At 72.8% G+C, this 461,373-nt stretch carries 353 protein-coding genes, 5 tRNA genes and 2 pseudogenes (1 of these 360 only partly in view); 160 read left to right on the top strand and 200 right to left on the bottom strand.

All coding sequences use genetic code 11. From position 1 onward, the window contains the following. The first annotated feature begins 79 nt into the window (after window positions 1-79). A complete protein-coding gene (locus WME96_RS19535; RefSeq protein WP_437291614.1) occupies window positions 80-1,135 on the top strand; it encodes a hypothetical protein in 1,056 nt (351 codons plus the stop codon). A 31-nt stretch (window positions 1,136-1,166) separates the two neighbouring features. Here WME96_RS19535 and WME96_RS19530 read toward each other — a convergent pair whose 3' ends face one another. Continuing rightward, window positions 1,167-1,748, bottom strand: a complete 582-nt coding sequence (locus WME96_RS19530) for a hypothetical protein (RefSeq protein ID WP_437291613.1) — start codon at window positions 1,746-1,748, stop codon at window positions 1,167-1,169. A 128-nt stretch (window positions 1,749-1,876) separates the two neighbouring features. On the opposite strand from WME96_RS19530, the gene WME96_RS19525 reads away from it, so the two are divergent. Together WME96_RS19525 and WME96_RS19520 are read left to right on the top strand one after the other, a co-directional pair. Beyond that, window positions 1,877-2,998 carry a M48 family metalloprotease gene (locus tag WME96_RS19525; RefSeq protein WP_437291612.1) on the top strand — a complete coding sequence of 374 codons (1,122 nt, stop codon included), beginning with the start codon at window positions 1,877-1,879 and terminating at the stop codon, window positions 2,996-2,998. A gap of 115 nt (window positions 2,999-3,113) precedes the next feature. Continuing rightward, window positions 3,114-3,443, top strand: a complete 330-nt coding sequence (locus tag WME96_RS19520) for an FKBP-type peptidyl-prolyl cis-trans isomerase (protein WP_437291611.1) — start codon at window positions 3,114-3,116, stop codon at window positions 3,441-3,443. A 99-nt stretch (window positions 3,444-3,542) separates the two neighbouring features. Here the strand turns inward: WME96_RS19520 and WME96_RS19515 are convergent, their stop codons facing one another. Then, window positions 3,543-4,766 carry a Stp1/IreP family PP2C-type Ser/Thr phosphatase gene (locus WME96_RS19515; RefSeq protein WP_437291610.1) on the bottom strand — a complete coding sequence of 408 codons (1,224 nt, stop codon included), beginning with the start codon at window positions 4,764-4,766 and terminating at the stop codon, window positions 3,543-3,545. 101 nt (window positions 4,767-4,867) lie between these two features. After that, window positions 4,868-5,683, bottom strand: a complete 816-nt coding sequence (locus tag WME96_RS19510) for a hypothetical protein (protein WP_437291609.1) — start codon at window positions 5,681-5,683, stop codon at window positions 4,868-4,870. Window positions 5,684-5,816: 133 nt separating this feature from the next. Here WME96_RS19510 and WME96_RS19505 point away from each other — a divergent pair, with 133 nt between their 5' ends. Further along, the gene (locus tag WME96_RS19505; RefSeq protein WP_437291608.1) at window positions 5,817-7,247 is read left to right on the top strand and encodes a sigma 54-interacting transcriptional regulator; all 1,431 of its coding nucleotides are present in this window, start codon (window positions 5,817-5,819) and stop codon (window positions 7,245-7,247) included. Window positions 7,248-7,289: 42 nt separating this feature from the next. On the opposite strand, the gene WME96_RS19500 is transcribed toward WME96_RS19505, so the two are convergent. The 3 genes from WME96_RS19500 to WME96_RS19490 all read right to left on the bottom strand — a co-directional run bounded on the left by WME96_RS19500 (window position 7,290) and on the right by WME96_RS19490 (window position 10,674). Further along, window positions 7,290-8,684 (bottom strand): tetratricopeptide repeat protein, encoded by a 1,395-nt coding sequence (locus WME96_RS19500; protein ID WP_437291607.1) that lies wholly within the window; start codon window positions 8,682-8,684, stop codon window positions 7,290-7,292. Between the two features lie 90 nt (window positions 8,685-8,774). Further along, complete coding sequence (locus WME96_RS19495; protein WP_437291606.1) at window positions 8,775-9,317, bottom strand: hypothetical protein; 543 nt, start codon at window positions 9,315-9,317, stop codon at window positions 8,775-8,777. Window positions 9,318-10,257: 940 nt separating this feature from the next. Then, window positions 10,258-10,674, bottom strand: a complete 417-nt coding sequence (locus WME96_RS19490; protein WP_437291605.1) for a YbjN domain-containing protein — start codon at window positions 10,672-10,674, stop codon at window positions 10,258-10,260. Between the two features lie 219 nt (window positions 10,675-10,893). On the opposite strand from WME96_RS19490, the gene WME96_RS19485 reads away from it, so the two are divergent. Beyond that, entirely contained in the window at window positions 10,894-12,711 is a 1,818-nt protein-coding gene (locus WME96_RS19485) for an N-acetylmuramoyl-L-alanine amidase (RefSeq protein WP_437291604.1), read from the top strand. Between the two features lie 25 nt (window positions 12,712-12,736). On the opposite strand, the gene WME96_RS19480 is transcribed toward WME96_RS19485, so the two are convergent. Together WME96_RS19480 and WME96_RS19475 are read right to left on the bottom strand one after the other, a co-directional pair. After that, window positions 12,737-13,324 carry a response regulator gene (locus WME96_RS19480; protein WP_061609761.1) on the bottom strand — a complete coding sequence of 196 codons (588 nt, stop codon included), beginning with the start codon at window positions 13,322-13,324 and terminating at the stop codon, window positions 12,737-12,739. 16 nt (window positions 13,325-13,340) lie between these two features. Next, entirely contained in the window at window positions 13,341-14,321 is a 981-nt protein-coding gene (locus WME96_RS19475) for an NUDIX hydrolase (protein ID WP_437291603.1), read from the bottom strand. A gap of 435 nt (window positions 14,322-14,756) precedes the next feature. Here WME96_RS19475 and WME96_RS19470 point away from each other — a divergent pair, with 435 nt between their 5' ends. Then, entirely contained in the window at window positions 14,757-15,119 is a 363-nt protein-coding gene (locus tag WME96_RS19470; RefSeq protein ID WP_433937002.1) for a TraR/DksA family transcriptional regulator, read from the top strand. Between the two features lie 129 nt (window positions 15,120-15,248). Here WME96_RS19470 and uvrA read toward each other — a convergent pair whose 3' ends face one another. Further along, window positions 15,249-18,203: an excinuclease ABC subunit UvrA gene (gene uvrA / locus WME96_RS19465; RefSeq protein ID WP_437291602.1), complete on the bottom strand. Its 2,955-nt coding sequence runs from the start codon at window positions 18,201-18,203 to the stop codon at window positions 15,249-15,251. A 243-nt stretch (window positions 18,204-18,446) separates the two neighbouring features. Between uvrA and WME96_RS19460 the strand changes: the two genes are divergently transcribed. The 10 genes from WME96_RS19460 to WME96_RS19415 all read left to right on the top strand — a co-directional run bounded on the left by WME96_RS19460 (window position 18,447) and on the right by WME96_RS19415 (window position 28,483). Beyond that, the gene (locus WME96_RS19460; RefSeq protein ID WP_437291601.1) at window positions 18,447-19,505 is read left to right on the top strand and encodes a formylglycine-generating enzyme family protein; all 1,059 of its coding nucleotides are present in this window, start codon (window positions 18,447-18,449) and stop codon (window positions 19,503-19,505) included. Window position 19,506: 1 nt separating this feature from the next. Further along, window positions 19,507-20,487: a formylglycine-generating enzyme family protein gene (locus WME96_RS19455; RefSeq protein ID WP_437291600.1), complete on the top strand. Its 981-nt coding sequence runs from the start codon at window positions 19,507-19,509 to the stop codon at window positions 20,485-20,487. Window positions 20,488-20,742: 255 nt separating this feature from the next. Further along, a tRNA-Ile gene (locus WME96_RS19450) sits at window positions 20,743-20,816 on the top strand. Between the two features lie 35 nt (window positions 20,817-20,851). Then, window positions 20,852-21,607, top strand: a complete 756-nt coding sequence (locus tag WME96_RS19445) for a zinc ribbon domain-containing protein (RefSeq protein ID WP_061618622.1) — start codon at window positions 20,852-20,854, stop codon at window positions 21,605-21,607. 12 nt (window positions 21,608-21,619) lie between these two features. Beyond that, window positions 21,620-22,912, top strand: coding sequence for a serine/threonine-protein kinase (locus tag WME96_RS19440; protein ID WP_437291599.1), 1,293 nt, complete (start codon window positions 21,620-21,622; stop codon window positions 22,910-22,912). Window positions 22,913-23,271: 359 nt separating this feature from the next. Continuing rightward, window positions 23,272-23,598 carry a hypothetical protein gene (locus tag WME96_RS19435; protein ID WP_437291598.1) on the top strand — a complete coding sequence of 109 codons (327 nt, stop codon included), beginning with the start codon at window positions 23,272-23,274 and terminating at the stop codon, window positions 23,596-23,598. Window positions 23,599-23,622: 24 nt separating this feature from the next. Further along, window positions 23,623-26,025 (top strand): PrkA family serine protein kinase, encoded by a 2,403-nt coding sequence (locus tag WME96_RS19430; RefSeq protein ID WP_437291597.1) that lies wholly within the window; start codon window positions 23,623-23,625, stop codon window positions 26,023-26,025. 8 nt (window positions 26,026-26,033) lie between these two features. Continuing rightward, on the top strand, window positions 26,034-26,855 hold the full coding sequence (locus WME96_RS19425; RefSeq protein ID WP_437291596.1) for a TatD family hydrolase: 822 nt from the start codon (window positions 26,034-26,036) through the stop codon (window positions 26,853-26,855). Window positions 26,856-26,922: 67 nt separating this feature from the next. Continuing rightward, window positions 26,923-28,314: an energy transducer TonB gene (locus tag WME96_RS19420; protein WP_437291595.1), complete on the top strand. Its 1,392-nt coding sequence runs from the start codon at window positions 26,923-26,925 to the stop codon at window positions 28,312-28,314. Between the two features lie 92 nt (window positions 28,315-28,406). Further along, window positions 28,407-28,483 (top strand) — tRNA-Met (locus WME96_RS19415). Between the two features lie 66 nt (window positions 28,484-28,549). Here the strand turns inward: WME96_RS19415 and WME96_RS19410 are convergent. Next, window positions 28,550-30,250 (bottom strand): L,D-transpeptidase family protein, encoded by a 1,701-nt coding sequence (locus WME96_RS19410; protein WP_437291594.1) that lies wholly within the window; start codon window positions 30,248-30,250, stop codon window positions 28,550-28,552. Between the two features lie 152 nt (window positions 30,251-30,402). Here WME96_RS19410 and WME96_RS19405 point away from each other — a divergent pair, with 152 nt between their 5' ends. After that, complete coding sequence (locus tag WME96_RS19405) at window positions 30,403-31,017, top strand: protein-tyrosine phosphatase family protein (RefSeq protein WP_437291593.1); 615 nt, start codon at window positions 30,403-30,405, stop codon at window positions 31,015-31,017. Here WME96_RS19405 and murJ read toward each other — a convergent pair. Continuing rightward, the gene (gene murJ / locus WME96_RS19400; protein ID WP_437291592.1) at window positions 30,986-32,641 is read right to left on the bottom strand and encodes a murein biosynthesis integral membrane protein MurJ; all 1,656 of its coding nucleotides are present in this window, start codon (window positions 32,639-32,641) and stop codon (window positions 30,986-30,988) included. The two genes, WME96_RS19405 and murJ, sit on opposite strands and share 32 nt — an antisense overlap. A gap of 67 nt (window positions 32,642-32,708) precedes the next feature. Further along, window positions 32,709-34,244, bottom strand: a complete 1,536-nt coding sequence (locus WME96_RS19395; protein ID WP_437291591.1) for an alkaline phosphatase family protein — start codon at window positions 34,242-34,244, stop codon at window positions 32,709-32,711. A 242-nt stretch (window positions 34,245-34,486) separates the two neighbouring features. On the opposite strand from WME96_RS19395, the gene WME96_RS19390 reads away from it, so the two are divergent. Both WME96_RS19390 and WME96_RS19385 read left to right on the top strand, forming a co-directional pair. Continuing rightward, window positions 34,487-35,479 (top strand): hypothetical protein, encoded by a 993-nt coding sequence (locus WME96_RS19390; RefSeq protein ID WP_437291590.1) that lies wholly within the window; start codon window positions 34,487-34,489, stop codon window positions 35,477-35,479. A 350-nt stretch (window positions 35,480-35,829) separates the two neighbouring features. Next, entirely contained in the window at window positions 35,830-37,440 is a 1,611-nt protein-coding gene (locus WME96_RS19385; RefSeq protein ID WP_437291589.1) for a sigma 54-interacting transcriptional regulator, read from the top strand. A 56-nt stretch (window positions 37,441-37,496) separates the two neighbouring features. Here the strand turns inward: WME96_RS19385 and WME96_RS19380 are convergent, their stop codons facing one another. After that, entirely contained in the window at window positions 37,497-39,011 is a 1,515-nt protein-coding gene (locus tag WME96_RS19380; RefSeq protein WP_437291588.1) for a phytoene desaturase family protein, read from the bottom strand. Window positions 39,012-39,027: 16 nt separating this feature from the next. After that, on the bottom strand, window positions 39,028-39,924 hold the full coding sequence (locus WME96_RS19375; RefSeq protein ID WP_437291587.1) for an isoaspartyl peptidase/L-asparaginase: 897 nt from the start codon (window positions 39,922-39,924) through the stop codon (window positions 39,028-39,030). A gap of 300 nt (window positions 39,925-40,224) precedes the next feature. On the opposite strand from WME96_RS19375, the gene proS reads away from it, so the two are divergent. Then, window positions 40,225-41,781, top strand: a complete 1,557-nt coding sequence (proS, locus tag WME96_RS19370) for a proline--tRNA ligase (protein ID WP_437291586.1) — start codon at window positions 40,225-40,227, stop codon at window positions 41,779-41,781. 17 nt (window positions 41,782-41,798) lie between these two features. Here proS and WME96_RS19365 read toward each other — a convergent pair whose 3' ends face one another. The 10 genes from WME96_RS19365 to WME96_RS19320 all read right to left on the bottom strand — a co-directional run bounded on the left by WME96_RS19365 (window position 41,799) and on the right by WME96_RS19320 (window position 50,985). Beyond that, window positions 41,799-42,827 (bottom strand): hypothetical protein, encoded by a 1,029-nt coding sequence (locus WME96_RS19365; RefSeq protein WP_437291585.1) that lies wholly within the window; start codon window positions 42,825-42,827, stop codon window positions 41,799-41,801. Continuing rightward, window positions 42,824-44,470 (bottom strand): serine/threonine protein kinase, encoded by a 1,647-nt coding sequence (locus WME96_RS19360; protein ID WP_437291584.1) that lies wholly within the window; start codon window positions 44,468-44,470, stop codon window positions 42,824-42,826. Before WME96_RS19360 ends, WME96_RS19365 begins: the two co-directional genes overlap by 4 nt. 140 nt (window positions 44,471-44,610) lie before the next feature. After that, window positions 44,611-45,276, bottom strand: coding sequence for a hypothetical protein (locus WME96_RS19355; protein ID WP_437291583.1), 666 nt, complete (start codon window positions 45,274-45,276; stop codon window positions 44,611-44,613). An 81-nt stretch (window positions 45,277-45,357) separates the two neighbouring features. After that, window positions 45,358-46,284, bottom strand: coding sequence for a PfkB family carbohydrate kinase (locus WME96_RS19350; RefSeq protein ID WP_437291582.1), 927 nt, complete (start codon window positions 46,282-46,284; stop codon window positions 45,358-45,360). 163 nt (window positions 46,285-46,447) lie between these two features. Continuing rightward, entirely contained in the window at window positions 46,448-47,335 is an 888-nt protein-coding gene (mtnP, locus tag WME96_RS19345; protein WP_437291581.1) for an S-methyl-5'-thioadenosine phosphorylase, read from the bottom strand. Continuing rightward, the gene (gene gmk, locus WME96_RS19340) at window positions 47,332-47,970 is read right to left on the bottom strand and encodes a guanylate kinase (protein WP_061619274.1); all 639 of its coding nucleotides are present in this window, start codon (window positions 47,968-47,970) and stop codon (window positions 47,332-47,334) included. Before gmk ends, mtnP begins: the two co-directional genes overlap by 4 nt. A 9-nt stretch (window positions 47,971-47,979) precedes the next feature. After that, a complete protein-coding gene (locus tag WME96_RS19335) occupies window positions 47,980-48,849 on the bottom strand; it encodes a YicC/YloC family endoribonuclease (RefSeq protein WP_437292332.1) in 870 nt (289 codons plus the stop codon). Between the two features lie 25 nt (window positions 48,850-48,874). Continuing rightward, complete coding sequence (locus tag WME96_RS19330; protein ID WP_437291580.1) at window positions 48,875-49,921, bottom strand: SDR family oxidoreductase; 1,047 nt, start codon at window positions 49,919-49,921, stop codon at window positions 48,875-48,877. A 23-nt stretch (window positions 49,922-49,944) separates the two neighbouring features. Beyond that, entirely contained in the window at window positions 49,945-50,262 is a 318-nt protein-coding gene (locus WME96_RS19325; protein WP_012236389.1) for a hypothetical protein, read from the bottom strand. Between the two features lie 210 nt (window positions 50,263-50,472). Further along, complete coding sequence (locus WME96_RS19320) at window positions 50,473-50,985, bottom strand: DUF507 family protein (RefSeq protein WP_061619830.1); 513 nt, start codon at window positions 50,983-50,985, stop codon at window positions 50,473-50,475. A gap of 41 nt (window positions 50,986-51,026) precedes the next feature. Here WME96_RS19320 and WME96_RS19315 point away from each other — a divergent pair, with 41 nt between their 5' ends. Next, entirely contained in the window at window positions 51,027-51,959 is a 933-nt protein-coding gene (locus tag WME96_RS19315; protein ID WP_433936978.1) for a Crp/Fnr family transcriptional regulator, read from the top strand. A 219-nt stretch (window positions 51,960-52,178) separates the two neighbouring features. Here the strand turns inward: WME96_RS19315 and WME96_RS19310 are convergent, their stop codons facing one another. From WME96_RS19310 to WME96_RS19285, 6 genes are all read right to left on the bottom strand, one after another. Further along, window positions 52,179-53,270 carry a TIGR04552 family protein gene (locus tag WME96_RS19310; protein WP_437291579.1) on the bottom strand — a complete coding sequence of 364 codons (1,092 nt, stop codon included), beginning with the start codon at window positions 53,268-53,270 and terminating at the stop codon, window positions 52,179-52,181. A 93-nt stretch (window positions 53,271-53,363) separates the two neighbouring features. After that, on the bottom strand, window positions 53,364-53,543 hold the full coding sequence (locus tag WME96_RS19305) for a hypothetical protein (protein ID WP_061607000.1): 180 nt from the start codon (window positions 53,541-53,543) through the stop codon (window positions 53,364-53,366). Window positions 53,544-53,985: 442 nt separating this feature from the next. Then, on the bottom strand, window positions 53,986-54,447 hold the full coding sequence (locus WME96_RS19300) for a hypothetical protein (RefSeq protein ID WP_437291578.1): 462 nt from the start codon (window positions 54,445-54,447) through the stop codon (window positions 53,986-53,988). Window positions 54,448-54,452: 5 nt separating this feature from the next. Then, window positions 54,453-54,899 carry a c-type cytochrome gene (locus WME96_RS19295; protein WP_437291577.1) on the bottom strand — a complete coding sequence of 149 codons (447 nt, stop codon included), beginning with the start codon at window positions 54,897-54,899 and terminating at the stop codon, window positions 54,453-54,455. Between the two features lie 203 nt (window positions 54,900-55,102). Continuing rightward, window positions 55,103-55,693, bottom strand: coding sequence for an OmpA family protein (locus tag WME96_RS19290; RefSeq protein ID WP_437291576.1), 591 nt, complete (start codon window positions 55,691-55,693; stop codon window positions 55,103-55,105). Window positions 55,694-56,275: 582 nt separating this feature from the next. Then, window positions 56,276-57,469: a hypothetical protein gene (locus tag WME96_RS19285; RefSeq protein ID WP_437291575.1), complete on the bottom strand. Its 1,194-nt coding sequence runs from the start codon at window positions 57,467-57,469 to the stop codon at window positions 56,276-56,278. Between the two features lie 243 nt (window positions 57,470-57,712). Here WME96_RS19285 and dnaE point away from each other — a divergent pair, with 243 nt between their 5' ends. Then, window positions 57,713-61,351, top strand: a complete 3,639-nt coding sequence (gene dnaE, locus WME96_RS19280; RefSeq protein WP_437291574.1) for a DNA polymerase III subunit alpha — start codon at window positions 57,713-57,715, stop codon at window positions 61,349-61,351. Here dnaE and WME96_RS19275 read toward each other — a convergent pair. Then, complete coding sequence (locus WME96_RS19275) at window positions 61,344-62,345, bottom strand: AAA family ATPase (RefSeq protein WP_437291573.1); 1,002 nt, start codon at window positions 62,343-62,345, stop codon at window positions 61,344-61,346. The genes dnaE and WME96_RS19275 overlap by 8 nt on opposite strands. 98 nt (window positions 62,346-62,443) lie before the next feature. On the opposite strand from WME96_RS19275, the gene WME96_RS19270 reads away from it, so the two are divergent. Further along, window positions 62,444-63,745, top strand: coding sequence for a DUF4388 domain-containing protein (locus tag WME96_RS19270; protein WP_437291572.1), 1,302 nt, complete (start codon window positions 62,444-62,446; stop codon window positions 63,743-63,745). Here the strand turns inward: WME96_RS19270 and WME96_RS19265 are convergent, their stop codons facing one another. The 4 genes from WME96_RS19265 to WME96_RS19250 form a co-directional block, all read right to left on the bottom strand. After that, window positions 63,746-64,357 carry an HAD-IIIA family hydrolase gene (locus WME96_RS19265; RefSeq protein WP_437291571.1) on the bottom strand — a complete coding sequence of 204 codons (612 nt, stop codon included), beginning with the start codon at window positions 64,355-64,357 and terminating at the stop codon, window positions 63,746-63,748. A 7-nt stretch (window positions 64,358-64,364) separates the two neighbouring features. After that, window positions 64,365-64,985, bottom strand: a complete 621-nt coding sequence (locus WME96_RS19260; RefSeq protein WP_437291570.1) for a D-sedoheptulose-7-phosphate isomerase — start codon at window positions 64,983-64,985, stop codon at window positions 64,365-64,367. 61 nt (window positions 64,986-65,046) lie between these two features. Further along, on the bottom strand, window positions 65,047-66,042 hold the full coding sequence (locus tag WME96_RS19255; RefSeq protein WP_437291569.1) for a GHMP family kinase ATP-binding protein: 996 nt from the start codon (window positions 66,040-66,042) through the stop codon (window positions 65,047-65,049). Then, window positions 66,039-66,779 (bottom strand): nucleotidyltransferase family protein, encoded by a 741-nt coding sequence (locus WME96_RS19250; RefSeq protein WP_437291568.1) that lies wholly within the window; start codon window positions 66,777-66,779, stop codon window positions 66,039-66,041. The genes WME96_RS19255 and WME96_RS19250 overlap by 4 nt, the downstream gene beginning before the upstream one ends. Before the next feature lie 122 nt (window positions 66,780-66,901). Here WME96_RS19250 and WME96_RS19245 point away from each other — a divergent pair, with 122 nt between their 5' ends. The 6 genes from WME96_RS19245 (at window position 66,902) to WME96_RS19220 (ending at window position 72,049) form a co-directional block, all read left to right on the top strand. Beyond that, a complete protein-coding gene (locus WME96_RS19245; protein WP_437291567.1) occupies window positions 66,902-67,174 on the top strand; it encodes a hypothetical protein in 273 nt (90 codons plus the stop codon). A gap of 367 nt (window positions 67,175-67,541) precedes the next feature. Then, a complete protein-coding gene (locus WME96_RS19240; RefSeq protein WP_437291566.1) occupies window positions 67,542-68,141 on the top strand; it encodes a hypothetical protein in 600 nt (199 codons plus the stop codon). A 509-nt stretch (window positions 68,142-68,650) separates the two neighbouring features. Beyond that, the gene (locus WME96_RS19235; protein WP_437291565.1) at window positions 68,651-69,226 is read left to right on the top strand and encodes an ATP-binding protein; all 576 of its coding nucleotides are present in this window, start codon (window positions 68,651-68,653) and stop codon (window positions 69,224-69,226) included. After that, a complete protein-coding gene (locus WME96_RS19230; protein WP_437291564.1) occupies window positions 69,223-69,789 on the top strand; it encodes a SpoIIE family protein phosphatase in 567 nt (188 codons plus the stop codon). Before WME96_RS19235 ends, WME96_RS19230 begins: the two co-directional genes overlap by 4 nt. 7 nt (window positions 69,790-69,796) lie before the next feature. Next, a complete protein-coding gene (locus WME96_RS19225; protein WP_437291563.1) occupies window positions 69,797-70,360 on the top strand; it encodes an STAS domain-containing protein in 564 nt (187 codons plus the stop codon). A gap of 183 nt (window positions 70,361-70,543) precedes the next feature. Further along, the gene (locus tag WME96_RS19220; RefSeq protein ID WP_437292331.1) at window positions 70,544-72,049 is read left to right on the top strand and encodes an HAD-IG family 5'-nucleotidase; all 1,506 of its coding nucleotides are present in this window, start codon (window positions 70,544-70,546) and stop codon (window positions 72,047-72,049) included. A gap of 6 nt (window positions 72,050-72,055) precedes the next feature. On the opposite strand, the gene dusB is transcribed toward WME96_RS19220, so the two are convergent. Beyond that, a complete protein-coding gene (gene dusB / locus WME96_RS19215) occupies window positions 72,056-73,042 on the bottom strand; it encodes a tRNA dihydrouridine synthase DusB (protein ID WP_437291562.1) in 987 nt (328 codons plus the stop codon). Between the two features lie 275 nt (window positions 73,043-73,317). Between dusB and WME96_RS19210 the strand changes: the two genes are divergently transcribed. Beyond that, window positions 73,318-74,973, top strand: coding sequence for a serine/threonine-protein kinase (locus WME96_RS19210; RefSeq protein ID WP_437291561.1), 1,656 nt, complete (start codon window positions 73,318-73,320; stop codon window positions 74,971-74,973). 230 nt (window positions 74,974-75,203) lie between these two features. Then, window positions 75,204-76,580, top strand: coding sequence for an MFS transporter (locus tag WME96_RS19205; protein ID WP_437291560.1), 1,377 nt, complete (start codon window positions 75,204-75,206; stop codon window positions 76,578-76,580). Between the two features lie 130 nt (window positions 76,581-76,710). On the opposite strand, the gene WME96_RS19200 is transcribed toward WME96_RS19205, so the two are convergent. After that, on the bottom strand, window positions 76,711-77,223 hold the full coding sequence (locus WME96_RS19200) for a hypothetical protein (RefSeq protein WP_437291559.1): 513 nt from the start codon (window positions 77,221-77,223) through the stop codon (window positions 76,711-76,713). A 494-nt stretch (window positions 77,224-77,717) separates the two neighbouring features. Between WME96_RS19200 and WME96_RS19195 the strand changes: the two genes are divergently transcribed. Both WME96_RS19195 and WME96_RS19190 read left to right on the top strand, forming a co-directional pair. After that, complete coding sequence (locus WME96_RS19195) at window positions 77,718-78,182, top strand: DUF7793 family protein (RefSeq protein WP_437291558.1); 465 nt, start codon at window positions 77,718-77,720, stop codon at window positions 78,180-78,182. Further along, on the top strand, window positions 78,179-78,379 hold the full coding sequence (locus tag WME96_RS19190; protein ID WP_437291557.1) for a hypothetical protein: 201 nt from the start codon (window positions 78,179-78,181) through the stop codon (window positions 78,377-78,379). Before WME96_RS19195 ends, WME96_RS19190 begins: the two co-directional genes overlap by 4 nt. On the opposite strand, the gene WME96_RS19185 is transcribed toward WME96_RS19190, so the two are convergent. The 9 genes from WME96_RS19185 to WME96_RS19145 form a co-directional block, all read right to left on the bottom strand. Further along, the gene (locus WME96_RS19185) at window positions 78,355-78,642 is read right to left on the bottom strand and encodes an antibiotic biosynthesis monooxygenase family protein (RefSeq protein ID WP_437291556.1); all 288 of its coding nucleotides are present in this window, start codon (window positions 78,640-78,642) and stop codon (window positions 78,355-78,357) included. The two genes, WME96_RS19190 and WME96_RS19185, sit on opposite strands and share 25 nt — an antisense overlap. 85 nt (window positions 78,643-78,727) lie before the next feature. Further along, window positions 78,728-79,792 carry a 3-isopropylmalate dehydrogenase gene (leuB, locus tag WME96_RS19180; protein ID WP_437291555.1) on the bottom strand — a complete coding sequence of 355 codons (1,065 nt, stop codon included), beginning with the start codon at window positions 79,790-79,792 and terminating at the stop codon, window positions 78,728-78,730. Continuing rightward, complete coding sequence (gene cimA / locus WME96_RS19175; RefSeq protein WP_437291554.1) at window positions 79,789-81,435, bottom strand: citramalate synthase; 1,647 nt, start codon at window positions 81,433-81,435, stop codon at window positions 79,789-79,791. Before cimA ends, leuB begins: the two co-directional genes overlap by 4 nt. 84 nt (window positions 81,436-81,519) lie before the next feature. Then, window positions 81,520-83,214 carry a 2-isopropylmalate synthase gene (locus WME96_RS19170; RefSeq protein WP_437291553.1) on the bottom strand — a complete coding sequence of 565 codons (1,695 nt, stop codon included), beginning with the start codon at window positions 83,212-83,214 and terminating at the stop codon, window positions 81,520-81,522. A 34-nt stretch (window positions 83,215-83,248) separates the two neighbouring features. Then, a complete protein-coding gene (ilvC, locus tag WME96_RS19165; protein ID WP_061617959.1) occupies window positions 83,249-84,262 on the bottom strand; it encodes a ketol-acid reductoisomerase in 1,014 nt (337 codons plus the stop codon). 60 nt (window positions 84,263-84,322) lie between these two features. Then, window positions 84,323-84,874 (bottom strand): acetolactate synthase small subunit, encoded by a 552-nt coding sequence (gene ilvN, locus WME96_RS19160; RefSeq protein WP_061607027.1) that lies wholly within the window; start codon window positions 84,872-84,874, stop codon window positions 84,323-84,325. Between the two features lie 137 nt (window positions 84,875-85,011). Continuing rightward, complete coding sequence (gene ilvB, locus WME96_RS19155; RefSeq protein ID WP_433936950.1) at window positions 85,012-86,721, bottom strand: biosynthetic-type acetolactate synthase large subunit; 1,710 nt, start codon at window positions 86,719-86,721, stop codon at window positions 85,012-85,014. 102 nt (window positions 86,722-86,823) lie between these two features. Beyond that, window positions 86,824-87,258: a hypothetical protein gene (locus WME96_RS19150; protein ID WP_437291552.1), complete on the bottom strand. Its 435-nt coding sequence runs from the start codon at window positions 87,256-87,258 to the stop codon at window positions 86,824-86,826. A 103-nt stretch (window positions 87,259-87,361) separates the two neighbouring features. Next, window positions 87,362-87,574, bottom strand: a complete 213-nt coding sequence (locus WME96_RS19145; RefSeq protein ID WP_437291551.1) for a hypothetical protein — start codon at window positions 87,572-87,574, stop codon at window positions 87,362-87,364. A 553-nt stretch (window positions 87,575-88,127) separates the two neighbouring features. On the opposite strand from WME96_RS19145, the gene WME96_RS19140 reads away from it, so the two are divergent. The 5 genes from WME96_RS19140 (at window position 88,128) to WME96_RS19120 (ending at window position 95,558) form a co-directional block, all read left to right on the top strand. Then, complete coding sequence (locus tag WME96_RS19140; protein WP_437291550.1) at window positions 88,128-89,129, top strand: hypothetical protein; 1,002 nt, start codon at window positions 88,128-88,130, stop codon at window positions 89,127-89,129. A 160-nt stretch (window positions 89,130-89,289) separates the two neighbouring features. Beyond that, entirely contained in the window at window positions 89,290-90,750 is a 1,461-nt protein-coding gene (locus tag WME96_RS19135; RefSeq protein ID WP_437291549.1) for an amidase, read from the top strand. Window positions 90,751-90,787: 37 nt separating this feature from the next. Further along, complete coding sequence (locus WME96_RS19130) at window positions 90,788-91,987, top strand: saccharopine dehydrogenase family protein (RefSeq protein ID WP_437291548.1); 1,200 nt, start codon at window positions 90,788-90,790, stop codon at window positions 91,985-91,987. Window positions 91,988-92,239: 252 nt separating this feature from the next. Beyond that, entirely contained in the window at window positions 92,240-94,870 is a 2,631-nt protein-coding gene (locus tag WME96_RS19125; protein WP_437291547.1) for an nSTAND1 domain-containing NTPase, read from the top strand. A 76-nt stretch (window positions 94,871-94,946) separates the two neighbouring features. Continuing rightward, complete coding sequence (locus WME96_RS19120) at window positions 94,947-95,558, top strand: gamma-glutamylcyclotransferase (RefSeq protein WP_437291546.1); 612 nt, start codon at window positions 94,947-94,949, stop codon at window positions 95,556-95,558. 100 nt (window positions 95,559-95,658) lie between these two features. Here WME96_RS19120 and gyrA read toward each other — a convergent pair whose 3' ends face one another. From gyrA to WME96_RS19105, 3 genes are all read right to left on the bottom strand, one after another. Further along, a complete protein-coding gene (gene gyrA, locus WME96_RS19115) occupies window positions 95,659-98,301 on the bottom strand; it encodes a DNA gyrase subunit A (RefSeq protein ID WP_433936943.1) in 2,643 nt (880 codons plus the stop codon). A 317-nt stretch (window positions 98,302-98,618) separates the two neighbouring features. Next, window positions 98,619-99,824 (bottom strand): hypothetical protein, encoded by a 1,206-nt coding sequence (locus WME96_RS19110; RefSeq protein WP_437291545.1) that lies wholly within the window; start codon window positions 99,822-99,824, stop codon window positions 98,619-98,621. A gap of 768 nt (window positions 99,825-100,592) precedes the next feature. Continuing rightward, complete coding sequence (locus WME96_RS19105; protein WP_437291544.1) at window positions 100,593-101,273, bottom strand: hypothetical protein; 681 nt, start codon at window positions 101,271-101,273, stop codon at window positions 100,593-100,595. Between the two features lie 289 nt (window positions 101,274-101,562). Between WME96_RS19105 and WME96_RS19100 the strand changes: the two genes are divergently transcribed. From WME96_RS19100 to WME96_RS19090, 3 genes are all read left to right on the top strand, one after another. Next, window positions 101,563-103,101, top strand: a complete 1,539-nt coding sequence (locus WME96_RS19100; protein ID WP_437291543.1) for a protein kinase domain-containing protein — start codon at window positions 101,563-101,565, stop codon at window positions 103,099-103,101. Window positions 103,102-103,215: 114 nt separating this feature from the next. Continuing rightward, window positions 103,216-104,112 carry a nucleotidyltransferase family protein gene (locus tag WME96_RS19095; protein ID WP_437291542.1) on the top strand — a complete coding sequence of 299 codons (897 nt, stop codon included), beginning with the start codon at window positions 103,216-103,218 and terminating at the stop codon, window positions 104,110-104,112. A 316-nt stretch (window positions 104,113-104,428) separates the two neighbouring features. Beyond that, on the top strand, window positions 104,429-104,722 hold the full coding sequence (locus WME96_RS19090; protein WP_437291541.1) for a hypothetical protein: 294 nt from the start codon (window positions 104,429-104,431) through the stop codon (window positions 104,720-104,722). Window positions 104,723-104,767: 45 nt separating this feature from the next. On the opposite strand, the gene WME96_RS19085 is transcribed toward WME96_RS19090, so the two are convergent. Further along, window positions 104,768-106,333 carry a phytoene desaturase family protein gene (locus tag WME96_RS19085; RefSeq protein WP_437291540.1) on the bottom strand — a complete coding sequence of 522 codons (1,566 nt, stop codon included), beginning with the start codon at window positions 106,331-106,333 and terminating at the stop codon, window positions 104,768-104,770. A 225-nt stretch (window positions 106,334-106,558) separates the two neighbouring features. Further along, window positions 106,559-107,614 carry a DUF72 domain-containing protein gene (locus WME96_RS19080; RefSeq protein ID WP_437291539.1) on the bottom strand — a complete coding sequence of 352 codons (1,056 nt, stop codon included), beginning with the start codon at window positions 107,612-107,614 and terminating at the stop codon, window positions 106,559-106,561. A 139-nt stretch (window positions 107,615-107,753) separates the two neighbouring features. Here WME96_RS19080 and WME96_RS19075 point away from each other — a divergent pair, with 139 nt between their 5' ends. Beyond that, window positions 107,754-109,070, top strand: coding sequence for a hypothetical protein (locus WME96_RS19075; protein WP_437291538.1), 1,317 nt, complete (start codon window positions 107,754-107,756; stop codon window positions 109,068-109,070). Then, entirely contained in the window at window positions 109,070-109,759 is a 690-nt protein-coding gene (locus WME96_RS19070) for an ATP-binding cassette domain-containing protein (RefSeq protein ID WP_437291537.1), read from the top strand. The genes WME96_RS19075 and WME96_RS19070 overlap by 1 nt, the downstream gene beginning before the upstream one ends. A gap of 21 nt (window positions 109,760-109,780) precedes the next feature. Here WME96_RS19070 and WME96_RS19065 read toward each other — a convergent pair whose 3' ends face one another. From WME96_RS19065 to folD, 4 genes are all read right to left on the bottom strand, one after another. Then, the gene (locus WME96_RS19065; RefSeq protein WP_437291536.1) at window positions 109,781-110,212 is read right to left on the bottom strand and encodes a hypothetical protein; all 432 of its coding nucleotides are present in this window, start codon (window positions 110,210-110,212) and stop codon (window positions 109,781-109,783) included. 330 nt (window positions 110,213-110,542) lie between these two features. Next, on the bottom strand, window positions 110,543-111,295 hold the full coding sequence (locus WME96_RS19060; protein WP_437291535.1) for a class I SAM-dependent methyltransferase: 753 nt from the start codon (window positions 111,293-111,295) through the stop codon (window positions 110,543-110,545). Next, window positions 111,292-112,566: an alpha/beta hydrolase gene (locus WME96_RS19055; RefSeq protein ID WP_437291534.1), complete on the bottom strand. Its 1,275-nt coding sequence runs from the start codon at window positions 112,564-112,566 to the stop codon at window positions 111,292-111,294. Before WME96_RS19055 ends, WME96_RS19060 begins: the two co-directional genes overlap by 4 nt. Window positions 112,567-112,568: 2 nt before the next feature. Next, window positions 112,569-113,432, bottom strand: a complete 864-nt coding sequence (folD, locus tag WME96_RS19050; RefSeq protein WP_437291533.1) for a bifunctional methylenetetrahydrofolate dehydrogenase/methenyltetrahydrofolate cyclohydrolase FolD — start codon at window positions 113,430-113,432, stop codon at window positions 112,569-112,571. Between the two features lie 123 nt (window positions 113,433-113,555). Between folD and WME96_RS19045 the strand changes: the two genes are divergently transcribed. Both WME96_RS19045 and WME96_RS19040 read left to right on the top strand, forming a co-directional pair. Continuing rightward, window positions 113,556-114,932 carry a nicotinate phosphoribosyltransferase gene (locus tag WME96_RS19045; protein ID WP_437291532.1) on the top strand — a complete coding sequence of 459 codons (1,377 nt, stop codon included), beginning with the start codon at window positions 113,556-113,558 and terminating at the stop codon, window positions 114,930-114,932. Window positions 114,933-114,988: 56 nt separating this feature from the next. Further along, the gene (locus tag WME96_RS19040) at window positions 114,989-115,672 is read left to right on the top strand and encodes a cysteine hydrolase family protein (RefSeq protein ID WP_437291531.1); all 684 of its coding nucleotides are present in this window, start codon (window positions 114,989-114,991) and stop codon (window positions 115,670-115,672) included. A gap of 46 nt (window positions 115,673-115,718) precedes the next feature. On the opposite strand, the gene WME96_RS19035 is transcribed toward WME96_RS19040, so the two are convergent. Then, window positions 115,719-117,716: an EAL domain-containing protein gene (locus tag WME96_RS19035; RefSeq protein WP_437291530.1), complete on the bottom strand. Its 1,998-nt coding sequence runs from the start codon at window positions 117,714-117,716 to the stop codon at window positions 115,719-115,721. A gap of 322 nt (window positions 117,717-118,038) precedes the next feature. Between WME96_RS19035 and coaE the strand changes: the two genes are divergently transcribed. The 4 genes from coaE to WME96_RS19015 all read left to right on the top strand — a co-directional run bounded on the left by coaE (window position 118,039) and on the right by WME96_RS19015 (window position 121,570). Continuing rightward, the gene (gene coaE / locus WME96_RS19030) at window positions 118,039-118,689 is read left to right on the top strand and encodes a dephospho-CoA kinase (RefSeq protein ID WP_437291529.1); all 651 of its coding nucleotides are present in this window, start codon (window positions 118,039-118,041) and stop codon (window positions 118,687-118,689) included. 64 nt (window positions 118,690-118,753) lie between these two features. Continuing rightward, a complete protein-coding gene (locus WME96_RS19025; protein WP_437291528.1) occupies window positions 118,754-120,352 on the top strand; it encodes a ribonuclease H-like domain-containing protein in 1,599 nt (532 codons plus the stop codon). A 240-nt stretch (window positions 120,353-120,592) separates the two neighbouring features. Then, window positions 120,593-121,243, top strand: coding sequence for a DUF72 domain-containing protein (locus WME96_RS19020; RefSeq protein WP_061615964.1), 651 nt, complete (start codon window positions 120,593-120,595; stop codon window positions 121,241-121,243). Between the two features lie 99 nt (window positions 121,244-121,342). Beyond that, window positions 121,343-121,570, top strand: coding sequence for an addiction module protein (locus WME96_RS19015; protein ID WP_437291527.1), 228 nt, complete (start codon window positions 121,343-121,345; stop codon window positions 121,568-121,570). 182 nt (window positions 121,571-121,752) lie between these two features. On the opposite strand, the gene lnt is transcribed toward WME96_RS19015, so the two are convergent. Beyond that, window positions 121,753-123,486, bottom strand: coding sequence for an apolipoprotein N-acyltransferase (gene lnt, locus WME96_RS19010; RefSeq protein ID WP_437291526.1), 1,734 nt, complete (start codon window positions 123,484-123,486; stop codon window positions 121,753-121,755). Here lnt and WME96_RS19005 point away from each other — a divergent pair. From WME96_RS19005 to WME96_RS18995, 3 genes are all read left to right on the top strand, one after another. Next, complete coding sequence (locus WME96_RS19005) at window positions 123,472-123,624, top strand: hypothetical protein (RefSeq protein ID WP_437291525.1); 153 nt, start codon at window positions 123,472-123,474, stop codon at window positions 123,622-123,624. The two genes, lnt and WME96_RS19005, sit on opposite strands and share 15 nt — an antisense overlap. Window positions 123,625-123,864: 240 nt before the next feature. Then, window positions 123,865-125,133 (top strand): hybrid sensor histidine kinase/response regulator, encoded by a 1,269-nt coding sequence (locus WME96_RS19000; RefSeq protein WP_437291524.1) that lies wholly within the window; start codon window positions 123,865-123,867, stop codon window positions 125,131-125,133. Beyond that, window positions 125,133-126,341: a cysteine desulfurase family protein gene (locus WME96_RS18995; RefSeq protein ID WP_437291523.1), complete on the top strand. Its 1,209-nt coding sequence runs from the start codon at window positions 125,133-125,135 to the stop codon at window positions 126,339-126,341. The genes WME96_RS19000 and WME96_RS18995 overlap by 1 nt, the downstream gene beginning before the upstream one ends. A 643-nt stretch (window positions 126,342-126,984) precedes the next feature. Here the strand turns inward: WME96_RS18995 and WME96_RS18990 are convergent. The 3 genes from WME96_RS18990 to WME96_RS18980 are packed head-to-tail and all read right to left on the bottom strand — an operon-like array spanning window position 126,985 to window position 129,289. After that, the gene (locus tag WME96_RS18990; protein WP_437291522.1) at window positions 126,985-127,731 is read right to left on the bottom strand and encodes a TrmH family RNA methyltransferase; all 747 of its coding nucleotides are present in this window, start codon (window positions 127,729-127,731) and stop codon (window positions 126,985-126,987) included. A 1-nt stretch (window position 127,732) separates the two neighbouring features. Further along, entirely contained in the window at window positions 127,733-128,506 is a 774-nt protein-coding gene (pyrF, locus tag WME96_RS18985) for an orotidine-5'-phosphate decarboxylase (RefSeq protein ID WP_437291521.1), read from the bottom strand. An 18-nt stretch (window positions 128,507-128,524) separates the two neighbouring features. Continuing rightward, window positions 128,525-129,289, bottom strand: coding sequence for a hypothetical protein (locus WME96_RS18980; RefSeq protein ID WP_061616324.1), 765 nt, complete (start codon window positions 129,287-129,289; stop codon window positions 128,525-128,527). Window positions 129,290-129,752: 463 nt separating this feature from the next. Between WME96_RS18980 and WME96_RS18975 the strand changes: the two genes are divergently transcribed. Further along, window positions 129,753-129,968 carry an acetyl-CoA carboxylase biotin carboxyl carrier protein subunit gene (locus WME96_RS18975; RefSeq protein WP_437291520.1) on the top strand — a complete coding sequence of 72 codons (216 nt, stop codon included), beginning with the start codon at window positions 129,753-129,755 and terminating at the stop codon, window positions 129,966-129,968. A gap of 81 nt (window positions 129,969-130,049) precedes the next feature. Here the strand turns inward: WME96_RS18975 and WME96_RS18970 are convergent, their stop codons facing one another. Continuing rightward, on the bottom strand, window positions 130,050-131,072 hold the full coding sequence (locus tag WME96_RS18970) for an MlaD family protein (RefSeq protein ID WP_437291519.1): 1,023 nt from the start codon (window positions 131,070-131,072) through the stop codon (window positions 130,050-130,052). Window positions 131,073-131,281: 209 nt separating this feature from the next. Here WME96_RS18970 and WME96_RS18965 point away from each other — a divergent pair, with 209 nt between their 5' ends. Continuing rightward, window positions 131,282-132,022 carry an ABC transporter ATP-binding protein gene (locus tag WME96_RS18965; protein WP_437291518.1) on the top strand — a complete coding sequence of 247 codons (741 nt, stop codon included), beginning with the start codon at window positions 131,282-131,284 and terminating at the stop codon, window positions 132,020-132,022. A gap of 14 nt (window positions 132,023-132,036) precedes the next feature. Here WME96_RS18965 and WME96_RS18960 read toward each other — a convergent pair whose 3' ends face one another. Together WME96_RS18960 and WME96_RS18955 are read right to left on the bottom strand one after the other, a co-directional pair. Further along, window positions 132,037-132,894 (bottom strand): MlaE family ABC transporter permease, encoded by an 858-nt coding sequence (locus tag WME96_RS18960; protein ID WP_437291517.1) that lies wholly within the window; start codon window positions 132,892-132,894, stop codon window positions 132,037-132,039. Between the two features lie 15 nt (window positions 132,895-132,909). Next, a complete protein-coding gene (locus tag WME96_RS18955; RefSeq protein ID WP_437291516.1) occupies window positions 132,910-133,785 on the bottom strand; it encodes an MlaE family ABC transporter permease in 876 nt (291 codons plus the stop codon). Window positions 133,786-134,108: 323 nt separating this feature from the next. Here WME96_RS18955 and WME96_RS18950 point away from each other — a divergent pair, with 323 nt between their 5' ends. After that, entirely contained in the window at window positions 134,109-135,047 is a 939-nt protein-coding gene (locus WME96_RS18950) for a DMT family transporter (protein WP_437291515.1), read from the top strand. Window positions 135,048-135,053: 6 nt separating this feature from the next. Here the strand turns inward: WME96_RS18950 and WME96_RS18945 are convergent, their stop codons facing one another. From WME96_RS18945 to WME96_RS18930, 4 genes are all read right to left on the bottom strand, one after another. Next, a complete protein-coding gene (locus WME96_RS18945; RefSeq protein WP_437291514.1) occupies window positions 135,054-136,793 on the bottom strand; it encodes a cation:proton antiporter in 1,740 nt (579 codons plus the stop codon). Window positions 136,794-136,919: 126 nt separating this feature from the next. Further along, complete coding sequence (locus WME96_RS18940; protein WP_437291513.1) at window positions 136,920-137,594, bottom strand: glutathione S-transferase N-terminal domain-containing protein; 675 nt, start codon at window positions 137,592-137,594, stop codon at window positions 136,920-136,922. Between the two features lie 49 nt (window positions 137,595-137,643). Then, window positions 137,644-138,606, bottom strand: coding sequence for an NAD-dependent epimerase/dehydratase family protein (locus tag WME96_RS18935; protein ID WP_433936910.1), 963 nt, complete (start codon window positions 138,604-138,606; stop codon window positions 137,644-137,646). Then, entirely contained in the window at window positions 138,603-139,244 is a 642-nt protein-coding gene (locus WME96_RS18930) for a class I SAM-dependent methyltransferase (protein WP_437291512.1), read from the bottom strand. Before WME96_RS18930 ends, WME96_RS18935 begins: the two co-directional genes overlap by 4 nt. 464 nt (window positions 139,245-139,708) lie before the next feature. Between WME96_RS18930 and WME96_RS18925 the strand changes: the two genes are divergently transcribed. Beyond that, complete coding sequence (locus WME96_RS18925; RefSeq protein WP_437291511.1) at window positions 139,709-142,318, top strand: S8 family serine peptidase; 2,610 nt, start codon at window positions 139,709-139,711, stop codon at window positions 142,316-142,318. Window positions 142,319-142,327: 9 nt separating this feature from the next. On the opposite strand, the gene WME96_RS18920 is transcribed toward WME96_RS18925, so the two are convergent. From WME96_RS18920 to guaA, 10 genes are all read right to left on the bottom strand, one after another. Next, window positions 142,328-143,455 (bottom strand): RtcB family protein, encoded by a 1,128-nt coding sequence (locus WME96_RS18920; protein WP_437291510.1) that lies wholly within the window; start codon window positions 143,453-143,455, stop codon window positions 142,328-142,330. Further along, complete coding sequence (locus WME96_RS18915) at window positions 143,452-143,775, bottom strand: ribosome-binding factor A (protein ID WP_437291509.1); 324 nt, start codon at window positions 143,773-143,775, stop codon at window positions 143,452-143,454. Before WME96_RS18915 ends, WME96_RS18920 begins: the two co-directional genes overlap by 4 nt. Window positions 143,776-144,099: 324 nt before the next feature. Next, the gene (locus tag WME96_RS18910) at window positions 144,100-144,810 is read right to left on the bottom strand and encodes a hypothetical protein (RefSeq protein WP_437291508.1); all 711 of its coding nucleotides are present in this window, start codon (window positions 144,808-144,810) and stop codon (window positions 144,100-144,102) included. A 292-nt stretch (window positions 144,811-145,102) separates the two neighbouring features. Continuing rightward, window positions 145,103-146,476: a 3-deoxy-7-phosphoheptulonate synthase class II gene (locus tag WME96_RS18905; RefSeq protein ID WP_437291507.1), complete on the bottom strand. Its 1,374-nt coding sequence runs from the start codon at window positions 146,474-146,476 to the stop codon at window positions 145,103-145,105. Window positions 146,477-146,549: 73 nt separating this feature from the next. Next, the gene (locus WME96_RS18900; RefSeq protein WP_437291506.1) at window positions 146,550-147,533 is read right to left on the bottom strand and encodes a hypothetical protein; all 984 of its coding nucleotides are present in this window, start codon (window positions 147,531-147,533) and stop codon (window positions 146,550-146,552) included. Window positions 147,534-147,603: 70 nt separating this feature from the next. Then, complete coding sequence (locus WME96_RS18895; RefSeq protein WP_437291505.1) at window positions 147,604-149,307, bottom strand: serine/threonine-protein kinase; 1,704 nt, start codon at window positions 149,305-149,307, stop codon at window positions 147,604-147,606. Window positions 149,308-149,728: 421 nt separating this feature from the next. Further along, window positions 149,729-150,673, bottom strand: a complete 945-nt coding sequence (locus tag WME96_RS18890) for an RNA polymerase sigma factor (RefSeq protein ID WP_437291504.1) — start codon at window positions 150,671-150,673, stop codon at window positions 149,729-149,731. After that, entirely contained in the window at window positions 150,670-151,101 is a 432-nt protein-coding gene (locus WME96_RS18885; protein WP_437291503.1) for a hypothetical protein, read from the bottom strand. The genes WME96_RS18890 and WME96_RS18885 overlap by 4 nt, the downstream gene beginning before the upstream one ends. 171 nt (window positions 151,102-151,272) lie before the next feature. After that, window positions 151,273-151,620 (bottom strand): PEGA domain-containing protein, encoded by a 348-nt coding sequence (locus WME96_RS18880; protein ID WP_437291502.1) that lies wholly within the window; start codon window positions 151,618-151,620, stop codon window positions 151,273-151,275. 2 nt (window positions 151,621-151,622) lie between these two features. Further along, window positions 151,623-153,182 carry a glutamine-hydrolyzing GMP synthase gene (guaA, locus tag WME96_RS18875; protein WP_437291501.1) on the bottom strand — a complete coding sequence of 520 codons (1,560 nt, stop codon included), beginning with the start codon at window positions 153,180-153,182 and terminating at the stop codon, window positions 151,623-151,625. Window positions 153,183-153,445: 263 nt separating this feature from the next. On the opposite strand from guaA, the gene WME96_RS18870 reads away from it, so the two are divergent. From WME96_RS18870 to WME96_RS18840, 7 genes are all read left to right on the top strand, one after another. Beyond that, entirely contained in the window at window positions 153,446-154,009 is a 564-nt protein-coding gene (locus tag WME96_RS18870) for a hypothetical protein (RefSeq protein ID WP_437291500.1), read from the top strand. 208 nt (window positions 154,010-154,217) lie between these two features. Beyond that, entirely contained in the window at window positions 154,218-154,766 is a 549-nt protein-coding gene (locus tag WME96_RS18865) for a hypothetical protein (protein ID WP_437291499.1), read from the top strand. After that, window positions 154,741-156,009, top strand: a complete 1,269-nt coding sequence (locus tag WME96_RS18860) for a tyrosinase family protein (protein ID WP_437291498.1) — start codon at window positions 154,741-154,743, stop codon at window positions 156,007-156,009. The genes WME96_RS18865 and WME96_RS18860 overlap by 26 nt, the downstream gene beginning before the upstream one ends. A gap of 16 nt (window positions 156,010-156,025) precedes the next feature. Continuing rightward, the gene (locus WME96_RS18855; RefSeq protein WP_437291497.1) at window positions 156,026-159,502 is read left to right on the top strand and encodes a DUF6603 domain-containing protein; all 3,477 of its coding nucleotides are present in this window, start codon (window positions 156,026-156,028) and stop codon (window positions 159,500-159,502) included. Beyond that, on the top strand, window positions 159,499-162,630 hold the full coding sequence (locus WME96_RS18850; protein WP_437291496.1) for a hypothetical protein: 3,132 nt from the start codon (window positions 159,499-159,501) through the stop codon (window positions 162,628-162,630). The genes WME96_RS18855 and WME96_RS18850 overlap by 4 nt, the downstream gene beginning before the upstream one ends. An 11-nt stretch (window positions 162,631-162,641) precedes the next feature. Further along, a complete protein-coding gene (locus tag WME96_RS18845) occupies window positions 162,642-168,206 on the top strand; it encodes a hypothetical protein (RefSeq protein WP_437291495.1) in 5,565 nt (1,854 codons plus the stop codon). Beyond that, window positions 168,199-170,064 carry a hypothetical protein gene (locus WME96_RS18840; RefSeq protein WP_437291494.1) on the top strand — a complete coding sequence of 622 codons (1,866 nt, stop codon included), beginning with the start codon at window positions 168,199-168,201 and terminating at the stop codon, window positions 170,062-170,064. Before WME96_RS18845 ends, WME96_RS18840 begins: the two co-directional genes overlap by 8 nt. Window positions 170,065-170,121: 57 nt before the next feature. Here the strand turns inward: WME96_RS18840 and WME96_RS18835 are convergent, their stop codons facing one another. Both WME96_RS18835 and WME96_RS18830 read right to left on the bottom strand, forming a co-directional pair. After that, window positions 170,122-170,424: a hypothetical protein gene (locus WME96_RS18835; RefSeq protein ID WP_437291493.1), complete on the bottom strand. Its 303-nt coding sequence runs from the start codon at window positions 170,422-170,424 to the stop codon at window positions 170,122-170,124. Continuing rightward, window positions 170,421-170,774, bottom strand: a complete 354-nt coding sequence (locus tag WME96_RS18830; protein ID WP_437291492.1) for a hypothetical protein — start codon at window positions 170,772-170,774, stop codon at window positions 170,421-170,423. The genes WME96_RS18835 and WME96_RS18830 overlap by 4 nt, the downstream gene beginning before the upstream one ends. Window positions 170,775-170,844: 70 nt before the next feature. Here WME96_RS18830 and WME96_RS18825 point away from each other — a divergent pair, with 70 nt between their 5' ends. From WME96_RS18825 to WME96_RS18815, 3 genes are read left to right on the top strand one after another with little or no spacing between them, the layout of a single operon-like run. Continuing rightward, window positions 170,845-172,125, top strand: coding sequence for a glutamate-5-semialdehyde dehydrogenase (locus tag WME96_RS18825; RefSeq protein ID WP_437291491.1), 1,281 nt, complete (start codon window positions 170,845-170,847; stop codon window positions 172,123-172,125). A 59-nt stretch (window positions 172,126-172,184) separates the two neighbouring features. Continuing rightward, complete coding sequence (gene rsfS, locus WME96_RS18820) at window positions 172,185-173,075, top strand: ribosome silencing factor (protein WP_437291490.1); 891 nt, start codon at window positions 172,185-172,187, stop codon at window positions 173,073-173,075. An 8-nt stretch (window positions 173,076-173,083) separates the two neighbouring features. Continuing rightward, window positions 173,084-173,521, top strand: coding sequence for a 23S rRNA (pseudouridine(1915)-N(3))-methyltransferase RlmH (locus tag WME96_RS18815; RefSeq protein WP_437291489.1), 438 nt, complete (start codon window positions 173,084-173,086; stop codon window positions 173,519-173,521). Between the two features lie 12 nt (window positions 173,522-173,533). Here WME96_RS18815 and WME96_RS18810 read toward each other — a convergent pair whose 3' ends face one another. Continuing rightward, window positions 173,534-174,487, bottom strand: coding sequence for an SDR family oxidoreductase (locus WME96_RS18810; RefSeq protein ID WP_437291488.1), 954 nt, complete (start codon window positions 174,485-174,487; stop codon window positions 173,534-173,536). Between the two features lie 210 nt (window positions 174,488-174,697). Here WME96_RS18810 and WME96_RS18805 point away from each other — a divergent pair, with 210 nt between their 5' ends. Together WME96_RS18805 and WME96_RS18800 are read left to right on the top strand one after the other, a co-directional pair. Further along, window positions 174,698-176,485, top strand: coding sequence for a WYL domain-containing protein (locus WME96_RS18805; RefSeq protein WP_437291487.1), 1,788 nt, complete (start codon window positions 174,698-174,700; stop codon window positions 176,483-176,485). A 107-nt stretch (window positions 176,486-176,592) separates the two neighbouring features. Beyond that, window positions 176,593-176,982, top strand: coding sequence for a hypothetical protein (locus WME96_RS18800; RefSeq protein ID WP_437291486.1), 390 nt, complete (start codon window positions 176,593-176,595; stop codon window positions 176,980-176,982). An 82-nt stretch (window positions 176,983-177,064) separates the two neighbouring features. On the opposite strand, the gene WME96_RS18795 is transcribed toward WME96_RS18800, so the two are convergent. From WME96_RS18795 to WME96_RS18775, 5 genes are all read right to left on the bottom strand, one after another. Beyond that, on the bottom strand, window positions 177,065-177,493 hold the full coding sequence (locus WME96_RS18795; protein ID WP_437291485.1) for a hemerythrin domain-containing protein: 429 nt from the start codon (window positions 177,491-177,493) through the stop codon (window positions 177,065-177,067). Then, window positions 177,490-177,615, bottom strand: a complete 126-nt coding sequence (locus WME96_RS18790) for a hypothetical protein (RefSeq protein WP_437291484.1) — start codon at window positions 177,613-177,615, stop codon at window positions 177,490-177,492. Before WME96_RS18790 ends, WME96_RS18795 begins: the two co-directional genes overlap by 4 nt. Before the next feature lie 55 nt (window positions 177,616-177,670). Next, window positions 177,671-177,976, bottom strand: a complete 306-nt coding sequence (locus tag WME96_RS18785; protein ID WP_437291483.1) for a helix-turn-helix domain-containing protein — start codon at window positions 177,974-177,976, stop codon at window positions 177,671-177,673. Beyond that, window positions 177,973-179,031 (bottom strand): formylglycine-generating enzyme family protein, encoded by a 1,059-nt coding sequence (locus WME96_RS18780; RefSeq protein WP_437291482.1) that lies wholly within the window; start codon window positions 179,029-179,031, stop codon window positions 177,973-177,975. The genes WME96_RS18785 and WME96_RS18780 overlap by 4 nt, the downstream gene beginning before the upstream one ends. A 186-nt stretch (window positions 179,032-179,217) precedes the next feature. Continuing rightward, window positions 179,218-181,044 (bottom strand): discoidin domain-containing protein, encoded by a 1,827-nt coding sequence (locus tag WME96_RS18775; protein ID WP_437291481.1) that lies wholly within the window; start codon window positions 181,042-181,044, stop codon window positions 179,218-179,220. 451 nt (window positions 181,045-181,495) lie between these two features. Between WME96_RS18775 and WME96_RS18770 the strand changes: the two genes are divergently transcribed. Next, window positions 181,496-183,142, top strand: coding sequence for a cell wall anchor protein (locus WME96_RS18770; RefSeq protein WP_437291480.1), 1,647 nt, complete (start codon window positions 181,496-181,498; stop codon window positions 183,140-183,142). A gap of 149 nt (window positions 183,143-183,291) precedes the next feature. Here the strand turns inward: WME96_RS18770 and WME96_RS18765 are convergent, their stop codons facing one another. Together WME96_RS18765 and WME96_RS18760 are read right to left on the bottom strand one after the other, a co-directional pair. After that, on the bottom strand, window positions 183,292-183,924 hold the full coding sequence (locus tag WME96_RS18765; protein ID WP_437291479.1) for a DUF6151 family protein: 633 nt from the start codon (window positions 183,922-183,924) through the stop codon (window positions 183,292-183,294). 63 nt (window positions 183,925-183,987) lie between these two features. After that, complete coding sequence (locus tag WME96_RS18760; RefSeq protein ID WP_437291478.1) at window positions 183,988-185,406, bottom strand: hypothetical protein; 1,419 nt, start codon at window positions 185,404-185,406, stop codon at window positions 183,988-183,990. A gap of 255 nt (window positions 185,407-185,661) precedes the next feature. Between WME96_RS18760 and WME96_RS18755 the strand changes: the two genes are divergently transcribed. Beyond that, on the top strand, window positions 185,662-186,489 hold the full coding sequence (locus tag WME96_RS18755; protein WP_437291477.1) for an SPOR domain-containing protein: 828 nt from the start codon (window positions 185,662-185,664) through the stop codon (window positions 186,487-186,489). 178 nt (window positions 186,490-186,667) lie between these two features. On the opposite strand, the gene nikR is transcribed toward WME96_RS18755, so the two are convergent. From nikR to WME96_RS18740, 3 genes are read right to left on the bottom strand one after another with little or no spacing between them, the layout of a single operon-like run. After that, on the bottom strand, window positions 186,668-187,111 hold the full coding sequence (nikR, locus tag WME96_RS18750) for a nickel-responsive transcriptional regulator NikR (protein WP_437291476.1): 444 nt from the start codon (window positions 187,109-187,111) through the stop codon (window positions 186,668-186,670). Further along, window positions 187,108-187,251, bottom strand: coding sequence for a hypothetical protein (locus WME96_RS18745; protein WP_437291475.1), 144 nt, complete (start codon window positions 187,249-187,251; stop codon window positions 187,108-187,110). Before WME96_RS18745 ends, nikR begins: the two co-directional genes overlap by 4 nt. Window positions 187,252-187,275: 24 nt before the next feature. Beyond that, window positions 187,276-188,394, bottom strand: coding sequence for a hypothetical protein (locus WME96_RS18740; protein WP_437291474.1), 1,119 nt, complete (start codon window positions 188,392-188,394; stop codon window positions 187,276-187,278). Window positions 188,395-188,731: 337 nt separating this feature from the next. Between WME96_RS18740 and WME96_RS18735 the strand changes: the two genes are divergently transcribed. The 3 genes from WME96_RS18735 (at window position 188,732) to WME96_RS18725 (ending at window position 195,214) form a co-directional block, all read left to right on the top strand. Further along, window positions 188,732-189,931: an SPFH domain-containing protein gene (locus WME96_RS18735; RefSeq protein WP_061617507.1), complete on the top strand. Its 1,200-nt coding sequence runs from the start codon at window positions 188,732-188,734 to the stop codon at window positions 189,929-189,931. A 139-nt stretch (window positions 189,932-190,070) separates the two neighbouring features. After that, window positions 190,071-191,891 carry a protein kinase domain-containing protein gene (locus WME96_RS18730; RefSeq protein ID WP_437291473.1) on the top strand — a complete coding sequence of 607 codons (1,821 nt, stop codon included), beginning with the start codon at window positions 190,071-190,073 and terminating at the stop codon, window positions 191,889-191,891. Window positions 191,892-192,073: 182 nt separating this feature from the next. Next, window positions 192,074-195,214: a response regulator gene (locus WME96_RS18725; RefSeq protein ID WP_437291472.1), complete on the top strand. Its 3,141-nt coding sequence runs from the start codon at window positions 192,074-192,076 to the stop codon at window positions 195,212-195,214. Between the two features lie 46 nt (window positions 195,215-195,260). Here WME96_RS18725 and WME96_RS18720 read toward each other — a convergent pair whose 3' ends face one another. Genes WME96_RS18720 through WME96_RS18710 form a run of 3 tightly spaced genes read right to left on the bottom strand, consistent with a single transcriptional unit; the run spans window position 195,261 to window position 199,962 of the window. Continuing rightward, complete coding sequence (locus tag WME96_RS18720; protein WP_437291471.1) at window positions 195,261-196,361, bottom strand: ABC transporter permease; 1,101 nt, start codon at window positions 196,359-196,361, stop codon at window positions 195,261-195,263. Further along, complete coding sequence (locus WME96_RS18715; RefSeq protein ID WP_437291470.1) at window positions 196,358-199,069, bottom strand: ABC transporter substrate-binding protein; 2,712 nt, start codon at window positions 199,067-199,069, stop codon at window positions 196,358-196,360. The genes WME96_RS18720 and WME96_RS18715 overlap by 4 nt, the downstream gene beginning before the upstream one ends. Further along, window positions 199,069-199,962, bottom strand: coding sequence for an alpha/beta fold hydrolase (locus WME96_RS18710; RefSeq protein WP_061619022.1), 894 nt, complete (start codon window positions 199,960-199,962; stop codon window positions 199,069-199,071). Before WME96_RS18710 ends, WME96_RS18715 begins: the two co-directional genes overlap by 1 nt. 353 nt (window positions 199,963-200,315) lie before the next feature. Between WME96_RS18710 and WME96_RS18705 the strand changes: the two genes are divergently transcribed. Both WME96_RS18705 and WME96_RS18700 read left to right on the top strand, forming a co-directional pair. Further along, the gene (locus WME96_RS18705) at window positions 200,316-200,834 is read left to right on the top strand and encodes a MerR family transcriptional regulator (protein WP_437291469.1); all 519 of its coding nucleotides are present in this window, start codon (window positions 200,316-200,318) and stop codon (window positions 200,832-200,834) included. A gap of 241 nt (window positions 200,835-201,075) precedes the next feature. After that, window positions 201,076-201,852, top strand: a complete 777-nt coding sequence (locus WME96_RS18700) for a sigma factor-like helix-turn-helix DNA-binding protein (RefSeq protein WP_437291468.1) — start codon at window positions 201,076-201,078, stop codon at window positions 201,850-201,852. Here WME96_RS18700 and WME96_RS18695 read toward each other — a convergent pair whose 3' ends face one another. The 4 genes from WME96_RS18695 to WME96_RS18680 form a co-directional block, all read right to left on the bottom strand. Further along, a complete protein-coding gene (locus tag WME96_RS18695; RefSeq protein ID WP_437291467.1) occupies window positions 201,853-204,375 on the bottom strand; it encodes a hypothetical protein in 2,523 nt (840 codons plus the stop codon). Then, entirely contained in the window at window positions 204,363-205,241 is an 879-nt protein-coding gene (locus tag WME96_RS18690) for a hypothetical protein (RefSeq protein WP_437291466.1), read from the bottom strand. The genes WME96_RS18695 and WME96_RS18690 overlap by 13 nt, the downstream gene beginning before the upstream one ends. 68 nt (window positions 205,242-205,309) lie before the next feature. After that, on the bottom strand, window positions 205,310-205,951 hold the full coding sequence (locus WME96_RS18685) for an RNA polymerase sigma factor (RefSeq protein ID WP_061612599.1): 642 nt from the start codon (window positions 205,949-205,951) through the stop codon (window positions 205,310-205,312). Window positions 205,952-206,154: 203 nt separating this feature from the next. Continuing rightward, on the bottom strand, window positions 206,155-206,349 hold the full coding sequence (locus tag WME96_RS18680; protein ID WP_437291465.1) for a hypothetical protein: 195 nt from the start codon (window positions 206,347-206,349) through the stop codon (window positions 206,155-206,157). Window positions 206,350-206,807: 458 nt separating this feature from the next. Between WME96_RS18680 and WME96_RS18675 the strand changes: the two genes are divergently transcribed. Both WME96_RS18675 and WME96_RS18670 read left to right on the top strand, forming a co-directional pair. After that, complete coding sequence (locus WME96_RS18675) at window positions 206,808-207,353, top strand: hypothetical protein (RefSeq protein WP_437291464.1); 546 nt, start codon at window positions 206,808-206,810, stop codon at window positions 207,351-207,353. Further along, window positions 207,353-207,907 (top strand): septal ring lytic transglycosylase RlpA family protein, encoded by a 555-nt coding sequence (locus WME96_RS18670; RefSeq protein ID WP_437291463.1) that lies wholly within the window; start codon window positions 207,353-207,355, stop codon window positions 207,905-207,907. The genes WME96_RS18675 and WME96_RS18670 overlap by 1 nt, the downstream gene beginning before the upstream one ends. Before the next feature lie 57 nt (window positions 207,908-207,964). Here the strand turns inward: WME96_RS18670 and WME96_RS18665 are convergent, their stop codons facing one another. Beyond that, entirely contained in the window at window positions 207,965-210,391 is a 2,427-nt protein-coding gene (locus tag WME96_RS18665) for a PQQ-binding-like beta-propeller repeat protein (RefSeq protein WP_437291462.1), read from the bottom strand. 233 nt (window positions 210,392-210,624) lie between these two features. Here WME96_RS18665 and WME96_RS18660 point away from each other — a divergent pair, with 233 nt between their 5' ends. The 3 genes and pseudogenes from WME96_RS18660 (at window position 210,625) to WME96_RS18650 (ending at window position 213,131) form a co-directional block, all read left to right on the top strand. Continuing rightward, window positions 210,625-211,251: a CDP-alcohol phosphatidyltransferase family protein gene (locus tag WME96_RS18660; protein ID WP_061617996.1), complete on the top strand. Its 627-nt coding sequence runs from the start codon at window positions 210,625-210,627 to the stop codon at window positions 211,249-211,251. A 112-nt stretch (window positions 211,252-211,363) separates the two neighbouring features. Further along, a pseudogene (locus WME96_RS18655) lies at window positions 211,364-211,842 on the top strand (Uma2 family endonuclease). A 146-nt stretch (window positions 211,843-211,988) separates the two neighbouring features. Continuing rightward, window positions 211,989-213,131 carry an outer membrane protein assembly factor BamB family protein gene (locus WME96_RS18650; RefSeq protein ID WP_437291461.1) on the top strand — a complete coding sequence of 381 codons (1,143 nt, stop codon included), beginning with the start codon at window positions 211,989-211,991 and terminating at the stop codon, window positions 213,129-213,131. 117 nt (window positions 213,132-213,248) lie between these two features. On the opposite strand, the gene WME96_RS18645 is transcribed toward WME96_RS18650, so the two are convergent. Further along, window positions 213,249-213,992 (bottom strand): hypothetical protein, encoded by a 744-nt coding sequence (locus WME96_RS18645; protein ID WP_061617999.1) that lies wholly within the window; start codon window positions 213,990-213,992, stop codon window positions 213,249-213,251. Between the two features lie 429 nt (window positions 213,993-214,421). Here WME96_RS18645 and WME96_RS18640 point away from each other — a divergent pair, with 429 nt between their 5' ends. The 4 genes from WME96_RS18640 (at window position 214,422) to WME96_RS18625 (ending at window position 223,154) form a co-directional block, all read left to right on the top strand. Continuing rightward, window positions 214,422-215,927, top strand: a complete 1,506-nt coding sequence (locus WME96_RS18640) for a hypothetical protein (protein WP_437291460.1) — start codon at window positions 214,422-214,424, stop codon at window positions 215,925-215,927. Window positions 215,928-216,157: 230 nt separating this feature from the next. Continuing rightward, window positions 216,158-220,057, top strand: a complete 3,900-nt coding sequence (locus WME96_RS18635) for a serine/threonine-protein kinase (RefSeq protein WP_437291459.1) — start codon at window positions 216,158-216,160, stop codon at window positions 220,055-220,057. Window positions 220,058-220,283: 226 nt separating this feature from the next. Beyond that, complete coding sequence (locus WME96_RS18630) at window positions 220,284-221,300, top strand: hypothetical protein (protein WP_437291458.1); 1,017 nt, start codon at window positions 220,284-220,286, stop codon at window positions 221,298-221,300. A 99-nt stretch (window positions 221,301-221,399) separates the two neighbouring features. Then, on the top strand, window positions 221,400-223,154 hold the full coding sequence (locus WME96_RS18625; RefSeq protein ID WP_437291457.1) for a hypothetical protein: 1,755 nt from the start codon (window positions 221,400-221,402) through the stop codon (window positions 223,152-223,154). Window positions 223,155-223,182: 28 nt separating this feature from the next. Here the strand turns inward: WME96_RS18625 and WME96_RS18620 are convergent, their stop codons facing one another. From WME96_RS18620 to WME96_RS18595, 6 genes are all read right to left on the bottom strand, one after another. After that, window positions 223,183-226,935 (bottom strand): outer membrane protein assembly factor BamB family protein, encoded by a 3,753-nt coding sequence (locus tag WME96_RS18620; protein WP_437291456.1) that lies wholly within the window; start codon window positions 226,933-226,935, stop codon window positions 223,183-223,185. A 153-nt stretch (window positions 226,936-227,088) separates the two neighbouring features. Beyond that, window positions 227,089-228,153 (bottom strand): hypothetical protein, encoded by a 1,065-nt coding sequence (locus WME96_RS18615; RefSeq protein WP_437291455.1) that lies wholly within the window; start codon window positions 228,151-228,153, stop codon window positions 227,089-227,091. Between the two features lie 345 nt (window positions 228,154-228,498). After that, entirely contained in the window at window positions 228,499-229,041 is a 543-nt protein-coding gene (locus WME96_RS18610) for a DoxX family protein (RefSeq protein ID WP_437291454.1), read from the bottom strand. A 24-nt stretch (window positions 229,042-229,065) separates the two neighbouring features. Then, window positions 229,066-229,860 (bottom strand): helix-turn-helix domain-containing protein, encoded by a 795-nt coding sequence (locus WME96_RS18605; protein ID WP_437291453.1) that lies wholly within the window; start codon window positions 229,858-229,860, stop codon window positions 229,066-229,068. 137 nt (window positions 229,861-229,997) lie between these two features. Beyond that, a complete protein-coding gene (locus WME96_RS18600) occupies window positions 229,998-230,438 on the bottom strand; it encodes a hypothetical protein (protein ID WP_437291452.1) in 441 nt (146 codons plus the stop codon). An 81-nt stretch (window positions 230,439-230,519) separates the two neighbouring features. Then, window positions 230,520-235,688, bottom strand: a complete 5,169-nt coding sequence (locus WME96_RS18595) for a pentapeptide repeat-containing protein (protein WP_437291451.1) — start codon at window positions 235,686-235,688, stop codon at window positions 230,520-230,522. Between the two features lie 86 nt (window positions 235,689-235,774). Here WME96_RS18595 and WME96_RS18590 point away from each other — a divergent pair, with 86 nt between their 5' ends. After that, entirely contained in the window at window positions 235,775-238,435 is a 2,661-nt protein-coding gene (locus WME96_RS18590; RefSeq protein ID WP_437291450.1) for a dynamin family protein, read from the top strand. A gap of 39 nt (window positions 238,436-238,474) precedes the next feature. Here the strand turns inward: WME96_RS18590 and WME96_RS18585 are convergent, their stop codons facing one another. From WME96_RS18585 to WME96_RS18575, 3 genes are all read right to left on the bottom strand, one after another. Continuing rightward, the gene (locus WME96_RS18585) at window positions 238,475-240,001 is read right to left on the bottom strand and encodes a protein kinase domain-containing protein (RefSeq protein ID WP_437291449.1); all 1,527 of its coding nucleotides are present in this window, start codon (window positions 239,999-240,001) and stop codon (window positions 238,475-238,477) included. 53 nt (window positions 240,002-240,054) lie between these two features. Continuing rightward, the gene (locus tag WME96_RS18580) at window positions 240,055-241,644 is read right to left on the bottom strand and encodes a 3,4-dehydroadipyl-CoA semialdehyde dehydrogenase (protein WP_437291448.1); all 1,590 of its coding nucleotides are present in this window, start codon (window positions 241,642-241,644) and stop codon (window positions 240,055-240,057) included. 155 nt (window positions 241,645-241,799) lie between these two features. Next, window positions 241,800-243,302, bottom strand: a complete 1,503-nt coding sequence (locus WME96_RS18575; RefSeq protein WP_437291447.1) for a TolC family protein — start codon at window positions 243,300-243,302, stop codon at window positions 241,800-241,802. Window positions 243,303-243,568: 266 nt separating this feature from the next. Between WME96_RS18575 and WME96_RS18570 the strand changes: the two genes are divergently transcribed. Further along, window positions 243,569-244,507 carry a hypothetical protein gene (locus WME96_RS18570; protein WP_437291446.1) on the top strand — a complete coding sequence of 313 codons (939 nt, stop codon included), beginning with the start codon at window positions 243,569-243,571 and terminating at the stop codon, window positions 244,505-244,507. Window positions 244,508-244,562: 55 nt separating this feature from the next. Here WME96_RS18570 and WME96_RS18565 read toward each other — a convergent pair whose 3' ends face one another. Next, entirely contained in the window at window positions 244,563-246,035 is a 1,473-nt protein-coding gene (locus tag WME96_RS18565) for a hypothetical protein (protein WP_437291445.1), read from the bottom strand. Between the two features lie 198 nt (window positions 246,036-246,233). On the opposite strand from WME96_RS18565, the gene WME96_RS18560 reads away from it, so the two are divergent. From WME96_RS18560 to WME96_RS18525, 8 genes are all read left to right on the top strand, one after another. Then, entirely contained in the window at window positions 246,234-246,761 is a 528-nt protein-coding gene (locus tag WME96_RS18560; protein WP_437291444.1) for a hypothetical protein, read from the top strand. A 39-nt stretch (window positions 246,762-246,800) separates the two neighbouring features. Next, the gene (locus WME96_RS18555; RefSeq protein WP_437291443.1) at window positions 246,801-249,281 is read left to right on the top strand and encodes a DEAD/DEAH box helicase; all 2,481 of its coding nucleotides are present in this window, start codon (window positions 246,801-246,803) and stop codon (window positions 249,279-249,281) included. A 278-nt stretch (window positions 249,282-249,559) separates the two neighbouring features. Next, window positions 249,560-250,249 (top strand): tetratricopeptide repeat protein, encoded by a 690-nt coding sequence (locus WME96_RS18550; RefSeq protein WP_061619779.1) that lies wholly within the window; start codon window positions 249,560-249,562, stop codon window positions 250,247-250,249. Between the two features lie 579 nt (window positions 250,250-250,828). Further along, window positions 250,829-252,175, top strand: coding sequence for an STAS domain-containing protein (locus tag WME96_RS18545; protein ID WP_437291442.1), 1,347 nt, complete (start codon window positions 250,829-250,831; stop codon window positions 252,173-252,175). A gap of 23 nt (window positions 252,176-252,198) precedes the next feature. Then, on the top strand, window positions 252,199-252,594 hold the full coding sequence (locus tag WME96_RS18540; RefSeq protein ID WP_433936837.1) for an STAS domain-containing protein: 396 nt from the start codon (window positions 252,199-252,201) through the stop codon (window positions 252,592-252,594). Further along, window positions 252,575-253,360, top strand: coding sequence for an anti-sigma regulatory factor (locus WME96_RS18535; protein ID WP_233562579.1), 786 nt, complete (start codon window positions 252,575-252,577; stop codon window positions 253,358-253,360). Before WME96_RS18540 ends, WME96_RS18535 begins: the two co-directional genes overlap by 20 nt. Then, entirely contained in the window at window positions 253,357-253,944 is a 588-nt protein-coding gene (locus WME96_RS18530) for a SpoIIE family protein phosphatase (protein ID WP_437291441.1), read from the top strand. Before WME96_RS18535 ends, WME96_RS18530 begins: the two co-directional genes overlap by 4 nt. Beyond that, the gene (locus WME96_RS18525; RefSeq protein ID WP_437291440.1) at window positions 253,941-254,420 is read left to right on the top strand and encodes an ATP-binding protein; all 480 of its coding nucleotides are present in this window, start codon (window positions 253,941-253,943) and stop codon (window positions 254,418-254,420) included. The genes WME96_RS18530 and WME96_RS18525 overlap by 4 nt, the downstream gene beginning before the upstream one ends. 156 nt (window positions 254,421-254,576) lie before the next feature. On the opposite strand, the gene WME96_RS18520 is transcribed toward WME96_RS18525, so the two are convergent. After that, window positions 254,577-255,602, bottom strand: coding sequence for a tetratricopeptide repeat protein (locus WME96_RS18520; RefSeq protein WP_061612651.1), 1,026 nt, complete (start codon window positions 255,600-255,602; stop codon window positions 254,577-254,579). A 209-nt stretch (window positions 255,603-255,811) separates the two neighbouring features. Next, complete coding sequence (locus WME96_RS18515; RefSeq protein WP_437291439.1) at window positions 255,812-257,743, bottom strand: L,D-transpeptidase; 1,932 nt, start codon at window positions 257,741-257,743, stop codon at window positions 255,812-255,814. Between the two features lie 274 nt (window positions 257,744-258,017). Between WME96_RS18515 and WME96_RS18510 the strand changes: the two genes are divergently transcribed. From WME96_RS18510 to WME96_RS18500, 3 genes are all read left to right on the top strand, one after another. Continuing rightward, window positions 258,018-259,385, top strand: coding sequence for a hypothetical protein (locus tag WME96_RS18510; RefSeq protein ID WP_437291438.1), 1,368 nt, complete (start codon window positions 258,018-258,020; stop codon window positions 259,383-259,385). 118 nt (window positions 259,386-259,503) lie between these two features. Continuing rightward, window positions 259,504-260,763, top strand: coding sequence for a hypothetical protein (locus WME96_RS18505; RefSeq protein WP_437291437.1), 1,260 nt, complete (start codon window positions 259,504-259,506; stop codon window positions 260,761-260,763). A 53-nt stretch (window positions 260,764-260,816) separates the two neighbouring features. Next, complete coding sequence (locus WME96_RS18500; RefSeq protein ID WP_437291436.1) at window positions 260,817-261,065, top strand: hypothetical protein; 249 nt, start codon at window positions 260,817-260,819, stop codon at window positions 261,063-261,065. Window positions 261,066-261,082: 17 nt separating this feature from the next. On the opposite strand, the gene WME96_RS18495 is transcribed toward WME96_RS18500, so the two are convergent. The 5 genes from WME96_RS18495 to WME96_RS18475 form a co-directional block, all read right to left on the bottom strand. After that, window positions 261,083-262,792 carry a hypothetical protein gene (locus WME96_RS18495; protein ID WP_437291435.1) on the bottom strand — a complete coding sequence of 570 codons (1,710 nt, stop codon included), beginning with the start codon at window positions 262,790-262,792 and terminating at the stop codon, window positions 261,083-261,085. 188 nt (window positions 262,793-262,980) lie between these two features. Continuing rightward, window positions 262,981-267,135, bottom strand: coding sequence for a hypothetical protein (locus WME96_RS18490; protein ID WP_437291434.1), 4,155 nt, complete (start codon window positions 267,133-267,135; stop codon window positions 262,981-262,983). 104 nt (window positions 267,136-267,239) lie between these two features. Then, entirely contained in the window at window positions 267,240-268,208 is a 969-nt protein-coding gene (locus WME96_RS18485; protein ID WP_437291433.1) for a hypothetical protein, read from the bottom strand. A 189-nt stretch (window positions 268,209-268,397) separates the two neighbouring features. After that, on the bottom strand, window positions 268,398-269,948 hold the full coding sequence (locus WME96_RS18480) for a methyltransferase domain-containing protein (protein ID WP_437291432.1): 1,551 nt from the start codon (window positions 269,946-269,948) through the stop codon (window positions 268,398-268,400). Between the two features lie 6 nt (window positions 269,949-269,954). Further along, entirely contained in the window at window positions 269,955-270,605 is a 651-nt protein-coding gene (locus WME96_RS18475; RefSeq protein WP_437291431.1) for a transaldolase family protein, read from the bottom strand. Window positions 270,606-270,836: 231 nt separating this feature from the next. Here WME96_RS18475 and WME96_RS18470 point away from each other — a divergent pair, with 231 nt between their 5' ends. Beyond that, the gene (locus WME96_RS18470; RefSeq protein WP_437291430.1) at window positions 270,837-272,375 is read left to right on the top strand and encodes an ATP-binding protein; all 1,539 of its coding nucleotides are present in this window, start codon (window positions 270,837-270,839) and stop codon (window positions 272,373-272,375) included. A 55-nt stretch (window positions 272,376-272,430) separates the two neighbouring features. Here WME96_RS18470 and WME96_RS18465 read toward each other — a convergent pair whose 3' ends face one another. Then, window positions 272,431-273,951, bottom strand: coding sequence for a sigma-54-dependent transcriptional regulator (locus WME96_RS18465; protein WP_437291429.1), 1,521 nt, complete (start codon window positions 273,949-273,951; stop codon window positions 272,431-272,433). A gap of 119 nt (window positions 273,952-274,070) precedes the next feature. On the opposite strand from WME96_RS18465, the gene WME96_RS18460 reads away from it, so the two are divergent. The 3 genes from WME96_RS18460 (at window position 274,071) to greA (ending at window position 275,809) form a co-directional block, all read left to right on the top strand. Further along, window positions 274,071-274,922, top strand: coding sequence for an outer membrane protein assembly factor BamD (locus WME96_RS18460; protein ID WP_437291428.1), 852 nt, complete (start codon window positions 274,071-274,073; stop codon window positions 274,920-274,922). Further along, the gene (locus WME96_RS18455) at window positions 274,919-275,233 is read left to right on the top strand and encodes a hypothetical protein (RefSeq protein ID WP_437291427.1); all 315 of its coding nucleotides are present in this window, start codon (window positions 274,919-274,921) and stop codon (window positions 275,231-275,233) included. The genes WME96_RS18460 and WME96_RS18455 overlap by 4 nt, the downstream gene beginning before the upstream one ends. A gap of 96 nt (window positions 275,234-275,329) precedes the next feature. After that, on the top strand, window positions 275,330-275,809 hold the full coding sequence (gene greA, locus WME96_RS18450) for a transcription elongation factor GreA (protein ID WP_433936819.1): 480 nt from the start codon (window positions 275,330-275,332) through the stop codon (window positions 275,807-275,809). Window positions 275,810-275,864: 55 nt separating this feature from the next. Here the strand turns inward: greA and WME96_RS18445 are convergent, their stop codons facing one another. Beyond that, a complete protein-coding gene (locus WME96_RS18445; RefSeq protein WP_437291426.1) occupies window positions 275,865-276,116 on the bottom strand; it encodes a hypothetical protein in 252 nt (83 codons plus the stop codon). Here WME96_RS18445 and WME96_RS18440 point away from each other — a divergent pair. From WME96_RS18440 to WME96_RS18430, 3 genes are read left to right on the top strand one after another with little or no spacing between them, the layout of a single operon-like run. Continuing rightward, a complete protein-coding gene (locus tag WME96_RS18440) occupies window positions 276,115-279,351 on the top strand; it encodes a sulfatase-like hydrolase/transferase (RefSeq protein WP_437291425.1) in 3,237 nt (1,078 codons plus the stop codon). The genes WME96_RS18445 and WME96_RS18440 overlap by 2 nt on opposite strands. A gap of 31 nt (window positions 279,352-279,382) precedes the next feature. Next, window positions 279,383-280,678: a hypothetical protein gene (locus WME96_RS18435; protein ID WP_437291424.1), complete on the top strand. Its 1,296-nt coding sequence runs from the start codon at window positions 279,383-279,385 to the stop codon at window positions 280,676-280,678. Then, window positions 280,665-281,936, top strand: a complete 1,272-nt coding sequence (locus tag WME96_RS18430; RefSeq protein WP_437291423.1) for an outer membrane protein assembly factor BamB family protein — start codon at window positions 280,665-280,667, stop codon at window positions 281,934-281,936. Before WME96_RS18435 ends, WME96_RS18430 begins: the two co-directional genes overlap by 14 nt. Before the next feature lie 694 nt (window positions 281,937-282,630). Here WME96_RS18430 and WME96_RS18425 read toward each other — a convergent pair. Together WME96_RS18425 and WME96_RS18420 are read right to left on the bottom strand one after the other, a co-directional pair. Continuing rightward, complete coding sequence (locus tag WME96_RS18425) at window positions 282,631-283,224, bottom strand: GNAT family N-acetyltransferase (protein ID WP_437291422.1); 594 nt, start codon at window positions 283,222-283,224, stop codon at window positions 282,631-282,633. A 71-nt stretch (window positions 283,225-283,295) separates the two neighbouring features. Further along, window positions 283,296-284,933 (bottom strand): hypothetical protein, encoded by a 1,638-nt coding sequence (locus tag WME96_RS18420; RefSeq protein ID WP_437291421.1) that lies wholly within the window; start codon window positions 284,931-284,933, stop codon window positions 283,296-283,298. Window positions 284,934-285,696: 763 nt separating this feature from the next. On the opposite strand from WME96_RS18420, the gene WME96_RS18415 reads away from it, so the two are divergent. Beyond that, a complete protein-coding gene (locus tag WME96_RS18415; protein ID WP_437291420.1) occupies window positions 285,697-287,130 on the top strand; it encodes a serine/threonine protein kinase in 1,434 nt (477 codons plus the stop codon). Window positions 287,131-287,251: 121 nt separating this feature from the next. On the opposite strand, the gene WME96_RS18410 is transcribed toward WME96_RS18415, so the two are convergent. Genes WME96_RS18410 through WME96_RS18400 form a run of 3 tightly spaced genes read right to left on the bottom strand, consistent with a single transcriptional unit; the run spans window position 287,252 to window position 290,206 of the window. Next, window positions 287,252-288,055: a hypothetical protein gene (locus WME96_RS18410; protein ID WP_437291419.1), complete on the bottom strand. Its 804-nt coding sequence runs from the start codon at window positions 288,053-288,055 to the stop codon at window positions 287,252-287,254. A 43-nt stretch (window positions 288,056-288,098) separates the two neighbouring features. Then, entirely contained in the window at window positions 288,099-289,226 is a 1,128-nt protein-coding gene (locus WME96_RS18405) for a carboxylate-amine ligase (protein WP_437291418.1), read from the bottom strand. Next, window positions 289,223-290,206, bottom strand: a complete 984-nt coding sequence (locus WME96_RS18400; RefSeq protein WP_437291417.1) for an ATP-grasp domain-containing protein — start codon at window positions 290,204-290,206, stop codon at window positions 289,223-289,225. Before WME96_RS18400 ends, WME96_RS18405 begins: the two co-directional genes overlap by 4 nt. 366 nt (window positions 290,207-290,572) lie before the next feature. Between WME96_RS18400 and WME96_RS18395 the strand changes: the two genes are divergently transcribed. The 4 genes from WME96_RS18395 (at window position 290,573) to WME96_RS18380 (ending at window position 291,817) form a co-directional block, all read left to right on the top strand. Beyond that, window positions 290,573-290,644: transfer RNA gene (locus WME96_RS18395), tRNA-Val, on the top strand. 40 nt (window positions 290,645-290,684) lie between these two features. Beyond that, window positions 290,685-290,761: transfer RNA gene (locus tag WME96_RS18390), tRNA-Asp, on the top strand. Between the two features lie 87 nt (window positions 290,762-290,848). Next, window positions 290,849-290,925: transfer RNA gene (locus tag WME96_RS18385), tRNA-Asp, on the top strand. A 196-nt stretch (window positions 290,926-291,121) separates the two neighbouring features. Beyond that, the gene (locus WME96_RS18380) at window positions 291,122-291,817 is read left to right on the top strand and encodes a Uma2 family endonuclease (RefSeq protein ID WP_437291416.1); all 696 of its coding nucleotides are present in this window, start codon (window positions 291,122-291,124) and stop codon (window positions 291,815-291,817) included. A 28-nt stretch (window positions 291,818-291,845) separates the two neighbouring features. Here WME96_RS18380 and WME96_RS18375 read toward each other — a convergent pair whose 3' ends face one another. Continuing rightward, entirely contained in the window at window positions 291,846-296,264 is a 4,419-nt protein-coding gene (locus WME96_RS18375; RefSeq protein WP_437291415.1) for a PAS domain S-box protein, read from the bottom strand. Between the two features lie 254 nt (window positions 296,265-296,518). Here WME96_RS18375 and WME96_RS18370 point away from each other — a divergent pair, with 254 nt between their 5' ends. Then, window positions 296,519-297,226 carry a PA14 domain-containing protein gene (locus tag WME96_RS18370; protein WP_437291414.1) on the top strand — a complete coding sequence of 236 codons (708 nt, stop codon included), beginning with the start codon at window positions 296,519-296,521 and terminating at the stop codon, window positions 297,224-297,226. 12 nt (window positions 297,227-297,238) lie between these two features. Here the strand turns inward: WME96_RS18370 and WME96_RS18365 are convergent, their stop codons facing one another. The 3 genes from WME96_RS18365 to WME96_RS18355 all read right to left on the bottom strand — a co-directional run bounded on the left by WME96_RS18365 (window position 297,239) and on the right by WME96_RS18355 (window position 302,155). Beyond that, window positions 297,239-298,777 (bottom strand): hypothetical protein, encoded by a 1,539-nt coding sequence (locus WME96_RS18365; RefSeq protein WP_437291413.1) that lies wholly within the window; start codon window positions 298,775-298,777, stop codon window positions 297,239-297,241. Window positions 298,778-298,909: 132 nt separating this feature from the next. Further along, on the bottom strand, window positions 298,910-300,271 hold the full coding sequence (locus tag WME96_RS18360; protein WP_437291412.1) for a TIGR03013 family XrtA/PEP-CTERM system glycosyltransferase: 1,362 nt from the start codon (window positions 300,269-300,271) through the stop codon (window positions 298,910-298,912). 387 nt (window positions 300,272-300,658) lie between these two features. Then, entirely contained in the window at window positions 300,659-302,155 is a 1,497-nt protein-coding gene (locus WME96_RS18355) for a hypothetical protein (protein WP_437291411.1), read from the bottom strand. A gap of 345 nt (window positions 302,156-302,500) precedes the next feature. Here WME96_RS18355 and WME96_RS18350 point away from each other — a divergent pair, with 345 nt between their 5' ends. After that, window positions 302,501-303,760 (top strand): glycosyltransferase family 4 protein, encoded by a 1,260-nt coding sequence (locus WME96_RS18350; protein WP_437291410.1) that lies wholly within the window; start codon window positions 302,501-302,503, stop codon window positions 303,758-303,760. Window positions 303,761-303,823: 63 nt separating this feature from the next. Here WME96_RS18350 and WME96_RS18345 read toward each other — a convergent pair whose 3' ends face one another. Next, window positions 303,824-304,429, bottom strand: coding sequence for a hypothetical protein (locus WME96_RS18345; RefSeq protein ID WP_437291409.1), 606 nt, complete (start codon window positions 304,427-304,429; stop codon window positions 303,824-303,826). 496 nt (window positions 304,430-304,925) lie between these two features. Here WME96_RS18345 and WME96_RS18340 point away from each other — a divergent pair, with 496 nt between their 5' ends. Next, window positions 304,926-307,460, top strand: a complete 2,535-nt coding sequence (locus tag WME96_RS18340) for a hypothetical protein (RefSeq protein ID WP_437291408.1) — start codon at window positions 304,926-304,928, stop codon at window positions 307,458-307,460. 58 nt (window positions 307,461-307,518) lie between these two features. On the opposite strand, the gene WME96_RS18335 is transcribed toward WME96_RS18340, so the two are convergent. Continuing rightward, the gene (locus WME96_RS18335; RefSeq protein ID WP_061613976.1) at window positions 307,519-307,827 is read right to left on the bottom strand and encodes a YciI family protein; all 309 of its coding nucleotides are present in this window, start codon (window positions 307,825-307,827) and stop codon (window positions 307,519-307,521) included. A gap of 245 nt (window positions 307,828-308,072) precedes the next feature. Between WME96_RS18335 and WME96_RS18330 the strand changes: the two genes are divergently transcribed. After that, window positions 308,073-308,996, top strand: a complete 924-nt coding sequence (locus WME96_RS18330) for a hypothetical protein (protein WP_437291407.1) — start codon at window positions 308,073-308,075, stop codon at window positions 308,994-308,996. 96 nt (window positions 308,997-309,092) lie between these two features. Here the strand turns inward: WME96_RS18330 and gloA are convergent, their stop codons facing one another. Beyond that, window positions 309,093-309,488 carry a lactoylglutathione lyase gene (gene gloA / locus WME96_RS18325; RefSeq protein WP_061618285.1) on the bottom strand — a complete coding sequence of 132 codons (396 nt, stop codon included), beginning with the start codon at window positions 309,486-309,488 and terminating at the stop codon, window positions 309,093-309,095. Between the two features lie 43 nt (window positions 309,489-309,531). Further along, entirely contained in the window at window positions 309,532-310,005 is a 474-nt protein-coding gene (gene greB, locus WME96_RS18320; protein ID WP_433936796.1) for a transcription elongation factor GreB, read from the bottom strand. A gap of 258 nt (window positions 310,006-310,263) precedes the next feature. Here greB and WME96_RS18315 point away from each other — a divergent pair, with 258 nt between their 5' ends. Then, window positions 310,264-312,123 (top strand): acyl-CoA dehydrogenase, encoded by a 1,860-nt coding sequence (locus WME96_RS18315; protein ID WP_061618283.1) that lies wholly within the window; start codon window positions 310,264-310,266, stop codon window positions 312,121-312,123. Window positions 312,124-312,210: 87 nt separating this feature from the next. On the opposite strand, the gene WME96_RS18310 is transcribed toward WME96_RS18315, so the two are convergent. Next, window positions 312,211-312,714 (bottom strand): hypothetical protein, encoded by a 504-nt coding sequence (locus WME96_RS18310; protein ID WP_437291406.1) that lies wholly within the window; start codon window positions 312,712-312,714, stop codon window positions 312,211-312,213. Between the two features lie 491 nt (window positions 312,715-313,205). On the opposite strand from WME96_RS18310, the gene WME96_RS18305 reads away from it, so the two are divergent. Then, the gene (locus tag WME96_RS18305; protein WP_437291405.1) at window positions 313,206-314,609 is read left to right on the top strand and encodes a PGRS family protein; all 1,404 of its coding nucleotides are present in this window, start codon (window positions 313,206-313,208) and stop codon (window positions 314,607-314,609) included. A 28-nt stretch (window positions 314,610-314,637) separates the two neighbouring features. Here WME96_RS18305 and WME96_RS18300 read toward each other — a convergent pair whose 3' ends face one another. Beyond that, the gene (locus WME96_RS18300) at window positions 314,638-315,426 is read right to left on the bottom strand and encodes a hypothetical protein (protein ID WP_437291404.1); all 789 of its coding nucleotides are present in this window, start codon (window positions 315,424-315,426) and stop codon (window positions 314,638-314,640) included. A gap of 178 nt (window positions 315,427-315,604) precedes the next feature. Here WME96_RS18300 and WME96_RS18295 point away from each other — a divergent pair, with 178 nt between their 5' ends. Beyond that, entirely contained in the window at window positions 315,605-316,843 is a 1,239-nt protein-coding gene (locus WME96_RS18295; RefSeq protein WP_437291403.1) for a di-heme oxidoredictase family protein, read from the top strand. Between the two features lie 75 nt (window positions 316,844-316,918). Further along, window positions 316,919-317,980, top strand: coding sequence for an EfeM/EfeO family lipoprotein (locus tag WME96_RS18290; RefSeq protein WP_437291402.1), 1,062 nt, complete (start codon window positions 316,919-316,921; stop codon window positions 317,978-317,980). Between the two features lie 154 nt (window positions 317,981-318,134). Here WME96_RS18290 and WME96_RS18285 read toward each other — a convergent pair whose 3' ends face one another. From WME96_RS18285 to WME96_RS18265, 5 genes are all read right to left on the bottom strand, one after another. Continuing rightward, complete coding sequence (locus WME96_RS18285; RefSeq protein ID WP_437291401.1) at window positions 318,135-318,908, bottom strand: PP2C family protein-serine/threonine phosphatase; 774 nt, start codon at window positions 318,906-318,908, stop codon at window positions 318,135-318,137. Between the two features lie 155 nt (window positions 318,909-319,063). Then, on the bottom strand, window positions 319,064-320,533 hold the full coding sequence (locus WME96_RS18280; RefSeq protein WP_437291400.1) for a hypothetical protein: 1,470 nt from the start codon (window positions 320,531-320,533) through the stop codon (window positions 319,064-319,066). A gap of 731 nt (window positions 320,534-321,264) precedes the next feature. Beyond that, window positions 321,265-321,819, bottom strand: coding sequence for a hypothetical protein (locus tag WME96_RS18275; RefSeq protein WP_437291399.1), 555 nt, complete (start codon window positions 321,817-321,819; stop codon window positions 321,265-321,267). An 853-nt stretch (window positions 321,820-322,672) separates the two neighbouring features. After that, window positions 322,673-323,290: a hypothetical protein gene (locus tag WME96_RS18270; protein WP_437291398.1), complete on the bottom strand. Its 618-nt coding sequence runs from the start codon at window positions 323,288-323,290 to the stop codon at window positions 322,673-322,675. Between the two features lie 1,301 nt (window positions 323,291-324,591). Next, on the bottom strand, window positions 324,592-325,323 hold the full coding sequence (locus tag WME96_RS18265) for a hypothetical protein (protein ID WP_437291397.1): 732 nt from the start codon (window positions 325,321-325,323) through the stop codon (window positions 324,592-324,594). Between the two features lie 779 nt (window positions 325,324-326,102). Between WME96_RS18265 and WME96_RS18260 the strand changes: the two genes are divergently transcribed. Continuing rightward, on the top strand, window positions 326,103-327,071 hold the full coding sequence (locus WME96_RS18260; RefSeq protein ID WP_437291396.1) for an aldo/keto reductase: 969 nt from the start codon (window positions 326,103-326,105) through the stop codon (window positions 327,069-327,071). Between the two features lie 43 nt (window positions 327,072-327,114). Here WME96_RS18260 and WME96_RS18255 read toward each other — a convergent pair whose 3' ends face one another. Continuing rightward, entirely contained in the window at window positions 327,115-328,353 is a 1,239-nt protein-coding gene (locus WME96_RS18255; RefSeq protein WP_437291395.1) for an SUMF1/EgtB/PvdO family nonheme iron enzyme, read from the bottom strand. Window positions 328,354-328,677: 324 nt separating this feature from the next. Between WME96_RS18255 and WME96_RS18250 the strand changes: the two are divergent. Further along, window positions 328,678-329,835 (top strand): annotated as a pseudogene (locus WME96_RS18250) (metallophosphoesterase); the annotation flags it as partial. Between the two features lie 55 nt (window positions 329,836-329,890). Here WME96_RS18250 and WME96_RS18245 read toward each other — a convergent pair. Continuing rightward, complete coding sequence (locus WME96_RS18245) at window positions 329,891-331,369, bottom strand: amidohydrolase/deacetylase family metallohydrolase (protein ID WP_437291394.1); 1,479 nt, start codon at window positions 331,367-331,369, stop codon at window positions 329,891-329,893. A gap of 145 nt (window positions 331,370-331,514) precedes the next feature. Here WME96_RS18245 and WME96_RS18240 point away from each other — a divergent pair, with 145 nt between their 5' ends. From WME96_RS18240 to WME96_RS18225, 4 genes are read left to right on the top strand one after another with little or no spacing between them, the layout of a single operon-like run. Beyond that, complete coding sequence (locus tag WME96_RS18240) at window positions 331,515-332,813, top strand: BMP family lipoprotein (protein ID WP_437291393.1); 1,299 nt, start codon at window positions 331,515-331,517, stop codon at window positions 332,811-332,813. 20 nt (window positions 332,814-332,833) lie between these two features. Next, window positions 332,834-334,381, top strand: coding sequence for an ABC transporter ATP-binding protein (locus tag WME96_RS18235; protein ID WP_437291392.1), 1,548 nt, complete (start codon window positions 332,834-332,836; stop codon window positions 334,379-334,381). Then, window positions 334,378-335,481: an ABC transporter permease gene (locus WME96_RS18230; RefSeq protein ID WP_437291391.1), complete on the top strand. Its 1,104-nt coding sequence runs from the start codon at window positions 334,378-334,380 to the stop codon at window positions 335,479-335,481. The genes WME96_RS18235 and WME96_RS18230 overlap by 4 nt, the downstream gene beginning before the upstream one ends. Further along, a complete protein-coding gene (locus WME96_RS18225) occupies window positions 335,481-336,506 on the top strand; it encodes an ABC transporter permease (protein ID WP_437291390.1) in 1,026 nt (341 codons plus the stop codon). Before WME96_RS18230 ends, WME96_RS18225 begins: the two co-directional genes overlap by 1 nt. Here the strand turns inward: WME96_RS18225 and WME96_RS18220 are convergent. From WME96_RS18220 to WME96_RS18210, 3 genes are all read right to left on the bottom strand, one after another. Then, a complete protein-coding gene (locus tag WME96_RS18220) occupies window positions 336,491-337,879 on the bottom strand; it encodes a DNRLRE domain-containing protein (protein WP_437291389.1) in 1,389 nt (462 codons plus the stop codon). The genes WME96_RS18225 and WME96_RS18220 overlap by 16 nt on opposite strands. Before the next feature lie 381 nt (window positions 337,880-338,260). Continuing rightward, window positions 338,261-339,127 carry a hypothetical protein gene (locus WME96_RS18215; protein ID WP_437291388.1) on the bottom strand — a complete coding sequence of 289 codons (867 nt, stop codon included), beginning with the start codon at window positions 339,125-339,127 and terminating at the stop codon, window positions 338,261-338,263. A 289-nt stretch (window positions 339,128-339,416) separates the two neighbouring features. Beyond that, window positions 339,417-339,638, bottom strand: a complete 222-nt coding sequence (locus WME96_RS18210; protein ID WP_061614183.1) for a hypothetical protein — start codon at window positions 339,636-339,638, stop codon at window positions 339,417-339,419. 444 nt (window positions 339,639-340,082) lie between these two features. Here WME96_RS18210 and WME96_RS18205 point away from each other — a divergent pair, with 444 nt between their 5' ends. Both WME96_RS18205 and gnd read left to right on the top strand, forming a co-directional pair. After that, window positions 340,083-341,105, top strand: a complete 1,023-nt coding sequence (locus WME96_RS18205) for an STAS domain-containing protein (protein ID WP_437291387.1) — start codon at window positions 340,083-340,085, stop codon at window positions 341,103-341,105. Window positions 341,106-341,187: 82 nt separating this feature from the next. After that, entirely contained in the window at window positions 341,188-342,171 is a 984-nt protein-coding gene (gene gnd, locus WME96_RS18200) for a phosphogluconate dehydrogenase (NAD(+)-dependent, decarboxylating) (protein WP_437291386.1), read from the top strand. Between the two features lie 134 nt (window positions 342,172-342,305). Here gnd and WME96_RS18195 read toward each other — a convergent pair whose 3' ends face one another. Both WME96_RS18195 and WME96_RS18190 read right to left on the bottom strand, forming a co-directional pair. After that, window positions 342,306-344,204, bottom strand: a complete 1,899-nt coding sequence (locus WME96_RS18195) for an inositol monophosphatase family protein (protein ID WP_437291385.1) — start codon at window positions 344,202-344,204, stop codon at window positions 342,306-342,308. A gap of 29 nt (window positions 344,205-344,233) precedes the next feature. Next, window positions 344,234-344,551: a LysR family transcriptional regulator gene (locus tag WME96_RS18190; protein WP_434047976.1), complete on the bottom strand. Its 318-nt coding sequence runs from the start codon at window positions 344,549-344,551 to the stop codon at window positions 344,234-344,236. A 105-nt stretch (window positions 344,552-344,656) separates the two neighbouring features. Here WME96_RS18190 and map point away from each other — a divergent pair, with 105 nt between their 5' ends. Both map and WME96_RS18180 read left to right on the top strand, forming a co-directional pair. Further along, complete coding sequence (map, locus tag WME96_RS18185) at window positions 344,657-345,409, top strand: type I methionyl aminopeptidase (RefSeq protein WP_437291384.1); 753 nt, start codon at window positions 344,657-344,659, stop codon at window positions 345,407-345,409. Window positions 345,410-345,490: 81 nt separating this feature from the next. Beyond that, window positions 345,491-346,396 carry a Uma2 family endonuclease gene (locus WME96_RS18180; RefSeq protein WP_437291383.1) on the top strand — a complete coding sequence of 302 codons (906 nt, stop codon included), beginning with the start codon at window positions 345,491-345,493 and terminating at the stop codon, window positions 346,394-346,396. A 75-nt stretch (window positions 346,397-346,471) separates the two neighbouring features. On the opposite strand, the gene WME96_RS18175 is transcribed toward WME96_RS18180, so the two are convergent. Beyond that, window positions 346,472-346,963 (bottom strand): hotdog fold domain-containing protein, encoded by a 492-nt coding sequence (locus WME96_RS18175; RefSeq protein ID WP_437291382.1) that lies wholly within the window; start codon window positions 346,961-346,963, stop codon window positions 346,472-346,474. Between the two features lie 117 nt (window positions 346,964-347,080). Continuing rightward, the gene (locus tag WME96_RS18170) at window positions 347,081-348,706 is read right to left on the bottom strand and encodes a protein kinase domain-containing protein (RefSeq protein ID WP_437291381.1); all 1,626 of its coding nucleotides are present in this window, start codon (window positions 348,704-348,706) and stop codon (window positions 347,081-347,083) included. 172 nt (window positions 348,707-348,878) lie between these two features. Between WME96_RS18170 and WME96_RS18165 the strand changes: the two genes are divergently transcribed. Continuing rightward, window positions 348,879-350,135: a dicarboxylate/amino acid:cation symporter gene (locus tag WME96_RS18165; RefSeq protein ID WP_437291380.1), complete on the top strand. Its 1,257-nt coding sequence runs from the start codon at window positions 348,879-348,881 to the stop codon at window positions 350,133-350,135. A 163-nt stretch (window positions 350,136-350,298) separates the two neighbouring features. Here WME96_RS18165 and WME96_RS18160 read toward each other — a convergent pair whose 3' ends face one another. The 6 genes from WME96_RS18160 to WME96_RS18135 form a co-directional block, all read right to left on the bottom strand. Beyond that, window positions 350,299-350,721 (bottom strand): hypothetical protein, encoded by a 423-nt coding sequence (locus tag WME96_RS18160; protein WP_437291379.1) that lies wholly within the window; start codon window positions 350,719-350,721, stop codon window positions 350,299-350,301. A 468-nt stretch (window positions 350,722-351,189) separates the two neighbouring features. Then, on the bottom strand, window positions 351,190-351,519 hold the full coding sequence (locus WME96_RS18155; RefSeq protein ID WP_437291378.1) for a hypothetical protein: 330 nt from the start codon (window positions 351,517-351,519) through the stop codon (window positions 351,190-351,192). 169 nt (window positions 351,520-351,688) lie between these two features. After that, window positions 351,689-352,084, bottom strand: coding sequence for an SPW repeat domain-containing protein (locus WME96_RS18150; protein WP_437291377.1), 396 nt, complete (start codon window positions 352,082-352,084; stop codon window positions 351,689-351,691). A gap of 425 nt (window positions 352,085-352,509) precedes the next feature. Then, the gene (locus WME96_RS18145) at window positions 352,510-353,625 is read right to left on the bottom strand and encodes an alpha/beta fold hydrolase (RefSeq protein WP_437291376.1); all 1,116 of its coding nucleotides are present in this window, start codon (window positions 353,623-353,625) and stop codon (window positions 352,510-352,512) included. A gap of 125 nt (window positions 353,626-353,750) precedes the next feature. After that, window positions 353,751-354,761: a M23 family metallopeptidase gene (locus tag WME96_RS18140; protein WP_437291375.1), complete on the bottom strand. Its 1,011-nt coding sequence runs from the start codon at window positions 354,759-354,761 to the stop codon at window positions 353,751-353,753. Window positions 354,762-354,991: 230 nt separating this feature from the next. Further along, window positions 354,992-356,410, bottom strand: a complete 1,419-nt coding sequence (locus WME96_RS18135) for a DEAD/DEAH box helicase (protein WP_437291374.1) — start codon at window positions 356,408-356,410, stop codon at window positions 354,992-354,994. Window positions 356,411-356,859: 449 nt separating this feature from the next. On the opposite strand from WME96_RS18135, the gene WME96_RS18130 reads away from it, so the two are divergent. Further along, window positions 356,860-358,146 (top strand): hypothetical protein, encoded by a 1,287-nt coding sequence (locus tag WME96_RS18130; protein WP_437291373.1) that lies wholly within the window; start codon window positions 356,860-356,862, stop codon window positions 358,144-358,146. Window positions 358,147-358,207: 61 nt separating this feature from the next. Here the strand turns inward: WME96_RS18130 and WME96_RS18125 are convergent, their stop codons facing one another. From WME96_RS18125 to WME96_RS18090, 8 genes are all read right to left on the bottom strand, one after another. Further along, window positions 358,208-358,657, bottom strand: a complete 450-nt coding sequence (locus WME96_RS18125; protein WP_437291372.1) for a hypothetical protein — start codon at window positions 358,655-358,657, stop codon at window positions 358,208-358,210. After that, window positions 358,654-359,046: a DUF4150 domain-containing protein gene (locus tag WME96_RS18120; RefSeq protein WP_061607782.1), complete on the bottom strand. Its 393-nt coding sequence runs from the start codon at window positions 359,044-359,046 to the stop codon at window positions 358,654-358,656. Before WME96_RS18120 ends, WME96_RS18125 begins: the two co-directional genes overlap by 4 nt. A 12-nt stretch (window positions 359,047-359,058) precedes the next feature. Beyond that, window positions 359,059-359,703: a DUF3540 domain-containing protein gene (locus tag WME96_RS18115; protein WP_061621026.1), complete on the bottom strand. Its 645-nt coding sequence runs from the start codon at window positions 359,701-359,703 to the stop codon at window positions 359,059-359,061. 20 nt (window positions 359,704-359,723) lie between these two features. After that, window positions 359,724-360,773 (bottom strand): pentapeptide repeat-containing protein, encoded by a 1,050-nt coding sequence (locus WME96_RS18110; RefSeq protein WP_437291371.1) that lies wholly within the window; start codon window positions 360,771-360,773, stop codon window positions 359,724-359,726. After that, a complete protein-coding gene (locus WME96_RS18105) occupies window positions 360,770-363,409 on the bottom strand; it encodes a DUF2169 domain-containing protein (protein ID WP_437291370.1) in 2,640 nt (879 codons plus the stop codon). Before WME96_RS18105 ends, WME96_RS18110 begins: the two co-directional genes overlap by 4 nt. Before the next feature lie 30 nt (window positions 363,410-363,439). Next, window positions 363,440-363,877, bottom strand: coding sequence for a hypothetical protein (locus WME96_RS18100; protein ID WP_437291369.1), 438 nt, complete (start codon window positions 363,875-363,877; stop codon window positions 363,440-363,442). A 132-nt stretch (window positions 363,878-364,009) separates the two neighbouring features. Continuing rightward, window positions 364,010-366,430, bottom strand: a complete 2,421-nt coding sequence (locus WME96_RS18095; protein ID WP_437291368.1) for a type VI secretion system Vgr family protein — start codon at window positions 366,428-366,430, stop codon at window positions 364,010-364,012. A 106-nt stretch (window positions 366,431-366,536) separates the two neighbouring features. Beyond that, window positions 366,537-368,918: a DUF2169 domain-containing protein gene (locus WME96_RS18090; protein ID WP_437291367.1), complete on the bottom strand. Its 2,382-nt coding sequence runs from the start codon at window positions 368,916-368,918 to the stop codon at window positions 366,537-366,539. Window positions 368,919-369,699: 781 nt separating this feature from the next. Between WME96_RS18090 and WME96_RS18085 the strand changes: the two genes are divergently transcribed. Then, entirely contained in the window at window positions 369,700-373,011 is a 3,312-nt protein-coding gene (locus tag WME96_RS18085) for a UvrD-helicase domain-containing protein (protein ID WP_437291366.1), read from the top strand. Window positions 373,012-373,026: 15 nt separating this feature from the next. Here WME96_RS18085 and WME96_RS18080 read toward each other — a convergent pair whose 3' ends face one another. Next, window positions 373,027-374,922, bottom strand: coding sequence for an SEL1-like repeat protein (locus WME96_RS18080; protein WP_437291365.1), 1,896 nt, complete (start codon window positions 374,920-374,922; stop codon window positions 373,027-373,029). A gap of 190 nt (window positions 374,923-375,112) precedes the next feature. Between WME96_RS18080 and mgtE the strand changes: the two genes are divergently transcribed. Together mgtE and WME96_RS18070 are read left to right on the top strand one after the other, a co-directional pair. Continuing rightward, window positions 375,113-376,546 (top strand): magnesium transporter, encoded by a 1,434-nt coding sequence (gene mgtE / locus WME96_RS18075; protein ID WP_437291364.1) that lies wholly within the window; start codon window positions 375,113-375,115, stop codon window positions 376,544-376,546. 39 nt (window positions 376,547-376,585) lie between these two features. Then, complete coding sequence (locus WME96_RS18070) at window positions 376,586-376,876, top strand: SelT/SelW/SelH family protein (protein ID WP_437291363.1); 291 nt, start codon at window positions 376,586-376,588, stop codon at window positions 376,874-376,876. Between the two features lie 13 nt (window positions 376,877-376,889). On the opposite strand, the gene WME96_RS18065 is transcribed toward WME96_RS18070, so the two are convergent. Next, window positions 376,890-377,882, bottom strand: a complete 993-nt coding sequence (locus WME96_RS18065; protein ID WP_437291362.1) for a serine O-acetyltransferase — start codon at window positions 377,880-377,882, stop codon at window positions 376,890-376,892. A 7-nt stretch (window positions 377,883-377,889) separates the two neighbouring features. Then, entirely contained in the window at window positions 377,890-378,882 is a 993-nt protein-coding gene (gene cysK / locus WME96_RS18060) for a cysteine synthase A (protein ID WP_437291361.1), read from the bottom strand. A 776-nt stretch (window positions 378,883-379,658) separates the two neighbouring features. Between cysK and WME96_RS18055 the strand changes: the two genes are divergently transcribed. The 5 genes from WME96_RS18055 (at window position 379,659) to WME96_RS18035 (ending at window position 385,603) form a co-directional block, all read left to right on the top strand. Beyond that, window positions 379,659-380,948, top strand: a complete 1,290-nt coding sequence (locus tag WME96_RS18055) for a hypothetical protein (RefSeq protein ID WP_437291360.1) — start codon at window positions 379,659-379,661, stop codon at window positions 380,946-380,948. Between the two features lie 365 nt (window positions 380,949-381,313). After that, window positions 381,314-383,407, top strand: a complete 2,094-nt coding sequence (gene ligD / locus WME96_RS18050; RefSeq protein ID WP_437291359.1) for a DNA ligase D — start codon at window positions 381,314-381,316, stop codon at window positions 383,405-383,407. A gap of 183 nt (window positions 383,408-383,590) precedes the next feature. After that, entirely contained in the window at window positions 383,591-384,223 is a 633-nt protein-coding gene (locus tag WME96_RS18045; protein WP_437291358.1) for a hypothetical protein, read from the top strand. A gap of 152 nt (window positions 384,224-384,375) precedes the next feature. Beyond that, window positions 384,376-384,975, top strand: coding sequence for an RES family NAD+ phosphorylase (locus tag WME96_RS18040; RefSeq protein ID WP_437291357.1), 600 nt, complete (start codon window positions 384,376-384,378; stop codon window positions 384,973-384,975). Window positions 384,976-385,180: 205 nt separating this feature from the next. Beyond that, window positions 385,181-385,603 carry a hypothetical protein gene (locus tag WME96_RS18035; RefSeq protein WP_437291356.1) on the top strand — a complete coding sequence of 141 codons (423 nt, stop codon included), beginning with the start codon at window positions 385,181-385,183 and terminating at the stop codon, window positions 385,601-385,603. Between the two features lie 58 nt (window positions 385,604-385,661). Here WME96_RS18035 and WME96_RS18030 read toward each other — a convergent pair whose 3' ends face one another. The 3 genes from WME96_RS18030 to WME96_RS18020 form a co-directional block, all read right to left on the bottom strand. Next, window positions 385,662-386,717 carry a hypothetical protein gene (locus WME96_RS18030; protein ID WP_437291355.1) on the bottom strand — a complete coding sequence of 352 codons (1,056 nt, stop codon included), beginning with the start codon at window positions 386,715-386,717 and terminating at the stop codon, window positions 385,662-385,664. A gap of 256 nt (window positions 386,718-386,973) precedes the next feature. After that, on the bottom strand, window positions 386,974-387,576 hold the full coding sequence (locus WME96_RS18025) for a DUF4360 domain-containing protein (RefSeq protein WP_437291354.1): 603 nt from the start codon (window positions 387,574-387,576) through the stop codon (window positions 386,974-386,976). 335 nt (window positions 387,577-387,911) lie between these two features. Next, on the bottom strand, window positions 387,912-389,765 hold the full coding sequence (locus WME96_RS18020) for a M14 family zinc carboxypeptidase (protein WP_437291353.1): 1,854 nt from the start codon (window positions 389,763-389,765) through the stop codon (window positions 387,912-387,914). A gap of 77 nt (window positions 389,766-389,842) precedes the next feature. Between WME96_RS18020 and WME96_RS18015 the strand changes: the two genes are divergently transcribed. From WME96_RS18015 to WME96_RS17990, 6 genes are all read left to right on the top strand, one after another. Further along, entirely contained in the window at window positions 389,843-390,910 is a 1,068-nt protein-coding gene (locus WME96_RS18015; protein WP_437291352.1) for an extensin family protein, read from the top strand. A gap of 305 nt (window positions 390,911-391,215) precedes the next feature. Beyond that, window positions 391,216-392,289, top strand: coding sequence for an alpha/beta fold hydrolase (locus WME96_RS18010; protein ID WP_437291351.1), 1,074 nt, complete (start codon window positions 391,216-391,218; stop codon window positions 392,287-392,289). Window positions 392,290-392,368: 79 nt separating this feature from the next. Further along, entirely contained in the window at window positions 392,369-393,391 is a 1,023-nt protein-coding gene (locus WME96_RS18005) for a hypothetical protein (protein WP_437291350.1), read from the top strand. After that, on the top strand, window positions 393,388-394,392 hold the full coding sequence (locus WME96_RS18000; protein WP_437291349.1) for a zinc ribbon domain-containing protein: 1,005 nt from the start codon (window positions 393,388-393,390) through the stop codon (window positions 394,390-394,392). The genes WME96_RS18005 and WME96_RS18000 overlap by 4 nt, the downstream gene beginning before the upstream one ends. A 268-nt stretch (window positions 394,393-394,660) precedes the next feature. Continuing rightward, window positions 394,661-395,191, top strand: a complete 531-nt coding sequence (locus WME96_RS17995) for a pyridoxamine 5'-phosphate oxidase family protein (RefSeq protein WP_437291348.1) — start codon at window positions 394,661-394,663, stop codon at window positions 395,189-395,191. Between the two features lie 424 nt (window positions 395,192-395,615). After that, window positions 395,616-396,713, top strand: coding sequence for an AI-2E family transporter (locus tag WME96_RS17990; protein ID WP_437291347.1), 1,098 nt, complete (start codon window positions 395,616-395,618; stop codon window positions 396,711-396,713). 46 nt (window positions 396,714-396,759) lie between these two features. Here WME96_RS17990 and WME96_RS17985 read toward each other — a convergent pair whose 3' ends face one another. Both WME96_RS17985 and WME96_RS17980 read right to left on the bottom strand, forming a co-directional pair. Beyond that, window positions 396,760-397,452, bottom strand: a complete 693-nt coding sequence (locus tag WME96_RS17985) for a hypothetical protein (RefSeq protein ID WP_437291346.1) — start codon at window positions 397,450-397,452, stop codon at window positions 396,760-396,762. A gap of 171 nt (window positions 397,453-397,623) precedes the next feature. After that, on the bottom strand, window positions 397,624-398,553 hold the full coding sequence (locus WME96_RS17980) for an Fpg/Nei family DNA glycosylase (RefSeq protein ID WP_437291345.1): 930 nt from the start codon (window positions 398,551-398,553) through the stop codon (window positions 397,624-397,626). 178 nt (window positions 398,554-398,731) lie between these two features. On the opposite strand from WME96_RS17980, the gene WME96_RS17975 reads away from it, so the two are divergent. After that, the gene (locus WME96_RS17975; RefSeq protein WP_437291344.1) at window positions 398,732-400,660 is read left to right on the top strand and encodes an SIR2 family protein; all 1,929 of its coding nucleotides are present in this window, start codon (window positions 398,732-398,734) and stop codon (window positions 400,658-400,660) included. Between the two features lie 298 nt (window positions 400,661-400,958). Beyond that, a complete protein-coding gene (locus tag WME96_RS17970; RefSeq protein ID WP_437291343.1) occupies window positions 400,959-401,390 on the top strand; it encodes a DUF6184 family natural product biosynthesis lipoprotein in 432 nt (143 codons plus the stop codon). 169 nt (window positions 401,391-401,559) lie between these two features. Here WME96_RS17970 and WME96_RS17965 read toward each other — a convergent pair whose 3' ends face one another. From WME96_RS17965 to WME96_RS17950, 4 genes are all read right to left on the bottom strand, one after another. After that, window positions 401,560-401,931, bottom strand: coding sequence for a dickkopf-related protein (locus tag WME96_RS17965; protein WP_437291342.1), 372 nt, complete (start codon window positions 401,929-401,931; stop codon window positions 401,560-401,562). A gap of 355 nt (window positions 401,932-402,286) precedes the next feature. Further along, entirely contained in the window at window positions 402,287-404,086 is a 1,800-nt protein-coding gene (locus tag WME96_RS17960; protein ID WP_437291341.1) for a glycoside hydrolase family 44 protein, read from the bottom strand. Between the two features lie 117 nt (window positions 404,087-404,203). Then, window positions 404,204-406,600: a serine/threonine-protein kinase gene (locus tag WME96_RS17955; protein ID WP_437291340.1), complete on the bottom strand. Its 2,397-nt coding sequence runs from the start codon at window positions 406,598-406,600 to the stop codon at window positions 404,204-404,206. Further along, window positions 406,597-407,349 (bottom strand): RNA polymerase sigma factor, encoded by a 753-nt coding sequence (locus WME96_RS17950; RefSeq protein ID WP_437291339.1) that lies wholly within the window; start codon window positions 407,347-407,349, stop codon window positions 406,597-406,599. The genes WME96_RS17955 and WME96_RS17950 overlap by 4 nt, the downstream gene beginning before the upstream one ends. Window positions 407,350-407,469: 120 nt before the next feature. Between WME96_RS17950 and WME96_RS17945 the strand changes: the two genes are divergently transcribed. The 3 genes from WME96_RS17945 (at window position 407,470) to WME96_RS17935 (ending at window position 410,346) form a co-directional block, all read left to right on the top strand. Continuing rightward, on the top strand, window positions 407,470-407,937 hold the full coding sequence (locus WME96_RS17945; RefSeq protein ID WP_437291338.1) for a hypothetical protein: 468 nt from the start codon (window positions 407,470-407,472) through the stop codon (window positions 407,935-407,937). Window positions 407,938-407,955: 18 nt separating this feature from the next. Further along, window positions 407,956-409,176 carry a hypothetical protein gene (locus WME96_RS17940; protein WP_437291337.1) on the top strand — a complete coding sequence of 407 codons (1,221 nt, stop codon included), beginning with the start codon at window positions 407,956-407,958 and terminating at the stop codon, window positions 409,174-409,176. A 120-nt stretch (window positions 409,177-409,296) separates the two neighbouring features. Further along, window positions 409,297-410,346 (top strand): NAD(P)-dependent alcohol dehydrogenase, encoded by a 1,050-nt coding sequence (locus WME96_RS17935; RefSeq protein WP_437291336.1) that lies wholly within the window; start codon window positions 409,297-409,299, stop codon window positions 410,344-410,346. A gap of 180 nt (window positions 410,347-410,526) precedes the next feature. On the opposite strand, the gene WME96_RS17930 is transcribed toward WME96_RS17935, so the two are convergent. From WME96_RS17930 to WME96_RS17905, 6 genes are all read right to left on the bottom strand, one after another. Further along, the gene (locus WME96_RS17930; RefSeq protein ID WP_437291335.1) at window positions 410,527-411,966 is read right to left on the bottom strand and encodes an RICIN domain-containing protein; all 1,440 of its coding nucleotides are present in this window, start codon (window positions 411,964-411,966) and stop codon (window positions 410,527-410,529) included. Window positions 411,967-412,207: 241 nt separating this feature from the next. Beyond that, window positions 412,208-413,725 carry an RICIN domain-containing protein gene (locus WME96_RS17925; protein WP_437291334.1) on the bottom strand — a complete coding sequence of 506 codons (1,518 nt, stop codon included), beginning with the start codon at window positions 413,723-413,725 and terminating at the stop codon, window positions 412,208-412,210. Between the two features lie 1,344 nt (window positions 413,726-415,069). Then, complete coding sequence (locus WME96_RS17920) at window positions 415,070-415,309, bottom strand: hypothetical protein (protein WP_437291333.1); 240 nt, start codon at window positions 415,307-415,309, stop codon at window positions 415,070-415,072. Between the two features lie 407 nt (window positions 415,310-415,716). Next, entirely contained in the window at window positions 415,717-417,054 is a 1,338-nt protein-coding gene (locus tag WME96_RS17915; RefSeq protein WP_437291332.1) for an extracellular catalytic domain type 1 short-chain-length polyhydroxyalkanoate depolymerase, read from the bottom strand. A gap of 241 nt (window positions 417,055-417,295) precedes the next feature. Beyond that, window positions 417,296-418,033, bottom strand: coding sequence for an alpha/beta hydrolase family esterase (locus WME96_RS17910; protein WP_437291331.1), 738 nt, complete (start codon window positions 418,031-418,033; stop codon window positions 417,296-417,298). A gap of 377 nt (window positions 418,034-418,410) precedes the next feature. Beyond that, window positions 418,411-419,463, bottom strand: a complete 1,053-nt coding sequence (locus WME96_RS17905; RefSeq protein WP_437291330.1) for a poly(ethylene terephthalate) hydrolase family protein — start codon at window positions 419,461-419,463, stop codon at window positions 418,411-418,413. 460 nt (window positions 419,464-419,923) lie between these two features. Between WME96_RS17905 and WME96_RS17900 the strand changes: the two genes are divergently transcribed. The 6 genes from WME96_RS17900 to WME96_RS17875 all read left to right on the top strand — a co-directional run bounded on the left by WME96_RS17900 (window position 419,924) and on the right by WME96_RS17875 (window position 425,703). Beyond that, on the top strand, window positions 419,924-420,610 hold the full coding sequence (locus WME96_RS17900) for a helix-turn-helix transcriptional regulator (RefSeq protein ID WP_437292330.1): 687 nt from the start codon (window positions 419,924-419,926) through the stop codon (window positions 420,608-420,610). A 101-nt stretch (window positions 420,611-420,711) separates the two neighbouring features. Then, window positions 420,712-421,728: a hypothetical protein gene (locus tag WME96_RS17895; RefSeq protein ID WP_437291329.1), complete on the top strand. Its 1,017-nt coding sequence runs from the start codon at window positions 420,712-420,714 to the stop codon at window positions 421,726-421,728. A 73-nt stretch (window positions 421,729-421,801) separates the two neighbouring features. After that, on the top strand, window positions 421,802-423,499 hold the full coding sequence (locus WME96_RS17890) for an amidohydrolase (RefSeq protein WP_437291328.1): 1,698 nt from the start codon (window positions 421,802-421,804) through the stop codon (window positions 423,497-423,499). Between the two features lie 82 nt (window positions 423,500-423,581). After that, the gene (locus WME96_RS17885; protein WP_437291327.1) at window positions 423,582-423,965 is read left to right on the top strand and encodes a hypothetical protein; all 384 of its coding nucleotides are present in this window, start codon (window positions 423,582-423,584) and stop codon (window positions 423,963-423,965) included. 733 nt (window positions 423,966-424,698) lie between these two features. Continuing rightward, the gene (locus WME96_RS17880; RefSeq protein ID WP_437291326.1) at window positions 424,699-425,265 is read left to right on the top strand and encodes an OmpA family protein; all 567 of its coding nucleotides are present in this window, start codon (window positions 424,699-424,701) and stop codon (window positions 425,263-425,265) included. Between the two features lie 51 nt (window positions 425,266-425,316). Further along, window positions 425,317-425,703 (top strand): AgmX/PglI C-terminal domain-containing protein, encoded by a 387-nt coding sequence (locus WME96_RS17875; RefSeq protein ID WP_437291325.1) that lies wholly within the window; start codon window positions 425,317-425,319, stop codon window positions 425,701-425,703. Window positions 425,704-425,739: 36 nt separating this feature from the next. On the opposite strand, the gene WME96_RS17870 is transcribed toward WME96_RS17875, so the two are convergent. The 3 genes from WME96_RS17870 to WME96_RS17860 form a co-directional block, all read right to left on the bottom strand. Then, on the bottom strand, window positions 425,740-426,303 hold the full coding sequence (locus WME96_RS17870; protein ID WP_437291324.1) for a hypothetical protein: 564 nt from the start codon (window positions 426,301-426,303) through the stop codon (window positions 425,740-425,742). 171 nt (window positions 426,304-426,474) lie between these two features. Beyond that, window positions 426,475-428,346, bottom strand: coding sequence for a serine/threonine protein kinase (locus WME96_RS17865; protein ID WP_437291323.1), 1,872 nt, complete (start codon window positions 428,344-428,346; stop codon window positions 426,475-426,477). Between the two features lie 228 nt (window positions 428,347-428,574). Further along, window positions 428,575-428,919 (bottom strand): molybdopterin oxidoreductase, encoded by a 345-nt coding sequence (locus WME96_RS17860; RefSeq protein ID WP_437291322.1) that lies wholly within the window; start codon window positions 428,917-428,919, stop codon window positions 428,575-428,577. A gap of 160 nt (window positions 428,920-429,079) precedes the next feature. Between WME96_RS17860 and WME96_RS17855 the strand changes: the two genes are divergently transcribed. Next, the gene (locus WME96_RS17855; protein WP_437291321.1) at window positions 429,080-430,633 is read left to right on the top strand and encodes a GMC family oxidoreductase; all 1,554 of its coding nucleotides are present in this window, start codon (window positions 429,080-429,082) and stop codon (window positions 430,631-430,633) included. Window positions 430,634-430,657: 24 nt separating this feature from the next. On the opposite strand, the gene WME96_RS17850 is transcribed toward WME96_RS17855, so the two are convergent. The 3 genes from WME96_RS17850 to WME96_RS17840 form a co-directional block, all read right to left on the bottom strand. Beyond that, complete coding sequence (locus WME96_RS17850) at window positions 430,658-431,167, bottom strand: SPW repeat domain-containing protein (RefSeq protein ID WP_437291320.1); 510 nt, start codon at window positions 431,165-431,167, stop codon at window positions 430,658-430,660. Window positions 431,168-431,373: 206 nt separating this feature from the next. Continuing rightward, on the bottom strand, window positions 431,374-432,939 hold the full coding sequence (locus WME96_RS17845) for a DUF1552 domain-containing protein (RefSeq protein WP_437291319.1): 1,566 nt from the start codon (window positions 432,937-432,939) through the stop codon (window positions 431,374-431,376). A gap of 61 nt (window positions 432,940-433,000) precedes the next feature. Continuing rightward, complete coding sequence (locus WME96_RS17840) at window positions 433,001-434,548, bottom strand: DUF1592 domain-containing protein (RefSeq protein ID WP_437291318.1); 1,548 nt, start codon at window positions 434,546-434,548, stop codon at window positions 433,001-433,003. 443 nt (window positions 434,549-434,991) lie between these two features. On the opposite strand from WME96_RS17840, the gene WME96_RS17835 reads away from it, so the two are divergent. Next, a complete protein-coding gene (locus WME96_RS17835; protein ID WP_437291317.1) occupies window positions 434,992-435,642 on the top strand; it encodes a hypothetical protein in 651 nt (216 codons plus the stop codon). 12 nt (window positions 435,643-435,654) lie between these two features. Here the strand turns inward: WME96_RS17835 and WME96_RS17830 are convergent, their stop codons facing one another. The 4 genes from WME96_RS17830 to WME96_RS17815 form a co-directional block, all read right to left on the bottom strand. After that, window positions 435,655-436,659 carry a lipase secretion chaperone gene (locus WME96_RS17830; protein ID WP_437291316.1) on the bottom strand — a complete coding sequence of 335 codons (1,005 nt, stop codon included), beginning with the start codon at window positions 436,657-436,659 and terminating at the stop codon, window positions 435,655-435,657. 51 nt (window positions 436,660-436,710) lie between these two features. Further along, entirely contained in the window at window positions 436,711-437,655 is a 945-nt protein-coding gene (locus WME96_RS17825; RefSeq protein ID WP_437291315.1) for a lipase family alpha/beta hydrolase, read from the bottom strand. Between the two features lie 323 nt (window positions 437,656-437,978). Then, window positions 437,979-442,271, bottom strand: a complete 4,293-nt coding sequence (locus WME96_RS17820; RefSeq protein ID WP_437291314.1) for a serine/threonine-protein kinase — start codon at window positions 442,269-442,271, stop codon at window positions 437,979-437,981. A gap of 1 nt (window position 442,272) precedes the next feature. Continuing rightward, window positions 442,273-443,127: a hypothetical protein gene (locus tag WME96_RS17815; RefSeq protein WP_437291313.1), complete on the bottom strand. Its 855-nt coding sequence runs from the start codon at window positions 443,125-443,127 to the stop codon at window positions 442,273-442,275. A gap of 671 nt (window positions 443,128-443,798) precedes the next feature. Here WME96_RS17815 and WME96_RS17810 point away from each other — a divergent pair. Further along, window positions 443,799-444,242 (top strand): CBS domain-containing protein, encoded by a 444-nt coding sequence (locus tag WME96_RS17810; RefSeq protein WP_437291312.1) that lies wholly within the window; start codon window positions 443,799-443,801, stop codon window positions 444,240-444,242. Between the two features lie 385 nt (window positions 444,243-444,627). Continuing rightward, the gene (locus tag WME96_RS17805) at window positions 444,628-445,707 is read left to right on the top strand and encodes an Rpn family recombination-promoting nuclease/putative transposase (RefSeq protein WP_437291311.1); all 1,080 of its coding nucleotides are present in this window, start codon (window positions 444,628-444,630) and stop codon (window positions 445,705-445,707) included. Window positions 445,708-446,156: 449 nt separating this feature from the next. On the opposite strand, the gene WME96_RS17800 is transcribed toward WME96_RS17805, so the two are convergent. From WME96_RS17800 to WME96_RS17785, 4 genes are all read right to left on the bottom strand, one after another. Continuing rightward, window positions 446,157-448,919 carry a hypothetical protein gene (locus tag WME96_RS17800; RefSeq protein WP_437291310.1) on the bottom strand — a complete coding sequence of 921 codons (2,763 nt, stop codon included), beginning with the start codon at window positions 448,917-448,919 and terminating at the stop codon, window positions 446,157-446,159. A 28-nt stretch (window positions 448,920-448,947) separates the two neighbouring features. Then, a complete protein-coding gene (locus tag WME96_RS17795; protein WP_437291309.1) occupies window positions 448,948-451,146 on the bottom strand; it encodes a hypothetical protein in 2,199 nt (732 codons plus the stop codon). Between the two features lie 86 nt (window positions 451,147-451,232). Continuing rightward, complete coding sequence (locus WME96_RS17790) at window positions 451,233-452,045, bottom strand: metallophosphoesterase family protein (protein ID WP_437291308.1); 813 nt, start codon at window positions 452,043-452,045, stop codon at window positions 451,233-451,235. A gap of 14 nt (window positions 452,046-452,059) precedes the next feature. Next, window positions 452,060-452,404, bottom strand: a complete 345-nt coding sequence (locus WME96_RS17785; RefSeq protein WP_437291307.1) for a BolA family protein — start codon at window positions 452,402-452,404, stop codon at window positions 452,060-452,062. 157 nt (window positions 452,405-452,561) lie between these two features. Here WME96_RS17785 and WME96_RS17780 point away from each other — a divergent pair, with 157 nt between their 5' ends. After that, window positions 452,562-453,272, top strand: coding sequence for a hypothetical protein (locus WME96_RS17780; RefSeq protein ID WP_437291306.1), 711 nt, complete (start codon window positions 452,562-452,564; stop codon window positions 453,270-453,272). An 81-nt stretch (window positions 453,273-453,353) separates the two neighbouring features. Here WME96_RS17780 and WME96_RS17775 read toward each other — a convergent pair whose 3' ends face one another. From WME96_RS17775 to WME96_RS17745, 7 genes are all read right to left on the bottom strand, one after another. Continuing rightward, window positions 453,354-454,757, bottom strand: coding sequence for a hypothetical protein (locus WME96_RS17775; RefSeq protein WP_437291305.1), 1,404 nt, complete (start codon window positions 454,755-454,757; stop codon window positions 453,354-453,356). A 124-nt stretch (window positions 454,758-454,881) separates the two neighbouring features. After that, window positions 454,882-455,925, bottom strand: a complete 1,044-nt coding sequence (locus WME96_RS17770) for an ABC transporter ATP-binding protein (protein WP_437291304.1) — start codon at window positions 455,923-455,925, stop codon at window positions 454,882-454,884. Further along, window positions 455,922-456,935 (bottom strand): ABC transporter ATP-binding protein, encoded by a 1,014-nt coding sequence (locus tag WME96_RS17765; RefSeq protein WP_437291303.1) that lies wholly within the window; start codon window positions 456,933-456,935, stop codon window positions 455,922-455,924. The genes WME96_RS17770 and WME96_RS17765 overlap by 4 nt, the downstream gene beginning before the upstream one ends. A 42-nt stretch (window positions 456,936-456,977) precedes the next feature. Next, window positions 456,978-457,979: an ABC transporter permease gene (locus WME96_RS17760; protein ID WP_437292329.1), complete on the bottom strand. Its 1,002-nt coding sequence runs from the start codon at window positions 457,977-457,979 to the stop codon at window positions 456,978-456,980. A 57-nt stretch (window positions 457,980-458,036) separates the two neighbouring features. Next, the gene (locus WME96_RS17755) at window positions 458,037-458,957 is read right to left on the bottom strand and encodes an ABC transporter permease (RefSeq protein WP_437291302.1); all 921 of its coding nucleotides are present in this window, start codon (window positions 458,955-458,957) and stop codon (window positions 458,037-458,039) included. 305 nt (window positions 458,958-459,262) lie between these two features. Then, a complete protein-coding gene (locus WME96_RS17750; RefSeq protein ID WP_437291301.1) occupies window positions 459,263-459,628 on the bottom strand; it encodes a glutaredoxin domain-containing protein in 366 nt (121 codons plus the stop codon). 231 nt (window positions 459,629-459,859) lie between these two features. After that, window positions 459,860-460,828, bottom strand: coding sequence for a quinone oxidoreductase family protein (locus WME96_RS17745; RefSeq protein WP_437291300.1), 969 nt, complete (start codon window positions 460,826-460,828; stop codon window positions 459,860-459,862). A 104-nt stretch (window positions 460,829-460,932) separates the two neighbouring features. Between WME96_RS17745 and WME96_RS17740 the strand changes: the two genes are divergently transcribed. Next, window positions 460,933-461,373, top strand: the start of a protein-coding gene (locus WME96_RS17740) for a GH1 family beta-glucosidase (protein ID WP_437291299.1). It continues 1,095 nt past the right edge of the window; 441 of the gene's 1,536 nt are visible here — the first part of the coding sequence; it begins with the start codon at window positions 460,933-460,935; its stop codon lies off the right edge, out of view.

The following is a 461,373-nucleotide window of genomic DNA, read 5'->3' as shown; positions in this document are numbered from 1 at the left end:
AGCGGCGCTCGGGGTCTGCGGAAGCGGTTTCGCGGACCCGGGCGGCACGCGGTACCCCAGGGAGGCGCAGCGAGCATAGATGAGCACCGAGAGCGCGTCCAAGCCGGCCCGGACTGCCGGAGCTACCAAGAAGCGAGGCAAGGCCAAGTACATCGTGCTCCTCGGCCTCGTGTTCTCCATCGTCCTCGCCCAGCAGACCGGGCTCCTCGGCTTCGGCCTGGCGCGCCTCCGCGCCGCCACGTTCCCGAAGGACGAATCCCTCCTCGAGTATGTCCACGGCAGCGCGCCCGGCGTGGTGATCGTCGACCCGCACCAGATCGATCTGAAGGCGCTCGGCGCGGAGGGCAGCCCGGTGCGGCAGCACGTCGAGCGCACCCGCGACGACATCAAGAAGGCGACGGGCATCGACCTCGGGTTCGACGTCGACAAGCTGATCCTCTCCCCGTCGCTCGTGGTTGCGCGCGGGCGGTTCGACGAGCAGAAGCTCGCGCAGCGCCTGGCGGAGCACAGCTACGTGCCGGCGGAGTACAAAGGCGTGAAGTACCTGCTCCGCGCCGGCGAGGACGCGATCGCGGTGCGCGACGGATCGATCCTGCTGTACGGCGCCGAGGCAGACCTCCGGGCGAGCATCGACGCCGAGGAGGCCGGCACGTCGCTGGCGAGCCGCGAGGAGGCCACGTCGCGCCTCGCGCACATCGGCTGGGATCGCCCCGTCCTCGGCGTCGCCCTGCTCTCCGACAGCAAGCCGAGCCTCCGCGCGATCCTCACGGGCTCGACGGGCCCGCGCGCCGTCACCTTCGGCGTCTCGACGAAGGGGGGGCTCTCCGCGACCGTCGCGATCGACGCCGCGTCGGGCGACGCGGCCGAGGAGCTCCGGAAGCTCCTCGAGGAGAAGCGCGCGAACGTCGATGCGCTGAAGGCGCTCGCCGGTCCGGAGGCCGGCGCAGGGCTCGCGGAGATCGCGAAGCGCGCGACGCTCGCGGTGGATCAGGGAGCGGGCCGGCTCACGGTCCAGGTGGACGTTCGCCCGGAGGAGCTCGACGTGCTGGCCAAGGCCGGCCAGAAGGCGGCCGGGTCGTTCGGGGAGGTGTACAAGAACGTGCGCCTGCTGCAGCTCCTCGCGCCGGGCCCGTGACATCGTCGGCGTCGGCTTGGCGCGCGTCCGGCTAGCGCTCGGCGCAGCGCGGGCACTGCGCCCCGACCCGGTCGGTCGCGTTCTTCACCCGGGTGCGCGCGGCGTCGCACCGCTGGTCCGCGTCGCCGGCGAGCCCGCAGAGGTGCTGCGCGGCGCGGTCCATCGAGGCGAGCGCGCGGCACGCGGTCTCGCACGGCGTCGCGGTCACCTGCTCGGGCTCGGCCTTCTTGCTCGGGCGCGCTGCGCCGGCGGCCGTCGCCCTCGGCGCGCTGTCGGACGCCGTCGGCGGCGACGGCGCGGGCGAGGGCGACGTCGCCGGCGCGGGCGGCGGCGCCGCCGGCGACGCGGACTCCACGGCCCGCCCCTCGCCGCTGGCGGTGTCCGACGGCGCGCCGAGGACCCGGTCGAGCTCGCCTTCCGCGCGCTCGAGCGCCGCGAGCGCATCCTCGGCCGTCTCGGGGCGACCCTCCTCTTGCGGCGTGAACATCGCGCCGGCGGGCTCCGGCGCCATGGGCGCGGGCGCCTGCGCGGCGGCGCCGCCGCAGCCGGAGAGCGCGACGGCGCCGATCCACAGGGGGGCGGCTGCGACAGACCAAGCTCGGTGTCGGTTCATCGGTCCTCCTGCGCCTGACGCCCGGCGCGCGGCTTTCGGCTCATCGCCGCGCCGCGCAGCCCGCGCGTGACACGCCAGCTCGCGGCGGGCGCAGGTTGACGTCCGCTCCGTGCGCTATGCTCGCGGCGATGAATCTGCTTCGACCGATCGGCGCACTCGTTCTGGCTCTCGGACTGATCGCAGGCTGTCAGCGGAGCAGCTCGCGCCGTCCGCCGTCACAGCCGTCGTACGGCCAGGGCTACCCGCCGTACGGCGCGCCTCCGCAGGGATATCCGCAGCAGCCCGGCTACCCGCAGCAGCAGCCCGGCTACCCGCAGCAGCAGCCCGGCTACCCGCAGCAGCAGCCCGGGTATCCTCCCGCGCAGACCGGGCCCGCGCCGGCGCCCACCTTCAACCTGCCGACGGTGCCCGGGCTGCCGGTGCTGGGTGACCCCATCAACGACATCAACGTCGCCTGGCTGCAGTCCGAGGCCGGCGTCGTGATGGGCGCGCTGATCGGCGCGCTGCCGTCGGGCGCGCAGCAGAAGGTGAGGGGCATCCCGTTCATCGCCGATCCCACCGTGGGGGAGGTGAACGCGTTCGCCGGCTGCGACGACCAGCGGATGCCGTTCATGGCCATCACCGACGGGCTGCTCGAGATCCAGGCGCAGATCGCTCAGTTCAAGGCGACCGACGAGATCTTCGGGACGAGGAAGCTCGACGAGTTCCTGCGGATGCTCGCGCAGCGGCAGCGGCCCGGGCAGCCGATCCTCCGGCCGCCGGCGGGCTTCATCGATCCGGCGCAGCACACCGACCCGCGCAAGGTCGAGCGGCAGCGCCAGCTCTACCACGAGCAGCTCGCGTTCGTGCTCGGCCACGAGCTCGGCCACCACCACCTCGGGCACACCGGGTGCGCGAACGGGCAGGGCGGGAGCCGCGGCGTCACGCCCGCGGATCTCGGGCGCATGCTGTCGCGCGCGCTCCCCGTCTTCAACCAGCCGAACGAGATCGCGGCGGACGTCGCCGGCGTGAACAACCTGCTCAGCGCCGGCGTGCGGCGGCAGGGCTACCGGTGGACGGAGGGCGGCGCGATGCTCACGCTCGGCTTCTTCGCGTCGCTCGACCAGCTCACGCCCGCCGCGATCCTGTTCGCCTTCGAGCAGACGCACCCGCACCCGCTGCTCCGCCAGCCCGTCGTCCAGCAGACCGCCAACACCTGGCGGCTGACGGGCGGCGCGACGGGATTTCCGTTCCCCGGCCTCGGCGGCTGAGCCGCGGCTTTTCCGCGCCCACGCGCGCTCGCGTGCGCTCGCTTCGGGGGCGCGCGCTGCTTCGGCTTGACGCGACCGCGCGGCGCTCCTCCCATCGCGCCGAAAGGAGTCGACCATGCAAGAAGGGCTCGGGATCGAGGACGTCAAGGAAGGCACGGGCGCCGAGGCCAAGCACGGCCAGCTCGTGACGGTGCACTACGTCGGCACGCTGACCAACGGCAGCAAGTTCGACAGCTCGCGCGACCGCGGCCAGGGCTTCTCGTTCAAGCTCGGGGCCGGGCAGGTGATCAAGGGATGGGATCAGGGCGTCGCCGGGATGAAGATCGGCGGCGTCCGCAAGCTGACGATCCCGCCGGACCTCGGCTATGGCGCGCGCGGGTTCCCGCCCGTGATCCCGCCCAACTCGACCCTCCTCTTCGAGGTCGAGCTGCTCTCGGTCAAGTGATCGCGGCGTCGTCCCCGCGCGTCTGAGGATCGCTCGCGTCGCCTCGGAGGGCGCCGCGAGCGCTCGCGCCGCCCTCCGCGGCGACGCGCGCGCCGCCGCTCACGGCTTGATGGGGGCGCCGCACTCCACGCAGAAGCGGTTGCCGATGAAGAGCTCGTGCTTGCAGTGCGCGCACCGCGCGACGCGCACCTCGGTCGGGCGCTTCGCCGGCTTCGCCGGCGGCGGGGCCTCCTTCACCGGGGCCCTCGGCGCGGCCGCGACCGCGGCGTAGCGGCCCGACCCGGCGGCGGCCCGAGAGCGCCGGTCCGCGACCGGCACGGCGGCCATGCGCGGCGCCCTGCCCGCGGCGCCCTGGGCCTGGCTCCGCAGGCCGCTGTCCGCGATGGAGTGGACCTGCTGCGCCGCGATGCGCTCGCTGTCCGAAGACGCGGCCGCTTCGAGCTCGACCTCCTCGACAGCCAGCTGCCGCTCGCGGACGGACACCGCCGCCGGCGGGAGCGTCGCGCCGAGCTCGTCGATGCGATGGGGCCGGGTGTCCTCGAGCTCCGCGCCGTCGAGCTGCACGTCGTCGAGCGCCTCGGGCTGGATGCGGACGATCAGCGCCGAGATGTTGTCGGTCCCGCCGGCCTCGTTGGCCATCGCGATGAGCAGCTCGCAGGCCTCGTGCGGGTCCTGCGTGATGTCGAACACATCGAGGATCTGCTGCTCCGAGACCATCCCGCTCAGCCCGTCGGAGCAGAGCAGGAAAACGTCGCCGGGCTGGATGCGCTCGGAGCGGATGTCGACCTTCACGGCGTCCTTCATGCCGAGCGCGCGCGTGATGATGTTCTTGGGGAGCCTCGCCAGCTCGTCCTGGCTCAGGTCGGGCTTGAGGGCGAGGGCATCGTTGATGAGCGAGTGGTCCTTCGTGAGCTGCTCGATCTCGCCCTGCCGGATCCGGTAGCAGCGGCTGTCGCCGACGTGGCCGACGTGGATCTGCTCCGTTTCGCACGACACGTAGGCGGCGACCACCGTCGAGCCCATGCCCTGGTGCTGGGTATAGGTGTTCGAGATGACGAACACATCGTGGTTCGCCTTGCGGATCGCGGCGACGACGCGCCGCGCTCCCGGGTCGAGCTCCTGCTCGTCGGCGGGGACGGGGCCGGGCAGGACGCCGGTCCGGGTCGCCTCGAAGAAGTTGTCGAGCGATCGGGTCGCGAGCGCGCTGGCGACGTTGCCCGCGTTATGCCCCCCCATGCCGTCGGCCACGACAAAGAGGCCGAGCTCGGACTTCACGAGGACGTTGTCCTCGTTGTGCTTCCGCTGGCGTCCAACGTCGGTCACGGCAGCCGCGACGGGTCGGGTGCGGCTGCTCGTCCTGAACTCGCCCATTCGCGGCTGATTATACCTGCCCAGCCCTCCGGACCGCCCAGATTCCGGCTGCTCTACCGGTGGGCAGCCCCCCCGGGGCTCGCGGTATGGCCGGCGATCCTCCGAGACGCACCGGCCGAGGCGGAGGGCGTACGCGTGCCCCGGGGTACGGGGTCCAGCGCGAGACGCAGGCCGACCTGGAAGAATCCGTAGGCCGCGGCCCCGGAGCGCTCGCCCGGACGCGAGAGGTAGGTGCCGGCGTCGAGCTCGGTGAACACCCCGACGCCGAGGGGCGACACGGGGTAGAAATCGACGCCCAGGGCGATGCGGGCGACATCGAGCCCGTGGAACACATGGTCGGACGCTACCGGACCGGCTGCCGAATCCTCCGACCAGGTGAAGACGCCCCTGCGGTAGCCCACGCCGTAGCTGATCCAGGGGTCGATCGCGAGGCCCTGGGCGACGTGGTAGACGAACCCGAGGCCCAGGTCGAGGCTCTGGCCGGAGCAGTCGTTGCACCCGCCGGGCGCGGAGAGCATGGCGTAGGAGCCGCTCGCTTCCAGGACGGTGACGCGGCTCAAGCCGAACCCGACGTTGGCGCCGAACGCGAGCCCGCCCGACACCTTCTCGCTGACCGGCTGGCCGGCGGCCATGCTGCCGAACGGTTGGCTGTAGCCGGCCCGCCCCTGGAGGAGGATGTGCCCGGTTCGTTCGTCCGGTCCGGCGGGGCGCTTCGCGCCGGCTTCCGGTCCGAGCTCCTCGTCCTCCTCGGCGGCGGTCGTCGTCCCCTGATCTGCCGGCTGGGCCAGGGCCTGGTCGGCCGAGAGCACCCAGCCTACCGCCGCCACGCCGAGCGCCGGCGCGGTCCACCTTGTTGAGCGCGATCTCACGAACGGCCTCTAGAACAGCGCGGTCGCGAGCGCAAAGGGGGCGGCGGGTTTGCGACAAGGAATGCCGAAATGTCGGCCGGACGAGGCGAGCGACGCAACTGCGCCCGGCGCCGCGACGACAGACCTCGTGGATATGGACAACGCACCCCTCCTCCGCGAAGACAACAGCTCCCTGGCCGCATTTACGTCTGCTCACGGCGCCGCTGCGCCCTCCGCGCTGGTCGCGGCGCTGCCCGAGCCGGATCTCGGCGGCACCCCCGGCGATTGGCCGGGCCCTGCTGCCCCTCTCGGCGAGGCCCCGCCGATCCGGGACATCACGCACGAGCTCCTGGACGATCGCGAGGAGCTCGCCACGGTGTGGCTTCGGTGCGAGCACCGCGTCGGCGGCGCCCCGGCGCACATCGCCGTCGCGCCGGGCGCCGAGCTCACCCTGGGGAGCGGCCCGGACGCGGACGCGAGGATCGGCGACGCCACGGTGAGCGCTCGCCACTGCCGGGTCGCGCATCGTGGCACGTCGATCGAGGTGACGGATCTCGGCTCGCGCAACGGCGTTCGCGTCGGCGGCGTGCGGGTGCGGCAGGCGGTGCTCGTCCCCGGCGGCTGCTTCGAGATTGGCCGCACGGCGATGTGGATCGAGGCGGCGCGGAAGGTGCCCGAGCTCGAGGAGGGGCCGCCGCTGCCGTCGCTCGTCGGCCGCTCGCGGCCCATGCGCCAGCTCGCCGCGGCGGCGCGGCGGGTGGCGCCGCTCCAGCTCCCCGTGCTCCTGCGCGGCGAGTCGGGCACCGGCAAGGACCTGGTCGCCCGGGCGATCCACGCGGAGAGCACGCGGGCCGATCGGCCGTTCGTGGTCCTGAACGCCGCCACCATCCTGCGCGAGCTCGCCGAGTCCGAGCTGTTCGGCCACCGGCGGGGCGCGTTCACCGGCGCATCACGCGATCGGCGGGGCGCGTTCGTCGAGGCCAACGAGGGCACGCTCTTCCTCGACGAGATCGCGTCGCTCTCGCTCGAGGTCCAGGCGAAGCTGCTGCGCGTCGTGGAGGAGGGGGTGGTGCGCCCGCTCGGATCGGAGGGGCCGACGCCCGTGAACGTGCGGCTCATCGTCGCGACGTGCGAGCCGCTGGAGACCCTCGTCGCCGAGCGCCGCTTCCGCGTGGATCTCTACGAGCGGCTCGCGGTGTGCCGCATCCAGCTCCCCGCGCTGCGCGAGCGGCCCGACGATATCCCGCTCCTGGCCGAGCACCTGCTGGCGAGCTCGGAGGTCGGTCTGCGCCCCCTCTCCCCCGGGGCGCTCGTCGCGCTGAGGGCGCACCGCTGGCAAGGCAACGTGCGGGAGCTACGGAACGTGCTCATCCAGGCCGCGCTCCGCGCGAAGGGCCATGTGTTGCCCGAGCACGTCACGGCCGTCATCGCCGAGCGCGAGCCCCCGCCGCGCCGGAAGATCTCGCCGGCCGACGCGCTCCGCGCGTTCGAGGAGGTGGGCCGCAACATCAGCGCCGCCGCGCGCCTCGCGGAGATCCCGCGCTCGACGATGCGGGATCTGCTCCGCGCTGCGAAGGAGCGGTGAGCTCGGCGCCGCGGGGGCGCGCGTCGCCGGCGCTCCGTGGAGCTAGAACGTCCCGGCGACGCTGAGGGAGGCCTGGCCGGGCGCCACGAGCGGCGCGATCCGGGTGACGCGAGGGCCGGCGGCCACGGTCTTCTGCTCGCTCGGGTACCAATCGATCATCGCGTACGTCGCGGTGCCGACGACCCCGACGCCGAGGAGGACCCAGCCCGTGATGGCCCAGGGGAGCGCGCCGTCGTAGCTGTCGAGCTCCTCTCGGAGGCTCCCGCATGCGTTCTCGAAGCCCGGGAGGTCGCCCGAGGGATCCTCGCGCCGGCCGCAGGGCTGGGCCCGGCGATTGGCGGGGATCGTGCTCTCGTTCCTCGCGACGAACGCCTTGATCTCGTTCCCGATGTCCTCGGCGTTGCCGCTCGCGCTCGTGGTGATGGCCGTGCCGACGATCCCCATCACCAGGCCGACGCCCGCGACGCCGGTCCCCGCCCAGGCGAGCGGCTTGCGCTTGTACCAGTGGAAGAACGGCTCGCGACCGCCGGAGGCCTGATCCGGGCCCATCGAGCCCATCGTGTTGCTCGTCGAGAGCGTGAACCCGCCGGACGTCGTCGGGGCCACGGGCGTTGCGCTCGGCGCCGTCGCGCCGGCGGGCGTCGTGCCTGGCGCCGTCGTGCCGGGCGTGGCCGCGCCGGGCGCCGCCGTGCCGGGGGTTGGCTGCGCGCTGCCCGCGACCGGTGGCTGCGCGGGGGTCGGCGTCGCCGTACCCGGCAAGGTCGACGTCGGCGCAGCGGGGGGCGCAGCCGTGCCGGGCGTCGGCGCGCCGGCGACCGGCGCGGGGGCGGCGCCGGTGGTTCCCAGGGTGAGCGTCGCCGGTGTGGCCGCGCCGATCTTCGCGTCCACCTGGGTGGTCGCCGACCGATCCTGGTACGTCGCGAACAGGGTGTGCTTGCCCGGGGTCACGAACACCGGATCGGGCAGCGGCGCTTTGCCGATGAGGGCGCCGTCGATGCTGATGTCCGCGCCGTTCGCGTCGGCGACCACGACGATGAAGCCGGTTCTCCTCTTCACGTCGGCGATCGCCTTCTCCGCGGCGGCGCGTTGCTCCGGGGTCGCGGTGGTGTGCTCGCGCAGGAACTGCTGGAGGTGGTTGCCGGCGTCCTCCAGGTGATTCGAGCGAAGCTCGCTTTGCCCGAGGTTGAGCAGCACCGCCGGGTGTCGCTTGAGCGTGTAGACCTGACGAAACGCGGTGCGCGCGTCCTCGAAGCGACCCGCGTCATACGCCTTGACGCCGTCCTCGTAGCGCTGGCGCGCGACCTCCGTGACGGGATCGGACGACTGCGCGAAGCTCGACGGCTCGCTGAGAGGGGAGGAGGTGAGCCCGGCCTCGGTGAGCAGCGCAGGCGCGATGAACGAGAGCAGGAGGACGGGGGCGCAGGCGCGTGTTTTCATGGCTCCTCAGGTCGGGCTTCGCCTCGTTGGCGCCCGCGGAAGGTGACGACTGCAGCAAGCCTCGCTGCCGAGGTGGTGAACCGGGGCGCTTCAGAACGGCGCATCGCGGATGATGCCGCCGGTCTTGGTGCCGCCGGTCGAGCTCGTTCCACGCTGCGTCGGCGCCTCGGGCGCAGGCTTCTTCGCAGAGGTCGTCGCCTTCGGCGCAGGCGTCGGCGCCGTGGGTGTCGCGCCGGCCCTGGACGGCGCGGCGGCGGAGGAGGCCGACGTCGCCGCGGGAGCCGGAGGGCTCGCCGGGGCCGAGGCGCTCGGCGCCGGCGTGGTCGCGGCGCCGTCGCCCGCGACGGCGGGCGAGCTGACGGCGGTGGCCTGCGAGGTGGCGGCCGGGGTAGCGGCGGGCGTCGCGGGCGGCGCTTCCACGACAGGCGGCGTCTCCGCCGCAGGCGACGCCGGCGTCGGGCTGCGATCGGCGCCCGCGTCGTCGCGGTCTGGGGCGAGGATCGCGCGGCCAACGAAGAACAGGAAGGCCGCGCCCACGACCGCGATGCCGAGCCGCAGCGCCGTCTTGTTCGGCCCGGACACGGGGAGCTCGATCGGATCGTGGTCTTCCGTGCGTACAGCGGACGTGGCCACGGCGTCGGCGCTCCCCGCCGCCGGCTGCCCGGCGCGCGAGCGTGTGCGCGTCGCCCGCGTCGACCGCGGTTCCTCCACGGGAGGCGGGGAAGGGGCAGCCGCCGGGGCCGCCCGCGGCTCGGCGGCCGTCGCGTCGGCCACGGCATCCGGCTCGGCGACCCGTCCGCCGGCTACCGCGTCCGGCGCGGCGGCCCGCGCATCGGCCACGGCATCCGGCTCGCCCACGCCCACGCGCGTTTTCCCGGCGGGAGCGGGATACTCGCCCCGCTTCCCGGCGGCGGCCTCGGGCGCACCCGCAGCGACAGCGCTCGCTGCGCTGCCCGCGTCCTCGGGGGGCGCGAGCGGCTGAGGTGAATGCTCACCGCCGCTGCCCGATCCTCCGGCGCCTCGGGACCCGGCCTCCGGTGCGGGAGATGCCTGCGGGTCGTCTCCGACGGCGATGGTCGGAACGCCGTCGATCACGGTGTCCGACACCGCGGACGCGCCCGCCGGGGGTGCTTCGCGCACGGCCGCAGCAGGTGCCGCCGCGGTCGCCGCCGATGCCGCGGCAGGCGCCGCTGGTGCCGCCGGGGAAGGCGCCGTCGCGGCTTCACGCCTCGGCTCGGGGGCCTCTGCGGGGGCTGCCGCCGCCGGTGCCGCCGGCTGCGCCGCTCCGGGGGCGCCGGCCTCCGTTCCGGGGGCGCTGCCGCGCGCCTCTCCCCGGCCGAACGGCAGCTCGTCGAACGCCTCCCAGGATGGCCGGATCGAGGACGCGATCCGCTCGGCTTCCTCCGCAGAGAGGGAGCGTTCTTCAGGTTCCGCGGTCGTCGGTCGCTCCCCCGCAGTCATCGCGGCAAGAACTTACCACCCGCGTCAGCCGCACCGCAATCTCGCGACCGATCCGCGCGCCGCCAGCCCCCCACGTGAGGGGCCCGGGCGCTCCAGGCACGCGCCGAGCGGCTCATCCGCCGCGGATCTCCCGCAGCAGCGCGTCATCCCAGGTGTCGGCGACCTGGCTCACCGTCGTGATGATATCCTCGAACTCTTCGTACTCGAGCGCGCTGAGCCTCCGCAGGCAGCGCACCACCACCTCGTTGCGCGACCTGTCGATCGCGAAGGCCGCGTCGGAGGTGGCGATGAAGCTGAGCTCCAGGAGCCGACGGTAGAAGGCCTCGCGCCCGGTCAGGGGCACGGCCATGATGGGCGAGAACACCATCAGGACGCCCTGCGCCTCCAGCACGTTGACGCCGATCGTCGCGCTCCCGTGCTGGAGCTGCGCGTACCCCGTCTCGTCGAGCGTGTTCGCGCCCGCGCCGCCCGGCGACCCGGCACCGCCCCGAGAGCTCGCGGCGTACCGGGCGAGATACGCGTTGACCATGCTCGTCGCGTCGGCAAACCTCTCCCCCGACGCGCGGTCCGCGTAGAGGGGTGCTGTGGATGAAGTGGGCGTGAGGTCGGGCACGTGAAACCTCCGGGACGTATGGCCGTTCTCTCGTCGCGCAGGGCTGACAGCGCCGACCCGGCGAGTCGGCAGCAGACCTGCCCAGCGCAGCCCCATCGTAACGCCCTGGCGTTCACGAAGATCACGCTTTTTGCGGTGATCGCGCACGCGCTCGGGTGCAGCGCGGAGGGCGGCGCGCCCGCCGCGCCGGCCGCGCCTTCCGACGAGCAACGCGCCGTCGCGCTGCTCGATCCAGGCGCGCGGCTCCCACCTCGCGCCGAGACGGTCGCCCTCGCCGATGCGGTCGCCATCGCGTCGTCGCGCGCCGGGGCCTCGGCGCAGGCGGCCTCGCTGGCGGAGCTCGCCGGCGATCTTCGCGTGCGCCTCTTCCGCCTCGATCAGGCGGCCACCGACGCGCGCGAGGCGATGGAGCTCTACGCCGCGGCGGCGACCGCCTTCCGCGCCTCGGCCGAGCCGGCCCACGTCGAGCGCGCGTGCCAGGCCGAGCGCCGCCGCGCGCTGCTCGCCGGCGAGCTCGCCCGCGACGCGGCCGCCGCGTACCGCGAGCTCTACCTGGTCTCGCGGCGCTACGCGGCCCTCGCCCCGCCCGCGCCGTCCGGCGGCGCGCCGCCCTCGCGCTCGCCGTGCCTCGGCGCGATCGCTGTCGCGCTCGCACAGGCGGCCGCGTACCGGCCCAGCGGCGAGGCGCTGCGCGCGCTGGAGCAGGAGGGACACCGCGTCGAGGGCATCGCGCTCGCGCTCGCCCAGGGGCCCGCGACCGTCTCCTCCGCCGCGCCGGCGAGCGCCGCGAGCGCGCCGCCCGTGCAGGTGACGACCGCCGACGCCGGCGGCGGCGATCTGGTCGTCGCCCCCCGGGCGCCCGCGCCCTCCGGCCCGGTGAAGATCACCGGGATCGAGCGGCACGGCTCGGACAAGGGCGCGCGCGTCGTGGTCGAGCTCTCAGGGCCGACGACGTTCGACGTGGGCACGCTCCCCGCGGACGAGAGCGCCGGCAAGGACGCCCGCGTCTTCGTCGACATCGCGCGCGCGACGTCGCGCGGCGTCGCGCGGGAGATCGAGGTCGGCGGCGTCCTGCGGCGGGTGCGCGTCGGCGTTCAGCCGAAGGGGACGCGCGTCGTCCTCGATCTCGCCCCCGACCTGTACCGCCGGGTCTTCTACCTGCCCGACCCGTTCCGGATCGTCATCGACGTGAGCACCCGCCCGCCCGTGCGCGACGACGAGCGCAAGGCCGGCGGCGCGCGCGAGGTCCGGCGCGTCGCGATCGATCCGGGGCACGGCGGCAACGACACCGGCGCGGTCGGCCCCACCGGCCTGAAGGAGAAGGACGTCACGCTCGACGTCGCCCACCGCGTCGCCCCGCTCCTCGCGCGCGAGCTCAAGATCGAGACGCTCCTCACCCGCGACAGCGACGTCTACGTCCCGCTCGAGCTCCGCACCGCGCGCGCCAACGCGTTCCACGCGGACCTGTTCGTCTCGATCCACTGCAACGCGAGCGACAACGGTCGTGCGCGCGGCGTCCAGACCTTCTCGCTCGCGCCGTCGCGCGACGCCGAGGCGCCGTCGGCGAAGCTCGCGGCGCGCGAGAACGCCCCCCGCGCCGCCAGGGCAGGGCAGGGCGTCGACCCCGGCGATCCCGACGCCCGCCTCGAGGTGGAGGCGATCCTGTCGAACCTCAACGTCGGCGACATGGCGGCCCGCTCGCGCCACTTCGCCGAGCTCCTCCAGCGCTCGTCGCTCGCCTCGCTCGCGCCCCGCTACCCCGACACGAAGGATCAGGGCGTGAAGGGCGCGGGCTTCTTCGTCCTCGCGGGCGCCGACATGCCCGCCGCCCTGTTCGAGACCGCGTTCATCTCGAACCCCGAGGACGAGGCCCGCCTCGCCACCGCTGATTTCCGGCAGAAGATGGCGGACGCCATCGTGAACGCGATCCGCGCCTACCGCGAGGGCAAGTGAGGGGCGCCGCCGCCCCGCGCGCGGCTCAGCCTCGCTCGAGGCCCATGAGCCGCTCGAGCGAGTCGCGCAGCTCGCCGGCCTCGCCCTTCTTGATGAAGTCGTAGGCGCCGGCCTCGGTCGCGTTCTTCTTCATCTCCTCGTGGTTCGAGTACACGATACAGCGGATGTGCGAGGTCGCGTCGATCGACCGGAGGCGCTCCAGGCAGCGCACCCCGTCGAGGCCCGGCATCATGACGTCCAGGATGAGCGCGTCGGGCTGCAGGTTGCCCACCGCGACGAGCGCGTCGAACGGATCCTGGAAGGTCGTCAGGTCGAACCTCCGCGAGAGGGTCTTGCGGAGCGCGGCGAGGACGGCGGGGTCGTCGTCGACCACGACGACCTTCGGCTTGCCCATCCGGAGGATCTCCGGGATCGGGTAGCCGTACTTTCGGAGGAAATCGAGCACGTCCAGCCGCCGGAAACGGAGGTGCCGTCCGGGCGTGCGGAAGTGGCGGATCTCCCCCTTGTCCGCCCAGTTGTGGATGGTCTTGAGGTCCACCTGGCAAAAGCGCGCGACGTCGCTCGCGGTGAACAGCTCGGGCTGCGTCGTGTTCTCTTTCGGGTTCGTTTCCATGGCTCACTCCTCGAGATCAGGCGTCGCCGGTACGGAGGGGGCATTCGTCCGGGGGGCTTCGAGACTGGTCGGCACGGGTGGATCCGGGCTCTCGTTCCTGTTTGATGTGGATCGGGGATCCGCGGGCGCAGGGCTCTTCGGCGACGAAGCGTCCGTCGCGCAGGACATAACGGGTAGGACCCTCGGCGTGCCGCTCGCGCGTCTCGTGCGAGGGATCTCCCGGCAGCGCCAGGTACGGCGGCTCGACCCCATCGCCCGGGACGAAGCGCGGGCAGATCGGCAGGAGCGACTGGCGCTCCGCCAGCGCCACGGCGCTGCGCACGTCCGCGGCCGCGGACAGCAGCTCGAGCGTGCGTGAAGTCGGCGGGGCGAGAAAGATCTCGCCACGCTCGGCGCGCTCCAGGACCGCTGGCGGCGCGGCCCAGAAGCTCATCGTCGTCTCGTACCCGTCGTGTCGCCCGACCTGGCCCCGCGGCAGCGGCAGCAGGAAGAAGCGCGCGTCGAAGCGGCGCGGCTCGGCGAGGGGCGTGATCCATCGTGCCCATGGGACGAGCGCCTCGAGAGCGAGCTTCAGGCCACGCCGCTCGAGGGCCGCGTCGAGCGACGTCCCGGCGGCAAGCTCCCGCCCGACCGCGTCGATCTCGTCGCCGGACAGCGGCAGGTCGGTCGGCAGGATCGCCCCTTCCTCCAGCGTCTCGCGGCACGCCGCCACGCACAGCGCCCGCGCCGGCGCCTCCTCCGTCGCGAACGCCGCGGCGCGCGCCGGCGGCTCGGTCGCCCGATCCCTCCAGACTTCCGCGCCGTCCTGCGCGTCCACCTTCCCACCGGGGAACACCACGGCGCCCCCCATGAAGCTCGAGCTCGCGTGGCGGCGCACGCAGAACACCTCGAGCCCAGCGCGACCGTCACGGAGGACGATCACCGTGGCGGCGTCGCGAGGTCGTACCGGGTTTCGGTTCTGATCAAAATCCAGCAATCTAGGATAAATTTGTTCCACGTGAGCTGTCTTTCGTCAAACCGTCCTCTGCGTCTCTTTTCCGGCGTGCTCTGCGGTGAGCATGCCTGTTTGAGGCCAAAGCGGCCGCCCTTTCCGGCTGCTCGGGGGCTTCCCGTAGACGCTTTCCAACCTCTCCCGACGCCGATGCCGCGGCGCGCGATCGATCGCGGCCGTGGGCGTGTGATTGACGAATCGTGTGGTGTTCGCCGCGTATCACGGGCGAACTCCGCCTTTGACGGAGGCGTCGTTGACGGGCTCGACCCTCACGCTTAGAATCCCGCGCCTCGCATTTTCGGGAGGCTGTCTGGCCTCTCCGGACATGTCGCGGAGCCGAAAGCCCCGTTCCAGCAGCCGGGGGGTCAGCGCCCCGCGGCTTGCATGCGCCAGGGAGCTAAGACGGCAGCGCCGCACGGCGCATTCGACGCGAGAGGACCTATGAACAAGGCCCAGCTGAAAAAGTTCAAGACCCTGCTTGAGACGAAGCGCGACGAGATCGTCAAGAAGGCCAAGCAGACGCTGACCGAAGACATGATGCTCGACGCGAACGATCTCCCGGACGAGATGGATCTCGCCTCGAGCGAGTACCTGCAGTCGTTCACGTTCCGCCTCCGGGGCCGCGAGAAATCGTTCCTCGACAAGATCCAGAAGGCGCTCGTGAAGATCGAGGACGGCTCGTTCGGCAAGTGCGAGGAGTGCGAGGAGGAGATCTCGGCGAAGCGCCTCGAGGCGCGCCCCGAGACGAGCCTCTGCATCCGCTGCAAAGAGGATCAGGAGAGGGTCGAGAAGGATTACGGCTGACGCCGCGCCGCGCGGGGAGGCTGCCGGAGCGGCGGCCGCCAGCGTGCGAGGGGCTCTCCGCGTCGTACGGGCGTGCGCTCCCGCCTCGGGTCCATGTCATGCGGACCGGGCGGGGCCACGCCCGTCGTGTTATTTGCGAGCCGCTGTGCGGCCGCGCGGCGGCTGCGGGCTGCGGCGCTTGGCCGCCGCGAGCACCTCGCGCAGGTACGCGCCGGTGAACGACGCCTCCTCCTGCGCCACCTCCTCCGGGGTGCCCGCGGCCACGATGGTGCCGCCGCGCTCACCGCCCTCGGGGCCGAGGTCGATCACCCAGTCGCTGCAGGCGATCACGTCGAGGTTGTGCTCGATCACGAGGACGGTGTTCCCGGCGTCGCGCAGGCTCATGAGGCTCGCGGTGAGCACCTCGATGTCCGAGAAGTGCAGGCCCGTCGTCGGCTCGTCGAGCACGTAGAGCGTGCGGCCGGTGGCCTTGCGCGCGAGCTCGCGCGCGAGCTTCACGCGCTGCGCCTCGCCGCCCGAGAGCGTCGTCGCGGGCTGCCCCAGCGTGATGTAACCGAGGCCCACCCGCGCGAGCGCGGCGAGCCGCTCCCGCACGCGGGGGAGCGCCTCGAACTGCTCGATCGCCTGCTCGACCGTGAGGTCGAGCGCGTCGGCGATCGACATCCCGCGGTAGAGCACCTCGAGCGTCTCGCGGTTGTACCGGCGCCCGCCGCACGTCTCGCAGGTGACGAAGATGTCGGGCAGGAAGTGCATCTCGATCCGGAGCACCCCGTCGCCCTGGCAGGCCTCGCAGCGGCCGCCCTTCACGTTGAACGAGAAGCGGCCCGCCTTGTACCCGCGCGTCCTCGCCTCCGGGAGGCCCGCGTAGAGCTCGCGCAGCAGCCCGAAGACCCCCGTGTACGTCGCCGGGTTCGACCGCGGCGTGCGGCCGATCGGGGCCTGATCGATCGAGATCACCTTGTCGATGTGCGAGAGGCCCTCGATCCCGTCGCACGCGCCGATCGGGGCGGAGCTCCGGTAGAGCTCGTTCTTCGCGGCCGGCAACAGCGTGTCGACGATGAGGCTCGACTTCCCCGAGCCGGACACGCCGGTGACCGTGCAGAACAGGCCGACGGGGATGTCCGCCGTCACGTTGCGGAGGTTGTGCGCCCGCGCGCCGGCCACGCGGATGAAGCGCTCGTCGGGGCGCCGGCGCTTCGTCGGGATCGCGAGCTGCTTCTTCCCGCTGAGGTACGGGCCCGTGATCGACGCGGGATCGGCGCTCAGCTCCTCGGGCGTCCCCTGCGCCACCACGTTGCCGCCGTGCACGCCCGCGCCCGGGCCCATGTCCACGACGTGGTCGGCCGCGAGGATCGCGTCGCGGTCGTGCTCGACGACGACCACGGTGTTCCCGAGGTCCACGAGCCGGCGGAGCGCCTCGAGCAGGCGCGTGTTGTCGCGCGCGTGCAGGCCGACCGAGGGCTCGTCGAGCACGTAGAGCACGCCGACGAGCGCGGCTCCGATCTGCGTCGCGAGGCGGATGCGCTGCCCCTCGCCGCCCGAGAGGGTCTGCGCGGAGCGGTCCAGCGTGAGGTAGTCGAGCCCGACGTCGATGAGGAAGCCGAGGCGGGCGATCACCGCCCGGAGCAGCGGCTCCGCGATCGCGCGCTCGCGCGGCGCGAGGCCGCCGTCGGCCGGCGCCTCGCCCGCCGCGCCGCCGGCCCGCGGCGCCCCGTCCCTCGGCGGCATGAGATCCTCGAGGAAGACGCGCAGCGTGCGCAGCGGCAGGGTGCCGACGTCGGCGATGTTGCGATCGCCGAGCCGCACGGCGAGCGCCTCCGGGCGCAGGCGCTTGCCGTCGCAGGCGTCGCACACCCGCGTGATGACGAAGCGGCCGATCTCGTCGGAGAGCGCGGCGCTGTCCTCGTCGGGATCGGCCTCCTCCTCGTCGTCGAGGGCGGGCTCGCCCGCGCTGAGCAGGCGCTCGAGCCTCGGGATGATCCCCTCGTACGCGGCCTTCTTCTTCCCCCGGCCGCCCCCTGGCTCGCTCCCCTCGAGGATCGCCTGGCGCACGGCCGCCGGCAGCTTCGCCCACGGGACGTCGGGATCGCAGCCGAGCGCGGTCACGGCCCGGTCGGTCTCCGCGGCGAGCGAGAGCGATCCGCGGCGGCCCCATGCCACCACGGCGCCCTCGCGGAGCGTGCGTCGCGGGTCGGGGACGACGCGGTCCGGGTCGATGCGGGTCCGCGCGCCGATGCCGTCGCAGGCGGGGCATGCGCCGTGGGGGCCGTTGAAGGAGAACATCCGCGGCTCGATCGGCGGCAGCGAGATGCCGCAGTCGATGCACGCGAAGCGCTCGCTCATCCAGAGCGGCTCGATCTTCATGCCCTCGCTGGAGATGTCGACGAGCAGCCGGCCCTCGCCCAGCTTGAGGGCGAGCTCGACCGAGTCGGTGAGCCGGCCCTTGATGCCCTCCTTGACCACGATCCGGTCCACGACCACGTCGAGGTCGTGGGCGCGCGTCCGGTCGAGGACGATCTCGTCGCCGAGGTCGACGATCTCGCCGTCGATGCGCGCGCGCACGAAGCCCTCGCGGCGCAGCCGCTCGATGTCGAGCTTCAGCTCGCCGCGGCGACCCCGCGCGATGGGCGCCATGATCGTGACCCGCGTCTTGTCCCCGAAGTCGAGGATACGGTCGACGATCTGCTGCACGGTCTGCGCCTCGATCCGCTTGCCGCAGGCGGGGCAGTGCGGGGTGCCGACCCGCGCGAAGAGCAGCCGGAGGTAATCCGAGATCTCCGTCACGGTGCCGACGGTCGAGCGCGGGCTCTTCGCGAGCGCGCGCTGCTCGATGGCGATCGCGGGCGAGAGGCCCTCGATCGACTCCACGTCGGGCTTGGAGAGCTGCTCGAGGAACTGCCGCGCGTAGGCGGAGAGCGACTCGACGTAGCGGCGCTGTCCCTCCGCGTAGATGGTGTCGAACGCCAGGGACGATTTGCCCGAGCCGCTCGGGCCGGTGATCACCACCAGGCGGTCGCGCGGAAGCGACACGCTGACGTTCTTGAGGTTGTGCTGCCGAGCGCCTCGAACGACCAGTCGATCCATAGGGGGAACCGGAGAGCTATCACACACGGAAGCGGGCGTGGCGGCGCTCCTGCTCGCCGCGCGACGCTCCCCGGTGCTCCTTGCTCGCCATGCCTCGGGGCGCGCCACACCGGCGCGCCGTGGCGCGGCGCGGCGGGCAAGGTCTTCCTGAGGTCTTGCGATTCTTCTCACGTCGCTGCGCTGCAAGCTGGACTATGAGGGGGCGCGCGGGGTGACGTGGAAGCGCGCTTGAGGAGTGTCCTGATGGCGGTCGGCGCCGGCGTTGCGCTCGGCGCGGTCGCGCTCCTGGCGCGGTACGCGCCTGAGCTCGACGCGCTGCTGCTCATGCCGTCCTCTCCGCCCGGGCGCCTTGCCGCGCCGCGTTCCACCGCGCCTGCGGCGCTGCCCGCCCCCTCGCCGTCCGCCGCCCCGCCGCCCGCGCCCGGCGCGGCCGCCCGCGCGCGGGGGACCGCCCCATCGGCGCCGGGCGCGCTCGCCGAGGCGCCGGCCCCGCGCGCAGCGCGCCGGCGGGCGTCCGCGGCCCCGCTGGTCGACCCGTTCGCGGACGACCCTGCGGCGCGCGCCGCGTGCCCGGCCGACATGACCCTCGTGGAGGGCGATTTCTGCCCGTCCCTTCCGTACATCTGCGCGCGCGGGGGCGACGGGGTCGGCCACGGTTGCCCCGAGTACGCGCGCGGCGCCCGGTGCCAGGCGGCCGTGGATCCCCGGCGCTTCTGCATCGACCGCCACGAGTGGCCGAACCGGGTCGGCGAGCTCCCGCGCGTGTACGTCGACTGGCACGAGGCGAGGTCGCTCTGCGCCTCGGTGGGCAAGCGGCTCTGCCGGCGCTCCGAGTGGATCCTCGCTTGCGAAGGGCCGAAGCGCCTGCCGTATCCTTGGGGCTTCGTGCGCACGCCCAGCCCCTGCAACATCGACCGCGCCGCGATCGCGTTCGACATCGGCGCGATCCAGGACGAGGCGACGCGCGAGGGCGAGATCGCCCGGCTATGGCAGGCCGATCCGATCGGGTCGCACCCGAACTGCATCAGCGCTTACGGCGCGTACGACCTCTCCGGCAACGTCGACGAGTGGACCGACAACCTCGCCGACGACCCGGACACGGCGCGCCCGGCCACGCTCAACGGCGGCTACTGGGGGCCGGTCCGGAACACCTGCCGCCTCACGACCGGGGGGCACGGGCCGACCTTCAAGTTCTACCAGGCCGGCTTCCGCTGCTGCGCCGACACGGTCGACGGCATCGTCACGCCTCCGCCGCGGCCGTTCATCGATCGCGACGGCGAGAAGGACGACGTGTACGACTGACATGCGCGAGCGCATCGCCTTCATCGCCGCCCTCGCCGTCGCCGCCCTGGTGAGCGCGCTCCTCTTCGCACCCCGCTTCCAGAGGCCGCGGGAGCCGCTCGACGCCGCGAGCGCGTCGCCGCCGGTGAGCTTCGCCCCGCCGGAGCCGGCGCCGCCCGTGTCCGCGCTGACGCCGCCGGCGCCCCCGCCGCTGCCCGCGTACGTGCGCGTGAACCCGGCGAGCGCCACGGCGTGCCTGGCGGGCATGGTGCTCGTCGACGGCATCTACTGCCCCTACGTCGGGCACCACTGCGCCGCCTACATCGACGAGGAGAAGGACATCTGCGCGCGGTTCGAGCCCGAGGTCCTCTGCGAGGGGCGCCTCCAGCATCGGCGCTTCTGCATCGACGTCTTCGAGTACCCGAACATCGAGGGCGTCCGCCCGGCGGTGATGGTGAGCTGGCTCGACGCCGAGCGCGCGTGCGCGGCCGAGGGCAAGCGGCTCTGCTCCGTCGAGGAGTGGGAGTTCGCGTGCGAGGGCCCGCAGATGTGGCCCTATCCTTACGGAATCGCGCGCGATCCCGAGGCCTGCAACATCGACCGGAAGATCGCGATGCCCGTGCTCGAGGTGTTCTCCGATCCGTGGAAGATCTCCGCGGAGGTCGAGCGGCTCGACCGCCGCGTCGCGTCCGGGGAGATGCACCGGTGCGTGAGCCCGTTCGGCGTGCGCGACATGACCGGCAACGTCGACGAGTGGGTCAACAACTCGCTCGGCAAGCTGGACGACAAGCCGTTCCGGTCGACGCTGAAGGGGGGCTACTGGGGGCCGATCCGGTCGAGGTGCCGTCCGGTCACCTCGACGCACAACCGGTGGTTCCGCTTCTACCAGGTCGGGTTCCGGTGCTGCGCCGACACGCTCGACGGGGGCAAGGCCGTGGCGCCGGCGGACAAGACAGCACGGATCCCGCGCCGCAGCCCGATGGCCGATCCGGGCGGGCGGTAGGGTCGGTCCGGGGGCTGTCTGGAGGTGGCGTGGGCGGCTCTGCGCCGGCGATGGGCCCGGCGCGCGGCCCGGGGGCGCCGTCTCGCGGCTGGCCCCCTGGCGGCCGGGCCAGCGCGGACCGCGCTGGAACCACGGCCGCGGCGCGGCCAACCCGGTCCGGCCAAACCGCTCCCCTTCCAACGGCGCGCCGCTTGGACTACGTTGTCCGCCGGTGCTTCAACGGGCGGGCTCGAACAGGAGCTCGCCTTCGCACCAGGGCCTATAGCTCAATCGGTCAGAGCCCCCGGCTCATAACCGGGCTGTTCCTGGTTCGAGTCCAGGTGGGCCCACGAAAGCCACGAAACAGAAGGAGACAAGGAATCACGTGAGCATCCGCGAGCAGATCGCATTCCTCGAAGAGCTGTCGGCCATCGACAGCGACATCCGCCGCATCGATGAGCAGCTCGACAAGCAGCGCGGCAGCCTGGAAGGGATGCGGTCCGAGCTGAAGCGGCTAGAGGAGCGGCTGAAGGGCGATCGCGAGACCCTGGCGGCGATGGAGAAGACGCGATCCGAGCTCGTCGTCGAGTTCCGCCAGATGGCGAACCAGATCGAGCGTTCGCGGGAGAAGCTCCAGCGCTCCCGCAACGAGCGCGAGTCGAACGCGGCGCAGCGCGAGATCGAGGAGCTGCGCAAGCTGCACCGCGATCGCGAGGAAGAGATCGAGCGGCTGAACTCGGCCGCCGAGGGCGCGCGCGGGGCGATCGATCAGGCGGAGGCGAAGCGCGTGGAGCTCGCGGGGGCGATCGACGGCAGCGCGCCGGGGACGCAGGCGTCGCTGGCCGCGCTCGAGGCCGAGCGCGCGCAGCGCGCCGAGGCGCGCCAGCAGGTGGTCAGCAAGCTGCCGGTCGTCCTGTACCGCCGCTACGAGTCGATCCGCACGCGCAGGCCCGTCGCGATCGCCCGCACGTATGACGGCACCTGCCTCGGCTGCCACCTGTCCGTGCCGCCGATGATGTTCCAGAAGATGCGCCGCCAGGAGGAGTTCGAGCGGTGCCCGAACTGCAACCGGATCCTCTACTACATGCCGCCAGAGCCCGCGCCGGGCAGCGCGCCGCCCGCGGACCCCTCCCGCGCCTGACCCGGGGGCGGCTTGAAGACCTGCTCCGCCTGCTTCAGGCTCTTTTCGCACGACAGCGGCTTCTGCCCGGTCGACGGCCAGCGCCTCATCCCCGTCGCCGAGGCGCCGCCGCCCAGGCACCCTGAGGACAGGCGCGTCGGCGCGACCCTCTGCGGCGGGCGCTACCAGATCTGGCGGATCGTCGCGGACGGGGGCATGGGGCGCGTCTACCAGGCGCTCGATCTCCGGGCCGGCCGCAGCGTGGCCCTGAAGATCCTCCACCCCGAGGTCGCGCTCGACGAGGTGAGCGTCGAGCGGTTTCACCGCGAGTTCGAGGTCAGCGCGTCGCTGCCGCACGAGCACATCGTCGAGGTGCTCGGCTTCGAGAAGACCGAAGACCAGAGCTTCGCGCTCGTCATGGAGTACCTCGAGGGCGAGGAGCTGCGGACGGTCCTCAAGCGCGACAAGGTGCTGCCACCCGAGCGCCTCGTGCGGATGCTGTCGCAGCTCGCGCTCGGCCTCGCGGAGGCGCACGAGCGCAAGGTCGTCCACCGCGATCTCAAGCCGGACAACATCTTCCTCGTCGGCACGCGCGACGGTGACCGGGTGAAGATCCTCGACTTCGGCAGCGTGCGCGACAACAGCGAGGGCGCGAAGAAGCTGACCGTCGTCGGCACGACGATCGGCTCCCCGTTCTACATGTCGCCCGAGCAGGCGCAGGGGCTGCTCGCGCTCGATCATCGCGCCGACGTCTGGTCGGTCGCGGCGATCGTCTTCGAGTGCGTCACGGGGCGCGTCCCGTTCCACGCGTCGACCGGCCCGATGATCCTCGTGACCATCATGGGCAGCAACCCGCTGCCCCCGAGCGAGGCGGGCAAGGCGTACGGGGTGCCCGCCTCGCTCGACGCGGTGATGGAGAGGGCGTTCATGAAGATGCCCGAGGCGCGCCTCGAGTCCGTCGGCTTGCTGGCCGACGGCGTCGGTCACGCGTACGGCCTCGCGGGGTCTCACCGCGACTGGGCGTACATGCCGCAGGGCGAGCTCGCGGCGAGGATCCGCGCGGCGCTGCCGACCCTCCTGGGCCGCCCGCCGAAGGCCCCCGAGGGCACGAGCGCGGTCCACGCGGGCGCGAGCGCGGTCCACGCGGGCGCGGACGGCCGCCAGGTCGCCGCCGTGGTCGCCGCGCCGTCGCCGGGCGCCACCGAAGCGTTCGCCGAGGATATCGTGATGGGGGTGCCCCAGCGGTTGCCGCGGTGGGTCGTGCCTGCTGTGGCCGGCGCGGCCGTGCTGCTCTGCGCGCTCGTCGCCCTGCTGATCTCGCGCTGAAGACGCGCTGCGCCGTCGCGCTTCCGGCGCGCTCGACGCACCCGACGTCGAAAGCGCGCGTGCGACGTTGCGCTCGACGTTGGAAGCGCGCCGCGCCCGTCCTCCCCGGACGCCGGGGGCCCCAGGTTCGCGCGGACGCCGGCGCTGTGTTATTTGTGTTGACCATGAGCACTCATCCTTCAACTCGGACCCGCAAGCCCCTCTCTGCCGCGCTGGGCCTGATCGCACTCTCCGGGCTCGCCTCCCTCGGCTCGGGCTGTAACCAGAGCGAAGCGGCGACCTCTCGCGCAGCCGAGGCGCCCGCCCCTGCACCTCAGGGCGGAAAGTCGAAGGTCGAGGATGCGGTCTACACCCTCGAGATGAAGCCGACAGGAACGTACAAGGCCGGCCAGGAGGGGCTCGTGGAGGTCTCGCTCCTGTCGAAGGGCGACTACCACATCAACGACAAGTACCCGATCAAGTTCAAGGTCGCGGAGGCGGCCGCCGAGGGCGTTTCGTACCCGAAGCCGCTGCTCAAGCGCGAGGACGGCACGTTCGAGGAGAACAAGGGCGTCCTGAAGGTTCCGTTCGTCGCGTCCAAGAAGGGCAAGACCAAGGTGGCGGGCGTGCTCTCCTTCAGCATCTGTAGCGCCGCGAACTGCTTGATGCAGAAGCAGGAGCTCGAGGCGGTCATCGACGTGCAGTAAGCACAACGGTAAACTCGGCCCCACGTGAACAACGACACCTCCGGTCGCCGGGAGGGCCAGCCCGACGCGGTTGGCCCCAGCCAGACAGTCCAAGGCAGCGCAGCCGAGAGGGCCCGGAAGGCCCTCTCCGAGCTCGACGCCATCGCGTCCTCGATGGCCCGGCGCTTCAACGAGGAGCAGCGGGTCCTCTCTTTCCAGCAGTTCCTGGAGCTCTTCGCCTCCAATCCGGTCCGGTTCGGGCGTGACGCGGCCCGCTACGTCCGCGACATGTTCGATCACTTCGGCACGCGGACGATCAAGAAGCCCTGGGGAGAGCTGACCCGCTTCCAGCTCTTCGATTTACCGTGGGAGCTGCCGGTGAACGAGCCGGCGCAGCAGCGCGCGACCGCCGCGGCCCCCTACCACGGCCGCGACTTCGCGCTGATCGGCCACGAGGAGCTCCAGGCGGAGGTCTACCGGGTGCTCTGCAACTTCGTGCGCGAGGGCAGGGCCAACCGGCTCGTCCTGATGCACGGGCCGAACGGCTCGGCGAAGAGCACGCTGGCCGGCTGCATCCTGCGCGCCCTGGAGCATTACTCGACGCTCGACGAGGGCGCCGTGTACCGCTTCCACTGGGTGTTCCCGAGCCGCAAGACGATGCGCGGCTCGATCGGCTTCGGCGGCGACGTGAAGGCGAGCGCCGCGGACGGGACGAGCTACGCGCACCTCGGCGACGATCAGATCGACGCCCGGCTCGTGATCGAGCTCAGGGACCATCCGCTGTTCCTGCTCCCCGTGCGTGAGCGCCGGGCGCTCATCCTCAAGCTCTACGAGGACGCCGGCGCGACGGAGCCTCCGCCCGAGTGGCTGATGAGCGGCAAGCTCTCGCACAAGAACCAGCAGGTCTTCGAGGCCCTGCTCGTGGCGAGCGGCGGTTCGCTGGTCGAGACGCTGCGGCACGTCCAGGTCGAGCGGTACTTCATCTCGCGGCGCTACCGCGTCGGCGCCGTCACGATCGGGCCGGAGCTCTCGGTGGACGCCGGCGAGCGGCAGATCACGGCGGATCGCTCGCTCGCGTCGCTCCCGACGTCGCTCCAGGCGACGACGCTGTTCGAGGCGCACGGCGAGCTCATCGAGGCCGCCGGCGGTGTGCTCGAGTTCAGCGATCTCTTGAAGCGTCCGCTCGACGCGTTCCGTTACCTGCAGCTCACGCTGGAGACGGGCGAGGTCAGCCTGCCGCAGCAGACGTTGCAGACGAACGTCGTCATGATCGGCAGCGCCAATGACGTGCACCTCAACGCCTTCCGCGAGCACCCGGAGTTCCCGAGCTTCCGCGGGCGCTTCGAGCTCCTGCGCGCGCCGTACCTCCGGAGCTACGTCGACGAGCAGACGATCTACGACACGCAGATCGTCCCGTTCGTGACCCGCCACGTCGCCCCGCACGCGACGCGCGTCGCCGCGCAGTTCGCCGTGCTCACGCGCATGCGGCAGCCGGAGGCGAAGCGGTACCCCGACGCGCTCGCGCCGCTCGTCTCGAGCCTCACCGCCGTCGAGAAGATGGAGCTGTTCGCGACGGGCACGGCGCCGGAGCGGTTCGACGCCGAGGCGCAGAAGGTCCTGCGCGCGGGCATCGAGGCCATCTACCACGAGAGCGACGCGTCGGTGGACTTCGAGGGGCGGCTCGGCGTCTCGCCGCGCGAGGTGCGGACGCTCCTGCTCGACGCGGCGCAGAGCGCCGATCACGCCTGCCTCTCGCCGTTCGCCGTGCTGTCGGAGCTCGACGCGCTCTGCAAGCGGCAGGCGGAGTACGACTGGCTCAAGGAGAAGCAGCTCGCGGGCGGCTACCACGATCACCGGCTCTTCCGCGAGGTCGTGCGCACGCGCCTGCTCGACACGATCGAGGAGGAGATGCGGACGGCCAGCGGCCTCGTCGACGAGACGCGCTACGCCGAGCTGTTCGATCGGTACATCTCCCACGTCGGTGTCTGGGTGAAGGGGGAGAAGATCAGGAACCCGCACACAGGCGACTTCGAGAACCCGGACGAGCGCATGATGCGCGAGGTGGAGGCGCTGCTCGGGGTCCGCACGAAGCACGACGACCACCGCCGCGGTCTGATCTCGGCGATCGCGGCGTGGGCCATCGACCACCCCGGCCAGAAGATCGTGAACGCGGTCGTGTTCCCGCAGCAGATCCGCAAGCTGCGGGAGGCGGTGTTCACAGAGCGGCGCAAGGGCGTGGCGCTGCTCGTCCGCGACCTCGTCGCGCTCCTCCGCGACGCGCAGGGCGACGGCAAGCCCGAGAAGGGCTGGGGCGAGCTGCGCGAGGAGGAGCGCCGGAACGCGACGCGCGCCCTGGAGCGGCTGCGCGGCATGGGTTACTGCGACCGCTGCGCGCTCGACGCCGCGAGCGCGCTGCTCCGCGCCCGGTTCGCGGAGCTCGTCACCTGAAGCAAAGCATGATCATCGACTCGCACTGCCACGTCGATCCGCGGCACTTCCGCGAGGGGGCGGACGCCGTCCTCGATCGCGCGCGGGCCGCCGGCGTCGACGCGTTCGTGGTGGTCGGCGTCGACGCCGACCTCTCTGCGGCGCGCTTCGCCGCGGACCTCGCGGCGCGGCGCGCCGACGTCCACGCCGCGGTCGGCGTCCACCCGCACGACGCCTCCGCCGTCGACGACACGATGCTCGCCGACCTCGAGGTGCTCGCGCGCCGCCCCGAGGTCGTGGCCGTCGGCGAGATCGGCCTCGACTATCACTACATGCACTCGCCGAAGGACACACAGCAGCGTGTCTTCGCCGACCTCGTCGCCCTCGCGCGGCAGGTGAAGAAGCCGATCGTCATCCACACGCGCGAGGCGCCCGAGGACACGCTCGAGATCCTGGAGCGCGCAGGGGCGAGCGACGTGGGGGGCATCATCCACTGCTTCTCCGAGGATCGCGCGTTCGCCGAGCGCGCGCTCGCGCTCGACTTCGACCTCTCGTTTTCGGGCATCGTTACCTTCAAGACCGCGCGCGCGATCCAGGATGTCGCGGCGTGGGCCCCTGGGGACCGGATCCTGGTCGAGACCGACAGCCCCTACCTCGCGCCCGTGCCGTTCCGGGGGAAGCGCTGCGAGCCGGGGCACGTGCTGCACACGGCGCGCTTCGTCGCCGAGCTTCGCGGCGAACCGTTCGAGGCGCTCGCCGCGCGCACCGCGGAGAACACCCGCCGGCGGCTGCGGCTCCCGGAGGCCGCTGCGCCTGCTGCGTCCGACGCGCCCGACGTGACTGCCCGCTGAGACCGGTCCGCGCGGCCCGCGGCTCTGGGCTCGCGTCACGCACGTCTCGAGGCATAGTGACAGCACGATGGCGCAGAGGTCTCGCGACGACGGCCGCCGGATCGCCTCCGCGTGGGCGCTCTCCGTCGCGGCCCACGCAGGGCTCCTCGGCGCCGGCGCGCTGATCGTCGCGGGTTCGCTCTCGGCGCGAGAGGTGGCTGTCGCGCGAACGGCCCTGGCGCCGGCCGCGGTGAGCGCGCCGATCGAGATCGATCTGCCGGTGGTCTCCGATGGCACGCTCGACAGCGCGGCCGCAGCGGCGCCCGAGCGGCCCGCGAGCCTCGCCCGGGGAGGCGGGGAGGGCGCGGCGCGGCCGGACACGGGCGCGCGCGGCCGCGGCGGAACGGACGCGGCCGCGCTTCCCGCGCTGAACCTCGCCGACAGGGACGACGCGACCTTCCTGTCGCCCGAGGTCCGTTCGCGCCTCGACAGGAGCCAGATACAGCGCGTCCGCTCGTCGTCCCGGCGCGCCTCGCGCGAGGACTGGCGAGCGAGCCGAGAGCCCATGGAGCTCACGTTCCTCGCGGGCGGTCGTGCCGGCAGCCGGGCCGAGCGGCGCGCGCCGGCCGAGCGCGATCCCTCCGTCGGGGCGCGCGATCGCGGCGCGCCCGAGCGCCTGGGCAGCGCGATCGGCGCTGCTGCGAGGCCGGCGGGCGTCGAGAGCGCGGCCGGTGCGCCCGGCGCGACCGCGCCCGTGGGAGCGAGCCCGCGCGTCGCAGGCGGCGCCACGGAAGGGGGCGAGCGCGCGTCCGCGGGCCTCGGCGTGCGCGACGGGCGGCCCGGCGGCGATCACCGGGACAGCGCGGCGATCCCGCTGGCGCGGCCGATGGTCGCGGTGGGCACGCCCTCCGTCCCCGCCGACGCCGCCGGGCGCCCCAACGACACCCTGGACAGCGATCAGGAGGTGGCGACCGCGATCCAGTCGCTCGTCCACGCGAGCACGGCCGGAGGCGCGCGCGGGCTCGGCCCGGGAGGCGAGGCAGGGCCGGGGGCGACGGGCTCGGGGGGCGTCGCGGGTCCCGGGGCGCGCTCCAGCGCGCTCGGCTCGGGGCGCGGCCGGCTGCTCGACAACGACCCGCTCGACCGGCGGCGCAGCCTCTACATGCGGCAGGTCATGGCCAAGCTTCACCCGCTCTGGGCCGACGCTTTCCCCAAGTGGGCCGCAGGCGAGGGGCTTCAGGGGACGGTGATCGTGACGTTTGTGATCCGCGCGGACGGGACCGTGGGCAGCGCGTCGGTGACGCGCCCGAGCGGCATCCCCGAGTTCGATGAGAACTGCCGGCGCGCGGTGCTGCGAGGCGCGCCGTACCCACCGGTGCCCCCCGAGCTCGGCGAGATCTTCCGCTGGTCGATGCCGTTCGAGGCGAGGAACCCCGCGGTCCTGCCGAAGCGCCCCGCGCGCGGGATCGAGGATCGATGAGCCCTCCCCATGCGCGTCGTCCGCTCGTCGCGGCGCGCGAAACGCCGCTTGACAGTGTAGGAACAGAGCGGTACTAGTCCGCCCTCGCTTCTGCCGAAGTAGCTCAGCTGGCTAGAGCAGGCGTTTCATACGCGCCGGGTCGGGGGTTCGATTCCCTCCTTCGGCACCAGAAATGGTGAAATGGTGACCGTCGACCGCTGGCTCCCGCAAGGGACCAGCGATCGCGATGGGCTCATCAAGGTCGGACGTGAACGAGGGTTCCCTCGTCGTTGCCGCTGTACACGGCGTGCCAGCCCTCGGGGACCTGCGGCTCGGTCCACAGGAAGAGGCGCCGCGCGTCGATCGGCGTCATGGCGATGTCGTGGAAGCCCTGCGCTTCACCGACGCCGGCGCTCCAGTACATGCCGGTCATCGCGTGCCCCGGCGCGAAGTCGATCACCCACGGGGCGTCGGCGACGTCGAAGCTGTCGGCGACCTCGCGCGGATCGATGTTGCGCGTCACATGCTTGCTCCGCACCCGGAACGTGCCGCGCGCCGTGGACGCGCTCGATCCGGGGTCGCGGAGCTGATCGCGCCCGGACGAGATCAGGGTCGCGTAGATCGGCTTCTGCCCCTCGTAGGCGGTCAGCGTCTGGTTCGCCAGGCTGACGTCGATCCAGCGCTGCGATCCCTTGGCGAAGTCGGGGAACCGGGTGCGGCGCACGATGACGACGAGGTCCTGAGCGCGCAGCCAGAAGCCGTCGCGCGCCTCCTCGAAGCGCACGCCGCCCACTGTCCTGAACTTCCCCGTGAGCGGCACGCCCGTGCGCCGCTCGAGCTCTTCCTCGTTGGGGCTCGCCTTGCCGCGGCCGAGCGACCACGTGTTGACGTCGTGCCGATGGATGAACGCCACAGGCAGCCCGAGCTGCTCGACGTCGAGGCCGTGCCACGTCGAACCGAGCGCCGCCTGTAGCCGGTCGACCGGGATGAGCCGGCCGTCCGGCGTCGCGCCGAGCCTGCGACCGTCGGTCTCGCCCGTCGTGAAGGTGCGGGTGATCGCGACGCCGCTGCCCTTGCGCAGCGGCGCCGCCTTGAGCGCGGAGCGCAGATCGACGCGTGCGCTGTCCTTCGCGCCGAGCGCGATGCCGAGCGCCGCGAGGGGAGGCAGCGGCGCGATCGCGTCGGCGGTCGGCAAGAGGAAGTACCCGGCCTCGGTCCTCCGCCCGTCCTCGCCGATGCCGTCGCCTCCCGGCAGCAGCACCGGCGGCCCCGAGGCGACGCCGCGCGTGTCCAGCGGGACGTCGTTCGCTGACGCGCCGAGCTGCGTTTCGCTGCGCTGCACGCGCTCGAGGTGGCGATCGAGATCCGGCTCGGCGTGGCGCAGCTCCTCGCGGCTCGGCACCCCGACGTACGCCGGAGCGCCCTGGGTCCGCGCGCGCCCGTAGCGATAGGGGAGGGGTCGCGACATGTCGGGCGGCGCCGGCAAGACCGAGAGCAGCTCGGTGCGCAGCGTCGCGCCGTCGCCTGCGCAGACGAAGCCGCGGGGGCGGATCGCGTACCAGCCTCCGCTGCACCCTTCGCGTCCATACGGCTCCGAGGACCGCACGACGGCGGCGCCTGGATAGAGCTCGCCCAGCTTGCGCGCGCCTGCCTGCGGACGCGCGAGCACGGGCGTCCCGGCCCGCAACGCGACGAGCCTGGGGCCATCCGCTGGAAGCGCGGGGACCTGAAGCGCGCCGTCGTCGCTGCCTGCCCCTTTCGACAGCTCCACCGCCGCGTCTGCCGCCTTGCACCCGGAGATGATCAGCGCGGCCGCCAGGCCGGCGAGCCGCCCGGAGCACGCGATGCGTGAGCCGGTGCGGCCGTCGGCGCATCGCGGCGCGCTGGGCAGCGGCGCACGGAGCTCCGGAGCTGAGGCGGGCCGGCCGAGATCCGTCGGCGTGGAGGCGAGCGGCATCGGTCCACGCATGCCCGACTTGCGCGACACGGGCCAAGTTCGCAGGCCCCGTCCGCGTGGTGCGCGAGGCGCCGCGCGCGCGGCGCCAGCGGCCGGGCGCAAGCGCCGCCCGGCCGCTGGCGCCGCGCGCGCGTCGACTCCATGAGAGGTGCGTGCGCCTCCGCCCCGCGCTGGTGTTGCTCGTGCTCGTGCCGTATGCCGTGATTTTCTATGGTTTCCTGGCGCTGCGCCGCGCTACGGCGTCGTTCCGACCGCGGCATGCGTGGCGCACCTGGGTGAACCCGAACCTCCTCGTGGGCGGGTTCCTGCTGCCCGGCGACGTCGCCGAGCTGCGCCGCCTCGGCGTCCGCGCCGTGATCAACGTGTCCCGCGAGCTCTACGATCCTGTGCTCGCGCTGCGCGCCGCGGGCGTCGAGTACCTGCGCGTCCCGTGCTGGGACATGTGCGCGCCCACGATCGAGGAGGCCGCGCGCGGCGTGGCCTTCATCGAGCGCCACATCGGCGCGGGCCATCGCGTCCACGTCCACTGCGCGAGCGGCGTGGGCAGGAGCGTCACGCTCGCGCTGTGCTACCTCGCGACGCACGGCGACCTCGAGGTCGGCGAGGCGATCGCCCTGCTCAAGCGGCAGCGCCCGCGCGTCGCGCTGCGCGCGGTGCAGCGCGAGTTCGTGGAGCGCTACGTCGCCTGGCACCGCGTGCAGGAGGGAGTCCACGCGCGCACGGCGCCGCCCGCGATCACCTCCTGCGCAGGAGAGACCTCAGGCTGAAGAGCCCCAGCGCGGGCGCCGCGGCGGCGAAGGCGCCGCCGCACGTCGCGAGGATGAGCGCGGCGCCCCACGGCGTGGCGGCGAGCGCGTCCGGCAGCGCGGCCCGGAGCGCCACGCCGCTGCCGACCGACACCGCTGTGAGCGCGGCGACGCGGCCGATCCGGATCTGATCCAGCCCGAGCCCGCCGATCTCGCGCCGCACGCGGCGGGCGAGGGCGATCGCCTCGACCCATCCGGCGATGACGGCGCCGAGCACCACGCCGAGCACGTCGAGCCGCTGCATCAGGAGCAGCGCGAGCCCGGTGCTGACCAGCACCCGGTAGAGCGCGTAGCGAGCCGGCGTCCTCGTGTCCCCCAGCGCGAAGCAGGCGGTGATCAGCACGCGCCCCGCGGCGTTGCCGAGCAGCGCGAGCCCGTAGGCGCACACGAGCGGCTCGACCCGCGCCGTCGACGCGCGGTCGAACGTCCCGGTCTGCAGCAGCAGCGTGATGAGCTCCCGCCCGAGCAGCATGAACACGGCCGTCGTCGGCACGGTCAACACCGTGATCCGCGCGAGCGACGCCCCGAGCCGGCGCGACATCGCCTCGTTGCGCCGCGCGACGTCCGCCTCGGCTGTGTCGCGCGCCATCTCGGGCAGCGCCACCGCGGCCTCCCCGGTGCCGAGGATGCTCATCGGCAGGAGGTAGACCGTCTGCGCGTAGTTGAAGGCCGCGTTCGCGCCGGTGCCGAGGAAGCTCACGAGCAGCGTGTCGACGAGGCCGGAGACCTGGATGATCCCGCGTCCGAGCAGCGCCGCGGGCAGCTTCCCGCCGGCCTCGCGGACGCTCGGGTCGCGCGCGTCGAGGCGCGGCGTCAGCCCCCCGAGGAGCGAGCGCGCCGACGGGAGCAGCAGCGCGAGCTGCAGCGCGGCGCCGGCGAACGCGCTCCACGCGAGCGCCTCGGCGAGCGGCTCCCCGCGCATCCCGAGCCACGCCCCGCACACGAGCAGCCCCGCGATCTGGGCGGCGCTCCACGCGACCGGCGCGGCGTAGGGGAGGAAGAACCGCCGGTGCGCGTTCAGCACGCCGAGCCCCCACGCCGACAGCACGAGCAGGCCGGTCATCGGGAAGACGATCCGGACGATCCGGGTCGTGCTGGCGAGCTTCTCCTCGCTGAACCCCGCCGCGACCAGGAACGACAGCCACGGCGCCGCCAGCACGCCGAGGGCCGACGCCGCCACGGCGGCGACGAGCAGCAGCCCGAGCGCGGACAGCGCGAAATGCGCGGCGCGGCGCGCGTCGCCGGCCGCCCTGAGGCGGGCGTAGACGGGGATGAAGGTCGCGGAGAGCGTCCCCTCGCCGAGGAGGTTCTGGGTGATGTTCCCCGCGCGGAACGCCGCGGCGAGCACGTCGGCGAGCTCGGAGGTCCCGAAGAAGTGCGCCGTCACCCGCTGGCGGAGGAGCCCGACCAGCCGCGAGAGGATGATCCCGGCGGTGACCATCGCCGACGACCGCGCCGCGCTGGGCGCCGCCTCCTGCCGGGCGGCGGGCGGGCTCGCGCCGGCCGCCCCGGAGGCGCCCGAGGCTGCGGTCGCCGGTGTGGTGCCTGCCTTCACGGCGGCGGGCGGAGCGAGATCGGGCGGCACGGCGGCGCTTCTATCAGACCTCCCGCCCCCGGGCGACCTCGGCGCCCGCGGCGCGGCGGCGGGCCGATCAGTCCCTGATCCTCGCCGCGCCGAGCCGCTCCGCGTTCGCCAGCGCCCGACGCGCGATGTCCGGCCCCTCGCGCCGGCGATCCAGGTGCCGCGGGATGATCCCGCGCTCGGCCGCCTCCCACAGCTCCGGCTGGGAGATCCCCGTCTCGGCCCGCGCCCGGAGCTGCGACAGGGAGATCTCGACCTCGGGCAGGAGGATCGGCGGCTGCGGGTCACGGAGGAGCGCCGGGTCGATGCAGCACGAGAGATCGTTCGCCCCGGCGGAGCGCGCGTTCAGCGAGGGGATGCCGAAGCGCGCCTCGAGCGTGCGGATGACGGACGCGTGGTCGAGCATCGTGCTCACCGCGCAGCCCCTCCGGACGAACGGCCCCGCGACGATCGACGGGACCCGGAACCCGAGCTGAGAGAACAGCGGATCGTCGTCCATCGTCGTGGGCGGCGCGACATGATCGAAGAAGCCCCCGTGCTCGTCGTAGGTGACCACGAACAGGCACTGGCCCCACTGCGGGCTCCTCGCGAGCGCGTTGTAGATGCTGGCCATGAGCACCTGCCCGAGCTGAACGTCGTGATCGGGGTGATCGTCGTTCGCGGCGGCGCCGAAGAACTGGGGGTCGATGATGGAGAACGCTGGGAGGAGCCCCGCGGCCGCGTCCTCGAAGAAGCGCTCGATCCCGGAGACGCCCTTGAACCTGAAGTACGCGCCCGAGCACCAAGGCACGTCATGGTAGTAGTTCCTGCTCGAGAGCCCTGCGTCGCTCAGCAGCTCGAACACGCTCGTGAACCCCGTGACCGGCACGTTCCTCGAGACGCCCCGCGACGTGGCGCCGTGCAGGAAGAACCGGTTTGGCCAGGTCGGTCCCAGCACCGAGCAGAACCAGCGATCGCAGACCGCCGACGCGTCCGCGAGCGCGTAGAGGATCGGCAGATGCTCCCGCACGTGATACCCCATCACGTCGCGCTGGTGAGGCCCTGCGTGAGCGGCGACGAACCCGTCGTTGCCCCCTTGATTCCACTGCGCGTGGGCCGCGTCCCAGCTGTGCGGCGGATCGGCGGGCGTGAAGGTGTCGAGCTCGAAGGGCGAGACCAGCGCTCCGTCGAGCGCGAGGTTCGACTCCCTCCCTGTGAGGCCGTCAATCTGCCGGCCTTCCTTGAGCAGCAGCGAGCCGAGGTAGTGATCGAAGGAGCGGTTCTCCATGCACAGGACGACGATCGTGCTGATGGGGGCCAGCAGCTCTGCCGGGCTCAGGCCCAGCGTCTCCGCGCACCGATCCGCGGGAGCGCCGCCCGCGCCGCCGTCGCCCGCCTGTCCCGGGCCGCCTGCTCCTCCGGCGCCGCCCGAGCCCCCTGAACCGCCCGCTCCTCCAGCGCCGCCGTTCCCTCCCGAGTGGCCCGCGCTGGACGCGGCGTTCTCGCGCATCGTCGCGTTTTCCGTGGCGCTGCACCCGAACGTGGCGGCGCCGAGCGCCGCGCCGAGCCCCGTCAGCACGTGGCGGCGAGTCAGAGGATCACGGGGCGACACGTTCCGTTTTTTCATCACACACAGGATCCTCAGGAACGCGGGGCCGCGGAAGGACTTTTGGTGCCATTTCGGCTCAACGGTACCTGGCGATACCTTGGCGACACATGAGCACGCCCGGCACGTGCCTGTGCGTTGCCGGGAAAACCTTTCTTTTCGCGGGGTCGAGCGGGTGGTATGAGTAGAAATCGCGGGGGTCTACATCTGAACTCTGTCACCTTCCGATGAGCTCAAACACGCTCCCACCTACGCCCGCCGGGATGAACGCCGTCGCGAACGGCCGGCCGCCGCGGCCGCTGCGGCTGTGCATCGTGGACATGAACAATGGCCACGTGAACCAGGCAATGCGCTGCCTGCGCGGGCTCGCCGCGGCGTTCTTCGAACGTGTCCAGACGCACAATCCGGGTGTGGTCTGCGAGGTCGTCGAGGTATCGCCCCGCGACACCAACGCTCCCATCCCCGCGGACTGCGATCTCTACCTGTCCTCGGGGGGCCCCGGCTCGCCGTTCGACGGGGAGGGCGAGCCCTGGATGCTCGACTTCGGGCGCCTGGTGGACGGCGTGGTCGAGTCGTCGATCCGCGGGGGCGCGGACCGGCGAGCGCTCTTCGCGATCTGCTACTCGTTCGAGCTCGTCGTCCATCTCTACCGGCTGGCCGACGTCGTGCCGCGCGCCGATCGCAAGTTCGGCGTCATGCCCATCTACACGACCCCCTGTGGCCAGCAACACCCGCTGCTGTCTCCGTTCGGCGATCGACTCTTCGCCTTCGAGCACCGCAACTGGGAGGCGGTGAACCTCGACGAGCGCCGGCTGGGTTCCCTCGGAGGCCAGCTCCTCGCTCGCGAGAGCCGGGACGGCGTCTCCAAGGGCCGGGCGATCCTCGGCCTGCACGTGGCGCCGGGCGTCGAGGCGGTCCAGTTCCATCCGGAGGCGGATCGCGCAGGCGTCATGAGCTGGGTAGCGCGTCCCGAGCAGGCGGCCGCCTTCAAGGCAGCCTACGGTGAGGTCACCTACCAGGCGATGCTGCGCACGCTGGACGATCCCAGGCGGCTCGCGCGCACCTACGCGCTCGTGATCCCGGGCTGGCTCGGGCGCTGCTTCAACGAGATCGCCGGCCCCCGCGGCTATGCGGCGCTCCCGCCCCTCGAGGACGCCCCGTGCTCGCGCTTCGACGCGCACTGCCGCGCCGAGGCGTCGGCCGCGGCCTCCGGTCGAGCCCCCGGCTCCGGTCAGCAGGTCTCACGCGGCGCCTGAGCAGAGCGCCGCGCGGCGCGCAGCAGGGAGAGCTCCACGCTGGCACCACACTTCTGAAACCGAAGAGAAAGAGCCGCGACCCACGCGATCAACACGGGCGACGCGCTCGACGCGGACGAAGCGGGCGCGCGACGGCCGGCTGCTCGCGCCTTGCACGATGGCCCACCTACGGCATATGGTCATGAGATAAAGGATGAGCGCGAGCAGGGCTCGCGACCCAGCATCCGGCGCCGGGGACCCCTCGGGCGCATGAGAGAGAACGTATGAATCACTCGCGTCCGGCCGCTCCGAGGAGTCTTCCGTCGCCGGACGTCCGCGGGCCGGGCGCGCCTGATGAGGGGCATGCGGAGGTGGACTCGCCGCAGGAAGCTCCGGCCCCGCCTCCATTTGCGTCGACCGACGACCCCGCCGCGCAGGAGGTCCAGCTCGAGTCGCAGCTCTCCGAGACGGACCCGGTCGCCATGTCGCAGGTCCGCGACGCGCTGAAGCAGCTCAGCCGCGATCGCGGGACGCAGCCGCACGTGCTGCTCATCATCTACCACCGGCGCGGCGCCGAGACAGTGCGGCTCAACGAGGGCGTGGGGGTCGTCATCGGCCGCGATCCAACCGCCGACGTCGCGATCCCCGAGCGCAGCCTGTCGCGGCGCCACGCGCGCTTCACGTTCCAGCGCGGCGATGTGCTCATCGAGGATCTCGGCTCCACGAACGGCACTTTCCTGAGCGGGCAGCGCGTCGAGCAAGGCGTCTTGAAGCCCGGCGACGAGGTGGTGCTCGGGGAGATCACGGCGTCGCTGCGCGTGATCGCGAGCGCCGAGCTGCCGGTGCTCGACATCGACGCGCTGGACGCGCGGCGCGTCGGCTCGGAGCGGAGGAAGCTGCCGAACGTCGACGACCTCATGGGCGGGCCGACGCCGGCGGGCGGGCTGCGCGGGGTCAACGACGAGGGGCTCGTGATGCGAAGCCCGGCGATGCGGCCGGTGCTCGAGACCGCCATGCGCCTGGCGCGCTCGGCGGCGCCCGTGCTGGTCCAGGGCGAGACCGGGACGGGCAAGGACGTGCTCGCGCGGCTGATCCACGAGGCAGGCCCGCGCCACAAGAAGCAGATGATCCGCATCGGGTGCAGCGGCGTTCCCGCGCAGCTCCTGGAGAGCACGCTCTTCGGCCATGAGCCCGACGCCCTCCCCGGCGCCAACCGGGCCCAGGAGGGCGTCTTCGAGACGTGCTCGGGCGGCACCGTGGTGCTCGACGAGGTGGGCGACCTCCCGCCCTCCTTGCAGGCCGCGCTGCTGCGCTTCCTCGACACCGGTCGCGTGGTCCGCGTCGGGTCGGCCAGGGAGATCGAGGTAGACGTGCGGATCGTCGCGACCACGTACCGCGACCTCGAGGCGATGTGCGAGGCGGGCGCGTTCCGCTCCGACCTGCTCTACCGGCTCAACGCGGTGCCGCTGCGCATCCCGCCGCTCTGCGAGCGGCGCGAGGACATCGCGCCGCTGGCGCAGCGCTTCCTCCGGCAGGCGAACGAGGTCCACCGCCGGAACGTGCGGTCGCTCGACCCGGAGACGCTCGGTCTGCTGGAGCAGTACCCCTGGCCCGGCAACGTGCGCGAGCTGCGCAGCGCCATCGAGCGCGCCGTCGTCATCGCCAGGGGGAACGTCATCACGCCGCTCGACCTGCCGGAGAGCATCCAGGCCGCCCCGGCGCGCAAGCGCTCCACGCCGCCGCCTGACCGCCCGCTCGTGGAGATGGCGACGCCCGGCTCCGGGCCGATGATCGGGCTGAAAGCGCAGATGGACCGCCTGGAGGCCGAGATCATCCTCGACGCCCTGCGCGCCACCAACGGCAACCTGGCGATGGCGGCGCGGCGGCTCAGGATGCCGCTGCGCACGCTGCAGGAGAAGATCGCCACCCACGGCCTGAAGCGCTCGGACTACCGGGACGGCCCGCCGTCACGCTCGAAGTAAGGCCCAGGAACGGGGCGGCGGGCGCGCGCCGCGGTGGCCGGGCGTCTCGGCCCTCGTCAGCCTTCGTCCTGCAGCACCGCCAGGGCGGCGTTGCGCCCGCACGCGCCGTGGACCCCGGCGCCGGGGTGCGCATACGACGAGCCCAGGTACAGGCCACGGACGGGCGTTCGGTAGCGGAAGTAGGGGAACACCGGCCGGAAGAAGAGCTGATGTCGGATGTCGGCGGAGCCCCCGCCGAGATCGCCGCCGATCAGGTTCGCGTCCATCGCCTCCAGATCGTCCGGCGCCCAGATCGCCCGGGCGAGGATCCGCTGCCGGAAGCCGGGGGCGAGCTCCTCGATCCGCGCCTCGATGCGATCGGCGAAGCGCTCGCGCGAGGCCGCCCAGCCGCCGTCGATGGAGGAGGGGACGCGCGAGTAGGCATAGAGCGTGTGCCGTCCAGCCGGCGCGCGCGTCGGATCGGCGAGCGACTGCTGCCCGATCACGAGGTAGGGGTGCTCGGGGAGCACGCCGGCGCGCACCTGCCGCGTGAACTCGGCGAGATCGTCGAGGCTGTCGCCCGCGTGCACGACGGCCGAGCGCGCGGCGTCCTCGTGCGACCACGGCGCCGGGCCGTCGAGCGCCCAGTCCATCTTGAACGTGCCGAACCCCTGGCGGAACCGGCGCATGGCGCGCTGGACCCGGGCGGGGACGAGCTCCGCGTCGAGCAGGCGCAGGTAGAGCGTCGGCGCGGCGACGTCGGCGACGATCGCGTGGCGGGCGGTGATCTCCTCGCCGTCCGCGAGCCGGACCGCGGCCGCCCGTCCTTCCCTGGCGATGATCTTCTCGACCCGGGCGCCGCAGCGGAGGGTGCCTCCGCGCTCCTCGACGCGCCGGAGCAGGGCGCGCGTGAACGCGCCGGCGCCGCCCTCGGGCACGGCGAAGCCGCCGCTCGAGGCGAGCAGCGTGAGCATGAAGCCGACGATCGCCCCGCAGGGATCTTCCGGGCCCACGTCGGTGTGGAGCGCGAGGCCGGGGATCACGCGCCGGGCCGCCTCGGTCCGGAAGGTGCGCGTCGAGAAGCCGCGGCCGCTCGAGAGCGCCACCTGCGCGAGGCGGAGCAGGTTGAGCGGCCCGAAGCGGAGCATCGAGCCGAGGGCGGGCGGCGTGGACAGGAGCGCGTTCAGCAATCGCTCCCGCGTGGCCGCGTGCCAGCCGGCGATCCGGCGCCACGTGGTGCCGTCCTCGCCGAGCGATCGCACGGTCGCCTCGACGTCGCGCGCGATCGAGGCGCAGGTCCCGTCGGGCGCCGGGTGGGCGCTGTCGACCGGCGCGTGCCGCCAGACGAGGCCGGCCCCCGGGAGATCGAGCGGCAGCAGCGCGGGGCTCGTCTGGCCAAACGGGAAGAACGCCGCGCCGAGATCGTGGTGGAACCCCGGGAGCGTCACCTCGCGCGTGCGCACCGCGCCGCCCGGCTCCTGCTCGGCCTCGAGCACGAGCACCGAGAAGCCGGCGCGGGCGAGGTACGCCGCCGTCGTGAGGCCGTTCGGCCCCGCCCCCACCACGATCGCGTCAGGATCTCGGCTCTGCATCGTCGTCTGCGGTTCCTCAGCCCACGAGCTGCGCGCTCGGCATGTTGCGGTTCGAGGCGATCGCCTGGCCGCTCCTCCCCACGACCAGCACGCCGATCGCGATCACGTCGGGGAACATCGCGACGCCGCGCTGCGCGGCGCGGGCGGGCGCGACGCCGTCGGCGAGCCAGTCGTAGACCGTCCGCGCGAGCAGCCGCCGCGCGATCTCCTCGCCGATCCCGGTCGCCGCCACGGCCCCGTGCGGGCCGGCGTAGATCCCTGCGCCCATCAGCGGCACGTCCCCCACGCGGCCGCGGAGCGCGTAGGTGGACCCGCCCGTCGACGCCGCAGCGGCGAAGCGGCCGTGCGCGTCGCGGACGACGGCCCCGACCGTGTCACACTCGATCGGCTCGGCGTCGAAGTTCCAGAACCGCTTCGCGGTGAGCGCGTGGAACCGCGCCGCGTCGTCCGTGTGCTCGCCGTCCCCGCCGTCTCCGCGCAGCGTCGCGAGGGCGCGGGCGTGCCGCTCGCGCGCCTCCTCCGTGACCGGATCGTGGTCGGCGAACCCGAGCCGGCGCGCGAACGCGGTCGCCCCGGCGCCGGCGAGGAGCAGGTGCGGCGTCTCCAGCACCTTCGCGGCGACGAGGACGGGGTTCTTCACCCGCTCGACGCACGCGACGGCGCCGAACCGTCCATCGCTGGCCATCACGGCCGCATCCATCTCGATCGTCCGCCCGTCGAGGCGGAGGTTCGAGCCCGTCCCTGCGTTGAAGCGCGGATCGTCCTCCAGGCGCGCGGTCGCCGCGATCGCCGCGGCGAGCGCCTCTCCGCCCGCGTCGAGCGCGCCGAGCGCGTCGTCTGCGGCCCTGGCGCAGCTCTCCGGCCCGGTCTGGGGCGCGGTCACCCCGCCGTGCGTGAGGATGACGTACTTCACTCGTGTCCCTGCGCGTACCATGGCCGCGCGCCGCCGCGAAGCCGGCCGGGCGCGCCGCCTCGGCGCCGGGGACGCGGGAAGCGCGATGGCCGCGACGGATGCGGAGGGCGCGGCCCGATGCAGCGGGGAGGCGCCGGATGCCGGGCTGGGCCGCTGCGCTCGACACCCTGCCACGCTCCTGATACGTCGCGCGCTCAGCCCTGGAGCGGGGCCGGCGCCAGCCGCCCGACCGCTCCACGACGAGCGCGGCCGCATCGAAGGCCGCCCCTGCGAAGCCGCCCAGCGAGGAGAGCAGAGACCGTGGCCAAGAACGAAGCGCCCAAGACCGCCATCACGCCCACGCGCAACGAGGACTACCCGGAGTGGTACCAGCAGGTCGTGCGCGCGGCCGACCTCGCGGAGAGCTCGCCGGTCCGCGGCTGCATGGTCATCAAGCCGTGGGGTTACGCGATCTGGGAGAACATCCAGCGCGAGCTCGACAGCATGTTCAAGGCGACCGGGCACAAGAACGCGTACTTCCCGCTGTTCATCCCGAAGTCGTTCCTCGAGAAGGAGGCCGAGCACGTCGAGGGGTTCGCGAAGGAGTGCGCCGTGGTCACCCACCACCGGCTCGTGCCCGGTCCCGGCGGCGGGCTCATCCCCGATCCCCAGGCCCGGCTGGAGGAGCCGCTCATCGTGCGCCCCACGTCAGAGACGATCATCGGCGCGGCGTTCGCGAGCTGGGTCCAGAGCTACCGGGACCTGCCCTTGCTGATCAACCAGTGGGCGAACGTCGTGCGCTGGGAGCTGCGCACGCGCCTGTTCCTGCGGACGGCGGAGTTCCTCTGGCAGGAGGGGCACACCGCGCACGCGAGCGAGGCCGAGGCGCGCGAGGAGACGCTGCGCATGCTCGGCGTCTACGCGACGTTCGCGCGCGACTTCCTGGCGATGCCCGTCCTCGAGGGGCCGAAGACCGCGAGCGAGCGCTTCCCCGGCGCGGTCGACACCTACGCGATCGAGGCGATGATGCAGGACCGGAAGGCCCTGCAGGCCGGAACGAGCCACTTCCTCGGGCAGAACTTCGCGCGGGCGAGCGGCATCAAGTTCCAGACCAAGGAGGAGACCGAGGAGTACGCCTGGACGACGTCCTGGGGCGTGTCGACGCGCCTCGTCGGCGGGCTCATCATGACCCACAGCGACGACGACGGCCTGGTGCTCCCGCCGCGCCTCGCGCCCGCGCACGTCGTCATCCTGCCCGTGTACCGGGGCGATGACACGCGGGCCAAGGTGGACGAGTACATCGAGGGGCTCGCGAAGGAGCTCCGCGCGCAACGCTTCGGCGAGCGGCGCGTCGAGGTCGAGATCGATCGGCGCGACATCCGCGGCGGCGACAAGCAGTGGGAGTGGGTGAAGAAGGGCGTCCCCCTCCGGATCGAGATCGGCCCGCGCGACGTCGACGGCGGCGTGGCCATGGTGGCGCGCAGGGACCGCTCGCCGAAGGACAAGTCGAGCATGGCGCGCGCGGAGATCACCGGGCGCATCACCGAGATCCTCGGCGACATCCAGGCGGCGCTCTACGGCCGCGCGCTCGCGATGCGCGACGCGAACACGCACGTGATCAACAGCCGCGCTGATTTCGACGCGTTCTTCGCGTCGAAGGGGGACAAGGAGTCCCAAGGGGGGTTCGCGCTGGCGCACTGGTCCGGCGATCCCGAGATCGAGGCGGCGGTGAAGGACGCGCACAAGGTGACCATCCGCTGCATCCCGACCGGCGGGTTCGAAGGGGCGCCGTGGGCCGACGCGTTGACCGGCGAGGGGCAGTGCATCTTCACCGGCAAGCCGAGCCCGCGGCGGGTGGTGTTCGCGAAGTCCTACTGAGCCGCGACGAGCGCGGCTCAGCGGCCGAACGCAGGCAGCACGTGCTCGGCGAGGATCGCGGGGAGCAGCCGCAGCTGCGCGCAGTGTCCGCCGGGGCCATCCCCGGCGTAGCCGCGCACGTAGAGGCTGCCGCCGTCGTACATCCGGGTGAGCCGCAGCGCGTCGCCTGCCTCGCCGGGGCCGGGGGTGCCCGAGGGGGGGCCATCTCCGCTGGCGGTGACCGCGATCGGGCTCGCCCCGAGCTCGCTCAGCAGGAACGTGGCGACCTCCCTCGTCGACGCGTACCCGCTGGTAGGGATCTCGCTGTGCGTCAGGTAAAAGAGCGGCGCCCCGCGCGCGGCGGCGCCGGCCAGGGCGACGTACGGGGCGAGCTGCCCCTGCACGAGCGACGTCTGCCCGGGCATGTACGAGCCGTAGAGCGAGTCGAGCAGGATCAACGCGTCGATCGGGTCGCTCCCGCGCTCGATGATCCTGCCGATCGCGCCGGAGCCAGCGCTCCAGGACGACACCGCCAGGCGGCGCGCGCGCGCGCCTGCGACCTCGGCGGCGCTCGCGACCTCGCGGTCGATCGCCTGGAGGAGCGCATCCCAGCCGCCGCCCTCGAGGGCGCGCGCGTACTCGCTCGATCGGGTCCCCAGGTCGACGCCCGCGATGACCAGCCCGAGGTCCCTGGGGGCGAGCTGCTTGCGCACGGGCTCCGCGCCGTGGAAGTGCACGAGGAGGTCGTAGCCGCCGTCCGCCCGGATCGCGCGCGCTGGCGGGACGAGGAGCCTGCCCAGCGGGAGGGGACGCCAGCGCTCGTAGGCGCCGAAGCCGTGGTCGGCGAAGTCGCATCCTGCCTGCGCTTCCTGCTCGTCGAGCGCCACGCGCTCGGGCTCGCCGCCCCTCGGCAGAGGCGACGGCTCCACGGGCGCGCTCGCCGCTGGCGGGGCAGGCGACGCGCCGGGCGCGTTGCTCCGGCGTAGCAACAGCACACCGCCGACGACGCCGACGCTCGCCGCCAGAAGGAGCGCGTCGCGGAGCTGCCGCGCGCTGCGGCCGCTCAAAATCCGGGGTTGGTCACGGTCGGGACCCACTTCGTCGAGGGAGGTTTGCGCGGGGTTGCCCTGCGCGCGCCCGCCGCGCTCGATCCGGCGGCGGTCGCGCTCGGCGCGGCGGCGCTCGCGGCCGCAGGCGCGCGCCCGGCCGCTTGCGGCGGCGCGTTCGTCCCGGGCTCCTCGGGAGCGGCGACGTCGCTCGTCTCGGGAGACGGCGCGGCGCCCGCGCCGACGCTGCTCGCCATGGCCGGGGCGGTGCCGGCCGAGCTCGCCGGGGCGCCGGTCGTCGCGGCAGCTGCCACCGCGGCCGCGCTGCCGGCGAGCATGATGATCTGCTCGGACGAGACCTCCTGCGGCGACGGTCGCCAGATCCACATCACCCCCGCGCCGACCACCGCGACGAGCGCGAGCGCCACCGCGGCGACGAGCGTCCCTGAGCGTCGTCGCGACGCCGGTACCTCGATCGGACCGAGCGGCGTCTCCTGGCCCGGCGAGCTCTGCGGCAGCGAGGGCAGCACTTGCCGGCCGAGCGAGGGAGCGCTCGCGCGGAGCGTGGGGGCGTCGGCGTTCGGGTGGCCCGGGGGGGGCTGCGTGAAGAAGAACTCGCTGATGCTGTCGCGAACGAGCATCACCTCGGGCGGGCGGGAAGCGCGCTCGTCCAGCGCGCGGACCGTGTCGCGGAGCGCGGCGCGCCGGCGCTGGTTGCGCTCCCCGAGCAGCCCGCGCACGAAGGCCCCGACGTCGTGGTCCGTCACCGGCGGCTCCTTCGCCAGCACGGACTCCAGCGCGCTCTCCAGCTCGAGCATCGTTTGGTAACGGCGGTCCGGATCCTTCTGCAGGCACGTCATCAGCACGTGCTCCAGCTCGGCCGGGAAGTCCGGGTTCTTCAGGCGAGGCGCCAGCGCTGGCCGGGAGATGATCTGCTTCAGCGTGAGGAGGTCGTTCTCCGCAGTGAAGGGGTGCTCCCCCGTCGTCAGCTTGTAGAGCACGATCCCCATGGCGAAGATGTCGGTGCGCCGGTCGACCCGCTCGCCCCGCGCCTGCTCCGGGGACATGTACGGCACCTTGCCCTTGATCTGTCCCGCCGTCGTGTCGTTGTGCGCCCGGTTCGTCGCCTTCGCGACGCCGAAGTCCACGAGCTTCACGTGGCCGTCGTACGTCACGAGGATGTTCTGGGGCGACACGTCGCGGTGCACGAGCCCGAGCAGCAGGTCGTCGTTCTGCGGGTCCCGGAGCTCGTGCGCGGCGTGCAGGCCGAGGCACGCGCGGCTGAGGATGCGGAGCGCGACGCGCAGCGGGATGGCGACGCCGCTCTTGTTCGCTGCCCGCGCGATGACCGACAGCGCCTCGCCGTCGACCCACTCCATCACGATGTAGAGGACGTCGTTCTGCTCCCCGAGGTCGAGGATCTCGGCGACGTTCGGGTGGTGGATCCCCGAGGCGAGCCGCGCTTCCTCGAGGAACATCGTCTCGAACTGGGGGTCGTCCGAGAGCGACGGCAGCATCGTCTTGATGGCGACTGTCTTCTGGAAGCCGCGAAGACCCTTGCGGCGCGCGGCCCACACCGTGGCCATTCCCCCCTGGGCGATGGGCAGGAGGAGCTCGTAGTGCCCGAGCTCCTTTCCCGGCAACAGCTCAGGTTGGGGGATCATGGCTTCGTGCGGCGCCCTCCTGACCGAACCGCGGGATCTCGGACAGCTCGAGCAAGTCTAGCATCCGGATCCCGCGGTAACGCTATGTGATAAAGCTCACGAAGGCGCCGCCCAGGAGGCGCTCCGTCGGCGTCGAGCGATCAGGCGCCGGGCGGGACCGGCTGTCCCCAGAGCTGCTGGTAGATCTCGCTGAGCTTCTGGTGGGTCTCGGGCGAGAAGCCGTTGACCCCATAAGGCCAGCGGAAGCCGTCTCCCATGGCCTGGTTGCACGAGAAGGAGACGAGCAGATCGACCGGCGTGGGGTTGTTCGGCCGCACCATGGAGATGCCGAGGCCAGGGTAGAAGCAGTTGCCGCGATCCGCCGTGAAGCTGTCCTCGTCGCCGAAGACGTCCAGGATCTGGTCCTTGAGCTCCTCGTCCATGTCGCTGGTCGTGAGCTGGCGCTGCTGGAGGATGACGAAGTTCTTGAAGCGGGGCTGCGCCGGCAGCACCGGCGCCGCGGCCGTCTGCCCCGGGATCAGGTTGGGCGGGATGAGGCCGGGGAGCGCCTGCTGCAGCCCCTGGAGAGCGGCCTGCCCCATCTGCTGGAGCTCGGGCGGGATCCCGGGGATGAGGGTGGGGGCACCGGTCGTCGCCACGGGCGTCGGGGCCAGCTCCTGCCCCTGGAGGCGGAGCACCGTGATCTGCGCCTTGTCCATCTCGTCGAACGGCGCCGTGCGGGCGGCGCAACCGACGACGAGGGGTGCCAGCAAGGCGATGCCTGCGAGTGTACGGGTGGTGAGGTTCATGTTCACTTTGACGTTCATCTAGCACGGCTATGCGCTGGAAGGTGAACAGCGACCGCACGCGGCAAGCCCTCGCGCGCGGCCGCCCACCCCCGGCGGGCTTCACATCGTGCTCGCGCCGAACTCGTAGAGCGCCCGGATCTCGCTCAGGCGCGCCGTGATGTCGGCCCGGCTCACCGTGGCGATCCGCTGCGTTCCCACCGCCTCGACGCAGAAGGAGGCGGTCGCGGTCGCATGGAGCATGCCGCGCCGGAGCGCGAGGGGCGTGATCTCCGGCTGGCACGCGAGGTAACCGATGAGCCCGCCGGCGAAGGCGTCGCCGGCGCCCGTGGGATCGATGACGTCCTCGAGCGGGAAGCCCGGCGCCGCGAACACGCCGTCCTCGTCGAAGAGCAGCGCGCCGTGCTCGCCTCGCTTGATGATCAGCCGGCGCGGGCCGCGGGACAGGATCTCCTTCGCGGCGCGGCGGATGTTGTACTTGCCCGAGAGCAAGCGCGCTTCCTCGTCGTTCACCACGAGCGTGTCGATGCGGCGCAGCATCGCCGCGACCGCCTTCGGCTCACCGTCGATCCAGAAGTTCATGGTGTCGGCGAGGACGAAGCGCGGCGAGCGGACCTGCTCGAGGACGTCGAGCTGGAGCGCGGGGTGGATGTTGCCGAGCAGGACGAAGGGCGAGTCGCGGTACGCCTCCGGCAGCTTCGGCGCGAACGACGCGAACACGTTGAGCTGCGTGTCCAGCGTCGTGCGGTGGATGAGATCCACGTCGTAGCGCCCGGCCCAGCGGAAGGTCTTGCCCGGGACGCGCTCGACGCCCTCGACGGCGATGCCTCGGCCGCGCATCGCCGCGAGCGTCTCCTCGGGGAAGTCGTCGCCGACCACGGCGACCGTGCGCACCGGCGCAAAGCAGGAGGCGGCGAACGACGCGTAGGTGGCCGAGCCACCCACGACGTTCCTGGCGTTGCCGGAGGGGAGCTCGAGGTCATCGAACGCCATCGAGCCGATGATGAGAATCGCGGAGGGGGTCGTCACAGGGGGCCTCTTAACCAGGTTTGCGCGCAGCCGCTAGCCGCTCGTTGCGGAGACGCCGCCCGCGCCGCAGCGACGCCGCCCGCGCTGCGGCCCGCGACGACCGAGGCCGCCCGCCGCGCCGCCTGGGGGGCGGGCGCGGCCCCGGCGCAGCCGCCGGCCGCGCTCAGTCGGCCTTCTGTCGAGGCCCGATGAGCCACTCGAGCCGCGCCTGGGCGTCGGGAGACGTCGCGCCGGCCGAGGTCATGATGGATTTCTGCAGCGCGTGGCGGGCGGGGCTCTGCGACACGTCGGGGAGGTCGTGGGCGAGGGCCTTCGCGACGTTCCGCGCGTGCACGATGTTGCGGTTGAGCACGGTGATGACCGCCTCGACGCTCACGGCCTCCTCCGATACGTGCCAGCAGTCGAAGTCGGTCGTGAGCGCGAGCGTGGCGTAGGGGAGCTCGGCCTCGCGCGCGAGCTTCGCCTCGGGCAGGTTGGTCATTCCGATGACGTGCGCGCCGAACGACCGGAACATGTGGCTCTCGGCCCGCGTCGAGAACTGCGGGCCCTCGATGCACACGTAGGTGCCGCCGCGGTGGACGCGCGCCTCGGTGGCGCGCGCCGCATCGTGGACGGCGGCCGCCATGATCGGGCACACCGGATCGGCGAACGGCACGTGAGCGACCAGGCCATCGTCGAAGAACGTCGAGGTCCGGCGCTTCGTGAAATCGATGAACTGGTCCACCACGACGAGGTCGCCCGGCTCGATCTCCTCGCGCAGCGAGCCCACGGCGCTCACGCTGAGCACGTGCGTGGCGCCGAGCATCTTCAGCGCGCAGATGTTCGCGCGGTAGTTGATGTTCGACGGCGAGAATCGGTGCCCGCGCCCGTGGCGCGGCAGGAACAGCACGGTCGCGTCGCCGCCCTTGACCTGGCCGCGGAGCACCACGTCGCTCGGCAGCCCGAAGGGCGTGGACACCGAGACCTCCTCGACGTCCTCCAGCCACCCCATCTCATAGAGCCCGCTGCCGCCGATGACGGCGAGCACGTCGTGCCTCGCGCTGGTGCTCATCGCTCGAACCTCCGCTCCGCGAGCAGCCGTTCGCAGAGCATTGCGCGCCGCTGCCGGCGGCACCGCTCGGCGAAGACGAGCGACCGGAGCTGCTCGTAGGCGCGGTTGATCTCGTCGTTCACGATCACGTAGTCGAAGAAGCCGTAGTGCTCTATCTCCCCCTTCGCATTGCGGAGGCGCCTGAGCGTCGTGGGCTCGTCCTCGGTGCCGCGCCCGCGCAGGCGACGCTCGAGCTCGGCGAGCGACGGGGGCAGGATGAACACGGCGATCGCCTCGGGGAGGCTCGCCTTGATCTGCCGCGCGCCCTGGTGGTCGATGTCGAACAGGACGCCGCGCGCGGTGGCGCGCGCGATCTCGATCTCCTTCAGGCTCGTGCCGTAGAGGTGATCGTGCACCCGGGCCCACTCGGCGAACGCCCCGATGCGGATCATCTGCTCGAACGTGCTCGGGTCGACGAAGTGGTACTCGCGGCCGTCGACCTCGTTCGGGCGCGGGCGCCGCGTCGTGTGGGAGACCGAGAAGCGCAGGTCGGGGAACTCGCTGCGCAGCCTCCCGCAGAGCGTCGTCTTCCCCGCGCCGGACGGGGACGACACGATGAGGAGGAGGAAGTCGTCACTGGGTGCTTCGGTCGACATGCTCTCCTGTCACTCGATGTTCTGGACCTGCTCCCGCAGGCGCTCGAGCTCCACCTTCATCGCCACGACGTGATGGGAGATGGCGGCGTCCTGCGCCTTGGAGCCCAGTGTGTTCGCCTCGCGTACCATCTCCTGAAGCAGGAAGTCGAGCCTCCTTCCGCAGGGGTCGCCGCCCGGCGCCGCGAGCGCGCCGCCGAACTGGTCGAGGTGGCTCCGCAGGCGGGTGATCTCCTCGGTGATGTCGCTGCGCTCCGCGAGCAGCATCACCTCGGCCTCGATGCGCGGCGCCTCGAAGCCGGCGTCGACGCCGTGGAGCAGGCGCTCGACGCGCTCGCGCAGCCGCCGCCGGAGCGCCTCGCGCGCGTCGTCCGCGCGCGCCACGACCTCGGCGGCGAGCGCGCGCAGCGTGTCCACGCGCCCGCGCATGTCGCACGCGAGCGCCTCGCCCTCGCGGTGGCACATGCCCTCCATCGCGTCGATCGCCCGCTCGATCGCGAGCTTGAGCGCGCCGCGGACGGTCGCGATCTCGTGGCCCCCGGCGGGCGCGAAGAGGTCCGGCACGGCGCAGAGCAGCGACAGCGGCACGTCCGCGCCCGGCGCGAGCTCGTCGCGCAGCTCGGCGAGCGCGCGGAACGCCGCGCGCGCCTTCGATTTGTCGAGCGTGCTCGGGGCCAGCACCGCGCCCTCGGTGCGCACGATGATCTCGATGCGCCCCCGACGCAGGCGCTCCCGCGCCACCTGCTCGGCGAACATCGTCAGGTCGACGAGCTCGCGCGGGAGCCGCGCGCGCACGTCGAGGAAGCGCTGGTTCACCGAGCGGATCTCGGCGACGACGCGTCCTTCGGTGAGCGAAGCGTCACCGAGCCCAAAGCCGGTCATGCTCCGCACGAGCCGCTCCGTCTACCTAGCTCGCCTGGTGCCCGGTGTCCGCGGCCGCCTGGGCCTTGGGCAGCGGAACGTTGCCGCACGTGACCGTCGCCGACGCGGCGGCGGGGCCCTTCTCGCGCAGCGTCCTCAGGTACGTGACGGTCGGCGCGATGCCGTCCTCCCACCGCACGCGCGGCGCATACCCGATGAGCTCGCCCGCGCGCGAGATGTCGGCGAGCGAGTGGCGGATGTCGCCCGCGCGCGGCGGGAGGTGCTCGACCGCCACGTCCCGCCCGAGCACCCGCGAGATCTCCTTGCAGAGCTCGTTCAGCCCGATCCTGCGCCCGCCGGCGATGTTGATGATCTCGCCCTTGAACTTCTTCGGCGACGTCGCGGCGAGCAGGTTCGCGGAGACGGTGTTCTCGATGAAGCAGAAGTCGCGCGTCTGCTCGCCGTCGCCGTAGATCGGGATCGGCCGGTTCTGGAGGGCGGCGTCGACGAACCGCGGGATCGCGGCGGCGTAGGCGCCGTCCGGCGTCTGGTTCGGCCCGAAGACGTTGAAGTAACGCAGGCTCAGCGTCTCGATGCCGTAGATGCCCGCGAAGACCTTCATGTAATGCTCGCAGGCGAGCTTCGTGACCGCGTACGGCGACAGCGGCATCGGCTCCATCGCCTCGTGCTTCGGGAGCACCGGCGTCTCGCCGTACGCGCTCGACGACGCGGCGAAGATCACGCGGCGCACGCCCTGCCGCCGCGCCACGTCGAGCACCGTGACCGTGCCGCCCACGTTGACGGCGTTCGACTCGACCGGCGTCTCGACGCTGCGCGGGACCGAGCCGAGCGCGGCCTGGTGGAGAACGACCTCGACGCCCTTCGCCGCGTCCGCGACCGCCGCGGCGTCCCGGATGTCCCCGGTGATCCGCTCGATCAGCGACTGGTGCGGGAGCCCGTCGAGGTTCTCCCATCGGCCCGTCGCCAGGTTATCGAGGACGCGGACCCGCTCCCCTGCGGCGGTCAGCGCCACGACGAGGTTGCTTCCGATGAAACCGGCACCGCCGGTGACCAAGTAGCGAGGCGTGGACATGTGCGTGCTCCCCTAGCGGGCGCCTACTTCTTCTTGAAAAGGTTGTCGAGCTTGCTGCGCGAGTCGGCGATGCGCTTCGAGTTATCCTCCGGTACGCCGTTCTTGAACGTGAAGAAAGTACAATAGTTCGCCCTTTCCCGGTCCGGGATGTACTCGGCGATGTGCTCCTTGCACTGGTTGTGCGCGGCCGGGTCCCAGTTCTCGCAGTTCCTGCAGCAGTGGAGGTCGACGCCGCAGTGCGGGCAGGTGTCCGCGCGCTGGAGCTTCACCTCGAAGATGAGCTCGTTCTTGCATTTATGACAGAAGTGCCGCTTCGCCTCGACCTTCGGAATCCAGCTCATGATGTCCTCCGGTACCACGACGAGGCCCGATCCGGCAGGCAGAACGTTCCATGGTGGGTCCAGTCGGGGGCAGTGCGTCCTTGTCCCACCGAAGCTCCCCAGGAACGATCTGCCTCGACGCGAGCCGTTCGGGCGGCTGCTCGAGGGGTGAGGGCCGCGATCGCTCGCTAGCTCGCGTCGCAGGAGCTCGTCCGCCCGGCGCGGAGGGGTCTACACGAGCCCCTTGCGCCGCTGGATCTCGCCCATGACCCGCTGGTACTCGATCTCCCAGGTGCGGGAGCCTTCCTGTACATGGCGGAGCTTGCCGCGCACCTCGGTGTCGAGCGCCTCGTCCATCTCGAGGTACTTCCGGAGGACAGGCCGTATCCGGCGCCGCAGGTCGTGGTCCTCGACGAAGACCTCCTCGACGTTGTTCGAGTGCATGAGCATCTCGAGCAGCTGGTCGAGGAGATAATCCATCGTTTCCTCGCCTGTCTTGATCCCCTTCTGCTCCGCGGCCAGGCGCTTGACCCGGTTGAACTCGCCCTGGGGGAGCCCGCGCGCCTGGAGGATCTCTTTGGCCCGCTCGGTCGCTTCACGGTCGGCGTTCAGGTAGCTCGTGAACACCGACTCGATGTCGAGCGCGACCTCTTTCTTCGACGTGCACTCGATATCGCGGTTGTCCACGAGCGCGCGGACGATTTCTTCTGTGAGAGGAGTAATTTTGCCGCTAAAGAGGCGCATCCAACGTCCGTAGCTGGAGGAGCGGTCGAACTGGCTCCCCCGTGCAGGGGTTCATTCACGGGGCGTGCCCGGCTCAAACCGAAAGGTACGGGCCGCGTCTCGGGGATGTCAACGCAAGTAGGAGGGTTCCGGTGAAAGTCGGAGCCGCCCGGCCGGTGGGGCCTCCCGGAAACAGCAGGACCGCGACACCGCAAACCGCAGGAGCAGCCGCGATGATGATGGGTAAGGATGCGATGGCACGGAGCGTCAGGGTTCAGCCTGGCGCGCTCGGAAACGACGGTGGACTCGACCTGGATTCGCGCAAACGTCGGGTTGTCCGGCGTGGCGCGATCGGCAACGCGGCATCCCCGGCCACGCAGGCGGCGCTGGCCGACGGGGGGACCATCCAGCGCGTCGCGAAGGGGCGTCACCTGGTGACGCAGGGCGACGCCGCGACCGCCCTCGCGATGCTCAGCCTCGGCCGCGTCCGGCTGGTGCGAGGGATGAGCGACGGGCGCAGCCTGTCGCTCGGGTACAGAGGGGCCGGCGACGTGCTCGGCGAGGCGGCGCTCGGCGGCGTCACCGCGCACCGGGAGAGCGCGATCGCCACGGAGGACGTCGAGGCGCTCATCGTCCCGCTGGCGACGGTGCGGAACCTGATGGCGAGCGACGCCAACTTCGCCGCCGCGATCGTGACCACGCTGGTCGAGCGCCATACCGACACCGAGGAGCGCCTTGCCTCGATGCTCTTCCGCAACGTGGAGGCCCGCCTCTGTGAGTTCCTGCTCAAGGCAGCGACGCGCTGGGGCATCCCCGATCCGCGCGGGGTCCTCATCTCCGCGCCGTTCACCCATCAGGAGATGGCGAGCATGATCGGCTCCACGCGCGAGACCGTCACGCTCACCCTCGGCGACCTCCGCCGCAAGGGGGTGATCGAGATCGACCGCCGTCGGATCGTCGTCCTCGATCGCGACGCGCTGAAGGCCCGCATCTGAGCTCGCTCGCCCGGCGGCGTCGTTGAGGGGACACGCCCCGTCGACGCGCCGCCCGCCGCCGCCCAGGCGGCTCGCTCCGCGGCTCCGCTCCGACCGCTCGACTGCTCCCGGCGTCGCAGCGGCTCCGCCTCCCTGCTCCAAGCGCTGCTTCGACCACGGACCCACCCCACAGCTCCTGCGGGAGCTCTGGGGGATTCCGTCGCGCACGGCCCCTGGCGCCTAGCGATCGCGCTTCGGTCCGCCGCTCACCGGGTCGCGCGTGGAGCGCACGCCGAGCTTGAGCCGACGCATCACGGCGTGCTTCTGCCGCTCCTTGTAGCGGGCGTGGCTCGCATCGCCGACCTCGTTCGCCGCCTCGGTCTCGCGGTCGATGAGCTGGAACTCGCAGAGCACGAAGATGATCGGCCCGAGCGCCCAGGCCGCGGGCGGCGCCATGTCGAGGATCTCGGCGGGGAGGCGCACCGGCAGATCCACGACGAAGTGGATCACGCGGTAGCTCCGATCGCTGAAGCTGTTGTCGCCGGCCGTCAGCCCGTCGTCGACGTCGGTCTGCAGCGCCTCGAGCATCGGCAGGAGGAAGGGGCGCGTCTCGCAGTAGCTCCGGAACCGCAGGATCGTGTTGGTGCTCTCGCCGGGCACGACGTAGTTGAACGGGAACAGGCGCTCCGAGAGGTACAGGAGCACGGGGAGCAGATCGTCCACGGTGCGGCAGACGATGCGGAAACGGAGCTTGTCGTAGATGGCCGCCGCGGTCGTGTCGGTCTTCGAGAGCAGCTTCGTGTAGAGCGAGTCCTTGTTCTTCCGCCCGCCGATGAACTCGGTGATCGGGAAGCCCGCCGCGAGCATGCCGCCGATCACCCGGTAGACCTTCTCCTCGACGAGGTGGAAGACGTCCTGGTCCGACATCGGGATCGAGAAGAGGAGCTCGCGCCCGGCCAGGTGATGGATGATGTGCATCGCCTTGAGGATCGTGCAGGCGCAGAGCTGACGGTGGCCCTTGCCCGAGGCGAGCATCAGGATCTCCTCGACCGACGCGCGCGCGACCGGGCTCGGGATCGGGAACTCGAAGTGGCGGCGCAGGTACGCGACCGCCTCGTTCTTGACGCTCTCGAGGTGGGCGCGATCCCCCGGCTCGTCCGGCCGGAACTCCTGCGCGAGGAGGAGCTCGCGCGCGGCCTGCTCGCTCTCGAGGTTGAGCCTCCGCCAGTCGATGACGGACTCGCCGCGCAGGATGAGGTGCACGGACTCGAGGTCCATGAGCGTGAACTCTTCGAGCCGCTTGAGTCGGCCGACGGAAGCGTCGTGCGTCATGACCTCACGCTCCCCGAGCGGTAGCGCCAGGGTCGCCGGCAGCCCGAGAGACCGTCGCGTCGACGCGCAGCAGGCGACCGCTGGGAGAGAAAGTCAGGAGACAGGGGCGTTCGGCGGGGCAGGGCGAGAGCTCGGGGTGCGACCGAGCGACAGAGTGCCGAGGAAGATGCCGATCGTCAACGCGACGACGGTAGCGTGGCCGAGGTAGGCGCCACTGCAACCAATGGCAGCAAACGGGGCGAGCGCAGCCAGATACCACGGGGTGATCCTCATCGGTTCTCCTTCTCCGCCTCCAGCGGCACTGGTCGAGCCGCATGGTCGCTCCCTCCGGGGGGGGCACCACGATGCATCACGGTCGTCCCGGACAGAGCGTGTAAGTCGTTGTAGGATAAGGTGCCACGCCCTGCTTTTGCGGGCCAAGAAGTAGCGGCTTCGGGGGGAACGCATCAAGGGAATTCGTTCTCACTTTCCATTCCCACTCGAACTGCCGGCAGTGGCCACAAGAAAAGCTCAATGAAAACGATGGCTTGTTATCGAAGTCGGAGCTGTTTCTTCAGGGGTGGGGCGCGGCCCGCCGGACGCGAGGTGGTGCCTGAGGGACACGCCTCCAACTCACGGCCCTGCCTGGCTTGTCAGTTTCCGGGAGTCAACGGTCTCGTGCGCCGGCCGACCACGGTTGTGCAGTGGCATCCGTCCAGCTCGGGCGGAGAGCCGTTCAGCGTACGGGGAAGGTGATCCGGGACGCGTCGCCGAGCGTCACCGCCCGGCTCGTGACGTCGCGCCCGCGCGTCCTGCCCACGGCGATCTCCAGCTGATAGACGCCGTCCGGGAGCCGCACCTTCGTGAGGACGGCCCGCGGCGCCGTCCCCTGGGCGAAGCGCCACGAGCTGCCATGGACCGGCGCGACATCGATCGCGCCGTCCGCAGAAGACCGGTCCGTCCAGGTCACGTCGAGCTGCACGACGGTCGATGCGTCGTCGAGGCGCAGCTCGATCTCCCGCTCCTCGGGAAGCCCCTTGAAGAGGACGCTCCCCGCGAGCAGCGCGCCCGCGACGAGGATCGCGGGGGCGAGGCGCTTCATCCAGGCGGGCCGCGGGGCCGGCTCGACCGGGGCTTGGTCAGGGACCGGCGCTTCGTCCGGATCGGGGTCGAGTCGTGCCCGGGGAGGCGAGCTCATGGGCTTCAGCGGGCGGCGCGGTTCGTGCGGATCCGCTTCACCAGGCCGTCGATGACCTGCTGCGGCAGATCGAAGGCGGGCATCTTGTTCTTGCCCTTCCTGATCGTCTCCGCCACCTGCGCGTCGGTCACCCGCTCCTGCCACGCCGCGTCGGTCAGGTCGGGGGCGCGGACCATCGGCCCCTGCGGTCCGTCGCCGCGGCCGGCCCTCCCGTGACAGCTCGAGCAGTTCCGCTGCCAGGCGAGCTCGATGAGCCCCGGATCGGTCTCGTTCGAGGCGACGGGCCGAGCGGCGACCTTGCCGCCCTGGTTCTCGTTGGGGCTCGGCGGATCGTGATCGGCCGGCGTCCATTCGCGGACGTCGCCCGGCCCGGGATCGCAACCGAGGAGGCCGACGAAGAGGACGGCGGCGCCAAGGAGGCGACCGAGGGGCATGTCGTGGCGTCTCCGCATGTCGTGGAGGACTACGGATAGTGAAGATGGTGGGGGAGGCAAGAAAGAAGGACGAGGGGACGGAACCGGCCGCCGGCGCGCCAGGAAAAGGCGCTGCGCGCCGGCGGGGTCTATCCGCTGTCAGCGCGCCGAGCGCGCGGGCTTGGGCGGCGTGCGCGCGCCGAGCGCACGCGCGCCGTCCGATGCGCGCCCGGCGGAGCGCGTCACTTGCAGGGATCGCCGGCGACCTTGCCGCCGCCGTCCACCGGCTGCTTGTCGACCGCCTTGCCCTCGACGGCCGCGATGAAGAACCCGGTGCGGCGGTTCTGGGCCTTGCCGTCGGGCGTGTTGTTGTCGGCGACCGGCTTGGACTCGCCGAAGCCGACGGCGATGAAGCGCTTGCAGTCGTGGCCCTTCGCGACGAGCCAGCGGGCGACCGACATCGCGCGCTTCTCCGACAGGGTCTGGTTCAGCGCGTCGTCGCCGTCCGAGTCGGTGTGGCCCTCGATGCGGAGCAGGCTGACGTCCTTCCGCTGCTTCAGGAAGTCGTCGACGATGTTGAGGACCTCGTCGCTCTCAGGCAGGAGCTTGTCGCTGTTCGTCTCGAAGACGACCGGCCCGGGCAGCTCGACCTGGTTGCCCTTCAGCTTGAAGGTCATCTTGAAGCGCGGGCGGGGCTTCTTCTCCTCCTTCGGCGGCTCGGGCTTCGGCTCCTCCTTGGGCGGGGGCGGAGGCGGGGCCGGCTCCTTGCTGCCGGCGTTGAACGAGGCGCTGGCCGTGCAACCCGCCGTCACGGCGGCAGTGCCAACCATCATCACGGCGCACAGAACGGAAGCGACGTATCTACGCATGGACGTTGTTCTCCTCTGAGGGCACGAGCCAGGGCTCGCGTCGGCAACCCGCCGGGCTGACGCGCTTGGACGGCAGCTCGCCATGAATCTTCACCGCCGTCGGGCATTTGCGTGGTGGACGCATCGAAGCGACGCCGCCTTCTAGCGAAAAGTCAGGACGAACGAAACCGGGAAGAGGTCGCCGCCGTGGACCCGCGCAAGCGGACGGACCGACAAAAGACGCGGCCGAGGCCGCTCTCGCTGCGCGCGTACCCTGGACGGGCGGGGTCGTTCCTAGAGACGCTCGCAGGGCGCGCGATGGCTCATCGGCGAGCACGATCTTCGTGAATCGCGTGAACGAACGTGAACGTCGCAAACGGCGCGAGCGGCGCGAGCGGCGCGAAGGACGCAAGCGGACCGAGCAGCGTGAGCCGCTCGCGCGCAACAGGCGGGTTGGTAGGATGAGGGAGGGCACCCGGGGGGCGCCCCAGAGGGATGGGCCCTCGGAGCCCTGGGCGAGGGCTCCGGATCATCGAGCCGCAGAGAGGGCTCGAGAGCGCGCCGTGCTCAGCCGGCGCTTCCGCCCGCGCCGCCCGCGCCGCCGCCGCCTGCGGCCTCACCGCCCGCGCCGCCTGCGCCGCCGCCGCCTGCGGCCTCACCGCCCGCGCCGTCGCCGCCCGCGCCGCCGCCGCCCCCGCCATCGCCGCCTTCCCCACACGGCACGCCCGTCGTCGTGGCAGGGGGCGCGATCTCGCCGAGCTGGACCTGCTTTGCCGTGAACCCGATGCCGATGGAGATGGCATCGCACTCCTGGCTCGGATCCTGGCTGCCATCCTTCATGATGTCCGACGCGCGGCGGACCTGGTCGAGGATCGTCTCGATCCCCGAGCCCTCGCAGACGCCCGGCTGGACTGCGCCGATCACGCTGCGCAGCTCCTCGGCGAGGACGGCCGTCTCGAGCACGCCCGCGATCGTGCCTTTGACCACCGACTTGTGATCGGGCGCGAGATCCATCGCGATCCGCACGTTGCGGATCGTGAGGCCGATCGTGGTGCCCGAGAAGGTCAGGTTCAGCTTGAAGCTGACCTGGGACTCCGGGCCCGACACCCACGTGTTGTCGACGACGTAGCTGGCCGGGAACACGACCTTGGCGCTCTCGATGTCCTGCGCGTCCTCGAGCAGCTCCGGGACGACGGGCCATTTGTCGCTCCCGTTCCACACGGGCGCCGCGCCGAGCGTGGCGCCGCCGTAGAGCTTCGCGGTGAGCGGGTTGTACGACGGCTGGTCGCCGAGGCCGTCGAGCTTGAAGATCACCGTGAAATCCCCGTTGGCGATCGCGTCGGTGACCCGGGTCGACGGGTCCGTCAGGAAGTTGGCGATGAGGCTGACGAGCTTGTTTCCGAAGGAGTTGTCGATGCCGTTGACACCGTCCGGATACACCTCGGAGGGGGGGGTGCCGTCGACCGGCTTGCACAGGTCCTGCGATACGGTGCTGGACACCTTGCCGTCGAGGTTGAAGCCGTACTGCTTCCAGCTCCCGGCCATCTTCTTCCCGTCGCGATCGGTGTCACCGAGGAAGAGCCGGTCGATGCCGAACGCGACGCCCTCGCCGTCGCCGGGCTGCGCCGGTCCAGGCGGAGGAGGCTGACCGGGGGCGACGACGGGGTCTTCCGCAGGATCCGCAGGATCGGAGCCGCACCCGGCAACAGACAGGAGCGCCGTCGCGAGATAAACCGCGACGGCGATACGGGAATGACGCATCATCGACCTCACTTTCTGGAAACCCCACCCCGGATCAGGCAAGTGCTCTCAAGTGCGCGCACATGCTAGCGCCGGCCTGCGCGCCTCATCAAGGACGATCCCCGCTGCGCAATGCGCTATATGTGAGGGCGAAAGCAAGCGCTGGTCGGTCGTCCAGATGCCTGTCAATTCCGTCTTCCGTGCTCCCTGATTCCCGGTCTTTCCCGATTCACCCCGCCATGAGAAGCCACCTGGAAGCCTGCTGTGACCGCTGAGTTCATCCACCTCCACGTGCATTCGCAGTACTCGCTCCTCGACGGCGCGCTGCGCATCAAGGACCTGGCCGCGCGCGCCAAGTCGCTGGGAATGCGGGCGGTCGCCCTGACCGACCATGGGAACATGTTCGGGGCGATTCAGCATTACAAGGCCTGCAAGGACCAGGGCATCGGCGCGATCATCGGCTGCGAGGTGAACGTCGCGCGGAGCTGGGGCGCGTCCGCGGGGCAGGTGTCGCGCTCGGGCGTGGACGAGACGCCGGTCGATCACCTCGTGCTGCTCGCGACGTCCGAGGAGGGCTACAAGAACCTCGTCCGCATCGTCTCGCAGGGGCACGTCGATCCCGCGAGCGGGCTCGCGCCGAGCGTGCGGCTCGACATGGTCGCGCAGCACAGCGCGGGGCTCATCGGCCTGACCGGGTGCATGGGCGGCGTGGTCGCCCAGCGGATCCTCGAGCAGGGCGAGGAGGAGGGGCGCGAGGCGCTCAGCCGGCTCAGGGACTGCTTCGCGCCGGGCAACCTGTATGTCGAGCTGCAGGACCACGGGCTGGTCGAGCAGTCGGTGCTCAACGGGATCCTGGCGCGCGCGGCGGGGGACCTGGGCTTGCCGCTGGTCGCGACGAACGACGCGCACTTCGGCGCGCGCGAGGACGGCGAGGGGCAGCTCTACCTGTCCTGCATCGCGGCCAACCGGACGTTCGCAGAGGCGAGCGAGGCGCACCACGGCAGCTTCGAGATGTTCCTCAAGCCCGCGGACGAGATGACGCACCTCTTCCGCGACTTTCCGGAGGCGGTCCGGTCGACGCTCGAGATCGCCGAGCGATGCTCGGCGCTCAAGCTGAAGCTCGGCAAGCCGATGCTGCCGACGTTCCCGCTGCCGAGCGGGTTCGCCGACACCGGGTCGTACTTCCGGCACGTGGCGCACGAGGGGCTCACGAAGCGGCTCGCCCAGATCGCGCGGACCGGCCGGAAGGTGGATGAGGCGGTCTACCGGGCGCGGCTCGACGTCGAGCTGAACGTCATCGTGCAGATGGACTTCCCGGGCTACTTCCTCATCGTCTGGGACTTCATCAAATACGCCAAGGACCACGGCATCCCGGTCGGGCCGGGCCGCGGATCGGGCGCGGGCTCGCTCGTGGCCTACGCGATGGAGATCACCGATCTCGATCCGCTCCCTTACAACCTGCTGTTCGAGCGCTTCCTGAACCCGGAGCGCGTCAGCATGCCCGACTTCGACGTCGACTTCTGCATGGACCGGCGCGACGAGGTCATCTCGTACGTCACGAAGAAGTACAGCAAGGAGGCGGACAAGCCGTCCGTCGGGCAGATCGCGACGTTCCACGAGCTCAAGGCGCGGAGCGTGATCAAGGACGTCGCCCGGGCGATGGCGTTCCCCGCGAACGAGGCGCAGAAGATCGCGAGCCTCATCCCGCAGAAGAGCCCGGGGATCATGTACACGATCCCCGAGGCGCTCGAGATCGAGCCGAAGCTCAAGGCGCTCAAGGAGAGCGACCCCACGGTCGCGGAGCTCCTGAAGCAGGCGCAGAAGCTCGAGGGCCTGACGCGGCACGCCGGCATGCACGCCGCCGGCGTCGTGATCAGCGAGGGGCCGCTCTGGGATCACGTCCCGTGCTTCAAGAACGGCGAGCAGCTCGTCACGCAGTACTACAAGGACGACGCCGAGCTGGCCGGCCTCGTCAAGTTCGACTTCCTCGGGCTGAAGACGCTCACCGTCATCGACATCGCGGTGCGGCTCGTGAACGCGCGGCCGGACCGCGCCGGGAAGGAGGGCGCGCGGTTCGACGTGAACACCGTGCCGCTCGACGACGGCGCCACGTACGCGCTCCTCCAGTCGGGCGAGACCACCGGCGTGTTCCAGCTCGAGTCGAGCGGCATGCAGCAGCTCTTCAAGGACCTCAAGCCGGACGCCTTCGAGGACATCGTCGCCGCCGTGGCGCTCTACCGGCCCGGGCCGCTCGGCACCGGCATGGTGAAGGACTTCGTCGACTGCAAGCACGGCCGCAAGCCGATCGAGAAGATGCACCCGCTCGTCGACGAGCTCCTCAAGCCGACGTACGGCGTTATCGTCTACCAGGAGCAGGTCATGCAGATCGCGCAGAAGCTCGCGGGCTACACGCTCGGCGGCGCCGACCTGCTCCGGCGCGCCATGGGCAAGAAGAAGCCCGAGGAGATGGCGAAGCAGAAGGCGACGTTCGTCGACGGCTCGCTGAAGAACGGCGTGAAGGCGGAGGACGCCGAGCGCATCTTCGGGCTCCTCGAGTACTTCGCGGGGTACGGCTTCAACAAGAGCCACTCGGCCGCGTACGCGCTGCTCACGTACCAGACGGCCTACCTGAAGGCGCACTACCCGGTCGAGTTCCTGTGCGCGCTCATGACGGCCGACCGCGACAAGATCGAGAAGGTCGTGCGGATCATCGCGGAGGGGCGCGCGTGGGGCGTCGAGATCCTGCCGCCCGAGATCAACGAGTCCAAGACGGACTTCACCGTCGTCTACAGCGCGAAGCCGGGGACGAACGGCAAACGCGTGACCGGCACGCGGCGCGGCGGCTCGCGGATGAGGGACCCGTACGATCCGAAGATCCGCTTCGGGATGGGGGCGATCCGCGGCGTCGGCGAGTCGGCGCTCGAGGCGATCCTCGAGGCGCGGGAGGCGGGCGGCGCGTTCGCGGATCTGTTCGACTTCGCCGAGCGCGTCGATCCGCGGCGGGTCAACAAGGGGGTGTTCGAGGCGCTCGTGCAGTGCGGCGCGTTCGACGCGAGCCTGCAGGCGCGGGGCATCTCACGGGCGCGCGCGTTCGCCGGGATCGACCGGGCGCTCGAGCGCTCGCGCAGCGCGAGCAAGGAGCGGAACAGCGCGCAGATCGGCCTGTTCGCGGCGGTCGCGTCCAAGAACGAGGTGCGGCTCGACGACTACCCGATGGCGGAGGACTGGGACCTGCGCGAGACGCTCTCGCGCGAGAAGCAGTCGCTCGGGTTCTACGTCTCGGGGCACCCGCTCGATCGGTACGGCGTGGACATGAACCGCTTCGACGTGACCGCGGTGAGCGCGCTGGCCAGCATGGACCCGTGGTCCAGGGTGCGCGTCGGCGGGATGGTCGAGGGCTACCGCGAGCGCATCTTCAAGGGAGGCGGCGGCAAGATCGCGTTCTTCGTGCTCGAGGACACGGCGGGCCGGGTCGAGGTCAAGGTGCGCGAGAAGCAGATCGAGGCCTTCGGCGAGCTCCTGAACCGGGGCGAGCCGGTCCTGATCTCGGGGAAGGTCAGCTTCCCGATGGTGGAGGAGGGGGCCGAGGAGGCCGAGTCCGCGCCGCGCGAGCCGACCCTCCTGCTCGACGAGGTGCAGCCGCTGTCCGACGCGATCCTCGCGCAGACCCGGAGCGTGGCGATCACGCTGAAGTCGCGCATCGCCAGGCGCGAGCACATCGATCGGCTCGGGGCGCTCCTGCGGGCGAGCCCGGGCGTGTGCCCGGTGCAGCTCGTGATCCAGCTCGACGACGGGGCGGAGGCGGTGCTGTCGCTGGGGCGCGATCTCCGCGTCGAGCCGAACGACGCCATGCTCGGGCGGCTCGAGAAGCTGTTCGGCGAGAAGGTGGCCGAGCTCAGGTAGCCGGCTCGCCCGCGCCCGCCTGCTCGGCGGCCCGCGCCAGGGCGCCGAGCCTGGCCTCCGCGTCGCCGCGATCGCCCTGGTGCTTGAGCAGGACGCCGAGCGTGTCGCGGGCGACCTCCGGGGTGATCGCGCGCTTCCCCAGCAGGAGCAGCGCGCGGGCCCAGTCGATCGTCTCGCTGATGGCCGGGGATTTCCGCAGGTCCATGGCCCGCAGGGCGCCGACGAACGCCACGATCTGCGCGGCGAGGCGGGCCTCGATTCCGGGGAGCGCGATCTTCAGGATCGCCACCTCGCGCGACGGCGGCGGGTAGTCCAGGAACGCGTGCAGGCAGCGGCGGCGCAGCGCCTCGGTCATCTCGCGGGTCGCGTTCGTCGTGAGCAGGACGAGCGGCGGGTGCGCGGCGCGGACGGTGCCGAGCTCGGGGATCGTGACCTGCATCTCGGAGAGCACCTCGAGCAGGAACGCCTCGAACTCCGGATCGGCGCGGTCGACCTCGTCGATGAGGAGGACGACGGGCGCGGCGCTGCGGAGCGCCGCGAGGAGCGGGCGCGCGATCAGGAAGTGCTCGCTGAAGAACGACGCCTCGCTCCCCGCGATGGCGCGCGCGGCCTCGGAGAGGCTCGCCGCGCCGGCGATCTCCTTCGCGACGGCGTCGCGCAGGAGCTGCGTGTAGAGCATCTGCTTCGCGTAGTCCCACTCGTACAGCGCCTTCCCCTCGTCGAGCCCCTCGTAGCACTGGAGCCGGATGAGCCCGCGGCCGAGCGCCTCGGCCGCGGCGCGGGCGAGGTCGGTCTTGCCGACGCCCGCCGGCCCCTCGAGCAGGAGCGGCCGGTGCATCCGCAGGGCGAGCCAGAGCGCGAGCGACGTCGCGGGATCGGAGATGTAGCGGGCCGCCGCGAGGCGCGCGTCGAGCTCGTCCGCTGATGCCGGGGTGTCGTCGCGGGCGCCGCGCGCGGCGGGCGCGCCGCCGTCGTGATCCGGAGGGGGCGTCACGGCAGGACGGTAGCACGCCGCGCGCGGCAGCCCGATGACATGGCGCGCCAGCGGCCCGCCGTGGCCGCCCTCGGGGCGCTGGGTTAGAAATCGCGACGATGACGGAAGAGCACCATTCTCTCGTGCGCGTCGACGCGACCGGCACGGTTCACCCCGTCGACCTGGACGCGAGCAAGCGCCTGCGCGCGCGGCAGGGGGTGTTCCAGCTCCTGCCGTCGCCCGACCACCTCGTCGTGATGCGCCACGTGGGCAACGAGGCGCCGCGCGATGAGGCGCCGCGCGACGCGGGCGCCGGCGCGGCCCTCCGGCTCGCCGGGCAGATCTCGGGGCCGGGCGCGCTGTGCGACGTCGTGTCCCTCATCGGGCAGGCGGGGTGGCGCGGCGAGCTCGTCGTGATCGACGGCGCGGCGAGCCGGTCGCTGTTCTTCGAGCCCGGCAACGCGGTCGCCGCGCGCTCCAGCGTCGAGGGCGACCGCATCGGCGAGGTGCTCTACCGCTACGGCGCGCTCTCCCGCGAGCAGGTCGACGCGACGCTCGCCGCCGCGGCGCCGGACGCGCGCTTCGGCGAGGTGGCGGTGAAGCTCGGTTTCGTGTCGCGCGAGCGGCTGTACCAGCTCCTCAGCGCCCAGGCGGAGGAGATCGCCTACCGGGTGCTCCTCGCGGGAGAGGGGATGTTCTACTTCCTCGCGGGCTTCGACGAGGAGCAGCTCGCGAGCCGCCAGAACCTCCCCGTGCACGCGCTGCTCCTGGAGGCGGTGCGCCGCATGGACGAGATGCGCTACTTCCGCGAGCGGATCCCGTCGGACCAGCACGTGCCCGCGCGCGTACCGGACCGCGGCGCGCCACCGCCAGAGCTCCGCGCGGTGTACGACGCGGTCGACGGCCAGCGCTCGGTCGCGGACGTGGCGCGCGCGCTCGGGCAGGGGGAGTTCGAGGCGACGCGGGCGCTCTTCCAGCTCGCGCAGTCCGGCCGGATCGCGGTGCGCGCGCCGGGGCCGACGGGCGCCGCGGCCAGCATCGCGCTCTTCAACGAGGCGATCGCGTCGATCCACGGCGCCGTCGACGCGGCGCAGCGGGGCGACGAGGTGCGGTGGCAGCTCGCCGCGTTCGTCGCGGGCGCGGGGATCTACGACGCGCTCTTCCGCGGGGCGGGGCCGGCGGCGGACGGGACGTTCGATCCCGTGCGGCTCGTCGAGAACGCGGCGCTCATCGCCGGGCCCGAGCCGGCGGAGGCGACGCTCTCGCAGTGGCTGTACGAGTACGTCTCGTTCGCCATGTTCGTCGCGGAGCCGTGCCTTCGCCTCTCGCCCGAGGGGGTCCCGCTCTCGAAGCGCGGCGACAACCAGCCCCCGCTGTCGAGGCGCGTCGCCGAGCTCGTGGGCCCGCTCGCGCCGAAGTAGCTAGCCGATCGGCGCGGCGAGGATCTCCGCGGCCAGGAGGTCGAGGCGCGGCGCGGCGCGATCGGGGCAGGGGAGCTCGGCCTCGCCCCGGAGCGGGCACAGCTCGCAGCGGCGTCGATCGAGGAGCAGCCCCGCCCGCATGCCCGCGGCGCGCGCGGCCGCGACGTCGCTCGGCGCGTCGCCGATCATCCAGCTCGCCGCGACGTCGAGATCGAGATCGCGCGCGATCGACGTGAGCATGCCGGGTTCCGGCTTCCTGCACGCGCAGGGGCCGATCAGCGCGGGATCGCCGCCCGGGCCGCCCTCGGGGTGATGCGGGCACGCCGCGAGCGCCGCGATCGCGACGCCCGCCTCGCGCAGGCCGTCGACGAGCGCGCGGTTCGTGCGCTCGATCGCCGCCCAGGGGACCTGCCCCTTCGCCGCGCCCGGCTGGTTGGTCGCGATCGCGAGCAGGAACCCCGCGTCCGACAGGCGCCGCAGGCCCTCGATCACGCCGGGCAGGACGCGGATCTGGTCCGGGTGGAACGCCGTCACGACCACGCCGAGCTCCGGATCGCGCACCACGTCGATGAGGGTGCCGTCGCGGTCGAGCACGATCCCGCGCCTCGCCACGCGGCGCTCAGCTCTCGGCCACGAGCTGGAGGAGCCGCTCGCAGATCAGGTGGTGGTAGACCTCGTGGAAGCCCTCCACGTGCGGTGTCGACGTGTAGCCGGCCCGCGTCCTCGGCACGACGACGCTCGCGTCGGCCATCTGGCGCAGGGCGCCGCCGTCGTAGCCGACGAGCGCGACCACCTTGGCGCCGGACCGCTTCGCGAAATCCGCGGCGGCGACGAGGTTCTGCGACCAGGGGCCGGCGCGGTCGGCCCCTGAGCCGCCGTGAACGCTCAGGCACACGAGGACGTCGCCCGCGACGAGGCGGCCGTCGAGCTGCTCGAGGAAGATGCGGTTGAAGCCGACGTCGTTGGTGAGGGCGCTGAGGAGCGCGGCGTTGTCGCAGAGCGAGGTGCACTTGAAGCGCCGCTTGCCCTCGACCCACGTGAACTTGGCGATATCGCACGCGAGGTGGCTCGCGTTGGCGGCCGAGCCGCCGTTGCCGCACGTGTAGATGGTGCGATCGTTCCGGTACGCCTCGAAGAGGATCTCGATGACCCGAGCCATGTCGTCAGGGCTCGTCGCGAGGGCGATCTCGGCCGTCTCGCGAAGGTACTTTTCCACGAAGTCGTTCGTGCTCTGCGGCATGGTCGATCTATAGCCAGAGTCCCGCAAAAATGCCCAGCGCGCCGCGCACCGCCGCGCCCGCTCACGACCGGTGCAGGTTCGCGACGATGCGCGCGCCGTCGAGATCGAAGCGGAACCGCAGCACGCGCAGGCCCCGCGCGGCGAGCGCCTCCAGCACCCGGCGCTTCTCCGTCGGGCGCACGTAGAACATGAAGAAGCCGCCGCCGCCTGCGCCCATCAGCTTGCCGCCGAGCGCGCCAGCGCCCCGCGCGAGCTCGTAGATCTCGTCGAGGACATCGTCGGTCATCTTGGAGGCGAGCTTACGCTTCTGCGTCCAGTGGGCGTGCAGGAGCTCTCCGTAGTCATCGAGCCGGCCCGTGACGAGGATGCGGTGCACGTCGCGGCCGAGCTCCTTGATGCGGTGCATCCGCTCGACCACGTCGGGCTCGAGGGCGTGCAGCCGCCGCCCCTGCTCCGAGAGCACGACCCTGGCCGGCCGCTCGATGCCGCTCCACACGATGAGCAGGTTGCTCTCGAGCTCGTCCAGCACCTCGTCGCGGACCGGGACGGGCTCGACGTGGACCGAGCCGTCCGGCGAGAACGTGAACGCGGTGAGGTTACCGTAGGCGGCGATGTACTGATCCTGCTTGCCGATCGGCTCGCCGAGGCGCTCGATCTCGATGGCGCACGCCTCGCGGGCGAGCTGCTCGGACGAGACGAAGTCGCGCCTGTATGTGTGCAGGGCGTTGAGGAGCGCGACCGTGAACGAGCTCGACGAGCCGAGGCCCGAGTTCGCGGGCAGATCCGCGACGCTCGTGAGCTCGATCGAGTGCTCGATTCCCGTCATCCGGAGCGCCTCCCGGAAGATGGGGTGCTCGATCCGGTCGACCGAGGGGACGATCTCGGTCTTGGAGTAGGCGAGGCGGATGTCGCGGTGGAAGCGCTTGTTGGCGGTGACGTAGATGTACTTGTCGATGGCGGCCGACACGAGGTAGCCGCCGAAGCGGTCGGAGTAGGCCGGCAGATCGGTCCCGCCGCCGCCGAGCGAGAAGCGGACCGGGGCGCGAGAGACGATCATCGCTGCTCCGCCTCGGCGCCCCCGAGGGCGGCCTCGAGGTCGCGCAGGCCCTGGTCGGAGCCGATCTCGTAGAAGCGCTCCGCGGCGGCGAGCGCTCGCAGCCGGCCGCGCGCGGCGAGGTCGCGCTGCACCGCATCGAAGCCGAGCGGCGCGCCCGCCGGCAGCGCCTCGATGACCTCGCGGCGGAGCGCGGTGGCGCCGTAGTCGATGTGGTCGAGGGCGGGGTCGGGCGGGGCGCCCGGTCGCCGCTTCTCGTAACGCGCCACGAGATCGCCCGAGACCGCGGTGTTCGACGCGTCGAGCCGGCCCTCGTTCCGGTACACGGCCATCGTGCCGAGCGCGTCGGGGTGCGCGCAGAGGTCCCTGAGCGGCGCCAGGTAGTCGAAGGGGAGATAGGAGTCGCCGTAGGTCATGAGGAACACAGGGGCCAGGTGGGGCAGCGCGCGGCGCAGCGCGCCGGCCGTGCCGAGGAGCGCGGGGCCGTCATCGGTATAACGGAGCGGCAGCCCTGCGAACCGGTCGCCCATGGCCGCCCGGACGGCATCGCCGAGGTGACCCACACAGAGGACCACCTCGCCGAACCCGGCGGCGGCGAGCCGCTCGAGGAGCCACGCCCCGAACGGCCTGCCGGCCACGGGAAGGAGGAACTTCGGTGTGCGCTCCGTCCGCGGGCGCATCCGGGTGCCGAGCCCGCCGGCGAGGATCACGGCTTGAGGAGGCGAGGCGTCGTCGCGCACGAGCGGGACGTACCACAGACGACGTCCGCTTTCGGCGCGCCCCGGGCGCCCTGGCGGGTGGTCCGAAGAAATCGTCGCCACAAACTGTACGCCAGTTCAGCTACTGAACTAAGGTCGGTGCCATGACGAACAAGGACATCGTTCCGCATCTTCTCCGGACGCTGGCTGCCCTCCAGAGCGAGGGCAAGACGGTGACCCTCGAAACATTGACCACCGCGCTTCAGGTGCGGCGGACCGACGTCCGCCGGGCGATCACCGCCCTGCACCGCGAGGGCTACCTCGACGCCCTCCGGATGCGGCTGACGCTCCGTGGACTCGCCCTCGGCGCGGCGTTCGCGGCGGCGCCGCTCCGCCCGCTGCGCCGCGCGCCGCTCCGCGCGGTCAAGGCGGCTTGAGCACCACAGGCCCCCCGGGACGGCCGGTACCGGCGGCAAGTCAACCTCTGCCAGGCGCGCGGACGCCAGACGCACCCGCCGCGCGGGCGTCCCGAGATGATTTGTCGATGAGTTTCAGATCTTGCCAGCATTTCATTTGGTAGAGCGGCAAATTCACACCGGACGCGCGTCGCTCCGCGAGGCCTCGAGCGCGGGGGTCGCGGGCGTCGACCGGCGCGTGAAATGTCCGGGTTTCTCCGGGCGATGCGCGCGTCTGCGCGTCGAAGACGTTGACATTCAGGGGGATTCATGAGACGGCGGCTGCGTGATATCCGATGTCGAGATCGAGAATGAGATTCGCGCTTTGGTGGCCGCGTTCCTGGAGGGCATGAGAGCGCTGGCCCGCAAGGCCGTCATCCAGAACGCCGCGCAGTACCTGGAAGTCGACATCAAGGCCGCAGGGATATCGACCGGGCCCGCCGCGACTCCCCCCAAGCCGAGCCGCAAGGCCGAGCGCGCACCCGCTCCGGCGCCGGCGAAGGCCCGCCCGGCGGCGCCGGCCCGCAGCGCGCCGTCGCGTAAGGCCCCGGCGCGCGCAGCCGCGGCCCCCTCGCGCAAGAAGGCGGCCCCGGCGCGGAAGGTGAAAAGCGCCGCCCGCCCGGCGGTCGCGCCGGTGAAGGGGCGTCGCGCCGCGGGCGCCGCGAGCACCCGGGCGCCCGCCGTGCCGGCTGGCGAGAAGGGGGCCGAGCATGCGGGCCCGGTGAACCCGACCAGCCCGGAGAACGCGCCGTCCGGGATCCCCGAGAACGAGATCGCCGAGGCGTTGCTCGCCCATGTGGAGATCGAGCCGGGGCAGGGGATCGACGACCTCGCGCTGGCGATGGGGACCCCCGCAGCGGATCTCCAGGAGCCGATCAAGAAGCTCCTCGAGGAGAACAAGATCACCGAGGAGCTGCGCCAGGGTCAGGCCTCGTACTACCCGACCTGAACGACTGCGACGTGCCCGCCATCCGGGCATGAGCGTTGCCTGATGCTGCGCGACGGAGGCTGCGGCCAGACGGCCCGTGTCCGACGCTGGAGCGGTCGAAGCGCGCGGCGTCGGAAGCGCGCCGGGCCGGGACAGCGTCCGGGGCGAAGCTCGGGGCGAACAGGGCGGTCGCGGCGAGCACGCCGTCGCGACGTGGTGACCAGAACGCCGGCGGCGATCCGGGCCGGGCACGAGAGGCTGGAGCTGACGACCAACGGTCCCGAAGCGCAGGCGTCGTCTTGCGGCGATGATCCGGCGCCCGGGCGCGGGCCGCAGGCGGCGAGCGGGCCGCGCGACCTACACCCGAGCGGACACAGGCATGCCAGCGGGTCGGCTGCCGTGCCCGGCGTCGCCGTCGCCGCGTACTCGACGCGGGGGCGGGGCCCCGGTAACCTGCCCTTCCAGGCTCTTCCCGGATGACTCCCGCGCACGAACAGATTCTGAACGTCCTGCTCGGCTATCTCTCGGCGATGAATGCAGAGGGAGTCCTGCTCCGGGCCATGCGCGAGGCGGAGATCCAGCCGGAGAAGTTCTCGCTCGAGGATCTCCCCGACATCATTCCGAGCATCGAGCGCCGGGCCCGCCTCTATGTCGATCCGGGCCGGCTCGGGCGCCTCAAGTCGGAGATCGCGGCGATGGGCGGCGATCGGCCGTCGCGGCGCTCGAAGATCATGGCCATCCACGTGGAGGCCGACATCAGCGAGGCGCGCCTCAACGCCAAGGCGGTTTGCGACGCCGCCGGCGCAAAGAGCTTCACCTCGCACAAGGTCGCCACCATCGTGAGCGAGCTCGCCCGGAACATCGTCCACTATACCCCTGGCGGGACGATCGAGATCGCCGTCCAGCGCGACAGCCCGGTCCGCTTCGTCATCGTCGCTGTGGACGAGGGCAGCGGCATCCAGAACCTGCAGGAGATCCTCGCCGGGCGCTACAAGAGCAAGACCGGGATGGGCCGCGGCCTCATCGGCGTCAAGCGGCTGGCCGATCGCTTCCAGATCGACTCGGGACCGAAGGGCACGCGGGTGGAAATCGAGGTCCACCTGTGAAGGTCGCCGTGGAGTACGCCATCGTGCCGAAGGACGGAGAGCGGGTCAGCGGCGATGCCGCCTTCGTGCGCGCGGGGGAGGACGGGTGTCTCTTCGCGGTGATCGACGCCCTGGGCCACGGCGAGCACGCGGCGGCCGCGGCGCGCGTCGCGCTCGAGGCGCTCGCCGAGTCCCCGCAGGGCGACGACGTCCGCGCCGTCATCGACCGACTCCACACCCGGCTCCGCGGCACCCGCGGCGCCGCCGGGATGATCTGTCGCTTCCGGGACGGGCGGCTCCAGGGCTGCGGTGTCGGCAACGTCGAGCTCCTGTCCCACGGCACGCGCGTGCAGTGGCTCCAGAGTCCGGGCATCCTCGGCGGGTCGCTCGGAAAGGTCCGGATCTTCGACGCGCAGCTCGCGGCGGGCGACCGGCTCGCCCTCGTGTCCGATGGCGTCTCGCCCCGCTTCGATCTCTCGCTGTTTCGTGGAATGAAGGCCGCGGAGGTCTGCCGCACCCTCATGAACCGACACCGGCGCTCGCACGACGATTCAACGGTCTTGATCGCCGACATCGAACCTTAGGATGACCATGGAGCTCAAGCGCCTTCCGATCATCAACCTGTGGGACCGGATCCTGGTGCCCATCCAGGGGGACGTGACCGACGACCTCGCGGAGCAGCTCAACACCGAGGTGCTGCGGGCGATCCACGAGAGCGGGGCGAAGGGGCTGGTCATCGATCTCACGGCCGTCTGGATCATGGACAGCCACCTGTGCGCCGTGCTCTCGAACCTCGCCTCCGCCGCGCGGCTCATGGGCACGCCGACGATCCTGTCCGGGCTGAGCCCCGAGATCGCGATGACGCTCCAGGCCATGGGGGTCGAGCTCGAGGCGGTGAGGACGGCGCTGACGCTGGAGCAGGCGCTCACGATGCTCGGGCTCGAGGTGCGCAGGGCCGAGGCGCGCGACGAGGACGACGACGAGGACGACGACGACCTCTTCGATGACGAGGACGACGAGGACGACGACGAGGACGGATGGGAGGCGGACGATCGCAGCGACGCGCGGCGCGCGCCGCCGGCCGCGAGGACGTCGCGATCCGCCGCGGGCGCCGATCGCCGGCAGGGCTCGAAGAGCCGCCTCAGGCGCCGCTGACCGCGCCGCGAGCGCGACGGGCGCTCCCTGCCGGGCGATCGGGGACATCAAAGAACGCTCGCGCTCACCCGTCCGACACTCGCTTGCTGGCGATCCGGAGACGGGCCGGTGACGGCGATGGTCTCGGTGGGCAACGCCGTGGGTCCCTGGTATGCCTCACGACCGCTCTCCGGGCGCATCACCATGGACAAGCTGGATTGCCTCTCCGTTCCACCGCCCAAGCAGCGGGGGATCTTCTGTAACCGGACGCTGAATCTCCGCTCGATCAAGGCGATCGGGTACGACATGGATTACACGCTGATCCACTACCGGGTGGAGGCGTGGGAGCGCCGGGCCTACGAGCACCTCCGGCATCTCCTGGAGAGCGAGGGCTGGCCGGTCGGCGACCTGACGTTCGAGCCGGATCTGGTGATACGGGGGCTCATCCTCGACACCGAGCTCGGCAACCTGCTCAAGGTGAACCGGTTTGGCTACGTGAAGCGGGCCTATCACGGCACGAAGCCGATCGACTTCGAGACCCAGCGCGCGACCTACGCGCGGACGATCGTCGACCTCTCGGACGGGCGTTACGTGTTCCTGAACACGCTGTTCTCGCTCTCGGAAGGGTGCATGTACGCGAAGCTCGTCGACCTGCTCGACCAGCGCCGCCTGCCCGAGGTGCTCGGCTACAGCGACCTCTATGGCCGCGTGAAGGACCGGCTCGACGCGACGCACATGGAGGGGCAGCTCAAGGCCGAGATCATCGCGGATCCAGACCGGTTCGTGCTGCTCGATCCGGAGACCCCGCTCACGCTGCTCGACCAGAAGGAGGCGGGCAAGAAGCTCGTCCTGATCACGAACTCGGAGTGGGTCTACACGCGCGCGATGATGAGCTACGCGTTCGACCGCTTCCTGCCGGACGGCATGACGTGGCGCGACCTGTTCGACGTGGTGATCGTCTCGGCGCGGAAGCCGGAGTTCTTCTCGAGCCGCAGCCCGCTCTTCGAGGTGGTCACGGAGGACGGCCTGCTGCGCCCGGCGGGCAGGCTGCGCGAGGGCGGACACTACCTCGGCGGCAACGCGGGGCTCGTCGAGCACCACCTGCGGCTGTCCGGCGACGAGATCCTTTATATTGGCGATCACATCTATGGAGATGTGCACGTGTCGAAGAGCGTGCTGCGGTGGCGCACGGCGCTGATCATCCGGGAGCTCGAGGACGAGATCCTCGCGATCGAGGAGGCGCGCGGGGCCGAGGCGCGCCTGGATCTCTGGATGCGCGAGAAGGAGGACATGGAGCGCGTCTACGCCCGGCTGCGCCTCGAGCTCCAGCGGATGCGGGCCGGCTACGGGCCGGTGGTCGGGGCGACGGAGGTCGAGGTCCAGGCGAAGATGAACGAGCTCAAGGTGAGCCTCGCGGCGCTCGACGCGCGGATCGCCCCGCTCGCGAAGGCGTCGGCCGAGACGCTGAACCCGCGCTGGGGGCTGCTCCTGCGCACGGGCAACGACAAGAGCCACCTGGCACGGCAGATCGAGCGCTCGGCGGACATCTACACGTCCCGCGTGTCCAACTTCCTCCTCGCGTCACCCCACGTGCTGCTCCGCTCGCACCGCGGGAGCCTGCCGCACGATCCCATGGGCGCGCCGCCGGGCGCCGAGCGGCAGAACGGCGAGCCCGCCCCGGTCGACGACGCGACGCCCGTGGGGATGTAGGCGGCGTCAGGCCGCGAGCTTCTGCGCGGCGCTGTCGAGGATGTCGAGGCACCCCGCCAGGCTGTCGCAGAAGAGCAGCTCGCGCCGGAGGGCGGACGCGCCGGGGAGGCCGCGCAGGTAGCCGGTCAGGTGGCGGCGGGTCACGCGCACGCCGTGCGGCTCGCCGCGCGCCTCGGTGTTCGCGATGAGGTGCGCGCGGCAGAGGGCGAGGCGCTCCTCGGCCGTCGGCCCCGGGAGCCGCGCGCCGTGGTCGAGCAAGGCCCGGGCCTCGCGGAAGATCCACGGGTGGTCGATCGCGGCGCGGCCGACCATCACCCCGGCGCAGCCGGTCGCATCGAGGGCGCGGGCGGCGTCGTCGGCGGTCTTGATATCGCCGTTCACGACGACTGGGATGGACACGACCTCGCGCGCGCGGGCGGCCCAGGTCCAGTCCGCCGCGCCGCTGTGCCCCATCTGGGCCGTGCGGCAGTGGATCGTGAGCGCGGCGACGCCGGCGTCCTCGAGGCGCCGCGCGAGGTCGACGATCGGCATGTGGGACTCGGGTCCCCAGCCGATGCGCGTCTTCACCGTGACCGGGAGCGCGACCGTGCGCACCACGAGGCGGGCCATCGCCACCATCGCCTCGGGATCGCGCAGCCAGCCCGCGCCCGCGCCGCGGCCGGCGATCTTCGGCACCCAGCAGCCGCAGTTGATGTCGAGGAACGCCGGCCCCGCCTGCTCGGCGACGCGCGCGGCCTCGGCGAGGCGCTCCGGGTTGGCGCCGTAGATCTGGATCGCGGTCGGCTGATCGCCCTCGGCCAGGGCGAGCTTGCGCCGCGCGGTCTTGCACCCGCGCAGCAGGCCCTCGACGTTGACGAACTCCGTCACGCAGAGCTCGGCGCCGAGCTCGCGGCAGACGCGGCGGAAGACGGCGTCCGTCACGTCCTCCATCGGCGCGAGGACGACGGGGCGGCTTGCGAACAGCCGGCGGAAGCTTTCGGGCGAGAGGGGCACGGTGGCGAGCTTTCAAGCATGGATCCGGCCCGTTGGCCAGGGTGACCGTCGCGCCGCGCCGCGCCGCGGCGAGGACTCGTGATCTCGTGGAGGTGGTTGCGCGGCGTACGAACACGGCAGGTGGGGCGGCGAGGGGCCGTGTCGGTAGACCCGCCTGGCGGGTGGGAGCCGGCCACCGGCGCGGCCCGGCGTCGTGACCGAGGAAACCGGCCGGCGCGAAAGGCCTCAACGCTCGCTTGACGTTCGTCACGGCTCTGGCGACCCTCGAGATTGCCATGAAGCGCGCGCTGGTCAGAGATGCTCTCCGCGCCGAGCGCTCGGCGTCGGCGCGCATGCTCAGAGAGCGCGAGAGCCGCCCGATCGGCGGGCGGCGCAGCGTGCTGACGGCTCACGACACGGAGAGCGTCCGCCGCGCCGTCCGCCGCGCTTTCCGGGTCGCGCTCTGGATCTGGCCGGCGTTCACGCTCGTCGACGTCTTCATGGCGACCGTGCTGTACCCCGCGGCGCCGGTGTGGCGCTGCATCGTCCTGCGCGTGGTGGAGCAGGCGCTCGCGTTCACGGTGTACCGGCTCGCGGGGCGCCCGACGGTCTCCGGGCGCGTCGTGCTCCTCGGGTACGACGCTGCGTTCCTCACCGCCGCGATCTTCATCTCGCTGATGGCGCTCGACTTCGGCGGCCTCACGAGCGCGTACATGCACGGGCTCTCCATCGTCGTGCTGCTGCGCACGGCGCTCGTGCCGGCGCCGTTCGGCAAGGCGCTCGTCGCCTCGGCGCCCATGTTCCTCGCGTTCCCGGCGACCATGGGCATCGCCGCCCTCTTCTCGCCGTCGATCCTCGCGTCGTGGCTCGACCCGACGACGCTGCTCACGGCCGCGAGCCACTACATCTTCGTGCCGGCCTCCGGGGTGATCGGGGCCCTGTCGAGCCACGTCGTGTGGGCCGCGCAGCAGCAGGTCTATCAGGCGCGCAAGCTGGGCAGGTACCGGCTCGAGGCGCCGATCGGCAAAGGGGGGATGAGCGAGGTCTGGCTCGCCTGGGACGAGACGCTCCAGCGCGACGTCGCCCTCAAGCTCCTGCGGACGCGCGACGCGCCCGACGCGGCGGTGCTGAGGCGCTTCGAGCAGGAGGCGCACGCGGCGAGCAAGCTGAGCGATCCGCACACGATCCGGATCTTCGACTTCGGCGCGAGCGACGACGGCATTTACTACATCGCGATGGAGCGCCTGCGCGGGGCCGATCTCGCGGCGATCGTGCGCAGCTACGGCCCCATGCCCGTGGCGCGCGCCCTGCGCTTCGCCTTGCAAGCCTGCCGATCGCTCATCGAGGCGCACGAGGCCGGGATCATCCACCGGGACATCAAGCCGCAGAACCTGTTCGTCACCCGCGTGGGGGACGACCACGATTTCCTGAAGCTGCTCGATTTCGGCGTCGCGCGGATGGTCGAGGGCGGCCGGGACGCCGAGCTGACGAACAGCGGCATGCTCTGCGGCACGCCCGCGTACATGGCGCCCGAGGTGTGCCGCGGCGACCGCGCGGACGCGCGCAGCGACATCTACTCGCTCGGGGGCACGCTCTATTTCCTGCTCACGGGGGAGCTGCCGTTCGAGGGCTCGTCGTCGGGTCAGCTCTTCGCCGCGCACATGACGAAGGCGCCCGTGGCGCCGTCGGTGCGCCGCGGCCCTGCCGTCCCGCGCGCGGTCGACCGCCTCGTCCTGCGGTGCCTCGCGAAGGACCCCCGCCACCGCTTCCAGAGCGCGCGCACGCTGTTCGACGCGCTCCTCCCGCTCCTCGACGAGTCCGCCTGGAGCGCGGCGGACGCGGAGCGCTTCTGGGCGGCGAGCCGGGCGGAGAAGCTCGGCCACCCCGAGGTGCCGCCCGAGCGCGTCGCCCCGACGCGGGGCGGCTCGACGCGCTCGGCCACGGCGCGATAAAGCCACGACACCACAGCGCCGCGCGCTCCGCCCTGCCGGCGTCCATTCATGACGTCGTCGTGGAACCGGAAAAGTGCATCGAAACGGTTCGGAAACACACGAGAAACTCCGATGTTGGCTCCTCGCCTGTACCACCTGGAGGCCAGTGCAGGACATGCATTGATCGGGCATGGCTGCTTGAATCGCCGATGATTCATCGCGGCCCGCGCCCGAGCTGACGAGGAGGACAGATGTCGACGTTGATCACCGAGTGGAACCCCGACGATGACGCGTTCTGGGAGAAGACAGGGAAACGGATCGCCCGTCGGAACCTCATCTGGTCGATCATCGCCGAGAACATCGGCTTTTCCGTCTGGCTGCTCTGGAGCGTGACGGCCACCCGGCTCCCCAAGGTCGGCTTCAACTACACGACGGACCAGCTCTTCCTGCTGGTCGCGATCCCGGGCCTCGTCGGCGCGCTGATCCGGTTCCCGTACACGTTCGCCGTCCCGAGGTTCGGCGGGCGCAACTGGACGATCGTCAGCGCGCTCTTGCTGCTCATTCCCACGATCTCGCTCTCGGTGCTCGTGACCAGGCCCGACACGCCGTTCTGGCTGATGGCGGTCGCGGCCGCGACGGCCGGGCTCGGCGGCGGCAACTTCGCCTCCAGCATGGCGAACATCTCCTTCTTCTACCCGGACAAGAAGAAGGGACTGGCGCTCGGGCTCAACGCGGCCGGCGGCAACATCGGCGTCAGCAACGTGCAGCTCCTCGTGCCCATCCTCATCGGGCCCGGCGCGGTCGCGACGGCGATCGGCGGGTATCACACCGAGTCGGGCATCTATCTGCAGAACGCCGGTCTGATGTGGATTCCCCTCATCCTCCTCTCGGCGGCCGGCGCTTACTTCTTCATGAACAACCTGGCGTCGGCGAAGTCGAACTTCAAGGACCAGATGGCCGCCACCAGGAACAAGCACACCTGGATCATCGCGTGGCTGTACATCGGGACGTTCGGCTCGTTCATCGGCTACTCGGCGGCGCTGCCGCTCCTGCTCAAGATGCAGTTCCCGACCGTGACCCTCGAGCTCACGTTCCTGGGCGCGCTCATCGGCTCGGTGGCGCGGCCGTTCGGCGGCTACCTCGCGGACAAGATCGGCGGGGCGCGCATCACGTTCTGTAACTTCGTGGTGATGGGGCTCGCGTCGCTCGGGATCATCCACTTCCTGAACGAGAAGAGCTACGCCGGGGTCGTCACGCTGTTCATGGTCATGTTCATCTCGACCGGTATCGGGAACGGCTCGACCTTCCGGATGGTCCCGGTCCTCTTCCGGCGCGATCACCTGCGCGCGGCGCAGGGCAGGGGCGAGGCGGCGCGCGTCGAGGCGATCAACACGGCGCGCCGCCAGAGCGCCGCGGTCCTCGGCCTCACCTCGGCGATCGGGGCGCTCGGCGGCTTCTTCATCCCGCGCAGCTTCGGCGCCTCGATCAAGGCGACGGGCGGGGCCACGACGGCGCTCTCGTATTTCTTCGTCTTCTATCTCACCTGCATGGCGGTCACGTGGTGGTGCTACATGAGGACGCGCTTCCTCGTGAACCGCATCCCGAGCCTCGCCGAGGCCGACGCCTGATCCCGCGGGCCCCGATGCCCTGACAGCGTGAAGCGCCGCGGCGAGGACCGAGCCGCGGCGCTGCCGCCTTTCCCGCTCTCAGCGAGCGCCGCGCGTCCACGTCACCGTGCCGCGCGGCCCGGAGCGCTCACTACCAGCCGCAGCCGCTCCAGCCGCCGCAGCCGCCGCCCCAGCCCCAGGGCCGGAAGCCGAAGCCGCCCCAGCCCCAGGGCCGGAAGCCGAAGCCGCCCCAGCCCCAGGGCCGGAAGCCGAAGCCGCCCCAGCCCCAGGGCCGGAAGCCGAAGCCGCCGCCCCAGCCCCAGGGCCGGTGGAAGCCGCCCCAGCCGCCCCAGCCGCCGCCCCAGCCCCAGAAGCGCGACGCCTCGGGGTTCGCGCCGGCGTTCTCCTCCTCACCGGAGCCCGTCGACCCGGGGTTCGCCGAGCCGGGGTCTGCTGCGCCCGCGTTCTCCGAGCTCACGTCCATCGCGGGCTCCGCGCTCAACGCCTGATCCGCGGAGTCCACCGCCTCGGTCTGAGACGCCTGCTGCGTCTCGTCGACCGGGGTCCTCATGTCGTCCGACGCCGTCGTCTCGGCCATGCAACCGGCAGCGGACAGCGCCGTCGACAGGGCGACGAGCGATGCGAACTTCGTCAATTGGCTCATGTTCCCATTCTCCTGTGCACATCAATCCATGTGGGATGGAGTCATCGACCGTCGCGGCGACGGGCGGTGACACGCGGGGATCTGAGCTTCCCCGTCGCGGGATCATGTGTGGTGTCGTGGGAGTGATGTCGATTGCCGCAGAAAGGACACCTGAGACACCATGGATGCTTTCAGCGACGAACCCGCGCGCGGGCCGCGCGGCGCTCGCCGGCTCACGGCCTCACCACGCGCGGCGCGCGCTCTCCATGGGTCTCGCGCGCTGTGGGCCAGGCGAGCCAGGCAACATGGTCCCGGACCCGCCAGCGTCGAGGAGCGCGCCGGACTGCGACGCCATGGACAATCCGGCTTGAAACGGCCTATCCGCGTAAGGCTGCCGCGATGGTCACCCGAGATACAAGCGGCTTGAACAACGGAGATGGCGCGGCGCGCCAACGGGCTCCGACCCCTGAGAGATCGCCACGCGGCAGGCGGCGATGCGCGGCAAAGGATGCATCATGAAGGCTCGCGAGATCGTGACGTCTGCCCAGATTCTCCGGCTCGAAGACGATGGGATCATCCGGGCGACTGCGTTCCCTGTGCACATGAGCCTGACCTTCGCGCAGGAGGTCGTCAGAGCCGCTATCGAGCTCGCCGACGGCACGCCGCGCCCCGTCCTGGTCGATAGGAGAGCGCAGAAGTCGGTGGACCGGATGGCGCGGGAGTACTTCGCTGGAGCGGAGGCCGCGAAGGGGCACTGCGCGCTCGCGCTGCTCGTGGACTCGCCCGTGAGCAAGGCGATCGGGGGCTTCTTCCTCGCGCTGTCGCAGGCGCCCGTGCCGCAGAAGCTGTTCACGGCAGAGGAGGACGCCGCGTCGACCAGGAGGTCGCCAGCGCGATCGTGCGGGCGGTGCGCGCGACCCGCCTCATCGGTGCGCAGGTCGTGCTCACCGCGATACGGCCGGACGTGGCGACGACGATGACGGCGCTCGACATCGAGCTCGGCGGTGTGGTCACGTGCGGCACGCTCAAGGACGGGATCGCCTACGCGGAGGGCAGGCACGGCCGCCGCGCCGCGCCCGGGGCCCGCCAGGCGCGCCAGAGGCGCCGGCGGGGCCCGGTCCGCGCTGACCCTGCTCCGGGCCCGAGCCCGGCTCACGCCATGATCTCGCCCTCGTAGAACGTGATGTGCGCGGCCCCGAGCGCCTGCTCTCCGCCCATGCCGCGGTGGTGGCGCCGGAACACCTCGGATCTGGGGTACTCCTGGAAAGCCTCCCGGCTCTCCCACCTCGAGACCGCCTTGAGGCTGCCGTCGTCCAGCCAGATCTCGAGGCCGAGAAAGCCGGAGAACTGCCGCATCTCCGGCGCTGCCCGCCGGAAGCTCTCCACCATGGCCTGAAGCGCCGGCGCGGCGGCGGTGATGGTGTTGACGACGATGAACATGGTGGACTTCTAGCGACGCGCTGGACGGCGGCAACGCGGAGCGCGAGCGCCGGAGAGGGCTCGCCGGGGCGCCTGGGGCGCTCGCTCAGGCCGCGAGCTTCGCCCGCACGGCCTCGCCCATGCCCCGGGTCGACAGTTTGCCGCCGAGGTCCGCCGTCCGGGCGCCACCCGCGATCGCCTGGGCGACGGCGCGCTCGAGCGCGGCCGCCTCCTTGTCGAGCCGCAGCGAGTGCCGGAGCAGCATGGCGGCGCTCAGGATCGTGCCCACCGGGTTGGCGATCCCCTTGCCGGCGATGTCCGGCGCCGAGCCGTGGATCGGCTCGTACACCCCGCGCGTGCCGTCGCCCAGCGACGCGCTCGGGAGCACGCCCAGCGAGCCGGCGAGCACGGCGGCCTCGTCGGTCAGGATGTCGCCGAACATGTTCTCGGTGACGATGACGTCGAACGCCGACGCGGACGTGATGAGCCGCATCGCGCACGAGTCGACGAGCTGGTGCTCGATGCGGATGTCGGGGTGGCGGCCCGCGACCTCGGTCGCGACCGTGCGCCAGAGCCGCGACGACTCGAGGACGTTCGCCTTGTCGACGGACGTGACGAGCCGCCGGCGCGACGCGGCGAGGCGGAAGGCGAGCTCGACGACGCGCTGGATCTCCTCGTCCGTGTACTCGAGCGTGTCGACCGCGCGCCGGCGCCCGTTCACCTCCTCACGGAGGCGCGGCTTGCCGAAGTAGAGCCCGCCCGTGAGCTCCCGGACGACCATGATGTCGACGTCCGCGAGCCGCTCCGGCTTGAGCGGGGACGCCTGGATGAGCTCGGGGAACAGCCGGATCGGCCGCAGGTTCGCGTACAGGCCGAGGCCCTGGCGCAGCGCGAGCAGCCCCTGCTCGGGACGGACGCTCGCGTTCGGGTTGTCCCACTTGGGGCCGCCGACGGCGCCGAGCAGGACGGCGTCCGCCGCGCGGCACGCGTCGAGCGTCTCCGGCGTGAGCGCGGTGCCGGTCGCGTCGATCGCGCAACCGCCGATCAGGTGCTCCGAATACGTGAAGCTGTGGCCGAACTGGGCGGCGACGGCGTCGAGGGTGACGCGGGTTTCGGCGACGATCTCGACGCCGATGCCGTCGCCGGGCAAAAGAACGATATTGGCCTTCATGCGACCTCGCTGGCAGGCAACGTGGATGTGAACTGCGCAGGCTCTCTCGCTGCGAGCGTGAGCCCATACTCGATCCCGTCCGCGAGCGCATGCCAGGACGCGTCGATGATGTTCGTGGAGGCGCCGACGGTGCTCCACTGGCGGTGCGCGTCGCGGCTGTCGATGAGCACGCGCGTCGTCGCCGAGGTGCCGTCGCGGCCGTCGAGGATGCGGACCTTGTAGTCGACGAGCTGGATGTCGCGAACGGCCGGGTACACGGGCGCGAGCGCCTTGCGGAGCGCGCCGTCGAGCGCGTTGACGGGGCCGGACCCCTCGGCCGCCGTGATCACCACCTCGCCGTGGATGTCGATCTTGATCATCGCCTCGGCGAAGGTGCCGACTCCCTCGCGCTGGCCCGCGATGACCTTGAAGTCGAGCAGGCGGAAGGGCGGCTTGTAGCCGGGCGCGCTCCGGCGGAGCAGCAGCGCGACGGACGCCTCGGCCGCCTCGAACGAGGAGCCGCGCGCCTCGCGCTCCTTGATCTGCTCGAGCACCTCGACCTCGGCGCCGGTCGGCACCTCGAGCCCGAACTCCTCCGCCTTGCTGAGCAGATTGCCGCGCCCCGACAGCTCGCTGACCACGGTCCGCATCGCGTTGCCCACGAGCTCGGGGTCGACGTGCTGGTAGGCCGCGGGCTCGCGCCGCATCGCCGCGACGTGCACGCCGCCCTTGTGCGCGAAGGCGCTCCGCCCGACGTAGGCCATGTGGTCGTCGGGGGCGAGGTTCGCCACCTCGGCGACGTAGTGCGAGAGCTCCGAGATCCCGCGGAGCGCCCCCTCGGGCAGCGCCCGGAGGCCGAGCTTCAGCTCGATGTTCGGGATGATCGCGCAGAGGTTCGCGTTCCCGCAGCGCTCGCCGTAGCCGTTGATCGTGCCCTGCACGTGGCGGGCGCCCGCGCGCACGGCGGCGAGCGAGTTGGCGGCCGCGCACTCGCCGTCGTTGTGGGCGTGGACGCCGAGCGGGTGGCCGAGCAGCGCCTTCATCTCGGCGACCACCGCCTCGATCTGCCACGGCATCGAGCCGCCGTTCGTGTCGCAGAGCGTGAGCACCTCGGCCCCTCCGCGCACCGCCGCGCGCAGCGTCTCGACCGCGTACGCGCCGTCGAGCGCGTACCCGTCGAAGAAGTGCTCGGCGTCGTAGATGACGCGGCGGCCGTGCGCGCGCAGGAAGGCGACGGTCTCCTCGATCATCCGGAGGTTCTCGTCGAGCGTCGTGCGCAGCACCGCCGTCACGTGCAGGGTCGAGCTCTTGCCGAAGATCGTGCAGACCTCCGTCCCGGCGGCGAGCAGCGCGCGCAGCCCGGGGTCGTCCTCGGGCGCGAGCGAGGCGCGGCGCGTCGAGCCGAACGCGGCGATCTTCGCGTGCTTCCACTCGATGTCCCTGGCCCGCTCGAAGAACTGCGCGTCCTTCGGGTTCGAGCCGGGCCAGCCGCCCTCGATGAAGGCCAGGCCGAACGCGTCGAGGTGGCGCGCGATCTGGAGCTTGTCCTCGCACGCGAGCGAGATGCCCTCGCGCTGGGTGCCGTCGCGGAGGGTGGTGTCGTAGATGTCGACGCGGTCCGTGGGGCGGGCGCCCTGCTCCGCGCCGTTGAGAGGCGGATTCATAAGGTTCGACTTCCTTGTGCGGCGAGGGCACGCCGCCGGGCTCGTCCGCCCCGCGCGGGGGCCTCCTGCGCCCGGCGCACCGGCCTATCTCGCGGTCTCGACGGCGGCGCCGTGGCCGCTCTGGTTGCTCTCTGACGCCGCCGCGTCTTCCTTGGGCTCGACGCCGTACGTCGCGAGGAGCCGGTTCAGGGCGGCGAGGTACGCCTTCGCGCTGGCGACGAGGATGTCGGTGTCAGCGCCGTGGCCGTGGAAGACGCGCGCGGAGGCGTCGTGCTGCGGGTGCCGCTTGCTCGACGTCACGTCCGCCCGCACGCGGACGCTCACCTCGCCGAGCGCGTCGATGCCCTCGGTCACCGCGTGCACCGAGAACTCGAGGAGGCTGCTCGGCACGCGGACGATCTCGTCGATCGCCCGGTAGGCGGCGTCCACCGGCCCGGTGCCGATCGCGGCGCGCACGTGCAGCGCGCCGTCCGGCCCGCGGAGACGGACCGTGGCCGTGGGCATCCCCGTCGTCCCGCAGGCGACCTGGAGGGCGTCGAGCGTGTAGAGCTCGGCGACCTGCGCCCGCGTGGTCGAGACGATCGCCTCGATGTCCGGATCGGTGACGTGCTTCTTCTTGTCGGCGAGCGCCTTGAAGCTGGCGAACGCCGCCGCGAGCTGGGCCTCGTCGAGGTGGTAGCCGAGCTCCTCGAGCCGGTTGCGGAGCGCGTGCCGGCCCGAGTGCTTGCCGAGGACGAGCCGCGTCTGCGTGACGCCGACCATCTCGGGCCGCATGATCTCGTACGTCTCCTGGTGCTTCAGCATCCCGTCCTGGTGGATGCCGGACTCGTGCGCGAAGGCGTTGGCGCCGACGATCGCCTTGTTGGGCTGGACGTTGAAGCCCGTCGCCGCGCTCACCATGCGGCTCACGGTGGCGATCTGGGTCGTGTCGATCCCGGTGCGCAGCCCGAAGACCGCCCGGCGCGTCGCGAGCGCCATGACGACCTCCTCGAGCGCGGTGTTGCCGGCGCGCTCGCCGATGCCGTTGATGGTCACCTCGGCCTGGCGCGCGCCCGCGCGGATGCCCTCCAGCGCGTTGGCCGTCGCGAGCCCGAGGTCGTTGTGGCAGTGGACCGAGATGATGGCGCGGTCGATCCCCGCGACGTTCTTGCGGATCCCGGCGATGAGCGCGCCGAACTCGCTCGGGATGGTGTACCCGACCGTGTCCGGGATGTTGAGCGTGGTGGCACCGGCGGCGATCGCCGCTTCGAGCACCTGGTAGAGGAACTCCGGCTCGCTCCGGCCGGCGTCCTCGGGGCTGAACTCCACGTCCGCGCACAGGTCGCGCGCGTAGGCGACCATGGCCCGGACGCGATCGAGCACCTCGGCGCGCGTCATCCGGAGCTTGTGCTTGAGGTGGATGTCGCTCGTCGCGAGGAAGGTGTGGATCCGCGGGTGCGCGGCCCGCGAGACGCCCTCCCACGCCTTGTCGATGTCGACCTTCGTTGCGCGGGCGAGGGCGCAGATGATCGGCGGGGTCGCGGCGGGGCGGCCGGGGATGGCGGCCGCGCCGACGCGCTCGGCGATCGTCTGGACGGCGAGCAGGTCGTCGGGGGAAGCGGCGGGGAAGCCCGTCTCGATGACGTCGACGCCGAGCTTCGCCAGCGCGAGCGCGATCTCGAGCTTCTCCGAGGACGTCATCGTCGCGCCGGGCGACTGCTCGCCGTCGCGCAGCGTGGTGTCGAAGATACGGACGTAATCGGACGGGGGCATCGCTTGATTCGCAATCATCTCAGGCATGGTGTTCTCCGCCGCCTCCCACGAGTGGAGAGGCTCAGTCGCCGGGCTTGATGGTGACCGGATCGATGAACGGCATCATCTTGCGCAGGTTGGCGCCCACGACCTCGAGCTTCTGCTCGCGCTCCTTGGCCCGCGTCGCCTCGAACTTCGGCCGGCCCTCCTCGTTCTCCGCGATCCACTTGCGGGCGAACTCGCCGCTCTGGATGTCGGCGAGGATGCGCTTCATCTCCTCGCGCGTCTTGTCGGTGATGACGCGCGGGCCCGAGACGTAGTCGCCGTACTCGGCGGTGTCGCTGATCGAGTACCGCATGTAGTTGAGGCCGCCGCGGTACATGAGGTCGACGATGAGCTTGAGCTCGTGCAGACACTCGAAGTACGCGATCTCCGGCTGGTAGCCGGCGTTCACGAGCGTCTCGAACCCGGCCTTCACGAGCTCGCTGGCGCCGCCGCAGAGCACCGCCTGCTCGCCGAAGAGGTCGGTCTCGGTCTCCTCCGCGAACGTCGTGCAGAGCACGCCGGCGCGCGTCGCGCCGATGCCCTTCGCGTACGCGAGCGCCTGCGCCTCGGCCTTGCCGCTCGCGTCCTGGTGGACGGCGAGCAGCGCCGGGACGCCGCCGCCGGCCTCGTACGTCTCGCGCACCCGGTGCCCGGGGCCCTTCGGCGCGATCATCGAGACGTCGACCGACGCGGGCGGCGTGATCGTGTTGAAGCGGATGTTGAACCCGTGCGCGAACATCAGCGTCTTGCCCGGGCCGAGGTGCGGCGCGATGTGCTCGTTGTAGATGCGCGCCTGCGACGTGTCGGGGGCGAGGATCATGATGACGTCCGCGGCCTTCGCGGCCTCGGACACGGTGGCCACCTGGAGGCCCGCCGCCTGCGCCTTGGGCCGGCTCTTGCTGCCCTCGGGCAGGGCGACGATCACGGTGGCGCCGCTGTCGCGCAGGTTGAGCGCGTGGGCGTGCCCCTGCGAGCCATAGCCTACGATCGCGATCTTCTTGCTCTGGATGAGCGACAGATCCGCGTCGTTATCATAGAAAATTTTCGCCATCTCACTCTCCATTCAACAGGGACCGCACCTCGCGGCTCCCTTCCTTCACGTCATCAGTCATCAGGGCGCGCCGCTGTCGGCCGCGCGCGCAGGCAGCATCGTGTCGAGCCTGGCCTCGGCCTCCTCGGCGCCGCGGGTCATCACGATCATCCCCGTCCGCACCATCTCGATGATCCCGAACGGGCGGAGCACGTCGAGCAGGCCCTCGATCTTGTCGCCGGTCCCGGTGATCTCGATGGTGAGCGCCTCGGGGGCGACGTCGACGGTGCGCGCGCGGAACACCTCGCAGAGCTGGAGCACCTGGGCCCGGGTCGTCGCGTCGGCCCTCACCTTGATCAGCGCGAGGTCGCGCGCGACCGAGGCGGTGTGGGTGACGTCCTGGACCCAGAGGGTGTTGACCAGCTTGTACAGGTTCGCCTCGAGGCGCCGCGCCCCGTCCTCGTCCGCCTCGAGGACCAGGGTGAGGCGCGAGATCCCGGTGATGTGGGTGCGCCCGACGCTCAGCGACTCGATGTTGTACGCGCGACGCCGGAAGAGGGACGCGACGCGGTTGAGCACGCCGGGGCGGTCTTCGACGTAGGCGATGAAGGTGCGCAGGATGGGTCGATCCATGGATGCCTCTTGAAAGTCCCTCTTGTCGGTGGTGCGCCCGGCGCCGGCCGTGACGCGTTCGGACGCGCCCCGCTCGTCCGACGAGCGCGCGCTCGCGCTGGAACGAGCGCTCGGGGCGCGCGCCGCTACGGGTGCGTTCACGGATCCTCCCCGGTCTCCACGATGGGGCTCGGGCGGCGGATCATGTCCTTCAGGTCGGCGCCCGCGGGGACCATCGGATAGACGCTGTCCTCTTGCTCGACGCGGAAGTCGACGACCACGGTGCCCGGCGTCGCGCGGGCGCGCGCCACCGCGTCCGCGATCTCCTCGCGCTTCGTGACGCGGATGCCGGTCAGGCCGTGGGCCTCGGCGAGCTTCACGAAGTCCGGGCTGCGCATCGGGGTCGCCGAGTAGCGCCGGTTGTAGAAGAACTCCTGCCACTGGCGCACCATGCCGAGGTAGCCGTTGTTGATGATGGCCACGTGGACCTTGATGCCCTCCTGCGCGCAGGTCGACAGCTCGCACGCGGTCATCTGGAAGCCGCCGTCGCCGACGACCACCCAGACCTCCTCGTCGGGCTTCGCGAAGCGCGCGCCGATCGCGGCCGGCAGGGCGAAGCCCATCGTGCCGAGCCCGCCGGAGGTGATGAGCTTCCGCGGGTGATCGTGCTTGTAGTACTGCGCTTCCCACATCTGGTGCTGGCCGACGTCGGTTACCACAAGCGCCTTGCCGTCGGTGAGCCGCCAGAGGTCGTGCATCACGTGCGCGGCGTACAATTTCTCGTTGTACGGCAATTGTTGAATGTCACGGACCGCCGAGTCGCCCTTCAGCGCGCCGATGCGCTCGAGCCAGCCGCCCCGGTGGCGCTGCTTGACCCCGGGGATGAGCGACAGGAGCGTGTCCCGGACGTCCCCGACGAGGCCGACGTCGACCTTGACGTTCTTGTTGATCTCGGACCGGTCGATCTCGACGTGGATCTTCTTCGCCTTGACCGCATAGGTCTTGAGGTTGCCGGTCACGCGGTCGTCGAAGCGCATGCCGAGCGCGATGAGGAGGTCGGCCTCCTGGATGGCGTGGTTCACCCACGCCTCGCCGTGCATGCCCATCATGCCGAGGCTGAGCGGGTGGGTCGCCGGGAAGCCGCCGAGGCCGAGGAGCGTCGACGCCACGGGGATGCCCGTCTTCTCCACGAAGGCGAGGAGCTCGCGCGTCGCCTCCGCCCGGACGATGCCCTGACCGGCGAGGATGAGCGGCCGCTCGGCCTCGTCGATGAGCTCGATCGCCTTCTCGATGTCCGTCTGGACGGCGTGGTGGGACGGGCGGTAGCCGGGCAGGCGGACCTCGCCCTTCGGGGGCTCGAAGTCGATCGAGGCCTGCTGGGCGTCCTTGGTGATGTCGACCAGGACGGGGCCCGGGCGGCCGGAGCGCGCGATGTAGAACGCCTCGCGGATGGCGGGGGCGATGTCCTCGACCTCGGTGACGAGGTAGTTGTGCTTGGTGATGGGCAGGGTGACGCCCGTGATGTCGGTCTCCTGGAAGGCGTCGGTGCCGAGCAGCTTGGAGGAGACCTGGCCGGTGATACAGACGATCGGCGACGAGTCGAGCATCGCCGTCGCGATCCCGGTGACGAGGTTCGTCGCGCCCGGGCCCGAGGTGGCGACGCACACGCCGACCTTGCCGGAGGCGCGGGCGTAGCCGTCCGCCATGTGCGCCGCGCCCTGCTCGTGCCGGACGAGGACGTGGCGGATCGGGTAGCCGAGGATCGTGTCGTACGCGGGCATGATCGCGCCGCCCGGATAGCCGAAGACCACGTCCACGCCTTCGCGGACGAGGACTTCCCAGATGATCTGTGCGCCTGTTCGTTTCATAGTCCTGACTCCATCGAGTCGCGCTGGTGAAGCTGCGGGTGGTGGTGGCGCCCTCGGGCGCCGTGGCCGGTGGGTTCCGCCGTGTCTCCGAGGATCAGGGAGCTAGGCGATCGCGCGCTGCAGGTCCTCCCGCGGGCCGTCGCCGCTGGTCTCCTCGCGGCGGATCGCCTCGAGCACCCGCCGCGCGTCGTCGAGCGAGACGACGCGCGAGAAGGCCGGAGCGCTCGCCTGCGCGTTCGAGCCGGCGCGCGCGGAGGGCGGGTCGGAGTGGAACTCGAAGGAGGCCTCGGCCGCGGCGCCGCCCGGGCGCGCGCTTTTCAGGTGCGTCGAGGAGCGCTGGGGCGCACGGACGCCGCCCCCGCTGGCGCGCGCGCGGATCTCGTGGACGAGCGCCTCGAACTCCTCGCGCACGGCGCTCGACGCGACGGGCACGCCACAGCCCGCGGCGACGAGCTCCGCGAGCTCCGCGATGCGCTGGTCGACGGCCTCGCTGGAGGCGTCCTCGCGATTCTTCCTCGAATGTTGTTCCTTGCTCACCTGATCCTCCTTGACGACGGCTGCTCTTCGTGAACCCACAGGCCGAAAAAACGAAAGCCCCCGGACCTTTACGGTGCGGGGGCCTATCTCCATGCTGCCTTGCTCAGAGTGGCGGCCCGCAACCGATCCCAACGCGAATCAGCCCGACGACGACTAGGCTGACGAGCGCAGGAATGGCTAGGCCGGCTAGGAGCCCGACGGACACGCCGATCGCGACGACGAGCGAACGCGTCGCCGAGAGCGCGGACGAAGCGCGATGCACCAGCTTCACAGCGGGGGCCCCATCGCCGGAGGCGTGGGCGCTGGCGGTGCTCATCGACTTCTGCATAGCGTGCGTGCCGTTACCCTACAGAGCTGCTGCGTCGCGTCAAGCTGTTTCTTTACAGATCGCTTGTTTCTGCGGTGTTTCGTGCGGTTTTTTCATACGAGCCAACGCCGCAAACAGGCGTGACGTCCTGCACGAAGCGGCGCCGATCGAGCCGATCGCATGCGCGTGTGTCGCGCGTGCCTGGCTGCGCGGCGGGGCGATCGACGTGCACGGAAGACGTCGAACGACGTGCACGGAAGACGTCGAACGACGTGCACGGAAGACGTCGAACGACGCGTCGAACGACGTGCACGGAAGACGTCCAGCCGCGTGTGCGGAAGACGTCCAGCCGCGTGTGCGGAAGACGTCGAACGAGCTCGAGCCGGGCGGAGCGCGCAAGGAGCGCCGCGCGAAGAGCGCGGACGCAATCGGCCGCGGCGCAGATCCGGAGCGCCGGGGGAGATGTGCGCAAGCGCCGGATGGCGGCTCATGCGCGCCCGACGTGCAGAGTGCTGCCCTGGACCGACTGCGACGGGCCGAGCAGCACCACCATGGACCTGCCATGCAAGCGCATCGCGTGGCGCAGGCGCGGCCTGCTGTTCGTCGGATCTCCTCGCTCGGCTGTCGACGCCGCCGCCGCGCGGCCGCGCTCGCGCTGCTCGCGCTGGGCAGCGCCTCGACCGCCGTCGCCGCCGCGCCATCGCGCCTCGCGGCGCCGGCGCGCGCAGCGGCGCTCGCGCGCGCTCAGCCCGCGCGGCCGGCGCCCGTCGTGCGGCCGTCGCCGCCGCCGCGCCGCGGGGGCGAGCGCCGCGACGCCGCGGCGCCCCGGACGCCGGCGCCCGCGGCCGCCAACCTCGGCACGTTCGTCGAGCTCCGGAACGATTACGTCTCGCGCGGCAGGAACGGCTTCTTCAACGCGGCGGTGATCCGGGGGGACTACGCCTTCGACAGGAGCTTCTCGCTGCGGGCAGACGTGCCGCTCGCCTACGCGGGCGGCCTCGAGGGCGAGCGCAACGTGGGGCTCGGCGACGTGCTGATCCGGCCGCTCGTGCGCGCGATCGGCACGCCGCGGTTCGCGCTGCTCGTCGGCTCGGACCTCGTCCTCGACTCGGCGACGAACCGCGCGCTGGGCTCGGGGAAGAACCAGGTCGCGCCGCTCGTCCAGGCGTACGTCCGCGTGGCGCGGCCGGCGCGGATCGGGCTGCAGCTCCAGCACGCGGTGTCGTTCGGCGGCGATCCGCGGCGGGACGACATCCAGGTGTCCGTGGTGCGGCCCTTCGCGATCGTCGAGCTGCCGCGCGGGTTCTGGGTGGGGCCGGACCAGAGCTTCCAGTTCAACCACCTCGGCGGGCCCCGCGTCGTGTCGACGAGCGTGCTGGAGGTCGGCGCGGAGCTCAGCGAGCGCGTGCAGGTGTACGTCGATCCAGGCATCCAGGTGAGCAGCCGGGGGGCGGTCGACTGGCTGGTGACCGGGGCCGTGCGCTGGGCGTTCCCGCAGCGTGCGCGCGGGCGCTCGGTCGCCGCGGCGCCGGCGCCGCAAGCGGAAGGGGCGACGGGCGAGTAGGCGCGCTTCGCGGACGCGCCGGCGTCCGGACGCGCTCGGCGGCGCTGCGCGCCGGCCGGCGGGACGGCCGCCAGGGATGTCAGAACAGCGGTCTCCGGGCCTCGAAGCGGCGAATCCTTGACCCGGGTCGTCGTCCTGAGCCTGATCCCTGTTCGCATCCATGCTTTCACGAGATCCGTTGCTTCTGCTCTCCGCCACGCGGCTGGCCGCGCTGATCCGCGCCCGGGCCGTCACGTCGGCCGAGGTGGTGGAGACCCATATCCGACACATCGAGCGCGTGAACCCGACGCTCAACGCGGTGGTGGCGGACCGGTTCGACGCCGCCCGCGCCGAGGCGCGCGCGGCCGACGCGCTGCTTGACCGGGGCGAGCCCGCGGGCGCGCCGCCGTTCCTCGGCGTGCCGTGCTCCATCAAGGAGAGCTTCGCCGTCGCCGGCATGCCGAACTCCGCGGGGCTCGTCGCCCGCGCCGGCGTGCGCGCGGCGGAGGACGCGGTGACGGTCGCGCGCCTGCGCGCCGCCGGCTTCATCCCGCTCGGCGTCACCAACGTGTCGGAGCTCTGCATGTGGATGGAGACGAACAACCGGCTCTACGGCCGCACCAACAACCCCTACGATCCGGCGCGCACCGCGGGCGGCAGCTCGGGCGGAGAGGCCGCGGTGGTCGGCGCCGGCGGCGCGCCGATCGGGCTCGGCTCGGACATCGGCGGATCGATCCGGATGCCCGCGTTCTTCAACGGCGTCTTCGGCCACAAGCCGACCGGCGGGCTCGTGCCGACGTCGGGGCAGTTCCCGCTGCCGGGCGAGCGGGGGCTCCGCTTCATGACGTCGGGGCCGATCGCGCGGCGCGCCGAGGATCTCATGCCGGTGCTCCGCGTCCTCGCGGGCCCCGACGCGGGCGATCCGAGCTGCGCGCCGATGCCGCTCGGCGACCCGGCCGCGGTCGACCTCGCCGGGCTGACGGTGCTCTCGATCGAGCACGACGGCGTCCGCGCGGTGAGCGATGATCTGCTGGCCGCGCAGCGGAGGGCCGCGGAGGCGCTCGCGGCGCGGGGGGCGACGGTCCGCGAGGGACGCGTCGAGCTGCTCGCGCGCGCGCTCGACATCTGGACCGCGATGCTGGCCGTGGCGGGCGGCGTCACGTTCCGGTCGCTCCTCGGGGACGGCCGTCCGGTCAGCCTGCCGCGCGAGCTCGCCCGCTGGTCGACGCGCCGCTCGGCGCACACGCTGCCCGCGCTCGGGCTGACGCTGCTGGAGGACATCGGCAAGCGGCTCCCGGCGCGCATCGAGCGCGCCGTGGAGCTCGGCAAGGCGCTCCGGGCCGAGCTCGTGGCGCGCATCGGCGAGCGGGGCGTGATGCTCTACCCGACGTACCCGAGGCCCGCGCCGCGGCACTACGCGCCGCTCCTGCCGCCCTTCCAGTGGACGTACACCGCGGTGCTCAACGTCATGGAGATGCCGGCGACGCAGGTCCCGCTGGGGCTCAACGAAGAGGGGCTTCCGCTTGGCGTCCAGGTCGCGGCGATCCACGGCAACGACCACGTGACGATCGCGGTGGCGCAGCACCTGGAGCGCTCGTTCGGCGGCTGGGTCCCGCCGTCTTTGTCGTGGTGCCGACGGTGACGTTCCCGCCCGCGGTCGTGGTATCAAGGCTGCCCCCATGAGCAGCAGCGACCGCACGTACGATGTGATCGTCTTCGGCGCGACCGGCTTCACCGGTCGTCTCGTCGCCGAGTATCTCGCCACCAAGGGCAAGGACACCTCCGCCGGTGAGGCCGCGGCGCGGCCCGTTCGCTGGGCGATCGCCGGGCGGAACGCGGGGCGCCTCGCCGAGGTGAAGGCGGCGATGGAGGCGATCGATCCGGTCTGCTCCGCGGTGGGGGTCATCGAGGCGACCTCGGAGGACGCGGCGTCGCTCGAACGCATGGCCAGCCAGGCGCGCGTCGTCCTCACCACGGTCGGCCCTTACTCGACGCGCGGCGAGCCGCTGGTCGAGGCGTGCATCCGCGCGGGCACCGACTACGCGGACCTCACCGGCGAGCCCGAGTTCGTCGACCGCCTGCTCGACCGACACCACGAGGCCGCCCGCGCGCGGGGCGTGCGGATCGTCAACTGCTGCGGCTTCGACAGCATCCCGCACGACCTCGGCGTGCTCTTCACGGTGACGAAGCTCCCGGCGGGAGAGCCGATCGTGGTCGAGGGCGTGGTGCGCGCGCACGGGAGCTTCTCGGGCGGCACCTGGCAGTCGCTGATCGAGATCGTGGCGCAGGCGCGCCGCAGGAAGCGCGAGGCAGGCAAGGAGCAGGAGCACGGGGCGCGCAAGGCGCGTGGGCTCAAGGCGCGCATCCGCTACGAGAAGGGGCTGCGCGCCTGGGTCTGCCCGATGCCGAGCATCGACCCGCAGGTCGTGCTGCGGAGCGCGCGGGAGCTCGACGTCTACGGCCCCGACTTCCAGTACGGTCATTACATGCAGGTCAAATCCGGGCTGCAGCTCGTGATCGGGATCGCTGGCCTCGGCGCCGTCGCGGCGCTCGCCAAGGTCGGGCCGACGCGGGAGCTGCTCCGCAAGGTGCGCAGCCCGGGGGAGGGGCCGAGCGCGGAGGAGCGGGCGCGGAGCTGGTTCCAGGTGACGTTCGAGGGGAAGAGCGCGTCGCGCCGGGTGGTGACGCGGGTGAGCGGCGGGGATCCGGGCTACTCGGAGACGGCGAAGATGGTGGCGGAGTCGGCGCTCTGCATGGCGTTCGATCGCGAGCGGCTGCCGGCGCGCGCCGGGGTCCTCACGCCGGCCGTCGCGATGGGGGAGCGGCTCATCGAGCGGCTGCAGGCGGCGGGGATCCGGTTCGAGCTCCTGGAAGGGTGAGATGACCGGGCCGGTGGGGTACGCTGCCCTGGCGTGACCGGCGCGGACGAGAAACGGCTCGGCGGGGAGGCTGCGGGGGTCCCGTTGCCTGTTCGAGGGAACGTCGCGCCCGCCGTGAGCGACTGCGGCCTGACGAGCACGCTGTTGGCCGGGCAAGGGAGCGCGGGGTGGGCTACCCGCGATCCGCGCGCGCCGGAGCCCGCCCCGGACAGGACGGCGCCTTCGCGCCGGGGATCGACCGAAGAGGCCTCCGTGCTGCCGCTCACCGCCGGCAGCACGATCGGGCATTACGAGCTCATCCGCGAGCTCGGCCGGGGCGGCATGGGCACCGTCTTCCTGGCCCGCGATCTCCGGCTGGGCCGCCTCGTCGGCATCAAGGTCGTCACCAGCCTGAGCGGCGTCCGGCTGCAGCGCTTCCTGGTCGAGGCCCGCGCGACCGCGCTCTGCAAGCACGAGAACATCGTGACCATCCACGATGTGAACGAGCACGACGGATACCCGTACATGGTGCTCGAGTACATCGAAGGGCAGAGCCTCCGCGCCTGGATGGAGCAGCGAAGACCCCCCGGCGCCGGTGAAGGGGTCGCGACGGCGCCGGTGTCCGCGAGCGCGGCCGTGGAGATGATGGTGCCCGTGGTGCGCGCCCTCTCGTGCGCTCACAAGCTCGGCATCGTGCACCGCGATCTCAAGCCCGAGAACATCATGCTGGAGGCGTCCGGCGCGATCAAAGTGCTCGATTTCGGCATCGCCAAGCTGCTCGACACGGACGCCGGCGGCGCGGTCGAGCGCCCTCCCGCCTCGCTGAGAACGACCCTGACGCGCGAGGGCGCGATGATGGGGACGATACCGTACATGTCCCCGGAGCAGTGGACCGGGGAGGGGATCGATCACGCCAGCGACATCTGGGCCGTGGGCATCATGCTCCACGAGCTCGTCACCGGCGCGCACCCGCTCGCGCCGGTGACGGTGCACAGCCTCATGCAGGTCGCCGCGCTCGATCAGCCCATGCCCGAGCTCGACGAGGCGCGCCCCGACCTGGGGCCGCTCGCCGGGATCGTCGATCGCTGCCTGCGCAAGCGGAAGGCCGAGCGCACCGCCTCCGCGCAGCAGCTGCTCTCGGAGCTCTTGCCGCTCCTGCCCGGGCGACACGAGATCGTCCTCGGGGCCGACGAGAGCCCCTTCGCCGGTCTGTCGGCGTTCCAGGAGGCAGACGCGGACCGCTTCTTCGGCCGCGCGGAGGACGTCGCGAGCATGGTGACGCGCCTCCGGAGCCAGCCGCTGCTCGCGATCGTCGGCGCGTCGGGGGTGGGGAAGTCGTCGCTCGTGAGGGCGGGGATCGTCCCGGCGCTCAAGCGTTCGGGCGCAGGGTGGGAGTCGCTCATCCTCCGGCCAGGGCGCGAGCCGATGGCGGCGCTCGCCGATCTGCTCAGCCACCCCTCGTTGATGTCGAAGGGGGGCTCGGAGCGCCCCGCGCCCCTCGACGGCGAGGACGCGCGCGGGCGCCTGCTCGATCGGCTGCGGGCCGAGCCGGGCTACCTGGGGGCCGAGCTGCGCGCGTGGTCGGCCCGCAAGCAGCGTCGCGTCGCGCTCTTCGTCGATCAGTTCGAGGAGCTCTACACGCTCTCCTGCGATGCCGGCGAGCGCGCCGCGTTCCTCTCGTGCCTCGGCGGCGTCGCCGACGACGCCTCCTCACCGCTGCGCGTGATCCTGTCCCTGCGGTCGGATTTCATCGAGCGGGTGGCCGAGGACAGGCACTTCATGGCGGCAGTGACCCGCGGGCTCGTGGTCCTGCCGCCGATCGGCCGCGCGGGGCTGCGCGAGGCGCTGACCCGGCCTGTCCAGGCGGCCCGTTACGAGATCGAGGATCCGGCGCTGGTCGAGGGCATCCTGGACGTGCTGGAGACGACCCGCGGCGCGCTGCCGCTCTTGCAGTTCATGGCGGCGCGCTGGTGGGACCTGCGCGACCGCGGGCGCCGGCTCCTGACGCGGGAGAGCTACGAGGCCATCGGCGGCGTGGCGGGCACGCTCGCGAGCCACGCCGACACCGTGCTGGCCGGGATGAGCGTCCGCCAGGCGAAGCTCTGCCGGGCCGTGTTCGAGCGCCTCGTCACGCCCGAGCGCACGAGGGCCATCGCGAGCCTGAGGGAGCTCCGCGAGCTGCCGGGCGACCCGGACGAGCTCGAGGGCGTCGTCCAGGTCCTCTCGGACGCGCGGCTCCTGGCCGTCGAGCGCGGGCGCGACGACGCCGGCAGCACGGTGGAGATCGTGCACGAGTCGCTCATCGAGCGCTGGCCGACCCTGCTGCGCTGGCTCGACGAGAACCAGAAGGACGCGGCGTTCCTCGACAAGCTGCGTGTGGCGGCCAGGCAATGGGAGTCGAGCGGCTCTGCCGACGACACCGTCTGGCGCGGCAAGCTCGCCGAGGAGGCGCGCCATTTCCGCGAGAGCTACTATCATCAGGGGCAGTTGCCCGCGCGCGAGCAGCGCTATCTGGACGCCGTGCTCCGGCTGGCGAGCCAGGCGCAGCGGAGGAAGCGCACGCTGATCGTCGGGGTGATGGCGGGCCTCGCGCTGCTGGTCGCCGGGGCGACGCTGGGGATCATCAAGGTGGTCCGCCAGAACCGGGTGATCACCGCGCAGCTCGAGGAGATCCGCCAGACCGAGTACAACCTCGAGATGGCGCTCGCCAGCGAGCGGGCGGCGCGAGAGGCCGCCGAGAGGGCCCGGCAGGACGTGGAGGACCAGCGGAAGCGCGACGAGCTCCTGCAGAGGGACGTCGAGGAGCGGAGGGCCATGGAGGCCGAGCACGAGCGTCGCAGCCGGGAGCCGTTGGAGCGGCCCGGCCCGCGGTCCGTGGAGAGCCTCGGGGAGGGGCCCCGGTAGCGGGCGCCTGGCGCGCCGAGCCGGCGCGGCGGCCTGGGAGCGCCTGGCCGGCAGCCTGGTTTGGTAGGATGGTCCCGTGCATCGCGAGACCTGGATCTTCGGCTACGGGTCGCTGATCTGGCGGCCGGCTTTTCGCTTCGAGCAGATGGCGCCCGGGTACATCACGGGGTGGGCGCGCCGCTTCTGGCAGGGCTCCACCGATCACCGCGGCGTCCCCGGCGCGCCGGGCCGGGTGGTCACGCTCATCCCCGAGCCAGGCGCGCGCTGCTGGGGGATGGCCTACCGGGTCGCCGAGCCCGAGCTCGACGAGGTGCTCCGCGCGCTCGATCACCGCGAGAAGGGCGGCTATGCCCGCCACGACATGCCGCTTTTCATCGCGGACGACACGGCGTCTCGCGCGGCGCGGACAGCCATCGTCTACATGGCGACTCCGGACAACCCGGACTACCTCGGTGAGGCGCCGCTCCCCGCGATCGTCGCGCAGGTGCTCGCGTCCCACGGTCCGAGCGGCTCCAACGTCGAGTACGTCCTGCGCCTCGCCGAGTCCCTCGCGGCCATGGACGCCGATGACGCTCACGTGGCCGAGCTCGCGAGGCTCATCCGCGCCCAGGAGCGGGCCGCGATGTGCCGCTCGGACCCTCCAGCGCGCGGATCGACCTCCACCCCCGTCGCCGAGACATCGCTCTAGCGAGCGCTCCTCGCCGAGCTGGTGGTCCAGCGATCCCCCCGCGGGGCCGGCCCCCCCGGCCCTCCCGCTCCCCGGCCCCCCCGGGCGTTTCCACGCTCGCTCAGTTCACGTCGCTGCTGCCACCGCCACCGTCGGCTCCGCCGCCGTCCGCCCCCCCGTGATCCGCGACCCCGTTGGTCCCGTCCGCGGCCGGCGGCGTCGATCCGCCGCTCTCCGCCGCCTCCGCCGCCTCCGCCGCGAACGCCTCGACCGCGACCACCCGCTCGTCCTGGCCCACATGCATGATCCGCACGCCTTGCGCGTTGCGCCCCGTCTCGCGGATCTCGCTCGCCTTGGTGCGGATCATCTGCCCGCGGTCGGTCACGATCAGCACCTCGTCGCTCGGGCTCACCATGGCCACCCCGACGACCGGCCCGTTCCGCTCGCTCGCGTCGATCAGGATCACGCCCTTGCCGCCGCGGCTCTGGAGCCGGAACTCCTCGAGCGCCGTCTGCTTGCCGTAGCCGCGCTCGCACACCGTGAGCACCCGGTCGCGCCCGTCGCCGCTCACGCCGAGGCCCACCACCACGTCGCCGTCGTCGAGCTCGATGCCCTTCACGCCCATCGTGGCGCGGCCCGTCGGGCGCACCTGGTCCTCGGGGAAGCGGATGCTCATCCCGCTCCGCGTCGCGATCACGAGCTCGCGCTTGCCGTCGGTCAGCGCCGCCGTGAAGAGCTGGTCGCCCTCCTCGATGCGCACGCCGATGATCCCCTTGTCCCTGTAGTTCTCGTACTCGTTGAGCGCCGTCTTCTTGATCTGCCCGCGGCGGGTCAGCGTCACCACGAACGTCTCGCCGTCGAAGCTCGGCACCGGCGTGATCGCCGCGACCTTCTCCCCCGGCTCCATCCCGACGAAGTTCACGATCGCCCGGCCCTTCGCGTTCCTCGGCGCCTGCGGGATCTCGTAGACCTTCTTGACGAAGACCTTGCCCTTGTCGCTGAAGAAGAAGACGTACGAGTGCGTCGACGCCACGAAGAGCTGGCTCACCCAGTCCTCCTCGCGCGCCTCCATCCCCACCATCCCCTTGCCGCCGCGGCGCTGCGCCCGGTAGGTCGAGGTCGGCGTCCGCTTCAGGTAGCCGGCGTGCGAGATGGTCACGACCATGTCCTCTTCCTGGATCAGGTCCTCCATCTGGATCTCGGCCTCGGCCGGCACGATCTCGGTGCGCCGCTTGTCGCCGAAGCGCGCCTTGATCTCCTCGAGCTCCATCACGATCACGTTCATGAGCAGCCCCATGTCCGCGAGGATCGCCCGGAGCCGCTCGATCGTCTGCGACAGCTCGCCGTACTCCTTCGCGAGCTTCTCCCGCTCGAGGCCGGTCAGGCGCGAGAGCCGCATCTCGAGGATCGCCTTGGCCTGCCGCTCCGACAGGAAGTAGTCGCCGCGCCCGTCCGCCTCGACGCACTCGGGCTCCGGGCGGCCGGCGCGCCGGAGGAACTCGCCGAGCCCGCGCAGCGGCAGCTTCTGCAGGTTCTCCCGCGCCTCGTCCGTGTCGCTCGAGGCCCGGATCGTCGCGACGATCCGATCGATGTCGCTCGTCGCCATCCCGAGCCCCTCGACGAGCTCGCGCTGCGACTCGGCCTGCCGGAGCTCGAAGCGGCAGCGCCGCGTCACGACCTCGCGCCGGTGCTCGATGAAGTGCGAGAGCGTGTCCTTCAGGCTCAGCACGGCCGGGCGCCCGTTCGCGATCGACAGGTTGATCACGCCGAACGTCGCCTGGAGATCCGTCAGCCGGTAGAGCTGGTTCAGGACCACCTGCGGGAAGATGTCCTTCTTCAGCTCGACGACGATGCGCATCCCCTCGCGATCGCTCTCGTCGCGCACCTCGCTGATCCCCTCGATGCGCTTCTCCTTCATGCACTCGGCGATCTTCGCGACCAGCCGGGCCTTGTTCACCTGGTAGGGGATCTCGGTGAAGACGAGCTGCTCGCGGTCGCCCTTCATCGTCTTCTCGACCTGGCTGCGCCCGCGCATCGTGATCGAGCCGCGGCCGGTCGTGTACGCCTGCACGATCCCGCTCTTGCCGTAGATGAGGCCGCCGGTCGGGAAGTCGGGCCCCGGGACGAGGTGGAGCAGCTCCTCCAGCGTGATGTCGGGGTTGCGGATGATGGCGATCGTCGCGTCGATGATCTCGCCGAGGTTGTGCGGCGGGATGTTCGTCGCCATGCCGACGGCGATGCCGCCGGAGCCGTTCACGAGGAGCTGCGGGAACTTGGCCGGCAGGACGCTCGGCTCGAGCTCCGAGTCGTCGTAGTTCGGGACGAAGTCGACCGTGTCCTTGTCGAGGTCGGCGAGCAGCTCGACGGCCATGCGCGACAGGCGCGACTCCGTGTACCGCATGGCCGCGGGCGAGTCGCCGTCGACCGAGCCGTAGTTGCCCTGCCCGTCGATGAGCGGGTAGCGCAGGCTGAAGGTCTGCCCCATGCGGACGAGCGCGTCGTAGACCGCGAGATCGCCGTGGGGGTGGTACTTGCCGAGGACGTCTCCGACGACGCGCGCGCACTTCTTGTGCGCGCCGCCGGGGCCGATCTTCTGCTCGTTCATCGAGTAGAGGATCCGGCGGTGCACCGGCTTGAGGCCGTCGCGCACGTCCGGGATCGCGCGGCCGATGATCACGCTCATCGCGTAGTCGAGGTAGCTCGTCCGGAGCTCGTCCTGGATGCTGACCGGGACCTTCTGCTGGATGTTCGACGTCTCTTCCATGGGATCTGCACCCGAGGCGCGGGGGCGAGCGCGGCGCGCGCGGCCCCGTCGTAGAGGCCCATCCCAGCGCGGCTCGAGCGTCGAGCGGGTCGGCGGAGGCGCCTCTGGCCTCTATCGACGAGCGACGAGGTCGAGTTCAGCCTCCGCCGCGCGCCCTTGACCCGCGCTGTTCAGGGGATGCGACGGATGCGTTCAGGTACTCCAAGGGGCAGGCCGGCGCAAAGGGTTTGCCGGCCCCGGAGCGTCTGTGGCGAGCGGGACGCGCGGGCGGGACGCGCTGGCGGGACGCGCGGGCGGATCGAGGCTGCGCCGGAGGCTCAGGGGAGGCGGGTGCACGCGGCGCGGGTCGTCGCGCCGGGGCGGACCTCCCCGCGGCAGGTCGCGGAGAGCGCCGCGGCCCCCTTGGCGTCGCGCACCTCGACCGTGGCCTCGTACGCGCCCGGGGCGAGCGCCTGCAGGAGCGCGCGATCGCCGCAGGGCACGGGGCCGACCTCGAGTGTCTCCGCCCCGGGCTGGTCGCCCGCGGGCAGCGGCACGCTCGCGGTGTAGGTGGACGCAGCCGCGCCGCAGGCGAGGTCCTCCTCGGCGAGGAGCGCGCCCAGGTCGAGCTCGAGCGCGCCCGTCGCGGACAGCGCGTCGCAGGTCGCCGTCACGGTGACGCCCTCGCTCGCCGCGGCGAAGCAGCTCGCCGCGAACAGGAGGTCGCCCGCGGCGTCGTTCGCCTCCAGGCGGAAGACGTAAGCGCGCCCCGGGTCGACGCCGAGGTCGTAAACGACCGGCTCGGCGGCCGGGCAGCCGACCCCGAGCACCGGCGCCAGCGCGCCGTCCTGGGGGACGATGTCGAACGACGCGATCGCGCCGTCGTCGCCCTCGCAGCGCAGCGCGCCGAGCGCGCTCGCCGGGTCGATCACGATGGCCGAGCCCGCCGGGTCGATGGGCGTCGTCAGCGGAGCGCAGCCCTGGACGACGACGTTGACGCCCGTGGCCGCCACGAGCTTGTCGGCGGCGTCCGCGGCGTCAGGGCCGGGGCACCCCCACGTCCAGCGCGGCGCGACCGGGGCCCCGTCGAGGAGCATGTGGCGGCTGCCGGACGTCTCGTCGCCGACCGGCGTGAGCTCCTCGGCGTACTGCTCGTAGCCGTCGATCCTCGCCGTGTACTCGTGCCCCGCGACGACGTGGGTGAACGACACGCGCGACGAGCAGGGGATCGGCGGGGACGAGGCGAGGGTGAACGGCCCGCCGGCCGCGCTCTCGTCCGTGAGCGTCGCGACGTAGCTGCGGATCGCCCCCGGCTCGTTCGAGCACCGCACGTCGCCCAGGAAGGCGAGCGGGTCGATGGTGAGCGACGTCCGGATCGGCTGGTCGTCGTCGGCAGCGCCGGTCCCCTCGTCGCAGGCCCCGAGCGCGAGCGCGAGGGCGCCGAGCGCAGCCGCGCGGCGGCCGGTCAGGGCGAGAGAGAGGAGGGAGGCGTCCCGGCGACGCGCGCCGAACCAGGTTTCGAGAGCAGCACGAGCTCGGCCCATCGGCAGGGGGCACTAGTCCAAGCCGGGGAACGGCGCCACCTGAAACGCGGCGCCGTGCGCGGGGAGGGCGGCGACCGGAGCGCGCTCCCCACCGGGCCGTGCGCTCTGGCCGGCGCGCGGCTTCGGTCAGCGGCGCCACCCCGGCGCGAGAGCGCCCGCCGCGTCGCCTGGCCGCCGCCAGAACGGCTCGCCGGCCTCGTGCGACCTGAACGTTCGTGTCCCGGGCGCCGTCGCGATGTCCGTCTGTTGGCAGATCGCGAGTTCAGAAGTGGGGCGCGCTGGATGCGTGGAGTTTATGCCGGTTTATGGCCATTGATTGTCGAGAAAGTTCCTGTTCAGCCACGGGCTCCAGCGCCGGTGTCTTGATCGCGTCTGCCCTCTCCGAGCAACCGGCGTGAGCGACGCGCAGCAGAGCATATTGTGCTTCGCTGTCTGAGGTTGCCAAGCAAAGCGCCCGCGTCGTCACGTATTTCAGCGTCGGAGTTGAGCACAGTCCTGCTTTCTTCAACCGGCGTGAGTGACGATAGAGCTCCTCACCCATGGGCAAACGCAGCCGGCGTGAGCGACGTGGCAAGCGTTGAAACGGGCGCCTCGAGGACGAGGTCTCGTGGAGATCGCGATGCCTTAGGACCAAACAGGTCGAAACCCCGAGAAAACGAACCACAGAGGCACAGAGGGCACAGAGTTTTTGTTGTTGTTCCTCTGTGCCCTCTGTGCCTCTGTGGTTCAAATCTCTTCATTCCTGGGTGTTTCAAGCCGATCGGCGCTCTAGGGATCCGCGGAGCCGCCAGCTCCGCCGCCGCCGCCGTCCGCGCTGCTGCCGCCGCCGCCCCCCTCCGCGCTGCTGCCGCCGCCCCCCTCCGCGCTAATGCCGCCAGCGCCACCGCCACTCCCGTCCGCGCTGCTGCCGCCCGCGCCACCGCCGCCGGGGGTCGCCGCGGGCTGATCCGTCCCGACGAACGCGCACGCTTCGAGCGCGTGAGCCCGCTGGGTGATCACATCGCAGGGGCTGATCGAGCCGTCCTCACCGGCCGCGAGCTCGGCGGCGCACTCCGCCATGGAAGCGACCTTGTCGCTCGCGCACGCGCGCGTCGCGCCGACCGCGTCGACGCAGGCCTGGACCTGGGCGTCCGCCGGCTCCGCCAGCGCGGCGCCGGTGCCCGTGCTGGTCGTGACCCCCTTGATGCCGTGCAGGCACTGGTCCCAGTAGAACTCGACGCAGGTCTTCACCCGCTCGTCGGCGCTGGCCGTTCCAACCCACTCCGGGCACACGGCGGCGGCCTCGCACCGGGCCGTCTCGATCCGCCGGCAGGCGTCGACGCCCACGGCGTCGTTGCCGCAGCTCTGCGCTGCGAGGATCACGGCCCCGAGGCCGAGCAACCCGGCCGCGGCCCAGGGCGCGGAGCTCCGCCTCGCGGCGGAGAAGACGGCGAGCGCAGGTGAACGCACCCGGCGGAGCTACCACGTGGCCACCGGGGGCGTCGAGTTTTCGGCCGCCCATACGCCCGCAGGAGGGCGACGGACGCGCCGGCGCAGCGCACACAGCGCCCCGCCGGCGAACCGCGTTCAGGCCGGAGCGAGCACGACCGGGCCGACGCGGCCGCCGGGGCGACGTCGGCGGCGCGCCCGCGCCGACACGGCGCCCACGGCCCTGCTCTCCGCGCCGACGACGCCCCGGCGCGAACGGCGATCGGCCCGGGCCCTGTCCGATCTATGCTCCTATGGCCTCGATCTCCCGATGGATCCGCCGAGCCTCGCACCGCTCAAGCCCGACACGATCTTCCACGGGCGATACCGTGTCGTCCGCGCGATCAAGGCGGGCGGAATGGGGGCGGTGTACGAGGTCGTGGACGAGGTCACCGACCGCCGCCGCGCGCTCAAGGTGATGCTCCCGGGGTCGATCCAGGACCCGAGCATGCGCGCCCGGTTCGCCCAGGAGGCCAAGATCACCGGCGCGATCGAGAGCGATCACATCGTCCCGGTCTCCGACGCCGGCATCGACGCCGACTCCGGGATGCCCTTCCTCGTCATGGACCTCCTCCAGGGCGAGGAGCTCGCGACCCTCTCGGCGCGGCGCGGCCCGCTGCCGCCGGGGGAGGTGGTGCTCTACCTGTCCCAGGTCGCGCGCGCGCTCGACAAGATGCACGCGGCGGCGATCGTCCACCGGGACCTCAAGCCCGCGAACCTCTTCCTGACGAGGCGGGACGACGGGTCCCCATGCGTCAAGGTCCTCGACTTCGGCCTGGCCAAGGTCGCGGCGCAGAGCAGCATGGCGGATCGCACGGCGCTCGTCGGGACGCCGCTCTACATGGCGCCCGAGCAGATCCGCGGCGACGGCGCCGTCGGACCGAAGGCCGACATCCACGCGCTCGCGCACGTCGCCTTCACGCTGCTCGTGGGCAGCCCCTACTGGCTTACCGAGGCCAACGTGCTGCCCTCGATCTTCGCGCTCCTGCAGCGGATGGCGGCGGGCCTGCCCGAGCCGCCGAGCGCCCGCGCCGCGCGGCGCCGGAGCGTCCGGCTGCCGCCCGCCTTCGACGCCTGGTTCCAGCAGGCCACCGCGATCGACCCCAGGGACCGCTTCGAGCGCGCGACCACGGCTGTCACCCTCCTGGCGGAGGCCCTCGGCACGCCCGCGCCGTCCACGCCGCCCCCGGCGCCCGTCCCCCCCACGAACCCTCCGCCGTCATCCCGCCGCGGGATCGAGCTCGACGACCGGCGCGCGGTCGCGTCGCCCGATCCCGCGCCGAAGCCCCCGGAGCCCGGGCCGAAGCCGGCTGACGCGCGGCAACGCGACGGCGACGCGCGGCAACGCGACGAGGATCTCGCCGCGGTCGTCCACGAGGAGCGGCTGCGGGCCTTCCTGAAGAAGGAGGTCCAGCGCGCCAGGGAGCAGCGGACGAGGAGGCTCTCGTTGCTGCTGCTCGGCGTGGAGGGCCTCCAGGACATCGAGGAGAAGCACGGGCGCGCGGGGGTCGAACGCATCCTCGGCGACCTCGCGCGCGTCGTCCGGATCTACGTGCCGGAAGGCGGGCTGCTCGGGCGGTACCGCCGCGACGTCCTCGCGATCGTCTGCCCCGGGATCGGCAGGACGCGCTCGTCCGCGTTCGCGAAGGTGCTCGGCGAGAAGGTGCGCCAGCACCGCTTCCGGCGCATCCCATCGATGCCGTTCCGGATGGTCATCCGCATCGGCGTCGCGCACCTCGAGGAGGGCGACGTGTCGGGGCACGATCTGCTCGAGCGCGCGGCCCGCGAGCTCCTCGTGCGGGGAGAGTGAGCTCCCGGGGGTCGACCCGCGGCCGCGCCCCGTAACCGCGCGGCCGCGCCCCGCAACCGCGCGCTCGCCCTCGATTTCTTTGACGTTTCCCGCGAAGGGGCGATCCTCCCGCGCATGGCCTCTGCCATGATCCTGGCTGCGGGGCTCGGGACCCGGCTCCGCCCGCTCACGGACGAGCTGCCGAAGCCGCTCCTGTGGCTCGGCGACCGCCCGCTGATCGCGCACATCGCCGAGCAGCTCGCCGCGGGCGGGGTGCGGCGCGCCGCGCTGAACAAGTCTCACCTCGCGGAGCGCTTCTCGCGCGACCTGATCGCGGCGTTCCCGGTGCCGGTCGACGTCCTGCACGAGCCGGAGCCCTTCGGCACCGCCGGGGGCCTGGCGAACGCGGCGGGCGCGCTCGGCGACGGCGACGTGATCCTCTGGAACGGCGACATCCTGATCGACCTCGACGTGGCGGCGCTCTGCGCGGCGCACGGCCAGCGCGGCGCGGCCGCGACGCTCGCGGTCGCGCCTCGGCCGGCCGGGGAGGGGACCGTGGGCGTCGGCGCGCACGGCGAGGTGGTCCGGCTGCGCGGCGAGCGCTTCGGCGAGGAGGTCGCGGGCGGCGACTTCGTGGGCGTGCACGTGGTCGGCGAGGCGCTCAGGCGGCGGCTGCCGGCGCGCGGCTGCATGGTGGGGGACGTGTACCTGCCGTGGCTGCGCGAGGGGCGCGCGCTCGCGACGTTCGCGGCGCCCGCCGAGTGGCACGACATCGGCACGGTCGCCGCGTACCTCGCGGCGAGCGCGCGCTGGCTCGCGCAGCGCGGCCTGCAGAGCCACGTCGGCCCGGGCGCGTCCGTCGCCGAGGGCGTGGACGTGACCGGCAGCGTCGTGGGCGCGGGCGCGCGGGTCGAGGGGGCCGGGGCGCTGCGCGGGTGCGTGGTGTGGCCGGGGGCGCAGGTGGACGTCGCCGCGTCCGTGGAGCGCGCCGTGGTGACGACGCAGGGGCGCGTCGTGCGCGCGGCCGGGTGATTGCTCCGCCAGGGCCGAACGGCGACGCGGGACGCGCTGCGCGGCGGGCGCCACGGCCGCCCCCACTGGAGCGACGCCGAGCAGCGGATGAACATCTGGAGTACCGGGACACTGGGCATGGGCCGGCCTTCGCTCCATGTAGCCGCGAAACGACCCCAGAAAGGCACGGTGCACCGGTATGCGCTCGACGTCCTACACGCCCCTGCGACATCTGCTCCTGCAGTTGCCCTTGCTGCTGTCCGCGCTCGCCGGAGGCGCATGCGTGGAAGAACGATCGCGGTCGGACCTCCCGCCGCCGTCCCCGCCCTCGATGCCGATGCCTACGCCTCCTGGCGGGCAGAACAGCGGCGACAGCGCCGGTGACGAGGGGGCTGGCGCGCAGGGAGGCGGCGAGCAGGGGCCTGCCGGCCAGACCTCCGGCGGGCAGGACGGCGCTGGCGGCCTCGGCGGCGGGCAGGGCGGCGCCGGTGGCCTGGGTGCGGGCGGCGACCTGGGTGCAGGCGGTGGCCTCGGCGCGGGCGGTGGCGGCGACCTGGGCACCGGTGGCGGCCTCGGCGCGGGCGGTGGCGGCGACCTGGGCACCGGCGGCGGCCCCGGCGCGGGCGGCTAGCTGGCCGTCACCTGCCCAGGCCGGCGAGCGCGGCCCCGGCGGCCCTCACGCGCCCAGATCGGCGAGCGCGGCCCTGGCGGCGTTGTGCCCCGCCGCGCCGATGACCGATCCGGCCGGGTGCGTGCCGGCGCTGCACGAGTAGAGCCCGGCGAGCCCGAACCGGTACGGCACGCGATCGGCGAAGCCGAAGCCGTTGTCGATGTGGTGGATGTGCCCCCGCGTGATCCCGAAGTGCCGCTCGATGTCCGGCGGCGCCAGCGTGAACGTGTCCAGCACGAGGTCGCTCATCCCCGGCGCGAAGCGATCGCAGATCGACAGCAGGTGCTTCACGTAGCGCGGCGCGGCCTCGGCCCACGTCTCGCCGCCCGCGAGCGCGTAGGGCACCCACTGCACGAAGAGCGCGGCGTTGTGGTGGCCCTCGGCGTCGCGCAGGCTCGGGTCGATCGGCGTGTGGAAGTACCACTCGATCGCGGGGAACTCGGGGAGGCGCCCGCTCATCGCGTCGCGGTGGGCCTGCCGCAGCGTGTCCATCACGACGTCCTCGTCCGGCAGGAGGTGGATCGTCGGCCCGAACTGCCCGCGGTCCTCCGGGAGGCACGTGAACCTGGGCAGGCCGGTCAGGGCCATGTTGACCTTGAGCGTCGAGCCGTCCCTCGCGAGCGCGTCGAGCCGCGCCGACAGCGGCGCCCCGATCGCCGCCTCGCCGGCCAGCGCGCGGGTGCGGAACGGATCGGCGTTCGACACGACCACCTTCGCGGCGATGCGCGTCCCGTCCTCGAGCAGCACCCCGGAGACGGCGCCCCCGGACGACTCGATCTGCGCGACCCGGACGCCGGTGACGATCGTCGCGCCCTCGGACCTCGCCTTCTCGGCGAAGAGGCGGCTGACCGTGCCCATCCCGCCCTCGACGATCATCCACGTCCCGTCCGCGCCGGGGAGGCGGCACATGTTGTGGACGAGGAAGTTCATCCCGGTGCCGGGCGTGTCGAAGCCGCCGGCCAGCCCGGAGAAGGCGTCGGTCACGGCGTACATCGCCTGGAGCAGATCGCTCTTCCAGCCGAACCGCGCGAGGTACTCGGAGATCGTGCCCCGGCAGAGCGCCACGAACGTCTGCCGGAGGGCGGGGCGCACGTAGCGCTCCGCGGTCTCCTCGATGGAGAGCGGCTCCTCTAGCCAGGTCGGGGCGATGTCGTCCCGGAGCGCGGCGAGCTCGGCCTGGAGCGCGCTGTTCGCCTCCCAGTCCTGCTGGGAGAAGAACTCCAGGAACTGCCGCCTCATGGCGGCCTGGTCCGAGCCGAAGAGCAGGTAGCGCCGGTCTGTCGTCGGGACGAAGTAGTGCGGATCGCGCCGCCGGAGGGGCAGGTCGACGCCGACCTCGCGGAGCAGCTCGGGGGGGGCGAGCCCGAGCAGGTAGGCGCCGCTCGAGACGCCGAGCTTCGGCGCCTTCGCGAACGGGTGCTCGGTCTTCACCGCGCCGCCCACGGCGTCCTTCTCCTCGAGCACCACCACCTCGAGCCCGCGGCGGGCGAGGAGGACGGCGGCGACGAGACCGTTGTGGCCCGCGCCGACGATGACGACGTCGGCCCGGGCCGGAGCTTCACTGCGTTTCACGGGGCACCTCCAGCGTTGTGCGCGTCCTCTGCCGCGGCCCGGCGCGCCGGCGCCCGGCCACTCGCGCGAGGTGTTGCACGGATGGTCGGTCGGGGAGAGTCTTTTCGCGCCCCGGAATCCCGGCGAGCGCGCCGCGCTGGCCCGAGAGCCGCCGCGTCGGGGGGCCCTTTCCAGTCTGTCCTCGGCGCAGCGCGCGCTGCGCCGACCGCTCGCTCCTGGCCCGGATCAGCTCCCTGCGGCCGCCCTCGGCGCCTCCCACGCGGCGGCGACCTCCTCGGCGATCGCGCGCACGGTCAAGGGCGCCGACCCCTCCGCCTTGTTGTTCACGAGCACGAAGCTCTCCATGCCCAGCGCCGCGGCCTCGCACACGATCCGCGCGACCTCCGCGCGCATGGCGGGATCGGGCTCGACCACCCTGTCGAAGGGGTGGAACCGCCGCTGCTCTGCTTCGTAGCGGCGCCCTGGCTTGAGCAGGAGCCGCACGAGCGCGAACGGCGCGTTCGAGACGGGCACCACGTCCGCCTGGGGTCCGGGCGTCGGCATGGTGCGAAAGTAGCTGTAGGTATGGGCGACGCCGCGCGCGCCGAGGATCTCCCGGTACTCGCCGGTGAGGTAGGCGCGCTCCCTGATCTCGACGGCGTAGGTGAGCTCGCGCGGCAGCGCGCCCAGGAAAGCGTCGAGCCGCTCGAAGAACGCGCGCGGCGGGAGCCGGTGGGACGGGCCGACCGGAGGCAGCTCCAGCAGCACCGGCCCCGCGTGGGCCCGGAACGAGGACATCAGCGGCGCGGCGACGCGCGACAGGAACAGCGGCACCGACAGGAAGTCCGGGTTCGGCTCGACGCGCGCGCGGTCGTCGCGCCGCGCATCTTCCTCGCCCGACGGCGTCTGCCCATGGTGCACGGTCTGGGAGACGACGGCGTGCAGCGCCTTCGACACGCACCGGAAGCCGTCCGGGAGCTGGGCCCCGTAGCGACGGAAGTCGCTGTCGGGGATGGGGGCGTAGAAGCTGCGGTCGATGCCGACGGTCGTGAGCAGCGGGTGCCGGGCGTACTCGGCGAGGCCGTCGCGCGCGAGCTCCTCCGTGCTCCGCCGCCGGGCGTAGACGAGGCCCTGCCAGCCCGGGAAGCTCCACGAGCTCGTGCCGAGGAGCACGCCTTTCGGCAGCCGCGCCGCGACGCGGGCGGCCTCGTCGTAGACCGCCGCCATCGCGTCGGGCTCGCTGGCCGCGGGCGCCTCGGCGGCGGCGGGGCCAGGCGCTGGTTCGAACAGCGAGAGCTGCATGGGGGAGGCGCCACGGCGCCCGGGTGAGCGGCCCACCCGGGCGATTCTACGTCTTCTGGAGCTCCCCGGGACCCGGCCGCGCGCCTCAGCGCGGTTCCTCCGGGAACATCCAGCCCGCCCCGGGGTACAAGCTCGTGACGTGCTGCGCCGCTTCACCCTCGTCCTGCGCACCCTGGTCTCGACGGCCGGCAAGGACGCCGTCGCGCGCGCAATGCCGCTGTACATGGGGCTAGGCCTCGTCGCGGCGGTCGTGTTCGGGGGCAACGGGATGCACCCCTCGCAGCTCACCGGCCTCGCGGGCGCGTCGCTCCCGTTCCGGCTCGCGCTGTGGGCGGTGTGGCTGCTCGTCGCGATGCCCGCGGCGCGCGCGCTGCTCCGCGCTCCGGCGACCTTCTTCCTGCGCGCGCTGCCCGTCCCGCGGGCCCAGCTCCTCGCGGCGCACGCGCTGCTCCTCGCGGTCGCCGAGCTCCCCTGGGTGGCGCTCTGGTCGATCGGCGTCGGCGCGCTCGACGGCCCGGCCGCCGGGGCGCTCGCCGGCTGCGCCGCCGGCGCCGCGGCGATCGCGGCGCACGGGATGCTCCTCGCCCGGCCGCGCGGCGCGCGCGAGCTCGCGCCCCTGTCGCTGCTCGCCGGCGCGATCCTGCTCGGGGCGCCGGCGCCGATCCTGCTCGCCTGCTCCGCGCCGGCGCTCGTCGTCGGGCTGCGCGCGACGTTCGTGCGCGCGCCGGAGGTCGCCGCCGGCCGCGATCCCTCGCTGATCCCGTCCGCTGCGTCCGTCCTCGGCGGCGCGCTCGCCTCGCTCGCGCTCGCCTACCTGGCGGCGCTGGTGCGCGGCCACCGCGCGGTGCTCGTGCGCGCCGTGGCGCTCGCGGCGCTCGGCGCGTTCATCGGGGCTGCCTATGCCCGGAGCACCGGGCCGCTCGCGGACGAGCCGCTCGCCGCGGCGTCGCTCGTCGCGCTCGCGCCGTTCGCGCTCTGCGCGGGCGCCGGCCTCGCCGGCCCGGTGCTCCGCGAGGAGCGGCGGATCGCGTGGCTCCTCGCCGCCTGCGGCGCGGCGGCGCCGCTCAGGGCGGGCGCCGCCGCTGCGGCGGTCGCCGCGCCGGTGACGGCGCTCGCGCTCGCGCACGGGGCGGCGGTCGGGGCGCTCCACCGCGCGGCGCCCCTCGCGGCGCTGCGCGTCCTCGGCGGCGCGGCGCTCGCGGGGCTGCTCCTGTCCGCGGTTGCGCTCGGCTGCGTCCGCTGGTCGGTGCGGGAGGACGGCCGCGACAGCAGCCGGGTGCTCCTCACGGCGCTTGTCGCCGTCGTGGCGGCGACCGCGACCGCGTGGACGCTGCGCGAGCTCGCGCTCGCGGCCTGGGCTCCCGCGGCCGCGTGGCTCGCGGTGCCCGCCGGGGCGTGCTGGTCTTCGCGGAGCCGCGGGCGCGGCGCCGCGGTACGAGAGGGGGCGGCGCGGTGATGCTGGAGGCGACGGGGATCCACAAGCGGCTCGCGGGCAGGGACGTGCTCTCCGGCGTCGATCTCCGCTGCGGGCCTGCCGACGTGGCGGTGGTGATGGGCGGCAACGGCGCCGGCAAATCGACCTTGCTGCGGATCGTCGCCGGGGTGCTGGAGCCCGATCGCGGCGCAGTGACGCTCTCGGGCGATCCCATCCACGGCGGCGGGGCCGCGGCGCGGCGCCGCCTCGGCTACGCCCCCGACGCGACCGAGGCGCTCCCCGACCTCCAGGTCGCCGAGCTCTGCGCCCTCGTGCGCGCGCTCAAGCAGGCGCCGCCGCTCGACCGCGCGTGGGTCGAGCGGATCGGCGCGGGCGCCTTGTACCGGCAGCGCCTCTCCGGGCTGTCGTTCGGCCAGCGCAAGCGCGCGCTCCTGCTCGCCGCGCTGGTGGGCGACCCGTGGCTGCTCGTGCTCGATGAGCCGACGAACGGCCTGGACGCCGAGGGCGCGCGCACCGTGATCGAGCTCATCGAGCAGCGCCGCGCCGAGGGGAAGGCGACCCTCCTCACGACGAACGACCCGGCGCTCGCCGCGGCGCTCGGTGGACGGCCGCGGCGGCTGAGCGCGGGTCGGCTCGGCGCGCCCGGCGCCGGAGACGCTGCGGGCGTGGCCCTGGAGGGGGGAGCGGGGCAGGGGGTTCACTGCCCGTGAAGACCTGCCGCCGGACGCTTCCTACCGGCCGGTCCGCCTGGGCGGCTGCGGGCAGAGCAGCTTCTTCAGCTCGTCGGTCGCCGCTGCGCCCCGCACCACCGCCGAAGCCAGTCGTTGTACCTTGGGCGCGAAGGAGCAGTCGACAGGCTCGTTGGGCGCCTTGTGCAGCAGGGATTCGACTTGATCGGCGGGGCCCTCCACGCTCTTCCTCGTGCAGAGGATCGGGCTGCCCTGGTGGTAGTAGTATCTGCGCTGGAGAAGGCGGGTCGCCGTGACATCGCCGAACGGGAAGGCGTCATTCAGGGCAAAGATGAGCTTTCCGCTATCGTAATAGAACTGGTAGGTGGACCCGGCGTCTCCCGCGGCGATGTCCTTGAGCTCTGCCCTCGAGACAGCGTTGTTCTTCTGGTGCAGCCGTATCTCGGCGCTCCCCTCGTCAGCAGGACACGCCATGCGGAACTCGCTCTCTTTCAGCTCCTTGTCCGTCTGGATCTCCGCGTATTTATTCCGGATTTCCTCGATGCGCGGATCGTGTGGCGCCTCCCGGGCGGCGCTGGGGCTCCCGGCGGCAGCCGCTGCGTCGGGGGTCGTCGCCGTGCGTGGCGCGGACGGAGCGGACGATGTCGAGGCGGCCGGGGTCGCGGTCGAGGAAGGCTGAGCTCGATTCTCGGTGCCAGGCACCGCGGCTGTCGTGGATGAGGCTGGCGCCACATCGCCGCGCCCGCAGGCGGTGGCGAGCAGGACGCCTGCGAGGACCATCGCAGATCGACTCATGACGTGTTCCTATTCTCCATCGGGCGTCGAATCCACCTCGGCGCTCCGGGCGAGCGGCAGCAGCCGCAGCACCCGTGTCTCGCGCTGCTCGCGGCCCTCGAGATCGAGCGAGGTCGGGACGAGGTAACGCGCGATCTCGTCGACGCCTTCCGTGGGGCAATACGAGCGCCCCGGATCCCCCACGAGCACCGCCGCCGCGTCCCTGGCCTGCGCGCGCAGCCACGGAAGCACGCGGTCGACCATCGCGCGCTCGTAGCAGACGTCGCCCGCCACGATGACGTCCCACGCGCCGGCTGCGGCGCTCGCCGTGAGGTCCTCCGTGATCACGTCGAAGGCGACGCCGTTCAACGCCGCGTTCAGCCGGAGCGCCGCGGCGGCGAACGGATCGATGTCCGCGGCGCTCACGCGCGCCGCGCCGGCGCGGACCGCGGCGATCGCGACGACGCCCCCGCCGGCGGCGAGATCGAGCACGCGCTTGCCGGAGACGACGGCGGGATGGTCGAGCAGGTACCGCGCGAGCGCCTGCCCGCCGGCCCACGCGAACGCCCAGTAGGGCGGCGGAACGCCCGCGCGCGCGAGCGCCGCCTCGGTCGCGTGCCAGAGCGGCGTGACCTCGGTCGCGAGGTGGAGCCGCACCTCGGGGACGAACGGCGGGCAGGCCACGGCGGTCTCGCGCGCCACGAACGCCGCGGCGCGCTCGTCCCGCGCGAGGGCCTCTGCCGGCTGCTGGGGCGGCTCCGGTCGCGCGGGCTCCCTCGTCACAGCGCCCCGAAGATCCGCAGCGGCTCGGCCACGCGCGCGGCCCACGCCGCCTCGTCGTGCGCCGCGCCCGCGTGCCAGGCGTAGAACACGCTCTCGCCCTCCACGTACGGCGACCCCGCCCTCGTGAGGACGTCCCGGAGCTGGAGGTTCTCGCAGTAGTTGTCGGCCGCTGCCGGGTCGTCGTCCTCGATGCCGTCGCCGTCGCCGTCGACGCAATCGCCGCCGCCGCCCGAGTCCAGGTAGAGCGTCGCCGCGCGCTCCGTGTGCGCCGCGTACCGCTCGATCATCGTCTCGTGGCGGACGTCCGCCCCGATGCTGCCCCAGCCCATCGTGCCGGACAGGCTCGCGGCGAACGCGTAGTCGCCCCGGTGGCGCGCGGCGGCGTGGAAGCTGATGAGGCCCCCGAGCGACGAGCCCATGACCCCGATCGGACCCGGCTCGCCGTACCGCGCCCTGATGAACGGCCGGACCGTGTCCCTCAGGAAGTCGGCATGGGCGTCGCCCTCTCCGCCGATCAGCGCGCCGCCCACCTCGATGCGATCCTCGACGTGCGTGTACTCCGCGAGCCGCGCCGGGGTGCTGTCGACGCCGACGAGGAGCACCCCCGGCGGCGCGTGATCCTGGAGGTGCCAGCCGCCCGCCGGGCCCGCGGGATCGAAGAGGTTCTGGCCGTCGTGCACGTAGAGGACCCGGTCCACGGCCCCCTCCGGGACCCACACGCGCACGGTGCGCGGCGCCGTCGCCGCGTCGCCCACGGCGAAGTGGCGCTCGAGGTGCGCCTCGCGGGGCGCGACGAGGCTCATCTCGCCGAACTCGTCGTAGGTGCACGCGCGCGACCACGGATCGGCGGCCCACGCGGTCCCGTCGGTGAACTTGTAGCGAGCGCCCGCGGGCACGTTCAGCACGATCCAGTGGAAGCCGGCGTCGCCGGTCATCTCCGCGCCGGTCCACGCGTCGTGCTCGCCCGCGAGCAGGCGCAGGGTCGCGCTGGTCGAGACGAAGAGGTAGCCGCCGTCCACGGGGACGGGCCAGCCGGTCCGCGCCGCGTGCGCGAGCAGCGCCGCGTCGCGATCCTCCCGCAGCGCGGCGAGGATCGCCTCGACCGGCGTCTCGCTCGCGCCGCCGCCCTGGCCGCCCGCGCCCGTCGCGGCGCCGTCCGACGCGCGCCGTGAGCCGCCCGGCTCCGCGTCGCCGCAGCCCGCGAGCGCGGCGAGGATCCCCGCGCCTGCGGCCGCGCGCCGAGCCGCCGCGTCCCACCCCGGCGCGGCCACGGCTACTGCGCCGCCACCCGCGCTTCCGCCGCGCGCAGCGTCGTCTCGAGCAGCGAGGCGATCGTCATCGGGCCGACGCCGCCCGGCACCGGCGTGATCCACGCGGCGCGCTCCCTGGCGGCGTCGAAATCGACGTCGCCCACCAGCTTGCCTGCCTCGTTGCGGTTCAGGCCGACGTCGATCACCGTCGCCCCTTCCTTGATCCAGTCGCCGCGGATGAGCCCCGGACTGCCCGCGGCGACGACGAGGATGTCGGCCTCGCGGCAGAGCGCCTGCAGATCGCGCGTGCGGGTGTGGGCGATCGCGACCGTCGCGTGCTGCGCGAGCAGGAGCGCCGCCATCGGCCTGCCGACGAGGTTGCTCCGCCCGACCACCACCGCGCGGGCCCCGGCGATCTCGACGCCCGCCTCGGCGAGCAGGCGCATGCACCCCCTGGGCGTGCACGGCGCGAGCACGCCCGGGCGGCCCATCGCGAGCAGCCCCGCGTTCACCGGGTGGAGCCCGTCGACGTCTTTCGCGGGATCGATGGCCTCGAGCGCGCGTTGCTCCCGGATGTGCCCCGGCAGCGGGAGCTGGACGAGGATCCCGTCGACCGTGTCGTCCGCGTTGAGCTCCGCGATGCGCGCGAGCAGCGCGTCCTCGGTCGTCGCGGCGGGGAGCGTGAGGAGCCGGCCCCGCATGCCGACCTCGTTCGACATCCGCTCCTTGGTCCGCGTGTGGGTCACGCTGGCCGGGTCCTCGCTGACGAGCACCACGTCGAGGCCAGGGGGCCGGCCGTGGGCGGCCGCGAAGCGGGCCACCCCCTCCCGCACCTCGTCGCGGACCTTCTGTGCGATCGCCTTGCCGTCCAGGATCTTCGCTGCCACGGCCGCGGAGCTTAGACCACCCGCGGCCATCCCGGGGGCGCGGCGTGCGGAACGCGACGACCGGAACATCCGCCGCGCGATGTTCAGGTTGACCCTTCCGTCCAGCGTCTCTAGCCATGAGCGGTGGACGCGCTGCACACCGACCTCTACCAGCTCACGATGGCGGCGGGATACTTCCACCGCGGCATGACCTCGCGCGTCGCGACGTGCGAGCTCTTCGTGCGGCGGCTGCCCAGGCACCGCCGCTTCCTCGTCGCGATGGGGCTCGACCGGGTCGTGCGCTACCTCGAGGGGCTCCGCTTCACCGACGAGCAGATCGCCTACCTGAGCGCGATCCCCGCGCTCGCCGACGCGATGACGCCGGCGTTCTGCTCCTACCTGCGGAGCTTCCGCTTCCACGGCGACGTCTGGGCCGTCCCGGAGGGGACGGTGTTCTTCCCGAACGAGCCGCTCCTGCGGGTCACGGCGCCGCTCATCGAGGCGCAGCTCATCGAGACGTTCGCCCTGTCGGCGATCAACCACGCGACCGCGATCGCGTCGAAGGCCGCGCGCGTCGTCCTCGCCGCCGGCGACGCGGGCGTCATGGAGTTTGGCACCCGCAGGGCTCACCCGGAGGCGGCGCTCGACGCGGCGCGGGCCGCGTACGCGGTCGGCTGCGTCGGCACCTCCAACGTCGAGGCCGGGATGCGCTTCGGCATCCCGGTGCTCGGCACGGCCGCGCACATGTGGACCATGGCCCACCCGACCGAGGAGGCCGCGTTCGAGAGCTACGTCGCCGTCTTCCCGAGCGCGGCGATCCTGCTCATCGACACGTACGACACGCTCGTCGGCGCCGCGCGCGCCGCGGCGATCGCGCGCGACAAGCTGAAGGGCGTGCGCATCGACTCCGGCGATCTCGGCGCGCTCAGCGTGGCCGTGCGCAGGATCCTCGACGCGGCAGGGTGCGCCTCGGCGAAGATCGTCGCGTCGGGCGACCTCAACGAGCACCGCATCGCCGAGCTCAGGCGCGCCGGGGCGCCCATCGACCTCTACGGCGTCGGGACGGACCTCGTGACCTCGATCGACGCCCCCTCGCTGGGCGGCGTCTACAAGCTCGTGGAGATCGGCGGCGTCGAGCCGGGCGCCGCGGGCGAGCGCACGCCGATCGCGAAGTTCTCGGAGGGGAAGGCGACCCTTCCCGGCGCGCACCAGGTGCACCGCTTCCACGACCAGGCCGGCAAGCTCGCGCGCGACGTCATCGCGCTCGACAGCGAGCCCCTGGGCGCCGGGGCCGAGCCGCTGCTCGCGCCCGTGATGAAGCGCGGCGCGCGCGTCGCGCCGCCCGAGGGGCTCGACGCGATCCGGTCGCGCGTGCGCGAGCAGCTCGGCGCGCTGCCGGAGGCGATGCGGCGCATCGACGACGATCCCGCGCCGGGCGCGGCGTTCGCGGTCGAGGTGTCGCCGCAGCTCGGCGCGCTCGTCGAGACGGTGCGCGCCCGCGTCGTCGCCGGCGCAAAGTAAGGAGCGCGCGGGGCGCCGCCGCGCGCTGCGCGCCTCGACGCGAGAGGAGAGAGGACATGGCGAGTGGCAACATGACCCGGCAACCGTCGCCCCCGAGGGTGTTCGTCGACGTCGACGTGCAGCGGGACTTCTGCGATGAGACCGGCGCGCTGTACGTGAAGGGCTCGCCGAACGCGCTGTTCCGGCGGCTCACGGAGCACGCGGTCGCGCGCGGGATCCCGATCGTCGGCTCGGTCGACTCGCACGCGTGGGACGCGTGGGAGTTCGGCTCGAACGACACGCCGGCCCCCGAGGGCGGCAAGCCGGGCTTCCCCGATCACTGCGTGAAGGGGACGCCGGGCTGGCTGAAGGTCGAGGGCACGCTCCCGCCGCGCTTCCGCTTCATCCCCAACGTCCCGGACGCGCCGGTCGACACGGCGGTGCGCGAGCTCGCGACCGGCCAGACCCACGGCGTCTACTTCGAGAAGGAGGTCTACAGCCTGTTCGCGAACCCCGTCGCCGAGGGGTTCCTGCGCGAGCTCTCGGCGGCGCTCGGCGGCGCGCCGGAGTTCGTCGTCTACGGCGTGGCGACCGACTACTGCGTCCGCGCCGCCGCGCTCGGTCTGGTCCAGCGCGGCTACCGCACGACGCTCCTGACCGACGCCGTCGCCGGCATCACCGAGGCCGGCGTCGCCGCCGCGCTCGGCGAGATGCAAGCCGCCGGCGTCGCCCTCACGACGTCGTCGACCGTGCTCGTCTGACGAGGGCGCGGCGGCGCGTCGCTTCGACGCCGTCGCGCCGGCGCCGTCAGCGGCCCGCCGGGGAGCCCGTCGGGTCCGGGTCGCTCGGGTCGCCCTGCGCGCGTAGCGACCCGCAGAGGTCCACGAGCGGCTGCGGCTTGTCGAAGTGCCACCCCTGCGCGTAGTGGATGCCCATCGACGTGAGCAGATCGGCGATCTCCTGGTTCTCCACCTGCTCGGCGACGGTCTTGATGCCGAGCGTGTCGCCGATGCGGTGCACCGACTCGACGATCGCGCGGTGGAGCGAGTTGTCGTGCAGATCGCGCACGAACATGCCGTCGATCTTCACGTAGTCGACCGGCAGGCTCTCCAGGTAGCCGTACGACGCGTGCCCGCTGCCGAAGTCGTCGATGGCGAACCGGCACCCCATGGCGCCGAGCTCCTGCATGAACCACAGCACCTCGCCGAGGTTGGCGAGCGCCGCCGTCTCGGTGATCTCGAAGCAGATCTTGCTCGGCGGCACCTGCGCCCGGTGGAGCTGCTCGACGAGGAAGTCGAGCAGGCCCTCGCGCAGCAGCGACACCCCCGACAGGTTGATCGAGCACGTGTCGAGGCGCCGCAGCGCGTGCTGCGGCAGCGCGCCGATCAGCCGGAACGCCTGCCGCGCGACGTAGCGATCGATGACGTGGATCAGGCCGCTCTGCTCCGCCGCCTGGATGATGCCGACCGGCGAGTAGAACCGGCCGTCCTCGCCGAGCTGCCGCACGAGCACCTCGAAGTGCGCGCCCTTCGGCGTGTGCGCCGCGCCCGGCTTGACGAGCGGGTGGATCCCCTGGGCGTAGAGCCTGAGCCGCCCCTCGGCGAGGTGGCGCTGCAGGCTCGCGACCCACTGCATCGAGCGCCGGCTCGTCGTCATCTGCTGGTCGTCGAGGTAGACCTGCAGCCTCCCGCGCCCGTTCTCCTTCGCGATCCGGCACGCGTGATCCGCGGCGCCGAGCACGTCGACGGCCCGCTCGAAGTGGGGGGTCAGCACCACGAGCCCGATGCTCGCGCCGATCGAGAACGTCTTCTCGGCCCACCCGAACCTGAACTCGAGCAGGCAGATCTGCAGGTCGCGCGCGATCCGCTCCGCCTCGCGCTCGCCCTTGTCGGCGAGCAGGAGGACGAACTCATCGCCGCCGATCCGCCCGGCCGCGTCCTTCGGCCCCACGATCTCGTGCACGCGCGTCGCGACCCACTGGAGCAGATCGTCGCCCGCCTCGTGCCCGCACGTCGCGTTCACGAGCCGGAACCGATCCAGGTCGATGTAGCAGAGCGCGTACGGCGTCCCGTTCTTCCTGCAGTCGTTCAGCGCCTCCTCGATGCGATCGATGATCGCGTACCGATCGAGGAGCCGCGTCAGCGCGTCGTAGCGCGGCTTGGCCGGGTGGATCGGCAAGGGCCCCGGCGCGCCGAGCTCGCGGAAGAGGACGATCTGCCCGGGCGGGGGAGGCGGCTTCGAGTCGCGCTGGCTCTCGCGCGTCGGCCGCCCGGTGAGCGCGCCGATCGTGTGGAGGATGGGGAGCACGGACCCGTCGCGGCGCTCGAGCAGCGCGGTGTACCGCCCCTGCGGCCTGCCCGCGGCGCCCGCGTCCGGCGCGGCGAGCGGCGCGCCCGGCGTGCGCAGCGCGCCCTCGTCGATGATCACCGGCGCGAGCGGCACCACGGGCTCGCGCCGCGGCGTGAGCGCGGGTGCCGCGGCCTTCGCGGGCGCGCCCTCGTCGAACAGCTCGTTCATCTCTCCGACGTCGATGTCCGGCTCTCCGCTCGTCGCCCCCGCCGCGGGGATCAGCCGGAGCACGCGATCGAGCAGCGCGCCGCGCGCCTCGACGATCGACCAGCCCGTCAGCCGCTCCGCCGCCCCGTTCAAGCGCACCACGCGCTGCTCGGCGTCGATCTCGATCACGCCGACGTCGACCTCGGACAGCCACGCCGTGAGCTGTTTGTCCGGCGAGCCACGATGCGCGTCCGAGCGATCGAACGTGGCGTGCAGGCTCGACTCCGGCCGGTCTTCGATCTTTGCCACCACCCCGTCATGGTAGTTGCATTCCCGGAGAAGCGGACTTCTTAAGCGCCGACGGCGAGGAAACTCACGGCCACGGCCCCGCTGGGGTAGGCTCGGGGCCATGGGTGGTCACGAGGAGAACATGCGCCCCCGGACGGCGCCGAGCGCCCGCGCCGTCGCGCTTTCCCCGACGCCGCGGGCTTTTCTCGATCTGCGGCGCCGCCGGAGCTCTCCGGGGCGTACGGCAGGGAAGGTAGCGAATGGTGCGACGCGTCACGACGGCGCATCGCGATCGACGGGCGGCGGCGGGGCGCGCTCTGTCCTCGGGGGGGGCTGAGGCGCGATGGGGCTCGTCCTGTTCGGGCTCACGGGCGGCCTCGGATCCGGCAAGAGCACGGTGGCCGCTCGCTTTCGCGCGCAGGGGCTTCCGGTGATCGACGCCGACACGCTCGCGCGCGAGGTGGTGGCGAAGGGGACCGAGGGGCTCGCGGAGGTGGTCCGCGCCTTCGGTCCGGAGGTGCTGTCGCCGGACGGATCGCTCGATCGCGCGCGCGTCGCCGCGATCGTGTTCGCGGATCCGGACAGGCGCCGGCAGCTCAACGCGATCGTGCACCCGCGCATCACGGCGCTCACGCTCGAGCGCGCCGCCGCGCTCGAGGCGCAGGGCGAGCCCCTGGCCTGTTACGAGGCGGCGCTCCTCGTCGAGAACCGGGTCGCCGACGCGTTCCGCCCGCTCGTGGTGGTTGCGGTGCCCGAGGCGGTGCAGATCGCCCGCGCGATGGCGCGGGACGGCGCCACCGAGGACGAGGTGCGCGCCCGGCTCGCCGCGCAGCTCCCGCTCTCCAGCAAGGTCGCGGTCGCCGATCACGTCATCGAGAACTCCGGCGATCGCGCGGCGACCGAGCGCCAGGCCGACGAGGTGCTCGCCGCGATCCGGGCGAGGTTCGGCGTCCCCGCCGGCGCGGCCCGCCCCGCATCCGGCCAGGGCTCCTGACGTCGCTTCGCCGGACCACTGACTTGATGCGCAGTGCCCGGCGTGGAAGTCTCGCGGCCGGCCGATGACGTCGTTCAAGTCGAAGCTCGCGCGGCTCGGGCCGCTCCCGACGGAGCAGCGCAGCGGCGCGCCGCTCGCGCCCGCGCGGCCGCCGCTCGCCCGCGGGGTCGCGGCGGAGGACGCTCAGCCGCCGATCGCGCCGGACGCGACGCCCTCTGCGCTCGACCCGGCGCCGGCCTCGACGCCGCCTTCGTGCGGCGTGGCGGACGACGCGACGTCGTCCTCAGCGCCGTCTGCGCGCGACGCGGCGCCGGCTGCTCGCGAGGCGGCCCGGTCCGCGGGCATGTCCCCGGCGTCGGGCGGCGCGCGGCCGTCGCTGGACGAGCTGCGCGAGCGCATCTCCCGCATCGTCGCCCGGGGCGCGCCGCCCACCCCCAGGGCCGACCCGGCGCGCGGCGAGCTCCCCTTCCTCGTCGAGCAGACGCCCGGCGGGCCGCTCTATGTGAGCCGCACTCGCTCGCTCGCGGCGGCGCGCGTCGGTCGCGCGCCGCTCGTCGCCGCGCGCGACGCCGACCCGGCGATGCTCGCGCTCTTGGCGCTCGACCCGGCGCTCGCCGGCTGCGACGTGCGGAGGGCGCTGTTCCTCGACACGGAGACCACCGGCCTCGCCGGGGGCACGGGCACCGTGCCCTTCCTCATCGGCCTCGCCTGGTTCGACCCCGGGGGCGCCGGCGCGGGGCCGCTCGGCGAGCCGTCGTCCGACGGCTTCATCATGGAGCAGCTCCTGCTGCGCCGCCTCGGCGAGGAGGAGCCCATCCTGCGCCGCCTCGCCGAGCGCCTCGCCGACGCCTCGATGATCATCACGTACAACGGCAAGGCGTTCGACATGCCGCTCCTGCGCACGCGCTATGTGATGAACCGCCTGCCGCCGCCGCCGGAGCTGCCGCACCTCGATCTCGTCCACGTCGCGCGCCGGATCCACAAGGCGCGCCTCAAGACGCGCACGCTGATCGCCCTCGAGCACGACGTGCTCGGCCGCGTCCGCGTCGGCGACGTGCCCGGCGGCGAGATCGTCGCCTGCTACGCCCACTTCCTGCGCACCGGCGACGAGGAGGCGCTGCTCGGCGTCGTCGAGCACAACGCCGCCGACGTGCTCGCGATGGTCGCGCTGGTCGGCCTCTACGGCGAGCCGCTCGGCAGCCTCGCCGGCGGCGATCTCGCGGGCGTCGCCGCGACGCTGCGGAGGGCGGGCGCGCTCGAGCGCGCGGCGGAGCTCGCGGACGCGGCCGTGGAGCGCGGGGGCGGCGCGGCCGCGCGGCGCGCGCGCGGCGACATCGCGAAGGCGCGCGGCGACAAGGCGCGGGCGCTCTCGGACTACGAGGCGCTCGCCGCCGAGATCGACGACCCCGCGGTGCGCCTCGAGCTCGCGAAGCTCTACGAGCACCACGTCCGCGCCTTCGCCCGGGCCCTCGAGCTGGCCGACCAGGGCACCGCCGAGCCCGAGCCGGCGCAGGCGCGCCGCCGAGCCCGTTTGCAGCGCAAGATCGACCGCCGATCTGGCGGCGGCGCCGCGCTCGCGCTGCCGTTCGATCAGGCCGAGGGCGCCGGGGCGCGCCCTCGCGAGGGGCGCGCCGCCGCGCCGCGCCGCGAGGGCGAGGAGTGAGCGGGTATCCCGCGCCCCGCGCCCGGCCTGCGCGCCCCGCCCCGCGTTCGACGCTCTTGCCGCTCCCGACGCGCGCCTCGCGACCGCGCTGCGCGCCCCGCCCCGCGCGCGGGGTGGGGGCGGGCCCGGACCCGCGGGACAGCGAGCGGCCGAGGGGTCGCCGGGGGCTCTGGGTGAGCCCATCGAGAAATCCATCGCTCTGGCTTCTCGCCGGGGCGTGCGTGGGCTAGGGTGGGGGCGATGATTACCGTCGGCTGCGCCGGTTTCCCCGTCCCAGCGACGCGCTATTTCCGCGAGTTCATGTTCGTGGAGGTGCAGGAGACCCATGTGTCCCTCCCGGGACCTGGAACGATCCGGCGCTGGCGGCGCGAAGCTCCGGTCGGATTTCGCTTCGCCTTGCTGGGTCCGCGCGAGATCGGGCAGGAGGGTTTCCGGGACGGCAAGGTGATCGAGACGGCGCTGAAGAGCATCGAGGCCGTCGCGGACGAGCTCGAGGCGAAGCTCGCGGTCTTCGTCGGCCCCCCGGAGTTCACGCCCACGCGCGCGAACAAGGCGATCCTGCGCGACTTCCTCGTCAACGTGAAGAAGCGCTTCGACCGCGTCGTCTTCGAGCCGCCGCCCGGGTGGGATCCCGACGAGAGCGACGAGCTCACGCAGGAGGTCGGCGCGCTCGCCGCGCGCGATCCGCTGACAGCGGGGCTCTCGCGGCTGAAGGTGGCCTACTACCGCCTTCACGGCCCGGCGGGCCACAAGTCGCGCTACGAGGACCCGGCGATCGAGCGGCTCGCGGAGATCGCGCGCGGGGCGAAGCACGACGACGCGACGTACGTCTTCACGAACGTCGACATGTTCGCCGACGCGAAGCGCTTCAAGAAGGCGATGAAGCTGTAGGGCCGCGCGTCAGCTGGCGGGGATGCTCCCGGCAGGCCGGGGATGCTCGCGAGCGCTGGTCCGATCGATGCGTCCGGCAGATCTGCTACGCTGCGGATCATGACCTTCCCGGCCGAAGAGCTCCTCGACGAGGCGATGAAGCTCCCCGAGAGCGAGCGGCGTGTCCTCGCGCTGCGGCTGCTGGAGAGCGTGGGCGACGAGTCGTCGGAAGAGGTCGAGCGCGCGTGGGTCGAGGAGGCCCGGGAGCGCCTCGATGACATCCGGTCGGGGCGCTCCCGACCTGTTCCCTTGGATGAGGCCCGCGGCCGCATGTTTGTGCGGGGCTGAGGTGCCTCGCCGTCCTGTCGTCCTCGCGACAGAAGCAGAGGGCGAGGTCCGCGAAGCGTTCCTGTGGTACGCCGCGCGCGATCCGAACGTCGCCGATCGCCCGCCGCCCCAGGAGCTGGCGACGCCGGGGCCCGTGAGCTCGGGCGAGGCCTGCGACGCCGTGGTCCGCGCCGCGGCCGCGCTCAGCCCTCGACGCGCTGGCGGCGCCAGCGCTCCGGGCGCGTGAACAGCGCCATCGCGGCGATCACGACGGCGGCGGCGTACCACGGGATGTCCTGCACGGTCCCGTAGACGGTCCGCGCGCGCATGAACCGCGCCTCGCCGAGGAGCGACTGCTCCTTGAAGGTGTCGCTGTGCACCACGACGCGGCCCACCGGGTCCACGATGGCCGAGACGCCGCTGTTCGTGGCGCGCACGAGGTAGCGGCGGTGCTCGATCGCGCGCATCTTTGCGAGCGCGAGGTGGATCCACGGCTCCGTCGTGTCGCCGAACCAGGCGTCGTTCGTGAGGTTGACGAGCAGGTCCGGGTCGCCCTCCGCGACCAGCTTGTTCACGAAGTGCGGCAGGATGTCCTCGTAGCAGATCATCGTCGCGAGCCTGTGCCCGTTCCACTCGAGCGGCGCGAGCGACGTGCCCGGGCTGAAGCGGCCCGAGTTCGGCGACAGCGTGTAGAGGTACGGGATCGTGTCGCCGAGCGGGAGGTACTCGCCGAACGCGAGCAGGTACTGCTTGTCGTACCGCCCGAGGATCTCGCCCTCCTCGCCGGCCATGAGCGCCGTGTTGAAGCTCACGCCGCGCTCGTGCGTGTTGGGGGGTAGCCGGTGGATGACCGTGCCGACCACCGTCGGCACGCCGAGCCGGCTCGTGAGCGAGCGCTGGACCTCGGTCTTGTAGGCCGACTCGCGGAAGGCCTGCGGCACGCCGGCCTCGCTCCACACGACGAGCCCGGCGCCCTGCTTCGCGAGCTCGCGGGTCCGGTTCACGTGGATCTTGACCGCGTTCCGGCGGTCGAAGAGCGCCAGGTTCGGCTGGACGATCCCGATCGTGATCGGCTCGGCCGCGGCGGCGGCCGCGTCCACGGCGCGCATCCGGAGCACGCCGTACACGGCGGCGAGGGCGGGGGCCGCGACGCCCACCGCGAGGACCGCGCGGTTCAGCGGGCGACCGCGCCCCGGCGGGGGGACGTCGCCGCGGTAGGGGTGCGGGCCGCGGTGCGCGCCCGGGGGCGCGGCGCGGGGCAGCCCGCGATCCAGCCGGAACATCACGAGCTCGGCGAGGGCGAGGTTCGCGGCGACGAGCACCAGACCGACGAGGTACGGGCCGCCGAGATCGGCGACCTGACCCATCACCGGCGCGTTGTGCACCGAGGCGCCGTAATACCAGGGGAAGAGCAGCGGAAAGACGAGCTCGCTGGTCACGAACGCGAGGGCGAAGGCCACGGGGCCCGGCCAGCCGCGCGCTTCGGCCCGCCCGTAGAGCCAGCCGCACAGGGCGATGCGCCCCGCCTGGTAGGCGCACAGGATCGCCATGAAGAGCGCGCAGAGGATCGTCGGGAATCCGCTGAACACCCGCAGCATCTCGAGCAGCCAGTAGAAGCCGGTCATCGTCATGACGAAGCCGGCGATCCAGCCGAGCAGCGCCGCGCGCCCCGGCGTCTGCCCGCGCAGCGCCACGATCAGCGGGACGAGGCCGAAGAACGCGATCGGCCAGAGATCCATCCCCGGGAACCCGAGGAAGTAGAAGAACCCGGAGAGCGCCGCGAGCCCGTAGGCGAGACGCGCGGGCAGCGGACGCACCGCGCTCGCGGCGCTCGCGGCGCTCGCGTCGCGCGCCTCGGGCCGAGGGAGGCCCGCGGCCTCGCCGCCCGCCGGGTCTGCGCCGGGAGCCTCGCTCTCTTGCTGGTGCGCGGTCGTCATCGGGAGCGCCGGAAGAAGAGGAAGGAGAAGCAGCGCGCCGCCGTGACGGCGCGGTGGAACCTGAAGGGGCCGGGCATGGCGGCCCCCGTATTGAAGGGGCGCCGCCGCTACGTCAACCCGCTCGGCGCGCCGCCGTGAGCTGCTCGGCGCAGGCCTCGACGCGGGCGCGGCGTTCCGCTCGGCGCGAAGCCTGGAGACCCGCTCGGCGCGAAGCCCGATGACGCGCTCGGCGCGAGCCCGATGACGCGCGGCGCGCGTACGCCTCGAGCGGACGATCCGGGCGTTGCCGCGTCGGCGCACGCTGGTGATGGCGGCGGAAAGTCGCGCAGAACGTGCCTGATCCCCGTCGTTCGTGACTACTATGCGCACGTAGAGCCCATGTCGAAGATCCTTCACATCGAGGACGATCCCGCGAACCGCCTGCTCGTCCGCAAGCTGCTCCAGAACGCCGGCTACGAGGTCCTCGAGGCCGCCGACGGGCTCGAAGGGGTGCGCCTCGCCTGTGCGCAACGCCCGGACCTCGTCCTCGTCGACCTGAACATCCCGGGCCTCGACGGGTTCGAGGTCACCCTGCGCCTGCGCGGCGAGGCGTCGCTCGCCGGCGTCCCCATCGTGGCGATCACCGCCGAGGGCGACCGGGACACGAGCCTCGCCGTGGGCTGCGACGGCTTCCTCCAGAAGCCGATCGACGCGCGCTCCTTCTCCGCGGTCATCGCCCGCTACCTCAGCGGCGCGCGCGAGGAGCTCCCCGCGTCGCAGGGGCCGCTCCGGCTGCGCGAGCAGAGCCAGCGCATCGTCGCCCACCTCGAGCAGAAGGTGGCCGAGCTCTCGCGGGCCAACGCCCGGCTCCGCGAGCTCGACGCCGCGCGCACCGAGTTCTACCGCAACATCTCGCACGAGCTCGCGACCCCGATGACGCCGATCGTCGGGTACGTGAAGCTGCTCGCCGACGAGGAGCTCGGCCCGCTCAACAAGGCCCAGAAGAAGGCGCTGCTCGCGATGGAGGACTGCGTCCGCAGGCTCCGGTCGCTCATCGACAACCTGCTCGACGTGACAGGCATCGAGACGGGCCGGATGCGGTTCATGCACTCCGAGTACGACTTCCTCGACACCACCCGGCGCGCCCTCGCCCAGGTGGCCGACCGCTTCGCCGAGGGGAAGGTCCAGCTCGTCGAGGACCTGCCCCGCGGCCCGCTGCCCGCGTGGGGCGACGCAGGGCGGCTGCAGCGCGCCATGATCCAGCTCTTCGAGAACGCGGCGAAGTTCACGCCCGCCGGCGGCACGGCGGGCGTGCGCGTCAGCGTGCTCCAGTCGGGGCACTACGAGCTCTGCGTCGCCGACACCGGGCCCGGGGTGAAGGCCGACCGCCAGCTGCGCATCTTCGAGCCGTTCTACCAGGTCGACGGCTCGGCCACGCGCGCCTACGGCGGCGTCGGCGTCGGGCTCGCGATCGCGCGGCGCACCGCCCGGGGGCTCGGCGGCGACATGCGCGTCGTGTCGCCCAGCAACGAGGTCATCGAGGGCGAGACGCTCACCGGCTCGGCGTTCTACCTGACCGTCGCCCGGCGGGCGCCCTTCCAGGACGACGGCAGCTCGCCGGGCCGGCTGGGCCCGCCCTCGTCGCCGCCGACCGATCCGTCTGCCTGATGCGCTCGGCCGCCCGCGTCATCTACCTCGACTGGAACGCCACGACGCCGCCGCACCCGGAGGTCCTGGCAGCGATGCAGGCCGCCGCCGAGGTGGCCTGGGCCAACCCGGCCAGCGTGCACGGCCCGGGGCGGCGGGCGCGCGCGTTCATCGAGCAGGCGCGCGAGGCGGTGGCCCGGCTGACGGGCTTCGACGCGCGCGACGTGACGCTCACCTCGGGCGGCACCGAGGCGAACAACCTCGCGCTGTGGCATGCGTTCGGCGACGAGGCTTCCGGGGCCGGCGCGCCGGCCTCGGGGCGGCTCCAGGGCGCGCTCGTGCTCTCGCGGATCGAGCACCCCTCGGTCGCCCGCGCCGCGGAGGCGCTCGCCGGCCGCGGCGTCGAGGTCGCCTGGGTCGATCCGGAGCCGTCCGGCCGGGTCGCGCCGGAGGCGCTCGCGGCCGCCATCGATCGCGCGGCGGCGGTCGCGCCCGTGCGGCTGGTGAGCCTCCAGGCGGTCAACCACGAGACGGGGGTCGTGCAGCCGGTCGCCGAGGCCGCGGCGCTCGCCCACGCCCGCGGGGCGCGCCTCCATGTGGACGCGGTGCAGGCCGTGGGGCGCCTCCCGGCGGAGGCGTGGGCCGGGGCGGATCTCGTGTCGGTCGCGGCCCACAAGATCCGGGGACCCAAGGGGATCGGCGCCCTCGCCGCGCGGCCGGGCATCCGGCTCCGGCCCGTCCTGCTCGGCGGCGCCCAGGAGCGCGGGCTCCGGCCCGGGACGCAGGACCCGATCGCCGCGGCCGGCTTCGCCGTGGCCGCCCGGCGCGCGCTCGACGCCCCCGCCCGGTACGCCGCGCTCGCGCCGCTCCGCGACCGCCTCGAAGCCGAGCTCCTCGACGCGGGGCGCGCCGTCGGCGGGGCGCCGGTCCGCAACGGGGAGGGCGCGCGCGCGCCCCACGTCGCGAACCTCTCCTGGCCCGGCTGGCGCGGCGACGAGCTCTGCGCCGCGCTCGACCTGGAGGGCGTCGCCGTCTCGAGCGGCTCGGCCTGCAGCGCCGGGACCGCCGAGCCGTCGCCGGTCCTCGCCGCGATGCTCGGACCCGAGCGCGCGGCGTCCGCCGTGCGGTTCTCGATCGGCGAGGAGACGACCGAGGCCGACCTCGCCGAGGCGGCGCGCCGCGTGGCCCGCGTGCTCTCCCGCCTGCGGCCGCTTCCAGCCGGAACCTGAGGCGATCCGGCGGTTTACCGCGAGGCCATTGGTTCTTGAACCATCCCTCGAGCCATTCCGGACAACCGCGCAGAGAAGGGTGAGTCCACAGGGGTAACTCCTGGCAAGAACTTGTGTTTTCAGGGGGGGTGTGGATTCTTTTTATCGATCCATTGAATGGATCGAATCGGTCGTCTTCCTGGGAGCCTGTTCAGCAATGGACCGAGCGCTCGAACCCTCATGAGGTTTAGAGTGTATCCATCTGAAATTACTTGTTAAATAGACGTAGTACGGGATTGACCGACGGCGCTTCCGGGGGTCCCCGCAGTGCTCGAGGACGCCGGCCGCGGGCGCATTGCTCGATCAATGCGGGCCGTTTTTCCCCATGGGCCAGGGGGCGACCCCTGGCGCGCTCGGAGTGTTCTCCAGCGCGCTTGCCCTGCTCACGACATCGCCCCGGCGCAGGGTCCCGCAGCGTGGGCTCGCCCCGCTCATCGCGGCGCCTCGAGCGCAGGGCCTCGCAGCGCGCGTCTACCCCGCCGCCGCGGCACCCCGACCGGCGACCTCGCCGCGCGTTCGCTGCGCTCACCGGGGCGCCGCGCGCGCTCCGGCGCGGGCCCCCGCAGGTCTTCGCCGGGCTACGCGCGCGCCGCGCGGCGCCGGGCTACGCGCGCGCCGCGCGGCGCTGGCGGACGACCTCGTAGAGCGCGATCGCCCCGGCGACCGAGGCGTTCAGCGAGGAGATGGGGCCGGTCATGGGGAGCCGGGCCACGTGCTGGCAGACGCGGCGGACCGAGCGCCGCGTGCCCTTGTCCTCGGCGCCGATGACGATCGCGACCGGGCCGGTCAGGGGAAGCTCGCCGAGCTCCACCGGGCCTTGCGCGTCGAGCGCGATCGCGGCGACGCCGCGCGCGGCGAGCGCCTCCAGGGCGTCCGGCAGGGAGCGCACCCGGCAGAGCCGCGCGTGCTCGATGGCGCCCGCCGAGGCCCGGAACGTCGCCGGGGTGAGCGGCGCCGAGCTGTGCTCGGGCCACAGGATCGCCCGGGCGCCGAGCGCGACGGCGCTGCGGATCACCGCGCCGAAGTTCTGCGGGTCCATCACGCCGTCGAGCGCCACCGTGATCGTGCCGCCGCCGGGCTGGCCCTCGTCGACGACCGGGATCGCGTCGACCCCGACGATCTGGAGCTCCGGCGCCGACGCGACCGCCCCCTGGTGACGGCCGCCGGCGCTGCGGCGGTCGAGCTCTCCGCGGGGCGCGCGCTCGGTCGGGATGCCCTGGCCCTCCGCGAGGCGCGCGAGCGCGTCCAGCTTCGGGCCGCCGTCGCGCTGGACGAGGACCCAGCCGACGCGCGCGCCGTGCGCGCGGATCGCCTCTCGGACCGGCTGAAGACCGTAGACGAGTCGGCTCACGTCAGCGCGGGGGGTGAAGCGTGTGGGCGATTTCCTGCACGATCGACCGGGCCGCGGCGAGCGGGTCGGCCGCGTCGCGGATCGGCCGGCCGACCACCAGGAGATCGGCGCCGGCCGAGATCGCGGCCGACGGCGTGGCGATGCGCTTCTGATCGTCGGCGCGGGCGCCGTCCGGCCCCGGACCGAGGCGGATGCCCGGTGTCACGAGGAGCTCGCCCGGCCCGAGCGCCTGCCGCAGCGCCGGTACCTCCTGCGGCGAAGCGACGAACCCATGGATGCCGGCGGCGCGCGCGAGCTGCGCCACCCGGACCACGTGCTCCGACGCGCTCCCCTGGATGCCCTGCGCGGCGAGATCGGCCTCGTCGAGCGACGTGAGCATGGTGACGGCGAGCAGGATCAGATCCCGGGAGCGCGCCGCCTCCTGGGCCGCGCGCCTCAGCATCTCGGCGCCGCCGGCCGCGTGCACCGTCAGGTAGCGGACCCCGAGCGCGGCGGCGCTCGCCACCGCGCCGGCCACCGTCGCGGGGATGTCGTGCAGCTTCAGATCGAGGAAGACGTCGAGCCCGAGCTCCTTGCCGATCTCGACCGCGCGCGGCCCCTCGCGGACGAACAGCTCCAGTCCGACCTTGAGCACGCCGATCGACGGCGCGACGCGGGCCGCGGCCGCCCTGGCCTCGTCCAGGCTCGGGTAGTCGAGCGGGAAGACGAGCCTGCGGCGCGCCTCGTCGAGCGAGCTGCCGCCGAGGCTCGTCCTCTGCCTCACGGAGTTGGGCATGCGGTGAACCTGTCCCGATCAGAGGCAGCTACAGAGCGGATCGCCAGGGGCGCAGTTGCAGGGAGCCTTGGTGCCACCGCCGCTCGCCGGGGCGCCGCCGGCGGCCGGACGGCCGCCGCCGCCGCGACGGAGCTGCTCCTGCTTCTGCTGCTCCTGCTCGAGCTGCTTCTGGAGCGAGAGGCGCGTCGCCTCGTCCTTGGCGGTCGCGAGCTGATCGCGCAGCCCGGCCATCTTGCCCTCGGACTCCTTGAACTGCGCCTCGAGGCGCTTGTTCGCCTCCTCGAGCTCGCGCGCCCTCGCGGCTTCGGCCGCGATGCGCGCCTCGTTCTCCTGGGCCGACTTGACGGCCGCGATCGTGACGCCGCCGATCACCAGCACGCTGGCGACGGCGCCGCCGATGAGGAGCTTGCGCAGCTTCTTCTTCGACTCGTCCTGCTGCAGCGCCGCGAGCGAGCGCTCGTGGTGCTGCTGCGCGGCCATCGCCTCGAGCCGCGCCTTCTGCTCGGCCTCGACGCGCGCCTTCTCGATCTCGGCCTGACGGATGGCCTCGAGGCGCGCGGCCTCCTCGCGGGCGCGGCGCTCCTCGTTGCGGCGGCGCTCCTCCTCGGTGCGGATGCGCAGCTCCTCGGCCTCGCGCGCGGCGCGCTCCGCCTCGACCCGGGCCTTCTCGGCGGCGGCGGCGGCGGCGGCCTTCTGGGCCTCTTCGGTCTTGATGCGATCCTCCTCGAGGTTCATCAGCTCCTTGAGCGAGAACAGGACCGAGCTTTCCTTCTGTTCCGACATGACCTCGTGGCTCCTTCGATCGAGCGCGTGCGGTTTGGCTACCGGGGGGCGTTGCGGAGACCCTGCAGGTCGCCCTGGGCGGGGCCACCAAGCAGGGAGATTGTGACCCGCAGAGCGGCTTTCACGCAATTATTCACGACAACCGCGACCCTCGTCACGCCGAGGAACCGCGGAGCCGGCAGGCAGATTATCGCCGTGGTGCACGGTGGGTACCAGCGGAAATCGCAGCGCTCCGTCCCTTCCACGTCCGCTGCCGTCCGTGAGCGTCCGTGAGCGTCCGTTACCCCCGTTGCGCTCTGCGTATACCCGCCTGCGGCGCCGTGGACACGCCGGGCGACCTGTGCCGTCGCCGAGGGTGCCCGGGGCACGCTCGGACGGGGAGCACCCGACGCGGCGCCGCCGCGCGCGTCCTGGGTACGGTACCGTTGGATTCTCGACGGCTCTCCGGTAGCTTCGCGCGCCCATGGCAAAGGTCATCAAGGCGCACATCACCGGTACGGTCTGGAAGATCGAGGTCAAGCCGGGCGACAGGGTCGAAGAGGGGACCGTCGTCGTCATCCTCGAGTCCATGAAGATGGAGATGCCCGTCGAGGCGGAAGACGAGGGAACGGTGGAGGAGATCCTCGTCACCGAGGGGGCCTCGGTCACCGAGGGCGCGGCGCTCGTCAAGCTGGCCTGACCGCCCGGGCCGGCCGGCGCCCGTCCTTCGCGCCCACGGCATGCGCGCGCCGGCGTCGACGACGCCGGCGCGCGGCGGCGCTCACTCGCGCCAGAAGAACTTCCAGGGGTTGTGCTTGAGGTCGCGCGCGAGCTCCTGGAGGTCATCGAAGAGCTGCTCGTCCATCACGAGCGCGCCCACCGTCCCCTTGCCGCGCTTGACGTGGGCGAGGACCTCCTGGGCGTCGGCGGTCGCCGCCCTCGCGCGGCCCGCGATCTCGGCGATGTCGTCGAGCGTCTTCTTGATCTTGGCCTGCTCCGCCTCGCTGCCCACGGTGGCCGAGAGCCGGCGCGCGTTCGCCAGCGTCTCGCGCGCGTCCGCCATGAGCGGCGGCAGATCCCGCGCGGCCGTGCCGCTCACCTGATCGGCGTTCGCGAGGATCCGGTCGATCTGCGGGTTGTTCACGTACTTCTGCCGGGCGTCCTTCACGAGCTCGGTGCCGTCGAGGCTGATCTGCTCGACGTTCTCGGCGATGCGGTCGAGCCGGTCCTGGTTGCGGTGCATGAAGTCGCCGGTGCCCTTCAGCGTCTTCCGGAGCCCGTCGAACGCCTCGCCGACCTCCTCGCGGTGCTCGCGCATCGCCGAGACGGTCGCGTGCAGGAGCTCGTATCCCTCGGCCAGGAGCATGTCGAGGCGCGGCGGGTCGAGCCCGCGGACGACCGCGTTCTCGGCGAGCACCGGCCGGTCGTTCGAGCCGGGCTCGATCGCGAGGAACTGCTCGCCGAGCACGCCCTGCGTCGTGACGTAGAAGGTGGCGTTGTCGTGGATGCTCTGCTGATAGCGCTCCTCGATGCGCACCTGGATCCGCACGAGCGGCTCGCGCCGGCCGTCCTTGCCGGGCTGGCCGCCGCGGAACTGGATCTCGCTGAGCTTGCCGACCTCCACGCCGGCGATCTTCACCGGCGCCCCGGTCTGGAGGCCGCCCGGGTTGTCGAAATCGACGTAGATGGAGTACTTCGGCTGGAAGTTGACCCCGCCCATCACGAGGATGAAGGTGGCGAGGAGCCCGATCGCCGTAAGGATGAGGATCCCGACTTTGACCTCGATCGACCGCGGGCTTGCCATGGGCCTATCATCTTCTCCTATCTGGCGGCGGGGAGGTGAGGGAAATGGGCCAGGATCCGCCTGTCGCAGCGCAGTATCCCACGTGAGCGCCGTGACGCTTCGCGCTGCCCTGTCGCTGCATCGCGCTGCATCGCCGCTGTCATGCGTTGCCTTACCGCTGCCATGACCTCACTTGCCCTGACGCAACCGTTCTTGCCTCGAAAACCGCGATGATTTCGTTCCGGAATGTCAGAAAATCCTTTGGCGCCAAAGAGGTCCTGAAGGACGTCTCGTTCGACGTCGCCGACGGTGAGGTGTTCTTCATCATCGGGCAGTCGGGCGTCGGGAAGAGCGTGCTCATCAAACACCTCGTGGGGCTGCTCTACCCGGACGGGGGGGAGATCTGGCTGGACGGCGAGGACGTCAGCCGCTTCGACGAGGCGCGGATGTACCCGGTGCGGATGAAGTGCGCGATGGTCTTCCAGCACTCGACGCTGTTCGACTCGATGACGTGCGCCGAGAACGTCGCGCTCCCGCTCCGCAAGCACAAGGGGCTCAAGCCGAAGGAGGCGCTCGCGGAGGCGCGGCGGCGGCTCGAGCAGGTGCACATGCGCGAGTTCGGCGACCGCTTCCCGCCGGAGCTCGGCGACGGCATGCGCAAGCGCGTCGCCATCGCGCGCGCGCTCACGCTCGACCCGCGCTACGTGCTCTTCGACGAGCCGACCACGAGCCTCGACCCGGTGAGCGCGCGCCGCGTCGACAAGCTGATCCGCGAGCTCAGCGACACGCTCGGCGTGACCAGCATCGTCGTGAGCCACGACCTCGTCAGCATCTTCACGATCGCCGATCGCATCGTCATGCTCTATCAGGGGCTCGTCCGGCTGCTCGGCGATCGCGGCGCGTTCCAGGGCTCGCCGGACCCGGTCGTGCGGCAGTTCATCACCGGGAGCGCCGAGGGGCCGATCGAGTAGCGAGGCGCGCGCGGCTAGCGGAAGATCAGGAACGAGGCCGCCGAGATCAGCATGTTCAGCACGATGACCGCGAGCGAGGAGTTCACGACCGCCCGCGTGGTCGCCCAGCCGACGCCCTCGCTGCCGCCGAACGTCGACAGGCCGGAGTGCCCGGAGACGACCGGGATTGCGGCGCCGTAGGCGAGGCACTTCGCGAGGCCGGTCGCGAGGTCGCCCGCGTCGACGAGGCTCGCGTTCATGAACGTCTCGGGGCTCACGTCGAACATGCTGTACGCGGTGATCATCCCCGTGGTGAAGGCGACGGCGGCGCTCCAGACGAGCAGGCACGTGGTCATGAGCAGGCTGGCGATGAACCGCGGCTTGAGCAGGTAGTCGATCGGATCGGCCGCGCTCATGCGGAGCGCGTCGACCTGCTCGGTGACGACCATCGAGCCGATCTCGGCGGCGATGCCCGCGCCGACCCGCGTGGCCAGCATCAGCGCGCCGATGGAGGCGGCGAGATCGCGCACGAGCAGCTCGAGGTAGGTCGCGCCGAGCATGGTCAGATCCGGGATGACCCGCTTCGCCTGCTGGCCGGCCTGGAAGACCATGATCATCCCGATGAAGCCCATCACGACTGTCAGGAAGAAGAGCGATTTGTTGCCGATCTCGTACATCTGCAGGAGCACCGCGCCCGGCTCGCGGCGGCCCTTCACGCAGTAGTAAAGCGTCCTTACAAATACGGAGTAGAGCTCGCGGGCGGACCGGAAGAGCGATAGCGCGGCGCCGCCGAGCGCGGCGACCCCGGACAGCTCCGGCGCGACGTCCCGGAGCTCGCTCGAGGGGGGGCCCGCGCTCGCGCGATCCCGGAAGCTCTGGTCGGAGGGGTGCATGCGCGGCGCCGTCGATCAGTCGAGCGTGAACGAGACGAAGTAGTCGAGGATGAAGATGCCGGCGGCCGAGGCGACCACGGTCGCGTTGACGGCGCGGCCGACGCCGGGGGCGCCGCCGGTCACGCCGAGGCCGTACTGGCAGCTCGAGAGCGCGAGGACGACGCCGAAGACCACGCTCTTGACGAGGCCGCTCATGACGTCCCCGATGCCGAGCAGGCCGCTCGTGAGGCCGTTGTAGAAGACGGCCGGCGCGACGCCGAGCAGGAGGTCGCCGGTGAGCGCGGCGCCGATCAGCGCGAGCGCGTCGGCGAAGATCACCGAGAGGAGCAGCGTGAGGACCATCGCGAGGAAGCGCGGGGCGATGAGGAAGCTCACCGGGTCGATCGCGAGGACGCGGAGGGCGTCGATCTGCTCGGTGACGACCATGGTGCCGAGCTCGGCGGTGTTGTTGGCGCCGACGCGGCCGTTGATCATGAGCGCCGTGAGCAGCGGGGCGATCTCGCGGAGCGTGCCGAAGCCGGCGCCCCAGCCGAGCAGGCCGTGCGCGCCGAACCGCTCGACCAGCGGCGCCGCCTGGATGACCATGATCGCGCCGGTGAAGAGGGCGGTCACCACGACGATGGGCATCGACTTGACGCCCATCTTGTAGAGGTTGCGCATGAACTCGGCGCCGTCGACGCGGAGCGTGGCCACGCGCGCCGCGATCTGACCCGCGAGCATCGCCATGCCGCCCACCGTGGCGGCAATCTGGAGGAAAGAGCCGCCGAGCTGGTGGACGCCGGAGGGCTCCGCCGCGACCGGCGCGCGCCGCCGCGCCGGGCGCGGGCCGCCGGAGGGGGCGAGCGCCGCCGGGCCGCGCGCGGCGGTGCCTGGGCCAGCGGGAGACGTCATGAGACCCGGGAGCTTAGCCCAACGCCCCGGCGGAGCGCGCCCGATCCGACGCGATCCGACCCGCGCGGACGCCTGGACGTCTGGTCAAGCGGGTGATCGTCCTCTACCTGAGATGCGGTTCCCACGCTCGACCCCCTGTGCGATGGCAAACGCGTGGTTCCACGCGCAATGCCGTCGCGCCTCACGCCGGGCGAGCGCGCGGGCCGGCAAGGACGGTGACGACGGCGAGGGCGATGTCCGGTCTGCATCGCTTGATCTTCGTGAGCCGCCGTCGTGAGCCGCGTGAACCTTTGAAGCTCGTGAAAGAGAGAGAAGCAGAACCCATGTCGATCGGCGAGCGCGTACACGCCTTCAGCGACGAGCACCGGACTGGCCTCCTCGACGACGGCCGGACGTTCGCTGTCCTCTCCGCGGCGACGTTCGCGCTGAAGGCCATCTTCGTGAAGCTCGCGTACGCCGCGCACCCCATCGACGCGGTGTCGCTGCTCGCGCTGCGGATGGGCATCGCGCTGCCGTTCTTCCTGTGGCTCGCCCGCCGCGAGCGCGACGCGACCGCCGAGCCCATGACGCCCCACCTCTGGGGCGGCGTGCTCGTCGTCGGGTTCCTCGGATACTACCTGTCCAGCCTCTTCGACTTCATCGGGCTGACGTACATCAGCACTGGCCTCGAGCGTCTGATACTGTTCGTGTATCCGACGCTCGTCCTCCTGATCGGCGCGGCGTGGCTGAAGCAGCCGGTGCGCGGGAAGGCCTGGGGGGCGCTCGCCGTCTGCTACCTCGGCCTCGCGGCGGCCGTCTGGCACGATCTCGAGCAATCCGGGGACGCGCGGGCCGTCGCCGTCGGGGGAGCGTGGGTGTTCGCGAGCTCGGTGACGTACGCGCTTTATTACATCGGCGTCGGCAAGCTCGCCTCCAGGGTCGGCTCGACGCGCCTCGCGGCGTACTGCGGGGCCGCCTCGTGCCTGATGGTGCTCGCGCACTACGCGGCGACCGGGAGCCCCGCCAGGCTCGCCGAGCTCCCGGCCTCGGTGTGGGGGTACGCGGCGGCGATGGCGACGATCAGCACGGTGCTGCCCATCGTCCTGCTCGCGGCCGCGATCCGGCGGCTCGGCGCGGGCCGCGCCGCGACGTTCTCGACGCTCGGCCCGGTGCTCACGATCGCGTTCTCCTGGGTCATCCTGGGCGAGCCGTTCACCTGGCAGCAGGTCCTCGGGCTCGCGCTGGTCGTGGGCGGCGTGACCTGGCTCGGCAAGGCGCGCTGACCCGGCTCAGCCGGCCTGCGCCGGCTGGCCGAAGAGCTCGCTCCGGACGCGCTCGCGCTCGCGCTCGATCTGCTCGGCCGTCGCGCCGAGCCGCACGAGCAGGCGCTCGGTCATCGAGAACGCGACCTCCGCCTCGCCCGTCACCACGACGTCGGCGCCGGCCTTCTTCAGCGGCGCCACCTCGCGCAGGTAGAAGGCGCGCGCGAGGACGAACAGGCTCGGGTTGATGCCCTTCGCCTGCTCGATCACCCCGTCGCCGGGCGCGCCCGCCGACGTGAACAGCAGGCTGTCCGCCTTGCCGATCCCGGCGCGCTCGAGGATCTCCCGCTGCGTGGCGTCGCCGTAGATCGCGCAGATGCCCTGCGCCTGGAGCGTCTTCACCGTGTCGAGGTTCAGCTCGACCACGGTCGGCTCGATGCCGTTCTCCCGGAGCAGCCGCGTCAGCGTCCTGCCGACAGGGCCGTAGCCCACGACGATGGTGCGGTGCGCGAGCTCGTCCACCGCCGCCGCATCCTCGCCGGCGGCGCCCCCGGCGGCGGCCGCGGCGGCCTGGCGGCGCAGGAAGAAGGCCGACGTCCACCGCGCGAGGCGGTCGCGGGCGCTGAAGAGCAGCGGGTTCAACGTGATCGACACGATCGAGGCGACGACGAGCACCTGCGTGGCCTCGTCCGGCATGACGCCGAGCTGCCGGCCGAGCGTCGCGAGGATGAACGAGAACTCGCCGATCTGCGCGAGCGAGAGGGCCACGGCGAAGGCGGTCTTCATCGGCCGGCGGAGCAGCACCACCACGATGAGCGCGGCGAGCGGCTTGCCGAGCAGCACGACGGCGAGCGTCGCCGCGGCCACGGGCCAGCTCGCGGCGAGCTGCGACGGGTCGAGGAGCATGCCCACCGAGACGAAGAACAGCACCGCGAACGCGTCGCGCATCGGGAGCGCCTCCGACGCGGCGCGCGAGCTGAAGTCGGACTGGCCGACGACGAGGCCGCCGAGGAAGGCGCCGAGCGCCATCGACGAGCCGAAGAGCATCGCCGAGCCGACCGCGACGCCGAGCGCGACGACCAGGACCGTCAGCGTGAAGAGCTCCCGCGAGCCGGTCCTCGCCACGTAGCCGAGCAGCACGGGGATGGCGCGCTGCCCGACGATGAAGGTGAAGGCGACGAGCCCGGCGAGCTTCAGGACCGCGAGCCCCACGGACATCGCGATGCCCGCGCCGCCGCCGGAGGCGCCGCCGACCAGGCCGGGGAGCAGCACCAGCACGAGCACGGTGAAGACGTCCTCGAGCACGAGCCAGCCCACGGCGAGGTGGCCGGCGGGGGTGTGCAGGACGTGGCTGTCGCTCAGGACCCGCGTGAGCACGACGGTGCTCGCCACCGAGATCGCGATGCCGAAGACGACCGACGCGGCCCACGACCAGCCCGCGGCGCGGCCGACAAGGGCCCCGAGCGCCGTCGCGACGGTGATCTGCAGGAGCGCGCCGGGCACCGCGACCTTCCGCACGGCGAGGAGCTCGCGGACGTGAAACTGCAGGCCGACCCCGAACATCAGCAGGATGACCCCGATCTCCGCGAACTGGTCCGCGATCGCCTTGTGGGCCACGAAGCCTGGCGTGAACGGGCCGACGAGGATCCCGGCCAGCAGGTACCCGATGATCGGGGACAGCCTCAGGCGCTGGGTGAGGAAGCCGAGCGCGAGGGCCGCCGTGAGCCCGCCCGTGAGCGTGAAGATGAGGTCGAGGTCGTGCGGCATGTCCGGCACTAGTAGCGCTTCTCGTGGTCGGCCGCAGCCGCTGCTTCGCGGGGCGACGAGGTTCGCGGCGCGCGCGGCGCGGGGCGGGATCGCGGCGCGTCGGGCGCGGCCGGACGGCGAGCTCCCCTACTTGCCGACGACGCCGATCGCCTCGTACTCCTCGATGAAGTGCGGCTCCTCCCTGGCCTTCGCGATCCACTCCTGCATCGCGGGGAGCCTCAGGATCGACTCGACGTAGCGCCGTGATACCGCGTCGAGCTCGACCCCGTACGTGTCGAACCGCGTCGCGACCGGCGCGTACATCGCGTCCGCCGCGCTGAAGCGCCCGAACAGGAACTCGCCCTCCTGGCCGAAGCGCGCTCGGCAATCACCCCAGATCGACTGCACGCGCGCGATGTCGTGCGACGCCGCCTCCGTGATCGCCACGCCCTGGATCTTCCGCCGCACGTTCATCGGCAGCGCGGTGCGGAGCGCCGCGAAGCTGCTCGCCATCTCGGCGCTCACCGCCCGCGCGACGGCGCGCGCGTCGCGCGCGTCAGGCCAGAGCTTCGCCTCGGGGGAGAGCTCTGCCACGTACTCGGCGATCGCGAGCGACTCCCATACGGTGAGCGCGCCGTGCTTCAGGGCAGGCACCTTGCCAGAGGGGGAGTGGCGCTGGATCTCCGTCGTGCGTTGGCCCGGCCCCCGGAGCGGGATCATCACCTCGTCGAACGCGACACCGGCGTGCTTCAGGAGAAGCCAGGGCCGGAGCGACCACGACGAATAGGACCTGTTTCCGATGTAGAGAGTGAGCTCTGCCATGCGGCGGAGCCTACCATCGCCGACGACCCGTGACGGCGCGCAGAGCGCCTCACGCCGCCGGCTCGCCCCCGAACACCTCGCTCGCCAGCGCCTCGACCGCCATGCGCACCGCCTCGTCGCTCGTGTGGCGCACGCGAAAGCCGAGCGCGGCCAGCTTGCTCGGATCCATCCGCGATCGCGGCACGTCGCCGGGCCAGCCGCGCTCGCCGCCCTGATACCGGATCACCGCGTCCGGGTAGGGCGACGCCGCCACGCACAGCTCCGCGATGCGGGAGACGCTCGTCGCGTCCTCGGGCGCGAGGTTGTAGATGTTCAGCCGCTCTCGGGCCCGGTCGAAGCCGAACAGGATCCCCTCCGCGCAGTCCCGGACGTCGAGGTACGGCTTGGACTGGCGCCCGTCGCCGAGCACCTCGAGCTCCGTGCGCCGATCGCGCAGCTTCTTGAGGAAGTCGAGCGCCGCGCCGTGCGTCCCGCGCGGACCGACGACGTTGCCGAAGCGGTAGATCCACGCCGTGAGGCCGAAGCACTCGACGTAGGCGCTGATGAGCGCCTCGCCCGCGAGCTTGCTCGCGCCGTACAGCGAGATGGGCAGGGCGCCGAGGTCGCCCTCGGCGCATGGGCGCGCCGTGTCGCCGTAGACCGTGCCGGAGGACGAGAAGATGAGCCGGCCGACCCCCGCGCGCCGCGTCGCCTCGAGCACGTTGTACGTGGCGATCGTGCCCTGATCGAGGTCGAGCCGCGTCCGCGCGAGCCCCCAGCGGGCCTCGGGGTTCGCCGCGAGGTGCACGACGAGGTCGTGCCCCGCCATGGCCCCGGTGAGCCGCTCCAGATCGAGGGCGTCCGCCTCGATGAGCGTCGCGCGCCCGGAGGCGAGGTGCGGCGCCACGAACGCGCGACGCCCGACCGAGAGGTTGTCGTACAGCGTCACGGGGCCGCGCTCGACCAGCCGATCCGTGAGGTGGCTGCCGATGAACCCGGCGCCGCCGACGACGAACGATCGGAGCTCCGTCATCGCGCGCCCCCCGCGGCCTGCGCGGCCACGCGCTCGATCCGCGCCGCGAACTGCAGGCGATCCTGGGTGACGAGGCGGAACGGCAGATCGTGGATGCGCAGCGGCCACTCGAGGCCGGTGATGCGCCCGCCCGCGCCGCGGACGAGGTCGACGAGCTCGCCCGGGGTGAAGTAGGTCCCCCGCACCTCGACGCCCGGCGCGGCGTTCCCGACGAGATCCATCCAGAGCAGGATCTTCTCCGAGACCGGGCCGAAGCGGAAGTGATCCTTGAGCGCGACGACATGCGACGCGACCCGGAGGGCCTCCGCGAGCAGCGCGCCGGGGCGCGCGCAGTGGTGCAGCACGTCGGAGAGGAGCACGGCCTCGAACTCCGCGTCGGGGAAGGGGAGGCGCTCGCCGTCGTACGCGACGACCGGCAGCGCCGCCCCGGGCCGCGCCTTCACGTCCACGCCGACGACGCGTCGCGCGCCCACGCGCCGCGCGACCTCGAGCGCGACCGTGCCGTCGCCCGCGCCCACGTCGAGCAGCGACGCCGCGCGGCCCACCTGCGCGGCCAGCGCCCGCGCGACGCGGCCCACGCGGGGCACGTGGACCAGGCGATGGTGCAGCGAGAACAAGGCGTGTTCCAGGACCGTCATCTCACATCCCACATCCGCCCCGGCGCCGCCCGCGCCGGAGAGCCGCGCCACGCTAATCGAGCGCACGGGGACCGGCAACGCCCCGGGGCCATCCGTCATCGGACGGCGCGCGCCGAGCGCCGGGAGCCCGCGGGCAGCCCTCGCGCGCCGGGCGGCGCGGCCTGACAGGACAGCGACGACATCGCGAAGAACAACCCATCTGCAGGACTGCCATCGAGGCGCCCTGGACCGCGGAATCGGCGTGAAGTCGGCGCGCTCCAGCGCTCCTGACATGAAGCCTGAAGCGCGGATTTCATGGCCGTCGACCCGAACGGAGGGCCGCCGAGAGACAAGCACTCTTCCAGGGTCTACGGCGATGACCGCTCCGGGCTCGCCGCTCGCGCTGTAGTCGCCCGCTCGGGCTTGACCGATTCGCGACATCGAACATAGCTGAATCGATGGTCGGCACGCGCGGAAAGGGCTTCATGAGACATCGTGTGCGCTGGTTTTGCCTGGCCTCTCTCTACATCGCTGTTCCGGGGTGCAGCGGAGAGCCTGGAGACAAGGAAACGGGCCAGGACGCCGCGCCTCCGGGCGGCCCGGCGCCCGGCGAGGCGACGTTCGCGCCGGATGAGCCGACGGAGCTCTGGTTCGTGGAGTTCGAGGGCGCGCCGGCCGTGAGCGGCGGCGGGCGCGCGCGCGTCACGGGCCTCTCCGACGAGGACCGTGAGCGGTTCCGGCGGACGGCCGCGGAGCGAGGACTCCGGTACAAACAACGGTTCTCGTTCGATCGTCTCTGGAATGGACTCTCCGTCCGCGTCGCGCGCGAGGGCGCCGAGGTGCTCGCCGACATGCCCGGGGTCAAGGCGGTCTATCCGGTCGTGCCGGTCGACCTCGACGTCGTCCGCGCCGCGACGACGGTCGAGCCGGACCTCGCCGTCGCCGGCGACATGTCGGGCGCGGACGTCGTGCGCCGGGACCTCGGCGTGAGCGGCGACGACATCCGCGTCGGCGTGATCGACAGCGGCGTCGACTACCATCATCCCGATCTCGGAGGCTGCTTCGGCCCGGGGTGCCGCGTGGCGTTCGGCCACGACTTCGTCGGCGACGACTTCGCCTCCGGCGACGCGAACCGGCAGCCCGCCCCCGACGACGACCCCGACGATTGTCTGGGCCACGGCACGCACGTCGCCGGCATCATCGGGGCGAACGGGATCGTGCAGGGCGTTGCGCCCGACGTGACCTTCGGCGCCTACCGGGTGTTCGGCTGCCGCGGCGGCTCGCGCGCCGACATCATCCTCAAGGCCATGGAGCGCGCGGCCGACGACGGCATGGACGTCGTCAACATCAGCATCGGCACGCCGTTCCAGTGGCCGGACTACCCGACCGCGGCCGCCGCGAGCGCGCTCGTGGCGCGGGGCGTCGTGGTCGTCGCCTCGATCGGCAACAGCGGCGAGAAGGGGCTCTGGGCCGCGGGCGCGCCCGGCGTGGGCGAGGCGGTCATCGGCACCGCGTCGATCGACAGCGCGCGCGTCACCCGCCTGTCGTTCACCGCGGCGCCGGGCAATGTGGCGATCGGCTATACCCGCGCGGTCGGCAGCCCGCCCGCGCCGCTCTCGGGGAGCGCCCCCCTGGCGCGCACCGGGACGCCGACCAGCGCGCGCGACGGCTGCGCGCAGCTCCCGGCCGGCAGCCTCGCGGGCAAGATCGCGCTCGTCCGGCGCGGCGGCTGCCAGTTCCCCGAGAAGGCCGCGCGCGCGCAGGCCGCAGGCGCGGTCGGCGTCGTGATCTACAACGATCGCGCCGGGACGATGACCCCCTCGGTCGTGGGGCGCGACCGGATCACCATCCCGGTCGTGGGGATCGCGCAGGCGGACGGCGAGCTCCTCAACGCGCGCCTCGACGCGGGCGCCGTGACCCACACCTGGACCGACCGGGCCGTTGCCGCGCAGAACGGCACCGCGGGCCAGATCTCGGGCTTCAGCTCGTACGGCCTGAGCGCGGCGCTCTCCTTCAAGCCGGACCTCGCCGCGCCCGGCGGCTCGATCTACTCGACGATCCCGGTCGAGCAGGGCGCGTACGACTCGCTGAGCGGCACGTCGATGGCGGCGCCCCACGTGGCCGGCGCCGTCGCGCTCCTGCTCGGCGCGCGCCCGGAGCTCTCCCCGGCGCGCGTGCGCGACGTGCTGCAGAACAGCGCGATCCCTGCGCCGTGGGGCGGCGATCTGGGCGCCGGGTTGCCGGAGAGCGCGCACCGGCAGGGGGCCGGGATGATCCGCGTCGACCGGTCGATCCGCGCGACCACGCTGATCAGCCCCGGCAGGCTCGCGCTCGGCGAGAGCGAGGGAGGACCCGCCGCGCGCACGCTGACGCTCGAGAACGTGGGCGCGCACGACGTCACCTACGACCTGTCGCACGCGCCCGCGGCGTGCGCTACGGGCGACGACCACTGGGCCCCGAGGAGCGGGACGACCGGCGCCGCGCGCGTGGACTTCAGCGCCCCGAGCGTCACCGTGCCGTCCCTCGGGAGCGCGACCGTCTCGGTCACCATCCGGGCGAACGACGCGCTCGCGGACGGCGGCCTGTTCGGCGGCTACCTGGTGTTCACGCCGCGCGGCGGCGCGGCGGACGGCGCGCTGAGGGTGCCGTACGCGGGCTTCAAGGGCGACTACCAGCGCGTGCCCGTCCTCAAGCCGTCGGGGCACGGGGCGCCGTGGCTCGGCAAGGTGAACGGCACGCGCGTGACACCCGAGCCGGGCGGCGCGACCTACACGCTGGCGTCGGGCGACGTCCCGGTGGTGATGGTCCACTTCGACCACGGTGCGGAGCGCCTGACCCTGGACGTGATCGAGGCCGCCACGGGCAAGCCGTGGGGGCGGGCGCTGGAGCTCTCCCACGTCGGCCAGAGCTCCTCGACGACGGCGGTCACGCGGTACGCGTGGAAGGGCACGACGAGGCACGACGGTCGGTCCGTCGTCGTGCCGGACGGCGATTACCTGATCAAGCTGCGCGCGCTCAGGGCGCTCGGCGACCCGGGCAACGAGGCGCACTGGGACACGTGGACGTCGCCCGTCGTCACCCTCGACCGGCCGTGACGGGCGCGCTCAGGGCGCCTTGTAGACGAGCACCGGCCGGAGCCGGCGGACGACGCGCACGAGCTCGCGTTGCGCCCGCATGACCGCGCCGATGTCCTTGTAGGCCGAGGGCGCCTCGTCGCGCAGCCGGTCCGCGAGGCGATGATCGAACCACACACCCTCGGCCTCTCGCAGGAGCTGCCGCGCGCCGACGCGGCGGCGCGCCTCGCCCCGCGGCAGCGCGCGCCCGGCGCCGTGCGCCGACGAGCCGAGCGCGTCGGGGTGGCCGCGCCCCGCGACGTGGAAGCTCGGGCTCCCCATCGATCCGGGCACGGCCCCCAGCTCTCCCTCGCCGAGCCCCATGGCGCCCTTGCGGTGCACCCAGAGCGCGCGCCCGCCGTGCTCCTCGCGCCGGACGTGGTTGTGGTCGACCTCGAGGCGCGACGGCGCGTCGACGTCGACGCCGAACAGCTCGGCGAAGAGCGCCGCGGCCTCGGTCGCCATCCACGCGCGGCTCGCCCGCGCGTACCCGGCGGCCCAGCTCGCATCCGCGAGGTACGCGCGCCCGGCCTCGCTGTCGGCCTCGAGGAAGCGGACGCCCGAGGGGTCGCGCGCGGCAAGCGCCTCGTGGTGCTGCCGGATCGCCGGTCCCATGGCGCGCGAGCCGCTATGGAGGAGCAGCCAGAGCGCGCCCTCGTCGTCGCGCTGCACCTCCAGGAAATGGTTGCCGCGTCCGAGCGTGCCAAGCTCCATCCGTCCCTCGCGGCGCTTCATCGCCTCGAGCCCCGGCGCGCCGAGCCGCGCCTCGGCGAGATCGTCGGGCAGCGGCGGGGCGCTGGCGGCCCGGTGCAGGGCGTGAGGGACGCGGCGGTACAGCCCGGTCAGGAGCCGCGCCGCGCGATCGCGGTCCGCGAGCAGATCGGCGTCCGCGCGGAGCCGCAACGCGACCATACCGCAGCCGATGTCGCCGCCGACCGCCGCAGGCAAGAGGCGCCGGGTCGTGGCGGTGACCGTGCCGACGCACACGTCGTCCGCCACGTGGGCGTCGGGCATGACCGCGATGTGCGCGACATCCTCGGTGCGCGCGAGCCGCGCGAGCGATGCGCTGAGCGCCCCGCTCGCGCCGCCCGGGAGCCACGCGGCGATGCGCGCGCTCACGGCTCTCCCTCCGGCGGCAGGACCTGGAAGGCGAGCGTCGGCGCGCGCTTGCGCGTGATCGCGCCCGCCACCTCCGCGCGCACGTAGCCCGAGACCTTCTCCAGGCGCGCCGCGACGACGTCCGGCGGCGTGCCCGGACCGACCTGCACGACCACCGCGAGCCGGCTCGCGTCGGGCGCCGGCTCCACACTCATGACCCAGACGCCCTGAAGGACGTCATCGTGGAGGGTGGCGAGCGCGTCGCTCACCGCCTCCTGCACCTGGCGGCAGAGCTGGCGCTCCTTGCGCTGCGTCTTCCGCGCCGCCGTCCCACCGAACAACGAACCTGCATCCACGACGGAGCGCGCGCTGTCGCGGCTCCGCAACCGATCTTTGCCCATGCCATGCTCCCGAGGGCGCGGCGACACCTACGCGTCGGCCGCGCAGTTCCAGCGACACGCGAGATGAGCTCGGGGATGTGAGCCTCGCTGGCGCGCTCAGCGGCGCGTCAGACCGAGGCTCGTCGATGCAATCGGGTGCATGGCGGGCCTCCTTCGCCGGTAGGGTGCAGGAGCGAGGGCAGGCGCGCAAGGCGCGCGCCGTGCCCGCGTCCCGCGAGACGCGCGCGCCTGCGCCTCACCGGCACCCGCCCGGCGACCACGGCGTCACGTCGCCTGGCGGTAGGAATGCGCGTGCGCGGCGCACTGGCGCTCGGCGACGGTCGCCACGTAGCGGAGCATCCGGCGCGTGACGAGCTGCATCAGGGGCGCCGTCAGCGCGTCCCAGAGGAAGAGCTGCCGCCGCGTCCGCGTGTCGGTCGCGCGGATCCGCGCCTCGTACGAGAGCAGCGTGCGGCGCTGCCCGTAGGGCGTCACGACGAAGCTCGCGGCCCCCTTGATGTGCCCGGGGCAGTCGAACGCCTTGAACTCGGCGGCGGTCCGCCCCGAGAACAGGCTCTCCGTGCTCATCGGCCGCGCGATCGCGCCGACGGCGATCTCGGAGCCCTCCTTCTCGGCCAGCTTGATCTGGCCGTAGTCCTGGACGTTCTGGAGCGAGACCCGCGCGGGCGCGGGCAGCGGCGCGAGGCCGAGCCGGCGCCGGGCGCGCCGCACGTCGGCCACCCGGAGCGCGAGGACCGCGCGGAGCACCAGAGAGCGGCTCTTCGCGAAATCCACCCTCCTCAGCGCGGCATAGGTCACCTCCGGAGGCGCCATCACCACGATCTCCCGGTTCACGACGATATCGGCCTCCGGCAGGAACGACTCGAGCAGCGTGGGGCCAGCGGCGGCGCGCTGCTGTCCCTCGTGCGGGACCTCCGTCGTGGCCTGTCCCTCTTCGTGCCGGCTCTCACCCTGTTGTGTCGAGATGCTCTGCATGGCGAAGTACCCCCCGCGGAGATTCCTTGGGACAGGCGCGACGGATCGCCACCGGGCGTCTCCTGCTTCTGGAACGCGAGGGACGGAGAGCGCCTGGAATGTCAGGTGGGTTCAAAGGGTGCGAGATCGACGCGATGACCACGTGGAAACGCGAGATGACGATGAGAGAAAAAGAACGGGAATCACACAGCGCACAGAGGACACAGACTGCATCAGGGAGAGACAGATGCGCTGTCCGCGCTCACGAGGGCTCGGGGCTTCGAGGAGGCCGCCGTGATGGGCGCCCGGGGGGTCAGCCCTTGAGGCGCCGGGAGGACTCCGCCATGCGGTGGGCGATGCGGAAGGCCATCTCGAGCGACTGGCGGTAGTTGAGCCTCGGATCGCACAGGCTCGCGTAGCGGCGGTCGAGATCGGACTCGGTGAGCCCGGCCCCGATGCACTCGGTGACATCCTCGCCGGTGAGCTCGAAATGGACGCCGCCGAGGTGGGAGCCGAGCGACTCGTGCACCTCGAAGCTGGCCTCGATCTCGGTGAGGATGTCCTCGAAATTCCGTGTCTTGATCCCGCCGGACGTCGTCTGGGTGTTGCCGTGCATCGGGTCGCACATCCAGAGCACCTTGCGCCCCGCCGCCCGCACCGCCTCGATGAGCGGCGGGAGCCCGTCGCGCACGCGGCCGGCGCCCATGCGCACGATGAGCACGATCTTGCCCGGCTCGTCCGCCGGGTTCAGCCGGTCGAGGAGGCGGATCACCTCGCCGGGGAGCGTCTTCGGGCCGAGCTTGATGCCGAGCGGGTTCTGCACCCCGCTGAAGAACTCGACGTGCGCGCCGTCCGGCTGCCGCGTGCGCTCGCCGATCCAGGGAAGGTGGGTCGTCAGGTCGTAGTAGCCGGGGCGGCGCGCGACCTTCCGGGTCTGCGCGGACTCGTAATGCAGGTTGAGCCCCTCATGGCTCGTGAAGAACTCGACCCGCGACAGCTCCCCGACAGGGACCTCGGCGAGCGCCTCCATGAACCGGAGGGCCTCCCCGACCTGCTCGGTCATCCGCTGGTAACGCTCGCGCAGCTCGCCGGGCAGATCCGCCCGCTCGAGGAAGCTCAGGTCCCAGTATTCCGGGTGGTGCAGATCGGCGAAGCCGCCCTCCGACAGCGAACGGATGAAGTTCAAGGTGAGCGCCGCGTGCTGGTAGCCCGCCACCATCAGGTTCGGATCGGGGCGGCGAGCGGCGGCCTCGAAGGGAGCCCGGTTGATGAGATCCCCGAAATAGCTGGGCAGGCTCACGCCGTCCCGCGTCTCGACCGGGCTCGAGCGCGGCTTGGCGTACTGGCCGGCAAAGCGCCCGAGGCGCACCACCGGCTGCCGGGCGCCGTGCACCAGCACGAGCGACATCTGGAGGAGAATCTTGAGCTTGTTCGTGACGATGTTCGGGCGGCAGTCGTCGAGCGTCTCCGCGCAGTCGCCCCCCTGCAGCACGAACCTCCGGCCGAGCTGCGCCTGAGCCAGATGGCCTTTGAGCCGCTCGACCTCCCACGAGGTCACGAGCGGCGGCAGCGCGCGGAGCTTCTCGACGGCCGCGACGACGGCCTCGGCGTCGTCATAGGGCGGCGGCGCCGCGTTGGGACGTTCACGCCATGAATCAGGCGACCAGGATTGAGCAGGAACGGACATGAGTTGAGCCCTGATATGGCAAAGGCTCCCACCCGCGCAACCCTCGGTCAACGTCGTCGATTCGCGGGCGCGATCATCGACCCTCGGGCGCCGGGGCCGCCCCGGGCGCCGGCCCGGTGCGCGCCTCGATCGCCTGGATTGCCGCCTTGATCTCGCCCGCGATCGAGGCGCACGGCGCCGCGCAGCGGCTCATCCCGAGGAAGCCGCATCCCTTGCCCTTGCTGGCGATGAGCGGCGCGAGGACGTCGACCGCGCGCCGATCGCCGTCGGCCGTCGCGCGCGCGAGCAGCGGCTGCCGCGCCTTGCAGGAAGGGGCGACGCGCAGCTCGTGCGCGATACGCAGCGCGGGCGTCGCCCGCTCCAGGACCGCGGCCTCCGCGAGCCGCCGGGCGGCGCGCTCCTTGATCGCGGAGCTGCCCACCGAGAGGTCGTAGAGGAGGTCGGCCCCCTGGCTCCCCATGGCGCCCGCCATGAGGTCGAGCGCGGCCGACGCGGCCTCGGGTGGACCCGCGGCGGCGCTCGAGACGACGCGCCTCACGTCATCGTCGGCCGCCGCCCCCGGATCGAGCTCGAGGAGCCGCTTCGCCGCGGCGAGCGAGGCGGCGTGGTAGGGCGGCGGGAGCGCGTGCCGCAGCATGAGGGCCCGGAAGATCGCCGGGTCCTTGGGGTAACGCGCGGCGAGCGCCTCCAGCGCGAGCACGCCGCCCGCGTTCGCCGCGGCGAGCTCGTCGGCCGGGACGGCGTTGCTCGGGCGCGGCACGACCGGGCGCCGCGGCGCGGAGCCCTCCGGCGGCGCGTGTTCGGCGCTCGCGGCCGCCTCGATCCGGTCGAGGGAGCCGTCGTCGCGCAGCAGGGCGGCGGCGCCGAGGAGGGCCGCGGCGGCGGCCGCGCCGATGACCATCCACCGCGCCGCGACCGGCGCCTGCGCCAGCACGGATGCGCGCGGGGCCGCGGCGGTGACGCTCGTGGCGAGCGCGCTGCCTGTCCCGGGGAGCGAGCCCTGTCTGTCGGGGGAGCTGGCCCGGCTGGCGCCCGTTCCAGATGCCTGCGCTGGCATGGTCCGCTCCCCTAACACAGGCGCGCGCCGCGGCCCATGGCCGGCGTCGCGCGACCCGGCCACAGCGGGCTCATCGACGATGTTCCCGCCACTGGAACACGGCGGCCGCGAGCGCGGCGCCCACGCTGATCAGGAAGAGCAGCGCGTCCCAGACCGGCCAGGCGATCCCGACCGCCCGCTGCAGGAACACCGCCTCGAGCAGGCGCACGAGCAGCGACGCGGCGCCGTAGGCGACGAGGGCGAGCACGACGGGCGTCGTGAGCCGCGGCGCGAGCGCGTTCAGCCGGACATCGTCGCGCCAGATGTGGCGGAAGACGTAGAAGCCGCCGAGCAACCCGACGCCGAACACGGCGCACAGGATGCCGAACGTGAGCAGCGCGGCGCCCTGGCCCGACAGCGCCGCCGCATCGCCGCGCACCGCGCGCGCGAGGCCGGCGAGGCTGCTGACGAGGCCGGCGCCGAGCCATCCCAGGCCGAGGCTCGCCGACAGGAACACCATCTGCCGCGTCAGGTACGCCTCGGACGCGGGCGAGGCGGGCAGGCCGAAGGCCTGCGAGAGCGCATAGGGCCGCCCGAGCACGACCGACGAGCGCGCGAGCGGCGCGCGCGTGCTCGTCGGCATCTGCCCGGGCGCGGCGGCCTCCTCGTACGGCGCGAGGTCGCTGGCGAGCTCGCTCATCGAGGCGTGGCGGCCCTCCCTGTCCTTCGCCATGGCGCGCTGGAGGACGAGCTCCAGCGCCGGCGGGATCTCCGGGTTCAGCGAGCGCGGCGCCGGCGGCTCCTCCGTCATGACCGCGAGGAGCATCGCCGTCGGGTCGCTGCGATCGAAGGGCCGCTGCCCGGTGAGCGCGTGGTAGAGGACGGCCCCGACGGCGTAGATGTCGGCCCGGAGATCGATCTCCTCGCCCTTGGCCTGCTCCGGGGCCATGTAGGCCGGCGTTCCGAGGACCATGCCGGTCCTCGTGAGCGCCGACGGCTCCGAGGTCTTCGAGATGCCGAAATCGAGGATCTTCACGGTCGGACACGCCGGGTCTCCCGCGAGGAAGATGTTCTCCGGCTTGATGTCCCGGTGCACGATCCCGGCGGCGTGCGCGGCCGCGATGCCGTCGCAGACCTCGCGCGCGATCCGCACCGCCGTGCCGATCGGCAGCCGTCCTCCGGACGCCGCGAGGAGCTCGCCGAGCCCCTGGCCGTCCAGGTACTCGGCGATGATGCACGGGCGGCCGTCGTTCAGGCGGCTCACGTCGTAGATCTCGACGACGTGCGGGCTCTTGATCGACGCCGCCGCCTCCGCCTCGCGCTGGAACCGCGCGAGCACGGTGGGCTGCTGGGAGAGCTCGGGGTGGAGCGTCTTCAGCGCGAACCGCTTGCCCGGGATGCGGGTGTGGTGCGTCTCGTAGACGCGGCCCATGCCACCCTCTCCGAGGAGGCGGGTGATGAGGTACGCGCCCGCCACCGTGGTGCCGACGAGCGGGTCCGCCTCGGAGGGCCGCTCGCCAGGCGCGCTCCCCGGGGGAGGCGCGGGTGGACGGACCGTGTCGGCCGTCGCGTAATGCGCTGACGCCCGGAGCCCGGTGGGGACCGCGGGCGGGCGGACCGTCTCGGGCGCCATATCGGGCGCCGCCGTGCTCCCGGCGCCGGGGGGAGGAGGCGGGCGAACCGTCTCCGCGGTCGTGGACGCGGCGGGCGCGATGGGCGTGGCGGTGGCCGAGGAGGCCTGGGCCAGCGCTCCACGCACGGCGGCCAGAGCGGCCTGCCGCTCCGTATCGCTCATGACGCGGGTCGGCCCGTCGCCCTCCTCAGGCACGTTGGAAGGCGCGCCGCCCGTAGGACCGGACGAGGGTACGGCAGGGCTGCCCGAGCGACCGGGCGAAAAGCTCGAATCCGACACGCTCAGGGCCTCGCTCCCATGAATCCAGGTCGGCCCGCGCTGGAGGCGGGGGCCGACGATCCGTCGCCGAACCGCAGGCGAACACCGCGAGGCGACGCTACCACGGATCGCGCCGCGCGAGGACGCCGACCTTGCCGGACCTGGATCGGCACGCGACGTCGAGGTCTTCGCGCGGCCGGTCCGGCCATCGCCGCACGGCGGTCGGCGGGTCAGCCCGTGGGCTGCTCAGCCTGGACGGGCTTCTGCTTGGCGGCCTTGCGCTGCTCCGCATCGAGCAGGCCGATCCGCGCCTTCTGGCAGCGCTTCAGGCGCTTCTTCTTGAGCGGGGTGGCGAGCCATTCGTGACGCAGACGGACATTCCACTTCGGGGTATTGGCCATGATCGTAGGACTTTCTCTGCGAGGGCGGCGGAGACTACACAAACGTACGGGGGCGTCAAGCTACCAGTGGGGCCGTTCGCTTCGCTTTTGTCGTCGAACGTTCGCTCGAGCATCCGCTCCTGGAGGCGGATCCAGAGCGCGCGTGATGCGTCGGACGGACGCAGGGGCGGGAGCGCGCGCGCGGCGCGCAGCAGGGACGCAGCGGTGGCGTCGAGGGAGCGCTCCAGCGCAGGGAGGGCGCGCAGGGCGCTGCGGCGCTCGCGGGACTGGCGCGCGACCGCGGCGCGGAAGTCCTCGCGGGCGAGGCGCAGGCGGGAGCGGACCGTGTTCTCCTTGAGCTGGAGCTCGCGGGCGATGTCGGCCACCGGGACGCCGAGGACGTCGCACATCACGAGGATCACGCGCCGCTCGGGCGCGACCTTCAGGAGCAGCGCCGTCACGATGTCGGCGCGGTCCGCGCTCGCGAGCGATTGCTCGGGCGTCGGCGCCGGGTCGCGCCCCTCGAAGGGCCAGGCGCCGCCAGCCCCGGACGGGATCTCGCGGCGCCGGTGGGCGCGCGCGTGGTAGTGGCTCGTCTTCCGCCACGCGATGCCGAAGAGCCACCGGTGCAGCGCCGCCTCGGGCTTGATCCGCAGGGGCGGGGGCCCTGCCGCGGACAGGTCGGCCCGAGGCGCCGCGTGGTAGCGCCACGGCTCGTAGGTGCCGAGACCCCGGTAGGCCGCGAGGAAGATCTCCTGGAGCACGTCGTCCAGATCGTTCGCCGCGACGCCGAGCCAGCGGAGCGCGTGGTTTAGGAACGGCAGGCCCACCGCGTAGACCGTCTCGAACGACGGGGGTGCCGGAGAGAAGGGCGGCGAGGGCAGCGTCATCCGGCGCCCCGCGCCGCCGGGAGATCCGCGCCGGCGTAGAGGGGGTAGGGGCGCGGCGCGGGCTGGCTCGCGGGCAGATCGAGCGGCGGGAGTGGCGAGAGCGGCGGGAGCCAGCGCTCGATCGGCTCGAGCTCGACGAGCATGTCGAGCGACGTCCGGAGGGAGAGGCGGAAGTCGTCGTCCTCGGCGGCCCGGGCGCTGTGGAAGGCGACATAGAACAGCACGGTGCCGAGCTGGGTCGCGCGCGGATCCCCGCGGCGCTGCAGGAAGCGATCGGCGAGATCGCACAGGTCGTGAAACAGGCGGCCCCCCGGGCGACGGCCCCCGGGGCCGCACACGTCGAGCGTGGAGCGCCGGCGGGCGCGCCGGGCTGGTTTCTTGGTGACAGGCGCGCAGGTCAGCGCCTTCGAACTGCTCCGCTTCGGCATACTCCCGTCCACGGTGAGGGTTGAGGTCGCGATGGCTGCTGCGGGCCGCCATCACCATGGATTACGGAGAGCTATCGAGGATGATTTCTACTTCTGCGGTCGCGCGACGGCGGCGCAGCGGAGGGCGGCGCCGAGGGGTGAGGACCGGAGGAGCTCGGTCCAGCGAGATCGTCACTCCGGCACGCGCGTCATCTGCACCTGCAGGTGGACCGGCGGGTCGCCGCTCCTGGCCTCGACCAGGCGGTCCCACGCGAAATAGCCGACCTTCTCGACCGTGATGCGGTGGGTGCCGGGCGGCAGCGCGACGCCGCGGGCGGCGACGAAGGCGAGCGCGCCGATGTACTGGTCGTCGATGGTGACCGACGCGTCGGGCACGTTCCCCTTCATCCGCAGCGAGACCGTCGCCGGCGCGCGCGGAACGCACGCCGAGAGCCCGAGCATCAGGAGCGCCGCAGCGGCGCGCGTCCTCCTCGCGCTCGCGCTCGCGCCGGTCATCGTCTTCGCGCTCGCGCCGGTCATCGTCACTCCCACTCGATGGTCGAGGGCGGCTTCGAGGACACGTCGAGCACCACGCGGTTCACGCCGCGCACCTCGTTGATGATCCGCGAGCTCACCCGGGCGATGAGGTCGTAGGGCAGCCGCGCCCAGTCGGCGGTCATGCCGTCGGTCGAGTGCACCGCGCGGAGCGCGATCGCCTCGTCGTAGGTGCGCTCGTCGCCCATCACGCCGACGGAGCGCACCGGGAGCAGCACGCAGAAGCTCTGCCAGAGCGACTCGTACAGCCCGGCGGCGCGGATCTCCTGGTCGAAGATCGTGTCGGCCGCCCGGAGCACGCTGAGCTTCTCCGGCGTCACCTCACCGAGGCACCGCACCGCGAGCCCGGGGCCGGGGAACGGCTGGCGATAGAGGATCTCCCGCGGCATGCCGAGCGCCTCGCCGGCGGCCCGCACCTCGTCCTTGAAGAGCTCCCGCAGGGGCTCGATCAAGCCGAGGTTCATCCGCTCGGGCAGGCCGCCGACGTTGTGGTGGCTCTTGATGACGGCGCTCGGCCCCTTGAACGAGACGCTCTCGATGACGTCGGGGTAGAGCGTGCCCTGGACGAGCCACTTCGCGCCCTGGACCCGCTTCGCCTCCTCCTCGAACACCTCGATGAACAGGCGGCCGATCACCTTGCGCTTCTGCTCGGGATCCACGACGCCGCGCAGCCCCTCGAGGAACCGCGCCGACGCGTCGACGGCGTCGAGGTTCATGTGGAAGTGGTCGCGGAACGTGCGCTCGACCGTCTCGGCCTCGCCCTCGCGCAGGAGGCCGTTGTCGACGAAGATGCACGTCAGCCGGTCGCCGAGCGCGCGCTGGCACAGGACGGCGGCGACCGAGGAGTCGACGCCGCCCGAGAGGCCGAGGATGACGCGGTCGTGCTGGCCCGCCTTCTCGCGGACCGCGGCGATCGCCTCCTCCACGAACGACGCGGGCGTCCAGGTCGGGGAGAGGCCGGCGACGTCGAAGAGGAACGCCTGGAGGATCTCCTTGCCGCGCGGGGTGTGGACGACCTCGGGGTGGAACTGGAGACCGTAGAGCTTGTCGCGCTCGCGGGCGACGGCGCAGAGCGGGCTGCCGGGCGAGGTGCCGAGCGCGACGAACCCCTCGGGCAGCCCGGCGAGGCGGTCGCCGTGGCTCATCCAGACGTCGATGGCGTCGCCCTCGGCGAAGCGGGAGAAGATGCCGGTCGGGCGCTCGATGCGCACCGTGGCGGGGCCGTACTCGCCCCCCGTGTGCGCGCGCTCGACCTTGCCGCCGAGGTGGTGCGCCATGAGCTGGAGGCCGTAGCAGATGCCCAGCGTCGGGACGCCGAGCTCCAGCACCTCGGGCGAGCAGTGGGGCGCGCCTTCGCCGTACACGCTGGCGGGGCCGCCGGAGAGGATGAGCGCCCGCGGGGCGAGCCGGCGCAGCTCGGCGACGGGCACGTCGAAGCGGTGAATCTCGCAGTAGACGCCAGACTCGCGCACGCGCCGGGCGATGAGCTGCGTGTACTGAGAGCCGAAATCGAGGATGACGACGAAGTCCCGCCGGGGTGAGAGCATGGCTGCCGCTAGCACGGCGGGCCGGGATCCGCCAGGGGCGGCAGAGCGCGTGCGGCCTGGGCGCGGCGGGCGCAGCGGACGGGCGGTCGCCGTTCCGAGGAGGGAGGGGGCGGGCGCTCGCGCGGCGGCGCGCATGACGCGGGTGAGTGGCTATGTCGCGGACAGCGGCGAATGCGGCGTCCCGCTGCGGCGCCGCGCCGGTGCCCTCGAGAGATCGATTCGGCTACGCTGAAGCGCCCATGGACGGCGCCGGAGGACGAGGGATGCGTGCCAGAGGCGTCGCTCCGCCGCGCGCGGGGCGAGCGGGCAGGAGGCTCGCGCTCGTTGCCGCGGCCGCCGCCCTCTCCGCGTGTGGCGGCGACGCGCAGCGCGGGCGCGCCGTGGAGACGACCGAGGCCGCCCCGCATACGTGCCGCGGGGCGACGGGGTGGCCGCGCGAGATGGCGCTCGACGTCGCGGCGGGGGGCGTGGTGCTCCTCCCGCTGTCCGGCGCGCGCATCGCCTCGTTCACGGCGGAGGGCCCGGCCCTGGAGGCGCAGCGCAGCGAGCGCGGCGACTGGGTTCGCCTGCTGTTGAAGGCCGCAACGGCGTCCCTCGTCGTCATCGACGACGGCGGCGGGCGACACGCGATCTCGATTCGCCGGGCGCCGGATATGCCAGCGTTCGCGATCATCACCCGGAGCGGATCGACGTTCCACGCGACCCGGCTCCCTGGCGGCCGCTATCACACGGGGGGCCTCCCCCACGTCGACTTCCCGACGCTCGAGGCCGCGGGCGAGGCGCTGCAAGACCACGAAGAGAAGGCGGTATTCCCGCCGAAGTGCTGAATACGCCGCGCGAGGCCGAGCGTGACGCCGACGCGCGCCTGGGTCACGCGATCTCGTTGTCGCCGTCGCGCCTGTGACTCGCGCACGGCGATCTCGATGGCTTGAGGCCGGCATACCTGCTCGTCCATTATCGATTTACAAGTAATTCTGATTGCGCTTAGCTGTGTCCCTGCCCGATTGAATTCAATGGCGGGCGGGGGAGGGGACCGTGCCGAAGGAGCTCAGGTACCGCGGGCGTGTCGTCGTCATTCCCGATTACACGTCGGTTCACGCTCGGCCCGAGGCGACCCCGGAAGCGCACGCCCCTGTGGAGCACGTCGCGCACGACCCCGGTCCTGCGCATGAGCACGCCCATGGCGGGCACGAGCCGCACGACCACGGTCCTGCGCATGAGCACGCCCACGGCGGGCACGAGCCGCACGACCACGGTCCTGCGCATGAGCACGCCCACGGCGGGCACGAGCCGCACGACCACGGTCACGGACATGGCGCGCCTTCTGGCCATCCTGAAGGCTGCCAATGCCCCGATCACCGCGATCCGGAGAAGGATACCGCTCCGGTGCATGGCGGGCATGGGCCGGCCATTCTTTTGAATATCGATGGCAAGGACGTCATGGTCCACGAGGTCGGGCCTGGCAAGTTCCACACGCACGAGCTCCCTTTTCAAGCGTTTCCCACCCTCGAGGCCGCGGCGATGGCCGTGATCAACCATCTCGATTTCGGGGTCTTCGATGGGCGTACGAAAAAATCAGAATAAGCTGACCAGCGCCGAGAAGGCGCGGTTCGTCAACGCCGTCAAGAGAATGAAGGCGGACGGGAAGTACGATCCCTACCCCTCCATTCACGCAAACGCGTTCGCTGGCGACCCCGACACGAACCCCGCGCACATGGGTCCGGCGTTCTTCCCATGGCACCGCCATTTCCTGGCGCTCTTCGAGAAGGACCTCCAGGACGCGGACCGCGCGCTCGGGCAGGACGGGAGCGTCACGCTGCCTTACTGGGACTGGACCCACGACAACGGCGATCGACCGAACCGGCAGCGGGGATCGATCTGGAGGGACGATTTCATGGGTGGGTTCGGTAGCCCCGTGACGACGGGACCGTTCCGCCAGGGCCAGTGGACGCTGTTGGGCGGCGGGAGCCTCGTCCGCGCGCTCGGACGAACCTCGATCGACCCGAACGCCGTCGCGACGCTGCCCGACAGGTCGCAGGTGAACCAGGCGATGGGCATTGCCGGGTTCGATCACGCGCCGTGGGACATCAACGTGACGGGCCCGGCGGTCGGCGAGCCCGCTGCCCCGGCCCTCACCGGCGCCGCCGGCGGCAGCCTCGGGCCAGGGATCTACCGGGTCTCCGTCACGCTCGTGAACCCGCGCGGAGAGACGCGGCCGTCGCCGGAGGCGACCATCACGCTCGGGCCGACGGCCGCTCCCGCGAATACGCACGGGACCATCCGGGTCGCGTCGCCCCCGGCGAGCGGGTCGGCCACGCACTTCAACGTCTATGTCTCGGCCGCGAACGGACCTGCCCGCTCCGGCACGAGGCAGGGCGCAGCGGTCGCCATCGGGACCCAGGCCACGATCGCCAGCGTGGCCGCCGGCGCCGCATTGCCCACGATCAACACGACGGGCAGCTTCCGGAACGTCCTCGAGGGGTGGGCCGGCGCGAGCGGACCCGAGAACCACAACCGCGTTCACGTCTGGGTGGGCGGATCCATGGCGCCCGGCACCTCACCGGACGATCCCATCTTCTTTTTGCACCATTGCAACATCGACCGTCTGTGGGCGCTCTGGCAATTCCGCCACCCGGGCCAGAACTATCCGCTCATCGTCCCGAGGACCGGATCCGCGGGCAATCGGCCGCATGGCCTCAACGATCCCATGCCGCCGTGGACCGCGGGGCCCGACCTCAAGCGGCCCATCGACGTCCTGAACCACACGGCCCTCGGATACACGTACGACACGGATCCGGTCGGCGCGAGCATCAACGTATCGCCCTGAGAAACGAGCGTCCGCAATGACGAACTTCCTCGGAGAGATCGCCACCGGGCTGCGTTGTGCGCTCGAGCCGCTGCAGGACGCGTTCTCGAACGAGCTGCGCGTGCGCCAGTTCTTCGCCGAGCTCGGCTGGGACGTGAACGTCGCGCCCGGATCGGTCGCCCTGCTCCGCGCCGGCTTCGCGCTCGACGCGACGTTCGACGCGGCGAAGGCGGTCGCGGACCAGCTCGAGGACGGCGCGGGGGACACGACGACCCTCGCCCGAGCGCTCGTCGAGGCCGTCGTCCGGATGATCGACGCGATCAAGGCGCTCGCCACGGCGCCGCCGGGAGGGCTCCCGTTCCCGTTCGACCAGCCGGCGTTCTGGAGCGAGATACCGTCCGCGCTCGCCGATTACCTGCTCCTGCGCCTCCTCGAATCCCAGGTGCCAGCGCTCCACGGCGTGCTGCGTCTGGTCGGGCTCGCGACGCTCACGCACGAGGCGCCCGCCGGCGCAGGGCGCGTCCCGTACCTCAAGAGGGCCATTCGCTGGGACCGCATTCCGCGGCTGGTCAGCGACCCGGTGGGGCTGTTCAAGGAGATCTACCGGTGGGACGTCGCGGGGCAGCCGCTCGATCACCCGGCGCTGCTCGAGGCGCTCCAGGATTTCTTCCACGGGGTGCGCTTCCCCGCGCGGCTGCAGGCGCCCGGCCCGCTCGCTGTCCGGTATTACGACCCCGCGAACCCCGCGCTCGCGGCGGTGCGCCAGCTCTCGGTGCCCGTGTTCATGACGGCGAGCGCCGACTGGAGCAGCTTTGCCGAGGTCGGCGTCGCCGTCCTGCCGATCCCGCCGAAGGGCAGCCCCGCGCAGGCCCCGGTCGGGATCGTGATCGCGCCGCTCGCCTCCGGCGCGTTGAGCGGGGCGACGGGCGCGCCCGGGACGGGCTTCTCGATCGCGCTGCGCGGCGGGTTCCACGACGACGGCGTGTTCGGCGCGGAGATCCGGCCGTCGGGCGTCGAGCTCTTCGCCGCGCCGGGGAACATGACCGTGGACGCCGAGTTCGTGCTCTCGGCGCGGCCCGCGACGCCGTGGCGCCTGCTCGGAGATCCCGACTCGTTCCGCCTCGAGGTCGGCGGGTTCACCGCCGGGATCGGGATCCGCGGCCAGCTCACCTCGCCGGAGGTCCTCGTCAGCGCCGGCACCGGGCGCGGCGCGAGCCCGCCGAAGCTGGCGGTCGTCCTCCAGACATCGAGCGCCGACGGGTTTCTGGGCTCGCTCATCGGATCGAACCCGATCCGGATCGAGCTCGGCGGGACGATCGTGTGGTCGTCGCAGACCGGGCTGCACTTCGACGGCGGCGGCGGCTTCCAGGTCGCGTTCCCGCTGCACCTGAACCTCGGGATCGCCGAGATCAGCGTCCTGTCGATCGGGGTCAGTGGGTCACCGCAGGGCCTTGCCTTCGAGGCCGGCGTCACGGGGAAGGCGATGCTCGGCCCGCTCACCGCCGTGGTCGAGGAGTTCGGCTTCCGCGCGACGCTCGATTTCTCGGGATCCGACGGCAAGCTGGGGCCCGTCGACGTCGGCTTCGGGTTCAAGCCGCCGAAGGGCGTCGGCCTGTCCGTCGACGCGGGCGTCGTGAAGGGAGGCGGCTACCTCTACTTCGACTTCGAGAAGGAGGAGTACGCCGGCGCCCTCGAGCTCGTCTTCAGCGGCTTCGTCGCGCTCAAGGCCATCGGCCTCGTGACGACGCGGATGCCCGACGGATCGCGCGGCTTCTCGCTGCTCATCATCATCACCGCCGAGTTCGGGACCGGCATCCAGCTCGGGTTCGGGTTCACGCTCCTCGGCGTCGGCGGGCTCATCGGCCTGAACCGCACGGTGCTCCTCGAGCCGCTCGCCGAGGGCGTCCGCACCGGCGCGGTGAACCGCATCCTGTTCCCGGAGAACGTGGTCGAGAACGCGCCGCGCATCATCAGCGACCTGCGCGCGATCTTCCCGGTGCAGCAGGACCGCTTCCTCATCGGGCCCATGGCCAAGCTCGGCTGGGGCACGCCGACCCTCGTCAGCCTCTCGCTCGGCATCATCATCGAGATCCCGGGCAACATCGCCATCCTCGGCGTGCTGCGCCTCGTCCTGCCGACGAGCGAGGCGGCGCTGCTCGTCCTCCAGGTCGCCTTCGTCGGCGCCATCGAGTTCGACAAGAAGCGCGTCTTCTTCTTCGCCTCGCTCTTCGAGTCGCGGATCCTGTTCATCACGATCGAGGGCGAGATGGGCCTGCTCGCCGCCTTCGGCGACGACGCCAACTTCGTCCTCAGCGTCGGCGGCTTCCACCCGCGGTTCACCCCGCCGCCGCTGCCGTTCCCGAGCCCGCGCCGGATCGCGCTCAGCATCCTGAACGAGTCGTGGGGCCGCATCCGCGTCGAGGCGTACTTCGCGGTCACGAGCAACTCCGTCCAGTTCGGCGCGCGCGCGGAGCTGTTCTTCGGCTTCAGCGCCCTCTCGCTGGAGGGGCACCTCGGCTTCGACGCGCTGATCCGCTTCTCGCCGTTCTATTTCATCGTCGAGATCGGCGCCTCGGTGTCGCTCAAGGTGTTCGGCGTCGGGCTCTTCAGCATCCGGCTCGAGTTCGCCCTCGAGGGGACGTCGCCCTGGCGCGCGCACGGCCGCGGCTCGCTCTCGATCCTGTTCTTCGAGATCTCGGCCGACTTCGACGTCACCTGGGGCGAGCCGCGCGACACGACGCTGCCGGCCTCGCCGGTGATGCCGCTCCTCAAGGGCGAGCTCGACAAGATCGAGAACTGGCGCGCCGCGCTGCCCGCCGGAAGCAGCCTGCTCGTGTCGCTGCGCAAGCTCGATCCGGCGTCCGACGCGCTCGTGCTGCACCCGGTCGGGACCCTGCGCGTCAGCCAGCGGGCGGTGCCGCTCGACATCTCGATCGATAAGGTCGGGAGCCAGAAGCCGAGCGACGCGCGGCGCTTCACGCTCGGCGTGACGGGCGGAGGGTTCACGAAGAAGGGGGACGTCCTCGAGAAGTTCGCGCCCGCGCAGTTCCAGGACATGAGCGACGCCGACAAGCTCTCGCGGCCGGCGTACGTCGACGACCACGGCGGCGTCGAGCTCTCGCCCGGCGCCGAGCTCGCCGCGGCGAGGATGGTCAAGCGCGTCGTCCGCTACCGGGAGATCGTCGTCGACACGAACTTCAAGCGGTTCGTGCGGCCGTTCATTCTCCTCGCGCCGGGCGTCTTCGCCCACTTCCTGCGCGGCAACGCCGCCGCGCAGAGCGCGCTCTCGCGGCAGCGCAAGAAGCAGGTCCAGCCGTTCGACGCGAAGGTCACGACCCGCTCCGAGGCGTTCGCCGTGGCGCTCTCCCAGGACAACACGGCCCACAGCGCGGCGGCCGCCTCGTTCTCCAGCGAGACCCTCGCCCGCGAGCACCTGAACGCGCTGATCGCGGGCGATCCGTCGCTCGCGGACAGCCTCCACGTCATCCCGCGGCACGAGCTGAGCGCCCCATGACAGACCTCCTCGCCACCTACTCGTTCCTGCCGTGGCTGCGGCAGGGCATCGCCAACAAGATCACCGCGAGCGATCACGACCCCGCCGTGAAGCTGCGCGCGACGATCCCGGTCGCGCTCCAGCTCACCGGCGACGGGCTCGGCGCCACGGTCGCGGAGCCGATCTCGAAGGACGTCCAGCTCTTCGGCCCCGGCGACATCGTCGGCGTCGACAGCCGCGCCATCATCCGCGTGGATCCGCGCCCCTCGATCGCGGACTTCGAGCCGAACTACCTGCCGTGCATCGAGTTCTACGACGAGGACTTCCCGTGGCGCTACACGCCCGCGGCGCCCGACGGCGCGCGGCTCCGCCCCTGGATCATGTTGGTGGTCCTCAAGGAGGGCGAGTTCGAGGAGGGCGCGCGGACCGGCGACAGGCCGCTGCCGAACATCAAGGTCGCGAGCCCGGCCGTGTTCCCGCCGCTCGAGCAGCTCTGGGCGTTCGCGCACGTGCACCTCAACCGCGACCTCGGCGCGTCGCCCGCGGAGATCGTCTCGGGCGACATGGGCGCGGTGCTGCCGAAGCTCGCGGCCGCGCTGCACGAGAACCCGGATCACGGCTACTCGCGCATCGTCTGCCCGCGCCGGCTGGAGGCGGGCGCGGCGTACCACGCCTTCCTGATCCCGGCCTTCGAGAGCGGGCGGCTCGCGGGCCTGGGCCTCGACCCGGGCAAGGCCCCGAGCGCGACGCACGGCGCGTGGGCGGCCTACCCGAGCGGGACGCGCGAGGCGCCGGACCTCTATCCCTTCTACCACCGCTGGTCCTTCCGGACGGGCAGCGCCGGGGACTTCGAGTACCTCGTGCGCCTGCTCCAGCCGAAGGCGGTCGACCCGCGCGTCGGCGCGCGCGACATGGACGTGACGCGGCCGGGCTCGAACCTGCCGGGCATCACCGACCCGGCCCTCGGCGGCGTGCTCAAGCTCGGCGGCGCGCTCCGCGTCCCGCGCGCGAGCCTCGACCCGGACGCGCTCGCCGAGGCGGACAGGTACGACCAGTGGGCAGCGCCGTACCCGCACCCGTTCCAGGAGGCGCTCGCGGGCTTCCTCAACCTGCAGGCCGAGTACGCGGCGCAGGGCGCCGAGGCGGCCCATGCGGCGGCCGGCCTCGACCCCGAGGACGGCGATCCCGATCCGCTGATCACCCCGCCCATCTACGGCCGCTGGCACGCCCTGATGGACCGGCTGCTCACCGAGGCCGACGGCGCGCCGATCACGCCCGACGACAACTGGGTGCACGAGCTCAACCTGGACCCGCGCTTCCGGGTCGCCGCGGGCCTCGGCACGCGGGTCGTCCAGCAGAACCAGGAAGAGTACATGCGCCTGGCCTGGGAGCAGATCGGCGACGTTCTCGAGGCGATCCGGCGGATCCGCGCCGCGCAGCTCGCGGCGCAGGTGTCGCTCGTCTGGCACGGGCACCTCCGGGCGCTCCAGGCGGCCAGCGTCGCGAAGGGCTTCGCGCTCACGGCCCCCCTGCACGCCCGCGTCGTCGCGGGCGGCGTGACGGTGCGCCACGAGGTGAGCCGCAGCGCGCTCCCGCGGGCGGCCGTGTCGGCCGCGATGCGGCGCATCACCCGACCGCGCGGCCGCCTGGTGCGGGCGCTGCCGTTCGACGAGCGCGTCAGGCCCGACGCGCTGATCGAGCGGCTCAACAAGGGCGACGTCCACGCGGCGCCGCCGAAGGCCGCCCCGGCCGGCGTGAACACCGTCGACAGCGCCGCGGCCAGCTACAGGCCGGCCGCCGGCCTGATCTCCGAGCGGGCGCAGCACCCCGACAAGGTCGGCTCGCTGCCGCGCAACCCCGAGTTCAAGGTGCGCGAGCCGAAGGAGGGCGCGGAAGGGCCCCGGGAGGGCGACGTCGACAGCAAGGAGGCCGAGCGGTTCAAGCGCGGCCTCCTCGACGCGTACGCCCTCCTCGACGCGAGCGCCCGCGTCTCGGTCGAGGCGCCGAGGCCCCCGCTCGATCTCCACGCGCTCGCCGACGCCGTCCTCGAGAAGCTCCACCCGAGCCTCACGATCCCCCGGCGCACGTTCGCGGGGATCGACGTGCCGCCGCACATCGCCGGGCTCCTGGTCGAGCAGTTCACCGAGCCGATGTACTACCCGCAGATCGACGTGCCGATGTACGGCCCGCTCAAGGACATCTCGACGGAGCTCTTCCTCCCGAACGTGCACCTGATCGAGGAGAACAGCGTCACGCTGCTCGAGACGAACCAGCGGTTCATCGAGGCCTACATGGTCGGGCTCAACCACGAGTTCGGCCGCGAGCTCCTCTGGCGGGAGTACCCCTCGGACAACCGCGGGAGCTACTTCCGGCAGTTCTGGGACGTGAGCGCCTACCTCGATCTCGAGGGCGGCGACGAGGAGGCCGCGCGCGAGCGGCTCCGCGACATCCCGCCGATCCACCGGTGGAGCAAGGCCTCGCGCCTCGGCGATCACGACCACCGCGAGGTGGGCGGAGCCAGCGAGGAAGAGGCGGTGCTCGCGATCCGCGGCCAGCTCCTCAAGCGCTACCCGAACACGGTGATCTACGCGCACCGCGCCGAGTGGCAGCGCGACGCGCACGGCAACATCGATCGCACGAAGGAGCGCCGGATGGTCGCGCTGACGGCCGCCGAGGGCGCGAGCCCGCCGCGGTCGCTGGTGAGGACGCCGCTCTACGCGGCGAAGATCGACCCGGACATCTACTTCTTCGGCTTCGACCTCGTGCTCGACGAGGCCCGCGGCGGCACCGGCGAGGATCCGGGCGACGATCCCGGCTGGTTCTTCGTGCTGAAGGAGCGGCCCGGTGAGCCGCGCTTCGGCCTGCGCGAGGCGCCCGCCGGGAGCCTCCAGGTCTGGAGCGATCTCGCCTGGAGCGACGTCTCGCCCGGCGGCGCCGCGGGCGGCCACATCCCGGTCGGCAGCGCCGCGCACCCCCGCGCGCTCACGGAGCCGACCGCGCCGGAGGACCAGGAGAAGGTGGTGCAGTGGCAGGACGACCGCGCGGTCGCCTGGAACGCGGGCGCGAGCGCGGCCGACCTGGCCTACGTGCTCTTCCAGGCGCCGGTGCTGGTGGCGATCCACGCGGCCGAGATGCTGCGGAGAGGGTGACGGAGGCAGCCATGGCCGACTTTGCCGACGCGCGAAACGACGTGATGAAGGCGCGCTCCGAGCGGGAGCGCGCGGAGGCGGACCTCTACGCCGCGGTCGAGCAGGCGAGGAAGCTCGACGCCGAGATCGCCCGGCTCGAGCGGGTGGCCGCGAAGGGCGCGGCGGGCAGCGACCGCCTCGCCGAGGCGCTCAAGCGGCGCGAGGAGGCGGAGAAGGCGGTGAAGGAGCGCGGGCGCGCGCTGGACGACGCGCGGGAGCGCGAGCGGCGCGCGGTCGACGGCTTCGCCCCGCTCACGGACCCGAGCAAGCTGCTGGAGGCGCTCGACGACGCGACGCCGTTCCTGCTGTTTCCGCTCCGCGTCGAGACCCGCTTCAAGACCTCCGCGGCCGACGGCAAGCCGCAGCTCTGGGTCCGCGTCTACCCCGACGACTGCCTCATCGACGCGTTCGAGGAGCTGCTCTCGGAGGCCGAGGTCGCGAACGCGCGCCTCTTCTGGATCGACTGGTGGCGGGCCGGCCGGAAGGAGAGCCAGCGACGCGCCGCCTGGCGCGCGCTCGTCGCGAGCCACGGCGCCGGGCGCGCCGCCTACATCGTGCAGCGCTACCGGCCGGTCAACCCGTACGAGGAGCCCACGAAGGCCGACGACGCGGACATCGTCCTCACGATCCCGGCCGAGGAGGCCCTGTCCCCCGCGGCCGCGACCGCCGCGGCCACCTACTGGCGCGCGGCGTGGCGCGCCGCCACGCGCGCGGAGCTGACCGCGGCGGAGCAGGCGCTCACGGCGGCCGTCGGGGCCAGCGACGCGAGGACGATCGTCGAGCGCTACGTGCCCAGGAACCTCGGCGAGGCGCCGGCGCCCCCGCGCACCAGGGCGAGCGTGTCCGTGAGCGTCGCGTTCGTGATCTTCCCTGCCGCGGACGCGATGGCGACGAAGCAGCGGTCGTGGACGCGCGCCCCCAGGGTCCGCCTGCTGCCCGATCGTCTCTTGCTGCTCGCTTACGAGGGCGACGTCGAGGTCGTAAGGGTGCTCGGCGAGCTGATCCCGCAGCCGCTCGTGTGCGGGCTCGATCCCTCGGCGCCCGCGGAGGACCAGCTCCGGCCCGACGGCGGCGACCTGGCGATCCCCGAGGACATGCGGTGGATGGTCGACTTCGAGCGCGCCGTGGCCTCGGGGCTCGGGTTCAAGGTCGATCTGACCCGCGCGCAGGCGAGCAAGGGCTTCGACCGCCTGCTCGTGCTGGGCGCGCGCCTCTCCGCCGACGAGGAGGCGAGCCGGACCCTGCTCGAGGAGCTGATCGGGCACCACCAGCACAGCGGCCGAGGCGTCGCGATCCTCCCGCACGGGACGCCGACGAACAACACCGAGGGCGCCAGCGCGGGCCACGCGCGCGGCGACGACGCCGACGGCAGCTACGACGACCTCTTCGTGCGCGGCGAGCTCTTCGAGGAGGTCGAGGATCCGCTCGACAAGCGCGACGGCCAGCGGCTCGCCGAGCTGCTCGGCATCGACCCCGCGCGGCTCAAGAAGGTCGCGGGCAGCGGCGGCGCCGACCAGATCGAGGGCCGGGCCATGAACGTCGCGCTGTGGCCCGCGACGCTCGGGTACTTCCTGCAGACCATGATGCACCCGGTCGTCGACGAGGCCGACGTCGACGACACGCGCTGGTTCTTCACGCGCTTCGTCAGCGGGCGCGGCGCGCTGCCCGCCCTGCGCATCCAGCGGCAGCCCTACGGCGTCCTGCCCACGACCGCGTTCTCGCGCCTCCGGCCGGTCAAGGCGTCGCGCGGCGACGACGAGCGCCGCGCGCGGTACCTGGAGCGGCTCCACGCGCTGCTCCGCCAGGTGGACGCGGACTGGACCGCGCGCGTGGCCGACGTCTCCCGCGTCGGCAAGCCCGGCGATCCGCACCAGATATTGCTCGACGTCGTGGGGCTCCACCCGAGCTCGGTCGAGTACCACCAGCGCTACGCCGAGAGCCTCGATCACCTCTTCAACGTGCTCCACCTGCGCGGCCTCGGCGGGGTGCTGATCGCGGCGCTCATCGCGGCCGGCTACCTCAAGCGAGGCACGGAGCTGCTGAGCTCACTCGGCTACGGAGGCGCCGACGTCCCCGACATCCTGAACAGGTTCTTCTTCACGGGCCAGAACCTGCTGCGAGGCCCCGTGGTCGACGACCGGCCGCTCTCGGAGCGAGAGCCGATCCGGCCCACCACCCGGGATGACCAGAACTACATCCGCTGGCTCATCGAGGCGGCGAGGAAATCGCTCGAGGTGCTGCGGAAGCAGGAGGGGTTCGCGGACGACCGGGCGCCGACCGCGCTGCTGTACCTCTACCTCCGGCACGCGCTGATGCTCGGCTACTGGGACAGGAGCCTCCGCCTCCGCCGCGAGGCGGCGGTGCTCTCCCCCGCCCAGGTGAAGGCGGCCCGCCGCGAGCGCGCGTTCGTCCACGTGTCCGGAGGCCCGAGCGAGAGCCGCTTCGACCCGCTCTACACGCCCGAGACGGCGGTCACCGGGGATCCGAAGGTCACGGTCGCGGAGTTCATCGCCGGCGCCCTGGGCAGCTCGCGCACGCCCGAGCTCAACGAGCAGCTCGCCGCGCTCGAGCGGCTCGCCGACGCCCCGACCGCGAGGCTCGAGCGCGCCTTCGCCGAGCACATCGACTGCTGCTCTTACCGCTTCGACGCGTGGATGCTCGGCCTCGTCCACCACCGGCTCTCGAGGATGCGGTTCCCCGACGAGAAGGAGGGCAAGGAGGCGCGGCGGGGGATCCACCTCGGCGCCTACGGGTGGCTCGAGGACGTGCGCCCGGAGGGCAAGAAGCTCGAGCCCGTCGCGCTGCCCGGTGAGCTCGACGGGATCTTCAACAAGAACCCCGCGGAAGCGCCGCTGATGCGCGACCCGACGAACGGCGGCCACGTGCTGACCCCGTCGCTGAACCACGCCGTCACGGCCGCGGTCCTGCGCAACGGGTACCTGTCGAACGCCACGCCGGCGAGCCCGTCGTCGCTCGCCGTGAACCTGTCGTCCGGCCGCGTCCGGCGCGCGCTGTCGTTCCTGGAGGGCCTCCGCGGCGGGCAGAGCCTCGGCGCCCTGCTCGGCTACCAGCTCGAGCGCGGGCTCCACGATCGGCACGCCGTGGCCGAGGTCGACGCCTTCATCGCGGCCCTGCGCAAGGAGTTCCCGCTGCGCGCCAACCGCATCCAACCGACCCGGGTCGACGACGCCGACGTGGCCGTCGAGCGCATCGAGGCGCGCAACGTCGTCGACGGCCTGCGCCTCCTCGAGCACGTCCGGGCCACCGGCGCGGCCTCGTACCCGTTCGGCAGGCCGCTGCCGCCCGCGTCGCCTGCCCAGGCGAGCGCGATCGACACCGAGGTTCAGGGGCTCCTCGACATCCACGACGCCATCGCCGACCTGGGGCTCGCGGAGAGCGTGCACCAGGCGGTCCAGGGCAACTTCGACCGCGCCGCGGGCACCCTCGACACCTTCGCGAAGGGGAGCACGCCGCAGGAGCCCGACATCCTCAGGACGCCGCGGACGGGGCGCGTGCTCACGCACCGCGTCGGGCTGCACCTCAAGGTCGCCGTCCCGTCCACCGTCTCGCCGGTCGACGGCGTCGCGATGACCCCGCGCGCGAAGGCCGAGCCGGCGGTCAACGACTGGCTCGCCGCGGTGCTCCCCGCGCCGGACGCCGTCGCGTGCGAGGTCCGCCTCCACGACCCCGCGTCCGCGGCCGCGGTCGCGCGCGTCGTCACGCAGCGCGATCTCGGGCTCCAGCCGATCGATCTCCTCCACGTGCTCCGCCTCGAGGATCGCCAGGCGATGAGCGAGCTCGACGACCGCATCCTCGCCCACGCGTCGGCCGCGTTCGCGCCGCGGCCGGACGCGAGGATCGAGGTCCGCTACGCGGCGCCCATCGACGGCCGGGTGACCTTCTTCGAGCTCGCGCCGCTGATCCGGCACCTGCGCGCGCTGCTGCTGCGATCGCGCCCGCTCCGCGCCGGCGACGTCGCCCTGGGCAACGAGGCGCGGCAGGCCGACGACGCGACGGTCTCCCTCCCGAGGGCCCGCGCCGAGCTCGTCCAGGCCGACCTCGACGCGCTGCGCGCCGAGCTCGTCGCCTTCGTCGCGGGGCTGACGCCGCTGCTCGACGACCTGCCGAACCGGCGGGCCGACGTCCTCGCGGCCATCGACGCGACCTTCGCGCGCGCCGTCGAGCTCCTCGCGCGCGCGAGCCGCTTCGGCCTGCCGCAGACCGGGTGGGGGTTCGCCCTCGAGTGGCGGCAGGCCCGCTTCGCGGCCCTGATCGGCAAGGTGACGGGGCTCGTCGAGCGCTGGGGCGCGCGCCTCGCTGGCTTCGATCAGCTCGTCGCGGCGTACGACGCCCTGCCGGGCGGCGCGACGGACGACGTGACGTACGATGCGACCTACGACCAAAAAATCGCGCTCCTCCGGCGCGCGGAGAGCGAGGTGAGCACCCTCGCGATCGCGCCGCTCCCCGCGACGCCGGACGACCTGAAGACGGCGATCCTGGCGAAGCGCGGCGCGTTCGCGGCGCGGCTCGCGGCGTTCGCCGCGGTCGCGGCGCTCGACACGACGTCGCTCAGCGCCTTGCTCGGCGCCGTCGCGGCGCTGCTGCCGGTCGCGGACGTCGACAGGGAGCCGTTCGTCCTCGCGGACGTCGAGGACGCCGTCGTCGCGTTCACCGCGGACGTCGCCGCGCGCGCCAGGGCGCTCGCCGACGCCTCCGCGGGGATCCTCGCGAAGGTGGCCGCGGATCTCGCGGCGCACGACGCGGCCACGACCGACGCGCAGCGGGTCGAGCGCCTGACGGCCGCGCTCCAGCGCATGCTCGGGGACGACTTCAAGGTCGTGCCCGCGTTCGCGGTCCCGGCGCATCAAGGCGACGAGTGGGAGCTCGCGCTCGCGGCGAGCGAGGGCGGCCCGCTCCTCGAGCACGCCGCGTCGCTCCACGACTTCCCCGTGGACGACTGGCTGTACGGCGTCGCCCGCGTGCGGGACAAGCTCCGCGCCTGGGAGCAGGCCGTGATGCTGAGCGGCGCGTTCCTGGGCGCCGAGCCGTCGCTCGTGCCGCTCCAGCTACCGTACCGGAGCGACGACCGCTGGCTCGGCCTCGAGGTGCCGGACAGCGTGGCGATCGACGGCGACCGCCTGCTCTACACGGCGCACTACGCGGCGCCGTTCGAGAAGGGGGAGCCGCAATGCGGGCTCCTGCTCGACGAGTGGACGGAGGTCATCCCGACCCGCGAGGAGACGGTCGGCCTGACGTTCCACTACGATCGTCCGAGCTGCGAGGCGCCGCAGTGCCTGCTCCTCGTCGCCCCGCCGGAGCTCACGGGGGCCTGGCGCTTCGACGATCTCGCCGCCGCCGTGCGCGAGACGTTCGATCTCGCGAAGAAGCGCGCGGTCGAGCCGACGCACATCGACGCGACCGCGTACGCGCAGTTCGCCCCGGCCACGGTGATGGCCGCGGCGCTCCACCCGATCACCATCGCGACGACGATCGCGGTGAACAACGGCGTGCTCGCCGCCCTGGCCGACCATGAGTGACAAGCGCTTTCTCATCGAGGACATCCGCGAGGCGATCGCGAAGCAGGCGTTCCCCACCGTCACGCTGTGGAACCGGCTCGAGGGACGCCCCCGCGCGCCGTCGTTCGACCGCGCGCTGCGCGCCGAGGTGCGCGACGCGCTCTGGTTCCTCACCCGCCAGTGGCAGATGGGCGAGCTCACGGGCGACGACGCGGGGACGCCGGTGCTCGCCAAGCTGCACGTGAGCACGACGCGCCTCACCAAGTACCGAGCGGCCGGCGGCGCCGTGGAGCCGTTCGACGACGCCGTGCCGCTCGAGGCCAAGGTCGAGCGCAGGCCGGTGCAGCTCACCCAGAACGGCCGCCCCGCCTCCCTCGACCTGCGGCTGCTCATGGGCCGCCAGTGGCTCAAGCTGGTCGACACGGTGGGCGACTACCGCGCCGCGTACGTCGCGCGCTACCCGATCGCGCGGCCCGATCCGAGCCTCAAGGAGGACGCCCCGTCCGCCGCGCACATCGAGGCTCACGCCACGTTCGCCGCCGTTGCGCAGCGCCGCATGGACGGCGCGAGCCTCTACCTCTACCTGCGCGGCGACCCCGCCCGCCGCGCGGTCGACGGCATCGCCGTCGCCCCGCAGGATGAGCCGAAGATCGACGCGATCGCGGCCAGGTTCTTGAAATGGTTCGAGGATCTGTTCCTTCAGCCCGCCGAGGGGCAGGGCGACGCCTGGCAGCCCGCGCGGCTCGAGTACGCGTTTGCCTGCTCGGCGCCGGGCGACGGCGTCGAGAGGGTCCTCACCGCCGACGAGTACTTCCACGGCCACCTCGACTGGTACAGCTTCGACGTCGACCCGGGCGCGTCCTCGCTGGGCGGGCTCCCGGAGGAGGCCCCCGATCCCCGCGCCCCGGTGACGCAGACGTCGATCCCGGTCCCGATCGCGTTCGAGGGCATGCCGAACCCCCGCTGGTGGGCGTTCGAGGACGGCAAGACCAACTTCGGCGACGTGAAGCCCGACACGACCGACCTCGCGAAGCTGCTCCTGATCGAGTTCGGGCTCGTGTACGCGAACGACTGGTGCCTGATCCCGCTCACGCTGCCGGCGGGCAGCCTCGCGCGCGTGGAGGGCCTCGCGGTCACGAACGTCTTCGGCGAGCGGACCTGGATCGAGCCTGCCGGCGCGGGCGGCGACGATGACTGGCAGGCGTGGCGCTTCCTCTCGCTCAGCGCGAAGGGCGACATGAACGAGCCCGCCGACACCAGCTTGCTCCTCGTGCCGGCCGCCGCGAAGGTGCACGAGGGCAAGCCGCTCGAGGAGGTCGCGCTCGTGCGCGACGAGATGGCCAACATGGTCTGGGGCATCGAGCAGCGGATCCCGCTCGCCACCGGCGAAGGAAAGCCCGGCGCGGAGGCGGCCGCCGAGACGCTGAGCTACCACCGGCGCCTCCTCGGCGAGCTGCTCGCCGGCTCGCCGCCCGCGCCCGCGAGCGTCGCCCCGATCCGGTACGAGCTCATGAACACCGTGCCCGAGCACTGGATCCCGTTCGTCCCGGTGCGCGTCCCCGGATCGAGCCGGGAGGTGCAGCTCCAGCGCGCCGCGATGCCCCGCGTCCTCGAGGGAGACCCCGAGCGGCCGGTGCGGGTGCGCCCGCGGACGGGCCTGCTCCGCGAGGGGCTCGATGCTTCCCCGCCGTCGCCCTACTTCGTGCACGAGGAGGAGGTCCCGCGCGCCGGCGTCCGCGTGTCGCGGTCGTTCCAGCGCACGCGCTGGCTCGGCGGCAAGGTGCTCGTCTGGCTCGGCGCCCGCAAGCAGACGGGGCGAGGGGAGAGCTCGAGCGGGCTCGCCTTCGATCGCATCGTCCCCCGCGACTCGAACGGGTGAGCCGGCGCGAGGCGAGGCCGCGGCGCCTGCGGAGCGCCCGCCCGCCTCACCGGGGGTTCACGGCTGCGTGGGCGGCGGCGGCGGCGTGGGGGCCGGCGGCGCGCCCGTGGGCGGCGCGGCCGGCGACGGGGCGAGGAGCGGCGCGCCCGGCGCCGCCGGATCGTCCGGCGGGGTGGCCGGCGCGTCGTCACCGGGCGCGCTGCTGCCCGGCGCGCCGCCGTCGAACGCGCGCGGGGGCTCGTACTCGGGCGGAGGACCGCCCGGGAGCGGCTTCGGGGCGGACGAGCACGCCGCGGCGAGGAGCGCGGCGGCGATCGCGGCGATCGCGACGATCTGCGGGGCGTTCTGGGCTCGTGTCATAGCTGGACTCCGCTCCCCGCGGCGCTCCCGGCAGGATCTGGAGCCGGCGGCAGGTCGGGAGGGCCGAACGGATCGGGCGGGATCTGGAGCCGCTCCGGATCGCCGAACGGCGCGGAGGGGATGGAAGGTGCCGTCGGCGCCGTCTCGAGCGGCGCCCCGCGCGCGTTCGGCGCCGCGAGCGGGATGCCCGTGCTCGGCGGGGCGGGCGCGTCCTCGGCCGCGTCCAGGCCGCCGCACGCCGCGAGCATCGCTCCCGCGACGAGCGCCGTCGCGGCGCGCGGCGCGCGACAGGCCGGGCGGGAGCGGCAGGCGAGGAACGCCTGGATCGACCTTCGGAGATCGCCGGACACGGCCGGTACGCTAGCACGGACGCGCAGGAGAACGGTTGGCCCGCGCAGGGAGGCGAGCTAGGTTCCCGCTGTGGAACAGAGCAACGTCGATCTGGAGGGCACGCTGCGAGCGCTCTGTCAGCGCGCCCGGAAGGCTGCCCGGGCCCTCGCCCCCCTGGACCGGGCTCAGAAGGACCGCGCGCTGCGCGCCATCGCCGAGCGGCTGCGCGCCGAGGCCGGCGAGGGCAAGCGCTCCGCCGTGCTGGCCGCGAACGCCGAGGACGTGGCCGCGGCGCGCGCCGCGGGCGTGTCCGAGTCGCTCGTCGACCGGCTCGTGCTCGACGAGGCGCGGCTCACGGCGATCGCCGGCGCGGTGCTCGACGTCGCCGCCGCGGGCGATCCGGTCGGCCAGGTCGTCGGGATGGAGCGGCGGCCGAACGGGCTGCTCGTCGGGCAGGTGCGCGTCCCGCTCGGCGTGATCGCGATGATCTACGAGTCGCGCCCCAACGTGACGGTCGACGCCGCGGTGCTCTGCCTGAAGAGCGGCAACGCCGCGATCCTCCGCGGCGGCAAGGAGGCGGCGCGCTCGAACGCGGCGCTCGCCGCGCTGATCTCGGACGCCCTGCGCTCGGTCGGGCTGCCGGCCGACGCGGTGCAGATGGTCCCGTCGCTCGATCGCGAGGCCACGCGCGTCCTGCTCGGCCTGACCGGCATGATCGATCTCGCCATCCCGCGCGGCGGCGAGGGGCTCATCCGGTTCGTGGCCGAGAACGCGCGCGTCCCGGTGATCCAGCACTACAAGGGCGTGAACCACCTCTACGCCGACGCCGGGTGCGACGTCGACATGGCGCTGCGCCTCGTCGAGAACGGCAAGCTCCAGCGCCCCGGCGTGTGCAACGCGCTCGAGTGCCTGCTCGTCCACGAGAGCGTCGCCGCGCCGCTGCTCGGGCGCGTCGCCGCCCTCGTGGAGCGCGGCCTCGAGCTGCGCGGCGACGAGGCCACGTGCGCGCTCGTGCCGTCGGCGCGCAGGGCCTCCGAGGACGACTACGGCCGGGAGTTCCTCGCGCCGATCCTCGCCGTGCGGGTGGTGCGCTCGCTCGACGAGGCGCTCGAGCACATCGAACGCTACGGATCGATGCACACCGAGGTCATCTGCACGCCGCGCTACGATCACGCGCAGCGCTTCCTGCGCGAGGTCGACGCGAGCTGCGTGCTCGCGAACGCGTCGTCGCGGTTCAACGATGGCGGCGAGCTCGGCCTCGGGGCGGAGATCGGCATCTCCACGACGAAGCTCCACGCGTACGGCCCGATGGGGCTCGCGAGCCTGACGGCGCTCAAGTGGATCGCGTACGGCGAGGGCCAGACCCGCTGACGCGGGCGAGACGAGGGGCCCCTGGCGAAAGGGGCCGGGCACAAGAAAGCGAGAGAACGTTGGCGACGAAGAAGGACGCAGGCGCAGGGAGCAGCAAGCCGCGGGCGAAGTCAGGGTCGAAGGCGAGCGAGGGCGCGGAGCCTCGCGTCCCGGCGCGCAAGAAGGCGGCCACGGCCAAGGCGGGCGCGGCGGGGCGGGCGTCGTCCGCGACGAAGACGAAGCGGCCGGCGTCGCCCCGGATCCGCGCCTCCCACACCGGCGTGGGCGATCCCGCGAAGGCCGGGCGTACGCGCCGCGCGGCCGGCGGGGGCGACGAGGGGGAGCAGCTCGAGCGCCCGGCGCGGCCGATCCCGGCGGACCGGCCGACGACCAGGGCGCGGCGCCCGGCGCGCGGCGACGGCGACGCCCCGCGGCCCACGCGGGGCGGCGGGGAGGGCGGTGCGAAGGCGGCGCTGCCGCTCGCGGGGCGGTCGCCCGCGCGGGCCAAGTCGCCGCTCGCCGGCCCGAAGCGCGCGGCCGCGCGCCGCAGCACGCCGCCGCCGGTCCCCGAGCCGTCGGCCCCGGCGCGCGAGCTCGCGCTGACGCTGGCGGCGGCGGGCCTCGACAAGAAGGCGATCGGCGTCGAGATCCTGGAGGTGGTGGGGCGCGTCGACTACGCGGACTACCTGGTGATCATGACGGGCCGCTCCGACCGGCACGTCCACGCGATCGCGACGGGCCTGGAGGAGGCGACGCGCAAGCACAACGTCGCGCCGCTCTCGATGGAGGGCCTCGCCGCCGCGACGTGGGTGCTGATCGACTTCGGCGACGTCGTCGTGCACGTGTTCCAGGAGGAGACGCGCCGCCTGTACGACATCGAGGGCCTCTGGATCGACGCGGGCCGCGTCCCGGTCCCGCAGGACAGCCCGCCCCCCGGGGCGCAGCCCGCCCCGCGGTTCGACCCGAGCTGAGCGCGGCCGTGCGTCTCGTGGTCGCGGCCGTCGGGCGCGTGAAGGACAAGCCGCTGCGCGCGGCGATCGACGAGTACCTCGGTCGGATCCGCCGCTACGTGGCGTGCGACGAGATCGAGATCCCGGACGGCCCGCCGGCGAAGGTCGGGCCGCTGCTCGCGCGCGCGTCGGCGGGGGCGAGCGTCATCGCCATGGAGGTGAACGGCAAGGCGCTCGGCAGCGAGGCGTTCGCGGCGGGCGTCGAGCGGTGGGGCTCGCGCGGCAAGGGGGTGGTCACCTTCCTGATCGGCGGGGCGGACGGGCTGCCGCCGGACGTCTCCGCGGCGGCGGACGACCGGTGGAGCCTGTCGCCGCTCACGTTCCCGCACCGCCTCGCGCGGCTCGTGCTGATCGAGCAGCTCTACCGCGCGATGACGCTGCTGCGGGGCGAGCCGTACGCGCACTGAGCCCGCGCGCTGTCACTCCTTCGGCCAGTCCGGCGCCGCGAGGTCCATCGGACCGTCGCGCCAGCTCGCGTAGGCCGCCTCGTCGGCCTTCCGGTACGGGCCGAACGTCTTCTCGAAGTACTCTCCCCAGTGGGGCTGCCGGCCGTCGACGTCGGTGAAGCCGTACTCGCGGGCGAGGTCCCACGAGCTGAAGACGCGGCCGGCCTTGGCCGCGACGTTCGGGTCGGCGGCGAGCGCCGCGACGGCGCGGCCCACGAAGAACGGGGTCTCCGAGGCGATGAAGTGCGGGTCCTTGGCGGTCGCGTCGCGCCAGTTCCCCTCGGTGACGCCGAAGCCGTCGAGCATGGCCTCCGAGCGCAGGAAGCCGGGCGTGATCGCGAGCGCCGTGATGCCGGGGTGGCGGCGCAGCTCCCAGGCCATGGCGAAGGCGAGGCGGATGACCGACATCTTGGCGAGGTCGTAGAAGAGGTTGCCGCGGTACCCGAAGCTGTCGCCGTCGGTGACCTCGACGATGAGCCCCCGGTCGCGCTCGAGCAGGATCGGCACCGCGTGGCGGCTCGTGACGATGTGCGAGGTCACCGCGCGCTCGAGCAGGAGCTTCCCCTTCGGCATGGAGAGCTTCCAGAACGGCTCGCCGAACTCGGCGAGCTCGTCGCCGCCCCAGACGTCGTTGACCAGGACGTCGAGCTTCCCGTGCTCGCGCCGGATCTGCGCGCAGAGCGCCTCGACCTGCTCCTCGACGGTGTGGTCGACCTGCACCGCGATGCCGTGTCCACCGGCCGCGGTGACGCGCTCCGCGGTCTCCTCGATGGTCTCGGGGCGCTGGCCGGTGGCGGGCCGGCCGCGGACGCTGCGTCCGGTGCAGTAGACCGTCGCGCCGGCCTCGCCGAGCGAGCAGGCGATGGCGCGCCCCGCGCCGCGCGTGGCTCCGGTGACGAGGGCGACCTGTCCTTCCAGCGGTTTCATCCGGTGTCTCCTCCTTCGTGGGGACCGGCGCGTGGCTGGCGTCGCGCGTCGCGCGCCGCGCAGCGCGCGCTGCGCCGAGGCGCCGCCGCTTCCGGTCGTCGTCCGGGAGGCTACGGGACGATTCCTGACACCTGATGTCATGAATTGCGCGTAGGCTGCGAACCGGGTCGAATCGGGGTCGGATCGAGGCCAGGACCACGGACGGACGTCATGCGCGCGGATCGGCTGCTCAGCTTGATGTTGCTCCTCCAGCAGGCGAAGGGCCGGCAGCTCACGGCCGAGGACCTCGCGCGGCGCCTTCAGGTCTCGGCGCGGACGATCTACCGGGATCTCGACGCGCTCTCGTCGGCGGGCGTGCCTGTCTATGCGAACCGCGGCCCGAACGGCGGCATCGCGCTCCTGGAGGGGTGGCAGACGAGCCTGACGGGGCTGACGCAGCCCGAGGTCCAGGCGCTCTCCGCGGTGGCCGCGCCGGGCGCGCTGGCGGACATCGGCCTGTCGGCGGCGCTGGAGAGCGGCCTGATCAAGCTGTCGGCGGCGCTCCCGGTGGTGCAGCGGTCCGCCGCGGAGCACGCGCGCCAGCGGCTCCACGTGGACTCGTCGGGGTGGTTCCAGGGCAGGGAGGTGGTGCCGCACCTCGACGTGCTGCGGGAGGGGGTCTGGCAGGACCGCAAGGTGTGGCTCGCGTACCGGGACTTCGACGGCGAGGCGAGCGAGCGGGTGGTGGACCCGTACGGGCTCGTGATCAAGGCGGACCGCTGGTACCTCGTGGCCGGGACGGCGCGCGGTCCGAGCGTGTTCCGGGGCGCGCGCGTGGAGGGGGCGCGGCTCCTCGACGAGGGGTTTGCGCGGCCCGAGGGGTTCGACCTCGCGGCCTGCTGGAAGGAATGGTGTCAGCGTTTCGCGGAGCGCCGTGCGAGCTACGTGGTGACGCTCCGCGCGAGCGAGGAGGGCGAAGCGGCGCTCCGGCGGGTCCGCCCCGCCGGCGAGCACGAGCGGTGGGGGCAGGGGAGCCGCGGGCGCGACGGGACGAGGACCGTGACGGTCGACTTCGAGCGGGAGTCGATCGCGGCCTCGCAGATCATCGGTCTGGGCAGGGGTGTCGAGGTGCTGGAGCCGGCGGCGCTGCGGGCGCGGCTCGGGGCGATCGCGGAGGACCTGCGCGCGGTGTACCGGGCGCGCGGTGAGGCGCGGGCGAGCGCCGGGCCCGGCGCGGCCGACGGCGCGCTCGAGCGATGCCGCTGGCCGGACCTCTCGCCGAGGTACGCGGCAGCGCTCCGCGCGGCGGTCGACTTCGTGCTCGAGCGGTTCGAGCCGCTCGCCATCGTCGCGGCCGGATCCATCGTCCGCGGCTGCGGCGACGCGTCGAGCGATCTCGACCTCTTCGTGATCCACGGCGCCCCGTACAAGCAGCGTTTGCAGCGCTGGTTCGGCGACGTCCCCGCGGAGATCTTCGTGAACCCTCCCGCCGCCGTCCGCGAGTACTGGGCTGCCGAGCACCAGAGCGGTCGGCCGTCCACCGCGCACATGCTCGCCACCGGCTTTCCGGTCCTGGGATCTCCGCTCCTCGACGAGCTCAGGGCGGAGGCCGCCGCGTGGCTCGCGAGGCGCGCTGCGCTCACGCCGGAGGAAGACGTCTGGGAGCGGTACAGCGCCGCGACGCTCCTCGAAGATGCCCTCGACGTCGTCGAGCGCGACCCCGTGATGGCCAGCGCCCTGCTGGCCGAGGCCGTGCTCGCGATGGTCCGCTACCACCTCCGGGCGCGCAACGGCGTCCTGCCGCGCACCAAGGAGCTCTTCACCGAGCTCGAGAAGTGCGAGCCCGAGGTCGCCCGCTCGGCGCGCGGGTTCTTCGAGGCGGCCTCCCTGGAGAGCCGGATCACCGCCGCGCACGCGATCGCCGACGCGTGCGTCCGCGCGCGCGGGTTCTTCGCGTGGGAGTCGGAGCGCATCCCCGTGGCGGCGCCCGTCTCGGATGGTCACCGGGATCCTGCCTGAAGCGGGCGCGCTGGCGCTGCTGCTGCCGCAACGTGCGCGCGGCAGGCTATCCGGAGCACGCGAGCGCTGATATCCATGGCGACTCACGGCAAGGAGGGGAGCGCCGCATGTACCACGCTCGTTTTGGATTCGTGTTCTTCGTCGGTGCGACGGCGTGCGCGGCGAGCGGGCCGGCCACGGAGGCCGCGTCTCCGGCGGTCGAGGATCGCGCCGAGTCCGCGTGGTACATCGATGCCGACGGGAACACGAAGCCGTGGGGCACGGGCGGCACTGCGCCCTCGGACCTCGGCCTTCAGGACGACATCATCGAGGTCCGTTGCCGTCTCTCCACGAAGGGCGAGTACTACGGATGCAGGCGGCTGCGCGGGCCCCGCTCGGCCGAGGATGACGTCTTCGCTGCGCTGAAGCAGATGCGCGCAGCGCCCGTCACGAGCAACGGAGCGCCCGTCGAGGTCTGGCGAACGCTCACCTTTCGCCTGCAATTCCGGATGAAGTGACCATCGCAGCTCGATCCAGGCGTCAAGCAGCATTGTAGCAGCAGGACGATGGGCTTGTCTTGCCGTGGACGAGAGCCGATGGTCACGAACATGATGAATCCGCCTTGGGCCCTCGGCGCGCGACCTCGTCGAGGATCTCGTCGGCGAGGAGCGACTCGCACACGGGAAACAAGTCCCGCTCTTCGAAGCGCACGTGCTCGGCGAGCTCTGCTCCGAACGCCCGAGCGGCGCTCGCGTCGCCCGCCGACGCCGACGCGGCCGCGCGTCGCAGGCGGGCGTGGTCGCGTTCAACGCGTTCGCAGAGGTCGAGCCGGCCCGCGGCGCGCAGCGCGGGCAGGAGCACCTGCTCCTCCGCGAGAAAGTGAGGCTCGAGCTGCCGATCGAACTGCTCGCGGAGGCGTGCGCCGTCCGACGTCGACCAGGCGTCGATCTGCCGCTCGATGGCGCGGGCCAGGACGAGGGCGTGGTGATGCTCGGAGGACAGACCGCGGAGCCGCCGATCGCGCTTCATGACGGCTCCGGTCCCTGCAGCGCGCCGCCGTCGACGACGTCGAGCGGGACCGCGTAGGTCTTCGGGCACGCGCGACACGACACCTCGAGCGACAGGTGGTGGGCGAGCTGGGTCGATAGCATAGGCGACTCCTTTCACGGGACGCTTTCACGGGATTCTGACGCAGGAGACGTGCCATCAGATGGTGCTGTACTCGCGCAGCTTGCGCCAGAGCGTGTTGCGCCCGACCCCCAGCACGCGCGCGGCTTCCGCTCGAGAGCCGCCACAAGCATCGAGAACGCGGAGGATGTGCTCTCGCTCGACCTCCGCAAGCGACCGAAGTGCGACGGGCGCGCGAGGTGGGGGCAGCGCCGTGAGCAGCTCCTCCGGGAGGTCCTCGGCGTCGCTCGACGCGCCTCGACGGCGCCGTGGGCGAGCTCTCGGACACCCTGCTTGCCCACCTCGACGACGAGGAGGCGAACCTGTTTCCGGCGCTAGCCTCACTTGATGGTTCGGACGAGACGGAAGCCGACGCCTCGGTACGTCGCGTCCGACGCTGGGTAATTCTGGCCGGCGACTCGCAGCATATCCCGCGAGCCCGCAGCGTTGCCGCCTCGGGCCACGCGGCGATCCGCCGCGTCGGTCCTCAGGGCGATGTCCGTGGCAGGGTTCGTCACTGGACCCTCGACCTCGCGAAAGACGGGTCGATCGCTGGTCCATTCGAAGACGTTGCCGAGCATGTCGAACAAGAGCCAGCGGTTGGGCCGCTTCGTCCCCACGGGGTGCGTACGCTCTCCCGCGTTCACGTCATACCATGCGATGGGCTCGAGGCTCGGCTCGGGGTCGTAGCGCGCATCCGGATTCGTTCCGGTGATGTCACCTCCGTAGTATGCCGTCCTCGTTCCCGCGCGCGCGGCGTACTCCCATTCTGCCTCCGTTGGCAGGCGATAGCCCTCGCACTCGTAGACACTCGTCGCGTCGCCCGCGAGTTCCACGCGACCGCAACGCACGCCACGGCCCAGCTCGCCTTGACATTCGGACAGCTCGAAGCAGGGCGCGAGCGGCGGTTCGTGACGTGCAGAGAGCAGGTTCGCGAAGAGCAGGGCTTCGAACCACGTCGCATAGCGAAGCGGGCACTCGTCGTCCTTGCAGGTCACCGGACCTTCCCGCACCTTCTCCGGCTTCTCTGGCATGACGCTGACGAGCTCCGACCACTGCTTGCGCGTCAGCTCGAACTGCCCGATCTCGAACCCGCGCTCGAGCGTGACCGCCCTTGGAACCTCGGAGCTCTCACCACGCCAGAGCTCGCTCTCCGGCGAGCCCATGATGAAGCAGCCCGGCGGAATGCGACACCAACCGTTCGCGCACTCGGCCACCACCGCCGGATGTCGACACACGGATCCATCGGCGGAGGAGGCTTCCCAGCCAGCCACCTCCGGACCGACCGGATCCATGTTGCTGGCCGGCACGACGGAGGGCTCCTGGCGCTCCGCCTCGGGCTGGCAGCCGAGGGGTACGATCAGGAGAGCCCATAGAGCGACACCGATCGCGCACGTCATCGAGCCGCTTGTATTCATGGCGCCTCGCCGACCCCGAAGTCCAGCGTCGGGCCGGGCATGCCGAGGACCACGGTGGCCTTGCGCGTCATGTGTTCTCTCTAATAGTTGTATACACCTATCCAATCCGCGGGACCAGCGGCCCGCGATCGACGCGCCCGTGTGCAGGAGACCGGGGTTGCGGGGCGGCTAGGGCGCGCCCGCGTGCGTCAGCGTCTCCCAGCCGATGTGGTTACCGACCCGGGTGGAAGCGCTGCTCATCGCCCTGAGGCGCGTGATGAGCTCCTGGGTCTTCGGCATGCTGATCCCGCGCCGGTTGCGGAATTCGTTGTACCCGATCTCCCAGCCCATGACCGCCGAGCCGCCGCCGGCGGTCTTGGCGAAGCTGCTGCATGGCCAGTTCCGCGCCGGCATCCAGCCCGTGGGCGTCACCTCGACGCCGACCCGATTGCCCGTGTTGTCGAGGTACTGAAGCACGTAATCGGCGTTCAGCTCGAGCGCCGCCCGCAGGCGGTTCTCTTGATGAACCGGGTCGTCGCCGTAGGCGCTGCGAGCATCGCCCTGGATGCGAAGGGTCTCTGCCATGTTCGCCAGCGAGCTCATGCCCATCTGCATGTGCCCGAGGTCGCGGCAGGTCTCCTGCTCCAGGCCGGCGATGTAGCGCGTCGGGTTGCTCCAGATCCCCGCGAGCTGGCCCTTCGCGTCGTCGGTGTAGCGCGGCCGCCCCTGGTAGATCGGATAGAGCGGCTGGCGGCCGTCGCTCGGCATGTAGATCATGGCCTTGGTCGAGTGCTCTACCTGGCTCACGACGTACTCGTACTTCTCGCGGTCGTTCGTGAAGATCGCGATGCCGAGCGCCGTCTCGTTCATCACGGAGGTCCGGTTCGCGCCGCCCGTCCAGCCGTCCTTCACCAGGTCCCAGTAGACCGTCTTGAAGTGGTTCTCTTGCAGCGCCGTGTCCTCGGCCGTCCAGCCGCTGTACGTGTAACGCAAGATCTCCGCGGCCCGCAGGAAGTTGGTGCCTGCCCAGCCAGCGGCGAAGTGGCCGTTGGCGTAGACCTGCCCGTTGTTGTCCGGGAAGCGGGGCTGATCGAACAGGATGGCGGACAGCGTGCGCGCCCAGGCGTCGAGGATGCGCCTCGCGTTCTCGGCATACTGTGCGTCGCCGCTGTAGTGCCAGAGAAGCGCCTGCGTATAGGCGGCGTTCGCGTCGTCGACGATCTCGCTGCAGCCCGCTTGCTCGTAGCCCAGATCGAGGGCTCTTTGCTTCGAGCCAGGCGTGGAGCACTTCACGACCGGCACCGGTCTAGCGACGTGGTCCCGCCGCGCGTGCCTCGAGCCCCTGGCGAGCTGGTACTCCTTGCTCCAGGGCTGCTGACCGCTGCCGATCTTCGCTTTGACGAAATCCAGTTGCTCCTTGCTGACCAGGATACCCGGATGGACGAAGGCGCCGGCGGGGGCCGCGCTGGCGGAGATCTGGAGCTCCGTCACGCTGGCGTAGTCGTTCACGGTATTCCCGTTGACCGTGAGGCGGACGTACCGCGCGTCGACGGCCTGGAGCTCGACCGGCTGGAGCGAGGTGTTGGGCAGGCTCTTCCCCGCGAAGAGCGGCGAGAATTCTCGGCCGTCCGTGGACGTCGAGAGCGCGTAGTCGTAGATGCGCCCATCGACCCCGCCGTTGTACCAGCCCAGAGAGATGCCGCAGATGCGCTGCGTCGCGCCCAGGTCTGCCGTCACGTAGGCGCCCTTGCCGCGGCCCGACCAGCGGGTGGCCAGGCTGCCATCGGCGACGTTCGCCGCCGGGTTCTCGGCTTGCGCGACGCTGGCGACGAGGCTCGTCGGCGTGAGACGAACCGTGCAGCCAGGCGCCGCGAGCGGCGATTGCTGCTGATCACCGACGTGATCGCTGTCTGTCGCGGCGCCCTCGTCAGCGCCCGTATCGGCGCCCACGACGCAGCCCGCGAGAACGGCCGTCAGGGCGACGCACAGTGTGGGGACGACGGTGCGCAAGCTCAAAGTGTTCTCCTTTCGGTGGATCATTCCACCCGCATCAAGGATGCGAGTGTGTGCGATGGTGCCACCAAGCAAGATCAAAGCGCTCAAAGAGATGAGATACGGTATTTCCGGGTGCTGTCAAGACTGCGCCGGGGAGCCTGCCTCGGGTTGAGATCTCGTTGTTTTGCTTGTGTTTTAATTTGCCTCTCTCCTGAAAAAAAACGATGTGCGTAGGTGTCATGTTCGCCCATCGAACGGGCTGCTTTCGATTCCAGATCTCGTACGGCGGATGTCGATGTACCCGAGGTACAGCGCCTTCCTCCCCGGGGGCGCGATGACTCACCCCCCCTCGGATGGTCCGCAATCGGCGTCACCCGGGTTGCACCATCTGTGTTTTGTGGTTTAGTTTCCTCTCCCTTATCGAGCCGCTTGACTGAAGAGCTGCTTAACAGTAACCGAAAGGAAACCTACGTTGAACTTGACGAATCTCGGCGCCAGAGCGTGCGTCGTTGGCGCGATCTCGCTGCTTGGATGGGCTGGCTGCGTCTCCGCCGATCTCCAGGGCACGGACCTCGAGGGCGACAGCGCCGGTGATGTGGGCGAGGCCGTTCAACCGCTCTCGACTGTAACCTTCCGCTCCAGCTCGACAGCGACCGCGAAGAACGTGACCTCGTTGGTCGTCGCGAAGCCGGCGGGCGTCGTGCAGGGCGATGTCCTGATCGCGCGCATCGCCAACCGGGACCACGTGGAGGCGGTGATCGCTCCGCCGGCGGGATGGACGCTGCTCCGCTCGGATCAGAGCGCGTCCGCCGTCAAGTCCTGGGTCCTCTGGAAGGTGGCCACCAGCGCGGAGCCCGCGAGCTACTCCTTCGGCTTCAACGTCTCTGCCTACGTGGCGGGGAGCATCGTGGCGTTCAGCGGCGCCGATCCCGTGAACCCGATCGACGCGGTGAGCGGCCAGAAGAACGGCAACTCCGCGACCCTGGCCGCGCCCGCGGTCACCACGGCGGCGGCGAACGGCGTGGCGGTCTGGTTCGGCACGCAGGTCTGGGCGGGCTCGGCCTGCCCGGCGAGCCCGATCCAGCCGCCCTCGGGCTTCACCGAGCCCTTTGACACGTGCCTCCTCTCGTCGTCCACGGGGCTCCTGTTCGACGCGGCGTACGCGCAGCTCGGCGCTGCGGGCGCGCAGCCGGCGTGGAGCGGCACCTCTCCGTTCCCCAACACGAACACCGCGCAGGTCGTCACGCTGAGGCCCGCAGGCGCCCCGAGCTGCTCCGCGGGCGATACGTTCGCCAGCACCTACACCGCGCTGGGGAAGCTGAGGTCGACCGACATCGTCGAGATATCCGGGCTCGCCGCGAGCCGCGTCAACCCGGGCATCCTGTACGCGCACAGCGAGAACAACGCGAACTTCGTCGCGATCAGCAAGACCAACGCCGAGGTGGTGGTCGGGAACTACGTCGCCGGCGTGATGCCCTGGGACTGGGAGGACATCGCGACCGGCCCGTGCCCCGCGGGGAGCTGCATCTTCATGGGAGACATCGGCAAGATCAGCGGACACGACCCGCCCGAGCCGACGACCTTCGCCGTGTACCGCATGCGGGAGCCGAACATCGCCGCGGGTGAGACGAGCGGCACGGTGACCGGCGACAGGTTCCCCTTCCAGTATCCGGACACGCCGCAGAACGCGGAGGCGCTCATGGTGCATCCGACGACGGGGGACATCTACGTCGTCACGAAGAACGGCACCACAGGGCTGAGCAAGGCGTACAAGTTCCCCACGCCGCTTCCGGCGCCCAACACCATGTCCACGCTGATTCACGTGGCAGACCTCCAGATACCCCTGGGCGTGGACGGGAACGCCCGGTCGGTCACCGCCGGGACCATCCACCCGTGCGCCAACCGGTTCCTGCTGCGCACCTACCGGGCCGTCTACGAGTACCGAGCGCCGGCCGGAGGGAGCTTCGAGTCGGCCTTCGCGGCGTCGCCTGTCGCGCTCACGAACACGGACGAGGTGCAGGGCGAGTCCATCGAGTACGACACTGACGGCTCCGGGTATTTCACGATGACCGAGCTGGAAGCTGCGCCGTACCCGCTGAAGCGCGTCGCTCGCCAGTAGGGCGAATCGGGGGATCTCCTCGGCGGCGAAGCGCGCCGAGGCCGAGCAGCACGCTGCGGGGGCCTGGCACCTCCTGAAGCACCACGCGGCCCTCGCTGGCACATCGGCGGTCTATCACCGCTGTGGGCCAGTGAGGGCCTGCGCCGCCGTCAGGCGCGCGCGGGACGCGGGCCGCACAGCGGGCGTAGCGCGTCGCGCTCGGCCGTGGACAGCACCGTGACCGGGTACCTGGGATTGCCGCTCGCGCGATCGAAGAACGGGTGTGGCCACGCGTTGCCGCGCAGCTTCCAGCCGAGCAGCTTCCGGATCATGTGCGCGAGGAGACGCACGTTCGGCTTCAACGACCCGGGCGGCGGCTCGCCGATCGCGGACTTGCCCATGATGCGCCCGCGCGGCGCGCCGAAGACCTCGTCGCACGGGCGCGCGCTCGTCGCCTGCTGGAACAGCTCGGTGACGATGCCGATGAACGGCACGCGCGGCGTCAACGAGTTGCCGAGAGGCGTCTTGCAGCAGCTCGCGTACCAGCGATAGAGGCCCTTCGGCGTGAGGCGCAGGGCGGCGACGAGCTCGCTGCCGCGGTCGAACGAGAGCATCGAAGGCGCGACCTGCACGATGTCCGAGCCGCCGCGCTCGTCGAGCAGCTCCGCGCGGCCGAGGTGGTGCAGGAAAGCCTGACAGTCGGCGCAGTAGCAGACGACGCGGTTCGAGTTGCTCGGCGACGCATCGCGCAGCCATCCATGAATCTTTCCGCAACGACACTGGAGCTCGACGTCTGTGGACATGCCGCTCGCGTATCACGTCTCGTGGCCCGCCGCGCGCGCTTCACGAGCCCGCCTGTCGGCCGCTCACTCCGGGAAGAACGTCTCGATCGTGAGCGCCGGCGCCCCATCCGGAAGGACCCCGCCGAGCAGGGCGAGCGTCCCGTTCGGCGCGGGCACGGCGGTCGCGCCGCGCCGCGGCTCTCGCAGCGGCAGCTCCTCGACCTGCGCCGCCGCGACGTCGACAACGAAGCTCCTCGTCTGCCTCCCGTCGCCCGCCTCGGAGCCCACCGCGAGGACGCGCCCGCCCGGCAGCGCGAACGCGGCGACGTCCACGACCGCCGCGGGCAGCGCGGCGCCCGCGACCTCCGCGGCGGCGCAGCTCGCCGCGCACCCCGGCGCGAGCCGCCGCGTCGGCGCCGGCGCGTCGCCCTGGACCCCGCCGACGAGCGCGATCTCCCCGGGCCCTGTCACCGCGGCGCCCGCGCCGCGCGCGGCGTCCGGCGGGAACGCCCTCGGCAGGAACGCGGTCGCGCCGTCGCCGAGCACCTCCACCCCCGCGCCCTCCGCGCTCCCGCCGGCGACGACCAGGCCCACGCCCTCCACCCACACGGCCGCGGCGCCGGCCCGCGCGTGTCGGAGCCGCGCCACCGAGAGCGTCAGGTCCGCGCCGACGACGAGCACCGCGTCCGACGGCTGGCCGGGCGCCTCCGCGGGCTCGCCCGCGCGCGCGGCGCCGACCACGAACGAGCGCCCGTCCGCGGCCTCGATCGTCCGGCCGCCCGCCACCTCCGCGAACGAGCCGAGCCCCATCGGCAGCGCCGCCTCGGCGCTCTGCCCGGCCACCAGGTCGGTCCAGGTCGCGCCCTCGTCGTCGATCGCGAGCAGCAGGTCCCCACGGACGACGAGCGACCGCGCCGCCCGCGGGAGCGCGCCGCTGGAGGCGCTCCCGCCCCACAGGGCGATGTCGTACGCGTCGAGCCGCGCCGGATCCACCGCGCCCGCCGCGGCGCCTGCGACGGCGGCGCCGCCGGTGAGGATCAGGTAGCGCTCCGCGAGCGCCGCGCCGGGCGCGCCGACGCGGGACGCCGCGAGCCCGTCCGGCGGCCGCGCCCACCGGCCGGTCCGCTGGGCGAAGAGCGGCAGCACCTCGCCCGACAGCGCGGCGAGGTAGATGCCCGACGCGGAGCGCCCGCGCGCCACGGTCGCGCCGGCCGCGTCGAGGCCGCGCACCTCGAACGTGTACGCGCGATCCTCCGGGATCTCGCCGAAGTCGAGCGCGCCGCCCGGCGCGGCCCGCGCGGACACGGTGACGTCGCCCTCGATCGCCGCGGCGGTCACCTCGACCCGGGCGACGGGCGGATCTTCCTGGAAGGCGCCTGTCTCGTGCCCCGGCACGACCTCGACCGTGATGGTCCGCGGCTCGGAGGCGCAACCGACGCAACCAACGTAACCGAGCAGCAGCAGGCCGGGCGCAGGAAGGGCGCGCCCCGGATGGGTCTTCATGAGGGCGGAGTCATAGCGCCTCGCGCGCGCGACGGCCCAGCGGACGCGCGGAGCGGCCGGCGGCGGGGCCGCGCGCCGCGGCGGCCGCGAACTTTCCCCGCGCGCGCCCCGCGTGCGAGGCTACCCGGCCCAGCGGAAGCGCGGGCTCACCGCCGAGCGCTCTCCGTCGAGGCCCCTCCGGTGGATGTAGGATAAAGTGAGACACGAAAGTTGTCGCGTCTCGGATGGGCAGGGTAGACGGGCCGAGGAGGAAGCATGAGGCGCAGCAAAGGCGAGAGCATGGACACCGGGGCGGTGCGCAACCTCGAGGAGATCCAGGAGGAGGATCCCGGGGCTCGCCCATCGCGCGCGGGCGCGCTGGTGCTGGCCTCGCTCGGCGGGGCGTGCATCGTCTTCGCGGCCGTGGCGCTCCTGCGCGCTCCGCAGCCCGAGCGGCCGGTCAGCGCCGATCCGCTCGGCGATCTGGTCGCGCGCGCCCACCCGGCAGGCGTGAAGCCGGCGCCGCGCCCCGCCACGATCGGCGAGGACGTGACCTTCCCGGCGATCCTCTCCGACGCGGAGCACCCGACGACCGCGCTCGAGGCCGTGCGCGATCCGCGGGCCGCGAAGGCGGCGGCCTCCGCCCAGCCTCCCGTCGCCGACGCCGCTCCGCCGTTCCCCGCGGACCGGCTCCCGGTGGTCCCGCTGCCGGCGCAGCACGTCCTCGGGCCCGCGGCGGGCGAGGTCGCGCCGAACGACACGCTCACGGCGATGGCCCGCCACGTGTCGCGCGAGGAGGGGCCCGAGACCGAGCGGGGCGGGCCGGGTGGCTACCAGCTCCAGGTGAGCTCGTTCAAGGAGCCCGCCGACGCCGAGGGCTTCGCGGCGGCCCTGCGCCGCCGTGGTCACAAGGCCTACGTCGAGCCGGCCTACGTCAAGGGCCGTGGCCTCTGGCACCGCGTGCGGATCGGCCCCTTCAAGTACAAGCGCTCGGCGGTCATCTACCGGCAGGAGTTCGAGGCCAAGGAGCGCCTGGTTACATTCATCGTCGATCCGCCCAAGACGACCGTGAAAATCGCTGACACTGCCGGCGACGACGCGTAGATCAGAAGCTCAGGAGAGCTCCGATCGGATGCATGTGCGAACGGTGTGGCACCTCGTGTCGCGGCGAACGGTCTCACGCTCCTCGTCGCGAGCCTCGGGGCGCTGCCCGGGCGCACCGCGCTCTCGGGCGAACGAGGGCAGCGGCACGATCGTGAAGCTGCCCAGGTGACGGGCCGCGTCAGCCCCGCTGCCGGCGCGCGTCCTCGGGCGCCGCATCCGGGAGCGCCGCGGCCGGCGTGAGCGCGCAGGACAGCACGCCCTTGGCCCCGGCGAGCTGCCCCGCGAGCTCGGACAGCGCCGCGCCGCGGCCCTTGAGCACCATGACCTGGAGAAGCCGGCCCTCATCGAGGCGGACCAGCAAGCTGGAGACGACCGCCCGCGCGTGCTGCTCCTCCAGGGCGGAGATCCGCTGCACGAGCTCCCGCACCTCGGGCGCGTAGACGACGGTCAGCGTCGCCGCCACCTCGGCCCCCTCGTCCCAGGCGGCGCGCGTCAGATCCGCGCGGACCAGATCCCGCAGCGCCTCGGAGCGGTTCTCGTAACCCTGCGCGGCGATGCGCCGATCGAACTCGGCCAGCAGCGCTCGATCCATCGCCACACCGAAGCGGACCAGGTCGCTCATCGTGGGCGCAGGCTAGCGGCGCACGGGTCCAGGCGGGAAGGGGGCTCGCCGCCGGGCGCGCGCTTCGCCGGCGTCATCCCCGAGCGCGCCGCGCCCGCGTCGACGCCGGCGAGCAGCTCGCCCGCCTGCTCGGCGCTCACGCCGGCCCCTCGCGGCGTGCTGCGTCAGCTCTTGCGCCGCTCGAGGTGCCGCCTCGCGGCGTCCTTCACCGGCGAGGTGACGTTCTTGCTCTTCGCGATGCCCCGGAGATCCGACTCGCGCAGGTGCTGGACCAGCCGCGTCGCGACGAGCACGGGCGTCCTCGGGTTCTCCACGAGGTTCCGCTTCACCGTGTAGCTCTTCATCCACTCCGGCGTTGTCGCGACGATCCGCAGCACCTCGTCGGAGATGTTCCGGTTGCGGGTGATGAGGACGACCTCCTCCTCCTGCATCTGCGGGCTGCGCACGGCGGCGCTGGCCACGAGGCGGTTCGAGTCGCGCACGAGCAGCATGCGCTCCTCGCGCGAGCCGAGCATCGCCCGCCGGATCCGCTGCGACATGGTCATGTCGGCGAGGCGCTTGTAGAGCGGCACGTACTGCTCCTTGATCTCCTCCTTGCCCTCCTCGTCCTCGACGTGGGTGTCGACCGGCTCGTCGGCCGCGAGGGCCTCGGCGAGCGCCTGGGTCTCGCTGAACAGCACGTCGTCGGGCGTGGGCTCCGGCGACGGCTCGGCGATGAGCTCGTCCTTGATCGCGAGGCTGACCTCGCGCCACGCCGGGATGCCCGTGAGCTCGACCCCGTTGCGCGACGCGAGGTCGACGAGCCGATCGGCCGTCGACATGCGCGTGTGCTTGTTGAGGTAGAGCCTCTCGATGATGCGCGGGTTCTTGAGCAGCCGCTCCTCGTTGACGGCGATGAGCTCGGTCACCGCCTCGTTCCCGGTCCGCGCGAGCTCCTCGAGCGTCTCCGCGGCGATCGCCGGCATCGCGCAGAGCCGCTCGACCACCGGGATCCGGTCCGCGTGGAGGCGGGCCAGCCGATCGACGACCGCGGGCTGCAGGTCCCCCCCGAGCGCGCCCTGGAGCAGCGGTTCGGGGAGCGCGGACAGCGTCTTCTCGGCGGTCTCGCGGGCGGGTTCGTCCTCGCGCGACGCGAGCAGCACGAGCAGCGTCACCACCTCGCCCGGCTTGAGCCCGGGGGCGATGCCGCGCGCCGCCATCTCCCGCATCTTCTGCGGCGCTCCCGGCTGCGCCATCTTCTGCGCGGGCGCCGAGAGGGCGCCGACGTCGATCGGCGCGATCATCGGCTGCGCCTCCCCGGCGCGGCCCGGCGCCAGGAACCGCGGGCAGACGAGCGCGCTGCTCGCCGAGCGACGGAGCTCGCGGGCGGTCGACGCGGAGCCTGCGACGGTGGCGGAGGTGGCGCGAGCGAGGCGACGGGCATGCGATCCTCCCCGGCGGGGGCATTGCTGCCCCGCGATCTGCGGATTATCTTGAGCTCGCTGTGTGCCTGAAAGGCGCGGCGATCGTCAACGGATAACCGACAGCGCAGGTGGAGCGCGCCGCGTGCCGAGAAGAGCTCGAGGTGGGGGCACGGCGCGGGCACGCTCGTCAAATCCAGCACAGGCAGAGGAGCGCGACATGGGGATTTTCGATTTCGTGAAGAGCGGCGTCCGCGAGATGATGATCGCGCGCCCGGACGCGGCGAAGCATCTCATCGTCTACAAGCACCCGGACCAGAACGTCCCCTTCTGGTCCCAGCTGACGGTCGACAGCGATGAGTGTGCCCTCTTCTTCAAGGACGGCAGGTACATGGGTTACCTGCCGACGGGGCGCCACACCCTGCAGACCCAGAACATCCCGTTCCTGAACAACCTGGTCAACAAGTTCACGGGCGGGGACGTCTTCATCGCCGAGATCTTCTTCGTCAAGACGCAGCCGGTCCGCGGCGTGCCCTTCGGCGGGCCGCTGGAGTCGATGGAGGACCCGATCCTCTACGAGTTCGTGACGCCGCGCATCTTCGGCGAGTTCTCGCTGGTCGTGGTCGACCCGGTGCGGTTCGTCGTCGGCTACCACGGGCAGTGCGGCGGCAGCGGCGACAACGACGTCGTCCTGAGCTGGATCAAGGGCAAGTTCTTCATGAGCGTGAAGACCGTGATCGGCCAGGTCTGCGCGCAGCAGCAGAAGAGCCTCCTCAACCTCGGCGGCATGAGCATGGAGCTCGGGGCCCGCATCGTGCAGTCCGCGCCGAACCTCGAGGAGATCGGCTGCAAGATCCTCGAGATCGGCAACTTCAACATCAACTTCTCGGCCGAGGACCAGCGGCTCCTCCGCGAGGCGAACAAGGCGCGCGGCGAGGCGCGCCGCGGCATCGGCGTCGCGCAGGACACCGCCCGCGCGAAGCAGTTCGAGCTCGATCAGCGGTTCCAGCAGGACGCGCGGTACGTCCAGCAGCTCGCGGGCAACTGGCAGAACTACGCCGCCGGCCAGGCGATGATGGGGGCCGGCCAGGGCATGGCGCAGGGCGGCGACGGCAGCGGCGTCGCGGGCCTCGGCGCGCAGGTGGCGATCGGCGCCGGCCTGGCGCAGGCGATGAACCCCGCGATGGCGGCGCAGGGCCAGCCCCAGTTCGTGCCGCCGCACATGCAGCATCCTGGCGCGCCGCAGCAGGGTTACCCCGGCGCGCCGCAGCAGGGCTACCCGGGCGCGCCGCAGGCCGCCCCGGCCGCGGGGCCGTCCATCGAGCAGCGCCTGGAGCGCCTCGCGGACCTCAAGAACAAGGGCCTCATCACCGACGAGGAGTTCCAGGCCCGCAAGGCGAAGATCCTGGAGGAGATCTGACGCCTTCCGGGCGCCCTGCGCGCCTTCCGGGCGCCCTGCGCGCCTGCCGGGCGCTCGCCCTCCGTCGCTACATGCCATCTGATCCGAAACACCGCGCGCGCTTTCGGCTAGACTCGCCGGGGTGCCAGTAACGCTCCGCATGGCCGGGGATGCTCAGTCCGAGATGACCGCCGGCGACTCCGAGACTGCCGAGCTGTTCCATCGGGACGACATCCCGCGGCCGCACGGGGACCTCGGGACCACGCCGCCGCCGGCCCGCAGCGACGCGCCCCCGCGCGGCGCCCGCAGCGACGCGCCCCCGCGCGGCGCCCGCAGCGACGCGCCCCCGCGCAGCGACGCGCCGGGCGCTCACGAGGACGCGCCGCCGGTGAGCGGCCACGGGCTGCCGGTGATGCAGGCGCTCCCGACGCGCGGCGACATGTTCCAGGCGCGCCGGGGGAAGGTGAAGCAGATCCCGCGCGCGCGGCGCTGCCCGACCTGCAAGCTGACCTTCTCGGGCGACTCCAGGTTCTGCCCGTTCGACGGCGATCCGCTCGTCGACGCGCCCGACTGGAACCCGGCCGCCGATCCGCTGCTCGGGCGCACCATCGACGGCCGCTACGAGGTGCAGGCGGTCGTGGGCGAGGGGGGCATGGGGACGGTGTACGAGGTGCGCCACAAATCCCTCGGCCGCCTCTTCGCCCTGAAGGTGCTGCGGCGCGACATCGCGCAGGACGCCGAGCTCGTCGCCCGCTTCATCCAGGAGGCCAAGGCGGCCGCGGCGATCGGCCACCCCAACATCGTCGCGGTGAGCGACTTCGGCGCGATCGAGGTCGAGCCGGCGCAGCCGGAGCTGCCGTTCTTCGTGATGGAGTTCCTCACCGGGACCTCCCTCGCGGCGCTCCTGCGCACCGAGAAGACGCTGCCGTCCGAGCGCGTCGGGCAGATCATGCTCCAGTGCGCGGCGGCGCTCGGGGCCGCGCACGCCGCGGGCGTCATCCACCGCGATCTCAAGCCCGACAACGTGTACCTCGTCCGCAACGGCGACCAGGAGTTCGTCAAGCTGCTCGACTTCGGCGTCGCGAAGGTCGCCGGCGGCAAGCGGCTCACCCGCATCGGCATGGTGTTCGGGACGCCGCACTACATGAGCCCGGAGCAGGCGGAGGGGAAGCGCATCGACGGCCGCGCCGACATCTACGCGCTCGGCGTCCTCATGTACGAGTGCTTCGCGGGGCGCGTGCCCTTCGAGGCCGACACGTACATGGGCGTGCTGACCAAGCACATGTACATGTCGCCCGAGCCGCTCGAGCAGGTGATGCCCGACGCCTCCGCGCTCGGCGCGTTCGGCCCGATCGTGATGCGCTGCCTCGCGAAGAGCCCCGAGGAGCGCTTCGCCTCGATGGCCGATCTGGCGGCGGCCATCGAGCTCGCCCTCGGCGCGCCGGGCCGCGCGGCCGCCTCCGTGCTCCAGGACGAGCACCCGCGCCGCGATCCGCTGAAGCTGCGGGAGCGCGACGAGATGCTCGGCCCGGTCCAGGTGCCCCGAGAGCCGGCCGACTCGCTCTCGATGGGCGCGCGCGTCGCCATCGCGCTCGCGGCGGTCCTCGTGCCCATCGCCATCGCCCTCGGCTTCCGCGCCCTGCGGGCCTCGGCGCGCGAGGCGACGCCCGACGACGCCGCCGTCCCAGGCGCGCTCCACGCGCCGGCGGCGCTCGAGCGGGCGTCCGACGAGCCCCCACGCGAGGCGCGCGACGAGCCCCGGCGCGAGGCGCGCGACGAGCCCCAGCGCGGCGAGCCGCCGCCCGGGAGCACGGCGGCCGCGCCGCCCGCGCAGGACCCGCCCCGCCTGCAGGGGACACCGGTCGTGAGCCCGGCGAGGCCGCCCGTGGCGACGGCTCGACCGGCGGCGACCGGGGCGCCGAGCGCGCCGACCGTGAGGTCGCCTTCAGCCGGCGATATCATCGATCCCTGGAAGCGCTGATCGCGGGCGCGGCGCTCGACGAAACCTGGCCTTCCCAGGCGTGATGTGCTCACGATGGGCGCCGCCGATCACCGGGCTCACGGCCGCGGGACAATGCGATCGACGGCAGCGGCGACGCTCGGGGCGGACGCTTGACAGCGTCCGCTCGGGCTCGCCATCCTTCGCGAGGGCGGAAACCTCTAGTGGCCAAGCAACAGCTCCTCCTGGTCGACGCGGATCCACGCAGCGTTCGGGTCCTCGAGGTCAGCCTGAAGAAGGCCGGTTACAGCGTGACCACCGCGAAGGACGGGGCGGACGCCCTCGCGAAGCTCGAGGTCTCCACGCCGGACCTGGTCCTCAGCGACACGCGCCTGCCGAACGTGGACGGCTACGCGCTCGTCCGCAAGATGAAGGAGCACGCCGACTGGGCCGCGATCCCGGTCGTCTTCCTCACGAGCCAGCGGTCCATCGAGGACAAGATCCGCGGGCTCGAGCTCGGCGTCGAGGACTACCTGACGAAGCCGATCTTCGTGCGCGAGCTCATCGCGCGGGTGACGCTGCTCCTCGCGCGGCGGACGCGCGAGGGGATCACGACGCGCCACTTCTCGACCACCGGGCGGACCCGGTTCTCGGGCTCGATCCTCGACATGAACGTCGTCGATCTCCTGCAGACGTTCGAGGTGAGCCGGAAGAGCGGGATCGTGCACCTCTCGCACGGCGACAACGAGGCGCAGGTCTACTTCCGCGAGGGCAAGGTCGTCGACGCGACGCTCGGCCGGCTCTGCGGCGAGGAGGCCGTCTACCGCGCGCTCCTGTGGAACGAGGGGACGTTCGAGGTCGAGTTCTGCAAGGTCGACAACCCCGACGTGATCGAGACGTCGACCCAGGGCCTGCTGATGGAGGGCATGCGCCGGGTCGACGAGTGGGGCCGGCTCCTCGAGGCGCTGCCGTCGCTCTCCACCGTGTTCGAGGTCGACAGCGAGGAGCTGCTGGAGCGGCTGAACGAGATCCCCGACGAGCTGAACGGGATCCTGCGCCTGTTCGACGGCAAGCGGACGCTGATGCAGGTGGTCGACGCGTCGCCGTTCGAGGATCTCTCGACGCTCTCGACCATCTCGAAGCTCTATTTCGAGGGGCTGCTGGTCCCGGCCGCCGCGCTGCCGCCCGACGACGTCGTGCCGAGCGAGCCGGACGCGGCGTTCCACGACGAGTTCTCGCCGCTCTCGTCGCCGTCGAGCGCGCGGCGCTCCTTCCATCCCGAGGGGGCCTCGGGCAACGCCGGCGCCGACGACCTCGAGGACGCCGCCGTGGTGCCGGCGCCGCTCTCGAACCGGGTGTCGCCCGGGTTGCTCCCGCGCTCCCGGTCCGGGCAGGAGATGCTCGCGCAGCAGGCGGCGGACCCCGACGCCGAGTCGTCCGGGCGCCCGGTGACGGCCCGCAGCGCGGTCCACGGCGCGGTCGGCCGCTCGGCTGGCGCGGCCGCCGCGGGGCGGCCTGGCGCGGAGGGCGGCCGGGCGCCGTCGGAGCCGCCGCGCAGCGTTGCGTCCGGCGCGGCGGGGGGCCGTGTGCCGTCGGAGCCGCCGCGGGGCGCCGCGTCGGCCGCCGCGGGGCGGTCTGGCGCGGCGGGGGGCCGCGTGCCGTCGGAGCCGCCGCGAGGCGCCGCTTCGGCCGCCGCGGGGCGGTCTGGCGCGGCGGGGGGCCGTGTGCCGTCGGAGCCGCCGCGGGGCGCCGCTTCGGCCGCTACGGCGCGGCCTGGCGGGGAGGGCGGCCGGGCGCCGTCGGAGCCGCCGCGGGGCGCCGCTTCGGCCGCTACGGCGCGGCCTGGCGGGGAGGGCGGCCGGGCGCCGTCGGAACCGCCGCGGAGCGCCGCGGCGGCCGTCGAGGCCGTCTGGGGGCGCGTGGGGGCGACGGTGGAAATCGACAAGGATACCACGCTCGCCAGCAGCGATGAGGCCCCGCTCACGCGGCCGCTGGTGACGCCGCGCAGCTTCGCGCAGAAGCAGCGCACCCCGAGCGACAGGCCCCCGGCCTCGAGCCCTTTCGAGAAGCGCTTCCGGTCCTGGCCCCCCGAGCCGCCCGCGTCCTCCCGGGCGCCCGCGTCGTTCCGGGCACCCGCGCCGCCGTCGCTTCCGCTCGCGGGGCTGCCGCCGCTTCCGCCCGCAGGGCTGCCGCCGCTTCCGCCCGCAGGGCTGCCGCCCCGCCCGGCCGTCGCCCCGTCGCCCGAGGCAGCGGCGGCGCCGGCCGCCGGGGAGGAGCGCGCCGCGACGGCGTCGGCGAGCCCCACACTGCGGCCCCGCCCGCCGAGCGACGCGCCGCCGGCCGTGGTCATCCCGCGCGACGCGCAGCCCGCGCAGGCGCCGTCTGCTGGCGAAGCGATGGCCATGGAGGCGCGCTCGCCCGAGGCCGCCGCGGCGGCGCCGGACGACGCGCCGCCCGGAGAGGCGCCGCCCGGAGAGGCGCCGCCCGGAGAGGCGCCGCCGGCGAGCGTCGTGGCGGCGCCGGACGACGCGCCCCCGAGCGAGGGCGAGCCGCTCAGCGAGAGCGAGCGCTTCTTCCTCCGCGCCGGGCAGGACCCGCCGGAGAGGCTGGTGCCGCGCGCGCCGTCGTCGACCGCCGAGGACGCCGACACGACCGCCGGCGCGGTCGAGGCCACCCTCTGGGCGCCGCGCCAGGAGGCGCGCCGGGCGCGCGCCGCGCGGATCGTCGCCGGCCTGATCACCGCGGCCGCGATCGGGGTCGCCGGCATGTGGTTGATGAGCCAGGATCGGCGCCCCGCGCCATCGGCGCCGGTCGACCCGTCGCTCCAGGGCGAAGACCAGAGCCCGACCGCGGCGACCCCGACGTCTCCCGCTGCGCCGGAGCCGGAAGGGGATCCGACCGCCGTCGCGCCCGGGCTCTCCACCGCAGGCACGGCCGATCCCCCGGCCAGCCAGCCGAACGACCCCGCGGCGAGCGCACAGCCCGGGCCGGCGGCGACGAGCCCCGCCGCGCCGACGGCGCAGACGGCCGCTCCGGCGACGACGGGGCAGGTCTCGCCTGCGCCCCGGGAGGCGCCGCGATCGGCGCCGACGGCGCCGGCGCCCGCCGCGCCGGACGAGGAGGGCGGGCCCCTCTCGGCCCGCGTGATGCGCGCGCTGGAGTCCGGGCAGACCGGCAAGGCGGTGCAGCTCGCCCAGCAGCTCACGGCCGCCTCCCCGGGGAGCGCCACGGCGTGGCACCTCCGCGGCGCCGCGGAGCAGGCCGCCGGCCGCGGCGGGCGGGCGTCGTTCCGCAAATGCGCCGAGCTCTCCTCGGCGGACTCCCCGCTCGGCGCCGAGTGCCGCGCGCTCGCCGGCATGCCCTGAGCGCGCGGATCGCCGGTCGCGACAGGCCTGAACGCGCCCGCCGCGCTCAGCGCGGCCGCGATCGGAGCCGGGGATCGAGGGCCAGCGCCGCGAGGTCGAGCGCCAGGGTGGCGAGCACGATGGCGGCCGAGGCGAAGAGCACCGTGCCGACGATGAGCGGGCCGTCCCGGTTCTGCAGCGCCTCGACGGCCATGCTCCCGACGCCGGGCCACCGGAAGAGCTTCTCCGTCACGATCGCGCCGCCCGCCAGCGCGCCGAAGTCGAGCGCGGCGAGCGTGGCGAGCGGCAAGAGCGCGTTGCGCAGCGCGTGGACGACGAGCGCGCGCAGGCGAGATGCGCCCTTGGCCCGCGCGGTCCGGATGAAGTCCTGGCGCAGCAGCGTCCTGAGCTCCTCGCGGACGATGCGCGCGTAGAGGGCGCTGCCGAACAGGCCGAGCGTCAGCGCCGGCAGCACGAGGGAGCGCAGGTGATCGGCCGCCGTGACGCCGTACCCGTCGTACGGCAGGACCCGGAGCTCGTGGGCGAGCACGTACTGCAGCGCGGGTCCGATCACGAAGGTCGGGGCGCTGGCGCCGACCAGGGCGGCGCCGAGCGCGGCGTCCTCCCAGATCGTCCCGCGGCGGGCCGCCGCGACGATCCCGAGCGCGAGGCCGAGCAGGAGCTGCACCAGCAGGGCGGCCAGCGCGAGCTCCACCGAGCGCGGCGCCTTCGCCTCCAGCAGATCCACGACCGGCTTGCGGTAGTGGAAGCTGTAGCCGAGATCGACGTGCACGCCGAGCGGCCCGGCCGCGCAGCTCCGGTGCTCGGGATCCGCGCGCGGGCGCTGGCCGTCGCCGTCGCCGCCCCCCGCGGGACCGAGGTGCACGAGCCGGCGGACGAACCGCGCGAACTGCACGGGAACCGGGCGATCCAGCGCGTAGATCGCCCGGACGCGCTCGAGATCCGCGGCCGAGGCCTGCGGGCCGACGAGCATCCGCGCCGGGTCCCCGGGCAGGAGGTACGCGATCCCGAACGAGACGGCGGTGACGCCGGCGATCAGGATCGCCGCCCACGCGAGGCGCCGGAGCAGGTGCGCGAGCGCGGCGCCCATCGCGGAGGCGCGGCCCGCGCGGGGCGCGGCGGTGGGGCGCGGTCGCGGGGCGCTCATCGCGGGAGGGCGGCGCGCGCGAGCAGCGCCCCTGGCGGCCCGCCGGGCCGCGACCTGTCAGCGAGCGACCTGTCCGCGCGCGCCCCGGCGCGCGGCGCGGGTCGCGCCGCCGGGTCGAGCCAGACCTCGTGGAAGCGCGACGGGATCACGGCCGAGCGCTCGTAGCCGCGCAGGTACGGGTGCCAGAGCTCGATCAGGCGCGCCGTGTGCGTGGGCACCCAGGGCGCGAGATCGCGGACGATGCGCTCGGCCTGATCGTAGAGCGCGAGGCGCCGCGCGCGGTCCTGCTCCGCGTGGGCGGCGTCGAGCGCGCGATCGAGCGCCTCGCTGCTGAAGAAGGCGTAGTTCTGCGAGCCCTCGTCGCGGATGGCGCGCGACGAGAGCGTCGGCTCGAAGATGCTCGCCGGATCGGGGAAATCGGCCTGCCAACCCACCCAGCCCATGGGGACGGCGCGGCGGCGCGAGACCTCGGCGAGGTAGGTCGCCCAGCTGACGAGGCGCAGGCGGACGCGGAGGCCCACCCGCGCGAGCTGCTGCTGGAAGATCTCGCCGAGCGCCTGCTCCAGGGTGTCGGGGACCGCGATGTAGTCGATCGCCTCCGGATAACCGCCCTTCCCGGTCGCCGGGTCGTACGGGTAGCCGGCCGAGGCCATCTGCGCGAGGGCGCGCGAGAGGTCGTGCCGGCGCATCGGCTCGTCGCGCGCGGGGCCCGGGATCGACGGCGGCAGCACCCGGTCGAGGGCGACGAGATCGGGGCGCACCTTCTCGAGCACGGAGGGGTCGAGCGCGAAGGAGACCGCGCGCCGGACGGCGAGCCGGTCGAACGGCGCGAGCTCGGTGTTGAGGAAGACCGCGTTGGTCCTGTGCCGGGTCACCCAGCGCATGCGCCCCGCCCACGCGGGGTCGGCGCGGTAGGTCGCCGCGTCGATCGCCGTCAGATCGCGCAGGTAGTCGAGCTCTCCCTCCTCGAACCTGTAGCGCTGCGTCGTCGCGCGCACCCCGGTCTGCCACGCGATCCCGTCGAGGTACGGCAGGCCCGGGCGGAAGTATCCCTCGTGCCGGGCCAGCCCGATGCTGCCGTCCTGGTCCCACCGCTCCAGGCGGAACGGGCCGGCGCCGCAGGGCGGGGGAGGGCTCGCCGCGTCGACCACGGCGCCGGACGAGGGGCACACCGGCGCCATGAACGCGAGCGTCATGCGCGGCAGGAACGTCGCGTCGGGCGCGCGCAGATCGATGGCGACGGCGTGGTCGCCGAGCACCCGCACGCCGGCGAGGTGCGGCGCCTCGCCGCTCCGGTACGCGGCGAACCCCTCGATCATCTCGTACTCGCTCGCGCCCGGGCTCGGCGTCCTCGGGTGGAGCGTCCGCTCGATCGAGCGCTTCACGTCCGCGGCGCGGAGCTCCGCGCCGTCGTGGAACCGCACTCCCTCGCGCAGCGTGAACACGTACGTCTGCCCGCCCCGCTCGACCGCGATCGCGCGCGCGAGATCGGGCGTGAGCTGCCCGTCGCGGTCCCACGTGACCAGGCGGGAGAAGACGAGCTCCGCGACAGCGGTCGAGAGCTCGTCGTAGGCGATCGCCGGATCGAGCGTGCGGACGTTGACGGTGGTCGCGAGGCGCAGCGTCCCGCCGCGCACGGGCGCCTCGGGCGCGCCCGGCGGCGCCTCGCTGCCGAGGGGCGGGCGCACGCGGCTCGGCGAGCCGATCGAGAGCAGGAGCAGCGCCCCGCCCGCGAGGAGCAGGTCGACCGGCAGGCGCCGCCCGCGCGGCAGCTCGGCGCCGGCCGGATCGAGCGCGTCGCGGAGCCCCTCGCTCGCGCGGTGGAAGCCGAGCACGGCGAGCAGGATGGCGAACCCCGGCGCCGCGACGAGGAGCGGCTTCACCCCGAGGTACGGCTCCGCCTCGTGCAGCATCCGGCCCCAGGTCGCGGTCGGCGGCTGCACGCCGGCGCCGAGGTAGCTCAGGGCCGCCTCCGCGAGGATCATCTGCCCGGCGCTGATCGTCGCGAGCGCGAGCAGCGTCCCGCCGACGTTGGGCAGGACGTGCCGGCGGACGACGTGCAGCGGCCCGGCGCCGAGCGCGCGCGCGGAGGCCACGAAGTCGCGCTGCGCGAGCTCCAGCGTCTTCGCCCGGACGACCCGCGCCGCGCCGGTCCACCCCGTGAGGCCGAGCACGAGCAGGATCGTCCCCGCGTCGGCCCTGCCCACGGCGACGCCGATCGCGGTCACGAACAGGAGGTAGGGCAGGGCCAGGATCACGTCGACGAGCCGCATGAGCGCGCCGTCGAGGGCGCCCGCCCGCGTGCCGCTGGCCATGCCGGCGGCGACGCCGACGAGGGCGCCTAGCCCCGTGGCGACCACCGTGGACGCGAGCGCGATGCCGAGCGAGAGCCGCGCGCCGTGCGCGAGGCGCGCGAGGAGGTCGCGGAACAGCGGGTCCGTCCCGAGCCAGTGGGCGGCCGACGGCCCGGGCGGCGCGCCGAAGGCGTCGCGGGACAGGCTGAAGTCGCTCGCGTTCGGGTCGTGGCCGACGACCGCCGGCCCCGCGACGGCGAACAGCGCGAGCAGCGCGACGATCGCGAGGCCGAGCAGCGCCGACCGGTCCGCGAGCAGGCGCGTCGCCGCGTCGTCGCCGAGGAGCGCCCGCGCCGCGCGCCGGCCTGCCTGCGCCGCCCCGCGCGCGGGCGCGAGCCGGGCAGAGCGATCCATCACCGCTTCCCTTCGAGGAACTGCGTCACGAGCGCGACGAACTCCTCCGGCCGCTCCTCGTGGGGCGAGTGCCCCGCGTCCATGATCTCGAGCATCGCGCCCGAGATCTCGCGGGCCAGCCGCTGCGCGCTCGCCGCCGGGAAGATGCGGTCGTCGCGCCCCCACACGACGAGCGTCGGCGCCGTGACCCGGGTGAGGCGCGCGACGACGGGGCGCGCGTCGAGCACCGCGCGCATCACGGCGTGGGCGCTCTCGCGCGCCGAGGGGGCGTTGAAGAGGTCGTAGTGCCGGTCGACGCGCGACATCGGCACCGCCGCGTCCGCCCGGAAGATCTCGTCGCGGAAGAACGACCGGAACGTCCCGCGGCCGTGGAGCTGCTTGAAGAAGATGCCGCCCACGATGGGCAGGAGCGGGAGCTTCATCCTGAAGCTCTTCGGGAACGGGTAACAGAGCGCGTCCTCCAGGACGAGCCGCTGGACGAGCTCCGGGTGCTCGGCCGCCAGCGTGAGCGCGACGGCCGCGCCCATCGCGTGGCCGACGATGTGCGCCCGGCCGACGCCGAAGGCCGCGATGAGGTCGGCCACCGCCTCGGCGAACGTCTCGATGCCGTAGGCGTACCGCGCCGGGCTCGGCTTCTCGCTCTCCCCGAACCCCGGGAGGTCCGGGGCGATGACGTGGAAGCGCTGCGCCAGCGCGTCGATCACGTCGTCGAACTCCAGGTGGCTGACGAGGAAGCTGTGGATCAGCAGGAGCGCCGGGCCGTTGCCGGCCCCGGCGACCAGGACGCGCATCCTGACCCCCCGGGCGGTGACGTCCCTGATGACGCGTTCGACCGGTCGGGGCGCGGCGGGCGGGGCCGCTCCCCGACCCTCGCTGGCGAGGGCCTTGGCCATGGTGGCGACGAGACTATCAGCCCTTTTGTCTGAATTGGCCGATGTGTGTCAGGGTAAGGGCGATGTCGCTTCACGAGCTCCCCCGCGCGCCGGGCGCCCCGCCGCTCCCACCCATTGCCCCCGGCGCCCCGTTTTTCCCGCCTGGACCCCGACTTCGCGACGTGCGGAGCGGATCGAGCCGCGACCACGACGGACGAAAAATGTCCGAGGCGTGTCAAGAACCCCAGGAAAGCACCGCGTCCCGCGACAGCCACACAATAATCGTAGTCGCGTCAATTGACTGTATTCCATTCAGTGGAATAGAGTCGCCCGCGTCGGTTGGGTAGGGCCTCCGGCAATCGATGGGAGGACCGGTGCAGAGGATCCCCGAGGACGTGCTGGACCGCATTGAGCGCGAGCACGCCCAGGGGATCACCTCGAGCGATATCCTCGAGCTGTTCGCAACGCATGGAATCAAGTTCAGCGAGGCGACGCTCCGGAAGTACGTGCAGCTCGGCCTGCTCCCGCGAAGCGTGCGGGTCGGGCGCAAGGGCAAGCATCAGGGTTCGCAGGGGATGTATCCGGCCACGGTAGTCCGCCAGGTTCAGCGCATCAAAGAGATGATGGCCCAGGACTACACCATCGAAGAGATCCAGCGTGAATTCCTGTTCGTGAGAGGTGATATCGAGGAGCTCGAGCGCACGATGACCAAGGTCTTCAGTGCGCTCAGGGATGCCGCGAAGGAGAGGCGGAGCGAGACGAGCGGGAGGGCGATCGCCCAGGACCTCGCGAGCGCAGAGACGCTCGCGCGGGAGCTCGTCGCGAAGCTGTCGTTGATAGAAGAGCGCTTGATGGCGCAAGCGCGGCTCACGAAACAGGCGGCCTCGTCGTGAGGGGCCGAGTCGCAGGACCTTCGTCTTCGTTGATGTGATCGGGGCCGCAAGCGCGGCCCCTCCTGGGGACTGGTGCGATCGACGGGACGGGCGTCGGCTCGTTTCGTCGTAATTTTTCAGGGACGGCATCCGGCGTTACGTCGGGCAGAGAGCGGTGACCTTCGCGCTCGAGCTGGGACTCGGGACGTTGAGGGAAACGCGCGCGCTTGAGAGCGGAGACGCTACCAAACGGAGGCAGCGCATGGCGACGGTGTCTGAGAGCGAGCTCGAGATCTTCGGCCTGGACGGTGCGGATGCGGTGGGCGGTGAGTGCGACCCGGCCGGCTCGAACGAGCCAGTCGTGGAGGGGGCGCTCGCGCTCCAGGTCGACCCCGCGGCGCCCGGGAACCCCATCACGCGCGAGCAGCGTCGGTCCCGGCGCAAGCGCGAGATCCGGGCGCGGACGATCAGCGTCAAGCGCATGACCAAGCGCGAGCTGGAGATCGGCCGGATGCTCTATCCGGAGACCGACTATTACAAGCCGCGCATGCGCGCCGAGTGCGTCGACGGCCCGAGGCCGTGCCCGTACGTCTCGTGCCAGCACCACCTCTATCTCGACGTGTCGGCCAGGACCGGCGCGATCAAGCTGAACTTCCCCGATCTCGAGGTCTGGGACATGAACGAGACGTGCGCGCTCGACGTCGCCGACCGCGGCGGCACGACGCTGGAGGACGTGGGCGCGATCATGAACCTGACCCGGGAGCGCATCCGCCAGGTCGAGGTCAAGGCGCTCGCGAAGCTCGAGGCGCTGAAGGACATGATGGCGCTCCGCGACTACGTCGACGAGGGTCCGGTCGGCAAGCGCCGGCTCCCCGTGCTGACCCAGCCCGAGGAGGACGAGGACGAGGACGAGGTCGCGCTCGACGAGGACGAGGACGAGGGCGCGGGCGGCGACGCGGAGGACGAGGGCCTCGAGGCGACGGGCGCCGAGCGGACGGCCGGGCTCGAGGACGCCGGCGACTTCGACGGCGGGGAGTGATCAGTCGGGCCGTGCTTCCACGGTCACGATCGCGTCCGCGCCGAGCGCGCCCGAAAGGAAGGCGCGCCACGCGGCGAGCGTGGCCTTCGCGGGAGGCGTGCGCGAGGCGCGGCCGTTGAAGAGGTTGATGAGCCGGCGCCGGGGCTCCGCGAGCGCGTCGCGCTCGCGCCGGGCGACGAGGGCCTCGGCGCGGCCGAGGTCGGCGTCGGTGACCCGCTGCGCGAGGCCGGCGAGGAGCTCCTTCACGCGGGTCGAGGCGTCGCCGAGATCGGCGCTCGGCGCCCGGACCTCCACCGCGAGCGCCGCCGCGCGCGTGCCGCCGAGGAGGCGGGCGCTCGCGCGCGCCGCGAGCTGCCGCCTCGAGGTCGCGGCGTCCGCCGGAGCCGCGGTCGCTGCCGGAGCGGCTGGGGCGGCCGCTGGAGGGGTCGGCGCGGCGAGCGCCGCCGCGAGCAGGCCGTCGGCGCCATTGAGGGCGGCGACCGTGAGCTCGGCGAGCTCGCGCGCCGTGGCCTCGCGCGCGGCCGGGAGCCGCGCGCCGACGACGGCCTGCGAGAGGGCCGTCCCCGCCGGCAGGCGCGCGTCGTGGTGACCGGGCCGGGGCACGACCGCGCCGTCCGGTGAGCCGCACGTGCGCGGCGCGAGCCGCGGCGCGAGCCAGCGCTCGGCCGCCTCCGCGGCGGCGGCCGCCTGCGCGGCGTCGGCGTTGGCGAGGACGGCGAGCCGGAGCGGGCCGGTCGCGAGCGCCTGCCAGCGGAGCTGCACCGTCTCGAGCGCGCCGCTCGCCACCCGGTCCCAGACGCCGAACGGCTCGATCCAGGACGGGTGGTCCGGCGCGATCGCGGAGGCGAAGGCCTCGAGCGCCGCGGCCCGCCCGCCGGAGAGGCGCTCCAGGTGCTGGAGCGCCGCGGCGCGCGCCTGCGTGAGCGCGTCGGGGCCGAAGGTCGTCGCCGCGACCGTGCGCGCGGCGGCGCTCGCCACGCGGCGCCCGAGCTCGGCCGGCGTCTCGCGATCGTCGCGGAACGGCGCGTGCGCGATCACCCCGACGGCGTCCGCCGTGACCCAGGGCTCGATCGTCACGTCGAGCTCACGCCGCCGCGTCTGCACGGCCGCGAGCGCGGCGAGCGCGGTCGCGCCTGCGTCGTAGAGCCCCTCCTCCGCGACGCCGCACGGGCTCGCGAGCAGCACCCAGACCTCGCCCTGCCCGCGCTCGACGAGGGCGCGCCGCTCCAGCGCGGGCTGCGCGCCCGCCGCGAGCGCGCGCGCGAGCTCGGTTTCGAAGGTCCGCGCGCCGGCCTCGCCAGCCCCTGCGGGCCGCGGCGGCTCGGCGCTCGGGGGGACGCCGAGCGCGGTCGCCCACCGCTCCGGCGGCGCGCCCGGGGCGCTCCCCGAGAGCGCCCACCAGGAGGCGCGCGCGCCGGCCTCGCGCGGGTCCTGCGCGGTGAGGATCTGCCGCGTGACGACCGCGGGGCCCGACGGCGCCGCGAGGTCGCGGCGGATCTCCTGCCGCGCCACCGCGGCCGCGAGCGCCGCCGAGGTCTCGACGGGCGGGGCCGCGGGCAGGTCGGACGCCTCGATGGTCACGCTCACGCAGCCGCCGCGCGGGCGGGCGATCCCGAGCACCTCGACGGTGCGGAACGGGGAGGGGAGCGCCGAGAGCCGCGCGCGCAGCGGCGACCCCGGCGCGCCGAGCCGCTCGGCCGCGGCGACCGCCGCCTGCGGGCTCGCGACGCGCGCGGCGATCGTGACGCGCGCGGCGCGCCGATCGAGCTGGTTCGTCGCGTACACGCCGATCGTGTCCGCCGCCGGCCACGCGTCCGCGGGCGGGCCGCCCGCGGGCCAGCCGCCCGCGTCCTCGGCCGCGCGCGCGGCGTCCGCGCAGAACGCGGCGGGGCCGACCGCGGCGATCGAGGTGCGCCCGGCGTGCAGCGCCGCGGTCCGCCACCCCTCGAGCTCGCGCACGCCCGCTGGTGTCGCCAGGTCGACCACGGGCTCGGCGCCCGCGAGGCCCAGCCGGCCGGTGCACGCCGCGATCGGCGAGAGCTCCGGCGCGTCGAGCGGGCTCGCGCGGAGCGCCTGCACCCGCTCGATCGCGCGGGCGACCTCCGGGCTGCCGGCGACGATGGGCTGCGCGAACGCCGCCGAGAGCGCGCGCAGGAACGGCGCGACGCGCGACGCGTCCTTGACGAGCAGGCGCACGCGGAACGCGCTGCGGTCGATGCGCGCGTCGACGTCGAAGCCGGCGGCGAGCAGCCGCGCCTCGACCACGGTGGCGAGCGCCGTCGTGGCGACGGAGCCGAGATCGGTCGCGACCGAGGCGACGAGCGCGGGCGCGGGGTCGCCGTCGCGCGAGACGAGCGTGAGCCGCGGCCGGGCGTCGAGGTGGCGCACCTCGATGCGCCCGACGCTGCCGTCGGGCGTCGAGACGAGGGCGTTTCCCGGCGACGGCGGGGCGCCGCGCGTTGCGCCGGCGCAGGCCGCGAGCAGGACGAGCGGCAGCGGGAGCGCGGGCCTCAGGGAGCGCATGCGTCGTCGACCGGGAGCGGCGCGTCGTCGGGCTGGAAGTCAGCCGGGCATCGCGGGGCGATCTTGAAGCCGTAGAAGTAGGTGAGCACGCCGGTGACGGAGCGGAACGAGGCGCCGGCCGCGAGGGGCGGCCCCTGGGCCTCGAGGTCGTAGAGCTCGTTCGACAGGCTCGGGACGTCGGCGGCGGGCACGCCGGCGCCGACGTTGATCGACGCGGTGTAGCGGCCGCCGCTGCTCCTGGGGTCGCCGGCGATCTTGATGCCCTCGACCCGCACGAGCATGCCGATGTACCTGCGGGCGGACGCGTAGCGCTTCAGGTCGTCGATCGGCACGCGGATCGGCCTCGCGGGGCGGTCCTCGAAGCGGAAGCTCATGGTGCCGCCGATCTCGGGCAGGGTGCGGCAGTCGCCGAACCGGCCGGACGAGGGGCCGAGGAACTCGGTGAGCATGCCGCTCAGGTCGACCACGTCGCCGGGGACGAGCCGCAGGTCGGGCGGGCTGAACGCGGGCTGGAAGACGGTGATGCCCGAGTAGGCGGCCGGCTCGTCGGCGAGGTCCTGCACGTAGTGGTTGCCATGCGCGCCCTCGCCGGTCTCGTCGAAGCGGTCGATGGCGACGAGGGTGGCGCCCGTGACGTGGGCGCGGCGATCGGGCGGCACGGCGCAGCGCTCGCTGTCCTCGTCGTCCGGGTCGAGCCACCCGGCCTCGCCCACGAGCTCCGCGATGCGCGCGCCGCCGCCGCGCTCGTCGGCGAGGGGGATCCAGGGGGCGTCCCCGTTGCCGCCGCCGCACGCGGCGAGCAGCGGGGCGGCGGTCACGACGACCGCGGCCGGGAGGGCGGAGGAGGTGCGAGGCGAGCGGGCCATCCTCTCCGGCTCATACCACAGGGCCGACGGGCGCCGAGCCCTCTTCGGGCCCTTCGATGCGGGGCGCCTCACGCCGCGAGGCGCGCGTCCGACAGCATCGCCTCGAGGCGGCTCTGGATCTTGTGCCGCTTCGTGTAGACGGTCTTCACGCTGATCCGCATCCGCTCCGCGATCTGCTCCGGGGGCAGGCCCTCGCCGAAGTAGAGCGCGACGAACTCGCGGTCCTTGTCGGAGAAGTCGTGGAGCACCTGCCCCACGAGCGCGGCGCGCTCGCGGCGCTCGGCGTGGTCCTGGGGCGACGGGCGCTCGCACGGGAGCTCGACCGCCGCGTCGTCGAGCGGGGCGCAGCGCGGCGCGCGCCGCGCCCCGCGCAGGTGGTCGTAGGCGCAGTGGACGGCGAGCGTGCCGATCCAGGAGCTCAGCCGCGCGCCGCGGCCTTCGTCGAAGGTCCTCAGCTTGCGCATGTCGTTCGAGAGGAGCTGCATGAGCAGCGTCGCGTGGATGTCGCGGATGTCGTCCTGCGCCACCACGGCGGAGAAGCGGGCGATCACGCCGGCGATACACCGGTGGACGAGCCGATCGTACCGGGCGTGGAAGGCGCGCCAGGCGCGCTCGTTCCCCGCGATCATCTCCTTCACCAGCGCCCCTTCGGCGACATCGCCGAGGTCTTCCGATCGTTCCTTGCCGCAGAGAAGCACGTCGTTGGACATGCCGGGCACGAGTGCACCCAGCGTGCCAGCGCCGCCAGCGCGGGAGAGAACGGCGGCTCGGCGGCGGTGTGCCGCCGTGGGCCTGTGACCGTACCTTGAGCGCTGTTAACGAGGGTTCACTGCGCTCCGAGCACCGGCGCAGGGCGCGGAGCGCTGACCGCCGCGCCGCCTTTCCGGGAGGGGGCCTCGCGGGCCGGCGGCGGTCACAGGTAGCGCTCCACGGAGAGGCCGCGGCCGAGCGCCACGTCCTTCAGCGCCTGCGCCATGAAGAGGTACTTCTCGACCTCCTCCTTCGAGATGCGCGTGCGCGCCTCGAACGCGTAGAACTTCGCCAGCTTGTGCTTCTTCTCGTCGCGGTAGCGCTCAGCTCCGGTGCTCGGGGTCGCCCAGATAGTCAATCTGACATCGACCTTGAGAGCATGGTTGCTTCCCCCGGGGGACGCCGGCGCGTGCTGCCGGCGAGCAGAGGTGTCGTGTCCGTCGAGGCGCCGGCGGGCGCGGCATCGACGGAAGCGCGATCGTGAGTCCTGGAGAGCGCGTCGACGCGTGTTGCTCGGCGCCGGCTCGGTGTTCGATCGTGTCTTCGCCGGGCACGACGTGATCGCCGTCCTGAGGTCGGGCGCGGCACGTCACCCCAGCTCTCCCCGGGAGGCCGCGTGCTCGGGATGGGCCCGGTCGCTCCGGCGACGCTCCGCGAGCGCGCGCCGCACGGCGGGAGGAGGTGGGTCGCGCCGCCGGGAGGTGACCCCGCTACCCGGGTGAAAAGATCCAACCACGCGCCCTGGCGCGGCGTCGCTCCGGCGGGGCCGCGCACATCGGCTCTGCGCGCGGCCAAGTTTCGGGCTATGGACGGATCGTGCTTTCCGGTCGCGCCCTCGCCCTCGCGGTCCTCGCGTGGTCGTTCCTCAAGGTCGCGGTGCGCCGTCTCTTCGACGGCCCGAGCGGCCTTGCGCTCTTCCACGAGAACTACGACGCCGATCGCCTGCCGCCCCTCTCGCCCGCGGAGCGCGCGGCCCTGCCCGGCTTCTCCCGCTGCATCGCGTGCGGGCGCTGCGACCTCGGGGAGGCCGAGCGCATCGCCGCGTCCGGCGGGGCGTACCCCGGCCTCATGACCGTGGTGCTCGCGTCCTCGCGGAGCATGCCGGACTTCGACGCCGCGGCCCTCGCGCTCGCGCACGTGCCGGAAGCGGTGCTCGCGGAGAAGGAGCGGATCTGCCCGACCGGCGTGCCGTTCCGCGAGCTGGCCAGGTTCGTGCGATCCAAGGCCAGCGCCCAGGCGGCCCTGTCCGCGAACGGGGAGGGGAGCGAGCCCGCCGCCCTCGCCCTCGTCGCCGCGGTCGCCCCGCCCGCGGCCGACCTCGACCCCTCGTCGGCCGACCGCGCCGCGCCCGAGGCGACGTGATGACGCCGCAGGGGCGCCGCGCCGCGGGGAGGGCGCTCGCCTTCCTGTTCCTGTTCTGCACCCCCGCCTGCGCCGCCCACCAGCCGGTCGCGCCGCGGACGAGCGCCGAGCCGATCGCGCGCACCGTCGCGCCGAGCACCGCGCCGGTGCCCCCGCGGGGCCGCGACGACGAGCCGGACGAGGACGACGGCCGCATCTCCACGCCGGTCGCGCCCGCGAGCGCGCGCGACGCGAAGAAGGGGGTCGCGATCCAGCGCGGGCGCGCCACCTATTACGCCGACAAGTTCAACGGCCGCGCCACCGCGAGCGGCGAGCGCTACAACCCCCGCGCGCTCACGGCCGCGCACCGGACGCTCCCGTTCGGCGCGCTCGTCGACGTCATCCGCCGCGACGGCCGCCGCGTGCGCGTGCGGATCAACGACCGCGGCCCGTTCAAGCGCGGCAGGATCATCGATCTGTCGCGCCGCGCCGCCGAGCGGATCGGGCTGATCAAGGACGGCGTGACCGACGTGACGCTCGAGCTCATCTGGAAGCCGTCCCGGCGGCCGCGCTGACGCGCGCGCGGACGTCCGCGCGCGCGGCCCGCGCCGCCGCGGCGGCGCGGGCCGCCGCTACTGGACGAGGCTGAGCCGCGGGGCCGCGGCGAAGGCGGCGAGGTGGCCGCTCTCCTCGGCGACGTAGACGTCGCACCGCTCGTCGACGCGCAGGAGATCCGGGATCAGATCGGTCGGCACCTTGCCGAGCAGCGCGCCGTCGCGCGGCCGGACCACGTGCACCTCGTTCTGCGGCACGAACAGCGCGCCCGAGCGGAGCACCGGCTCGAGGCGCCGCGGCCTGTCGCCCTCGACGCCGCCCGCGATGACGTGCCGGTACCGGACCGCGCCGTCGTGCGCGCCGACCCCGACGATCTCGCCCGCCTCGCTGTTCACCACGACCACGTCGTCGACCATCAGGCACGAGGCGGTCGCCGCGCACGCGGTCAGGTCGAAGCGCGTCGCCCCGGTGCGGCGGTCGAGCCCCACGAGCCCCGTGCCGCGCCGCCCGTGGGTCACCACGCACACCGTCTCGGGCCCGAGCAGCGGGGCGCCGACCGGCGCGACGTGCTTCGGCAGATCGACCGTCCACCGCGCCTCGCCGGACCACGGGTCGAGGTGGTGCAGCCGCGCCCCGCCGCGGCCGACGAAGGCGCCGTCGCCGGCGACGGCGAAGAGCGCGTCGTGATCGACCGCGACCGGCGACGCGAACGGGAGCCGGTCGCAGAAGCGCCAGACGACCTCGCCGCTCAGCACGTCGAGCGCCGCGAGCGCCGGCTCGCCGCTGCCGACCACGACGAGCTTGCCCGCGCGGCGCAGCCGGAAGTTCTCGCCGCGGCGCGCGGCGTAGCGCCAGCGCACCTCGCCGGAGTAGAGGTCCACCGCGGCGAGGTGGCGCGTCCCCTCGCTCACGATGAGCATCCGGGGCAGCCCGGGGGCGCTCACCACCGCGCCCGAGGCGTTCGCGCCGACGCGCGGCGAGAGCCGCGTCGACCAGGCGACCTCGCCGGACGCGAGCTCGTGGAGCTGAAGCGTGCCGTCGGGCAGCAGCCGGCCGAGGCCGACCGGCGTCATCACCGAGACCGCGCGCGGCGCCGGCTTGCGCCACAGGCACTCGCCGGTGCGCCGGTCGATGCAGGTGAGCTCGCGCGTCGAGCCCACCACGAGCACGTCGCCGCACAGGAAGGTGGCGCGCAGGTCGAGCGATGGGATCGCCGCGATCCACCGCGCGGTGAAGCGCAGCCGGGTCCGCCCGAAGGTGTCCTCGGCCGCGGCCTGCGGGCGCGCCGCCGCCGCGAAGGCGCGGTAGGTCTCCGGGGCGACGTTGATCTTCGCGTCGTTGCGCGTCAGCTCGCGGAGCCGCTCCGCGAGCTCGCGGACGCGCGCCCGGAACTCGAACAGGCGCAGGTTCGATGCCTGCCCGCGGTCGCGGCGCACGAGGCTGCGCGCGAGCGCCCGCCCGAACGCGACGACGCCTTGGGCGAGCGCCGCGACGTCGACGGCCGGGAAGGTCCAGGTCTGCGCCCGGTCCTCGGCGGCCGAGAAGGCCGAGCCGCGGCCCGGGCCGAGCGCGCGGGGGTCGGCGGACCCGGGGCGGCCGGCGCGGGGCACGCCGAGCGTGAGCGACAGCGCGCCCTCGCTGTGCAGCCGCACGCCGAGGATGGCGCCGCCGACGGTGAGCCGCCGGTGGTACGGCTGCCGCCGTGCCCACGCGTCGAGCGACTCGAGCGAGAGCGACGCGAGCTGCTCGGCGAACGGGAAGATGAAGACGTCGGGCAGCTCGCGCGCCTCCTCGCCCACGAGCACGCGGAGCTTGCCCCGGAAGAGGAGCGAGAACAGGTCGGCGCGGAGCACGGCCGGCTGCGCGGCGGCCGCGCCCTGCGACGTGCGCAGGAGCGCCTCGGCCGCGATCACGATCGGGATCTCGCCGGTCGGCTCGACGCCGACGATCGCGGGCTCTCCGCCCGGATCGTCGGACGAGAACGGGAGGGCGGCGGTGAGGGCCCTGCGCGCTGCGGGGAGCCGGAGCTCGCCGAGCCCGCCGAGCTCCGCGTCGTTGTCGGCGAGGGCGGCGTCGCGGCGCAGGGCCGCGCTCCTCGGCGGGGCGAGCCGGTCCATGGCCGCGAGCAGGCGCGCGCAGAGGGCGTCGCCCTCGAAGCGCCGCTCGTGCAGGGCGATCTCGGGCACGTCGCCGCCGTGGAAGACGGTGACGAGGAGATCGCGGCCGACGCGCTCCAGCCCGAGCTCCCAGGGGTCGGGCTCGAGGCACAGGCGCACGACGGCGCGCGCGCGGCGTCCGGCGGCGAGCTCCGCGGCGGCCTCGGCGAGGTCGCAGAGGAGCGGCAGCGCCTCGGTCTCGGCGCGTAGCGGCAGCGCCGCTTCATCGAGCGGAGGGGGCGTGTTGCGCGCCCCCTCCAGGACGAAGTCGAGCAGCTCGTGCAGCGACGTGCGCTCGGGCTCCGGTGAGCATCGGGTGGTGTCGGCGACAAGAGACAGTCCGGGCATCCGTTGCTGGATGCTAGGCAGGGCGGAGCCGGGTCCTAAGTTTTGTGCGCGGATAGCCGCGGAGTGGACAAGCCCGTGGCACCTGACTAGACAGCGCCGCCGCCGGGGAGGGCCGCCGCCGGCGCGGTCGTTCGAGGAGCGCTGCGGCCGAAGGGCGGCTCGGGTACGCTGGCGCGCCGCGCGGATTGGTGGGCAATCCAACCGGACGTGCAACACTCCGCACCCCGAGCGCCATGTCTCCCGAAAGACCGCCCCATTTCTCGATGCTCCGGTCGTTCGCGCTGGCCGATTTCGTCACGCTGGCGAACGCGGCGAGCGGGACGCTCAGCATCCTGCTCTGCCTGAACTACGTGGCCGAGCGCGAGCGCATCTACATCTGGGTGGCCTTCGGGCTCCTGCCCCTCGCGCTCGCGTGCGACGTCCTCGACGGCACGATCGCGCGCTGGCGTCGCAAGCACTCGCCGCTCGGGGCCGATCTCGACTCGCTCGCCGACGTGGTCTCGTTCGGCGTGGCGCCGGCGGTGCTCGGCTACGCGCTCGGCCTGCGCGGGCCGTGGGACGCCGCAGCGCTCGTCTACTTCGTCGCGTGCGGGATCAGCCGGCTGGCGCGGTACAACGTGACGGCGGCCGAGCTGTCGGACGAGCGCGGGAAGGTGCGTTATTACGAGGGCACGCCGATCCCCACGAGCCTGCTCATCGTGCTGCTCTTCGGGGTGCTCTTCGCCATGGATCGCGTGCACGAGCAGCTCTGGCTCGGATCCATCGCGCTCGGTCCGTGGGCGTTCCACCCGCTCAGCCTGGTCTACGTCGTGAGCGGCAGCGCGATGGTCAGCGGGACGCTGCGGATCCCGAAGCCGTAGCGGGGAGGGGGCGGCGCGCGGCGGGCGCCGTTCCCCTTTTCGGGCCGACCGCGTCTCCTGCCTCTCTCGCCGCCGCCTTGCCTCCGCTCGGGCCCCCGGGCACGCTCCTGTCATGGGCCAGCCCGCCGAGAAGCTCCGCCGCGCGACGTATGCCGATCTCGCGGCCGTCCCGCCAAACAAGGTGGCGGAGCTCATCGGGGGCACATCCTGGACGAGCCCGAGCTCCACTTCCCGGATCCGGCGTCCCCGGGGGACGTGGAGGCCCTCGTGCCCGATCTCGCTGGCTGGCGCGTGGAGCGCATGCCCGAGCTACCAGAGACGGCCTTCTTCCCGCTCGCCCCGGATTGGATCTGCGAGGTCCTGAGCCCGTCCACCGAGGAGGTTGACCGCACCGAGAAGATGCCCGTCTACGCGCGCGAGGGCGTGCTCCACGCGTGGCTGGTCGATCCGATCCAGCGGACCCTCGAGGTCTTCTCGCTCGTGCCCGCGCGCGGACTGGCTCCCGTCGCGACCCACCGGGACGCGGCGCGGGTCCGGATCGAGCCCTTCGACGCCATCGAGCTCGGCCTCTCTCTGCTGTGGGCGAAGTAGCGGGCGGCGCGCAGCCTGTCGCCATCCCTGGTTGCCCTTCGAACCCCTCGATCCTGGCCGCTGCGCGCCGTGGCGAGGCAGCGCCGCCCGCGCGCCGCTCACGGTCGCTCTCGATCGCGGGCAGCCGCCGGCGATAGACTGTCGCGATGCGGCCCTGCAGGAGCTGTGGCGCCTCGCTGGAGGCAGGTGGTCATGGGGGGATCACATGTCCGCGCTGCGGCGCCGAGAACCCCCCCGTCCGCGGCGCGGCCGCGCCGCCGGTCGCGCCGCCCGCAGCGCCGCTGACCGCCCCTGCGCCCGCCCCGGGCCCGTCGAGGGCGGTGAAGGCGCTCCTCGCCGCGACCATGGCCGTGGTGGGTGTCGGCTTCGCGGTGATGTTCTTCGCGCGCGTCGAGCAGCCGCAGGAGCCGGCGCCGCGCGCGCGCCAGCTCACGACGCAGCTCGACGCGCTCTGCTTCGTGGACGCGAACGGCGACGACGCGCCCGACCCGGTGCTGTGGCAGGACGGCAAGACGCGCGGGCGGGTCGTGGCCATCGACGGACGGAGCGGGCAGGGGCTCTGGTCGTCGCAGGAGTTCGAGCGGCCGGACGCGCTCGCCTGCCCGAACGGGAGCACGGTGCTCGCGGGCGGCGGGGAGGAGCCCACGCTGCGCGCGCTCGACGCCCGCACGGGAAAGGAGCGCTGGGCGGCGAGCCTGCCCGCGGTCCCCGACGAGGTCGCCGGCGGCGACGGCTGCGCGACCGTGGTGATGAAGGACGGCGCGGCGATGGGGATCGCGCTCTCCGGCGGCGAGGCGACCGACTGCCCGACCGCGCCGGCGCCTGCGGCGATCACCGGGCACTTCTGGGAGCGCAAGAAGAACCCCCGCGTGGTCCAGGTCGGCGACGTGGAGGTCGCCCTCACCGTGCCCGCCGAGGGGCCGCCGCGCCTCACCGCCGAGGGGCGGCGCGGCGGCGCGTCGATCTGGAAGCGGGATCTCCCGGCGCGCGCGCCGGTCTCCGGCGGGCGGCCGGACCTGTTCCTCGTCGCGAGCGGCGGCGCCGCCGTGGTGCTCGGCCTCGACGTCGTGGGCGGCACGGAGCCGCGGATCATCGCCCTCGACCCCGCGTCCGGGGCGAGCCGGTACGAGGTCCCGGCGGGCTACCTCGGCGAGCGGCTCCTCGTGGCGAAGGCCTCGGGCCCCTACGTGTACATCGTGAGCGGCGCGGCCGTGAGCGGCGCCGCGCTGCGCGCGATCGATCCGGCGACCGGAGGCACCGTGTGGCGCGCGACCCCGCCGACGCCGTGATCCGGCCCTGCGGGCGCGCTCGGCAGATGTGAGCTGACCCTGCGGGCGCGCTCAACAGGAGGCGAGCTGACCCTGCGGGCGCGCTCAACAGGAGGCGAGCCGACCCTGCGGGCGCCCTCAGCAGAGGCAGCCGACGAACGTGCCCGAGAACAGCGGCCGCTCCATGACCGCGGCGCCGCACGTCGGGCAGGTGTCGCCCAGCTTGAGCTCGCGGGGCGTCGGCGCCTGCTTGGCCGGCTTCGCCGCCGGCGCGCCCGCCGACGCGGTGGTCGCTGCGAGCGGCTGGAACTCCACGATCGACACCCGCGAGAACCCCTGCCTCGGGGTGGCGCTGCGCTGCGGTGAGGCCAGGAGATCTTGCTTCGTGCGGACCGGCAGGATCGGCCTCGACATGTTGATGTACGCGAGCTCGGACGTGTAGAGCGCCGGATCGAGCATGCGCGGATCCTCGGGCTGGACGATCCCGTGCTGGAAAGCCTCGATCAGCATGTCGACGTCCGTGCGCGCGTTGCGGTTGCGCGCGGCGTCGACCAGGAAGAGGCCGTTGCCGTAATAGGCGGCGTTGAGCCAGAAGCCGGTGCCCGCGGTGTGGTAGCCGCCTGTCGCCCACTTGTAGCCGCGCAGCGAGCGGACGTGCGTGGTCAGCGCGTTCGCGAGCGCGTAGGACGTCATGCCGAGCGGCAGCAGGCTCACGAGCGCTGCCGGATGAAAGTTCAGGCAATCGCTGCAGCAGACAGGCACAGTCGGCACGAGCGCCTGCGCCGGATCGATGCAGACCTGGACTTCCGATTCGCTGCGATAGCAGCCGGTAAAACAGGAGTGCCGCTCGACGGCGGCCAGGAGCGCGGCGGGAAGTGCCATGCGAGCAACTATACCGTCCACGAGGGCGCATGGCTGCCGCCGCGAGCCGCTGCAGCGGCGCCGTCGCCGCTCGCTGTCCACGACGCGAGACGACGACGCCGGACGCCGGGCCCAGGCGTTCACGACGTCCGCGAGCTCTGCGGCGTCCACACGCGTCCACGTCGATGTGCCCCCACGTCTCCATGAGCCTTTGCGCGCCCCCACGCGCTCTCATGTGCCTCATGCGCGGTTGCGGGCAGGCGAGCGCGATTGCGTCCCTCGTGCGCCTGCCACAGGATCGCTGCACGTGGCGAACGCCGTACAACACGAACGCATGTTCCCCGGGCGATGCGTCCTCGATGAAGCGCGACCGGGGGAGCGCGAGATGCCGCCGGGGGCGGGCGCCGGCGCCTCCTGCCGGCCCGAGCGCCGCGCGGACGCACGGGCGGCGTGACGAGGCGGAGGCGCGCGCTGCTGGTCGCGCTCGCCGGCGCGCTGTCGGCGCTGCTGCCCGCGCTCGCGCTCTCCGGGTTCACGGTCGACGACGCCCTGATCACGGCGCGCTACGCGCACCACATCGCGCGCGGCCTGGGCTACCGCTTCAACGCGGCGGGGCCGGTGACCGACGGCGTGACGCCGCTCGGGTGGGCGTTCCTGCTCGCGCCGTTCGCGGCCGGAGGCCCGCTCGCCGCGCTCGCGGCTGCCAAGGCGATCGGCGTCGCCGCGTGGACGCTCGCCGCGGGGGTGCTGGCGCTCGCGGTCGACCGGGCCTCCGACCGACCTGCGCGGTTCGCGGCGCTCTTGCTCGTGCCGGCGTCGGCCCCGCTCGGCGCCTGGAGCGCGGCGGGCATGGAGACCGGGCTCGTCGCGGCGCTCGGCGCGCTCGCCGTCGCGCTGCCGTCCCTCGGCCAGGCCCTCGCCGGCGCCGCCTGCGCGGGGGTCGCGGCGGCGCTCCGGCCAGAGCTCCTTCCGTTCGCGCTCGTGGTGGCGATCGCGGCCCCGGCGGCTCCGCGAGGCGGCGGCCGGGGCGAGGCGGTTTCGCGGCGCGACCATGAAGGCCAGGCCGAGGCGCCGCCGCGACCGCCGCGACCGGCGTGGGCCCGCGCGCTCGCCGCGCTCGCGCTCGCGGGCGCCCCCTTCGTCGCCGTGGCGCTGACGCGGCTCGCCACCTTCGGGCGCGCCGCGCCGCTCGCCGCGCTCGCGAAGGCGCCGGACGCGGCGCTCGGGGCCCGCTACGCGTTCGCGTGCTTCCTGCTCACCGGGCCGGTGGCGCTCGTCGCGCCGCTCGCGTGGCGCGCGCTCCCGGCGTGGCCGCGCGGGCTGCTCGCGGCGGTGGCCGTGCACTTCCTCGCGGTCGCGGCGGCGGGCGGCGACTGGATGCCGCTGTCGCGGCTCGTCGTCCCGGCGCTGCCCGCGGTGGTGCTCGCGGCGGCCCACGTCGCCTCCGCAGCGGACGCGCGCGCCACGGCGCCGCGGATCGCGCTCGCGCTCGCCGGTCAGCTCTTCGTGATGGTGCGGATCGGACCGACCGCCGCGCGCGTGGCCGGCGAGCGGCTGCGCGTCGTCGAGGAGCTCCGCGGCGCGATCGCCGGCGCAGAGGTCGTCGCGGCGCTCGACATCGGCTGGCTCGGGGCGGCGACGGGCGCGACCCTCGTCGATCTCGCGGGGGTCACCGACCCGGCCGTCGCCGCGCTGCCCGGCGGGCACACCACGAAGCGGATCCCCGCGGCGCTGCTCGACGCGCGCGGGGTGGACGCGCTGGTGCTACTGCTCGCCGAGGGGCAGGCGCTCGCGTCGCCGTGGACCGCGTCGCGGTTCGCGCGCGGGGTGGAGCAGCGCCTCGCCCGCCTGCCCGGCGCCGGCGAGGCGTTCGCCCCGGTGGCGGTGAGCGGCGTGCCGCACCTCCGGTACGTGGTGCTGCGGCGCACCGGCGCGGAGGGCGCGGCCCCGCGCTGACGCGAGCGCGGTCGAGGTGCGCCGCCATGCGCGCCGCGCGCCGCGAGGACGCCGCGCGCGGGCGAGGTGCGCGCTCGTGCGCGGCGCGTGCCGCGTCGCCGTGGCCGCCGGCAACGTGAGCCGGCACGCGCGCCGCGCCACGTCGGAGCAGGCGGCAGTGGACGGCGGATGCGCGTCGCTGGCACGCTGCATAGAAGCGGCAGTGCGCCCGCCCGGAGCGCGTCAGCTCGATGCAATCAGGAGAGGTCGTCGACGACCGGTTCGAGATCGAGGAGCACGCCGCCTCGGGCGCGACGGCGCGCGTGTACCGCGCGCGCGACCGGCGGTCAGGCGAGCTTGTCGCGCTCAAGCTGCTGCAGACGGCCGCGACGCCGGCGCTGAGCACCCTCGCGCGCGAGGCGCTCGCCCTCGCGACGCTCAGGCTCCCGGGCACGGCCCGCCACGTCGCGCACGGCGCGACGCCGGGGGGCCGCCTCTACCTCGCGACGGAGTGGATCGAGGGCGAGACCCTCTCGGAGCGGCTCGACCGCGCGCCGCTCACCCTCGGCGAGAGCCTGACGCTCGCCGCGCACGTGGCCGAGACGCTCGCCGCCGTCCACCGGCTCGGCTTCGTGCACTGCGACGTGAAGCCGGGCAACCTCGTCCTCGAGGGCGGCGACCTCCAGCGCGTCAGGCTCATCGACTTCGGCGTCGCGCGCCTCTCCGGCGACGAGGAGGAGTTCCCGACGCTCGGCGAGATCCGCGGCACGCCGCAGTACATGGCCCCGGAGCAGGCCCGCGGCGAGCCGCAGATCGACGCGCGCGCCGACGTGTTCGCGCTCGGCAGCGTGCTCTTCGAGTGCCTGACCGGGCGCGCCGCGTTCGCCGGCGACGACCCGCTCTCGGTGCTCATGAAGGTCCTCCTCGAGGAGCCGCCGCGGCTCAGGGAGCTCCGCGGCGACGTCCCCGCCTGGCTCGATCGGCTCGTCGCGCGGATGCTGTCGAAGCCGCGGGAGTCCCGGCCGCGCGACGGCGCCGCGGTCGCGGCGGCGCTCGCCTCGGAGGCGCACGATCGCCGCGTCGACGCCGGGCCGCTGTCGCAGCCCGCGTCGTCCCACCCCCCGTCGCACTGCGCGCGCGAGATCACGACCAGCGAGCGGAAGGTCATGTGCCTCCTCCTCGCGCGCGAGGGCCACGCCGACGCGGAAGCGACGCTCTCCGACGCCGAGGACGAGCGCCGGGCGCAGGCGATCCGCGAGCTCGTCGAGCGCCACCGCGGCCGGATCGAGCTCCTCGACGCGCGCTGGCTGCTCGTCACGCTCTCGGGCTCGTCCGCGCCCACCGACCTCGCGGCGCAGGCGGCCCGCTGCGCGCTCTCGCTCCGGGAGCTGCTCGGCGACGCCCGCCTCTCGCTGGTCACCGGCCGCGCCGAGGTCGCGGCGCGGCTGCCGGTCGGCGCGGTGATCGATCGGCTGGTGCAGCTCGTCCAGGGCTCCCGCGAGCCGCGCCGGCCGGCGGCGATCCGCATCGACGACACGACCGCGGGCCTGCTCGGCGCGCGGTTCGACGCGACCCGGGACGCGTCGGGCTGCTGGCTCCACGGCGCGCGCGAGGAGCCCGAGACGCCGCCCCCGCTGCTCGGCCGGGCGACGCCGTACGTCGGCCGCGAGCGCGAGCTCGAGCAGATCGCGGCCGAGATCGACGGCTGCCTCCGCGGCGGGGCTCCGGGCGCGGTGCTCGTCACCGGCGCGGTGGGCGCGGGCAAGTCGCGGCTCTGCTACGAGCTCATCCGCGCGCTCAGGGCGCGGGGCGAGCCGCTGGAGGTGTGGGTCGGCCAGGCCGATCCGATGAGCGCTGGCTCCGCCTTCGGCCTGATCCAGCGCGCGCTCCGCCGCGCGCTCGGCCTGCACGACGGCGAGCCGATCGCGTCGCGGCGGCGCAAGATCCAGGGCCGCGTCGCGCGCCGCTGCGGGGCGGAGGCGGTCGCGCGCGTCTCGCCGTTCCTCGGCGAGCTCGCGGGCGCGCCGTTCCCGGACGACGACGACGTGCGGCTCCGGGCGGCGCGGCGGCGCCCGCTCCTGATGAGCGACCAGCTCCGCCTCGCGTGGGAGGACTTCCTCGACGCCGAGTGCGCCGCGCAGCCGGTGCTCCTCGCGCTCGACGACCTGCACTGGGGCGATCTGCCGACCGTGACGCTGGTCGAGGCGGCGCTGCGCAACCTGAAGGGCAGGCCGTTCGCGGTGCTCGCGCTGGCCCGGCCCGGCGTGCACGACCTCTTCCCGGGGCTCTGGGGGTCGCGCCTCGTGAGGGAGGTCCGCCTCGCGCCGCTGCCGCCCGCGGGCGGCGAGCGGCTCGTGCGCGAGGCGCTCGGCGACCGGGCGAGCGCGGAGCTCGTGCGGACGCTGGTCGATCGCGCCGACGGCAACGCGCTCTATCTCGAGGAGCAGATCCGCGCCGCGGCCCGCGGCAGGACCTCGGCGCCGCCGGAGACGGTGCTCGCGATGGTGCAGGCCGGGCTCGACGCGCTCGACCCGGAGGCGCGCCGGGTGCTCCGCGCCGCGAGCGTCTTCGGCGAGGCGTTCACCGAGGCGGGCGTCGCCGCGCTGGTCGGCCGGGCGGAGGTCGCGCCCGAGCTCGACGAGCTCGCGCGGCGCGAGACGATCCTGCGGCTCACGCCGCCGGGCGCCGAGGGCGACGCGGCGTACCGCTTCCGCCACACGCTCCTCCGCGAGGCCGCCTACGGCATGCTGACCGAGGGCGACCGGCGGCTCGGCCACGCGCTAGCGGGCGGCTTCCTCGCGCAGCGCGGCGAGGCCGACCCCATGGCGCTCGCGGAGCACTTCGAGCGCGGCGGCGAGCCCGCGCGCGCGGCCACGGCGTACCTCGTGGCCGCGCGGCAGGCGCTGCGCGGCAACGATCTCGGCGCGGTGCTCGCCCGGGCGGCGCGCGGCGTCGCCTGCGATCCCGCGCCCGCGACCGTCGGCGAGCTCCGCCTGCTCGAGGGCCAGGCGCACTTCTGGCGCGGCGACGTCGCGCTCGCCGAGGAGCGCGCGGAGGCCTCCGCGGAGCACCTCGCGCCGGGCAGCGCGGCGTGGTTCTCCGCGGTGACGCAGATCATCCTCGCCGCGGGCACGATGGGCGGCCACGAGCGCGTGGAGCGCTGGGCCGGCGTCGCGCGCGACGCGCCCGCGCCCCTCGACGACGGGAGCTCGGCGAAGAGCGTCTGCCTGAGCTCGGCGGCGCTCATGCTGGTCTTCGGCGGGCGCTACGCGCTGGCCGACGCGCTGCTCGAGGCCGCGGAGGGCGCGATCGAGGGCGCCGCGACGCCGGATCTCGACGCGCTCGCGAACCTCCACGAGGCGCGGGCGATCCGCGCGCACGCGAGCGGCGACGCCGGCGCGAGCCTCTCGGGCATCGAGGCGGCGCTCGCGGCGTTCGAGCGGGCCGGCGACGTGCGGCGGGCCTGCATGGCGCGGATGAACCTGGGCTACTGGTACGGCCAGGCGGGTCAGCTCGAGGAGGCCGAGGCGGCGCTGCGCCAGGCGCTCGCCGAGTCGGAGCGGATGGAGCTGCGCGGCACCACGGCCTATGTGCTCCAGAACCTCGGCCTGGTGCTCGCGTACCGCGGTCGGCTCGACGAGGCGAGGTCGGTCGAGGAGACCGCGTGCGCGATGCTGGAGCGCCACGGCGACGTGCGCATGGAGGGCTGCGCGCGGGTCTACCTCGCGAGCATCCTGGTGCTCGCGGGCGATCCCGAGGCCGCCGCGCGCGAGGCGCGGGCCGCGGAGGCGCTCTTCGAGCGGGCCCCGCCGCTGCGCGCCTACGCCGTCGCGGTGCTCGGCCGCGCGCTGCTCCACCTCGGCCGCGCGTCCGACGCGCTCGCCGCCGCGCAGCGGGCGCGCGCGTTGCTCGACGAGGTGGGCGTGGAGGAGGGCGAGTCGGTGGTGCGCCTGGTCCACGCCGAGGCGCTGTGGGCCTGCGGTCAGAGCGCCGAGGCCGCGCAGGCGATCGCCGCGGCCCGCGCGCGGCTGCTCGAGCGCGCGGCCAAGATCCGCGACGCCGTGTTCCGGGAGCACTTCCTGGAACGCGCGGCCGACAACGCCCGCACGCTCGAGCTCGCGCGGGCGTGGCTGGGCGAGGCGGCCGAGTAGGAGCGCTCACGCGCCGAGCGCTCGAGCGCCTCTCCTGACAAGGTGCTGCGTGGCGCGCGCTGCGCCGCTGCGCTGTTCGCTGCCGGGCGGACATGGCCCCGCGGGCCGAGCGGCGCGCGGCGCGCGGCGCACACGCATCGGCAAACCCGCCCAGGTCGATGCAATGCCATCGACGTGGCATCGCTCGAGGTAGGCTCGGCGCGCCCGCGCGGAGCCCGATCTCGAGATGCGACAGCTCTCCCTCTTCGAAGGCCGCACGCTCCCCGCGGAGCCGCTCGGCGGGGCCGCGGGGCTCGCGCCCGGCGGCGGCGCGCGCGCCGGTCAGCTCGATCTGTTCGCGCAGCGCACGTTGCAGCTCTCGCTCGCGGCCGAGGCGGTCGCCGCGGGGGAGCTCGGCGAGGCGCGGCGGATGCTCGCGGAGCTCGCGGCGCTCCACCCGGCCGACGCCGACGTCCGCCGCCAGTCCGAGCGCGTCGCCGCGCTGGAGCAGAGGCTCGTGCAGGCGATGGGCTCTGCCGCGCCGGCGACCGCGCTGCTCGGGATAGCGCGCAGCCTCGATCCCGCGAGCGGCCCCTTCGCGGCGCTGCACCGCGTGCTCCTGCGCCGGGTGGCCGAGGCGCTCCGTGAGGCGGAGGGGGACGACGGTCGGCTCGAGGGGCAGCCTCCGGGGTACTACTGGCTGGCCGCGGGCGACGCGGCCGAGGCGCACGCCTCGCTCGCGGCCGCGGCGCAGGCGCGGCGGAGCGCGCGCACGCTGTTCCTGCTCGCCGACGCGGCGACGGCGCTCGGGGAGCCCGCGGCGCGGCGGCTCTACCTGGAGGCGCTGCTCTGTGATCCGTTCGACGCGGCGTTCGCGTCGGTGCGCGACGAGGCGGTGCGCGGCCTGCCCGACGTCGCGCGCTACGAGCTCGAGATCGAGGAGGAGCCTGCCGCGTGGTCGGCGCCCGTGGGGATCGTGATGGGCGTGTTGCCGTCGCCCGTCGGGATCGCGCTCGACGAGGTGGGCTCCGGGGAGGCGGTCGCGTGTGGAGGTGCTGTCGTCGAGCAGCCGCGGTCGACGGAGCAGGACGAGGCGCTCTCGCGTGCGCGGCGCTTCGTCGCGGCGCTCGCGACGGCGTCGTCGCGCGAGGCGCGCCGGTCCGGCGAGGCGGTGATCGAGGCGCGGCGCGCGATGAAGCGGCTCGCGCCGGCGCTGTTCGCGGCGTACATGGCGCGCGGCGGAGCGACGCTGCAGGGCGGGTAAAACGCGCGCTGCTGGGCAGACAGGCGCGTCGCTGGGCGAGCAGGGCGGCTACGCCGGAGAGCGCGCGCCGGCGAGCGCCATCGTTTACGCTCGGGGGCGATGAGGAGCCGTCCGTTCATCGCGCTGCGCCTGCCCGAGGTCGTGCATCCGGGCGAGACGTTCGACGTCGAGCTCTCGCTCGAAAGCGCCTCGGCGACGCCCATCGACTTCGTGCGCGTGACCCTGAAGTACACGCAGACGCTCTGGTCGATGGGCCGTCAGGATGTCCTCCAGGCGCGCGATCGGCTCGTCATCAGCGAGGAGGTGGCCGGGCGGGGGCGCCTCGAGGAGGGCGTGCATGGCTACCGGGCCTCGTTCACGCTGCCCCGCGATGTCCCGCCGACGCACAGGGGGCTCGTCGCCGAGCTTCAGTGCGGCGTCACCGCGGTTGTATCCATCCCGTGGTGGCCCGACGCGGAGGAGAGCGGGGACATCGTCGTTCGGCCCGCGGTCGGGCCGCGGCCGAGGACCGAGCCGTTCACCGGCGCGAGCGCCCGCGGAGCCGGCGCGTTCGTCGAGGTGTCGCTGCCGGATCGCACGTTCGCCCCCGGCGACATGCTGACCGGCGCCGTCGCCTTCGGCGGGCTCGGGGGGCGTCGCGCCAGCGCCCTCGAGGTCGCCCTGGTCGGCGTCGAGCGGGTCGATGTGGGAGGGCAGCGCTCGTCGAGCGAGACCCACAGGCTGTCGTTCTTCCGGGATCTCGCGGGGACCCATGAGGGGCAGGAGGTGCCTTTCCGCATCGAGGTGCCGGGCGATCTCGCGCCCACCTTCAGCGCCGAGGAGGTCTCGCTGGAGTACGCGCTGGAGGCGGTGCTGGAGCACGCGGGCGGCCGGTTGGTGCACCGCGTGCCGGTGGACATCGGCTCGTTCGCGCCGCGGCCCGGGGGCGACGCGAAGCGTCCACGGGTCGGCGCGGCCCGATGGCGCGCGGTCTGGGCGCGCGCGGGCGAGAGGGCTGGTCTCTCGCTGCGTGAGGGGGTGGACGGGCTGGGGCTCCGCGGCGTCCAGGCGGGCTGCGTCGTCGAGGTGGCTCCGGTGGACGAGCGGCCGGCCGCCGGCCTGGGCGCGACGGTGCACATCGCGGAGCCCTGGGGGCTGGATCTTCAGGTGCGGCCGCGGCGCGCCCTGGAGCTCGTCGGTGTGGTCACCGGGGATCCCGGGTTCGACGGGCGTTTCCGGGTGCGGGGGCGGGAGGACGCGCAGGTGCTGGCGGCGCTCACGCCTGCGTTGCGCGCTGCGCTGACGGTGTTCCCCGAGGTGGAGCTGGACGACGCGCGGGTGCGGGTGCGGAGCGCCGTGGGGGCGTTCGACGGGTCGGTGCTCGATCTGTTCCTGCGGCAGATCGAGGCGCTCGCGCGGGCGATCGCGGCCGCCGGCGCGGCGCTGCCGCCGCCGGCGTCGATGGAGCCGTGGTTGCCCGCGTGGCGCAGCTTCGCCGAGGAGAGCGGCGGTTCGCTCCAGGTCGGCCCGATGCGGCTGACGGGTTACCTGGAGGGGGCGCGGTTCGAGGTGGCGACGTTGTTCAAGGGGGCTGCGGCGGCCGGGACGCGCGTCGCGCTGCCGCTGGAGCCGGCGATCGAGGGCGCCGGCGGCGGCGCGCTCGCGGCGAAGGAGGCGCTCGCGGCGGCGCTCCGGGAGCAGGTGTCGTGGTTCCGCGATGTCGAGGGCGGGGTGATCTCGGTCGGGCCGGAGGAGATCGCGGTGAAGCTCGCGGCGGTGCTCGGGCAACCGGCGGCGGCGCGGGAGGTGCTGCAGCCGATGCTGGCGGCCGCGCGGGCGCTGCGGGGGGAGCGGCGGGGAGGGCCGTACCGGTGAGGGAGGGCGGGGAGTGGACGTCGGGGCGCTACCCGGAGGGCGCTCGGAGCGCCTCGATGGCGCACCGGATGCCGATGGCCACGTCGGTCCACGCTTCGTCGCGGTCCTGCCAGAGGGTGACCGGCCTGGCGCCTTTCGGCAGCGCCTGGAGCCTGGCAAACGGCGCGCTCTGCCAGTCCGTCTTTCGGAGGATGATCGGGATGACTCGGGCCTGGCCGGCGTCGTGGCGATCGAGGGCGCGCTTCATCTCCTTGTCGAAGCAGTAGTCCGAGGCGAGGAAGTCCGCGCTGACGAGGAGGAGGATCACGTCGGCTTCGTCGAGGTTCCTGTCGATCTGGCCAGCCCACTCTTCGCCGGCGTCGATGCGGCGGTCGTGCCAGCTCTGGAGGAGCCCCTCGCGTTTGAGGAGGGCGAGATGGGTCTCCAGCTCGTCGCGGAGGGTCTCGTCCCGGTGGGAGTAGCCGAAGAAGAGGCGGATGGGCCTCTTCGTGAGAAGGCCTTTCGCTTGATGTTCCGAGTCCGTGAAATGGAGATTCCAGAGGTTGCCGTTTGCGTCACCTGCGCAGAGGAGCCGTTGCGATACAGTGACGCAGATGAATGGGCTGCCTCCGCACACTGTATCCAGGCATTCCCCTGTGGACGCATCCCAGACCTTGAGCTTCCTATCGTCGGAGGCGGAGACGATGTGCTGGCCATCGGGGCTGATCGCACAGGCTTTGACCCAAGCGGAGTGGCCTTCGAGGGTGGAGAGGAGCTTGCCTGTTGCGAGGTCCCAGACTTTGAGCGTCCTGTCGCCGGAGGCAGAGACGATGCGCTGGCCATCGGGGCTGAGCGCGCAGGCCCCGACCCCACTGGCGTGGCCTTCGAGGGTGGAGAGGAGCGTGCCTGTCGCGAGGTCCCAGACCTTGAGCGTCCTGTCGTCGGAGGCGGAGACGATGCGCTGGCCATCGGGGCTGAGCGCGCAGACCCTGACCCAATCGGCGTGGCCTTCGAGGGTGGAGAGGAGCTTGCCTGTCGCGAGGTCCCAGACCCTGAGCGTCCTGTCGCCGGCGGAGACGATGCGCTGACCGTCGGGGCTGAGCGCGCAGGCATTGACCCAGCCGGCGTGGCCTTCGAGGGTGGCGAGGAGCTTGCCTGTCGCGAGGTCCCAGACCTTGAGCGTCCTGTCGCCGGAGGCGGAGACGATGCGCTGACCATCGGGGCTGAACGCGCAGGCATTGACCCCACCGGCGTGACCTTCGAGGGTAAAGAAGAGTTTGCCTGTCGCGAGGTCCCAGACCTTGAGCGTCCTGTCGCCGGAGGCGGAGACGATGCGCTGACCATCGGGGCTGAGCGCGCAGGCATTGACCTCACGGGCGTGACCTTCGAGGGTGGAGAGGAGCTTGCCTGTCGCGAGGTCCCAGACCTTGAGCGTCCTGTCGCCGGAGGCGGAGACGATGTGCTGGCCATCGGGGCTGAACGCGCAGGCCCTGACCGCACCAGCGTGGCCTTCGAGGGTGAAGAGGAGCCTACCGGTCGCGAGGTCCCAGACCTTGAGCGTCCTGTCGCCGGAGGCGGAGACGATGCGCTGGCCATCGGGGCTGAGCGCGCAGGCCCTGACCCCACCGCCGTGGCCTTCGAGGGTGGAGAGGAGCGTGCTTGTCGCGAGGTCCCAGACCTTGAGCGTCCTGTCGCCGGAGGCGGAGACGATGCGCTGGCCATCGGGGCTGATCGCACAGGCATTGACCCCACCGGCGTGTCCTTCGAGGGTGGAGAGGAGCTTGCCTGTCGCGAGATCCCAGACCTTGAGCGTCCTGTCGCCGGAGGCGGAGACGATGCGCTGGCCATCGGGGCTGAGCGCGCAGGCCCTGACCCCGCCGGCGTGTCCTTCGAGGGTAAAGAAGAGTTTGCCTGTCGCGAGGTCCCAGACCTTGAGCGTCCTGTCGCCGGAGGCGGAGACGATGCGCTGACCGTCGGGGCTGAGCGCGCAGGCATTGACCTCACGGGCGTGACCTTCGAGGGTGGAGAGGAGCTTGCCGGTCGCGAGGTCCCAGACCTTGAGCGTCCTATCATTGGCGGCGGAGACGATGCGCTGACCGTCGGGGCTGAGCGCGCAGGCCCTGACCCCGCCGGTGTGGCCTTCGAGGGTGGAGAGGAGCTTGCCGGTCGCGAGATCCCAGACCTTGAGCGTCCTATCATTGGAGGCGGAGACGATGCGCTGGCCATCGGGGCTGAGCGCGCAGGCACTGACCCGAGCGGCGTGGCCGTACAGCGTGCGCTCCTCGCCGGTCCACATCCGTACCGGATGCCGCAGCCGGATCTTCGGCAGACCACGCGGGAATTGCAGTGTCCGCGCGATTCGCTCCGCATCCCATCCGGCCGAGCGCAGCCGGTTGTAGGCCAGCTCCGGCAGCGCTTTCGGCTCGTCGCGGAGCCAGTGTGACTCGGCCCGCACCGCCCGGTGCAGCAGGTCGACCTCGCCGTCCCCGAGCTCCTTCGCGCCGAGGCGCAGCGCCTCCTCGAGCGCCGCCGGCCCATCCGCGCGGCAGAGCGCCTCCAGCAGCCCGAGGTCCCGGCACAGGCCCCGCGCCTTCTCCCGCTCGCCCGCCGCGAGCGCATGTGTGATCGCGTGCCGCGCCCCATACCGCCTCCGAAAATCGCTCTCCCCCTCGGCCACCGGCCACCGGGCCGTCGTCTCCAGTAGCCGCCGGTGCAGCTCGGCCATGCGTTTCGGCCCGAGCTTCTCCGCGACGAAGGTGCGAAACGCCTCGTGGTACGGCCGGTACGCCCGCGCGCCGCGCCACGAGGCCGGCTCCTCGAGGAGCAGCGCTCGCGCGGCGCGAAGGAAGTCTTCCCCGGCCTCGATGTCGTTCCACCCCCACGCCGCCTCGATCTCCTCGAGCGGCAGCGCTTCCCGCGTCGCGCAGATCAGCCCGAGCCCGTTCGCGACCAGCCCGAATTGCTCGCGCGGCAGGCTCCGGAGCTGCTGCCAGATCTGCTCCAGGAACCCGCTCAGCCCCCGCGGCAGGCGCTCCACGCGCCGCCGTTCGACCGGCTGCTCCTCGAGCCATTCCCGCAGCTTGACCGCATAGAGCAGGTTCCCGTCCGCCCGCGCGACCGCCTCCTCGACGAGCCTTGGGGCGAGCCGCGGCGTGAACCGAGGCGCATGGTCGGCCCAGAAGGCGCGGCAGGCCTGCTCGTTCGAGCCCGTCCATTCGGGCGCGTCGAGATCGATCCGCCGCACGTTTCCGCGGCTCTCCAGCCAGCCGAGGTGCGGGTACTGCGGGCGCGAGGCGCAGAGCGCGTGCACGCGCGGCGGCAGCGCGTACGGCAGGAAGCTCGGCAGCGGGTTCTGCCCGGCGCCCTCGCTCCGCGCCTCGTCGAGGCCGTCCACGACGAGCACCAGGCGCTCTCCGCGGGGGGCGAGCTCGTTCTTCGACACCCTGGCGAGGAGCTCGATCAGCCGGCTCTCCGGCCTCGCCGCTGGGTCCTTCTGCGCCGGGTAGAGCGCCTCGATCTGCGCCGACAGGGAGCGCGTGACCGCCTCGGGCCGATCCCAGTCCATCACGTCGCGCCGGAGGAAGTGGTGCGGCGCCCTGCGGCCGCGCTGCTCCTCCAGGTCGAGCCATCGCGAGAGGATCGCGCTCTTGCCCATGCCGGGCCCGCCCGTGACGAGCACCCAGCGCCCCGACGCCCCCGCGCCTTCGAGGTGGCGATCGATGGCCGCGAGCACGTCCTCTCGACCGAAGAAGTGCTCGTGGCGGCTGCGCTCGATGCCGAAGTCGATGAGGTCTGCCGCCACGGCGCCAGTCTAACAGACGACCTTCTCGGGCCGCCGCATGGGCCTGCTCAAGACGGGGAGGGGGCGCAGCGCGCGGCGCACGCTCCACATCGCGAGACGGAGAGGGGGCGCAGCGCGGCGCACGCACGGCGCACCCCCACATCGTTCAACGGGTCATCCGTCCGCGATCCCGTCCGGCGCGCCGTCCGTGATCTCGGACGGCGTCTCCGCCGGCGCCTCCTCCTGCGCCGCGGCCGCCCCGTTGCTGCCGAGCGCGATCGCGGCGCGCAGCGCCGGCAGCAGTGCGTCGGCCTTGCGCTTGCCGAGCGCGACGGCCGCGAGCACCTGGAGGTGGTCGTAGCGCTCGGCGACGAGCGCCGCGATCCGGTCGCGCAGGATCGCCTCCTCGGTGCGCTTCGGCACCGCGGCGGCGGCGTTGCCTGGGCGCACCTGCTGCACCAGCGCGCCGCCCAGCGTGGCGAGCAGGTCGAGCCTGTCGGTCGGGAACGGGTGCTTTCCGGCGAGCGCGCCGGAGAACTCGGCGAAAAGCCCCGGGAGCGCGACGAAGTCGCGCGCCTTGTCGAGCTTGCCCGAGCCCGCGCGCACGGCGGCGACCCGCTCGCGGGGCAGGAGGCCGAGCAGCGGGTGCGACGCCACCTCGAGGTAGCTCAGCATCAGCTCGCGCCACGGCGCGCCTTCGGCCAGCATCCTGTCGATCTCTCCCGCGCTGAGCGTCGCGACCGGCACGCGCGCCGCGCTGAAGTCGAGCGCCATGACCAGCGCTGGCAGCTCGAAGACCTCCTTGAGCCTGGGCTCGCGCAGCGCGCTCACGGCGGCCGGAAGGTGCGGCTCGAGCGCGTCGAGCGCGGCCCTGACGTTCGCGCGCATGAGCAGCGGCTGGCCGGTGAAGACAGGCAGATCCGCGGCCGGCACCCGCTCGGCGAGCGGCCGGAAGTGCGCGAAGGCGCGCTCGGGGGCCTCGTCGGTGAACGCGTCCTTCCGGGCCTCCGCGATGAGCGCCGCGGGATCGACCCCCGCCCGATCCCGCTTGCGCGCGCTCCGTGCCTCTTTCTTGCCGGCCTTCGCGGCCTTCACGTCATCGCTCTTGCCGGCCTTCGCGGCCTTCACGTCGCCGCTCTTGCCGGCCTTCGCGTCATCCCTCTTGTCGGCCTTCGCGCCAGCCTTCTTGTCGGCCTTCGCGTCCTTCGCACGAGCCTTCTTGTCCTTGTTTCCGCCCATGGGTCTCCCTCCGCGTGAGCGCGGTTTGTCCAGCCGGCGACCGTGCCACGGCGCCGGCGACCTGTTCAATCCGACCGCACTGACCGCGCCCCGCACGCGCCGGCGAAATCGTGCCCGCGCGGCGGTCCCGGCGCCGGAGGCACGACCGGCATCCCTCCGACCGGAGCGACGCGCCCGGCGTCGCCTTGCGCTCACGGCTCCGTCCCGTTCCGCGGGGGAGGCGCAATCTGGCTTACAAACCTGTCACCGGGGCGACGGGCAGCCCGTGGTTGGGCCTGGGGGGACGTGTCCGATCCGGCGGGTAAGCCGTTCCCGGGTACCCCATCCGGTCCCGGCCATGAGCCGCTACCGTCCTGTGCGCGCGCGCATCGCGGCGCGCGTCTCCTCCTCGAGCGACGCGCCCATCAACTCCGGTTCCGCGCCGCTCAAACTCCGGTTCCGGCCACGTGTGTTGATCGCCACGGCGACCGTCGCCGCGACGAACACGATCTGAAGGAGCGTGCGCGGCACGAGCGGCGTCACCGGGCTGCCGCCGAGGGTGAGCCCCGCGCGCGCGGCGTGGACGTTCGCGGGGAACATCGCCATGAGCAGGATCGTCAGCCCGATGGCGGCCCAGGGCGCGAGCCTCGGCACGAGGAGCGCCGCCGCGCCCGCGATCTCCAGGACCCCCGTGGCGGTCACGAGGAGCTCGGGATGGGGCAGCGCCGGCGGCACCATGGCCACGAGCTCCGCCCGCCGGCTCCCCCAGTGGGCCGATGCGGTGAGCAGGAACATCGCCGCGAGGGCGTACCGCAAGCACGTCACCCAGCTCGCGAGGTGTTGGACGCCGAGGCGACCGAGGACGAGGAGCAACGCGAACGAGACCGTGAGGACAAGGAGAGGTGCCATGCACGCAAGGTGGCAATCGGCCCTTCAGCCGTCTTGAACCAACTGGCTACGGCGTCTCAGGTCGGAGGGGCTCACCCCGAACATCCGGCGGAAGGTCCGGGTCATGTGCGCCGCGTCCGCGAAGCCGGCCGCGGCGGCTGCCTCCGCGAGCGGCGCGCCGCCGGCGATCGCCGCCCCGGCGCGCTCCAGCTTGAGCCACAGGAGGTACGGGCGCAGCGGCACGCCGACGCTCTCCGTGAAGGCGTGCATGAACCGCCCCGGCGAGAGGCGCGCCATGCGCGCGAGCGCCTCGAGCGACGTGTCCGCGCTCCCGCCGTCCGCCCGCAGGTGGCGCAGCACCCGCTGGATCCCCGGGTGCCGCGGCCTCGGCGAGGGCGCCGGGAGCGAGACCCCCAGCGCCTGGAACACGCCGGGCAGCGCCGCGGCGAGCTCGCCGTCGCCGACCGCGGCGATGCACGACCGCAGCCGGTCCGCCGTCTCGCCGCCCACGATCTCGAGCTTCGACGCCCCGAGCGCCTGGGCCAGCCCGTCGCCGGCGGCGCTCTCCGGCTCGACGAACACGAGGAGCACGCGCCTGCCCGACGCGTCGATCGCATGCGCGACGTCCGGGGCGGTGAGGACGGCGCTCGCCGGCTGCAACGGGCTCTTGTCGGTCGTGCGGACCTGAAGCTCTCCCTCGAGCGCCAGCACGAGGTGCCAGCAGTGGTGGGCGTGCAGCGTGCTCCGCTCTCCAGGGCCCCACGTCGCCAGCACGGAAGGCCACGGCCGCGCCACGCCTGCGGGGGCAGCGAGGCCGGTCGCTTTCGGGGGGAGGAGCATCGGCCGGAGTCTAGGCGGGCTCGGCGGATGCCGCCCTGCCAAGAGGGGGCCCGGACCAGCGAACCTCGCCGGCGCACGTTCTCCCCGGCGCTTCCGCGCGAACCGGTGCTGCCGCTCCCGGGGTGGGTGCTGCGCCCCTACCGTCCGATGCGCGCGCGGATTGCAGCGCGCGTCTCTGCCGAGAGCGTGTCGAGGTAGGAATCGGAGAGCGCCCGGAGCACCTCGTCCGGCAAGGCGAGCAGCACCTGCTCGGGCGGCAGGCCGGCGACCCGCTGCTCAGGCGGCAGCCCCGCCAAGCGCTCCTCGGGGGCGTAGGCCGACAGCACCTGCTCCGGCGGCAAGCCCGCCAGGCGCTCCTCGGGGGCGTAGGCCGACAGCACCCGCTCGGGCGGCAGGGTGGCCAGGAGTTTCCTGATCACCTCGTCGAAGCCTTCCAGATCGTGCATGTCCATGGCGATCTCCTCGGCTCCAAGCTGCTGCGAGAGCCACCGGCGGGCCTCGATGGTGCGCGCCTCGCCGTGCCCGAACAAGCGTAGCAGATCGTCGTCCTCGGCCTCCGCTGCGGCGTCGATCTCCACGACCAGCAGCGCGAAGGCCCCGCCGTGGAGCCGCCTCGATCGGAATTGCCCGGGAACGGCCGACCTCCCTGCGAGCGGCGCTCAATCACGGCCGAGGGCAGGCGGTATGGGCAGCAGCGGCTCGTCGTCCGGGATGCGCAGGTCGGGAAACAGCGCGTCGAGCTCGCCCGGCTCGAAGCGGCAGAGGTTGGCGGCGTGCCAGAAGCCGCCCGCGATGTTGCCGCCCAGCTTGTAACGGCCGTCGGGTCGAAAGGCGACCCAGCCTTCAGGGAGCGTGAGGAGCACGGCGAGACAAGCGCCGGTACGCACGTCCCAGAAGCGGAGGGTTCCGTCGGTGGAGCCGGAGAGGAGCGTGCTGCCATCAGGGGTGAAGGCGAGGCTCATGACCGGATCGGAGTGCCCTCGCAGCACGCGCAGGATGTCGCCTGTCACTGCATCCCACAGGTGAACGCTGCGGTCATCGGACGCCGATGCCAGCAATGTCCCGTGAGGGCTGAAGGTCACGCTCGTCACCCGGCCGGCATGGCCGCGTAGCGCGCGTGGCTCGCCTCCGTCGACGAGCGACCAGAGCCGCACGACCGTGTCGTCGGAGCCCGACGCGAGCGTCCCTCCATCAGGGCTGAAGGCCATGCACCTCGCGACGTTATCGTGATCTCCCAGCGCGCGCGCCGCTCCTTCGCCGCTCACCTCCCAGAGCCGAATGACTCGATCGACCGATCCTGATGCGAGCGTCTTCCCGTCAGGGCTGAACGCCATGCAGCTCACGATGTCGTCGTGAACTCCCAGGACATGGAGCGGGGCTCCCGCCTCGGTGCGCCAGAGCCGCACCGTCCTGTCGAACGAGCTCGACGCGAGCATCTTCCCATCAGGGCTGAACGCGACATCCGTGACCTGCTCGGAGTGCCCCTTCAACACTCGTTCGCTGTCGCTCGTCCCGAGCTCTCGCAGCCGGATCGTGCGATCGTAAGCGGTGAACGCCAGCGTCGTGCTGTCAGGGCTGAAGATCAATCTCGAGGAGCATATGCCGCTCTCCTTCAAGGATGGCAACGCGCTCCACGTCGACATGCGCCAGAGATAGATGCCGAATTGCTCGGAGCCCAGCGCCAGCGTGGCGCCATCGCCGCTCAACGCCGCCGTGATGGCCATCCTCGAGTGTCCTTGCAGCACACGGAGAGCTCCTCCGGTCGCCGCCTGCCAGAGCCGTACGGTCCGGTCTTTCGAGCCAGACGCGAGCGTCGCGCCATCGGGGCTGAAGGCGACGCTCGTCACGCCTGTGGAATGGCCCTCGAGCACGTGCGACATGACGCTGGACTCGTGCCACAGCCGCACCGAACCGTCCCCCGAGGCAGAGGCGAGCGCCGCGCCGTCAGGACTGAACACGACGCTCCGCACGTGCCGCGAGTGCCCCTTCAGCATGTGCCCCTCGCCCGTCGACGTCTGCCAGAGCCCGATATCGTAGTCCATCGATCCGGACGCCAGCCTCTCTCCATCAGGGCTGAAGGCGATGCTGAGCACGCCGCCCCGGTGGCCGGTCAACACGCGAAGCAGGTTGCCTGTCGAGATCTCCCACAGCCGGACGGTGGCGTCATGAGCGCCGGAGGCCAGCGTCTCGCCGTCAGGGCTGAACGCCACGGCCATCGCCCCGCCCAGATGGCCTTCGAGCACGCCGACCTGACTCGATGCGGTCACACGCCAGAGTCGTACGGTGCTGTCTCGACCGCTGGAGGCCAGTATCTCGCTGTCGGGCTTGAAGGCCACGCTCGTCACGTGGTGCACGTGCCCCTTGAGCACGCCGAGCACGTTCCCTGTCGATACGTCCCAGAGCCGGACCGTGTGATCTTCAGAACCGGAGGCGAGGGTGTCGCCGTCAGGACTGAAAGCGAGGCTCGTGATCCAGTCGGAGTGACCATCCAGCCTGCGCAGCGCGCTGCCGGTCGCCATGTCCCACAGCACGACCCAGCGGACGTGGCCGGACGCGAGCAAGGTCCCATCAGGGCTGATCGCCACGGCGTTGCATCGGCTCTCTTGCACCCAGGTCGGCTCGAATCGCGCCGCGTCCGGCATCGCCGCGCCGAACGTGTCGCACGCGTCGAACCGGGCGCCCCGCGCGCCCACGAGCTTCGCGCCGCGCAGCCTCACCGAGGCGAGCGTCGCCCCGGTCAGGTCCGCGCCGACGAGGCGCGCCCGCACCGCCGTCACCCCCGTCAGGTCCGCCCCGCAGAGCGCCGCCCCCGAGAGGTCCGCGCCGTCGAGCCGTGCCCCCTCGAGCCGCGCCCTGCTCAGGTCGGCCCCCACGAGCTTCGCCTCCCGCAGATCCGCCCCCCGCAGGTCGCAGCCGCTGAGGTCCTTCCCGGAGAGGTCCTGCCCCCGCAGGTCCGCTCCCGCGAGGTTCATCCGCTCGCGCACCCCGAGCCCGATCCGCCCGTCGATCCGCAGCGCGTTCCCCGCCGCCACCGCCCCGAGCGCGCCGCCGAGCGCCTCGCGCACCCACCGCGCCGCCGCGTCGCGACCCGCGAGCGCCCCGAAGAAGTCCGCCATCAGGTCGCTCACCTCGCGCTGCGCGAGCGCAGCCGCCTCGCCGGAGCGCTGCACCTCCTCGGCCGCCTCCCGCGCCACGAGCCACTCGAGCACCGACTGGTGGATGAAACGAAAGTTCTCCTGGTCGTCCCACACGAGCAGCGTGCCCGACCCGATCTGGTGCCGCGTCACGTCCACATCGAGCTCGTGCCGCCCGAGCGCCTGCAGCGCCGCGATGAGCTCCGCCGGCAGCTCGCGGATGTTCACGCTCTGCTCGGTCCGCTGCCACAGCCGCGTCGCGAGCGCCGTCACCGCACGCCACCGCTGCGCCACCGACAGCCCGGGCTGCGCGCCCCGCGGGTGCGCCCGCTCGTATTCCCAGACGAGCCACCGGTCGAGCAGGAGCCGGTACAGCCCAGCCGACGTGATCTCCCCGTCGCCCGCCTTCGCCCGCCGGAGCTGCGCCTCCTCGATCTCGGCGATGAACCCGAGCATCCGCGGGTTCGCCGACAGGCCGAGCAGGTCCTTCACGTCCGCGAGCCGCCGCACGCGCTCATCGGCCGCCTCCTCGCTGCCGAGCCGGTTCACGAGGAACCGGTGGATCTGCGCCCCGGTGAACGGCTGGAGGCGCGCGAGCCGGTAGCCGGGCAAGAGCGCCGCCTTCTCCGCGAGCGCGGACCGCACCTGCTGCTCCGAGATGAAGTGCTGGCTGCGGCTCGTGACCACCACCTTCGCCGCCTTGCCCTGCGCCGCCTGGATCAGCGTGTCGAAGTGCTCGACCGCGCGGTCGTACGTGACGCGGAAGGCGAGCTCGTCGAAGCCGTCGAACAGGAGCGCGATCCGCCCCTCGGCGAGCATGTGCCGGAACGCGGGCAGGTCGATCTTGCCGAGCCCCGCGAGCGCGAGGTGCTGCGCGATGAGGGCGTTCAGGTCGCGCGCCTTCTCCAGCGCGCGCATCTCGATCAGCACCGGCGTCAGCGGGCCTCCCGCCTTGCCCATGCGCCGCGCGAGCTCGCGCAGGAGGAACGTCTTGCCGGTGCCGAAGTCGCCGAGCACCAGCACGAACCGGCTGTGCTCCGAGTCGAGCAGCTCGATGAACGCGTCGAGCGCGCGCTCGCGCAGCGCCTCCTCCTGGCCCATCGTGAGCGCGATGCGCTGCTCGACGTAGAGCGCCGACGGGTACGTCGGGTCCCGATCGAGCCTGGCGTTCTGCCACGCCAGGTAGCCGCGGAAGTCGATGAGCCCCTGGTACTCGAGGAAGCGCACGAGGCGCACGCGCCGCGCGCTCGCGTAACGCACGAGCTCCTCCGGCGCGGGCTCGCCGCCGTAGATCAGCGTGGACACGAGGCCCGGGTCGTCGCGCCGGTACGAGGCGTCGATGCTCTCCAGGAACGCGGAGACCGCCTCGGTCGAGATGCCGCTCTCGAGCGCCGCGAGCGGCGCGATCCGGACGATGCCGCCCTCGTTGACCGACACGCGCAGGTAGACGCCGAAGGGGAGGGGCGCGTCGAACCACTCGATCTCGACGCCGTCCGGCTCGCGCAGCCTGCACACGCGCTCGACGCGCGAGAGGAAATCGTCGCTGCGCCCCTCGCCCGGCAGGAGGATCTCATCGCCGTGCGGATCCGCGTGGCCGCCCCGCGCGCGCGCCGGGAAGCGGCGCAGCCCGCGGCCTCGCCCGGCGTGCTCGGCGCGCCCTGGCGAGAGGGTGCGCCGCAGGAACGCGAAGAGGAACTCCGCCGAGGCGCGGCACGCGAACGCGCGGAAGCTGTCGTCCTTGTCGTGGTCGCCGTGGTCCGACACCGCCTTCGCGATGATCGAGCGCCGCCCGAGGCGCTCCGCGACGTAGCCGATCGCCGCGGCCTCCATCTCGACGCCGAGCACCTTCCGGCCGATCGGCCTCAGCCGCTCGAACAGCGCGGGGTCCTCCTGCACCGCCTTGCCCGTGGCGATCGGGCCGACGTGCACGCGGAACGGCCGGGCCGGCGGCGGGCCGTCCGGGTGGATCACGCGCTCCCGGCGCACCTGCGCCACGCCGGCCTCCGTGAGCTCGAGGCCGCGGTCGCCGATGCGGAGCACGCCCTCGGCCTCCAGCTCGCCGACGCGCTCGGTCCACCCCGGGCACCGCTCGGCGCGCTCCGGCAGCGCGACGGGCGGCGGCGCCCCCTCGACGACGCTCGCGTAGAGCGCGTGCCGGAGCCACCACGCCTGCGACGCCCTGGAGGGCGGGCGCTCGCGCGCGAGCGGCGTCGCGCGCTCGAACTCGCGCGCGAAGAGCGCGGCGTCCATGTTCCACGTGCGCTCGAGGTTGTACGTCTCGATGTCGTGGAAGAAGCCGGCCTCGCCGTCGCCGCCGGGCGCGACGCGCTTGCCCTCGTCGTGGCTGTAGACGCGGTCCGCGACGATCACGTCGCCGAGCGACACCTCGCCGCGCTTGCCGGCGCAGATGCCGCACATCGCGAGGCACCCCGGGTCGAGCTCCTCGATGAGCCCCTGCGCCCTCGCCGCGGCCGCGCTCTCGCCCATCCGCCCCGACCACGCCGCGGCGACGCGGAGCGGCTGGCCGCGGTCGTTCGGGAGCTCGCGAACGTAGTACGGAAACCCGGCCGGATCCCGCGCCTCCCGCCAGCCGTCCCGGCCGCCCTCGCCGAGCGCGAGCACCGCCTCGAGCTCGTCCTGCAGCGCGGTCACGACCAGCGCGTCGACGCGCCCTGCGAGGATGTCCGGCGGCACGAGGCCACTCTACCAAACAAGCGCGCGCCCTCGGCCTGGCCGATTTTCTTGGACGACCGCCCTCCGCCGGGGCTTTCATCCGGCCCATGGCGAGGCTCGTCGAGGCGCTGAATCGATTCTTCGGGCGGGTCGAGATCCTCGCGCTCGGCCTCGAGAACGAGCGCAGCGCCGCCGAGGCCGCGCTCGCGAAGGGCATGCCGCTCGACGCCCGCGAGCACGCCCGCACCATCCTCTCCGTCCTGCCCGACTCGGCCGTCGGGCTGGCGCTCTGGGCCGACGCCGCGGAGGAGGCCTGGCTCGACGAGGAGGTCGTCACCGCGCTCGCGGACCTCTCGAAGCGCGTGCCCTGGCGCGCCGACGTGTGGCTCCGCCTCGGGCGCGCGGGGCAGCGCGTCGGCTGGGACGGCGCGCGCGACGCGCTCGAGCGGGCCGCATCGGCCCCGGAGGAGCGCGACGCGGCGCGCCTCGCGCTGCTCGACCTCTGCGATCTCGACCTCGATGCCGGCGATCCGGCGCGCGCGCAGCGCTGGCTCGACCGCATCCCGGCGCCGCTCTCGACCGTGCCCGACCGCGACGCCGCCCTCCGCCGCGCCGCGTGCGCGCTGGCGCGCGGCGACCTCGACGGCGCGCGCGCCGCCGCGGAGATCCTGGGCGAGCCCGCCGCCATCGAGGGGCGCGCCGCCCTCGTCCTCGCCCAGCTCGCGCTCGCCGAGGCGAGCGCCGCGGCGGGGCACTCCGCGGGGGCGCCGCCGCCCGCCGTCGTGGGGCGCGCGCTCGACCTCGGGCTCCGCGCGCTCGTGCTCGACGTCCCGGGCGCGGCGGAGCTCTGCGCCGCGCTCGTCGCCGCCTCCCGCGACGTGCTCGTCGTCGATCGCGTGCGCCGCGTCGTCCGCGCCGCGGGCGCGCTCGACGAGCCGACGTGGGCCGCCGCGTTCGCCTTCGCCGAGGGGCGGCGCGACGACGCGCGGCGCGCGCTCGCGCGCGGCCTCTCCGCCGGCGACCGCGCGGCCGCGGCGGCGCTGCTCCGCATGGCCGTCGAGACGCGCGACCTCGGCGCGCTCGACGCGCTCGCCGCGCGGGCGGCGGGCGAGGACACGCGCGGCGCGACGGCGCCGCCGCTCTCGCCCGACCTCGTCCGGCTGCGCGACGCCGCGGCGATGGCGTCCGAGGGGCAGGGGAGCAAGGCGCTCGACGCGCTCGACGCGGTAACCGGCGAGGGCGCGGCGTGGGCCGAGGACATCCGCCGCTCGATCCTGCGCGGGTGGCTCCCCCCCGTGGAGGGCGGCGCCGCGCCCCGCCCCGCCGCCTGGGGCGACGTGCTGCGCGAGCTCGCGCGCACGGCCAAGCTCCTCGACCGGCTCGACCTGCTCGCGGGGACCGAGTCGCTCGCCGTGGAGCGCGAGCGCCCGCTCCGCGCCGCCGTGGTCGGCGAGTTCAACGCCGGCAAGAGCACCTTCCTGAACGCGCTGCTCGGCGAGGACGTGGCGCCGACCGGCGTGCTGCCGACGACCGCGACGCTCCACTGGGTCGCCTGGGCGCCCGATCCGTTCGCGCGCATCGTCGTGCGCGGCGGCCAGGACCGCGTCGTGCCGCACGCGGCGCTGAAGGACACGCTGCGCGCCCTCGCCGCGGCCGGCGACAAGGTCGCACGCGTCTTCATCTACGCGCCGATCGAGCGGCTGAAGCGCGTCGAGATCCTCGACACGCCCGGCTTCAACGCGCCGGACCCCGACCACATCGCCGAGGCGCGGCGGGCGTTCGACGAGGCCCACGTCGCCCTCTGGCTGCTCGACGCGCCGCAGGCGATGAAGGAGTCGGAGCGCCGCGTGCTCTCCGAGATCAGCGCGCTCGGCGTGCCCGTGCAGATCCTCGCGAACAAGGCCGACCGGCTCAAGCCCGACGCGCTGGAGACGGTGCTCGCGCACGTGCGCGACAGCCTCGCGGCGAGCGCCATCGCCTCGCTCGCGCCGCCGATCGCCTTCTCGGCGCGGCTCTCGCTCAGGGGGCGGCTCGGCGACGAGGCGGCGCTCGCGGCGTCGGGGTGGGCCGAGGTCGAGGCGCTCTTCGCCGAGCAGATCGTCGACGCGAGCGAGGCGCTCCGCGAGCGCGCGCTCCGGCGCAAGGCGGGCCGCATCGCGGTCGAGCTCGCCCAGGCGGCCTCCGCGCGCGCCGCGGAGGACCGGGAGGCCGTGCGCCGCGCGCGCGCCGAGGCCGACCGGCTGCGCGCGAGCGCGGCGTACCTGCGCCGCGAGCGGCGCGCGATCGCCGCTGCGATCGACAAGGCGCTCGAGCCCGCGCGCCGGGAGCTCGCGGCCGACCTGCGCCCGATCGCGGCGCTGCCCGAGGAGCGCAAGCGCACGGACGCCGGCGTCCGCGCCTACGTGCAGGAGCGGCTCGTGGCGCGCCTGAGCTGGCCGCTCTCCGCCGAGATCGCGAGGGCGGCGGCCCTCGCGGGCGGGGACGCGGGGGGCCGCGCCGCGCGGGGCGCCGACGCCGAGCCGTCGCCGCGGGCGGCGGCCCACGTGCGCGCGGTCCTGATGGGTATGGTGGCGGTGCACGACGCGCCCGACGAGCTCGCGGCGCGCCCGATCGAGGGCGTGGTCGAGGCGGCGATCGACGCCTTCGCCATGGCGCTGTCGGCCGAGGCGGAGGCGCCGGTGCCGCCGCCGGCCTCGGCGGCGATCGAGCAGCGCGCGCTGGCGCTCCGCGCCGCCTTCGAGGCGCCCGCAGCGCCGGCCGACAGCTGAGCGCAGCCCACGCCTTGGTCGGCGCGAGGCCGCGAGGCGTCAGCGGCTCAGGAAGAACGCGATCACCCCGAGCGCCAGCCCGATCAGGATCGCGATCGGCACCACGAGCCGGACGAGCCACATGTCCGTCGCGTGGGCGGGCGGCCGGCGGTCGCGCCGGACCAGGAGCGCCGGCGCGCCCTCGACCGTGGGCAGCGCGGGCGGGCGCGGCAGCGCCGCCGAGGCGTGCGGCGCGGCCGGCCGGGGGGACGGCGCGCGGGCGCCCGCGGCGGGGAAGAGCGGCGGGAAGTCCTTGCGGTCGCGGATGACGATGTCGCTCGACGGCGGATCGCTCGAGGGGACGTTGATCCGCGCCTGCGGGAGCGTGCGCGAGAACTCCTCCGACGTCGGCCCGGACAGCGCGTCGTGCCCGTGGCCGCCGGGCAGCGCCGCGGCGCGCGACGAGATCGCGCTCGACGGTGGCCCCTCCGACAGCGCGCCCTCGCGGAACATGGCCTTCGCGAGCACCTCGCCGCGCTGCGCCGGCGGCGGCACGTCGATCTCGCGCAGCGGCGGCGCCGCGGTCATCGTGCTGCGGATCGACACCGGCATCGCCGACTCGATGGTCGGCGCGTCCTCGGGCGCGCTCGCCGACGCGGCGGGGAGCAGCGCCTCCGACAGGTGCGGCAGGAGCCGCTCGAGCTCGTCGCGCAGATCGCGCGCGGTCTGCTGCCGCTGGCCCGGCAGCTTCGCGAGCGCCGTGAGGATGATCGACTCGAGGCCGGGGTGGATCTGCGGGACGAACAGGCTCGGCGCGGGCGGCCGCTTCCGGATGTGATCCATCGCCACCTGCCACACGACGTCCGTGGGCGGGAAGGGGAGCCGGCCCGTGACGAGCAGGAAGAGCAGGACCCCGCACGCGTACACGTCGCTGCGCCCGTCGATGGCGTCGCCTCGGCACTGCTCCGGGGACATGTACGCCGGCGTGCCGACGACCACGCCCACCGTGGTGACCGAGCCCCACACGCTGATGGGCGCGCTGTTCGGCCCGTCGTCGCCGGCCCGCGTGCCCCCCTCGACCATCTTCGCGATCCCGAAGTCGAGCACCTTCACGCGCTCGACCGACGGATCCGCGGGATCCCGCAGGATCATCACGTTCTCGGGCTTGAGATCGCGGTGCACGATGTTCCGCTCGTGCGCGGCGGCGAGCGCGTCGGTGATGCCGATCAGGATCCGCGCGGCGCGCGCCTCGGAGAGGCGACGCTCGGCGAGCAGGAGCTCGAAGAGATCCTGCCCCGAGACGAGCTCCATCACGATGTAGGGCAGGTGCCCTTCGACCCCGGAGTCGACGATCTGCACCGTGTTCGGGTGGCGCAGGCGCGACGCCGCCTTGGCCTCCCGGTGGAAGCGCGTCACGAACGTCGCGTCGCCGAGGAGCTGCGGGTGCATGATCTTGATGGCGACGTCGCGCGGCTCCGCGTCCTGCACGCCGCGGTAGACAGCCGCCATCGCGCCCTCGCCGATGAAGCCCGTGATGTGGAAGCGGCCTGCGATCGTCCGGCCGATGAGTTGCGGGCCCGCGCTCATGAGCGAGACTTCACCATAGAGTCCTCTTGGAGAGCTACCAAGGCCATCGCGATCTACGGCTTCGCCGGCGCGGGCCGGGGCTCCGCCTTCGTCCCGAGGATCGCCTCCAGGATCGGCCGTGACCCCTGCACCGCGGTGCGCTGCGAGTAGAAGTGGAGCCCGCGCAGGCCGCCGAGCTCCTCGCCGCCGCCGGCGCGGCCCGGCCCGCCGTGGATCGTCTGCGGCAGGACGGTGCCGGGGCCCGGCGCCTGATCGGCGATCCGCTCGCTGCCGAGCAGGACGCGGCCGTGGTACGGCGCGACGCCGAGCAGCACCTCCGCCGCGAAGCCGCGGTCGTCGCTGTAGACCGCGCAGACGAGGCTCCCGCGCCCGCGGCGCAGCAGCGCCACCGCGTGCGCCGCCCCGCCGTCATAAGGGAAGAGCGTCGCGACCGGGCCGAACACCTCGTGCTCGTGCGCGGCGGGCGCGCCGTCGGGGCCGCCGGCCACGATCAGCGTCGGCGGCACGAAGTACCCCTTTCCGTCGGGCACCCCGATCTTCTCGAAGGGCCCGGTGCCGCCGAGCGCCACCGTCGCGTCCGCCGCGAGCCGCTCGATGCCCGCGCGCACGCCGCGGAGCTGGTCGGCTGTGGTGAGCGGACCCACCGTGACGCCGTCCTGCGCCGGATCGCCGACCCGCGCGTCGCGGAGGCGGTCGAGGAGGTCGTCGCGCACCGTGGCGAGGACCGACGCGGGCACGAAGATGCGCCGGATCGCCGTGCACTTCTGGCCGGCCTTCTGGGTCATGTCGCGCACGACGTCGCGCAGGAACATCGCGTACGTCTCGGAGCCCGGGGCGGCGTCGAGGCCGAGGACCGCGCCGTTCAGGCTGTCGGCCTCGACGTTCACGCGGACGCTCTCGCGCGCGAGGCCCGGCAGCAGCCGGAGCGCCGCGCCGGTGGCACTCGATCCGGTGAAGGCGAGGACGTCGTCGCCGCCGAGGTGATCGAGGAGATCGCCCGGCGGGCCGGCGACGAACGAGAGCGCGCCGCGCGGCAGCGGGGCGCTCTCGGTGAAGATCTTCATCAGCCGGAACGCGACGAGCGCCGTGCTCGTCGCGGGCTTCGTGATGACGGGCATGCCCGCGAGGAGCGCGCAGGCGGCCTTCTCCGCGAGCCCCCACGCGGGGAAATTGAAGGCGTTGATGTGCACCGCGACGCCCGGGCGCGGCACCAGGATGTGCTGGCCGAAGAAGCGCGGCGAGCGCCCGAGCTGCACGCCCTCGCCGTCGGCGAGCAGCCGCGCGTCGCCGAGCTGGGCGCCGAGGTCGGCGTAGTAGGCGAGCGTGCCGATCGCGCCGTCGATGTCGAACTTGGCGTCACCGCGGGTGTTGCCGCCGTTCTGGATGGCGACCTCGAGGAGCGCGTCGCGGCGCGCGTGCGCGGCGCGCGACATGGCGCGGAGCAGCTCGCCGCGCTCGGCGAACGTGAGCGCGCGGAGCGCGGGGCCGCCCTCGGCCCGCGCGAACGCCACGGCGGCCGCGAGGTCGAGCCCGTCCGTGCTCGTCTCGGCGAGCGGCTCCTCCGTCGCCGGGTTGACGAGCGTGTGCGGCGCTCCCCGACCGGCGCTCCACTGCCCTTCGACGTAGCTCTCGAGCCGCTCCATGGGGCGCGTAGCCTACTCGCGCGGTCGCTCGGCACAACCCCCAGGCGCGCGGGGCGCGGCGCTCATCGCTCGCTCGTGCATTGCTCGCGCGTTGCGCGGGTTACCGCGCATCGCGACGCGCGCGGCCGCGCTCGCCGCGTCCGTCACCGCAGGCATCACTTGCACGAGGCGGACGCGAGCAGCGCGGTGATCTTCGCCCTGACCACCTCGAACTCCTGCACCGCGAGGTCGATCTCGGCCTCGCGCTGCCTGCGGCCGGACTCGACCAGATCGAAGCTCGTCACGGTGCCCGCCTCGAACGCGACCTGCGTGAGGCGCGCCGTCTCGCGCGCGAGATCGCGCGCCTGCTCGGCGACCGCCCGCGCCTGCTCGGCGACCGCGACGCCCCGCACCGCCTGCGACGTATCGAGCTCGGCCGCGCGCTCCGCCAGGCCGATGCGCGCCCGCTGCTGCTCGACCAGGGCCCGGTTCACCCGGAGATCGCCGTAGCGCGCGCCGCCGTCCCAGATCGGGATGGTGAGCACGGCGCTGATGGACCACTCCCACGACCGCGTGCTGATCCCCTGATCGTTCCCGAACCCGGTCTGGGTCTGCAGCGTACTCGACAGCTCGGCGTACGGGGCGAACGCGAGCTTCGCGTCGGTGAGGTTGCGCTCGGCGATCTCCAGCTCGGCCCGGGCCGCGCGGACGTCGGCGCGCTGATCCGAGCGCCCCTTTGCGCACTGCGACTGCATCTCCGCCGCGATCCCGTTGAGCGAGAAGGTCTGCGGGACGCCCACCTCGCCGCGCTCGCCCAGCACCGCCCCGAGCGCCTCGCGCGCCCTGCGCAGCGACTCGTCGCCGGTGACGAGCGTCGCGCGGGCGAGCGCGACGTCCTGCTCCGCGCGCACGACGTCGAGCTTCGTGCCGGTGCCGAGGCGCTCGCGCCGCCGCGTGAGCTCGAGCCGCTCGAGCGCGCTCCGCAGCCCGACGCGGTTGACCTCGCTGACCCGCTCGGCCGTGACGATCGAGACGACGGCGTCCGCGACCGCGCCGATCGTGATGCGGCGGCGATCCTCCAGGCTCAGCTTGGCGACCTCGACCGACAGGTTGGCGGTGCCGATGCCGTACCACGCGCGCGGGGCGAGGATCGGCTGGCTGAGCGTCAGCGACGCCGAGGCGTTGGTCGGAAAGAGATCGGAGCGCGAGGTGCTCGGGACCGTCGGATCCGGGTCCGCCGGTAAACCCACCGTGGTCTGGTCGCCCGCCAGGCGGTGGGTGAGGCTGCCCCTCGCGTCGAGGCTCGGCAGCGCCGCGGCGAGCGCCCGCCGCGCGATGCCCTCGGCGCGGGCGACCTCCTGCACGGCGATGACGAGATCGACCGAGCGCTGATCGATGATCGCGCGCGCCTCGTTCCAGCTCGTGAGCGTGCGCGCCGGCGGCGGGACGGGGGCGAGGGCCGGGTCGTTCACCTCGATGCGCTGCAGCGCCGGCGTGGCCGCGGGCGCCGTCGCCGCCGTCGGGGCTGCCGCCGTCGCCGCCGCGGGGGGCTGCTGCCCGGGTCGCCGCTGAGGCTGCTGCGCCGGCGGGGGCGCCGGCTGCGCGAGCGCTATCCCTTGATGCAGGGCGAGGAAGGCGAGGGTGCGGAGAGCGACCATGCAGAGCCGGGGACGGGGCATGCGCGACTCGATGCGCCGTCCAGCGCGCGACGACAAGCCCGAAGCCGATGGGGCGCGGTCCAGGCCTGCGCGCGTGTGCGAAACCGTGGGCGAGGCGACCGCGCGGCGGGCCAACTCGTGGCGACGGAACGCGGATGCGCCACTATTCTGGACCCTCGATGCCAAGCCGGTTGCCCCCGAACGACATCTGTCTCGGCTGCGGAAAGCGGCGGCGATGCGGCGCCGCGGACCCGTGCGCGCGCTGCGGCGCGCCGCCTCACCGCGCCGTGTGGCGCCGATCCGAGCAGCACGGCGCGTCGCCGAAGATCGAGCTGTTCCTGAGCGCGATCACGAGCTGCTTGCTGCTGGCGTACACGGCGCTCTACATGCTGCTCCTGACGGGCCTCGCCGGGTCCGTGGACAGCTCCCGCGCGGGCGCGGCGCTGTTCGCCGCGATCCTGGCGCTCAGCGTGAAGCTCTCGCGGTGGATCGTGCGCTCGCTGTTCGAGCTCTGGGGCACCACGTGGGTCTACTGCTCCGCCGACGGCGCGCGCTGGGGCACCGTGAGCACGCTGTTCGGGTGGTACGGCGCCGGCGAGGGCGTGTGCCTCGAGGAGTTCGAGCCGACGAGCGCGGGCTCGACGCTCTTCTGCTCCGCGGACGCGATCGAGGCGGGGCTCCCCGTCGTCGCCGCGAACCTCTCGCGCATCGCGGGGGCGAGGGGCGGCGACGCGTTCTCGCCGTTCGAGGTGCTGATGCTCAGCGCCTTCACGGGCCTCGTCGCGCGCGGCGAGGCGACCATCAGCCGGGCGACGGCGGTGCGCTGGCGCAAGGACTGGCTCGGCGTCGCGCGGCGCGGCGCGCCCCACACGGTCTTCACGATCGAGCGCGCCAGCGATCGCGAGGAGGGCAGCGCGCTCGAGCGCGAGATCCTCTCGGCGCTGCAGGCCAAGGCGGACGGCCTCGCGCCGATCGCGGAGCCCGCGCGGCCGGGGGGCTACCGGGACGCCGCGCGGCGGCCGCCGCCCGTGCGGCTCCGCATCGAGGAGGTGCTGCGCCCGCGCGCGCTCGCGCTCGCGGCGAGGGCGCTCCGGAAGGAGCCCCGCGGCGGCGCCCCGGTCGCGGTCGCCGCGGCGCTCGACGAGTTCGGAAAGCGCGACCCCGCCCGGCTGAGCCACCTGCGCACGCTCCTCGCCGAGCACGGCCGCGGCCCGCTCTCGGCGTGAGCGGCGGCGCGGCGACGGGCGAGCGACGCACGCGCGCCCCGCGGGAGCGCGGCGCTCAGTGCCAGACGCCGATGCCGGCGCTCACGCTGTCGTAGCGGGGCGCGAAGTCCATCGACGCCTGCAGCGTGTACGCGACCTCGGGGAGCAGCCCCCAGAAGGTCGTCGACAGCACGCGGAGGTCCGCGCCGAACGTGAAGTGCTGCCGCCCCACGCGCCCGCTCCCCAGGCGCCCGAAGCGGTTCGGCTCGTAGTAGCTGCCGAACCGCGTGTGCACGCGGCCGGGGATCGGCTCCGTCTCGATCCCGAACCGCGGCGAGAAGCTCACGTGCGCGCCCGACGTCGAGTCGCCGCGATCGCTGCCCGGCTGGTTCTGCGCCAGGAAGTGCTCCAGGCTCACCCCGTTCGCCACGGCGCCCGTGACGAGGAGCTCCGCCGTGATGAGCAGGTGCTCGCGCGGCCAGTTCCAGTAGCGCGCGCGGCGCTCCCGCTCGAGGATGTCCGGCCCCGCGGCGAGCTCCCGCTCGTCCGCGGCGCGCTCGCGCGCGCGCTCCGCCGAGAAGGCGCGCTCGCGCGCGGCGCGCTCCTCCGGATCGGCGATCGCGCGGAGCTCGAACTCCCGCCGCGCTTCCCGCTCGGATCGCCGGCGCGCGATCATCTCGTGGAGCTCCCGCTCCTGCGCGCGCGGGTTGATCCACGCCGGGTTGAGCGGTCGCGGGCCGACCTGCACGGCGAGCCCGAGCTCGATCTCCCAGGGGAGGACGACCTCGTTCGGCAGGATCAGCCCGCCGGCGCGCCGGACCCCGCGGTCCACGACCACGCCCTCGCCGAGCAGCCTCCCTCCGTTCACCGGCAGCCGGAACGTGGCCCCGAGCCGGTACGACGCCCAGTCGGGCCGGATGAGCACGCCGACCTCCGGCGAGATGCCCGCGATGGTCAGGTCGGTCTGCTCGGCGCCGAGGCCGAGCGTCACCGCGCGCGCGCCGGCGCCCACCACGAGCGCGTCGCCGAGCAGGCGGACTCCGCCGAGGAAGTGGTACTTGCCGGTCACGACCGTGGTCCTGCCGCCGGCGGCGTCCGTGAGCGAGTACTGCTGCAGCTCGGCGTTGACCCCGATGCCGAAATCACCCGCCTGGAGCTGGCCGCCGAGCGTCAGGTACACGAAGTTCGAGTAGTCGAGGTCGATGGCGCCGCTGTTGTCGAAGTCGTTGTTCTCGAAGAGCTCGATGGGGATCGAGATCGACGCGGCGACGTCCCACTCCAGCCAGCGAAAGCTGAAGGGCTCGCGGACCGCGGGCGCCGCGGCGTTGGCCACCATCCCGGCGATCCCCTCGGCGTAGCCGGCGTACGCGCCTGCGATCCCGGTCACACGCAGCGGCGCGAGGATCGGCCCCTGGAAGAGGTCGAGGGCGTACGCGTTGTCCTGGAGCGGCTGGGCCGACGCGGCCGGCGACAGCCCGGCGAGGGCCAGCGCGGAGAGCGCCGCGGCGGCGCGGCGGGGGGCGCGGAGGGCCGTGGTCGTCTCGGTCACCTCGCGCTGCTCCGGTCCAACAGCATCTCGTCGCGCCCGCGGCGAGGTGATAGCACTGGCCCGCACGGAAGGGACCGCGGAAGCGGAACCCCGACCCGCGGCGGCTGCCCCCGGCCCCGTAGCTCCCCGGCTCGCGAGAGATAAGAGGAGGGGCTCGCCCGCCGCGCACCACCCGCCGCCCAAGGAATCGCCGCTCTCATGCCCGCCCAAGCCCCCGCGCCCATCGCCCCTGCCTCGGCCTCGCCAGGGACCCAGGCGCGAGCGCCCCGCGGACGGCGCCGCGGGCCTCGCGCCCTCGGCCGCCGCATTGCCCAGGTCGCTTATTACAGCGTCGCCGCGCTCATCATCGTGGCGTGCACCCTCCAGATCATCCGGCAGGTCTTCTTCCTGCCGGTCATCCCGTCGCCCTACGGGAGCTGCCAGGAGGGCCTGCTGGCGCTCGTCCGCGCCGTCGACCGCGCCAGGGACGCCGCGCCCGGGACCGACGGGGAGGACGCCGCCCTCGCCCGGTTCCGGAGCAAGCTCGCCCCGGAGTGGACCTACCGGGACGGAGTCGCCGTATCGTGCCGGGGCTCTGCAGAGGACGAGCGCGCTCTCGACGCCATCGAGCGGCTCCGCTATGCGGAGGAGCACGCAGCGCGGCGCGAGGCAGGCGATCTGGCTCCGCTGCGGCGCCGGGTCCGGGCGATTGTCGATGGCCAGCTTGGGCCCGTATCCCCGAGATAATTCCCCGACGCGGCGATCACGCAGGACGATATGACCGATATGACCGTTCCTTCTCCCCCTGCCGCAGTGGCGGGCGAAGCGCAGACCGGCGAAAAGCCCCAGCCGCCGCCCACCTTCGATGTGCTGCCCCTGTCGTCCGAGCTGCGCGAGACGCTCGCGGAGATTGGCTACGTCCACCCGACGCCGGTGCAGCTCGCCGTGTGGGAGCCGGTCACGCGCGGGCGCGACGCTGTGGTGCAGGCGCGCACCGGCACCGGCAAGACGGCGGCCTTCGGGCTCCCGATCGTCGACCACGCCGTCAAGCGCTCGCTCGCGCAGGCGCAGGTGCTCGCGCTGTGCCCGACGCGCGAGCTCGCGCTCCAGGTCTCCGCGGAGATCGAGCGCCTCGGCAAGCGCAAGGGCATCAAGGTAGTCGCCGTCTACGGCGGCGCGCCGATGCAGCGCCAGATCGACGCGCTCGCCGCGGGCGCGCAGGTGATCGTCGGCACGCCGGGCCGCGTGCTCGACCACCTGCGCCGCGGGACGATCGTCGCCAAGCACATCCGGCTGCTCGTGCTCGACGAGTGCGACGAGATGCTCTCGATGGGCTTCGAGCGCGAGCTCACCGCGATCCTGGCCGAGCTGCCGCCGGAGCGACAGACGCTCCTGTTCTCGGCGACGCTCCCGCCCGACATCGAGCGCATCGCCCGCAGCAAGCTGCGCACGCCCGAGTTCGTCACCCTCTCGGGCGACGCGGTCGGCGCCCTCCAGATCCAGCACTTCGTCTACCTCGTCACGGGCGACAAGCACGCCGCGCTCATCCGCATCCTCGAGGTCGAGAACCCCGAGAACGCGGTCGTCTTCTGCAACACGAAGGACGAGACCGAGGCGGTCGCCGCGGCGCTGAAGCGCCAGGGCTACGACGCCGACTGGCTGAACGGCGATCTGCCGCAGTCCGATCGCGAGAAGGTGATGAGCGCCACGCGCGAGGGGCGCCTGCGCTTCCTCGTCGCCACCGACGTGGCCGCGCGCGGGATCGACATCTCGCACCTCACGCACGTCATCAACTACGACTTCCCGCAGGACGCCGAGGCGTACGTGCACCGCACCGGCCGCACCGGCCGCGCGGGGCGCACCGGCACCGCGATCGCGCTGATCACGCCGCAGGACGTCGGGCCGCTCTACATCCTCCGGCTGACGTACAAGATCCGGCCGCTCGAGAAGCAGCTCCCCACCGAGGGCGAGCTCAAGACGCGCGCCGAGGCCGATCTCGTGTCGATGCTCGCCGAGGCGTTCCTGCCGAAGGGCACGCACCCCGACGACCTCTCGCTCGCGCGCCGGCTGCTCACGCACGACCAGGCCGAGGCGATCGTGGCGGGCCTCCTGCGCGACCACCTCGGCGCGCGGCCGACGGCGCAGGAGGAGGCGAGCGCCGCGCGGCGCGCCCAGCAGCCGCGGGCGGCGGCGCGCGAGGCCGCGGTCCCGTCGACCCGGCCCGAGCCCGCGGCGCGCGGCGGGAGCGAGCGGGGCGAGGGCCGCCCGGCGCGGGACGCGATCCCGCGCGCGGCCGACTCCGTCGACCCGCGTTCGCCCGAGACGGAGCGCAGCAGCGAGCGCGAGATCGCGCGCGCCGCGGGAGGCGCGCGCGATGCCGAACGAGACGCGCGAGACGCTGATCGCGACCGCGGGCGGGAGCGCGATCGTCGATCGCTGCGCCTGCGTCGCGACGAGGGGCGGCGAGGGCCTCGCGGCGCGGACGCGCCCGCGGGCGACGAGCCGCGCGAGCCGCGCCGGCCCGAGGTGACGAGGGCGCGCGACGAGGGGCCCGTCTCGGTCGAGCCGCTCACGCGGCCGGAGCCGCTGATGCGGATCGAGCCGCCGCGGGCCGAGGGCGGGCCGGGTCGCGGCCCGGCCGAGCGTCTGCGCGAGCGGCCGGGCGCCGCGACGCTGCTGTCGGCGCGCCGCGGCCCCGCCGTGGCGGGCGTCGCCGGCGCGCCGGGCAGGGCTCACGGCGGCGCGCCGGGGCAGCCGTTCTCGCGCCACGCCGACTTCACCATGTGGCAGCCGCCCGAGGAGGAGGGCGACGACGAGCCGATCCTCGGCGAGCCGCCGTCCCCGCCGCCTGGCTCGCCCGCGTCGCGCGGCGGCGATCGCGAGCGCGCGAGCGGGCCTGCGCCCTTGCTCCCCGTCGAGCCCGCGGTCGAGATCGAGAGCGTCGATCCCGGCGACTCGCCCCGCGCCGCCGCCGTGCGCGACGAGCCCGAGGGCGAGTTCGTCGAGGTCTTCATCAACCTCGGGCGCCGCGACGGCGCGCGCGCGGCGGATTTCCAGCGCGTGCTCGTCGAGCGCGCGGGGATGGCGAAGGGCGACATCCGGCGCATCCGGGTGCGCGAGCGCAACGCGTTCGTCAGCGTACCGAAGGCCGAGCTCGCGCGCGTCGTGGGGGCGCTGAACGGCGCGACGATCGCTGGCAAGGAGGCGCGCGCGGAGCAGGCTCGGGAGCGCACGTCAAGCGCCGAAGAGGTGGCGGAGGACGCCTGACCGCGCGCGCGCCGGCTCGCCTTCAGGAGGCGCCGGTCTGCCACCAGGCAGCGCCGGCCTTCCTTCAGGAGGCGCCGGCCTGCCGCCAGGCATCGCCGGCCTGCTGCAAGGTATCGACATCGCAGGCTCCGCGCCGACGTTCCACGCTGTCCGCGCATGCGCCAGACACCGCCCGCCGGCGTACGTCGGTGGGCGCTCGCGTGCGACGCCGTCGAGGCGGCGCCTCCCGGCGCGCAACGCGCTAGCCAAGCCCGCCCACTGGTCGTATCACGGAAGGGATGGCGCGCAGTGGAGCGGAGGATATCGACCGGCTTCGACGGGACATCGATCGAGCGCTTGCTGACAAGCTCGACGCGGAGAGGGTCCTCCCGCTGCTCGCGCGCCTGGCCCGCGCGACGGCGCCCGGGAGCGAGCCGTGGCTCTATGCGCACCGCCACCTCGCGGAGATGGGCGTCGAGCACGACCCGTGGCGCGCCGCGCTCTTCGCGCGCCGCGTGCTGCAGTTCCACGAGGAGGACGACGGCGCGTGGGCGGTGCTCGGCCTGGCGCAGTCGCTGCTCGGCAACTACCGCTACGCCGCGCGCGCCTACGAGCGCGCGCTGGCCATCGCGCCCGACAACCCGTGGTACGCCCATAACCTGGGTCACCTCTACGACGTCGCGCTGAACCGCCCGCAGGACGCCCTGCCGCTCCTGGCGCAGGCCACCGAGGCGCAGACGGGCGAGGCCGACATCGCCGCGAGCTACGCCCACGCGCTCGCCCGGTGCGGCAAGCTGGTGCTCGCCAAGAAGATCTTGAAGCGCGCCATCCGCCACGGCGCGACGGCCGACCAGATGGCGCTGTGGCGCTGGCTCGACGCGGGCGCGCCCACGACCGGCGAGAGCGGGCCTGACCCTCAGCGGCCGGCCGACTCGAAGCGCAAGACCAAGCGACGGCGCGCCCGCGAGCGCCAGAGCCTCGGCGACTGACGATCGTTCAGCGCCGTTTGCCGAGCGAGCTCCTGCGCGCACCCGCGCAGGGCGCGCCACGCGAGGAGCCCCACGTGCGCTCTCGCCGTTCATCTCCAATGATCACGGAGCGGCAGGGAGCGGGCCGGCCGGGCTCGACCGCAATGCAGCGCGGCACGCGCTGGCGCCCTCCTCGGTGACGCGAGGCACGGGCGAGGTTGTGCGGACACGGGCTACCTCGGCTGGGCGGTGTGCACGGTGGCGCCACAAGCGACATGAACGGCCGACGCGAAGCTTGACGGTGGGTTGCCCGGTTGGCGATAAGCTGTGTTTCTCGACTGGTGCTGGACACGATCCCCGTTCGGCGGGACAGGGCACCCTGCGAGGAGAAGACATGGGCGTAACGAGCGTGCAAAGGACGGACAGGACGGCGCAGCGCGACGCGCGCTCTGCGGCCGCTTCGTCCGGCTCGCGCGGCTCGTCCTCCCGGCGCGCAGATCTCGGGCGGTTGGACAAGAAGATTCGCCGCGCTGCGCACCGGAGAGATGCGCTGCCTGGCGCTCCGCGGGGCGAGCGCGGGCTGAGGACGGAGAGTTCGCGATGAGCGAAGAAGCTCTGCAGCAAGAGGTTGCGAGGCTCACGGAGCGCATCGCGACGCTCGAGCAGCAGATCGAGGCGCACGAGCGCGCGGCGAAGGAGCAGGCCGCGCAGCTCGAGCGGGCGGAGCGCGAGGCGCGCGAGCGCAGCGAGCAGCTGGCCCGCTCGGAAGACGAGCTGCGGCGGCAGGCCGGCATCTTCAAGCTCGTGCTCGACAGCATGGCCGACGGCGTCGCCGTCGTGGACGACAAGGGCGAGCTCCTGATGCGCAACCCGGCGGCGGAGCACATGCTCGGCCGCGCGCCGCTCGACGTCTCGTCGGGCGACGGCCAGGGCTCCGGCGACGCGACGCTGTTCTTCCCGGATCAGGCGACGCCCTGGCCCGTGTCCGAGCACCCCCTCGCGCGCGCGCTGCGCGGCGAGACGGTCGACCAGGTGGAGCTCTTCGCGAGGAAGCCCACCGAGCAGGACGCGCGGCTCGCCCGCCGGCCTCAGGCCATGGCGGGCAGCGCCCTGCCGACCCTCGCGCCCGCCTCGGGGGCGCAGGGCGACGACGTCGAGCCGCGATCGGTCCGCGTGCCGCCCACGTTCGTCGAGCCCCGTGTCGAGGCCGGGCCGGCGTCGGGGTTGTTCCTGACGGTCAGCGCCAGCCCGATGCGGGGCAAGGACGGGTCGATCTCCGGCGCCGTCGCGGTCTTCCGCGACGCGACCGAGAAGAAGCGCCTCATCGAGGATCTCGAGGCGAAGAACCGCGACCTCGTCGAGAGCGAGAGCGCGAAGAGCGAGCTCGTCGAGCGGCTCCGCTATGCCATCGACGAGATCTCGACGCCGATCCTCGAGCTCTGGGACGACGTCCTCGCGCTGCCGATCATCGGCGTCGTCGATTCGCGCAGGAGCGCGCAGATCATGGAGCGGCTGCTCGACGAGATCGTCCGCCGCCAGTCGCGCTACGTCATCATCGACGTGACGGGCGTCGAGGTGATCGACACGCGCACGGCGGACCATTTCATGAAGCTGATGAAGGCCGTCGAGCTGCTCGGCGCGCGGTGCCGCATCACCGGGGTCCGGCCCGCGGTCGCGCAGACGATGGTGGAGCTCGGCATCAACCTCGGCACCGTGCGCGCCGCGCGCAACCTCAAGCACGCGCTGCGCGAGAGCCTGGCGTTCGCCGGCCAGAAGCCGACGCTGTCGTCCCTCATGGGCCGCCGCGGCGCGGCCAGGGGCGACGAGAAGCAGGCAGCACAAGCGTTCACCCATGGCGGCCCAGAGGCCGCGTTCGACCCGTCCGGCAGCGGTCCCATGAACACGACACAGCTCCAGCTCAGCGCGAGGAAGGAGACGTCCACTTGATGCAAGCGGGTAGGGTCCCCATCGTGGGCCTCTTCGGGAATTTAATCGTCTCGGTGCAGGGCGGGCTCACCGACGGACAGGTCGAGCAGCTGCGCGACGACGTGACCGGGTCGATCGAAGCGCGATCGCCCCGCGGCCTCATCGTCGACCTCTCCGGTGTCGAGATTCTCGACAGCTATCTCACCCGCGCCATCCGTGACATCGCGCTCACGGCCCGGCTGATGGGCGTCCGGACGGCGGTGTGCGGCTTGCGCCCCGCGGTCGCGATCGCCCTCGTGGAGATGGATCTCGAGATCCCTGGCGTCGTGACGGCGCTGAACCTGGAGCGCGCCGTCGAGATGCTCGCGCCGTCCGCGGAGGACGACCTGATGCCGCCGGAGCTCACGAACGAGGTGTCGCATGAAGATCCCTCCTCGTGACGGACCGCCCTCCAGCGGCGGCGCCACGGGGCCGCCTTCGAGCCGGTCCGGCGGACCGGTCTCGACGCGCATGCCTGGCTCGCCGCAGTCGGCGCGCGGCCCTGCGCCCCCGACGCCGCAGATCGTCGGCCGCTCGATCACCGATCAGATCGAGACGGTGCTGGCGCAGTTCCTCTCGCCCGCGGTGAGGAAGAGCGTCATCGATTGCGGCATCCGGCAGGCGAAGGTCGATCCGCTCTACGCGCGCGAGGGCGATCTCCGGCGCTTGCTCGTCGAGGTCAAGCGCGGGGTGAAGCTGTTCGTCCGCGACCAGGCGCAGCTCGATCGGTGCATCACCGAGCTCGGCGAGCTCGATCACGCCGCCCCTGCGCCGCGCGAGATCACGATCGACGTGCGCAACGAGGAGGACGTGCTGCGCGCGCGGTCCGCGGGCCGCGAGCTCTGCATCGAGCACCTCGTCAGCGACGTCCTGCAGACGAAGATCGTCACGGCGATCTCCGAGCTCGGGCGTAACATCGTCAGGTACGCGGGCAACGGGCAGATCATCGTCCGCTCGCTCACCTCGCCGATGCGCGCGATCGAGATCATCGCGCAGGACCACGGGCCGGGGATCTCGAACCTGCAGGAGATCCTGAGCGGCAAGTACCGCTCGCGCCACGGCATGGGCGCGGGCCTCCGCGGAACGAAGGCGCTCATGGATGCGTTCGACGTCAAGACGGCGCCCGGCGCGGGCACGACCGTGACGGTCAGGAAGTACCTCGGATGACGGTCGCCATCGGGACCGCGTGCTGCGTCGCCGCCGGCGAGGAGGTCGCCGGCGACGAGGCGGTGGTGGTCCGGCAGCCTCCCTGGGTGCTGATCGGCCTCGCGGACGGGCTCGGGCACGGGCCCCTCGCCGCGCAGGCGGCGTCCGCCTTCTGTCGCTACGTGGAGGACCACGCGTCGATGCCGCTCGAGGATCTCCTGACCGGGGCCGGAGAGCACATCGCGTCGACGCGCGGGGCCGCCGCGGCGCTCCTGCGCATCGACGAGAGCGCGGGCGAGCTCGAGTTCTCGGGCGTCGGCAACATCGCGATGAAGGCGATCACGCGGACCGCCATGCCGATCTTCTGCTCCGCCGGGATCCTCGGCCGGCGCGTGCGGCGGCTCCGGAGCTTCCGCTTCCCCATCTCGCCCGGCGATGTCGTCCTGCTGCACTCGGACGGCGTCGCCAGCGGCTTCGATCTCGCGGCGTTCCGCGACTTCGACCCGGAGGTGATGGCGCGCCGGATCGTCGACGTCCACAAGAAGTCGTTCGACGACGCGACGTGCGTCGTCGCCGTGCTCCGCGACAACAGGGCCTCGGCGTGACGCAGCGCACCCCGCCCGTCTTCAGCATCCCGGTCACGCGCGAGGAGGATCGCTTCGCCTGCGCGGCGGAGGGCGCGCAGATCGCGCGCTGGGCCGGGCTGTCGGAGCGCGCGCAGCACGAGCTCGCGATCGCGATCGCCGAGCTCGTGTCGAACGCGGTGCGCCACGGCGGCGGCGGCAGCATCAGCATCCGCGCGATCCGCGACGAGGCGGCGGCGGGCGGCGGCCGCTGGGGCGTCGAGGTGATCGTGCGCGACTCCGGCCCCGGCCTGGACCCGCGGATCGCGCTGCTGGAGGACGTCGGCCCGAAGAGCGATCGCAGCCCGTCCTCGTCGAGCTCCGCGCGGCTCACGCCGAGGATGCCCGGTCAGGGGCTCGGCGTCGGCCTCGGCGCCGTGCACCGGCTGATGAGCTCCGTCGTCATCCGCTCGTCCCCCGGCATCAGCACCGAGATCACCGCCATCAAGTGGAAGTAGGCGGCGCCCTCGGGCTCCCCGCGCGGCGCGCGAGGTCCCCCGACGTGAGAGAGCCGCCTCGCCGATCGCCTTGAAGCGGCGGCAAAGCGCGCCCGCGGCCCGCTTCGGCCCCTGCACACGGCTCGACCGCGCGCGGGCGGCGAGCGCCCGCGGCCGTCAGTTCAGCTCTTTCTCTGTCCGCTCGTTCTGCTCGGCCTCGAGGAACGTCGCGGTGATCTCGCGCTCGAGCGCGAGGTTGATCTCGCGGTCGAGCGCCTCGATGCTGCCCGCGAGGCGCGCGACGTTGAGGGCATAGACGAAGACCCGCGCGCAGGGGTGGACCTCGGCGCTGCCACGGAGACCCCGCTCGCGCTCGTCGGCGTTGAGGCCGTCGAGGAGGACCAGCGCGCGGGGATCGACCCCCTCCGCCACGAGCTCCATCCCGGGCACGTCGGAGATGTAGAGCTCCGCCCCCTCGACGTAGCGCCGGAGCACGGGGTTCAGCGCGGCGATCGTCTTCTGGGCGAGCGTCATGAAGCCGTCGCGGCTCGGCGCCCAGGGCGGCATCCCGAGCTCGACGTCGAGCTCGCGCGAGCGCAGGAAGGCCTGCGTCGCGCCGCGGACGTCGCCCCGCTCGTCGCGGATGAGCCCGAGGTAGTAGTGGGCCTCGGCGTGGCGCGGATCTTTGAGCGCCGCCTCCTCGATGAGCGCGGCGGCCTTGTCGGCCTGGCCGATCTCGTAGAAGGCGCGGCCCACGAGGAAGGTGTGGTTCGGGTTGTCGTACGGGCCCTCGGGGATCCGGGCGGCGACCTGCGCGGCCTCGTCGAGATCGCCCTTGCCGAGCAACGCGTCGAACTTGAGGAGGAGCGCGTCGATGATCTCCTCGTCGACCTCGGCCAGATCGAGCGCCTGGTCGCACATCTCGATCGCCTGATCGAAATCGCCGAGCGGGTGGATGTACACCTCGGCGGCGTTGAGCATCGCCTCCAGGTAGGTGTCGTCGAGGGCGATCGCCTGGCGGTACGCCTCGATCGCCTCCTCGCCCTCGCCCTCGAGGGCGGCGACGAAGCCGAGCAGGTTGTGAGCCTCCGGCGAGTTCGGATCGAGCTCGAGCGCCCGTCGGGCCGACGCCTCTGCTCCGCGCGTGTCCCCGCGCTGGACAAGATCCCACCCGCGGTCGAGGTGCGCCGAGAACTGGTCCATGGCGGCTCCACAAGTGTGCGAAGGGGGCCCCCGAGTCAAGAGGGAGCCCTGTCAAAGCAACCGTTCAAGCTGTTCCGGGCACGACTTGCCCGGATTTCCAGCGCCCTGCGCGGCGCTTCATCAGGAGGGGCGGCCGGTGGCCGAGCCCGCCCCGGCGCGCCGGAGCGCCAGGGCGGGGGAGGGGCGGCCCCCGCTCGCTCGCGGCCCGCTCACTCGTGGATGGAGACGAGCGTGCCGCGGTTCTCCGGCGTCGCCCAGACGCCGTGCCAGCCGCGGGGCAGCCTGGGCTCGCTCCAGAAGAAGACCTTCTTCGCGTCGAGCGGCGAGAGGTTCACGCAGCCGTGGCTCATCTCCCGGCCGAAGTTGCCGTGCCAGAAGGCGCCGTGGAGCGCGTACGACCCGTCGTAGTACGCGACGTACGGCACGTCCTCGATGCTGTACGGAAGGTCGCCCGCGACCGTCCCGTCGCCGTCCATCGTCGTCGCGATGTGCTTCTCGCGGATGCGGTACACGCCGGTGGGCGTCGGGTGGTCCTTCTTCTTGTCCTTCGAGCGCCTCCCCGGGGAGACGAGCGCCGCGAACACCGGCCTGTCGCCCTCGATCGCGACCAGCGTCTTGCGCGACAGGTTCACGTCGATCCACTTCTCGCCCGGCGCGAGGTCCGGCGGCGGGCTGCCGACGTCGGTGTACGTCCCGTCGGCGCCCTTCATCCACCAGCCCTCGGTCGTCTTCCGGTACACGACCGACCTGTGCTTGTGCACGTCGCCCGTGAGGCCGAACGCCGCGAAGCGCTCGAGCGAGCCCGCCACGGACACGGACTTCATCTCGGCGTCGAACTGGTACTTGCTCGACGTCTTCGAGAGGATGAAGCCGACCGCCTTCGCGCCCTCGGGGAAGTCGATGCCCTGCGAGGTCGGCGGCTTGATGATGTACATGCGGTCGCTCGGCGCGACGAGGCCCGCGGTCGTCTTGTACCAGCTCCGGCTGTTCCAGCCGAAGGTCTTGTCGACCGCGACGAAGAAGCCCTTCACCATCCGCTTCGCGACGGTGGAGTCCGCGTCCTTGTCGAGATCGGCGAGCGTGACGTTGAGCGGTCGGCCCTTGTCGTCGACGTTCTCCCACCAGGGCTTCTCGGGCTCCTCGACGGGCGCCGGGGCGATGCCGAGCGACGCGGCCGCGGCGACGGCGGCCGCCTTGTCCTCGGCCGCGGAAGCCTCCGTGGCGACCGCGGTCACGGCGGGGGCCGCGCCGGCGCTCGCCACCGCCTCGGGGGTCGCCGCGGGGCGAGGCGCGGCCGCCTCGGCGGCGACCTCCTTCTCGGTCTGCTCGTAGAACTCCTCGGCCTGCTGCCGCTGCTCTTCCTTCTTCTTGCGCTTCGACGACTCGAGGTACGGCTCGTAGCGCGCCATCTCGTCCTTCGAGGGGACGGAGCGGTAGAGCGGCGTGCCGTGCGTCGTGTTGAACGCGTACTTGTACGGCAGCACGTCGTCGAGGTTCGGCGGCGTGATGCCGAGGCGGACCTGGGGGTTCGACAGGTCGGTCGTGGCCGACCTCCCGCAGACGTAGCCGCCGTCGAGGAGGCGGTACCAGCCCTTGGCGCAGCTCCCGCCCTTGATCGGCTTCGGATCGACCGGCACCTTGCCGCCGAGCCGGATGTAGCCGAGCCGCTGCTTGGAGAACTCCATCGTCGGGTAGACCGGCGCCTGCGGCACGATGGAGCCGAGCAGCGGCCCCGTGTAGGGCTTGTCGGGCTCGGGGGGCGCCGGGGCCGCGGAGGGCTCGGCGCTCGCGATCTCCTTGGGGGCCTCGGCGGACGCCGTCGCGCGCGCCGAGGACGTGGGCGCCGGGCGCGGGAGGGACGTCGTCCGCTCGCGCGGCGGGTGGCCCTCGGTGGACGGGCCGGGAGGCGCCTCGCCCTGGCAGCCGCTCGCCCACGCCGCGGCGCCGGCGACGGCCGCCGCGGCGACGAACCCGAGCGCGCTGGAGACGATCGAGGCGCGCGCGGCGCCACCGCCCGGAGCGCGGCCGGGGTCCGGCGCAGGTTGCGGCTTCCGCGCGTCGCGGGTGCGGACGTTGCCGCTGCCCTGCGGTCGTGCGAGGTCGTTCTGCCCGCGGGGGCGGGGCGCCTGAGAGCGGTTCATCGCATCCACAGCGTTGGGCGAGGACCGGCCGTCCCGATCCTCGCGTTCTGGTGATCGACCCGTCGGGTCGGGTCGGCTCGGCGGTCTTAGTACCTGGTCGCTCACGTGTCGATCCACTTCTCTGCGGAGCGCGCCCCCGCGACTTCGCGAGGGCGGACGCTGCGGCAGGCGACATCGCGAGGGAGCGAAGGACATGCCACGCAGGCGCGGCGCGCGGCGAGGCCGGCGCCCGCGGCCCGGATGCCGTTCGGACGGCTGCTGCTAGGGTACCGCCGTGGCGGAACGGACCCCGGTGCGTGGCTCGAACAACACGACGACGGCCCCGCGCGCGGGCCGGGGAGCGGGGGTCGTCCCGCTCGTGCGCGCCGCCTCGAGGCGCGCGCTGGCGACCGCGGCGGCCGTGGCGCTGCTCCTGCACCTGCCGTTCTTGCCGACCCCGCTGTTCTCGTGGCTCGAGGCGATGTTCGCGCTGCGAGGCGAGCTGACCGACTACGACGCGGGCGAGACGATCGTCCCGATCGACCTCGACCTCCTCGCGGACGACCCGAGCGCTGTCGCGGCGGCGCCCTCCGCGACCGGCGCCGAGGCCACGCCCTCGGGGGCGGGCGCCGCGGCGCCCTCGACGCCGCCGCCCGCGCCGCCGCCCCCCGTGGCTTCCGCGAGCGCCGCGCCGGAGGCGCCGGACGCGGGCGCGCCCACGCCGCCGCGCCGCAGGCCGCCGAGCGACGCGGGACCGGACGCGGCGGGCGACGGGGGCACGGGCGACGAGAGCGAGTCCCCGAACCTGCGCACGCCGCTCAGCGCCGCGGGCGCGCCGGGCAAGCTCGCGTCGAAGGACCCGAACGTGCAGGTGCTCATCGCCGGCGACCGGCTGCGCACCCACGAGCTCGGGGAATGGTTCGGCCGGATCTTGACGACCATCCCGCAGTGGCAGTCGTTCTTCAGCGACACCGGCGTCGACCCGATCCGGGACATCGACCACCTCCTCATCGCCGGGCCGCAGCTCCGCGACTCCAGCAAGGTCGTCGCCGTCATGGACTACCGCGCGCCCGAGGAGACCATGCGCGCGGCCGTCGACGTCATCGTGCAGCGGTCGAACGGGTCGTGGATCGAGGACGCCCCCGTCCCCGCCGCCCGCGCCACCGCCGAGCGCAGCGAGCGCATCTTCGCGATGGTCCCGGACCGGCGGCTGCTCGTGGTCCTCCCTGCTGATGAAGAGGATCAACTGTCCAAGTTGAAGTCCATGAAAGGCTTCAATAAATCGTCGGCAGCCGGCATCGTGATCTCGATGCTCACGCCCGCGAACGCGTTCCGCGGGGTCCAGGCGCTCCCGCGCAGCCTCGCGTGGATGCGGCTCACCGTGACGCCGACCAAGGACGGGGGCGCCGACCTCGCGCTCACGGCGGGCGATGAATCCGCTGAAAAAGCGCTGGAGCACGCGCAGGAGCTCACGAGGACCTTGAACGCGCTCCGGACCATCAACCTGGGGATCACGCGGATCGACGTGGTGGATGAGGTCACCTTCAACACCGACGGGAAGGTCATCTGGTCGAAGCTCCACGTCACCAACCGGCAGCTCAAGCTGATCATGGGCTTCGTGGAGCAGGCGCTCCGGGATCAGGCGCGCGCCCGGCAGAAGTAGAAGGAAGTCGTAGAAGAAGGAACGCGCGGGCGGCGCTGCTCCGCGCGGGCCGCCGGCCAGGCCGCTCGGAACACTAGCCAAAGAGGCGGCGTTCAGTTAATCCGACCAGCCCGCGCCGATGACGCCCGAACACTCTCCGCACGCCGTGCTCGATGAGCTTGCCGGTCACCCTCATGGCGATGACCTCGCGCGGGTCGTGCATACAGCGGCCTTCGCCGCCGCGGACGAGCGGCGGACGACCCTGGAGGGCGGCCTCGCGGAGCTCGTCGACCGGGCGGGCCTGTCGGCCGCCGACGCGGAGACCCGCTTCGGGAACGTGATCCGGGCGCTCGAGCGCGGCACCAGCGAGGGCGCGGGGAGCGCGACCCGGGTGCTCCTCGCCACGCTCCTCGCGCGCGGGGTCGCGCTCTCGCCGCCCGAGGGGCCGGAGGCCGAGGGGCGCGTCGCCGAGGCCCTCGTGTGGCTGGCCACGTACACGTCCGTCGACGCGCTGACCGCGCTGGACGCCGCGCTGGGCGAGCGCGCCGCGGGGCTCTGGCGCGCGGTCGCCGCGCTGGTGCGGCGCGCCGACCAGGGCGCGCTGCCGCAGCTCGGGCGCGCGGGCGCGATCATCGCCGCCGCGGCGCTGCGCGGGAGCGCCTCGCCGGCCGCGCGCGCCGAGGCCGCGGCGCTGGTCGACGAGGTGCGCGACCCCATCGTGCGCTCGCTGCTGCGCGACGCGCTGTCGCCCGGCCGGCGGCCGAGCCGCGCGCCGGGCGCCGACGGCGCGGGCCCGGACGAGGCCTGGGCGGCCGGCGCATCGGATCTCGAGGGCGGGGCTCCGGCGCGGCTCGCGGGCGAGCTCTCGCCGCCGCCGCGCGGGCCGGTGGCGCTCGTGCTGCTCGCGGCGACCGGGATCTTGCTGGTCATGCACGCGGGCCGGCTCGCCGGGCGGTTCCTCCTGCGGTACCGCCGGCCCGCGGCGATCGAGGTCGGGCCGCGGGGCGTGACCATCCGGAGCCGGACCGAGCTGCTCGGCCGGGCGCTGCGGGAGCAGGAGACGTACATCCCGGTCGAGGCGCTGCTCCGGGCGACGCGCGAGGTGCGCTACCCGCGGCTCGGCCTCTACGCGGGGCTCGTCGCGCTCGGGCTGGGGACGTACCTCGGCGTGTCGCTGCTCGTCGACGGCGCGCGGGCGGGCTCCCCGGAGCTGCTCGGCATGGGCGCGCTCGTCTTCGCCTTCGGCGCGGCGCTCGACTTCGGGCTGTCGCACCTGGAGACGGCGACCCGCGGCCGCTGCCGCGTGGTGCTCGTCCCGCGGAAAGGCCCGGCCGTGGCGCTCGCGGGCGTCGAGCGCGCCGCCGCGGACCTCGCGCTGGGCAGGCTGCCGCGCGCCTGAAAGTTGGCCGGAGCGCGCCGCCTCCGCTAGCCGAGGGGGGCGAGGTGATGGCGATGCGCTCGAAGACCGAAGCGATGGCGGGGCTCAGGCGGATGCTGCACGACATGCTGATCGCGCGGGAGGGCGGGGAGAGCGCTCCCCGCCTGGCGCGCGCGCAGGGGACCGTGGACGGCGCGATGCGCGCGCTGCTCGACAGCGGGCAGGCGAGCCTCCAGGAGCTCCTCGAGCTCGTGGCCGCCGAGCGCGCGCGCGTGAGGGGCCCGGCGACCGCGGAGATCGGCCCGGCCTCCCTGAGCACCTGATCGCGCCGCCGCGCGGCTCACTGCTGCGGGCAGCTCTGGTTCGCGCCGAAGTCCCAGCACGCGCCGCTCACGCCCGGCGCGCCGTTGCTCGTGGCGGGGCCTTCGCGGCCCACGGCGCCGCCCGCGCCGGCCGTGCCTTCCACGACGCTCAGCGCCGGAGCCTGGGTCGGCGTGACCGCATAGGCGATGCCCACCGCGTGGCCGCCTCGGCCGCCGCCGCCGGGGCCGCCGTCGCCGCCCGTTCCGCCCATGCCTCCTGCGCAACCCTGAATCGAGCCGGACACCTGGACACGTGCCCCGCCGTTGGCACCCATGCCGCCCAACCCACCAGGGCTTCCATCCCCGCCCGTGCCCCCGTTGCCCGCCTTGCCCACGGCGACGGTCACGTCGGTCAGCACCAGGCTGGTCCCGAGGCTGAGGATCCCGATGCTCGACCCCCCGGCCTTGCCGCCGGTCCCCGCCTTGCCGCCGCAGCCGCCGGCCCCGCCGCCGCCGCCGCTGGCGCCCACGCCGTCGGCGAAGGTGCCCCCTCCGGCCGCACAGAACTGTCCTGCCTTGGCGCCGCCGCCGCCGCCGCCGCCCTGACCTCGCACCCCGCCCATGCCGCTCGTGCCGTTGCCTCCGGCGGGACCCGCAAGCGTCAGCGTGGTCCCCATGCCGGGGTCACCGGAGTCGCCGCGTGCCCCGGGCGCGCCGTCCTTTCCGCGCGCGCAGTTGGCCTGCGCGACCGCCTGTCCGGCGCCGCCGAGGCCGTTCCCGTCGGGGTTCTCTGTCGGAAGGGGTGCTCCGTCCTGGCCCTTTTGGCCGTTGCCGCCGTCCGTCGCGGGCATGCCGCCGAGCCCGCCGACGCCGCCGCTCGTCTCGCCATCCTCGCATGTCGTCGCGCCCGGCAGACCGCCGTAGACCGTTCCGACGCACGCGTTCGAGACGTCATCCGGCGCGCGCGCCCCGTCCGACCCCGCCGTCGGCGTTTCGCCTCTCGCGCCGTCCATCCCGTTGCCCGCGACCACGGCGACGCTCGAGAGCTCCGCGTCGATCTCGTCGACCGCCACGCCGATCGACGACCCGCCCGCGACCGTCGCGTCGGCCGCGACGATCTTGAAGCTCCGCAGCTTCGCGCCGCTCGCGCCCTTCGTCAGCGTGAGCGCCGCCTTGTTCGCGTCGCCCTCGATGATGCTCTGCGCCTCCGCGCTCCACGTCCAGTCCGCGTCGCAGTCGAAGCCGCCGATCACCTCGGCCGCCACGCCGACCGTCACGCTCCCCTTGAACTCACCGCTCGAGCACGCCAGCACCCGCTTGCCGTTCGCGTTCTCGATCGCATCCGCGAGCGACCCGTACGGCCTCGCCTTCGTCCCGTCGCCTCCGGCCGCGCCCGCGCGCGCGAACACCGCGCACTGGTCCCTCACCGCGCTCGGATCCTGGGTCGGATCCACGTCGCAGGTGGGGTCGGGTTGGGTGGTGCCCCCACCCCCGCCGGTCCCGTCGGGGGTGCAGTACCTGGCGTCGTCCTCGCATCGCTCGGAGTAGGACAGCGGCCAGCATCCGGCGAGGTGCAGCGCCGCGACGGCCGACGCGGCGGGGACCACGCACGAGGTGAACAGGATGCCGATCTTCCGTCGCGACGGGGCGCGCCGCGTCTGCGCGTCGCCCTCGTTCAGCGCCCCGGCGGAGCCGGGAGGGGATGCGTTGCCCACCGCCTTGCTGCTCGTTCGTCCCGTCGATTTCATGGTCCCAAGCCTTTCCTGTGACGCTTCGCTCCACCTGCAGACCGCTGCAGAAGCCGCGCGCCCGGCGCGCCGCCCGAGCATAGTCAGCCGATCGATCGCCCGATCAAGGGCGATCCACCGGCCGCACGGTTCGGGCGGGATTCGGCGCGCGGCGTCCCGCGTCGCACGCGCGCCTGTCCGGCGCTCGCTCAGGGGGCGACGAACGCCACGTCGCCCTTGGTGGTCTGCCCGCCGACGCGCCACCAGTTCGCGATGAGCAGCCGCCCGTTCACCTCGACGATCCGCGAGAAGGCGCCCGCGAACCCCTGCTGCTCGATCGCCCGCACGAACCAGCTATGGCCGTCGCCGCTCTTCGTCCCGATCGCGAGCCGCAGCGTACCGCTCGTCGCGTCCTGGTAGCTGATCCGCACCTCCCCGGACGGCGTCACGAACACGTTCGCGTCGTCGCCGACGAGGTGCTGCCCGTCCTCGAAGGGGACCCCCTCGATCCCGAGCCCGTCGTCCGCCACCTCGGCCGCCTCGACGTCGGTGCCGCCCTTCACCCGCGCGTACCGCAGCCCCTCCGAGCGGCCATCGGCGTACGCGAGGTGCCAGTCCCCCGCGCGATCGATGAACAGCGAGGTCCCCATGCCCACGTCGCCCGTGTCGGTCGCCCCGTCCGGCGTCGCCCCGTCCACGATCTGGGTCCGCCATTCCCCCATCGCCCTCGACGCGATCACCACGTTGCCGTGGATGCGATCGTAGAACGCGAGCCCGAACCCGCCCGCGGCGTCCGGCGCCATGGCGATGTAGTCGCCGATCGCGTCGGGGTACGTGTCCGTCCGGCTCCCGTCGGAGACCACGGCGCACACCGGCGAGCCGCCCTCGTCGATGCACGCCTGCCCCGAGGCGCACGCCGGCTCGCAGTCGCTGCCCGCGAGGGGCTTCTCGCAGCGCCCGGTGGTCCGGATGCACTTCATCCCCCCGCCGCAGAGGAACTCGCGGCACGGCGTCGCCTCGTCCGTGGCGACGTCCTCGAACCGCCACGCGCCCTCCTGCGGCGTGGCGCTCTCTCCGGTCGCGAGCCGCACGCTCGACGTGACCGCGCCGTCCTCGCCCGGCTCCATGGCCAGGTAGGCGATGACGGGCAGCCCCTTCACGAAGAGGAGCTTCGCGTAGCGACCGATGTCGCTGTTCGCCGCCTGCTGCACCGAGCTCACGACCCACGCGTCGCCCCGCTTCTGCGCGAACTTGAGCCCGCGGTTCGTGCGGTCGTAGTACGCGACGGCCGGCTCGCCGTCCGGGCCCACCGCGATAGAGGTCCAGAGGCCGACGTCCTCGCCGGGGTCGACCTGGCCCCCGCGGAACCCGTTCACGTCGAACCGGGTCGGGTCGACCTCGGGCTCCGTGGGCACCCCGTCGATCGCCTCCCACGCGACCGCCTCGCCGTCCCATGTTCCGACGACGAGGTCGCCCCACTGGAAGGCGTTGTGCCAGTCGGCCTCCGCGTAGCCCGCGACCCAGACCGTGCGCTTGTCGGGCGCGACCGCGACCGACGTGTAGGCCCCGATCAGGCCGTGCTGCAGCGTCATGCAGTCCGGCGCGACGCACTCCTGCCTCTCGACGGCCGGCTCGTCGCTGCACGAGCAGCCGGCGTGCGAGCCGAGGAGCGCGGTCACGGCGACGCCAGCGAGCGCGCCCCGCACGGCATGCGCTTGTCGCGCGCGGCGCGCGCGTCGTCCAGCGTCGCGCGGGGTCGCCTCGCGCGGGGCGCCGCCGCGCCGCGCGAGCCGCACGATCGCGGCGGCGGCCGCGAGGCCGAGCCAGAGGCCGCCTGACGGCCCCTGGCTGGGGCCGCCGGCCACGACGCAGCCGCAGCCCGCCGGATCGATGGGCATGCGACCGCGGAGGATCGGTTGCCGCGCCGTGCCGACGTTGCCCTCCTCGTCCACGGCCTCGACCTCGATGTCGACGGCGTCGCCGACGTCGACCGTCCGCATCTCCGCCGCCGTCGCCCACCGCGACCACGCCCCGCCGTCGATCCGCACGCGCACCTTCGCGCGGTCCGCGTCCGAGACCATGTCGCGCACCTCGAGCGGCACGTGGCCGTCCACCGCCGCGCCCACCGAGATGACCGGCGGCTCGACGTCGACCACCATCTCCACGGTCGCCGGCGTGGGATCGAGCGACAGCGGGTCGCCCGCGATCCGGGACCGCACCGAGATCACGTGGCGCCCCGGGAGCCGCAGCCAGTCGTCGCGCAGATCGACGATGCGCTCGCGCGTGAACGGGCGCCACACGCCGCTGTCGACCCGGTACGAGTACTCGACCACCCGGGTGCCGTCGTCGAGCGGCGAGCTCATCACGAGCCGCGCCGTGGGCCCGTTGTCGCGCGTCATCGTCGGCAGGCGGAGCCCCTCGGCCCGCACCTCCTTGCGGCTCAGCTCGGCCCCCGTCTCGCTCTTCATCGCGCGCTGCTGCGCCGGCATGCCGAACGCCGCGAAGATGCCGAGGTAATTGTCCTGTCCCTTCGTGAGCTTCCGCAGGCCGGGGGAGCCGGCGCCGTCGGTCGACTCGGGCACGACCAGCGAGAGCCCGAGCCCCGAGAGCGGCCCGTTGAGGTCGATCGCCGGCAGGCCGCCGCCGATGAGCTGGCCCACCTGGCTGCTGAGGAGCCCGCCCAGCGCGTCCGCGATCGACTCCGGATTTTCCCGGAGCAGCCCATTGTTGGTCACCTTGCCGTTCGTGACCGTCAGCTCCTCGATCACCGGCGTGAGCCCCTCGGGGGTGACCGTCAGGTTCATGGGCACGTCGACGTCGAACGTCGCCGTCATGAACCGGATGAACCGGTCGAGCGACCACATGTAGAAATCGAAGCTCGCCTGCTCGAGCTGGATGCGGATCAGCGGGTCGTCGCTGGCGCTCGTGCCGTTCCCGAACGTCACCCGGGGCGGCGTCTGCGGGCGGACGACGAGCGCGACCTGCTGCGACTCGCGCTGCAGCGCGAGGTCCTTGGCCGACGACGCCAGGAGCCCCAGCGTGCCGGAGTTGAGGAGAGGCACCGTCTCCGTGGAGATCCCGAGACAGAGGAATCCACTGTTGTATAGACCGTTCAAGGCATAATTCGCGAAGCGCTCTGAGATCGCGAGACCGATGTGTGGGCCGGGAAGACCGGCGGGCCAGCCGGAGACGGTGTTGGCGACGAGCTCATCAGGAATCGGGATCCCCGCCGGCAGCGGCAGGTCCGACAGCGACACACACTTCGAGATCGGCACCGGCTCGGCGCCGCCGTAGAGGCCGAGGGTGAGGCCGTTGCCCACGGGGTTGAGGTCGCCCCAGGTGAGATCGGAGCCGTCGTCTCGCTCGCTCGTGCCGCCGCCGGCGAGCAGGAGATCGAACCCGCCCTGCGTGCCGGGGGAGATCCCGGCGAGCAGCCGGCCGAGGTCGAGGTGGCCCTCGACGCCGAGGAGGATCGAGGCGCACTCGTCGGTCGCCTGCGTGCCGTAGCGGCAGACGCCGCCGATGTTGTTCGTGCCGTCGGGGCAGGCCGGGTCCAGCGTCGGATCCGCCTTCAGACAGAGCTGCTGGTCGAGCTGGGCCTTCAGCGTGTCGGACATCGATCCCATGAAGCTCGTGATGATCGGCTTCACGAAATCCAGGGCATCACCGACCCACGTGCCGCCGCAGTCGAGGTGCAGGCTCGACTCGAGCTGATCTTCGTCGATCGAGAGCCGAACGACCTTGACCCGCGAGTAGCCCTGCCGCGAGTGCTGCGGGTTGACGTCGATCTCGACCGAGAGCTCGACCTCGACATCGATGTTCGTGAAGGTCTGCTCGGCGGGCGGGCATGCGTCGTTGCCGTTGAGGGTGACGTACTGGGTGCTCTCGCCGAGGATGCCGCCGTCCAGGAAGATGGGCAGGCTCTGCATTCGTACGGGCAGGGGCCCCCCGATGACCAGGTTGTGCGGCGCCTTGGGCTGGATCTGCAGCGCCGCGCGCCCCACGTCGATCTCGGCCGTGCATGTCGGCGGCGTCGACGCGGGATCGGCCCCGCCGGGACAGAGCGTGTAATCGATGATGCCGCCGAGAACGGAGCCCGGGGTCCGGGGGACGGAGAACGTGATCACGCCGCTCTCCCCGCCGCCGAGCAGCGCGCGCCCGAGGACACCCAGGTTCTGCTCGAGGAACTCGATGCCCGACTGCGTGAGCCGGGCCGCGCCGGCGTTCTCGATGCGGTCCGCGGGCTTGAAGCCGGCGGGGAGGGGGGTCATTCCGCAGCCGGCGCACCCGCCGCCCGAAGCGGCGCATCCGGCGATGACAAGGAGGACAAGGATGGAGGAGAAATGCTTGATGACGCGGGGCATAAGGAACCCTCCGAAGAGCACGACCCGCAGCGCCGAGCCCGCTGGGCGCGGACGTCAGGACGCCACGACGGATCGTACGCTCCCCGGAGAGCCCCCCGCAAGCGCTACTGTGGACAGAGACCGGTGATCTTGACGGCGCTCGCGGCGTACTCGGCGCCGAGCGCATAGGCGTCTGCGCAGTCGTCCGTCGCAGCCGAGTTTGTCGCGCTGCACCAGTCGCCCTTCAGCACGATCTGGTCGTTCTCGTCGCGCTTGCAGGTATTGGGCTCCCCACCGGTTCCGTATTCTCCGATATCGCCCGAGAGCACGACACAGAGGCTCTGGTTGACCTCGGGGACGATCACCCGGTCGACCTCCTCCAGCGTGATGTAGGCGGAGAGCTTGCCGCCGTTGATGAACGCGGGCGGGTCGCCGTCCTGGCCCGGGAGGCAAGCGTTGAGCGGGTCGAGCCCCTCGCTGTTGCGCCGCCCGATGCAGTTGTTGTCCGCCGACACCTTCGCGTCGGTGAGCTTCACCTGGTGCAGGGGCAGGATGATCGGATCCGGGCTCGTCTCCAGGAAGATCGGGACATTGAGCGTCTCGGCCTCCCCGCTCCAGGCGCCGTCGGTCAGGGGCGCGTCGATCTCGGTCGGGGCGATCTCGAACTCGCCGGCGGTCATGTTGGCGAAGCAGTAGCCCGCCAGCGGGTCCTCCGTGGGCAGCGCCCCGCCCGTGCGCAGCTTGCCGGTCATCGTGTCGAACTCGAGGAGCCAGGAGAAGGTCCCCGTGCCGTTCAGGTAACACAGGGGCAAATTCATCGTTAACCCCTGGGCGACGAGCCGGGCGATATAGCCGGTCGCGAGCACGTCGGGCTTCGTGATCGTGAGCTGCGCCATGCGCATGCCGAACCTGGTCGAGCCCTGGTTGTCGTGGACGGCGATGCAGTCCGACGCGACAGCCGTGCAGACCGGGTGGCGCAGCGTGCAGTCACCGCTGGGCCCGCCGCCGGTGCCCCCGGGCGAGTTCGAGCTCGTCCCACCAGGATCGTCGCCCCCGCAGCCCGCCATCGCGGCCGCGCCCGTCAGCGCGGACACACCTAGTACGTAAACGACCTTCAGAAACCGCATCTCTTGCCTCCTCCGGAGTTGAAAGCTGCGGAGTATAGGCGACCGCATTGCGATGACCACGCGGGAGCGGCGACGGCGCACCGCGTCGCCATCGCTTCATCGCGGTGACGCTTCGAGGCATCGGCGTCGCGTCGCGAGCGGCGAGCGCCGCGCGGCCTAGCGGCGCTCGTAGCGGTCGCCGAGGCGGTCGCCCACGGGGAGCGCGCGCAGGAGGCGAATCATGGTCCACACCGTGCCGGCCAGCTTGCGCAGCTTCGAGGTGCCCACGCGCTCGTTGTAGTCGATGGGCATCTCCACCACGCGATAGCCGCATTTGGCCGGAAAGAGCAGCGTGTCGATGGGCAGCGCGTCGCCCTCGCCGTCGAAATCGAACGCGCGAATCACCGAGCAGCGGTAGGCGCGCATGCCGCTGTGGACGTCCGAGGTAGGGATGCCGTGCATCGCGTGCGCCATGGCCGCAAAGGCGCGGTTGGCGAGGTAGTTCGGGACCGGCATGGCCGCGGGCCGCGTGCGGGTGCGCGCGCAGTTCACCACGTCGGCGCCCTCCTCCTCGACGAGCCGCCGGAGCACCGGGATGTTCTCGGCGGGGTAGGTGAAGTCGCAGTCGAGGTAGATGAGCAGCTCGCTCCGGGCGGCGGCGCTGTACATGAGGAGCTCCATCGCCGGGCCGTGCCCGCGCGGCGGGACCTGCCGGAGCACGCGCGCCCCGAGGCCGGCCGCGATCTCCGGGGTCCTGTCCCGCGTGGAGCTGTCGACGCAGAGGATCTCCGCGTCGGGCGCGACCCTCCTGATCTCGCCGATCATGGCGCCGACGCTCTCCTCTTCATCCATCGTGAGCATGCCGACGGTGAGCCGCATCCGGCGGGGGCGCGGCGGCTTCCTGGCGACGATCACGTGCTGGAACGCGAGGAGCCCGGGCGCGCGGTCGGCGACGACGTCCTCCAGCGGGCGGACGAGCGCCTGGTAGGCCTTGTAGGGCAGCGAGCTGGCGAGATCGGTGGGGTCCTCGCCCGCGCCCATGCCGCGCAGGATGAGGCCCTTGGCCGCGCGCACGAGCATCGGGTTCTGCTCGACGCGGAGCACCTCGAGCCCGGCGCGCTCGACGAGCCCGATCGCCGATGCGCGCGTGAAGAAGCGCAGGTGCGAGTCGTCCAGGATGCCGCTCGGCTCGTAGTCGAAGCGCCCGGCGAGCAGGCCGAGGCGCACCGGCCAGGCCGCGACATTGGGGAGCGAGACGATGACGTGGCCGTCCTCCTCGAGGTGCGGCAGGAAGCGGCAGAGCACGGCGAGCGGGTCGGCCGTGTGCTCGAGGACGTCGGCGAACAGGAGCAGATCGAAGCGCCGATCGCCGAGCGCCTCGCGCACGGCGGCGTCGCTCGTGATGTCCGCAGCGAGGACCTCGTCGAGCACCGCGCCGGCGCGCGCCCGCGACCCGGGCGCGATCTCGATCCCGGTCACGCGCGCGCCCGTGCGCTTGACGGCGGCGCCGTTGAGCCCGATCCCGCACCCCACGTCGAGCACCGTCCGCGGCCTGCCGGCGGCCGCGACGAGGGCCCGGTTCACCTCCTCGACCGCGTACTTGCGGGCGGCGGCGTCGTCGGGCGCGGCGGGGCGGGGCGCGCTGGGGGCCGGGTCGTCCTCGCCTTCGGGAGGGCGCGGCCCTCGAGATTCCCCTTCGTTTCGCGCGCGGCCGGGCTCGGCGTTCACGCGCGGCTACTTAGCACGCTTCTCCCAGGCGGCGTTGAATTCGCGGATCGTCTCCTCGGTCTTCGGGTTGTGCAGCATCTTCCGCAGGATGGCGGGCGGCACGGTCACGATGTGCGCGCCGGCGTCGAGCGCCTCGTTCACGTCCATCAGGTGGCGGATCGAGCCGACGATGATCTCGGCGCGCAGCCGCTCGCGCTCGAGCCGCGCGCGCGTTCGCTCGATGACGGGGGTCGCGGCGTAGCCCATGTCGCGGATGCGCCCGCTGAAGATCGAGACGTACGCGCCGCCGGCGAGCGCCGCGAGGTACGCCTGGTTGAAGCTCATCACGCACGTGACGTTGGTGCGCACGCCGCGCGTCGCGAGCGCGTGCGTCACCTTGAGGCCGACGTCGCTGAACGGCACCTTGATGCAGATCCGATCGGGCGCCCACGCGTGGTAGGCGCGCGCCTCCTCGAGCATCGCCGCCTCGGTCTCGCTCGTGAGCTCGACCGACACCGGGCCGGCCGACGCCGAGAGCACCTCGCGGATGCGCCGCTCGAGGTCGACGCAGCCGGCGTCGCGCGAGAGGATGAGGGGGTTCGTGGTCACGCCGGCGAGCACGCCCCAGGAGAACATCTCGCCGATCTCGGCCGGGTCGGAGCTGTCGAGGAAGAACATGGATCGCGCTCCTCGGGGCTCGCCCGAGCCCCGGCGGCGAGGGTCTAGGCCAGTTCGTCGAGACGGAGAAGGACAAAACCGCCCACGTTGCGCGGCGGCCCAGGCCGTTCGGCCCGCGGTGTTGCGCCGTCGCGGGCGTGAACGGCGTTGCAGGCGAGGGGAGTCCGCGCTTCAGTTCTGGTTGTCGGGGTTTACCTTCCGACTGAACGGCCTTGCACGGACGGCGCGTCGATGAACAGCGGACGAACGTCGAGAGACCCGGTGGAGCACAGCCCCTTGATCGCGGTCGGCTCGCCTGCCGGGCTCTATGTCGCCTCGCTCGACGGCCGCCTCGTCGACTGCAACGAGGCGCTCGCCCGGCTGCTCGGCTACGGCTCGCGCGAGGAGGCGCTCGCGGCAGCCGACCTGGTCGTCGGCGGGTGCGTGGCGGGCGCGAAGCCGACGTCGACCGGCGCCATCGAGAGCTGCCTCACGCGCCGCGACGGCTCGGCGGTCCGCGTGATGCGGACCGAGGCGCTCACCGAGGCGGGCGGGGAGCGGCTCGTGGTCGGGACCATCGTCGATCTCTCGACATCGCGCAGCAGCGAGGACCGCCGGCGCGAGCTCTCGGAGGAGCTCCGCCAGGCGCAGAAGATGGAGGCGGTGGGGCGGCTAGCGGGCGGAATCGCCCATGATTACAATAACTTGCTCGCGATCATCCTGAACTACACGAGCCTCGTGATGGAGGAGCTCGACGAGCAGAGCCCGGTCCAGAAGGACCTCGCCGAGATCAAGCGCGCCGCGCAGCGGGCGGCGTCGCTGACGCGGCAGCTCCTCATGGTGAGCCGGCGGGGGCTCGCCCAGCCGGTCGTGCTCGACCTGCGGGACGTGGTGCGGGGGATGGACGGCGCGCTCCGCGCCGCGGTCGGCGGCGCGGTCGACGTCGCGATCGCGCTCGGCCCCTCGGGCTGCCGGGTGCTGGCGGACGCGGGGCAGCTCGAGCAGGTGGTGATGAACCTCGCGCTCAACGCGCGCGACGCGATGGAGGAGGGCGGCAAGCTGTCGATCGAGGCGCGCGCGGTGCGCGTCGGCGCCGCGGGGAGCCTGCACGACGCGCACCCGGCGCTCCCGCCCGGCAGGTACGCGCGCCTCGTCGTGCGCGACACCGGCAGCGGGATGAGCGACGACGTGCGGACGCGCGCCTTCGAGCCGTTCTTCACGACGAAGCCGCGGGGGAAGGGGACGGGCCTCGGGCTCGCCACCGTGTACGGGATCGTCAAGCAGTGGCGCGGCCACATCGAGCTCGCGTCGCAGCCCGGGCAGGGCACGCGCGTCGAGATCTACCTGCCGCTCGCGGCGGCGCGGCCGGCGGCCTCGCGGCGCGGGCGCGCGGCCCGGGCGGCGCCGGGCCGGGGCGAGGGCGGGACGGTGCTCGTCACCGACGACGAGGACGCGGTGGTCACGCTCGCGAGCCGGATCCTCGCGCAGGGCGGCTACACGACGCTGACGGCGCGCGGGCCGCGCGAGGCGCTGCGCGTCTGCGAGGCGCAGCGCGGGCGCATCGACCTCCTGCTGACCGACGTGCTGATGCCCGAGATGTCGGGCTGCGAGCTCGCCGAGCGCCTCGCGAAGCTCAGGCCGGACATGAGGGTGCTCTTCATGTCCGGCTACACGGGCGACGCGCTCGACGGCCCGCGCGCCGCCCGGCCTGGCGCCCCGCTGCTGGCGAAGCCGTTCACGGCCGAGTCGCTCCTCCGCGCCGTCCGCAAGGCGCTCGAGGGCGCCGCGTAGGCCGAGCGCCGGCCTCGCGGGCGGGGCCGCGCGCACGGTTCCCCCCCGCGCGGCGCTACGGCGCCTCGCCGCGCTGGATGCCGTACGCGCGGATCTTCTTGTGCAGGTTCGTGCGCTCGACGCCGAGCACCACGGCCGCGCGCGAGATGTTCCAGTCGAGGCTGGCCAGCACCTCGACGATGTACCGGCGCTCGGCGCGGTCGCGGAACTCGCGCAGCGTGAGGCGAGGGCGCTCCGGCTCGTGGCGGGCCGCGCCCGCGGGCGGCTCGGCCGCGCCGGGCGGCGGCGGCGCGATCGATCCCTCCCCGGCGGTCCCCTGCGCGTCGTCCTCGAACGGGTTCTCGTGCGGATCTTCCGGGAGATCGGCGATGGTGACGATGTCGCTCGAGAGGATCGCCGCCCGCTCGATCACGTTCTTCAGCTCGCGGACGTTGCCCGGCCAGCTCCGGCGCTCGAGCGCGGCGTACACCACCGGGTCGATCGCCTTCTGCTTGAGGCCGTTCTCGTTGCAGAACGCCGCCATGAACGCGTCGGCGAGCGCGCGCAGGTCCTCCATGCGGTCGCGCAGCGCGGGGCTCTTGATCGGGAACACCGCGAGGCGGAAGAAGAGGTCCTCGCGGAAGCGGAGCGCGGCGACCTCGCGCGACAGGTCCTTGTTCGTCGCGGCGAGCACGCGGACGTCGACGTGCCGGCTGTGCTCGCTGCCCACGCGGCAGATCTCGCCCGACTGGAGCGCGCGCAGCACCTTGGCCTGCGCGGCGAGGTCCATGTCGCCGATCTCGTCGAGGAACAGCGTGCCGCCGTGGGCCTGCTCGAAGAAGCCCCGCTTCGGCCCGCTCGCCCCGGTGAACGCCCCGCGCTCGTGCCCGAAGAGCTCGCTCTCGATGAGCTCGCGCGGGATCGCGGCGCAGTTCACCCGGACGAACGGGCCCCGCGCCCGCGGCGACAGCCGGTGGATGGCGCGGCTGATGAGCTCCTTGCCCGTGCCGCTCTCGCCCGTGATGAGCACGCTCGCCTTCGTGGGCGCGACGCGATCGATCTCCTTGAACAGCCGCTGCATCGCGGGGCTCTGGCCGATCATCTCGTAGCGCGACTGCACCTGCGCCTTCAGGTCCTCGACCTCGCGCGCGAGCCGCGAGTTCTGCAGCGCGTTCTTGACCCCCACGAGGACGCGCTCGCGGTTGAGCGGCTTCTCGAAGAAGTCGCTGGCGCCGAGCTTGATCGCCTTCACGGCGTCGTTGACGGTCGCGTGGCCGCTGATGACGATCACCGGCAGCTCGCGCGTGGCGTCGTCCTGGCGGACGCGCTGGAGCAGATCGAGGCCGTTCATGCCGGGCAGGAGCAGGTCGACCAGGGCGAGGTCGACGGGGCTGTCGCCGTGCGCGAGGAGCTCCAGCGCCGCCTCGGCGCTCGGGGCCTCGGCGACCTGGTACCCCTCGCCCTGAAGGACGAGCCCGAGGGTGCGGCGGATGTTGCGCTCGTCGTCGACCACGAGGACCGTGGGCGCGGCGGCGCCGCCCGGGTGCAGCGTCGGGGGCGGGGCCGCTGGAGGAGACGCCGGAGAGGAAGCGGGCATGGCGTCGACCATACCCCAGCTCCGCCGCGCGCCACGACGCGGGAGCAAAGCGCCCACGGCCGGGCTCCGCGGCGGAAGCCCTGGCGCGCCGGCGCCGGATTGGGTACGAGGCGTGCTCGATGAGACCCTCCGCCGCTGTCCTCGCCCTCGCCGGGTGCCTCGCTGCCCTGGGCGGGCTCGTGGGCTGCGACTTCGAACTGAACGACGGCCGCACCGCCACCCTCACGTACACCGAGGACGCGCGCGGCGCGTACAACGAGGCGATGGCCGCCTTCCAGGCGAAGGACTGGGAGGACGCGCGCGCCCTCTTCACCGAGCTGAAGCGGCGCTTCGCCTACAGCCGCTACGCGCGGCTCGCCGATCTCCGGATCGCCGACCTCGAGTTCGAGCAGGGGAAGTACCCCGAGGCGATCTCGGCGTACCGCGCGTTCATCCAGGAGCACCGGACGGATCGGAACGTCGAGTACGCGAAATACAGGATGGCGAAGGCGCTCTTCCTGGACATCGACGACACGGTGTTCCTGCCGCCGGCCGAGGAGCGCGATCAGGCGACCACGATCGAGGCGCACAAGGAGATCCGGACGTTCCTCCGGCAGTTCCCGCGCAGCCGTTATCGCGAGGACGCGGCCTACATGCTCGAGGTCGTGACGGGGCGGCTCGTGCGCCACGAGCTCTACGTGGCGCGCTATTACCTCAAGGAGGACGCCTTCGACGCGGCCCTCGCGCGGATCGACTACGCGCTGAAGACGTTCCCGGGCTCCGGGCTCGACCCGGAGGCGCTCGTGCTCAAGGGCGAGACGCTCCTCAAGATGAAGAAGCGCGACGAGGCGCGCGCGGTGTTCGAGTCGGTCATCCGGGACTGGGGCGGGCCGTTCGCCGTGACCGCGCGCCGGTTCCTCGACGAGATGGGCGCCGGCCGCGCGCCCGCCAAGGCGGCGTCGGCCCCCGCGCGCTCGAGGCTGCGGCTGTGACGGAGGCCGCCGGTCGGCCGTCCTCCGGCGCTCGCTACGTGCTGGAGCAGACCGACGCCGGAGGCGCGCCGGGCGAGTTCGTCTACCGCGGCCTCGTGCGGCTCCCGGACGCGGACGTCCCGGTCGAGGTGCGCATCGCCGAGGCGACCGGCGCGGCCACGGCGACGGTGGACGCCGCGGCCGTGCCGGCGGGCGGGCCGCGCCCCGAGGACCTCTCCCGGACCGCGGCGGCCCTCGTCCGGAGCGCGACGAAGTCCGCGGACGCCCACGCGCGGCGGCCGCCGCGGAAGATCGTGCGCTGGCGGGGGTAGGGGGGCCTGGCGGCCGGCGCCGGCCGCGTCGTTCCGCGTCCGCGCGGCCTGGCACCATCGTCTCCCGGCCGGGAGCCATGCTAAAAGCGTCCCACCATGTCCTCCGAGAAAGTACCGATGACGCCCGAGGGGCAAGCGCGGCTCCGTGAAGAGATGCGACGGCTGAAAGAGGTCGACCTCCCGCAGGTCGTCAAGGACATCGGAACAGCCCGCGAGCACGGAGATCTCTCCGAGAACGCCGAGTACCACGCCGCCAAGGAGCGGCAGGGCATGATCGTGGCACGCATCAGCTACCTCGAGCAGACGCTCTCGCGCGCCGAGGTGATCGATCCGTCGAAGCTGAGCGGCAGCAAGGTCCAGTTCGGCGCCAAGGTCAAGCTCGCGAACGTGGACACCGACGAGGAGCAGAGCTTCCAGATCGTCGGGCCCGAGGAGGCCGATCTCAAGGTCGGTCGCATCTCCGTCGCCTCCCCGCTCGCGCGCGCGCTGCTGGGGCACGAGGTCGGCGAGGAGGTCCGGGTGATGATGCCGGCCGGGCCGCGCACCTACGAGATCCTCGAAGTCACCTTCGCATGACCGCTCGCAACGGGGCCGCTCCGATGCGCCCGCGGGGCCATGGGGGCGCCGGCCGTCACCCGGGGGGGCCCGTGCCCTCCGGGCGAGGCGCCCTGAGCAGCCGGCCTGACGCGACGGCCGCCGCGGAGGCGCTCGCGGGCGCCTCCGTCCAGGGCGCGCCGGGGCACCGCGCCCCGGCGGCGCCGCGCCCGCAGGCTGGGCCGTCGCGGCCCTCCACGCCGGCGCCGGCGCCGAGCCGCGCCACCTTCCCGAGCGGGAACTCCGAGGCCCCGCCGCGGAAGCTGGAGACCGAGATCGGGTGGCGCATGGCGGACGCTTACCTCGCGCTCGCGGCGCTAGCGCTCGCCGAGCTCGTGGTCGTCGGCGCCCTGCGGTGGCGAGAGCTCGTCGGGCCCTACGAGCTCAGCCGCGCCGCGCGCGATCTCCTGCCGCTCGCGCTCGCCGCCGCGGCGCCGTGCGCCGCCCTCCTCGGCGCCGTGCTCGAGATCGTCATGCGCGCCGAGCGCACGGGGTTCCGCGCCGTGGCCGCGCTGCTCGCCGGGGCCTTCGGCGGCGCGGTGGGCTTCGGCGTCTCGGCCGGCCGCATGTTCGAGGGGGGCCGGCGGGCGCCGTTCGTCGCGGCGCTGGCGCTCGTCGCGGCCGGCGCGACCTTCGCGGCGGCGCCGCGCGTCGCCCGCGCCCTGAAGCGAGCGCGCGCCGTCGCCGCCGGCCGGTGGCTCCTCCTCGCGGCGATCTGCGCGGTCGTCCTGCTCGAGGTCGCGAACGCGCGCATCCTGCCGCGGCTCTACGCCGCCTTCCACCTCGGGCTCGCGGCGCTCACGCTCGCGGCGGCGACCTTCGCGACCCCGGCGCTGCCCGTGCGCGCGGCGCGCGACGGCGGTGAGCGTGAGCAACGTGAGCAGCGCGACCGGCGCTCGCCCAGGCTGGTGCGGGCGGCGCTCGCCCTCGTCCTGTTCGCGTTCGGCGCGGCGCTCGCGCCCGGCGCGGCGGACAGGCTCGCGCTCGCGGACAACATCCGGCTGATCTACGCGACCCACGGCCCGCTGCTCGGCCACGTGGTCGAGCTCGCCGCCGTGCTCTCGCCGCCCGAGCCGCTCGACGCCGCGCCGCTCGACGAGCGCGCGAGCGGGCACGCGATCGACCTGCGCGGGCGCGACATCGTGCTGATCAGCGTCGACGCCCTGCGCGCCGACCACGTGGGGGCGTACGGCTACAGCCGGAAGATCACGCCGAACCTCGACCGGCTCGCGGCCGAGGGCGCGCGCTTCGACGCCGCCTACACGCCGACGCCGCACACGTCGTACGCCGTGTCGTCCCTCATGACGGGCAAGTACATCCGCCCGCTCGTGCTGCAGGGGCTCGGGGAGGACTCCGAGACGTTCGCGCAGCACCTCCGCCGCTACGGCTACAAGACGGCGGGCTTCTACCCGCCGGCGGTGTTCTTCATCGACGGCGAGCGCTTCGGCGCGCTGCGCGACCGGGCGCTCGATTTCGAGTACCAGAAGATCGAGTTCGCGAGCGCGCAGCTCCGGGTGGAGCAGGTGCGGAGCTATCTCTCCGGGCTCGGGCCGGACGAGCGCGCGTTCCTCTGGGTGCACCTCTTCGAGCCGCACGAGCCGTACGAGGCGCACCCGGAGCACCCGCTCGGCGATCGCGACATCGACCGCTACGACGCCGAGATCGCCGTCGCGGACGCGGGCGTGGGCGCGATCGTGGACGAGATCCGCAAGCGCCGTCCGGACGCGGTCGTGATCGTCACGGCCGACCACGGCGAGGAGTTCGGCGAGCACGGCGGGCGCTACCACGGGACCACGGTCTACGAGGAGCAGGCGCGCGTCCCGCTCATCGTGAGCGCGCCCGGGCTGCTCTCGCCGCGCGCGGTGCAGGCGCCCGTGCAGCTCGTGGATCTCCTGCCGACGGTCCTCGCGGGGCTCGGCATCCCGCGGCCGGCGCGCGTGCGCGGCGCCGACCTCGGCCCGCTGCTCGCGGGCGGCGACGACGCGGCGGAGCAGGGCCAGGTGACGCCGCCGGGCGCGCCGCCCTCGCTCCCGGGCTTCGCTTTCGCCGAGACCGACACGCAGACGCTGCTCGCCAAGGGCACCCTGCGGCTCGTCTGCGCGCGCAAGATCGGCGCGTGCGCGCTCTACGACGTGGCGACCGATCCGCGCCAGGCGCAGGACATCTCCGCGCTGCGCCCCGCCGAGCTCGCGGCGATGCGGTCGGAGCTGCGCGCGGTCGAGGCGTCGCACGGGCGCTACGAGGTCCGCGGCCTCCGGAAGGAGGGCAAGGGCTGGCCTGACGCGCTCCGCCGCGGCATCGCCGGCGACGCCGACGCGGTGGTCGAGGTCGCGGCGCTGCTCGACGACGCGGACGTGGCGATCCGCCGCAAGGCGGGCGAGGTGCTGTTCGATCTGCGCCGCGCCGAGGCCGCCCCGTCGCTGCGGCTCGCGCTCGTGCGCGACGAGGACGACGAGGTGCGGCGCTGGGCCGCGCTCTCGCTCACGCGGCTCGGCGAGGGCGCGCCGCTCACGCGCGATCTCGTCGTCGATCCCGATCGCAAGTGGCGCCGCCTCGCGGCGCTCGCGCTGGCCGAGGCCGGCGATCGCCGCGGCGACGACGTGCTCGTGGCGTGGCTCCGGCAGGTGGTCCGGGGCGCGGAGCAGGACGGCGGCGCCCCCGATCCGGCCGAGGCGACGCCGTTCGAGCGGGCGCGCGAGATCGTCGAGGCGCTCGCGAAGATCCGGGTGAAGGCCGCGCTGCCGCCGCTCATCGCGGCGCTCGGCGACGTGCGGCTCCGCCCGCACGCCGCGGCCGCGCTCGCCGCGATCGGCGAGGACGCGGCGCGGCCGGCGCTCGCCGAGCGGCTGAGCCAGGAGCCGTACCAGACCGCGCGCGTCGCGATCGCCGAGGCCCTGGTGAAGCTCGGCGCCGGCCCGGAGCTCCGGGCGCCGCTCCTGCGCATGCTGGGCACGCCCGATCCGCTGCCCGGGGGGCTCGGCTTCGCGCTCCGGGCCGACATCCTCGACCTGCTCGGCGGGCCGCGCGAGCGCGACCTCGGCCGGCTGCGCCGCTTCGCGAAGAGCGGGGTGGGGCTCGGCGTGGTGATCCCGAAGGCCGGCAACGGCAAGGGCGTGCGCGTCCTCTGCCGCGCGCGGACCGACGACGGCCGCCCCGGCGAGGTGCGCTTCGGCAGCCCGAAGCGCGGCGCGCGCCCGCCGAAGCGGGACGGCGCGTCGATCGTCCCGGCCAGCGCGCCGGAGCTCGACGCGGACCGCGCGGTCACCCTCGTCGTCCCGCCGGGGAGCGAGCCGACCGAGGCGTTCGCGGCGCTGCCGCCCGCGACGGGCGCCCAGCCGGGCAGCTACGCCGATTTCGTGGTCTACGCGACCCAGAACGTCGAGGTCTTCGCGTGCGCGGTCGTCCCGCTGAGCGACGAGATCCCGCCCCCGCCGCCCGCGCCTTGGTCCCCCGGCGACGCGGGCGACGCCGGCGCCCCGCCGCGCTCCGGCGATGAAGCGCCCGCGGCTCACCGGCCAGATTGACGCCGCAGGCCGCGAGACTAGAGTCCGCCGCGTGTCGGACAAGGACCGAGAGAAGGCCGAAGAGAATCTCGCGCGGGGTGACGAGGGCGCTGCCGCGCGGAGCGATGGCGACGACGACGGGGCGGCGGAGGCGGCCCCGGCGCGGCCACCTCGCGGCGCTCCGGTGACGGACGCCGACGACGAGCGCGGCGATGACGCTGCCCAGCGCGTCGCCGAGGCGCTCGGCGTCGCCGACGAGGACGAGGCGCCCGCCGCGGCGGACGCGGCGGCCGGCGAGGAGGTCGAGGCCGCGCCGAACCGCGCTGCCCGCCGCCGCGAGGAGGCCGCCACGCGCCGTCGCAAGAAGAAGGCGACGGGCGAGGAGCTGCCCAAGGACAAGAACGCCCGCGCGAAGGAGCTGCTCGCGCGCCGCAGAGAGCAGGCCGCCGGGCGCCGCCCGGTCCAGCTCCTGCCGGGCGAGATGGTCGAGGACGCGCTCAGCCGCATGACCACGGGCGCCGGGCGGTGGATCAAGAAGAACTTCCACATCCTCCAGTGGGGCGCGCTGGCGGCGCTCGTCGCGACCGGCGGCGTGCTGTTCTACCTCTCGCGCGCCGACAAGAAGGACGCGGTGTCGTCGTCGGCGCTCGCGAGCGCGGTGGCCGCGGACCGCGGCAGGGTGCTCGCCGAGGACTCGCGCACCGACGAGGAGAAGGAGCTCGACGTCACGAGGACCTTCAAGACCTCTGACGAGCGGTCGGACACGGCGCTCGCCGCGTACAACAAGGTCATCGACGAGCACGGCGGCTCCGGGGCGGCGATCCTGGCGAAGCTCGGGCAGGCCGGCGTCTTGCTCGACAAGAAGGACTACGCGCACGCGCTCGAGGCGTACAGCGCGGTGGTCTCGTCGCCGCTCGCCGGGGCCGATCCCGACGTGAAGGGGCGCGCCATCGAGGGCATGGGCTTCGCGAAGGAAGGCAAGGGCGACCTGGACGGCGCGCTCGCGTCCTTCAAGGAGCTCGAGGCGATCGACATGCGGGGCTACAAGGAGCTCGCGCAGTACCACCAGGCGCGGATCCACCTGGCCAAGGGCGAGAGCGACAAGGCGAAGGAGCTGCTCAAGAGCGCGCACGAGAAGCTCCAGGCGCCGTCGACCGAGGGCCCCTCGTTCCAGTTCCTCGGGGCGGTCGTCGAGGAGATGCTGCGCAAGATCGATCCGGCCGCGGTGCCGCCCCGCGCCGCGTTCGGCGGCCCGAAGGGCCAGTCGATGACGCCGGAGGAGATCGAGCAGCTCATCCGCCGGGCGCGTGAGAACGCGGAGAAGAAGGCGGGCGATGCGCAGCACTAGCCGCGTCGCGGGCGTCGCGCTCCTCGGTCTGGGTCTCGCGTCGCTGGGCGGCTGCGGCAACCTGGGCGTCGCCGCGGCGCCGGACGCGCCGCTGTGGCTGCACCACCCGGGGAGCGCGCTCGGCATCACGATGCGCCGCGACCTCACCGCCGAGACGCGCAAGGTCGGCGAGGCGTACGAGCGTGGCCGCCCCGAGATCGACGTGGAGCACCGGCGCATCTTCGTCGGTTCGAGCGACCACGGCCTGTACGCGGTGCGCGCCGACACGAGCGACGTCCTCTGGCGCTTCGAGACGCTCGGCCCGGTGCAGAGCGAGCCGCACTACGACGCCGCGTCGGACACGGTCTACTTCGGCTCGAACGATGGCGCGCTCTACAAGGTGCGCGCCTCGGACGGCAAGCTGCTCTACCGCTTCATGACCAACGCCGAGGTCACGCGTCGGCCGGTGCTGCGCGACGGCGTGGTCTACGTGACGAACGCGAACGACACGCTGATCGCGCTCGACGCCGCGACGGGCGCGATGCGGTGGCACCAGCACCGGACGCCGGCGTTCGGGATGGAGATCTCCGGGTATGCCGGCCCGGCGCTCGGGCGGGACAAGGTCTACACCGCGTTCTCCGATGGGGTCGTGATGGCGTACGACCTCAAGAACGGGTCCGAGCAGTGGGCGCTCGTCGATCTGGCGGCCGAGGCCGAGCAGAGCGCGGGGGGGCAGACGCCGAAGTACCTCGACACGGACACCACGCCGGTCTTCGGCCGCATCGCCTCGGGCGACGTGGTCTTCGTGGCGGGCTACGCGGGCGGGGTCTTCGCGCTCGACGCCGAGAACGGGACCCGGGCCTGGGTGAACGAGGCGGCGGTCGGCGTGACCGAGCTCGTGCTGTGGCACCAGCCGGCGCACCAGCCTCGGAGCGGCGGCGGCCCGGTCGTGCCCGAGCGGAAGGTGCTCCTCGCGTCGTCCGGCATGACCGGCCTGTGGGCCATCGATCCCGAGGACGGCCGCACGATCTGGCGCCGGGAGCTGCCCGACGGTGGCATCTCGGCCCCGGTGCCGTTCGCTGGGGCGCTGCTGGTGACGACCACGCGGTACGGGATCTTCCTGTTCTCGCCGCTGGACGGGGCCGTGATCGACGGCATCGACACCGGCGGCGGCATCGCGATGACGCCGGCCGCCCATGGCCGGCGCGCGTTCGTCATGACCAACGGCGGCGCGCTGCTCAGCCTGGACGTCGAGACGCCGCCGGTTCCGAAGGGCTGAACGCGCGTTCCCTGGAGGGTGACGCTCTGAGGCCGGCGGGCTGAAGAGGGCGCGGGGGTGCGCCAGGAAGCCGGGGCAGAGGGCGCGTAACGGCGTTCGCATCGGCCACAGGCCGGGATGTGCGCCGTGAGAGCCTGGGAGGGCGGTCGCGGTGGGGGTCGTCGGGGTGCGCCGGATAGACCCGGGTTGCGGCGCGGAGGCTGACCCGGGTTCGCGCAGCGCCGGGCGGACCCGACCTAGGCTGGGCGGACCGGTTGGGCGGACCCGACCCAGGTTGCGGCGGGCGGACCCGACCCAGGTTGCGGCGCGCCAGGTGTCGGCGCCTGGTTCGGAGCCCGGCGAAGGGACGCCATGTGCTCGGATTAGCTGCTGAATCTGAGCGGGAAGCCCCCTGCCCCAGCACCGGCCTTGGATCGCATAAGAAACATTATGTCAACTAAGCGCCCGGGCGGTGTTCGGGGCCTTCGGCTCAGGGCTGGCCCAGGGCTCAACCCCGGTCGGCTCAGCTCAGCCCAACCCCGGTCGGCTCAGCTCAGCCCAACGTCGGTCGGCTCCGGTCGGCTCAACCCGGTCGGCTCAACCCCGGTCGGCTCAACCTCGGTCGGTCGACTTCGACCCGGGTCAGCTCCCCCCTGTCGCGCCCTGCTCCCGGGCCGCCGGCCTGCCCCCCTGCTACCGGCCGGCTTGCCCGGGCTCAGCTATCGCTGCGCTCGTCGTCTTCGCTATCGCCCGGCTCGTCGTACGCTCTCGACGGAATTGTCGCCCACAAGACAACCTCGCCGTCTCGCACCAGCGGCTTCCCGGGCGCCTCCTGCTCGCTGCGCCACGCGCGCACCTTCTCCGGCGCCTCGTCGCCGAGCGGCGCAAACCCCGCCTTCCTGAAGAACGCCTGCGCCCAGATCGCCTTCTCCCTGGAGCGCAGCACCACCTGCTCCATCCCGACCTCCCGCGCCCGCTCCAGGAGCTCCGCGAGCAGCCGCGTGGCGATGCCGCGTCGCTGGTGCTCCGGGTGCACCGCGAGCTCCTCCAGGTACGCGACCCCGGGCGCCTCGTCGCGCCACGCCAGGTAGCCGGCCACCTCGTCGTCCGCCTCCGCGACGCGCACGTCGTGCCGCCGCGTCAGCGCGATGATCTCGGCGAGCGTCCGCGCCGGGGCGTCCGCCGCGTCGAAGCCGCCCTCGTGGTACATCGCCGTGCAGGCCTGCTCCAGCGCGACGAGCGCCGGCAGCTGGGCCTCCTGCAGTCCCGTCACACGGATGCGCTTCGGCGCCGTCCGATCGTCATGCATTCCTCGAGGCTACCGCCGATGCGCGGATTGCCCCACTTCTTGCCGAACCTGCGCCGCATCCTCGCGGCGGATCAGCCGCGGAGCTGGAGCAGCCGCGCGATCGTCTCGCCGTCCCCGGGGCTCAAAGGAACGAGGATCCCGAGCGCCGCGCCCCGCGGCGGAGCGTTCCTCCCGTCCATCGGAACGAGCCGCAGCTCCCCGGTGCTGGAGATGCCGATCACCGCGACCCGCAGCGCCGGCAGCGGCTCGATCTGCGACGCCGGCAGCCTCGGCGGCGGCGCTTGCCATTCCCCCTCGTAAGGCGCATCGCTCCACGAGGCATCCACCCCGGCGGTCCCGCGGTCGTCGCTGCCCGCGGCGCGCCCCCAGGCCGCGGCGTTCCCGTCGGCGCCCTTCGCCAGCTTCGCCCCCGCGTGCTCCCCGTTCGTCAGGGTCGGCTCCACGTGCTGATCCGCAGCGGCGCCGTCTTCGTCATCCGGCTCGGCCTCGGTCCAGCCGCGATCGTCGGCCCCGTCGGCCTCCGCGCGCGCGTCTCGCGAAGCCTCGGTGGACTCCTCGCCGTCGCCCGCCATCTGCTCCAGGCCGAGCATCGGCGTCTCCTCGTCGAGGTCCTCGATCCGGTGCTCCATGAGCACCCGCTGCTCCTGCGCGGTCAGCGGGCGGCGCGTGGTGCCCTCGTCGTCGCCCTCGGGCCAGAGCCGCGGCCGCCGCTCCGTCGCCTCCTGCGACGAGGCCGCGCCGACGAGCGGCAGCCGCCCGGGTGCCCCCACGATGTTCGTCGGCACCGTCTCGCGCTGGTCCGCCGGCGGATCCACCTCCGTCGCGTGCTGCTCGTCGCTCGCGCCCTTGAGCGCCGCGCCCTGCCCCGGCCCCCGGCCCGCGCGCACGCTGGCCGCCGGGAGCTTGACCACGGGCACCTCCTCGGTCACCGCGGTCGTCGACGACACCCGCGTCTGGGCCGACGTGAAGCCCGCGATCGCGCGCCCCTTGGCCGGGCCGGGCGCCGCGCCCAGGGGGCCCGCCGGCAGCGCCGGCGGCGGGCCGGGCGTGCGCCCGGCCGGCGACTGCTGCGTCGGGGTCATGGCGCGCCCGGCCGCTGACTTGACCGGCATCGGGGTACGCTCGGGCCCCGAGCGGGCCGCCCCGGCCGCGGGCCGCGGCCCACCGGCGTCGCGCGCCGACGCCGCCGTCGGGGTCACCGGCCCCGTCGGCGCGCTTCCCGGGCCGACCAGCGGCGCCCGCTTCATGGCCGACGGCGAGCTCGCGCCCGCGCCGCCGCGCTCTGCCCGGCCCGCGTCCGCGCCCGGCGGGCTCGGCGGCCGAGACGGCTGCGCCCCCGGCCCCGACGCGCCCGGCTTGGGCGGCGGCGCGCTGGCCCCTGCAGGAGGACCGCCGGGTGCCTGCGGAGGCGCGCTCAGTGGCGCCTTCGGCGGCACGCTCCCGGCCGTCGGCGGCGCGTCGGCGGCGGGCGCCGCAGCCCCATCGATCGCCGAGATCTTCTGCGCGACCTCCGCGGCGGCCTTGAAGAGCTCGAGGGCGCGAAGGTCGGCGTTGGCGTCCGAGGCCTGCTCCGCGGCGCGGCGCAGCCATCTCAGCGATTCCTCGCGTTCGCCTCGCGCCCACAGGGCGGTCGCTGTCGACAGCGCCCAGTGCACGTCTTCGTCGTCTTCGTCGTGCGGCGGCGGGATCGGGCGCAAACTGGCTTCCATGAGGCCTCGTCGAGCAGGTCGCTCACCCTGTACCACGACTCCGCGGCCCGCGTCTCCCGCGCCCGCCGCCGCGTTCTGCGTGGCGCTCCATTCTCATTTCGCGCGCGCATTTCCACGCGCACATCGTCGCGCACACCATCTCCATCGCGCCGCTCGCTTCACTCCCCTGCCCGACCGCGTTCGCGTACCATCTGCTTTGATGAGCCTCTCCCACGCCGCGCGCCTGCCCAGCGCGCGGCGCCCTGCATGCAGGAGCGCTGGCGCGGCGGAGGCGTCCAGGGAGCGCGCGACGGCCGCGCAGAGCGGCGATGGCGCGTCGCTACGCGCCGGGGTCATCCGCCTCAGGCCCGGCGAGCTGAGCGCTCACGAAGACGGCTGCGCGCTGGAGCTCGCAGCCGATGTCAAGCCTGAACGGGCTCTCTCCCCGCGGGCCAACGGCCCCGCGTCGAGCGCCTCGGCCCCCACGCGCGCTTCCCGGATCCCGTGGCGGATCGTCAGGACGATCGCGACGCGCACGGCCGGATCCGGCGCGAGCGCTTCGGCCCGGAAGCCGATGAGATCATTACCCTCGGCCGCCTTCGCGCCCGAACTTGAGGTCCGTGTCCGCTTCGTGGCACCCTGGCTTCGCGGAACCTCCTTCGTGACGTGCGGGGCGACGGCGCTGTCGCTCCGGCCGACGTCGAGGCTGCGCGCCTCCACGAACGCAACGGCGGCACTCGAGCACCACCCCTCCAACTCCGCCTCCCCCTTCTAGGATCACCGCGTGCAGATCTTGTCGGACCTCAAGCCTGGAGACACGCTGGGCCGCTACGAGATCCTCATGCCGGTCGCCCGTGGAGGGATGGCGGCCGTCTGGGCAGCGCGCCTCGTGGGCTCCCGCGGGTTCCAGAAGATCGTCGCCATCAAGACGATGCTGCCGGAGTTCGGCAACGACCCGGCCTTCGAGGCGATGTTCCTCGACGAGGCCCGCCTCGCGTCCCGCATCCGGCACCCCCACGCGGTCGAGATCGTCGAGCTCGGCGACGAGAACGGCGTGCTCTACATCGTGATGGAGTGGGTCGACGGCGACACCATCTCCACGCTGAACAAGCAGGTCAAGTCGACCGGCGGCGTCCCCCTGCCCATCCTCCTGCGCATCGCCTCGAGCATCTGCGCCGGCCTGCACGCCGCGCACGAGCTCCGCGACGACGAGGGGAAGCTCGTCGACCTCGTGCACCGCGACATCTCGCCGCAGAACGTCATGGTGTCGTTCGACGGCATCGTGAAGATCGTCGATTTCGGCGTCGCCAAGGCCACGGGCCGGCTGCACGAGACGCGCGTCGTCGGCCAGCTCAAGGGCAAGATCCCGTACCTCTCGCCGGAGCAGCTCACGTCGGGCAAGGTCGACCGGCGCTCCGACATCTTCTCGCTCGGCGTCCTCCTCTACACGACCCTCAGCGGCTACCACCCGTTCCGCGGCCGGACGGACGCCAAGACGATGGAGAACATCCTGCGGTTCGCGCCGGTCCCCCTCCGCGAGCTCGTGCCGGACGTCCCGTTCGATCTCGCGGTGGCGATCGAGCGCGCGCTGGCCAAGGACCCGGCGGACCGCTGGAACGACTGCGCGTCGTTCCAGCGCACGCTCGACCAGATCGCCATCTCGATCGGCACCCCCGTCACCGACGGCGACGTCGGCCGCTTCGTCCGCGAGACGCTCGGGGACATCGTGGCCGAGCGCCGGAAGAAGCTCGCGACGGCGATCCAGCTCGCGGACAGCCGCATGACGTCGCGGGGCGAGCGCACCACGTCGGCGGTGCGCGGCGACCGGCGCGCCAAGCAGCAACAGGCGCCGGCCGGGAGCACGCCGCTCCCCGCCACCTTCGCCGGCATCCTGCCCGTCTCCCTCGACGACGGGCCCCCCAAGCCCAGCTCGCAGGCGCCGCCCTCCGCCGGCCTCGCGCAGCCGGTCACCTCCGCGCCGCCGGCCCTCGTCACCCCGGCGCCGCGCCCCCGGCGGCGGTGGCGCCGCCGCCTCCGCCTGGCCCTGTTCGTGGTCCTGCTGCTCGTCTCAGGCGCGGCGTTCGCGGCCCGCGCGGGCATCTTGCCCGTGCCCGGCGCGGTGCACGGGCTCGTGCGCGACGGGCGCGAGCACCTCCGCGGCGCGCGCGAGGCGCTCCGCGGCGTGCTCGAGCGGCTGAGCGCCCTCCTCGCGGACTGACCTCGCCCGCCGGGCCGGCCCGGGATCGCCAGACCCTCGCGCCGCCGCCAGCGCCGGGCCGCGCGCGCCGCCGTTCATCGTCGCCGGGCGGCGGCGCGGACGACCGCCCGCCCGGGGGCCGTCACTTGATGCCGGAGGACGGCTCGGGGAGGCAGACGCCGAGCGTGCAGAGCAGGAGGTTGACGTCGCCGGCCGCGCAGTAGACCTGCCGCGCGCAGTAGTCGTCGTAGCCGCAGAGCTGGTGGCAGGACGCCTCGTTCCCGAGCGCGCCGGTGAAGGTCATGCAGGACCAGCCGCTCGAGAGCCACAGCCCCTCGGGACGCTTTGCGTCGAAGAGGCACGCCTCGGCGCGCGCCTCCGGATCGAACACCTCCGCGGTGCACGCGTCGCCCCCGGACAGCTTGCTCCGCGCGGCGGACATCGTGTTGAGCAGGTAGGTCACGTCGCAGGTCTGCTCGGACGCCGAGTCCCGCACGATCCGGGCGCGCAGCTCGTCCTTCCTCGCCGCGTAGGCCCGGACGGCGCGGATCGCGCCCATCACCTTGTTGTTGCCCTCGTCGGGCTTCGTCCCCTCGGCGAGCGCCTCGAGCACCCGCTGGACGAGCTGCTCCGCCTCGGGATCGGCGCCCGCCGCGCCGTCCTTCGCGTAGCCGATCCGGATGTACGAGGTCGGCGTGCGGGGCGTGCACGGCTTCGCGTGCGCCCACAGCTCCTCGCTCACGATCGGCGGACGCTTCGTGAACGGCTGCTTGCAGACGCCCACCGCGCCGGGCGGCAGCGAGCCCGAGGCCCGGGGCGTCGGCTGCCCCGGCCCCTCGTTGACGTACTCGGTCGACGCGCAGCCCGCGGCGCCCGCCAGGGCGGACAGCGCGAGCAGGCAGCTCACCGAGAGAGCTGCGGCGCAGCGAAGCGGAGCGATTGCCACGGCCGCACGGTAGCAGAGCCGGCCCGCGAGCAGAAATTCTCGTCTACAGGCCCAGGCTCGACTGCTCGATCAGGTCGTCGACCACGGCCTCGAAGCTCTTCGTCCGGGCGTAGACCGCGAGCTGGCGATCCGCGCTCGTCCCCTCGTCGAGGATCGCCCGGATCCGATCGAGCTCGCCCTGCGACCCGAAGATCTCCGCCGACTCCTGGACGAACTCGAGCAGCTCCCCGACGAGGAGGCGGACGGGGACCTGCTCCTGCTTGCCGAAGTCGATGAGCTGCCCGTCGATGCCGTAGCGCACGGCGCGCCACTTGTTCTCCTCGATGAGCTCCTGCCGGTACTCGCGGAAGCCCAGGTTGCGCCGGTAGAGCAGGTACAGCTTGCCCATGACGGCCTGGACGAGCGCCGCCAGCGCCACCGTGTCGTCGAGCCGCGTGGTCATGTCGCAGATCCGGATCTCGACCGTGTCGAAGAACGGGTGGGGGCGCACGTCCCACCAGATCTTCTTCGCGTTGTCGATGCAGCCCGTCTTCACGAGGAGGTCGACGAAGCGCTGGAAGTGGCCGTGGGACTCGAAGAGCCCCGGGATTCCGGTGCGCGGGAAGCGCTTGAAGATCTCGCTGCGCGTGCTCTTCAGGCCCGAGGAGCGGCCGAGCCAGAACGGCGAGCTCGTCGACAGCGCGAGGATGTGCGGGAGGAAGTAGCGGACCTGGTTCGCGAGGGCCATCGCCACCTCGCGGTCCTTGACGCCGACGTGCACGTGCAGCCCGAAGATCAGGTTGGCGCGCGCGACGTCCTGCAGGTCCTCCACGATGCCCCGGTAGCGCTCGCCGTCGGTGATCTCCTGCTTCTTCCAGTCGCTGAACGGGTGCGTCCCCGCCGCGACGATGCGCATCCCCCCTTGCTGCGCGAGCGCCCGCAGGCTGCTGCGCAGCTCGGCGAGCTCCTCCCGCGCCTGGCGGACGTCGCGGCAGATGCCGGTGCCCGTCTCGACGACGGACTGGTGCATCTCCGGGCGGACCCGCTCGCGCAGGAGCTTGTGCCCCTGCCCCCCCTCGAGGAGCTGGCTCACGTACGACCGGAGCTCGCGCGTCTGCGCGTCGACGATCTGGAACTCCTCCTCGACGCCGAGCGTGAACTGGCCGTCGAGGAGCCCTTCGACGGCCGTCATCTCGGGGCCCCGAGCCGCACCTTCTCCGCGGAGGGGCGGACGAGCTTCGACCACGCGTACCCGTCGCGCGTCCGGCGGTCACCGCGCGCGCACTCCACGGCGAAAGCGACCATCCAGTCGACGGCGATGTTGAAGTAGCGCTCGCGCAGGTGCTCGATGTGCATGTCGGGCGCCGGGTTCGTGAAGTCGATCGCGTAGGGGACCCCGTCCCGGATCGCGAACTCGACCGAGTTCATGTCGTAGCCGAGCGCCCGGTTGATCGTGGTCGCGTCCTCGATGATGCGGTCGTGCAGCGCCTTCGGGAGCCACCGCTCGTTGTCGTGCTGCACGTAGCAGCCGCGGAGCCCCGTGGGGCCGATCGCCTTCGGGTCGTACTGGATCGGGAGGATGCGATCCTTGCCGATGCAGATGCAGCGGACGTAGTCGTCGAAGTCGATGAACTCCTGCAGGGTCATGACGTTCTGCCCCGAGGCGTTGTAGGCGGCGAACAGCTCCTCCTGGGTCCGCACCACCGACACGTCCTTCCAGCCGCCGCCGTCCGCGGGCTTGAGGATCGCCGGGAAGCGCACATAGTCGATGATCGCCTCCCAGTTGAGCGGGTACTCGAGGTTACGGAGGCTGCGCTCCTTGACGATCGCCGGGATGTAGTCGCGCTGGGGCAGCATGACGGTCCGCGGCGTCGCGATGCCGATCTGCGACGCGAGCGAGTAGCCGAAGAACTTGTCGTCCGCGCTCCACCAGAACGGGTCGTTGATCACGAACGCGCCGCCGAGCGCCGCGGCCTTCAGGTGGAAGCGGTAGTGCTTCACCTCCTGGCTGATCCGGTCGATGAGCACCCGGTAAGGGCTCTCGAAGCGCTCGGGCGTGCCGCCGATCCTCGCGATCTCCGCCCGGACCCCCGGCACCTTGTTGCACCTCTCGAGGAAGGCCTGCGGGAACGACTGCTCCCAGCCGACGAGGATGCCGATCTTCTCCGCCATACGTTGCTATCTCCTCCCACCACGTTTGTTCACGGCCACCGCCGCTGACGCACAGCGTAGCGCGGATACCCAGGAATTTTACGCTAGAAGTGTAGCGATGAGTCGGCTCGACCTGCGGGCAGGCGGCCCGATCCGCCCGGGTCAGCCCAGATCGGGTGGTGTGGGGTGCCGAGCGCGCGAGCGGCGCTTGCAAGCGTGCGTACAAGGGAGCGCCCGAGGGAGCAGAGGGGGGCAACCGGGCGGAGCCGGCGCGGGGGTGACACGAGATCGAGCGAAATCAGGCCAGATCGGCCAGGGACGGAGCTGTCGCGAAAATAGATGTTGACGGACGCGGTTCGGCGAGTAGAGTCGCGCACCTCTCCGACGGGGCGGGTAGCTCAGCGGCAGAGCGTCGGCCTTACAAGCCGATGGTCGCAGGTTCGACCCCTGTCCCGCCCACTCCTGGGTCAGGGCCTGGGTTGAGTCTGGATGTGAGTTTGGGGTGGTAGTTAAGTTGGTTATAACGCCGGCCTGTCACGCCGGAGGCCGCGGGTTCGAGTCCCGTCCACCCCGCCAACTTTCCTTCCCTGTCTCCGATTCGCCTTTCATCTGAGCCTCCTTCAGGGCCGCATCGAGGATGTGGTCCTGTGAGGAAGTCGGACTGGGGTGGTAGTTAAGTTGGTTATAACGCCGGCCTGTCACGCCGGAGGCCGCGGGTTCGAGTCCCGTCCACCCCGCCAACTTTCCTTCCCTGTCTCCGGGTCGCTGTTCATCGAGCCTCCCTGTGCAGGGCTGCATCGCTGATGCTGCCCTGCGAGGAAGCCGGGCTCTTGAAGAGCTGAGCACGAGCAGTCGCCGCGCGCGAGGCGCGCGTGGGCCGTCGTCGTCGCGACCGGCCTGCTTGCTTCCCGCAGGGGGGCAGCGCAGGGTGCATCCATGGGCTTCCCCGCCGAGAAGTGCCAGCGCGCCACGCTCGCCGACCTCGAGACCGTCCCGCCCAACCTGATCGGTGAGCTCATCCGCGGGACGCTGTACGTCTTTCCGCGCCCCGCGCCGCCGCATGCCCACGCGTCGACTGCGCTCACCGGGGAGATAGTTGGCCCCTTCCAGCGCGGCCGCGGTGGACCGGGCGGGTGGCGCATCCTGGATGAGCCTGAGCTCCTCCTCGGCCCCGCGGGGGACGAGGACGACATGGTCCCCGATCTCGCCGGCTGGCGCATCGAGCGCATGCCGCGGCTCCCCCAGACCACGAAGTTCACGCTCGCGCCGGACTGGGTGTGCGAGGTCCTGAGCCCCAGCACCGTGGTCACCGACCGGGCAGAGAAGATGCCGGCGTACGCGCGCCACGGCGTCCGGCACCTGTGGCTGCTCGACCCCCTCGCGCGTACGCTCGAGGTGTTCGCGCTCGAGGCGGGGCGCTGGGTCGTCGTCGGCGTCCACCACGGGAGCGCCCGGGTCCGGGCCGAGCCCTTCGACGCCATCGAGCTCGAGCTGTCGGCGCTCTGGGACGAGGCCGAGGAAGCGCCTCAGGAAGGCGCACCAGCGGCCACCGCGGAACGGCCGGCGCCGGCGACGCGCAAGCCGCCGACCGCCACGAAGAAGGGCCCACGGAAGGGGCGTACGCGGGCGTAGCAGGCGCCCCGGACCCCTCCCGGGGCGCTCACGGCGCCGCCATCACGCGCTGGATCGCCGCCTCCAGGTCGCGGAAGCTCACCGGCTTGATCAGGTGCTCGTGGAAGCCGACGCGCGTCGTCTTGCGGCGGTCCTCTTCCATCCCGTAGCCGCTCAGCGCGATCGCCTTGATCGCGCTGCCGGCGGAGCGGAGCGACTCGAGCAGATCCGTGCCGCTGCCGTCGGGCAGCCCGAGATCGCTCACGAGCAGATCGAACGCCTCCGCGCCGGTCAGGTCGAGCGCGCCGCGGACGGTCCGGGCGATGCGCACCGTGTGGCCGGTCAGCGTGAGCAGCTCGCTCATCATCTCCGCCGTGTCCTCGTGGTCCTCCACGAGCAGGATGCGCAGCGACCGCTTCGGCGCGGCCGCCCCGGCGGCCTTCGCCTGCGCCGGCGTGGCGGCCGCAGGGGGCCTCGCCGCGGGGAGGAAGACGCGGAACGTCGCCCCGGCCCCCCGCCCCGCGCTCGACGCCGTGATCGTGCCGCCGTGGAGCTGCACGATGGCCCGCGAGATCGCGAGCCCGAGGCCGAGCCCGCCGAAGTGCCGCGTCGTGGCCGTGTTGCCCTGCTCGAACGCGTCGAAGATCCGCGGCAGGACCTCGGGCTCGATGCCGACGCCCTCGTCCCCGACCTCGATGACCACCTGCCCGCCCTGCTGGTAGCACCGCAGCGCGATGTGAGAGCCGGGATAGCTGAACTTCACCGCGTTCTTGAGCAGGTTCCACACCACCTGCTCGAGCCGGGCGACGTCGGCCGACACCCAGTGCTCGCCCGGCGCGACGTCGAGCGTCAGCCGGATGCTCTTGGCGTCGATCTCATCGGCGCAGATCTCCATGGCGTGCTCGAGCACCGTGCGCGCCGTGACCGTCTGCGTCACGAGCTCCAGCTTGCCCCGGACCACCCGCGTCAGGTCGAGGAGATCGTCGATGAGGCGCGCCTCGAGCTCGGCGTTGCGCTGGATCATCGCGATGCCGCGCCGCACGTCCTCGGCCAGGTCGTCGCGGCGAAGCAGCCGCGACGCGGCGGTGACGACCGGCGTGAGCGGCGTCCTGAGCTCGTGCGACAGGACGGCCAGGAACTGATCCTTCGTGCGGTTCGCGTGCTCCGCGGCCTCGCGCGCCGCGATGAGATCCGCCTCCACCTGCTTGCGGCGCGTGATGTCCTGCACCACCGCCATCGTGCGGAGGACGCGGCCGCCCCGATCCCGCATCGCCGTCACCGTGGTGCTCGCCCAGAGGCGCTCCCCGCCCTTCGCCACGTAGCGGTTCTCCAGCGCGAAATCGCCGATCTCGCCGCGCAGCAGGCGGCGGTACAGCTCGCCGACGCGGCCCAGATCCTCCGGGTCCGTGACCTCGTGGAGGGTCTTGCCGAGGAGCTCGGCCACCTCGTGGCCGAGCATGCCCGCGAACCGCCTGTTCACCCGCACGAAGCGGCCCGTGTCGGGCTCGCACTGGACCTTGCCGACCACGGCGCTCTCGAAGATCGCGCGGAAGTCCTCCTCGCTCGCGCGCAGCGCCTCCTCCGCGCGCTTGCGCCGCGTGATGTCGTTCACCATCGCGGACGCGCCGATGATCTTGCCGGACGCGTCGCGGATGGGCGCAAGGTTGATCGACACGTCGATGCGGCCGCCGCCGCGCGCGACGCCCACCGTCTCGAGGGCGTCGAGGCGCTCGCCGCCGACCGCCTGCTCGAAGACGGCGCGCAGCTCATCGGCGCGCTCGGGCGGGACGAGGACGTGGAGGGGACGATCGAGCGCCTCCCGCTCGCCGTACCCGAACATCCGCTCGGCGGCGGCGTTCCAGGTCGTGATCGCCCCGCCCACGGTCGCGCCGATGATCGCCTGCTCGGCCGACTCCACGATCGCGGCGAGCCGGGCCCGCTGCACCTCGGCCTCCTTCAGGGTCGTCACGTCCAGGAGCGTGACGACCACGCCCGAGATGACGTTGGCCAGCGTGCGGTACGGGAGGACCCGCATCATGTAGCAGCACTGGCCGTCCTCCAGGCGCACCTCCCGCTCCCGCGGGGTGAGCGTCCGCAGCACGTCGCGGGCGTCCGACGCGAGCGAGGCGGCGTCGAAGCGCGCCGTGATGTCGAGGATGGACCTGCCGACGTCGCCCTCGATCAGCCGGAACACCTCCGTCGCCGCGGGCGTGAACCGGCGGATCCTGAGCTCCTCGTCGAGGAACACCGTCGGGATCCGCGCGCTGAGCAGGAGGTTCTGGAGATCGCCGTTCGCCGCGTCGAGCTGCGCGATCTTCGTCTTCAGCTCGGCGTTCAGCCCCTCGAACTCCTGGTTCAGGCTCTGGAGCTCCTCGTTCATGCTGAGGAGCTCCTCGTTCGAGCTCTTGAGCTCCTCGTTCGAGGTCTCGAGCTCCTCGATGGTCGTCTGGAGGTGCTCCCGCGTGGCCTTGAGCTCGTGCTCGAGCTGGTCGACGAGCGACGCGCTCTCGCGCCGGGGCCCGGGCGGCGGCGCCTCCCCCCGCGCCTCCGGCCGGAGCTCGTCGAACAGGACGACGAAGAGGCCTAGGTCGTCCTCGAGATCGCCGAGGGGCCGCACGACGAGGTTGAGGCGCTGCGTGCCCGCGATGGTCTCCACCGCGATGTTCTCGTGCACCACCTGCTCGCGCGCCCTGACGGCGCGGTGCACGGCCGACCGCACCTCAGGGCGCAGCGCGCGCAGCACCATGTTCGAGACGTTGACGTCGAGCGCCCCCGTCGACGGCGCCAGGTACTTCCCCGTCTCGCCGGACAGGTACACGATGTCGCCCTGCTCGTTCACGACGACGCACGGCGGCCCGTAGCGATCGAGCAGGCGCCGCTCGATGGTGCGCTCGATGCTCTGGTCGGGCGGCCAGGCGCCGCGGGAGGGCTCGCCCGCGCGCCGGTCCGCCCTGGTCCGCTCCGCGAACGGGAGCCGCGGCGGCGCGTGCCCGGCGCCGCGCTTCCTCTGGAAGATGCGCCGCTTGCCGTCGACCGCGCGGAACAGCTCGCTCCGCTGCGACACGCTCTCCGCGGGGCCGAGGAGCAGGTGGCCCCCCTCGACGAGCGCGTAGTGGAAGACCCCGAGCACCCGCTTCTGGAGCTCGCCTTCGAGGTAGATGAGGACGTTGCGGCACGAGATCAGGTCGAGCCGCGAGAACGGCGGATCCTGGATGAGATCGTGCCGTGAGAAGACGCAGAGATCGCGGATCTCCTTGGCCACCGAGCGGGCGCCCCCCTCCTCGGGGGCGAAGAAGCGCGCGAGCCGCTCGGGCGAGATGTGCTGCGTCGCCTCCTCGGGGTAGCGGCCCTGCCGGGCGATCTCGATCGCCTCGTCGTCCACGTCCGTGCCGAAGATCTGGACGCGCGGGGCCGCGGGCAGCGTCGCGATGTGCTCCATGAGGAGCATGGCGATCGTGTAGACCTCCTCTCCGGTGGCGCAGCCCGGCACCCAGACGCGGAGCTGGCCTTCCGCCCCCCGGCCGGCGAGGAGCGCGGGCACGAGCTCTTGCCGGACCACCTCGAAGGTCTCCGGGTCGCGGAAGAACTCGGTCACGCCGATGAGGAGGTCGCGGACGAGCTGCACGGGCTCGTCCGCCTCGCGCTGGAGCAGCGCCAGGTAATCGGCGACGCTGGTCGCCCGCAGCACCCGGGCCCGGTGCTGCACCCGCCGGAGCAGCGTCGTCCGCTTGTACTGGCGGAAGTCGTGGCCGGTGCGCTCGAGGAGCAGGGCGCAGATCTCCGGCAGCCGCTCGGCGATCTCTTCCTCGACGAGGCGCGCGCGGTCGCCTTCCAGGCGGAGGCGCCGCGCATGCTCGAGCAGCGCGGCCGGCATGTCGCGGAGGGCGAGCACGTAGTGGACGAGCCCCGTCGCGATCGCGTGCCGCGGCATCTCCGGGTGGTGGGCCGTCGCCGGGACCTGCGCGATCGTGAGCCCGCCGTGCTCCCGGACCGCCTTGAGCCCGACCACGCCGTCGAGCCCCGACCCGGAGAGCACCACCGCGACCGCCCGCTGCTGGCTGTCCTCGGCGAGCGAGCGGAACAGCGCGTCGATCGCGGTGAGATGTCCCCGCGGCTCGGCGAGCTTGCTCAGGCGGAAGACGCCGTCGTGGAGGGTCGCGGCGACGGTCGACGGCGTGACGTAGACGTGATCGGGCTCGATCGGCAGCCCGTCCGCGGCCTCCCGCACGGGCATGGCGGTGTGCGGCGCGAGGAGCTGCGGCACCACGCCCGCGTGGTGCGGATCCAGGTGCACGAGCACGAAGGCGAGCCCGCTGTCGGGCGGCATCGCCGACAGGAAGGTCCTGAAAGCCTCCAGGCCGCCCTCCGACGCGCCGAACGCGACGATGAGGCTGTCCGTCGAACGCGTCCGCGGCCGCGACACGTCGCCCGTCGCACCATCGCGGGTCTCCTGGTGACTTTGTATCAAGGCGACCCGACGCTTAGTACACGTCTGGGACAGCAGCCAGCGAACGTGCGCGCGAGCCAAGCTCGGCGACCGAATAAGGAACTACCCGACCGCGATCTCGTGCGGGCCCGCCTCGCGGCAGCGTCGTTGTCGCGCGCGCGCCTCATTCCAGTGCCGGGCGCGCGCTCGCGACGCTTCTCCTTGACAACTCACGAGATCTCCGCGTGCATAGCCGCCGAGCGGCCGAGCTGGCCGTCGGGACAGAGAGTTCTTCAATGAGCAGGTTTCTTATCTTCTGGAGGGCGACGCCGGTCGCGGTGAAGGCCGTGGCGGTGTGTCTCGTGGTGGTCACGCTGGGCGCCGTGGTGCTCGTCGGGCGCTGCGCCGTCACCCAGACGCGGACGCAGCAGGCCGGGCCGGCGCTCGTGAGCGGCGCGGTGATCACGATCGACACGGTGCCCGCCGCGCCGCCGGGGGTCGTCGTGGTCGGGCAGGCGACGGATTTCGGCGGGCCCCTCACCGCGGGGGTGAACGCGCTGCGCGGCCTCGTGTACTTCGTGCCGAGCGGCACGTCGCACCTCCTGAACACCGCGTCTCTGAGCCCGGTCGCGGTGCTCTACACGTCGCGTCTCGACATCTCGCCGCGCTCCTGGGAGAGCGGCTTTCCGGGCGTGCCCGGCGGCCGCAACGAGTGGTTTCAGATCGCGTACGAGGGAGAGTTCGTGACCGCGCGCAGCGGAGCTCACCAGTTCGAGCTGCTCTCCGACGACGGCGCCAGGCTGTTCATCGACGATCACCTGGTGATCGAGAACGACGGCCGGCACCCTCCGGCGAGCGCGCAGGGCGCCGTGGTGCTCCAGCCGGGGAAGCACCGGATCCGGGTCGGGTACTTCCAGGGGCCGCGCTTCGAGATCGCGCTGCAGCTCTTCGTGACGCCCCCGCAGGGCGCGCGGCAGATCCTCGACATCTCCCGCGTGCTGTGATCGCGCCGGGCCTCAGCCGCCGCGCTGCGCGAGCGTGAGCAGCGCCTTCACCTTCTTGTACGAGATATGGGGGTTGTCCTCGGAGCCCCCGAGGTCGTCCTCGTCCTCGTCCGCGCCCTGGGCGCGCACCGGCATCCAGACGTAATCCGGGTGCAGCTCCTTGCCGTTGACCCCGTTGATGATCGACGGGTTCTTGATCCACTCGCCGCCGAGGATCGTGAGGTTCTCGTCGAGCTCGAGCACGTAGTGCAGCTCCGACACGGAGAGCGGCACGTTGCGCTGATCGGGCGGGAGGCGGAGCGTGTCGCCCGTGACCGAGTCGGAGATCATCCAGAACCGCCCCGCCACGCGGGCGAAGCGCCGCGCGTTCGGGTTGAACCTGTAATTGAAGCAGTCGGCGCCGTGGTACGCGCCGCCGCAGAGGAGCCGCGCGGCCTCCGTCACGTTCACCTCCTCGATGACGTCGATCGAGAACTGCTTCACGGGGAAGCTCCACACCTCCACGTCCCAGGTGTGATCGACGACGAACATGAGCCGCTGTCGCTCGGTCGTCCCGCCGTTGAGCGGCTTCGCGCCGATCCCGAGCAGCCCGGTCATGGCGACGTGCATCGTGGCGGGGTTGAGATCGCGGCAGGCCGGGTCGATGGGCCTGCCGTACACGTCGCGCATCGTACGGTCGGCCCGCGTCTCGCAGCGGCGCCCAGAGAAGGTCACGGTGTCGCTGAAGTAGAGCTCGCTCATCAGCGCCTCGATGTCCGCCATCCGGAAGAGCACGCAGCCGGTCTCCGCCGCGGCGCACTCGGTCACCTTGTCGTTGACGAGCTTCACCCGGACGTCGCGGCGCGGCCCGGCGCCCTCGGCGGCGACGTAGGCCGACCACCCGTTGCAGTGCCCCCACCAGTACTCCGGATAGACGCCCTGGTAGAGCCCGTGGTGCTGCAGCTCCCAGCGCGTCGCCGGGCCGGCCACGACCACCGCGGGCTGGATGTACGGCGGGTTGCGCAGGTACTGGGGCCTCCTCAGGTCATCCATGCTCCACGTGGCGATGCCCGCGAGCGACTCGTGCTGCCCCGGGTGGACGAGGAGGTCGTATTTCTCGACCGGAGAGATGTTGTCCGGGTCGGAGGTCAGGTCGGAGTAGTTCTTGTTCAGCGAATTCCAGCGATCGGCGATGCCGTTCTGTCGCTGCGGCCACCAGTTGGAGGCGAACGCGCTCGTCTGGGCCTCGCCTTGCCGGAGCGACGTGTTGAGCTGGAGCAGGGAGCCCTGGAGATCCGGGTGCAGGAACGAGGGCGAGTTCGCGCCGTCGATCGCCTCGCGGCCGCCGGCGGTCGGGAGGAGGAGCTGGTGGGAGCCGCCGAGGATCTGGCCGGTCTCGGGGGAGAAGCCGAGCACGTAGGGCACGGACCCGCCTTCGATGAACCGGAAGGTCGAGCCGTTCACGCTGCTCTCCGCGACAGCGACGCTCTCTCCCGGCGCCGGGTCCAGCTCCGCGCAGCCCAGGACCAGAAACATCGAGCCCACGAGGCTCGCCCTCATCCGCGTCTTCATCGCTGATCCCCCCGGAGCCCGACCACCGTCGGCCCCCGGGGCGCTCTCTGCAGACGCCGCGCCACCGGGCTCGGCAGCAAAGAGCGCAGCCATTGCACGGGCGGTGGATCTCCGCGGAGCGCCTGCGCTCGCTCACCGCGCGCCGATACGCCAGAGCACGACCTTCACGGTGTCGATGAGGATGGAGATGTCGAACCAGAGCGAGAAGCTCTTCATGTAATAGAGATCGTACTGGAGCTTCTCCAGCGCGTCCTCGGCGGACGCGCCGTAACGGCATCGCACCTGCGCATGTCCCGTCACTCCCGGCTTCACGCAGAGCCGCTGCCGGAAGAAGGGGATCTGCTTCTCGAGCGCCTCGATGAACTCGGGGCGCTCGGGCCTCGGCCCCACCATGCTCATCTCCCCGACGAGCACGTTCCAGAGCTGCGGCAGCTCGTCGAGCCGCGTCTTCCGGATGAACCGCCCCACCCGGGTCACGCGCGGATCGTTCTCGACGGCCCACGCGGCCCCGTTCTTCTCGGCGTCGGTCCTCATCGATCGGAATTTGTGGATCATGAACGGCCTCCCGAGGGCGCCTGTCCGGATCTGCGAGTAGAGCGCCGGACCGCTGGAGTCGAGCTTCACCGCGATCGCCGTGAGCGCCATCAGCGGCAGCGCCAGCGCGAGCCCCGAGGCCGCGCACACCACGTCGAAGATCCGCTTCGCGACGAGCGTCCGCCGCCGCACGCCGAACCCGTGAGCGAAGATGATCTGGCTCGGCTTCAGCTCGCGCACGAAGATCTTGCCGGTCACGCGCTCGTAGAAGTCGATGCCCTCCTCGATCTCGACGCCGCGGAACTTCAGCTCGAGCAGCTCCTCGAGAGGGAGGGCGGCGCGGCGGTCGGAGGTCGCCACGATCACGGTCGCCGCGCCGCGCTGCTCGACGAGGCGCCGGAGATCTCGATATCTCCCCGCGACGTCGGGCGCGTCGATCGGCTCCTCGTCGCGGACGAGCCGGCCCGCGAGGCGCAGCCCGAGGACCTCGCCGTCCTTCTGGATGAGGCCCGCGCACGAGCGGGCGAGCTCGCCCGAGCCGAGCACGACGGCGAGCTTGCAGAAGCTCTCGCTCCTCAGCACCCGGCTGCACGCCGCGCGCCACGCCGGGAGCACGAGCGCCGCCGCCCCGAGCGAGATCAGGAGCACCCGGTCGCCCACCTCCACGTCCGGCACGATCCAGAACGCGAGCCACAGCACGGCCGCCGCCACGCCGAGCGCGCGGAACGTCGTCAGGAACAGCGCGCGCGCTCGCAGCGGCTCGGGCCCGTAGACGCCGTGATAATAAAGCGACGTCAGCGCCACCAACGAGATGCTCAGCGTCCGCCCGAAGCGCTCTCCGTCGAGCGCGTGCTCCCAGCCCACGAGCACGCCCGGCGCGCAGCACACCAGCAGCGACAGCAGGCTGGCCTCGACAAACCACACCATGGCCCGGCGTGGCGACCGGAACAGCTCCAGCATCGTCCCTCCACTCGTCGGCCCCAGGCGGTCGCGCATCACGGCGCATCGCCTCTGACGGGGCACACACGGTTGTAGTTGAGCCCACATTAGAGCAGACCAGGGCACAACGCCAGATGCCTCCGACGAATCTCGTTTCACGTCGGCGGACTGGACCGCAGCCCGCGGCGCCGGGCGCGGCGAAATTGATGCGGTCGCCGCCACCCGCGCCGGTTATGTGCGGGCTGTCGCGGAGCGGCGTGGTGGGGAGTCGCGGCGCGAGGATGCGGACGTCATCGACGGACTGCGTGCGTCGATCCCGCAGCGCCGCTCAGGCCTTGTGTCGAGTCGTCGTGGGGCGAGCGCGTCGCTCCTGGACGGAGGGCGCCTCGCGCGCGAGCGGAGAGCGGGTTATCGCGTGGCGGCTGGCGCCGGCGCTCCGCCCAGCGCAGAGCGCTCGGGCGCGCTGGCTCGCTCGGAGCGCGCGGGCGGCGGCTCCTCCGACGCCTCGCCGGCGACGCCGCCGCGGTCGTCGCGATCGCGGCCCGGCTCGGGCGCCTGCCAGCGGCCGGACGGCATCCCCTGGATCATCGCCTGGCGGCGCTCGTCGTCCCAGGCGCCGTCGGGATCGCGGCGCAGGGTCCGGTGCCGGTCGGTCGACAGCGTCCCCGAGATCCCGGCGCTCACGATGCTCCTGAGCGAGCCGCCGGCCTCGCCTGCGCGCGGCGCCGGATCCAGCGCGGCGCGGACGTACTCCAGATCGACGCCGCCGCGCAGCGCGACCCCGCGCGCGCGCGTCAGCGGATAGGCGATCTCCGCGCCGGCGAGCGCCGTGATCGTGGACAGCGACCCTTCCCTGGGCGGCGCCGGCGAGCCGGGGGCGAGGTGGAGCGGCGGGCTCGCGGCGACGGGGGCGCTGCCGGACGAGAGGCGGGCGACGCCGGTCACGACGAGGTCGCGGGTCGCGCCCCCCCGCACGGGCCGGAAGCTCGCTTCGACGGACGCCTCGTGCTCGTGCCCGAATCCGATCCTCGGCCCGAGCGACGTGTACGCATAGGCATACCCCGCTGTCAGCCGGTAGCGCTCGGCCACGTAGGTCAGCCCGGCCCGCGCCGTGGGCGCGATCACCGCGTCGCGCGACGCCAGCACGGGCGGCGGGCTCGCGACGGTGACGCCGCCGGAGACGCGCGTCGAGAGGTTCCTCGTGAGCTCGTGGGACTCGGCGAGGAGCGCCTCGCCCGCGTGGACGCGCGCCGCGCCGCGGGTGAGCTCGGTGTCGAGCAGCGCATGGTAATACTGCGTGACCTCGTACCGGAGCTCGGGTGTCAGCGTGTCGAGCGGGCCGACGTCGATCGAGGTGCTCACCTCGGCGCGCCCCGTGTGCGCGTCGACCCCGACCGCGGCCGGGTCGTCGGCCGACAGCGCGCCCGCCTGCTCGTATCCGGCCCCGACGCGCACCGCGGCGCGCCGCGATGTGGTGATGGACAGGGCCGGTCCGCCGGAGAGCGTGTATTGCAGGCGATTGCCGAACAGGAACGGATCGCGCGCGGCGAGCGCGTCGTCAGCGCGCACGCCGAGCCGCGTCGCGAGGTAGCCGGCCGCGGCCATCGAGAGATCCGCGACCGGCGAGATCGCCCAGCCCGCTCCCCCGCCGAGCCGCGCCGAGGCGCTGTCGGACGGCGCGGCTCGGGCCGAGTCGAGCGAGATCTGAAAGACCCGCTCGTAGCTCCCGTCGAGGCCGAATCCATAGCGCGACATGGGGCCTCGAAGGGAGCCCTCGACCGATCCCTGGACACCCGCCATCAGCGCGCCCGTGCCCACGTCCCCGACGTTGGACGTCACGCTCTGCTCCACCGCCGCTCGCGCCGTCACGTCGGAGTCCCACATCGGCAAGACGAACCAGAACACGCGCCCCCCTCTGCCGAGCGACAGGGCCCGTGGAACGGAGCGACCCCCTGCGTCGACCTCCCCTCCCCGGCAGCGCGCCCGGCCCGCGGAGCCTCCCACGCTCGATAATGTTTGCAACATTACAAATATGACCTCGTCATGCCGTCGGTGGCTCGAAGCTGCGCGGGCGGCGGCACCAGGGACGCTCCAGCGCGGGCGACGCCGGATCTCGGCGAGAGCTCGGGAAGCGTGGACGTGCGCGCGCGGGGCGGGACGTACCCCGGAGTCCACCTCTCTCCCGCTGGGGGCGGCCGAGAACCAAGTGATGTTTCTCACACTGGAAGTGTCTGGTGTGGAGGTGAGGGCATGGACGAGGAACGCAGGCCGAGGCCGCTGCGCGTTCTCTGGGTGACGCGCATCTTTCCGAACCGGGTTGAGCCGCTGTCGTGCGCGTTCCAGCGGCAGCAGCTCGCGGCGCTGTCGCGCCGCTGCGCGGTGGAGGTGCTCGCGGCGATCCCGTACCACCCGGGCGTGTCGCTCCTCGGCGAGCGCACGCGCCCCGGGCGCCTGACGGCGGTGCCCGCGCGCGACGAGATCGACGGCGTCCCGGTGGTCCACCCGCGCGCGCCGTACCTCCCGGGGGCGGGCCGCGTGCTGGCGCCCGTGAACGCGCCGCTTTACCTGGCGGGGCTCCTGCCGCACGTGCCGCGGCTGCGCGGGCGGTTTGACGTGGTGCTGGGCGCGTGGCTCTACCCCGACGCCTGCGCCGCGGCGCTGCTCGCCCGGATGCTCGGCCTGCCCTACGCGGTGAAGGCCCACGGCACGGACGTGAACGTCGTTGCCCGCTGGCGCTCGGTCCGCCCGCTCGTGGGCGGCGCGCTCCGGTCCGCTGCGTACTCCATCGGCGTGAGCCGGCCGATGGTCGAGGCGCTCGTGGCGCTCGGCGCCCCGGAGGAGCGCGCGGTCCTCGTCCGGAACGGGGTCGACCGCGCCCTGTTCCGCCCGGCCGACCGGCGCGCCGCCCGGCGCGAGCTCGGGCTCCCGGAGCGCGGGCGCGTGGTGACGTTCGTCGGGCACGTCAGCCGGGAGAAGGGCATCCATGAGCTGCTGCGCGCCTTCGAGGCGCTCGGCGGGGACGGCGGGGCGGAGCCGGTCCACCTCGTGGTCGTCGGCGATGGCCCGGCGCGGGGCGCGGTCGAGCAGGCCTCGGCGCGGCGCGAGCGCGCGCGCCGGGCGAGCGACGGGCGCGGGCGGATCATCGCGGCCGGGGCGCGGCCGCTCGCCGACGTCGCGCGCTACCTCGCCGCGACCGACCTGCTGGCGCTACCGAGCTGGGCGGAGGGCACCCCGAACGTGGTGCTCGAGGCGCTCGCCGCCGCGCGGCCCGTGGTGGCCACGAGCGTGGGGGGCATCCCGGATGTGGTGGAGTCCGGCCGCACCGGCCTGCTCGTGCCGCCGCGCGACGCCGGCGCGCTCGGCCGGGCGATCCGCGAGGCGCTCGGGCGGACGTGGGACGAGCGCGCGTTCGCCGAGGCGGCGCCGCCGTCGTGGGAGGAGAGCGCCGAGGCGCTGCGGCGGGTGCTCGCGCGGGCGGCGTTCGGGCAGGCGCGGCGGATCGCCGCCTAGCCTGGAGCAGGGCGCGAGCGGCGCCTCCGCGCCGCGGATCGCTCGACGCGCTCGCGCGCCCGCTCAACCCCAGGCGATCGACCAGCTGCACCGCGGCGACCCGCGGTGCCTGCACGCCGTGTGCTCGACCGCGATGCGCCGGCTGCCCGAGAGCGCGAGGCCCGCCTCGATCCAGCCCGAGATCGCCTGGCTGCACATGTAGAGCGGCAGACCGCCGCCCACGAGCGTGGCCGTCCCCGCGACATCGCTGGTCGCCTTCACGGTGAAGTCGCCGTATTTGAAGTATGTCCTGTACACGAGGCTGAAGCGCTTGAAGAGCAGCGACGGCGAGCCCGCCATCGTCTTGTAGACGGTCGTCAGATCGTTCCGGGCGACGTCCGCGCCGAAGTGGCGCATCTTCTCCATCCTGCCGGCGAACAGCCCGTTCAGGAGCGCGCAGTCGAGCTCGATGAGCGGCCCCAGGTCGTTCCATGTCGAAGGCATCGGCGGTTCATCGAGATAGCGGGCCGCCTGCGGCGAGACCCGGCGGCTCAGCTCCGCCACGACCCGCTCGCCATAGTTCTGCCGCAAGGCCACGGCGCGGGCGCTGATCAGGGTGCCTTTCACGAGGTTGCCCTCGCCGAGGATCCGCGGGTCGCCGATGAACGGGGCGAAGTCTGGCGCAAGCATACTACGGAGCGCTCCCATCTTCTCCGAGTATAGCGGCAGGTTCGCTTCGGTGTGTGACAGAATCGCGTCTTCCCCTCCTTTGTGACAGAGCCCTTTTCACACGCTCCACACGCCCAGTCCGCGGAGACGGACGCGCCGCGTCGTTCGCGTCGTTCGCGTCGTTCGCGTCGGTCACGTTGGTCACGTCGGTCACGTCGGTCACTGCCACTGCGCTTGATTGCGCTCGAATTTCGGCGGCATCACCGCGCTGTCTCTGTCTCGCGTCGTCGAGCACCGTCGCCCCGCGCGCGGCCGCGCCAGGGCCGCCGAGCGTTATGCGCCGCGTCGAGCGCGTCGCGCAGGAACCTGACGCCGTCGGCGCGCTCTGCCGTGGACGCATGGCGCTTTCCGGGAGACGCGCGGCGCGCCCGCATGCGCTCGGCACGACGCGTGCTAATCAGCGACGACCCACGTCGGCCGGCGCGGCTGTCCGCGCCGAGCAACAACGAGAGACAGCATGCGACCGATTCAAACCATCCTCCTCACCGCGGTGCTCTCCTTGTGTCTTGTCGGAGCGGCGACGCGCGCCGACGCGGCGCCCGTCACCGGTCACCCGCGACTCTGGCTCACGAAAGACCACCTCCCCAGGCTGCGTGGCTGGGCGGCCGACAGCCGCAACCGCATGTACAAGGAGGCCATGCTGCCCGCGCTCCAGGGCGCGATCGAAGCGTACGAGACCCGCTTCTTCCCGAATGGCCGCCCGAACCCGACCTGGCCAGACGGCGGCACCAACGCCTACGTGCAGTATCCGACCGAGGCGTATGCGGAGTTCTTCGCCTTCATGTCGCTCATCGATCCGGACGTCGCGGCGCGCCAGACGCACGCCGTCAGGGCGCGCAACCTGCTGATGTACGCCGTCGAGGAGGCGAGCAAGGGGCGCGCCGACGGAAAGCCGTTCCGCGGCGCCGGGTTCGCGACCGGCGATCGCTCGCGCTGGTGGGGTGAAGGCTTCCCGCTCACGGTGGACTGGATCTACGGCGCGACGGACGCGGGCGGCCGTCCCGTCCTCACCGCCGGCGACAAGGCCAAGGTACGGCAGGTCTTCCTCCGGTGGATCGACGACAACCTCAAGGCCGCCACGGCGGGCAACGAGCACCCCCATCCGATCGGCGTCATGAACGATCGGGCCCTGCTCCGCGATCCGCTCCAGCTCCGGTGGGCGGCGAACAACTTCTATCTCGGCCACCTGCGCCAGGTCACGCTGATGTCGCTCGCGCTGGACGACGCGGACGACCGCCCGCTCGATCCGAACGCCCCGCCGGAGGCGCTCGGCAACACGCTGCGCAGCTACCGCGCGAACGCGACCGGCGCCTGGCTCTACCAGGCCTTCTCCGTCTTCGAGGCCCCCGAGATCGCGGCCAAGGCCCTCGGCGTCCCGCCCGACGGGCTCGGGGTGGCCAGCGGCGGCCTGCCCGTGGAGGGCTTCCTCTACGGCGGCGGCCTCGCGAGCCTCCACCAGGCGCTCCTCGCGCTCCACACGTCAGGTCACGCCACGCGCGCCCTCGCAGGACCGCAGATCGGGCTGCTGGGCAGCGGGTACTGGGAGCGGTTCACGGACGGGTTCCTTCACTCGATCGCGCCGGCCCCGACCACGTACCCGTCGAGGACCGATCTCGGGCCTGTCTACGAGGCGGCGAACTACGGCGACACCCTGCGCCTCTGGGTCGAGCCGCGCTTCACCGAGGTGTTCGGCTCGCTGGGCGTCTACGACCAGCTCACGGGCAACACCGCGCGACTCCAGCGGTCGCGCTGGATCGTGGCCAACGCGTTCGAGGGCGGCGCGCCCCAGCTCTACGCGCGCACGTCGAAGGTCTGGGGCTCGCCCACCCCGAGCCGCGCCATCCTGAGCTTCATGCTCTTCGACCCGGCCGCGCCGCTGCCGCAGGACCCTCGCCCCGCGATGCCCACCGCCTTCTTCGAGCGGGCGCCGGGCCGCGGCGCCGTCCTCGCGCGCACCGACTGGACGAAGAGCGCGACGTGGTTCACCTGGCGGTGCGGCTGGGCCACCATCAATCACCAGCTCGGCGACTGCAATCAGTTCGAGCTCTACCGGAAGGGAGAGTGGCTGACCAAGGAGCACACGAGCTACTCGAACAACCTCATCGGGGCCACGGTCGATTACCACAACACGCTGTCGCTACAGAACGACAAGCCGTCGCAGATTCGCTGGTACGAGAAGGAGATCGTCGCGCGAGGCGGCCAGTGGCGCGAGGGGCGCGCCGCCGGCGATCCGACCGCGCGCATGAGCCGGGGCGCGGGGTACGTGTTCGCGGAGGGGATCGCGACGGAGCTCTACAACACCCGCCAGAACGCCTGGGTGCCCGCGGACGTCGCGCGCGACATCGTCCACGCGAGCCGGTCGATCGTGTGGCTGGAGCCCGACCACGTCGTCGTCTACGACCGCGCCGCGTCGCGCACCGCCGGCCGGTTCAAGCGGTTCAACCTGATGACGACCGCGGCGCCGCAGATCGCGGGGCGGACGGCCAGCGTCGTCACCCCGCGAGGGCAGACGCTGTTCGTCCAGAGCCTCTTGCCGCGGAGCGCCACCATGAAGGCCGCGCCGGTCGAGGACGTCGACGACCGGGCGCAGATGGAGCCGACGACCCACCGCCTCGTCGTCGAGGACCCCGCCGGCCCCGCGGACGTCCGCTTCCTCCACGTGCTGCAAGGCGCGGACGCCGGCGCGACGATGGACGCGGCCGTGCGGATCGAGGGCGGCCAAGGCGCCGGCTTCGAGGGCGCGCTGGTGGCCGGCAGGGCCGTCCTCTTCCGCTCGACGCTGCAGCCGAGCTCGGGCCAGCAGACCAGCCTGGCGCCGCTGTCCTATCAGGTGCCCGCCGCGACGCGCCGGCACGTGATCACCGGCCTGCGGCCGAAGGCCGGCTACGACGTCGTCGTCGCCGCCCGGGGCGCGAGCCTGGAGGTCCGCGTCACGCCGGGCAGGGCCCACACAACGGACGACGCCGGCGTGCTCGCGTTCGGCGCGCCGTAGCGGCGCCTCGAAGGCGGCCGGCGTGACGGGATCGGGATCGCCGGCGCGGCGATCCCCCTCATGCCGGCCGGGAGAAGACCTTGTCGAGCTCCTCCTTGCCGAGCACCGGCGCCCACGGCAGGAGCTCGTACTGCGCCACCCCCTTCTGGATGAAGGGGTCGGCGTCCCGGATCTGATCCAGCGTCGCCGCGACCGCCTCGTCCGGCACCCGGAGCAGGAGCGCGCCGCCGTGGCGGGGATCGAACGGCCCTGACGCGAGCAGCGTGCCCTGCTCGAGGAGCCGCTTCAGGTAAGCGCGGTGCTCGTCGACGACCTTCAGCACCTCGTCGAGCGGCCGCCGGTAACGAATGATCGCAATCGCGTACATGATTCCTCCGCGCGCGACTTTACCTCCTCCTCGCCACGGCGCGGCAACGATGCCGTGCAGCGGCGCGCCGCCATTCCCTTCACCGGCGCCGCCATGCCGCGCAGGGCGCGCAGGGCGGCGCGGACGAGGCGCGGACGAGGCGCGGCGGTGCCGGGCGGGGAGGCTCGTGGACCGTCGTCGCACGCACCCCTTTCCCTTCGCGCCTCCGTCTGGCAGTGTGCGCGCCCTCCGCTGGAGACACCTGTATGGCGCGACCCCCGAAAGCAGCACCTGCTCCCGTTCTCCCGTCCTCGCCGGCCGCCGCGCTCGCGGCGTACGGCCGCGTTGAGCCGAAGCTCCTCGAGCTCGGCCCCGAGGACCTCGTGACCGTCTACGTCGAGGTCCCCCGGGCCGTGAGCTCCGTGCTCTCTGCCCTGCCCCACCTGCGCGAGCTCCGCGACGAGATCGTCCGCGATCTCCCGAACCACCCGATCGACATGCTGGATGAGCTCGAGGACTACGCCCTCGCGGCCTGGTACGCCGACCTGCTCTACAGCACGCCCGCGACCGAGCTCGACGCGAAGAAGCTCACCGAGGAGGCGGGCACGCTGCGCGAGGGGCTCCTCGTCGCGGCCGAGGCCCTCGCTTACCGGAACCTGCTCGACAAGCAGCGCGTCGCCGACATCCGCAAGGGCAAGGGCCACACGGATCTCGCGAGCGATCTCATCGCCCTCGCCGAGCTCTTCCGCGGCTCCTGGGACAAGGTCCGCGCGAAGACCGCGGTCGAGGACGCGGAGCTCGAGCGCGCCGCGGACCTCGGCGTGCGCCTGCTCGCCGCGCTCGCGGCGAGGCCCGGCAAGGGCTCGTCCGCGGCGCCGAAGATCACCGACGCCGCCGATCGCCGCGCCCGCGCGATCTCCCTGGTCGCCAAGGCCTACGAGGAGTGCCGCCGCGCCGTCGCCTACCTGCGCTGGCACGAGGGCGGCGACGGCGACCTGGCCCCGTCGCTCCTGCAGAAGCCGCGCGGCCGCCGCCCGAACGCCGAGAAGGCCGCCGCCGCGGCCGCGGCCGGCGCGTCCTCCGAGGCGCCGGCGAAGCTGCCCGCCGACGAGGAGGGCTCGGCGGCCGCCGACGGCGCGCTCTCGTCGGCCGAGCCGGCGAACGACGCGGAGCCCGTCGCCAACGCCTGACCCTCGCGCGCGTCGCAGCGCCGCGCGACGCGGTGAAGCGAGGCGTGGAGGAAACGGAGCGGCCGTCCGGCCCTCCGTCACCTCCGCGCCCTCGGGTCACCGGTTCCGGCTCGACTCCTCGATGAGCTCGACCTTGTAGCCGTCCGGATCCTCGACGAACGCGATCACCGTCGTGCCGTGCTTCATCGGGCCCGGCTCGCGCGTGATCTTCCCGCCCGCGGCGCGGATGCGGTCGCAGGCCCCGTGGATGTCGTCCACGCCGAGCGCGATGTGGCCGTACGCCGTGCCGAGCTCGTATTTCTCGACGCCCCAGTTGTGCGTGAGCTCGAGCTCCGCGTGCTCCGGGTTCCTCCCGAAGCCGAGGAAGCACAGCGTGAATTTGCCCTCGGGGTAGTCCTGCCGCGACAGGAGCTGCATCCCCAGCACGTCCCTGTAGAAGCCGATCGAGCGCTCGAGATCGCCGACCCGCAGCATCGTGTGCAAGATCCTCATGCCGACTCTGTCTCCTCCTGCGGCCTCCGCGCCCGCGCGGCGCTCAGCCGTACCGTACCGAGATGATCTCCATCTCCGCCTCGCCCGCCGGCCGGCGGACCGTGATCACGTCGCCCGCGCGCTTGCCGAGGAGCGACCGACCGACCGGCGAGCGCCAGCTGATGCGCCCGGACGCGCTGTCGATCTCGTCCTCGCCCACGATCTGGTAGGTGTGGCGCGCGCCGTCCTCGTCCTCGATCTCGACCGTCGCGCCGAAGAAGACCTTGTCGCCGCGCTGCTCGGACGGATCGACCACGACGGCCTTCTCCAGCCGCTTGGTCAGGAAGTGCATCCGCCGGTCGATCTCGCGCAGCTTCTTCTTGCCGTAGATGTACTCGGCGTTCTCGGACCGGTCGCCCTGCGCCGCCGCGTCGGCGACCTCCTGGACGATGCGCGGCCGCTCGACGGAGCGGAGCCGCGCGAGCTCCTCGGACAGCTTCCTGGCCCCGCTGGGCGTGATGTAAGCCGGGTCGGACATGGTTCGATGGCGACGGAGCCTACGCCGCGCCGCGCGGCAGATCCACCGCCGTCGCGCCCGGCGCGGGGGCGCCCCGAGCCCCCCGGGGAACGCCCCGATCTCCCCGGATCTCCACGGGATAACCGCCGCGTCGCGGACGCATGTTGACGCGACGCGGCGGCATGCTACGCGAATGAAGAACTATGCCGCGGCTGCGCGGAAGACCGGGAGGAGACCCGGCTGCCAGCGCCTGGCGCCGCGGCGACGAGGAGGTCTCCCATGTCCAATGCCCAAACCCACCAGAACCGCTACAAGGCTGACCTCCGCGAGATCCGCTTCCTCCTGTTCGAGCAGTTCCGTCTGGACGAGCTGCTAGGCAGCGCGCCGTACGACGCGTGGGGGCGCGACGAGGTCTCCATGGTGGTCGACGAGGCCTACAAGTTCGCGTGCGAGGTCTTCGGCCCGCTCAACGCGGTCGGCGATCGGGTCGGCTGTCGCATCGAGGCGGGGCAGGTCAAGACCCCGCCGGGGTTCAAGGACGCCTGGGACAAGCTGTACGAGGCCGGGTGGAAGTCGGTCTCGGTCTCGCCGACCTACGACGGGCAGGGCGGCCCGTTCACGCTCTACACGGTGGTCGAGGAGTTCCTCTGCGGCGCGAACGCGGCGCTCAACATGTACCCCGGGCTGACGTACGGGGCGGCGGAGGTGATCGAGCACTTCGGGACGCCGCGGCAGCGCGACATTTTCCTCAAGCGCATGTACGGCGGGCAGTGGAGCGGGACGATGTGCCTGACCGAGCCGCAGGCGGGCTCGGACGTCGGCTCGTCGCGCACGAGTGCGGTGAAGCAGAAGGACGGCAAGTACCTCATCCGCGGCACGAAGATCTTCATCTCGGGCGGCGACCAGGACCTCACCGAGAACGTGGTGCACCTCGTGCTCGCGCGCGTCGAGGGCGCGCCCCCGGGTACGAAGGGGCTCAGCCTCTTCGTCGTGCCGAAGTTCCGGGTCAACGACGACGGCACCCTCGGCGAGCCGAACGACGTCCTCGTCGGCAACATCGAGCACAAGATGGGGATCAACGGGTCGTCGACGTGCGTGCTCAACTTCGGCGAGAACGACGGCTGCCTCGGCGAGCTCGTCGGCACCGTCGAGCACCAGGGCATGCCGCAGATGTTCCGGATGATGAACGGCGCGCGCATCTCCGTCGGCCTGCAGGGCGTGTCGGTCGCGTCCTCGGCGTACCTGAACGCGCTCGACTACGCGAAGGATCGCAAGCAGGGCTCGTCGATCCTCCAGTGGAAGGACGCGACCGCGCCGCGCGTGCCGATCGTCGATCACCCGGACGTGCGGCGGATGCTGCTCGACATGAAGAGCCGCGTGGAGGGCATCCGCGCGCTCATCATCAAGCTCGCGCGCCACCAGGACGCGGTCGCCGTCTACCAGGGCAAGGACGACCGCGCGGCCGCGTACAACCAGGGCCAGGTCGACCTGCTCGTGCCGCTCGTGAAGGCCTACTCGTCCGACCAGGCGTTCCGCGTCTGCGAGACGGCGATCCAGACCTTCGGCGGCGCCGGGTACACGAAGGACTACCCGGTCGAGCAGTACTGCCGCGACGCGAAGGTCTTCTCGATCTACGAGGGCACGAACCACATCCAGGCGATGGACCTCGTCGGGCGCAAGCTCGGCCAGGCCGGCGGCGCCAACCTGCAGGCCTTCCTGAACGACGTGGCCGAGTTCGTGAAGGCGCACGAGAAGCACCCCGTCCTCGCCGCCAGCGTGAAGGAGCTCCGCGAGGCGCACGAGGCCGTCGCGGGCACCGCCATGCGGCTGCTCTCGTGGTTCCAGATGGGCAAGATGCCCATGGTGCCGCTCGCCGCGAACCGCTTCCTCGAGATGATGAGCGAGCTCGCGATCGGCTGGCTCCTGCTCGACGGCGCGGTCATCGCGCTCAAGGCGCTGGAGGGCCTCCCGGCCGGCGACGCGGGCGCGAAGGACCGCGCGTTCTACGAGGGCAAGAAGCACGCGGCCCTCTACTTCGCGGCCAACGTGCTGCCGCACGCGAAGTTCTCCGCCGAGCTCCTCGGCCGCGAGGACTCGTCCGCGCTCGACATCCCGGTCGACGCGTTCGCGACCGTCTGATCGCCCGCCCCCGCCCCTTCCCTCTCTCCGCGCAAGCCGCGCCCTCCGCGCGGGCCCTGCCTCCGGGCGGGGCCGCGGCGCGCGGGCTCACTCCGGGACGGTGAGCCGCTCGGCCAGGTCCCGGAGGGGCACCGGCATGGTCGGGTCGCGCGACACGGCCATGATCTCGGCCCGGAGCGCGCGCGCCTCCGTCAGCCGGAGCCACGAGAGCGCGAGCCGCGTCATGCTCGGCAGGCCCCTCGCGAGCACCGCCCGGACCACGTCGGCCGCGGGGAACGAGAAGGCGACCTCCTCGGGCGGCAGGCCCGCGGCCCGGGCGGCCTCCTCGATGCTCGCGTCGAAGTCGTCCCGCTTCGACTCCAGCACCTCGAAGACGATCGGCCCGCCGCGGTCGGGCGCGAAGGCCTGAGCCGGCCCGCCGCCTTCGGGCGCGAAGACCCAGGCCGCCGCGCTGTCGAGCCCGACCCGCGCGCCCGACTCGAGCGTCACGAGCGGGAGGAAGCGGCCGCCCTCGAGCGGCTCTCCGCCGCCGCCCTCGAGCAGCTCGCGCACGAGGTCCCTCACGCTCGCGCTCATCGCCTTCGCGCTCATGGGGCCATGTTCTCACGAAAGCCCCGGCGACGGCCAACTCGTCCGGCGCGCCGCCGCCCGGGCGCGCCGCCGCCGTAGCTCGATGCGTGCGCGCTCACGCGCGTACGCGCGCACGCATATCACGCGCGCACGCGTACGCGCGTGAGGCGGTGTCCCGCGATGGGCGCGTCCGTGGCGCGGCGAGCAGGCGCGGAGATCGGGTCACCGGGAACACAGCACGTCGCTTTGGCTGGAAAACGCGCCGCGCCGGCCGGAATAAGGCCAGATCGCGCGGGATACGGCATGTCGATTCGGGACGTCGCTTTGGCTGGAAAACGCGCCGCGTCGGCCGGAATAAGAATAGTATGGGATTTCAATTCAAACACGACGCGGTGGTATTGGTAGGGTTCATTGCTGTTGCGACGGCGGCGACGAGCGGTTGCGCGGCGGACGAGATGGGGAACGGCGCCCTGGGGGGGTACACCGGAGATAAGTTTCCCAACGAGGCCTGTGTGCCGAGCAAGAACATAGAGGGGGTCGACCCGGCGTGCGGGGTCTGGGTCGCGACGACCGGCGACGACGGCAACGCCGGGATCCCGAGCGCGCCGCTCGAGACGATCGCCAAGGCGCTGGAGCTCGCCTGGAACCAGGGAAAGCGCGTCTATCTCTGCGCCCAGGAGTTCGAGGAGACGCTGCTCGTGCCCGGAGGAATCGAGATCTACGGCGGCCTCCATTGCAAGGACAACTGGCGCTGGATCGGCGAAGCGGAGAAGACCACGATCACCGCGCCCGAGGGCGAGACGCCGCTCTCGTTCCACGGCGGCAACGGCGTCGTGGTGCTCGAGGACCTGCACGTCATCGCGCGCTCGATCCTGCCGAGCCACACGGAGCTGGCGGGCCGCTCGTCGATCGCGATGAACACCTCGGGCATCCCGCTCTACATCCGGCGGAGCACGATCGAGGCGGGCGACGGGGCGCCCGGCGCTCCAGGGGATACGTTCGAGAACGACGCTGCCGAGTCGGGGAAATCCGGCAACTTCGGCAACGCCGCGTGCACGTCCGCGACGGTGCTCGGCGGCACCCCGGTGAGCAACACCTGCGGGACGCCCGACGATCGCTCCGACGACTCGCGCGGCGGCACCGGGGGAACGGGCGGGATCGCGTCCGGCGCTGACGGGACCAACGGGGTGCCGGGCGAGTCGATGAACGGCGGGAGGGGCGAGGCCGCGTCGAGCCGCTGCACGGCCGGCGAGGACGGTGAGGACGGGGCGAACGGCGCCGCGGGCGTGGGGGCGACCGGCTTCGGCTGGCTGTTCCTGGAGGGCTATACGGGCCCTCTCGCCGGCAACGGCGCGCCCGGGAAGCCTGGACAGGGCGGCGGCGGCGGCGGCGGCGGCAAGGGCGGGATGGGCGCGCTGATGTGCCCCTTCGCGAACTCGGCGGGCGGCGCGGGCGGCGGCTCGGGGGGCGCGGGCGGCTGCGGCGGGCTCGGCGGCATCGGCGGAGGCGCCGGCGGGGCGAGCATCGCCGTGTTCGCGGGCAGCGCGACGGCGCACTTCGACGACGTGGTGCTGAAGACCGGCCGCGGCGGCGACGGCGGAGACGGGGGCAAGGGCCAGGAGGGCGGCGAGGGCGGACCGGGCGGGTCGGGCGGCATCCTGGGCAAGGCCAGCGAGCTGAACTCCGCCTGCGCGGGCGGCCACGGCGGCAGGGGCGGCAACGGCGGCCATGGCGGCGGCGGGCTCGGTGGCCACTCGATCGCCGTGGCGTTCGCGGTCAGGGCGCCCGACCTCAAGAACACGACCGTCTCGCTCGGCGAAGCCGGCGTCGGAGGGCGCGGGGGCACGGCCGCGTCCAACGGCGCGGACGGCGTGACGGCCGAGATCTACGATATCGAGCAGGAACTCGGGCAATAGCGCGGCGCAGCTGCCCGTCCGACGGCGCCTACTCCGGCCCCGGCGCCGTGGGCCAGCTCCGGTCTTCCTGCATGCAGCGGAGCTGCGTCACGCGCCGTCCGGCCGCGGTGGTCACCGCGATCTCCTTGATGGGCGCCTCGCGCCGCGCGCGCCGGCTCAGCTTCTCGACCACGAGGAAGCCCTCCCGCTCGCCCGCGAGGAGGAGGAACTCGTCGAACAGGTCCACGTGCGCGCCGCGCGCGCCGTCCTCGGCCGTCGCGATGCGCCGCTGCGTGGCGACGCCGATCGCCAGCGTATCGCCCCGCGCGCGCACCACCATCGCCGGATCGAGCCCGCGCTGGCTCTCGTCAGGCACCGTCCAGATCTCCGCGACGTCCGCCTCGGAGAGGCGCCGCTTCATGTAGTAAAAGGCCGACTCGAGGGTGCTGTTCCGGTACGGGACGGCCCTCGACTCCATCGGATCGACGTGGTTCCGCCAGAACGCGATCAGCGCGTGTGCCCAGCGCCGTCCGTCCAGCGGGCGGTCCCGGAGCGGCCATTCCTCGGCCATCGCCGCCGCGCAGGCGCGGAGCAGCGTTGTCTCGTGGATTCCGCGCGTCGCCAGGCATCGCGCGCAGTGCATGTACGCCGTGCCCCGATCGAGAACGACGCCGCACATCGAGCAGACGTCGTTGCCATAGCCAGGGCCCATGTACCGGAGCCACCCGGCGCCGAGCGCCCGGTGAGCAGCGCGGCGCTCCTCGTTCCGAGCGAGCTCCCGCAGCCCGTCCTGGAGGGCCCTCGAGGCCGCGCGCCGCTCGTCATCTCGCTGCGTCATCCGCTGTCCTCCAGCGTGAGCCCTGTCCCCGACGCCTCCCCACAGTGTAACGCCCGAGCCTCGGCCGCGCTTCGCGGCGACCCCGGACCCCCGCGGGCCCGCGCCGGCGACCCGGCGGAAGGCGAGGGGTTCTTGTTGACATTGACTTTCACTTACGGCTTCGGTATGCGTCGGAGACATGTCGCGATTTGCGCTGTTTCTCGCACTTCCGTTGCTCTTCAACGTCGGCTGCGGGGCGGAGTCCGGAGACGACGAGCCCGATCCGCTGGCGGGCATCCAGATCATCAGCGACGACCTCAGCGACATCCCGTTGCGCGGCGCTTCCGCGGAGCAGGTGGCCCGGTTCAAGGACGGCGACAGGCTCTTCGACTTCGTCTTTCGCGAGCGCGACGGGCTCGGGCCGCTCTACATCCGCACGTCGTGCGCCGGGTGCCACGAGGGGGCCGCGCGGGGCCCGGGCGCCGTCCAGAAGATGGTGCTCGTCGAGGCCGACGGCGTGACGCCGGCGACGGACCAGGCGGCGCTCCCCTACGGCAACACGATGCGGCCGTACGGCGTCGGCGGGGCGACGATCCTCTCGCAGCCCGAGGGCACGCTGACCCTCAAGCTCTCGCAGCGCCTCGGTCCGCCGGTGTTCGGGCGCGGGTACATGGAGGCGGTCGACGACGCCGAGATCGAGCGGGTCGCGGCCGAGCAGGCCGCGCGCGGCGACGCCATCCGCGGGCGCATCAACCGCGTGGTGTTCCACTCGAAGAAGAACGCGGACGAGGCGTTCCACACCTTCGCCGAGGGCGACGAGAACCTCATCGGCCGCTTCGGGTTCAAGGCGCGGGTCGCCACGCTCGACGACTTCACGGCCGACGCGTACCAGGGCGACATGGGCATCACCTCGCCGCTCCGCCCCCACGAGCTGCCGAACCCCGACGGGCTCACGGACGACGCCAAGCCGGGCGAGGACGTGGACGTCGACACGGTGAACGCGGTGGCCGACTACATGCGGCTGCTCGAGATCCCGAGGCGCGCGCCCGCCGACGCGCGCGGCGAGGCGCTGTTCGCCGAGGCCGACTGCGCCGCCTGCCACGTCCCCTCGCTGCGGACGCGGGCCGACTACCCGATCGCGCAGCTCGCGGACATCGACGCGCCCGTCTACACCGACTTCCTGCTGCACGACCTCGGCCCCGACCTCGCCGACGGCCTCGCCGACGAGTCCGCGAGCCCCGCCGCCTGGCGGACGGCGCCGCTCATCGGCATGCGCCACAGCACCTCGTACCTCCACGACGGCCGGGCCCGGACCATCGAGCAGGCGATCCTGCTCCACGACGGCGCGGGGTCGGAGGCCGCCGACTCGGTCGCCGCGTTCCGCGCCCTCCCCCGCGAGGATCGCGAGGCGCTCATCGACTTCGTGCGCTCGCTCTGATCGCGAGCCGCGCGATCGCGAAGATCCACCGCGCGCGCTCGCCCCGGCGAGGCGCGACAAGGAGCTCGGACATCCATGCGAATCTCTCTCCGCCTGCGGTCCGGTCTGGCCATCGCCGCCGCCGCCCTCTCGCTCCCCGCGTGCGGGAGCGACAACGAGACGCTGCTCACCGACGCGAAGTACGAGCAGAACGCCGTTCAAGACGTGAAGCTCTTCATCCAGGACAACCTCGACGCGTTCGCCGCCGCCACGGCCGAGCTCCAGGCGGCCGCGCCCGAGCCGGACGAGGACGGGTGGAGCGCGACGACCGACGAGGAGGCCGTCGACGCGATGAAGGCCGCGTGGAAGAAGGCGCGGCAGTCGTACGAGCGCGTCGAGGGCGCCATCGCGGTCATCTTCCCGGATTTCGACTACTCGACCGACGCCCGCTACGACGCGTTCATCGAGGTGACGGCCGACGACGACCTCTTCGACGACGAGGGGGTGACCGGCGTGCATGCCGTCGAGCGCATCCTCTGGGCGGACCAGATCCCGGAGCCCGTCCTCGCCTTCGAGTCGGCGCTCACGAACTACGAGGCCGCCGCCTTCCCCGCGACCGAGGCCGAGGCGGCCGCGTTCAAGGACGAGCTCTGCGCGCGCCTCGCGGCCGACGCCGAGACGATGCGGTCCGACTTCAAGAGCCTCGCGCTCGACGCGCCGTCCGCGTACCGCGGGGTCATCAACTCCATCCTCGAGCAGGTCGAGAAGACCAGCAAGGCGGCGACCGGAGAGGAGGAGTCGCGCTATGCCCAGTACACGCTGGCCGACATGCGCGCGAACGTCGCGGCCGGCGAGCGGACCTACCAGGCCTTCCAGCCGTGGGTCCTCAGCAAGGGCGCCGAGGGCGCGGAGGTCGACGAGGCGGTCCTCGCCGGCTTCGACCGGCTGTCGAGCGCGTACGACGCCGTCGAGGGCGACGCGCTGCCGCCGCTGCCCGAGGGGTGGAGCGAGCAGGCGCCGACCGAGGAGCAGCTCGCGACGCCGTTCGGGAAGCTGTTCTCGCTCGTGGAACACGAGAGCGACGACGCCACCCCGGGCACCCTCGCCTACGACATGACCCGATCTGCAGATCTCCTCGGCATCGACGCCCTTCCTTAGGCGCACACCCGCTTCGGATACGGGCCCATCTCGACGTTTTCGGTGCTCGGCGTACAGGAGTACGCCTGCGCGCCGAAAACGCCGATCTGGGCCCGTCTCCTGTGCGGGTGCGCGCCGCGATCGGGCGTCCGTGGCGCGGGGGCGGTCGGGGGCGTCAGGCGGCGGGGGTCCACCGGACGAGCACGCAGGTCACGTTGTCGGGGCCGCCGTGCAGGTTGGCGAGGTCGATCAGCGAGCGCGCCGTCGCGACGAGGTCGTCGCCCTGCGCGAGCGCCTCGGCGATCTGCGGCTCGGGGACCGGGCCCGAGAGGCCGTCCGAGCAGATCAGCAGGAGATCTCCGGCCTCGGGCTGCTCGAGGCGCGTCGCGACGTCCACCGTCTTTCCCATCCCGAGCGCGCGCGTCACGACGTTGCGGGCGAGCAGCGGGTCCACGTCGTCGGGGAGCTGCTCGCCGCTGTGCAGGTGCTCGTTCCAGAGCGAGTGGTCCTCGGTGAGCCGCTCGAGCCGGCGCTGACGGTACCGGTACACCCGGCTGTCGCCGACGTGCGCGATGCACGCCGAGGTCGCGTCGGCGTAGACGCCCGCGAACGTGGTCCCCATACCGTAGAAGCGCGGGTCGCGCTGCCCCACCTCGAAGATGCGCTCGTTGGCGCGCCAGATCGACGAGACAAGGCGCAGCTCGAGGGGCGCCGTCAGCTCGTCGTAGCCGGTGGGCTGGGTGATCTCGGTCTCGCTGTCCTTGCAGAAAGACTGGACGATTTCGACCGCCATCCGCGACGCGATCTCCCCGCCGGCGGCGCCGCCGATGCCGTCCGCGACGATGAAGAGGCCCAGGTCCAGGTCGACAGCAAAGCTGTCCTCGTTGTGCTCGCGCTGGCGGCCAACGTGGCTGTCACCGGCGGCTTCGATGCGGAGCGGGGGGTTCACGGAGCTTCCTCGTCGTCGGTACGTGGGGATACCCGGGCAGCATCCAGCGACCGGACGCCTCGCGCAAGTCGGGAAGGGCGCCATTCGCGCGGAGGGCGCCCGCGCGCGGGCGCGTCACGTACGGTCACCAAAAATGGGCACGCGTACGCCGACCGTCACGTGCGAAGCGCGGCGGTCGCGTGGGGCGGGAGCGGCGCGAGCGGCTCGCTGCGCTGCCCGGCCGGCGGCGGGACGCTCGCCGCGAGGGCCTCGAACCGGCCGCTCTTCCAGGTCACGAGCCCGCCCGAGAGGCGGGCGGCCTTGCCCGCGCGCGGGTCGGATTTCAGCCAGACCAGCGGGCGCGCGGCGAAGACGGGCTTGGTGCACGCGACGTCCTGGAAGGCGGCCGACCACGAGCCGGTGTTCCCGAAGAACAGCCCGCCCTCCCAGACGCCCTCGGGCGTGTGGGTGTGGCCGAAGACGACCGCCCTGGCGCGGTGGGCCCGGGCGACCTGACGCGCGGCGCGGCTGACGCGCTGCCAGGTCGCGTCGAGCGGGAGCTTCGGCACGAGGCGCTCGTAGACGACGAGCCCGGCCGGCGCGACGAGCGCCGCCGGTGCGAGCCAGCCCGGCGCGAGCAGCACCCACACGAGCGCCACCGCGACCGCGAGCAGCCCCAGGATCGCCCGGTCGAGCCAGAGCTCGCGCGCGACGAGCCCGAGCCGGTCCTCGGCCGGGGGCGCGAACAGGCGGGCGTGGCGGGCCACGGCGCGGAGCGGGGCGCCCGTCTCCTGCGCGGCGGCGGCGAGGCTCTCGCGCAGCCGGGCGCGCCGCCCGGGCTCGCGCCGGCGCACGAGCTCGACCACCGTGCGGAGCGCGCCGAGGGCCCAGGCGACCGCGAGCGATCGGCGCGAGAACATGTAGTAGCGCGCCCAGTGCGCGAGGTAGCCGAACGCGGACAGCATGAACGAGCTGTCCACGTGCGGGTTGAAGTAGCCCATCCGCGAGACAAGCAGCCGGCACACGAGCGAGCCCATGGTCGGCTGGATCTCGCCCGGCTTCCGCCCGAACGGGACCATCGGGTAGCGGTAGCTGCAATAGGCGTCGTACTGGTTGCCGTGCTCCACGATGATGCCGTCCGGCGTCTTGTGGAACCAGGCGCGGAACACGACGCGCGCGCCCAGCGATGCGCGCGCGTGCGCCTCGTGCGCCTCGTGCGCCTCGTGCGCCTCGTCAGAGCGCGGCGCCTCGCCCAGCGCGGCGAGCGCCGCGTCGACAACGCGGGCCCGGACCAGATCGCGCACCTCGGGCAGCGTGAGCTGAACGTCATGGTTGCCGGAGATGAACACGACGGTGTGGCCGTCCGCGACGACCCGGCCGAGCGCCTCGATGAACACCGGGTGATCCGCGAGGATCGCGCGCATGGCGGGGACCGCGTGCTCGGCGCTGCGGGGGAGGTCGTGAAAGACGCTCTTCTGGTCGATCACGCGCGGCGCGTCGAAGTCGAACACGTCCCCGTTGAGCACCAGCGTGAGCTCATGGCGCCCCGCGCCGCGCGCGGTGCCCTGCGCCATCTCGTCCCGGAGCGCGTCCAGCATCGCCGCGACCTCGCTGTCGGGGGAGTAAGGAGCCTGACGGTAGCGCATCCACAGACCGTCACCCGGCTCGAGCTCACAAAGATGGATATCTGAGATTGCCACCGTATGGAGCATCCGAACAAGGTGACACACGCGCCTGTTCACGATTGTCAGGGAACTGTCACGACTCCGTGTCGGGCCATGAAGGAATTGCGGGAGGCAGGGCGCCGGCGCTCGGTCGGCCGGTCGTTCCACGCGAGCGATCCCGCGATCCGCGTCGCGGCGTGCGCCCTGGACTGCGAGCGCTGCTGGGCGCCTGGCGTCCGTGGTGGCGTCGTGTGCGAGGCCGTGCGCGGCGGGGGTCAACGAGCGCGTGAGCGCGCGAGGCCACGCCGGCTGCGGTGCGGGCGAGACAGGGCGCCTCGAGGCGCCGTGCGGGCGAGCGTGGGTATCGTGGCGATGCGCCGCGGTCACGTCCGTGCAATCGCCTGCCGCCCGGGGAGGCCCAGGCGGCAGCAGCGACACGTTGCGGGGAGCGGCGGTGTAGGGGCCGATGCCTGCGTTGCGGGGAGCGGCGGTGTGGGGACCGATGCCTGATCGGCCATCGCGTGCCGCGCGTCAGAGCCCCTGCCGGAGCCAGGTCGGCTCTGCGTGGCGGGCTACGCGCGGCACCGGCGTTGTTTCATCGGGGCCCCGCCCCGGCCCTCCGGTCCGCTTCACGGCCGGCGTCAGCAGCCGGAGCCTTGGAGCCGGTCTCCCCGGCGGAACCGACAGGGACCCGAGAGCGGATCGTGGTGATCCTACTGGTGGCCCATGGGCGGGCAGCGGTGATGGTCGTGGTGATGACGTTCGTCCATGAACCTGAACATTTCATCCAGGATCTGCGCGATGGCGATGTTGTTGTTGTTGTTGTTGCTGACGATGGGGAAGCCGCCGAAGCCGAAGCCGCCGCCGAAGCCGCCGAGGCCGCCGAAGCCGAGGCCGGGGAAGCAGCCGAAGTTCCGAGCGCCATCGCGGCCGCTCTGGCCCTGCGCGCCGCCGACCAGATCCTGCAAGCCCGTTTGCGTAAGCCCCACCTGGCTGAGCTGACCCACGGGCCCCTGCACGAGCGTCCCCTTCTTGGACGGCCCGCCCTTGCTCGGCCCGTACAGGTCCTTGCTCGGCGCCTGGGCCTGGTACCCGCCCCGCTCCTCCACCGCGCTCTCCTCGAGGGCAGCGGCGGTCGAGTCGAGCTCCTCGACCTCGTCGAGGCCCGCCTGCTCGAGATCGGCGTCCGCCGCGTCGACGGCGCACCCCGTGCCCAGCGCAGCCACCACCATCGCGAGTCCCAGCACCTTGCTCTGAATCGAGATCATGTTGTCCTCCTCAATGTCCCAAGATGGCCCGAAGCCCCGAACCATCTTGAGCTCATCGAAGAGCAGGTTGTGTGCCTCAGCCCACGTGTGCAGACACTGCCGCTCCAATATCCCACCTCCGGCCTCGCCACGCGCGAACGGCAATCTCTGGATCTTTGCAGGCATTGGTCTTCCGATATCTCGACGCGAACACGGGCGGGACGGCCCCCACGCGGGGCGCGTGTCGCCCACGGGCCGAGCGCGCCATGCTGGTGATGACGAACTCGCCACCATGGCGGCCGGAGCCCGCAGCGCAGCGGGCGGCGCTCCTGTCGCGCATTCGCGCGCCTCGCCGGCGGCGCGGCCGTCGCGGCGTGTCCGAGGCCGTGCGCGGCGGGGGTCAACGAGCGCGTGAGCGCGCGAGGCCACGCCGGCTGCGGCGCGGGTGAGACAGGGCGCCTTGAGGCGCCGTGCGGGCGAGCATGGGTATCGTGGCGATGCGCCGCGGTGATGTCCGTGGAATCGCCTGCCGCCCGGGGAGGCCCAGGCGGCAGCAGCGACACGTTGCGGGGAGCGGCGGTGTAGGGGCCGATGCCTGCGCTGCGGGGAGCGGCGGCATAGGGGCCGATGCCTGCGCTGCGGGGAGCGGCGGTATAGGGGCCGATGCCTGATCGGCCATCGCGTGCCGCGCGTCAGAGCCCCTGCCGGAGCCAGGTCGGCTCTGCGTGGCGGGCTACGCGCGGCACCGGCGTTGTTTCATCGGGGCCCCGCCCCGGCCCTCTGGTCCGCTCCGCGGCCGGCGTCAGCAGCCGGAGTCTTGGAGCCGGTCTCCCCGGCGGAACCGATAGGGACCCGAGAGCGCTTCGTGGTGATCCTAGTCACACCAGTGGCCGCTGTGGTGATGATGGTCGTGACGGTCGTCCCTGTTAAAATTATGGAAGAGGTGGTCCAGGATCTGCGCGATCACGATGTTGTTGTTGTTGTTGTTGCTGACGATGGGGCCGAAGCCGCCGAAGCCGCCGAAGCCGCCGAAGCCGCCGAGGCCGCCGAGGCCGCCGAAGCCGAGGCCGGGGAAGCAGCCGAAGTTCCGAGCGCCATCGCGGCCGCTCTGGCCCTGCGCGCCGCCGACCAGATCCTGCAAGCCCGTTTGCGCAAGCCCCACCTGGCTGATCTGACCGATCGGCGCTTGGCCGACCTGACCAATGGGCGCCTTGCCGAGCTGACCGACGGGCGCCTGCGGCCCGAGCATCCCCTTCTTGGACGGCCCGCCCTTGCTCGGCCCGTACACGTCCTTGCTCGGCACCTGGGCCTGGTACCCGCCCCGCTCCTCCACCGCGCTCTCCTCGAGGGCAGCGGCGGTCGAGTCGAGCTCCTCGACCTCGTCGAGGCCCGCCTGCTCGAGATCGGCGTCCGCCGCGTCGACGGCGCACCCCGTGCCCAGCGCAGCCACCACCACCGCGAGTCCCAGCACCTTGCTCTGAATCGAGATCATGTTGTCCTCCTCAATGTCCCAAGATGGCCCGAAGCCCCGAACCATCTTGAGCTCACCGAAGAGCAGGTTGTGTGCCTCGGTCCACGTGTGCAGGCGCTGCCGCTCCAATATCCCACCTCCGGCCTCGCCACGCGCGCGAATCGGGCAATCGCTGGATCTTCGCAGGCGCTGGTTTTCCGATATCTCAACGCGAACACCGGCGGGACGGCCCCCGCGCGGAGCGCGCGTCGCCGCGGGCCGAGCGCGCCATGTTGGAGATGACGAACTCGCCACCATGGCGGCCGGAGCCCGCCGCGCAGCGGGCGGCGCTGCTCTCGCGCATTCGCGCATATCACCGGCGGCACGGCCGTCGCGAACGCGGCGGGATGGCCCCTGTCCGGGCTCGCCCATGGACGGCGCGCGGCGCCGCGCCGCCGGTCATATGACCCGGCCGCACCGCGCCTGAGCCGTCCTGGAGATACCGAGACTCCTGCGCCTGACCTGCTCAGTCTGCGCCGTTCGTGCATCAATGAAGGCAAGACACGAGTCGATCGACTCCGGCCGTAACCGTCCGCCTCCATCACCGCAGCTCCGCGGCGGGCGGTCCGAGACGAGCCACGCGGACATCCCCCGTTGAGCAGCATCGTGAGCTCGTGGCGCGCGGCGCCGCGACCTCGCCGTCGGAGGCAAAGGAGCCTGACGGTGGCGCATCCACAGACCGTCGCCCGGAACGAGCTCACGAGGATGGATATCCGAGATTGCCACCGTATGGAGCCTTCGATCACGGTGACACACCCGCCTGTTCGCGATTGCCAGGGAACGTCGCGACGTCAACTCAGGCCATGGCGAAAGCGCGGGAAGCGGGGCACCGACGCTCGGCCGGATGGTCGGGCGTTCTGCGTTATGTGCGATACAACTCGCGGCGATCGCCCTGGACTGCGAGCGCTGGATACATAGGCTCCGTGGTGGGTCAATGTGCGATGCTCTGCGCAGACAGGGGTCGACGCGCGCGAGGCAACGCCGGCTGCGGGGCGGGAGAGGCAGGGCGCCTGGCGGCGCACGGCGGGCGAGCGCGGGTGTCGCGGCGGCCCGCCGCGGTCACGTCCCTGGCGTCCCGGCCCGCCCGGGCGCGAGGCCCAGGCGGCTGGAGAGTAGAGCTGCGGAGAGCGGCGGTGCCTTGGCCAATGCCTGATCGGCCATCGCGTGCCGCACGTGTCAGAGCCCCTGCCCGACTTCTGGCCGCCGCTTTGCGGCGGGGCGCGCGCGGCACTGGCGTGATGTCTCAGGGCCTCGCTGGCCCCGTCGTCGCTTCGCGGCCGGCGTCACCAGCCGTTCGGCGCCCTGTTTCCCCAGCCGAAGCTGGCGGGACCCGCGACCCCATAGGGGATAGCGGGGACATGGGAAGCGCCTTCGCAACGATGGATGTCATGCGGCCAGAAGTGCGGCGGGCAGTCGCGGTGCATGTCGCGGAAGTGATCCATGAGCGCGATGACGATGTTGTTGTTGTTGTTGTTGATGGTGACAGGGGAGAAATTGCTGAAGCCGAAGCCGCTGACGAACCGAGACACACCGAAGGCCGGCACGCCGAATCCGCCAAAACCCGGCATGCCGAATCCGCCGATGCCCGGCGCGCCGATCCCCCCCGGCACGCCCACGGGCGCAGGCACCGGCTGGCCGACGGGAATCTGGCCGATCGGCACCTGGCTGATCGGCGCCTGGCTGATCGGCGCCTGGCTGATCGGCGCCTGGCCGACCTGACCAACGGGCGCCTGGCCGAGCTGGCCAACGGGCGCCTGGCCGAGCTGGCCAACGGGCGCCTGGCCGAGCTGGCCAACGGGCGCCTGCGCCCCGAGCAGCCCCTTGTCCGGCACGCCCTTGCCCGGCCCGAGAACATCCTTGCCAGGCGCCTGGAACCCGCCCCTCGCGTCCTCCTCGCCCTCCTCGAGCGCCGCGGCGGTCGAGTCGATCTCCGCGGCCTCGTCGAGGCCCGCCTGATCGATCTCCGCGTCCGCCGCGTCGACGGCGCACCCCGTGCCCAGCGCCGCCATCACCATCGCGAGTCCCAGCACCTTGCCATGAATTGAGAGCATGTATCGTCCTCCTCGATGTCCCATGATGGCCGGAAGCCCCGAGCCATCTTGGGCTCATCGAAGAGCAGGGTGTGTGCCTCAGCCCTCGTGTGCAGACACTGCCGCTCCGAGCTCCCACCGCCGGCCTCGCCGCGGGCGCGAAAAGGCAATCTCTGGATCTGGGCAGGCGCTGGTTTTCCGATATCTCAACGCGAGCACCAGCGGGACGGCCCCCGCGCGGAGCGCGCGTCGCCCGCGGGTCGGGAGCCTCATGTTGGAGATGGCGAACTCACCACCATGGCGGCCTGGGCCGGCCGCGCCGCGCGCAGCGCTCCTGTCGCGCATTCGCGCAGATCACGGGCGTCGCGGCGGTCGCGAGCGCGGCGGGATGGCCCCGCTCTCCGCTCGCACACGGACGGCGCGCGGCGCCGCGGCGCCGGCCATATGACCCGGCCGCACCGCGCCTGAGCCGTCCGGGAGACGTCGAGCCTCCTGCGCCTGACCTGCTCAGGCTGCGCCCTTTGTGCATCAACGAAGGCAAAGACACGAGTCGATCGACTCGGGCCGTAACCGTCCGCCTCCATCACCGCAGGGCCGCGGCGGGCGCTCCGAACGAGCCACGTGGAAGCGTTCATGCGCCATGAGACCACCAGAGAGGCGCACCGGGGCCGATGTGAGTAAACATGCGCGCGCCGGTTCGGGGCCCGGCGAACTTACATTTACCTACGGCCGATGGGTTGGTAGAATTTTCGTCTGGAGGGCGCATGAGCGAGCCGAGCGAGACGGAAGGGGCCGACACCGGCCGCCGCTGTGTGTTGGACGCGGTCGCCACGAGCGCGGCGGCCTTCGCCGCTGGTCGCGGGCCGGCGGCGCCCGCGGCGCCTCGCACCGCGGCGGAAGCGCCGCCGCGCACGCTCGGGCGGACGGGCGCGCAGGTGGACGCGGTGTCGCTCGGCGGAGAGGGGATCCTCCGGACGACCGGGCGCCATCGGGAGGCGGTGCCGGTGATCCTGGAGGCGCTGCGCCTCGGGGTCAGGTATTGCGACACCGCGCCTGCGTACCAGCAGAGCCAGGACTACTACGGTGAGGCCTTCCGCGCCGCCGGCCCGAAGGCGCGCGAGCAGGTCTTCCTCGCGTCCAAGACGCACGCGCGCGATCGCGACGGCGCGCTCCGGCTGCTCGACGACAGCCTGCGCCGCCTCGGGACAGACCACCTCGATCTGTGGCAATTGCACGATCTGCGCGAGCTCGACGAGCTCGACGCCATCTTCGGCAAGGGGGGCGCGATCGAGGCCGTCGAGCAGGCCAGGGCGGACGGCCGCGTGCGGCACGTGGGGATCACAGGGCACCACGATCCGCAGATCCTCGTCGAGGCGATGCGGCGTTATCCGGTCGACACGGTGCTCTGCGCGATCAACCCCGCGGATCCGGCGCGGCTGCCCTTCCTGCCGACGGTGGTCGAGGAGGCGCGGCGGCGCGGCGTCGGCGTCATCGGCATGAAGATCATGGCCGCGGGCCGCCTGCTCCAGGACCGCGCGGCGAGCCCGGGTGAGCTCATCCGCTACGCCGCCAGCCACGCCGACACGGTGATCATCGGCTGCTCGTCGGTCGCCGAGGTGCGCGAGAACCTCGGCGCGCGGTCCCTCCCCTTCCCCATGCCGCCCGCCGAGCGCGCCGCGCTGGAGGCGCGGGTCGCGCCGCGCGCCGGCCGCTACGACTCGTTCAAGGCATGAGCGCCGCCTCGCCGCCCCGCGGTCTGCGGCTCGGCCGCGGCCCTCACGGCGGTCCGACGTCCTTGCAGCAGCGGAATCCGAGGTGGTAGTTCGCGTGGCTGGACTTGCTCATGAGCCGTGTTCCGTGCCAGTCGGGCGCGCGCCAGCGGCAGTCGTCGGCGTGGACATCCATCGATGAGAACGCGAACCAGCTGCCTTTCATCTCGGTGAAGCCGCGATCGCCGCGCCGAGCGAGCTCGCCGGGCAAGATGGGCAGGCTCATGTGCTCGGCCACGTTGCCGTGCAGATCGAAGACGCCGAGGCTGCTCCGGCACGCGGGGAAGGCGCCGGCGGGATAGGTGTTGGAGCCGCAGCGGTCCCACCCGCCGCCCGGGCAGCCCGGCGTGCGCGAGCTCCCGGTGCCGCAGAGCGCGTGGTTCTTCTCGGGGCCATAACTCCACACCTTCTCGCGCAGCAGGTTGTGATGCCAGCTCGCCTCGTCGCGCGGCCTCTCCCACTCGTACTCGACGTCGGGCTCCCTCAGGGCGCCGGCGCACGCGCCCTCCCACTCGTGCGCATCGCAGATCCGCTTTCCGATCGCCCTGCACAGGAGCGCCGCCTCGCGCGCCCGGACGTGCACCACGGGGTACTCGCAAGGGATGTTGGGGAACTCGAGCTGATCGATGCAGACGCGGGCGCTCTCCGCGGTCTGGCCGCGCGTCGGGTCGAAGAGCGGCACCATCCCCGGCGCGCCGCAGGCCGGCTCGCGCGCCGGCGCGACGCCCGAGAGCGTCCGGATGCGGCGGCACTCGGACCGCGACATCGGATGGCGCGTGAGCGCCGGGTTGCCCTGGCCGAGCACCGGCGAGGCCGCGAAGATCGCCTCCACGCGCAGCATCGCCTCGTCGGAGAGCGCGAGCTCGCGCCGCATCGCCCCGAACAGCCGGCGGCGCTGCTCGTCCAGCGTGGCAGGCGCGATGTCCTCGTCGTCGACCGTGAGCGTCACGCGCTCGGGCGGCGGCGCTGGCGGCGCGCGCCCCCGCAGCGCGGTTGAGACGAGGGGCGCCGCGCCGCGCGCCGCCGGCGTGGGCGCGAGCGCCCCGGTCCACACGGCCACGCCCGCGGCGGCCGCGACCGCGACGGCCGCGACCGCGGCGACGACGGCGGCGGCCTTTCCGCGGCCGCGACCGCGCGCGGGCGCCTGGGCGGCGCGCACGCCGGCCGACAGCGCGGGCAGCGGATCGCTCGGCGCGGGCGGCCGCGGCGCGCATGCCGGCTCTCTCGGCGTCTCGGGGCAGGACATCGGCGCGCGATCTCGCGCTACCACCTACGAGCATCCATCGATTCCGGCAAATTTCGGGGCGCGCGCGGCCGCTTTCCGGCCCGATCGGCAGCTTGACGGTGCTGCCCGGGGCACGTCAAATGGGACGCTGTGCGAAGGGCGGCGCTCCGAGTCCTCTACCTGGCGCTCCTGCCGGTGTTCGTCCTGTTCGCGCTGGCCCTCGCCCCCGCCGTTGTCGCCTCGCGCCTCGCGAGCCGAGGCCACGTGTGGCGGCCGGAGACGTGGAAGAAGATCTCCTACGGGAGCCGCTATTTCCGGTCCTCGTTCCGGGGGAGGCTCGGCGAGATGGTCGACGTCATCGACGTCCTCCGCGATCGCCTGATCCTGCTGTTCGTCATCGTCGCCGCGCTCTGCGTCCTCGGCGGGCTGTCCGTGCACCTGCTCGACATCGGGGTCCCGCGCTGGGCTTCCACGTGGCCCGAGGGGTCGATCGCCTCGTTCATCGCGTCCGATCTCGCGTTGTTCCCGGCGGGCGGCAGGCTCTCCTTCGCGAGCGGCGCCGCGCTCGTCCTCGTCGGGTGCACGGCGCTCGCCCTGCTCGCCCTCGGGATCTCGCTCTACGCCTGGCTCGCGTCCGCCCTGGGCGAGGCGACCCGCGTGATCCTGCGGTACGGCGGCGCGGCGACGCTCTTTCCCGACCCCGGGGACGCCATCCCGGGCGGGCGGCTCGTGCTCTGCCAGGTCTCCGATCTGCACATCACCGCGGACGGCCGCGAGCCGTACGAGATCGAGGAGGGCTCGGCGGCGTGGCCCGAGGGGGTCCCTCGCCCCGACACCGCCGAGCTGACGGGCCGCCTCCGGCGGCTCGTCGCGGAGATCGCCGCCATGAATCCGCCGCTCGTGGCGCTGACGGGCGACATGACCGACCTCGGGGAGGTGGCGCAGTGGGACGAGCTCGAGGCCGCGCTCTCCGGCATTCCGGCGTCGTCGCAGGTGCTCATGGTGCCTGGCAACCACGATGTCGCCATCAACGTCGGCACGTCGCCCGATCCGTACCTCACGAAGCGGGCGGAGCGCGAGCAGCGCTTCATCGACGTGCTCACCCGCGTGGAGCGCGGCCCGTTCCAGCCCCGCCTGCACGTCCCGGCCCGCAAGCGCGCGCGCCGGCGGCTGCGCGCGATCGCCGGCCTGTATCCGAGGCGGCTCGAGCTCGAGGGCGGTATCCGGATCTTCGGGCTCAACTCCAACCGTTACAGGTCGCGGTTCGTGGGCTCGAACGCCATCGGGCAGATCGGCGGCAGCCAGCTCCGGCGGCTGGCCCGCGCGCTCCGGCGGGGATCCGGCCCCGTCGTCGTGCTCCTGCACCACCACGTGGCGCGCCTCGCGGGGCCGATCTCGCTCAACGACACGTTCATGATCGCCATGGATGGGCCGCGCCTGCTCGAGATGCTCGCGGCATACCAGCAGAAGAACCCGAGGAAGAACAGCGCCCTCATCCTCCACGGGCACAAGCACCTCGCGTTCTTCGGCCACTACCGCTCGAAGAGCGGCGGCCGCGTCAGCGTCTATGCGCACCCCTCGTCGACGCTGGGCCACGAGACGGACGGGCACCTCGATGGCGTCGCGCGGTTCGCGGCCATCCGGCTGACGGACGAGGGCATCTGGCGCGTCGAGACGCACCCGCTCCGGACGGCCCGCGCCGCCGTCGAGGCGCCGCCGGCCGCCGCCGAGGCCGCGGTGTCCTGAGGACCTCGTATCTCCTGGCATCGAGCCCGTCGCGATCCCAGAGCACCCGCCCGTCGCGCAGGGTCATCGCGCACTCGAGCCGCCGGTCGCCGTCGATGCGCGCGCCCCTCGTGTCGACATAGCCGTACCGCCCCGTCTCGAGGCGCAACACCGCGATGTCCGCCGCCGCGCCCTCGCCGAGGGTGCCGAGCTCGGGTCTGCCGATGATTGCCGCGGGGGCCGCCGTGCTGCGGCGGATGAGATCGGGGAGCGACATGCCGAGGTTCAGCATCTTGGACACGACGTTGACCATGTCTCCCATCGCCCCGTTCAGGCTCTGGAGGTGCATGTCGGTGCTGATCGAGCTCGGGAGGAAGCCCTGGGCGAGCGCGGGCACGGCCTGATCGAAAACGAAGCTGCCGCCCCCGTGGCCGAGATCGAAGACGACGCCGCGCCGCGCTGCCTCGAGCACGTACGGGCGCACGCGGCCGCTGGCGTCGACGACCGGCGTTCGCCCCGGGATGTCCGCGTAGACATGCGTGAAGATGTCCCCCGGCCGGAGCTGCGTCAGCAAGAGGTCGCGCAGCGAGAGCTCGGGCACGTGCTGGCCGAAGTCGACCATCACCCGCCCCCCGGACGCCCGCGCCGCCTCGACGGCCCGCAGCACGGGATCCCACGTCGGGCCGGCGTAGTGCGCGACCTTGACGCCGACGACCTCGTCGCGGTTCGCCCGCGCCGCCGCTGCCGTCCTGGCCGCATCCATGTCCCCGAGATCCTGCTCGGCCTGCCCGCCGCGCATGCCGCCGCCGACGATGTTGAGGAACGCCAGCACCCGGGTCTTCGAGTGCGCGATCGTCTGCGCCTTGAACAGCTCGACGTCGCGCCAGCCGGAGCTGCCCGCGTCCACCACGGTCGTCGTGCAGCTGCGCGGCGCGAAGCTGTCCGGCGCGACGGCCTGGTAGCTGTTGTTGAGGTAGGTGCCGTCGGCGGTACCGAAGAACACGTGCGTGTGGATATCGACGAACCCGGGCGCGACGACGAGGCCCGCCGCGTCGACCACGGCGCGCGCGCGCGCAGGGTCGATGTCGACAGCCACCCTGGCGATGCGCCCGTGGCTCACGGCCACGTCCAGGATCCCGTCGCGGCCGTTCGCCGGGTCGATGACCCTCCCTCCCCTGATCAGCAGATCGTACTCCCGTGCTTGCGCCGGCGGGGCGGCCGCAACCACCGCCGCGGCGACGACGAGCGGGCCCAGCGCGGATGCGCGCCGCGCCCCGAAACGACGCAGGTACGAGAGCGGCACCCCGCGCATCCCATTCACCTCCGCGCGGGCACGTAACTCTGTACTCGGCCATACGGTAGCCGCCCGCGCGGTCCGGGTCGCCCGCGTTGACCGCGGCGTCGTCCGCCGAAGCTGTATCTTGACACCCTGCGGCATTCCCGCCCACGATGCGCAGGTGACACATCGCCCGCTGACGTCGCCCGCGGTCCCCGCTGTCCCCCACCCCTCCGCCACGGTCCTCACCCTGGCGCTCTCGCTGCTCGCCGGCGCGTGCCAGGGCTGTTCCAAGGGCACGAGCCCGGCCTCCGACAAGGGCGCTGCGCCCAGCGCCGTGGCCTCGACGGGCGCGCCGGCGGGCGAGGCTGCGCCGACCGCGGGGTACAAGGTCGGGATGGTGCTGGTCGGCCCCTACAACGACAAGGGGTGGAACCAGGCCCATTACGACGGCATCCGCGCGGTCCTCGCAAAGATGCCGGACGTCAGCTTCGAGTACGTCGACAAGGTGAACCCGGCCGACCGCCCCAACGTGAAGGGCTCCCAGGTCGCGGACGACCTCATCTCCCGCGGCGCCAGGGTCGTGATCTACAACTCCGACGACTACAAGGACGACGCCCTCGAAACAGCGCGCAAGCACCCGCTGATCAACGTCATCCATGTCTCGGGCGATTACGCCTGGAAGGACGGCAAGAACCACAAACCCCAGGCCAACATGGGCAACATCATGGGGCGCATCGAGACCGCCAAGCACATCTCGGGGTGCGCCGCGGCGCTCGGCACCGAGACGGGCAAGATCGGGTATCTCGGCCCGCTCGTGAACGACGAGACCCGCCGGCTCGTCACCTCGGCGTACCTCGGCGCGCGGCACTGCTGGGAGACCTACCGGAAGAAGAAGCCGGAAGAGCTCACGTTCAAGGTCACCTGGATCGGCTTCTGGTTCAACATCCCGGGCGTCACGCTCGACCCCACCAAGGTGGCCGACGACTTCTACAGCAGCGGCTTCGACGTGCTCCTGACCGGGCTCGACACGCCCGAGGCCGCGCTGCAGGCCAAGAAGGCGAGCGGGGCCGGCAAGAAGGTCAAGTACGTCCACTACGACCACAAGGCCGGTTGCGATCTCGCGCCGGAGATCTGCCTCGGCGTCGCCTACTACAACTGGGCGCCGCTCTACCGCGACGTCATCGAGAGATCGCGCGCTGACAAGTACAAGAGCGAGTTCGTCTGGGCAGCGCCGGACCTCCGCGACCTGAACGGGGAGGCGTCGGTCATCGGCTTCCTGCCCGGCCCCGCCCTCGGCGAGCAGAAGGCGCAGCTCGACGCGTTCATCCAGGCGCTCGCCGGCGGGCTCGACCTCTTCAAGGGGCCGCTCAAGTTCCAGGACGGGACCGAGTTCCTGAAGGACGGTGAGGCCGCGACGCCCCAGCAGATCTGGTATCTGCCGCAGCTCGTCCAGGGGATCACCGGGCCGAGCAAGTAGCCGCGTCGGGGCGGTGCTCCATGCGGATCGAGATCGAGCGCATCACGAAGCGGTTCGGCCCGGTCACGGCCAACGACGGCGTGTCGCTGACGATCCAGGCGGGCGCCGTCCACGGGCTGCTCGGCGAGAACGGCGCCGGCAAGAGCACCCTGCTCCGCATCCTGGGCGGGCTCCTCCGGCCGGACGCCGGCCGCCTGCTCTTCGACGGCCGCCCGGTCGCGCTCGCGAGCCCGGCCGACGCCCTCGCCGCCGGCGTCGGCGTGCTCCACCAGGAGCCGCTCGACTTCCCGCCCCTCACCGTCCTGGAGAGCTTCCTCGTCGCGAGGCCGCGCGCGGGAGGCGCCGCGCGATCGGCGGCGAGCCGCGCGCGCGGGGCGGAGATCTTCCTCCCCCGCCGCGCGGCGCGCGACGAGCTCCTCGCGCTCGCGGCGCGGTTCGGCTTCTCCGTCGATCCGGACGAGCAGGTCGCCCGGCTCACCCTGGGCGAGCGCCAGCAGATCGAGCTGCTGCGGCTGCTCTCGCTGGGCGTCCGCGCGCTGCTCCTCGACGAGCCCACGACAGGGATCTCCGCCGCGCAGCAGGAGGCGCTGTTCTCCGCGCTGCGGCGGCTCAGGCAGGACGGCCAGGCGATCGTCCTCGTGTCGCACAAGCTCTCGGACGTCGAGGCGCTCTGCGACCGCGTGACGGTGCTGCGGCAGGGCAAGGTGGCGGGCGAGGCGGAAATGCCGGCCGGGGCCGAACGCCTCGTCGCGCTGATGTTCGGCAAGGCGCTCGCGCCGCCGGAGCGGCTGCCGACCGCGGGCGACGGCGCGGCGCTCTCGCTCGAGGACGCGAGGTTCGGCGATCACCGGATCGAGCTGCGCGTCCCGCGCCTGGCCGTGCGCCGCGGCGAGGTGCTCGGGCTCGCGGGCCTCGAGGGGAGCGGCCAGCGCCTGCTGCTCCGCGCCTGCGCGGGGCTGCTCCGGCCGCGGCGCGGCCGCGTCGCCGTCGGCGAGGCCGACCTGACCGGCCGCCCCTACCAGGCCTTCCTGCGCGCGGGCGTGGGGTACCTCCCGGCGGACCGCCGCCGCGAGGGCCTCATCGCGGGCCTCTCCATCGAGGAGCACGTCGCGCTGCGCGCGCCCCGGCCGGGGCTGCTCCTCCACCCGCGCGAGATCCGCCGCGCCGCCGAGCGCGCGATCGAGGCGCTCCGGATCCGGGGGCGGCCGGAGACGCCCGTGGAGCTGCTCTCCGGCGGCAACCAGCAGCGCACGCAGCTCGCGCTGCTCCCCGCGGACCTCACGCTGCTCCTGCTGGAGCACCCGACCCGGGGGCTCGACATCGAGTCGGCCCGCTGGGTCTGGGAGCAGCTCCTCGCGCGGTGCAAGGGCGGGACGGCGCTCCTGTTCGCGTCGTCCGAGCTCGACGAGCTCATGCGCTACAGCGACCGGATCCTCGTGTTCAGCGGCGGGCGCGTCTCGCGGCCGGTCAGCGCGGCCGAGCTCACCCTGGACCGGCTCGGGCGGATGATCGGCGGCGAGCTCGACGAGGTCGCGCCCGCGGAGCACGGCGCGGAGCACGGTCGATGAGCGCCGGGCCGGACGACCGAGCGGGGTCCAGCGCGCGCGCGGCGTGGGCCGGCGAGCTCGCTCCCCGCCTGGCGCCGATCGCCCTGTCGCTCGCGCTCGTGGCGGGCCTCTGCGCCCTCCTCGGGGCGTCGCCGGTGGCGGTCGCATCGAGCCTGTGGGAGGGCGCCTTCGGCTCCGCAGAGCAAGCGGCGCGGGTGCTCGCCACCCTGGCGCCGCTGCTCCTCTGCGGCAGCGGTCTGCTGTTCACATTTCGCGCCGGGCTGTACCACCTGGGCGTCGAGGGGCAGCTCGTCATCGGGGCCCTCTGCGCGACCGGCGCGGCGCGCGCGCTGTGGCCGGGCCTCCCCGCGGGGGCCGTCGTCGCGCTCTGCGTCGCCGCGGGGGCGCTCGGCGGGGTGCTCTGGGGCGCCCTCACGGGCGCGCTGCACACGCGCGGCCGGGTGAGCGAGATCTTCGCGGGCCTCGGCATGAACTTCGTGGCCCAGGGGGCGGTCCTCTACCTCGTCTTCGGGCCGTGGAAGCGCCCCGGCGTCGCGTCCATGGCCGGCACCGAGCCGCTCGACGCCGCGCTCTGGCTCTCCACGCTGGGCGGCACCGAGCTGAGCCCGGCCGCGCTCCTGCTCGCGGCCCTCGCGCTCGTCGGGACCGCGGTGGTGCTCGGGCGGACGCACCTCGGGCTCCGGCTGCGGGCGGTGGGGCTGAGCCCGGAGGCCGCGGAGGTGCTCGGCGTCCCGGCGGCGCGGCAGATGCTCCTCGCGTTCGCGATCTCGGGCGCGCTCGCGGGGGTCGCCGGCGCGCTGCAGGTGCTCGGGACCTTCCACCGGCTCATCCCGAACGTCTCGAGCAACCTCGGGTTCCTGGCGCTGCTCGTCGTGATGCTCGCGGGCCGGCGCGCCGCGCTCGTCGCGCCGATCGCGCTGTTCTTCAGCGCGCTGAACGTCGGCAGCCTGAAGCTCCCCATGACGCTCGGCGTGGAGTCCTCGCTCTCGGGCGTGCTCCAGGGGGTGCTCGTGCTGCTCGCGATCCTGTCGCCCTGGGACATGCGGAACATGCGAAACATGCGCAGAATACGCGGCGGCGGCCGGCCGGAGGAGGCCTGATGGACGTCGGCGCCGAGCTCCTGCCGCTCCTCGCGACCGCGCTCGCGGCGTCGACGCCGCTCGTCTACGCGGCGGTCGGCGAGACGCTGGCCGAGCGCGCCGGGGTCATCAACCTCTCGGCCGAGGGCGCGATGATGCTCTCGGCCATGGTGGGCTTCGCGGCCGCGCTGACGACCGGGAGCGTGCTCGCCGGCTTCGCCGCCGCGGCCGCGATCGGGGCGCTCGTCGCGCTCGTCGTGGCGATCGGCGGCGTCCATCTGCGCCGGTCGCAGATCGCGATCGGCTTCGTGCTGGCGATGCTCTGCGCGGATCTCTCGTCGGTGCTCGGCGGCCCGTTCGTGCGGGTGCCCGGGCCGACGGTGCCGGGCGCGTCGATCCCCGTGCTGCGGGACGTGCCGGTCCTGGGGCCGCTGTTCTTCCAGAGCGATCCGGTGGTGTACGCGAGCTACGTCCTCGTCGCCGGCGCGTGGCTCTTCCTGTACCGCACGCGCGCGGGGCTCCTGCTCCGGGCCGTCGGGGAGCAGCCGGCGGCGGCCCACGCGCGCGGGGCGCGCGTGACGCGCGTGCGCACCGCGGCGACGCTGGTGGGCGGGGCGCTCGTGGGCATCGGCGGCGCGGCCTACTCGCTCGACTTCAAGGCGGGCTGGAGCCACCGCCACACGGCGGGCTACGGCTGGATCGCGCTCGCGATCGTGATCTTCGGCGGCTTCCACCCGGTGCGGGCGGCGCTCGGCGCGTACCTCTTCGGCGTGCTGTCGTCGATGGCGAGCCTAGGCCAGAGCGCGCTGCCGTCGGTGCCGACGCAGGTCTTCAGCGTGGCGCCGTTCGCGCTGATGATCGTGGTCCTGGGGCTCACCTCCAGCGGGCTGCTGGAGCGCCTCCGCGCGCTGCTCCCCGACGCCGCGCGACGCCCGCTGTTGCGCGCGTTCGACGCGACGCCTCCGGCGGCGCTCGGGAAGCCTTACCCGGCGGACGCGGACGCCACCGGCGAGAAGCCGCGGGACGCGGCTCAGGGAGCGAGGTAGCAGACCTCGAGCCAGGGGCGGTCGCTCTGGTCGGGGTGGTCGCTCGAGCGGTAGGACGTGCTCGCGGTGGGATCCTCCTCGAGGAGGAAGCCGTGGTTCGGCGCGGCGCCGTCGACCCACGCCTGCACGAGCTCTGTCAGGTCGGCGGTCACGGCGTACGACCCGACCCAGGCGAGGTCGGCCTCGACGGCCCCATCGTAGCTCGCGGCGAAGCTGCGCCAGGTGACGTTGCCCTCGCTCCACGGCGCGGTGACCCGGTGGACGCGGACGACCTGGTCGCTCGATCCGTAGGCGACGGCGCCGAACTCCGCGGACGTGACGGTGGACCCGACCGGGATGCCGCCGAGCCCGAACCAGTAAAGCGCTTGCTGGCGGGCGCCGTGAGCCGTGCCTGTGGCGGTGTAGGGGCTGAGTCCGTCGTTGTAATCGGGGTACGCCTCCAGGAGCAGCGCGTCTGAGACCTGGCCGGAGGCGCCTCGCTTGAGGGTGACGCACACGCCGACGCACGCGTCCCCGTGGCCGTCTCCATTGCTGTCGACCTGGTCTGGATTCGGGGTGTCCGGGCAGTTGTCGACCGCATCGCAGACGGCATCGCCGTCGCTGTCGCCGCGGGGACAGGGGTCGCACGCGTCGCCCACCCCGTCGGCGTCCGCGTCGGCCTGATCCGGGTTGCTCACGTCGGCGCAGTTGTCGCAGGCGTCGCCGACGCGGTCGCGGTCGCGGTCGGCCTGGCCGGGGTTCACGGCGTCGCGGCAGTTGTCGGTCGCGTCACAGACGCCATCGCCGTCGCGGTCGCCGCGCGGACAGGGGTCGCAGACGTCGCCTATCCCGTCGCCGTCCGCGTCGGCCTGGTCCGCGTTCTTGTGGTAGGCGCAGTTGTCGCAGCCGACGCCCAGGCCGGGCGCGACGCCGTCCCCGTCGTAGTTCCCGAGCGATGTGACCGAGCGGTGATAGGCGTCGCAGACGTTCCGCTCGGCGCACGGGGTCCGGCCGGAGAGCGCGTCGAAGAGGCAGAGGCGCGACGAGCCCTCCGTCGACGCGACGTCGACGCTGACGAAGCCGAGGAACACCGACTGGCCGCGGTTGATATCGACCCGCACATCATTGCATGTGGTCGGATCGTAGAGGGCGAGCACCGCGGGATCCGTGAAGGTCTTCTTGAGCGTCAAGTTATTGCAATAGCAACGCTTGTCGCTCGCGACCGTGTCGAGGCGAACCCCGTTCAGGTACAGCGCGAACTCGGCGCTCCCGCAATCGGCGTGGCTGATGTTGAACGTGATCGCGGTCGCCGCCCCGAACGCCGTGCCGGGGAACGCCGCGAGCATGAAAAGCACAAAGCAAGCGCGCGCGGCGCTCGTACGGATGTGTCGCATGGTATCTCTTATATTCTTCCCGCGCCCAGCACACAACACTCATGATGGGTTTCGCGTGCGCTCTGCCCGGGCCTGGCACGGCGTGGCGTACGGCTCGGCGCCGGGGTCAGGCTGCGGCGTCAGGGCGCCGATCGGGTGATGCCGCTTTCAATTCGACGCGGCGCGGGCGTGGCGCGCGTTCAGGTGGTGGAGCATTGATGATTTTTTGCGGTGCTCCGCTCCGACCGGCGGTCGCTGGGCGAGCGGGGTGCGGGTGGGATGTGCGGTGACGATCGGGCGTGCGCTGATCTGCCCGGATACCGACAGGAGAAGACGCGGACACGAAGCGAGCCTTGACCGGTGCAGGCAGATTCAGCGTCCGGTCGTGGACGCGGCGCCCGCCTAGACGCGGGGCGCCCTGCGCGCGGCGCGACGGAGCGGCGCGACGACGGCCAGGAGCAGCATGATGAGCGCCGCCTTCGGCGTGGAGCTCCGCGCGAAAGCGCAGCCCGACGCCTCGTGCTCGACCTGCAACACCTCGCTTCGCTCGCTCTCGTTGCCGGCCTCGTCGATCGCCGAGACCGCGATGTAGACGTCGCGACCGACGTGATCCTCGTCCACATAGAGGAGCATCGCGTCGCCCTCGAGCCACGCGTCCGGCTGCGCCTTGGAGCGCGCTTGCTCCGGGCTGAAGCCCACATACACGGCGTAGACCAGCGCCTCCGCGGGCGAGTGATCGTCCTCGCTCCGCTCGGCCAGATCGAAGGTCAACGTGGTCATGTCCCCGCAGCTGTTCGCTCCGCAGGCGGGCTCGTTCGCCTGGAACTCGACGTCGCCGCGCGCGAGCACCGGCGCGCTCGGCGCGGCGTCGTCGATGACGTCGGAGGTCCGGACGAGGCGCTCGACGGTGGGCCTCAGGCGCAATCGGTACGTGGTGCTGGGCGCCAGCGTCTCGGCGGGGCGAAGCACGCTGTAGCCCGGCGGGGCGACGGGAACGTCGGAGCCCGCACCGGCGACGGAGGCGCCGGTCGCCTCGTCGACCAGCAGGTGCGAGAGCTCCGGGAGGTCGCCCGAGATCACGATCGCCACATTGCGTGGCACCGTGGTGAGCTCTCCCGGAGCGCCAGCCGCGGTGAGCTCCGTCGGTGCGCCCGCGCGCAGGAAGCCTTCCGAGACGCTTGTATCCACCGGGTCACAAGCGCTGGAGCGCCCGCCGGCGGTCAGCACGCCGAGCCCGATCGCGAGCGAGAGGCACGTTCCGAGGTTCATACCGGCGTATCAGAGCAAGCGGCACGCCACGCGACCGCGCGCCGTCAATCGGCCGGAATGGCGTCATCGGGTGTGATCGTGGCGTCGTGCCGTGAAATCCAGACAGGCTGCGGTATCGTACCGAGACCCACGTGGTTCCTCGGCGACGTCGACCTTCGCCGTGGACCATCGGAGTTCGCCGCCGCCGATCGCGGTGGTAGGCCGAGGCTCTTCGGAAACGACACGCCGCCACCGGGGCCGCGCAGCAGCGCCACGCCGGCGCCGCCGCGCGTTCAGACGCGAGGCCGGATCAGCTGATCCCCATCGGCGCGCCGCCCTCGGCCACGAACCGATCGGCGATGTCCACGAGCAACGCGTCGGTGGCGGGCTTGCTCTTCACGGTGACCTGGGTCTCGTCCGGCAGGAGCACGAACGAGCCGACCACCTTGCCGTCGAGCCGCACCTCGTGACTCCCGCCGGGCGGAGCAGAGGCGACCTCATACACCTTGCCGTCACGTGCCTTGATCTTCATGCCCTAGCGGTAGCACGCAGCGGCGCCGCGCGCGTTTGCCGGCCGCGCGCCGCGCGCCGCGGCCTCCAGCGCGGCGGAATCCCGGCCGCCCAGGGCGAGCGCGCCTCGGCAGGCGGACCGCCGCGGCGCGGGCGCGACGTCGGCGAGGAACGACGCGGCGCGACGCCGCGGAGCCGGCGTGAGGAGGCGCGGGCGCGGCGCGCGGCAGGCGAGAGAGCTCCCACCGCGAGCCGATTGCGGGGTAAGATGCGCCCGCGCGCCGAGCGCGAGGAGTGTGCACCGTGCCGAGATTCGATCTGGTCCTGAGCCCGTCGCTCGCACCGGCGAGCCGGGGCTCTGCGCGGAAACGATCCAGGAGACCGTCGTGAGCGCGGCCTCCTCGCAGAGCATCGAACCACGGACCGCCGCCGCGGGCATCCCGCTCGACCTCGATTGCTGATGTCGATGCCAGAGTCTGGCCAGCCCTCCGAGGGCGGCGGCGGGTGGATCGTCCTCGGCGTCCTGAACGAGATCCTCCTCAAGCTCGCGAGCCAGCCGGACCTGAGATCGCTGTGGGAAGAGGTCTGCTCGAGCGCGCGCTGGATCGTGCCGTCCCAGCGGCTCTGCGTCGTGCTCGGCAACGACGGCGGCGGCGCCCGGATCGCGGCGAGGTACGAGCACGGCACCTTCGAGTACGGCGCGCCCGAGGGCGGCGGCGTCGTCGTGGACGCCTGGATGGTCGCAGCCCTGGAAGCGCAGCGCGCCGCGTGGTTCAAGGGGCCCTGGACCGAGGCGCGGGAGGCGGACCTCGCGCGCGCGTGGCTCCTCGCGGAGGATCCGGACGTCGTGTTCCACGTGCCGATCCAGGTCTACAAGAAGACCATCGGCACGATGCTCTTCGCGCTGGAAGACCAGCGCCAGATCGACCGGAAGGCGCTCGCGAGCGCGACCACGTACGCGCTGTACGTCGGCGCCACCTACACGATGCTCAAGAACTCGCTCGACCTCGCCGACGCGAGCGCGCAGCTCCGCGAGCAGAACGAGGAGCTCGAGCGCGTGCAGATCGAGCTGCGCGTGCAGCTCGATCGGGTCCGCGCGCAGCACGAGGCGATGCTGGAGATGTCGACGCCGATCATCCAGGTGTGGGACAGCGTGCTCACGCTGCCGGTGATCGGCACGGTCGACGGCGCGCGCGCGGCGCGCATGATGGAAGAGGTGCTCGCCGCGATCGTCGCGCACAGCGCCCGGTTCATGATCGTGGATCTCACCGGCGCGCAGGCGACCGACCCCTCCACCATCGAGCACCTCATCAGGCTGTTCGCGGCGACGAGGCTGCTCGGCAGCCAGTGCATCGTCTCCGGCGTCCCGGCAGGGATGGTCAGGCGCATCCTGGACGCCGGCGGGAGCCTCGAGGGGATCCCGGTGTTCAGCACGCTGAAGAGCGCCCTCGAGCACGCGATGGGCGCCATCCGACAGAAGCCGCGGTGACCGCCTCCGGGAGGGCGCCCGGACACGGAGGCGCGCCGCGCGTCCCATGGTACGCCCGCGACCGCAGACAGGAGCGTGAGAGATGAAGCTCGCAATGATCGGACTCGGGAGGATGGGCGCCAACATGGCGCGCCGGCTCATGCGCGGCGGCCACGAGGTCGTGGCGTACGATCTGAACCAGGAGAGCGTGAAGCAGCTCGCCGCGGACGGCGCAGAGGCGGCCTCCTCGCTGGGCGACGCGGTGGAGAAGCTCGCGCCGACGCGCGTCGTGTGGGTCATGCTCCCCGCGGGCGCCACGACCGAGCGCGTCGTCCAGGAGCTCGGCGAGCAGCTCGCCCCTGGCGACGTGATCATCGACGGGGGCAACACCTACTTCAAGGACGACGTCCGCCGCGCCAGGGAGCTCGCCCCGCGGGGCATCCGCTACGTGGACGTGGGGACGAGCGGCGGCGTGTGGGGGCTCGATCGCGGCTACTGCCTCATGGTCGGCGGCGCCCCCGAGGCGTTCTCGCTGGTGCTGCCCATCCTGCGGACGCTCGCGCCGGGGACGGGGGACATCCCGCGTACGCCGGGCCGGCAGGAGGCGCAGAGCACGGCCGAAGAGGGCTTCCTCCACTGCGGCCCCGTCGGCGCCGGGCACTTCGTGAAGATGGTCCACAACGGGATCGAGTACGGCCTCATGCAGGCCTACGCGGAGGGGTTCGACATCCTGAAGAACGCGGCCACCCCGCGCCTGCGCGAGGAGCACCGGTACGACCTCGACCTCGGCGAGATCGCCGAGGTGTGGCGGCGGGGCAGCGTGGTGGGCTCGTGGCTGCTCGATCTCACCGCGATCGCCCTCACCGAGAGCCCGGATCTGGGCGGGTACAGCGGCTTCGTGCAGGACTCCGGGGAGGGCCGCTGGACCGTCATGGCCGCGATCGAGGAGGCGGTGCCCGCGGAGGTGCTCTCCTCGGCGCTCTACGCGCGCTTCCGCTCGCGCCACGACCACACCTTCGCCGAGAAGGTCCTCTCCGCGATGCGCCACAAGTTCGGCGGGCACCTGGAGCGCCCGACCGGGGGCTGAGCGGCGCCTGCCGATCGACCCGGCGACCCTCCGCGGCCGCGCCCCGATGCGTCGCGGGCGCCGCTACGCCGGGTCACCTGCCGCGCGCTGAAGACGCTCGCAGAATACCGTTAAGTTATCGAAATTACTGAATTTTAGCCGATGTCGCCGGTCCGGAAGCTCTCCGGCGGGTCGCACTCCTCGGGCTGCGCTCGCTGGCCGGCGGCGAGGAGCGCCTCGGCCAGGAGCATCGCGTCGACCGGCCAGAGCTCGGGGGGGCGCGCGCGCTTCGCCCCTGCCTCGGGCAGCGGTCGGCAGGAGAGCACGAGGCGGCGAAAGCGGTCCGGGACCGCGTCCCGGCCGCGCGCGGCGCCGAGGAGCGCGCCGGCGATGGCGGCGTTCGTGTCGGTGTCGCCGCCGGCCATCACCGTCTCGACGAGCCCCCGCTCGAGCGAGGGCGCGTGGAGGAGCTGATGGAAGGCGTTCTGCAGGGCGATGAGGACCCAGCCGGCCTGGTGCGAGAAGCTCCGGGGCGGCGCGCGGCGCGCGGCCTCCAGCGCGGCGAGGACCACGCGCTCGCCGCCCCGCTCCGCCTCGGCGCAGGCCGCCTCCCAGGCGCCCTCGACGCCGGCGCCGCCCACCGCCGCGGCGATCGCCGCGACGAACGCGGCGGAGGCGGCGCAGCAGACCGGGTGGGGGTGCGTGAGCGCGCTGTCCTCGCGCGCCCACGCGGCGGCCTCCCGCGGGCGGCCCGCGCCGAGGATGCCGAGCGGCGCCGCGCGCATCACGGAGCCGTTCGCCTCGCTGGTCAGGCTCGCGGCCGCCCGGGCGCGCTCGCGGCGCGCGCCGGCCAGCGGCGCGCCCGCGGCGGCCGCGAGCGCGGTCGCCGTGGTGTTGCCGATGTCGAACGGGCGGGAGCCGTACCAGTGCACGTAGGCGTCGAGCGCTGCCTCGGCGACGAAGCCGCGCTTGCGCACGATCGACCGCGCCAGCATGATCGCCATCTCGGAGTCGTCGGTCGGCTGCCCGGCCAGCGTGTTCCACGTGCCGCCGTCGGCGAGATCGCAGACGCCGCCCGGATAGAGCGGCGCGATCTCCTCCGCGGTCCGGAACTCGACGAGCGCGCCGAGCGCGTCGCCCGCGAGCTGGCCGAGCAGGCAGCCCTGGGCGCGGGAGAGCGCGCCGGGATCCGCGACGAGCAGGCTGTGCGCAGGGCGCAGGAGGCCGTACGCGCCCTGCGGCGCGGGGATGCGGCCGTGGATGACGGCGTTCCACGGGCGCCGCGCGAGCTCCCGCACGACCGCCGGCGCGCCGCCGAAGAGGCGGCAGATCTCGCCCTCGCGCTGCGCTGTGTACGCGATCGGCGCGCCGTCGTCGTCGACGAGCTCGCCGCCCGCGGCGCGCACGAGCGCGTGCCCGGCCGCGTAGTCCCAGCTCCGCGGCCGGCTGAGCGAGACAGCGGCGACGCCCTCGCCGACCGCCGCCAGCGCGAGCCGGTAGGCGAGGCTCGGGAGCGAGAGGAACCGCGCCGGGGCGACGCACCGCGCGTTCCGGGCCGGGAGGTAGTCCGCCGACTGCGAGAGCAGCACGACGGCGTAGCGGTCGAGCGCGCCGCCGGCGAGCGAGGCCGAGACCGCGGCGCCGTTGCGCCGGATGGGCCCGGTGCCCTCTGCCCAGGCGATGAGATCGCCGTCATCGTCGGGGTAGGCGTACGCGAAGACGACGCCGAGCACCGGCGTGCCCTCGCGCAGCAGGCCGATCGAGATCGAGGCGCCGCGGTAGCCGTGCAGGAAGGACGCGGTGCCGTCGTTCGGATCCACGACCCAGCGGTGCGAGGGGTCCGCGCCGTCGCGGGCGCCGGTCTCCTCGCCGAGGAACGCGTAGGGGGTGGCCCGGGTGAGCGCGTCGCGCAGCAGGAGCTCGACCTCCACGTCGACGGCGGCGTGCGTCCCGGCGCCGCGCGGGCCGCCGGGGCGGTGGAACTCCGCGCGGAGGATCGAGCCCGCGCGGCGCGCCGCCTCGACGGCCAGCGCGAGGTCAGCGTCGTAGCCCATGCCGGTCCCGTGGCTCCACCGGGCGCAGCCTAGCCCAGGTCGGCGCGCCGGCCGCCGCCGGCGTCGCGATCACGTCCGGGAGGCGCGGCGCCGTAGCTGCGGAGGTCGGCGACGGCCGCGTCGACCTGCGCGACGATGGTGCGGGCGTGGTCGAGGAACGCCGCGCCGGCCGGCAGGAGGCGCATGCCGCGCGCGGTGCGCTCGAAGAGCTGCGCGCCGAGCTCATCCTCCAGGCCGCGGATGTGCCGGCTGAGGGGCGGCTGCGCGATGTGGAGCCGGCGCGCGGCGCGGCCGACGTGGCCCTCCTCGGCGACGGCGATGAAGTAGCGGATCTGCGACAGGCTCACGCGGACGATAGTACCGCGAACGCCGCCCGGGTGAGGAGCCGCGCGCGAGCGCCCGAGATCAAAACAGTATTGGATGGGCGGGCGCCGCGCGCGCATACGCCTCGCATGAACGTGGACATCCTCGGGCCTCGCGCGTGCGAGGCGATGCGGCGCGCCGGTCGCGCGGCCGCGGCGACCCTGGCCGCCGTCGGGGCGCGGCTCCAGCCCAACGTGACGACGGCGGACATCGACCGGTGGGTGCGCGAGGACACGGCGCAGCGCGGCGGCCGCCCGAGTCAGCTCGGATACAAGGGCTTCCCGGCGGCGGTGTGCACGAGCCGGAACCACGTCGTATGCCACGGGATCCCGCGGCGCGACGAGGTGCTCGCGCCGGGCGACATCCTCAACGTCGACGTGACCACGGAGCTCGACGGCTACCACGGCGACACCTCCGCGACGTTCTTCATCGGAGAGCCGAGCGCCGAGGCGCGGCACGTGGTGGACGTCGCCCGGCGGTGCCGGGACGCGGGCGTCGCGGTCGTGCGCCACGGGGCGCGGCTCGGCGACATCGGGGCGGCGATCGAGGAGGTCGCGCGGGCGGAGGGGTGCAGCGTGGTCCGCGAGGTGGGCGGGCACGGGATCGGGCGGAGGATGCACCTGCCGCCGCACGTCGCGCACACCGGCGTGCGCGGCGCGGGCATGCGGCTCCGCGTCGGGATGGCCATCACGATCGAGCCGATGGTCAACCTGGGCTCGCACCGCATCCGCACGCTCGATGACGGGTGGACCATCGTCACCGAGGACGGCAGCCTGTCGGCGCAGTTCGAGCACACCGTGCTCGTGACGCCGGACGGCTGCGAGATCCTGACGCTCTCCTGAGGTTCCGGGGGCAGAAGACGGCGGCCTCAGGGGCCCAGGCTCGGCGCGAACCACGCAGGAAAGCTGCTAGAATGGCGGTCCATGCGGCACGCGCTCGAGCACGGCTATGCGTTCGACCCCGATGACCCGCGCGCCCCCTCGCTGGCGGCATGGGAGCGCATGAGCGACGAGGAGCGCGCGCGGGTGGTGGACATGCTTCCGTCCGAGTTCGAGCTCGAGCCGCCCGAGGGAGATCCGCACCGGGTGGCCGCGTCGCAGGCAATCGAGACGCTCGACGCGTACTTTCGCCGTACCGGGCGGAGGGTTTACCTGTCCTCGAACCTCGCGGTGTTCTATCCGGACGAGCCCGCCTTCGCGCCCGATCTGCTCGCCGTCCTCGATGTGGAGCCTGGCGAGCGGATGAAATGGGTCGTCAACGCGGAGGGCAAAGGGCTCGATCTGGTCCTGGAGGTGGCCTATGCGGGCAACCTGGCCAAGGACTTCGAGCTCAACGTCGAGCGCTATGCCCGACTCGGCATCTCCGAGTACTTCATCTTCGACCGGCGTCGGCTGAGCCTGCGCGGCTACCGGCTCCCGCCGGCCGATACGGCGCGCAGGGCGCGAAGCTATCAGCCGATCATGCCCCAGGCAGGCCGCTTCGCGTCTCACGTGCTCGGGCTGGAGCTCGCGATCGTGGGCCCGAAGCTGCGCTTCTTCAGCGGGACGGCGAAGCTGGAGGAGGCGGACGAGCTCATCGCGCGGCTCGGGGTGACGCTGGACGACGTGCTCGCGCGCAAAGACGAGGCGGAGCAGCGGGCAGCAGACGAGGCGAAGCGCGCCGAAGAGGCGGAGCGGCGCGCGGCAGACGAGGCGAGGCGCGCGGCGGACGAGGCGAGGCGCGCGGCGGACGAGGCGAGGCGTGCCGAGGCGGAGGCCCGCCGCGCTTCGGACCTGGAGCGCCAGCTCGCCGAGGCTCTGGCGGAGATCGAGCGGCTGCGTCGCAACTGATCGCGACCGCTCTGCGCGCAGGCGCGGCGCCGGACCGGGCGCGTCGTGCCCGCGGCTGCCCTGTCCGTTGAAGCGTCACCTCCCCTTGGTCACCCACGCCCACACGAACTCGCACTCCATCGGCGACGCGCCGCTGTCGTCCGTCACCGTGACGGCGACGGTCACGTCGCCTTTCGGCTGGTCCTCGAACGAGCGTCGTTGCTCGGACGAGAGCGTCGCGACCGCGCGCAGGCCGCCCTGGGCGCGGCGCTTGTAATCGACCTTCATGCTGCGCAGGAGCGGCAGCTTGTCGTCGGGCAGGCTGACGGCGACGACGAAGCCGGTCGCCGTCTCGGCCAGGAGCCCCGCCGCCGCGGCGTGGACGCCGCCGATGTGGTTCTGCACCTTGCGTCCGTTGGCGAGCCGCAGCGCCACCCGCTCCGGGCTCACCTCGTCGAACTGGATCCCGGCGGTGCCCGTGAACGGCACCATGCGGTGGAACAGCGCGGTCTGCGCGCGAGAGCGCAAGAAGGACGGAAGAACCTGGAGCGGGGCGATCGAACGGGCGATGAGGTTCATCTTGGACATGACGGCCTCCGGAGGCGACGAGCAGCGAGCAGCGAGCAGCGAGCAGCGAGCGCGGCGAGCTTAGCGCATGCCGGCGCGGCGCCGCCCCCGGCGCGGACAACCCGCGCGCTCCCGGGATCAGCGCCGCCGGCGCTGCGCCCTGCTCACCGCGACCGCGGCCTCGTCCTCTGCCTGCTCCGCCTGCTCCATGTCGGGACGCGCCGTGTCCGCCGCGACGCGCACCCTGCCCTGCCGGTCGCCGCCCGCCGGCTCGACGCGCTGGCGCAGCGCCGCCGCGGGGCGCGCTCCGCCGATCGCCCGCGCCATCGCCACCTCGTGCCTGCGGCGGTGATGCTCGTGCCACCACCGCATGCGCTCGGCCTCCTCCGCCCAGTCGTCCTCGTGCGCGGTGAACGCGACGAGCCCGTGGATGGCGAGGCCGATCGCCCAGAGCAGCGGGACCAGCAACCCCCAGAGCTGCTCGACGCCGACCATGCCAAGGAGCACGACGAGCACCGCGTTGACGATGACGTAGATGCCGAGGTGCCGGTAGAAATCGCGGCGCTTGCGCCGGAGCCACGAGGCGCGCTCGGCGGCGGTCGATTCGACGGCCCTGCGCTCCACGTCGCGCGCGCGCAGCGCCCGGCTCGCCTCGCGCAGCGCCTCCGGGGCGACGCCCACCTCTTCCGCCGCGGCGAGCAGGTCGTCGAAGCCGAGCCGCGCGTCGCCGCGCGGCGCGGGGGGCTCCCCGCCGTCCGCCGAGGCCTGCCGCTCGATCGCGCGCGCGAGGACGTCGCGGACCTCCTCGGTCGAGAACCGCTGCGCTTCGGTCACGCCGCCGCGAGGCGCCTCGCCCCCCTTCGCGACGGGCGCCTGCGCAGCGAGCGCGACCGCCGCGGCGGGCGCCTCGCCACGCCCGGCCGCATCGAGCGCGCGCACGAGGTCATCCATCGACGCGAACCTGTCCTCGGGGCGCTTGGAGAGGGCGCGCAGCACGACCGCGCTCACCGCGGGCGGCACCGAGGCGGCGTCGAGCAGGGCGCGGTCGGCCTCGTCCGTGAGGATCGAGGCGACGACCGCGAGCATGTCGCCCGCGCCGCGCCAGGGCAGCCTGCCGGTGAGGAGCTCGAACGCGAGCACGCCCCACGCGAACTGGTCCGCGCGCCCGTCGAGCTCCCCGCCGCGGATCTGCTCCGGGGCCATGTAGACCGGGGTTCCGAGCTTGACCCCCAGGGCGGTCAGCGTCGGCAGCGCCGGGGCCTCGGTCGAGGCGATCGGGTCCGCGTCGCCGGCGGCGCGGCGGGCGATGCCGAAATCGAGCACCTTGATGACGCCGTCGTCGCGGACCATCACGTTTTCCGGCTTGATGTCGCGGTGGACGAGCCCCCGCCGGTGCGCCGCGGCGAGCGCCCGGCCGACGTCGGCGAGCCAGGCGATCCGGGTCGAGGCCGGCACCTCGGCGCCGCCGATGGCGCTGCGCAGGGTGCGGCCGGCGACGAGCTCCATCACGATGAACGGCGTCCCCTCGAGCTCGCCGACGTCGAAGATCGAGACGGCGTTCGGGTGGTCGAGCGCGGCGGCCGCGCGCGCCTCGCGGAGCAGGCGCGCGGCGGCGTCAGGGTCCACGGCGCCGCCCGCGATCACCTTGACCGCCACGCGCCGTCCGAGCCGCGCGTCGTGCGCGCGGTAGACGCAGCCCATCCCGCCCTGCCCGATGGCGGCCTCGATCGTGTAGCGCTCGAACGAATCGCCCGGCTTCAGCATGGCCGGCGGCGAGCGTAATGGATCCGCGCGGGCTTGGACAGGCAGCCCGGCGCCGCGACCGGCCCGATGAGGCGCGCCGCGGCGAGGCGGACGCCGAGGAAAGGCGCACGGCGGCGGGCCGCGGGGGCGAACTCGGCGGCTCACGGCGTCGCGGCTTGTGTAAGGTGGCGCCATGTCATCGCATCGAACGATGCTGCTCGGGGTCGCGGTCGGGGCAGCGGGCGGTCTGACGGCGAACGCGGTCGCGGCGGGCTCCCCGGCGCTCGGCTGGTTCGTCGATCACATCACCTATCCGGTGGGCCAGATCTTCCTGCGCCTGCTGTTCATGCTCGTGCTGCCGATCCTGTTCTCGGCGCTCGTCATGGGCGTCTGCGAGCTCGATCTGAAGCACGTCGGCCGGCTCGGCCTGCGGACGCTCGGCTACACGGCCGTCGTCTCGACCATCGCGGTGCTGATCGGCCTCGTCCTCGTGAACCTGATCCGCCCGGGCGACGGCCTGCCCGAGGCGGTCCGCGGCCTCGCGAGCGGCAGCGGGATCAAGGCGGCGACCGCTCCGGCCGACACCTCGCCGGTGGGGATGATCATCGCGATGGTGCCGGACAACGTCATCAAGGCGGCCGCCGCCGGCGACGTGCTCGCCGTGATCACGTTCTCGCTCCTCTTCGGCCTCGCGCTGTCGCTCACCCCGACCGAGGCGGCGACGCGGCTCCGGGAGTGCATCCAGGGGCTGTTCGACGTCTCGATGCGGCTCATCGAGGGGGTGCTCCGGTACGCGGCGATCGGCGTGGGGGCGCTGCTCTTCACGATCACGTCCCGGATGGGCATCGGCATCATGCAGCAGCTCGCGGCTTACGTGCTCACGGTGCTGCTCGGCCTCGGCCTGCACATGTTCGTTGTGTACTCGCTCTCGGTGCGCTTCCTGGGCGGGATGTCGCCGATCGCCTTCTTCCGGGGGAGCCGGACGGCGATCGTGACGGCGTTCTCGACCGCCTCGTCGAACGCGACGTTGCCGACCTCGCTGAAGGTGGCCGAGCAGGAGCTGCGGCTCCCGCCGTCCGTGGCGCGCTTCGTCCTGACGGCCGGCGCCGCGATGAACCAGAACGGGACGGCGCTGTTCGAGGGGGTGACCGTGCTCTTCCTGGCGCAGGTCTACGGCGTCACGTTGACCCTCGGACAGCAGGCGATCGTGATGCTCATCTCGGTGCTCGGGGGGATCGGCACCGCGGGCATCCCTGCCGGCTCGCTCCCCGTCATCGCGATGATCCTGGGGATGCTCGGCATCCCGCCCGAGGGGCTCGGCCTGGTCCTCGGGGTGGATCGGTTCCTCGACATGTGTCGGACCGTGATCAACGTGGTGGGGGATCTGGCGGCGGCCGTGTACGTTTCGCGGGATCAGCACCCGAAACCGCAGGAAGAGCCCGGGACGTGAGCCGAAATGGCCGACGCCTGCGGGTGATACCTCCTGGCTGAGGTCACGCGCAGGCGTCGCGCTCCGTGAGGTCTGGAGCCGCTGTCCCCGGCGGCTCGGGGGGTCGAGCCGCGCGGTTTCACCGACATCCCGGCGGGCGTCGCCACGCCGGGATGTCCTGGTGTCAGGCCGCCATCTTCATTCCGGGCATCATGCCCATCATGCCCGGCATCATGCCCATCATGTTCGGCATCATCATGTTCGGCATCATGCCCATCATGTTCGGCATCATGCCCATCATGTTCGGCATCATCATGTTCGGCATCATGCCCATCATGTTCGGCATCATGCCCATCATGCCCGGCATCATCATGTTCGGCATCATGCCCATCATGTTCGGCATCATGCCCATCATGTTCGGCATCATGCCCATCATGTTCGGCATCATGCCCATCATGCTGGGCATCATCGGCATCATGCCGCCCATGCCCATCATGCCCATCATGTTGGGCATCATCGGCATCATGCCGCCCATCGGCATCATGCCCCCCATCATCGGCATCATGCCCCCCATCATCGGCATCGAGCTCATTGGCATGTTCATCATGGCTAGTCCTCTCCGTCAGTCGTTTCGAGTGTTTGAATAACTCCCTGCCCGGAACGGAGCAACGTCGAAGACCTGGAGCACATCGCTTTCCTCCACGGGAGCGGACGGCCGTTCGTACGGAGCGGATGGCGTGTCGAGCGGAGCGGAGGAGCATCCACAATAGCGACAGCCCGTCGATGTCCTGGCCGGAGCAGACTCCTGGGAGAGGCGTCAAGTGTGCGAGATCTCGGCTTCATTGCTGGCACGTCACGCGACGGTTTCGAGCCGCTGCGAGGCGTGTTCGGCGCTCTGCAGTGACTTCGCCGGGCACGAGCCAAGGTCGAGTCTGCTCGTTCTCGGGCGACGGACCGGATCGGCTGGCTGATGGTAGGGGAGTGTTCTCACACCGTGGCTGAGCTCGCCGGCGGGAACATGGTCGCAGGCGCGGCCGCCGCGCGCGGAGGCGCCGGCGTCGCGGCGCCGGCTCCTCTACCGGTGCTTGATCGTCGCTCCCGTCGCAGGATCGCGCAGCAAGATCGGCACGTCCTCGTCTTTCTCTCGGCTCTTCAAGCGTGCCCGAGCCTCCTGGATCGACGTATCCACCGCTGCCGTCGCTTCTTCCGCCGCCTCCATCGCCGCCTCCCCTGCCCCCTCGACGCTGCCGCCGAACTGCGCCGCCCGCTTGTCCTCCTCGGTTCGCCGCGCCCGCTCGCGGTTCGCCTCGGTGTCGAGCGCATCGCTCGTCCCCCCGACGGGCACCGCCCCCACCTGGAAGTCCCCCACCCGCAGGCCCTGCAGCTCCTTCTTCAGATCGCTCATCGCGCCCGTCCTCCCTCCCGCCCTGCATGAGCTTGCCGCGGTTTCGCTCGAGCGACCACCGCGTCGTCATCGACGGCCACGTCGAACCTCCATGGAACAAAACGGCGCGCGGCCGAGGCACTGCCCCGGCCGCCGCGCCGACTCGCGAGGAGCAATCACGCGACAACCATCAGGAGAACGAGCGGTGCTCCGGCCGGACGCCCGCTGCCGTCGTGGTGTAGGCCGAACGGTAGTCCGTCACGAGCCAGACCAGGGCGACGGCCACGCCCGACGCCAGGAAGAAGTTCCTCGCGGCGTTCACCTCGTCGAAGTTGAACAGCCAGGGCGCCGCGACCAGGAAGACGGCGACCACGGCCTCGAGCGCTCCGTGAACAGGGAACGGGATGACCTTGGCGGCGCCCAGCGGATACGCGGTGAGCAGCGTCATGCCAACGTGCACGGCGCCCAGGATGTAGCACAGCGTCTCGGCGAACCCGCTGAAGCCGAACAGCGAAGGGGCCAGGAGGAACAGGGCCGCAACCGCATAATCGATGTATCCATGAACTCGAGGCGACAGGATCTTCATGACCGACTCCTTGCAAACCAATGTTCTGTTTGAGTGCCTTCGTCGGTCCGAGAAGCTGCAAGGCGCATGCCGCAGAGCGGCTCGGCGGAGCGGATCCGTCCACCCGGCGAGCTCAGCCACCCTTTCATCGATCCATCGCGCGGGATACCGTTGCCTGCGGGCCTGTGCTGGCCCTGCGCGATGAACTGCCCACGTCGACAGCAGCGTTCCGGGACAGCCGTGCGCCGCTTCGAGGCGCACGGCCCCCGGCGGCGAGCGCTCTTCGTGTGGCACATTGCCCCGACAGCGCCCACCCGCCACATGACATCGTCGCACACGCTTCCTGCAATGGCAGAAAAGGCGTGTTGTTCCGGCTGTCCAGCGCGCTCGCCCGGCTGCCCCGCCCCGGGTTGCGCGGGCGGCAGCGTCGGCCCCGGGGAGCGCCCTCAGGGGGCTTGTTCGAGGAACTTCACGAGCGCGTCTCGGTATTTCTCGAACGCCTCGACCTGCGGCAGGTGGCCCACGCCGGGGAGCTCGACCAGCTTGGCGCCGGGGATCGCCTGCGCGGCCTTCTTGCCGAGCGTGGTGTAGTCGCCGAGCGCGTCCGCGGCCTCCTTCGGGGCCCACGCCTTGCCGAGCGCCGTCCGGTCCCGCAGCCCGATGAGGAGCAGCGTGGGCGTACGGAGGCGCGGCAGCTCGTAGACGACAGGCTGGGTGAAGATCATGTCGTACGTGAGGGCCGAACACCACGCGACGCGCGGATACTCGGGGTGCTCCGTCCAGCCCGCCTGGATCTCGATCTGGCGCTCATACTCGGGCTTCCACGCGCCGTCGTAATAGCTCTTGCGCTGGTAGTCGCGGATGGTGTCGCGCGTCGCCTGGAGCTCCTGCTTGAACCAGGCGTCGACGGAGCGGTACGGGACCACCGTCTTCCAGTCCTCGAGGCCGATGGGGTTGACGAGGATGAGGCGCTCTGTGCGATCCGCGAACATGAGGGCGAAGCGCGCGGCGAGCATGCCCCCCATCGAGTGACCGACGACGGCCGCGCGCTGCACGCCGAGGGAGTCGAGCAGCGCCCGCGTCGTGTCGGCGAGACCGTGGAAGCTGAACTGGTAGGCAGCGGGCTTCGTCGATTTGCCAAACCCGATCTGATCGGGCGCGATGACCCGAAAACCACGCTGGGTCAGCGCCCGGATCGTCGGCTCCCAGTGGCTCGCGGAGAAGTTCTTGCCGTGGAGGAGGAGCACCGCGCGCCCGTTCGGCTTCTCGGGCTGCACATCCATGTATGCCATCCGGAGCTTCTGGCGCTGCGACTCGACCTCGAAGTAACGGACCGGGTAAGGATACGTGTACGAGGTGAGCTCCGGGTCGAGGCCCGCCGCCGCAGGCGCGGCCTGCGGCGCCGCAGAGGGCGCGGTCGGCGGCGCCGCAGAGGGCGCGGCCGGCGGCGCCGCAGAGGGCGCGGCGGGCTGGAGATCGGCGCGGGGCGCCGGCGCGCACCCCGCGGGGGCGAGCGAGAGGAGGAGCAACGCGAGGACCGGGGTGAGCGAGGGCGTTCTCAACAGGAGACCTTCCAGGTGACGTGCCAGAGGGGATGACGAGGGCCGCGGCGACTCGACCGCGGCGCGGCGTGCCCCTCCCCGCCCGCTCCGCCGGGCCGCGGGCAGATCGGGGGGCAGGCCGTCCTTTATTTCGCGGGGGTGACCAGGAGCTCGGGATCGACGCGCGTCTCGAAGAGGTTCATGCGCCAGTCGAGGTGCGCGCCGTTCGTGCGGCCGGTCATCCCGACGGTGGCGATCACCTGACCCTGCTTGACCTCGTCGTTCACCTTGGCAGCGAAGGCGTGCAGGTGGATGAACGTGGAGGTCAGTCCGTGGCCATGATCGATGATCATGGTGTGGCCGCTCAGCGGAAGGTTCTTCTCGACGAATACGACCTTTCCGCAGGCGGGCGCTCGCACCGCCGCCCCGACGGGCGCCGCGATGTCCACGCCCCAGTGGATCCCACCGTCCGTGCCGTTGAGCACGCGCGGCTGGCCGTAACGCGACGTGATCGGGCCCTTCGACGGCCAGATGAAGCCGTCCTTGTAACAGTTCTTCTTCGTGTACTTGTTCCGGATCGCGTCGAGCTTCTTGTCGGTCTGCGTGAGCTTCACGCGCGTCGCCATGTCGAGCTTGACCATGTTCTCCGGCAGGTTGTCGACCTTGTCGACCTCGAAGGTGCGCTGCTCCACGTCGAAGAGCTTCTCGAGCACCTGTCCATCGTCGAACGTGATGGTCAGCTTCTCCTGCGCCGGCGCGTTGCGCGAGAAGGCGATCAGGAACTCCCCCTCATCGCTCACGGTCACGCGGTGGCCCGGGAACGCCATGCGGCGCAGCTTGCCCGTCAGCTTGGCGCGGAGGAGTCCTCCCTGGACGGCGCGCCCCTCCACGGAGAGGCGGCTCGCGTCGGCCGCGGGCGGGCCGGCGTCCGCCGCGTCCGCGCTCGCCGCGGGGGCCGCGGATGCGCCGGCGTCGGCCGCCGCGCCGGGATCGGCCGACGCCGGAGGCGGCGCGCTCGCCGAGGCAGGCGGGGCCGCCGAGGCGGCCGGCGCGGCGTCGGCGGCGGCTTCAGCACCCGCGTCGGGCGCGCCCGCGGGAGCACCGCGATCACACGCAGCAACGGTAAGCAGGCTTACAACGATGGCGGGGATACGCATGCGCGCGATCGTGCCAGAATTCGCGCACATCGACGAAAATAATGCGAATGCACGCACGGAGCGATGCCGGCATGCAACCTTGCGGTGGAGCGGTGGAGCCGCGGTCGACGAGCGAGCGATCAGCCCGCCGCCGCTGCTGTCGGCCAGCGTGAACAGCGGGTGATGCGAGCCGGCCGCGACACCCGATCTGGGCGAGCGCGGCGCGGCCAGTGCGGAGGTGGCGGCCGGATTCAGCGATCCGCGCGCTGGGTGTCGTGCTGCGGCTGCGGTCGGCCCTGGGGCCGACCTTGCTGCGGCCGAGCCTGCGCCTGCGGGCGACTCTGCCCCTGCGACCCGGCGTGCGCCTGCGGGCGACTCTGGCCCTGAGGCCGACTCGGGTCCTGAGGCCGACTCTGGCCCTGAGGCCGACCCTGCATCTGCGGGCGCCCCTGCGGTTGCGGGCGACCCTGCCCCTGAGGCCGACCTTGCGCCGGCGGACGGCCCTGCCCCTGCATCGCGGGCCTGGGGTCGAGCTGGGCGCCGACGAGCCCCGGGATCTCGAGGATCGGCAGGCGCTTCTGGATGAGGCGCTCGATGTCGGCCAGGAACGGGCGCTCCTCGCTGTCGCAGAACGAGAGCGCCACCCCCGACGCCCCGGCGCGCGCCGTGCGGCCGATGCGGTGCACGTAGCTCTCCGGGATGTTCGGGAGGTCGTAGTTGATCACGTGCGAGATGTCGTCGATGTCGATGCCGCGCGCGGCGATGTCGGTCGCGACGAGCACGCTCGTCGTCCCCTGCTTGAAGCTCGCGAGCGCCCGCTCGCGCGCGCCCTGGGACTTGTTCCCGTGGATGGCGACGGCCTCGATGCGCGCGCGGCCGAGCTGCTGGACCACGCGGTTGGCGCCGTGCTTGGTCCGGGTGAACACGATCGCCCGGCGCAGGGCCGGATCCTTGAGCACCTGCTCCAGCATGGCGCGCTTGTCGGACCGCTCGACGAAGACCACCCGCTGGTCGATCTTCTCGGCCGTCGTGGCCACCGGCGCGACCTCGACCCGCACCGGGCGGCGCAGGATGCTGTTCGCGAGCTTCTGGATGTCCGGCGGCATCGTGGCCGAGAACAGCAGCGTCTGCCGGCGCTCGGGCAGCATGGCGAGCACGCGCCGGATGTCGTGGATGAACCCCATGTCGAGCATCCGATCGGCCTCGTCGAGCACGAGCGTGTCGAGCCGGCCGAACGGGGAGACGCCCTGCGAGCACAGGTCGAGCAGCCGGCCCGGCGTCGCCACGAGCACGTCGACGCCGCGGCGCAGCGCCTCCATCTGGGGGCGCTGCCCCACCCCGCCGAAGACGACCGCGGTCCGCAGGCCGAGGTTCTTGCCGTACGTGACGAAGCTCTCGCCGATCTGCGCGGCGAGCTCGCGCGTCGGGGTGAGCACGAGCACCCGGAGGGCGCGCGGGCCGGCCGACACGCCGCCCTGCGCGAGGCGCTGCAGGATCGGCAGCGCGAACGCGGCGGTCTTACCGGTGCCCGTCTGCGCGCACCCGAGGACGTCGTTGCCCTCGAGGATGGGGGGGATGGCCTGCTCCTGGATGGGCGTCGGGGCGGTGTACCCTTCGGCTTCGATGGCGCGGAGCAGCGGTTCAATCAGCTTGAGATCGGCAAATTGCATGGACATCGGGCTCCAGAGGAGCGCCTCCTGACAGGTCGAGACGTGCGCCGCGGCACCGCGCCCTCCATCGCGGAGGGATCGATCACGGAGAGCTGCCGCCCTGCGCCTCCTTGAACGGAGGCTGCGAGGCCCACTTGACAGCGACCGAGCACCGCGACCCGTGCCAGGTCAGTCCGAGGCCGCGACTCTAGTACGCGATGGTGAGGAAGTCGAGGAGCGACCGCGCGTCCGTCTGCCGCGCGCTGTACGATCAGCGCGCCGCGCGGCGGCGGCGCGAGCGCGGATCGCTGGCATCTTTCGGCTTCCGGGGCGCGCGCCCGCGCGCGAGCGGGCTTCGTGAGCTCGGCGCGTCGTGCTACACCCTCGCCCGCGGCGGGGGCTCGCCCCGCGTCGCCCCGCGCCTCGTCGCGTCCCTTCTTCCATCCGTCCTTCCGCAGCACCGCAGCACCATGGCCGAAACCGCCGAAGCCCCGAACCCGCCGGCTCAGGCCGGGCGCTCTGCTCCCGAGGACCACGGCGTCCCGCGGCGCCGCGCGAAGTCGAAGCGGCGGCGCTGGATCCTCGGCTCCCTGGCCGTCTCGGCGGTCGCCGGCGCCGGGCTGTGGATCGCGGTGCACCGCATCCCCTGGATGGGCCCGCTCGTCGCGAACGGGCTGCGCTCCGTGATCGGCGCCGAGAACGTGACCGCGATCGAGGAGACCGCCTACGGCGTCGAGGATCGCGTCCACCAGCTCGTCCGCAAGAACGAGCCGCCGAAGACGTACTGGGAGGTGCCCGCGCAGGCGCCGGAGCCCGCCGCGCCCGTCGCGAGCGCGGACGCCGGGGTCGCCCCGGCCGTCGTGACGGCGGCGTTCCGGCCGAAGGACGTCGGCCCCTCGCACACCGCCTGGCCGGCGCCCGGCGACGGGCAGTGGGTGCCCATCGTGGATCGCGCTCGTCCGGGCGACCCGCCGCGCCTCTACAAGACGCTGATCCACCCGGATCCGCACCGCTCCTGGGCGGAGCTGTTCGTCGTGGCGGTGGATCTCTCGGGGGTCGACGTCCACCTGATGGCCGGCTCGCGCGAGCCGGCGGCGACCACCGACGAGGGCAAGGCCTACGAGCGGCTCGCGAAGATCCCCGAGGCGCACCACGGGCGGCTGCTCGCGGCGTTCAACGGCGGCTTCATGACCGAGCACGGCCAGTGGGGGATGCGGGTCGACGACGTGACGCTCGTGCGCCCCCGCGACAAGGCCTGCGCCCTCGCGCTCTACCGCGACGGGCGGATGCAGGTCGCGCCGTGGACCAGGATGGCCGCCGACGAGGGCGGGATGCGGTGGTGGCGGCAGACGCCGAGCTGCATGGTCGACGAGGGCGAGCTCCACCCGCTGCTCGGCGGGTCCGGAGGCCGCAACTGGGGCGCCACGCTGGACGGCAACACGGTGATCCGTCGCTCCGCGGTCGGGCTCGACCGCGACGGCAAGGTCCTCTTCGTCGGCATCAGCAACCACACGACCGCGCAGGCCATCGCGCTCGGGCTGCGCCACGCGGGCGCCACGGCCGTCGCGCAGCTCGACGTGAACTGGTCGTACCCGAAGTTCCTGACCTACGAGCCCGGCGAGGGCGGCGCGCTCATGCCGGTCGCGCTCGCGAGCGGCTTCGAGTTCTCCGAGGACGAGTACATCCGCAAGCGGTCCCTGCGCGACTTCTTCTACCTGACCCGCAAGGACCCGGCGCCCGGAAGCGGCGCGCCGTGATCGCGCGCCGCGCGCGGCCGCCCTCCCCCGGCGGCGGCGCGTCGCCGCGACGGAGGCGGCCTCAGATGGAGCGGCACGCGAAGATGTGCTCGATCGCGTCGACCACGAGCTGCTCGACCTGGTACGCGGAGATCTCGGCGGCGCTCGCGAAGCGCAGGAGATCCATCGGCGGCGGCCTCACGACCAGGTAGGCGAGGATCTCCGGCGCCGCGCGCCGCTGGATGACCGAGAAGGCGATGAGGTCGCCCCGCGGCGCCGCGTTCACGCCCCGGATCCCGAGGAGGAGCTCGATGCTCGGCGTCTCGGGCGCCTCGTCGCACGCGACGCGCGGGGCGTGGCCGGCGGACCGGAGCTCGGCGGCGATCTCCTCGAGCACGGGCCGGATCACGGCGTCGCGCGCCGCGCGGAAGGCGTCGTCGAAGGCCTGGCGATCGCCCTCGAGCTTCTCCTGCTGCCGCGCCGCGTAGCGGCCGGTGATGAGCGCCAGGCGGTTCTTGCTGTGGTCCCTCACGGCGCCAGGAGGAGCACCTTGACCTGGCTCGGGACGATCGACACCGCCGGGCAGTTGGTCGAGTTCGTGATCGTCATGCTGGTCATGCGCGTGGCCGGGATGCCGCCGACGAGCACGGTGAAGGCCGCCGTGACGTGGCGCGACGGGCCCATCACCATGCCGGAGGCGACGCCGAGGGCGACGCCCGGGTTGTCGCCGTTCGTGAGCGGCACGGTGGTCGCCATGTTGTGCGCCGGCGCGCACATGAACAGCACGTTGTACGCCGCCGGGATGCCCATCGGCTGCATCGCGATGTTGGGGTACGGGATGGGGGTCGGCGCGGGCATCGGCGTGAGGCACACGTCGGGCGCGCCGAGCGACATGCCCATCATCTGCGTGTTGGCGAACATGTCGTCCTCCTCTCAGCCCAGGTGGATCTGGGAGCCGTCGATCTTGGTCAGCCCGCCGCTGTTCACGAGCGTCGTCTCCGCCTTCACGTGGAACGCGGCCCGCGCCTCGAACTCCAGGTACTCGGCGCGCACCACCTCGGACCGCGCGATGAAGCGGTAGGCCCGGTCGAGCCGCTGCACGAGGCGCTCGGCGACCGTCTCGACCGACTGCGCCACGGTCTTCACGCGGTCGACCTTCGCGGTGAGGCTGTCGCCGAGCAGGCTCAGGACCCCGACCACCGCATCTGCGCGCCCCGCCTGGAGGCGCGCGGAGCCCGCCGCGATCGCGGCCTCGCCGGGGGTCGCCACGTCGACCCCGTCGCGCCCGCTCACCGAGAGCCTGCCCGACGCCGCGGCGATCTCGAGATCGCCCTCGACGGAGAGCCGCGCCGCCGTCGCGTCGTCGCGCTCCAGCACCGCGAGCACGTGGGAGCCGCGCTCGTGGTGCGCGACGAGCACCTCGTCGCCGAGGGCGGGCTCGAGCAGGCAGCTCGCGGCGCGCCGCGCCTCGAACTCCCCCGAGCTCGACCTGAGGCGCAGGCCGCGACCCGAGACCCCCACCACGGTCGCGACCTCCTGCATCGGCCACGCGAGCTTCCTTGCCAGATTGTCTCTCATCGGTACCTCCGTGCTGACCCCTATCGGCTCTCCGAGCGCCGCTCCGCCTCGCTCAGCTCCTCGTCGTCGCCGAGCGCCGCGGACCGGTTCGTGAATCGCGTGTCCTGCTGGCGCGTCCGGTGGAACCGCGCGCGGAACAGCGTGCAGCGCGAGAAATCCGCGTTCGCGAGATCCGCGTACGAGAAATCGGCGTACGTCAGATCGGCGCCGGCGAAGCTCGCGCCGGCGCAGCTCGCGCTCTTGAAGATCGCCTGCTGCGCGCTCGCGCCCTCGAGGCTCGCGCCGTCGAGGCGCGCCTTCACGAAGAGCGCCTGACCGACCTTCGCGTTCTTGAGCGTCGCGTTCGTCAGGCTCGCCTCCGCGAAGAGGGCCCGCTCGAGGTTCGCCTCGTCGAGGCGCGCGCCCACGAGGGAGGCCCCCTTGCAGTTCACCTGCACCATCCTCGCGCCGCGGAGGTCGCAGCCGGTGAGGTCCACCTCCATGAGCTGCGCGAGCGTGAGATCCATCCCGGAGAGGTCCTGGCCGCCGAGCTTGCCCCCGATCAGCATGGTCCGCTCGAAGAGCGCGCCGCGCAGGCGCGCCGTCGACAGGTCGGCCTTGAGCAGCGCGGTCTGCTGGAGCCGCGCGCCCTCGAAGACCGCCCGCGCGACCTCGGCGTCCACGAGCGCCGCGCGGTCGAGGTTCGCCGCCTTCAGGCTCGCCTCCTCGAGGCGCGGCTTGAGGAGGCTCGCGATGGTCAGGTCGGCGCCGTCCAGCGTGGCGCGCGACAGGTCGCACTCCACGAGGCTCGCGGCGACGAGGTCGGCCTCGCGCAGGTCGGCCGCGAGGAACGTGCACCGGTCCCACACCCCGTGGCGGAGGCGCGCCCCCGGGAGCTTCGCCCCCTCGAACCGGCAGTCGGAGAAGACCGACTCGTGGAGCTTCGCGCCGGTCAGGTCGGCTCCCCGGAAGGACACGCGCTCGAACACGGCCCCGGAGAGATCGGCGCCGCGCAGGTCCGCGCCCGCGAGATCCTCGTCGGTCACGGGATCCGCGTTCGCGACGCGCTCGAGCAGATCGTCCTTGGTCATCGCTTTCGCCTCGGGAACAAGGTCCGGACGACGTGGGCGTCCTTGAAGCTCGTGCGCGTGTCGCCCTCGGCGCCCATCAGGTTCGCGCGGAACAGGTTGGCCCGCAGGAACGAGGCGCCGTGCACGCGCGCGTTCTGCAGCATCGCCTCCATGAGGTTCGCGTCCGACAGCTCGGCGTCGCCGAGATCCGTGCGCATCAGCCGCGCCCCCTTGAGGCTCGCGCCCGCGAGGCGCGCTTCCTTGAGATCCGACTCGCTGAGATCGCAGCCGTCGGCCCGGGCGCCGGTCAGCCCGGCGCCCTTCATCGAGGCGCCGCGCATCGTCGCGAGCTCGAGCTCCGCGCCCGAGAAGTCGGCCCCGCCGAGCCGGCACTCGAGCACGAGGCGCAGGTTGTTCGCGCGGGCGCCGCGGAAGCAGGCGCCCTCCGCGCCCGTCTCGACGAGCGCCGCGGCCTCGATCACGGCCTCCGCGAGGCTCGCGCCGGCCATGCGACAGCGGAAAAACGTTGCTTTTCGAAGGCTTGCGCGATCGAGGCGCGCCCCCTCGAGGTCGCACTCGTAGAAGAGGACCTCGTCCGCGATCGCGCCCTCGAGGTCCCCGCGCGGCAGGCGCGCCTCGAACAGATCGGCGCCCCGGAGGTCGGCGCGGGCGAAGCGCGCCTCCGCGAGCTCGCCGCGGTGCAGGATCGCCCTGGCGAGGCGCGCGCCCCCGAAATCGGCGCCGCGCGCGCGGATCTCGCCGAGGTTCGCGCCCTCGAGGCCGACGCCGTCGAGCCGCGCGCCCTCCAGGTTGGCGCGCGCGAGCACGGCGCCCGACAGGTCCGAGCCGGCGAGCGCGCAATCGCGCAGGTCCGCGCGCTCGAGGAGCGCCTCCCGCAGGACGGCCCCGGACAGGTCCAGCCCGCGCAGATCCGCGCCGGTGAGGTCCCAGCCGGTCATGGGGGCGCCGGAGGCGAGCGCGGCCTCCACCCGCGCGCGGAGGTCCTTCTGCGCGGCCTCGTCCGGGAGGGCCGCGGGCGCCATGTGGTGCGCGGCCGTCCGGTAGCCGAGGAGCTGGGCCTCCTCGAGCTTGCGCAGCTTCGCGAGGAACGCCGGATCCTCGATCTGGGCCTCGAGCTCCTCCATCGGGGCGCCGAGCTCGCGGCCGGCCTGTGCGGTCTCGCGCATGCGGGCGAGGTGCTCGTCCGCGCGGAACCGGGGCGGCCCGCCCGCGCTCTTCGATTTCTCGATGACCGCGTCGAGGTCGATGCCGTGCTCGGCGAGGCTCTGGCGCGCCTGCCCGAGGGCCTCCTCCTGCCTCGCCTTGGCCTCGGCCTCGATGCGGGCGCCCTCGGCCTCGACCCGCTCGATGTACTCGGGCAGCTCGTCCAGCTTCGGCGGCGCCTCGGGCGGCGGCAGCTCGCGCGGGATGCCCTTCTCGTCCGGATCGAGCCCGAGCACGCGCACGGACATGCGGGCCTTGTCCAGCTCGCGCTGCGCCCGCTCGCGTGACCGCCGCTCGAGCACGCCCTCGCGGCGCAGGAGGTCGTCCATGTCGCTGAACTTCTCGTCCGGCGGCGCGGCGGCGCCGGGGTCGGGCTCCGGCAAGAGGTCGCGATCGCGCAGCGCGACGAGGTGGCCCTTCTTCTTGTCGAGGCGCTGCTCGAAGACGGCCTGGTAGTGGGCTTCCGGCCGGGGGGCGCCGCGGCGCTCGAGCGCCGCCAGCAGGCATTTCACGTCGCGCCCGTCGTCCTCCTCGACGCGCGCGACGCCCCGGAAGATCGCGATCATGCGCCGGATGTTGGGCAGGAGCACGACCGTCTCGAGCCGCGTCGCGACCTCCTCGAGCGCGTCGCCGCGCGAGGCCCGCGTGACGAAGCAACGCGCGGCGAGCTCGGTCACGCGGCCCGTCAGCGTGGCCTCCTCGGGGTGGAGGTGCTCCAGGGCGAACGGCTCCCCGCCCTGGAAGAAGCCGGGCAGGCGCTGATCGGGCGGCGCGACCATGAAGTACTCCGGGTCGAGATCGCGCGCGAAGCCCGGGAAATCGTTCTCGAGCCACGCCGCGTCGTACGTCCCGAGCTTCGACTGGCGCTCGGGCCAGGTGGCGTCGAGGGGGCCGAACGCCGCGGGGGGCGGCCGGTCGTTCGGCGAGGTGATGAGGTGCTTCGGGTGCTCGATCTGCGGGAGCAGTTGGGTCTTCTTCCCGTCCTCCTCGACCGTCGCGAGCCCCGTCCCGATCGGGTTCGGCGCGAAGCCCGGCCCGCCGAACGCCTTGTCCCAGCCGAGGGAGAGCTCGGTCAGCGGCTCGGGCTCGCTCGGCACGCCGCGCTCCCAGCGGCGCTTGCCGACGACGTACACCGCCTTGTCGACCGGGCCGACCTGGACGCGCGCCCGGAACGCCGGGCGCGGCTTGCCGCCCGCCGCGAAGGCCTTGCCGAAGACGAGGACCTCGCCGCGCGGCTTCGGCAGCCCCTCGTCGAGCGCGACGTCCTTGCCGAGCTGCCTCGGGATCTCCTGCCACATCGAGATCTCGGGGAGCGGGAGCTCCGGCGCGTCGAGCGGGAGGTACGCGGTGAGGCCGAGCGCGAGGAAGCGCTGCTGCTTCAGCTCGAACACGCGCTGCAGGATGGAGATGCGCTGGGGTTTGATGATCCGCATAGGGGTTATGGGCTCACGCCGGAGGGCCGCTCACCGTTCGCTCTTGTTCATCACGCTGCGCGCGACGTACGAGCGTGAGAATTTGGCCCAACCCACGTCAGGGTAAACGCGCTCGGGATCGTCGCTGTCGATCTTGACGGCGACGGGCTTGCCCGGCTCGACCATGGACAGGGAGCTCGTGTTCATCTCCCACTCCGTGTTCGCGAGGTACGCCGCCCCGCTCGACGGCTGTACCTCGAGCCGGAGATCGACGAACGCCATGGCGCCGTCCTCGAACGTGCCGCGCGTCCGGCTCGAGACCACCCTGGCCTGGGCGGCCCGCGCGCGGGCCGTCCGCTCGCCGAGCTCGGCCATCCGCTCCTTCGCCGCGTCGATGCGGGCGTCCTCCCGGCGGAAGACGAAGAAGAGGACGACCGCGACGACGAGCAGCGGCACGAGGACGGCGGAGATGGCGATGATCGTACCCATGTCGCTGCGCGATCTTTCCTTGTGGCTCACGGGCGCTGCGCTGCGGCCCGCCCGCAGGTGGCGGCGGTCACGGTCGAGCTGCTCGCGGACGGGGAGAGCGGGCCCGGCTCGCGCTCCCCGTCGCTCGCCCTGTCAACTGAGCACATGGACGCCGGAGAGGTGGTAGCGCAGGGCGGTCATCGCGAGCCGCGTCGGTAGCTGAGAGATCTTGGCCGCGCCCGTCTCGATGGATGTCGGCTTCACGGTGAGCTCGATCGCGCTGTTGATCGCGAGCGAGGCGCCCCATTTGTACGAGAGCGCCACGCCGCCCGTGATGTCGAGCTTGGCGGCGTAGGTCGCCGTGAAGGCGGCGGAGAGCTCCAGGGTCGCCTTCACGCCGACGAAGGTGGAGACGGCGGCGCCGACGGCGTTCGTGTTCGAGGCGCCGAGGAACGTATCCGACTTGACCCCGGCGACGACGTTGACGTTGTTCGACGCGTAGAGCTTCTTGAACGGGCCGTGCGTCTTGAGCTCCTCGGCGCCCTTGATCTCCCCCGTCAGGTTGCCGTCGACCTTCTGGATCATGTTGCTCTTGACGCTGACCTCGCACTGGTCCTGCGTCTCGAGCGTGAGCTTGCCCTTGCTCTTGACGGTCGTCGTCCCTGCCTGCGTGTCGACGAGGGTGTTTCCGGCCTTCGTGGTGACCGTCGTGTCCCCGGTGTTGATGTTCACCGTGTAGTTGCCGGTCTTCACCGTCGTCGTGGTGTCCCCCTCGACGTTGGTGGTCATCTGGCCCGTGTCGACGTCGGTGAAGAGGTTGCCGCTCGTGACGTGGAGCCACGTGTCGCCCTTGACCTCGGTGTACGACGTGCCGGCCTCGACGTAGAACTCGTGGATCCCGGACTGGACGTGGGTGATCCAGTTGTCCTTGATCGTGGCGACCCACGAGCCGCCGCCGTTCAGGCCCACGGTCTGGTCGAAGTTCTTTCCCGCGTCGAGCAGCGTGTTGTCGTCCGTCTTGACGATGAGCTCGTGGTCGTCGTTCGGCGCGCCCATGCGCAGGTACGTGTTCGAGTACGGCGTCGACAGGGTGACGCGCTGCTGCCCTGTCCTGTCCTCGAGCTCGAGCCGGTTGCGCCCGCCCGTCTGGATGACGTTCTTCGTGTGGTTGCCGCTCGTGATCGGGCTCGGCGTGAGCGCGTTCGGCACGACGCCCGAGATGACCGGCCGGTCCGGGTCGCCGCCGAGGAAGCTCAGCACCACCTCGGTCCCCCGGCGGAGCGGGAAGTGGAAGCCCTCGATGCCGCCGCCGTGCGGCTGCATCATGCGCACGAACGTCGAGCCCTTGCCGCCCTTCAGGTTGCTCTCGTCGAACTTGAATTTGACGTTGTACCGGCCGAGATCGTCGATCTGCGCGTATTCGCTGTCGGCGGGGCCGTCCACGGTGCCGTTCTCGTAACCGTAGATGCGCGGCCAGGGCGTGCGGCACTCCGCGCGCATCTGCGTCTTCGCCGGGATGGCGGTGAGCTCGACGAAGTAGGCCTCCTCGTGCGGCAGATCGAGCAGCTCGCGGTACCCGGTGGCCCCGGCGAGCTGGTTGCCGTAGTGGTGCGCCTCGATGGTGAGGTGCTTCGCGTTGAACGCCGCGCGCGGGTGATCGTCGAGCTCGAACGTGTAGCCGGGCCGCAGGTGCAGCCGCGTGCCCGTGCCTCGATAGAGCACCTGCCGGGCGCGCAGCTCCTCGGCGCGGAGCCTGGCGAGCCGATCGCCCGCGGCCGGCGAGAAGAAGCGCTCGCCGTAGAGGCTCACCTCGCCCGCGCCGCTCGGCGACACGCGCGCCGAGCCGGAGATGTTCAGGTTCGGCCGCGCATAATCGTAGTCCTTCAGCTTGATCGACGCCGGGAGGGTCGTGTGCTGGCTCGTGAACGTGCGGAGCGACATCCCCGCGCTCACGTCATACCCGATCTGCGGGTGATAGCGGACGGGCGCGCCGATCGGGTCGTCCTCGTACGTCATCGCGTCGCAGAAGACGATCTTGTCGCCCTCCAGCGTGTGCTCGAAGAAATAGTAGATGCCCTCGCGCTCCATCCACCGCGAGATGAAGTCGAGATCGCTCTCGCGGTACTGGCAGATATGCTCCTCGACCTCGTAGCTGCCGAGGCGCATCTCGTACTCGTCCGGCCCGATGCCGTTCTCCTCGAGGACGGCCTTGATGACCTCGGGCAGCGCCTGCCGGGTGAAGATGCGGCTGTGCTTCGAGAGCCCGAGCAGCCATAGCTTCGGGACGAGCACCGCCCGGAGCAGCGAGCGGCCGTCCATCTCGTGCACCACGCCGGCGGTCGCGAGGACGCCGGAGAAAACGAAGGGCGGCAGGTTGTCCTTGGGCCAGTCGAGCACCAGCGAGGCCTTGGCCCCCACCGCGTCGGAGAGGTCGAGAGACTCCGCTTCCTCGCCCTGGAGCAGGAGGAAGATCTCGATCTGATACGGGCGCGAGATGGCCTCGACGCCGCGGAAGCCAATGACGCGCGTGGTGACGGGGAGCGCGCCCGAGGAGATCTTGATAAGGTCGTCCATGGCTTTTCCTGGTTCAAGAGGGCACTTGCTGGTGCCGCTAAGGGGTTCGTCCGGCTGACCGTCCGGGGGCGCCGCTCACAGAGCTAGGCAGAAATCCGTCATGCGGTCAACCTCCTGAGGAACCGTTGATGCCGTCATCGGCGGGTGGGATCTCGACGAGGGACCGCAAGATCGCGCCGCTCGATCTCGCGTTTGCGAGCTTGACCCCATAGACGTTGGCGCCCGCGAGGTCCGCGTCGCGCAGGTCGGCGCCGTCGAGGTTGGCGCAGGGGAGCCGCGCCTCCTTGAGCTTCGCGGAGCGCAGGATGGCGCCGGCGAGGTTGGCGCTGACGAAGCTGGATCTCGAGACGTCGGCCTTGCTCCCGTTGACGTCCGCGAGGATCGCCCGGTCGAAGACGGACTCGGTGAGGCGCGCCTGCCGCAGGTCGGCGCCCTCGAGCGACGCGCCCTCGAAGCGCGCGTGCGACCCCCTCGCGAACGCGAGGTCCGCGTGGTCGAGCCGCGCGGAGGAGAGCTGCGCGCGGTCCAGCGTGGCGCGGGAGAGATCGGCGCGGGTCAGGTCGGCCGCGTGGAAGCTCGCGTCCGTCAGATCCGCGCCGCTCAAGTTCACCCCGGCGAGGCGCGCCGACGCGAAGTTGCACCGGGTGAGCGTCGAGCCGGCGAGGTTCAGGCGCTCGAGCGAGGCGCCGCTGAAGTCGATGCCGTCGAGCTCGACGCCCGCGAGCTCCAGGTCGTGGAGCGGCTGCCCATTCCTCAGGCGGGCGAGCAGCGCGGCGCGCAGGCCCCGCGCCTCCGGCTCGGGCAAAGGCGCGGCCGGCGCGGCGGCGATGGCGCGGGCGGACGCCGGCGCGGCGGGCGCGGCGGAGCTCGGGGGTGCAGCGCGGGTGGACGCTGGGGCGGCGCCGTTCGTGAGCGTGGCGCGCGTGGACGCCGGCGCGGCGCGCGTGGACGCCGGCGCGACGGGCACAACGCCGCTCGCGGGCGCGGCGCGGGTGGACGCCGGCGCGGGGGCCGGCTCGTGAACGAACGGCGGGGCGACCGCAGGGCTCTTGCCGTCGCGCGCCTCGGGCGACGGCGCCGGCGGCGCTGCGAGCTCGTCGAGGCGCAGCGACGGGTCGCTCCCCGGGCGCGCGAAGGGCATCGCAAACGGCACGGATCCCGGCGGCAGCTCGCCTGGAGGCGGGGGCGCCGGCGTGAAAGGCAGGACCGGCGACGGCGGCGCGGGATCCTGACCGTCGGTGGTGTGCGCGTCGGCCCAGGGCGCGAGGAGGCTGCTCACCCCGGTGAGCGCCGCCTCGATTTCCGGCGTGAAATGGCTGACCGCGCGGGGCGGCGGGCGCAGCGGCGTCGCCCGGGAGCGCGTGCTCCAGGGCGCTCCCGGGATGGTGCTCCCCCGGGCCGGAGGCCCGCTCCCGGGCTCGGCGAGCGCGAAGGGCGCGAGCGGCTGCCCCATGCCCGCGACGAGGTCGGCGACGCGGGTCTCGGCCGTGACCTCGTCCTGGATCACCGGGCGCCTGGCGCTCTCCGGCTCCTCCTCCACGAAGCCTGGCGCCTCCGGGCCGCTGCGGGACGAAGGCGGCGCCGCGAGCGGCGCGGGCCAGACCAGCGGCCGCCCCGGCAGCTCCACGCCCGCGACAACGCGCATCCGCGCCGGCGCGTCGCCTGGCTGCAGGGCGACGTTCCCCCGCCAGATCAGCGAGCAGAGCAGGCGATCCGCGTCGATGCTCAGCGTGTCGGCGACGAGCTCGATCGGCTGCCCCTGGTCCTCTCCGCCCGCGCCGACGCGGTAGAGCCGCGCGAGCCCGCGCGCCGAGGGCAGGCTCGACCGGAGCCAGGGGTAGTGCGGGTGCAGGCCCTCGAGGAAGATCCACTCGTCGCCGCGGAGGAACTCGATCTGCTGATCGGGAGGCGCGGCATGGAAGTAGCGAAAGTCGAAGCCCGCATCGAGCTCCGGGACCGGCCGGTCGGGCGCCTGATCCCGCGCGAGGAGGTGCCTCCTCGGGGCCCAGCGCCGGGAGATCGGGCCGAAGCCGGCCGGCCGCGTCGGGTCGGCCGGATCGACGATGCTCGGCAACGCAGCGTCGGCGCCCACGCCCACCGGGTTCGCGTCGACATGCGGGCCGCCGTAAGCGCGCTCATAGACGATCGGCACCCGGCTGAACGGCCGCGGGCTGGGCGCCGCGCGCGTGTAATCGCCGAAGACGTGGAGCACCTTGTTGAGGATCCACCGATCGTCCCGGAAGAGCGCGACGCGCACCGAGAGCGACGTCGCGGTCTCTCCGGCCGGCGCGCAGGCGTGCCCGCGCACGAGGACCCCCGCGCTCGGCAGATAGGGCGCCGTCTCGCACGCCTCCTCGAGGCTCCCCCACCCCTCACGGGGCTGGTCGGAGCGCGTCAGCTCGGCCGCAGCGGCGAGCTCGGCGCACCGCTCGTGGACGAGGGCGAACGTGGCCTTGACGACGACCGTGAGCCGCTCTGCGCCCTGCATGCGCCACAGGACGGCACCGCAAGACGATGGGGTCAGGGCAACGACGGAGAGGGGCCAGGGCGATTGCACAGCGCGGGTTGACGGGGCGTTGGCTCGATGCTGCGGAGGACCCCAGGTTCGGCAACATAGCGCCCCGCGCCTCGCCGACGCAAGCGCAGGACATGGCCAGCGAGGGCGCGTTGTCATCGGGCTTTCTCTCTCTCGACCATGTCCCTGTGAAGATCTTCCTGTGACCGCCCCGTGTGGGATGTCCGCGGGCATGGTGTGAGGATGAGATAGGACCGCCTCAGCCAGGTGGGCAAAGATGAGCGACGGCGCGCGCTGGAGCATCGGAGCTCCGCGCAGCGGTCCCGCTTCCCGCTGACAGAGCTACCGATCTCGAAGACTCGAGCGGAGAGGAGCTCTCGTTTCGACAGACGAACTCCGCGCGTGTCGCTCCGCGCGCGCATCGTCGAGACATCGACTCAGGCTCAGAGTCGGAATCAGAGCGGGCGGTGACAGCCGCGCGCGAGCCACGATGACCCTGGTCGATCCCGCCTGCGCACGCATGCTCGGCCGAGCCTCTGTCTTCCAGACGGACGAGCCCGTCGGATTGCATCCCGTCGGACTGCATTACGGCGAGCGTCGCCGCTTTACCAACCGCAATACTCCGTCGCAGAGCGCGAGTCTTTACGTTTGCGCGCATGAATTTTCCCGCATGTTTTCGGCCAAAATGGCGAAACCTTCGATTGACAGCGCAAGGAAGCTCTCGAATAGGAACGACACCACACGACGGCCCACCATGCGTTTCTATGCTGACCTTCACGTGCACTCGAAATACTCCCGGGCGACGAGCGGCGATTGCGACCTCGCGCACCTGAGCTACTGGGCTCAGCGCAAGGGCATCGCGGTGATCGGCACGGGGGACTTCACCCATCCGGCGTGGATGGCCGAGCTCCGCGAGAGCCTCGTGCCCGCCGAGCCAGGGCTCTTTCGCCTGCGGGACGACCTCGGCCGCGCGGTCTCGGAGCGGCTCCCCGGCGCGTGCCGCGGGGCGACCCGCTTCGTCCTCTCGGTGGAGATCTCGACCATCTACAAGAAGGGAGATCGGACCCGCAAGATCCATCACCTCCTCTACGCGCCCGACTTCGAGGCTGCGGACCGGATCGTCCGCGCGCTGTCCAGGGTCGGCAACCTGACCGCCGACGGGCGGCCCATCCTCGGGCTCGATTCGCGCCACCTGCTCGAGATCGTGCTGGCGTCGGGCGAGGGCTCGTACCTCGTGCCGGCGCACATCTGGACGCCGTGGTTCTCGGTGCTGGGCTCGAAGGCCGGCTTCGACGCGGTCGAGGAGTGCTACGGCGATCTCGCGCCGCACATCTTCGCGCTCGAGACAGGGCTCTCGTCCGATCCCGCGATGAACTGGCGGATCTCCGGGCTCGACAGGTACCGGCTCGTCTCCAGCTCGGACGCCCACTCGCCCGCGAAGCTCGGCCGCGAGGCCACGGCGTTCGACACGGCGCTCGATTACTTCGCGATCCGGCGCGCCCTGGAGACCGGTCAGGGCTTCTGCGGCACCGTGGAGTTCTTCCCGGAAGAGGGGAAATACCACCTCGACGGCCACCGCAAATGCAATGTCGTGCTCTCGCCGGCGGAGACCCGGGCGCTCTCCCTGGCGTGCCCCGTGTGCGGCCACCCGGTCACGGTGGGCGTGCTGCACCGGGTCGAGGAGCTCGCCGACCGCGAGGAAGGCGTGCGGCCCGAGGGCGCGAGCGAGTTCCGCAACCTGGTGCCCCTGCCCGAGGTGCTCGCCGAGCTCCACGGCGTCGGCGCCTCCAGCCGGGCGGTGCAGCGGAGCTACGACGCGGTGCTGTCGCGGATCGGCCCCGAGCTGTTCCTCCTCGGCGACGCCCCGCTCGAGGACATCGAGCGCGCGGGCACGCCCCTGCTCTCCGAGGCGATCGCGCGGATGCGCGAAGGCCGTGTGATCCGCGACGCGGGCTACGACGGCGAGTACGGCGCGATCCGGGTCTTCCAGCCGGACGAGCTCAAACAACGCCGCGGCGGCGGGCTCCTCTTCCAGCCGGAGCCCGCCGCGCCGGAGCCGCCTCCGGCCGGGGGACCCCCGCCGTCACGGTCGCGTCCTCCCGCGGCAGAGCGCCCTCCGGCGCGCCGCGGCCGGGCGCCCGCCGACGCCGCGCAGCGCCCGGCGCCGTCCGGGGAGGCGGACCGGCCCGAGGCGCCCGCAGCGCGCTCGTCGTCGGGGCCAGGCGGCCCGGGGCTGCTCGACGCGCTCGACCCGGAGCAGCGGGCCGCGGCGGAGCTCACCGAGGGCGCGCTGCTCCTGCTCGCGGGGCCGGGCACGGGCAAGACGCGCACGCTCACCCACCGGATCGCCCACCTCGTCGTGGACCTCGGCGTGCCGCCCGAGCAGTGCCTCGCGATCACGTTCACCCGCCGCGCCGCCGACGAGATGCGGGAGCGGCTCGTCGCGCTGCTCGGCGAGGCCGGCGGCCGCGTCCCGGCCATGACCTTCCACGCGCTCGGCCTCTCGCTGCTCCGCCAGCACGCGGCCGACGGCGCTCCCCCGAAGATCGCCGGCGACCACGAGCGGACGGCGCTGCTCGCCGCGGCGCTCGGGGTCCCGGAGCGGCGGGCGGCCCGGCTGCTCGCCGACATCGCGGCGCTGAAGCGGACCTATCCGCGCCACGCCGACGCGCACCGGCTGCGCGAGGGCGCCGCGCCGGAGGGCGGCGAGCTCGACCGGCACGTCGATCGCGCGTGGAAGGTGTACGAGGACGAGCTCGCCGCGCGCGGGCTCGTCGACCTCGACGACCTCATCGGGCACGCGATCCTCCTGCTGGAAGAGCGGAGCGAGGCGCTCGCCGCCGCGCGCGCGCGGGCCCGGTATCTCTCCATCGACGAGTACCAGGACATCGACGAGCGCCAGTACCGCCTCGTGCGCGCGCTGGTCCCCCCCGGCGGGAACATCTGCGCCATCGGGGATCCGGATCAGGCGATCTACGGCTTCCGCGGCGCCGATGTCGGCTTCTTTTTCCGCTTCCAGCAAGATTTTCCAGACGCACGCGTCATTCGACTGAAGCGGAACTACCGGTCGTCGCGTCCCATCGTCGAGGCGGCGCTCCAGGTGATCGCGCCCTCGCCGACGCTCGGGGCGCGGGAGCTCGTGCCGAGCGCCGGGGGCGCGGAGCAGGTCGCGATCCACGAGGCGCCCACGGAGGCAGCGGAGGCCGAGCACGTGGTGCACACGATCGAGCGGATGCTCGGCGGGTCCACGTTCTTCTCGATGGACAGCGGGCGGGTGGCCTCGCCGCTCTCGGGCAGCGAGGTCGCCTTCTCGGATTTCGCGGTGCTCTACCGGACCGAGGCGCAGTCCGAGGCGCTCCGCGAGGCGTTCGCCCGCTCGGGCATGCCGTTCCAGCGGCGGTCCGAGCGCCGCGTGGCCGAGCGCGCGGCCTCCGAGGCGCTCGCGCGGGCGCTCGCCGGCACCCCGCCCGGGCCGCTCGCGGCGCGGCTCAAGGGGGCCGCGGCGCGGCTCCGGGAGGAGGTCGCGCAGCCAGGGCCGTCCATGCCCGCGGAGGGCGCGGCGGCCCCGGCGGAGGCCGACGCCGCGCGGCTCGGCGAGGCCGACGTGGACGCGGCGCTGGAGCTCTTGCTGCCGCTCGCGGAGCGCTGCGGTGGGAACCTCGACCGATTCCTGATCGAGCTCGCTGTGTGCTCCGAGGTCGACGCCTGGGATCCGCGGGCCGAGCGCATCTCGCTCCTCACGCTCCACGCGGCCAAGGGGCTCGAGTTCCGGGTGGTCTTCCTCGTCGGGTGCGAGGACGGCTTGCTGCCGCTCCGGTTTCCCGGCAGGGGCGAGCCGGACATGGACGAGGAGCGCCGGCTCTTCTACGTCGGCATGACCCGGGCGCGAGAGCGGCTGTTCCTCACCCGCGCCCAGCGGCGCGCGCGGCACGGCAAGGTCGAGGAGACCGAGGTCTCGCCGTTCGTGCGCGAGGTCGAGGAGCGATGGCTCCAGCGGGTCGGCCCATCGCCGGAGGCGCAGCGGCGCTCGCGCGCGGACGCCGATCGCCAGATGAAGCTGTTCTGACCGCCGGGAGCGCGGTTATTTGCTCGCGCCGCCGAGCCGCTTCTGGCTGGCGCACGCCGCCTTGTCCTGCGTCCGCGCGCACTGGTCGGCGTAGAAGGCGCGCGCTCGCTCCTTGTCCTTGCTCTCGAGCAGCGGACCGAACGCGTCGCACGCCTTCTTCTCCCTCCACTGCGTGCAGGCCTGCTCGTACAGCGAGAACGCCCGCGCCGGGTCGGCCTTCACCCCGTCGCCGCGCTGGTAGATCTCCGCGGCGCGCAGGCAGCCGCCCGAGCCGCAGACCTTCTCGTAGAGCGCCGCGGCGCGCGCCATGTCCTTCGGGATGCCGGTCCCCTTCTCGTACATCGCCGCGAGGCTCATGCAGGCCTCGGCGCCGAAGCCCTTCTCCGGACATCCCTTCTCGAAGAACGCATAGGCCTTCGCGACATCCCTCGGGAGGCCATCGCCGGCCGCGTACACCGAGCCCGCGGCGTTGCAGGCGCGCATGTCCCCGAGGGTGCAACCGCGCGTGTACGCCACGAGCGCCTTCACCCCGTCCTTCGGGGCCCCCTGCCCCTTGCGCAGGATGTCCCCGAGCTCGAGGCAGTCCTCGGGCTGGCCCGCCTCGCACGCGCGCTGGAGCACGCCCACGGCCACGGCGACGTCCTTCGCCGCGAGCTTCCCCTCGACCAGCATGTTGCCCAGCGCGCTGCAGCTCGGCCCGTGCCCGAGATCGCAGCCGCGTCGGAGGAGCGCGACCGCGCGCGTCGTGTCCCGGGGCAGGACCGCCTGCGGGCCCTCCCGGAGGTACCAGTCGGCCACGCTGAAGCACGCCCAGCCGTCGCCCAGCTCGCACGCCTTGTCGCCGAACTCTCGCACCTTGGCCCGCGCCGCCGCGTCCGGGGGCACCCTGGCGCTCAGGACGTCGCGCATCTGCTGGTTCCCCCGCGCGTAGCAGGCCTGCGCGACGCCGGCCGCGCAGGCCTTCTCGAACAGCTCCGCCGCCCTCGCGTCGTCGCGCGGGAGGTCCTTGCCCGTCAGGTAGTGGATGCCGAGGTGATAGCAGCTCCCGACGTCGCCCTTCCCGCACTCCGCCGCGCACGCCCTCGTGTCCGCCGGATCGCACAGGTGCGCGGGCGCGAACGACGGCGGCGAGCATTTCGCCCCGCTCAGCACCGTCCCGGCCGGGCACGGGCTCGACAGCGCCGGGAGCTCCGCCTCACCCTGCTTCGCCGCCGGCTGCTCGGACGGCGGCGCCTTGCTCGCTTGCAGCGGGACGAGCTCCAGGCGCAGCGGCGCCTGACAGCGCTCCGTGGGCGCATGCGCGTCGGGCTTCGCGCTCCGGCACGCCTCGAGCTCCCCTTCCTTCGTCGTGGTGCCGCCCTGGCCCGACGCCGCGGCGGACGTCACCGCCGAGAAGACCTGATCGACCGTCCGCGCCGCGCCGCGGCTGCCCGGCGTCATCGCGAACGCGCCGAGGAGCGCTGAGCGCACGAAGTGCGTCGCGCCGTCGCAGCTCCCCGAGAGATCCTGCGGCGAGACCGACGCGACCGTGGTCGCCATCTTCCCCGTGGGCACGAGCGCCACGTCGATCGCGTTCGCCCCACCGCCCTCGATCGCGGTGCTCAACGCCGGGGCGCCGAAGGGAACATTCGCCTGCATCTCCGCAGGGTTTGTCAGCTGTACGACGTTCTCGCTGCGCGCCACGCCGGCGTAGGAGTAGGAGCCTGCGAGCTTGCACTGCGGGAGGAGCTTCAGCGTCGTGCAGTCGTACGAGACGACCGCGACGCCTTCTTTCATCGCGAGCCCGAGATCGGAGCGGCGGGTCGCGAGCCAGTCGACGATGAGCGGCTCGGTGTGGCCGATGGCCGGACACCCGCCGCTGCTCGCGCTGGCGCTCGCCTCCGGCGAGACGATGGGCCGGGGCGCATGCACCACAACCTCTGGATCCAGGCCCGGTCCACAGGACGTCGCTGCGAGCGAGAGCCCAACCACGCACATGTCGAAGGCGCGCTTCATCGAGGCGACAGAACCATGAGCCGTGGGGTCCGGTCAATAAGGCGAGCGCGGCAGCGCGCGGGCCACGCTGGCCGCGCCGGGCTATGCTCGCGCGCCCCGAGCCGCCATGAGCACACCCAGGTCCCAGGAGAGACTACAAGAGAGCCTGAGCCTGGTAACTCAGCTCCTCGAAAAGCAACGCGTCATCGAGACCCTGACCCACAAGCAGGAGAGCAAGAACAAGGAGCTCGTCGAGTCGCTGGTCCACCGGCAAAATCTCGCGCTGCTGCAGAGGAAGCTCAGGGATCTGCACCCGGCGGACCTCGCCCACATCATCGAGGTGCTCCCCCAGGCCGATCGCGTTGTGGTCTGGGCTGAGCTCGAGCCCTACCGCGCCGCACAGGTGCTGCTCGAGGCCTCGCGCTCGGTCCGCGACTCGCTCGTCGAGGCGACGGCGCGCCGCCGCCTTGTCGCGCTGCTCGGCCAGCTCGACCCCGACGATCTGGCCTATGTCAGCGAGTCGATCGACCCCGAGGTCCTGGCGGAGGTCTACGGCTCGCTGGACGCCCGCGAGCAGTCGCTCTTCCAGTCGACGATGGCGTATCCGGACGACGCGGTGGGCCACCTGATGAGCCCGGAGGTCGTCTGGGTGCGCGACACCTGGGACATCGGCGGAGCGCTGGAGGACGTGCGTCGGCGAGGCGAGCTGCCGCCGCGCACCGAGACGCTGTTCGTCGTCGACGCGCGCCACCTGCTGCGCGGCGCGCTCTCGCTGAAGGACCTCTTGCTCCGGGCCCCGAGCGCGCCCGTGAGCGCCGTCATGTCGCCGGACGTCGTGAGCTTCACGCCCCACGACCGCGCCGCCGACGCGGCCAGGGCGTTCGAGCGGTACGATCTCATCGCGGCGCCGGTGGTGGACGAGCGCGGCAAGCTCGTCGGGCGGCTGACCGTGGACGTGATGATGGACTTCCTGCGGCGGCAGGCCCAGAGCGAGGCGCTGCGGCGCGCGGGCCTCTCGGGCGAGGAGGACTACTTCGCGCCCGCGTGGACGAGCGCCAAGAACCGCTGGCTCTGGCTGTTCGTCAACCTGCTCACGGCGTTCGTGGCGTCGCGGGTCATCGGCCTGTTCGAGAGCACCATCCGGGATCTCGTGGCGCTCGCCGCGCTGATGCCGATCGTGGCCAGCGTCGGCGGCAACACCGGCAATCAGACGGTGGCGCTCATGATCCGCGGCCTCGCGCTCGACCGGATCACCCGCGCGAACACGCGCCACCTGCTGCTGAAGGAGCTCTCCGTGGGCCTCATGAACGGCGCGCTCTGGGGCACGGCCGTGGGGCTCGCCGCCGCGGCGCTCTACGCCAGCCTCTCGCTCGGGCTGGTGATGGCCGCGGCCATCCTGCTCAACCTCGTGGTCGCGGCCATGGTCGGCTGCGCGGTGCCGCTCGTGCTCCACCGCCTCGGCCGCGATCCGGCCCAGGGAGCGAGCGTCCTGCTCACGTTCACCACGGACAGCATGGGCTTCTTCATCTTCCTCGGCCTGGCCAGGGCGTTCCTCGTCTGACGCCGCCGCGGAGCCGCGGGGCCGCGCTACGATCCGGCCATGGACACCGACCCTGCGCCGCAGCGGCCGCTCGTCGCCATCCGGTATTGCCCCAAGTGCCGCTGGCTCACCCGCGCCGCCTGGCTCGCCCAGGAGCTGCTCATCACCTTTCCTGACGAGATCGACGTGCTCCTGTCGCCGGGCGCGAGCGGCGTCTTCGACGTCACGCTCGACGGCGCCCTGCTCTTCTCGCGCGCCGCCGCGGAGCGCTTCCCGGAGCCGAAGGAGCTCAAGCAAGCGATCCGCGACCGCATCGACCCGGAGCGCTCCCTCGGCCACTCCGACAGGTGAGCCGCGCGGCCGTTCAGATGTCGAAGTCGAGGATGGCGGCGTCGATCTCGGAGCCGCCGACGATCGCCGGGATCTGCGAGGGCGAGGCGACGCGCAGGCGCGGCGCCTCGATCGCGACGCGCTGGCCGCCGGCGACGCTCTTCGTCAGGAAGACCGAGCCGCCCACCACGCTCCCCTGCCCCAGCACCGTCTTGCCGCCGAGCACCGTGGCGTTCGCGTAGATGGTGACGTCGTCCTCGACGGTCGGGTGGCGCTTCAGCCCGCGCGCGCCGCGCGAGTGCTGGGGCAACGACAGCGCGCCGAGCGTCACGCCCTGGTAGAGCTTGACGTGCGCGCCGATGTCGGTCGTCTCGCCGATGACGACGCCGGTGGCGTGATCGATGAAGAAGCTGTCGCCGATGTTGGCGCCCGGGTGGATGTCGGCGCCCGTCCTCGTGTGCGCCCACTCGCTCATGATCCGGGGCATGAGCGGCACGCCGAGCAGGTACAGCTCGTGGGCGACCCGGTGGACCGTCACCGCGAGCAGGCCTGGATAGGCCAGGATGACCTCGTCCATCGACGCCGCCGCGGGGTCGCCGTCGTAGGCCGCCTGCACGTCGAGCAGGAGGCGCCGCCGGACCTCCGGCAGCCTGCTCACGAACGCCCGCGCCACGTCGCGCCCGCGCTGCCGGCACTTCGGGATGTCGATGCGGTTCGCGTCGACGGTCTCGTCCTGGAAGCACAGGCAGCGCTCGATCTGCCGCTCCAGCTTGGCTTGCAGCGTCGAGACCAGCGTGCCCACGTGGTAGAGCAGGTCCTCGTCCGACAGGTCCTGCCGCCCGTGGTAGCCGGGGTAGAAGATCTGGAGGAGGAGATCGATGATCTCCGTGATCTCCTGGCGCGACGGGGTGAAGCGCTTGTTGATGTGATGGCCGCGGGGGTCTTCCCGGTAGCCCGCGATCAGCGCCTCGACGACGCCATGCAGATCGCCCGCTGGGACAGGGGCGTCATCACACTTCTTGCTCACATCGACCTCACGAGGCCTTCATGCTCTCGACCTCGGCGAACATGCCTTCGAACAGGGGCCCCGAGAGGTAGCGCTCGCCGGCGTCCGGCAGGACGACCACGATGGTCTTCCCGGCCCACTTCGGATCGCGCGCGAGGCGGCTCGCCGCGACCATCGCCGCGCCGCAGGAGACGCCGCAGAGGATGCCCTCCTCGCGCGCCAGGCGCCGCGACATGGCGATCGACTCGTCGTTGGAGACGGCCTCGACCTGGTCCACGAAGGAGATGTCGAGGTTCTTGGGGACGAAGCCCGCGCCGATTCCCTGGATCTTGTGGGGCGACGGGGTGAGCGGCTGGCCGGCGATCGTCTGCGCGATGACGGGCGAGTGGACCGGCTCGACGGCGACGGAGTGGAGGGCCTGGCCACGGACGCGTTCGAAGTAGCGGCTGACGCCGGTGAGCGTGCCGCCGGTGCCCACGCCGGAGACGAAGACGTCGACGTTGCCGCCGGTGTCCTCCCAGATCTCGGGGCCGGTGGTGGTCTCGTGGATCGAGGGGTTCGCGGGGTTCTCGAACTGCCGCATCAGCACGTACCGGCCCGGGTCGGAGGCGGCGAGCGCCTCGGCCCTGGCGATGGCGCCGTTCATCCCCTGGGGGCCCGGCGTCAGGAGGAGCTTGGCCCCGAGGGCCACGAGCACCTTGCGCCGCTCCATGCTCATCGTCTCGGGCATGCTGAGGATGCACTCGATCCCGCGCGAGGCGGCGGCGAAGGCGAGCGCGATGCCGGTGTTGCCGCTGGTCGCCTCGACGATCGCCTTGCCGGGGCCGAGCAGCCCGCGCTGCTCGGCGTCCCAGACCATGGCCGCGCCGATGCGGCACTTGACCGAATAGGCCGGGTTCCGCCCCTCGATCTTCGCCAGCACGGTGGCGGACGCGCCGTCGGTCACGCGGCGGATCCGGACGAGCGGCGTGCGGCCGATGCTCTGAGTATTGTCGTCGTAGACGCGGGGGAAGTTGGTCATGGGGGGCCGTCGTGGTGAGGGGGAAAGAGAGGAGATCCAGAGGCGCCCCTCGCTGTCAAGGCCCACGTGCGCCGCCCCTCCGTCGCGCCGCATTTGCAGAGCGCGGCGCCCCGCCCAGGTCGTTCCAGCGCGCGGCGAGCGGTCTGGAACGACGCCGGTCGCGCCTCTGCGCCTGCTCGCCCGGCGCGCGTGGGATCGCGCGGGGAGCGCCCGATCGGCAGCGGCGCGGCGGGGTGAACGTCGGGGCGCGCGGAGGCGCACCGCGCTGACCGGGCGTCCCCCGTCGCGTCGCGGCGACCCGTTGGACCTGCAACGGCCCGCACCGGGATGTCGCGACGCCGGGAGGCATGGTGGTCAGTCTGCCCAGGCGGCGGAAGCGCTCTTCGGGAGACGCGAAGTCGACTACGCGCGAAGGACAGGATTCATCGAGGCCTGTCTCGAGAAGAACGGGCGACATGAGGATGCATGGATGTCATGCGCTGCCACGTCCCCGTCCGGGGTTCTCGCTTCGAAGGAGCGATGACGCAGCGCGCCCAAGAGCGCCCTCATGGCGAGGAAATCTCTGCCGGGACGCGTCAATTTTTACGCGCTGGTGATCGTTGGAACACCAAGTGCCACACCAGGTGCGACAGCGCGCCGGCGGATCCATCGGTGCTCAAAAGATCTCGTGGGCGTCCGAGCAAGTAAGGTGATTTCCTGAGGAATCCGTGGACCATCACCATGGGACCACGTCCGACCATGTCCACTGTCTTGACGTGCGCCGATGTGAGCTTACCTTGCTGAATTTCGCGCTTGCCCTGTATGGCATACGCCTCGCATCATGGCTGAGCATGTTCCCCGCTGAGCCCCCCCGCGCGGAGGTCCAACTGCTCGATGACGATGACCAACCCACTTTAATTTTCCGTCGTCCACCCGCGTCGCTGGCAGGGTTGGCGCTGCCGGCCGCGGCGCCGGCCCCGGCCATCGCAGCTCCGACGCGGCGCTCCACATCGCGTCTGATCGGCCTGAGCGCGGCAGCGGGCATGAGCCTGGCCGCGGTGCTGGGCGCGCTCGTGTCGATGCAGCTCGGCGCAACAGGCTTCGATCTCCGCGCGGGCTCGGCGCTCCAGCCGGCCGCGGCGGCGGCCGTCCTGCGCACGACGGGGATGGCGGCGCCCATCGAGGTGAAGGCAGCGCCGGCGGCGCCGGTCAAGGCCAAGGCGGAAGCGGCGGCGCCGGCCGTGGCCGTCGAGGATCGCGCCGACGCGGCGCTGGATCGCTCGACCGTGATCCCCATCCCCGACGGGATCATCACCATCCCCGCGTCCTTCTCCTCGGCGGATGGGGCTTATGACCTCGTGGTCCATTTCCACGGCGTCAACGATGTTGTCCAGGCGGGGTTCGAGCGCGCCGGGCTCAACGCTGTCGTGATGATCATCAACATGGGCATCAGCTCGGCGGCGTACGAGACCCGGTTCTCTATCCGCTCCTATCTGCCGGCGCTCCTCGCGAAGACGCAGGCGGCGCTCGAGGCGCGCGGGCTGCGCGACGCCCGGCTCCGGCGCGTCGCCCTCTCGGCGTTCAGCGCAGGGTACGGCGCGGTCCGCGGACTCCTGAACCAGCCGGGGTTCGACGACAAGGTGGACGCCGTGCTCCTCCTCGACGGCATCCACACCGGCTACATGCCGCTCGACCATAGCCTGGACATGGAGCGCCTCAAGCCGTTCGGGCGCTTCGCCGAGCTCGCGGCCACCGGCAAGAAGCTGATGTCGATCACGCATTCGGAGATCACCCCTGTGGGGGACTACGCCGGCACCCACGAGAGCACGGACGCGCTCCTCAAGCTGGCGGGCGCGCAGCGCGCTCCGGGCGCGGGCGCCGACGCGCAGGCGGTCTACGAGCTGTCGGGGACGGCGAGCGAGGCGAAGCCCCGGTTCGTGCCGCTCTCCGAGGCGCACAAGGGCGCGTTCCACGTCCGCGGCTACGCAGGCACCCAGAAGCCAGACCACGTCAGACATCTCACCCGCATGGCAGAGACGGCCTTGCCGGATCTGGTCCGCCACTGGAGCGACACCCCCGCGCGGTGACGGGCGGCGACGGCGCGTCGCGAGCACGCGCGGGCGAAGGAGGCCAGCGTGGCACAAAGCCTCATTCCGGGGCGCGCAGGCCGAGCTCAGCAGAATGTGCGCTGCGCTGAGAAGCGCAGAACGCGGCGCCAGGCAGCGACGCCATTACGGTATCGCATTTGCTTTTCCACCACAAAATGGTGGTAAGCGCGACCATGGCGGGACAAAGGCAGGCGCGAAGCGCGGCGCGGCGTACTCAGGAGGAACGGCCCACGACCCTGACCGCTCGCCGCAAGCGAGGCGCGAGCGCGGCGGAGGCGGACGGCGCGCGCCCGTCTGCGGCGAAGGGACAGGCGGACGGCGCCGCGGCGACGCCGCGCCCGACATTGACCTACGCGGATGCGCTCGAGGGGGCCCGGAAGGGGCCGTTCCCGGACGAGGTCGAGCCGCAGCTCGCGACGCTCGTCACCGGGCCGCCCCAGGGCGAGGGGTGGCTGTACGAGGTGAAGTTCGACGGCTACCGCATGATCGCGAAGCTCCGCGGCGGCCGCGTGACGCTCCTGACCCGCCGCGGCCAGGACTGGACCGAGCGGTTCCCGAGCGTGCGGGACGACCTCGCACGGCTGCCAGCGCGGGAGGCCGTGCTGGACGGCGAGATCGTCATCGTCGGGCGAGACGGCGTGACCGATTTCCAGGCGCTCCAGAACTCGCTGAGCGACGGCAACGAGGGGCGCGAAGGACGCCTGACGTACTTCGCGTTCGACCTGCTCTACCTGGACGGCCGCGACCTCCGCGGGTGCGCGCAGGTCACGCGCAAGCGGGCCCTCCAGGCGCTGCTCGCGGAGGCCCCGGAGGACGGGACCTTACGCTACACCGAGCACCTCGAGGAGGACGGCGCCGCCGTCTACCAGCACGCCTGCAAGCTCGGGATCGAGGGCGTCATCGCGAAGCGACCGGAGGCCCCCTACCGGAGCGGGCGCGGGACGAGCTGGCTCAAGGTGAAGTGCGGCCGGCGGCAGGAGTTCGTGATCGTCGGCTTCACCGAGCCGACCGGCGCCCGCCAGGGGCTCGGGGCGATCCTCGTCGGCGTGAACACGTCGGGCAAGCTCGTCTATGCGGGCAAGGTCGGCACGGGCTTCACGGCCAGGACGCTGACAGTCCTGCGCGGCCAGCTCGAGTCCATCGAGCGCGCAAAGCCGGCCTTTCAAGGGGCGCCGCGCATGCGGGGCGTGCACTGGGTCGAACCCAGGCTCATCGCGGAGGTCCACTTCGCGGCCTGGACGCGCGACGGACGGCTGCGACACCCGTCGTTCGAGGGACTTCGCGAGGACCGTACCCCGGAGTCGGTCACCGTCGAGCGCGAGCAGCCGCCGCCGCAGCTCCCGCCGAAGAAGACGGCGGGCGCGTCGAGCAAGTCGGCAAGCGCGGCGACGGGCAAAGCCGCAAGCGCGGCGCCGGGCAAGTCGGCAAGCGCGGCGCCAGGCAAGTCGGCAAGCGCGGCGCCGGGCAAGTCGGCAAGTGCGGCAACAAGCAAAGCCGCGAGCGCGGAGCCAAGCAAGGTGACGCGCGGGGGCCGAGGCGGCGGCGCGGAGAAGATCGAGGTCGCCGGGGCGCGGCTGACGAACCCCGACAAGGTGCTCTATCCGGCTCAGGGGATCACGAAGATCGCCCTCGCCCGCTATTACGCCCAGGTCGCCGAGCACATGCTGCCCTATGTCGCAAACCGGCTGCTCACGCTGGTCCGCTGCCCCGAGGGCCAGGGCAAGCCGTGCTTCTTCCAGCGACACGAGGCCGTGGGGCTCTCCGAGGACATCCGGAGGACGACCGTCGAGGAGGACGACGGAAAACGCACCTACCTCTACGTCGAGACGACGGAAGGGCTCGTGTCCCTCGTCCAGATGGGCGCGCTCGAGATGCACATCTGGGGAAGCCGCGTGGACCGGATCGAGCAGCCGGACATGATGGTCTTCGACCTCGATCCGGCGCCGGAGCTGCCGTGGGAGCGCGTGGCGGACGCCGCGAGGACGGTGCGGCACCTCCTGGAGACGCTGGGGCTGCGGAGCTTCGTCAAGACGACCGGCGGCAAGGGCCTCCACGTCGTCGTCCCGATCGAGGCGCGCAGAGGCTGGGACGAGGTGAAGCCGTTCACGAAGGCCGTGGCCGACGCGCTCGTGCGGTTCGATCCGGCGCGGTACATCGCGACGCTCTCCAAGGCCAAGCGCACCGGCAAGGTCTTCGTCGACTACCTGCGGAACGGGCGCGGTGCGACAGCGGTCGCGCCCTACTCGACGCGCGCCCGGCCCGGCGCCGCCGTGGCCACCCCGCTCTCGTGGGACGAGCTCGACGCGCCGCTCGATCCAGCCTCGTTCACGATCGAGACCGTGCCGCAGCGGCTCGCGACCATCCCCGATCCGTGGGCGGAGCTCACCGGCGTCCGCCAGTCCATCACGAGCGCGATGATGAAGAAGGTCGGGCTCTGACCGCCTCCCCGACGCCGCCGCCGAACCCAGGAGTCGGTGAGCACACCGAAGAAGAACGACACGAACGAACCAGGGAATGCTTTCACTGACGTTCCGTTCAGCGTGGCCGGAATGTTACGACATGGCGGCGAACGCTTGGTTGACGGGCGCGCGCACGGGCTGCATCGTCCCCCAGGGTCGGCCATGGCAAAGGACCGGGACTCCAGCGCACTGGCGGAAATCGCCGAGCGACTCCACCAGTTCGACGGGGAGCCGCTGCGGGTCGCGTTCCTGGCGCGCGGGATCGACGCGCTCGCGCAGGTCGCGGAGCGGCTCGATCAGAGCGAGCTCGGCGAGGTCGTCGCCTCGCCCAGCAACGCGGGCGCCCTGCTGACGGCGCTCACGCAGCCGAGCGCCGTCGGCCTCTTCTCCGCGGCCGATCCGCTCACGCCGGCCCGCCTCCGCGGCCTCCAGGCGCGGGACGCGCTCCTCGCCGCCGAGGGGGGGACGCTCACCGCGGAGGACGTCAGCGAGGTGCTCCACCTCTCGCCCGACGCCATCGAGGCGCGGCGCGCTGCCGGCAGGCTGCTGGCCGTGGACGTCGGCCGCCGAGGCCACCTCTACCCTGCATGGCAGTTCGCGGACGAGGGCGTGCTGCCGGGGCTCGAAGAGATCCTGGCCCTGCTCGAGGAGCACCCCCCGCTCGCGAAGATGCGGTTCTTTCTCTCCGGCAACCACCGCCTGGACGGCGAGCGGCCGCTCGACCGGGTTCGCCGCGGCGACCTGGAGCCCGTGCGGCGCGCCGCCCGCACGTTCGGCGAGCACGGCGCCGCCTGAGAACGCGCCGTGATGACGAGGCCGCCGCGCTCGCCAGGGGTCACGGCGGAGGCGCTCCGCGCAGGGCGCGACGGCGGCGAAGGAACAGCGCATGAGGCGGACGTCGAGCGCGCCAGCCGTCGCGTCGTCCTTTCGCGCGGGGCAGGGTCGACATGAAGATCACGCTCGGGCCGCATCCGGATCCGCCGCTCGATCTCGCGACGAGGCCGCTCCCCGTCACCATCTTCCGGCGGTGCTGGTTCCGGATCCATCGGCTCGCGCAGGCCCCGCTCTTCTTCGGTCGCTCGGGCGACAACCGCTTCGACGCGCCGGACGGCGAGTTCGGGGTGCTGTACGCGGGGAAAGACGAGCGTTGCGCGTTCATCGAGGTGTTCGGCCACGCGACCGGCGTCCGGTTCGTGGAGCAGGGCGAGCTCGCCGCGCGCGGGCTCGCGCGCATCGCGCCGAGGCGGCCGCTCCGGCTCGTGAACCTCGCTGGCGAGGGGCTGGCGCGCCTCGGGGCCGACGCTCGCCTGACCTCGGGCGAGTCCTACGCGGCCGCCCACCGGTGGGCGCTCGCGATCCACGACCACCCGAGGAGGCCTGACGGCATCGTCTACGCTGCGCGCCACGACCCGAGCCGCGTCTGCGCCGCCCTCTTCGATCGCGCCAGCGCGGCGCTGGAGGTCACGCCGCTCGGGTCCCTCGCGGATCCGACGCGCGCGGCGCTCCTCGCCAGGCTCCTGGACAGGTACGAATTCGGGCTCGTCTGAGGCGCGACGAGCGCCCTGCGCCGCCACGCTTCCGGGCGCCTTGCGACGCGCGACGCGCGACGCGGGGCCGGGCGCGCGGCGGTGCGAGCCCCGCGCGCGGGACCGCGGCGGCACAGCCGGTGCTTTCCGTGGAGGGAAGCGCGCGGCGGCCGCGGCGTCAGGGGCGGTGGTCGCGGCGCGCACGGGCCGAGCGGCGGGGGGGTCGATGAAAATCAGGAATCTGCGGCTGGAAACAGGCTATCTCGTGGAGCCAATCTCGCTCCAGAGAGGGATCGCGACGTATCAGATCCAGATCGCGACGGTCGGCGAAGAGGCGTCCCGCGTCCAGATCGCGCTCGATCCCAACCGCTGCACGGTCGACAGCTTCGGCGAGGCCAAGGCGTGCACGAAGGTGGCGCCGGTCCACCTGGAGGCGGACGTGGAGCTCCTCGCGGAGTGCGACGGGAAGCAGCTCCTCGCCCTCAAGTTCCAGGGAGGCAACGGACCGGCGATCCGGCTCGCGCTCCTGCCCCTCTGCGGCAAGGGCCACGAGGCCATCGTCGCGCGGCTCCTGATCTTCGGGGAAAACGGCGAGCTCAAGGCGATCGTGCCGATGCAGGGCACATCGGCGGGCTGCGTGGTGGCGTGAGCGCCGCGGCGCGGCAGCGCCGCGCCCTGCGGGCCGGGCGCCGGGTGACGGACGGCGCTCAGGCGCCGTGAGGGCCGCTGCCGCCGGGGCCGAAAGGGCCGGGCGTCCCTCCGGCGCCGCCGCCAGGTCCGGGGCCGGGGCCGTACGCGCCGGGAGCGCCGGGCGGGGCGCCATACGCAGCGCCAGGCGGGGCTCCAGCGGGAGCGCCGGGCGGCGCGCCGTAGGCGCCGGCGGGCGCATAGGCACCGGCGGGCGCGTAGGCACCAGCGGGCGCATAGGCACCGGCGGGCGCGCCTGGCGCGCCATGGGCGGCGCCTGGCGGGGGCGCACCGTGGATGCCCGCCTGAGCCCCAGGGGGCATGCCGTAGGCGCCGACGGGCGCGCCGTAGGCCGCGCCAGGCGGGCCTCCGGGCGGCGCGCCGTAGGCGCCGGGCGGGGCACCATACGCGGCGCCGGGCGGGGCACCATACGCGGCGCCGGGCGGGGCACCATACGCGGCGCCGGGCGGGGCACCATACGCGGCGCCGGGCGGGGCACCAGCGGGCGCGCCGTAGGCGCCGGGGGCCCCCCCGTAGGCGCCCGCCGCCGGAGCGCCGTAGGGGGCGCCGGGCGCGCCCCCCGGGTACGCGCCGTAGGCACCCGGCGGGGCCCCGGCAGGCGCGCCGAAGCCGCCGGGCGGCGGATAGCCTCCGAGCGGCGCCGCGGCGGCGGGCCCCTGCCCGGGCGGATAGGCCGCCTCCAGGGCGACACGCCGCGGATTGGACGGGTCGTAGCGCACCGTGACGATGCACCCCGGCTGGATCCGAGGGGCCGCCAGCACCGACACGAGCGCGACCGTCTCCACCTGATACGGCGGCATGCCCGGCGGCATCACCTCGAGCAGCAGCTTGAGGCTGTAGGAGTCCTGTGCGCCCATGGACACCTTCATGCCCGTCTCCTGGTACTGCAGCACGCGGGCCGCGCAGGATACGCCGATTCGCAGGAGCTGCTGCTGCTCCTGCTGCTGCGCCCTGAGCGGGCCGAGGACCTTCTTCCAGACCCCCCAGAGGATCACCGCGGTGATCCCGAGCGGCACGATGACGCTGAGAAGAATGACCAGCAGATTGACCGTCATCGCGCCAGCGTACAGGCCGGCCGCCGGAAGCACCAGCGCATCGACGCCCCGACAACGCGCGATGATCCCCCACCCCGCCCGTCGAGGCGACCGAGGCAGCGCCGCCCCGCGCGGACGGCAAGACGGGGAGGCGGGAGAACAGACCTCATCTCCCGCGCTCCCCATCTTGCTCAACCCGCCTCGCGCGACCGGTCCAGCCGCTCAGGCCCCCATCTGCCGCGCCGCGCGGCCGGGCTCGCGAGGCGCCCTGCGGACCTCAAGGACAGCGGCGGTACGTGAGGCCATACTCGATATGGACCTGGACGTCCGTTGTGTCGTTCGTCAGGACCCCGGAGTGCAGCGGCGCCATGCGGTTCGTCACGAACAGGCTCGTCTTGATGTTGAGCGGCCGCACCGTGCCGCACTCCGACCAGACCGTGGTCGCGAAGTTGTCCGTGCGCGAGAAGTTGTTCGTGAAAGGCCCGATCATGTTCCACGTGAGCGGCCCCGAGGTCAGCGGCGATCCCGAGAAGTAATACGACGTCTCGTGGAGCGCCTGGACGCTCGGCTCCAGGTCGGCGAAGCCCCTGTACGTGGCGTCGAACACGGCCACCTGCCACCCCGCATCGAACTGCAGATCCACGGCGAGCTGGCAAAATGCGCGGTTCGCGGCGCGGGCGGTGCCTGGGCCGGCCTGCGCCTCGAACTGGTCGAAGATGACGGTCAACGCCTTCTGATCGGGGGAGATCACCCCCGCGGCGGAGCCGACAGGACATCCGCTGCCGGCATACGTGAACGACTGGATCCGCGCGTTCTGCGCCAACGCCGGAAAGGCGAAGAAGAACACCGAAGAAAAGACGAACGCCCATCGCAGCAACATGCTTGCCCCCCTTCCACTGACTGACGACCATCGCGTCGCCGTGCGGCGGCCCCCGCGCGCGTCTCCGCCGTCGCAGGTCAGCCGACATGTCCTGTCGAGGATGCGATACGTGCGCGCTCCGCGCAACCTGCGCGGCGCGCTCTCACCTCATCGCGGCGCCGCGCCGCGCGCTGAGCTGGATTCGCGGGGTGACGAGGCGCCGGCGGGACTCACGGACATCCGGCGAGATCGCGGAGCGCGGCGAAAACAGCCCTCGAGGCACCAGTGCAAACCGCGCTGACGGCTCACGGCCGCGCGGGAGATGTGGCCACGTGGTGCCGCGCCTCCGCGCGCGCTCACGGGAGCGGTGAGGTGGCGACCCGGAATACCGGGACCAGATTCACGCGCTCGTCCCAGGACGGGTGGCGCCGGTAGAAGAAGTCGAGGCGAGCCGCGGAGTCCTTCGCGAACGCGGGATCGCGCAGGCGCGCCTCGAACTCGGCGCGCAGCGCCGGATCGGCGGCGAGCATCTTGCGGGCTTCCTCCTCGGCGACATAGGCCTCCATGTACTCCTTGCGCTCGAAGGCGGCGTTGAAGAAGCCCCAGGCCACGAGCGAGTCGGGCGCGAGCGGCTCGAGCAGGTGGAGCACCAGCGGCGCCCGCGGCTGCGCGATGGGGACGAAGAGCGAGCCGCGCGGCAGATCGAGCCGCTCGGGCCGGAAGGCGCCCTGGAGCTTCACCGGCGTCCGGCCCTCGAAGGACGGCTCGAAGGTCACGGCGTCGGCGCGGAACGCCTCGACGGCGAAGCCGGGGCGCGCCTCGGGCAGGAGCTCGTAGCGCACGCCGTGCAGGCGCAGCTTGTCGGCCACCCAGGCCGCATGCGCCGCGGGGACGACATAACCGGCGGCGGGCGCGGTGACGGTCAGGTCCGGCTCCAGCCGGTCGAACAGCGGCACGCGCCAGATCTCCGGGCGAGACTCGTCGTAGCGGATCCACGTGCCGCCCGAGATGTCGGAGGCGCGCTTCTCGTAGGCGAACCCGCGGAACGGGAAGTCGCGCGGGACCGGCGCCACGCGGTGCTTGAGGACGAACGGAGCGCCGGCGAGGCGCGCGGCGGCGGCGTCCGCGCGGTCGGCCGCCGCGCGCAGGGCGCCCGCGCCGGAGGCGACGCGCTCGAAGAGCGCCGCGAGCAGGTCGTGGACCGCGCGGACGCGCCGGGCGTGGGTGGCCCAGCTGTGCGTCTCGACGAGCACGCCGACGCGGTTGCGGGCGGCGCCGTAGGACTGCGAGAAGCGCGGCGGCCCCGGCCTGGCGGCGATCCCCGACGAGGGGTCGTCTTCCGTGCGGAAGGACGGGTAGAACGGGAGCGGCAGGTGGCCGAGCGCCGAGAGGCGCGCCTGGAGGGCCTCGGAGAGGCCGCGCGCCTCGGCGTCGAGGCCGCCGGGGTGCGGCGCCGACGGCTCGACGATGACGGCGACGTCGTGCTGGAACTTCGCGCCGTCGGTCGCGTGCAGGTCGACCTGGACCACCGGGTCCCAGGCGTCGAGGAGCGCCAGCATCGCGCGCATCTCGGGCGCCTCGGCCTTCATGTGATCGCGGTTCAGGTTGAGGTTCTGCCCGGTGGTGCGGAAGCCCATCTCCTCGGGGCCGCGCTGGTTCGGGCGCTGGTTCGGGCGGAAGCGCTCGTGGCCGTCGACGTTGAACACCGGCACGAACACCGCCGTGACCGCGGCGAGGGCGCCGGGCGCCATCGCGCCGTCGAGCAGCTCGCGGAGGGCCCAGAAGCCGCCGTCCTTGCCGTCGATCTCGCCGGCGTGGATACCGCCCTGGAACAGGATCACCGGACGCCGCTTCGCCCGCGCCGCGGCGGGGTCGAGCGCGCCGTCGGCGGAGGCCGCGATCGCGAGCATGGGCCTGCCCTCGGGCGTGGTACCGAAGCGAAAGCAGCGGGCGCGGCCCGGATACGCCCGCTCGAAGGCGGGGCACAGCCGCTCGACCTCGGCGTAGCGGCCCGTGCGCTGGAAGCCGGTCCGCTCGGCCTCGGTGACGAGCGAAGGGGGCGGCGCGGCGGGGACAGGCCGCGCGGGCCGACCGACGGTGGGGGCGGCCGGGGCTCCGGGCGCGGGGGCCTGGCAGGCAGCGAGCAGCGAGATCAGCGCGATTCCACGGGAAATGACGCGGCCAGCGAGCGCGGCGCGGGGGCGAGACATCGCGGGAGTCGACCAAATTCCGCGCTCAACGGCAAGGCGTGCTCCCTCGGCCGGGGGCGAGGTAGTCTCCGATGAGGATGAGCGCGCTCCCTTCCCGCCGTGCGCTGGCCCTCGGAGCGGCCCTGATCGGCGGCGCGGCGCTCCTCACGCCGCTCGGCATCGCGTCGCTGCGCCGCTCCGAGGCGGAGCGGGGCGAGCCCCCGGCGGGATCGGCGGCGGCGACGCCCGCGCCGGCCGGCGCGACGACGGCGCCCACGGACGGCGGGGCCCTCCTGGCGGACGGCGAGGCCAGCCTGGTGGCCGACGGCGGGGCCGGCTCGATGGCCGACGGCGGCGGGGACGCGTTCCCGGCGCTGTTCGAGAAGCCGGTGTGGTCGGCCGCGTCGCGCGCCGCCACCTACGGCGGGCTCTCGAGCGACGCGTGCGACCGGGAGCTGAAGCGCCGCGGGATCCCCCACGCCCCGGCATCGCGCGGCGCCCCGCTGGTCGACCGGCCGGTCCGGATCACGGGCCCGCTGCACGGGGTGACGTTCCACGGCGACGGCGTGGCGAAGCCGCGGTCGACCTCCGTCTTCGACATCGCCGATTGCCGGCTGGTCCTCGCGCTCGACGATCTCGCCGCCTTCCTCGCGACGCGGGGGATCGCGGAGGTGGTGCACGTCAGCATGCACCGGCCCGCGCCCGCCGGGGCGGTCGCGCCGAAGACCGTCGCGCCGAAGAAGGCGCCCGCGAACGCGCCGAAGAAGGCGCCCGCGAAGGCGAAGCCAGGCAAGAAGGCCGCGAAGGGCGCTGGCAAGGGGGCGAAGCCCGGCGCGCGCGCCCCGAAGAAGCCGGCGGCGGCGCCCGCGCGGCCCAGCCAGCACGCCCTCGGGCTCGCCATCGACGTGGCCGCCCTCGTGAAGGCCGACGGCACGAGGCTCGACGTGAAAGCCGACTGGCACGGCGCCATCGGCGCGCCGCCGTGCGGGCCCGGGTCGGAGCCGAAGGAGGCCACGCCCCAGGCCCTCGAGCTGCGGGAGATCATCTGCGCTGTCTTCACGAGCGGGCTCTTCAATGTCGTCCTCACGCCCAACGCGAACGAGGCGCACGCGGACCACTTCCATTTCGATATCAAGCGCGACGCGCACTACTTCCTGCTGGAATGAGCGGCTGGACTGCGCGGCGGCTCGCGGGGACAGCGCCGCTCCGCTGCATTCGCCGGCTGGAGTGCGGTGGGCGCGGGCAGAAAGAGAAAGAGGCTCGCGAGGAGCGCAAGGAGGGAGAAGCGCCGCACAAGTACCGTGACAGCGTTGTCCGGTCCGGAGCCCCGCCTAGCGCACGCTGGCGTCGACCGACCCACATTGAATGCGAAACATGCTTCGCGGTGAGGCGACGCGGCCGACCCATGTGGACGTGATAGGCGTGCAATCTGGACAGATGCTTCGCTTCGTGCGAACTCTGTAAGAAGAACATGTCGGTCACGTGTCGCAGCCATGTTCGCGTCCTCTCCGCAGGCGAGATCCACTGGGAAGAGTGGAGCCCTCCCCGGAACAGCGGCGCGGGCAAGCGCCCCGTGGTCCTGGTACACGGCCTGTCCGATAGCTGTAGGACCTGGAACCGGCTCGCCCCCGCGCTCGCGGCCGGAGGGCGCCGCGTTGTCGCGCTCGACCTGCCCGGCCACGGCCAATCCGCCCGGCCCGACGCGCCCTACACGGTCGCATGGTATGCGAACGTGGCCGCGGAATGGATCCGCGCCCTCGGGCTCAGCGATTTCGATCTGGTCGGGCATTCGTTCGGGGGCAGCATTGCGATGTGCGTGGCGATCGAGCGACCGGGGCGCGTCCACCGCCTCGGGCTTGTCGCGGCGGGCGGCTTCGGGAGCGAGGTGGCGCTGCCGCTGCGCTTCGCCGCCGTGACAGGGCTGCTCGAGCTGGCCGCGCCGGTGCTCATGGGCGTCGGGACCCACGCGGGGATGCTGGTGCTCGGCGGCAACTTCAACGCGGAAGAGCGCCGGTACCTCGCCCGCGTGAACGCCCGGCCCGGCACGGCGCGCGCCCTGTCGCGCACGCTCCGCCACGCGATCGACCTGCGCGGGCAGCGCGAGCACCTCATGGACATCGCCCACCGGCTGCCGGAGATACCGCCGCTCGCCGTCTACTGGGGCGACCGCGATCCGGTGATCCCGGCGCGCCACGCGGCGGACGTCGAGCGCTACCTGGAGGGCGTGCCCGTGCGGCGCTTCGCCAAGGCGGGGCACTACCCGCACCGCGAGGCTGTGGCCGATCTCGCCCCGGACCTCGCGCGCTTCCTCGACGCGCCGCAGCCCACGCCGCGCCTCCGCGCCGGGGCGCGCGCGCCGCGCGCGGCGGCTGTGGCGGTCGCGCCGCAGGTCAGCTCCCGGTGGCAGCCGTGGCCGGACGCCCCGGTCCGGCAATGGGCGCAGCGCTCGCTCGCGCCGCTGCTCCGGCAGACACCGCAGCAGGACAGCGACGGCGCCGCGTCCCCCGCCGACCTCGGGAGCCGTCCGCCGCCCATCCCCTGCTGACGCGCGACCCGCTCCCGCCGGCGCCCCCGCCCGTTCCCTGTTGACGCGGCGCCCCCCGGTGCTGTTCCCTCGGGCGCCGGTGCAACTCGAGTGTGAGACCTGCGGCGCGTCGCTGCGCGTCGAAGCGGACCAGCGGACCGCGGTGTGCCCCTACTGCGCCTCGCCCTCCGTGGTCGAGCGGCCGCCCTCGCACGGCCGCCCGCCGCCGCACTTCGTCCTCGGCTTCACCATGAGCCGGGAGAGCGCCCAGGGCGCGGTCAAGGCGTGGCTGGGCAAGCGGAGCTTCTTCGTGCAGTCCGGCGTCAGGGCGGGGTCGATCGACTCGATCCGCGGCGTCTACACGCCCGCTTACCTCTACTCGGCGATGGCGCAGTCGCGCTACGCGGCGGAGATCGGCGAGAACTACCAGGAGACCGAGACGTACACGACGACCGACGAGAAGGGGAACACCGTCACCCGCACGCGCGTCGTCACCAGGACCGAGCACCGGCACCTCGAGGGCCTGCACGCCACCTACGTCATGGATGTGCTCGTCGTGGCCTCCCGCGCCGTCCCGAACGCCGAGCTCGAGGCGATCGAGCCGTTCGATCTCCGCACGATGCGGCGCTACACGCCCGCGGTGCTCAGCGGCTGGATCGCCGAGGAGCCGACCATGACCCAGGACGAGTGCTACGCCCTCGCGCGGCGGGAGGCGCTGGAGAAGATCGGCCGCGACCTCGCGGCCTTCATGCCCGGCGACAGCCACCACGGCCTCGTCCACGAGACGCGCCTCGATCGCGAGACGCTCGAGCTGCTCTACGTGCCGCTGTGGGTGCTCGCGATCCGGCACGACCCGCGCGAGCCGCCGTTCCGGGTCCTCATCAACGGCCAGACGGGCGCGATCCACGGCAAGGCGCCCCTCTCGTGGATCAAGATCGCCCTCGCCGTCCTGCTCGTGCTGCTGCTGATCGCGGCGCCGTTCGTCCTGGCCGCAGCGCGCGACAGGGGTCAGCCCGAGCGGCGCGGCGTCGCGCGGCCGCAGGCCCCCGCCGCGGCGCCAGGGCCGGCCGAGCGCGCTCGTCCGGGCGGGACCAGGCCCGCGCCGACCGGAGGGCAGCGATGAGCCTCAGCATGGGGACCTCCGGGGCGATGGCGCGGTGCTGCGCCCGGTGCCAGGGCCCGCTGGAGCAGGGCGACCTGCGCTGCGCCGTGTGCGGCCTCGCCGCGCCCCTGGACCGCGCGCCGGCCCCGCAGCTCGTGCAGGTGCTGCGGTGCACCGAGTGCGGCGCCGCGGTCTCGTACTCGGCCGAGGCGCAGGCGCCGAAGTGCCGCTTCTGCGGGGCGGTCACGCGGCTGGAGCAGCCGGTCGATCCGGTCGACCAGGCCGACTGGCTGCTCCCGTTCGGGGTGGCGCCGGAGCAGGCCGATCAGGCGCTGCGGCAGTGGATGTCGACGCTCGGCTTCTTCCGACCGTCGGACCTCGGCCGCGCGGCCACGGTCGAGGGGCTGCACGCGATCTGGTGGGCGGGCTGGATCGTCAACGTGGACGCTCTGGTGAGCTGGACGGCGGACTCCAACGCGGGCGCCCACCGGAGCCCCTGGGCCCCGCACGCCGGACAGACGGAGCTGCCCTTCCGCGGGCTGCTCGTGTCCGCGTCGCGCGGGCTCTCGCTCGAGGAGGCCCGGGAGCTCGCGCCGTCCTTCCGGCTCGACGGGATGGTGCCGGCCGCGCGCCGCGCGGGGCAGCAGCTCGGCCCGGCGGACGCGGTGCTGGAGCAGTTCGACGCCCAGCGCTCGGCGGCCCGGAAGATCCTCAGCGAGCGCATCGCGGCCACGGCGGAGGACGCGCTGCAGCGGGGGGTGATCCCCGGGTCCACGTTCCGCAACGTGCGCGTGGCGGTGCTGCTGCGCGCGCTGGAGACGCGCCGGGTGGCCCTGCCCTCGTACGTGCTCGCCTACCGCTACAAGGGGCGGAGCTACCGCGCCGTCGTGCACGGCCAGGACGCGGGCCGCGTCACGGGGTCGGCGCCGATCGCGTGGGGCAAGGTGGCGCTCGTGATCGCCGGGGTGATCGCGCTGGTGGTCATCGTCGTGGCGGCGGTGGTGCTGGCGCGCGCGGGCTAGCAGCGCGGCGCGCGACGAGCAGGCCTCCTCGGGCCCGCCGTCTGCGCGGGAGCCGGGACGAACGCCGGGGACGAGGCGGCCAGCGCTCGGCGCATCGACGCGGCGATCCGCGCGATTTCAGGGGCGCGATGCGCGCGAGATCCTGTGGCGGAATGCCCCGAGAGCACGCCCGGTGCGGCGCAGAAGAGCCATGGATCTCGCTGACTTGCGCGTGAGCCGGCGCTGGTCCGGATCTCGCAACGGCCGCCGGAACCGCAAGGAGGACAACATGGAAACCGGGTCACGCGAGAAGCTGCTGGAGATCCTCAAGAAGTTCCGCAATGCCATGCTCGTCACGCAGGCCAACCACGGGATGCTGCGCGCGCGGCCGATGGCGCTCATGAAGGTCGACGACGCGACCGGGGACATCTGGTTCATGACGAGCATCGACTCGGGCAAGATCGACGAGATCGAGTCGAACCCCGAGGTGAACGTGACCCTCCAGGAGGCGCGCCGCTTCCTGTCGCTCTCGGGCCGGGCCTCGATCGTGCGCAGCCGGGCCAAGATCGACGAGCTGTGGTCCGAGGAGGCGAAGGTCTACTTCCCGAAGGGCAAGGACGACCCCCACCTCGCGCTCATCCACGTGAGCCCGCGCGAGGGCGAGTACTGGGACAACGATGGAGCGGCCGGGCTCAAGTTCCTTGTCGAGGCGGTCAAGGCCTATGTCACCGGGACGACCCCGAAGACCGACGCCAGCCAGCACGCCACGGTGCCGCTCAACGGCGGGGCGCCGAGCGACAGGATGACCTCTGCGCGGTAGCGACGCTCGGCCGGCGCGCTGCGCCGGTCCGCCGCGACGCCCGCCTCCGCGCGGCGCCGCGCCCCCACCTGCGTGGTGCGGCGCCGCATGCGACATCGCGCCTCACCACGGGCGCGGTGCTCCTGAGTCTGTCCCCCTCCAGATCGACCGAAGAGACTGCGCGTAGCAGATCGCACCGCCGCGCGCAGCGTGGTCTCACGTCCGTGCCCCGCGAGGCGCGCGCGCGACGGGACGCGCGGGGCGGCGAGCCCATGAATCCCGCGGGGGCCGCGCGACTGCCCTCGCCACGCGGGGAGGAACCAGCGGGACGGAGCGTGGCGCATCCCTTGCTTTTCCCGGAATGACCCGCGCGCTCTCCTCGGAATCGGACGTGAGGCGTGACGCGGGAACCCGGCAAGCGAGGTTTGGCATGGGGATCTTCACGATGTCTCGTCGAGCTCAGATGGTGATGATGGCGGCGGCGTCCGTCGTGGTCATCGTGGGCTTGCGCTATGCGGAGCCGTTCCTCGTGCCGGTGCTCTTCGGGATCGCGCTCGCGGCGATCTCGTCGCCCATCGCGAGCTGGGTGACCCGCCGGGGGCTCCCGCCGGCCGTCGGGGCGCTGGCCGCGCTCGTGGTCGACCTGGCGATCCTGGCCTTCGTGGGGGCGGTGGTGACCATCGCCGGGGTGGAGCTGGAGGAGAAGGTGCCGGCTTACCTGGCGCGCGCCTCCGAGGCGACGGTGGCGATCGCCGCGACGCTCACGGAGCGCGGGCTGCCGGTCAACCCGGAGTTCCTGTCGAAGACGCTGCACACGGCGTCGCTGGTGCCGCTGCTCGGCGGGGCCGCGGTGACGGTGGCGAGCGCGGCGTCGAACCTCGGCGTGGTGCTCCTCGTTGTCTTCTTCGCGCTCTGCGAGTTCGCGGGCGCCGGCGCGAAGCTCCGGGCGGTCCTCGCGGACCCCGCGCGCGGGCTGGAGCACGTCGACCGCATCGTGCGCGAGGTGAAGAAGTACCTGGTGGTGAAGATGCTGACGAGCCTGCTCGTGGCGGTGCTCGCGTACATCATGCTGGTGCTCCTGGGCGTGGACCTGGCGCTGCTGCTGGCGTCGAGCCTGTTCGTCCTGCACTTCATCCCGAACATCGGCGCGGCGGTCGCGACGATCCCGGCGGTGCTCGCCGCGCTGGCGAGCCAGGGTCCGGGCACGGCGGCCCTCGTGGCGCTCGGGTACCTGCTGATCAACCTGCTGGTGGGCAACGTCCTGGAGCCGCGCGTGCTCGGGCGGACCCTGGGGCTGTCTCCGCTCGCCGTCCTCCTCGGGATGCTCTTCTGGGGGTGGCTCTGGGGGCCGTCGGGGGCGCTGCTGTCGGTGCCGATCATGATGGTGATGAAGATCACGCTGGAGAACGTCGAGGGGCTCTCGTGGATCGCGCGGCTCCTGGAGCCCGCGCCCGAGGAGCCCGAGGCGGCGGCGCCGGTCAGCGAGGACGCGCCGAGGTCGCTGCTGAGGCCCAGCGTGGCGGGGGCGCGGAGGTCCGGGTAGCCCGGCCATTACGCCGAAGGGCGCATGGCGATCGGCCCTGCGCCCGTCAGGGGCCCGTCGCTGGCGCGATCCCGAAGACGCGCTCGTGGCGGGCGCTCTCATGGCAGCCCATGCAGGACGCGACGCGGCCGGCGGAGGTCACCTCCCCCTCGGGCGTGACCGTGCCGTAGACCCAGCCCGCGTCGGTGCCGGGCGTCTCCGGCGCCACCTTGAGCACCACGTAGGCGCCGGCGAGGCGCGACGCGCGGTAGACGCGGTCGCCGTCGCGCAGGTAGGGATCGAAGTGGTCCTCGGCGCCGTGCGGATTTTCGGGCCGAGAGCCGCCCGGGAGCTCGGGCGCCGCGCCCTTCTCCACGAGCTCGGGATGATAGCTCTCCTTGACGAGGACCTGCCCGACCGGCTGGGGCACGGGCTCCGGGCCCTGCACGAACGGATACCGATCGCGGTGCCGAGCGAAGACCGAGTAGAGCTTGCGGGCGTGACCGCCGTCGTCGGCGGCGCTCATGCGCGCACGGCCGGGCATCGGCAAACGGCAGAGCCAGGGAGCCCAGCGGAGCTCGTCGTCGACACGACCCCAGGCCCTGTACTCGCGGAACGCGGCGGCGATGAGCGGGGCAAACCGCGCGTCGATCTCCGCAGCGCCGGCGGCCGGCGGCGTGGACGGGGCGGCAGCAGGCGTCGCCGAGGAGGCCGGAGGGCGCTGCGTCGTCGCCGCGTCCGGCGAGACGGGCTCATCCATCGGCTGGCTGCATCCAGGCGCAAGCACAAGGAGAAGGAGCAGGTGGATACGCATGAGGCCGATCGTACGATCGGACCGGTCGGAAGATCTGCCAGACCAACCACGCGCGCCGCGCGAGCGCCGGGCACGATGCCGGTTCGCCCGCCCCGGACGACGCTCAGGCTGCCGAGGTCACGGCGCCGGCGGCGCTGATCCGGCCGGCGGCGCTGATCCGGCCGGCGGCGCTGATCCGGCCGGCGCGGGCTCGGGCGACGGCGTCGCAGCGCGGGTCGGCTGGCAGCGGGGACAGAAGTAGGTCGACCGCATCATGGTCCCCTGCCGGCGCATCTGGACCGCGGCGCCGCAGTCGTAGCAGGCGCGGCCCTCGCGGCCGTACACGCTGACCGGCCTCCTGCCGCGGTCGAAGCCGGTGCGCGTCGTGCGCGTGTGGAGGTAATGCGCGGTGGGGCCGCGGTACGCGCCGGACGGGTCCCGCGGCTCGACGTTGGCCTGCAGGAGGCGGCGGCCGAGGTCGATCATCGCGGAGAGCTCCTCGTCCGAGTAGGCCCGGACCGGGGCGAAAGGGTCGAGCTTCCGCCGGAAGAGGAGCTCGCTCTTGTAGACGTTGCCGATGCCGGCGACCACGCGCTGATCCATGATCGCGACGCCGAGCGGCACCTCGTCGAGGGACCGGAGGCGGCGGAGCGCCTCCGCGGCGTCGAAGCCGTCGGCGAGCAGGTCCGGGCCGAGGCTGCCGAGGAGCCGGTCGCCGCGCACGGCGCTCGCGCGCAAGAGCCGCACGATGGGCGCGCGGAAGCAGACGGCGACGTAGCCAGGGACCGCGAGGATCGCCGACGCCGTCGCCTCGGACCGCTTCCAGCGCTCGCCCTCGCGGTAGAGGTGCCAGGCGCCGCTCATGCGCAGGTGCGTGTGGAGGACGGTGCCCTCGTCGAAGTAGATGAGGAGGTTCTTGCCGCGCGCCTCCACGCGCTCGACGCGGCGGCCGACGAGGTGGTCGCTCCGCCTGTCGCTCCGGGGCAGCTCCAGCGCGATGACGCGCGCGCCCTCCAGGGCAGGGCCGAGGGCAGCGGCGATCCGGAAGAGGGTGTCGCCTTCAGGCATGAGCGCTCCCGGAGCCTCTGGGTGCGGCCCGGCCCGATCGCAAGGGGATCGACCGCGAACAAGGTCGAGCGGCGCGACCGGAGCGCGCCCCGGCCCGCGACTTGACCTCGGAGCGGCACCTCGTGAATCCTCGCGCCATGCCCGGGCTGCTTTGCGCGCACGTCGAGGAGCCGGTGTGATGGACCTCGGATTCGATGACGTCCTGCCGTACCTCGCCAGCGCGTACAGGCGGGGCGTGCTCGCGCCGTTCATCGGCTCGGGGATGAGCAGGCCCGCCTGCACGGGCTGGCTGGACCTGCTCCGGGGGCTCGCCGACGCGGCCGGCGTCGAGGTGCCAGAGCACCTCAGGAAGGCCCGACCCGAGGACAGGCTGGACACGTCGGAGCTGTACCGGCTCGCCGACAAGGCGGTGCTCGGGCTGGCCGCCATGGACGCGGCGTCGCGCGCGGACGCGTACCGCGAGGCGCTCAACGAGGGCGGCAAGGCCGCGGGCGACTGCGCGGTGCCGCCGCAGACGGAGGCGCTCGCGCGCTGCCCCTGGCCGCTCGTGCTCACGACCAACTACGACGATCTGTACGTCGTGAGCCGGATGCGGCAGTCCCGCGCCGGCGAGACGGCCGGCGTGGACCGCACGGGCAAGCCGCCGCGGGAAGCCCGGCGGGACGAGACCGACGTGCCCGAGGTGCTCGGGCGCAGCGTCGAGGACTGCCACAAGGTCCTTCGCTCGCTGGAGTCCCCGACGCGGCCCATCCTGTGGGCGCTGCAGGGCTTCGTCGGAGGGCAGGCCGCGCGGCTCGATGCGCTCGGCGAGGCGCTCGTCCTCGACCCGCGGCGCCGCGCCGAGCTCGCGGGCCAGGTCGTGGCGGGCTACCAGCAGTATCAGCACGCCGTGAACGCGCAGCCGCACTTCCGGCGCGCGTTCGCCGAGGTCCTCTCCCGGCGCTCGCTGCTCTTCCTCGGCTCGGGCATCCTCGAGGACTACCTCATCAATCTTTTCGGGGAGATCGCCCACCATTACGGGCCCGGGCCCCACCCTCACTTCGCGCTGTTCTCCAGCGACAGGAAGGACACCCTCGACGTCCGCTTCCTGCAGACACGGCTCGGCATCGCCCCCGTGTTCTACGGGCATTACTCCGAGCTGACGGGGCTGCTCGGCTGGCTGACCGATGCGGTCTGGGAGCGCAGGACCCCTGCCCTGTCGGGCGCCGCGAAGCCGCCGGTGGCGTGGATGCCGGACGAGCTGGGGTTCAGCCTCTCCGACGGGTCGACGTGCCCCCCGGGCGAGGCGAGGAAGCTCCGGCTCAGGTACGCGCCGCTCTCCGCGCCCGGCGCGGGGGACGGCCGCGCGTGCGTCGTCGTCAGCGTGGGACGGATGCCCTCGGACAACCGCGCCATCCAGGGCACCCAGGCGAAGCGCCTCCTCGCCGAGGCGAAGGAGGCCGGGGTGCTCGCGGACACGGAGCCGGGGCGCTGGCGTCCCCTGGACGAGGCGCCGTCGTACGTCTACCGGTTCGGCGACGCGCCGATCTTCGGCGTGGCCGCCCGCGAGCGGACGACGGATCTGCCGCCGGCCAGCGGCGACGACGGTCCAGAGGACAGCCGGGACCTCGGCGTCATCGCGGACGCGGTGAGCGCGACCTTGCGCGCGGCGGCCGAGGCGGGGTTCCGCCGCGTGCACATCGGCCCGGTGGCCTCGGGCAAACACCGCCTGTGGCACCCGCTGCACCCGTTCGTCCAGACGCTCGCCGGCCTCCGCGGGTTCTTCCGCGAGACCCCTGCGCCAGGCATCGAGATCGTCGAGCTCCACGTGATCTCCCCGGCGATCTGGTTCCCGGTGATCGCCGGCAAGGTCCCGGTCGCGGAGATGCTGTCGTCCGGGATGATGAAGATCTGGGTCGATATCCGGGACGCGAGCGGCAGCTCGGAAATCTTCGCGGTGACCGTCTGCGGCCCGACGCGCGTGGGCGACATCAAGACGCTGTGCGGGCTGCCCCCGGCGCGGTGGAGCACGGAGATCCTCCCCCGGCCGAGCCGGGTCGAGCCGTCGAGCGCGGACGATCTCCTGGTGGCGCCCACGTCGATCGTCGTCTTCTCGCCGCGGCGCTAGCTTCGCATCGATCAGGTTCTCTCCGGACGGGTCCGCCTCCTGGTACGAGCGCGCACGCGGCGTCGCAATCTGTCACAGGCGCGCGCCGGCGCATGGCCGCGCGCCGGCGCGGACACGCGCGATTCTCAGCGCACATCACCACGAAGCCCCAGCGGAAGCAGCGGAGGGCGCCCTGGCACGGACGGTGCCTGATGCTCGAGACGTTGAGCCTGGTAGCGGGCCCGCGGCGCACGGTTGCGAGGCGGGCCACGCGTGAAGCCGCCATCAGACATTCTGGCGAGCTGCGAGAGAGGAAACCATGATGCACAAAAGTCTCTGGGCTTCTTTGGCCACGATGATCTTCCTGGTTGGTGCCGCCGGCTGTGACGACGCCGCGGACACGGTGAACGACGTGCTGCCCGGCGAGGCGTCGCGCGAGGCGCGCATAACGCAGATCGCCGAGGCGGCGTGCGACCGGTATGGCGACACCGAGGCGGGCTGCCCTGGTTACGGCACCGGCGACGAGCAGGAATACGAGACGGAAGCGGACTGCAAGCGCGATTTCGAGGACCGCGCGGCGGACCTCTGGCCCGCGAGCGAGTGCGGCTCGGGACAGATCAACGACAGCCGCTATGACGTCTGCGAGGAGCGCGCAAAGGCGGCCGCCTGCTCGCAGGGCATCTTCGACGCGATCGCCGCGCTGGACGAGTGCAGCGCCGAGAGCGTGTGCACGGACCCCGCCGATAAGTGACGCCCCTTCTGGACGGGCTGCTGCTTTGGCGGCAGCCCGCCAGGATCCCCCCACAACAAGGTCTCTCCCCGAGCCTCCCTGAGCTCGCGGGGGCCGGGACGCCGTCGCCCCGTCGGGCGAGGGGGCGACGGCGACCGGCGGTCCTGCGGTTTCAACTCACGGCATGGAGTCAGTTACACTCCCACGCGGGCTGGCAGGTCGGCGTGACCGGATTCTCGAAGAAATCCCATTGACAGCAGTTGGACAGGCACTTGGCGTCGCGCGAGCATTGCTGACCGTTCTGCTTGTCGGGCGCGCACACGTTATCGGCCGGTCCCGGCCCCATCTTGTGACAGTACTCCGTGGTGGCGCAGTTCGCGTCAGAGGTGCACTCCCCCGCGGCGGCGAACGCCAGCCCATCGATGATCTCGGCCGGCTCCTCGTCGACCGCGTCCGCGACAGGGACCTCCGCCTGAGCCGACCGGCTCGGCGCCGCGCTGGCCATCAGGGCAGCCACCGCAAACACACCCACGTTCATCCAGAGACCACGTGCGTTGATCATTGAATTCCTCCCATCAGCACTGCGGTTACCAGGCTTCGCAACGGCCGTGCCGCCGGGCGGAGGAGCGATCGAGTGGTCCGTGCTCCTGGCCGGGGCGGTGCGCTGCGCTGGTCCGCGCCCTCGGCGCCGCGGCCGGCTCACACGGACGCGCGCCGCAGCCGCTGCCCTGTCACAGGCGATGTGACAGGGTCGATGTGACAGGAGCGATGTGAGAGGGCGATCTGACAGGCGCGATGTGACAGGGCCGATGTGACAGGGCGATGTGACAGGAGACAGCCGGGGCCATGGCAGACCGGCAGCGCCTGCGCAGCGCCTCCCATCCACCTCGAGGAGCTCGGGACGCCGGAGCGAACGACTAACGGGGCACGAGCACCGAGACGCTATGGGCCGGCATGGCGTACGTGAAGGCGTTCGTGGCGCCCGGGGTGATCGGCTCCGCCGCCACGAGATCGGCCTCCGCGGCCGTGAGTTGCCACACGTCGACGGCCGCGTAGGTCCCGTAGGCGGCGAGGGTCACCGCGGCCGTGAGCGGGGCGGTGGTCTTGTTGATGGCGACGAGGACCATGCGGCCCGGATCGGCCTCGTCGATGCTCGCGTAGACCGTGGCCTTCGCGACGTCGCTCGTCTCGGCGTGGACGGAGGTGTCGCCGAAATGCGCGCCTTGCCCGTCGTAGCTCGTGAAGGCGCGCACGCCGGCCCGGAGCATCGAGACCTCGTCGCCGGGATCCCAGATCGTCGCGACGAGCACGCCCTCGCGGCCGAAGACGCCGAGCGCGTCGGCCTGGGCGATCGCGCCGGAGATGTGGTTGCCGCCCCCGAAATTGTACTCGGTGAAGCCGAGCGCCGTGTCCGGGTAATGGGCGTCGATCAGGCCGCGGAGCCACGGGATGAGCATGATCGGGCCGTTCAGGACGTCGTTCGCGATCCAGCTATCCTCCACGAAGGTGGGATCCCAGAGCGAGCGCGGCGCCTGGACGCGGGCCTCCACGGACTCGGGCGAGGCGTCGTCGCCCGTGATGCGCTCGCCGTTCGCGTAGATCTCCGTGTACCAGTGCAGGTCGAGCACGTCGACCAGGCGGCGCCCGGCGCTCGCCTCGGCGGCCTTCATGGCGTCGAGGTAGTACTCGATGAAGTTGCCGTCCGCGTCGGGCGCGCCCTGCAGGCTGACATAGCCGGAATAGCCGTACGAGACGAAGCCGGTGACGAGCGCGTTCGGCGCGACGTCCTTGATCGCGGACGCGAACTCGATGTTCTTGTCGACGAGCTCGGCGTAGGTCACCGGCTCCGGGTGGATGCGCTCGTGCGTGTGATTCCAGAGGTCTGGCTCGTTGTCGAGCGAGAACAGGACGCTCGCGACCTCGCCCTGGAAGGCGTCGGGGAAGGCCTGCTTCATCCAGGCGACGAACTCGTCCTGGTACACGGCGTCGTCGCCGAGATCGGGCGACGAGGCGAAGGGGGCGCCCTTGCGCGCGATCGTGGGGTGAAAGCGGGTCTCGAGGTAATTCGCTGTCTGGTTGACGTCGCCGTCGCCGTCCTTGTCGGCCGCGACATACCCGCAGAGGGGGATGGTCGCGATGAACGCGGCGCCGTGCGTCAGCGCGTCCTCGGCCAGCATGCGCACCGCCTCGCCGGGGACATCGCCGCTCTGGCTGTTCCCGACGAGGTGGGCGTCGTTCTGGTGCATGTAGTCCGAGCCGGCGTTGGAGGCGTTGTTCTCCCAGTTGTACGCGGTCATGCGGTTGCCGCCCATGCGCACGACGGTCGTGCCGCGCTGCTCGCCCTCCAGGTCCTCCGCCCAGTTGACCCCGTAGATGAGCGGGCTGATGGGGCGCACCCCCTGATCGGCGCGCACCGTGAAGGTGACGTCGCCCGGCCCGGGATCGCCGGGCTCGACGAGGCCCGCGGGAGGATGGCCGCCCGACCCGCCCTGGCCGCTGCTGGCGGTGCTGGTGCCGCCGCCCGAAGCGCCCGCGCCGCTGCCAGCAGCGCCGGCGCCGCCGCTGCCGGAGGAGGTGTCACCGTCGTCGCCGCACGCGAGGAAGGCGGTCGACGCAAGGACGACGATCAGGGCGCGAAGGAAGGGAGCGCGACGAGCGGGCGTGGGGCGATGGGCTTCCCGCTCGGGAGCAAGCACACATGGGACAAGACGACGCATCACAAGGGCCTCCTGCCGGCCATCATTTCCCAGGTCGACGTAAGTTAGACGTATTTATTAAATGATCCTCCTGTCCAGGCCGCGACGCACCTCATGCGTCGGCATCGCTGCGCGTCGCTACCTGCGGATCAGCGCCGGATCCATCGGGTCCACGGCGTCGCCGGGAGGCGGCCATGCGGCAGGGCGCGCGCGCTCGACGGCGGGCGCCGCAGGGGGGCCGTCCTTGGTCGGCGGCGCGGGGGCCCGGGCGCGCGCGCTCGACGGCGGACGCGCTGCCGGGCTCGGCGAGGGCGCCCGCGGCACGGGCCCCGCGGGCGGCGCAGGCGGCGCGCCCGCCGACGCCTCTGCGTCCGCAGAGGACGCCGCCGGGGTCGCCGTCGCCGCGGGCGGCGGCAGGGGCGCTGCGCGGCGCAGGAGGTCCGGGATCGGCGTGACCTCGGGCGGGGGCGCGGTCGGCGCCGCCCCGGCGGCGGAGGCGAACGCCGCGGGGGAGCCGTCCGCGACCGCCGGGGAGCGTCGCGACGCGAGCAGCGCGGCGCCGAGCGCGACCGCCGCCGCCGCGCCCAGGACGAGCGCGCCGCGCCGCCCCCTGGAAGCCGCCGGCGCGTCCCATGTGTGCGCGGTGGTCGCGCGGCCCTCGGCGACGACCTCGGGGCTCGCGGCCGCCTCGTCCGCGGCCGCGGCGCCGGCCGCGGCGACGCGCGTGATGCGGTCGACCGAGCGCCGAGACCCCTCCGGCGCGTACGGCCCGAGCGCCTGCGCGAGCTCGGCGACGCTCTGAAAGCGCCGCGCCGGATCCTTCTCCAGGCAGCGCAGCACGACCGCGGCGAGGCCCTCCGGCGCCTCGGGGCAGCGCTCGCGGAGCCTGGCCGGAGCGCCGGCGGCGATCTTCGCGCCCATCGCCATGAAGCTCTCCGCCTCGAACGGCGGACGGCCGGTGAGGAGCTCGTGCAGGACGACCCCGAGCGACCAGATGTCCGCGCGCGCGTCGACGCGCTTCGTGCTCTCGAGCTGCTCTGGCGACATGTACAGCGGAGAGCCCATGACCACGTCGGGCGCGGTGATGCTCGCGTCGACCGTGAGGGTCTCCGATCGCGCAGCGTCGCCCGCGCGCGCGATCTTCGAGATGCCGAAATCGAGCACCTTGACGAGCGGCGAGCCGTCCCTCCGGCGCACGAGGAACAGGTTGGACGGCTTCAGATCCCGGTGGACGATGCCGAGCGCGTGCGCCTCGGCGATCGCCTCGCCGACCTGGAGCACGTGGTCCACCGCCACCCCGACCGGCAGCCGCTTCTCCTCGCGCAGCACCTGCCTGAGATCCTTGCCGCTCAGGTACTCCATCACGATGAACGGCGTGCCGTCGTCCAGCGTGCCGACGTCCATCACCCGCGCGACGTGCTCGCTCTCGAGCCGCGACGCCGCCCGCGCCTCGCGGAGGAAGCGCGCCACGTCCCCGCCGCCCTTCCTCCCGCGCAGCAGCTTGAGCGCCACGCTCCGATCGAGCGCCTCGTGGCGCGCGAGCAGCACGACGCCCATCCCGCCCCTGCCCAGCGTCCGGATCACCCGGTACTTGCCGGCGATCACGGTCCCAGGCGCGGCGACCTGCGCGGGGTCGCCGGCCGCGGGAGCCGGGCCCGCGTCGCGGTCGTCGTCGGCGAGGAGCGCGGCGAGCTCGCGCGCGACCTCGGCGGCGCTCGCCGGGCGGCCCTCGGGGGCCTTGGAGAGCATCCGCGCGACGAGCGCCTCGAGCGCCGGCGGGGCGAGCGGACGGAGCTCCCGGACCGCGGGCGGCCGCTCGATGAGGATCTTGACGAGCACCGCCTCGGTGTCCGCGCCCAGGAACGGGGCCCGGCCGGTCAGGCACTCGAAGAGCACGGCGCCGAGCGCGAACAGGTCGGCGCGCGCGTCGGGGGGCGCCGCGCCGCGCACCTGCTCGGGCGCCATGTAGCTCGGCGTGCCGACGAGCGCCCCGGCGCCCGTGACCGCGGGCGCGTCCTTCCGGCGCGCGAGCCCGAAATCGAGGAGCTTGACGCGCTCGACGCTGCCGTCCTGCAGGAAGATGTTGCTCGGCTTGATGTCCCGGTGGACGAGGCCCCTCTCGTGCGCGGCCGCGAGGGCCGCGGCGACGCCGTGGCCGACGCGCGCCGCGTCGCGGACGCCGAGCGGGCCCTCGGCGAGCCGCTCCGCGAGCGTCACGCCCACGAGCCGCTCCATCGCGAGGTACCGCTCGCCCAGCGCGGTGCTGCCGTGGGCGACGTGGCCGACGATCCCCGGGTGGGACAGCGCGGCGAGCGCCTCGGCCTCCCGGTCGAAGCGCGCGCCCGCCGCCTCGTCGACGTCGCGCAGGAGCTTGAGCGCGACGCTGCGGTGCGCCTCGCGGTCCCAGGCCTCGAAGACGACGCCCATGCCGCCCTCGCCGAGCAGCGCCTCGATCTCGAACCTGCCCGCGACGACCTCGGGCTCCGCCGCGAGCGAGACCAGGCGCCCGACCCCCGCGTCGTCGAGGAACGTCACCGCGCGCCCCCGAGCAAGGCGCGGCGCTCGGCCTCGAACTCGGCGTCGGAGCCGGTGATCTCCCGGAGCTTCTCGAGGAGCAAGCCGCGGAACTCGCGCCGCGCGGCGGCGAGGTAGTTGGTCACGTCGGTGACCTTGATCCCGAGCTCCGCGGCGAGCTCGCCATAGGTGGGGCGGTCCTCGGGGCCGTCGTCGTCGAGCACGTAGCGCTCGAAGACCCGGAAGGTGAGCTGCTTGCCGCCCCGCTCGCACCGCTCGCGGAGCGCGTCGACCGCCATCCCGACGAGGTGCCGCCGCCACTCCCGGTCGAAGCAGGTGTCGAGCGCGTCGGGCGCTGGCACGTCGAGCGCGCCGATCTCCCGCTCGGCAGAGGTGAAGTCCAGGCTGAGGGTCACCGCGTGTCCGCCGCGCTTCTGGCGCCCGCTGCTCTCGGCCTCCTTCATCACGTGGCGGTCGAGGCACATCTTGAGATAGGTGCGGAACAGGGCCCGCGAAGGGTCGTAGGCGGAGAACGTGCGTTGCTCGAGCGCCCGGGCGAAGAAGCCCTGCGTGACATCGGCGGCGTGCTCGTCGGAGAGGCGCCAGCGGACGCGGAGGTGCTTGTAGACCGGCTTCCAGTAGGCGCGCACCAGGATCTCGAACGAGCGCGCCCGCTCCGCCGGGTCGTCGCTGCCCACCGCCACGACGGCCGACCTGTGGGTCGTCGGAAACCTGCCTCGCCCGGGCCCGCGCGAGAAATCGTCGGCCATGTCTAAAGGAACGAGAGGGCCACGCGGAACAGGATCATCGACGAGGCGAAGCTACCACAGGCCACCCCCGGACGGGAGCTCGATGGTCGATCCAGCCTTGCGTGAAGAGGAGAACAGAACATGAAACGTGCATCTATCCTGGTCCTCGGCCTGCTGCTCGCTGCGTGTGAAGACGAGCGGATGACATTCGGGATCTCCGTCCAGGCCTGCGAGCCTGAGACGCCGTGCTCTCTCTGCATCTTGCCAGGTCAGACCGAGAGCCTCGGCAGCCTCATGACCTCCGACGGTCCGCAGCGGCCACGTTACGAGTTCGAGGTCGAGTCGGAAGCCGACGAGCAGGTCTACCATGTGCGGGTGTCCGCCGTGACCGCGTATGACGAGGAGACGAAGACGGCCACGTCGCTGGAGCTCCTCGAGGAGCGGACCTACGACAGCGCGTTCGGGGAGACCGGCGACCAGGACTCGTTCGTTGTCGACGTGAAAGGGGAGCAGGTTACGCTCACGGTGCTGGGCATTCCGGCCTCGGGCGGGTGCCCCGGGGCCGATCCGGCAGACCCGAGCGACGCCCCGACGACGTCCGACCTCTGAGGCGCCCCCGAGGACAACGTGAACGCGCTCCGTCCCCTTCGCTCCACGCTCTGCGCTCCCCTCGCGGGAGCGCTCCTCGGCGCGTCGGCGCTGCTCTGGGGTCGGCAGGTCGCCGCCGAGGAGAGCGCCGCCGAGAGGCTGTTCCGGGAGGGCCGCGCGCTCCTGGTCGAGCAGCGCTTCGCCGAGGCCTGCCCCCTGCTCGAGGAGAGCCAGCGGCTGGAGCCGAGCCTGGGGACGAAGCTCAACGTCGCCTTCTGCCATGAGCGGCTCGGCCACGTGGCCACCGCCTGGGTCGCCTTCCAGGAGGCGCTGGTCACGGCGCGGACGGCGGGAGATGCGGCGCGGGAGGCGTTCGCCAGGGCCCGGGTCGACGCGCTCGCGCCGCGCGTGCCGTGGCTCCGGGTGCGGGCCTCGGCGGGAGACGGCGGCGCGGCCGAGCTCGCGATCCTGCTCGACGGGGCGGCGCTCGATCCGGTCGCCTGGGACAAGGAGCTGCCGGTGGATCCGGGCGAGCACGCCGTCGCCGCGGCGCACCGGGGCGAGATCTTCTGGCAGACGACGGTGGCATTGCGGGAGTCGGAGCGCGTGGATGTCGCCGTCCCGGCGCCTGCGCCGCCGGAGCCGGCTCCGGTGACCGCGTCGAGCGCGGAGCGGCCGCCCGCGGCGCCGCGCGACGGAGCGCGCGAGGAGACGAGCGCGCGCCCCGCCGGGCCGCGTGCAGCGGGCCGCCTGGTCTACGAGGCAGGCGTGTTCGTCGGCTATCTCTGGATCGAAGCCAACAAGACGGACACCTGCAGCAGCGGGTACGGAACCTGCCAGCTCTACGCCGGGGCCGGTAGCTTCCTCGCAGGGGCGACGGGGTTCATCGGATACGCGGCGATGGATCGCCTCGATCTCGGCCTTCGTGCGCAGATCGGCGTCCATCACAACGCCGGCGCGCTCCTCGCGCTCGGCCCCTCGGCGTCGTTCCTGGTCGGCGAGCGCTTCAGGCTGGGATCGACGCTTCTCTTCGGCACGGCGACGCAAGCCGGGGGGGCCTACGAGCAGGGCGACGAGGGAGATCCGGTTCAGACCGACGTGTCGCTGGAATTTTCCATGGGCCTGGGCGCTGAGCTCGGCATGCAGCTCATGGATGGCGCGGCGGGCTCGCTCTTCTTGCAGGCGACGCCGCTGTTCCTCATCGGCGCGGGCAGCCTGGCGGCCTCTCTGCCGCTCGGCGCGGCATTCCGATGGAACTGACGTGGGTGTAGGTTTCGTCGCGCACGGGGCGGCGCGGCTCGGTCTCGCCTGGCTGGTCGCCCGGGAGCGGTGGTTCGTTCACCGCCGCGAGCACGGCAAACCAGAGAGGAACACCGGACCATGTACGAGACGAAGGCTTACTCCGCCGCCAGCGCGACATCGCCGCTGGCCTCCACCCGGATCCCGCGGCGCGATCTGACCGACCACGACGTGCAGATCGAGATCCTCTTCTGCGGCATCTGCCACACCGACCTCCACGTGGCGCGCAACGAGTGGGGCAACGCGACCTACCCCGTCGTGCCGGGCCACGAGATCGTCGGCCGTGTCGCCAGGGTCGGCAAGGCGGTCACCAGGTACAAGCCCGGCGACCTCGCCGCGATCGGCTGCCTCGTCGACTCGGACAGGACCTGCCCGAGCTGCCAGGAGGGTCTCGAGCAGTTCTGCCCGAACCAGACCATCGTCTTCAACTCCCCGGACAAGCACCTCGGGGGCGCCACGTACGGCGGCTACTCCGACAGCATCGTCATCGACGAGCGGTACGCGCTGCGCGTCCCCACGAACCTCGACCCTGCCGCCGCGGCGCCGCTCCTCTGCGCCGGGATCACCACGTACTCGCCGTTGCGCCACTGGGGCATCACCCAGGGCAAGAAGGTCGGCGTGGTAGGTCTCGGCGGGCTGGGCCACATGGGCGTGAAGTTCGCCCGTGCTTTCGGGGCGCACGTCGTCGTCTTCACCACCTCGCCCGGCAAGACGGAGGACGCGCTCCGACTGGGCGCCCATGAGGTCGTCGTCTCCCGCAACGCCGACGAGATGCGGAAGCACGCCGGCAGCTTCGACTACATCCTCGACACCGTCTCTGCGGACCACGACGTCAACGCCTTCCTCAACCTGCTCCGCCACGACGGCAACATGACCCTCGTCGGGGCGCCCGCGAAGCCCCTGTCCGTCGCCGCGTTCGGCCTCATCCTGGGGCGCCGCAGCCTCTCCGGCTCGAACATCGGCGGCATCGCCGAGACCCAGGAGATGCTCGACTTCTGCGGGGCGAACAAGATCACCGCCGACGTCGAGATCATCCCCATCCAGAAGGTCAACGAGGCCTACGAGAGGCTGCTCAAGTCCGACGTGAAGTACCGCTTCTCCATCGACATGGCCTCTCTCCGATCCGAGTGACGGCGCGACGCCTGAAAGGAGGACGCACGACGCAGGCGCGCCATCGCCGCGAGATCGGCGCGAAGCTGGTCCTCGGGTGGACCGCCTGCCTCGGCAGCGCACGGGCGGGGCGGGTCGACGCGGCGGCTCGGGCGGGCGCGTCTGCCGCTGCCCGAGCCGCCGCGTCGGCGGGGCGCGAGATCAGAACTGCGTGAAGAAGTTCCAGATGGCCGAGCTCGCGAAGCTCGGCGTCTGGTGGTCACCGGCAAACTCGCAGCGGTGGACCGGGTATCCCGCCTGGCACCCTTGATAGGCGACGCACGAGCTGGGGCCCACGGGGGTCGTCTCGTTGCTGCAGCCGTTCTTGCGCACGAACACGTCGAGCGCCGCCCTCCCGGCGGAGATGGGGACGACGCTGTCGGACAGGCCGTGCGACATCCAGACGGCGACGGGCTGGGTGTTGGACTGGTTGCAGCCGCTGTAGAGGGCGCCGGACATCGGCGCGATGGCCCGGAAGACGTCGGGCATGTCACAGCCGAGCGCGTTCGACATCATCCCCCCGAAGCTCCACCCGGTCGAGAAGACGCGGCTCGTGTCGACGCACAGGTTGGCCTTGAGGGTGTCGACCATGGCGCGGGCGAAGGCGATGTCGCGCCCGCCCGTGTTGGCCCAGCCGTTGTCGATGCCGTTCGGCGAGACGAAGATGGCGCTGCCGTTCGCCAGCGCCTTGAGCCCATAGTACCCGTTGTTCACGACGTCGTTGGCCGACCCGCCGCGCCAGTGCCAGCCGAACACCAGCCGATACGCCTTGTTCGGGTCGTAGTTCGCCGGGACGTCGAGCACGTACTGGCGCGTGGTGCCGTTGACGTTGATGGTGCGGTTACCGCTGGTGAGAGAGGGGGAAATGCCGCAGCCGGCGCTGGGCGTGACGCCGGAGCCGCCGCCACCGGCGCCGCCGCCACCACCGGAGCCGCCGGAGCCGCCGGAGCCGCCGGAGCCGCCGGAGCCGCTGGAGCTGCTGGAGCTGCTGGTGCTGCTGGTGCTGCTGGTGCTGCTGGTGCTGCCGGTTCCCGAGCCCACGGGCGTGAGTCGGAACTGCTGATTGGTCGCGCCGCTCCACGACCATTGAATCACGGCGGTGCCGTCCGCGGTGCCGCGGCCGTTGACGTCCAGGGACTTGCCGCTGTGGCGCGCGGTGATGCGCACGACGCCGCTGGCGACGTCTGTGAACGCAAACTGCTGATTTTGCCCGCTCCAGCAGGAGTATTGCTGGAGGGCGGCGCCGTCGCTGGTGGAGGCGCCCGTGACGTCCATGCAACGGTTGCTGTTGACGTTGCGGATGCGATAGTAGCCGCCGCCCGCCGATTCCATGCGGAACTGTTGCCGCGTCGAGCCGTTGCAGCTGGCGATCTGCATGGCCGCTGCGTCCGCGGTGCTGCCTCCAGCCACCTGCACGCACTTTCCACTCTGGACGCCGACGATCGTGTAGACCGCGCCCGTATCGACCGTGATGGCGCCCTCGAGCGAGCCTTTCTCCTCGAGCTCGGCGTCGTACGCCTCCTCGGGGTCGATGACGCACGACACGGCGAGGATGCCCGCCGCCGCCGCCGCAAGCAAGCCCTGCTTGGTTCCGAATCTCATCCTGTCCTCCTCGTCCTGTCAAATGAGTGAAACTGCCATCTTCTCACTGCTCGACGCTGCCCTTGCGTGGGTCGGGGTCGCTCGCCGCGCGCTCGAGACTCCCCGAGGGGCCGGCGCGCCGGCCATCGCCGCTGCGGGTGGATGCCGAGACGCGCGCAGGGTGGATAGGCTCGCTCTGCGTGCGTCAGGGTCGGTCAGACCGCCCTGCTCCTCGGAGCAGGGCGGTCCGAGAGCGAGCCACCTAGGGCAGGTTGGCAGAAGAGACCTGCCAGGTCCTGTCCGTGCAGAAGCGGCAGCTCGGGCCGACGAGCGCGCCCTTGCCGGTGGCCGATTCGTCGCCCTTGAGCCACCAGTTGAGCCACGCCAGGTTGACCTGAGTGAACTCGCCGCCGTTCCGGGCCCACAGATCGCCCCCATGATCCGCGCCGACCTTGGCGAACATCATGACCGGAATATCACCCAGGGCGGCGATGTTCGTGAAGTCCCTCGCGCCGTTCGCGTTCGCTCCCAGGCTATCCGCGGTGCCGGTGACGATCAGCACGGGGGTGTGAATGGAGTTGTAGAAGGCTGAATTGGCCGAGAAAGATCCGCTGCTCGTGTGTCCCCAGGTCGTCATCCTGGGATCGGCGGCGGTCCCCGCCGCCATCAAGCCACCGCAGGAGAAGCCGTTCGCGGCGACCTTCGTGGTCTCGATCTTGTGGTAGTAGGCGCTGCAAGGCTTCTCATTCTGGGCGATCACCCAGTCGACGTAGGAGAGCAGCACGTCGCCTCCGCCGCCGAGGTCGCGGTTGGGCTGTGTGTTTCCCGGTGTCCCGTCCGCCACCACGAAGTAGCCATGCGAGGCAATTTCGGCCATGGCCGCTTGATTCGCGAGCCCGTCTCGCGAGCATCCGCCCTGCCCCCAGACGAAGATCGGATACCTGGCGTCTCCGCTGAGATCCGCCGGACGGAAGATGGTGCCCTGGTTGATGCCCGGGTCCGCATTCGTCTCGACGACCACCCGATGAGGCCCGCTCCCCGACACGTTTCGACCCGTCGGTTGTGACGCGGTGCACGTGCCGCCGCCGCCGGAGCCGCCGGAGCCGCCGGAGCCGCCGGAGCCACCGGAGCCGCCTGCGCCACCGGAGCCGCTGGAGCTGCTGGTGCTGCTGGAGCTGCTGGTGCTGCTGGAGCTGCTGGTGCTGCCGGTTCCCGAGCCCACGGGCGTGAGTCGGAATTGCTGGTTGGTGCCGCCGTTGGACGCCCATTGGATCACGGCGGTGCCGTCCGCGGTGCCGCGGCCGTAGACGTCCAGCGACTTGCCGCTATGGCGCGCGGAGATGCGCACGCCGCCGCCGGCCACGTCCGTGAACGACCACTGCTGGTTCTGCCCGGTCCAGCAGGAGTATTGCTGGATGGCGGCGCCGTCGCTGGTGGAGGCGCCCGTGACGTCCATGCAACGGTTGCTGTTGACGTTGCGGATGCGATAGTAGCCGCCGCCTGCCGATTCCATGCGGAACTGTTGCCGCGTCGAGCCGTTGCAGCTGGCGATCTGCATGGCCGCTGCATCAGCGGTGCTGCCTCCGGCCACCTGCACGCATTTTCCACTCTGGACGCCGACGATCGTGTAGACCGCGCTCGTATCGACCGTGATGGCGCCCTCGAGCGAGCCTTTCTCCTCCGTCTCCGCGTCGTACGCGCCCTCGGGGCCGATCACGCACGACACGGCGAGGACGCCCGTCGCCGCCGCAAGCAAGCTCTGCTTGGTTCCGAATCTCATCCCGTTCTCCTCGTCATGACAAGTAAGTGAAACTGGAATCTTCTCACCGATCGACGCTCCCCTTGCGTGGGTCGGGGTCGCTCGCCGCGCGTTCAAGGCTCCCGAGCGGGCCGCCGCGCCGGCCATTGCCGCTGCGGATGCATGTCGAGACGCGCGCAGGGTGGATAAGTACATTCCGCGTGCGCCAGGCGACGCGACGAAGGTATCTATTGTTCCGGGCTGGCATGTCCGTCAAGTCGATTGTGCATCGCGAGCGGGCCTGACCCCCATGAAGGTGCGATAAGCTCAGCTGCGGAGTCATGATGGTGACTTGACGCCGACATGGGATCGATTGCTCGACGGGCGCGACCACCCGGCGCGCCGGGCGCGCGGATCTCGTCGAAAATCGCCTGCGACCAGCGGGCCGCGCCGGCCGCGCTCAGTCTGCCTCACTCCTGCAAAAGTGATGCTGTATCGAATTTATCCATGCATCGAACGGGCCGCCTTCACGCCACAGCCTGCCATCTCTGGCTGTGCGTCGCCGGCCCTGGCTGCTCATGAAGCGCGCAGCGCCGAGCGCCTCTGGACCCGCTGCACGACGATGAGGCGCACGAGCAGTAGCCACCCCGTCATCGAGAGGCGAGCGCTGCCGTACAGCACAACCAGATGTCCATGGCGCAGCCCCCGGAGAGGTCTGCTGATGGGCGGGATACGTCAGGTCGCTTCCGGGGTTCCCGCCGCCTGCCGGCTGCACCGTGGTCCCACCGCCGCTGGGATCGTTGCTTCAACCAGGGTCGCCGCTGGCCAGGACCGCGCTCCCAGCCGCAAGCAACATGACCGCTCGCTACGTCACGACCGTCTCCTGGATGCGCATGACGGCCCATCCGGAGCGAAGCAAAAGCATGAAGAACGGTCGACAGTGTGAGCGTTCACATGTCCGGTGTCAACTTCGATCGACCAGCCCGCCCTCGGCGAACGAGGAAAGCGCTGCTGTGAGCATTCATAAATTCACCCAGCCAGCGCGCTCGCTTGCTGAGCCGGCTCGCTGCCTGGCTCGAAGATCGCGACCTCGCGCTGCGCGCGCTCGCCGAACCGTACAGCCTCGCTGCACGCGCGGAGAACCTTCCGCGATCTGCATCAGCAGCGGATTCATGCATGAGGGGGCCGCTCTCACTGCAGAGCCCGCGAGGGACATCCTGCCAGGATCGCCCGGGGACATCACCGCTGGACCCCTGCCAGGGCGCGGCGGTCTTCACGAACGTGCGCTGCGGCGCCGCGCCCCCGGAGGGCCCCCCATCCCTCCGAGATCGAGCCGTTCGACGAACGGGCTGCTCCGCGGAGGCCCTTTCGTCGAACGGCGCGCACCTACTTCGCCGCTGCGTCTGTGGCCTTCTGCGCCTTGCGGTAGGCGGCCACCTGCGTCTTCGTCGCCTGGAGGATCTGCGAATACACCGCGTCGCTCCCCGCCGACTCGCACGTCTGGGCGTCGGCCCCGAACAGCGTGTCCTTCAGCATCCGGCGGGGCCTCGACTTCGCCTGGGCGACGAAGTTCATCCCTTTCTCTCGCCAGAGGGCGCAATCCTCTGCCCCGAGGTCTTCGCACATGCGTGCGTCCAGATCCTCACAGACGTTGCACCCCATCGCCAGGGCGCCAACAACACATAACATCAGAACGTTCAACTTCGATTGCATGGAATGACTCACGAGCGGAGGATACCCCAGGTCCACCTCGGTGAACAGAGGTACGGCGCGACGGCGATCCGCGGTGGATGACGAGCCGCACGCACCTGGGAGGCCGGCGCAGCTGGATTCCCACGAAGATCCGCTCGGGAGAAGACGATCAGAATCGTCACGCCGGACGAGGAGCTCGGCCCGACCTTCGTGGCGGACCAACACACCTCGAACGTGATGGCCGTCACGCCCCTCCTCGTGCACGCAACGCATCGCGGATGCGGCCGACCAGGAGGGCCGCCGACAGCGCTTTGCGGCAGCCGGGGGGCTCCCCTACCCGCTCAGCGCGGGCGGCGCTTCGTGCGACCGAGCAACAATCCCAGCGCCGCAAGGAGGAGCCCCGCCTGGGCGCCAGAGTCTCTCGCGTCGTCGCCCAGGGCGCAGCTGCAGCCGGAGCTCGAGCTCTCTCCTGTCGTCGGGCCGCCAGTCCCCGAGCTGGCGTCCTGCCCGTCCGCGCCCCCGGAGCCGGCGCCAATCGCGCCGCCGCTGCCCACGCTGCCGCCAGCGGCACCTTCCGTCACCCCGCCGGCCCCCCCGGTTCCTTCCGCGCCCCCCGCGCCTCCGGCCCCGGCCGCGCCACCCGCGCCTCCGGTCCCGGCCGCGCCCCCCGCGCCACCGGTGTCGTCCCCACCGGGAACAGCACCGGGACAAGCCGCCGTCTCTGGATCCTGACCACCGGCCTTGTCGAGGCCGAAATAGGCGGCGACGGCGGGGCCGTCGAACGGCACAGAATGCCCGACGCCGTCCATCGAAAAGGCCTCGTAGACCGTGTAGCCACAGGAGCTCTCCCAGAACTGGCGCGTGGTTCCGGCCCTCGGCGTGTCGGTCCCATCCGGGGTCTCGTTCAAGCCCAGGACGTTCGTCCACTCCTTGACGTCTTCAGCCATGTTCTTGTAGCTGAGGATCGTGTCGGCGGTGCCATGCCAGTGCTGCAGGCGCGGGCGATGGCCAGTGTAACCTGGATAGTACGAGCGAACGAGGTCTCCCCACTGCTGCCCGGTCTTCGTGACGTTGCCGCCCCCGCAGGGCCCGCTCCACTGGGCCGTGCTCCCTGTCCCGGTGACGTCGTTGTAGCCCTCGGCCCAGCAGCCACACGGGACACCCATCAGCGACACGCCGGCCATGAACACGTCGGGGTACACACCCAGCAGCGCCTCTGTCATGATGCCGCCCGACGACCCGCCCACCGAGTACACGCGGCCCGCATCGCCGTCGTACTTCGCGAGCGTGTATTTTACCATCTGAACGATGGCGCCCGTGTCCCCACCACCGCCGTGGTTGAGCGATCTCGTCGAACCCGCGTCCCAGCAGTTCTGCCCGGTGGCCTCCGGGAAGATCATGATGAAGCCCCTGGTGTTCGCTATGGAAACCAGGCTCGACATCTCGCTGAACGTCCCCGGGCCAGTCCCCTGGCAATGATGGGGAGCGACGACGATGGGAGGCCTGGTCGCCAGCGTGTCAGGCACGTAAATATAGAAGTTGACGTAGCTGGGGAGGCCGTCCACCCCCCATTCGCTCTGGTCGACTTTTTGTAGCGATGCCGCGCGCGCAGGCAGCGCAGCGAGGAGCGCCAACGAGAGCGATGCGAGCCCGAGGAGGTGACTTTGGAATTTGTCCATCGGGCAGAGATCCTACACCAGCGCTGGCCTGGTACGCAATCGAGCATCGCTTTGCGTCGCGCGCATGGGAGCGAGCAGGCGGAGCGCGATGCCCAGGTGTCGCGTCATCACGATGGAATCCGCTATTCGGTGAAAGGCGGGCTGGATGAGCTCGAGAGCCTGGAGCGCCTCTCACAACCTGCCGTCGCCCGGCGAGCGGGCGGGCAAGCTGGGGCTGTGCCAGGCTCGACCGAGGACCGCGCTAGAACTGGCTCAGGAAGGCCCAGACTTCCTGGGGCATCCACGACATGCTCTGCCCGGCGTCGTTCGGCGACGGAGTATGACCGCCGTCGTAATCACACCAGCGGGTGGGATGACCCGCCGAGCAGCCCTCGTAGTCTGAGCAGGCGTGGCCACCTCTGGGCGCCTTCGCCAGGGTCTCCACCGTGCATCCATTTTGCCTGGCGAAGAAATCGCTATTGGAGGTCTGTCCGGCTCCGCCGCTCTCCTGCTGACCCAGCGAAGACATGAAGGCGACCGGCTGACAGCTCGCGGGCCGGGCGAGACCGCCGCCGGAGTGGACCACCACGGCGCGGTAGACGTTCGGACGCGCGCAGGCCAGCGTCCACGCCATGGCGCCGCCCTGGCTGAAGCCTTCGAGCTCGATGCGCGAGGTATCGATGCAGAGATCGCCTGTGACCTGCTCGAGGATGTCGTCGACGAAGGTCACGTCGTCGTCGGCTGACCAGAAGCCGCCGACAGCGTCGGGCGCGATGAAGATGGTGCTCCCTTCGGAGAGCGACCAGAGCCCGAAGTACGAGGGAGCAACCTGGCTGCTGTCGCCGGTGGCCCCGTGGAAGGAGAGGATGAGCCGGTACGGGTGGCTGTTGTCGTAATCGTCAGGAACGCGCAGGGTGTACTTGCGGTTCTTCCCGCCGCTCAGCACGGCGCCCGCGCCGTCCTGAAGCGTGCGCATCTTGCCGCAGCCGGCGGACTTCATCACGTCAACGCCGTCTCCACCTCCGCTGCCGCCGCCCCCGGCCGTGCCGGTCCCGCCCGCGCCGCCCGCGCCGCCCGCTCCGCCCGAGCCCGCTCCACCCGAGCCCGCCGTCGCTCCGCCGCTGCTGGCTGCATCGCCGCTGCTCGTGCCACCGGGAGCAGCGCCACCGCCGGAGCCGCTCGCGGAGGTTTCACCGGCGGCTGATCCGCCAGCGGGGCCGTCGTCGCTACAGCCGAGGCTGAGAGCGGCACAGAGGCCCAGGCCGCCCCAGACAGGTCGCAGCCAGCGCGCGTGATGATGAATGCGATCGTATCCCACAGGGCCAGCACTGGACGGCATGGGTGCTCTCCTCGGTTGACGTTCGACGTGACGCGAGGTCATTCCCAGTTCTTGCGCTGGGGGTTCACCCAGGGCGAGGTGCACATCACGCAATCGTCGCCGTAGAAATAGTGCTTCCCACCGTTGTCGTTGTAGATCCAGTAACGGAGCCAGGCGACGATCGCCGGCCGCTGGACGCCCCCCACGTCGCGCGTGATGTACCCATGATCCGCGCCCATCACCGTCGCCAGGAACGTCTGGGTCTGGGACATGTCGTAGGTCTTTTGCTGCATCGGCAGCCCGACAGTGTCCTGCGTTCCGCTGGTCTGCAGCATGGGCCCGTGCAGGGCCGCCGTCGCGACGTGGCCGTGGATCGAGACGACGGTGGCCACGGCCTCATGACCGCCGATCTCCACGGCGGCAGTGCCGCCGACCGAGTAGCCCATGGAGACGGCGTGCTCCACGTCGATCGCGCCCTGGTAGACGCTGCCCTCCTTGCTGTTTTGCTCGATGATCCAGTCGAGCCCCGCCAGCATGGCCTCGCGGTTGTTCGGGGCGTTGGGGCCGCCCGTGAGGAGATTGGCTCCGACCACCACGAAGCCGTGAGAAGCGAAGTTCTTCAGGAGATCGGTGTAGCTGGTCACCTGCGTGTTGATGCCGGGCCCAAAGATGATCGGCGCGTGCAAGAAGCCGTCCTCGGCCAGGCGTTCAGGCCTGAAGATCGTGTGGTTTCCGCTGGGCCCCGAGTTCCGCTCCACGATCGTCGCGAACGGCCCCTCGGCAGCGTAATCGGTGATCGGCGGGAGCGGCGAACCACCGGCCCCGCCCGCCGCATCGCCGCCCTCCCCTGCTCCGCCCGTGCCCGCGCCAGCGCCCTCACCTGCCCCGCCCATTCCACCGTCGCTGATGTCGGCGCCGCCACTGCCGCTGGCAGCGCCGCCTGACCCGGCGGTCGCGCTGGTCGACGCCCCGCTGGTGGCTGACACACCCGAGCTGCTCGCACCGGCAGCCTGCGCCGCGTCGCCGCCATCCTCGCTGCACGCCAGCAGCGCGACGCTCGAGAGCAAGCAGAGGACACGGAAGCGCCTGACGGCTTTCTTTTCGTTGTACACGAGGCCTCTCTGGTCACGTCACGCCAGGGCGAAGTGCTCGCTTCAGGCCGACGGTGGCGAAGCCGGCAGACAGGTGGCTGCCAGACGTTCCGCGTCGGAGCGCGCCCTGATGCCATGCCAGGCCGGCCCCGACGGCTGCTCCATTCCCCCTGCGTGCGCCTCGTCTGGAGCCATGGCGCGACCGTCAAGGTGAATGCGCATGAGAACGCAGGGCCCGCTGCGCATGACGGCCTGTCCAGAGCAAGGCGAAGTGATACCCGGAGCGCCAAATGTGAACGTTCACAGAGCCTGTGTCAACAAAAACCGGCGAGCGGCCCGCGGGGTGGTCGCCGAGGAGGCACGGCCTGTCCCGAGCAGCGCGGAGAGGGCGCTCGGCGACCGCGCGCCGAGCCCGAACGAGGGACGTTGTGGACCCAGCTTGATGTGGACCCGCCCCGCTGACACCATGGTGTCAGCATCCGTGCGACGCGCCGATCGCCTCTTTCAGATCGTCCAGATCCTGCGCCGGAAGCGGGGGCCGGTCACCGCGGCCGAGCTCGCGGAGGAGCTCGAGACGTCCAGGCGCACGGTGTACCGCGACGTCGCGGATCTCCTGGCCCAGCGCGTGCCGATCCGCGGCGAGGCGGGCACCGGCTACGTGCTCGAGCGCGGCTTCGACATGCCGCCGCTGATGCTCACGCCCGACGAGATCGAGGTCGCTGTCCTCGGCGCCCAGTGGGTCTCTCATCGAGGCGACGCCGCCCTGCGCAGGGCGGCGCAGGACCTCATCGCGAAGATCGCGGCGACCGTGCCCGAGCGCCTGCGCGTCTTCGTGCTCGAGCCGGTGACCGGGGCGCCGCCCCCGCTGGACCCGGCCCCCGATACGCTCGACATGGCCGAGGTGCGCGCCGCGATCCGCGCCGGCAGGAAGATCGCGCTCCGCTACCGCGACGAGCAGGAGCGCGAGAGCGAGCGCGTCGTGTGGCCGGTGGTCGTGGGCTATTTCGAGTCGAGGCGCATCCTCGTGGCGTGGTGCGAGCTCCGCCAGGGCTTCCGGTCCTTCCGCACCGACCGCGTGGTGGCCGCGACGTTCCTGAAGGAGCCCTACGGCGAACGGCCGAGCGCGCTGCGGGCGCGGTGGCGCAAGACGCTGCCGCCGGCGCGGTGAGGCCCGCGCGAGTGAGGGGCGCGGCGCTCCCGTCATCGTTGCGGAGCCGGGCCGGAGGTGAATAGAGTGGCCGCGTGAATCCCCCTCACCAGGAGTCTGTCTTGCTCGTCCGTGCCCGCTCCCTCGCGCTCGCTGTGGGTCGCGCCACCCTCTCTGCCTCGCTTCCAGCGCTCATCACCTGCGCAGCCGCCTGCGGCCCCGCCGCGCCGGCACAGGAGCCGACCCAGCCGCCCGCCGATTCCGCAGCTCCCGCGCCCGCCCCTGCCCCCACGCCGGCCGCGCCGGCGTCGCCCGCTGTCGACACGGCGCTCGGCGGCCGGCTCTTCGACAAGTTCTACGGGAAAAAGCCGCCGTTCTCGGCCTTCGTCCCCGACAGCTCGAAGACCCAAGGGGTCCTGGATGGTCAAGGCGGTCCCTCGGGCAACGGGACGCTGAAGCTCGGATCCGGAGAGGTGATGAACAACGACGCCGGCCATGACTACCGGCTCAAGAACTTCTTCGGCTGGGACCTCAAGGGACGCGAGGGCATCTATGGTCCGAGCGCCATGGCGAAGGGATACGCCGTCTCGCGGAACCTCCTCGGGGGACGCGAGACACAGGAGGAGCTCGTCGCCCTGTTCACGAAGGGAGATCGCGAGATCCCCGCGTACGGCGACGTGCTCACGCCCCCGCAGATCGAGGCCGTGGCCGCGTTCGTGATCGGCGTCCGCGACGGCGCGCTCCCGCACCCCGACCAGATCTTCGCGATCAAGCCGCCGGCCCAGGGGCATTACGCGCTCCTGTCGGGCGGCGACGCCGCTCGCGGCAAGGCCCTCATCAAGGAGCGGTGCTCCTCGTGCCACGGCGACGACGGGACGAAGATGCTGTTCGACGACGGCGCCTACTCGCTGGGCTCGCACGCGCGGCAGAAGGCGTACGAGGACTGGCACAAGATCCTGAACGGTCAGCCCGGCTCGCCCATGGGCCGTCAGGTCCGTGGGAGCACAGGCAAGGAGATGGCGCAGGAGCTCCTCGATATCCTGGCGGCGCTCTGCGATCGCGGGGCGTTCCCTCCCGGAAAGGCGACGGCGAAGGACGTCGAGAACGGCGACGGGCGCTGCGGCGCTTACCTGAAATAGCTCGTTCGCATGGGGCGACGCCGGCGCCCCTGGCCGCCGTTGCGCGCCCCGCGCGGGTGCTAGGGTGGCGCTCATGTCGAACGTGCTCCGAGCGACGCTCCTGAGCCTCGTCGGCAGCCTCGCCCTCGGCTGTGCTTCCCCGGGCCCGCCCGCCGCGACGGCGACACACTCGACCCCCGCAGATCTCGTGATCACGGCCGGCGTCGTCCGGACGATGGACCCCGGGAAGCCGCGCGCCGAGGCGGTCGCCGTGCGCGGCGAGCGGATCGTCTTCGTGGGCAGCGCGGCCGACACGAGGGCCTTCGTCGGGCCGGGGACGCGCGTCGTGGAGCTGCCGGGGCGCGCGATCGTGCCCGGGCTCGTCGACGGGCATGCCCATCTCTACGGGCTCGGCGTCGCGCTGGAGACGCTGAGCGTGCGCGGCACCAGGAGCGCCGGGGCGGCGGCGGCGCTCGTGGCCGAGGCGGCCAGGGCCCGCCCGAGGGGCGAGTGGATCACCGGGCGCGGCTGGGACCAGAACCTCTGGCCGGGCGCCGCGTTCCCCACGCACGCCCCGCTCGATGCAGCGGCGCCGGAGCACCCGGTGGCGCTCCGCCGCGTCGATGGGCACGCGCTCTGGGCGAACGCGGCGGCGATGCGCGCGGCCGGGGTCGGCAAGGGCACGCAGGATCCGCCGGGCGGCCGCGTCCTGCGCGACGCGGCGGGCGAGCCGACGGGCGTCTTCATCGACAACGCGATGGGCCTCGTCGAGGCGAGGATCCCGGCCGACCCGCCCGCCGTGCGCGAGCGGCGCATCCTGCGCGCGGCCGAGGAGGCGCTCTCGGTCGGGCTCACGGGCGTGCACGAGATGGGCATCGACGACGAGACCGTCGCCGTCTACCGCGCGCTCGCCGCCGCCGGGCGGCTGCCGATCCGCGTCCACGCGTACCTCGCGGGCGAAGGGCGGCTCGAGGGGCTGAAGGGGCGCGCGCCCGACGTGGACGCGACGGGCACGGCGATGTTCGTGCTGCGCGGGGTCAAGCTCTTCGCCGACGGCGCGCTCGGCTCGCGCGGCGCGGCGCTCCTCGAGCCGTACGCGGACGATCCCTCGACGAGCGGGCTGCTGCTGATGGATCGCGAGGCGCTCGCGCGCGCGGCGCGGCTCGTCGCCGACGCGGGCTTCCAGCTCGCGGTGCACGCGATCGGCGACCGCGCCAACCGCGCGGTGCTCGACGCGTTCGAGGCGCTCGGCCCGGGGCGGGCGGCGGCGCTGCGGTTCCGGGTGGAGCACGCGCAGATCCTCTCGCCGGACGATCTGCCGCGCTTCTCGGCGCTCGGCGCGATCGCCTCGATGCAGCCGACGCACGCGACGAGCGACATGGCGTGGGCGCCCGCGCGGCTCGGCGCCCGTCGCCTGAGGGGCGCGTACGCCTGGCGGTCGCTGCGCGCGTCGGGCGCGCGCCTCGTGTTCGGCTCGGATTTCCCGGTGGAGGAGGCCTCGCCGCTGCTCGGCATCCACGCGGCCGTGACCCGGCAGGACCTCTCGGGCGAGCCCCCGGGCGGGTGGATGCCTGAAGAGCGGCTCGACCTCGACGAGGCGCTCCTGGCCTTCACCGCGGCGCCGGCGTACGCGGCCTGGGCCGAGGGCCAGCGGGGCCGGATCGCGCCTGGCTACGTGGCCGATCTGACGGTCCTCGGCCGCGACCTCTCGCCCGATCGCTCGCTCGTCGACACGCCGATCGAGATGGTGGTCGTCGGCGGCCGCGTGGCGCGCGCGCCGGCGCCGCGGTGAGCGGCGTTCGTGCTGCGGGCGGCGCTTCGTCCGGACCGCCAGGAGAGGTCACGGCCACGCAAACACAAGGAGGAATGAGAGCATGCTGGCACGCTACCAGATCGTCCGCGGGCACCGTCCGGAGGGCGATCCATTGCCAGAGGGCAAGCGGTACGACACGCGCAAGCACACGCAGCACGTCCTGAGGCCCACCCCGGAGATCGTCGAAGAGTTCCTGTCCGACCCCTCGCCAGCGGGCTTCAAGCGGTTTCGCGCCGCGTACATCGCGGTGCTCGACGAGCGGTTTGCGGAGCAACCGGGGCGCTTCGACGCCCTGGCGGAGGAGGCCCGGCGAGGCGACGTCTTCCTTGGCTGCAACTGCCCCACGGCGCGCCAGCCCGACGTCCGGCACTGTCACACGTGGCTGGCCCTGGAGTACATGGCCCGAAAATACCCGGACCTGGACGTGAGGCTCGGCGCGCGGTGAGCGGTGTTCAGGCGTGATCGATCGGCGCGGGCTTCGCCTCTCGCCCACGCGTTCAAGGCAGCTCGGGTATCGCGCTGGCGCCGGGCGCCGCGCGATACCCGCGGTTCAGCGCCGCAGCCGTGAGCAGCAGTCGTCCGTCCCGGGAGCGGCGCCCGCGGGCCGCTCGAATCGGATTGAGGAGGTCGAGTTGGACGAGCCTGGAGCCGTCCACGACGCGAGGAGTCCACCGCCGAGCCGCCCGCGCCCCTGCTCGTTATCCGCTGCGGTGTGGCGGCGCGATCGAGGACGCGCCGTGAACGGCGCCGTCGTGCCGCAGTGTGCAGCATGTTGCATTCTGCGGCACTTCCGCTGCCAGGCTAGATTTTTGCACGAGGAGCTCGGCCGACGTGGCGCCGGCCTGGCGCCGATCAGGGGAACGCGATCTGGAGCGAAGCACCTCACCCCCCGGGACGGAGGTCAGCGCGGGTGTCGCGAGCGCGCTGGAGTGGGGCCATTCTGATGAAAATCCGGGCTAGCTCGCCGCGCCCGATCTGGGCTAGGGTGCGCGGCATGGAGCTCGCCTGCGAGCCGACCGCACCCGTATCCGGGTATCCGTCGTGCTCGCGCTGAGCGCGCCACCCAGCGACCTGGGCCCGTGACAGAGGCCCATGGAGTCTCGACCATGAACGAACTCTTCGATAACCGAAGCGCGAGGCGCCGTCCCGGCCCTCGCTCCTGGCCCGACGCCCATCGCGTGTCGCGGCGACCCACGGGCCTCTCGCCTCGACTCGCCCTCGCCTTGCTCGTGGGCGTGAGCCTCGGCGCGGCGGCCTGCGGCGGCGTCACCGCGTTCGAAGGGGGACGGGCGTTCACGATCGTGGGCCAGCCGCCCGCGCCGCCCCCGCCGCCTCCGCCCGAGAAGAAGCGCGTGGAGGTCACGGAAAAACAGATCGTCATCAACGAGAAGATCCTCTTCGAGCACGACAAGGCGGCGATCCGGACGGAGTCGCACAGCCTGCTCAACGAGGTCGTCGACACGATCAAGAAGCACCCGCATATCAAGAAGATCGCCATCGAGGGGCACGCGAGCTCCGATGGAGCGGATGAGCACAACCTGAAGCTCTCGGATCGCCGCGCCAAGGCCGTGATGGAGTACCTCGTCCAGCACGGGATCCCTCAGGGCATGCTCACCGCCAAGGGCTACGGCGAGACCAAGCCCATCGCGGACAACGAGTCGGAAGAGGGGCGTGAGAAGAACCGCAGGGTCGAGTTCAACATCGTCGAGCAGGACGCCGCGAAGGCCGCGGGGGGAGAGCAGTAGATGCTGGTCCTGGATCGAACCACGAATGCTGCTCCCGGCAAGGAGGCGCGCATGAAGCAATGGCTCTTCGGAATTGTCCTGGTGGCCTCGTCGAGCGCGTCCGCGGGGTGCTCCTTCGCCCTGCGGAGCCCGGAGATGTACCGGGACGACACGGCCGCGCTGCTCGCGACGCGGGAGGAGCAGATCCGGGCGTGCTACGACGCGGAGCTCGCCCGGAATCCCGGCGCCGAGGGCAAGGTCACCATCACCTTCCTCGTGCTCGAGGACAGCGGCCGCCTCACGGACATCGTCGTCGACGAGGAGGGCACCACCGCCTCGAAGGAGGTGTCGAAGTGCGTCGTGGAGTCGATCGACGGGCTCGTCCTGACGCCGGCGGATGAGAACAAGGGCAAGGGGAAGTTCGTCTGGGAGTTCACTCCCCGGGCCCCGAAGGCGTAGCCGAGACGTCGAGCGGCCAGTCGCCGGAGGACGCGGCTACGGGAGCTCCCACTCCTGCGCGTCCCCCCGGCACTCAGGCCCGCACGCTTCGCCGTTCGGGTACGAGACCTGGTACCTGGGGGTGAAGCTCCGCTCTCCGATGACATCGCCGTCCCGCCGCACCACGACGTCGACGCGCGCCGGCGTGCCGCGAACCGTGATCCCCTGGACGGAGTGGCCGGGGCTCGGGGTGCAGGACTGCGAGATGGCGCCGCCGTTCGTCGTCACCGTGCATCGCATCGCCGCATTCACCGAAACAGCGACCGCCTCGCTGCACTGGACGAACACGCCGCTTCCGCCGGGCTCGGGCGGGTTCGTCCAGGTGTAGGAGCACGACACCTCGTCTCCGTCCACCGAGATCTCCAGGGCGTACTCTCCCGCTGCCCAGGTCCTATCCGCCGTCGTGGTGATGATGGAGAAGTTGTCGTTGCAGTCTGCCTCCGAGCAACCCAGCGTGACGCAGCCGTACGCGGCGGCGCTCGTGGCCAGCACGGCGACGAGCGCGAAGGCATTGCGCGAGCAGGGTCCGAGTCGAACGAAGCAAGAAAGGGATCGAATCATGGGGGCCATCCTCTCTCCGGCGGAAGCGCCGTGCATCGACGCGCAGGCGTAGCAATGGGCAGGCCATCTGCGCGGATGGAAGAGAGCGGCTCTCCAGGGGTCTTGCACCATGCGCGCCGGAGCGAGCCCTGACATGCGTGTCACGCTGTTGCGCGCCAACGACTCTCGGGATCACCGCCGCAGCAGCGCCTCGGTCCCCGCCTGCGTGCTGCCCAGGGTGGCCCACCGCCCCGCGAGCTGCCTGCCCTCGATTGCATAGCTCACCACGCCGACCGGCTGGCCCGGCGACCAGCCCACGACGAGCTGGTCGCCCGAGCGGAGGCCCACCCCCTTCAGCGTGCCGGTGCTCAGCGTCCAGGTCACCGCGTACGTGTCGCCCGTCGGCGCGATGACGACCGTCCCTTTCCGGGGGCCCTCCACGATACGATAGCTGCCGGTCAGGCCCTCGGGCCCCTGCAGCGTCTCGACCTCGATCTGGCCGGGCCGATCCGTCGAGATCCACTGCCCGCGCAGGCGGTCGCCGTCGATGCGGTAGGCGGCCGCGCCGTACGGGCCGCCGCTCGCCCAGCCCACGGCGACCGTCTGCCCCTGCACGAACGCGATGCCCTCGTAGCCGGCGCCCTTCGTGATGATCCACGCGATGCGGTACGTGTCCCCGCTCCTCGACAGGAGGACGTTGCCCGCGTAGCTGCCCTGCCCGCCCGGATTTCGCGACGACGTGATGTCGTACGTGCCGGCCAGGTCGGGGGCGCTGCTCGCCGCGGCGCCGGATGGCCCGAGGGGCGGCGTCGGCGCGTTGCCGGTGGCCGCGCCGGCGCTCCCGTACGACGGCACGAGCGGCGCTGTGACGGTGCCCTCGGCCGCGCTCATGCGCTGGAAGATCACGAGACCGGCGATCACGACGGCGGCGACGGCGAGCAGCCCGCCGACGACGATCGCGAGCACGAGGCCCACGGGCGCGCCGCGACGCGCCGGGACCGGGACGAGCGCGGAGGTGCCGCCGGCCATGCCGCCGACCTCGGTGCGGGCGATCGGCGCGTAGGTCGGCAACGGATAAGCCGGCGGAGCCGGCGTGAGCTGGCCGGGCGGCGGCGCCGGGGGCCGGTGCGAGCCGGCGGGCCCGTGCGAGGCCGCGGCGAGCACGGGGTCGAGCGCCGCCATCGCCTGCGCCGCGTCGGGGAAGCGCGCGCGGGCGTCGCGGGCGACGCACCGGGCGAACCAGGCGTCGAAGCCGGCGGGGATGACGTGGGGGCAGCCGAGGTGCGCGGCGCGGGCGGACGGAGGCTCCAGCGGGTTGAACAGCACCTCGCGCATCAGCGACATGACCGAGGCGCTCGGCCCGCGGACCGGCTCGACCCAGTAGAGGCGCCCGGTGAGCAGGTAGAAGGCGAGCAGCCCGAGCGCCCAGACGTCCGACGCGGGGGTGACCTGCGCGGCGAGCTCGGTCTGCTCGGGGGCCATCCAGAGCGGCGTCCCGACCGACGCGGTCATCGACGAGGTGGCCCGCGTCTCGGCCACGACCTTCGCGACGCCGAAGTCGAGCACCTTCACCTTGAAGCGGACGTTCTGCTGCCGCGGCCGCGCGATGAAGACGTTCTCGGGCTTGATGTCGCGGTGCACGACACCCGCGCGGTGGGCCGCCCCGAGCGCGTGGCAGAGCTGCCCCATCAGCTCGCGCACCTCGTCGGGCGGCAGCGGGCCGCGCTGCGCCACCACCGCCGCGAGGTCAGAGCCGTCGAGCAGCTCCATGGCCAGCCAGGGCGTCTGCGTCGCCGGATCGACGCCGGCGGCGACCACCTCGACCACGTGGTCGCTCTCGATGCGCGCCCCCACCCTCGCCTCCCGCTCGAAGCGCTCGCGGAAGTGCGGGTCCTGCGCGAGCTGCGCGTGCATGAGCTTCACCGCGCGCGGCTTGCCCGTGGAGATCTGCTCGGCGACGAGCACGGCGCCCATGCCCCCCTGGCTCAGGGGCCGGACGATGCGGAAGTCGCCCCCGAGGACCGTGCCGGGAGCGAGCGGTGCGGCTGTCGTGGTGTGGAACATGGCGAGAGGGGACCCTTCGGGCGATGCCGCGCATCGCGCCCCGGTAGCGTACCCCCGGACGCGCGCGCCAGGGGGCGCCACGGAGCCCCCGGCGTGCCGGGAGCGCTCAGCCCCCGTCCCTCGCGATCTCGACCAGGATCCGGTTCGCTGCGCTGAGCCGGACAGGATGGGTCTCGAGACGCTGCCCGCCGCTCAGGGCCTCTCCCGTCTCCACGTTGAGCTCATGGCTCAGATCTCCGCCAGGCCGATGTCGAGGGTCGCGAGCCCGCGCACCCCTTCGGGCGCGCCGACGGAGAGCTCCAGCACGCTCTCCGGGTGGATGTCCTCGACGATGACGAGCGGCACGTGGATCGCCGCCTTCGCGCCGAGGGGGAAATAACGCATCGGGTGGCCGTCGCGCGTGAGGAGCAGGTAGATGAGCTCGGCGCTGGAGTTGCCCGCCCGCAGGTAGATGAGCTGCGCGCGCTTGTCCCGCGGGACCGTGTATCCGATCGCGGGTCGGAGGGGGACCGGTCGTTCGAGGCCCTGCCCCTCGAACGCGTAGACCCCCTGTATGAACCTCGGTGTTTCCAATGGGACCTCCCGGCCGATCGCCGGACGGGCGCGCACCGAGCGCGCCGCGCGCGGCGCTCTGCGACGGCACGGGAGTGATACGGCGCGCACCGTTTCGAGGGCACGTTGCCGGACGACGCGATCCCGTGTAGGTCGTGTTTCCAAGGTGTTGCGATCGTCGTTGTCGTCCTCGTCCCGCCCGGACAGCGCTGCAGAGCTCGTCGTGGTCGGGGCCGGCTCGGCCGGGGCCGTGATCGCCGCGCGCGTCACCGAGCGCGCGGATCGCGAGGTCCTGCTGCTCGAGGCCGGCCCGGACTACCCGGACCCCGAGCGCCTGCCCGCCGACCTGCGGGACGGCACCCGCAACTCGTGGCTTGCGCACGACTGGGGCTACCGCCACCGGCCGACCCCGGGGCAGATCATGTTCCTCTTCCCGCGCGGCAAGGTGGTCGGCGGCTCGTCGGCCGTGAACACGTGCATCGCGATCCGCGGCCAGCCGTACGATTACGACGAGTGGGCCGCGCTCGGCCTGCCCGAGTGGGGCTTCGACGCCTGCCTGCCCTACTTCAAGCGCCTCGAGGACGACCGCGACTTCGGCGAGCCCTGGCACGGCAAGGGCGGCCCGGTGCCCATCCGCCGGGCCCGGCGCGAGGAGCTCGTGCCCTGGCAGGCTGCGTTCGTGGACGGGTGCAGGGCGCTCGGCCACCCCGCGTGCGCGGACACGAACGATCCGCGCGCGCCCGCGGGCGTCGGGCCGCACGCGATGAACAAGATCGACGGCCAGCGCATGAGCGCGGCGCGCTGCTACCTGACCGCCGAGGTCCGCCGGCGGGAGAACCTGCGGCTCCGGCCGCGCACGACGGTGCGGCGGGTGCTCGTGCGCAACCGCCGCGTCGAGGGGGTCGAGATCGAGACGGACGGGCGCGTCGAGGTGGTCGCGACGCGCAAGGTGGTGCTGAGCGCGGGCGCGATCGCGACGCCGGGGATCCTGCTGCGCAGCGGGATCGGGCCGCGCGCAGAGCTCGCGCGCCTCGGCGTGCCGCTCGTGTCCGACGTGCCGGCCGTGGGGGCGCGGCTGCTCGACCACCCGGGGGCGGCCATCGGCCTGTGGCCGCGCCGCCGCGGGCTGATCGACGTCCTGCGCCAGCCGCTCGTCCAGACGGTGCTCCGCTACACGTCGCGCGGCAGCGCATACCCGAACGACATGCAGCTCCAGCCGGGCTCGTTCTTCCCGCTGCACCCGCGCCTCACGATCCCGGCGTTCGCCATCGCGTGCTGCATCGGCAAGCCGCGCGGCGTCGGCCGCATCGAGCACCTCAGCGCGGACCCGCACGCGCGGCCCCGCATCGTCTCGAACATGCTCGTCGACCGCGACGACCTCGCGCGCGCGGTCGACGCGATGCAGCTCGCGTACGAGGTCGCCCGCACCGCGCCGATGCGCGAGCTCGGCTGGTTCCTCTGGCCCACGGAGCGCACGCTGATGCGGCGCGAGGCGCTGGAGCGGTGGATCACGAGGAGCTGCGGCTCCGGCTACCACCCGTGCGGGACGGCCCCGATGGGGCCCGAGGGGGACCCGGCGGCGGCGGTCGACGGGCGCGGGCGCGTCCGCGGCGTCGAGGGGCTGATCGTCGCGGACGCGAGCATCATGCCGACCATCCCGAGCGTGAACACGAACCTGACCGCGCTGATGATCGGCGAGCGGTTCGGCGAGTGGCTCCGCGAGGGCGCGGCGTAGAGCCTGCCTGTTGGTCCACGCCGCCTACGTGGCGGACTGCATGCTCCCCCGCGCCGCGCGGTAGTCGGTGAACATCGATCCCACGATGTTGGCGGCCCCTGTGGCAATCTGGAGCATCGCCGCGAGCGGCGCGCGCTTCGTGTACCCGAGCACGAACGGCGCCGCGATCACCGACGCGCCCCACGCATAATCCAGCACTTCATGCACCTCGATCGGGATCAGCTTCGCCAGGCTGAGCCGGTAGTCGGTGAGCAACGACACGGAGATGACCGAGGCGCCCAGGATCGCACCGGCGATCTTTGCCTCACGGCGGTGGGAGGCGAGCCCGGCCATGGCGACCATGAGGCCGTTCGAGTAGTCGAGGACGGAGTGGACGTCCTGGGGGACGACGCGCCGGATGGGCAGGACGCCGAAGAGCAGCTTCGACGGGATCGCCGCGTTCTTCTGGACGGCCGGCGCGGCGGCGGCGCCGGGGCGGGTGACCTCGGGGGACAGCAGATCTTCGGTGCTCGGATAGATGGCGGATTGCGTCATGAGAAACCTCCCGCCTCGCGCCCTAGCAATCCGTGGACCGGCGACCGGACGCCGTGGAACACCCGATCGCGGCCGCGCTCGCTCGCCTTGCGTCTTTCACGATCATGCAGGGACACCAGACCTGACTCGTCCACTGCTGATCTTCCCGCGAGCTGGGCGGGCCACCGACGGTAGCCGCGAACCGGCTCTCGCCTGATCGAGGCCCGCTACCGGAGGATCTCCTCGAGGAGCGCGTTCGGCTCCCCGCGCCGATCGTCGCCGAACGAGGCGACGCCGAGGCCGTAGTACTGGTTCATGATCGTGAACCAGAGATCGCGGAGCTGGCGGTCGCTCCCGACAGGGTCGTAGGCGACGTGCGCGTCGTTCAGGAAGACGCCGTCGCCGCCCAGGAGGACGATGGGCAGGTCGTACGCGTCGTGATCGTGCGTGCGCATCTCGCTCATGTACACCATGACGGAGTGGTCGAGCACCGTCCCGTCGCCCTCGCGGATCGCGTCGAGCCGCTGCGCGAGCTGCGCTGTTTTCTGGCCGAGCCAGCAGTTGATCGCCGCGAAATCGAGGTTGCTCTCCTCGATGATCCTGTATCTGCCGTCCTCGGTCGCGCGGTCGAGGTTGCCCGCGAGGTGCTGGGAAGCGTGGAAGTGCAGGCTGCTCTCTGCCCTGTACTCGAGTCCCACCTTCGCGCGGACGTCCTCCGGGATGCACCGGTACTCGAACTCGGACCGCGAGTCGTCGAGCATGTGGGTGACGACGCGGGTCACGTCGCATTGAATGGCCATGACGATCAGATCGATCATCACGTTGGCGTGGTCGTCGTGCCTGTACTCGCCGGCCTCGGTGCTGTCGTTCTCGTTCAGCCCCTCCTCCGGGCCCGGCGGCTCGGGGACGACCCCGGGCTCGCGGACGGGGGTGCAGCCGGTCATCGTCGCCTGGACGCGGGTCACGTTCTTCTCGGTCTCCCGCAGCGCGTCGAGGTACTGCTGGACGATCTGGCGATCTTCCGCGCCGACCCGGTTCATCAGCGAGCTCGCGTCCGCGAGCACGGCGTCGATCACGCTCTTCTCGGTCGCCGCGCGGCGCGCGGCCTCGATCCTGGCCTGCGCGGCGGTCTGCCCGGCCGCGGGCTCCGCGTACGCCGCGCCCGCGTTGACCAGCGCGTCGAACACCGCCTTCGGGTTCACCGAGCGCTTCAGCGGCTCGCGCGGGCTCTTCCAGGAGATCGCCTGGTTGTAGGCGTAGCTGCGCTCGTCGAAGAAGCCGGGCTTGACGCCGAGCCCCGTCTGCAGCGACGGGACGCGGGTCGCCTGCAGCGGGCCCGCCTTCTGCGCGATGATCTGGTCGACCGAGACGCCGTTGCCCACCCACTCGCCGAGGTCCTGGCCGAGCTCCCGCCCGAGCTCGTCGGCGTCCACGCAGGTCGACAGCGCGGCCGTGAGGCGCGAGTGGGAAGGCTCGATGTAGGGCCTGAGCTCCTTGCTCCACGTGTAGTTGCCGAGGCGGCTGATCATGAGCATCTTCGACTTCACCGGCGCGAAGTGCTCGAGCACCCTCGGCAGCTTGAAGTCGGCGCCCTCCAGCGTCTTGCCGAACGCCGGCGCCGTCTCCCACCAGTGATGGGGCGCCCCGTTCGGGAAGGTGCAGAGCAGGAATCGCTTCGGGGTGCCGGCCTCCCCCGCGCGCGCCCCGCGCGGCTCGAGGCTCTCGAGCCACGGCAGCGCCAGGCAGACGCCCGCGCCCCGCAGCAAGGCCCGGCGCGACAGTCGCCGCTTCATGTGCACATCGCTCCTTCGCGCCCGGCGCGGCGCGGAGACGACGCGGACAGCCGTCGCCGCGTCACTGGGCCCTCCCCTTCGCGTGGCGGAGCCGGAACGCCTCGCTCGTCACCACCTGCTTCACCAGCGCGGCGACCGTGCCGGCGCCCCAGCGCGCGGTGATCTCCGCGATCTCGGGCCTGTCCTCGCGCGTCGGGCTCCGGCGCAGGGCGTAGGCGAAGAGCTGCTCTGTGGGGCATGTCCCGGTCCGGGCGGCTTCCTGGAGCGCCGGCACGAGGCCGGTGACATCCTCGAACGCCGCGCCGTCGTACACGCCGGTCGCGTCGATCGGGTCGCCGTTCGGGTACTCGGCGCGGTAGGCGCCGATCGCGTCGAAGTTCTCGAGGCTCAGCCCGATCGGGTCGAGCAGATCATGGCAGCTCGCGCAGTCGGGGGACTCGCGGTGCTTCTCGAGCTTCTTCCGGACGTTGTCGATGGGGACCGAGTCCCCGCCCGCGGCGCCCAGCTCCGGGATATCCATGTTGGCGGGCGGCGCCATGGGCACGCAGAAGAGCTGCGCCAGGATCGTCTTGGCGCGGGACGTGGGCGAGGTCCGATCCGCGTGCGACGACAGCGTGAGGAACGCGGGGAGCGTGAGGAACCCGCGCCGCACGCCCTCGGGATCGTTCGCGAGGAGCGGGGCGATCAGCGGGCTGTCCGGGTGGGGCGCCGTGAGGAGCTCGGCCCAGGTGCGCTCGCCGGTCGTGACCTCGGCGAAGAACGCGTTGGCCTGGTCGATCATGGCGCCCTTGAGCTCCTGATTCCACAGGGGGAACAGCGTGGCATCGACGGTGTGGCTGGGGAGCGTGCGGGTCCCGAGCCACTGCCCGAAGAAGTTCTGGAAGAACGCGGCGCTCTTCGGGTCGGCCAGCATGCGATCGACCTGTCGGAGGAGCTCGCCTTCCGTGGCCAGCTCGTCGCGCCCCGCCGCGTCGAAGAGCGCCTCGTCCGGGAGCGAGCTCCAGAGCAGGTACGAGAGGCGCGACGCGATCTCGAAGCCGTTGAGGGCGCCCGGCGCGCGCGCCGAGTCGGGGCCGAGCTCGATCCTGAGGAGGAAATGCGGCGACGTCAGCAGGGTGCGGACGACGTGCTGCACCGCCTCGACGGGGGGCATCTCGAGGGCGGCGCGCGCGTGGGTGTACTGCGCCACGTAGCGCTCGACCTCCGCCGCCTCGAGCGGGCGCCGGAAGGCGCGCAGCCCGAAGCGCTCGATGATGTCGCGCGCGCACCCGGCGTCCGCGGCCTGCGCCGGGTCGCACACGAGGATCTTCGCGCGCTGCGCCTCGCTCGAGAACGCGTCGGCGGCGAGCTTCCTCGCGGCGTCGTAGTACCCCTGGAACAGCACCGGCGGCAGGCTCGCGAGCGCGCTCGCGTTCGCGTCGAAGCCCTTCGCGCCCGAGGCCGGGAAGCCGTCCGCCGGCCGCAGGCTCGTCCCGAGGAGGTGGGCGACGGTGGTGTTGTACTCCGCCGCGGTCATGTGGTGCAGCGGCATCCCGCCCGGCGCGGCGGCGACCGGCGCTGGCTCTCGCGCGTCGTCGCACCCGAGGAGGCCAGCGCACGAGATGCTCATGAGACAACGGAGCGCGCGTGGCCACCGTGTCACGAGTCGATGGATCGCGTGCATCCGGGAGAGAAACTCCATAGGTCTTCTCGAAAGTCAAGCACCTCGCCCCCTCCAGCGCGGCTCGGGTTTCCCCACGGGGAGTCCCGTTCCACCGGGACGGGAACCGGACCATGGCGAGGGCGGTGCGCGACGGAGGAGGCGTTGAACCGGCAAGACGTGAACGACGTCAAGGGCGCCGGAGAACACGCGACCCGAGATCACCGAGTCACCGAGGATCTCGGAAGCTTCACGGGGAGCTTCTGCTCCCTCTCTCTGGGCCTCCGCGCTCTCCATGCTTCTATCGACCGGATCCATGGCTCTCGCTCCGATCTTCGCTCCGGTCATCCCCAGTGGGGCCCGGAGCTTGCTCTCTCCCGCGCAGGTGCGCGTTGTGGCACCGGGAGGGGATCATGCGGAATTCGAAGACGGGGAGAAACGGCCGTAGGTCAACAAGGGGGAGAGGCGTCGTCCAGGGGCTCGCCGGGCTCCTCGGGATCGGCCTCTGTCTCGGCATCTCCAGCGCCTCCGCGGCCGGCGCGACACGACAGGCCATCTCGCCTCAGGCGTCGACGCAAGGCAGCCTCGGGCCGCAGCGGGCCGCGCAGTCGTCCGCGCCCGCCAGGTACGCCGCGAATCCCCAGAAGCGGCGCTGGATCGTCGCAGGCGCGTCGACCCTGGGCGGCTTCTGGACCGCGTCCGCGATCGCCGCCGCCGGCCTCTCCCTGGAGCAGCCGCACGCCCGGATGGCGGCGCAGTGCACCAAGCACGCGTGCTTCCTCGCCCCGCGCCGCGATCAGCGCGCGCACAGCCCCGCCTCGCTGATGATCCCCCTCGCCGGTCCCTGGATCCACCTCGGCACCGCGAATCCCTCTGCGGCCGGCGCGATCGGCCTCTCCGTCCTCGGCGTCGGGCAGGCCGTCGGCCTCGGAATGCTGCTCGGCGGCGTCGCCATGCCCGCGCGGGTGCGCGTGCCGATGCAGCACGGCCGCGTGCTCCAGATAGGCGCAGCCCCGCTCGTCAGGCCCGACGGAGTCGGGCTCTCGATCCACGGCGCGATGTAGCCGCGCCCCTCGTCACGGCGGTAGATCCAGGATAGCCCGCACCCGCAGCCGCTCCTCGGGCGTGAACGCGCCCGCGAGCAGCGCCTCCTCGGCCTCGCGCCGCGCCTCCGGATCGGCCACGGTCGCCTCGATCGAGGCGCGCGCGCCGGCGAAGGCGTCGACGCGCTGCTGCCACGCCGCCCGCTGCCGGTCGAGCGCCGCGAGCCGGTCCGCCGCCTCGGCGCCCACGGTCGCGACCCGGTGCGCGTGGAGCTCCTCGTCGGAGGCGCCCGCCTCCCGGAGCGCCTGCTCCTCGGCCTGCTGCGCGAGCGGGCGCACCGCCGCCTCCCGCGCCTCGCGGACGTCCTCGGGGAGCGTCGCCTCGACCTCCGCGATCCGCGCGTCGCGCTCGTCGGGCGAGAGGGTCGCGTCCGCGAGGATGCGGGCCTGCGCGATCGCCGCCTCCCCCTCCCGCTCCTCGTCGCCGAAGAGCTGCGTCGCGGCCTCCTCGCCGAAGTGCGCGCGCCGGATCTCGCGCAGCGCGGCGAGCCGCGCCGCCGGATCGGCCTCCGGCGCGACGAGCTCCGCGCTGGCCGCCTCGCGGTAGTCGAGGTACCGATCGAGCAGCGCGATCGCCTGGTCCGCCGCCCGCCCCCCGGCCCGCTCCCGGATCGCCGCGACGATGCGGGCCCTGATCACCGCCGCCGGTTCCTCGCCGGTGGCGCTGAGGAAGTGGTCGAACAGCGCGAGGATCTCGGGGCCGATGACGAGGTCGCCGTGCGCGTCGACGATCACCGCGCCGTCGACGTCCGCGCCGCGGAGCGAGGGCGGCGCGGGCGCCGCCTCCGGCGCCGCAGGCGCGCGCGACACCGCCAGCGCCCGCCGGACGCGCGCGGGGGCCGGCGACACCGACAGCGCCGGCACCACGCCCTTCCGCCGGGAGGACGCCGCCGCCCCGCTCGACCGGGCGGCGGGCGTCGGCCGCTGCCGCTCGCCCGCGGCGAGCCACCCCGCGCCGATCAGCGCGGCGAACGCCATCGCCGCGGCGAGTCTCCTCTTCCCACGCCGCTCCATGACGCCCTCCGCGGCTCAGAGGCCGGCGTTCTTGAGCCGGCTCGCGTGCGACCGGAACACGGACTTCGGGTTCGGGCCAGACAGGTTGATGAATCCGAAGAGCTGATTGACCTCGTCGAGGTGGTTCATCCCGTAATCGTCGCGAATCACCTCTCCGAAGTGGGAGCTGCACCTGCCCACCATCCCGTCGTTCGACTCCGAATACAGCTTCGAGATGAGGCCGAGCGTCAGGTCGGTCGGATCGACGATGCTGGTGAGGATCCCTGTCCCCGACCACGAGAAGAAGCGCACGCCGTTCTCCTCCCCGGCGCCCTGCCCGCAGCGGCTGGCGGGCAGCCCGGCCGGATAACGCGCGTTGAACGCGCGCATCCCCTCGGCGGAGAGCGACCTCACGGCGGCGATCGAGTCCTGAGGCGTCGAGCGCCCGCTGAGCAGGCTGAGCACCGCGCCGAGGCTGTTGGCGAGGAACGAGAGGGCCCCCTGCGCGACCCCGCCGTCCCGAAGGTTCTCCTGGAGATAGCTGGCGAGCTCGGCCCCCTGGTGCGGCGAGCCGATGGTGGTGACCGACGCGACGAGATCGGGCCGCACCGCGGCGACATACCGGACGTCGAGCCCTCCATGGCTGTGCCCGATCAGGTTGACCTTCCCGCTCCCGGTGCGCGCCACGATGTCCTCGACCTGCGCGAGCAGCGCCTCCCCCCGCGCCTCGGTGCTGTCGAACTGGGGCACCGCCGTGGCGTACACCTCCGCTCCGCCGGAGCGCAGCGTCGACGCGACCCCGCCGAAGTAGTCGACCACACCGAACATGGCCTTGAAGCCCGCCATTCCGTGACAGAGCACGATCGGATACCGCGTCTGCGCGTAGCTCTCCAACGCCAGCGCGCCCTCGCCGATCTCGGCGCCCTCCGCCGCCACCGGCTCATCCGTCGACGCAATGCATCCTTGCGAGAGCAGCGCCACGAGCGCTCCTGCCGCACAGCGCAATGCGTCAATCCGCAATCGACGCCCGGTCCCTCGTTTTCTCTCGACTCTCTCTCGATTTCGAGCGGTTGTGACGGTGGGAGGTAGTACAGCGCTTGAGTTGCTGGAATGAGCTCGTCTGATCACCTGTCACCTCTGATAGAGTATTTTTTTAATTCGAATCAAGCAGAACTCACAGGCTCTCAGCGCGACAAGCAACTCGTCCATCCTGGACAATCGGCAGACACGTGTCCTCCCTCTCACGTGTCGCGCCGGTCCAGGCGAGGCGACAGACCATCAGCGCGGCGGCGGGCTCCCGGGGGCTAGGACGCCCGTGCTGCGCGCGGAGGGCTCCCCTCGCCCGCCTGCGTGGCGCCGTCGTCCGTCGCCGCGGCGCCGCCCCGGACGACGCGCGCGTTCTCCGGCACCGCGGTCAGGAACCGCTCGCGCCGCCGGGGGTCGGCGATCCGGTCGGCGCGCGCGAGCAGGCTCTCCCTCGCCTCCGCGAACACCGCCGCCGCCTCGCGGTGGGCGCCGGACGCCGCGAGCGCCTCGGCGTACGCGAGCCGCACGAGCGACTCGCCTTCCTCGAGGGACCCGAGCGCGGCGAGCTCGCCGAACGCCGCCCGCGCGGCGCCGAGCGCCGCCGCGACGTCGCCCGCCGCGAGCAGCGCGCGCGCGCGCACCGCCACGGCGGGCGCGCGCAGCCGCGGGGCCACGTGCAGCGCCGCCTCGGCCGCGAGCGCCTCCCGCTCGGCGGTCGCGGCGTCGCCCGAGAGCAGCGCGATCTTCGCGAGGTAGGTCCGCGCCACGCCCTCCATGCGGAGGTCGCCCCGCTGCTGGAACGCCTCCACCGCGCGCCGCTCGACGAGCTGCGCCTCGTCGAGCTTGCCGAGCTGCCCGAGCACGTGGCCGAGGTTGTGCATCGCCACGGTCGCGAGCTCGCGCAGCCCCAGCCGGTCGGCGGCCTCGAGGGCGGCGCGCAGCACGGACTCGGCCGCCCCGAGCTCGCCGAGCTCGGCGTAGATGAAGCCGAGGTTCGCGCCGATCACGCACGCGCTGCGCCGGTCCCCGGCCTGCTCGAAGGCCGCGAGCGCCGCCTCCAGCCCCTCGAGGCACGCCTCCGGGTCACCGCCGGCCGAGGCGCGGATCGCGCGGAGCTGCTGCGCCATGGCGACGAGCTCGGCGTCCGGCGGCGGGGGCGCGCGGAGGTCCTCGTCGACGCGCGCGAGCAGCGCGTCGGCCTCGGCGTAGCGGCCGCCGAACACGAGCTGCGCGCCGCACTCGCAGAGGCACGCGATCCGGGCGCGGCGCAGGCCGGCCCCGCTGGACGGCGGCGTCGCCGATGCGCTGGAGGGCGTCGCCCCGGCCCTGCTGGACGACGGCGGCGTCGCCGATGCGCTGGAGGGCTGCGCGACGCCGCTTTCGGGCGGCGGCGCCGCGCCCCCGTGGCGCGCCGCGGAAAGGCCCTCGGCGACGGCGGCCCACCGCGCCACGCGGTCCACCGCGCCGAGCTTCCCGGCGGCGGCGGCGACCTGGGTGATCGCCCGGAACCACCCGGGCGAGCCGGCCGGGAGCAGCTCGGCCGCCGACGCGCCGAGCCCCTCGGCGGCGGCGAGGTCGCCCTCCCAGATGTTGGCCTCGGCCGCGACCAGCCGGAGCGCGCCGAGGTCCTCGCCCGCCGCGCCGCACGCCTCGCCGCACGCGGCGCGCTCGATCGCGGCGCGCAGGTCGTTCGCCTCGAGCGACTGCTCGGCGGCGCGCCGGTACCAGCGCACCGCGCGATCGGGCTCGCCGCCGCGCCGGAAGTGCTCGGCCACGACCCGCGGGTCGGCCGACGCGCTCCGCTCGAGCCACGCGGCCGCGAGGCGGTGGCCGAGGGCGCGATCGCGCTCGGTCAGCATGGCGTAGGCGGCCTCGCGGACGAGCGCGTGGCGGAAGACGTAGTCGGCGGCGTCGCCGAGGCCGGCGGGCAGGCCGACCGGCGCGACGAGCTCGCGCTCCGCGAGCGCCGAGAGCCACGCCTCGACGTCGTTGAGGCGCTCCTCGCCGCCGAGCAGCGCCGCGACGCCGCGCTTCGAGAAGCGATCGCCGAAGATGCTGGCCGCCCGGAGCACGCGCTTGCCCTCGTTGCCCTCGGCGTCGAGCCGCGCCTCGACCGTGCCGAGCACCGAGTCGGGCAGGACCTCCCCGTTGCCGCTCGCGACCGCCCGGATGAGCTCCTCGAGATAGAACGGGTTGCCGCCGGCGCGCTCGACGAGGTGCGCCGCCACGCCCTCCGGCACCGCCGCGCCGAGGGCGGCGCGCACGAGCTCCGCGCCCGCGCGGCGCGGCAGCGGGCCGAGCTTGATCGTCTGCACCTCGCGCTCGGCCCACAGGCTCGGGAACTGCCGGTGGACGTCGGGGCGCGCGAGCGCGAGCAGCATGAGCGGCAGCTCGCGGAGGTTCCGCAGGGTCGCGTCGAGCAGGCGCACGGTGGCGGCGTCGCCCCAGTGCAGGTCCTCGAGCGCGACGAGCACCGGGCGCGCCGCGCACTCGGCCGCGAGCCAGTCCTCCCACGCGGCGCGCACGCCGTCGCTCATGCCGGCGGCGCTCTGGCGCGCCGCCCGCAGGAGGCGCGCGTGCTCGGGCGACGGCGCGCGGGCGACCTCGCCGAGGAACGCGGCCGCGCGCTCGAGCTCCGGGCCGCCGAGGTGGCGCCCGAGCCGCTGCTTCAGCTTGCGGTGCCGCGCGCGCGTCGGGTCGCGCTCGCGCAGGCCGGCGGCCCGGCAGAGGACGTCGGCGATCATGCCGAACGGCGAGCCCGCCGAGCCCGAGTCGGCGCGGCCCCAGAGGATCTCGATCGGCTGGTCCTGCCGCCGCAGCGCCGCGAACAGCTCCAGGCGGAGCCGGGATTTGCCGGCGCCGGGCGGCCCGAGGACGAGCACCGCGCTCGCGAGCGACTCGGAGATGCAGCCGGAGAGCACGCCGTGGAGCATCGAGAGCTCGCGGGCGCGGCCGACGCACGGCGTGCGCTTCCCGAGCAGCGCGGGGGCGACCTCGTCGACGGCGCGCTCGCCGGACAGGACGAGCGCCTCGTCGGGCGCGCGGAGGTCGTCGCCGTCATCGCCGTCGCCGCGCGCGGTGCGTGCGTCGCGCTCGGCGCGCGCGATGACGAAGCGCGGCCCGAGCATGTCGGCGGTCGCGCGGTCGAGGCGGACGGCGCGCGCCTCGCGCGCGCCCCGCGCGGCGCGGAGCTCGGCGACGCCGCGATCGATGACGTCGCCCTCGACGAGCCCCGCCGAGAGGACGCCCCGCCCGGTGATCACGCAGAGCGCCGCGCCCGGCAGCTCGGCGCGGAGGGCCAGCGCGCACTGGGCGGCGCGCTCGGCGCGGTCCACGGCGCTGCCGGGGCCGGACATCATGACGAGCTGCGCGCCCGGCGCGAGCTGCGTGAGCCGGCCGCCGTGGAGCTCGACCAGCGCGCGGATCTCCGCGGCGCGCGCGCTCGACGCGGGCGGCCGTGATCCGGGCGCGCTGGGCGGCGGCTCGCGCGACGGGTCCCCCGGGAGGCCCGCTGCCTGCAGGGCGGACCGCGCGGCCGACCGCGGCGCCTGGGCCGCGCCGTGGTCGGCCTCGCCGAGGAAGATCAGGCTCACGAGGCGCTGCTCGCCCAGGGTGAGGGCGACGCGCTCGCCGGAGCCGGAGGCGACGCCGCGCGCCGGCGCGCCCGCGCCGTCCGGGAGGGCTGGCGCGTCCGGGGGCACGCTCCCGGAGAGCGTCGGCGCGTCCGGGGGCGCGGTCCACGCGCCGTCCAGCGCCGCGATCCGGTCGAGCTCGGCCGCGACCTCGGCGGCGTCGCGCGGTCGCTCGCCGGGCGCCCTGGACAGCATGCGCGCGACGAGCTGATCGAGCGGCGCGGGCGCGTCCGCGCGCAGGTCGCGGAGGCGGGGCGGCTCCTTGAGGAGCAGGTCGCTGAGCGCGGCCATCGGGCTCGCGCCCGCGAAGGCGGGGCGGCCGGTGAGGCACTCGAACAGGACGCACCCGAGGGAGAACACGTCGCTGCGCGGATCGGGCGCGGTCCTGGCCTCGATCTGCTCCGGGGCCATGTACCCGGGGGTGCCGAGGACGCCCCCGGTGACGGTGACGCGCCCCGCCTCGGCGCTGGGCCGCGCGATGCCGAAGTCGACGAGCTTGACCCGCGCGGCGTCCCCGCCGGGGAGGAACAGGTTGCCCGGCTTGATGTCGCGGTGGACGATGCCGCGCGCGTGCGCGAACGCGAGGGCGTCGGCGGCGCGGCGCACGAGCGAGAGCCCCTCGCTCGCGGGCAGGAAGCGGCGCGCGAGGCGGGCGGCGAGGTCCTCGCCGTCGAGCCACTCCATGGCGAGGTAGCGGTCGCCTGCCGGCGTGCTCCCGTGCGCGACGTAGCGCACGATCCCGGGGTGGACGAGCGCGGCGAGGAGCGCGGCCTCCCGCTCGAACCGCTCGATCTGGATCGCGCTCCTCAGGCGGACGATCTTGAGGGCGACCGCCGCGCCGCCGACGCGGTCGTGCGCCCTGTAGACGGTGCCCATCCCTCCGGAGGCGGCCTCTCCTTCGACGACGAAGCGCCCCGCGATGACCTCCGCGTAGCCCACGTCAGCGCAGGAAGACGGTGACCGAGCCGGCGTGCGGCGTTTTCCCGGCGGCGAGCTTGCCCGAGGGGCGGCGGACCGCGCCGCGGCAGTTCGGGAAGCTGCCGTCGTCGGTCGGCTCATCGCACAGCGCGTCGCACGGGCCGGCGATCTCGATGGCGCACGCCTCGAGCGAGGGCCCGCAGACGCGGGGGATGGCGGAGGCCCCGGGCGGGAGGCAGGCCTGGTAGACGGGCTGCTCCGCGAAGATGTCGCCGTAGTATGTCGCCTCTCGCGTGGGGAACGCGGCGCGCTCGGCCTTGTCGGCCTCGAGCTCGTCGCGGTCTCCGCGCACGGAGATGTTCACCTTCTGGCCCAGGTAGTTGACGCGGGCGAGGACGCAGCCGCTGACCCAGCTCCGGCACGCGCCGTCGCACGAGCCGCCCTCCTGTCCCCAGGCCGGCGCGAGGCCGAGCTCTCCCGGGAACGAGAGCCTGACGCCGTCGACCGCGACGGTGAGGCGCTCGCCTGCGGGCAGCGCGCAGCTCGCGATGTACTTCAGCAGGGTGCGCGCCGCCGGGTCGCGGAGCGCCTCGACGGTGAGCGCGCTCGCCGAGAGCGCCTCGGCGGTGAGCGCGCTCGACGTCAGCGCGCTCGACGTCATGACGTCGGCCGTCAGCGCGTTCGACGTCAGCGCGTTCGACGTCAGCGCGTTGTGCGTCCGGACGGCCTGCGACGCGGTGTCCTCCGCGTGCTCTGCCGGGGCTTCCGGGTCGAGCGAGGCCACGCACGCGCTCGCGGAGAGCGCGGTGACGGCCAGGACGAATGCGGCGAGCTTCGGCGAATGCTCCATGAACGACGTGCCCCCCTGGAGGCCCATGGGCGTTGACCCATGAGCGTCCGAAACGACCGGCGTCGAGGCGCGCGCCATGGGGGCGCGCCTCGACGGCCGGTGCGTACATGTTGGTTCAACTGCACGGTCCGCGAAGATGTCTGCGGGCCGGCGCGGCGGTGCAGGCCATCTTCGCTACAGCGACAAATGGTAAGATGTCACTGATAGCCCGACTGGCAAAGACCGACGCGCACGCAACGGGTTCTTTTTTTGTGTCGAGAGGCGATCGCTCTGTCATTGCGCCACACCCGCTCTGTCCACGGCGCCATGGCCGACGACGCCCGCACCGGGGACGGAGAATCGATGTGGGTGAGGTGAAGTCCTGACGCGGATACGCACCTTCCTTCGGGGAGGTTTCCCCGGGGGCGCGCGCGTCACGCGGGAGTTGCCGGAGCGGTCGACGGCGCCGTCGTTCTCCCCGCCTTCCTGTCGGCTGCCGGGGCCGGTGCCGTGGGAGAAAGAGATGCCGGGAGGTACAGGAGGAAGACGACGAGTCCGTCTGCTCCGCGAAGCCCTGAGGCGCCGCGAGCGGGTCTGTGCGGCGGGCGGCGTCATGCGTCCGGCAGGTCCCGACGGTCGCCTGCGTATCTTCATGTAGGGCCAACGCGCGCTGTGCGTGCTGACGGACGGACTGCTCGGGGCGCCGCGTCGGTGCACCCTTGACGCCGCTGCGGCGCGATCATTACATGGCGCAGACCATGAAGGGGCATGCGCGCAATCTGATGACCGAGCGCGTGATCGCGCTGGAGCAGGGCACGCCGGTCACCGACATGTTGCAGCTCTTCGCCAACGAGAACCTGAGCGGCGCGCCGGTCATCGACGAGGGCCACCGCGTCGTCGGGTTCGTGAGCGAGACGGATCTCCTGGGCGCGCTCCTGCGCGCGGAGTACGAGGGCATGACGGCCGCGGACGTGATGAGCACCCCGCCCATCTCCGTGGACGAGTTCATGCCCACCGACGACGTGATGACGTTGCTGCGCGAGAACCAGATTCACCATCTGCCGGTCGTGCGCAACGGACGTCTCGTCGGGATCATCACGCCCCAGGACATCCTGCGCTACCTCGTCGAGCGCGTGCTGCCGATCCCGCCCGACCCGGCCTGAGGAGAGGGGCACCGAGAGCGGGGCTCGCCGAGAGCAGAGCTCGCCGCGCCAGCGATCCCGATGCGCCGATGAGGTGATGGGAGGGGGCGCCGTCGCGCGTGGGGTCGGGCGCGAGGACGTGGCGTGAGGTTCGGCCGGAGGTCGCCGTGGCTCACCGCGGGACGATCTGCGGCAGCGGTCGCTTTGTGTGACGCCGCGAAAGGCTTGTTCGTAATGGCGAGAGATGAGCGACCGAATCCGCGCGATGAGCGCGGCGATACCGGATTGCGAAACGAGATCGTCGGATATCGCGTAATGCCACTCTGAACGGCTCAACCGCTCGTGTGCGCATCGTATTTCCTGTCGCAGACTTGCCTTTCGCGCCTCGGTCATCGAGGGTTGCTTCATGCCGAAGTCGCCGCGCAAGCGTGCGTTGACCTCTCCCCATGATGCGCTGTTCCAGTGGACGTTCTCTCAGCGCGAGCACGCCCTTGGCCTGCTCAAGGCCGCGCTGCCGCAGCCGGTGGTCGCGGCCGTGCGCTGGAGCACGCTGTGCATCGAGAAGGGCAGCTTCGTGGACCGCGCGCTGCGCAGCCGCCACAGCGACCTGGTGCTCTCGGCCCGCATGGGCGCGGGGCGCATCTACTTCTATGTGATCGTCGAGCACCAGCGCGACGTCGAGGCGCTGATGGTCTTCCGCATGGGCCTCTACATGATGCGCCTGTGGGAGCGGATCACCCGCGATCGGCCGAGGCTGACGGAGCTGCCGCCGATCATGCCGGTGCTGATCCACCACAGCGATACGGGGTGGACGGCGGCCAGGGCCTTCCAGGACATCGTCGCGGCCAGGGGACCGGAGCGGGCGGCTCTCCTGCCGCACATTCCCTGCTTCGAGCTGCTCCTCGTGGACGTCAGCGCCGGGCGGGCCGGCGACGTGGTGGAGGGGGCGCTGACGGCGCTGGGCAAGGTGGTGCTGTGGTGCCTGTCCGTGTCCGGCGACGACGCGCGGCTGGAGCGGGAGATCGGCCACGTGGCGGCGGCGCTGGACGAGGTGCTGCGGGCGCCGAGCGGCCTCGCTGCGCTGGAGGCGCTCCTGCGCTATCTTCTGGCCACGCACGAGCGCTTGAGCGTGCAGAAGATCGGCGGGATCCTGGAGAAGGCGGTGGGCCCACAGGCCCAGGAGGCCATCGTGACGGAGCTGGACGAGATCGAGCGTAGGGGGCGAGCGCAGGGGCGAGCGCAGGGGCGGGTACAGGGGCGGGTACAGGGGCGTGCGCAGACGTTGCTGGAGGTGCTCACGGCCCGGTTCGGCTCGGTGCCGGCCGAGGTGAGCGCCCGCATCCTCGCCGCGGACGAGGCGACCCTCGTCACGTGCACCACGCGGGTGCTCACGGCGCCGACGCCGCAAGAGGTGCTCGGTGACGGCGGCCCGCGCGTGTCCCCGGCGCGTCGCCCCCCGGCGCGCAAGCGCGCCCGGCGTACCTGACGCGGGACGGCGCCACGCCGGCGCAGGGACCACCCGTGGCGGCACGGGCGAGGCCAAACACGAGCCACCGCGCCGGCCGATCGCCCTGGAGGCACGAAAGGGACGCGCGCGCCCCCGCGGGACGGCGCGCGTGGCGAACCGCTGAAGCCCACCGAGGGTTTTCCTGTGAGCCAACGGGCACACGTAGTGTCACTTCGGAGGCCCTCCTGTAAACGCCTGGACACACGTAGTGTCACTTCGGAGGCCCTCCTGTAAACACCTGGACACACGTAGTGTCACCTCGCAGGCCCTCCTGTAAACGCCTGGACACACGTAGTGTCACCTCGCAGGCCCTCCTGTCGATGGCCGAACTCGCGTCGCGCCCCGCCGCACGGAGACGGCTTGGTCCCACGCGCCCGGCTGCGCGGTAACGCCGATCGCTTCCGCCCCCGGCCCCGGCGTCCCCGCGATCAATGGACGCGAGAGGTCACGAACCACTCCGGGGAGATGTACCCGTCGATGCGCGAGATCGGGTTCGTGCAGGTGGCGTCGAGCGCAGTGTAGGACTCGACCCGGGTCTCCTTGTCCAGGTACCCGACCGTCGATTGGGTGCCGCAGCCGTCGTACCCGAGCGGCGCGCCGCCGCCGTCCTCGAAGCGCGCGCACTCGGCGTCGGAGAGCACCGTGTAGTGCAGGTGCGAGTTGCCCGCATTGCAGGGGAAGCTGTCGTCCGCCGGGCACTCCGTCCATTTGTCCGCGCAGTGAAGGTTGTGCTGCCTCGGGATATCGTCCCAGTAGGCGATCTTCCCGAGCGGCGTGTCGGTGCCGATGTCCTGTCCCACCAGGGTCATCGCCAGCTCGTCCACGTCGAGGTGCCCGTAGAACGAGCAGAACCGTCGCTCCTCGCCGTCCTCCTTGAAGCGGTGCTCGACGAGCGCGATGCCGAGGTACTGCGAGCAGTTGATGCCGGCCCGCAGGAGCTTGCCCGGGGCGATCGGGAAGACATACGTGCCGTCCGTCCGGCCGCTCGCCCTGGCGATGTCCTCGCCGAGGTGCCGGCCCTCTGCCCAGTCCGGCTTGTGACCGATGTTCTGGATCATCCTGTGATCGGGAAACGGGAACCGGAGCGCCCCCGTGGGGGCGCGGCACGCGTCGTTCACCCGGTCGTTGATCGTGCACCCCATCGGACAGTAAACGGCGTGGTCGAAGCGGTACGTGCGCGTCCTCTCGCGCCCGCCCCGGCCGTCGCCCTCGTGCCCCTCGCAGGGCACCCAGCGCGACTGCGCCCCGTCCTCGCGCTCGCAGTACGCCTTGCAGGTGTAGAGCATCCACGGATCACCCGTCGCGTTAAGGCTCGGGTTGTGACCGCAGTACGCAGGGTTGTTCAAGAGGACGTCATCGTCGTTGTTGCACAGGATCACCTCCGGATCGGCGGTGATGCCGCTGCACGTGTTGCCGAAGAAGTCCGTGATCGACTTGCAGAACGAGCTCTGGACCTTGTACGGGTCGGGGCCGCAGATCCCGCACGCCGTGCCGCACGAGATCCCCGTGGCGTGCCAGCCGTCGGGGCGGTAGAGCTGCCGATCGCGGCACTCGAACACCTGCCCGCCGCGGGCGCAGACGCTGGCGCCGCGCCGCCGCGACGTCACGGGGACATCGTTCCCTTGGTAATCGACGATCGCGTCGCAGCGCGACGAGGGGCTCGGCTCCGGCGCCGGATCCGGGATGCCGAACGGCTCCTGATCCGATCGGGCGTCACACACGTCGTGCTGGCTCCTGGCATCGCGCGGAAGGCACGCCGCGGAACACTCCTCGTATGGCACGGGACGGCCCACGACGGCGCTCGTCGACTCCGCCGAAGGCGGGCAGTACGACCAGTCGTCGTAGGCGCAGTGGTACAAGGTCCCGACGCGACCGGTGACCCCGTGCTGCCCGCAGAACTTGTGGCGGCAGAGGTTCTCGCCGCCCGGCCCCCCTTCCGCGACGGCATAGTACGCGTCGGCCGTCGTGGGGCACGCCTGGTCGCAGCGGTCCCAGTCGCGGATCGTCCGCGCGCCGTCCTGGGGCAGCGCGCCCGTGGCCTCGTGATAATGCATGGCCGGCAGCTCCCGCACGGGCTTGCACTCCCCGGTGCCGCCGAGCGCGGAGCAGTCCTCGTAAGGCACCGGGCGCGCGCCCGGCCCCGGGCAGGCGAAGAGCTGCGTCGCCTTGCCCTTGATCCGGATCAAGGGCTCGCCCAGGCTCCGTGCGAGGTCGTTGTTCCACGGGCTGCGAAAGACCTGATCACCGCAGAAGGTCTGGCCCCGTTCAACCGACTTCCAGGTGCCGTCCTTGTCCTGGAACTGCTCCGGGCAGCGGCCGAACTCCGCGCCCTCGTCCTCCGGCTTGCCCGGCTCGCAGGGGCGGTTGAGATCGAGCCACCCCTCCTCGCCGCAGATCCATTCGCTGCGGTTGCCGTGGCCGAGCCCGCAGATCGTCTCGCCGCAGGCGGTCGTGGTCACCTCGTTGCCGAAGCTGTCCTGCACGCCGCGGCAGGCGTTGCATGTGCCTGCGCGCTGCGAGCACGAGAGCCCCAGGCTCTGCCACCCGTCCGCGGTGCACACCTTCTGGGCACCGGCGCTGCCGGCGCCGGTCGGAAAACACACGCGTTGCCCGCAGGTGCGCGGGATGTGCTCGCCACCGGCCACGGGCGGGACCTCGCACGGGCACTCGCTCGTCGGAGCGTCGGTGCACGCCCCGCGACGGCAGCCCCCCTCGCAGATCTTCCATTCGACCGGGATCTGCCCCGCGCCCGGGCACTCGTACAGGGCCGCGGGCTCGCCGTTCACGACGTCCGCGCCGCAGAAGGTGCCCGCGCCGGTGCACGAGAGATCACCGCACATGTTCCCCGGGAAGCTGCGCCAGTTGTCGTTCGCGCCGAGATCGACGCAGTGATAGGCGATGAGGTCGCGCCCGCAGACGAAGGTGTCGCATCGGGTGTCCTCGACCGGGATCGGCTCGCCGTTGTAATAGTAGCCGTCGCGGCACGCGCACGCGTCGTCGTTCGCCTGCGCGCCCAGGGGGGGCGGCGCGACGGCGGAGGGCGGCGGCTCCCGACCGCAGCCCATTCCGGCCAGCATCCCGGCGGAGAGCAGCGCGGCGAGCGCACCGAGGAGGCGCGCCGCCGGCGCGTCCCGGAGGCGGCGGCGGACAGGACCACGGTGCGACGAATTGCCCTCGACGACATGGTGCATGCGCGGTGTCTCCCGGTCCCTGTTCAGCTCACTTCGCGATCTTGCGGACGTGCCCCGCCCGGGTCGCCCAGTAGACGGACGCCTCGTCGACCGCGATCGCGATCGCGTCGAGCTGGCCGACCGCGAGCGTCGTCACGTCGCCGCCGGCCTTCGGGACCTTGCGGATCGAGCCGGCGCGGTTCGCCCAGTAGACCGCGCCCGCGTCACCGGCATCGACGGCGACGCCGGCGGGGCTCGGCTGGTCGTCGGCGAGCACCACCAGGTCGGAGCCGTCCTTGGCGAGCCGGAACAGGAGGCCGTTCGGGCTGCTCCAGAAGAGGTGGCCTGCGTCGGCGGCGAGGTAGTGGGGCGTGAGGTTCGTGGTGTCCACGACCTGACCGGACGCGATCTGGCGGCGCTCGGCGCCGTCCTTGCGGAGCTTCACGATCGTGCCGTCGGTCCGGGCCCAGTAGAGGTGCGCCGCGTCGCTCGCGAGCGCTCCCCCCGGCTCGGAGAAGACGCCGGTGATCTCCTGGGCGCGTTGCCCGCTGGCGAGGGCGTCGACGCGGTAGATCCCGCCCTGGGAGAGGGAGGTGAACCAGACGTCGCTGCCGTCGGTGACGACGGCCCAGGGGTCAGGGACGGAGGTCGTGAGGGGGATCGCGGCGCCGCCGAGCGAGGGGTACCGCAGCACGCCGGGCGAGCCGGTGACGATGGCGTCGGCGCCGATGAGGGCGACGTCCTCGAAGCGGTCGGCGCTGCACCCCCCGAACCCGGGCGGCGCCGCGGTGGCGAGGCACGTCGCGCCGCCGGAGACCTTGTCGACGCGGACGGCGATGCCGCCGGCGGGCTGGAAGCCGACCAGGTAGAGGGCGCTGTCGTCGAGGACGAGCGCCGAGGGCACCGCCAGGCCCGACGCGAGCGACATGGCGCCGGGGCTGCACTCCCCTGCGTCGCAGAGGCCGCCAGCGCAGTCGTTGCCGCACGCGCCGCAGTGGAACGGGTCCGAGGCGAGCGCGACCTCGCAGCCGGTGAGAGGGTCGCCGTCGCAGTCGGCGTACCCGGCGTCGCACGCGACAACGCAGGCGCCCGCGACGCACGTGGCGGCGGCGTGGCGCTCGCTGCAGATCGTGCCGCAGGAGCCGCAGTTGTTCACGTCGCTCCCGACGTCGGTCTCGCACCCGGTCCCGGGCTCGCCGTCGCAGTCGTCGTGGCCGAGGTCGCAGGCGAGCGAGCACGTGCCGGCCGCGCACGAGGGCGTCGCGTGCTGGTCGCCGCAGACATTGCCGCAGAACCCGCAGTTGTTCACGTCGCTCGACACGTCGTCGCAGCCGCCGCCCCCGCCCCCTTCGCCGCCGTCGCCGAGGCAGAGGCCGAACGCGCGGATCGAGCTGGTGAACGCCTCGCAGCGGGCATGGACGCCGGAGATCGCGGCCAGATCGCACGCGTAGGCGAGCTCCGGCTCGAGCGTCGCGCAGCACGTATCGAGCAGCGCGTCGCACGGGGCCGCGCTGAACGGCTCCTCCTCGGCGTGCCTCGGACACCGGCCCGCGTCGGCTGCGCCTCCCAGGTAGTCGAGGCACCGCGCGGCGTCCGACGCTCCGGCGAGGGCGGCGCAGCGCTCGCGCGCCCCTTCGGGGAGCGAGGGACAGCAACGCTCCGACAGGTAATCGCAGCTCTCGGCCGCTGGATCGATGTCGGTGCAAAAGCCGTTGTCGCTGGCGTCGCTCTCCAGGAACTGGTGACACCGCTGCTCATTGCCGCGGAAGCCGGTCGCGTGGCAGGCTTCCCTGAGCTGCGCCGGCAGCGCGGCGCAGCACTCGTTGAGCAGACCGGCGCAGATCGGGCCATGAGGGACGCCCCCCGGCGCGCCGCCGGCGCCCTCGCCAGGCCCGCCGGTGCAGAGATCGGCCGCGTTGGCGCTCGCGAGGAAATCGTCGCACGCGGCGTCGTTCGCCTGGCTCACGGCCGCGTTGCAGCCCGCGAGGAGCTCGGCGGGGAGCGCGGGGCAGCACGCTTCGCCCAGGTGCGCGCACCCAGGTCGAGGGCCGCCCGCAACGGGGGCGCACGCGCCGAGCGCGGTGCCCTCCTCGTCGCACTGCTGCGCGCCGAGCGTCCCGTCGGGGAGGAAACAGGCAGACAGGGCGCCTGGAGAACAGATGGCATCGTCGCCGCAACCGGCCCCGAGCAAGGCGAGCGCGAGGACGTGAGCGATGCCGAGGCGCGAATCGAGGCGAAGCTTGGCCATGAGAAGACAACGCTACCGTGCGCCGGAGAGGGCGAGAAGCCAGGAAGAACATCGCTGTTCTCGCCGCGTCTCCGCAGGGACGTCGCCTACCGTCGTTCGAACTGGTACCTCGCCCGCTCGGCGCCCTCGATCTCCACCACGATGCGCTTCGGGCCGAGGCGCGCGACGGCGTGCGCGGCGGCGGGGCGGCCCGGCGCGTCGTCGTCGAGGTTCTCGATCAGGCTCTGGAGCGTCACGTACGGGATACCGCGGATCACGTCGAGGTGGTTCCAGTGCAGGTGGCCGTTGAACACGGCCAGCACGCCGTGCTCCTCGAAGAGCTTCCGCATCGCGCGCCGCTCGCGCACGAGGCAGATGTGCGGACTCCCCTCGAACCAGCGGTTGCCACGCAGGTCCTGATCGGCCGCGCTGTGGTGCATCAGCACGACCTTCGGCAGCGGCGACGCCGCGAGATCCTCGGCGAGCCAGGCGAGCTGCTCCTGCCCCAGCGAGACGTCGTGATCCTTGCGCTCGCGCGTGTGAAGGACGGTGAAGTGGAAGCCGCCGCGGTCGAAGGCGTAGTGGAGCCGCGTCACCTCGGGCCTGCCCCAGGCGGACAGGAGATCGGCCTCGCTCAGGTGGATGACGTCGTGGTTGCCGGCGACGTGAAAGAGCTCGGCCTTCACGCCGCGGAGCGCGGCCATGCACTCGCCGTAGCGCGCCCTGTCGGCCTCGGGCCCCTCGTCCTCGATGTCGTCGCCCAGGTTCACGACGAGATCGGGCCGCGTGACCTCGTTCATCCGCTCCACGAAGGCGCGCGTGAGCGCGGGCGCCTCGCCCGTGAGCTTGCGCAGCTTGCCCCCGAACGACGCCTGCGGGCCGAAGTGCAGGTCCGAGACGAACGCGACGACGAGCTCCATGCGCGCCTCGCCGCTCAGCTCGACTTCGGGCCGGGCTCCGGCGCCGCCTTGGAGCCGCCCAGGCACGCCGGAGAGCGGAAGTCCGCGCCGCCCTGCCGCTCCCACTCGTCCGGCGTCATCGCGCGGATCGTCAGGGCGTGCAGCCCGGCGCCGAACTCCTCGCGCACGATGTCGTTGACGCGCCGGTGGCGCTCGAGGGGGCTCAGGCCCCGGAACGCCTCGCTCACCACGAGCACCTTGAAATGGGTCTCCGAGCCCGCCGGCACGCTGTGCATGCGGCTCTCGTTCTCCACATCGAGGTGCACCGGATCGAGCGCGTGAACGAGCTTGCTCTGGATCGACTCCTGCCTCGTCGTCATGCCGCGCGAGCTTAGCCTCCGCCGCGCCGCCGGTCACCCGGCGAGCGCCTCCGGGAGGCGCGCGGCGGCGCGCTCCCGCCCGCGGGGGAGCAGGCGCAGGGGACCTCCGCGGACGAAGAGATTGCCCGGCGCCACGCCAACGGATAAACCGCGCGGCATGGCATCCCCGATGGTTGTGCGCCTCGCGCTCGTCCTCGCCGCCGGGCTCGCCGGCGCTTCCGGCTGCAGCGACGAGGAGACCGCGAGCGCCCCCGGCCCGACCGGAACGCCCGAGATCACGATCGTGAGCCCGAAGGACGGCGCGTGCGTCGCCATCGGGGCGCCCTCGGCCGACCCTTCGGCCGACGAGCCGACGATCCCGATCCAGGTCGGCGTCTCGCAGCTCCTGCTCCGCCCGCCGGGCACCTGCGGGACGTACACGCAGTGCGGGCACCTGGTGCTCAGCCTCGACGGCGAGAAGAACAGCGCCGGGGCCGGCCGCGTGATCGACGTGCGCCTCGGCGCGCTCGATCCCGAGGAGCGCCAGGGCGAGCACACGATCACGGTCGCCGTCGTGAGCGACACGGGCGAGCCGATCCTCGGGGGCGAGAGCAGGCAGGAGCCGCTCACCCGAAGCCTGTCGCTGACGGTCGCGGCGTCGTGCGAAGAGGGCAGCGGAGGCGGCGGCTCGGGCGGCGCCGGTGGCTCGGGCGGCGCTGGCGGCTCGGGCGGCGCCGGTGGCTCGGGCGGCGCTGGCGGCTCGGGCGGCGCTGGCGGCTCGAACGGCGCTGGCGGCTCGAACGGCGCTGGCGGCTCGGGCGGCGCCGGTGGCTCAGGCGGTTCCGGTGGCCCCGACGGCGCGGGAGGCGCTGGCGGCGCCGGCAGCTGAGCCGAACGCTCGGAGCGGGCTCTCCAGGCGCTTCTCTCGCCCTGAGCACCGCTCCAGGTCGCCGCCCTGCTCAGGCGAGCGTCACTTCTCCTGCGGGTCCGATCGCGGCAGGCCGCGCTCGTCGAACAGGAGCGCGATGTCGACGTGGAACTGCGCCCTGCGTGACGACGGCGGCGCGGAGCGCGAGCTCGGCGGCGGCGGCGTGGGGTAGAGCCCGCGCGCCTCCTCTCCCGGCGCGCCCGACGCCGGCGCCTCTCGCGGCGAGGGCGCCGCCGCCGGCGGCAGGCCCGCGGCCTCGTACCGTGGCTGCGCCGCCGCCCGCTGCGAGAGCGGCACCGGCGTCTGCCGCCGCGCCCCCGGGGCCGCAGGCCGCGACGACGGCGCGAGCGTCTCCCGCCGGAGCGGCCCCGCGACCGCTTGCGCCTCCCGCCGCGAGCTCGGCGCCCCCGGCCACGACGACGGCGCCGCAGGCCGCGAGCTCGGCGCCCCCGGCCACGACGACGGCGCCGCAGGCCGCGAGCTCGGCGCCCCGGGCCACGACGACGGCGCCGCAGGCCGCGAGCTCGGCGCCCCCGGCCGCGACGACGGCGCCAGCATCTCCCGCCGCGCGCCCGGCGGCGCCGCCTGCGCCTCGTGCCGCGGATACCCCCCGGCCCGCTGCGTGATCGGCGCCGGCGTATCTCGCCGCGCATACGGCGCCGCAGGCGGCATCTCCCGCGCCGGATACCCCCCGGCCGGCTGCGAGCCCACCACCGGCGTGTCCCGCCGCAGAGACGCCCCCGCCGGCTGCGGCGGCGGCATCGGCGTCTCCCGCCGCGCGTACACAACGCCGCCCGGCGCCGGCGGATCGCGCCGCGGCCGCGACGAGGACGGCCCCGCCCCGAACCCCGACATGACCCCGATCCGCTCCGACCGCGGCGCATCCGCCGGCCGCTGCGCGGACACCGCGGCCGCCACGCGCTCGCGGTACGCGTGCTCCTGCGCGCCCGCGCTCCGCGGCCCCGAGCGCGGCAGCGGCGTCGCCTCGGCGTCGCGCCGCGACGACGCGTCCGCCGTCATCACGCCGATGCTCCACCGCTCGGACCGCGGCCCGGAGGCGCCGTCGTCCGCCGGCATCAGCGAGTAGCGCCCCGGCGTGAGCTGCCTCGTGCGCTGCTTGCGGCTCTCGCGCGACGCCGTCGTCAGCATCGCCCCGAGCTCGTCGTCCGTCAGCGCCTCGTCGACACGGACGAGCGTGCTGAGCACCTCGCGCGCGATGTCCTCGAACCCCTCAGGCGCGAGCGCGTAGGTCGACGACGTGACCACGATGGCCACCGGCCGGCGCTCCTCCGCGAGCGCCGCGGCCATCGAGACCGGACACGCCTTGACAATGATCCCGACATCCATCGCCGCCGCCTGGCAGCGCTCGAGCAGCGCCTGATCGCCGCCGATGAGAAGGGCCGTCGGGATCTGGGCGCGAAGCGTGGCGTCAGAAATTCGCGGCATCGGTCCAAGGATCCTAACCTCCCTGCCCCAAACACAGGTCAGGAAAATCCTGTCATCGGACATTCCCCGTCATGTCTGGACAGCGAGCTCAACCGATGTCGGGCGCCCCACGCCCCGGATCACCCTACGGATGCGTAGGTACGGTGGGTAACTCGGTGAGGTGGCAAGCAGCCCAGTGTCCGGGACGGCGCTCCTCCAGCACAGGCGCCTCGATGCTGCACCGCTCCATCGCATAAGGACAGCGGGTGTGAAAATGGCACCCCGAGGGCGGGTTCAGCGGACTCGGCACTTCGCCGACAAGCGTCAGGCGACGCCGCTTGCGCTCCACGTCGGGATCCGGGACCGGGATCGCCGAGAGCAGGGCCTGCGTGTACGGATGCTGCGGCGCGCGGAACAGCGCGTCGGGGCGAGCGCGCTCGACGATGCGGCCGAGGTACATCACCGCGATCTCGCTTGACAGGTGGCGGACGACCGCGAGGTCGTGCGCCACGAACACGTACGTGAGCGAGAGCTCGCGCTGGAGCGACGCGAGCAGGTTGACGATCTGCGCCTGGATGCTCACGTCGAGCGCGCTGACAGGCTCGTCCGCGATCACGAGCTTCGGCTTCAGGGCGAGCGCGCGGGCGATGCCGATCCGCTGCCGCTGACCGCCGGAGAACTCGTGCGGGTAGCGCCGCATGTACGACGGCGAGAGCCCCACCATCTCCATCAGGCGCGCCACCTCGCGGAGCGCCTCGTCCCGCGACCCCACGAGATCGTGGGTGAAGAGCGGCTCGGCGATGAGGTCGTGGACCGTCATGCGCGGGTTCAGGCTCGCGTACGGGTCCTGGAAGATCATCTGCATCTCGCGGCGCGCCTTACGCAGCGCGCGCGGGTCGAGCGTCAGGATCTCCCGGCCGTCGATCTTCACGCTCCCCGACGTGGTCGGGACGAGGCGGAGGATCCCCCGCCCGGTCGTCGACTTGCCGCAGCCGGACTCGCCGACGAGGCCCAGCGTCTCGCCGCGATCGACGTCGAACGAGACGCCGTCGACCGCGCGCACCGTGCCGACCTGCCGCTGGAGCAGGCCGCGGCGCACCGGGAAGTGGATCTTGAGATCGCGCACCGACAGCAGCGGGGCGCCCTGCGGCGCAGGGGTGTCGGCGATGGTGGCGGCGGCGGTGGTCATGGCGCTCCTCCGGAGACGTCCTCCACGTGGCACCGCACGACGTGCAGCGCCTTCCTGTCGCCCTCGCCCGAGACGACGCGCGGCAGCGGCGCCTCCTCCCGGCACACGGCGACCGCGTGCGCGCAGCGCGGGTGGAACGGGCAGCCCGGCGGCAAGCGCGCGAGCGACGGCGGCATCCCGGGGATGGGGACGAGATCCGCGCCGCGCGCGTCGTCGAGCCGCGGGATCGAGCGCGACAGGCCGATCGTGTACGGGTGCCTCGGGGCGTGGAAGATCGCGCCGACCGGCCCCTCCTCGACGATGCGCCCGGCGTACATGACCGCCACGCGGTCGGCCATCTTCGCGACGACGCCGAGGTCGTGCGTGATGAGCAGGACGGCCGCGCCGAGCGCCTCCTTGCGCTCGCGGATGAGGTCCAGGATCTGCGCCTGGATCGTGACGTCGAGCGCCGTCGTCGGCTCGTCCGCGATGAGCAGGTCGGGGTCGCAGAGCAGCGCCATCGCGATCATCACGCGCTGCCGCATCCCGCCCGAGAGCTGGTGCGGGTAGTCGTCGATCCGCGACGCCGCCGCGGGGATGCCCACCGCCTGGAGGATCTCGACGCTGCGCCGGCGGGCCTCGGCGCGCGCCATCCCGCGGTGGAGCTCCAGCACCTCGATGAGCTGCTCGCTCACCCGCAGGTACGGGTTCAGCGACGTCATCGGGTCCTGGAAGATCATCGCGATCCGGTCGCCGCGGATGCGCTCCATCCGCGCCTCGCTCGCCTCGACGAGGTCCTCGACGACGCCCCGCTCGGACTCGAGCAGGATCTGGCCGCCGACGATCCGGCCCGGCGGGTCGGGGATGAGCCGCAGGAGCGACAGGCTCGTCACGCTCTTGCCCGAGCCGGACTCGCCGACGATCCCGAGCACCTCGCCGCGGTCGACGCTGAAGGAGATGCCGTCGACCGCGCGGACCACCCCTTCCTCGGTGAAGAAGTGGGTCTTCAGGTTCTTGACCTCGATCAGCATGGTTCGTCTGGGCGCGCGCGCGGCGTGGATCGGCGCGGCCCTTCAGTCCTTTCGGATGCGTGGATCGAGGGCGTCGCGGAGCCCGTCACCGAGGAAATTGAAGCAGATCAGCGTGAGCGCCAGCATGAGCGCCGGGAAGATGAGCTGCCAGGGGTAGAGGTCCATCGCGTCGGCGCCCGTGGACGCGAGCAGCCCCCAGCTCGAGAGCGGCTCCTGCGTGCCGAGGCCGAGGAAGCTGAGGAACGCCTCTGTCATCATCACCTCGGGGATCGTCAGCGTCGTGTAGACGATGATCGGGCCGAGCGCGTTCGGCACGAGGTGCCGGAAGATCAGCGCGGCGTGGCCGACGCCGATCGAGCGCGCCGACTCGATGAACGGCTGGCTGCGCAGCGCGATCACCTGGCCGCGGACGATGCGGGCCATCGTGAGCCACGAGATGCCGCCGAGCGCCCCGAAGACGACGACGATCTGGAAGATGGGGAAATAGCTCGGGTCGGACGGGTCCTTGACGGCGAGGCCGAGCACGGCCTTCCAGGCGCGGTAGAGGACGGTCTGGTCGTTCGCGAAGAAGACCATGAGCAGGATGACCAGGATGAGGAACGGGAACGTGTAGAGCACGTCCACGATGCGCATCATGATCGCGTCGACCTTGCCGCCGAAGTAGCCGGCGACGCCGCCCCAGCTCACGCCGATGACGAAGCTCACGAGCGTCGCGACGACGCCGACGGCGAACGAGATGCGCCCGCCGAAGAAGACGCGCGCCATCATGTCGCGGCCGAAGTAGTCGGTGCCCATCCAGTGGTCGAGCGACGGCGGCTGCGCGCCGAGCTTGAGGTCGGCCTTGTCGTACCGGTAGCTCGAGAGCTCGGGGACGAGGACGCAGGCGACGACCATCGCGACGAGCACGACGCCGCAGACGACCGCCGCGCGGTTCTTGCGGAGCCTCCGCCACGCGTCGCGCCCGAGGCTCGACCCCTGCTCGAGCGCGTCGAGCCGCAGCGGGCCGGCCGGCCGCGGCGCGGCGCCGCCGGGGACGGCGGGCAGGTCGCCGGGGGCCGCGGGAGAGGCGGCGGGCGGCGGGGGGGGCGGCGGGGGGCATGGTCAGCGCAGCTCCACGCGCGGGTCGATGAAGGCGTACGCCACGTCGACGAGCGCGTTGAAGAGCATGAGCAGGAAGCCGTAGACGAGCATGACCCCCATCACGAGGTTGTAGTCGCGGTTCGTGGCCGCCTCGACGAAGTAGCGGCCCATGCCGGGGATGTTGAAGATCTTCTCGACGACGAGGGAGCCGACGAGCAGGCCGCTGAAGCCGGGGCCGAGGAAGCTCACGACCGGGAGCAGCCCGCCCCGGAGCGCGTGCTTCAGGACGACCTTGCGCTCCGAGAGCCCCTTGGCGCGCGCGGTGCGGATGAAGTCCGAGCGGATCACCTCGAGCATGCCGCCGCGCGTGAGCCGGGCGATGTAGGCGGCCACGGGGAGCCCGGCGCAGACGACCGGGAGCACCATGTGCCGCCACGTCTCCCACCGGGCCACCGGGAACCAGTACAGCTTGAGCGAGAAGACCAGCATCAGCAGCGGCGCGAGCACGTACCGCGGCACGCTGAGGCCGACCATGGCGACCGCCATGGCCGCGGTGTCCTTCCAGGTGTTCTGGCGGATCGCCCCGATGACGCCGAGCGGGATGCCCATCGCGAGGGCGAACAGCATCGCCCAGAACCCGAGCTGCATGGACACCGGCAGGCTGAGCGCGATGATCTCGTTGACGGTGCGGTTCGGGTACTTGAACGTCGGTCCCAGGTCGCCTTTCGTGACGAGCGCAAGGAGCCAGTCGCCATACTGCTTCAGCACCGGATCGTTCAGGTGGTACTTGGCGTCGAGCTGCCGCTGGACCTCGACGGGCACGGCCCGCTCCTGATCGAACGGCCCGCCCGGCACGATGCGCACCAGGATGAAGACCAGGGTGGCGACGAGGAAGAGCGTGGGGATGATGGAGAGCAGCCGCTTGATGGCGTAGGTGCTCACGGCGCGCCGCCTCCCGGTCGTCGAGCCACGCCGCTCCCCGCGTCATCCCGCCGTCTTCCGTGGATCCCGAGCGATGTCACGAGGTGACCTCCGTGATGCCGTCCTTCAGCGAGGCGACGGCCGCGAGGGGCGCGCCGCGACTTCCCGCATATCACGGAACCGACGGCCGGCGCGGCGTTTCGCGCGGCGCGTCGCGCCGCCGCGGCCGAGGCGGCCTGCGCGCTCGCCGCGCCGCGCGCCGGCGCTACGGCGTGAGCGCTGCTCGGATGCGCGCGCTGGTCTCGACGTCGTTCATCCGCGCCTGTTCACGGCTGCCGCTTGAGCTTGCCCTGATCGCGGAGCTTGACCAGATCGGCGTAGCCGCCTTCGAGGACGCCGTCGACGAACACCATGGGGAACGTCGGGAAGCCGGCCCAGAGCTTGAGAGCGAGCCGCTCTTTCCACTTCGAGAGGTAACTCCCGTACTCCAGGTAGGTGTACTTCACGCCCTCTTGATCGAGCAGCAGCCGCGCCTTCTTCACGAACGGATTCTGGGCCATCCCGACGACCACCACCGGGTCGCGGCTCACCGCCGCCGCGGCCTCGTCGACGACCGCGCGATGGAAGCTGGCGACCTGAGACTTCACCGCCTCGGACATCTTCTCGGGAGCAAGCAGGGGACGTTCGGCCATGGGGTGCACCTCCGCGCCGGCAGGCTAGCGGCGCAGAGGCGGCGCGGTCAACGGCGGAATCCGGGCGGCGCCGCTGACGTCAGGAGACACCCGGAGTCCGATCTCCTGGCGTCGTGGCAATCCGATCTTCTTACCCTCTCATGGCGTCTTTGCGCCTTTGCGCCTTTGCGTTGAAAATTCTTCTCTTCTCGACGCCCCGGCGGCTCGCACCATGCCCGTCCGCCCTGCGCGCTACGGGATGAGCAGCACCTTCCCCGTCGTCGCCCGCCCGGCGAGCGCGCGGTGCGCCTCGGCGGCCTCGGCGAGCGGGTACGTCGCGCCGATCGCGATCGTGAGCTCGCCGCGGGCGATCGCGCCGAGCACGTCGGCGGCGCGCTCGAGCAGCTCCTCGCGCGTCGCGGTGTAGTGCTGGAGGCTCGGGCGCGTGAGGTAGAGCGACCCCTTCTGGTTCAGGATCTGCGGGTCGAACGAGGACACCGGGCCGCTCGACTGGCCGAAGAGCACCAGCGTGCCGCGCGGGCGCAGCGCGCCCAGGCTCTTCGCGAACGTGTCGCGCCCGACGCCGTCGTAGACCACGTCGACGCCGGCGCCGCCGGTGAGTCGGCGCGCCTCGGCCTCGAAGTCGGCGTGCGTGTACAGGATCACCTCGTCGGCGCCGGCCCCGCGCGCGAGCCGCGCCTTCTCCTCGGTCGACACGGTGCCGATGACGCGCGCGCCGAGCCGCTTCGCCATCTGGCAGAGCAGCAGGCCGACCCCGCCCGCGGCCGCGTGCACGAGGCACGTGTGGCCCGGCCCGAGCGGGAACGTGGAGCGCACGAGGTACTGCGCGGTGATGCCCTGGAGCATCGCGGCCGCGGCCTGCCTGGCGCCGACGCCCGCGGGCACGGGGACGAGCTTCGCGACCGGGATGCGGACGTGCGTGGCGTACGAGCCGGGACCGCCGGTCCACGCGACCTCGTCCCCTTCCCTCACCTCGGTCACGTCAGGCCCCACGGCCTCGACGCGCCCCGCGCCCTCGAGCCCGAGCGGGATGGGCGGCTCGATCTTGTACTGGCCGCTCCGGTGGTAGATGTCGATGAAGTTCACCCCCGCGGCCTCGATGCGGACGACGGCTTCACCGGGGCCCGGCGCGGGCGTCGGGTGCTCCTCCAGCGTCATCACCTCGGGACCACCGGCGGATTTCGGTCGGATCGCGAGCATGACGCCCATGTTGTCGAGCCAACGCGGGCCGTCAAGCGAGCGGCGCGCGCATCGCCGCGCATCGACCCCATTGCTGTCCACCGAGCGCCGTGGATGATGCGCTCATGTCCGCTCCCAATCCTTCCGAGTCGCTCACCCAGCACAACGCCTCTGGAGCCTCGCCCGCCCTGTCCGCCGCGGCAGCCTCATCCGCGTCCGCGTCCCCGCCGGCCGCCTCGACCGGCGCCGGCCCGGCGGGCACCACGGCCGCGCCGTTTCCCGCGGACTTCCTGTGGGGCACCGCCACCGCGGCCTACCAGATCGAGGGCGCTGCCACCGAGGACGGCCGGGGCCCGTCGGTGTGGGACGTCTTCTCGAACACCCCCGGCAAGGTGTTCGAGGGCCACACAGGGAACGTCGCCTGCGACCACTACCATCGTTACAAGGACGACGTCGCGCTGCTCGCGGAGCTCGGGGTCAAGAGCTATCGCTTCAGCGTCTCGTGGACGCGGGTCCTCCCGGAGGGCACGGGCAAGGTCAACCCGAAGGGGCTCGACTTCTACGAT

This window comes from Sorangium sp. So ce406 (assembly GCF_051474675.1).
GTDB classification, from domain to species: Bacteria; Myxococcota_A; Polyangia; order Polyangiales; family Polyangiaceae; genus Sorangium; species Sorangium cellulosum_G.
Note: the sequence above shows the minus strand (reverse complement) of the source record. Positions and strands in the feature narration are given on the sequence as shown.

Bases quoted from the DNA above. Each gene is read 5' to 3' on its own strand.
- WME96_RS19535 (WP_437291614.1), top strand. From the start codon at position 80: ATGAGCACCGAGAGCGCGTCCAAGCCGGCCCGGACTGCCGGAGCTACC.
- WME96_RS19530 (WP_437291613.1), bottom strand. From the start codon at position 1,748: ATGAACCGACACCGAGCTTGGTCTGTCGCAGCCGCCCCCCTGTGGATC.
- WME96_RS19525 (WP_437291612.1), top strand. From the start codon at position 1,877: ATGAATCTGCTTCGACCGATCGGCGCACTCGTTCTGGCTCTCGGACTG.
- WME96_RS19520 (WP_437291611.1), top strand. From the start codon at position 3,114: ATGCAAGAAGGGCTCGGGATCGAGGACGTCAAGGAAGGCACGGGCGCC.
- WME96_RS19505 (WP_437291608.1), top strand. From the start codon at position 5,817: ATGGACAACGCACCCCTCCTCCGCGAAGACAACAGCTCCCTGGCCGCA.
- WME96_RS19500 (WP_437291607.1), bottom strand. From the start codon at position 8,684: ATGAAAACACGCGCCTGCGCCCCCGTCCTCCTGCTCTCGTTCATCGCG.
- WME96_RS19490 (WP_437291605.1), bottom strand. From the start codon at position 10,674: ATGGTCAACGCGTATCTCGCCCGGTACGCCGCGAGCTCTCGGGGCGGT.
- WME96_RS19480 (WP_061609761.1), bottom strand. From the start codon at position 13,324: ATGGAAACGAACCCGAAAGAGAACACGACGCAGCCCGAGCTGTTCACC.
- WME96_RS19470 (WP_433937002.1), top strand. From the start codon at position 14,757: ATGAACAAGGCCCAGCTGAAAAAGTTCAAGACCCTGCTTGAGACGAAG.
- uvrA (WP_437291602.1), bottom strand. From the start codon at position 18,203: ATGGATCGACTGGTCGTTCGAGGCGCTCGGCAGCACAACCTCAAGAAC.
- WME96_RS19460 (WP_437291601.1), top strand. From the start codon at position 18,447: ATGGCGGTCGGCGCCGGCGTTGCGCTCGGCGCGGTCGCGCTCCTGGCG.
- WME96_RS19455 (WP_437291600.1), top strand. From the start codon at position 19,507: ATGCGCGAGCGCATCGCCTTCATCGCCGCCCTCGCCGTCGCCGCCCTG.
- WME96_RS19435 (WP_437291598.1), top strand. From the start codon at position 23,272: ATGAAGCCGACAGGAACGTACAAGGCCGGCCAGGAGGGGCTCGTGGAG.
- WME96_RS19425 (WP_437291596.1), top strand. From the start codon at position 26,034: ATGATCATCGACTCGCACTGCCACGTCGATCCGCGGCACTTCCGCGAG.
- WME96_RS19420 (WP_437291595.1), top strand. From the start codon at position 26,923: ATGGCGCAGAGGTCTCGCGACGACGGCCGCCGGATCGCCTCCGCGTGG.
- WME96_RS19410 (WP_437291594.1), bottom strand. From the start codon at position 30,250: ATGCCGCTCGCCTCCACGCCGACGGATCTCGGCCGGCCCGCCTCAGCT.
- WME96_RS19395 (WP_437291591.1), bottom strand. From the start codon at position 34,244: ATGAAAAAACGGAACGTGTCGCCCCGTGATCCTCTGACTCGCCGCCAC.
- WME96_RS19390 (WP_437291590.1), top strand. From the start codon at position 34,487: ATGAACGCCGTCGCGAACGGCCGGCCGCCGCGGCCGCTGCGGCTGTGC.
- WME96_RS19380 (WP_437291588.1), bottom strand. From the start codon at position 39,011: ATGCAGAGCCGAGATCCTGACGCGATCGTGGTGGGGGCGGGGCCGAAC.
- WME96_RS19360 (WP_437291584.1), bottom strand. From the start codon at position 44,470: ATGATCCCCCAACCTGAGCTGTTGCCGGGAAAGGAGCTCGGGCACTAC.
- WME96_RS19355 (WP_437291583.1), bottom strand. From the start codon at position 45,276: ATGAACGTCAAAGTGAACATGAACCTCACCACCCGTACACTCGCAGGC.
- mtnP (WP_437291581.1), bottom strand. From the start codon at position 47,335: ATGAGCACCAGCGCGAGGCACGACGTGCTCGCCGTCATCGGCGGCAGC.
- gmk (WP_061619274.1), bottom strand. From the start codon at position 47,970: ATGTCGACCGAAGCACCCAGTGACGACTTCCTCCTCCTCATCGTGTCG.
- WME96_RS19335 (WP_437292332.1), bottom strand. From the start codon at position 48,849: ATGACCGGCTTTGGGCTCGGTGACGCTTCGCTCACCGAAGGACGCGTC.
- WME96_RS19330 (WP_437291580.1), bottom strand. From the start codon at position 49,921: ATGTCCACGCCTCGCTACTTGGTCACCGGCGGTGCCGGTTTCATCGGA.
- WME96_RS19325 (WP_012236389.1), bottom strand. From the start codon at position 50,262: ATGAGCTGGATTCCGAAGGTCGAGGCGAAGCGGCACTTCTGTCATAAA.
- WME96_RS19320 (WP_061619830.1), bottom strand. From the start codon at position 50,985: ATGCGCCTCTTTAGCGGCAAAATTACTCCTCTCACAGAAGAAATCGTC.
- WME96_RS19310 (WP_437291579.1), bottom strand. From the start codon at position 53,270: ATGACGCACGACGCTTCCGTCGGCCGACTCAAGCGGCTCGAAGAGTTC.
- WME96_RS19305 (WP_061607000.1), bottom strand. From the start codon at position 53,543: ATGAGGATCACCCCGTGGTATCTGGCTGCGCTCGCCCCGTTTGCTGCC.
- WME96_RS19300 (WP_437291578.1), bottom strand. From the start codon at position 54,447: ATGAGCTCGCCTCCCCGGGCACGACTCGACCCCGATCCGGACGAAGCG.
- WME96_RS19295 (WP_437291577.1), bottom strand. From the start codon at position 54,899: ATGCGGAGACGCCACGACATGCCCCTCGGTCGCCTCCTTGGCGCCGCC.
- WME96_RS19290 (WP_437291576.1), bottom strand. From the start codon at position 55,693: ATGATGGTTGGCACTGCCGCCGTGACGGCGGGTTGCACGGCCAGCGCC.
- WME96_RS19285 (WP_437291575.1), bottom strand. From the start codon at position 57,469: ATGCGTCATTCCCGTATCGCCGTCGCGGTTTATCTCGCGACGGCGCTC.
- WME96_RS19270 (WP_437291572.1), top strand. From the start codon at position 62,444: ATGACGGAAGAGCACCATTCTCTCGTGCGCGTCGACGCGACCGGCACG.
- WME96_RS19260 (WP_437291570.1), bottom strand. From the start codon at position 64,985: ATGCCGCAGAGCACGAACGACTTCGTGGAAAAGTACCTTCGCGAGACG.
- WME96_RS19255 (WP_437291569.1), bottom strand. From the start codon at position 66,042: ATGATCGTCTCTCGCGCCCCGGTCCGCTTCTCGCTCGGCGGCGGCGGG.
- WME96_RS19245 (WP_437291567.1), top strand. From the start codon at position 66,902: ATGACGAACAAGGACATCGTTCCGCATCTTCTCCGGACGCTGGCTGCC.
- WME96_RS19240 (WP_437291566.1), top strand. From the start codon at position 67,542: ATGAGAGCGCTGGCCCGCAAGGCCGTCATCCAGAACGCCGCGCAGTAC.
- WME96_RS19235 (WP_437291565.1), top strand. From the start codon at position 68,651: ATGAATGCAGAGGGAGTCCTGCTCCGGGCCATGCGCGAGGCGGAGATC.
- WME96_RS19225 (WP_437291563.1), top strand. From the start codon at position 69,797: ATGGAGCTCAAGCGCCTTCCGATCATCAACCTGTGGGACCGGATCCTG.
- WME96_RS19220 (WP_437292331.1), top strand. From the start codon at position 70,544: ATGGACAAGCTGGATTGCCTCTCCGTTCCACCGCCCAAGCAGCGGGGG.
- WME96_RS19210 (WP_437291561.1), top strand. From the start codon at position 73,318: ATGAAGCGCGCGCTGGTCAGAGATGCTCTCCGCGCCGAGCGCTCGGCG.
- WME96_RS19205 (WP_437291560.1), top strand. From the start codon at position 75,204: ATGTCGACGTTGATCACCGAGTGGAACCCCGACGATGACGCGTTCTGG.
- WME96_RS19200 (WP_437291559.1), bottom strand. From the start codon at position 77,223: ATGAGCCAATTGACGAAGTTCGCATCGCTCGTCGCCCTGTCGACGGCG.
- WME96_RS19195 (WP_437291558.1), top strand. From the start codon at position 77,718: ATGAAGGCTCGCGAGATCGTGACGTCTGCCCAGATTCTCCGGCTCGAA.
- WME96_RS19190 (WP_437291557.1), top strand. From the start codon at position 78,179: ATGACGGCGCTCGACATCGAGCTCGGCGGTGTGGTCACGTGCGGCACG.
- WME96_RS19185 (WP_437291556.1), bottom strand. From the start codon at position 78,642: ATGTTCATCGTCGTCAACACCATCACCGCCGCCGCGCCGGCGCTTCAG.
- leuB (WP_437291555.1), bottom strand. From the start codon at position 79,792: ATGAAGGCCAATATCGTTCTTTTGCCCGGCGACGGCATCGGCGTCGAG.
- cimA (WP_437291554.1), bottom strand. From the start codon at position 81,435: ATGAATCCGCCTCTCAACGGCGCGGAGCAGGGCGCCCGCCCCACGGAC.
- WME96_RS19170 (WP_437291553.1), bottom strand. From the start codon at position 83,214: ATGCCTGAGATGATTGCGAATCAAGCGATGCCCCCGTCCGATTACGTC.
- ilvC (WP_061617959.1), bottom strand. From the start codon at position 84,262: ATGGCGAAAATTTTCTATGATAACGACGCGGATCTGTCGCTCATCCAG.
- ilvN (WP_061607027.1), bottom strand. From the start codon at position 84,874: ATGGATCGACCCATCCTGCGCACCTTCATCGCCTACGTCGAAGACCGC.
- ilvB (WP_433936950.1), bottom strand. From the start codon at position 86,721: ATGAAACGAACAGGCGCACAGATCATCTGGGAAGTCCTCGTCCGCGAA.
- WME96_RS19145 (WP_437291551.1), bottom strand. From the start codon at position 87,574: ATGAGCACCGCCAGCGCCCACGCCTCCGGCGATGGGGCCCCCGCTGTG.
- WME96_RS19140 (WP_437291550.1), top strand. From the start codon at position 88,128: ATGCAAGCGCATCGCGTGGCGCAGGCGCGGCCTGCTGTTCGTCGGATC.
- WME96_RS19135 (WP_437291549.1), top strand. From the start codon at position 89,290: ATGCTTTCACGAGATCCGTTGCTTCTGCTCTCCGCCACGCGGCTGGCC.
- WME96_RS19130 (WP_437291548.1), top strand. From the start codon at position 90,788: ATGAGCAGCAGCGACCGCACGTACGATGTGATCGTCTTCGGCGCGACC.
- gyrA (WP_433936943.1), bottom strand. From the start codon at position 98,301: ATGGAAGAGACGTCGAACATCCAGCAGAAGGTCCCGGTCAGCATCCAG.
- WME96_RS19110 (WP_437291545.1), bottom strand. From the start codon at position 99,824: ATGGGCCGAGCTCGTGCTGCTCTCGAAACCTGGTTCGGCGCGCGTCGC.
- WME96_RS19100 (WP_437291543.1), top strand. From the start codon at position 101,563: ATGGATCCGCCGAGCCTCGCACCGCTCAAGCCCGACACGATCTTCCAC.
- WME96_RS19095 (WP_437291542.1), top strand. From the start codon at position 103,216: ATGGCCTCTGCCATGATCCTGGCTGCGGGGCTCGGGACCCGGCTCCGC.
- WME96_RS19090 (WP_437291541.1), top strand. From the start codon at position 104,429: ATGCCTACGCCTCCTGGCGGGCAGAACAGCGGCGACAGCGCCGGTGAC.
- WME96_RS19080 (WP_437291539.1), bottom strand. From the start codon at position 107,614: ATGCAGCTCTCGCTGTTCGAACCAGCGCCTGGCCCCGCCGCCGCCGAG.
- WME96_RS19070 (WP_437291537.1), top strand. From the start codon at position 109,070: ATGCTGGAGGCGACGGGGATCCACAAGCGGCTCGCGGGCAGGGACGTG.
- WME96_RS19065 (WP_437291536.1), bottom strand. From the start codon at position 110,212: ATGGCGTGTCCTGCTGACGAGGGGAGCGCCGAGATACGGCTGCACCAG.
- WME96_RS19040 (WP_437291531.1), top strand. From the start codon at position 114,989: ATGGCGAGTGGCAACATGACCCGGCAACCGTCGCCCCCGAGGGTGTTC.
- coaE (WP_437291529.1), top strand. From the start codon at position 118,039: ATGGGGCTCGTCCTGTTCGGGCTCACGGGCGGCCTCGGATCCGGCAAG.
- WME96_RS19025 (WP_437291528.1), top strand. From the start codon at position 118,754: ATGACGTCGTTCAAGTCGAAGCTCGCGCGGCTCGGGCCGCTCCCGACG.
- WME96_RS19020 (WP_061615964.1), top strand. From the start codon at position 120,593: ATGATTACCGTCGGCTGCGCCGGTTTCCCCGTCCCAGCGACGCGCTAT.
- WME96_RS19015 (WP_437291527.1), top strand. From the start codon at position 121,343: ATGACCTTCCCGGCCGAAGAGCTCCTCGACGAGGCGATGAAGCTCCCC.
- lnt (WP_437291526.1), bottom strand. From the start codon at position 123,486: ATGACGACCGCGCACCAGCAAGAGAGCGAGGCTCCCGGCGCAGACCCG.
- WME96_RS19000 (WP_437291524.1), top strand. From the start codon at position 123,865: ATGTCGAAGATCCTTCACATCGAGGACGATCCCGCGAACCGCCTGCTC.
- WME96_RS18995 (WP_437291523.1), top strand. From the start codon at position 125,133: ATGCGCTCGGCCGCCCGCGTCATCTACCTCGACTGGAACGCCACGACG.
- pyrF (WP_437291521.1), bottom strand. From the start codon at position 128,506: ATGCCCAACTCCGTGAGGCAGAGGACGAGCCTCGGCGGCAGCTCGCTC.
- WME96_RS18980 (WP_061616324.1), bottom strand. From the start codon at position 129,289: ATGTCGGAACAGAAGGAAAGCTCGGTCCTGTTCTCGCTCAAGGAGCTG.
- WME96_RS18975 (WP_437291520.1), top strand. From the start codon at position 129,753: ATGGCAAAGGTCATCAAGGCGCACATCACCGGTACGGTCTGGAAGATC.
- WME96_RS18970 (WP_437291519.1), bottom strand. From the start codon at position 131,072: ATGGCAAGCCCGCGGTCGATCGAGGTCAAAGTCGGGATCCTCATCCTT.
- WME96_RS18965 (WP_437291518.1), top strand. From the start codon at position 131,282: ATGATTTCGTTCCGGAATGTCAGAAAATCCTTTGGCGCCAAAGAGGTC.
- WME96_RS18960 (WP_437291517.1), bottom strand. From the start codon at position 132,894: ATGCACCCCTCCGACCAGAGCTTCCGGGATCGCGCGAGCGCGGGCCCC.
- WME96_RS18955 (WP_437291516.1), bottom strand. From the start codon at position 133,785: ATGACGTCTCCCGCTGGCCCAGGCACCGCCGCGCGCGGCCCGGCGGCG.
- WME96_RS18950 (WP_437291515.1), top strand. From the start codon at position 134,109: ATGTCGATCGGCGAGCGCGTACACGCCTTCAGCGACGAGCACCGGACT.
- WME96_RS18945 (WP_437291514.1), bottom strand. From the start codon at position 136,793: ATGCCGCACGACCTCGACCTCATCTTCACGCTCACGGGCGGGCTCACG.
- WME96_RS18940 (WP_437291513.1), bottom strand. From the start codon at position 137,594: ATGGCAGAGCTCACTCTCTACATCGGAAACAGGTCCTATTCGTCGTGG.
- WME96_RS18935 (WP_433936910.1), bottom strand. From the start codon at position 138,606: ATGACGGAGCTCCGATCGTTCGTCGTCGGCGGCGCCGGGTTCATCGGC.
- WME96_RS18930 (WP_437291512.1), bottom strand. From the start codon at position 139,244: ATGACGGTCCTGGAACACGCCTTGTTCTCGCTGCACCATCGCCTGGTC.
- WME96_RS18925 (WP_437291511.1), top strand. From the start codon at position 139,709: ATGAGACATCGTGTGCGCTGGTTTTGCCTGGCCTCTCTCTACATCGCT.
- WME96_RS18910 (WP_437291508.1), bottom strand. From the start codon at position 144,810: ATGCAGAGCATCTCGACACAACAGGGTGAGAGCCGGCACGAAGAGGGA.
- WME96_RS18905 (WP_437291507.1), bottom strand. From the start codon at position 146,476: ATGTCCGTTCCTGCTCAATCCTGGTCGCCTGATTCATGGCGTGAACGT.
- WME96_RS18900 (WP_437291506.1), bottom strand. From the start codon at position 147,533: ATGCCAGCGCAGGCATCTGGAACGGGCGCCAGCCGGGCCAGCTCCCCC.
- WME96_RS18895 (WP_437291505.1), bottom strand. From the start codon at position 149,307: ATGAGCGATACGGAGCGGCAGGCCGCTCTGGCCGCCGTGCGTGGAGCG.
- WME96_RS18890 (WP_437291504.1), bottom strand. From the start codon at position 150,673: ATGACGCTGCCCTCGCCGCCCTTCTCTCCGGCACCCCCGTCGTTCGAG.
- WME96_RS18885 (WP_437291503.1), bottom strand. From the start codon at position 151,101: ATGCCGAAGCGGAGCAGTTCGAAGGCGCTGACCTGCGCGCCTGTCACC.
- WME96_RS18880 (WP_437291502.1), bottom strand. From the start codon at position 151,620: ATGACCGGCGCGAGCGCGAAGACGATGACCGGCGCGAGCGCGAGCGCG.
- guaA (WP_437291501.1), bottom strand. From the start codon at position 153,182: ATGCTCTCACCCCGGCGGGACTTCGTCGTCATCCTCGATTTCGGCTCT.
- WME96_RS18870 (WP_437291500.1), top strand. From the start codon at position 153,446: ATGCGTGCCAGAGGCGTCGCTCCGCCGCGCGCGGGGCGAGCGGGCAGG.
- WME96_RS18860 (WP_437291498.1), top strand. From the start codon at position 154,741: ATGGGCGTACGAAAAAATCAGAATAAGCTGACCAGCGCCGAGAAGGCG.
- WME96_RS18855 (WP_437291497.1), top strand. From the start codon at position 156,026: ATGACGAACTTCCTCGGAGAGATCGCCACCGGGCTGCGTTGTGCGCTC.
- WME96_RS18850 (WP_437291496.1), top strand. From the start codon at position 159,499: ATGACAGACCTCCTCGCCACCTACTCGTTCCTGCCGTGGCTGCGGCAG.
- WME96_RS18845 (WP_437291495.1), top strand. From the start codon at position 162,642: ATGGCCGACTTTGCCGACGCGCGAAACGACGTGATGAAGGCGCGCTCC.
- WME96_RS18840 (WP_437291494.1), top strand. From the start codon at position 168,199: ATGAGTGACAAGCGCTTTCTCATCGAGGACATCCGCGAGGCGATCGCG.
- WME96_RS18835 (WP_437291493.1), bottom strand. From the start codon at position 170,424: ATGACACGAGCCCAGAACGCCCCGCAGATCGTCGCGATCGCCGCGATC.
- WME96_RS18810 (WP_437291488.1), bottom strand. From the start codon at position 174,487: ATGAAACCGCTGGAAGGACAGGTCGCCCTCGTCACCGGAGCCACGCGC.
- WME96_RS18805 (WP_437291487.1), top strand. From the start codon at position 174,698: ATGCGCGCGGATCGGCTGCTCAGCTTGATGTTGCTCCTCCAGCAGGCG.
- WME96_RS18800 (WP_437291486.1), top strand. From the start codon at position 176,593: ATGTACCACGCTCGTTTTGGATTCGTGTTCTTCGTCGGTGCGACGGCG.
- WME96_RS18795 (WP_437291485.1), bottom strand. From the start codon at position 177,493: ATGAAGCGCGATCGGCGGCTCCGCGGTCTGTCCTCCGAGCATCACCAC.
- WME96_RS18790 (WP_437291484.1), bottom strand. From the start codon at position 177,615: ATGCTATCGACCCAGCTCGCCCACCACCTGTCGCTCGAGGTGTCGTGT.
- WME96_RS18780 (WP_437291482.1), bottom strand. From the start codon at position 179,031: ATGACGTGCGCGATCGGTGTCGCTCTATGGGCTCTCCTGATCGTACCC.
- WME96_RS18765 (WP_437291479.1), bottom strand. From the start codon at position 183,924: ATGTCCACAGACGTCGAGCTCCAGTGTCGTTGCGGAAAGATTCATGGA.
- WME96_RS18760 (WP_437291478.1), bottom strand. From the start codon at position 185,406: ATGAAGACCCATCCGGGGCGCGCCCTTCCTGCGCCCGGCCTGCTGCTG.
- WME96_RS18755 (WP_437291477.1), top strand. From the start codon at position 185,662: ATGAGGCGCAGCAAAGGCGAGAGCATGGACACCGGGGCGGTGCGCAAC.
- nikR (WP_437291476.1), bottom strand. From the start codon at position 187,111: ATGAGCGACCTGGTCCGCTTCGGTGTGGCGATGGATCGAGCGCTGCTG.
- WME96_RS18740 (WP_437291474.1), bottom strand. From the start codon at position 188,394: ATGATCGCGCCGATCGACGTCGGCGCCCTCTCGGCGCCCGCGCAGAAG.
- WME96_RS18735 (WP_061617507.1), top strand. From the start codon at position 188,732: ATGGGGATTTTCGATTTCGTGAAGAGCGGCGTCCGCGAGATGATGATC.
- WME96_RS18730 (WP_437291473.1), top strand. From the start codon at position 190,071: ATGGCCGGGGATGCTCAGTCCGAGATGACCGCCGGCGACTCCGAGACT.
- WME96_RS18720 (WP_437291471.1), bottom strand. From the start codon at position 196,361: ATGAGCGCCCCGCGACCGCGCCCCACCGCCGCGCCCCGCGCGGGCCGC.
- WME96_RS18715 (WP_437291470.1), bottom strand. From the start codon at position 199,069: ATGGATCGCTCTGCCCGGCTCGCGCCCGCGCGCGGGGCGGCGCAGGCA.
- WME96_RS18710 (WP_061619022.1), bottom strand. From the start codon at position 199,962: ATGGCCAAGGCCCTCGCCAGCGAGGGTCGGGGAGCGGCCCCGCCCGCC.
- WME96_RS18700 (WP_437291468.1), top strand. From the start codon at position 201,076: ATGGCGACGGTGTCTGAGAGCGAGCTCGAGATCTTCGGCCTGGACGGT.
- WME96_RS18695 (WP_437291467.1), bottom strand. From the start codon at position 204,375: ATGCGCTCCCTGAGGCCCGCGCTCCCGCTGCCGCTCGTCCTGCTCGCG.
- WME96_RS18690 (WP_437291466.1), bottom strand. From the start codon at position 205,241: ATGGCCCGCTCGCCTCGCACCTCCTCCGCCCTCCCGGCCGCGGTCGTC.
- WME96_RS18685 (WP_061612599.1), bottom strand. From the start codon at position 205,951: ATGTCCAACGACGTGCTTCTCTGCGGCAAGGAACGATCGGAAGACCTC.
- WME96_RS18670 (WP_437291463.1), top strand. From the start codon at position 207,353: ATGACGCCGCAGGGGCGCCGCGCCGCGGGGAGGGCGCTCGCCTTCCTG.
- WME96_RS18665 (WP_437291462.1), bottom strand. From the start codon at position 210,391: ATGCCCGGACTGTCTCTTGTCGCCGACACCACCCGATGCTCACCGGAG.
- WME96_RS18660 (WP_061617996.1), top strand. From the start codon at position 210,625: ATGTCTCCCGAAAGACCGCCCCATTTCTCGATGCTCCGGTCGTTCGCG.
- WME96_RS18650 (WP_437291461.1), top strand. From the start codon at position 211,989: ATGCGGCCCTGCAGGAGCTGTGGCGCCTCGCTGGAGGCAGGTGGTCAT.
- WME96_RS18645 (WP_061617999.1), bottom strand. From the start codon at position 213,992: ATGGCACTTCCCGCCGCGCTCCTGGCCGCCGTCGAGCGGCACTCCTGT.
- WME96_RS18635 (WP_437291459.1), top strand. From the start codon at position 216,158: ATGCAATCAGGAGAGGTCGTCGACGACCGGTTCGAGATCGAGGAGCAC.
- WME96_RS18630 (WP_437291458.1), top strand. From the start codon at position 220,284: ATGCGACAGCTCTCCCTCTTCGAAGGCCGCACGCTCCCCGCGGAGCCG.
- WME96_RS18625 (WP_437291457.1), top strand. From the start codon at position 221,400: ATGAGGAGCCGTCCGTTCATCGCGCTGCGCCTGCCCGAGGTCGTGCAT.
- WME96_RS18615 (WP_437291455.1), bottom strand. From the start codon at position 228,153: ATGGGCGGAAACAAGGACAAGAAGGCTCGTGCGAAGGACGCGAAGGCC.
- WME96_RS18610 (WP_437291454.1), bottom strand. From the start codon at position 229,041: ATGGCACCTCTCCTTGTCCTCACGGTCTCGTTCGCGTTGCTCCTCGTC.
- WME96_RS18605 (WP_437291453.1), bottom strand. From the start codon at position 229,860: ATGCTCCTCCCCCCGAAAGCGACCGGCCTCGCTGCCCCCGCAGGCGTG.
- WME96_RS18590 (WP_437291450.1), top strand. From the start codon at position 235,775: ATGGCGAGGCTCGTCGAGGCGCTGAATCGATTCTTCGGGCGGGTCGAG.
- WME96_RS18585 (WP_437291449.1), bottom strand. From the start codon at position 240,001: ATGAGCGCGGGCCCGCAACTCATCGGCCGGACGATCGCAGGCCGCTTC.
- WME96_RS18580 (WP_437291448.1), bottom strand. From the start codon at position 241,644: ATGGAGCGGCTCGAGAGCTACGTCGAAGGGCAGTGGAGCGCCGGTCGG.
- WME96_RS18575 (WP_437291447.1), bottom strand. From the start codon at position 243,302: ATGCCCCGTCCCCGGCTCTGCATGGTCGCTCTCCGCACCCTCGCCTTC.
- WME96_RS18560 (WP_437291444.1), top strand. From the start codon at position 246,234: ATGCCCGCCCAAGCCCCCGCGCCCATCGCCCCTGCCTCGGCCTCGCCA.
- WME96_RS18555 (WP_437291443.1), top strand. From the start codon at position 246,801: ATGACCGTTCCTTCTCCCCCTGCCGCAGTGGCGGGCGAAGCGCAGACC.
- WME96_RS18550 (WP_061619779.1), top strand. From the start codon at position 249,560: ATGGCGCGCAGTGGAGCGGAGGATATCGACCGGCTTCGACGGGACATC.
- WME96_RS18545 (WP_437291442.1), top strand. From the start codon at position 250,829: ATGAGCGAAGAAGCTCTGCAGCAAGAGGTTGCGAGGCTCACGGAGCGC.
- WME96_RS18535 (WP_233562579.1), top strand. From the start codon at position 252,575: ATGAAGATCCCTCCTCGTGACGGACCGCCCTCCAGCGGCGGCGCCACG.
- WME96_RS18530 (WP_437291441.1), top strand. From the start codon at position 253,357: ATGACGGTCGCCATCGGGACCGCGTGCTGCGTCGCCGCCGGCGAGGAG.
- WME96_RS18520 (WP_061612651.1), bottom strand. From the start codon at position 255,602: ATGGACCAGTTCTCGGCGCACCTCGACCGCGGGTGGGATCTTGTCCAG.
- WME96_RS18515 (WP_437291439.1), bottom strand. From the start codon at position 257,743: ATGAACCGCTCTCAGGCGCCCCGCCCCCGCGGGCAGAACGACCTCGCA.
- WME96_RS18505 (WP_437291437.1), top strand. From the start codon at position 259,504: ATGACGCCCGAACACTCTCCGCACGCCGTGCTCGATGAGCTTGCCGGT.
- WME96_RS18500 (WP_437291436.1), top strand. From the start codon at position 260,817: ATGCGCTCGAAGACCGAAGCGATGGCGGGGCTCAGGCGGATGCTGCAC.
- WME96_RS18495 (WP_437291435.1), bottom strand. From the start codon at position 262,792: ATGAAATCGACGGGACGAACGAGCAGCAAGGCGGTGGGCAACGCATCC.
- WME96_RS18490 (WP_437291434.1), bottom strand. From the start codon at position 267,135: ATGCCCCGCGTCATCAAGCATTTCTCCTCCATCCTTGTCCTCCTTGTC.
- WME96_RS18475 (WP_437291431.1), bottom strand. From the start codon at position 270,605: ATGTTCTTCCTCGACAGCTCCGACCCGGCCGAGATCGGCGAGATGTTC.
- WME96_RS18470 (WP_437291430.1), top strand. From the start codon at position 270,837: ATGAACAGCGGACGAACGTCGAGAGACCCGGTGGAGCACAGCCCCTTG.
- WME96_RS18465 (WP_437291429.1), bottom strand. From the start codon at position 273,951: ATGCCCGCTTCCTCTCCGGCGTCTCCTCCAGCGGCCCCGCCCCCGACG.
- WME96_RS18460 (WP_437291428.1), top strand. From the start codon at position 274,071: ATGAGACCCTCCGCCGCTGTCCTCGCCCTCGCCGGGTGCCTCGCTGCC.
- greA (WP_433936819.1), top strand. From the start codon at position 275,330: ATGTCCTCCGAGAAAGTACCGATGACGCCCGAGGGGCAAGCGCGGCTC.
- WME96_RS18440 (WP_437291425.1), top strand. From the start codon at position 276,115: ATGGCGGACGCTTACCTCGCGCTCGCGGCGCTAGCGCTCGCCGAGCTC.
- WME96_RS18445 (WP_437291426.1), bottom strand. From the start codon at position 276,116: ATGCGCCACCCGATCTCGGTCTCCAGCTTCCGCGGCGGGGCCTCGGAG.
- WME96_RS18430 (WP_437291423.1), top strand. From the start codon at position 280,665: ATGCGCAGCACTAGCCGCGTCGCGGGCGTCGCGCTCCTCGGTCTGGGT.
- WME96_RS18425 (WP_437291422.1), bottom strand. From the start codon at position 283,224: ATGCATGACGATCGGACGGCGCCGAAGCGCATCCGTGTGACGGGACTG.
- WME96_RS18420 (WP_437291421.1), bottom strand. From the start codon at position 284,933: ATGGAAGCCAGTTTGCGCCCGATCCCGCCGCCGCACGACGAAGACGAC.
- WME96_RS18405 (WP_437291418.1), bottom strand. From the start codon at position 289,226: ATGACGGCCGTCGAAGGGCTCCTCGACGGCCAGTTCACGCTCGGCGTC.
- WME96_RS18400 (WP_437291417.1), bottom strand. From the start codon at position 290,206: ATGGCGGAGAAGATCGGCATCCTCGTCGGCTGGGAGCAGTCGTTCCCG.
- WME96_RS18380 (WP_437291416.1), top strand. From the start codon at position 291,122: ATGGGCTTCCCCGCCGAGAAGTGCCAGCGCGCCACGCTCGCCGACCTC.
- WME96_RS18370 (WP_437291414.1), top strand. From the start codon at position 296,519: ATGAGCAGGTTTCTTATCTTCTGGAGGGCGACGCCGGTCGCGGTGAAG.
- WME96_RS18365 (WP_437291413.1), bottom strand. From the start codon at position 298,777: ATGAAGACGCGGATGAGGGCGAGCCTCGTGGGCTCGATGTTTCTGGTC.
- WME96_RS18360 (WP_437291412.1), bottom strand. From the start codon at position 300,271: ATGCTGGAGCTGTTCCGGTCGCCACGCCGGGCCATGGTGTGGTTTGTC.
- WME96_RS18350 (WP_437291410.1), top strand. From the start codon at position 302,501: ATGGACGAGGAACGCAGGCCGAGGCCGCTGCGCGTTCTCTGGGTGACG.
- WME96_RS18345 (WP_437291409.1), bottom strand. From the start codon at position 304,429: ATGCTTGCGCCAGACTTCGCCCCGTTCATCGGCGACCCGCGGATCCTC.
- WME96_RS18340 (WP_437291408.1), top strand. From the start codon at position 304,926: ATGCGACCGATTCAAACCATCCTCCTCACCGCGGTGCTCTCCTTGTGT.
- WME96_RS18335 (WP_061613976.1), bottom strand. From the start codon at position 307,827: ATGTACGCGATTGCGATCATTCGTTACCGGCGGCCGCTCGACGAGGTG.
- WME96_RS18330 (WP_437291407.1), top strand. From the start codon at position 308,073: ATGGCGCGACCCCCGAAAGCAGCACCTGCTCCCGTTCTCCCGTCCTCG.
- gloA (WP_061618285.1), bottom strand. From the start codon at position 309,488: ATGAGGATCTTGCACACGATGCTGCGGGTCGGCGATCTCGAGCGCTCG.
- greB (WP_433936796.1), bottom strand. From the start codon at position 310,005: ATGTCCGACCCGGCTTACATCACGCCCAGCGGGGCCAGGAAGCTGTCC.
- WME96_RS18315 (WP_061618283.1), top strand. From the start codon at position 310,264: ATGTCCAATGCCCAAACCCACCAGAACCGCTACAAGGCTGACCTCCGC.
- WME96_RS18310 (WP_437291406.1), bottom strand. From the start codon at position 312,714: ATGAGCGCGAAGGCGATGAGCGCGAGCGTGAGGGACCTCGTGCGCGAG.
- WME96_RS18300 (WP_437291404.1), bottom strand. From the start codon at position 315,426: ATGACGCAGCGAGATGACGAGCGGCGCGCGGCCTCGAGGGCCCTCCAG.
- WME96_RS18295 (WP_437291403.1), top strand. From the start codon at position 315,605: ATGTCGCGATTTGCGCTGTTTCTCGCACTTCCGTTGCTCTTCAACGTC.
- WME96_RS18290 (WP_437291402.1), top strand. From the start codon at position 316,919: ATGCGAATCTCTCTCCGCCTGCGGTCCGGTCTGGCCATCGCCGCCGCC.
- WME96_RS18280 (WP_437291400.1), bottom strand. From the start codon at position 320,533: ATGCGCTACCGTCAGGCTCCTTACTCCCCCGACAGCGAGGTCGCGGCG.
- WME96_RS18275 (WP_437291399.1), bottom strand. From the start codon at position 321,819: ATGATCTCGATTCAGAGCAAGGTGCTGGGACTCGCGATGGTGGTGGCT.
- WME96_RS18270 (WP_437291398.1), bottom strand. From the start codon at position 323,290: ATGATCTCGATTCAGAGCAAGGTGCTGGGACTCGCGGTGGTGGTGGCT.
- WME96_RS18265 (WP_437291397.1), bottom strand. From the start codon at position 325,323: ATGGTGATGGCGGCGCTGGGCACGGGGTGCGCCGTCGACGCGGCGGAC.
- WME96_RS18260 (WP_437291396.1), top strand. From the start codon at position 326,103: ATGAGCGAGCCGAGCGAGACGGAAGGGGCCGACACCGGCCGCCGCTGT.
- WME96_RS18255 (WP_437291395.1), bottom strand. From the start codon at position 328,353: ATGTCCTGCCCCGAGACGCCGAGAGAGCCGGCATGCGCGCCGCGGCCG.
- WME96_RS18245 (WP_437291394.1), bottom strand. From the start codon at position 331,369: ATGCGCGGGGTGCCGCTCTCGTACCTGCGTCGTTTCGGGGCGCGGCGC.
- WME96_RS18235 (WP_437291392.1), top strand. From the start codon at position 332,834: ATGCGGATCGAGATCGAGCGCATCACGAAGCGGTTCGGCCCGGTCACG.
- WME96_RS18230 (WP_437291391.1), top strand. From the start codon at position 334,378: ATGAGCGCCGGGCCGGACGACCGAGCGGGGTCCAGCGCGCGCGCGGCG.
- WME96_RS18225 (WP_437291390.1), top strand. From the start codon at position 335,481: ATGGACGTCGGCGCCGAGCTCCTGCCGCTCCTCGCGACCGCGCTCGCG.
- WME96_RS18220 (WP_437291389.1), bottom strand. From the start codon at position 337,879: ATGCGACACATCCGTACGAGCGCCGCGCGCGCTTGCTTTGTGCTTTTC.
- WME96_RS18215 (WP_437291388.1), bottom strand. From the start codon at position 339,127: ATGAACCTCGGAACGTGCCTCTCGCTCGCGATCGGGCTCGGCGTGCTG.
- WME96_RS18210 (WP_061614183.1), bottom strand. From the start codon at position 339,638: ATGAAGATCAAGGCACGTGACGGCAAGGTGTATGAGGTCGCCTCTGCT.
- WME96_RS18205 (WP_437291387.1), top strand. From the start codon at position 340,083: ATGCCAGAGTCTGGCCAGCCCTCCGAGGGCGGCGGCGGGTGGATCGTC.
- gnd (WP_437291386.1), top strand. From the start codon at position 341,188: ATGAAGCTCGCAATGATCGGACTCGGGAGGATGGGCGCCAACATGGCG.
- WME96_RS18195 (WP_437291385.1), bottom strand. From the start codon at position 344,204: ATGGGCTACGACGCTGACCTCGCGCTGGCCGTCGAGGCGGCGCGCCGC.
- map (WP_437291384.1), top strand. From the start codon at position 344,657: ATGAACGTGGACATCCTCGGGCCTCGCGCGTGCGAGGCGATGCGGCGC.
- WME96_RS18180 (WP_437291383.1), top strand. From the start codon at position 345,491: ATGCGGCACGCGCTCGAGCACGGCTATGCGTTCGACCCCGATGACCCG.
- WME96_RS18175 (WP_437291382.1), bottom strand. From the start codon at position 346,963: ATGTCCAAGATGAACCTCATCGCCCGTTCGATCGCCCCGCTCCAGGTT.
- WME96_RS18170 (WP_437291381.1), bottom strand. From the start codon at position 348,706: ATGCTGAAGCCGGGCGATTCGTTCGAGCGCTACACGATCGAGGCCGCC.
- WME96_RS18165 (WP_437291380.1), top strand. From the start codon at position 348,879: ATGTCATCGCATCGAACGATGCTGCTCGGGGTCGCGGTCGGGGCAGCG.
- WME96_RS18160 (WP_437291379.1), bottom strand. From the start codon at position 350,721: ATGATGAACATGCCAATGAGCTCGATGCCGATGATGGGGGGCATGATG.
- WME96_RS18155 (WP_437291378.1), bottom strand. From the start codon at position 351,519: ATGAGCGATCTGAAGAAGGAGCTGCAGGGCCTGCGGGTGGGGGACTTC.
- WME96_RS18150 (WP_437291377.1), bottom strand. From the start codon at position 352,084: ATGAAGATCCTGTCGCCTCGAGTTCATGGATACATCGATTATGCGGTT.
- WME96_RS18140 (WP_437291375.1), bottom strand. From the start codon at position 354,761: ATGCGTATCCCCGCCATCGTTGTAAGCCTGCTTACCGTTGCTGCGTGT.
- WME96_RS18135 (WP_437291374.1), bottom strand. From the start codon at position 356,410: ATGCAATTTGCCGATCTCAAGCTGATTGAACCGCTGCTCCGCGCCATC.
- WME96_RS18130 (WP_437291373.1), top strand. From the start codon at position 356,860: ATGGCCGAAACCGCCGAAGCCCCGAACCCGCCGGCTCAGGCCGGGCGC.
- WME96_RS18120 (WP_061607782.1), bottom strand. From the start codon at position 359,046: ATGTTCGCCAACACGCAGATGATGGGCATGTCGCTCGGCGCGCCCGAC.
- WME96_RS18115 (WP_061621026.1), bottom strand. From the start codon at position 359,703: ATGAGAGACAATCTGGCAAGGAAGCTCGCGTGGCCGATGCAGGAGGTC.
- WME96_RS18110 (WP_437291371.1), bottom strand. From the start codon at position 360,773: ATGACCAAGGACGATCTGCTCGAGCGCGTCGCGAACGCGGATCCCGTG.
- WME96_RS18105 (WP_437291370.1), bottom strand. From the start codon at position 363,409: ATGCGGATCATCAAACCCCAGCGCATCTCCATCCTGCAGCGCGTGTTC.
- WME96_RS18100 (WP_437291369.1), bottom strand. From the start codon at position 363,877: ATGGGTACGATCATCGCCATCTCCGCCGTCCTCGTGCCGCTGCTCGTC.
- WME96_RS18095 (WP_437291368.1), bottom strand. From the start codon at position 366,430: ATGGACGACCTTATCAAGATCTCCTCGGGCGCGCTCCCCGTCACCACG.
- WME96_RS18090 (WP_437291367.1), bottom strand. From the start codon at position 368,918: ATGCAGGGCGCAGAGCGGCTCACGGTCGTCGTCAAGGCCACGTTCGCC.
- WME96_RS18085 (WP_437291366.1), top strand. From the start codon at position 369,700: ATGCGTTTCTATGCTGACCTTCACGTGCACTCGAAATACTCCCGGGCG.
- mgtE (WP_437291364.1), top strand. From the start codon at position 375,113: ATGAGCACACCCAGGTCCCAGGAGAGACTACAAGAGAGCCTGAGCCTG.
- WME96_RS18070 (WP_437291363.1), top strand. From the start codon at position 376,586: ATGGACACCGACCCTGCGCCGCAGCGGCCGCTCGTCGCCATCCGGTAT.
- cysK (WP_437291361.1), bottom strand. From the start codon at position 378,882: ATGACCAACTTCCCCCGCGTCTACGACGACAATACTCAGAGCATCGGC.
- WME96_RS18045 (WP_437291358.1), top strand. From the start codon at position 383,591: ATGGCAAAGGACCGGGACTCCAGCGCACTGGCGGAAATCGCCGAGCGA.
- WME96_RS18040 (WP_437291357.1), top strand. From the start codon at position 384,376: ATGAAGATCACGCTCGGGCCGCATCCGGATCCGCCGCTCGATCTCGCG.
- WME96_RS18035 (WP_437291356.1), top strand. From the start codon at position 385,181: ATGAAAATCAGGAATCTGCGGCTGGAAACAGGCTATCTCGTGGAGCCA.
- WME96_RS18030 (WP_437291355.1), bottom strand. From the start codon at position 386,717: ATGACGGTCAATCTGCTGGTCATTCTTCTCAGCGTCATCGTGCCGCTC.
- WME96_RS18025 (WP_437291354.1), bottom strand. From the start codon at position 387,576: ATGTTGCTGCGATGGGCGTTCGTCTTTTCTTCGGTGTTCTTCTTCGCC.
- WME96_RS18020 (WP_437291353.1), bottom strand. From the start codon at position 389,765: ATGTCTCGCCCCCGCGCCGCGCTCGCTGGCCGCGTCATTTCCCGTGGA.
- WME96_RS18015 (WP_437291352.1), top strand. From the start codon at position 389,843: ATGAGCGCGCTCCCTTCCCGCCGTGCGCTGGCCCTCGGAGCGGCCCTG.
- WME96_RS18010 (WP_437291351.1), top strand. From the start codon at position 391,216: ATGTCGGTCACGTGTCGCAGCCATGTTCGCGTCCTCTCCGCAGGCGAG.
- WME96_RS18000 (WP_437291349.1), top strand. From the start codon at position 393,388: ATGAGCCTCAGCATGGGGACCTCCGGGGCGATGGCGCGGTGCTGCGCC.
- WME96_RS17995 (WP_437291348.1), top strand. From the start codon at position 394,661: ATGGAAACCGGGTCACGCGAGAAGCTGCTGGAGATCCTCAAGAAGTTC.
- WME96_RS17990 (WP_437291347.1), top strand. From the start codon at position 395,616: ATGTCTCGTCGAGCTCAGATGGTGATGATGGCGGCGGCGTCCGTCGTG.
- WME96_RS17985 (WP_437291346.1), bottom strand. From the start codon at position 397,452: ATGGATGAGCCCGTCTCGCCGGACGCGGCGACGACGCAGCGCCCTCCG.
- WME96_RS17980 (WP_437291345.1), bottom strand. From the start codon at position 398,553: ATGCCTGAAGGCGACACCCTCTTCCGGATCGCCGCTGCCCTCGGCCCT.
- WME96_RS17975 (WP_437291344.1), top strand. From the start codon at position 398,732: ATGGACCTCGGATTCGATGACGTCCTGCCGTACCTCGCCAGCGCGTAC.
- WME96_RS17970 (WP_437291343.1), top strand. From the start codon at position 400,959: ATGATGCACAAAAGTCTCTGGGCTTCTTTGGCCACGATGATCTTCCTG.
- WME96_RS17965 (WP_437291342.1), bottom strand. From the start codon at position 401,931: ATGATCAACGCACGTGGTCTCTGGATGAACGTGGGTGTGTTTGCGGTG.
- WME96_RS17960 (WP_437291341.1), bottom strand. From the start codon at position 404,086: ATGCGTCGTCTTGTCCCATGTGTGCTTGCTCCCGAGCGGGAAGCCCAT.
- WME96_RS17950 (WP_437291339.1), bottom strand. From the start codon at position 407,349: ATGGCCGACGATTTCTCGCGCGGGCCCGGGCGAGGCAGGTTTCCGACG.
- WME96_RS17945 (WP_437291338.1), top strand. From the start codon at position 407,470: ATGAAACGTGCATCTATCCTGGTCCTCGGCCTGCTGCTCGCTGCGTGT.
- WME96_RS17935 (WP_437291336.1), top strand. From the start codon at position 409,297: ATGTACGAGACGAAGGCTTACTCCGCCGCCAGCGCGACATCGCCGCTG.
- WME96_RS17930 (WP_437291335.1), bottom strand. From the start codon at position 411,966: ATGAGATTCGGAACCAAGCAGGGCTTGCTTGCGGCGGCGGCGGCGGGC.
- WME96_RS17925 (WP_437291334.1), bottom strand. From the start codon at position 413,725: ATGAGATTCGGAACCAAGCAGAGCTTGCTTGCGGCGGCGACGGGCGTC.
- WME96_RS17920 (WP_437291333.1), bottom strand. From the start codon at position 415,309: ATGTGCGAAGACCTCGGGGCAGAGGATTGCGCCCTCTGGCGAGAGAAA.
- WME96_RS17915 (WP_437291332.1), bottom strand. From the start codon at position 417,054: ATGGACAAATTCCAAAGTCACCTCCTCGGGCTCGCATCGCTCTCGTTG.
- WME96_RS17910 (WP_437291331.1), bottom strand. From the start codon at position 418,033: ATGAAGTCCGCCGGCTGCGGCAAGATGCGCACGCTTCAGGACGGCGCG.
- WME96_RS17890 (WP_437291328.1), top strand. From the start codon at position 421,802: ATGTCGAACGTGCTCCGAGCGACGCTCCTGAGCCTCGTCGGCAGCCTC.
- WME96_RS17885 (WP_437291327.1), top strand. From the start codon at position 423,582: ATGCTGGCACGCTACCAGATCGTCCGCGGGCACCGTCCGGAGGGCGAT.
- WME96_RS17875 (WP_437291325.1), top strand. From the start codon at position 425,317: ATGAAGCAATGGCTCTTCGGAATTGTCCTGGTGGCCTCGTCGAGCGCG.
- WME96_RS17870 (WP_437291324.1), bottom strand. From the start codon at position 426,303: ATGATTCGATCCCTTTCTTGCTTCGTTCGACTCGGACCCTGCTCGCGC.
- WME96_RS17865 (WP_437291323.1), bottom strand. From the start codon at position 428,346: ATGTTCCACACCACGACAGCCGCACCGCTCGCTCCCGGCACGGTCCTC.
- WME96_RS17850 (WP_437291320.1), bottom strand. From the start codon at position 431,167: ATGACGCAATCCGCCATCTATCCGAGCACCGAAGATCTGCTGTCCCCC.
- WME96_RS17845 (WP_437291319.1), bottom strand. From the start codon at position 432,939: ATGAAGCGGCGACTGTCGCGCCGGGCCTTGCTGCGGGGCGCGGGCGTC.
- WME96_RS17840 (WP_437291318.1), bottom strand. From the start codon at position 434,548: ATGAGCATCTCGTGCGCTGGCCTCCTCGGGTGCGACGACGCGCGAGAG.
- WME96_RS17835 (WP_437291317.1), top strand. From the start codon at position 434,992: ATGCGGAATTCGAAGACGGGGAGAAACGGCCGTAGGTCAACAAGGGGG.
- WME96_RS17830 (WP_437291316.1), bottom strand. From the start codon at position 436,659: ATGGCGTTCGCCGCGCTGATCGGCGCGGGGTGGCTCGCCGCGGGCGAG.
- WME96_RS17815 (WP_437291313.1), bottom strand. From the start codon at position 443,127: ATGGGCCTCCAGGGGGGCACGTCGTTCATGGAGCATTCGCCGAAGCTC.
- WME96_RS17805 (WP_437291311.1), top strand. From the start codon at position 444,628: ATGCCGAAGTCGCCGCGCAAGCGTGCGTTGACCTCTCCCCATGATGCG.
- WME96_RS17800 (WP_437291310.1), bottom strand. From the start codon at position 448,919: ATGCACCATGTCGTCGAGGGCAATTCGTCGCACCGTGGTCCTGTCCGC.
- WME96_RS17795 (WP_437291309.1), bottom strand. From the start codon at position 451,146: ATGGCCAAGCTTCGCCTCGATTCGCGCCTCGGCATCGCTCACGTCCTC.
- WME96_RS17790 (WP_437291308.1), bottom strand. From the start codon at position 452,045: ATGGAGCTCGTCGTCGCGTTCGTCTCGGACCTGCACTTCGGCCCGCAG.
- WME96_RS17785 (WP_437291307.1), bottom strand. From the start codon at position 452,404: ATGACGACGAGGCAGGAGTCGATCCAGAGCAAGCTCGTTCACGCGCTC.
- WME96_RS17780 (WP_437291306.1), top strand. From the start codon at position 452,562: ATGGCATCCCCGATGGTTGTGCGCCTCGCGCTCGTCCTCGCCGCCGGG.
- WME96_RS17775 (WP_437291305.1), bottom strand. From the start codon at position 454,757: ATGCCGCGAATTTCTGACGCCACGCTTCGCGCCCAGATCCCGACGGCC.
- WME96_RS17770 (WP_437291304.1), bottom strand. From the start codon at position 455,925: ATGACCACCGCCGCCGCCACCATCGCCGACACCCCTGCGCCGCAGGGC.
- WME96_RS17765 (WP_437291303.1), bottom strand. From the start codon at position 456,935: ATGCTGATCGAGGTCAAGAACCTGAAGACCCACTTCTTCACCGAGGAA.
- WME96_RS17750 (WP_437291301.1), bottom strand. From the start codon at position 459,628: ATGGCCGAACGTCCCCTGCTTGCTCCCGAGAAGATGTCCGAGGCGGTG.
- WME96_RS17745 (WP_437291300.1), bottom strand. From the start codon at position 460,828: ATGCTCGCGATCCGACCGAAATCCGCCGGTGGTCCCGAGGTGATGACG.